Annotated in this window: 422 protein-coding genes, 3 tRNA genes, 4 pseudogenes and 1 riboswitch; of the genes and pseudogenes, 207 read left to right on the top strand and 222 right to left on the bottom strand. The window is 63.6% G+C overall.

Translation table 11 applies throughout. From position 1 onward, the window contains the following. The coding region (locus tag C8D77_RS21860; protein ID WP_425453747.1) for an SMP-30/gluconolactonase/LRE family protein at window positions 1-617 on the bottom strand (617 nt) is incomplete at its 3' end. Between the two features lie 113 nt (window positions 618-730). Between C8D77_RS21860 and C8D77_RS21855 the strand changes: the two genes are divergently transcribed. Beyond that, window positions 731-1,537, top strand: coding sequence for a helix-turn-helix domain-containing protein (locus C8D77_RS21855; protein ID WP_109667684.1), 807 nt, complete (start codon window positions 731-733; stop codon window positions 1,535-1,537). Between the two features lie 8 nt (window positions 1,538-1,545). On the opposite strand, the gene C8D77_RS21850 is transcribed toward C8D77_RS21855, so the two are convergent. Genes C8D77_RS21850 through C8D77_RS21840 form a run of 3 tightly spaced genes read right to left on the bottom strand, consistent with a single transcriptional unit; the run spans window position 1,546 to window position 3,806 of the window. Then, complete coding sequence (locus C8D77_RS21850) at window positions 1,546-2,346, bottom strand: C40 family peptidase (protein ID WP_109667682.1); 801 nt, start codon at window positions 2,344-2,346, stop codon at window positions 1,546-1,548. A gap of 51 nt (window positions 2,347-2,397) precedes the next feature. Further along, window positions 2,398-3,336 (bottom strand): CHAD domain-containing protein, encoded by a 939-nt coding sequence (locus tag C8D77_RS21845; RefSeq protein ID WP_109667680.1) that lies wholly within the window; start codon window positions 3,334-3,336, stop codon window positions 2,398-2,400. Further along, window positions 3,333-3,806 (bottom strand): CYTH domain-containing protein, encoded by a 474-nt coding sequence (locus C8D77_RS21840; RefSeq protein WP_109667677.1) that lies wholly within the window; start codon window positions 3,804-3,806, stop codon window positions 3,333-3,335. The genes C8D77_RS21845 and C8D77_RS21840 overlap by 4 nt, the downstream gene beginning before the upstream one ends. Before the next feature lie 104 nt (window positions 3,807-3,910). On the opposite strand from C8D77_RS21840, the gene C8D77_RS21835 reads away from it, so the two are divergent. The 4 genes from C8D77_RS21835 to C8D77_RS21820 are packed head-to-tail and all read left to right on the top strand — an operon-like array spanning window position 3,911 to window position 7,615. Beyond that, on the top strand, window positions 3,911-4,615 hold the full coding sequence (locus C8D77_RS21835) for a CerR family C-terminal domain-containing protein (protein ID WP_109667674.1): 705 nt from the start codon (window positions 3,911-3,913) through the stop codon (window positions 4,613-4,615). Then, window positions 4,612-5,565 carry an HlyD family secretion protein gene (locus C8D77_RS21830; RefSeq protein WP_109667671.1) on the top strand — a complete coding sequence of 318 codons (954 nt, stop codon included), beginning with the start codon at window positions 4,612-4,614 and terminating at the stop codon, window positions 5,563-5,565. The genes C8D77_RS21835 and C8D77_RS21830 overlap by 4 nt, the downstream gene beginning before the upstream one ends. Then, window positions 5,562-6,482, top strand: coding sequence for an ABC transporter ATP-binding protein (locus C8D77_RS21825; protein ID WP_109667668.1), 921 nt, complete (start codon window positions 5,562-5,564; stop codon window positions 6,480-6,482). The genes C8D77_RS21830 and C8D77_RS21825 overlap by 4 nt, the downstream gene beginning before the upstream one ends. Further along, entirely contained in the window at window positions 6,479-7,615 is a 1,137-nt protein-coding gene (locus C8D77_RS21820) for an ABC transporter permease (protein WP_109667665.1), read from the top strand. The genes C8D77_RS21825 and C8D77_RS21820 overlap by 4 nt, the downstream gene beginning before the upstream one ends. A 3-nt stretch (window positions 7,616-7,618) precedes the next feature. Here the strand turns inward: C8D77_RS21820 and C8D77_RS21815 are convergent, their stop codons facing one another. The 4 genes from C8D77_RS21815 to C8D77_RS21800 form a co-directional block, all read right to left on the bottom strand. Beyond that, window positions 7,619-8,218, bottom strand: a complete 600-nt coding sequence (locus C8D77_RS21815; RefSeq protein ID WP_109667663.1) for a DNA-3-methyladenine glycosylase — start codon at window positions 8,216-8,218, stop codon at window positions 7,619-7,621. A gap of 18 nt (window positions 8,219-8,236) precedes the next feature. After that, entirely contained in the window at window positions 8,237-8,617 is a 381-nt protein-coding gene (locus C8D77_RS21810; protein WP_109667661.1) for a nuclear transport factor 2 family protein, read from the bottom strand. A gap of 41 nt (window positions 8,618-8,658) precedes the next feature. Next, window positions 8,659-9,636 (bottom strand): threonine/serine dehydratase family protein, encoded by a 978-nt coding sequence (locus tag C8D77_RS21805; protein WP_109667658.1) that lies wholly within the window; start codon window positions 9,634-9,636, stop codon window positions 8,659-8,661. Window positions 9,637-9,942: 306 nt separating this feature from the next. Next, window positions 9,943-10,266 carry a hypothetical protein gene (locus C8D77_RS21800; protein ID WP_056585424.1) on the bottom strand — a complete coding sequence of 108 codons (324 nt, stop codon included), beginning with the start codon at window positions 10,264-10,266 and terminating at the stop codon, window positions 9,943-9,945. A gap of 176 nt (window positions 10,267-10,442) precedes the next feature. On the opposite strand from C8D77_RS21800, the gene mbfA reads away from it, so the two are divergent. After that, window positions 10,443-11,426: an iron exporter MbfA gene (mbfA, locus tag C8D77_RS21795; protein WP_109667652.1), complete on the top strand. Its 984-nt coding sequence runs from the start codon at window positions 10,443-10,445 to the stop codon at window positions 11,424-11,426. Between the two features lie 40 nt (window positions 11,427-11,466). Here the strand turns inward: mbfA and C8D77_RS21790 are convergent, their stop codons facing one another. The 3 genes from C8D77_RS21790 to C8D77_RS38380 all read right to left on the bottom strand — a co-directional run bounded on the left by C8D77_RS21790 (window position 11,467) and on the right by C8D77_RS38380 (window position 12,335). After that, the gene (locus tag C8D77_RS21790; RefSeq protein ID WP_109667649.1) at window positions 11,467-11,811 is read right to left on the bottom strand and encodes an antibiotic biosynthesis monooxygenase family protein; all 345 of its coding nucleotides are present in this window, start codon (window positions 11,809-11,811) and stop codon (window positions 11,467-11,469) included. Beyond that, window positions 11,808-12,140 carry an NIPSNAP family protein gene (locus tag C8D77_RS21785; protein WP_109667646.1) on the bottom strand — a complete coding sequence of 111 codons (333 nt, stop codon included), beginning with the start codon at window positions 12,138-12,140 and terminating at the stop codon, window positions 11,808-11,810. The genes C8D77_RS21790 and C8D77_RS21785 overlap by 4 nt, the downstream gene beginning before the upstream one ends. A gap of 87 nt (window positions 12,141-12,227) precedes the next feature. Next, window positions 12,228-12,335, bottom strand: coding sequence for a DUF1127 domain-containing protein (locus C8D77_RS38380; RefSeq protein WP_245951849.1), 108 nt, complete (start codon window positions 12,333-12,335; stop codon window positions 12,228-12,230). Window positions 12,336-12,511: 176 nt separating this feature from the next. Here C8D77_RS38380 and C8D77_RS21775 point away from each other — a divergent pair, with 176 nt between their 5' ends. Beyond that, complete coding sequence (locus C8D77_RS21775; protein ID WP_109667644.1) at window positions 12,512-13,186, top strand: ArsR/SmtB family transcription factor; 675 nt, start codon at window positions 12,512-12,514, stop codon at window positions 13,184-13,186. Window positions 13,187-13,255: 69 nt separating this feature from the next. On the opposite strand, the gene ligD is transcribed toward C8D77_RS21775, so the two are convergent. Beyond that, the gene (gene ligD / locus C8D77_RS21770; RefSeq protein ID WP_109667641.1) at window positions 13,256-15,784 is read right to left on the bottom strand and encodes a DNA ligase D; all 2,529 of its coding nucleotides are present in this window, start codon (window positions 15,782-15,784) and stop codon (window positions 13,256-13,258) included. 12 nt (window positions 15,785-15,796) lie between these two features. Then, entirely contained in the window at window positions 15,797-16,666 is an 870-nt protein-coding gene (gene ku / locus C8D77_RS21765; protein ID WP_109667639.1) for a non-homologous end joining protein Ku, read from the bottom strand. Window positions 16,667-17,043: 377 nt separating this feature from the next. Between ku and C8D77_RS21760 the strand changes: the two genes are divergently transcribed. Beyond that, on the top strand, window positions 17,044-17,190 hold the full coding sequence (locus tag C8D77_RS21760) for a hypothetical protein (RefSeq protein ID WP_082525385.1): 147 nt from the start codon (window positions 17,044-17,046) through the stop codon (window positions 17,188-17,190). Window positions 17,191-17,530: 340 nt separating this feature from the next. Here C8D77_RS21760 and C8D77_RS21750 read toward each other — a convergent pair. Then, a pseudogene (locus C8D77_RS21750) lies at window positions 17,531-17,719 on the bottom strand (TAXI family TRAP transporter solute-binding subunit); the annotation flags it as partial. A gap of 258 nt (window positions 17,720-17,977) precedes the next feature. On the opposite strand from C8D77_RS21750, the gene C8D77_RS21745 reads away from it, so the two are divergent. The 3 genes from C8D77_RS21745 to C8D77_RS21735 all read left to right on the top strand — a co-directional run bounded on the left by C8D77_RS21745 (window position 17,978) and on the right by C8D77_RS21735 (window position 20,062). Next, a complete protein-coding gene (locus C8D77_RS21745) occupies window positions 17,978-18,346 on the top strand; it encodes a YciI family protein (RefSeq protein ID WP_109667638.1) in 369 nt (122 codons plus the stop codon). Window positions 18,347-18,464: 118 nt separating this feature from the next. After that, window positions 18,465-18,818 carry a YciI family protein gene (locus C8D77_RS21740; protein WP_056585399.1) on the top strand — a complete coding sequence of 118 codons (354 nt, stop codon included), beginning with the start codon at window positions 18,465-18,467 and terminating at the stop codon, window positions 18,816-18,818. Then, window positions 18,818-20,062 (top strand): RNA polymerase sigma factor, encoded by a 1,245-nt coding sequence (locus C8D77_RS21735; RefSeq protein WP_109667637.1) that lies wholly within the window; start codon window positions 18,818-18,820, stop codon window positions 20,060-20,062. The genes C8D77_RS21740 and C8D77_RS21735 overlap by 1 nt, the downstream gene beginning before the upstream one ends. A gap of 21 nt (window positions 20,063-20,083) precedes the next feature. Here C8D77_RS21735 and C8D77_RS21730 read toward each other — a convergent pair whose 3' ends face one another. From C8D77_RS21730 to hrcA, 6 genes are all read right to left on the bottom strand, one after another. Next, a complete protein-coding gene (locus C8D77_RS21730; RefSeq protein ID WP_109667636.1) occupies window positions 20,084-20,710 on the bottom strand; it encodes a glutathione S-transferase family protein in 627 nt (208 codons plus the stop codon). A gap of 131 nt (window positions 20,711-20,841) precedes the next feature. Continuing rightward, window positions 20,842-21,822 carry a cysteine synthase A gene (gene cysK / locus C8D77_RS21725; RefSeq protein WP_109667634.1) on the bottom strand — a complete coding sequence of 327 codons (981 nt, stop codon included), beginning with the start codon at window positions 21,820-21,822 and terminating at the stop codon, window positions 20,842-20,844. Window positions 21,823-22,002: 180 nt separating this feature from the next. After that, window positions 22,003-22,620, bottom strand: a complete 618-nt coding sequence (locus tag C8D77_RS21720) for a LysE family translocator (protein ID WP_109667631.1) — start codon at window positions 22,618-22,620, stop codon at window positions 22,003-22,005. Between the two features lie 268 nt (window positions 22,621-22,888). Then, a complete protein-coding gene (locus C8D77_RS21715) occupies window positions 22,889-24,241 on the bottom strand; it encodes a PQQ-dependent sugar dehydrogenase (RefSeq protein ID WP_109667792.1) in 1,353 nt (450 codons plus the stop codon). A 98-nt stretch (window positions 24,242-24,339) separates the two neighbouring features. Next, window positions 24,340-24,537, bottom strand: a complete 198-nt coding sequence (locus C8D77_RS21710; protein WP_013528634.1) for a hypothetical protein — start codon at window positions 24,535-24,537, stop codon at window positions 24,340-24,342. 24 nt (window positions 24,538-24,561) lie between these two features. Further along, entirely contained in the window at window positions 24,562-25,644 is a 1,083-nt protein-coding gene (gene hrcA, locus C8D77_RS21705; protein WP_109667629.1) for a heat-inducible transcriptional repressor HrcA, read from the bottom strand. Window positions 25,645-25,820: 176 nt separating this feature from the next. Here hrcA and rph point away from each other — a divergent pair, with 176 nt between their 5' ends. The 8 genes and pseudogenes from rph to C8D77_RS38375 form a co-directional block, all read left to right on the top strand. Beyond that, complete coding sequence (gene rph, locus C8D77_RS21700; RefSeq protein ID WP_109667625.1) at window positions 25,821-26,537, top strand: ribonuclease PH; 717 nt, start codon at window positions 25,821-25,823, stop codon at window positions 26,535-26,537. A gap of 10 nt (window positions 26,538-26,547) precedes the next feature. After that, window positions 26,548-26,958 carry a VOC family protein gene (locus C8D77_RS21695; protein ID WP_109667622.1) on the top strand — a complete coding sequence of 137 codons (411 nt, stop codon included), beginning with the start codon at window positions 26,548-26,550 and terminating at the stop codon, window positions 26,956-26,958. Beyond that, complete coding sequence (gene rdgB, locus C8D77_RS21690) at window positions 26,958-27,605, top strand: RdgB/HAM1 family non-canonical purine NTP pyrophosphatase (RefSeq protein WP_109667619.1); 648 nt, start codon at window positions 26,958-26,960, stop codon at window positions 27,603-27,605. Before C8D77_RS21695 ends, rdgB begins: the two co-directional genes overlap by 1 nt. Then, entirely contained in the window at window positions 27,602-28,765 is a 1,164-nt protein-coding gene (hemW, locus tag C8D77_RS21685) for a radical SAM family heme chaperone HemW (protein WP_109667616.1), read from the top strand. Before rdgB ends, hemW begins: the two co-directional genes overlap by 4 nt. Before the next feature lie 4 nt (window positions 28,766-28,769). Beyond that, window positions 28,770-29,093, top strand: coding sequence for a low molecular weight protein tyrosine phosphatase family protein (locus C8D77_RS21680; protein ID WP_109667614.1), 324 nt, complete (start codon window positions 28,770-28,772; stop codon window positions 29,091-29,093). Window positions 29,094-29,118: 25 nt separating this feature from the next. Beyond that, window positions 29,119-29,556, top strand: a complete 438-nt coding sequence (locus C8D77_RS21675; protein ID WP_109667612.1) for an EamA family transporter — start codon at window positions 29,119-29,121, stop codon at window positions 29,554-29,556. A gap of 51 nt (window positions 29,557-29,607) precedes the next feature. Further along, window positions 29,608-29,826 (top strand): hypothetical protein, encoded by a 219-nt coding sequence (locus C8D77_RS38075; RefSeq protein ID WP_215732072.1) that lies wholly within the window; start codon window positions 29,608-29,610, stop codon window positions 29,824-29,826. 383 nt (window positions 29,827-30,209) lie between these two features. Further along, a pseudogene (locus C8D77_RS38375) lies at window positions 30,210-30,326 on the top strand (EamA family transporter); the annotation flags it as partial. A gap of 73 nt (window positions 30,327-30,399) precedes the next feature. Here C8D77_RS38375 and C8D77_RS21665 read toward each other — a convergent pair. Next, a complete protein-coding gene (locus C8D77_RS21665) occupies window positions 30,400-30,579 on the bottom strand; it encodes a hypothetical protein (protein WP_109667609.1) in 180 nt (59 codons plus the stop codon). Between the two features lie 132 nt (window positions 30,580-30,711). Between C8D77_RS21665 and rsmI the strand changes: the two genes are divergently transcribed. Both rsmI and C8D77_RS21655 read left to right on the top strand, forming a co-directional pair. Then, window positions 30,712-31,638 (top strand): 16S rRNA (cytidine(1402)-2'-O)-methyltransferase, encoded by a 927-nt coding sequence (gene rsmI, locus C8D77_RS21660; RefSeq protein WP_109667607.1) that lies wholly within the window; start codon window positions 30,712-30,714, stop codon window positions 31,636-31,638. Beyond that, entirely contained in the window at window positions 31,631-32,008 is a 378-nt protein-coding gene (locus tag C8D77_RS21655; protein ID WP_164757510.1) for a YraN family protein, read from the top strand. The genes rsmI and C8D77_RS21655 overlap by 8 nt, the downstream gene beginning before the upstream one ends. A gap of 94 nt (window positions 32,009-32,102) precedes the next feature. Here C8D77_RS21655 and C8D77_RS21650 read toward each other — a convergent pair whose 3' ends face one another. Continuing rightward, window positions 32,103-32,909, bottom strand: coding sequence for an undecaprenyl-diphosphate phosphatase (locus C8D77_RS21650; protein WP_109667603.1), 807 nt, complete (start codon window positions 32,907-32,909; stop codon window positions 32,103-32,105). A 161-nt stretch (window positions 32,910-33,070) separates the two neighbouring features. Between C8D77_RS21650 and C8D77_RS21645 the strand changes: the two genes are divergently transcribed. The 11 genes from C8D77_RS21645 (at window position 33,071) to C8D77_RS21595 (ending at window position 43,909) form a co-directional block, all read left to right on the top strand. Continuing rightward, a complete protein-coding gene (locus C8D77_RS21645; protein ID WP_109667600.1) occupies window positions 33,071-33,763 on the top strand; it encodes a glutathione S-transferase family protein in 693 nt (230 codons plus the stop codon). Next, window positions 33,744-34,898, top strand: coding sequence for a tRNA epoxyqueuosine(34) reductase QueG (queG, locus tag C8D77_RS21640; RefSeq protein ID WP_109667597.1), 1,155 nt, complete (start codon window positions 33,744-33,746; stop codon window positions 34,896-34,898). The genes C8D77_RS21645 and queG overlap by 20 nt, the downstream gene beginning before the upstream one ends. Next, window positions 34,895-35,794: an SDR family oxidoreductase gene (locus C8D77_RS21635; protein ID WP_109667594.1), complete on the top strand. Its 900-nt coding sequence runs from the start codon at window positions 34,895-34,897 to the stop codon at window positions 35,792-35,794. Before queG ends, C8D77_RS21635 begins: the two co-directional genes overlap by 4 nt. A gap of 66 nt (window positions 35,795-35,860) precedes the next feature. Then, a complete protein-coding gene (gene mepA / locus C8D77_RS21630) occupies window positions 35,861-36,955 on the top strand; it encodes a penicillin-insensitive murein endopeptidase (RefSeq protein WP_109667592.1) in 1,095 nt (364 codons plus the stop codon). A 173-nt stretch (window positions 36,956-37,128) separates the two neighbouring features. Beyond that, the gene (locus C8D77_RS21625; RefSeq protein ID WP_109667589.1) at window positions 37,129-38,175 is read left to right on the top strand and encodes a glucokinase; all 1,047 of its coding nucleotides are present in this window, start codon (window positions 37,129-37,131) and stop codon (window positions 38,173-38,175) included. Between the two features lie 78 nt (window positions 38,176-38,253). Then, window positions 38,254-40,113, top strand: a complete 1,860-nt coding sequence (locus tag C8D77_RS21620) for an ABC transporter ATP-binding protein (protein WP_109667587.1) — start codon at window positions 38,254-38,256, stop codon at window positions 40,111-40,113. Then, the gene (gene dapB, locus C8D77_RS21615; protein ID WP_109667586.1) at window positions 40,110-40,952 is read left to right on the top strand and encodes a 4-hydroxy-tetrahydrodipicolinate reductase; all 843 of its coding nucleotides are present in this window, start codon (window positions 40,110-40,112) and stop codon (window positions 40,950-40,952) included. The genes C8D77_RS21620 and dapB overlap by 4 nt, the downstream gene beginning before the upstream one ends. A gap of 33 nt (window positions 40,953-40,985) precedes the next feature. Then, window positions 40,986-41,606 (top strand): 2,3-bisphosphoglycerate-dependent phosphoglycerate mutase, encoded by a 621-nt coding sequence (locus C8D77_RS21610; protein WP_109667583.1) that lies wholly within the window; start codon window positions 40,986-40,988, stop codon window positions 41,604-41,606. 84 nt (window positions 41,607-41,690) lie between these two features. Next, window positions 41,691-41,775: transfer RNA gene (locus tag C8D77_RS21605), tRNA-Leu, on the top strand. A gap of 149 nt (window positions 41,776-41,924) precedes the next feature. Next, window positions 41,925-43,604 carry an FAD-dependent oxidoreductase gene (locus C8D77_RS21600; RefSeq protein WP_109667580.1) on the top strand — a complete coding sequence of 560 codons (1,680 nt, stop codon included), beginning with the start codon at window positions 41,925-41,927 and terminating at the stop codon, window positions 43,602-43,604. Then, window positions 43,601-43,909 (top strand): UBP-type zinc finger domain-containing protein, encoded by a 309-nt coding sequence (locus C8D77_RS21595; protein ID WP_164757509.1) that lies wholly within the window; start codon window positions 43,601-43,603, stop codon window positions 43,907-43,909. The genes C8D77_RS21600 and C8D77_RS21595 overlap by 4 nt, the downstream gene beginning before the upstream one ends. A 267-nt stretch (window positions 43,910-44,176) precedes the next feature. On the opposite strand, the gene C8D77_RS21590 is transcribed toward C8D77_RS21595, so the two are convergent. Beyond that, complete coding sequence (locus tag C8D77_RS21590) at window positions 44,177-45,034, bottom strand: class I SAM-dependent methyltransferase (RefSeq protein WP_109667574.1); 858 nt, start codon at window positions 45,032-45,034, stop codon at window positions 44,177-44,179. 485 nt (window positions 45,035-45,519) lie between these two features. Between C8D77_RS21590 and C8D77_RS21585 the strand changes: the two genes are divergently transcribed. After that, window positions 45,520-46,062, top strand: coding sequence for a cytochrome b (locus C8D77_RS21585; RefSeq protein WP_109667571.1), 543 nt, complete (start codon window positions 45,520-45,522; stop codon window positions 46,060-46,062). Window positions 46,063-46,183: 121 nt separating this feature from the next. Here C8D77_RS21585 and C8D77_RS21580 read toward each other — a convergent pair whose 3' ends face one another. Beyond that, window positions 46,184-46,666 carry a DUF2127 domain-containing protein gene (locus C8D77_RS21580; RefSeq protein WP_109667567.1) on the bottom strand — a complete coding sequence of 161 codons (483 nt, stop codon included), beginning with the start codon at window positions 46,664-46,666 and terminating at the stop codon, window positions 46,184-46,186. 38 nt (window positions 46,667-46,704) lie between these two features. Between C8D77_RS21580 and C8D77_RS21575 the strand changes: the two genes are divergently transcribed. Then, the gene (locus tag C8D77_RS21575) at window positions 46,705-47,247 is read left to right on the top strand and encodes a phosphatase PAP2 family protein (RefSeq protein ID WP_109667564.1); all 543 of its coding nucleotides are present in this window, start codon (window positions 46,705-46,707) and stop codon (window positions 47,245-47,247) included. Window positions 47,248-47,383: 136 nt separating this feature from the next. Here C8D77_RS21575 and C8D77_RS21570 read toward each other — a convergent pair whose 3' ends face one another. After that, a complete protein-coding gene (locus tag C8D77_RS21570; RefSeq protein WP_164548818.1) occupies window positions 47,384-47,563 on the bottom strand; it encodes a hypothetical protein in 180 nt (59 codons plus the stop codon). A gap of 131 nt (window positions 47,564-47,694) precedes the next feature. Next, on the bottom strand, window positions 47,695-49,686 hold the full coding sequence (locus C8D77_RS21565; protein WP_109667562.1) for a BTAD domain-containing putative transcriptional regulator: 1,992 nt from the start codon (window positions 49,684-49,686) through the stop codon (window positions 47,695-47,697). 253 nt (window positions 49,687-49,939) lie between these two features. Here C8D77_RS21565 and C8D77_RS21560 point away from each other — a divergent pair, with 253 nt between their 5' ends. The 8 genes from C8D77_RS21560 to C8D77_RS21525 all read left to right on the top strand — a co-directional run bounded on the left by C8D77_RS21560 (window position 49,940) and on the right by C8D77_RS21525 (window position 59,258). Continuing rightward, the gene (locus C8D77_RS21560; RefSeq protein ID WP_109667789.1) at window positions 49,940-51,028 is read left to right on the top strand and encodes a PLP-dependent cysteine synthase family protein; all 1,089 of its coding nucleotides are present in this window, start codon (window positions 49,940-49,942) and stop codon (window positions 51,026-51,028) included. A gap of 12 nt (window positions 51,029-51,040) precedes the next feature. Then, the gene (locus C8D77_RS21555; RefSeq protein WP_109667559.1) at window positions 51,041-52,528 is read left to right on the top strand and encodes a pyridoxal phosphate-dependent decarboxylase family protein; all 1,488 of its coding nucleotides are present in this window, start codon (window positions 51,041-51,043) and stop codon (window positions 52,526-52,528) included. Between the two features lie 48 nt (window positions 52,529-52,576). Next, window positions 52,577-52,933, top strand: a complete 357-nt coding sequence (locus C8D77_RS21550; RefSeq protein WP_109667786.1) for a hypothetical protein — start codon at window positions 52,577-52,579, stop codon at window positions 52,931-52,933. 124 nt (window positions 52,934-53,057) lie between these two features. Beyond that, window positions 53,058-53,429 (top strand): hypothetical protein, encoded by a 372-nt coding sequence (locus tag C8D77_RS21545; protein ID WP_109667556.1) that lies wholly within the window; start codon window positions 53,058-53,060, stop codon window positions 53,427-53,429. Between the two features lie 150 nt (window positions 53,430-53,579). Continuing rightward, a complete protein-coding gene (locus C8D77_RS21540; protein WP_109667554.1) occupies window positions 53,580-54,206 on the top strand; it encodes a CDGSH iron-sulfur domain-containing protein in 627 nt (208 codons plus the stop codon). 57 nt (window positions 54,207-54,263) lie between these two features. After that, the gene (locus C8D77_RS21535) at window positions 54,264-54,566 is read left to right on the top strand and encodes a cupredoxin domain-containing protein (RefSeq protein ID WP_109667551.1); all 303 of its coding nucleotides are present in this window, start codon (window positions 54,264-54,266) and stop codon (window positions 54,564-54,566) included. 213 nt (window positions 54,567-54,779) lie between these two features. Beyond that, complete coding sequence (locus C8D77_RS21530) at window positions 54,780-56,822, top strand: hydantoinase/oxoprolinase family protein (RefSeq protein ID WP_109667549.1); 2,043 nt, start codon at window positions 54,780-54,782, stop codon at window positions 56,820-56,822. 267 nt (window positions 56,823-57,089) lie between these two features. After that, the gene (locus tag C8D77_RS21525) at window positions 57,090-59,258 is read left to right on the top strand and encodes a malate synthase G (RefSeq protein WP_109667547.1); all 2,169 of its coding nucleotides are present in this window, start codon (window positions 57,090-57,092) and stop codon (window positions 59,256-59,258) included. Window positions 59,259-59,308: 50 nt separating this feature from the next. On the opposite strand, the gene C8D77_RS21520 is transcribed toward C8D77_RS21525, so the two are convergent. The 3 genes from C8D77_RS21520 to gshB form a co-directional block, all read right to left on the bottom strand. Next, window positions 59,309-59,848 (bottom strand): J domain-containing protein, encoded by a 540-nt coding sequence (locus C8D77_RS21520; RefSeq protein WP_109667544.1) that lies wholly within the window; start codon window positions 59,846-59,848, stop codon window positions 59,309-59,311. 345 nt (window positions 59,849-60,193) lie between these two features. After that, a complete protein-coding gene (locus C8D77_RS21515) occupies window positions 60,194-61,726 on the bottom strand; it encodes a YifB family Mg chelatase-like AAA ATPase (protein WP_109667541.1) in 1,533 nt (510 codons plus the stop codon). Between the two features lie 181 nt (window positions 61,727-61,907). After that, window positions 61,908-62,849 carry a glutathione synthase gene (gene gshB, locus C8D77_RS21510; RefSeq protein WP_109667539.1) on the bottom strand — a complete coding sequence of 314 codons (942 nt, stop codon included), beginning with the start codon at window positions 62,847-62,849 and terminating at the stop codon, window positions 61,908-61,910. Window positions 62,850-63,099: 250 nt separating this feature from the next. On the opposite strand from gshB, the gene C8D77_RS37655 reads away from it, so the two are divergent. From C8D77_RS37655 to C8D77_RS21465, 9 genes are all read left to right on the top strand, one after another. Continuing rightward, window positions 63,100-63,246, top strand: coding sequence for a hypothetical protein (locus tag C8D77_RS37655; protein ID WP_170136780.1), 147 nt, complete (start codon window positions 63,100-63,102; stop codon window positions 63,244-63,246). Continuing rightward, complete coding sequence (locus C8D77_RS21500) at window positions 63,243-63,641, top strand: GtrA family protein (RefSeq protein WP_109667532.1); 399 nt, start codon at window positions 63,243-63,245, stop codon at window positions 63,639-63,641. The genes C8D77_RS37655 and C8D77_RS21500 overlap by 4 nt, the downstream gene beginning before the upstream one ends. Window positions 63,642-63,825: 184 nt before the next feature. Then, window positions 63,826-65,175, top strand: a complete 1,350-nt coding sequence (locus tag C8D77_RS21495; protein WP_109667529.1) for a putative bifunctional diguanylate cyclase/phosphodiesterase — start codon at window positions 63,826-63,828, stop codon at window positions 65,173-65,175. Window positions 65,176-65,445: 270 nt separating this feature from the next. Continuing rightward, complete coding sequence (locus C8D77_RS21490) at window positions 65,446-66,213, top strand: SDR family NAD(P)-dependent oxidoreductase (RefSeq protein ID WP_109667526.1); 768 nt, start codon at window positions 65,446-65,448, stop codon at window positions 66,211-66,213. Continuing rightward, window positions 66,210-67,169 carry a 2-dehydro-3-deoxygalactonokinase gene (locus C8D77_RS21485; protein ID WP_109667524.1) on the top strand — a complete coding sequence of 320 codons (960 nt, stop codon included), beginning with the start codon at window positions 66,210-66,212 and terminating at the stop codon, window positions 67,167-67,169. Before C8D77_RS21490 ends, C8D77_RS21485 begins: the two co-directional genes overlap by 4 nt. Further along, the gene (locus C8D77_RS21480) at window positions 67,166-67,804 is read left to right on the top strand and encodes a 2-dehydro-3-deoxy-6-phosphogalactonate aldolase (protein ID WP_109667521.1); all 639 of its coding nucleotides are present in this window, start codon (window positions 67,166-67,168) and stop codon (window positions 67,802-67,804) included. Before C8D77_RS21485 ends, C8D77_RS21480 begins: the two co-directional genes overlap by 4 nt. Continuing rightward, entirely contained in the window at window positions 67,804-68,685 is an 882-nt protein-coding gene (locus tag C8D77_RS21475) for an SMP-30/gluconolactonase/LRE family protein (RefSeq protein ID WP_109667518.1), read from the top strand. Before C8D77_RS21480 ends, C8D77_RS21475 begins: the two co-directional genes overlap by 1 nt. Before the next feature lie 129 nt (window positions 68,686-68,814). Then, a complete protein-coding gene (locus tag C8D77_RS21470) occupies window positions 68,815-69,882 on the top strand; it encodes a D-alanine--D-alanine ligase family protein (RefSeq protein ID WP_109667515.1) in 1,068 nt (355 codons plus the stop codon). A gap of 67 nt (window positions 69,883-69,949) precedes the next feature. Then, entirely contained in the window at window positions 69,950-71,212 is a 1,263-nt protein-coding gene (locus C8D77_RS21465; RefSeq protein ID WP_206438768.1) for a low temperature requirement protein A, read from the top strand. A 24-nt stretch (window positions 71,213-71,236) separates the two neighbouring features. Here the strand turns inward: C8D77_RS21465 and C8D77_RS21460 are convergent, their stop codons facing one another. The 9 genes from C8D77_RS21460 to dnaK form a co-directional block, all read right to left on the bottom strand. Further along, window positions 71,237-71,653 carry a GFA family protein gene (locus tag C8D77_RS21460; RefSeq protein WP_109667509.1) on the bottom strand — a complete coding sequence of 139 codons (417 nt, stop codon included), beginning with the start codon at window positions 71,651-71,653 and terminating at the stop codon, window positions 71,237-71,239. 16 nt (window positions 71,654-71,669) lie between these two features. Further along, a complete protein-coding gene (locus C8D77_RS21455) occupies window positions 71,670-72,137 on the bottom strand; it encodes an SRPBCC family protein (RefSeq protein ID WP_109667506.1) in 468 nt (155 codons plus the stop codon). After that, entirely contained in the window at window positions 72,134-72,454 is a 321-nt protein-coding gene (locus C8D77_RS21450) for an ArsR/SmtB family transcription factor (RefSeq protein WP_109667504.1), read from the bottom strand. The genes C8D77_RS21455 and C8D77_RS21450 overlap by 4 nt, the downstream gene beginning before the upstream one ends. A 272-nt stretch (window positions 72,455-72,726) precedes the next feature. Beyond that, the gene (locus C8D77_RS21445; RefSeq protein ID WP_023762651.1) at window positions 72,727-73,014 is read right to left on the bottom strand and encodes a DUF1330 domain-containing protein; all 288 of its coding nucleotides are present in this window, start codon (window positions 73,012-73,014) and stop codon (window positions 72,727-72,729) included. Window positions 73,015-73,045: 31 nt separating this feature from the next. Next, on the bottom strand, window positions 73,046-73,744 hold the full coding sequence (gene pyrF, locus C8D77_RS21440; RefSeq protein WP_109667501.1) for an orotidine-5'-phosphate decarboxylase: 699 nt from the start codon (window positions 73,742-73,744) through the stop codon (window positions 73,046-73,048). After that, on the bottom strand, window positions 73,741-74,337 hold the full coding sequence (locus C8D77_RS21435) for an NADPH-dependent FMN reductase (RefSeq protein ID WP_109667499.1): 597 nt from the start codon (window positions 74,335-74,337) through the stop codon (window positions 73,741-73,743). Before C8D77_RS21435 ends, pyrF begins: the two co-directional genes overlap by 4 nt. 55 nt (window positions 74,338-74,392) lie before the next feature. Continuing rightward, complete coding sequence (pmtA, locus tag C8D77_RS21430; protein ID WP_109667496.1) at window positions 74,393-74,998, bottom strand: phospholipid N-methyltransferase PmtA; 606 nt, start codon at window positions 74,996-74,998, stop codon at window positions 74,393-74,395. A 169-nt stretch (window positions 74,999-75,167) separates the two neighbouring features. Further along, the gene (dnaJ, locus tag C8D77_RS21425) at window positions 75,168-76,298 is read right to left on the bottom strand and encodes a molecular chaperone DnaJ (protein ID WP_013528587.1); all 1,131 of its coding nucleotides are present in this window, start codon (window positions 76,296-76,298) and stop codon (window positions 75,168-75,170) included. Window positions 76,299-76,511: 213 nt separating this feature from the next. Continuing rightward, the gene (gene dnaK / locus C8D77_RS21420) at window positions 76,512-78,428 is read right to left on the bottom strand and encodes a molecular chaperone DnaK (RefSeq protein WP_109667494.1); all 1,917 of its coding nucleotides are present in this window, start codon (window positions 78,426-78,428) and stop codon (window positions 76,512-76,514) included. 490 nt (window positions 78,429-78,918) lie between these two features. Between dnaK and C8D77_RS21415 the strand changes: the two genes are divergently transcribed. From C8D77_RS21415 to C8D77_RS21395, 5 genes are all read left to right on the top strand, one after another. After that, the gene (locus tag C8D77_RS21415) at window positions 78,919-80,880 is read left to right on the top strand and encodes an NHL repeat-containing protein (protein WP_109667491.1); all 1,962 of its coding nucleotides are present in this window, start codon (window positions 78,919-78,921) and stop codon (window positions 80,878-80,880) included. Between the two features lie 10 nt (window positions 80,881-80,890). Further along, the gene (locus tag C8D77_RS21410; RefSeq protein WP_109667488.1) at window positions 80,891-84,739 is read left to right on the top strand and encodes a DUF7929 domain-containing protein; all 3,849 of its coding nucleotides are present in this window, start codon (window positions 80,891-80,893) and stop codon (window positions 84,737-84,739) included. Window positions 84,740-84,964: 225 nt separating this feature from the next. After that, window positions 84,965-85,642, top strand: a complete 678-nt coding sequence (gene rpe / locus C8D77_RS21405; protein ID WP_109667783.1) for a ribulose-phosphate 3-epimerase — start codon at window positions 84,965-84,967, stop codon at window positions 85,640-85,642. Window positions 85,643-86,003: 361 nt separating this feature from the next. Next, on the top strand, window positions 86,004-86,750 hold the full coding sequence (locus tag C8D77_RS21400) for a GntR family transcriptional regulator (RefSeq protein WP_109667486.1): 747 nt from the start codon (window positions 86,004-86,006) through the stop codon (window positions 86,748-86,750). A gap of 184 nt (window positions 86,751-86,934) precedes the next feature. Further along, on the top strand, window positions 86,935-88,449 hold the full coding sequence (locus tag C8D77_RS21395; RefSeq protein ID WP_109667484.1) for a malonate--CoA ligase: 1,515 nt from the start codon (window positions 86,935-86,937) through the stop codon (window positions 88,447-88,449). An 80-nt stretch (window positions 88,450-88,529) separates the two neighbouring features. Here C8D77_RS21395 and C8D77_RS21390 read toward each other — a convergent pair whose 3' ends face one another. The 5 genes from C8D77_RS21390 to C8D77_RS21370 are packed head-to-tail and all read right to left on the bottom strand — an operon-like array spanning window position 88,530 to window position 93,510. Next, window positions 88,530-89,642 (bottom strand): NAD(P)/FAD-dependent oxidoreductase, encoded by a 1,113-nt coding sequence (locus C8D77_RS21390; protein WP_109667482.1) that lies wholly within the window; start codon window positions 89,640-89,642, stop codon window positions 88,530-88,532. 10 nt (window positions 89,643-89,652) lie between these two features. Beyond that, complete coding sequence (gene nagA, locus C8D77_RS21385; protein ID WP_109667479.1) at window positions 89,653-90,825, bottom strand: N-acetylglucosamine-6-phosphate deacetylase; 1,173 nt, start codon at window positions 90,823-90,825, stop codon at window positions 89,653-89,655. After that, window positions 90,822-91,856, bottom strand: a complete 1,035-nt coding sequence (locus tag C8D77_RS21380) for an SIS domain-containing protein (RefSeq protein WP_109667477.1) — start codon at window positions 91,854-91,856, stop codon at window positions 90,822-90,824. The genes nagA and C8D77_RS21380 overlap by 4 nt, the downstream gene beginning before the upstream one ends. Further along, a complete protein-coding gene (locus C8D77_RS21375) occupies window positions 91,853-92,635 on the bottom strand; it encodes a GntR family transcriptional regulator (protein WP_027040192.1) in 783 nt (260 codons plus the stop codon). The genes C8D77_RS21380 and C8D77_RS21375 overlap by 4 nt, the downstream gene beginning before the upstream one ends. Continuing rightward, window positions 92,632-93,510 (bottom strand): glucosamine kinase nucleotide-binding domain-containing protein, encoded by an 879-nt coding sequence (locus C8D77_RS21370; protein ID WP_109667474.1) that lies wholly within the window; start codon window positions 93,508-93,510, stop codon window positions 92,632-92,634. Before C8D77_RS21370 ends, C8D77_RS21375 begins: the two co-directional genes overlap by 4 nt. 198 nt (window positions 93,511-93,708) lie before the next feature. On the opposite strand from C8D77_RS21370, the gene C8D77_RS21365 reads away from it, so the two are divergent. From C8D77_RS21365 to C8D77_RS21340, 6 genes are all read left to right on the top strand, one after another. Further along, entirely contained in the window at window positions 93,709-94,668 is a 960-nt protein-coding gene (locus C8D77_RS21365; RefSeq protein ID WP_109667471.1) for an N-acetylmuramic acid 6-phosphate etherase, read from the top strand. A 2-nt stretch (window positions 94,669-94,670) separates the two neighbouring features. After that, the gene (locus C8D77_RS21360; RefSeq protein WP_109667467.1) at window positions 94,671-95,930 is read left to right on the top strand and encodes an ABC transporter substrate-binding protein; all 1,260 of its coding nucleotides are present in this window, start codon (window positions 94,671-94,673) and stop codon (window positions 95,928-95,930) included. A gap of 249 nt (window positions 95,931-96,179) precedes the next feature. Then, window positions 96,180-97,109, top strand: a complete 930-nt coding sequence (locus C8D77_RS21355; protein ID WP_109667464.1) for a carbohydrate ABC transporter permease — start codon at window positions 96,180-96,182, stop codon at window positions 97,107-97,109. Between the two features lie 10 nt (window positions 97,110-97,119). Beyond that, the gene (locus C8D77_RS21350; RefSeq protein WP_109667461.1) at window positions 97,120-97,959 is read left to right on the top strand and encodes a carbohydrate ABC transporter permease; all 840 of its coding nucleotides are present in this window, start codon (window positions 97,120-97,122) and stop codon (window positions 97,957-97,959) included. After that, window positions 97,956-99,017, top strand: coding sequence for a Gfo/Idh/MocA family protein (locus C8D77_RS21345; RefSeq protein ID WP_109667458.1), 1,062 nt, complete (start codon window positions 97,956-97,958; stop codon window positions 99,015-99,017). Before C8D77_RS21350 ends, C8D77_RS21345 begins: the two co-directional genes overlap by 4 nt. Window positions 99,018-99,032: 15 nt before the next feature. Next, window positions 99,033-100,031 (top strand): ABC transporter ATP-binding protein, encoded by a 999-nt coding sequence (locus tag C8D77_RS21340; protein ID WP_109667455.1) that lies wholly within the window; start codon window positions 99,033-99,035, stop codon window positions 100,029-100,031. 160 nt (window positions 100,032-100,191) lie between these two features. Here the strand turns inward: C8D77_RS21340 and C8D77_RS21335 are convergent, their stop codons facing one another. From C8D77_RS21335 to C8D77_RS21310, 6 genes are all read right to left on the bottom strand, one after another. Further along, the gene (locus tag C8D77_RS21335) at window positions 100,192-101,037 is read right to left on the bottom strand and encodes a fumarylacetoacetate hydrolase family protein (protein WP_109667452.1); all 846 of its coding nucleotides are present in this window, start codon (window positions 101,035-101,037) and stop codon (window positions 100,192-100,194) included. Window positions 101,038-101,063: 26 nt separating this feature from the next. Continuing rightward, a complete protein-coding gene (locus tag C8D77_RS21330) occupies window positions 101,064-101,795 on the bottom strand; it encodes an SDR family oxidoreductase (protein ID WP_109667449.1) in 732 nt (243 codons plus the stop codon). 273 nt (window positions 101,796-102,068) lie between these two features. After that, window positions 102,069-102,350 carry a hypothetical protein gene (locus C8D77_RS21325; RefSeq protein ID WP_109667446.1) on the bottom strand — a complete coding sequence of 94 codons (282 nt, stop codon included), beginning with the start codon at window positions 102,348-102,350 and terminating at the stop codon, window positions 102,069-102,071. 34 nt (window positions 102,351-102,384) lie between these two features. Further along, complete coding sequence (locus C8D77_RS21320) at window positions 102,385-104,757, bottom strand: aldehyde dehydrogenase family protein (RefSeq protein ID WP_109667444.1); 2,373 nt, start codon at window positions 104,755-104,757, stop codon at window positions 102,385-102,387. A gap of 70 nt (window positions 104,758-104,827) precedes the next feature. Next, window positions 104,828-105,877, bottom strand: coding sequence for a deoxyribose-phosphate aldolase (gene deoC, locus C8D77_RS21315; protein ID WP_109667781.1), 1,050 nt, complete (start codon window positions 105,875-105,877; stop codon window positions 104,828-104,830). Window positions 105,878-106,088: 211 nt separating this feature from the next. Continuing rightward, window positions 106,089-106,916: a ferredoxin--NADP reductase gene (locus C8D77_RS21310; protein ID WP_109667441.1), complete on the bottom strand. Its 828-nt coding sequence runs from the start codon at window positions 106,914-106,916 to the stop codon at window positions 106,089-106,091. A 222-nt stretch (window positions 106,917-107,138) separates the two neighbouring features. On the opposite strand from C8D77_RS21310, the gene C8D77_RS21305 reads away from it, so the two are divergent. The 6 genes from C8D77_RS21305 (at window position 107,139) to C8D77_RS21280 (ending at window position 114,044) form a co-directional block, all read left to right on the top strand. Further along, entirely contained in the window at window positions 107,139-109,223 is a 2,085-nt protein-coding gene (locus tag C8D77_RS21305) for a hydantoinase/oxoprolinase family protein (protein ID WP_109667439.1), read from the top strand. A gap of 1 nt (window position 109,224) precedes the next feature. After that, window positions 109,225-110,982: a hydantoinase B/oxoprolinase family protein gene (locus C8D77_RS21300; RefSeq protein ID WP_109667436.1), complete on the top strand. Its 1,758-nt coding sequence runs from the start codon at window positions 109,225-109,227 to the stop codon at window positions 110,980-110,982. A 124-nt stretch (window positions 110,983-111,106) separates the two neighbouring features. Further along, window positions 111,107-111,880, top strand: a complete 774-nt coding sequence (locus C8D77_RS21295; RefSeq protein WP_109667433.1) for an ABC transporter substrate-binding protein — start codon at window positions 111,107-111,109, stop codon at window positions 111,878-111,880. Window positions 111,881-112,059: 179 nt separating this feature from the next. After that, on the top strand, window positions 112,060-113,190 hold the full coding sequence (locus tag C8D77_RS21290) for an aminomethyl transferase family protein (RefSeq protein ID WP_109667430.1): 1,131 nt from the start codon (window positions 112,060-112,062) through the stop codon (window positions 113,188-113,190). A 59-nt stretch (window positions 113,191-113,249) separates the two neighbouring features. Further along, complete coding sequence (locus C8D77_RS21285; RefSeq protein WP_109667427.1) at window positions 113,250-113,456, top strand: hypothetical protein; 207 nt, start codon at window positions 113,250-113,252, stop codon at window positions 113,454-113,456. A gap of 3 nt (window positions 113,457-113,459) precedes the next feature. Further along, a complete protein-coding gene (locus C8D77_RS21280; protein ID WP_109667423.1) occupies window positions 113,460-114,044 on the top strand; it encodes a Fic/DOC family protein in 585 nt (194 codons plus the stop codon). 10 nt (window positions 114,045-114,054) lie between these two features. On the opposite strand, the gene C8D77_RS21275 is transcribed toward C8D77_RS21280, so the two are convergent. From C8D77_RS21275 to C8D77_RS21265, 3 genes are all read right to left on the bottom strand, one after another. Continuing rightward, the gene (locus C8D77_RS21275) at window positions 114,055-114,711 is read right to left on the bottom strand and encodes a methionine ABC transporter permease (RefSeq protein ID WP_109667779.1); all 657 of its coding nucleotides are present in this window, start codon (window positions 114,709-114,711) and stop codon (window positions 114,055-114,057) included. Next, window positions 114,692-115,789 (bottom strand): methionine ABC transporter ATP-binding protein, encoded by a 1,098-nt coding sequence (locus C8D77_RS21270; RefSeq protein WP_109667420.1) that lies wholly within the window; start codon window positions 115,787-115,789, stop codon window positions 114,692-114,694. The genes C8D77_RS21275 and C8D77_RS21270 overlap by 20 nt, the downstream gene beginning before the upstream one ends. A gap of 98 nt (window positions 115,790-115,887) precedes the next feature. Further along, a complete protein-coding gene (locus tag C8D77_RS21265) occupies window positions 115,888-116,742 on the bottom strand; it encodes a MetQ/NlpA family lipoprotein (RefSeq protein ID WP_109667417.1) in 855 nt (284 codons plus the stop codon). A 51-nt stretch (window positions 116,743-116,793) separates the two neighbouring features. Here C8D77_RS21265 and C8D77_RS37285 point away from each other — a divergent pair, with 51 nt between their 5' ends. From C8D77_RS37285 to C8D77_RS21220, 10 genes are all read left to right on the top strand, one after another. Continuing rightward, complete coding sequence (locus C8D77_RS37285; protein ID WP_146211795.1) at window positions 116,794-117,111, top strand: hypothetical protein; 318 nt, start codon at window positions 116,794-116,796, stop codon at window positions 117,109-117,111. A 26-nt stretch (window positions 117,112-117,137) separates the two neighbouring features. Continuing rightward, complete coding sequence (gene hpaR, locus C8D77_RS21260) at window positions 117,138-117,566, top strand: homoprotocatechuate degradation operon regulator HpaR (protein WP_109667414.1); 429 nt, start codon at window positions 117,138-117,140, stop codon at window positions 117,564-117,566. A 217-nt stretch (window positions 117,567-117,783) separates the two neighbouring features. Further along, a complete protein-coding gene (locus C8D77_RS21255; RefSeq protein WP_109667412.1) occupies window positions 117,784-118,272 on the top strand; it encodes a hypothetical protein in 489 nt (162 codons plus the stop codon). 186 nt (window positions 118,273-118,458) lie between these two features. Beyond that, entirely contained in the window at window positions 118,459-119,553 is a 1,095-nt protein-coding gene (locus C8D77_RS21250) for a transporter substrate-binding protein (RefSeq protein WP_109667408.1), read from the top strand. Beyond that, window positions 119,550-120,152 (top strand): ANTAR domain-containing response regulator, encoded by a 603-nt coding sequence (locus C8D77_RS21245; protein ID WP_109667405.1) that lies wholly within the window; start codon window positions 119,550-119,552, stop codon window positions 120,150-120,152. Before C8D77_RS21250 ends, C8D77_RS21245 begins: the two co-directional genes overlap by 4 nt. Before the next feature lie 19 nt (window positions 120,153-120,171). Next, the gene (locus C8D77_RS21240; protein ID WP_206438805.1) at window positions 120,172-121,038 is read left to right on the top strand and encodes an ABC transporter permease; all 867 of its coding nucleotides are present in this window, start codon (window positions 120,172-120,174) and stop codon (window positions 121,036-121,038) included. Then, window positions 121,035-121,955: an ABC transporter permease gene (locus C8D77_RS21235; RefSeq protein WP_109667400.1), complete on the top strand. Its 921-nt coding sequence runs from the start codon at window positions 121,035-121,037 to the stop codon at window positions 121,953-121,955. The genes C8D77_RS21240 and C8D77_RS21235 overlap by 4 nt, the downstream gene beginning before the upstream one ends. Before the next feature lie 44 nt (window positions 121,956-121,999). Then, on the top strand, window positions 122,000-123,643 hold the full coding sequence (locus C8D77_RS21230) for an ABC transporter substrate-binding protein (RefSeq protein ID WP_109667397.1): 1,644 nt from the start codon (window positions 122,000-122,002) through the stop codon (window positions 123,641-123,643). Continuing rightward, on the top strand, window positions 123,633-124,577 hold the full coding sequence (locus tag C8D77_RS21225; RefSeq protein ID WP_109667394.1) for an acetamidase/formamidase family protein: 945 nt from the start codon (window positions 123,633-123,635) through the stop codon (window positions 124,575-124,577). The genes C8D77_RS21230 and C8D77_RS21225 overlap by 11 nt, the downstream gene beginning before the upstream one ends. Then, window positions 124,574-126,376, top strand: coding sequence for an ABC transporter ATP-binding protein (locus tag C8D77_RS21220; RefSeq protein ID WP_109667392.1), 1,803 nt, complete (start codon window positions 124,574-124,576; stop codon window positions 126,374-126,376). Before C8D77_RS21225 ends, C8D77_RS21220 begins: the two co-directional genes overlap by 4 nt. A 116-nt stretch (window positions 126,377-126,492) precedes the next feature. Here C8D77_RS21220 and C8D77_RS21215 read toward each other — a convergent pair whose 3' ends face one another. After that, a complete protein-coding gene (locus tag C8D77_RS21215) occupies window positions 126,493-127,257 on the bottom strand; it encodes a response regulator transcription factor (protein ID WP_109667389.1) in 765 nt (254 codons plus the stop codon). Window positions 127,258-127,706: 449 nt separating this feature from the next. Here C8D77_RS21215 and C8D77_RS21210 point away from each other — a divergent pair, with 449 nt between their 5' ends. Both C8D77_RS21210 and C8D77_RS21200 read left to right on the top strand, forming a co-directional pair. Then, on the top strand, window positions 127,707-128,231 hold the full coding sequence (locus C8D77_RS21210; RefSeq protein WP_245951847.1) for a hypothetical protein: 525 nt from the start codon (window positions 127,707-127,709) through the stop codon (window positions 128,229-128,231). 318 nt (window positions 128,232-128,549) lie between these two features. Then, window positions 128,550-129,608 (top strand): aminopeptidase, encoded by a 1,059-nt coding sequence (locus C8D77_RS21200; protein ID WP_109667384.1) that lies wholly within the window; start codon window positions 128,550-128,552, stop codon window positions 129,606-129,608. Window positions 129,609-129,705: 97 nt separating this feature from the next. Here the strand turns inward: C8D77_RS21200 and C8D77_RS21195 are convergent, their stop codons facing one another. The 4 genes from C8D77_RS21195 to C8D77_RS21180 all read right to left on the bottom strand — a co-directional run bounded on the left by C8D77_RS21195 (window position 129,706) and on the right by C8D77_RS21180 (window position 133,463). Next, a complete protein-coding gene (locus C8D77_RS21195; protein WP_109667381.1) occupies window positions 129,706-130,839 on the bottom strand; it encodes a substrate-binding protein in 1,134 nt (377 codons plus the stop codon). 73 nt (window positions 130,840-130,912) lie between these two features. After that, on the bottom strand, window positions 130,913-131,185 hold the full coding sequence (locus tag C8D77_RS21190; protein ID WP_027024197.1) for a hypothetical protein: 273 nt from the start codon (window positions 131,183-131,185) through the stop codon (window positions 130,913-130,915). A gap of 90 nt (window positions 131,186-131,275) precedes the next feature. After that, window positions 131,276-132,742, bottom strand: coding sequence for an HD domain-containing phosphohydrolase (locus C8D77_RS21185; RefSeq protein ID WP_245951846.1), 1,467 nt, complete (start codon window positions 132,740-132,742; stop codon window positions 131,276-131,278). A gap of 490 nt (window positions 132,743-133,232) precedes the next feature. Then, window positions 133,233-133,463 carry a hypothetical protein gene (locus tag C8D77_RS21180; RefSeq protein WP_109667375.1) on the bottom strand — a complete coding sequence of 77 codons (231 nt, stop codon included), beginning with the start codon at window positions 133,461-133,463 and terminating at the stop codon, window positions 133,233-133,235. Between the two features lie 143 nt (window positions 133,464-133,606). Here C8D77_RS21180 and C8D77_RS38065 point away from each other — a divergent pair. Further along, window positions 133,607-133,693 (top strand): annotated as a pseudogene (locus C8D77_RS38065) (branched-chain amino acid ABC transporter permease); the annotation flags it as partial. Window positions 133,694-133,803: 110 nt separating this feature from the next. Here C8D77_RS38065 and C8D77_RS21170 read toward each other — a convergent pair. From C8D77_RS21170 to C8D77_RS21135, 8 genes are all read right to left on the bottom strand, one after another. After that, complete coding sequence (locus C8D77_RS21170) at window positions 133,804-137,331, bottom strand: autotransporter outer membrane beta-barrel domain-containing protein (RefSeq protein ID WP_109667372.1); 3,528 nt, start codon at window positions 137,329-137,331, stop codon at window positions 133,804-133,806. A 456-nt stretch (window positions 137,332-137,787) separates the two neighbouring features. After that, complete coding sequence (locus C8D77_RS21165; protein ID WP_109667369.1) at window positions 137,788-138,768, bottom strand: 2-dehydropantoate 2-reductase; 981 nt, start codon at window positions 138,766-138,768, stop codon at window positions 137,788-137,790. Between the two features lie 2 nt (window positions 138,769-138,770). Then, window positions 138,771-140,297: an acyl--CoA ligase gene (locus tag C8D77_RS21160; RefSeq protein WP_109667366.1), complete on the bottom strand. Its 1,527-nt coding sequence runs from the start codon at window positions 140,295-140,297 to the stop codon at window positions 138,771-138,773. Window positions 140,298-140,375: 78 nt separating this feature from the next. Beyond that, window positions 140,376-141,962, bottom strand: coding sequence for a gamma-glutamyltransferase (ggt, locus tag C8D77_RS21155; protein ID WP_109667363.1), 1,587 nt, complete (start codon window positions 141,960-141,962; stop codon window positions 140,376-140,378). Window positions 141,963-142,008: 46 nt separating this feature from the next. Then, the gene (locus C8D77_RS21150; protein ID WP_109667361.1) at window positions 142,009-142,809 is read right to left on the bottom strand and encodes an ABC transporter permease; all 801 of its coding nucleotides are present in this window, start codon (window positions 142,807-142,809) and stop codon (window positions 142,009-142,011) included. Further along, entirely contained in the window at window positions 142,806-143,726 is a 921-nt protein-coding gene (locus C8D77_RS21145) for an ABC transporter permease (RefSeq protein ID WP_109667358.1), read from the bottom strand. Before C8D77_RS21145 ends, C8D77_RS21150 begins: the two co-directional genes overlap by 4 nt. Further along, window positions 143,726-144,808, bottom strand: coding sequence for an ABC transporter ATP-binding protein (locus C8D77_RS21140; protein WP_109667355.1), 1,083 nt, complete (start codon window positions 144,806-144,808; stop codon window positions 143,726-143,728). Before C8D77_RS21140 ends, C8D77_RS21145 begins: the two co-directional genes overlap by 1 nt. 84 nt (window positions 144,809-144,892) lie before the next feature. After that, on the bottom strand, window positions 144,893-145,933 hold the full coding sequence (locus C8D77_RS21135) for an ABC transporter substrate-binding protein (protein WP_109667353.1): 1,041 nt from the start codon (window positions 145,931-145,933) through the stop codon (window positions 144,893-144,895). 238 nt (window positions 145,934-146,171) lie between these two features. Between C8D77_RS21135 and C8D77_RS21130 the strand changes: the two genes are divergently transcribed. Beyond that, window positions 146,172-146,873: a GntR family transcriptional regulator gene (locus C8D77_RS21130; protein ID WP_109667350.1), complete on the top strand. Its 702-nt coding sequence runs from the start codon at window positions 146,172-146,174 to the stop codon at window positions 146,871-146,873. Window positions 146,874-146,937: 64 nt separating this feature from the next. Here the strand turns inward: C8D77_RS21130 and C8D77_RS21125 are convergent, their stop codons facing one another. The 3 genes from C8D77_RS21125 to C8D77_RS21115 form a co-directional block, all read right to left on the bottom strand. Beyond that, the gene (locus tag C8D77_RS21125; protein WP_109667347.1) at window positions 146,938-147,696 is read right to left on the bottom strand and encodes an SDR family NAD(P)-dependent oxidoreductase; all 759 of its coding nucleotides are present in this window, start codon (window positions 147,694-147,696) and stop codon (window positions 146,938-146,940) included. 89 nt (window positions 147,697-147,785) lie between these two features. After that, window positions 147,786-147,862: transfer RNA gene (locus C8D77_RS21120), tRNA-Arg, on the bottom strand. 305 nt (window positions 147,863-148,167) lie between these two features. Further along, the gene (locus C8D77_RS21115) at window positions 148,168-149,658 is read right to left on the bottom strand and encodes an ATP-binding protein (RefSeq protein WP_109667777.1); all 1,491 of its coding nucleotides are present in this window, start codon (window positions 149,656-149,658) and stop codon (window positions 148,168-148,170) included. A 279-nt stretch (window positions 149,659-149,937) separates the two neighbouring features. On the opposite strand from C8D77_RS21115, the gene rpmH reads away from it, so the two are divergent. From rpmH to C8D77_RS21090, 4 genes are all read left to right on the top strand, one after another. Beyond that, window positions 149,938-150,072 carry a 50S ribosomal protein L34 gene (gene rpmH, locus C8D77_RS21105; protein WP_008833937.1) on the top strand — a complete coding sequence of 45 codons (135 nt, stop codon included), beginning with the start codon at window positions 149,938-149,940 and terminating at the stop codon, window positions 150,070-150,072. A 16-nt stretch (window positions 150,073-150,088) separates the two neighbouring features. Then, the gene (gene rnpA / locus C8D77_RS21100) at window positions 150,089-150,442 is read left to right on the top strand and encodes a ribonuclease P protein component (RefSeq protein WP_091575737.1); all 354 of its coding nucleotides are present in this window, start codon (window positions 150,089-150,091) and stop codon (window positions 150,440-150,442) included. Between the two features lie 14 nt (window positions 150,443-150,456). After that, window positions 150,457-152,268, top strand: coding sequence for a membrane protein insertase YidC (gene yidC, locus C8D77_RS21095; RefSeq protein WP_109667344.1), 1,812 nt, complete (start codon window positions 150,457-150,459; stop codon window positions 152,266-152,268). A gap of 177 nt (window positions 152,269-152,445) precedes the next feature. Beyond that, window positions 152,446-153,006, top strand: a complete 561-nt coding sequence (locus C8D77_RS21090; RefSeq protein ID WP_109667341.1) for a fasciclin domain-containing protein — start codon at window positions 152,446-152,448, stop codon at window positions 153,004-153,006. Window positions 153,007-153,163: 157 nt separating this feature from the next. Here the strand turns inward: C8D77_RS21090 and C8D77_RS21085 are convergent, their stop codons facing one another. From C8D77_RS21085 to C8D77_RS21075, 3 genes are read right to left on the bottom strand one after another with little or no spacing between them, the layout of a single operon-like run. Continuing rightward, the gene (locus C8D77_RS21085; protein WP_425453749.1) at window positions 153,164-154,708 is read right to left on the bottom strand and encodes a DHA2 family efflux MFS transporter permease subunit; all 1,545 of its coding nucleotides are present in this window, start codon (window positions 154,706-154,708) and stop codon (window positions 153,164-153,166) included. Next, window positions 154,702-155,988, bottom strand: coding sequence for an HlyD family secretion protein (locus tag C8D77_RS21080; protein ID WP_109667336.1), 1,287 nt, complete (start codon window positions 155,986-155,988; stop codon window positions 154,702-154,704). Before C8D77_RS21080 ends, C8D77_RS21085 begins: the two co-directional genes overlap by 7 nt. Further along, on the bottom strand, window positions 155,981-156,445 hold the full coding sequence (locus C8D77_RS21075; RefSeq protein WP_109667334.1) for a MarR family winged helix-turn-helix transcriptional regulator: 465 nt from the start codon (window positions 156,443-156,445) through the stop codon (window positions 155,981-155,983). Before C8D77_RS21075 ends, C8D77_RS21080 begins: the two co-directional genes overlap by 8 nt. A gap of 117 nt (window positions 156,446-156,562) precedes the next feature. Here C8D77_RS21075 and C8D77_RS21070 point away from each other — a divergent pair, with 117 nt between their 5' ends. The 3 genes from C8D77_RS21070 to yihA all read left to right on the top strand — a co-directional run bounded on the left by C8D77_RS21070 (window position 156,563) and on the right by yihA (window position 158,365). Then, window positions 156,563-156,937, top strand: a complete 375-nt coding sequence (locus C8D77_RS21070; protein WP_245951845.1) for a hypothetical protein — start codon at window positions 156,563-156,565, stop codon at window positions 156,935-156,937. 133 nt (window positions 156,938-157,070) lie between these two features. Continuing rightward, on the top strand, window positions 157,071-157,709 hold the full coding sequence (locus C8D77_RS21065) for a CatB-related O-acetyltransferase (protein ID WP_170136786.1): 639 nt from the start codon (window positions 157,071-157,073) through the stop codon (window positions 157,707-157,709). Then, a complete protein-coding gene (yihA, locus tag C8D77_RS21060) occupies window positions 157,706-158,365 on the top strand; it encodes a ribosome biogenesis GTP-binding protein YihA/YsxC (protein WP_024502094.1) in 660 nt (219 codons plus the stop codon). Before C8D77_RS21065 ends, yihA begins: the two co-directional genes overlap by 4 nt. Before the next feature lie 125 nt (window positions 158,366-158,490). Here yihA and C8D77_RS21055 read toward each other — a convergent pair whose 3' ends face one another. After that, entirely contained in the window at window positions 158,491-159,225 is a 735-nt protein-coding gene (locus tag C8D77_RS21055; RefSeq protein WP_109667329.1) for a TetR/AcrR family transcriptional regulator, read from the bottom strand. A 132-nt stretch (window positions 159,226-159,357) separates the two neighbouring features. Between C8D77_RS21055 and C8D77_RS21050 the strand changes: the two genes are divergently transcribed. Next, the gene (locus C8D77_RS21050; RefSeq protein WP_109667325.1) at window positions 159,358-160,557 is read left to right on the top strand and encodes an HlyD family secretion protein; all 1,200 of its coding nucleotides are present in this window, start codon (window positions 159,358-159,360) and stop codon (window positions 160,555-160,557) included. Window positions 160,558-160,579: 22 nt separating this feature from the next. Further along, entirely contained in the window at window positions 160,580-162,175 is a 1,596-nt protein-coding gene (locus C8D77_RS21045) for a DHA2 family efflux MFS transporter permease subunit (protein WP_109667322.1), read from the top strand. A gap of 234 nt (window positions 162,176-162,409) precedes the next feature. Here C8D77_RS21045 and C8D77_RS21040 read toward each other — a convergent pair whose 3' ends face one another. The 5 genes from C8D77_RS21040 to C8D77_RS21020 form a co-directional block, all read right to left on the bottom strand. Beyond that, a complete protein-coding gene (locus C8D77_RS21040) occupies window positions 162,410-162,760 on the bottom strand; it encodes a hypothetical protein (RefSeq protein ID WP_109667319.1) in 351 nt (116 codons plus the stop codon). A 73-nt stretch (window positions 162,761-162,833) separates the two neighbouring features. Next, window positions 162,834-163,337, bottom strand: coding sequence for a peptide-methionine (R)-S-oxide reductase MsrB (gene msrB / locus C8D77_RS21035; RefSeq protein ID WP_109667316.1), 504 nt, complete (start codon window positions 163,335-163,337; stop codon window positions 162,834-162,836). A 231-nt stretch (window positions 163,338-163,568) separates the two neighbouring features. Continuing rightward, window positions 163,569-164,126 (bottom strand): fasciclin domain-containing protein, encoded by a 558-nt coding sequence (locus C8D77_RS21030; protein ID WP_109667772.1) that lies wholly within the window; start codon window positions 164,124-164,126, stop codon window positions 163,569-163,571. Window positions 164,127-164,351: 225 nt separating this feature from the next. Next, on the bottom strand, window positions 164,352-165,080 hold the full coding sequence (locus tag C8D77_RS21025; RefSeq protein ID WP_109667314.1) for an anti-sigma factor: 729 nt from the start codon (window positions 165,078-165,080) through the stop codon (window positions 164,352-164,354). Continuing rightward, complete coding sequence (locus tag C8D77_RS21020; RefSeq protein WP_109667311.1) at window positions 165,077-165,616, bottom strand: sigma-70 family RNA polymerase sigma factor; 540 nt, start codon at window positions 165,614-165,616, stop codon at window positions 165,077-165,079. Before C8D77_RS21020 ends, C8D77_RS21025 begins: the two co-directional genes overlap by 4 nt. A 150-nt stretch (window positions 165,617-165,766) precedes the next feature. Here C8D77_RS21020 and C8D77_RS21015 point away from each other — a divergent pair, with 150 nt between their 5' ends. After that, window positions 165,767-167,263 (top strand): amidase, encoded by a 1,497-nt coding sequence (locus tag C8D77_RS21015; protein WP_109667309.1) that lies wholly within the window; start codon window positions 165,767-165,769, stop codon window positions 167,261-167,263. A 161-nt stretch (window positions 167,264-167,424) separates the two neighbouring features. After that, on the top strand, window positions 167,425-168,318 hold the full coding sequence (gene argB / locus C8D77_RS21010; RefSeq protein ID WP_109667770.1) for an acetylglutamate kinase: 894 nt from the start codon (window positions 167,425-167,427) through the stop codon (window positions 168,316-168,318). A 30-nt stretch (window positions 168,319-168,348) separates the two neighbouring features. Here the strand turns inward: argB and C8D77_RS21005 are convergent, their stop codons facing one another. The 3 genes from C8D77_RS21005 to C8D77_RS20995 form a co-directional block, all read right to left on the bottom strand. Continuing rightward, window positions 168,349-168,747, bottom strand: a complete 399-nt coding sequence (locus tag C8D77_RS21005; RefSeq protein WP_109667306.1) for a RidA family protein — start codon at window positions 168,745-168,747, stop codon at window positions 168,349-168,351. 220 nt (window positions 168,748-168,967) lie between these two features. After that, the gene (gene bchE / locus C8D77_RS21000; protein WP_109667304.1) at window positions 168,968-170,515 is read right to left on the bottom strand and encodes a magnesium-protoporphyrin IX monomethyl ester anaerobic oxidative cyclase; all 1,548 of its coding nucleotides are present in this window, start codon (window positions 170,513-170,515) and stop codon (window positions 168,968-168,970) included. A 116-nt stretch (window positions 170,516-170,631) separates the two neighbouring features. Next, the gene (locus C8D77_RS20995) at window positions 170,632-171,108 is read right to left on the bottom strand and encodes an Lrp/AsnC family transcriptional regulator (RefSeq protein WP_109667301.1); all 477 of its coding nucleotides are present in this window, start codon (window positions 171,106-171,108) and stop codon (window positions 170,632-170,634) included. 140 nt (window positions 171,109-171,248) lie between these two features. Here C8D77_RS20995 and phhA point away from each other — a divergent pair, with 140 nt between their 5' ends. After that, the gene (gene phhA, locus C8D77_RS20990; protein WP_109667299.1) at window positions 171,249-172,085 is read left to right on the top strand and encodes a phenylalanine 4-monooxygenase; all 837 of its coding nucleotides are present in this window, start codon (window positions 171,249-171,251) and stop codon (window positions 172,083-172,085) included. A gap of 53 nt (window positions 172,086-172,138) precedes the next feature. Here the strand turns inward: phhA and C8D77_RS20985 are convergent, their stop codons facing one another. Further along, a complete protein-coding gene (locus tag C8D77_RS20985; protein ID WP_109667296.1) occupies window positions 172,139-172,639 on the bottom strand; it encodes a MarR family winged helix-turn-helix transcriptional regulator in 501 nt (166 codons plus the stop codon). A 94-nt stretch (window positions 172,640-172,733) separates the two neighbouring features. Between C8D77_RS20985 and C8D77_RS37650 the strand changes: the two genes are divergently transcribed. Further along, on the top strand, window positions 172,734-172,901 hold the full coding sequence (locus tag C8D77_RS37650; RefSeq protein WP_164548546.1) for a hypothetical protein: 168 nt from the start codon (window positions 172,734-172,736) through the stop codon (window positions 172,899-172,901). Between the two features lie 82 nt (window positions 172,902-172,983). Here C8D77_RS37650 and C8D77_RS20980 read toward each other — a convergent pair whose 3' ends face one another. The 3 genes from C8D77_RS20980 to C8D77_RS20970 form a co-directional block, all read right to left on the bottom strand. Then, window positions 172,984-174,423: a GMC oxidoreductase gene (locus tag C8D77_RS20980; protein WP_109667293.1), complete on the bottom strand. Its 1,440-nt coding sequence runs from the start codon at window positions 174,421-174,423 to the stop codon at window positions 172,984-172,986. Continuing rightward, window positions 174,420-174,614, bottom strand: a complete 195-nt coding sequence (locus tag C8D77_RS20975) for a hypothetical protein (RefSeq protein ID WP_109667291.1) — start codon at window positions 174,612-174,614, stop codon at window positions 174,420-174,422. The genes C8D77_RS20980 and C8D77_RS20975 overlap by 4 nt, the downstream gene beginning before the upstream one ends. 195 nt (window positions 174,615-174,809) lie before the next feature. Continuing rightward, window positions 174,810-175,571 carry a GGDEF domain-containing protein gene (locus C8D77_RS20970; RefSeq protein ID WP_109667289.1) on the bottom strand — a complete coding sequence of 254 codons (762 nt, stop codon included), beginning with the start codon at window positions 175,569-175,571 and terminating at the stop codon, window positions 174,810-174,812. Window positions 175,572-175,731: 160 nt separating this feature from the next. Here C8D77_RS20970 and C8D77_RS20965 point away from each other — a divergent pair, with 160 nt between their 5' ends. Next, a complete protein-coding gene (locus tag C8D77_RS20965) occupies window positions 175,732-176,445 on the top strand; it encodes a pyrimidine 5'-nucleotidase (RefSeq protein WP_109667287.1) in 714 nt (237 codons plus the stop codon). 88 nt (window positions 176,446-176,533) lie between these two features. On the opposite strand, the gene C8D77_RS20960 is transcribed toward C8D77_RS20965, so the two are convergent. Next, window positions 176,534-177,379, bottom strand: a complete 846-nt coding sequence (locus C8D77_RS20960; protein ID WP_109667284.1) for an LOG family protein — start codon at window positions 177,377-177,379, stop codon at window positions 176,534-176,536. A gap of 227 nt (window positions 177,380-177,606) precedes the next feature. Here C8D77_RS20960 and dapD point away from each other — a divergent pair, with 227 nt between their 5' ends. The 4 genes from dapD to C8D77_RS20940 all read left to right on the top strand — a co-directional run bounded on the left by dapD (window position 177,607) and on the right by C8D77_RS20940 (window position 180,056). Continuing rightward, entirely contained in the window at window positions 177,607-178,461 is an 855-nt protein-coding gene (dapD, locus tag C8D77_RS20955; protein ID WP_109667281.1) for a 2,3,4,5-tetrahydropyridine-2,6-dicarboxylate N-succinyltransferase, read from the top strand. A gap of 72 nt (window positions 178,462-178,533) precedes the next feature. Beyond that, a complete protein-coding gene (locus C8D77_RS20950) occupies window positions 178,534-178,896 on the top strand; it encodes a DUF805 domain-containing protein (RefSeq protein WP_109667278.1) in 363 nt (120 codons plus the stop codon). Then, window positions 178,889-179,266 (top strand): DUF805 domain-containing protein, encoded by a 378-nt coding sequence (locus C8D77_RS20945; protein WP_164548547.1) that lies wholly within the window; start codon window positions 178,889-178,891, stop codon window positions 179,264-179,266. The genes C8D77_RS20950 and C8D77_RS20945 overlap by 8 nt, the downstream gene beginning before the upstream one ends. Before the next feature lie 13 nt (window positions 179,267-179,279). Continuing rightward, window positions 179,280-180,056: a hypothetical protein gene (locus C8D77_RS20940; RefSeq protein ID WP_109667273.1), complete on the top strand. Its 777-nt coding sequence runs from the start codon at window positions 179,280-179,282 to the stop codon at window positions 180,054-180,056. On the opposite strand, the gene C8D77_RS20935 is transcribed toward C8D77_RS20940, so the two are convergent. Beyond that, window positions 179,956-180,999: a 2-dehydropantoate 2-reductase gene (locus C8D77_RS20935; RefSeq protein ID WP_109667767.1), complete on the bottom strand. Its 1,044-nt coding sequence runs from the start codon at window positions 180,997-180,999 to the stop codon at window positions 179,956-179,958. The genes C8D77_RS20940 and C8D77_RS20935 overlap by 101 nt on opposite strands. 129 nt (window positions 181,000-181,128) lie before the next feature. Here C8D77_RS20935 and dapE point away from each other — a divergent pair, with 129 nt between their 5' ends. Further along, window positions 181,129-182,322, top strand: a complete 1,194-nt coding sequence (gene dapE, locus C8D77_RS20930) for a succinyl-diaminopimelate desuccinylase (RefSeq protein ID WP_109667270.1) — start codon at window positions 181,129-181,131, stop codon at window positions 182,320-182,322. A gap of 5 nt (window positions 182,323-182,327) precedes the next feature. Then, entirely contained in the window at window positions 182,328-182,960 is a 633-nt protein-coding gene (locus C8D77_RS20925; protein WP_109667267.1) for a transporter, read from the top strand. Between the two features lie 29 nt (window positions 182,961-182,989). Here C8D77_RS20925 and truA read toward each other — a convergent pair whose 3' ends face one another. The 4 genes from truA to def are packed head-to-tail and all read right to left on the bottom strand — an operon-like array spanning window position 182,990 to window position 185,770. Next, window positions 182,990-183,754, bottom strand: a complete 765-nt coding sequence (gene truA / locus C8D77_RS20920; RefSeq protein WP_109667264.1) for a tRNA pseudouridine(38-40) synthase TruA — start codon at window positions 183,752-183,754, stop codon at window positions 182,990-182,992. A gap of 23 nt (window positions 183,755-183,777) precedes the next feature. Further along, window positions 183,778-184,284: a GNAT family N-acetyltransferase gene (locus C8D77_RS20915; protein WP_109667261.1), complete on the bottom strand. Its 507-nt coding sequence runs from the start codon at window positions 184,282-184,284 to the stop codon at window positions 183,778-183,780. Further along, complete coding sequence (fmt, locus tag C8D77_RS20910) at window positions 184,281-185,234, bottom strand: methionyl-tRNA formyltransferase (protein ID WP_109667259.1); 954 nt, start codon at window positions 185,232-185,234, stop codon at window positions 184,281-184,283. Before fmt ends, C8D77_RS20915 begins: the two co-directional genes overlap by 4 nt. 5 nt (window positions 185,235-185,239) lie before the next feature. Next, window positions 185,240-185,770, bottom strand: a complete 531-nt coding sequence (gene def, locus C8D77_RS20905) for a peptide deformylase (protein WP_109667256.1) — start codon at window positions 185,768-185,770, stop codon at window positions 185,240-185,242. A 103-nt stretch (window positions 185,771-185,873) separates the two neighbouring features. On the opposite strand from def, the gene C8D77_RS20900 reads away from it, so the two are divergent. Next, on the top strand, window positions 185,874-187,145 hold the full coding sequence (locus tag C8D77_RS20900) for a DNA recombination protein RmuC (RefSeq protein ID WP_109667253.1): 1,272 nt from the start codon (window positions 185,874-185,876) through the stop codon (window positions 187,143-187,145). Between the two features lie 6 nt (window positions 187,146-187,151). Here the strand turns inward: C8D77_RS20900 and C8D77_RS20895 are convergent, their stop codons facing one another. The 3 genes from C8D77_RS20895 to C8D77_RS20885 form a co-directional block, all read right to left on the bottom strand. Then, the gene (locus tag C8D77_RS20895) at window positions 187,152-187,556 is read right to left on the bottom strand and encodes a GFA family protein (RefSeq protein WP_109667250.1); all 405 of its coding nucleotides are present in this window, start codon (window positions 187,554-187,556) and stop codon (window positions 187,152-187,154) included. 63 nt (window positions 187,557-187,619) lie between these two features. Beyond that, window positions 187,620-188,585: a cation diffusion facilitator family transporter gene (locus C8D77_RS20890; protein ID WP_109667247.1), complete on the bottom strand. Its 966-nt coding sequence runs from the start codon at window positions 188,583-188,585 to the stop codon at window positions 187,620-187,622. A gap of 145 nt (window positions 188,586-188,730) precedes the next feature. Beyond that, a complete protein-coding gene (locus C8D77_RS20885) occupies window positions 188,731-189,540 on the bottom strand; it encodes a transglutaminase-like domain-containing protein (RefSeq protein ID WP_109667764.1) in 810 nt (269 codons plus the stop codon). A gap of 211 nt (window positions 189,541-189,751) precedes the next feature. On the opposite strand from C8D77_RS20885, the gene C8D77_RS38825 reads away from it, so the two are divergent. Beyond that, window positions 189,752-189,877, top strand: a complete 126-nt coding sequence (locus C8D77_RS38825; protein WP_013528464.1) for a hypothetical protein — start codon at window positions 189,752-189,754, stop codon at window positions 189,875-189,877. 208 nt (window positions 189,878-190,085) lie between these two features. After that, entirely contained in the window at window positions 190,086-190,400 is a 315-nt protein-coding gene (gene sugE, locus C8D77_RS20875) for a quaternary ammonium compound efflux SMR transporter SugE (protein WP_013528463.1), read from the top strand. Between the two features lie 75 nt (window positions 190,401-190,475). Here the strand turns inward: sugE and C8D77_RS20870 are convergent, their stop codons facing one another. Continuing rightward, the gene (locus C8D77_RS20870) at window positions 190,476-190,904 is read right to left on the bottom strand and encodes a DUF6481 family protein (RefSeq protein WP_109667244.1); all 429 of its coding nucleotides are present in this window, start codon (window positions 190,902-190,904) and stop codon (window positions 190,476-190,478) included. A 219-nt stretch (window positions 190,905-191,123) separates the two neighbouring features. On the opposite strand from C8D77_RS20870, the gene C8D77_RS20865 reads away from it, so the two are divergent. The 4 genes from C8D77_RS20865 (at window position 191,124) to C8D77_RS20850 (ending at window position 195,422) form a co-directional block, all read left to right on the top strand. Then, window positions 191,124-192,185, top strand: a complete 1,062-nt coding sequence (locus tag C8D77_RS20865) for an LLM class flavin-dependent oxidoreductase (protein WP_109667241.1) — start codon at window positions 191,124-191,126, stop codon at window positions 192,183-192,185. 114 nt (window positions 192,186-192,299) lie between these two features. Continuing rightward, on the top strand, window positions 192,300-193,469 hold the full coding sequence (locus C8D77_RS20860) for an AI-2E family transporter (protein ID WP_109667239.1): 1,170 nt from the start codon (window positions 192,300-192,302) through the stop codon (window positions 193,467-193,469). Window positions 193,470-193,537: 68 nt separating this feature from the next. Further along, a complete protein-coding gene (locus tag C8D77_RS20855; RefSeq protein ID WP_109667236.1) occupies window positions 193,538-194,539 on the top strand; it encodes an LLM class flavin-dependent oxidoreductase in 1,002 nt (333 codons plus the stop codon). An 88-nt stretch (window positions 194,540-194,627) separates the two neighbouring features. Continuing rightward, complete coding sequence (locus C8D77_RS20850; protein ID WP_109667234.1) at window positions 194,628-195,422, top strand: inositol monophosphatase family protein; 795 nt, start codon at window positions 194,628-194,630, stop codon at window positions 195,420-195,422. Between the two features lie 20 nt (window positions 195,423-195,442). Here C8D77_RS20850 and C8D77_RS20845 read toward each other — a convergent pair whose 3' ends face one another. Next, window positions 195,443-196,462, bottom strand: a complete 1,020-nt coding sequence (locus tag C8D77_RS20845) for a LacI family DNA-binding transcriptional regulator (RefSeq protein WP_109667232.1) — start codon at window positions 196,460-196,462, stop codon at window positions 195,443-195,445. Between the two features lie 220 nt (window positions 196,463-196,682). Here C8D77_RS20845 and C8D77_RS20840 point away from each other — a divergent pair, with 220 nt between their 5' ends. Genes C8D77_RS20840 through C8D77_RS20830 form a run of 3 tightly spaced genes read left to right on the top strand, consistent with a single transcriptional unit; the run spans window position 196,683 to window position 200,543 of the window. Continuing rightward, entirely contained in the window at window positions 196,683-198,266 is a 1,584-nt protein-coding gene (locus tag C8D77_RS20840; RefSeq protein WP_109667762.1) for a sugar ABC transporter ATP-binding protein, read from the top strand. Further along, complete coding sequence (locus C8D77_RS20835; RefSeq protein ID WP_109667230.1) at window positions 198,263-199,588, top strand: ABC transporter permease; 1,326 nt, start codon at window positions 198,263-198,265, stop codon at window positions 199,586-199,588. Before C8D77_RS20840 ends, C8D77_RS20835 begins: the two co-directional genes overlap by 4 nt. After that, complete coding sequence (locus tag C8D77_RS20830; RefSeq protein ID WP_109667227.1) at window positions 199,575-200,543, top strand: substrate-binding domain-containing protein; 969 nt, start codon at window positions 199,575-199,577, stop codon at window positions 200,541-200,543. The genes C8D77_RS20835 and C8D77_RS20830 overlap by 14 nt, the downstream gene beginning before the upstream one ends. Window positions 200,544-200,588: 45 nt before the next feature. Here C8D77_RS20830 and C8D77_RS20825 read toward each other — a convergent pair whose 3' ends face one another. Genes C8D77_RS20825 through C8D77_RS20800 form a run of 6 tightly spaced genes read right to left on the bottom strand, consistent with a single transcriptional unit; the run spans window position 200,589 to window position 207,734 of the window. Beyond that, on the bottom strand, window positions 200,589-201,050 hold the full coding sequence (locus C8D77_RS20825) for a MarR family winged helix-turn-helix transcriptional regulator (RefSeq protein ID WP_109667225.1): 462 nt from the start codon (window positions 201,048-201,050) through the stop codon (window positions 200,589-200,591). After that, window positions 201,047-201,631 (bottom strand): amino acid synthesis family protein, encoded by a 585-nt coding sequence (locus C8D77_RS20820; RefSeq protein WP_109667222.1) that lies wholly within the window; start codon window positions 201,629-201,631, stop codon window positions 201,047-201,049. The genes C8D77_RS20825 and C8D77_RS20820 overlap by 4 nt, the downstream gene beginning before the upstream one ends. Further along, window positions 201,624-202,508 (bottom strand): UPF0280 family protein, encoded by an 885-nt coding sequence (locus C8D77_RS20815; RefSeq protein WP_109667760.1) that lies wholly within the window; start codon window positions 202,506-202,508, stop codon window positions 201,624-201,626. Before C8D77_RS20815 ends, C8D77_RS20820 begins: the two co-directional genes overlap by 8 nt. Continuing rightward, window positions 202,508-204,049, bottom strand: coding sequence for a 6-hydroxynicotinate reductase (locus tag C8D77_RS20810; RefSeq protein ID WP_109667219.1), 1,542 nt, complete (start codon window positions 204,047-204,049; stop codon window positions 202,508-202,510). The genes C8D77_RS20815 and C8D77_RS20810 overlap by 1 nt, the downstream gene beginning before the upstream one ends. Beyond that, complete coding sequence (locus tag C8D77_RS20805) at window positions 204,046-206,880, bottom strand: molybdopterin-dependent oxidoreductase (RefSeq protein ID WP_109667216.1); 2,835 nt, start codon at window positions 206,878-206,880, stop codon at window positions 204,046-204,048. Before C8D77_RS20805 ends, C8D77_RS20810 begins: the two co-directional genes overlap by 4 nt. Then, window positions 206,877-207,734, bottom strand: coding sequence for an FAD binding domain-containing protein (locus C8D77_RS20800; protein WP_109667213.1), 858 nt, complete (start codon window positions 207,732-207,734; stop codon window positions 206,877-206,879). The genes C8D77_RS20805 and C8D77_RS20800 overlap by 4 nt, the downstream gene beginning before the upstream one ends. A 246-nt stretch (window positions 207,735-207,980) precedes the next feature. Between C8D77_RS20800 and pncA the strand changes: the two genes are divergently transcribed. Both pncA and C8D77_RS20790 read left to right on the top strand, forming a co-directional pair. Continuing rightward, on the top strand, window positions 207,981-208,595 hold the full coding sequence (gene pncA, locus C8D77_RS20795) for a bifunctional nicotinamidase/pyrazinamidase (RefSeq protein ID WP_109667757.1): 615 nt from the start codon (window positions 207,981-207,983) through the stop codon (window positions 208,593-208,595). A gap of 206 nt (window positions 208,596-208,801) precedes the next feature. Further along, entirely contained in the window at window positions 208,802-210,196 is a 1,395-nt protein-coding gene (locus tag C8D77_RS20790; RefSeq protein WP_170136784.1) for a sodium:proton antiporter, read from the top strand. On the opposite strand, the gene C8D77_RS20785 is transcribed toward C8D77_RS20790, so the two are convergent. The 8 genes from C8D77_RS20785 to gcvA (C8D77_RS20750) all read right to left on the bottom strand — a co-directional run bounded on the left by C8D77_RS20785 (window position 210,197) and on the right by gcvA (C8D77_RS20750) (window position 219,195). Beyond that, a complete protein-coding gene (locus C8D77_RS20785) occupies window positions 210,197-210,931 on the bottom strand; it encodes an ABC transporter ATP-binding protein (protein ID WP_109667207.1) in 735 nt (244 codons plus the stop codon). After that, complete coding sequence (locus C8D77_RS20780) at window positions 210,928-211,653, bottom strand: ABC transporter ATP-binding protein (protein ID WP_109667755.1); 726 nt, start codon at window positions 211,651-211,653, stop codon at window positions 210,928-210,930. The genes C8D77_RS20785 and C8D77_RS20780 overlap by 4 nt, the downstream gene beginning before the upstream one ends. Continuing rightward, window positions 211,650-212,612, bottom strand: coding sequence for a branched-chain amino acid ABC transporter permease (locus C8D77_RS20775; RefSeq protein ID WP_109667204.1), 963 nt, complete (start codon window positions 212,610-212,612; stop codon window positions 211,650-211,652). The genes C8D77_RS20780 and C8D77_RS20775 overlap by 4 nt, the downstream gene beginning before the upstream one ends. Continuing rightward, on the bottom strand, window positions 212,609-213,490 hold the full coding sequence (locus tag C8D77_RS20770; protein WP_109667201.1) for a branched-chain amino acid ABC transporter permease: 882 nt from the start codon (window positions 213,488-213,490) through the stop codon (window positions 212,609-212,611). Before C8D77_RS20770 ends, C8D77_RS20775 begins: the two co-directional genes overlap by 4 nt. A 161-nt stretch (window positions 213,491-213,651) precedes the next feature. After that, window positions 213,652-214,974 carry an ABC transporter substrate-binding protein gene (locus C8D77_RS20765; protein WP_109667198.1) on the bottom strand — a complete coding sequence of 441 codons (1,323 nt, stop codon included), beginning with the start codon at window positions 214,972-214,974 and terminating at the stop codon, window positions 213,652-213,654. A 153-nt stretch (window positions 214,975-215,127) separates the two neighbouring features. Continuing rightward, window positions 215,128-216,570: a hypothetical protein gene (locus C8D77_RS20760; RefSeq protein WP_109667195.1), complete on the bottom strand. Its 1,443-nt coding sequence runs from the start codon at window positions 216,568-216,570 to the stop codon at window positions 215,128-215,130. Between the two features lie 185 nt (window positions 216,571-216,755). After that, the gene (gene pncB / locus C8D77_RS20755) at window positions 216,756-218,060 is read right to left on the bottom strand and encodes a nicotinate phosphoribosyltransferase (protein WP_109667193.1); all 1,305 of its coding nucleotides are present in this window, start codon (window positions 218,058-218,060) and stop codon (window positions 216,756-216,758) included. Between the two features lie 160 nt (window positions 218,061-218,220). Further along, entirely contained in the window at window positions 218,221-219,195 is a 975-nt protein-coding gene (gene gcvA, locus C8D77_RS20750; protein WP_109667753.1) for a transcriptional regulator GcvA, read from the bottom strand. Between the two features lie 266 nt (window positions 219,196-219,461). Here gcvA (C8D77_RS20750) and speB point away from each other — a divergent pair, with 266 nt between their 5' ends. From speB to C8D77_RS20725, 5 genes are all read left to right on the top strand, one after another. Then, a complete protein-coding gene (speB, locus tag C8D77_RS20745) occupies window positions 219,462-220,523 on the top strand; it encodes an agmatinase (protein ID WP_109667190.1) in 1,062 nt (353 codons plus the stop codon). 82 nt (window positions 220,524-220,605) lie between these two features. Then, window positions 220,606-221,412: a transporter substrate-binding domain-containing protein gene (locus C8D77_RS20740; protein ID WP_109667187.1), complete on the top strand. Its 807-nt coding sequence runs from the start codon at window positions 220,606-220,608 to the stop codon at window positions 221,410-221,412. Window positions 221,413-221,418: 6 nt separating this feature from the next. Next, complete coding sequence (locus C8D77_RS20735) at window positions 221,419-222,075, top strand: amino acid ABC transporter permease (protein WP_109667184.1); 657 nt, start codon at window positions 221,419-221,421, stop codon at window positions 222,073-222,075. Then, a complete protein-coding gene (locus C8D77_RS20730) occupies window positions 222,072-222,719 on the top strand; it encodes an amino acid ABC transporter permease (RefSeq protein ID WP_109667181.1) in 648 nt (215 codons plus the stop codon). The genes C8D77_RS20735 and C8D77_RS20730 overlap by 4 nt, the downstream gene beginning before the upstream one ends. Window positions 222,720-223,124: 405 nt before the next feature. Beyond that, entirely contained in the window at window positions 223,125-223,844 is a 720-nt protein-coding gene (locus C8D77_RS20725; RefSeq protein ID WP_109667178.1) for an alpha/beta hydrolase, read from the top strand. A 318-nt stretch (window positions 223,845-224,162) separates the two neighbouring features. Here the strand turns inward: C8D77_RS20725 and C8D77_RS20720 are convergent, their stop codons facing one another. From C8D77_RS20720 to gcvA (C8D77_RS20675), 10 genes are all read right to left on the bottom strand, one after another. Next, on the bottom strand, window positions 224,163-225,566 hold the full coding sequence (locus C8D77_RS20720) for an MATE family efflux transporter (RefSeq protein WP_109667176.1): 1,404 nt from the start codon (window positions 225,564-225,566) through the stop codon (window positions 224,163-224,165). A 166-nt stretch (window positions 225,567-225,732) separates the two neighbouring features. Further along, window positions 225,733-227,319, bottom strand: a complete 1,587-nt coding sequence (locus C8D77_RS20715; RefSeq protein ID WP_109667174.1) for an FGGY-family carbohydrate kinase — start codon at window positions 227,317-227,319, stop codon at window positions 225,733-225,735. After that, window positions 227,316-227,999 carry an HAD family hydrolase gene (locus C8D77_RS20710; protein ID WP_109667172.1) on the bottom strand — a complete coding sequence of 228 codons (684 nt, stop codon included), beginning with the start codon at window positions 227,997-227,999 and terminating at the stop codon, window positions 227,316-227,318. Before C8D77_RS20710 ends, C8D77_RS20715 begins: the two co-directional genes overlap by 4 nt. 14 nt (window positions 228,000-228,013) lie before the next feature. After that, the gene (locus C8D77_RS20705; RefSeq protein WP_109667170.1) at window positions 228,014-229,492 is read right to left on the bottom strand and encodes a mannitol dehydrogenase family protein; all 1,479 of its coding nucleotides are present in this window, start codon (window positions 229,490-229,492) and stop codon (window positions 228,014-228,016) included. Between the two features lie 158 nt (window positions 229,493-229,650). Next, window positions 229,651-230,421 carry an L-iditol 2-dehydrogenase gene (locus C8D77_RS20700; protein ID WP_109667168.1) on the bottom strand — a complete coding sequence of 257 codons (771 nt, stop codon included), beginning with the start codon at window positions 230,419-230,421 and terminating at the stop codon, window positions 229,651-229,653. 2 nt (window positions 230,422-230,423) lie between these two features. After that, complete coding sequence (locus C8D77_RS20695; protein WP_109667165.1) at window positions 230,424-231,422, bottom strand: ABC transporter ATP-binding protein; 999 nt, start codon at window positions 231,420-231,422, stop codon at window positions 230,424-230,426. 50 nt (window positions 231,423-231,472) lie between these two features. Then, window positions 231,473-232,297: a carbohydrate ABC transporter permease gene (locus tag C8D77_RS20690; RefSeq protein ID WP_109667163.1), complete on the bottom strand. Its 825-nt coding sequence runs from the start codon at window positions 232,295-232,297 to the stop codon at window positions 231,473-231,475. A gap of 11 nt (window positions 232,298-232,308) precedes the next feature. Then, entirely contained in the window at window positions 232,309-233,181 is an 873-nt protein-coding gene (locus C8D77_RS20685) for a carbohydrate ABC transporter permease (protein ID WP_109667161.1), read from the bottom strand. 124 nt (window positions 233,182-233,305) lie between these two features. Continuing rightward, on the bottom strand, window positions 233,306-234,616 hold the full coding sequence (locus tag C8D77_RS20680; protein ID WP_109667159.1) for an ABC transporter substrate-binding protein: 1,311 nt from the start codon (window positions 234,614-234,616) through the stop codon (window positions 233,306-233,308). A 227-nt stretch (window positions 234,617-234,843) separates the two neighbouring features. Further along, entirely contained in the window at window positions 234,844-235,749 is a 906-nt protein-coding gene (gene gcvA / locus C8D77_RS20675) for a transcriptional regulator GcvA (RefSeq protein ID WP_109667156.1), read from the bottom strand. 110 nt (window positions 235,750-235,859) lie between these two features. Here gcvA (C8D77_RS20675) and C8D77_RS20670 point away from each other — a divergent pair, with 110 nt between their 5' ends. Further along, window positions 235,860-236,045, top strand: a complete 186-nt coding sequence (locus C8D77_RS20670) for a hypothetical protein (RefSeq protein ID WP_109667750.1) — start codon at window positions 235,860-235,862, stop codon at window positions 236,043-236,045. Window positions 236,046-236,109: 64 nt separating this feature from the next. Here the strand turns inward: C8D77_RS20670 and C8D77_RS20665 are convergent, their stop codons facing one another. Beyond that, complete coding sequence (locus C8D77_RS20665; protein ID WP_109667747.1) at window positions 236,110-237,069, bottom strand: sugar-binding transcriptional regulator; 960 nt, start codon at window positions 237,067-237,069, stop codon at window positions 236,110-236,112. A 257-nt stretch (window positions 237,070-237,326) separates the two neighbouring features. On the opposite strand from C8D77_RS20665, the gene C8D77_RS20660 reads away from it, so the two are divergent. Beyond that, on the top strand, window positions 237,327-237,959 hold the full coding sequence (locus C8D77_RS20660) for an HAD family hydrolase (RefSeq protein WP_109667154.1): 633 nt from the start codon (window positions 237,327-237,329) through the stop codon (window positions 237,957-237,959). A gap of 4 nt (window positions 237,960-237,963) precedes the next feature. Here the strand turns inward: C8D77_RS20660 and C8D77_RS20655 are convergent, their stop codons facing one another. The 8 genes from C8D77_RS20655 to ureC form a co-directional block, all read right to left on the bottom strand. Beyond that, window positions 237,964-238,731 carry a class II aldolase and adducin N-terminal domain-containing protein gene (locus tag C8D77_RS20655; protein WP_109667152.1) on the bottom strand — a complete coding sequence of 256 codons (768 nt, stop codon included), beginning with the start codon at window positions 238,729-238,731 and terminating at the stop codon, window positions 237,964-237,966. 81 nt (window positions 238,732-238,812) lie between these two features. Continuing rightward, window positions 238,813-239,457 (bottom strand): urease accessory protein UreG, encoded by a 645-nt coding sequence (ureG, locus tag C8D77_RS20650; protein WP_109667150.1) that lies wholly within the window; start codon window positions 239,455-239,457, stop codon window positions 238,813-238,815. Continuing rightward, window positions 239,454-239,894, bottom strand: coding sequence for a DUF3995 domain-containing protein (locus tag C8D77_RS20645; protein ID WP_109667147.1), 441 nt, complete (start codon window positions 239,892-239,894; stop codon window positions 239,454-239,456). Before C8D77_RS20645 ends, ureG begins: the two co-directional genes overlap by 4 nt. After that, window positions 239,891-240,562, bottom strand: a complete 672-nt coding sequence (locus C8D77_RS20640) for an urease accessory protein UreF (protein WP_170136783.1) — start codon at window positions 240,560-240,562, stop codon at window positions 239,891-239,893. The genes C8D77_RS20645 and C8D77_RS20640 overlap by 4 nt, the downstream gene beginning before the upstream one ends. Continuing rightward, the gene (gene ureE, locus C8D77_RS20635; RefSeq protein ID WP_109667145.1) at window positions 240,555-241,148 is read right to left on the bottom strand and encodes an urease accessory protein UreE; all 594 of its coding nucleotides are present in this window, start codon (window positions 241,146-241,148) and stop codon (window positions 240,555-240,557) included. Before ureE ends, C8D77_RS20640 begins: the two co-directional genes overlap by 8 nt. Beyond that, a complete protein-coding gene (locus tag C8D77_RS20630; RefSeq protein WP_109667142.1) occupies window positions 241,145-241,750 on the bottom strand; it encodes a glutathione S-transferase family protein in 606 nt (201 codons plus the stop codon). The genes ureE and C8D77_RS20630 overlap by 4 nt, the downstream gene beginning before the upstream one ends. Before the next feature lie 44 nt (window positions 241,751-241,794). Next, the gene (locus tag C8D77_RS20625; RefSeq protein ID WP_109667140.1) at window positions 241,795-242,388 is read right to left on the bottom strand and encodes a hypothetical protein; all 594 of its coding nucleotides are present in this window, start codon (window positions 242,386-242,388) and stop codon (window positions 241,795-241,797) included. Window positions 242,389-242,480: 92 nt separating this feature from the next. After that, the gene (gene ureC, locus C8D77_RS20620; RefSeq protein ID WP_109667742.1) at window positions 242,481-244,193 is read right to left on the bottom strand and encodes an urease subunit alpha; all 1,713 of its coding nucleotides are present in this window, start codon (window positions 244,191-244,193) and stop codon (window positions 242,481-242,483) included. Window positions 244,194-244,393: 200 nt separating this feature from the next. On the opposite strand from ureC, the gene C8D77_RS20615 reads away from it, so the two are divergent. Both C8D77_RS20615 and C8D77_RS20610 read left to right on the top strand, forming a co-directional pair. Further along, complete coding sequence (locus C8D77_RS20615; RefSeq protein WP_109667138.1) at window positions 244,394-244,777, top strand: hypothetical protein; 384 nt, start codon at window positions 244,394-244,396, stop codon at window positions 244,775-244,777. Between the two features lie 129 nt (window positions 244,778-244,906). Further along, window positions 244,907-245,401: a hypothetical protein gene (locus tag C8D77_RS20610; RefSeq protein ID WP_109667136.1), complete on the top strand. Its 495-nt coding sequence runs from the start codon at window positions 244,907-244,909 to the stop codon at window positions 245,399-245,401. Between the two features lie 20 nt (window positions 245,402-245,421). On the opposite strand, the gene C8D77_RS20605 is transcribed toward C8D77_RS20610, so the two are convergent. From C8D77_RS20605 to C8D77_RS20585, 5 genes are read right to left on the bottom strand one after another with little or no spacing between them, the layout of a single operon-like run. Then, window positions 245,422-245,727: an urease subunit beta gene (locus tag C8D77_RS20605; RefSeq protein ID WP_109667134.1), complete on the bottom strand. Its 306-nt coding sequence runs from the start codon at window positions 245,725-245,727 to the stop codon at window positions 245,422-245,424. An 8-nt stretch (window positions 245,728-245,735) separates the two neighbouring features. Next, a complete protein-coding gene (locus C8D77_RS20600; protein ID WP_109667132.1) occupies window positions 245,736-246,323 on the bottom strand; it encodes a HupE/UreJ family protein in 588 nt (195 codons plus the stop codon). 34 nt (window positions 246,324-246,357) lie between these two features. Beyond that, complete coding sequence (locus tag C8D77_RS20595; protein WP_109667130.1) at window positions 246,358-246,612, bottom strand: DUF1272 domain-containing protein; 255 nt, start codon at window positions 246,610-246,612, stop codon at window positions 246,358-246,360. A 10-nt stretch (window positions 246,613-246,622) separates the two neighbouring features. Continuing rightward, window positions 246,623-246,925, bottom strand: a complete 303-nt coding sequence (locus C8D77_RS20590) for an urease subunit gamma (protein ID WP_023693076.1) — start codon at window positions 246,923-246,925, stop codon at window positions 246,623-246,625. 28 nt (window positions 246,926-246,953) lie between these two features. After that, on the bottom strand, window positions 246,954-247,787 hold the full coding sequence (locus tag C8D77_RS20585) for an urease accessory protein UreD (protein WP_109667128.1): 834 nt from the start codon (window positions 247,785-247,787) through the stop codon (window positions 246,954-246,956). A gap of 215 nt (window positions 247,788-248,002) precedes the next feature. Here C8D77_RS20585 and C8D77_RS20580 point away from each other — a divergent pair, with 215 nt between their 5' ends. Then, complete coding sequence (locus C8D77_RS20580) at window positions 248,003-248,257, top strand: acyl carrier protein (protein WP_013528393.1); 255 nt, start codon at window positions 248,003-248,005, stop codon at window positions 248,255-248,257. Window positions 248,258-248,262: 5 nt separating this feature from the next. Then, the gene (locus tag C8D77_RS20575; RefSeq protein WP_109667126.1) at window positions 248,263-249,471 is read left to right on the top strand and encodes a beta-ketoacyl-[acyl-carrier-protein] synthase family protein; all 1,209 of its coding nucleotides are present in this window, start codon (window positions 248,263-248,265) and stop codon (window positions 249,469-249,471) included. Between the two features lie 116 nt (window positions 249,472-249,587). Here C8D77_RS20575 and C8D77_RS20570 read toward each other — a convergent pair whose 3' ends face one another. Together C8D77_RS20570 and C8D77_RS20565 are read right to left on the bottom strand one after the other, a co-directional pair. Continuing rightward, window positions 249,588-250,190, bottom strand: a complete 603-nt coding sequence (locus C8D77_RS20570) for a sulfotransferase family protein (RefSeq protein WP_109667124.1) — start codon at window positions 250,188-250,190, stop codon at window positions 249,588-249,590. A gap of 33 nt (window positions 250,191-250,223) precedes the next feature. Next, complete coding sequence (locus tag C8D77_RS20565; RefSeq protein ID WP_109667121.1) at window positions 250,224-251,126, bottom strand: VOC family protein; 903 nt, start codon at window positions 251,124-251,126, stop codon at window positions 250,224-250,226. Window positions 251,127-251,483: 357 nt separating this feature from the next. Here C8D77_RS20565 and C8D77_RS20560 point away from each other — a divergent pair, with 357 nt between their 5' ends. Then, window positions 251,484-252,197, top strand: coding sequence for a glutathione S-transferase family protein (locus tag C8D77_RS20560; RefSeq protein ID WP_109667119.1), 714 nt, complete (start codon window positions 251,484-251,486; stop codon window positions 252,195-252,197). Between the two features lie 17 nt (window positions 252,198-252,214). On the opposite strand, the gene C8D77_RS20555 is transcribed toward C8D77_RS20560, so the two are convergent. The 3 genes from C8D77_RS20555 to C8D77_RS20545 form a co-directional block, all read right to left on the bottom strand. Beyond that, window positions 252,215-252,562: a hypothetical protein gene (locus tag C8D77_RS20555; protein ID WP_109667117.1), complete on the bottom strand. Its 348-nt coding sequence runs from the start codon at window positions 252,560-252,562 to the stop codon at window positions 252,215-252,217. 86 nt (window positions 252,563-252,648) lie between these two features. Next, window positions 252,649-253,269, bottom strand: a complete 621-nt coding sequence (locus tag C8D77_RS20550; RefSeq protein ID WP_109667115.1) for a nucleoside triphosphate hydrolase — start codon at window positions 253,267-253,269, stop codon at window positions 252,649-252,651. 110 nt (window positions 253,270-253,379) lie between these two features. Then, window positions 253,380-254,480, bottom strand: coding sequence for a hypothetical protein (locus C8D77_RS20545; protein WP_109667113.1), 1,101 nt, complete (start codon window positions 254,478-254,480; stop codon window positions 253,380-253,382). Window positions 254,481-254,717: 237 nt separating this feature from the next. On the opposite strand from C8D77_RS20545, the gene C8D77_RS20540 reads away from it, so the two are divergent. The 3 genes from C8D77_RS20540 to C8D77_RS20525 all read left to right on the top strand — a co-directional run bounded on the left by C8D77_RS20540 (window position 254,718) and on the right by C8D77_RS20525 (window position 257,361). After that, complete coding sequence (locus tag C8D77_RS20540) at window positions 254,718-255,608, top strand: D-alanyl-D-alanine carboxypeptidase family protein (RefSeq protein WP_109667110.1); 891 nt, start codon at window positions 254,718-254,720, stop codon at window positions 255,606-255,608. Window positions 255,609-256,232: 624 nt separating this feature from the next. After that, complete coding sequence (locus tag C8D77_RS20530; protein WP_109667108.1) at window positions 256,233-257,153, top strand: DUF1003 domain-containing protein; 921 nt, start codon at window positions 256,233-256,235, stop codon at window positions 257,151-257,153. A gap of 131 nt (window positions 257,154-257,284) precedes the next feature. Further along, window positions 257,285-257,361, top strand: a tRNA-Arg gene (locus tag C8D77_RS20525). A gap of 343 nt (window positions 257,362-257,704) precedes the next feature. On the opposite strand, the gene C8D77_RS20520 is transcribed toward C8D77_RS20525, so the two are convergent. The 5 genes from C8D77_RS20520 to C8D77_RS20500 all read right to left on the bottom strand — a co-directional run bounded on the left by C8D77_RS20520 (window position 257,705) and on the right by C8D77_RS20500 (window position 261,520). Then, window positions 257,705-258,226, bottom strand: coding sequence for a HEPN domain-containing protein (locus C8D77_RS20520; protein ID WP_109667106.1), 522 nt, complete (start codon window positions 258,224-258,226; stop codon window positions 257,705-257,707). Beyond that, window positions 258,223-258,546, bottom strand: coding sequence for a nucleotidyltransferase domain-containing protein (locus C8D77_RS39085; RefSeq protein ID WP_425453748.1), 324 nt, complete (start codon window positions 258,544-258,546; stop codon window positions 258,223-258,225). The genes C8D77_RS20520 and C8D77_RS39085 overlap by 4 nt, the downstream gene beginning before the upstream one ends. Before the next feature lie 185 nt (window positions 258,547-258,731). After that, complete coding sequence (locus C8D77_RS20510; protein WP_109667101.1) at window positions 258,732-259,667, bottom strand: pentapeptide repeat-containing protein; 936 nt, start codon at window positions 259,665-259,667, stop codon at window positions 258,732-258,734. 62 nt (window positions 259,668-259,729) lie between these two features. Then, entirely contained in the window at window positions 259,730-260,035 is a 306-nt protein-coding gene (locus C8D77_RS20505) for a hypothetical protein (RefSeq protein WP_109667099.1), read from the bottom strand. Between the two features lie 381 nt (window positions 260,036-260,416). Continuing rightward, window positions 260,417-261,520 carry a LacI family DNA-binding transcriptional regulator gene (locus tag C8D77_RS20500; RefSeq protein WP_215732071.1) on the bottom strand — a complete coding sequence of 368 codons (1,104 nt, stop codon included), beginning with the start codon at window positions 261,518-261,520 and terminating at the stop codon, window positions 260,417-260,419. A 581-nt stretch (window positions 261,521-262,101) separates the two neighbouring features. Here C8D77_RS20500 and C8D77_RS20490 point away from each other — a divergent pair. From C8D77_RS20490 to C8D77_RS20465, 6 genes are all read left to right on the top strand, one after another. Next, a complete protein-coding gene (locus C8D77_RS20490; RefSeq protein WP_109667737.1) occupies window positions 262,102-263,064 on the top strand; it encodes a sugar-binding protein in 963 nt (320 codons plus the stop codon). 115 nt (window positions 263,065-263,179) lie between these two features. Next, window positions 263,180-264,724: a sugar ABC transporter ATP-binding protein gene (locus tag C8D77_RS20485; protein WP_109667734.1), complete on the top strand. Its 1,545-nt coding sequence runs from the start codon at window positions 263,180-263,182 to the stop codon at window positions 264,722-264,724. A gap of 57 nt (window positions 264,725-264,781) precedes the next feature. Further along, window positions 264,782-265,777: an ABC transporter permease gene (locus C8D77_RS20480; RefSeq protein ID WP_109667096.1), complete on the top strand. Its 996-nt coding sequence runs from the start codon at window positions 264,782-264,784 to the stop codon at window positions 265,775-265,777. Window positions 265,778-265,860: 83 nt separating this feature from the next. Continuing rightward, window positions 265,861-266,640: an SDR family NAD(P)-dependent oxidoreductase gene (locus C8D77_RS20475; protein WP_109667094.1), complete on the top strand. Its 780-nt coding sequence runs from the start codon at window positions 265,861-265,863 to the stop codon at window positions 266,638-266,640. Beyond that, window positions 266,637-267,233 (top strand): SDR family oxidoreductase, encoded by a 597-nt coding sequence (locus tag C8D77_RS20470; protein WP_245951842.1) that lies wholly within the window; start codon window positions 266,637-266,639, stop codon window positions 267,231-267,233. The genes C8D77_RS20475 and C8D77_RS20470 overlap by 4 nt, the downstream gene beginning before the upstream one ends. A 149-nt stretch (window positions 267,234-267,382) precedes the next feature. Beyond that, on the top strand, window positions 267,383-268,414 hold the full coding sequence (locus C8D77_RS20465) for a substrate-binding domain-containing protein (protein WP_245951840.1): 1,032 nt from the start codon (window positions 267,383-267,385) through the stop codon (window positions 268,412-268,414). Between the two features lie 3 nt (window positions 268,415-268,417). Here the strand turns inward: C8D77_RS20465 and C8D77_RS20460 are convergent, their stop codons facing one another. From C8D77_RS20460 to C8D77_RS20445, 4 genes are read right to left on the bottom strand one after another with little or no spacing between them, the layout of a single operon-like run. After that, a complete protein-coding gene (locus C8D77_RS20460; protein ID WP_109667086.1) occupies window positions 268,418-269,590 on the bottom strand; it encodes a mandelate racemase/muconate lactonizing enzyme family protein in 1,173 nt (390 codons plus the stop codon). A gap of 9 nt (window positions 269,591-269,599) precedes the next feature. Continuing rightward, window positions 269,600-270,589 carry a transketolase family protein gene (locus C8D77_RS20455; RefSeq protein WP_109667084.1) on the bottom strand — a complete coding sequence of 330 codons (990 nt, stop codon included), beginning with the start codon at window positions 270,587-270,589 and terminating at the stop codon, window positions 269,600-269,602. Then, on the bottom strand, window positions 270,586-271,434 hold the full coding sequence (locus C8D77_RS20450; protein WP_109667081.1) for a transketolase: 849 nt from the start codon (window positions 271,432-271,434) through the stop codon (window positions 270,586-270,588). The genes C8D77_RS20455 and C8D77_RS20450 overlap by 4 nt, the downstream gene beginning before the upstream one ends. 4 nt (window positions 271,435-271,438) lie before the next feature. After that, window positions 271,439-272,233: an SDR family NAD(P)-dependent oxidoreductase gene (locus C8D77_RS20445; protein WP_109667078.1), complete on the bottom strand. Its 795-nt coding sequence runs from the start codon at window positions 272,231-272,233 to the stop codon at window positions 271,439-271,441. Window positions 272,234-272,351: 118 nt separating this feature from the next. Between C8D77_RS20445 and C8D77_RS20440 the strand changes: the two genes are divergently transcribed. From C8D77_RS20440 to C8D77_RS20390, 11 genes are all read left to right on the top strand, one after another. Beyond that, window positions 272,352-273,572 (top strand): mandelate racemase/muconate lactonizing enzyme family protein, encoded by a 1,221-nt coding sequence (locus tag C8D77_RS20440; RefSeq protein ID WP_109667076.1) that lies wholly within the window; start codon window positions 272,352-272,354, stop codon window positions 273,570-273,572. 130 nt (window positions 273,573-273,702) lie between these two features. After that, on the top strand, window positions 273,703-276,102 hold the full coding sequence (locus tag C8D77_RS20435; RefSeq protein ID WP_109667732.1) for a thiamine pyrophosphate-dependent enzyme: 2,400 nt from the start codon (window positions 273,703-273,705) through the stop codon (window positions 276,100-276,102). Window positions 276,103-276,133: 31 nt separating this feature from the next. Further along, window positions 276,134-277,144 carry a C-terminal binding protein gene (locus tag C8D77_RS20430; RefSeq protein ID WP_109667074.1) on the top strand — a complete coding sequence of 337 codons (1,011 nt, stop codon included), beginning with the start codon at window positions 276,134-276,136 and terminating at the stop codon, window positions 277,142-277,144. Then, window positions 277,141-277,857 carry an E3 binding domain-containing protein gene (locus C8D77_RS20425; RefSeq protein WP_109667072.1) on the top strand — a complete coding sequence of 239 codons (717 nt, stop codon included), beginning with the start codon at window positions 277,141-277,143 and terminating at the stop codon, window positions 277,855-277,857. Before C8D77_RS20430 ends, C8D77_RS20425 begins: the two co-directional genes overlap by 4 nt. A gap of 82 nt (window positions 277,858-277,939) precedes the next feature. Continuing rightward, complete coding sequence (locus tag C8D77_RS20420) at window positions 277,940-278,710, top strand: GntR family transcriptional regulator (protein ID WP_109667070.1); 771 nt, start codon at window positions 277,940-277,942, stop codon at window positions 278,708-278,710. Between the two features lie 311 nt (window positions 278,711-279,021). Beyond that, window positions 279,022-280,086 carry a sugar ABC transporter substrate-binding protein gene (locus C8D77_RS20415; RefSeq protein WP_109667067.1) on the top strand — a complete coding sequence of 355 codons (1,065 nt, stop codon included), beginning with the start codon at window positions 279,022-279,024 and terminating at the stop codon, window positions 280,084-280,086. A 167-nt stretch (window positions 280,087-280,253) separates the two neighbouring features. Then, complete coding sequence (locus C8D77_RS20410) at window positions 280,254-281,321, top strand: sugar ABC transporter substrate-binding protein (protein ID WP_109667065.1); 1,068 nt, start codon at window positions 280,254-280,256, stop codon at window positions 281,319-281,321. A gap of 68 nt (window positions 281,322-281,389) precedes the next feature. Then, complete coding sequence (locus C8D77_RS20405) at window positions 281,390-282,892, top strand: sugar ABC transporter ATP-binding protein (RefSeq protein ID WP_245951838.1); 1,503 nt, start codon at window positions 281,390-281,392, stop codon at window positions 282,890-282,892. A 57-nt stretch (window positions 282,893-282,949) separates the two neighbouring features. Beyond that, window positions 282,950-283,927: an ABC transporter permease gene (locus tag C8D77_RS20400; RefSeq protein WP_245488972.1), complete on the top strand. Its 978-nt coding sequence runs from the start codon at window positions 282,950-282,952 to the stop codon at window positions 283,925-283,927. Then, on the top strand, window positions 283,924-284,892 hold the full coding sequence (locus C8D77_RS20395) for an ABC transporter permease (protein WP_109667059.1): 969 nt from the start codon (window positions 283,924-283,926) through the stop codon (window positions 284,890-284,892). The genes C8D77_RS20400 and C8D77_RS20395 overlap by 4 nt, the downstream gene beginning before the upstream one ends. A 2-nt stretch (window positions 284,893-284,894) precedes the next feature. Continuing rightward, window positions 284,895-285,776, top strand: a complete 882-nt coding sequence (locus C8D77_RS20390; protein ID WP_109667057.1) for an SMP-30/gluconolactonase/LRE family protein — start codon at window positions 284,895-284,897, stop codon at window positions 285,774-285,776. Between the two features lies 1 nt (window position 285,777). Here C8D77_RS20390 and C8D77_RS20385 read toward each other — a convergent pair whose 3' ends face one another. The 14 genes from C8D77_RS20385 to C8D77_RS20320 form a co-directional block, all read right to left on the bottom strand. Beyond that, window positions 285,778-286,470, bottom strand: coding sequence for an amino acid ABC transporter permease (locus tag C8D77_RS20385; protein ID WP_109667055.1), 693 nt, complete (start codon window positions 286,468-286,470; stop codon window positions 285,778-285,780). Further along, window positions 286,467-287,132: an amino acid ABC transporter permease gene (locus C8D77_RS20380; RefSeq protein WP_109667053.1), complete on the bottom strand. Its 666-nt coding sequence runs from the start codon at window positions 287,130-287,132 to the stop codon at window positions 286,467-286,469. The genes C8D77_RS20385 and C8D77_RS20380 overlap by 4 nt, the downstream gene beginning before the upstream one ends. Window positions 287,133-287,198: 66 nt before the next feature. Continuing rightward, the gene (locus tag C8D77_RS20375) at window positions 287,199-288,008 is read right to left on the bottom strand and encodes a transporter substrate-binding domain-containing protein (protein WP_109667051.1); all 810 of its coding nucleotides are present in this window, start codon (window positions 288,006-288,008) and stop codon (window positions 287,199-287,201) included. 460 nt (window positions 288,009-288,468) lie between these two features. Then, a complete protein-coding gene (locus C8D77_RS20370) occupies window positions 288,469-288,684 on the bottom strand; it encodes a hypothetical protein (protein ID WP_109667049.1) in 216 nt (71 codons plus the stop codon). Further along, window positions 288,681-289,436 carry a COG4280 domain-containing protein gene (locus C8D77_RS20365; RefSeq protein ID WP_109667047.1) on the bottom strand — a complete coding sequence of 252 codons (756 nt, stop codon included), beginning with the start codon at window positions 289,434-289,436 and terminating at the stop codon, window positions 288,681-288,683. The genes C8D77_RS20370 and C8D77_RS20365 overlap by 4 nt, the downstream gene beginning before the upstream one ends. Window positions 289,437-289,645: 209 nt before the next feature. Beyond that, window positions 289,646-290,275 carry a phosphonate metabolism protein/1,5-bisphosphokinase (PRPP-forming) PhnN gene (phnN, locus tag C8D77_RS20360; protein WP_164757789.1) on the bottom strand — a complete coding sequence of 210 codons (630 nt, stop codon included), beginning with the start codon at window positions 290,273-290,275 and terminating at the stop codon, window positions 289,646-289,648. Further along, a complete protein-coding gene (locus tag C8D77_RS20355) occupies window positions 290,272-291,411 on the bottom strand; it encodes an alpha-D-ribose 1-methylphosphonate 5-triphosphate diphosphatase (RefSeq protein WP_109667043.1) in 1,140 nt (379 codons plus the stop codon). Before C8D77_RS20355 ends, phnN begins: the two co-directional genes overlap by 4 nt. A gap of 47 nt (window positions 291,412-291,458) precedes the next feature. Continuing rightward, window positions 291,459-292,166 carry a DUF1045 domain-containing protein gene (locus C8D77_RS20350; protein ID WP_109667041.1) on the bottom strand — a complete coding sequence of 236 codons (708 nt, stop codon included), beginning with the start codon at window positions 292,164-292,166 and terminating at the stop codon, window positions 291,459-291,461. Between the two features lie 153 nt (window positions 292,167-292,319). Continuing rightward, entirely contained in the window at window positions 292,320-293,132 is an 813-nt protein-coding gene (gene iolB / locus C8D77_RS20345; RefSeq protein WP_109667038.1) for a 5-deoxy-glucuronate isomerase, read from the bottom strand. 5 nt (window positions 293,133-293,137) lie between these two features. Next, window positions 293,138-293,356 carry a hypothetical protein gene (locus C8D77_RS20340; protein ID WP_109667036.1) on the bottom strand — a complete coding sequence of 73 codons (219 nt, stop codon included), beginning with the start codon at window positions 293,354-293,356 and terminating at the stop codon, window positions 293,138-293,140. Between the two features lie 61 nt (window positions 293,357-293,417). Then, window positions 293,418-294,335 (bottom strand): myo-inosose-2 dehydratase, encoded by a 918-nt coding sequence (gene iolE, locus C8D77_RS20335; RefSeq protein WP_109667035.1) that lies wholly within the window; start codon window positions 294,333-294,335, stop codon window positions 293,418-293,420. Between the two features lie 117 nt (window positions 294,336-294,452). Further along, window positions 294,453-296,303: a 3D-(3,5/4)-trihydroxycyclohexane-1,2-dione acylhydrolase (decyclizing) gene (gene iolD, locus C8D77_RS20330; RefSeq protein ID WP_109667033.1), complete on the bottom strand. Its 1,851-nt coding sequence runs from the start codon at window positions 296,301-296,303 to the stop codon at window positions 294,453-294,455. A gap of 35 nt (window positions 296,304-296,338) precedes the next feature. After that, window positions 296,339-298,273 carry a bifunctional 5-dehydro-2-deoxygluconokinase/5-dehydro-2-deoxyphosphogluconate aldolase gene (locus C8D77_RS20325; protein ID WP_109667031.1) on the bottom strand — a complete coding sequence of 645 codons (1,935 nt, stop codon included), beginning with the start codon at window positions 298,271-298,273 and terminating at the stop codon, window positions 296,339-296,341. Window positions 298,274-298,446: 173 nt separating this feature from the next. Beyond that, entirely contained in the window at window positions 298,447-299,175 is a 729-nt protein-coding gene (locus C8D77_RS20320; RefSeq protein ID WP_109667029.1) for an SDR family oxidoreductase, read from the bottom strand. Window positions 299,176-299,334: 159 nt separating this feature from the next. Between C8D77_RS20320 and C8D77_RS20315 the strand changes: the two genes are divergently transcribed. After that, a complete protein-coding gene (locus C8D77_RS20315) occupies window positions 299,335-300,204 on the top strand; it encodes an AraC family transcriptional regulator (RefSeq protein ID WP_342770046.1) in 870 nt (289 codons plus the stop codon). Here the strand turns inward: C8D77_RS20315 and C8D77_RS20310 are convergent. Continuing rightward, window positions 300,201-301,046, bottom strand: a complete 846-nt coding sequence (locus C8D77_RS20310; protein ID WP_170136788.1) for a MurR/RpiR family transcriptional regulator — start codon at window positions 301,044-301,046, stop codon at window positions 300,201-300,203. The genes C8D77_RS20315 and C8D77_RS20310 overlap by 4 nt on opposite strands. Window positions 301,047-301,202: 156 nt before the next feature. Between C8D77_RS20310 and C8D77_RS20305 the strand changes: the two genes are divergently transcribed. Further along, the gene (locus C8D77_RS20305; protein ID WP_109667024.1) at window positions 301,203-302,312 is read left to right on the top strand and encodes a Gfo/Idh/MocA family protein; all 1,110 of its coding nucleotides are present in this window, start codon (window positions 301,203-301,205) and stop codon (window positions 302,310-302,312) included. A gap of 32 nt (window positions 302,313-302,344) precedes the next feature. Here the strand turns inward: C8D77_RS20305 and C8D77_RS20300 are convergent, their stop codons facing one another. After that, window positions 302,345-303,046 (bottom strand): helix-turn-helix transcriptional regulator, encoded by a 702-nt coding sequence (locus C8D77_RS20300; RefSeq protein ID WP_109667022.1) that lies wholly within the window; start codon window positions 303,044-303,046, stop codon window positions 302,345-302,347. A gap of 129 nt (window positions 303,047-303,175) precedes the next feature. On the opposite strand from C8D77_RS20300, the gene C8D77_RS20295 reads away from it, so the two are divergent. Beyond that, entirely contained in the window at window positions 303,176-303,811 is a 636-nt protein-coding gene (locus tag C8D77_RS20295; protein ID WP_109667020.1) for a LysE family translocator, read from the top strand. Window positions 303,812-303,864: 53 nt separating this feature from the next. On the opposite strand, the gene C8D77_RS20290 is transcribed toward C8D77_RS20295, so the two are convergent. The 8 genes from C8D77_RS20290 to C8D77_RS20255 all read right to left on the bottom strand — a co-directional run bounded on the left by C8D77_RS20290 (window position 303,865) and on the right by C8D77_RS20255 (window position 311,728). Then, window positions 303,865-304,956: a 3-deoxy-7-phosphoheptulonate synthase gene (locus C8D77_RS20290; protein ID WP_109667726.1), complete on the bottom strand. Its 1,092-nt coding sequence runs from the start codon at window positions 304,954-304,956 to the stop codon at window positions 303,865-303,867. 223 nt (window positions 304,957-305,179) lie between these two features. Next, complete coding sequence (locus C8D77_RS20285; RefSeq protein ID WP_245951835.1) at window positions 305,180-305,464, bottom strand: type II toxin-antitoxin system Phd/YefM family antitoxin; 285 nt, start codon at window positions 305,462-305,464, stop codon at window positions 305,180-305,182. A gap of 71 nt (window positions 305,465-305,535) precedes the next feature. Then, the gene (locus tag C8D77_RS20280) at window positions 305,536-306,330 is read right to left on the bottom strand and encodes an SDR family oxidoreductase (RefSeq protein WP_109667018.1); all 795 of its coding nucleotides are present in this window, start codon (window positions 306,328-306,330) and stop codon (window positions 305,536-305,538) included. A gap of 23 nt (window positions 306,331-306,353) precedes the next feature. Then, window positions 306,354-307,355, bottom strand: coding sequence for an inositol 2-dehydrogenase (gene iolG, locus C8D77_RS20275; RefSeq protein ID WP_109667016.1), 1,002 nt, complete (start codon window positions 307,353-307,355; stop codon window positions 306,354-306,356). Window positions 307,356-307,466: 111 nt separating this feature from the next. After that, on the bottom strand, window positions 307,467-308,234 hold the full coding sequence (locus C8D77_RS20270) for an ATP-binding cassette domain-containing protein (RefSeq protein WP_109667014.1): 768 nt from the start codon (window positions 308,232-308,234) through the stop codon (window positions 307,467-307,469). Window positions 308,235-308,236: 2 nt separating this feature from the next. Beyond that, entirely contained in the window at window positions 308,237-309,313 is a 1,077-nt protein-coding gene (locus tag C8D77_RS20265; protein WP_109667012.1) for an ABC transporter permease, read from the bottom strand. 101 nt (window positions 309,314-309,414) lie between these two features. After that, entirely contained in the window at window positions 309,415-310,356 is a 942-nt protein-coding gene (locus tag C8D77_RS20260) for a sugar ABC transporter substrate-binding protein (protein WP_109667010.1), read from the bottom strand. Between the two features lie 340 nt (window positions 310,357-310,696). After that, window positions 310,697-311,728 (bottom strand): LacI family DNA-binding transcriptional regulator, encoded by a 1,032-nt coding sequence (locus tag C8D77_RS20255; protein WP_109667008.1) that lies wholly within the window; start codon window positions 311,726-311,728, stop codon window positions 310,697-310,699. Between the two features lie 168 nt (window positions 311,729-311,896). On the opposite strand from C8D77_RS20255, the gene C8D77_RS20250 reads away from it, so the two are divergent. Genes C8D77_RS20250 through C8D77_RS20240 form a run of 3 tightly spaced genes read left to right on the top strand, consistent with a single transcriptional unit; the run spans window position 311,897 to window position 314,589 of the window. Continuing rightward, window positions 311,897-312,988, top strand: coding sequence for a fatty acid desaturase family protein (locus C8D77_RS20250; protein WP_109667721.1), 1,092 nt, complete (start codon window positions 311,897-311,899; stop codon window positions 312,986-312,988). Window positions 312,989-313,039: 51 nt separating this feature from the next. Continuing rightward, complete coding sequence (locus C8D77_RS20245) at window positions 313,040-313,354, top strand: Rieske (2Fe-2S) protein (protein ID WP_027161041.1); 315 nt, start codon at window positions 313,040-313,042, stop codon at window positions 313,352-313,354. Beyond that, window positions 313,351-314,589, top strand: a complete 1,239-nt coding sequence (locus tag C8D77_RS20240; RefSeq protein ID WP_164757619.1) for an NAD(P)/FAD-dependent oxidoreductase — start codon at window positions 313,351-313,353, stop codon at window positions 314,587-314,589. The genes C8D77_RS20245 and C8D77_RS20240 overlap by 4 nt, the downstream gene beginning before the upstream one ends. 32 nt (window positions 314,590-314,621) lie before the next feature. Here C8D77_RS20240 and C8D77_RS20235 read toward each other — a convergent pair whose 3' ends face one another. The 6 genes from C8D77_RS20235 to hslV all read right to left on the bottom strand — a co-directional run bounded on the left by C8D77_RS20235 (window position 314,622) and on the right by hslV (window position 319,996). Then, entirely contained in the window at window positions 314,622-315,581 is a 960-nt protein-coding gene (locus C8D77_RS20235; RefSeq protein ID WP_109667715.1) for a DUF1402 family protein, read from the bottom strand. A 234-nt stretch (window positions 315,582-315,815) separates the two neighbouring features. Further along, window positions 315,816-317,129 carry an ATP-dependent protease ATPase subunit HslU gene (hslU, locus tag C8D77_RS20230; protein WP_109667006.1) on the bottom strand — a complete coding sequence of 438 codons (1,314 nt, stop codon included), beginning with the start codon at window positions 317,127-317,129 and terminating at the stop codon, window positions 315,816-315,818. A 4-nt stretch (window positions 317,130-317,133) separates the two neighbouring features. Next, window positions 317,134-317,733 (bottom strand): DUF2585 domain-containing protein, encoded by a 600-nt coding sequence (locus C8D77_RS20225; protein ID WP_109667004.1) that lies wholly within the window; start codon window positions 317,731-317,733, stop codon window positions 317,134-317,136. A 49-nt stretch (window positions 317,734-317,782) separates the two neighbouring features. Continuing rightward, on the bottom strand, window positions 317,783-318,943 hold the full coding sequence (locus C8D77_RS20220) for a hypothetical protein (protein ID WP_109667002.1): 1,161 nt from the start codon (window positions 318,941-318,943) through the stop codon (window positions 317,783-317,785). Further along, window positions 318,940-319,455, bottom strand: a complete 516-nt coding sequence (locus C8D77_RS20215; RefSeq protein ID WP_109667000.1) for a GNAT family N-acetyltransferase — start codon at window positions 319,453-319,455, stop codon at window positions 318,940-318,942. Before C8D77_RS20215 ends, C8D77_RS20220 begins: the two co-directional genes overlap by 4 nt. Next, entirely contained in the window at window positions 319,445-319,996 is a 552-nt protein-coding gene (gene hslV, locus C8D77_RS20210) for an ATP-dependent protease subunit HslV (RefSeq protein ID WP_109666998.1), read from the bottom strand. The genes C8D77_RS20215 and hslV overlap by 11 nt, the downstream gene beginning before the upstream one ends. A 243-nt stretch (window positions 319,997-320,239) precedes the next feature. Between hslV and hisB the strand changes: the two genes are divergently transcribed. From hisB to coaA, 9 genes are all read left to right on the top strand, one after another. Continuing rightward, on the top strand, window positions 320,240-320,839 hold the full coding sequence (gene hisB, locus C8D77_RS20205; protein ID WP_109666996.1) for an imidazoleglycerol-phosphate dehydratase HisB: 600 nt from the start codon (window positions 320,240-320,242) through the stop codon (window positions 320,837-320,839). 3 nt (window positions 320,840-320,842) lie between these two features. Beyond that, entirely contained in the window at window positions 320,843-321,319 is a 477-nt protein-coding gene (locus tag C8D77_RS20200) for a DUF2628 domain-containing protein (RefSeq protein WP_109666994.1), read from the top strand. Window position 321,320: 1 nt separating this feature from the next. Then, complete coding sequence (gene hisH / locus C8D77_RS20195) at window positions 321,321-321,971, top strand: imidazole glycerol phosphate synthase subunit HisH (RefSeq protein ID WP_109666992.1); 651 nt, start codon at window positions 321,321-321,323, stop codon at window positions 321,969-321,971. Window positions 321,972-322,058: 87 nt separating this feature from the next. After that, complete coding sequence (locus C8D77_RS20190) at window positions 322,059-322,349, top strand: DUF1330 domain-containing protein (protein WP_109666990.1); 291 nt, start codon at window positions 322,059-322,061, stop codon at window positions 322,347-322,349. 4 nt (window positions 322,350-322,353) lie between these two features. After that, on the top strand, window positions 322,354-323,103 hold the full coding sequence (gene hisA, locus C8D77_RS20185) for a 1-(5-phosphoribosyl)-5-[(5-phosphoribosylamino)methylideneamino]imidazole-4-carboxamide isomerase (protein WP_109666987.1): 750 nt from the start codon (window positions 322,354-322,356) through the stop codon (window positions 323,101-323,103). Further along, complete coding sequence (locus tag C8D77_RS20180) at window positions 323,100-323,936, top strand: arginase family protein (RefSeq protein ID WP_109666985.1); 837 nt, start codon at window positions 323,100-323,102, stop codon at window positions 323,934-323,936. The genes hisA and C8D77_RS20180 overlap by 4 nt, the downstream gene beginning before the upstream one ends. Beyond that, a complete protein-coding gene (gene hisF, locus C8D77_RS20175) occupies window positions 323,933-324,727 on the top strand; it encodes an imidazole glycerol phosphate synthase subunit HisF (RefSeq protein ID WP_164757838.1) in 795 nt (264 codons plus the stop codon). Before C8D77_RS20180 ends, hisF begins: the two co-directional genes overlap by 4 nt. Window positions 324,728-324,799: 72 nt before the next feature. Further along, window positions 324,800-325,123: a phosphoribosyl-ATP diphosphatase gene (locus C8D77_RS20170; protein ID WP_109667712.1), complete on the top strand. Its 324-nt coding sequence runs from the start codon at window positions 324,800-324,802 to the stop codon at window positions 325,121-325,123. Window positions 325,124-325,146: 23 nt separating this feature from the next. Further along, complete coding sequence (gene coaA, locus C8D77_RS20165; RefSeq protein WP_109666980.1) at window positions 325,147-326,106, top strand: type I pantothenate kinase; 960 nt, start codon at window positions 325,147-325,149, stop codon at window positions 326,104-326,106. Here the strand turns inward: coaA and C8D77_RS20160 are convergent. From C8D77_RS20160 to C8D77_RS20145, 4 genes are all read right to left on the bottom strand, one after another. After that, window positions 326,093-326,722: an alpha-ketoglutarate-dependent dioxygenase AlkB family protein gene (locus tag C8D77_RS20160; protein WP_109666978.1), complete on the bottom strand. Its 630-nt coding sequence runs from the start codon at window positions 326,720-326,722 to the stop codon at window positions 326,093-326,095. The two genes, coaA and C8D77_RS20160, sit on opposite strands and share 14 nt — an antisense overlap. A gap of 104 nt (window positions 326,723-326,826) precedes the next feature. Next, a complete protein-coding gene (gene lysM, locus C8D77_RS20155; protein WP_109666976.1) occupies window positions 326,827-327,300 on the bottom strand; it encodes a peptidoglycan-binding protein LysM in 474 nt (157 codons plus the stop codon). An 89-nt stretch (window positions 327,301-327,389) separates the two neighbouring features. Then, window positions 327,390-327,827 carry an alternative ribosome rescue aminoacyl-tRNA hydrolase ArfB gene (arfB, locus tag C8D77_RS20150; RefSeq protein WP_109666974.1) on the bottom strand — a complete coding sequence of 146 codons (438 nt, stop codon included), beginning with the start codon at window positions 327,825-327,827 and terminating at the stop codon, window positions 327,390-327,392. Between the two features lie 85 nt (window positions 327,828-327,912). Then, window positions 327,913-329,523 carry a phosphoenolpyruvate carboxykinase gene (locus C8D77_RS20145; RefSeq protein WP_109666972.1) on the bottom strand — a complete coding sequence of 537 codons (1,611 nt, stop codon included), beginning with the start codon at window positions 329,521-329,523 and terminating at the stop codon, window positions 327,913-327,915. Between the two features lie 343 nt (window positions 329,524-329,866). Between C8D77_RS20145 and C8D77_RS20140 the strand changes: the two genes are divergently transcribed. The 13 genes from C8D77_RS20140 (at window position 329,867) to C8D77_RS20075 (ending at window position 347,988) form a co-directional block, all read left to right on the top strand. Next, entirely contained in the window at window positions 329,867-330,568 is a 702-nt protein-coding gene (locus C8D77_RS20140; RefSeq protein ID WP_013528337.1) for a response regulator transcription factor, read from the top strand. Window positions 330,569-330,588: 20 nt separating this feature from the next. Then, on the top strand, window positions 330,589-332,373 hold the full coding sequence (locus C8D77_RS20135; RefSeq protein ID WP_109666969.1) for a sensor histidine kinase: 1,785 nt from the start codon (window positions 330,589-330,591) through the stop codon (window positions 332,371-332,373). A 146-nt stretch (window positions 332,374-332,519) separates the two neighbouring features. Continuing rightward, window positions 332,520-332,981: an HPr kinase/phosphorylase gene (locus C8D77_RS20130; RefSeq protein ID WP_109666967.1), complete on the top strand. Its 462-nt coding sequence runs from the start codon at window positions 332,520-332,522 to the stop codon at window positions 332,979-332,981. A 164-nt stretch (window positions 332,982-333,145) separates the two neighbouring features. Beyond that, a complete protein-coding gene (locus C8D77_RS20120) occupies window positions 333,146-333,547 on the top strand; it encodes a PTS sugar transporter subunit IIA (RefSeq protein ID WP_056589309.1) in 402 nt (133 codons plus the stop codon). After that, entirely contained in the window at window positions 333,544-333,855 is a 312-nt protein-coding gene (locus C8D77_RS20115) for an HPr family phosphocarrier protein (RefSeq protein WP_056589312.1), read from the top strand. Before C8D77_RS20120 ends, C8D77_RS20115 begins: the two co-directional genes overlap by 4 nt. A 180-nt stretch (window positions 333,856-334,035) precedes the next feature. Next, window positions 334,036-335,436 carry an adenosylhomocysteinase gene (gene ahcY / locus C8D77_RS20110; protein ID WP_109666963.1) on the top strand — a complete coding sequence of 467 codons (1,401 nt, stop codon included), beginning with the start codon at window positions 334,036-334,038 and terminating at the stop codon, window positions 335,434-335,436. Window positions 335,437-335,634: 198 nt separating this feature from the next. Next, window positions 335,635-338,190: a sensor histidine kinase gene (locus C8D77_RS20105; protein ID WP_109666961.1), complete on the top strand. Its 2,556-nt coding sequence runs from the start codon at window positions 335,635-335,637 to the stop codon at window positions 338,188-338,190. A gap of 8 nt (window positions 338,191-338,198) precedes the next feature. Further along, window positions 338,199-339,710, top strand: coding sequence for a tRNA (adenosine(37)-N6)-threonylcarbamoyltransferase complex ATPase subunit type 1 TsaE (tsaE, locus tag C8D77_RS20100; RefSeq protein WP_109666958.1), 1,512 nt, complete (start codon window positions 338,199-338,201; stop codon window positions 339,708-339,710). Continuing rightward, window positions 339,707-340,435 (top strand): nucleotidyltransferase family protein, encoded by a 729-nt coding sequence (locus C8D77_RS20095; RefSeq protein WP_109666956.1) that lies wholly within the window; start codon window positions 339,707-339,709, stop codon window positions 340,433-340,435. Before tsaE ends, C8D77_RS20095 begins: the two co-directional genes overlap by 4 nt. Then, window positions 340,432-343,566 (top strand): double-strand break repair protein AddB, encoded by a 3,135-nt coding sequence (addB, locus tag C8D77_RS20090; protein WP_109666954.1) that lies wholly within the window; start codon window positions 340,432-340,434, stop codon window positions 343,564-343,566. Before C8D77_RS20095 ends, addB begins: the two co-directional genes overlap by 4 nt. Then, window positions 343,563-347,081 carry a double-strand break repair helicase AddA gene (gene addA, locus C8D77_RS20085; RefSeq protein WP_109666952.1) on the top strand — a complete coding sequence of 1,173 codons (3,519 nt, stop codon included), beginning with the start codon at window positions 343,563-343,565 and terminating at the stop codon, window positions 347,079-347,081. The genes addB and addA overlap by 4 nt, the downstream gene beginning before the upstream one ends. A gap of 74 nt (window positions 347,082-347,155) precedes the next feature. Further along, entirely contained in the window at window positions 347,156-347,479 is a 324-nt protein-coding gene (gene trxA / locus C8D77_RS20080; RefSeq protein ID WP_056589334.1) for a thioredoxin, read from the top strand. A gap of 227 nt (window positions 347,480-347,706) precedes the next feature. Then, on the top strand, window positions 347,707-347,988 hold the full coding sequence (locus C8D77_RS20075; protein ID WP_013528325.1) for a cupin domain-containing protein: 282 nt from the start codon (window positions 347,707-347,709) through the stop codon (window positions 347,986-347,988). Window positions 347,989-348,012: 24 nt separating this feature from the next. On the opposite strand, the gene C8D77_RS20070 is transcribed toward C8D77_RS20075, so the two are convergent. The 6 genes from C8D77_RS20070 to C8D77_RS20045 all read right to left on the bottom strand — a co-directional run bounded on the left by C8D77_RS20070 (window position 348,013) and on the right by C8D77_RS20045 (window position 353,624). Further along, a complete protein-coding gene (locus tag C8D77_RS20070; RefSeq protein WP_109666950.1) occupies window positions 348,013-348,432 on the bottom strand; it encodes a VOC family protein in 420 nt (139 codons plus the stop codon). 24 nt (window positions 348,433-348,456) lie between these two features. Continuing rightward, window positions 348,457-349,782 (bottom strand): bifunctional folylpolyglutamate synthase/dihydrofolate synthase, encoded by a 1,326-nt coding sequence (locus C8D77_RS20065; protein WP_109666947.1) that lies wholly within the window; start codon window positions 349,780-349,782, stop codon window positions 348,457-348,459. A 62-nt stretch (window positions 349,783-349,844) separates the two neighbouring features. After that, a complete protein-coding gene (gene accD, locus C8D77_RS20060; protein ID WP_109666945.1) occupies window positions 349,845-350,771 on the bottom strand; it encodes an acetyl-CoA carboxylase, carboxyltransferase subunit beta in 927 nt (308 codons plus the stop codon). 98 nt (window positions 350,772-350,869) lie between these two features. After that, window positions 350,870-351,709 (bottom strand): tryptophan synthase subunit alpha, encoded by an 840-nt coding sequence (gene trpA / locus C8D77_RS20055; protein ID WP_109666943.1) that lies wholly within the window; start codon window positions 351,707-351,709, stop codon window positions 350,870-350,872. Window positions 351,710-351,711: 2 nt separating this feature from the next. Then, on the bottom strand, window positions 351,712-352,932 hold the full coding sequence (gene trpB / locus C8D77_RS20050) for a tryptophan synthase subunit beta (protein WP_109666941.1): 1,221 nt from the start codon (window positions 352,930-352,932) through the stop codon (window positions 351,712-351,714). A 32-nt stretch (window positions 352,933-352,964) separates the two neighbouring features. Continuing rightward, the gene (locus tag C8D77_RS20045; protein ID WP_109666939.1) at window positions 352,965-353,624 is read right to left on the bottom strand and encodes a phosphoribosylanthranilate isomerase; all 660 of its coding nucleotides are present in this window, start codon (window positions 353,622-353,624) and stop codon (window positions 352,965-352,967) included. Window positions 353,625-353,737: 113 nt separating this feature from the next. On the opposite strand from C8D77_RS20045, the gene C8D77_RS20040 reads away from it, so the two are divergent. After that, window positions 353,738-353,956, top strand: a complete 219-nt coding sequence (locus C8D77_RS20040; protein WP_109667710.1) for a hypothetical protein — start codon at window positions 353,738-353,740, stop codon at window positions 353,954-353,956. Window positions 353,957-353,961: 5 nt separating this feature from the next. On the opposite strand, the gene C8D77_RS20035 is transcribed toward C8D77_RS20040, so the two are convergent. The 4 genes from C8D77_RS20035 to C8D77_RS20020 all read right to left on the bottom strand — a co-directional run bounded on the left by C8D77_RS20035 (window position 353,962) and on the right by C8D77_RS20020 (window position 357,333). After that, the gene (locus C8D77_RS20035; protein WP_109666937.1) at window positions 353,962-354,720 is read right to left on the bottom strand and encodes a M48 family metallopeptidase; all 759 of its coding nucleotides are present in this window, start codon (window positions 354,718-354,720) and stop codon (window positions 353,962-353,964) included. 100 nt (window positions 354,721-354,820) lie between these two features. Then, window positions 354,821-355,303, bottom strand: coding sequence for a DUF2852 domain-containing protein (locus tag C8D77_RS20030; RefSeq protein WP_063169787.1), 483 nt, complete (start codon window positions 355,301-355,303; stop codon window positions 354,821-354,823). Between the two features lie 117 nt (window positions 355,304-355,420). Further along, the gene (locus C8D77_RS20025; protein ID WP_109666935.1) at window positions 355,421-356,563 is read right to left on the bottom strand and encodes a benzoate/H(+) symporter BenE family transporter; all 1,143 of its coding nucleotides are present in this window, start codon (window positions 356,561-356,563) and stop codon (window positions 355,421-355,423) included. Beyond that, window positions 356,563-357,333 (bottom strand): alpha/beta hydrolase, encoded by a 771-nt coding sequence (locus C8D77_RS20020; RefSeq protein WP_109666933.1) that lies wholly within the window; start codon window positions 357,331-357,333, stop codon window positions 356,563-356,565. The genes C8D77_RS20025 and C8D77_RS20020 overlap by 1 nt, the downstream gene beginning before the upstream one ends. A gap of 205 nt (window positions 357,334-357,538) precedes the next feature. Here C8D77_RS20020 and infC point away from each other — a divergent pair, with 205 nt between their 5' ends. The 8 genes from infC to C8D77_RS19980 all read left to right on the top strand — a co-directional run bounded on the left by infC (window position 357,539) and on the right by C8D77_RS19980 (window position 364,398). After that, window positions 357,539-358,075 carry a translation initiation factor IF-3 gene (infC, locus tag C8D77_RS20015; RefSeq protein ID WP_013528312.1) on the top strand — a complete coding sequence of 179 codons (537 nt, stop codon included), beginning with the start codon at window positions 357,539-357,541 and terminating at the stop codon, window positions 358,073-358,075. Window positions 358,076-358,241: 166 nt separating this feature from the next. Then, window positions 358,242-358,868 carry a methyltransferase family protein gene (locus C8D77_RS20010; protein WP_109666931.1) on the top strand — a complete coding sequence of 209 codons (627 nt, stop codon included), beginning with the start codon at window positions 358,242-358,244 and terminating at the stop codon, window positions 358,866-358,868. A 182-nt stretch (window positions 358,869-359,050) separates the two neighbouring features. After that, window positions 359,051-359,254 (top strand): 50S ribosomal protein L35, encoded by a 204-nt coding sequence (gene rpmI / locus C8D77_RS20005; protein WP_006201248.1) that lies wholly within the window; start codon window positions 359,051-359,053, stop codon window positions 359,252-359,254. 37 nt (window positions 359,255-359,291) lie between these two features. Next, entirely contained in the window at window positions 359,292-359,693 is a 402-nt protein-coding gene (gene rplT, locus C8D77_RS20000; RefSeq protein ID WP_023672281.1) for a 50S ribosomal protein L20, read from the top strand. A gap of 140 nt (window positions 359,694-359,833) precedes the next feature. Continuing rightward, on the top strand, window positions 359,834-360,931 hold the full coding sequence (gene pheS / locus C8D77_RS19995; protein ID WP_109666929.1) for a phenylalanine--tRNA ligase subunit alpha: 1,098 nt from the start codon (window positions 359,834-359,836) through the stop codon (window positions 360,929-360,931). Next, window positions 360,928-361,350 (top strand): GFA family protein, encoded by a 423-nt coding sequence (locus C8D77_RS19990; protein WP_109666927.1) that lies wholly within the window; start codon window positions 360,928-360,930, stop codon window positions 361,348-361,350. The genes pheS and C8D77_RS19990 overlap by 4 nt, the downstream gene beginning before the upstream one ends. Continuing rightward, entirely contained in the window at window positions 361,347-363,755 is a 2,409-nt protein-coding gene (gene pheT, locus C8D77_RS19985) for a phenylalanine--tRNA ligase subunit beta (protein WP_109666925.1), read from the top strand. Before C8D77_RS19990 ends, pheT begins: the two co-directional genes overlap by 4 nt. Window positions 363,756-363,795: 40 nt before the next feature. Further along, the gene (locus C8D77_RS19980; protein WP_109666922.1) at window positions 363,796-364,398 is read left to right on the top strand and encodes a nucleotidyltransferase family protein; all 603 of its coding nucleotides are present in this window, start codon (window positions 363,796-363,798) and stop codon (window positions 364,396-364,398) included. 98 nt (window positions 364,399-364,496) lie between these two features. Here the strand turns inward: C8D77_RS19980 and C8D77_RS19975 are convergent, their stop codons facing one another. Continuing rightward, window positions 364,497-365,492 (bottom strand): aldo/keto reductase, encoded by a 996-nt coding sequence (locus C8D77_RS19975; protein ID WP_109666920.1) that lies wholly within the window; start codon window positions 365,490-365,492, stop codon window positions 364,497-364,499. Between the two features lie 96 nt (window positions 365,493-365,588). Between C8D77_RS19975 and C8D77_RS19970 the strand changes: the two genes are divergently transcribed. The 7 genes from C8D77_RS19970 to C8D77_RS19940 all read left to right on the top strand — a co-directional run bounded on the left by C8D77_RS19970 (window position 365,589) and on the right by C8D77_RS19940 (window position 371,145). Further along, window positions 365,589-366,479 (top strand): LysR family transcriptional regulator, encoded by an 891-nt coding sequence (locus tag C8D77_RS19970; RefSeq protein WP_109666918.1) that lies wholly within the window; start codon window positions 365,589-365,591, stop codon window positions 366,477-366,479. A 57-nt stretch (window positions 366,480-366,536) separates the two neighbouring features. Continuing rightward, window positions 366,537-367,109 (top strand): cytochrome b, encoded by a 573-nt coding sequence (locus C8D77_RS19965; protein ID WP_109666915.1) that lies wholly within the window; start codon window positions 366,537-366,539, stop codon window positions 367,107-367,109. Between the two features lie 71 nt (window positions 367,110-367,180). Beyond that, window positions 367,181-367,756 carry a YceI family protein gene (locus C8D77_RS19960; protein WP_109666913.1) on the top strand — a complete coding sequence of 192 codons (576 nt, stop codon included), beginning with the start codon at window positions 367,181-367,183 and terminating at the stop codon, window positions 367,754-367,756. Between the two features lie 68 nt (window positions 367,757-367,824). Next, the gene (locus C8D77_RS19955) at window positions 367,825-368,811 is read left to right on the top strand and encodes a Gfo/Idh/MocA family protein (protein ID WP_109666911.1); all 987 of its coding nucleotides are present in this window, start codon (window positions 367,825-367,827) and stop codon (window positions 368,809-368,811) included. Between the two features lie 39 nt (window positions 368,812-368,850). Further along, the gene (locus tag C8D77_RS19950; protein WP_109666909.1) at window positions 368,851-370,509 is read left to right on the top strand and encodes an FAD-binding dehydrogenase; all 1,659 of its coding nucleotides are present in this window, start codon (window positions 368,851-368,853) and stop codon (window positions 370,507-370,509) included. A 199-nt stretch (window positions 370,510-370,708) separates the two neighbouring features. Then, window positions 370,709-370,903, top strand: coding sequence for a hypothetical protein (locus C8D77_RS19945; RefSeq protein ID WP_109666906.1), 195 nt, complete (start codon window positions 370,709-370,711; stop codon window positions 370,901-370,903). 20 nt (window positions 370,904-370,923) lie between these two features. Then, window positions 370,924-371,145 carry a hypothetical protein gene (locus C8D77_RS19940; RefSeq protein WP_245462964.1) on the top strand — a complete coding sequence of 74 codons (222 nt, stop codon included), beginning with the start codon at window positions 370,924-370,926 and terminating at the stop codon, window positions 371,143-371,145. A 150-nt stretch (window positions 371,146-371,295) separates the two neighbouring features. On the opposite strand, the gene C8D77_RS19935 is transcribed toward C8D77_RS19940, so the two are convergent. Then, window positions 371,296-371,556, bottom strand: coding sequence for a hypothetical protein (locus tag C8D77_RS19935; RefSeq protein WP_109666902.1), 261 nt, complete (start codon window positions 371,554-371,556; stop codon window positions 371,296-371,298). 25 nt (window positions 371,557-371,581) lie between these two features. On the opposite strand from C8D77_RS19935, the gene dapA reads away from it, so the two are divergent. Beyond that, on the top strand, window positions 371,582-372,532 hold the full coding sequence (gene dapA, locus C8D77_RS19930) for a 4-hydroxy-tetrahydrodipicolinate synthase (RefSeq protein ID WP_109666900.1): 951 nt from the start codon (window positions 371,582-371,584) through the stop codon (window positions 372,530-372,532). Here the strand turns inward: dapA and C8D77_RS19925 are convergent. From C8D77_RS19925 to bcoG, 8 genes are all read right to left on the bottom strand, one after another. Beyond that, window positions 372,491-372,817 (bottom strand): hypothetical protein, encoded by a 327-nt coding sequence (locus C8D77_RS19925; protein ID WP_109667707.1) that lies wholly within the window; start codon window positions 372,815-372,817, stop codon window positions 372,491-372,493. The genes dapA and C8D77_RS19925 overlap by 42 nt on opposite strands. A gap of 713 nt (window positions 372,818-373,530) precedes the next feature. Beyond that, window positions 373,531-374,469, bottom strand: coding sequence for an alpha/beta hydrolase (locus C8D77_RS19915; RefSeq protein ID WP_109666895.1), 939 nt, complete (start codon window positions 374,467-374,469; stop codon window positions 373,531-373,533). A 17-nt stretch (window positions 374,470-374,486) separates the two neighbouring features. Beyond that, on the bottom strand, window positions 374,487-375,269 hold the full coding sequence (locus C8D77_RS19910) for a carnitinyl-CoA dehydratase (protein WP_109666893.1): 783 nt from the start codon (window positions 375,267-375,269) through the stop codon (window positions 374,487-374,489). Continuing rightward, the gene (locus C8D77_RS19905; protein ID WP_109666891.1) at window positions 375,262-377,340 is read right to left on the bottom strand and encodes an acetate--CoA ligase family protein; all 2,079 of its coding nucleotides are present in this window, start codon (window positions 377,338-377,340) and stop codon (window positions 375,262-375,264) included. The genes C8D77_RS19910 and C8D77_RS19905 overlap by 8 nt, the downstream gene beginning before the upstream one ends. A 3-nt stretch (window positions 377,341-377,343) precedes the next feature. Next, window positions 377,344-378,507, bottom strand: coding sequence for an acyl-CoA dehydrogenase family protein (locus tag C8D77_RS19900; RefSeq protein ID WP_109666889.1), 1,164 nt, complete (start codon window positions 378,505-378,507; stop codon window positions 377,344-377,346). Between the two features lie 4 nt (window positions 378,508-378,511). Continuing rightward, window positions 378,512-379,615 carry a carnitine 3-dehydrogenase gene (locus tag C8D77_RS19895; protein ID WP_109666887.1) on the bottom strand — a complete coding sequence of 368 codons (1,104 nt, stop codon included), beginning with the start codon at window positions 379,613-379,615 and terminating at the stop codon, window positions 378,512-378,514. Beyond that, complete coding sequence (locus C8D77_RS19890; protein ID WP_109666885.1) at window positions 379,612-380,241, bottom strand: HD domain-containing protein; 630 nt, start codon at window positions 380,239-380,241, stop codon at window positions 379,612-379,614. The genes C8D77_RS19895 and C8D77_RS19890 overlap by 4 nt, the downstream gene beginning before the upstream one ends. 22 nt (window positions 380,242-380,263) lie before the next feature. Continuing rightward, complete coding sequence (gene bcoG, locus C8D77_RS19885; RefSeq protein ID WP_023775990.1) at window positions 380,264-381,181, bottom strand: 3-dehydrocarnitine:acetyl-CoA trimethylamine transferase BcoG; 918 nt, start codon at window positions 381,179-381,181, stop codon at window positions 380,264-380,266. 78 nt (window positions 381,182-381,259) lie between these two features. Between bcoG and C8D77_RS19880 the strand changes: the two genes are divergently transcribed. Further along, on the top strand, window positions 381,260-382,240 hold the full coding sequence (locus C8D77_RS19880; protein ID WP_109666883.1) for a GlxA family transcriptional regulator: 981 nt from the start codon (window positions 381,260-381,262) through the stop codon (window positions 382,238-382,240). A 13-nt stretch (window positions 382,241-382,253) separates the two neighbouring features. Here C8D77_RS19880 and C8D77_RS19875 read toward each other — a convergent pair whose 3' ends face one another. The 3 genes from C8D77_RS19875 to xylA form a co-directional block, all read right to left on the bottom strand. After that, window positions 382,254-382,457: a hypothetical protein gene (locus C8D77_RS19875; protein ID WP_109666881.1), complete on the bottom strand. Its 204-nt coding sequence runs from the start codon at window positions 382,455-382,457 to the stop codon at window positions 382,254-382,256. Between the two features lie 260 nt (window positions 382,458-382,717). After that, window positions 382,718-383,194, bottom strand: coding sequence for a GNAT family N-acetyltransferase (locus C8D77_RS19870; protein ID WP_109666879.1), 477 nt, complete (start codon window positions 383,192-383,194; stop codon window positions 382,718-382,720). A gap of 234 nt (window positions 383,195-383,428) precedes the next feature. Further along, window positions 383,429-384,754, bottom strand: a complete 1,326-nt coding sequence (gene xylA / locus C8D77_RS19865) for a xylose isomerase (protein WP_109666877.1) — start codon at window positions 384,752-384,754, stop codon at window positions 383,429-383,431. A 136-nt stretch (window positions 384,755-384,890) separates the two neighbouring features. Between xylA and C8D77_RS19860 the strand changes: the two genes are divergently transcribed. Then, entirely contained in the window at window positions 384,891-385,253 is a 363-nt protein-coding gene (locus C8D77_RS19860; RefSeq protein ID WP_109666875.1) for a nuclear transport factor 2 family protein, read from the top strand. Between the two features lie 32 nt (window positions 385,254-385,285). Here the strand turns inward: C8D77_RS19860 and xylB are convergent, their stop codons facing one another. Continuing rightward, entirely contained in the window at window positions 385,286-386,740 is a 1,455-nt protein-coding gene (gene xylB, locus C8D77_RS19855) for a xylulokinase (RefSeq protein ID WP_109667704.1), read from the bottom strand. An 81-nt stretch (window positions 386,741-386,821) separates the two neighbouring features. Next, window positions 386,822-388,144, bottom strand: a complete 1,323-nt coding sequence (locus C8D77_RS19850; RefSeq protein ID WP_109666873.1) for a tetratricopeptide repeat protein — start codon at window positions 388,142-388,144, stop codon at window positions 386,822-386,824. Between the two features lie 226 nt (window positions 388,145-388,370). On the opposite strand from C8D77_RS19850, the gene C8D77_RS19845 reads away from it, so the two are divergent. Further along, window positions 388,371-391,157, top strand: a complete 2,787-nt coding sequence (locus C8D77_RS19845; protein ID WP_109666871.1) for an autotransporter family protein — start codon at window positions 388,371-388,373, stop codon at window positions 391,155-391,157. Between the two features lie 51 nt (window positions 391,158-391,208). Here the strand turns inward: C8D77_RS19845 and C8D77_RS19840 are convergent, their stop codons facing one another. Then, window positions 391,209-391,832, bottom strand: a complete 624-nt coding sequence (locus C8D77_RS19840; RefSeq protein ID WP_109666870.1) for a LysE family translocator — start codon at window positions 391,830-391,832, stop codon at window positions 391,209-391,211. A gap of 97 nt (window positions 391,833-391,929) precedes the next feature. After that, on the bottom strand, window positions 391,930-392,052 hold the full coding sequence (locus C8D77_RS38820) for a hypothetical protein (protein ID WP_013528283.1): 123 nt from the start codon (window positions 392,050-392,052) through the stop codon (window positions 391,930-391,932). A gap of 239 nt (window positions 392,053-392,291) precedes the next feature. Between C8D77_RS38820 and C8D77_RS19830 the strand changes: the two genes are divergently transcribed. The 8 genes from C8D77_RS19830 to C8D77_RS19795 all read left to right on the top strand — a co-directional run bounded on the left by C8D77_RS19830 (window position 392,292) and on the right by C8D77_RS19795 (window position 399,088). Beyond that, complete coding sequence (locus tag C8D77_RS19830) at window positions 392,292-393,059, top strand: L,D-transpeptidase (RefSeq protein ID WP_109666868.1); 768 nt, start codon at window positions 392,292-392,294, stop codon at window positions 393,057-393,059. An 86-nt stretch (window positions 393,060-393,145) separates the two neighbouring features. Next, window positions 393,146-394,312, top strand: coding sequence for a diphosphate--fructose-6-phosphate 1-phosphotransferase (locus C8D77_RS19825; protein ID WP_109666866.1), 1,167 nt, complete (start codon window positions 393,146-393,148; stop codon window positions 394,310-394,312). Window positions 394,313-394,329: 17 nt separating this feature from the next. Continuing rightward, window positions 394,330-395,049 (top strand): MBL fold metallo-hydrolase, encoded by a 720-nt coding sequence (locus C8D77_RS19820; RefSeq protein WP_109667701.1) that lies wholly within the window; start codon window positions 394,330-394,332, stop codon window positions 395,047-395,049. A 246-nt stretch (window positions 395,050-395,295) separates the two neighbouring features. Continuing rightward, window positions 395,296-396,822 (top strand): DegQ family serine endoprotease, encoded by a 1,527-nt coding sequence (locus tag C8D77_RS19815; protein ID WP_109667698.1) that lies wholly within the window; start codon window positions 395,296-395,298, stop codon window positions 396,820-396,822. A gap of 152 nt (window positions 396,823-396,974) precedes the next feature. Continuing rightward, the gene (locus C8D77_RS19810; protein ID WP_109667695.1) at window positions 396,975-397,586 is read left to right on the top strand and encodes a sulfite oxidase-like oxidoreductase; all 612 of its coding nucleotides are present in this window, start codon (window positions 396,975-396,977) and stop codon (window positions 397,584-397,586) included. Then, complete coding sequence (locus C8D77_RS19805) at window positions 397,583-398,329, top strand: FAD-binding oxidoreductase (protein WP_109666864.1); 747 nt, start codon at window positions 397,583-397,585, stop codon at window positions 398,327-398,329. Before C8D77_RS19810 ends, C8D77_RS19805 begins: the two co-directional genes overlap by 4 nt. A gap of 124 nt (window positions 398,330-398,453) precedes the next feature. Next, complete coding sequence (locus tag C8D77_RS19800) at window positions 398,454-398,687, top strand: AbrB/MazE/SpoVT family DNA-binding domain-containing protein (RefSeq protein ID WP_109667693.1); 234 nt, start codon at window positions 398,454-398,456, stop codon at window positions 398,685-398,687. Beyond that, complete coding sequence (locus tag C8D77_RS19795) at window positions 398,684-399,088, top strand: type II toxin-antitoxin system VapC family toxin (RefSeq protein WP_109666861.1); 405 nt, start codon at window positions 398,684-398,686, stop codon at window positions 399,086-399,088. The genes C8D77_RS19800 and C8D77_RS19795 overlap by 4 nt, the downstream gene beginning before the upstream one ends. 22 nt (window positions 399,089-399,110) lie before the next feature. Here the strand turns inward: C8D77_RS19795 and C8D77_RS19790 are convergent, their stop codons facing one another. From C8D77_RS19790 to C8D77_RS19755, 8 genes are all read right to left on the bottom strand, one after another. Next, window positions 399,111-400,586 carry a nucleotidyltransferase family protein gene (locus C8D77_RS19790; RefSeq protein WP_109666859.1) on the bottom strand — a complete coding sequence of 492 codons (1,476 nt, stop codon included), beginning with the start codon at window positions 400,584-400,586 and terminating at the stop codon, window positions 399,111-399,113. After that, a complete protein-coding gene (locus tag C8D77_RS19785; protein WP_245468679.1) occupies window positions 400,583-401,275 on the bottom strand; it encodes a glycosyltransferase family 2 protein in 693 nt (230 codons plus the stop codon). The genes C8D77_RS19790 and C8D77_RS19785 overlap by 4 nt, the downstream gene beginning before the upstream one ends. Beyond that, window positions 401,260-402,012 carry a glycosyltransferase family 2 protein gene (locus tag C8D77_RS19780; protein ID WP_109667690.1) on the bottom strand — a complete coding sequence of 251 codons (753 nt, stop codon included), beginning with the start codon at window positions 402,010-402,012 and terminating at the stop codon, window positions 401,260-401,262. The genes C8D77_RS19785 and C8D77_RS19780 overlap by 16 nt, the downstream gene beginning before the upstream one ends. A 55-nt stretch (window positions 402,013-402,067) precedes the next feature. After that, a complete protein-coding gene (locus C8D77_RS19775) occupies window positions 402,068-402,820 on the bottom strand; it encodes a glycosyltransferase family 2 protein (RefSeq protein WP_164548555.1) in 753 nt (250 codons plus the stop codon). Further along, the gene (locus C8D77_RS19770) at window positions 402,817-403,866 is read right to left on the bottom strand and encodes a serine kinase (protein ID WP_109666854.1); all 1,050 of its coding nucleotides are present in this window, start codon (window positions 403,864-403,866) and stop codon (window positions 402,817-402,819) included. Before C8D77_RS19770 ends, C8D77_RS19775 begins: the two co-directional genes overlap by 4 nt. Before the next feature lie 44 nt (window positions 403,867-403,910). Beyond that, the gene (locus C8D77_RS19765; RefSeq protein WP_109666852.1) at window positions 403,911-404,339 is read right to left on the bottom strand and encodes a PqqD family peptide modification chaperone; all 429 of its coding nucleotides are present in this window, start codon (window positions 404,337-404,339) and stop codon (window positions 403,911-403,913) included. A 121-nt stretch (window positions 404,340-404,460) separates the two neighbouring features. Continuing rightward, entirely contained in the window at window positions 404,461-405,561 is a 1,101-nt protein-coding gene (locus C8D77_RS19760) for an FAD-binding oxidoreductase (RefSeq protein ID WP_109666850.1), read from the bottom strand. 32 nt (window positions 405,562-405,593) lie between these two features. Beyond that, complete coding sequence (locus C8D77_RS19755; RefSeq protein WP_109666847.1) at window positions 405,594-406,841, bottom strand: aromatic ring-hydroxylating oxygenase subunit alpha; 1,248 nt, start codon at window positions 406,839-406,841, stop codon at window positions 405,594-405,596. Window positions 406,842-406,955: 114 nt separating this feature from the next. Beyond that, window positions 406,956-407,157, bottom strand: a riboswitch (cobalamin riboswitch). A 503-nt stretch (window positions 407,158-407,660) separates the two neighbouring features. Between C8D77_RS19755 and C8D77_RS19750 the strand changes: the two genes are divergently transcribed. From C8D77_RS19750 to C8D77_RS19735, 4 genes are all read left to right on the top strand, one after another. Beyond that, window positions 407,661-407,861 carry a DUF680 domain-containing protein gene (locus C8D77_RS19750; protein WP_109666845.1) on the top strand — a complete coding sequence of 67 codons (201 nt, stop codon included), beginning with the start codon at window positions 407,661-407,663 and terminating at the stop codon, window positions 407,859-407,861. 71 nt (window positions 407,862-407,932) lie between these two features. After that, window positions 407,933-408,145, top strand: a complete 213-nt coding sequence (locus C8D77_RS19745; protein WP_109666843.1) for a DUF680 domain-containing protein — start codon at window positions 407,933-407,935, stop codon at window positions 408,143-408,145. A 70-nt stretch (window positions 408,146-408,215) separates the two neighbouring features. Next, entirely contained in the window at window positions 408,216-408,416 is a 201-nt protein-coding gene (locus C8D77_RS19740; protein WP_109666841.1) for a DUF680 domain-containing protein, read from the top strand. 70 nt (window positions 408,417-408,486) lie between these two features. Beyond that, window positions 408,487-408,723, top strand: coding sequence for a DUF680 domain-containing protein (locus C8D77_RS19735; protein ID WP_109666838.1), 237 nt, complete (start codon window positions 408,487-408,489; stop codon window positions 408,721-408,723). A gap of 77 nt (window positions 408,724-408,800) precedes the next feature. On the opposite strand, the gene C8D77_RS19730 is transcribed toward C8D77_RS19735, so the two are convergent. From C8D77_RS19730 to C8D77_RS19710, 5 genes are all read right to left on the bottom strand, one after another. Next, on the bottom strand, window positions 408,801-409,913 hold the full coding sequence (locus C8D77_RS19730; RefSeq protein WP_109666836.1) for an ABC transporter ATP-binding protein: 1,113 nt from the start codon (window positions 409,911-409,913) through the stop codon (window positions 408,801-408,803). Window positions 409,914-409,954: 41 nt separating this feature from the next. Continuing rightward, complete coding sequence (gene bglA, locus C8D77_RS19725; protein ID WP_109666833.1) at window positions 409,955-411,619, bottom strand: beta-galactosidase BglA; 1,665 nt, start codon at window positions 411,617-411,619, stop codon at window positions 409,955-409,957. Window positions 411,620-411,623: 4 nt separating this feature from the next. Next, on the bottom strand, window positions 411,624-412,778 hold the full coding sequence (locus tag C8D77_RS19720) for a carbohydrate ABC transporter permease (RefSeq protein ID WP_109666831.1): 1,155 nt from the start codon (window positions 412,776-412,778) through the stop codon (window positions 411,624-411,626). 1 nt (window position 412,779) lies between these two features. Continuing rightward, on the bottom strand, window positions 412,780-413,793 hold the full coding sequence (locus C8D77_RS19715) for a carbohydrate ABC transporter permease (protein WP_109666829.1): 1,014 nt from the start codon (window positions 413,791-413,793) through the stop codon (window positions 412,780-412,782). A 265-nt stretch (window positions 413,794-414,058) separates the two neighbouring features. Further along, window positions 414,059-415,414, bottom strand: a complete 1,356-nt coding sequence (locus C8D77_RS19710; RefSeq protein ID WP_109666826.1) for an ABC transporter substrate-binding protein — start codon at window positions 415,412-415,414, stop codon at window positions 414,059-414,061. Window positions 415,415-415,777: 363 nt separating this feature from the next. On the opposite strand from C8D77_RS19710, the gene C8D77_RS19705 reads away from it, so the two are divergent. Then, window positions 415,778-416,800, top strand: a complete 1,023-nt coding sequence (locus C8D77_RS19705; RefSeq protein WP_109666824.1) for a LacI family DNA-binding transcriptional regulator — start codon at window positions 415,778-415,780, stop codon at window positions 416,798-416,800. Window positions 416,801-416,812: 12 nt separating this feature from the next. On the opposite strand, the pseudogene C8D77_RS19700 reads toward C8D77_RS19705, so the two are convergent. Further along, window positions 416,813-417,091, bottom strand: a pseudogene (locus tag C8D77_RS19700) (LysR family transcriptional regulator); the annotation flags it as partial.

Genomic DNA, 417,091 nt, shown 5'->3' with positions numbered 1-417,091 from the left:
TTGCTGGCGATGTCGACCGACAGCAGTCCGCCAGGCTCCGCCGTGCTGAAGTCGGGCTTGATGCCCTTGCCCCAGGAGGCGACGATCAGCCTGTTTCCATCGGCGAAGACGCCGTTGGGCGAAGCCAGTATCGCGTCCTTGACGAACAGCTCCGGCCGGTCGCCGTCGATGCGGTAGATGGTGTCGGCCAGCATGTCGGTGACATAGACCTTGCCGGACTGGTCCGATGTCATGTCGTTGAGGAAGACGGCATTCGGCACCGCGATGCTCGCGACGAGCTTGCCGCTGGCGAGGTCGACGATGCGAACCTTGGTGATGTCGGCGACATAGAGTTTGCCGCCCGAGATCGCCATGCCCTTGGGTGCGTCCATGCCGTCGGTCCAGTGCCGGGTGACCGTCTTGCCGTCCAGCGACAGCACGGAGAGATAACCATTGCCGTCGGCGTCGCCGGGATTGCCTGATATGTTGGAGACGATGATGCGGTTGTTGGCGGCGTCGAACAAAGCCGATTCCGGCTGCTCGAGGCCGGTGGCGCGCCAGAGTTCGGCGGCCTCGGCGGCAGGCGCTGCCGAGATGCCGATAGCCACGATAAGGGCTGAGATGATGAGGGTGTTCATGACTGCTCTCCTGTGATGACGAGGCAGAGCTACGGTTTTCGATACTTTCCGGAAAGGCCTGACACCGCTAGTATCGAAAGTCGATACGAAACTGCCGGCAAGAGGTGCATCGGATGAACGGTCTTATCTTCGAGGCGTTGAAGCGGACGCTGAAGGCGAAGGGCGTCACTTATCGCGCGCTTGCCGAACGCATGGGCGTTTCTGAACCGACGGTGAAGCGTATCTTCCACGAGCGCAACTGCAAGCTCGACCGGCTGATGGATATCTGCGCCGCCGCCGGCGTCGAGCTGGAAAACGTGCTCGGCTCGATGAACCGGGGACCAGGTCCGGTCAACCACATCGCGCCGGAGATCGAGCGCAGGCTCGCCGGTCGGCCGGCGTTGCTGTTCATCTTCGTCATGCTGTCGGAAAAGTTCACGCCCGAAGGCATCATGCGCTCGCAAGGCCTGAGCGAAGCCTCGATGTTCCTCTATCTGCGCGATCTCGAGGAGCTTGGCCTGGTCGCGCTCGGCCGGGGTCTGACGGCAAGAGTGTTGGTCGAGACGCCGATCCAGTGGAATTTCGAAGGGCCGCTGAGGCCGCTGTTCGAGATGACCAACAAGAATTTCATCGGCTGGGCGATCACCCATATCGACAAGGAAGCGACCTTCGTCAGCTTCTCCAGGCGGATGCGGCCGGAGACGGCGGAGATGGTGCGGCGCGAGGCGCAGGAGCTGGCCGATCGCGCCAAGCTGCTCGCCCATCACGACCAGCACACCACGCCGGAGGACGGGCTGGTCGGCTACAAATGGACGTTTGCCTTTGGTGCAACGCCATTTCCGGCGATCATGCCGATCGGGCCGCACGCGCGAGATCCCGGTGCACGGGTGCCCGACAGCCCCAACACTCCAGCAAAAAGGGGTCGCCCCTTGCCGGCATAGTTCGCCTGCTATTCAGGGGCCTTCGCATCGGCAACCTTGTCGTCCCAGACCATCTGCCGGTAGTCGAAACCATATTCCAGCGTTGGCTTGACGATGCGGAAATAGGGCGACAGGTCGAAATCGCGCGGTGTGTAGAGCGAGTGGTGGCGGATGTGCAGGATTTCCTTGCGCGAATAGTTCGACTGCGCCGAAGCGCGGCCGGGCGCACGGGTGATCTCGGGCAGGATCGGATAGCGGATCTGGCCATAGGCCTCGGCGATCAGCGTCGAGCAGATCGCCCGTGTCGGATCGCCGGAGCCGAAGGCCAGCATGCGCCGCCGCCAGCGCACCGGCACCGGCGGCGTCGGGAAGAAAAAACGCAGCATGTCGAAAATGTTCTTGAGGTCGTATTTCAGGCCGAGCTTGCCGATCATGAAGGCGACGACCTTGTCGCGATCCTCCGGCGCCAGTCCGCTCGCCCGGCAGATGCGGGTATTGTAGGTGCGATAGCGCGACAACGGCACGGCGACGCAGCCTTCGCCGAGCGTGACCTCGATCAGCCGCCGCCGTTCCGTTCCGTCTTCCGGTTCGGCCAGCGCGTCGCCCACATAGAAGGCCGCATGTGACCAGGTCGACTGGGTCAGATACTTGATCGCCGCCGAGATCTTCTGGTTGCCCTCGATCAGCAGGATATCGCCGGGCTCAAGCGTGCGGCGCAGCGTCTCCGCATCGGACGGCGTATAGGGCTCGTAGCCGGAAGATTCTTCCTGCAGCCGGCCGGCAAGCCAGCGGCCAAGTCTATCCAGAAGCGTGTCGCCAGGCTCGGTCATGCCCTATGGCGATTAGCATAGGCGGGTGGCTGGGCGCCAGCCGCACGTCGGTCAGCTTGCCGTCGCCGCGGCCTCTTCCGGCGACGCAGCCAGATCGTCGCGCGCCTTGCGGGCGAGTTTGCGTGTCGAGCGTTTCGGACTGTCGCCGAACAGCTCCGCCGCCTCGGCAAGACAGCTCTTCTTCAGCTGCTTCTCCGACCGCTTCAAAAGCTTGGCCAGAAGCTTCGTGTCCTCGGGCGGTCCGAGCGGACGGTCATCGGCCTCGAGAAGATCGCGCATCACCAGCACATCGTGCAGGTCGCCCAGCCGCTCGCCCAGTTCGTCAACCGCCTTGCGCCTTGCCTTGATCGGCGTCGGCCACAGCCTGCCGAGCAGCGACAGATGCATGCCGTGGGTCTTGGCCGCCTTGCGCAGATCGTGGAAATCATTGGCCTCGCCGCGCGATCCGGCCTTGTCCAGCGCCTTCCTGGCACGGCGCAAGGTGATGCGGGCGCCTTCGGCAAGCACGTCGGCCGCCTGTTCCGGCTGGTCGGGCAAGGCAAGGCTTTCGATCCGCTTGAGGCCTTCCTCGCATGCCGCGGTCGCCGCACCGATCGCCGCTTCGAGCCCGCTGCCCTCATGCATTTCATGCTGGCGGGCAATCAGCCTGTCGCGAACCGCGCCCAGCCCGTCGTCGGCGCTCTCCTTGGGAAAGCTTGCCGCCAGCCGGTCGATGGTCTCGATCAGCGCCGTCGCCTCGCGCGGGCCGGCAAGCAGGCCGGCCACATTGCGATAGCACTGGTTTTCGGTCTCACAGAATGTTTCGTCACCGGAACGAACCAGGCGCAGCAAGGCACGAGCGCTCTTCAACCGCTTGCGGCATTTGTGCAGTGCCTGTTCCGGCCGGCTCCGCGCGGCATCAAGGTGAGCCAATGCCTTGCCGATTTCCTCTGCAAGGATACGCCTGACCTCGCCGGTCAGCGGCACGCGCGGATCGATGCGAAAGCTCATGCGGCGATCTCCGGTATCCCCCCGAGGGCGAGCGACGCGTTGTAGTATTTTGACTCACCGGTGACTTCACGGCCGAGCCAGTCAGGCAGCATTTCGTCCGGCACGTCCTCCGGCGTCTCAAGTTCTGCGACCACAAGTCCCGTAAGTGGACCGCCAAAGACATCGACTTCATAGAGATAGCCGCGGTGCCTAACATGGTGACGTGTCTTCTCGATGACACGTCCGATGGCGAAGTCCAACATCTCCACCGCCTCCGGCAGCGGGATCGGGTATTCGAATTCGTCGCGCTCGCGCGCCTTGCTGCCAAACTTGAGCGTCAGCTTGGCGGACGTGCCATCGCTGATGCGCACGCGCACCGTGCGCCCGGGGCTGGCAGCGAGATAGAACTGGAGGATACGAATACGCGCCTCGGCCAGTTCTAACCATGCGGTGCTGGAGACCAGGAACTTGCGCTCGACTTCCTTGCCCATGGCCGCGCACTAAAGCGGTTACCGCCGGCGATGGCAAGACGGTGACGCACACAAGTTAGCGCTCACGAGTTGACTTTAATCAATCGATTGATTAAATATCTGATATGATCAAGCAGTCCGACGCCAAAAATCCCCGCCGCGAAGCATCTCCCGCCGAGATGACGCGTGCGGCGCTTGTCCGCGCGGCGCTGAAATTGTTCGGGCGGCAGGGTTTCGACGGCACTTCGACGCGCGAGATCGCCGCCGAGGCGCAGGCCAATATCGGCTCGATCGCCTATCATTTCGGCGGCAAGGAGGGCCTTCGCGCCGCTGCCGCCGACTTTATCGTCGAGACCATCCAGACGGTCGCCGGCCAGGCGCTCGGCAATGCGCAGGCGCCGATGCCGGGCGGTGCAGAGGCGGCGCAAGCGCAGCTCTTCGCGGCGCTGGAGCGGATGGTCGGCTTTGTCGTGGCCAGCCCGCAGGCCGGCGAGATCGTGCAGTTCGTGTTGCGCGAGCTTTCACATCCGACGGCAGCCCTCGACCGCATCTATGACGGCGTTTTCGAGCCGACGCATCGCCGGCTGTGCCAACTCTGGGAGCAGGCGACCGGCGAGCCGGCCGAGAGCGAGGCCACAAGGCTGACCGTGTTCACGCTGATCGGTCAGGTCATCTATTTCCGCATCGGCCGCGAGGCGGTGATGCGCCGCATGGGCTGGAACGACATCGGCGCCGCCGAGGCCGCCAAGGTGGTGGCGGCCACATCCGGCAATCTCGAGGCCATATTGGCTTCCAGAAAAGGGGCAAAGATGAAGGGGCAAAGACCATGAGCTTTCTGTGTTCGCTGCCGCTCGCCGCGCAGCTTTTCGGCGCCTGTGCCCCGGCTGCCCCGCTGGCCGTCGGCTATGTCGAAGGCGATTACGTGCTGCTGGCGCCGATCGAGGTGGCGCAGGTCGAGACCGTCACGGTCAAACGCGGCGACCGAGTGGTGCCCGGCACGACCGTGGTGACGCTGGAAAGTGCCGACGCGAAGATCGCAGTGGCGCAGGCCGAGGCCGGCCTTGCCCAGGCGCAGGCGCAATTGGCCGATCTGCAGATCGGCAAGCGGCCGGAAGAGATCGCGGTGTTGAAGGCTGAGGTCGACATGGCCAGCGCCCAGGCCGCCGACGCCAAGCGCAAATTCGACCGCGCCGCCGATCTGTTCAAACGCGGCGCCGGCACGCAGGCCGATTTCGACACCGCCTCCGCAACGCTGGAGACGGCCAATGCGCAGGTCGGCCAGGCCACCGCCAATCTCGCCGTCGGTGGCCTGCCGGCGCGGCCGGAGACGATCAAGGCGGCCGACAACCAGGTCAAACAGGCGCAGGCGACACTGGAACAGGCGCAGTGGCGGCTGTCGAAGCGGGTGCTGGGAGCCCCTTCGCCCGGCCGCGTCAACGATGTCATCCGTAATCCGGGCGACACCGCCGGCCCGACCGCGCCTGTCATTTCGATCCTGCCCGACGGCGCGGTGAAGCTCAGCGTCTACATTCCGGAGAGCGCCTTCTCCTCGGTCAAGGTTGGCACCTTGCTCGGCGTCCATTGCGACGGCTGCGGCGAGGGCGTGAAGGCGCGGGTCAGCTACGTTTCGCCCGATCCCGAGTTCACCCCGCCGGTGATCTATTCCCTCGAGAACCGGCAGAAGCTGGTCTATCTGGTCGAGGCACGGCCGGAGGGCGATGCCGGCCCGCTGCAGCCGGGCCAGATCGTCGATGTCGATCTGGCGGACAGCGCAAAATGAACGCCATCGACGTCCATGGCCTGGTCAAGCGTTTTGGCAACAAGACCGTCGTCGACCATGTGACGATGTCGGTCGCCGAAGGCGAGATCGTCGGCTTTCTCGGACCCAACGGTTCGGGCAAGACCACCACCATCCGCATCATGTGCGGTCTGCTGACGCCGGACGAAGGCGAAGGCACGGTGCTCGGCTTCAACATCCGCACCGACAGCCTGCGCATCAAGCGCGAAGTCGGCTACATGACGCAGAAATTCTCGTTCTACGAGGATCTGACGATCGGCGAGAATCTCGAATTCGTGGCGCGGCTCTACCGGCTGAAGCCGGTTGAAGAATATGTCGCCGGGACGCTTGAAGACCTTGGCCTGACCACACGCCGCAACCAGCTGGCCGGCACCTTGTCGGGCGGCTGGAAGCAGCGGCTGGCGCTCGCCGCCTGCATCATGCACAAGCCGAAATTGCTGCTGCTCGACGAGCCGACGGCCGGTGTCGATCCGAAGGCGCGGCGTGAATTCTGGGACGAGATCCATCGCCTCGCCAGCGGCGGGCTGACCGTGCTGGTCTCCACCCACTACATGGACGAGGCCGAGCGCTGCCACCGCATCAGCTACATCTCCTACGGCAAGATGCTGGCCACCGGCACCGTCGCCGAGGTGGTGAAAAATGCCGGGCTGACCACCTTCGTCCTGCAAGGCCCGCGCCTTGACCAGGTGGCCGAAGCGCTTCAAGGGCGCCCCGGCGTGGACCAGGTGGCGCCGTTCGGCGCGACGCTGCATGTCGTCGGCTCCGACAAGAAGAAGCTCGAAGCCGCACTCGCGGATGTCGAAAGAGTGCACAAGGGCGTGAAAGTATCGCCCGGCGAAACCAGCCTGGAAGATGTTTTCATCCAGTTCATGTCCGGCTCGAAGGACAACATGGCATGAACGATGTCTTTTCCTTCGCCCGGCTTGGCGCGCTGCTGATCAAGGAATTCATCCAGATGCGGCGCGACCGCATCACCTTCGCCATGATGCTGGGCGTGCCGCTGATACAGTTGGTGCTTTTCGGCTACGCCATCAACAACGACCCGAAAAGCCTGCCTGCAGCACTCGTGGCGACGAGCAACGATCCCTACACGCGTGCCATTGTCGCGGCGCTGCAGACCACCGGCTACTATCGTTTCGACCATGTCGCGCAAAGTGCTGCCGATGCGGAGTTCCTGATATCGCGCGGCGACGTCGCCTTCGTCGTCACCATCCCCGCCGATTTCGCCAAGAGGGTGGAGAGCGGCAACAACCCGCAGATCCTGATCGAGGCCGACGCCACCGACCCGGCAGTGGCCAGCGGCGCCATCTCGACGCTCGGCACCGTCGCTAGCCAGGCGCTGCTGAGGGCGCAAGGCACGCAGGAAGCCGCCGCCGAGGCCGCCAAGGGTCAGCTCGATGTCGTCGTACACCGGCGCTACAATCCCGAAGGCATTTCGCAATACAACATCGTGCCCGGCCTGCTCGGCGTCATCCTGCAGATGACCATGGTGATGATGACTTCGATCGCTCTGACGCGCGAGACCGAGCGCGGCACGATGGAGAACCTGCTGGCGATGCCGTCCAGCCCGCTCGAGATCATGCTCGGCAAGGTGCTGCCCTATCTGGCGGTCGGCGGCGTGCAGGTGGTGGTGGTGCTGGCGGCGGCCAAGCTTCTGTTCGCCATACCCTTCACCGGATCGATGTCGCTGCTGTTGACCGCCGTGCTGATCTTCGTGCTGGCGCTGGTGCTGCTCGGCTATTCGATTTCGACCGTCGCCCGCACGCAGATGCAGGCCCTCCAGCTCACCTTCTTCTTCTTCCTGCCGTCGATCATGCTGTCGGGTTTCATGTTCCCCTATCGGGGCATGCCGGACTGGGCGCAGACCTTCGGCGAGATCTTTCCGCTGACGCATTTCCTGCGCATCACCCGCGCGGTGATGCTGAAGGGCGCCGAACTGCCGGCGGTGGCCGGCGAGATCGGCTGGCTGGTGGTGTTCGTGGCGTTGTTTGCCGGTGTCGCATTGGTGCGGTTCAGGCGGACGCTCGATTAGCTCTTACGGGTTGAGTGATCTCGTACCGCTAACGAACGGACTTCCTCGGACATAGAAGCGTAGCGGGCGATCCGCGTCCTTCGTAATGCCGATCCGGATGCCCTGCCCGATGTCATCGGCCTGATGATCATCAATTGCCAGCCATAGCGGGCCTTCGCGGCAAAGATCGATCCCGTCGAGCGAACGGTCGATCCGCAACGCCTGGGCGAGCTTTCCCGGTCCTCGCGCCAGGTCGCGCAAACGCTCGATGCCGCGATTGAGCCGCATGATGGCGATGCCTTCGAGCGGCTCGAGCGCCCTGATCAGCACACCAGTTCCGATCCCCGGCATCTCGCTCGAGACGTTGAGCATGTAGGAGATGCCGTAGGCGAGATAGACATAGGCGTGGCCAGGCCCGAGAAACAGCGAACGGTTGCGCGAGGTCATCCCCCGGTAACCGTGCCCGGCGGCGTCGCCAGCCACATAGGCCTCGGTCTCGACGATGCGGCCGCTGGCGATGCCTTCGGGCAGCTCGCGCACCACGAGCTTGCCAATGAGGGTGCGGGCAAGGGATGCCGTATCATCAGGCAGTTCCGAGCGCACGAGCGGGCGGCGGATGGTCATGCTCAGCGCGGCCAGATTTCACGGCATCGGCTCGACCCATTGCGCGCGCGAAGGTCCCGGCTCGAACGGATCGGCGAAATACTGGGTCTCGCGGGCCACCTTGCCATCGACGAACTCCATGATGCTCACGGTGTAGGACGGCCGCCCGTCATAGGCGAGGACAAATTCAGTGACCCAGATATTGCCAGCGCCGACGATCCGCCGCACCGTGAAGCGCTTGCGGTTCGGCTGTGCGGCGCGCGACGACTGGATGTTTCGTCGCCCGCTTATGCGCTCACCCGACTGTGGATAGTCGAGCACCGCGTCCTCCCGGTAGATTTGGTGCTCCGCCTCGAAGTCGCTGACATCGGAGGCGGCCCAGTGGCGATCCAGAGCCGCTCTTGTCTCCAGGTCTTCCATGCCGGATCTCCTCGGACGTTGTGGCTCGGCCCGGTTGTCGCTTAAGCAGCCGCCATGATCTCGGCATAGGTGCCGAAATCGACATTGCCGCCGGAGAGCACCACGGCAACGCATTTGCCGGATAGCTCGATCTCACCCGATGACAGTGCCGCCAGCGCCACGCAGCCGCCGGGCTCGACCACGAGTTTGAGATAGGCCATGGCGTCGCGCATCGCCTGCGCGGTTGCCTTGTCTGAGACCGCGATGCCACCGGCAAGGTTCCTGCGGTTGATCTCGAAGGTGATCAGGCCGGGCTCGGCGGTCAGGATCGCGTCGCAGATCGAAGCGTGGCCGAGCTCGTTCGACACCCTTGCGCCTTCGATGAGCGAACGGCGGGTGTCGTCGAAATGCTCGGGCTCCACTGCCCAGACCGCGGTGTCGGGCGAGGCGTCTTTGACCGCAACTGAGATGCCGCTGGTCAGGCCGCCGCCGCCACAGGGAATGACGACCGCGTCGAGGCTGACGCCAAGCGCTTTTGCCTGGCGCATCAATTCGAGGCCGATAGTGCCCTGTCCAGCGATGATGGCCGGGTCGTCGAAGGGCGGCACCAGCACCATGCCCCTTTCGATATAAGGGCGCACCACGGTCATGCGGTCGTCGCGAAAACGGTCGAACGGCACCACCTCCGCGCCCATCTTGCGGACATTGGCGATCTTCATCGCCGGCGCGTCGGCCGGCATGGCGATGACCGCCTTGACGCCGAACATCGCGGCCGAAGCGGCGACGCCCTGCGCATGATTGCCCGACGAGAAGGCAACGACGCCTCGGCTGCGTTCTTCCTCACGGAGCGACGACAGCTTGTTGTAGGCGCCACGGAACTTGAACGAGCCGGTACGCTGCAGCGTCTCCGGCTTGAACAAGATCCGGCCGCCGAAGCGCTTGTTCAGCTCCTGCGATTCGATCAAGGGGGTTTCGACGATCAGGCCGGCAAGCCGGGCTGCGGCGGCGTGGATGTCGGCGATGCCGGGAGGGGTGGTCATAGTGGATTATCCTGTGGAAACATGTTGCCCTTCATGATGCCCGCAAAGGGAGGTGGCGCACCATGGGAAAAATGTGACCGTTACAAAGTTTGGCGAGTCATGATCGGCGTTTGCGCCGCCCCTCACCTGCCTGCCGGCATCCTCTCCCGTATAGTGACGGGGAGAGGGGAGCTGTCGCCAGCGGTTTCGCCAATCGCCAGCGTCGCAAGAAGGGCGCGGCATCACGGCCAGCTTCTTTCTCCCCGTCTACGGGGAGAAATGCCCGGCAGGGGGCGGCGCCGAAATCAGCAAATTGGCCACCCAATTTTAGCCAAGCAGCGTCCTCTGCCTCTTGGTCCCACCCAGCTTGCGCCAGTTGTTGAACCGGTGGCTGGCGGCGGCAAAGGAGATCTTCATCTGCTGGGCAACCGAATAGCGCGACTTGCCCTCGTCGAACATGCGGTAACAGCACTCGACGCCTTCCTCGGTCAGTTTGCCGTCCGGCGCCTTGTTGTGCGGATTGGCCGGATCGAATTTTTCGACCTGTTGTTCGACCAGGCCTTTCAGGCGCTGCAGGTCGGCCTCGATGCTGGCGATGAGGTCGAGAACGGGCTTTGGATCATAGGGGTGCGGAGGCTGTTTTGCCGTCATCTCATGGCTCCTTGTTCTTGGCTTGAGTTCGGTTATATAGGTGAACATTCACTGATAATGAAGGGTCGCCGCGGGCGCGGGGCTTCAACAATTCTTGACCGCGACCCAAGCGCGCAATTGACCAAAGGCGTTCAAAACCCTACTTTAGAATTATTCTAAACTAGGGTGAATTCCTCATGCTTTCCCGTGTTTTCGGCTTCGGCCGCCGTCCCTTCGAATCGCTTACCGAACAGGAGATCCTGGCGCTGGCCATTTCGTCCGAGGAGGATGACGGACGCATCTACCGGGCCTATGCCGACGGACTCGCAGACACCTTCCCGCAATCGGCAAAAGTGTTCGAGGAGATGGCCGAGGAAGAGGATGGCCATCGCGATGCGCTGATCGAGCTCTTCCGCAGTCGGTTCGGCGAACGTATTCCGCTGATCCGGCGCGAGCATGTGAAGGGGTATTACGAGCGCAAGCCCGACTGGCTGGTGAGACCGCTCGGCATCGAGCACGTGCGCAGCCAGGCCGAGGCGATGGAGCGGCAGGCCTATCTGTTCTACGTCGAGGCGGCCAAGCGCACCACGGATGCCTCGACCAGAAAGCTGCTCGACGATCTGGCGCTGGCCGAGCAGGGGCACGAAACGCTGGCGCAGCGCCTGGAGCAAAAGCACGTACCGGGCGAAGTGAAGGACGAAGAGGCCGCTGCCGAGCAGCGTCAGTTCATCCTCACCTATGTGCAGCCGGGACTGGCCGGATTGATGGACGGCTCTGTGTCGACGCTGGCGCCGATCTTCGCCGCGGCGTTTGCCACGCATGACACCTGGCAGACCTTTCTGGTCGGGCTTGCTGCCTCGATCGGCGCCGGCATCTCCATGGGCTTCACTGAAGTGGCTTCCGACGACGGCAAGCTATCGGGCCGTGGTTCGCCGATAAAACGCGGTATCACCACCGGCGTCATGACGTCGGCCGGCGGCCTTGGCCACGCATTGCCCTATCTCATCCCGCATTTCTGGACGGCGACAGCCGTCGCCGCGGTGGTGGTGTTCTTCGAACTGTGGGCGATTGCCTTCGTCCAGAACCGCTACATGCAGACGCCCTTCCTGCGCGCCGCCTTCCAGGTGGTGCTGGGCGGCGCCCTGGTGTTCGCGGCCGGCGTGCTGATCGGGAATGCGTAAGCGCAAAGCGCCCCCTCACCCAGCCACGCGGGTTGCCCGTTCACCCATTCACCGCCCGACTATCCCCAGGCGCCTCGTCCCTCTCGGTCAGCCCATAATCCCTCACCACATGCGCAATCCGCAGACGGTAGCCGGCAAAGATACCGCCACGGCCGGCCTTCTGCGCCTGCCGATGTTCTTCGGTGTTGCGCCAGGCCTTCACCGCCTCCTCGTCGCGCCAGAACGACAAGGACAGGATACGGTTCGGATCGGCCAGGCTCTGGAAGCGCTCGATGGAGAGAAAGCCATCGATGCCGTCGAGCAGCGGACGCAAGTCGGCTGCGATGCCCAGATACGCATCGCGTCGGCCCGCCGCCGGCTCGACCTCGAAGATCACGGCAATCACGGCAGCACCAGTTTCGCGTGCGGTCCCGAGACGTGTTTCAGGAACATGCGGTCCTCCTTCAAGATGAATCTTTCGCGGCGGGCGAATTCGTAGTTTGCCTTGCCGGCGGGATCGGCGGCAAGGCGGGCGCGATACGCTTCATAGGCCGCCAGGCTGTCGATGTTGTAGGCGGCGTAGGCGGTCGTCGCCGAGCCCTCATGCGGCGCGTAATAACCGATCAAATCGGCGCCGCAGCGTGGAATGGCCTGGCCCCAGTTGCGGGCATACTCCTCGAAGGCCGCCTTGCCGAACGGGTCGATCTCATAGCGAATGAAGCAGGTGATGGTCATCGTGGTCTCCTTGGGTTTCCTGCGTCGATAGTTCGAGCGGCGTCGAAACGTCGTGCCGCCTGGTCTGCTAAGCAATTCCCTTGGCGGTCATGTCTGCCAGAAGGATTTCGCGCATTCGCGGCGCACGTCTTGCCGAGTCAGGCCAAGGTCGCGCAGCAGATGATCGTCGATCTCAGCGAGGTCGAGACGCTGCAAATGGCGGTCATATCAGCGGGCCAGCAGCCGCGAGCGAAGCCATGTGACGAACGGGAACGATTGACGGCTGGGGAGCGGTGCCGAGGGGAAAGCGGTTCGTGCGGTCATCGTCGTCTCCTTGATCTGATCGGAGAATAGTGGTTATCTGACAAGAATGCTTCGATGAGGAACGAACTATGCGTGAAGGCCCTGACATCGCCCGCATCGCCAGCCTGGTCGGTGACCCGGCGCGGGCAAACATGCTGAATGCCCTGATGGGCGGCACGGCGCTGACGGCGAGCGAACTGGCGCACGAGGCCGGCGTCTCGCTGCCGACCGCCAGCTCGCATCTGGGCAAACTGATGGAAGGCGGGCTGTTGACCGTGGCGAGCCAGGGCCGCCATCGCTATTACGGCCTCGCCGGGCCGCAGGTGGCGGGCATGATCGAAGCCATCACCGGTGTCGCGGAAGCTGTTGGCCCAAAGCGCGTGCGGCCCGGCCCGCGCGACGGAGCGATGCGCGTGGCGCGCGTCTGCTACGATCATCTCGCCGGCGAGCAGGCGGTGGCGATGCTCGATCGTCTCGTCGCCAAAAACGTGTTGGTCCGCGACGAACAGCAGATCAGGCTCGGGCCATCGGCGGCTTCGCATTTCGCCGCTATCGGCATCGATGTCTACACCAGGCCGCGGCGGCCGGTGTGCCGCGCCTGCCTCGACTGGAGCGTGCGCCGCTCGCACCTCGCCGGCACGCTGGGCGCTGCCATCCTCGACAAGATCCTTGCCGACAAATGGGCGCGCCGCGAGAAGGACAGCCGCGCGGTCATTTTCTCGCTGCCGGGCAAGCAGGCGTTCGAGAGGGTGTTTTTGAGATGAGGGGTTGGCGCTCGCCCACACCTTCGTCATCCTAGGGCGGAGCAGCCGCAAAGCGGCGTCGCGGAGACCCTAGGATGACGAAATCCGCTTCAGCACCTTCCCCTGCCTGAAGAAATCCGCCCACGGATCGGCTTGGGCCAGCTGCTTCAGCGTCGTCTGGTCGCCGATCGGGAAGGCGTTCGGCGCCAGCCCGGCTTCGATCTCGGCCCAGGTCACCGGCATCGACACGGTGGCGCCCTTCTTGGCGCGCGACGAATAGGGCGCGACCGTCGTCGAGCCCCTGCCATTGCGCAGATAGTCGACGAAGATCTTTCCGGTGCGCGCCTTCTTCGACAGCGTTGCCGTGTAGCGGTCCGGGGCGCCCTGTTCGAGCGCCTTGGCGAAATCATGGGCGAAGGTCTTCACCGCGTCCCAATCCGACGATGGCTTCAGCGGCACCAGCACATGGTAGCCCTTGCCGCCTGAGGTCTTGACGAAATTTGGCAGCGACAGCTCGTCGAGCTTGCCTCTGATATCGAGCGCCGCCTCGCGCACCGCCTTCACGTCGACGCCTTCATCGGGATCGAGATCGAAGATGATCTGGTCGGGCTGTTCAAGCTTGTCGATGGTGCAGCCCCAGATGTGGATCTCGACCACACCATATTGAACCAGTGCAGCAACGCCGTCGAAATCCCTGATGAACAGGATCTCCTCGCCGTCGTTAGGGTCCTTCATGCGGGCGACCTTGTCGCTCATGCCGGCCGAGGCATGTTTCTGGAAGAAGCGCGGTCCGCCGACGCCGTCCGGCGCGCGCACCAGGCTGAGCGGCCGGTTGACGACGAACTGTTCCATGCGTGGCCAGACCTGCGCGTAGTGGTCGAGCAGGCCTTGCTTGGATATTTTTTCGTCCGGCCACAGCAGCTTGTCGGGATGGGAAAGCTTTACCGTGGTCGTCATCGACCCGGCGGGCTTGGCGGTGCTGCTCGATGCCGGCTTTGCCGAACCTTTGGCTGTCGCTGCCTTGCCTGTCGACGCTTTGGGCTTTTCCTGCACGACTTCCTCCGCCGGCTTGTCCTCGCGCAATCCCTGGAACGAGGCGTGGCGTATTATACGGTCCGACGTCCAGCTGCGAAACTCCACTTCGCCGACAAGTTCCGGCTTGACCCAGACCAGGCCCTTGCCCTTCGGCACGGTGGCAGCGAACGGCGACGACTTTGCCTTCAGCGCATCGAGCTTTGTCTTCAAATCGGTGGCGCCCTTGGCGGAGAAGCCGGTGCCGACGCGGCCGGCATAATGCAGCTTGCCACCCTCATGATAGCCGACCAGCAGCGAGCGCAGTCCGCGCCCGGTCTTCTCCGACGGCAGATAACCGCCGATGACGAACTCCTGCCGCGCCGTGCATTTCGATTTCACCCAGGTGGGGCCGCGGCCGCTGCGATAAGGCGCATCGGCGCGTTTGGAGACGACGCCTTCCAGCCCCATGCGGCAGGCATGCTCCAGCATGATCTTGCCGGGCTCGGCGAAATGGTCGCTGAAACGGACTGCCGCATTCTCCGGCTGCTTGCCGAGCAGCTCCTGCAAGGTCTGCTTGCGCTCGACCAATGGCTCGCGGCGCAAATCCTTCCCGTCGAGGCGCATCAGGTCGAAGACGTAGTAGATGAAGCGGTTGGTTCGATTGGCAGACAAATCCTGCTGCAGCAGGGAGAAGGACGAAACGCCGCTGTCGGCCAGCACGACGATCTCGCCGTCGATGATGGCGTCACTGCATTTCAGTCCGGCCAGTTCCGCCATGATCTCGCCGCCGAATTTCTCCGTCCAGTCGAGGCCGGTGCGGGTCAGCAGCCGCACTTCGGTGCCAGCGATCTGCGCCTGCATGCGATAGCCGTCGAACTTCACCTCGTGCAGCCAGTCCTTGCCCGGCGGGGCTTCGCGCTCCAGCGTAGCCAACTGCGGCTCGACAAAGTCGAGGCGCTTGCCGGGCTTCCCCTTGCCGGCAGCCGGCTTGTTGGAATGCCAGACTTCTGGCTTCTGGCCTCTCGCGGCCTTGCCCTCGCCGACCTCCTCGATGGTCAAGCCGGACTTCACCGATTCCGGCGCTTCCTTGAGGATGTCCTCACCCGGGCGTGCCGCCGCATCGTCCGACTTGATCAGCAGCCAGTTGTCGCGCTTTTCAGCCGCGCGGGGTTTCAGCCTGACTAGATGCCACAATCCGTGCAGTTTGTGGCCGTGCAGCTCGAAGCTGATATGGCCTTTCTTCATCGCCTTGGCCGGGTCGATCTCGGGAACCCAGGTGCCCTCGTCCCAGACGATGACCGAACCGCCGCCATATTCGCCCTTGGGGATGGTGCCTTCGAACGGCGCATAGTCGATCGGGTGATCCTCGACATGCACGGCCAGCCGCTTCTCATGCGGGTCGAGACTCGGGCCGCGCGTCACCGCCCAGCTCCACAGCACGCCGTCATGTTCCAGCCGCAGGTCGTAATGCAGCCTTGTCGCCGCGTGCTTGTGTATGACGAAGATGCCGCCCGCCTCGCCCTTCTTGGTACGGGCGACCTTGCCGGCTGGCTCGGCGGTCTTCTTGAAATCGCGCTTGGAGTGATACTGTTCGAGGCTGGCCATCGCTTCTTGTCCTCAGGCCGATTTGCGTTTGGGCGCGCTGGCTTTCGGTTTGGCGCGCTTCACCGCCAGTTTGGCTTTCGCGGAAGAAGCCTTCGTCGAGCTGCCATCCGACGACAGGCTCTTCTTCAGCGCGTCGAACAGATTGACGACATTGGAGGGTTTGGGCGCTGCCTTGGCCGTGGGCGCCTTCTTGCCAGCCTTCTTGGCGCGGATCAGCTCCAGCAGTGCGTCCTCGTATTTGTCATCGAATTTCGAGGGATCGAACTTGGCCTTCTTCCTGTCGATGATCAGCTCGGCCAGATCGGTCATCTCCTGATCGGTCTTTACCGCCTTGATGTCGCCAAACACGGTGTCCGGCTGGCGCACCGTGTTGTCGTAACGCAGCGTCGTCAGCACCATGCCTTTGCCCAGCGGTTCGATGACCACCGGGCGCTCGCGTTGATAGAGCACGATGCGCGCCAGTCCGGCCATCTTCTTGCCCGCCATCGCATCACGGATGACGGCGAACGCCTCCTCCGACACCTTGTCGGCCGGCGCGACATAATAGGGCGTGTCGAGGTAGATCTGCTGGATCGAGGCTTTGTCGACGAAACCGTCGAGCGCCATCGTGTGCGAGGATTCGATCTGCACCGCCTCGATCTCGTCTTCCTCGATATGGACGAAATCGCCGTCGCTGACTTCGTAACCCTTGATCTCGTCGTCGTCGCCGAGCGGCTTGCCGGTTTCGGAATCGACATAGATGCGTTTCACCGTGTTGCCGGTCTTGCGGTTCAGCACCCGGAACGAGACCTTCTCGGTGTGGGTGACGACATTGGTCAGCTCGACGGCACAGGTGACCAGCGACAGCTTCAGATAGCCCTTCCAGGCTGGACGCGGCGCCATGATATCTTCCCTTCCACAACCAGATGAAGGTGAGAACGGACAGAGCCCGCTCCAGTTCCGCGCTCCCGCGCCGATCTGGATGCCAAGCGCGCCCGAGGCGTTCTGGCCGCCCGCACGGAAATTTCACTGAGGCAGCCAAAGTTGAAACAGAACCGCGCGCGGGCGACATTCAAACGAAACATATGTGATGGAAAAGTCACATTGGGTGGAATGCCGACCAACTGCACGGAAAGACCCCGAATCAGCCGCATTCCAGCCACGAAGCAAGGCATTTTCGACCAGATATTAACATCACGTTCACCGACTATTCACGCCTCGACGCTATGATGACCGCAATTCGGAAGGGACATCCGAAAATCGGGACAGGGACAAGGTAAATGAACTTCCTCGCGCACCTCATCGGCTATGCCGCCGCCATCCGCGAATTCGTCGCGCCGACCTATCGGCCCGAGCGCTATTACATGCGTGGCCCCGGCCCGGCCTGCGCCCGTCGCGGCAACTCGCTCGGCGTGAGCGCGCACTGATCATGGCTTTCGAAAATCGCCACGACAGCCGGATCTGCAGGCCGGCCGCCTCTACCCGCGCCACCACCTATCGCGCCGAGCGTCCCGCTCTCGCCGACAGGCGGCGTGCGACATCGCCACGGCTTTGATACCGCCATCGGCTGGCTTAGTGTCCTAAGGGCACAAGCAGCCGAGGCCCGCGTGACCGACCTTCCCCAGTCAAGCCGTCGCAAGTCAAGCTGTCCCTCCGAAACATCCTTCGATGCACGCCAGCCGCTGATCGTCTTCGATGGCGTCTGCGTGTTGTGCTCCAGCTTCGTGCGCATGGTGGTCAGGCTCGACCACCAAGGCCGCTTCCGCTTTGGGTGCGGGCGCCTTCGATGCCCTTGCCGTAGATTTCCGACAGCGCCACGCCGAGCGGACAATAGACACCGGACGTGCCGCCGGTCAGCACATTGATGAATTCCTGCGCCTTGGCTGAAATAGCGCCCAGGCCAAGCGAGACCGCCACCGCGCCGGCCGCAATGAATTTCGTCCTGAAATGGAACATGGTGATTTCCTCCCTGAAATGTCTGCGCCGCCGCCCTCCTCGGCGCGGGCGGGGCGAGTTTAGACGGCAGACGGCAAATGCCAACCAGCAATTGCACTCCATTAGACGAACGGTTGAGTGCTGCCGCGGTGGGCGCCGGCTTGCGCATGACACGACCAAGGCCGAAAGATTTTTCCAGCGCCTGTCGAAATCGGCCGAGACCGCACGACATAGGGTCGGCCCGCACGGAGCGGCCGTTCGACAAAACGGGAGAAGACCATGCGATACATGCTTTTGATCTACAATGACGAGGCCGCGACGGCGAATGCGCCGCGCGACAAGACCGAGCAGGTCCTCGCGGCCTATGGCGCCTATACCGAAGCGTTGAAGAAATCCGGCGCATGGCTGGCCGGCGACCGGCTGCGCCCGACCCAGGCGGCGGCCTCGGTGCGGATGGCCAACGGCAACACCAACGTGCTCGATGGCCCCTATGCCGACACCAAGGAGCAACTTGCCGGCTTCTACATGATCGAGGCGACCGACATCGACACGGCCATCGAATGGGGTGGACGCTGTCCGGCAGCCAGCACCGGCACGGTCGAGGTACGCCCGATCTGGGAAATGACCGAGTACCTGTCCGAGAAATGACCGAAACGCCCCGACGGCGCCGAATGATTTTTCGCGGCGCCTGTCGAAATCGGTCCAGGCCACGCGACATAGGGTCGGCCAGCAACGAAGCGGCCTTCGAGAAAACGGGAGAAGACCCATGCGATACATGCTTTTGATCTACGTCAACGAAGCCGCGATGGCGGCCGCGCCGACCGATAAGACCTACGAGATCAGCGCAGCCTATGGCGCCTATACCGAGGCGTTGAAGAAATCCGGCGCCTGGCTGGCCGGCGACCGGTTGAAGCCGACCCAGGCCGCCACTTCGGTGCGGATGGCCAACGGCAAGACCAACGTGCTCGACGGCCCCTACGCCGACACCAAGGAGCAGCTCGCCGGTTTCTACATGATCGAGGCTGAGGACGCCGATGCCGCTATCGCCTGGGCAGCGCGCTGCCCCGCCGCCAGCGCCGGCACGGTCGAGCTGCGGCCGATCTGGGAACAGACCATGTGATGGAGAATGGCCTGGAGATCGCGCGGGCGGCGGCGGAAGTCGCCGCCAGGCAAAGCTACGGCAAGCTGGTCGCCTGGCTCGCGGCGCGCACGCGCGACGTGGCCGGCGCCGAGGATGCGCTGGCCGATGCCTTCGCCGCCGCACTGGAGCGATGGCCTCAAACCGGCGTGCCCAGGAAACCGGAAGCCTGGCTGCTGGCGGTGGCAAGGCGGCGCCGCGTCGATGCGGTGCGGCGGCGGCTGACCAGCGAGGCCGGCCGCGAGCATCTCAAGCTGATTGCCGAGGAGGCGGAGGCGCACATGACCGACGAAGACCTGCCCGACGAACGGCTGCGGCTGATGTTCGCCTGCGCCCATCCGGCGATCGAATCGAGCGTGCGTTCGCCGCTCATCCTGCAGACCGTGCTGGGGTTCGACGCGGCGACGATCGCCTCTGCCTTCCTGGTCTCGCCGGCAACGATGAGCCAGCGCCTGGTGCGCGCCAAGACCCGCATCCGTGAGACCGGCATTCCGTTCCGCGTGCCGGAGCGGGCTGAACTCGGCGAACGGCTGGATGCGGTGCTGGAAGCGATCTACGCCGCCTTCGCCGAAGGCTGGTCCGAACCCGCGGGCACCGAGACGCAGCGCCGCAATCTGGCGACCGAAGGCATTTGGCTCGGCCGGCTGGTGGCTTCGCTGTTGCCGGAAGAGCCCGAGGCGCTTGGCCTATTGTCGCTGATGCTGTTTGCCGAGGCGCGCCGCGCCGCACGGCGCGATACGGCCGGGGATTACGTGCCGCTGGCTGAGCAGGACTATACGCTCTGGGATCGCGCTTTGGTCGATGAGGCGGAAGCGTTGCTCAGCCGCGCCGCCACCATGGGCGTCATCGGCCGCTACCAGCTTGAGGCGGCCGTGCAGTCCGCACATGCAGCACGACGGCTGACCGGCCGCACCGACTGGGCGGCGATCCGCGAGCTCTACGACGCGCTGCTTTCGATCACAGGATCGCCGGTGGTGGCGATCAACCGCGCGGTGGCGATTGCCGAGGCCGAGGGCGCCGTGGCCGGATTGGCGGCCCTTTACGTGCTGGGCGACGACAAGCGGCTTGATGACTATCAGCCCTATTGGGCAGCCCGCGCCGGTCTGCTGGCCAGGCTCGGTCAGGTGCCACAGGCAACCGACGCCTATGATCGGGCGATCGGCCTTGAACGCGATCCGGCGGTGCGCCGCTTCCTGCAAGGAAAACGGGCGGTGCTCAGAAATTGAGCCGCGCCACCGGCCGTCCGTTCAGCCTGGCCACATCTCATGCGATGTGTTGAGCGTCTTCATCAGCGGGTTGTCGCGCAGTTTCGACCACAGGCGTTCAATGTTCGGCCATGCCGTCCGCGCTTTGTCGACGTCGGGATGCCAGGCCACCAGCATGACGAGGTAAATGTCGGCCAGTGACAGCTGGGAGCCGACCAGCCAGTCACGGCCTTGGAGAGCGGCATCCAGAACGGCAAAGCCTCGGTCCATCTCGGCGACGGCTGCCTGCTTGACCGCCTTGGTGCCGTCCGGATCGGCCGTGTATCGATACGCGTAGTAGAAACGCAGCACCGCCGGATAGAGCACCGACGACATGAAGGTCATCCAGCGCAGGAAGTCGGCACGGGCAGGCGTGTCGACAGCCGGCGCCAGGCCGGCATTGGGGTGACGCTCGGCAAGCAGGATGCAGATCGCCGCCGATTCGGTCATCGAGCTTCCGTCCGGCAAGGTCAGCACCGGAACCTGGTTCAACGGACTGATGCCCAGGAAGGCCGGATCGGGTCTGTCCGTCTTCGGTACGTCGATCTGCTCGAACGGTACGTTCGCCAGCACCAGCGCAGCCTCGACGACGAAGCCGCCGCTGCCTGGGCGGGTGTAGAGCTTGTACATGGAATCCTCCCCCGGCCCGCGCTAAGCAAGCCGGGAGCGATATGAACCGGAAGCGGTGTCGCGCTCAAGCCGCTGATGGCGGCCACAGACGGTTTTTCAGCGGGCCAGCTTGGTCACGAAGAAGCGTCGGACTACGAGCCCAACCCCTCGAACAGGATCGTCGACAGATAGCGCTCGGCGAAGGATGGGATGATCACCACAAGGTTCTTGCCCTTGTTCTCCGGCCGCGAGCCGACGACGATGGCCGCCTGCAGGGCGGCGCCCGACGAGATGCCGACCGGCACGCCTTCGAGGCGGGCGACGAGGCGGGCATTGGCGACCGAATCCTCGTTCGAGACCTTGACGATCTCGTCATAGATCGTCGTGTCGAGGATTTTGGGCGCAAAGCCGGCGCCGATGCCCTGGATCTTGTGCGGGCCGGGCTGGCCGCCCGACAGCACCGGTGAGGATTCCGGCTCGACTGCGACGACATGCACCGAAGGCTTGCGCTTCTTCAGCACCTGGCCGACGCCCGTGATGGTGCCGCCGGTGCCGATGCCGGCGACGAAGATATCGACCTCGCCATGCGTGTCGTTCCAGATCTCCTCGGCCGTCGTCGTGCGGTGGATTTCCGGGTTGGCCGGATTCTCGAACTGCTGCGGGATGATCGCATTGGGGATCGTCGCTGCCAGTTCGTCGGCCTTGGCGATGGCGCCCTTCATGCCTTTCGGACCCTCGGTCAGCACCAGCTCGGCGCCGAGCAGCGCCAGCATTTTCCTGCGTTCGATCGACATCGTTTCCGGCATCGTCAGGATCAGCTTGTAGCCCTTGGCGGCAGCGGCGAAGGCCAGCGCGATGCCGGTGTTGCCGGACGTCGGTTCGATCAGCGTGGTCTTGCCGGGAGAAATCTTGCCGGACGCCTCCAGCGCCTCGATCATCGCCACGCCGATACGGTCCTTGACCGAAGCGATCGGATTGAAGAATTCGAGCTTGGCAATAAGATTGGCGACGATGCCCTTTTCCTTGGCGAACTTGTCGAGCCGCACCAGCGGCGTGTCGCCGATCGTGTCGGTGATGGAATCGTAGACGCGGCCGCGACCGGGCACGCGGGCTGATGTGACGGGCTTGTTCATTGGTTTCGCTCCCAGAATTTCAGGCAAGTGGAATTGCAGCCGGCAAGATAGGGCTTTCAGCCGCGCAACATAAGCTGTCGGCCGAAAATATCCGAGTGGGGCCTGTGTCGAAAACGTCTCCGCCGCGGAAAAGCATTTCCCGCAAAGGCCTGTTGGCGAAATGCTTTGGCCGAGAGCCCTTTATTGGCGGGCGGCAATCGCTGCAGCAGCACCAACCATGAAGCCCGCGGCCGTGCGGTTCAGCGCCTTGAGCGCGCGCGGCGATTTCAGGAACCAGCGCGCCTTGGCAGCCAGCGCCAGATACGGCACCAGCACCACCAAGAGCACGACGACCGTCAGCGCAACGAGAATGCCATAATCGGCCAGCGTGATGGTCTTCAGGTCGACGATGGTCGGCGTGATGGCGAGGTAGAAGATCATCGTCTTCGGATTGCCGAGCGTGACGGTCAGGCCGGCGACGAAGCTCGACAGCAACCCGCCTTTGCCCTTCCTCGCCTCGACGGTCTCGGGCGTGATGCCGCTGTTCCAGAAACGCCAGCCGAGGAATGCGAGATAGACGACGCCGAGCCATTTGATGGCGAGAAAAACCATGCCGAAAGTTTGCGCGACGAAAGCGAGGCCGAGCACCACGGCGGTCAGGTAGGTGAGGTCGCCAACCATCAGGCCAAAGGACATGGCAAGCGCCGAGCGAAAGCCGGAACCGAGCGCGCGCGCAATGAGCGCGGTGAGCCCGGGACCGGGAATGGCTGCGGCGACGCCGAGAGCGGCACTGTAGGCGAGGAATCCGGTGAGGGTCACGGTTGTGGTCTCAGATGAGAGCGCTTTATCGCATGGGACCGGCCAAGATTGAATTCGCTGGAGTCGGATTCTATTGCACCAGATATCGGGGGCCTCGCCTTACGAAGCCCCCTCATCCGGCCGCTTCGCGGCCACCTTCTCCCCGTGGGGGAGAAGAGACGGGCGCCAGCGCCTGCTGACTCCTCTCCCCTCGGGGAGAGGTCGGATTGCCCCGAATTGCATTTGCAATTCGGTTTTGGCAATCCGGGTGAGGGGGGCTGCGCTGTCCTTACGACCGACCGTCGTCATGGGTGACACGCCATATGGTGCCGTTGCCGTCCTCGGTCACGATCAGCGCGCCGTCGTTCGCCACCGCCACGCCGACCGGTCGACCCCAGACTTCGCCGCTGGAGACGACGAAGCCGGTGATAAAATCCTCATACTCGCCGGTCGGCTTGCCATCCTTGAACAGCAATCTCACCACCTTGTAGCCGGTCCTGTTGCCGCGGTTCCATGAACCATGCAGAGCGACGAAGGCGTCGCCTTGGTATTCGGCCGGAAAGGTCTTCCCGTCGTAGAAGGCGATGTTGAGCGGCGCCGAATGCGCCTGCATCAGTACATCGGGAATATCAGCCTTGCCGGCAAGGTTGGGGCGCTCGCCCTTGCGGCGCGGATCCTCGTTGTTGCCGATATAGTACCAGGGCCAGCCATAGAAGGCGCCGTCCTTGACCACTGTTGCATATTCGGACGGCACATTGTCGCCGAGCCCATCGCGCTCATTGACGACACACCACAGCGCGCCGGTCGCCGGCTGCACGGTCATGCCCGAACAGTTGCGCAGGCCGGTGGCGACGATGCGTCCGTTCTTGCCGTCCGGATCGAAGGCCAGCACGTCGGCGCGGCCGTCTTCAGAGCCCCATGTGGCGCCGAGCGGCTTCGACTTCGCCCAGGCGTCGAGTCCGCCCTCCGGTTCCTTGCCCATATCCTCGGCGACATTCGATCCCGAGCCGACCGACAGATAAAGCGTCTTGCCGTCCGGCGAAAAAGCGATGTCGCGCGTCCAGTGATGATTGGCAGGGATGTTGTCGATGATGGTTTCCGGATCGCCTGATGCCTTCAGGTCGCCCTTGCGATAGGCAAAGCGCACGACGCTGTCGCTGTTGGCGACATAGACCCATTGCGGATCATTGCCCGGCGGATAGAAGGCGATGCCATAGGGCTGGTTGAGGTTGCCGGCAAAGATGCCGTCCTGCGCCGGCTTTGCGCTGCCCTCGGCCAGGCGATAGACGCGGACCTGGTTGGCCTCGCTGTCGGCGACGAACAGGTCGCCATTCGGCGCCACGCGCACGACGCGCGGATTGTCGATGCCTGACGCGATCAGCTCGGCCGAAAAGCCCTGCGGCAGCTTGGGCTTGGCGCCCGCCGGCCTTTCGGCGAGGTCGGCGCTGTTCGAGGCGGATTTGGTGACGTAGGGCTTCGGCAGATCGTTCGACCTGATCAGGCGGCGCACCCCCGGCCGGTCGGCGCGCCAGTCGCCGAAAGCGGCCGCGCCTTTCAACACGGGCTCGTCTGCCTGCTGGGCGAATGCCGTTGTGGTGACAAACAGGGTGGCGGAAATAGCCAGCCCGGCGAAACGGATCATCCTGCCCTCCAACATTTGGCCGTGAAGACAGCAACGGGCGGCTTCGCCGATCGTTCCGTGGCACACGATGCGTTGAAGGAAGGCCCCGATCTCCGGATTCAGGTTCCGGCAGCGTAGAAATCGTCGTCGAGGCGTTTTTCCAGCTCGACGAGGTCGGCCGGCAGCGGCAGGCCCATGGCGCGCATTTCCCGCAGCTTTTCGCGCAACTGTTCCTGGATTTCGTGCTGGTCTTCCGGCTGGTTGACCATCTCCTCCAGCAGCAGGCTGATCCGGGCCTTGAATTCTTCGAGCGCCATCGTCGTCTCCTCGGTTAGATCAGCTCAACGGAGCATGCGGGATATCAGCTGCGCGGTGTAATCCACCATCGGCACGATGCGCGCGTAATTCAGCCGGGTTGGACCGATGACGCCGAGCGCGCCGACGACGCGGGCATCCTTGTCGCGATAGGGGGCTACCACCAGCGACGAGCCCGACAGCGAAAACAGCTTGTTTTCCGAGCCGATGAAGATGCGCACGCCCGAGCCCTGCTCGGCGAGGTCGAGCAGCTGGATCAGCCCGTCCTGCGTCTCCATGTCCTCGAACAGATGCCGCAACAATTCGATGTCGGCCTGGGCAGTGACGTTTTCCAGCAGATTGGCGCGGCCGCGCACGATGAGTCGCGCCGGCAGGCCGCTGTCGGCGCCGGCCCACACCGCCAGCCCCTTCTCGACCAGGTCCTGCGACAGCGTATCGAGTGCAGCCCTGGTCTCTTCCTTGATGCGGGCGATCTCGATCCGCGCCTCGGCCAGCGTGCGGCCGCGGATATGGGCGTTGAGGAAATTCGAGGCCTCGTGCAATTGCGAGACGGTGATGCCGACGGGCAGTTCGACGACGCGGTTTTCGACGTCGCCGTTCTGCGACACCAGCACCGCCAGTGCCTTGGTCGGCTCAAGCTGGATGAATTCGATGTGCTTCAGCGCCACCTCGTTCTTGGCGGCCAGCACCAGGCCGGCGCCGCGCGACATGCCCGACAACATCTGGCTGGCCTCGGTCAGCATGTGCTCCAGCGTCGCGCCGGAGCCCGACGCCCGCACCTGTGCCTCGATGGCGCGGCGCTCCTCGTCGGAAAGGTCGCCAAGCTCCATGAAGGCGTCGACGAAGAAACGCAGGCCGGCCTGCGTCGGCAGCCGGCCGGCCGAGATGTGCGGCGCGTAGATCAGGCCGAGATGCTCGAGGTCGCTCATCACATTACGGACGGTCGCCGGCGACAGCGAGGACGGCAGGATGCGCGACAGGCTGCGTGATCCCACGGGTTCACCGTCCCTGAGATAGGAATCGACGATGCGCCGGAAGATGTCGCGGGAACGCATGTCGAGCGACTGAAGCGCGGGCGACTGCGAACTCGGATCGACTGCCTTGGTCATACGGCCAAAAACCTCCGGCCCAAGATATAGACTTCGCCGCGGCCCGCGCAACCCGGTGTCTTTGTGAGATCACCCGGTGTCTGTGTCAGATGACCCGGCCATTTTCCTTTGCGCCACGCGTCCCATGCGGTTACAAGCCGGCCAAGATTCCGAAAAATGACAAGAAAGCAGCCTGAATGCGCCCTTCCAAACGCCAATTCGACGAAATGCGCGCCATCTCCTTCGAGCGCGGCGTCTCCAAGCATGCCGAAGGCTCATGCCTGGTGAAGTTCGGCGACACGCATGTCCTGTGCACGGCCAGCCTCGAGGAAAAAGTGCCAGGCTGGATGCGCAATTCCGGCAAGGGCTGGGTGACGGCGGAATACGGCATGCTGCCGCGCTCGACCGGCGAGCGCATGCGCCGCGAGGCTTCGGCCGGCAAGCAGGGCGGCCGCACGCTGGAAATCCAGCGGCTGATCGGCCGCTCCTTGCGCGCCGTGGTCGACCTGCAGGCGCTGGGCGAGCAGCAGATCACCGTCGACTGCGACGTCATCCAGGCCGATGGCGGCACCCGCACCGCCTCGATCACCGGCGGCTGGGTGGCGCTGTATGACTGCCTGCGCTGGATGGAAGCGCGCCAGATGGCCAGTGTCGCCAAGGTGCTGAAGGACCATGTCGCGGCGATCTCCTGCGGCATCCATGATGGCCAGCCGGTCATCGACCTCGACTATATCGAGGATTCCTCGGCCGGCACCGACGCCAATTTCGTCATGACCGGCAAGGGTGGCATCGTCGAGATCCAGGGCACCGCCGAGGGCGAGCCTTTCTCCGAAGATCAGTTCGCGGAATTGATGGGCCTGGCCAAGAAAGGCATCCAGCGCCTGGTCAGCCTGCAGCAGATGGCAGTGGCTTGACGGTTTTCTGGTGACCCCCTCCGCCATCCTGGAATCTGCCCTCTACGTCACCGATCTGGCGGCGGCGGAAGAATTCTATGTCGGCGTCCTCGGGCTCGACCTGCTCGGCAAGGTTGACGGCAGGCACCTCTTCTTCCGCTGCGGACCGGGCGTGCTGCTCGTCTTCAATGCCGAGGCGACGAAGGTGCCGCCGGCCCCCGACGCCAGGCTGCCGGTCCCGCCGCACGGCGCTGTCGGCGAGGGTCATCTGTGCTTTGCGGCGACCGCCGACGAAATCGTGCGCTGGAAAGCTCATCTGGAGGTGAAGAAGATCCCCATTGAAAGCGAATTCGAGTGGCCGCAAGGCGGCCATTCGATCTATATACGCGACCCCTCGGGCAATTCGATCGAATTTGCCGAGCCACGAATCTGGGGCCTTTGATGCATTCTCTTGATGGCAAGAAGATCGTTGTCGCCAGCCACAATGCCGGCAAGCTGCGCGAATTCGCCGACCTGATGGGGCCGTTCGGCTTCGAAGCCAAGTCGGCCAAGGAGTATGGCCTGCCGGAGCCGGATGAGACCGGCACCACCTTCGAGGAGAACGCCTACATCAAGGCGCTCGCCGCAGCCCAGGCGACCGGCCTGCCGGCGCTGTCGGACGATTCCGGCCTGTGCGTCGACGCGCTCGACGGCGCGCCCGGCGTCTACACCGCCAACTGGGCCGAAACCCCCGACGGCTCGCGCGATTTCGGCATGGCCATGCAACGCACCGAAGTGGCGTTGCAGGAAGTCGGCGCGGCCTTGCCACAACAGCGCAAAGGCCGCTTCGTCGCCGTCATCTGCCTGGCGTTCCCCGACGGCGAGGCGGAATACTATCGCGGCGAGGCCGAAGGCACGCTGGTCTGGCCGCCACGCGGCGAGCTCGGCTTCGGCTATGATCCGGTGTTCCTGCCCGATGGCTTCGAAAAAACCTTCGGCGAGATGAGCGCTGAGGAAAAACACGGCTGGAAGCCCGGCCAGCCGACGGCGCTGTCGCACCGCGCCCGCGCTTTCCAGAAATTCGCCAAAGCGAGATTGGGCTCGGCATGAGCATGCTGCTCGACCGGACGCCCGGCTTCGGCGTCTATGTCCATTGGCCGTTCTGCGCAGCCAAATGCCCCTATTGCGACTTCAACAGCCATGTCCGCCACCAGCCAGTCGACCAGGACCGCTTCGCCAGTGCCTTCGAGGCCGAGTTGGCGACGATGCGCGAGCGCACCGGGCCGCGCGAGGTGACCAGCATTTTTCTCGGCGGCGGCACGCCGTCGCTGATGAAGCCGGAAACGGTGGCCAGGGTTCTGGACGCGGTGGCGAAGAACTGGACGGTGCCCGATGGCATCGAGGTGACGCTCGAGGCCAATCCGTCCTCGGTCGAGGCCGAACGCTTTCGCGGCTACCGGGCAGCCGGGGTCAATCGCGTCTCGCTCGGCGTGCAGGCGCTGAACGACAAGGATCTGCGCTTCCTCGGCCGGCTGCACAACGTTGAAGAGGCCCTGCACGCCATCGGCCTGGCGCGAGAAATCTTTCCGCGGCTGTCCTTCGATCTGATCTATGCCCGGCCTGGCCAGACGCCGGAGGCTTGGGCATCGGAGCTGGAACAGGCGATCGGCCATGCCGCCGACCACCTGTCGCTCTACCAGCTGACCATCGAGGAAGGCACGCCCTTCCACGCTCTGCATGCGGCGAAGAAATTCATCATCCCCGACAACGACCACGCCGCCGATCTCTATGCGCTGACGCAGGAGATCACATCGGCGCATGGCCTGCCGGCCTATGAGATTTCCAACCACGCCAGGCCGGGCGCAGAAAGCCGGCACAACCTGACCTACTGGCGCTATGGCGAATATGTCGGGGTCGGGCCGGGCGCGCATGGCCGTTTCGTCGAGAATGGCCGCCGCACGGTCACGATCGCCGAGCGGATGCCGGAAACCTGGGCCAATCTGATAGAGGCCAAAGGCCATGGCGTCACCGGCGGCGAGATCCTGACGCGCTCGGAAGAGGCCGACGAGTTCCTGCTGATGGGCCTGCGGCTGGCCGAGGGCATCGACCTCTCCCGCTACGAGGCGTTCTCAGGACGCGGCCTGTCGAGCGCACGGCTGTCGATGCTGCAGGGCGAGGGTCTGGTGGCACCGATCGGCAATGCCCGGCTCCGCGCCACGCCGGCCGGCATGATCGTGCTCGACGCCGTGGTGGCCGATCTGGCGCGCTAACCCCTTGAAAACCGTCCTCTTCGTTTGCAGCCAGAACCGTTTGCGCAGCCCGACCGCCGAGCAGGTGTTTTCAACCCGCCGCGACATCGAGGTCGCATCGGCCGGAACAAACCATGATGCCGACACGCCGCTGACGCATGATTTGGTCGCTTGGGCCGACATCATCTTCGTCATGGAAAAGGTGCACCGCACCAAACTGCAGAAGAAATTCAAGGCCAGCCTGAAGAAGGCCCGGGTCATCTGCCTCGATATACCTGATAACTATGAATTCATGGATCTGGAGCTGATCAGCCTTCTGAAGGCACGCGTTTCACAGTATCTCGGTTGAGACGTCATCCGCGAAGGCCACCCGCATGAACCTGACCGTCACCTCCTGGCAATTCTGGGCGCTGCTCTCGGCTGCATTCGCGGCCCTGACGGCGATCTTCGCCAAGGTCGGCATCGAGAACATCAATTCCGATTTCGCCACCTTCATCCGCACAATCATCATCCTGATCGTGCTCGGCGCGATCCTGCTCGCCAGCGGCCAGTTCCAGTCGCCGGCGATGATCACGGGAAAGACCTGGGCTTTCCTCGGCCTGTCCGGTCTGGCCACAGGCGCCTCATGGCTCTGCTATTTTCGCGCCCTGAAGATCGGCAATGCGGCGCAGGTGGCGCCGATCGACAAGCTAAGCGTCGTGCTTGTGGCGGTGTTTGGCGCGGTCTTTCTCGGCGAGCGACTCACCGGCGCGAACTGGCTTGGCGTCGCCCTTATCGCGGCGGGCGCGGTGCTGGTCGCCTATCGGGGATAGCTCAGCCACTCCGCAATCCGAACTCGATTCGACTTCGAAGAAGAAATCCTGATGGTGAAAATCGCCGCCATCCTCCCAGGATTGCTGCGTGCGGCCACAGCCTGCATAGGAAAACACGTCGATCTTTGTATCCTGCGGCGCCTGTATCCATTGGTCGCCAACCCTATGAAACATGTAGTGCGAAGTGGCTGGATCGTCCGAACGCATATGCAAGTGGATGCCGGGCATCGCGAATTGCGGATCGATGTCCAGCTGCAGATAGGCGGCTGAAATATTTTCGATGATTATCCAGTCATGGCTGGAAATGGGCTGGTTGAGCGCCGGGTAGCGAATTCTTGCGAGTTCGCGTTCTTCGGTCTCGCCGGCCAGCATCCCTCGGAGCGAAAGTGTCTTGCCAAAGAGGCCACTGGCCATTGTGGCCCTGAATTTGATCGTTCGTGGGGAGGCTGATGAAGAGCCGGCCTGTGCGGATTGCGGCGCGGCCCTCTGGGGGTCGCGTATGGGAAACATCTCATTGTTTCGCGCATCACCCGCGGATGCCGAGGTGGCAAGGCACAAAAAACCGACGGCAAGCGCGCATACTCGCCGACCAACCAGCGTCTTCGTTTCGCGTTCAATCAGAGCGTCTTCGTTTTGTGGCCATCCGGTCAGGCGTCGTGCTTGTCGCGGTGTTTGGCGCGGCCTTTCTCGGCGAGCGTGTCTCCGGCGCGAACTGGCTTGGCGTCGCCCTTATCGCGGCGGGCGCGGTGCTGGTCGCCTATCTGATGTAGCGGCACGCCGTTGCGGGCGCTTTTTGTTTCAAGACGGGTGATGAAGATATCGAAGCGATTGGGCATCGTCCGGTCAGTGCTCCGTCGTGCTGTCGGGTTTGTTGTCGGAAAGCCTGACGTTCGCAGGCAAGGCGGCCTGCTTGGTCAGGCTGGCGTCGGTCTTGGCAGGCAAGCGCTTGTCCCTGCGTACGGCAACGCGGTTGCGGTCGGCATAGTAGGGCTCGAAAGCGTCCTGTATCTTCAGGCTATCCATCCTGTCCTCCTCGGGAATCAGGGGGTAAATCTGCCGTAGCCGGTTTCGTTCCCTACTGTGGCAAAGGAATGGCGGGGGAGACGCAACGTCAGCTTTTGCAAGCCGACGTCAGTCGTGCCAAACAGGTTCTGAATGGAGAAGGCATCAGTGACCGGCGAGACGGGCAAGCGTAGCTATGTGGTCGGTCAGGCCGAGATCGCGGCCCGGCCGCTCGAGCCGGCGCTCTATCTGGTGGCGACGCCGATCGGCAATCTGGCCGACATCACGCTGCGCGCGCTGGAAACGCTGGCCGCCGCCGACATCGTCGCTTGCGAGGACACGCGGGTGTCGCGCGTGCTGCTCGACCGTTACGGCATCCGCCGCCGCACCACGGCCTATCACGAGCACAATGCCGGCGAGGCCGGGCCGAAGCTGATCGCGGCGCTCCAGGCCGGACAGAGCGTGGCGCTGATCTCCGATGCCGGCACGCCGCTGGTCTCGGATCCCGGCTACCGGCTGGTCGGCGAGGCGCTCGACCACGGCATTCGCGTCGTGCCGATCCCCGGTCCATCGGCGCCGCTCGCCGCGCTGACGGCATCCGGCCTGCCCTCGGATGCCTTCATGTTCGCCGGCTTTCTGCCGGTCAAATCAGGGCAGCGGCTGACGCGGCTGGAGGCACTGAAAGCCGTGCCGGCGACGCTGATCTTCTTCGAATCGCCGCGCCGGCTGGCTGACTCGCTTGTCGCCATGGTCGAAGCGCTCGGCGGTCAGCGCAAGGCGGCGATCGGCAGGGAATTGACCAAAACCTTCGAGGAGATGCGCACCGGCACGCTGCAGGCGCTCGCCGACCACTATGCGGCGGCCGATACGCCGAAGGGCGAGATCGTCGTTTGCGTCGGCCCGGCCGAGGCGAAGGCCGACGAACCTGAAGACATCGACCGCCTGCTTTTGTCGCTCGCCGCCGAGATGCCGGCCTCCAAGGCAGCCGCCGAAGCCGCGAAAATGACCGGCGGCCAGAAACAGGCACTCTATCGGCGGCTGCTCGAGCTTAAGGATGCTTCCGGAGAGGGCGGTGGCTGAGCGCCCGATTGCCAGCCGCCAGAAGGCCTATCGGCGTGGTCATCGCGGCGAATGGCTGGCGGCGGCAGCGCTGATGCTGAAGGGCTACCGGATCCTGGCGCGCCGCCATCGCACGCGCTTCGGCGAGATCGACCTGATCGCGCGGCGCGGCGACCTGGTGCTGTTCGTCGAGGTCAAGGCGCGCCGCACGCTGATGGAAGCCATGGAGGCGATCGGCCATGAATCGGAACGCCGCATCGAGGCAGCGGCCGACATCTGGCTGTCGCGCCAGTCGGATTACGGCAAACTGTCGATGCGCTTCGACATGGTCGCGGTGCTGCCCTGGTGCTGGCCGGTGCATGTCGAGAATGCGTTTTATGGGCGGAATTGAGGAACATCCTTCGTCATCCACGGGTCTGCGCTGCGTCGCTACGCTCCTTGCTCCGCCCGTGGATGACGAAGTCGAGGAGGTCGCGGACCACTCCTCACCCCCAGATCATCAAGCCAACCAGCCCGACAACACCCACCACCAGCCGCCACCAGCCGAACAGCGAGTAGCCGTTGCGCGAGACGTAATCGAGCAGGAAGCGCACGACGATGAGCGCTGTGATGAAGGCGGCAACGAAGCCGACGGCAATGATCGGCAGGTCGGCGCTGCTCAGTACGTTGCGGTTCTTGAACAGGTCGAAGGCGAAGGCGCCGACCATGGTCGGGATCGCAAGGAAGAAGGAAAATTCCGCCGCCGCCCGCTTGTCGACGCCTAAAAGCAGTGCGCCGACGATCGTCGAACCCGAGCGCGACGTGCCGGGAATCAGCGACAGGCACTGGAAAAGCCCAATCTGCAGGTAAAGCCGGGTCGGGAATCGCTCGACGTCGCGGTAGACGGGTTTGAGGTTCATGCGATCGACAGCCAGCAGCACGACGCCGCCGATGATCAGCATGATGCAGATCAGCCTTGGCGATTCGAACAGCACTGTCTTGATGAAATCATGCGCCAGCGCGCCGATGATCGCCGCCGGCAGGAAAGCAATGAGGATGCCGATGACGAAATGCCGTGTCAGCCGGTCATGCGGCAGGTCGAGCAGCATTTTCCACAGACGGCGGAAATAGACACTGAGGATCGCCAGGATGGCGCCGAGCTGGATCAGGATCTCGAAAGCCTTGCCGGTCGAGTGGAAGCCGAGGAAATGGCCGGCGAGCAGGATATGGCCGGTGGACGACACCGGGATGAACTCGGTCAGCCCCTCCAGCAGGCCGAGCAGCAGGGCTTCGACGATGGTCTGGCTTTCCATGGCTACCTCGGCATTTGGCGTGACGGCTAACAGAACGGCTTGCTTGTCATGGCGTTGAAGTCCCCCTATAGGTCGCAACACTCTGACGGCCCGCTAACCGGGCGGCCAAGACTTACCGGTGCGCCCTGCGATTCGCCAGTGCGCTTTATCATCGCGGAACCATGCTGACGCTTTTCCACCATCCCATGTTCGCCACCTGTCGCTTCGTCCGCCTCGCTTTCGGCGAGTATGGCGAGGAGCTGGCCCTGATCGAGGAAAAGCCGTGGACCCGACGCAAGGAGTTCCTGGCGCTGAACCCGGCCGGTACGCTGCCGATCCTGCTGGCCGAAGGCGACGTGCCGATCGTCGGCGCAACGGTGATCTCGGAATATCTCGATGAAACGCGCGGCGTGCTCAAACGCGACAAGCGGCTGTTCGCCGAGGACCCGATGCAGCGCGCCGAAATCCGCCGGCTGATCGACTGGTATCTCAACAAGGCCGAAAGCGAAGTCACCCGCCATTTGGTGCGCGAGCGCGTGCTGAAGCCGGTCATGCCGGAAACGGCGGGCGGCGGCTCGCCCGATTCGGGCGCGATCCGTGCCGCGCGCGCCAACATCCGCCAGCACATGAAATACACCAACTGGTTGGCCGGCACCCGCCATTGGCTGGCTGGCTCGAGGGTCACCTATGCCGATCTCGCGGCCGCCGCAACGCTGTCGGTGCTCGATTATCTCGGCGAGATCGACTGGCGTGAACACGCCGCAGCGCGCGAATGGTACACGCGGGTGAAGTCGCGACCCTCCTTCCGGCCGCTCCTGACCGACCGGGTGCGCGGCCTGTCGCCGGTGTCGCATTATGCGGACCTCGACTTCTGACGCCGCAAAACTGCGCGCGCTGATCGACGCAGAGGCGCGCCGCGCCGGCTTCGATGCCGTCGCCGTCACCACCCCCGATGCGATCCCGCTGGCGCCTGCCCGCCTTGCCGAATTCGTCGCCGATGGCTTCCACGGCTCGATGGACTGGATCGCGGAGACGCTGCAACGCCGTGGCGAACCGACCGCACTGTGGCCGCAGGTGCGCTCGATCATCGTGCTGGCGATGAACTACGGCCCCGACCATGATCCGCGCGGTGTGCTGGCCAAGCGCGACCGCGGCGCCATCTCGGTCTATGCGCAAAACCGCGACTATCACGATGTGATGAAGGGCCGGCTGAAGGAAATCGCCGGCAAGATCGTGGCGCGCGCCGGCGGCGACGTGAAGGTGTTCGTCGACACCGCACCTGTGATGGAAAAGCCGCTGGCCGAGGCCGCCGGGCTCGGCTGGCAAGGCAAGCACACCAATCTGGTCAGCCGCGAGCATGGCTCCTGGCTGTTCCTCGGCACCATCTTCACCACAGCCGAGCTTACGCCCGACCGCGCCGAGATCGACCATTGCGGCTCCTGCCGCGCCTGCCTAGATGCATGCCCGACCGATGCTTTCCCGGCGCCCTACCGGCTCGATGCGCGGCGCTGCATCTCCTATCTCACCATCGAGAACAAGGGACCGATCCCGCATGAATTCCGCGAGAAGATCGGCAACCGCATCTATGGCTGCGACGACTGCCTCGCCGCCTGCCCCTGGAACAAGTTCGCGAAAGCCGCGTCCGAGGCCAAGCTTGCCGCGCGCGACGAATTGCGCGAACCGCCGCTCGCCGACCTGGTGCAACTGGACGACGCTTCCTTCCGCGCCTTCTTCTCCGGTTCGCCGATAAAACGCATCGGCCGCGACCGGTTTGTCCGCAACGTGCTGATCGCCGCCGGCAATTCCGGCGATGCCTCACTTGCCGGCGCCGTGCGTGCCTTGCTGGACGACGCCTCGCCACTGGTGCGGGGCGCGGCAATATGGGCGCTGGCGCGGCTGGTGCCGGCCGCCGAATATTCCGAACGGGCCGCCGCCGGCCTGAAAACCGAGAGCGACGAAGCCGTGCGCGATGAATGGCGTCTGGCCCGGCCAACCAGGGCGCATGCATGAGCGAAAAACAGATATTCATCTTCGGCGCTGGCTATTCGGGCAGGGCCTTTGCTGGGGCTAACAAAGGCGCCGCCAGGATCTTCGGCACGACGCGCTCAGCGGACAAATTCGAGGTGCTGCGGCAGGCCGGCATCGCTCCGCTGCTCTTTGACGGTGCGCTGACCGAGGAAATCGGCGATGCGCTGGAAACGACGACGCATCTGCTGATTTCGGTTGCCCCGGAAGAGGCCGGCGATCCCGTTCTGAATGCCGCGCGAGAGGTAATCGCTCAAATGCCGGCGCTGGAATGGATCGGCTATCTCTCCACGGTCGGGGTTTACGGCAATTATGACGGCGCCTGGGTCGACGAAACGGCGCAATGCCGTCCGGTGTCGAAGCGCTCGGTGATGCGGGTTGCTGCCGAGCAGGACTGGCTGCGATTGGGCACGGACATCGGCCGGCCGGTGGCGATCCTGCGGCTTTCCGGCATTTACGGGCCGGGCCGCAACGCCCTGGTCAATCTGGAAAACGGCAGCGCAAGGCGGCTGGTCAAACCGGATCAGGTGTTCAACCGCATCCATTGCGACGACATTGCAGGCTCCCTGTGGCAGCTCATCGATGGCAATACAGGCGGCATCTTCAATGTCACCGATGACATGCCAGCGCCGCCGCAGGATGTCGTCGCCTATGCCGCTTCATTGATGGGTATCGAACCGCCGCCCGAAATTCCCTTCGACGCCGCCCAACTTTCGCCCATGGCGCGGTCCTTCTATGGCGAGAACAAGCGTGTCGCCAATGCGGCGATCAAGGCGGCGGGCTATCGCTTTCGCTTTCCGGATTACCGCGCCGCCTTCGACCATATGTGGGCAAGCGGCGACTGGCGCGACGGTGACGCGCGCAGCCCGATGAAGGGCTGACGATCGAAGCGTGGGGCTTTGCATGCTATGATTCGGCCTTACAGATTGCGGTGGGGAACCGGTTTCATGAAGACAGCGATGCTGCCATTTCTCGGCAAAACGCCCCTGTTGGCCGCTGCGCTCGGTCTGCTTGCCCTGGCAGGGCTCGCCACGCAGCCGGCGAGTGCCGAAGAACGGGCAAAAGATCTGTTCGGCGCCAAGAAGCTGCCGGCCGCGACCGCTGCGCAGTCGATAGGCTTCTATTCCAAGGGCTGCTTCGCCGGCGGCGTCGCCATTCCGATGGATGGTCCGACCTGGGAGGTGATGCGGCCGTCGCGCAACCGCCGCTGGGGCCATCCGGCGATGATCGCGGTGATCGAGCAATTGTCGCGCGACGCAGCAGTCGATGGTTGGCCAGGGCTTTTGATCGGCGACATTTCGCAGCCGCGCGGCGGCCCGATGATGACTGGGCATGCCTCGCACCAGATCGGGCTGGACGCCGACATCTGGCTGACGCCGATGCCCAGCCGCCCGCTGTCGATGGCGCAGCGCGAAAGCATGAGCGCCACCTTGATGGTCGACGAGAAGACCCATCTGGTGAAGGACGCGCTATGGACCCCGGCACATACAAGGCTTCTGAAGCGCGCGGCCAGCTACAGCCAAGTCGAGCGCATCCTGGTCAATCCGGGCATCAAGAAAAAGCTCTGCGACACCGTCAAGGGCGACCGCAGCTGGCTGCGCAAGGTGAGGCCGTTCTGGGGCCACGACTATCATTTCCACATGCGCATCGGCTGTCAGCCGGGTTCGCCCGGCTGCAAGGCGCAGGAAGCGACGCCGGACGATGATGGCTGCGGCAAGCCGCTGGCCTGGTGGTTTACGCAGGAGCCGTGGCGGCCCAACAAGAACCCGGATGCGCCGAAGGCCCGCGACCTGATGACGATGGCGAACCTGCCCAGCGAATGCCGCGCCGTGCTCGACGCGCCGGGGCCGGCCTCTGCCGAGGCGGCGACCTACCACGGCGGAAGCGTGCCGGTTGCGGTGGCCGCACCTGAACCCGAAGCGCCGTCACTGCCCGCCACCGCGGCTAGTGGTATGACTGGACTGCCAAGCGCGGTGAACGCCTTCACCGCGACCCCCGAGATCGGCGTCCCGCTGCCGCGGCCACGGCCGCCGGGAAACTGATTGTTGCGGCATCAATCGGTTTAGGGCTCATTTTTGCGAAACAGTGGCCGTTTGGCCGCAGAAGCTGTGTCTGCGCGCCGCCGGGGTCGAAAACCGTTTCCCTTTTCAAACTCATGCGCTAGTCAACGGGAGAACGGCTAGATGCCGTCGGGGCGCCGGAGACGGACGTGAGCATGCCAGGCACAGGCGACGACGATACTTTGTTGCGGTTTCCGATCCTGATCGGCGACATCGGCGGCACCAATGCGCGCTTTTCGATCGTGCTCGACGCCAATTCCGAGGCCGGCGAGCCAACCATCGTCCAGACGGCGAACTACAACACCATCGACGAAGCGATCCAGGCGGCCGTGCTCGACCGCTCATCGGTGCGCCCCAATTCGGCGGTGCTGGCGGTGGCCGGCCCGGTCGATGGCGACGAGATCGAGCTCACCAACTGCCCGTGGATCGTCAAGCCCAGGCAGATGTTCGCCAACCTCGGCTTGAGCGACATCGTCGTGCTCAATGATTTCGAGGCGCAGGCGCTCGCCGTCGTCGCGCTCGGCGAGGAGCACATGGAAAAGATCGGTGGCGGCACGCCGGAGCCCAATGCCGGCCGCGTGGTGCTCGGTCCGGGAACCGGGCTCGGCGTCGCCGGGCTGGTCCATGCGCTTCGCCACTGGATCCCGGTGCCGGGCGAGGGCGGCCATATGGACATCGGCCCGCGCACACCGCGCGATTTCGAGGTTTTCCCGCATATCGATAAGCTCGAAGGTCGCATTTCGGGCGAGCAGATACTGTGCGGACGCGGTCTGGTCAATGTCTATCGGGCGGTGGCCAAGGCGGATGGCAAGCCGTCGCCCTTCACCACGCCGGCCGAGGTCACCGGCGCGGCGCTGGCGAAAACCGATCCCGTTGCCGAGGAAGCGCTGGAGATCTTCGTCACCTGCCTCGGGCGCACCGCCGGCGATCTCGCTTTGGTGTTCATGAGCCGTGGCGGCGTGTTCCTCACCGGCGGCATCGCACAAAAGATCGTGCCGGCTCTGAAAGCCGGCAATTTCCGCGCCGCCTTCGAGGACAAGGCGCCGCACAGCGCGCTGATGCGCACCATGCCGGTCTATGTCATCACCCACCCGCTGGCCGCACTTCTGGGCCTTGCCGCCTATGCCCGTAACCCGTCGCTGTTTGGTGTCCAGACGGAGGGGCGGCGGTGGCGCGACGAAGTTAGTCACCCCAAGGCATAGGCAAGCCGGCTGCTTGGCGTTAAGAGGGGTGCCGAATTGCCCGGCCGCGGGAAGCGGAAACCTACGAAGCGCTCCGATTTGACATTTCAGCCCCCCAATTTGTCGAAACCCCGTGCGGGCGAGATCGTGGCGGTCATCCGCCGCATCCTCCAGGAAAACGGCCGCGAGTATCGGGGCGCGTATATTTTCACGATCCTCTGCCTGCTGACCGTGTCGGCGACGACGGCGCTTGCCGCCTGGATCATGAGCCCGGTCGTCAACCAGATCTTCTATGAACGGCGCGGCGACCTGATCCCGTGGATCTGCGCCGCGCTGCTCGGCGCGTTCATCCTGCGCGGCCTTGCCGGCTACGGCCAGGCGGTGACGATGGCCAGGATCGGCAACAATCTGGTGGCGCGCTACCAGCAGCGCATCTTCAACCATCTGATGAAGCTCGGCGTCTCCTTCTTCAATGACACAAGGTCCGGACGGCTGGCCGCGCAGGTCAACGAGAACGTCAACGGCATTCGCGACCTGTTGTCGATGACGGTGACGTCGACGGCGCGCGACGCCGTCTCGCTGGTCGGCCTGGTCGGCGTCATGATCTACCAGGATCCGGTCCTTTCGCTGAGTTCGCTGCTGATCGGACCGCCGCTGATCTGGACCGTCACCTATTTGATGCGGCGGGTGCGGCGCATCACGCGCGAATCGGTGCAGATCAACTCGCGGCTGATCGGCGCCATGCAGGAGGCCACGCAAGGCATCGCCATCGTCAAGGCCTTCACCATGGAGGACGAGCTGTCGCGCCGCATCAGCAAGCTCGCCGAGGATGCCGAACAGCGGTCGAACAAGATCGCCCGTGTCTCCGAGCGGCTGACGCCGGTTTCCGAACTGCTGGCCGGCATCGCCTTTGCCAGCGTCATCGCCTATTCAGGCTATCGAGCCACCGTTCTCGGCCAGCCGCCGGGTGCGGTGTTTTCCTTCATCACGGCGCTGACGCTCGCCTATGATCCGGCCCGCCGGCTGGCGCGCATGCAGGTCGGCATGGAACGCGCGCTGGTCAATGCGCGCATGATCTACGAGCTTCTCGACATAGAGCCGCAGCAGAGCGACGCGCAGGGTGCAGCCGAGGCGAAATTCACCTCTGGTGAAGTGCGCTTCAACAACGTCTCCTTCCACTATGTCGAGGAGGCGCCGGTCCTGCACGATCTGAGCTTCGTCGCGGCCGCCGGCAAGGTGACGGCAATCGTCGGCGCTTCGGGCGCCGGCAAGACGACGCTGGTGGCGCTGCTGCAGCGCTTCTACGACGTCGAGGCGGGCACGATCGAGATCGACGGCCAGGACATTTCCAAGGTCACCAAACAGTCGCTGCGCGGCTCCATCGCCTATGTCTCGCAGCAGCCCTATCTGTTCGAAGGCACCATCCGCGACAACATCCGCTACGGCCGGCTGGGCGCCACCGACGCCGAGATCGAACAGGCTGCAAGGCAGGCCGCGGCCGACGATTTCATCCGCCAGCAGCCGCAGGGCTATGACACGCCGGTCGGCGAGAACGGCGTGACGCTTTCGGGCGGCCAGCGCCAACGCGTATCGATCGCGCGGGCCATTGTGCGCCAGGCACCGATCCTGTTGCTCGACGAAGCGACATCGGCGCTCGACAACGAGGCCGAGGCGCGCGTCCAGCAGGCGCTGACCCAGGTCATGGAAGGCCGCACCACCATCGTCATCGCGCACCGGCTGTCGACGGTGGTCAATGCCGACCACATCATCGTCATGGAACAGGGCCGGCTGGTCGAAGAGGGCACGCACGGCTCGCTGATGGCCGATCCGCACAGCGTCTATGCCCGGTTCCACCGCATCCAGGGCGTCAAGGGCCTGGGGCTTGTCGACGACAGCGCGCCGATCCAGATTTCGGCTCCGAACATTGAGACGCAGAATATCGCCGGGAGCACGACATGAGCAAGACGCCCGCAACCGACAGGCCGGCAACCGATATGGGCCTGGTGGTGGTGGGCGCCGCCGGCCGCATGGGCCAGACGCTGATCCGCGCCATCCACACCATCCCCGGCGCGCGGGTCATCGGCGCGGTCGAGCGAGCGGGTTCGCCCTATCTGGGCAAGGATGCAGGCGAGCTCGCCGGCGTCGGCCGCATCGATGTGGCGATCGGTGACGATCCGCTGCCGGTCTTCGCCAGGGCTGACGGCGTGCTCGATTTCACCACCCCGGCCTCATCAGCCGAATTCGCTGGCTATGCGGCGCAGGCGCGCATCGTCCACGTCATCGGCACGACCGGCTGCACGGCCGACGACAATGCCCGGATCGCGGCAGCGGCGCGCCACGCGACGATCGTCAAGTCGGGCAATATGAGCCTCGGCGTCAATCTTCTGGCGGTGCTGGTCGAACAGGCGGCGCGCGCGCTCGACGCCGACGATTTCGACATCGAGATCCTCGAAATGCACCACAAGCACAAGGTCGACGCGCCGTCCGGCACGGCACTTCTGCTTGGCGAGGCCGCCGCCGCCGGGCGCGGTATCGAGCTGGCCGGCAATGATGTGCGGGTCCGCGACGGCCACACCGGCGTGCGCAAGACCGGCTCGATCGGCTTTGCCACGCTGCGCGGCGGCTCGGTGGTCGGCGATCATAGCGTGCTGCTGGCCGGCACCGGCGAGCGCATCACGCTGTCGCACCACGCCGAGGACCGCGCCATCTTCGCTCGCGGCGCCGTCAAGGCGGCGCTTTGGGCGCGTGGCAAGAAGCCGGGACTGTATTCGATGCGGGACGTGCTCGGATTGAGCTGAGGCGGCCTGATCCATAAACCTGAAGGAGCAAACATGTCGCGAACCCTCGTGCTCGTGCGCCACGGCCAGAGCGAATGGAATTTGAAGAACCTGTTCACCGGCTGGCGCGACGTCGACCTGACCGAGCAGGGCCACGCCGAGGCCAAGGCCGCCGGCCAGAAGCTCAAGGCACGCGGCCTGAAATTCGACATCGCCTTCACCTCGGCGCTGATCCGGGCGCAAAAAACTTGCCAGCACATTCTCGATGCGGTCGGCCAGAGCGACCTGAAGACCATCCGCGACCAGGCGCTGAACGAGCGCGACTATGGCGATCTCTCCGGCCTCAACAAGGACGATGCCCGCAAGAAGTGGGGCGAGGAGCAGGTGCATGTCTGGCGCCGCTCCTACGACGTGCCGCCGCCCGCCGGCGAGAGCCTGAAGGACACCGGCGCTCGCGTCTGGCCCTACTACCTGCACGATTTGCAGCCGCACGTGCTGCGTGGCGGCACGGTGCTGGTCGCCGCCCACGGCAACTCGCTGCGCGCGCTGATCATGGCGCTGGACGGCAAGTCGGGCGAGGAGATCGTCAAGCTGGAACTCGGCACCGGCGTGCCGGTCATCTACCAGCTCAACGCCGATTCGACCGTGGCTTCCAAGGAAGTGCTGGAGGGCTGACGGTCCTTGAGCCGGCAAGTGGCAACAGCTTTAAAAAAAGCGCGTTGACACACATCGCTTGCCCGCTTACATGAGCCCGCACCAGCCCAGATGGCGGAATTGGTAGACGCGCACGGTTCAGGTCCGTGTTCCGCAAGGAGTGGAGGTTCGAGTCCTCTTCTGGGCACCAAATTCCCGTTTCGAACCATTCGACGGTTCAGAAACTTAGAGAAAAAGCCCGGTTCGTCCGGGCTTTTTCTTTGCCGCCAACCTCCCCTTCCGGCCAGTCCCCTCACAAACCGCTTCAAACTCCGCGCCCGCTTCGCTACGCTCAAAGCCATGTCGCAAACCATCAACCCGATCTTCGGTGCCCGTCGCGATCAGGCGTTCCCGACGCTGGCTGAGGCGGACATCGATCGCATGCGCCGGTTCGGCGAGGCCAGCGTCTATGCGGCCGGCGAGAACATCGTCACGGCTGGCGATGTGGCGCCCGGTCTGATCGTCGTGCTGTCGGGCAGCGTGGACATCACCCAGGATGGCGGGCTTGGCCGGCGCGAAACGATCGTCACCCACGGTCCGGGCAGTTTTGTCGGCGAGCTGGCGCAGCTTTCGGCCCGTCCTTCACTGGTCAATGCGCGGGCCGCCGAACCGGTGGAAGCGTTCGTCATCGCCTCGCAGCGGCTGCGCGACCTGATGGTGCAGGAAGCCAATCTCGGCGAGCGCATCATGCGGGCGCTGATCCTGCGCCGTGTCGGGCTGCTGGAAAGCGCCACCAGCGGACCGATCATCGTCGGACCTGCTGGCAATGCCGACGTGTTGCGGCTGCAGGGTTTTCTCGCCCGCAGCGGCCAGCCGCACCGCGTGCTCGATTCCGACAGCGATCCTTGTGCGAAAACCCTGGTCGAGCGCTTTGACGTCGATCCTCACCATCTGCCGATCGTGCTGTGTCCGAACGGCAGGCTGCTGATGAACCCCGGCGAAAAGGACCTCGCCCGCTGCATCGGCCTGCTGCGGCCGATCGATGCCGACAAACTGTACGATGTCGCCATTGTCGGCGCCGGACCGGCTGGGCTGGCGGCCGCTGTCTATGCGGCCTCCGAAGGGCTGTCGACGATCGTGCTCGATTGCCGCGCCTTTGGCGGACAGGCGGGCGCGTCCTCGCGCATCGAGAACTATCTTGGTTTCCCCACCGGCATTTCCGGCATGGCGCTGATGGCGCGCGCCTACAACCAGGCGCAGAAGTTCGGCGTCGAAATGGTAATACCGGACGAGGCGAAGCTTTTGAATGCTGCCACCGACGGCGCCCGCTACAGGCTCGATGTCGGCGACGGCGAGACCGTGCGGACGCGCAGCGTGGTGATCGCCAGCGGCGCGCGCTATCGCCGCCTCGACATCGCCAATCTGGCGCGGTTCGAGGGAACCTCCGTGCATTATTGGGCGTCGCCCATCGAAGGCCGGCTTTGCGCGGGCCAGGAAGTGGCGCTGGTCGGCGCCGGCAATTCAGCCGGGCAGGCGGCTGTCTATCTGGCCAGCCATGCGCGCAAAGTGGCGCTGCTGGCGCGCGGCGACAGCCTCGATGCCAGCATGTCGCGCTATCTGGTCGAGCGCATCAGGGCGCAACCGAATATCGAGGTGCTGACCGGGACCGAAATCGTGGCTCTGGAAGGCGACGAGGGCAATCTTGGCACGGTACGCTGGCGCAACCGCGCCAGCGGCGTGGAAACGACGCGCCCGATCCGCCATCTCTTCCTGTTCATCGGCGCCGACCCGAACACCGACTGGCTGGCGAACTGCGATGTGGCGCTGGACGCCAAGGGTTTCGTCCGTACCGGATCGGACCTGGGATCGGCGCAGATGGAGACGAGCCGTAGCGGTGTGTTCGCCATCGGCGACGTCCGCGCCGGCTCGGTCAAGCGCGTCGCGGCGGCTGTCGGCGAAGGCGCCCAGGTGGTCGCGGCCTTGCATGCATATCTCGCGCGCGGCAACGCCGACGCACCTCAAACGGCAGGGAGACCATGATGGATGAATGCAGACATACGCGCGACATCAGGAAGGTGACGCCGAGCGCGCTCGGCTGCGAGGAATGCCTGAAGAGCGGGTCGCAATGGGTGCATCTGCGGCTGTGCCGCACCTGCGGCCATGTCGGCTGCTGCGACGACTCGCCCAACCGCCACGCCACCAAGCATTTCCACGCCACCAAGCATCCGATCATCGAGGGCTACGATCCCCCGGAAGGCTGGGCATGGTGCTATGTCGACGAGGTGTTTGTCGACCTTGGCGACGACGTGACCCCGCAGAACGGCCCGATCCCGCGCTTTTATTGAGCTGCGCCCGAGAGACCCGAAGAAGAGCCCGGTTCGCCCGGGCTTTTTCTTTGTCCAAGCATAATCGCCGCTCGATGCCCGATTGTCAGCAAACTGACAGGTTACCAGTTCAGTGTCTGCCAGGTCACGACCACCAGAGCCCTGACAAAGCTTTGACATGATCGCGGCTAGTTTAGAAACATTCAGACTGGAAGGCTCGCATACCCGCCTAATCATTCGCGCCGCGCTCATCTTCGTGGCGCTGTATCTGGCCGGCTTTGGTGTCCTTCACCTGCTCCTATGGGCAAGCCTGATGCCGGGGTAGCTTCCGCGATTCTTTATCGCAATGAACGTTGCCCGTCGCCCGTTATAGTAGCGTTTCTCAAGCCCGGTTACTGTCGGTTTGAGACGTTCAATATCGGTAAATCCAGAATATTCCAATAAGCTGATGACGGCGCGGGAATTGGGGGAAAACTGACAGAATTCCTCTGGGCGCCAGCGCGAGGTCGTAATGTTGCTTGCTGCGGAATCGACCCCCGCCACCCTGCGCATATGCCACATCGGCCATCGATCCAGGATTCGATTTATGATCGGCACCTTCATGAGAGTGGTATCAACCGCTAGAACGTTGCTTGCCAATGCTGAAATACGTTTGAGGCTTAAAACAGGGTTCTCCAAGTGGTATAGAATCCCGAAGAACAGGACGAGATCGAATGCGCCGTGCTTGGACGGATCAAGTTCCATCAAATCAAGTTGCTGAAAATCTAAATTGTGGAGGTCTACTGCCTCTTTTACGAGATTTGCCTGTTCGATATAGTGAGGATCAATGTCGATCCCAAGCACATAACTGGCACCTGCCCTTGCCGCGTGCACGGAAAAACCACCGCAGTTGCATGCCACGTCAAGTACCCTTTTGCCTGCCAATGACCCTCCACAGGCACTAAGGATACTTGGCCATGCGTGATCGATGAGATTTTGCATTCTCGTGCGCTCTCGGTCTTGACGAGAAGCGGTCGGCACGTAGGTGCTCAAGCCGTAAGGCAAGTCGATGGCGTGATGAAACGGTGCGAGGCGTTCGACAGCCGCTTGAAGTTCCGATTTGGTCTTTTTTTCTGTCGGTGGGATCGACGGTTGAAGATTTTTCATAAGGTCGCATTCTCCCTTGCCCGCCCAGCGTCAGTCCAATGGGATTGTTCACGGATTCCTGAATACGCAGACGAGCAGCGTTGCGATGGGTATCACAGCCCATGCTAGTGCTTGGGATCCGGCACGAACCGGATCAGCCGGTAGAATCCAAGGTACCGGACAAGGAAAACTAAGGCATCAACGGTGCCGTTGCACCATATCAAAACGTGGTAGCCGGGTTAATCCAGGGTACCAATTGGACAGGAAGGCGGCCCCGCTTTACAGGCACACATTCCCGACCTGTATCTGGCGGCTTCTTTCCACATGCGAGTACCATCGCTGGGGATCGACTTTCACTTCATATTCGCGATCCCGGTAGCTACCCGCTGCAATCCACACTGTCACTGAGCGCTGGTAGATCGTAATGCCTCTCACGATCACCAGAGCCCGACAAAGCTTTGACATGATCGCGGCTAATTTAGAAACATTCAAAACGGAAGGCTCGCATGAACCCCACCTATACAAGCGCGCAAAAGGCCATTCACTGGGCGGTGTTTCTGCTGGTCATCGGCCTTTATGGCCTGACCTATGTGGAGGAGCTTTTTCCGCGCGGCGACCCCGGTCGTGCGCTCGTCTGGTGGCTTCATATTTCGTTTGGGCTGCTGCTGTTCGCGCTGGTCGTTATCCGCGTCGGCCTGCGGCTGATGCTGGGAACGCCAGGGCTGCCGATGGAGATGTCAGAGCTTGAACGATGGGCCGCAAAGATCGCGCATCTGCTGCTTTATGGGCTACTCGTGGCCATTCCGGTTCTCGGCATCCTGCTGACGTGGTACAGGGGCGACGCCTTGAGCTTCTTTGGCCTTTTCACCATCCCGGCTCCGGTCTCTCCCGACCGCGACACGGCCCGGTTCATCAGGGAACTGCACAGCCTCTGCGCCAATTCGATCCTCATCCTCGCCGGAGTGCACGCGGCCGCGGCGCTGTGGCACCATTTCATCCGCAAGGACGACGTGCTCAAGCGAATGCTGCCGGAAAGCGCGAGTTCTTAGAGCAAGTCCGGGAAAGTGTGAGACGGTTTTCCCGGGAAAAGCGCATAGCGCTTTCCCTTGGGAATTGCGTGAAGGCAGGGCTCCAGACCAGTGAACAGGGATGAGGCCGGCGGTTCAACTGTCATGCCGGCTTGTGCCGTCGCACGATCTTCCACTCGTGCCAGATCAGCACCATGACGGCCGCATCGAAGACGGTCAGGACGAGCAGGCCGAACGAATGGGTGTAGGAGTAGCGGTAGACTTGATAGACCATGAACAAGCCCAATGCCGCGAGCGATGCTGGATACGACCAAAGCTTGCCTCTCAGGAGGCCGACAACCAAGGCCAGCTTTATCAGGCCGTGGCTGAGCAGGTAGAAGGCGTAGAACTCCTTGCTGGCGATCGAAAAATGGCTTGCCATCTGCGACAGATGGCTCGCTATGAAATCGTTCGGATCTTCGATCAATTCCTCCTGGGTGAGAGCATTGACCCAGGAGGCAATGGTGTCGGTGGTGATGACATAGAGCAGTATCCCACCGATGCACTCAATCAGGGCATGTGCGCCCTTGAACCAGACGCTGACTTCAAAAATCTGATGGATGCGGTGTTCATCGACGGGCTTCAAAAATCCACCTCACGACCAATCGCGGGAACCGACGCCAAATGGATGCAGCTTTAACGCACTGGATAAACGCCGCGGCCGGTATCAGCCCTTTTCTTGATAATGCAATGGTCGGCATCTCACAAATCGGCGTTCCCCTCATGGTGCTGGCCGTGGTCCTGCAATGGTGGGCGAAGGCCGACCGCTATCATGTTCGCCACGCGGCGATATCCGCCGGCCTGGCGTTCTTGCTGGGTCTTGCGGTCAACCAGTTCATTCTTCTCTTCGTGCATCGGGTGAGGCCCTACGATGCCGGTGTGACGCATCTGTTGATTGCGCCCAGCGCCGACTGGTCATTCCCGTCCGATCACGCGACAGCCACCATTGCGATTGTTGCGGCCTTTGCGATGCAAGGTCTCCCGCGTCGGACGACTGCGCTTCTCGTCATGGCATTCCTGGTCTGCTGGTCGAGAATCTACATCGGGACGCACTACCTGACCGACGTTGTCGGCGGGGCCATCACTGGCATCCTGGGCGCCATCATTGTGCGGCTGGCTTACCGGGAGAACTCCCGGCTGGACAAACTGGTGACCAAAATTCTTTAGGTCGGCGCTGTTCGAAGACGCACTCGGACAGAGGAGCCGCTCGGCGGGCTCCTCGACATGGGTGGCCGTTGGCAGAGCATCGCGGCGGTCGGTTCGAAGCGTTTTGACAGGCGTTCGCTGCCGGCTGCCGCGCCGTTTATCGCACGGAGCCTGTGACGGTCGGGTCGATCGTGCTGGGAACGGATTTGCGTTCGTTGCCGGCGAGTGCCGCTATGATCAGCAGGCTGGCAACCACCGGGACAAACAGGATGGCAACGCGGGCTTGCACGTAAAAAATGGCGCGCCATTCATTGCGCTTGTCGGGGCTGTTGCTCATCATACTCACTTTGTCAGACCCCCCGGCCGTGACATAGCCGCGAACGGTTAAGCAACCCCTTCCGACAGTGTTAACCGGGCGGAATTGAGGCGGAATTCCCAGGCGATCCCCCAGATGGCGATCGCCCGGCTTCAGCGCAGCCCGATCCGCCTTGCCCCTTGCCGGAACAGCGCTACGGCGTCCGGCTCGAAGCGGAATGTGCCGATGAAATCGTCGACGCCATAGCTCGGCAATGTCTTGCGGATGACGGCGGCAAAGCCGCGTGCCTCGTCGAGCCGTCCGGCCAGAGCAAGGCAATGTGCTGCGATCGCCAGGATGATGGCGTGCGCGTTGGGCCGCGCCGCCGCCCTCAGCGCCCATTCGGCCGCCTCCTCGAACTGGCCGAGCCGGACATGCGCCATCGCCCGCGCGCCCAGCATGCCGAACAGCAGCGGGTCGAAGGGGCTGAGATGGCGCGAATGGTCGGAGGAGCCGATCGCCGCTTGCGGGTCGCCCGACTGCGAATGGACGAAGGACAGCGCATAGTGGCCAAGCGCGAAATTGGGACTGAGGTCCACCGCCCGTTCCAGTTCGATCAGCGAGCTGTCCTGCTCGCCGCGCAGCCACAGCGCCCGCCCCATCGCCCAGTGCGCGGCCGGATTGTGGTCGTCGACCAGCAGGCTGTGGCCGGCGCTCTCGAAGGCCAGCGCGCTTTCGCGGTCGCGGTCGCCCCAGCGCTGGAAGGCGTTCTGCCAATGGGTGAAAGACAGGCCGGCATAGGCGCGGGCAAAGGTCGGGTCGAGCTGCAAGGCCTGGGCAAAGAAATGCCGCGCCTGCTCGTTTTCCGCCTGGGTGAAGCGGTACATGTGCCAGAGGCCGCGATGATAGGCTTCCCAGGCGTTGAGCGAACTGGGGGCTTTCAGCATGGCGCGGTTGCGCTCGACCGTTTCGATCTCGGCCGAGATAGACGAGACGATGCTGTTGCCGATATCGTCGAGTACGGAAAAGATGTCGTCGGGCCTGCGCTCGAACGTCTCGGCCCAGACGATCCTGGCGGTGCGCACCTCGATCAGTTCGACGCTGACAATAAGGCGGCCGGGCGGGCTGCGCACGGTGCCGGTGGCGACATAGTCGACATTCAGCCGGCGGCCGGCATCCTCGGGCGCGATGTCCTTCTCGGCCAGCGCAAACACCGATCCGCGCGCGATGACGAAGAAATCCCTGAGCTTGGAGAGGCGGGTGATGATGTCGTGGGTGAAACCATCGGCCAATCCGCCGCGCGTGCCGCCGCTCTCCTCGACAAACGGCATCACCGCCAGCGAAGCGTGGCTGGGTTCGACCGGGCCGGCATCTGAGGGCGCCGCGGCCAACTGCGATATTGTGGACAGGCAGGCCTGCTGCGGCCGGAGCGGGGTACCCGACTGTTGGTTACGGATTGCCCGCCAGGCCGCGCGAAGCTGTGCGAAATCCAGTTCCTCCGACTGAAACAATCGTTCCGCCGAAGCCAGGTGCTGCTCGGCCGCGCCGACCTCGCCGCGCCGGGCCAGACTGGCCAGAAGGGCTGCATGCGCACGCTCGTCGAACGGCGCCAGTTCCACCCATGTGTCGAGATGAACGATCGCCTCGTCGCTATCCGCCGGCAGGCTCGCGACAAGCTGTTCCAGCACGGCGATATGGCACGCGTGAAAACGGCGACGCTGGGCGATCAGCCAGCTGTTGAAATGCGGGCTGCGCTCGACCTCCGGACCGTCGAGCAAATCCCCGGCAAACAGCCCGGCCAGCACCCGCAAGCGCTCGACATCAAGCGTGCCGAGCCCTTGCGTGACGGCCTGGCTGACTTCCAGCGCATCGACCAGGCAATCGCTCAGATCGAGCGCTACCGTGTCGCCCTGTGTCACGACCCGGTGTCGGTCTGGCGCGTCGAGTGTGCCCCGCAGCTTGCTCAGGCACCAGCGCAGCTCGCCCCTTGGATCGTTCGGTACATCCCACAACAGCTCGCACAGGCGGCTGCGGCCGACCGGATGCGGCGCCAGCGCCAGATAGGCGAACAGAGCGCGCAGCTTGCGTGACGAGGGCAACGCAACCGGCACATCGTTGCGGGAGATTACCAGCGGTCCGAGCAGGCGCACGGAAAGCGCCGGCATCTCGCCGCCCAGCCTCGATCGTGCGGATTCCACGTCGGTTTCCACGCCTGCTCCCACGCTGGCCTGTCGGCCACTCCTGTATCACCAAACACGACAAGGCGCATGCGGCAGCGGATTACGCGCCGGACACCACCATTGCCGCAGTGCGGCATGTCAGTCCTAGCGCAGCAAGGTCACGAAACTTCGCCGCACAACCCGCCGGTTTGTAACCGGCCCGTGATGACAAGACACGATGACAATCGAGGAGACCAAGATGTTGCATCAGCAGAAAATCAGGACCACGGCCGGCCGCGGCCGCCTTTTCGACAGCATTCTCGACACCGTCGGCGACACGCCGGTGGTCCGTATCAACAATCTGGGACCAGCTCACGCGACGATCTATGTCAAGGCCGAGTTCTTCAATCCCGGCGCTTCGGTGAAGGACCGGCTGGCGCTCAACATCATCGAGGAGGGCGAGCGCAGCGGCGCGCTGAAGCCGGGCCAGACGGTGGTCGAGGCGACCAGCGGCAACACCGGCATCGGCCTGGCCATGGTCTGCGCGCAGAAGGGCTATCCGCTGGTCGTCACCATGGCCGACAGCTTTTCGGTCGAGCGCCGCAAGCTGATGCGCATGCTGGGCGCCAAGGTGGTGCTGACGCCGCGCGCTGAAAAAGGCTTCGGCATGTACAAGAAGGCGGTGGAGCTGGCCGAGGCGAATGGCTGGTTCCTCGCCCGCCAGTTCGAGACGGCCGCCAACGCCGCCATCCACGAGGCGACGACCGCGCGGGAGATCGTCAATGACTTCGCCGGTTCGCGGCTCGACTGCTTCATCACCGGCTATGGCACCGGCGGCACGGTCGTCGGCGTGGCGCGCGTGCTGCGCCGGGAGCGGCCGGAAACCCGCATCGTGCTGTCCGAACCGGCCAACGCGCAGCTCATCGGCAGCGGCAAGGTGCAGCAGCGTGGTGCCGATGGCGCCCCTGCCGCCAGCCACCCCGCCTTCGAGCCGCACCCGATCCAGGGCTGGACGCCGGATTTCATCCCCAACGTGCTGCAGGAAGCGATCGACGCCAGCCTCTACGACGAGGTGATGCCCATTGCAGGGCCCGAGGGTATCAAATGGGCCAAGGCGCTGGCGCGCCAGGAAGGCGTCTTCACCGGCATCTCCGGCGGCGCCACTTTTGCCGTGGCGCGGCAAGTCGCCGAGCAGGCACAGGCCGGGGCGGTGATCCTGTGCATGCTGCCCGACACCGGCGAACGCTACATGTCGACGCCGCTGTTCGACGGCATCGAGGCCGAGATGGACGCCGATGAGGCTGCCCTTTCGCGCTCGACGCCCGGCTGCCAGTTTCCGGCGGCTTGACGGGAGATCGGTATGGACGCCGTACAGGAACCCCTCGGCCTGATGGCCGAGGAAACGCTCGATCCCCAGGACTGGGCCGATGTGCAGGCCCTGTCGCACCAGATTATCGACGATGCGGTCGACTATCTGCGCGACCTGCGCGACCGCCCAGTCTGGCGGGAGATGCCTGCGGATGTGCGAGAGGTCTTCGCGGCACCGCTGCCGCGATCGCCGGCGCCGCTTGCCGCTGTCTATGGCGAGGTCTCGCGCACGGTGATGTCCTATCCGATGGGCAACATCCATCCGCGCTTCTGGTCCTGGTATATGGGATCGAGCAACTTCACCGGCGCGCTCGGCGATTTCCTGGCGGCAATCCAGGGCTCCAACCTCGGCGGCGGCAACCACGCCGCCGGGCTGATGGACAGCCAGGTGGTTAACTGGTGCAAAGAGATGCTGGGCTTTCCGGCTTCTGCCAGCGGCACGCTGGTCAGCGGCGGCTCGATGGCCAACCTTATCGGGCTGACGGTGGCGCGTAACACCAAGGCGGGCATCGACGTGCGCGAGCACGGCGTTGCCGCCATCGAGAAGCCACTGCGTTTCTATGGCTCAGACCAGATCCATTCCTGCCACCGCAAGGCAATGGAGGCGCTCGGCCTTGGCAACAAGGCGCTGCGCCGCATTCCGACCGATGCCGGGCTGCGCATCGATATCGCTGCCTTGCGCGCGGCGATCGCCGAGGACCGCGCGGCAGGATTCAAGCCGGCCTGTATCATCGGCAATGCCGGCACGGTCAACACCGGGGCGATCGACGACCTGCGGACGCTCGCCAAGCTGGCCCATGAGGAGGACCTCTGGTTCCATGTCGACGGCTGTATCGGCGCGCTGGTCGCCATTGCGCCTGAAAATGCCCATCGCGTCGCCGGCATCGAATGGGCCGATTCAGTTGCGCTCGATCCCCACAAATGGCTGCATGCGCCGTTCGAGGTCGGCTGCGCCCTGGTCAGGGATGCCATCGCGCATCGCCGGACCTTCGCCGTGACGCCGGAATATCTGGAATCAACGCCGCGCGGCCTGGCCTCCGGCGAATGGCTGCACGACTACGGCTTGCAGACGTCGCGCGGCTTTCGCGCGCTCAAGGTGTGGATGGCGCTGAAGGAGCACGGCATCGACAAGTTCGGCCGCCTGATCGACCAGAACATCGCACAAGCTTTCTATCTCGCGGGATTGATCGAGACCGAGCCGGACCTGGAGCTGGCGGCAGTGCCGACCATCAACATCGTCTGCTTCCGCTATCAGCCCGGTTTGGCCGGCGAGGCGCTGAAGGTGCTCAACACCGAGATCATGCTGCGGCTGCAGGAACAGGGCATTGCCGCTCTGTCGGACACCACGGTGCATGGCGAGCACTGGGTGCGCGCGGCGATCACCAACCATCGCACAAGGCGCGAGGATTTCGATCTTCTGGTGCGGGAAACGGTGCGACTGGGGCGTGAGATCTCGGCGCCGGCGGCTGCGCCTTCCTAGTTCCCGGCAGGCATGCGATTCTGCCGGAATGATTCGCGAGGTCCGATGGTGACGCTCTTTCGTATGGCTGCACTTGCGGCCTTGCTCTTCACCACCTCGGCGCAGGCCGCCGAGATGGCCTTCTTCGTCAAGAACCTGCGCACGGAAGCAGTCGCGGTCGAGCTGTTCAGCCGCGACCGCGAGACGGTCTGGCCGGGCAACGACAAGGTGTTCCTGATCGACCCCAGCTCGCAGAAATCCGTGCCGCTCTCCTGCAATCAGGGCGAACATATCTGCTACGGTGCCTGGGTCGATGGCGACGACAGCATCTCCGCCGGCGTCGGACCGGACAATGACCAGCCCTGCGACACCTGCTGCTTCATCTGCGTGGAGCATTCGACCGAGACGATCGATCTGGTGCCCTAGGGCAGAGGCACGCCGATATCCCCAAAATCAGTCCGGGAATTGTTGCAATCATCCCTTTAGCGATTCAATGCAGCGTGCGATGGTCGCTCCGCGGCCGGGTGGGCCGCTATTTCAGGGGGTTACCATGCTTTACACCTACGCGCGCCGCACGCTGGTCGCGTTGTCGCTTGCCACACTGCTTGCGCCGTCAGCGCACGCCGCCGATATCACCTTCGCCATCAAGAACAGCCACCCCAACGCCATGCGCGTCGAGCTCTACAGCCAGGACCGCGACTATGTCTGGCCGGGCGAGGACAAGGACTACTTCCTTGACGATGGCGAGACCAAACAGCTGCCGATCTCGTGCAACGAGGGCGAATCGATCTGCTACGGCGCCTGGGTCGATGGCGACGAGGGCACCTATTGGGGCGTCGGTCCCGGCAACAAGGAAAAATGCGAGGATTGCTGCTATACCTGCAGCGGTGGCGAGACCGAGGAAATCGACCTGGTCCCCTGACCGGCTTGCCAGCTTGACGGTTATCCTGCCGGAGCCATAGAGCAATTCCAGGAAAAGTGTGAAGCGGTTTTCCGTGCGGAATTGCGCGAATACCCAGAGCGCGCCACATCCATTCGGATGCGACGTGCTTCAGGCAAGAGGAGCCCAGCTATGGCCGGCATGGTCGAAAGCGACAAGATCGACGTCGGATTCTCCGGCAAGCGCTGCATCCATTCGCGCAATTGCGTGCTCGGCGATCCGCATGTCTTCGTACCCAACGCGCCGGGCCAGTGGATCCATCCCGAGGCCGCCAGCGTCGAGAAGATCGTCGCCATCGCCGAAAGCTGCCCCTCGGGCGCCATCACCTACATCAGGAAGGATGGCGGGCCGCAGGAGCAGCCGCCGGTGGTCAACACAGTGCGGCTGCGTGAAAACGGCCCGCTGGCCGTGCATGCCGAGATCGTGCTCGACGGCGAAACGTTTTATCGCGCCACGCTGTGCCGCTGCGGCGCCTCGGAAAACAAGCCGTTCTGCGACGGCAGCCACAACAAGTCAGGTTTTGCCGCCACCGGCGAGCCGCCGCTGAAGGACACGCCGGCGCTGGAGGCGAGGAATGGCCCGCTGAAAGTGACGCCGACCACCAACGGCCCGCTCAAGCTCGAAGGCAATGTCGAGATCGTCACCGGCACCGGCCACACGGTCGACCGCACGCAACGCACCTTCCTCTGCCGCTGCGGCCATTCCGCCAACAAGCCGTTTTGCGATGGGACGCATAAAAAAATAGGCTTCGTGGCATGAAAGGAGGTCCGCCAGCGTTAGTGTAGGATGAGAGTTCGCGCTCAGGAGGAAATCATCATGCGCACCATGCTTGTTCTTGCTCTGCTTGCCTTTGCCATGCCCGCCTACGCCGCCAATCATGCGGTTCAGATCAAGGGCATGAAATTCACCCCGTCCAAAATCTCGGTCGCCGTCGGCGACACCATCACTTTCACCAATGCCGACCCGATGACGCACACCGCCACCGCGCTTGACGGCTCCTTCGACACCGGTCATCTCGCCACCGGCAAGAGCGCCAAGGTCAAGATATCAGCTGCCGGCGCGCACCCATTCCATTGTGCGATCCACAGCTCGATGAAGGGCACCGTCACCGCGAAATAGCGGCGTCCTCGCCAGACTTGTCATCCGCCATGGCGATAAGACTTCCAGCATCGGTGGAAGCTGGTTACTAGCGTTGCGGCAAAGCTGCCAATCTCCCTCCTCGTGGGGGAGATTGGCTCTCTTCCCTTGGCCCAGCGCTCGCAGCTTTATCGCCCGCTCGGTATCGGCTAAGGGCATGGACAGATAATTTCGCCAGCCGGACCGCCATCAGCAATGACCGCCAAGACCAAGCCAAAGCCGCTGTTCCTCGGGATCGACACCGGCGGCACCTACACCGATGCCGTGCTGTGGTCAGAGACGGAAGGCCCGCAGCAGGGGCCGAACAAGGGCAAGGTGCTGGCCAAGGCCAAGGCGCTGACCACCAGGCATGATCTCGCCGTCGGCATTTCCGGCGCCGTCGACGCGGTGCTGCAGAAGGCTGGCACCGATCCCGCTGATATCAAGCTGGTCTCGATGTCAACGACGCTTGCCACCAACGCGCTGGTCGAGGGCCAGGGCGGTCGCGTCGCGCTGGTGATGATCGGCTTTTCCGAGGGCGACCTCGCCCGCGACGGGCTGAAGGCCGCGCTGGGCACCGATCCGGTGGTTTTTTGTCCGGGCGGCCACGACGTCCATGGCAATGCCGCCAAGCTCGATCTGTCCGGACTGGAAGCGGTGCTGCCGGAACTCGGCGCGTCGGTATCCGGCTTTGCCGTCTGCGCCTATTTCGCCACCCGCAATCCGGCGCATGAGATCGCCGCCCGTGAGCTGATCCGCGACAAGACCGGCCTGCCGGTCACATCAAGCCACGAGCTGTCGGCCAAGCTCGGCGGTCCGCGCCGGGCGCTGACGACGCTGCTCAACGCCAGGCTGATCTCGATGATCGACCGGCTCGTGGCGGCGACCGAAGGCTTTCTCGAGGCGCGCAACATTGCAGCACCCCTGATGGTGGTGCGCGGTGATGGCGCGCTGGTTTCGGCGGCGTTTGCCCGCCAGCGGCCGATCGAGACCATCCTGTCCGGCCCGGCCGCCAGCCTGGTCGGCGCCCGCCACATGACCGGCCTCGACAACGCCATGGTGTCCGATATAGGCGGCACCACCACCGATGTCGCCGTGCTCGACGGCGGCCGTCCCAGGCTCGATCCGGAGGGCGCCACCGTCGGCGGCTTCCGCACCATGGTCGAGGCGGTCGCCATGCGCACCTTCGGCCTCGGGGGCGATTCCGAAGTGACGCTGGAGGATGGCGCGCTCAACCCGAAGATCCTGCTCGGGCCGCGCCGCCTGGTGCCGCTGGCGCTGGCCGGCATGGCCCATGGCAGCGCCGTCACATCGGAACTCGAACGGCAACTGCGGGCACCCAATCCCGGCCGCATGGATGGCCGCTTCGCGGTGCGCACCGGCGTGCCGGATCGGCTCGCCGCCGGCCTGACCGGCGCCGAAGCCAAGCTCTACGAGCTGATTGGTGCCGTGCCGCTCGCCATCGACAGGCTTTTGACCTCGAACGCGCAGAACGCGACGCTGAACCGGCTGGTGTCGCGCGGGCTGGTGCATGTCGCCGGCTTCACCCCGTCGGACGCCGCCCATGTGCTGGGCAAGCAGGCGAACTGGGATCCCGTTGCCGCGCGCCTCGGCGCCGAGCTGTTCGCCCGCAAGCGCGACGGCCGTGGCCAGTACATCGCCGCTTCCCCCGAAGCGATCTCGGAGCGGGTGCTGGTGACGCTGACCCGCTGGTCGGCCGAATATATCCTCGAAACCGCCTTCGCCGAGGACGGCCTCGATGGTGCGTCGACCGTGGCGCATGCGCTGGTGCAGCGCGCGGTCGACGCGCATCCCGGCATTGCACGGCTGACCGTGGCGCTCGACCGCCCGGTCATCGGCCTCGGCGCCTCGGCGCCGCTGCATTATGCCGGCCTGTCGCCGCTGATCGGCAATGACTGCGTGGTGCCGGAAGATACCGATGTCGCCAACGCACTCGGCGCCGTCGTTGGGCAGGTGCGGGTGTCCGCCGAGGCGCGGGTTAGCCAGCCCAAGGAAGGGCTGTTTCGTCTTGCCTCGGGTGAAACCGTGCGCGATTTCCTCGACGAGGCGGCGGCGATCGCAGCGGCCGAGGCCGATGTCCGCGCCATCGTCGCCCAGCGCGCCAGGGAGGCCGGCACCGACAGCGCCGAGATCGACGTCGCGACCGAATTCCGCGTCTCGACCGTCGAAGCCCAGCGCATGTTCATCGAGGCGCATGTGGTGGCGGTGGCCTCGGGAAGGCCGCGGATTGCGGTTTGAGCGCGTAATCTCCCCCTCGAGGGGGAGATGTCGCCGAAGGCGACAGAGGGGGTCGGTTCGACGGGACGCGACCTCCTGCTTTGAACAGAAGAGGCTAGCGCCTTACGTCCGGCGACCCCCTCTGGCCTGCCGGCCAATTCCCCCCTCAAGGGGGGAGATCGGCAGCGTCGCCGCTCGCCAAAAACACCCACCTTCACCCTAAGCTGAATTGACCCGCCAGACCTGACATGCCAAAGGCCCGCAAAGCCTTTCATCTGGAGTAGCCTGATGACCGATCGCATCGAGATCGCCGGATTGCGGATTGCCCGCGAGCTGCATGAGTTCGTGGCCAAGGAAGCGCTGCCCGGCACCGGCATCGAAGCGGACGCCTTCTGGAACGGGTTTTCGGCCATCGTCCATGATTTGGCGCCGAAGAACCGGGCACTGCTGGCGAAACGCGACGCCATGCAGGAGAAGCTCGACGGCTGGTATCGCGACCACGGCGCCCCCGTCGATATGGAAGCCTACAAAGGCTTCCTGAAGGAGATCGGCTATATCGTTCCGGAAGGCCCGGCCTTCAGCGTGTCGACCGACAATGTTGACCCGGAAATATCAGTCATTGCAGGCCCCCAGCTGGTCGTGCCGGTCATGAATGCCCGCTATGCGCTCAACGCCGCCAATGCGCGCTGGGGCTCGCTCTACGATGCGCTCTACGGCACCGACGCCATTCCCGAAACCGACGGCGCCGAAAAGGGCAAGAGCTTCAACCCGGCGCGCGGTGCCAAGGTCGTTGCCTGGACGAAGACCTTTCTCGACGAGGCTGCCCCGCTCACCTCGGGCAAATGGGCCGGGGTCAACGGTCTGTCGCTGGCGCAAGGCGGGTTGCGGCTGAGTGCCGGTGCCGGCTCGACCACGCTGGCCAACCCGAAGCAATTCGTCGGCTACCGTGGCGACGCCGCCAATCCCGATGCGGTGCTGCTTGTGCGCAACGGCCTGCACATCGAGATCGTAATCGACCGCGACAACCAGATCGGCCGCACCGATCCGGCGGGCATCGCCGATGTCATCCTGGAATCGGCGCTGACCACCATCCAGGACTGCGAGGATTCGGTCGCCGCGGTGGATGCTGAGGACAAGGTCGTCGTCTACCGCAACTGGCTCGGCCTGATGAAGGGTGACCTGGCGGAAGAAATCACCAAGGGCGGCAAGAGTTTTGTCCGCAAGCTCAATCCCGACCGCTCCTACAGCGCGCCCGCCGGCGGCACGCTGACCGTGCCCGGCCGCTCGCTGATGCTGGTCAGGAATGTCGGCCACCTCATGACCAACCCGGCGATCCTTGACCGCGACGGCAACGAGGTTCCGGAAGGCATTATGGATGCGGCGATGACCGCTCTGATCGCGCTGCATGACGTCGGGCCGAAGGGGCGGCGCATGAACTCCCGCGCGGGCTCGATGTATGTCGTGAAACCCAAGATGCATGGGCCTGAGGAAGTCGCCTTCGCCGTCGAGATATTCGACCGTGTCGAGGCCCTGCTCGGCATGGCCAAGAATACCATCAAGATGGGCATCATGGACGAGGAGCGGCGCACCACCGTCAACCTCAAGGAAGCGATCCGCGCCGCCAGGGAACGCGTGGTTTTCATCAACACTGGGTTTCTCGACCGCACTGGCGACGAGATCCACACCTCGATGGAAGCCGGCCCGATGATCCGCAAGGGCGACATGAAGCAGGCCGCCTGGATTTCCGCCTACGAGGCGTGGAATGTCGACACCGGGCTGGAATGCGGGCTGGCCGGCCATGCCCAGATCGGCAAGGGCATGTGGGCGATGCCGGATCTGATGGCGGCGATGCTGGAACAGAAGATCGCCCATCCCAAGGCCGGCGCCAACACCGCCTGGGTGCCGTCGCCGACGGCGGCGACGCTGCACGCCACCCACTATCACAAGGTCGACGTCCATGCCGTGCAGGCCGCGCTGAAGAGCCGGCCGAAGGCGAAGCTCGACGATATCCTGTCGGTGCCGGTCGCGGTCAGGCCGAACTGGACTCCCGACGAGATCCAGCGCGAACTCGACAACAACGCGCAAGGCATTCTGGGCTATGTCGTGCGCTGGATCGACCAGGGCGTCGGTTGCTCAAAGGTCCCTGACATCAACGACGTCGGCCTGATGGAAGACCGCGCCACGCTGCGCATCTCCTCGCAGCACATCGCCAACTGGCTGCACCACGACGTCTGCTCGCGCATCCAGGTGATGGATTCCCTGCGGCGCATGGCGGCCATCGTCGACCTGCAGAATGTTGGCGACCCGCTCTACCAGCCTATGGCCGCCGACTTCGACAAGTCGATCGCCTTCCTCGCCGCCTTCGACCTGGTCTTCAAGGGCCGCGTCCAGCCCAATGGCTACACCGAACCGGTGCTGCACGCGCGGAGGCTGGAACTGAAGGCGCAGCAGGGCTGAAGAGGCATGGCGGCGGGTCTTCGACCTGGCTTCCGGCGAGAGATAAGGTGTTAGGAAGCTGTATGGTCTAGCAGCCGAATGGTGGGATCGCGACGGTATTCGGAATTGGCGCGGTCCACGCCTTCCACCGTAATCGCGATCGTCCCGTTTTCCACTCTTGCTATCCAGCCTTTCGCTTTCAGATACCAGAGATGAAACTCGAGATGTTCTCGCGGACAGCCTGACAATCGTTCGAGCTCTACATCTCCGATCCCAGGATCGGTGACGTCGTGGCGGCGCTTTGCGTAAAGCAGCGACAGCAGTTTGGCCTGGATCACAGCATCCCGCTCGATGCCTTTGGTGTTGCTGGCTTCCTCGGTCAACTCGCGGCGAAGGCCGGCATGGTCTCTGTACGCGATGTCGTATTGAGCGCGCTTGACCGGATCCTTGAGCGTATTGTGGGCTTCCACGATTTCGCTGAAGCGGGCTTCATCGCCAGTCTGTTGATTGTCTGGATGATAGCGCATCGCAAAATAGCGAAATATGCGCTCCAGCGTTTCCGAGTTGGCATTCGGGCTAACTTCCAAAACTTCGTAGTAGTCAATGAACATAGCGGTACACCCTCAACCGCAATCATATTCGCATTGTCTAAATAAAGAACATCCAAAGCAGAAGCCCAGACTTAAGTCCGGCGTCGATAACGGCCACGCTTCTGGAAGAGGAAGAAAATGGCCGGCGCCCGTTCGGTGGGGGCCGTTGGGTGGTGAGGACGCCGGCCAAGCGGACAATCAGGTCCGCCGCACTGCAGAGATGGTCGATTCGCTGGGTGGCGGTTATGGCGTGATCGCGGAAGGCAACGTGGCAGGGTCAGCTTGTCGCGAGATCGCGTACTGCCAGATTTCGCCGGCAGGACCAAAACCCACAACCGCAAGCACGGCCATCAGCAGGCAGGTGACTTACGCCGCCTGCGCCACCCGCTCCGAACTCATCCGATAAGAAATCGCTTCGGCCAGATGGATGCGGCCGACGGTTTCGCTGGCGTCAAGATCGGCCAGTGTTCTCGCGACCTTCAACACGCGGTGGTAGGCCCGCGCCGAAAAGGCGAGCTTCTCGCTGGCGTCCTTGAGCAGCGACAGGCCGGCGGCGTCAGGCATGGCGATCTCCTCGATGACCGACGGCGCGCAATGCGCGTTGGTGGTGGCTCGGGTAGCGCCGAGCCGTTCGAAGCGTTCGCGCTGGACGGTGCGGGCACGCGCCACGCGCAGCGCCACATCGGCACTTTTCTCCGCCCGGTCCGGTCGGATCAGGTCGCTGGCCGAGACCGCCGGCACTTCGATCCTGAGATCGATGCGGTCGAGCAGCGGGCCTGAGATGCGCGCCTGGTAGTCGGTGCGGCAGCGGTCGCCGCGCAGGCAGCGATAGCCCGGCTCGCCGGCCATGCCGCATCGGCACGGGTTCATCGCCGCAACCAGCTGGATGCGCGCCGGGTAGGTGACGCGATGGTTGGCCCGCGCGATCATGCAGTCGCCGGTCTCCAGCGGCTGGCGCAGCGCATCGAGCGTCTGCGGCGTGAACTCGGGAAATTCGTCGAGGAACAGCACGCCGTGATGGGCGAGCGACACTTCGCCCGGCCGCGCGCGGATGCCACCGCCAACCATGGCCGCCATCGAGGCCGAATGGTGCGGCGCGCGGAACGGCCGCCGGTCGGTCAGCTTGCCTTCGCCGAGCTCGCCGGCCACCGAGGCGATCATCGACACTTCGAGCAGTTCCTTCGGCGCCAGCGGCGGAAGGATCGAAGGCAGCCGCTGCGCCAGCATCGATTTTCCCGATCCCGGTGGCCCGATCATCAGCAGATTATGACCACCGGCGGCCGCCACTTCCAGCGCCCGCTTGGCGGTCTCCTGGCCCTTGATGTCGGCGAGATCGGGTAGGTCGCGCGCCGCGGCGTGGATGCCGGCTTCCGGTCGCGACAGCACCTGCGTGCCGCGAAAATGGTTGGCGATGGCGATCAGGCTGCGCGGCGCCAGGATGTCGAAATCCTTGCCCGCCCAGGCCGCTTCCGGCCCGCAGGCGAACGGGCAGATCAAGCCCTTGCCCTCGGCATTGGCGGCGATTGCCGCCGGCAAGGCGCCGGCGACGGCGGCAATCGTGCCGTCGAGCGACAATTCGCCAAGCACGACATAGCCGGCCAGCATGTCGCCCGGAATGGCGCCAAGGGCGGCCATCAGGCCAAGCGCGATCGGCAGATCGTAATGGCTGCCTTCCTTGGGCAGATCGGCGGGCGCCAGATTGACCGTAACCTTCTTCGACGGCATCGACAGGCCGGAAGCATGAAGTGCTGCCTGCACGCGCTCGCGGCTTTCGGCCACCGCCTTGTCGGCGAGGCCGACGATGTGCATGTTGACCTTGCCGGGCGCGATCATCACCTGCACGTCGACCGGCACAGCCTCGATGCCCTGGAAAGCGACCGTGCGAACCCGCGCCACCATCGTGCAACCCCAATTTAGGCTGGCCCCAGCCCGTGCGATCGGGCCAGGAACGGCCCTCGAGGAGACAATCACAATTCCTTGATCAAATCAAGAACATTACAGGAACACGTGAGCGTGTAGGTTGCAGCCGAATAGAGCTCGGTTGCAAAAGCGGAACATGGTTAAGACAAAATGAAAACGGTCACTTCCGCTTGTCCTCGACCGCGTCCCAGAACAGGCTGGCGATGTCTGCGCCACCGAAGCGCTTGACCTCGCGCACGCCGGTCGGCGAGGTCACGTTGATCTCGGTCATATAGTCGCCGATGACGTCGATGCCGACGAGGATGAAGCCGCGCTCCTTCAGCGACGGTCCGATGCGGGCGCAGATCTCGCGCTCGCGTTCCGTTAGTTCGGTTTTTTCGGCGCGGCCGCCGACATGCATGTTGGAGCGGGAATCATGCTCGGCCGGCACCCGGTTGATGGCGCCGACCGGCTCGCCGTCGATCAGGATGATGCGCTTGTCGCCCTTGCGCACGTCCTTGAGGTAGCGCTGCACGATATAGGGTTCGCGGAACATCTGGCCGAACATTTCCAACAGCGAGGCAAGGTTGCGGTCGGCCTCGTGCAGATGGAAGATGCCGGCGCCGCCATTGCCGTAGAGCGGCTTGACGATGATGTCGCCGAACTCCTTGCGGAAGGCGGCAACTTCGAGTGGATCCTTGGTGATCAGCGTGTCCGGCATCAGGTCGGAAAACTCGGTGACGAAGATCTTTTCCGGGCTGTTGCGCACCCAGGCCGGGTCGTTGACCACCAATGTCCCCGGATGGATGCGCTCCAGGATGTGCGTGGTGGTGATGTAGTTCATGTCGAAGGGCGGATCCTGGCGCAGCAGGACGACGTCCATTTCCGCGAGATCGGTGCGTACCTGCTCGCCCAGCGAATAATGGGCTCCCTTCTCGTCGCGCACCTGCATCTCCTCGATGCGGGCAAACACCTTGCCGTCGCGCAACGACAGCCGGTCGGGCGTGTAGTGGAACAGCTGATGGCCGCGCCGCTGCGCCTCCAGCGACAGCGCGAACGAGGTGTCGCCGGCGATCGACACGGTGGAGATGTGGTCCATCTGGACGGCGATTTTCAGCTTCATGGCGGGTCTCCGGCGGCTCGGATGGGCGACTGTCTTGCCTGTACAGGCTCACTGCCCGTCTGCCAATCGCGACATTTTGAAGATTGGCATCAGAAGTCGCAAACCCGAGCCAGCGTCCGATCTGCCCCGGCCATCTGGAAACAAGGCGAACAGCGCGTCATCGCTTTCTTAAGCCTAGCCGTGCAAAGGTAAGCCCCGAATGCGCCCGGCAGTGTTGATGCAGCCCCGGGCACTCGATGGAACAACGACCATGAACGCCGTCACCGCCATCCGCGCCGCCGCAACCAGACAGCTCGAACTCACAACCCTGATGCCATGCCCCAACGATGACTTACTGGTCGATGACCTACCGGCCAATGACTTGCCGGCCAACCAGCTGCCGGCGCGCGACGCATGAGCGAAGCATTGCCGACCTTTGTCCAGACACGCCTGTTCCGATTCCTGACGGTCGGCGTCGGCGCCGCATTGCTGTTCTTCGTTCTGTCGTGGCTTCTGGTGTCGCTGGGCCTTTCGCCCTTCATCGGTAGTGTCGTCGCCTATGCGATTGCCGTTGTTGTTGCCTATAGCGCACAGCGCGGCTGGACATTCGGCGGCCAGCACGATCACGTCAGCGCCATGCCGCGCTATCTTGCGCTGCAGCTCGGATGCGCTCTGTTTTCGGGTCTGGTGTCGCACCTGGCGGTCACGCGTTTCGGCTTGTCAGCGCTCGCCATGTCGGCGCTGACGACGGTTGCCGCAGGCGCGGTGAGCTACGTCATGTCGTTGCTATGGGTGTTTCCGACGCGCGGCTAGCGCGTTTTTTGCGCGTCGTTTTTTCGCCTTGTGGAGGGACTGTCGCCGACCCGCGCCGAGCCTCGTATCGGTCCCCGTGCACATGACGCCGCTTAGCCGCGAAAAATCGATTTCGCGATACGTTTCCTAAAGGGTTTGCTGCCAGTCTCGAAATAAATTCCGACGTCACAAAACAGGGACACCGATGCAAACTTCGTTTGGCACCGGTCAGGCAAACAGGGAGAGCACGGATCTGGCATTCACAGATCCGTTGACCGGGCTTGGCAACCATCGCCGCTTCTTCGACAAGGTCGATCGCCTGATCAGCGACCGTGCCGACGATCCCGCACCCTTTACCGTCGGTATTCTCGACCTCGACGGCTTCAAGCCGATCAACGATTTGTTCGGCCACAAGGCCGGCGACGACATCCTGATCCAGGTCGCCATGCGGTTGCGCGCCTCGATGGACGGCCACTCAACGGTCTGCCGCATCGGCGCCGACGAGTTCGCCTTTCTCTATCCCCTGGTGTTCAGCGAGGATGCAGCGGCCGAAAAGTCCCGCATGCTGATCGAGATACTGTCGGCGCCCTATGATGTCGGCGAACGCACCGCCAGGCTTTCGGCCTCGGTCGGCTGCTCGCTGTTCTATTCCGGCGACGAGACCACCGAGATCCTCATCAACAAGGCAGAGACGGCGCTCTACCATGCCAAGCGTTCCGGCCGTGGCCGTGTCGTTGTCTACACCCGCGAGATGGAAGAAGCGGCCAAGCGCGTCACCCGCATCGAACAGGCGCTGCGTCGCGCCGTCTCGGCCGGCGAGGTGGAGCCGCATTTCCAGCCGATCGTCGACCTCAACACGCGCCGCACCATCGGCTTCGAGACGCTGGCGCGGTGGACCGATCGCGACCTTGGCTCGGTGCCGCCCACGGTCTTCATTCCCATCGCCGAGGAGCGCGGCATCATCGGCCCGCTGTCGCAGCTGGTACTGCGCAAGGCGACCGAAGCCGCCAGAAGCTGGCCGAAGGACCTGTTCCTGTCGTTCAACCTGTCGCCCTCGCAGCTCGTCGACCAGAACACCGGCCTGCACATACTGGCGATCCTCGACCGCACCGGCTTCGATCCGCGCCGGCTGGAGATCGAGATCACCGAGACCGGCCTGATGAACGACCCGGCTTCGGCCGCGCAGATCGTCGAGGATCTGCGCCGCGTCGGCATCCGCGTTTCGCTCGACGATTTCGGCACCGGCCAGTCCTCGCTCGGCCGTCTGCGCGAATTCCATTTCGACAAGCTCAAGATCGACCGCGCCTTCGTCTCCTCCATTCTCGATGACAGGCCGTCCGAACACATCATCCGCGCCATTCTCGCCATGTGCGAGGGGCTTGGCATGGACGTCGTCGCCGAAGGCATCGAGCAGGAAGCGCAGGCCGACCGCCTGGTCCAATTCGGCTGCGCCGGCGGGCAAGGCTATCTGTTCGGCAAGCCGGTCGACGCCGACGCCACGCTCGGCTATCTCCGCGATTCCTTCCGCGGCGCCTTGCGCGCCAAGGCGATCTGACCGGCGATTCCCCCGCGGTCCGCAATCCCGACGGTGCCGCTGTGCGCACCCGGTGCGGCGCATTGTCGTTTTGTCTGACATAAGCCCTGAAATTCGACGGTTCGCCCTTGCCCGCGCGCCTTGCGTGGCTAGGATGCGCGCCGGTCACGACTACAGCGCCGCGCGTCCTCTTGGACGTGCAAAGGACGCTGTAGCAATTTACATTTTGCGCATGATCCCTTTCCGAAAATCGATCCGATTTTCGGGGTCATGCGCTGGGAGACAAGAACGATGATGCCATCGGCGCATTTTGCCGACCTCGAAGGAGCCTCGGTGCTGATCACCGGCGGCGGCTCCGGAATTGGCGCGGCACTGACCGAGGGGTTTGTGCGCCAGGGCGCCAATGTCGCCTTCGTCGACATCGCCGACGGCCCGAGCACGATACTCGCCGACCGCATCGAAAAAGAATTCGGCAAGCGGCCGCTCTATCTCAAGACCGACCTGCGCGACATCGAGGCCTTGCGGGCATCCGCCGCGAAGGCCGCCGAGGCGCATGGCGATGTCACCGTGCTGATCAACAATGCCGCTTGGGACGAGCGCCACGCCGTCGAGGACGTGACGGTGGAGTTCTGGGACAACAACCAGGCGATCAATCTGCGGCCGCACTTCTTCACCGCGCAAGCGGTGGCGCCGGGCATGAAGCGGGCCGGCGGCGGCTCGATCATCAACTTCACCTCGACATCCTATCTCATCAACCACCCCGACATGCCGTCCTACACCGCCGCCAAGGCCGGCATCCTAGGTCTGACCAAGGGGCTGGCCGGCAAGCTCGGCGTGGACGGCATCCGCGTCAACGCCATTGCGCCCGGCTGGGTGATCACCGAGCGGCAGAAGGAGCTCTGGGTGACCGAACAGGCGCTTGCCGCCCATGTCGCCAAGCAATGCATCAAGCAGGTGATGCAACCGGACGACATCGTCGGCACCGTGCTGTTCCTCGCCTCGGACGCCTCGCGCATGCTGACCGCGCAGATGCTGATCGTCGATGGAGGTTTCCTGTGAGCCCAGGGTTTGCCAGCAACGCGCCGGCGGTAGCCGCTGTCGACTGGGGCACAACCCGCATGCGGGTCTGGCTGATCGACGGGCAAGGCAAGATGCTGGCCGAACGCCGCGGCGATGATGGCCTGATCACCGCGCAACAGAAGGGTTTTGCAACCATTCTCGAAGGGCATCTGGCGGCGATGGGAGCACCGGAAGCGCTGCCCGTCATCATCTGCGGCATGGCCGGTTCCCGACAGGGCTGGCTGGAGGCGCCCTATGTCACCGTGCCGGCGCCACTCAGTGCCATTCTCGGCGGTGCTGCCAAGGTGCCTGGGCAAAGCCGCGACATCCGCATCGTTCCGGGCCTTGCCCAGCGCTTGGCCGATGCGCCCGACGTCATGCGCGGCGAGGAAACCCAGCTCGCTGGCGCTGGCCTGCCGGCCAGGGGACGCCAGCTGGTCTGCATGCCCGGCACCCATTCGAAATGGGTGCTGGTCGAGGACGGCGCCGTTGTCGGCTTCGGCACCTGGCCGACCGGCGAGCTGTTCTCGGTGCTTGCCGCGCATTCGATCCTGCGCCATTCGCTCGGCGAGCACCCCAAGCCGGTCACATCGGACAATCCGTTCTTCCGCCGCTGGTGCGAAACCGCATTGGGCGAAGGCGGCGATGTCACCTCGCGGCTGTTTTCCATCCGCGCCGCCGGCCTGCTGCAGGACCTGAAAGCCGACGATGCCGCAGCCTGCCTGTCCGGCCTTCTGATCGGTGGCGAGATCGCCTCGGCCAGCCGCCGTCACGGCGCCGGTGCGGAACCTGTCGTGCTGGTTGCCTCCGGCGCGCTGGCCGCGCTCTACCAGGCCGCACTTGGTCTTGCGGGGTTTGAGGTTCGGACCGTTGACGCCGATGAGGCGGTGCGTGCCGGCCTCGTCGAGGCGGCGCGCGAGAACGGCATGATCGCCAGAATTGGAGCAGCCCGATGAGCCAGACCGCACCTTTCCCCAAGCTCAAGCGCGGGCTGGTCGCCATCCTGCGTGGCCTCAAGCCGAGTGAAGCGATCGCTATCGGCCAGGCACTGTTCGATGCCGGCATCGAGGCGATCGAAGTGCCGCTGAACTCACCGGAGCCGTTTTCGTCGATCGCTGGGATTGTGGAAGTGCTTCCGAAAACAGCCCTGGTCGGCGCCGGCACGGTGCTGACGCCAGCCGATGTCGATGGTTTGCACAAGGCCGGCGGGCTGCTGCTGGTCAGCCCCAACATCGATGCCGAGGTGATGGCGCGTGCGATGCACTACGGCATGGTGACGATGCCCGGCGTGCTCACGCCGACCGAGGCCTTCCTGGCGATCAAGCTTGGTGCCTCGGCCCTCAAATTCTTCCCGGCGAGCGTGCTGGGTGCTGCCGGCATTTCCGCGATGCGCGCGGTGTTGCCGGCGCAAACAGTGGTCGGCGCCGTCGGTGGCGTCTCCGAAAAAGATTTTGCCGGCTACAAGGCCGCCGGCGTGACGGCCTTCGGGCTTGGCTCCAGCCTGTTCAAGCCCGGCATGAGCGTCGACGAGGTGGCGGCGCGTGCACTCGCCGCCGTCACGGCCTGGGATGCGGTGTTCGGAGAAGCATGATGAGCGAAGCGATCGTTTCGGTTTTTTCCGATCACGTCTGCCAGCTCGGCGAAGGGCCGAGCTACGATCCCACCACCGATACGCTGTTCTGGTTCGACATCGTCAACAGCCAGCTTCTGGAAAAGCAGCTGTCCGGCGGCGCGACCACAGTCCATGAGCTCGGCCAAATGGCGAGCGCGATCGCTGTCATCGACGAGAAGCGCCAGCTGATCGCTGCCGAGACCGGCCTTTATGTCCGCGATGTCGCGACCGGCAAACTGACGCTGCACACGCCTGTCGAGGCCGACAATCCGGTCACGCGCTCCAACGATTCCCGGGTCCATCCCTGCGGTGCCCTGTGGATGGGCACGATGGGCAAGAAGGAGGAAAAGGGCGCCGGTTCGATCTACTGGTTTTTCAAGGGCGAACTGCGCCGCCTGTTTTCGGACATCACCGTGTCGAACTCGATCTGTTTTTCCGAAGATGGCACGATCGCTTATTACACCGACACCTCGACCGGGCTGCTGATGCGCGTCGCCTGCGATCCGGCGACCGGCCTGCCTGCCGGTGAGCCGAAGGTGTTCGTCGATCACCGCTCGGCCAAGGGCTATATCGATGGGTCCGTGCTCGACCGCGACGGCATCCTGTGGAACGCCGTCTGGGGCGGCAGCGTCATCGAAGCCTATGGACCCGACGGCAAGCTCGTCCGCACGGTCGCCATGCCGGTGACGCAGCCATCCTGCCCGGCCTTTGTCGGCGCCAAGGCCGACCGGCTGGCGGTCACCTCAGCCTGGTCGGGCAAGGATGAGAAGCAGCGCCTGCTGGATCTGCAGGGCGGCATGACATTTCTGCTCGACATTCCCGTCAACGGCCGCTTCGAGCCGCACGTGCTGATCGCCTGAACAAGGCCAGACTTTCTGATTCGACGCCGGTGCTGTCACGCAAGCGCCCGCGCCGTGTCGGTTTCGCGAGAGCCGATTGCCTTCACCATGCGATGGTAGGCAATCGCACTGCCGGGAATCGTTCATTTCATGTCGAGCCACAAGCCAAGACTGATCCTCGTCCATGAGCCGGAAAAGGCTTGTTTCGACCGTCTGGTCGCCGACGGTCATGCGCCGGAGCGTGCCGCCGAAATCGCGTCCTATCTGGCACAGTCGACCGATCTCGCTCCTGAATTCGATGCGCTTGGCCGCGCCTGCCAGGCACGCGGCCTGTCGTTCACACCTGTGGCACTGGACGACGCCGCAAGCGTCCTCGCCGGTGAGCATCCCAGCACAACACTGGTCTGGACGCTGACCGACGGCATTGCCTATTTCCGGGGCGGCGCGGCACCCGCTTTGGCGCGACTGGGCGGCTTCAAGACGATCGGCGCCGACGATGCGCTGTTCGCGCTCTGCCAGGACAAGTTCCGCTCCGGCGCCGTGCTTGGCGCACTCGGCCTGCCGGTGCCGCAGGCCGGTCTTGCGCGCGATGGCCAATGGCTGGTCGAGCCGCCTGCCTCTGCCGCCGGCTGGTTCGTCAAGCCCAACCGGCTTGGCGCCAAGATCGGCATCTGGGCGGATTCGCGCTGTAGCGATCTCGGTCACGCTTTGGAGCTCAGCCGGCGCGTGTTTTCGGCCTATCGCGATGATGTCGTCGTCCAGCCCTATGTCGCCGGCCGCAACGTGCGCGCCAGTTTCCTCGGCCTGGTGCCGGGCGCCGGGGTCGAAGCGCTTGGCGTGGCCTTTGTCGATTCAGGCGCCGATTTCCAGACCATGGCGGACAGCCTGGCGCTCTACGGCGACACCGGCGAGGTCGCGAAAGCGGCGGGACATTATGCCGAACCGGAACTCGTTGCGGTTGCCGACAGCCAGCCGGTCGCCGACGCCGGGATCCGCGCGATCGCCGAGCGGCTGATGGGCGGGCTCGGCCTGCGCGACGTGTTTTCCATCGATCTCAGGGTCGAGGCCGACGACACCGTCCACCTCATCGAGTTCGAGGTTTGCCCCGGCCTGCCTTGCTTCGATTTCCGCGCCTACTGCCGCCAGCAATGGGGCCTCGAGCTGGCCGATGCCATGGCCGAAACCGCGGCGAGCCGGCTGATCGGCGTCAACCGATAGCTGCGTGCCTTGACGGCTTTCGCCCTGCCTCTAGTGTCGGCCAACGCTCCCTAGCAAAGGCCGCGCGATGAACACAACATCAGTCGAAGCCCTCCACCATCATGTCAGGCGCATGGCCGGGCGCGATCCGCATGAGGTGCATCGTGTCGCGACGCCGCTCGAGCTTCTGTTCGACCTGACCTTCGTGACGGCGTTCAGCTTTGCCTCATCGCAACTCGCCCATGCGCTGGCCGAAGGCCATTACTCGGCGGCCTTGCTCGGCTTCGCGTTCGCCAGCTTTGCCATTTGCTGGGCCTGGATCAATTTCTCCTGGTTCTCTTCCGCCTATGACACCGACGACTGGATTTTCCGGCTCGTCACCATGGTGCAGATGATCGGGGTGCTGGTGCTGGCGCTCGGCCTGCCACGCATGTTCGCTTCCATCGAGCACGGCGAGCACCTCAACAATTCGGTGATGGTGCTGGGCTATGTCATCATGCGGGTGGCGATGATCTTCCAGTGGCTGCGTGCCTTCAGGCAGGACCCTGTCCGACGTCGCGCCTGCCTGACCTACGCCACGGCAATTGCGGTCGCTCAGATCGGCTGGGTGGTGCAGATCATCGTCGATTTCCCGGTCGGCACCAGCATCATCCTCGCCGTCATTCTCGGGCTGATCGAAATGGCGGGGCCGGTGATCGCGGAAGGCAAGGATGGCGGCACGCCCTGGCATGCGCACCATATGGCCGAGCGCTACAGCCTGTTTGCCATCATCGCTTTGGGTGAGGGGGTCGTCGGCACCCTCGCCACCCTGTCCGCCGTGGTCGAGGAACAGGGCTGGACCGTGGATGCGGCACTGGTCTGCATCGCCGGCACCGGGCTCACCTTCGGCATGTGGTGGGTCTACTACATGCTGCCCTCAGCGCCGATCCTGCATGCCCACCGCAATCGCGCCTTCGTCTGGGGTTACGGGCAGATGCTGGTTGTCGCGGCAATCGTCGCGACCGGCGCCGGGCTGCACGTCGCGGCCTATTTCATCGAGCACAAGGCGCATATCGGCCCGCTTGCGACACTGCTCGCCACCGCTGTTCCTGTCGCCGTCTTCCTGGCGGCGGTCTATGCGCTCTACACCTATCTCGTTCAGCGCTTCGATCCGTTCCACATCTGGCTGCTGCTCGCGACCGCGGCGGTCGTGGCCCTTGCCATTCTCGCAGCGCTCGCCGGCGTCGATATGGCCATCTGCCTGATCATCCTGATGCTGGCGCCGGCCGTCACCATCGTCGGCTACGAAATGCTCGGGCACCGCCACCAGGCGGAAGCACTCGCCAGCGACGAGCACTCGACACGGCATTAGCCGACCGCGGGTTTGCTCGAGCATTTATCCGTGTGGCATTCGCTCGAATGCCTGCAGCGAGCGATCGATCGTATCCCAGCCATGGCCGCGGATCGTGTAGGTGACCACCTGCGGCTCGAAAACGCTGGGGTCGTCAAGGCTGGTGGCGTGGACCGCGATCAGCTCCGGCATGGCGGCGAATGTCAGGAAGACCGGCGCTCCGCAGGTCGGACAGAAGGCGTGGATCTTCTCGTTGCCGCTGTCGCCGGCCACCCGCCAGGTGCTCGCCTCGCCCGTAATTGCCATATCGGCGCGCCGGCCAAAGGTCAGGTAGGATCCGTGGCCGGTACCGGCGCGCTTCTGGCAATCCAGGCATTGGCAATGGTTCTGGAAGATAGGCTCGCCGCTCGTCCCATAGCGAATGGCTCCACATGCGCAGCCGCCTATATAGCGTTTGGTCATTGTCGGTCCTCCTGGGTCAGGCCGATTTCGGCTTGGCGAAAACGTTGATGCCGCTGCCGGTTTCCAGCAAGGACTTCAGGCTGGACAGCACAACCGGCCACCCCTGGCTGATGCCTTTTGCCATGCCGGAGCCGGCTTCGAGTTCGTCATGGGTGACGGTCAGCCGGACCATGGCGTCGTATTCCTCGATGCCGAAGGTCACGCGGCTGTAGCTTGCCGGATCGGCGGCCTGCGAAGGGCTTGCCCAGGTCATGACGAGACGGGTTGGCGGCGAGACCTCGACGACCTTGCCGACGATCTGGACGGTGCGCTCATCATTGGCGCGGATATGTTCCCACTTCGATCCCGGCTTCCAGTCGGAGACGTTCTCGTGGCCCCAATAGCGCCGTGCGATATCGGGCCTGGTTATGGCCTCGAACACTTTGTCTGGCGTCGAGCGGATGTAGGTCACGTAGACAAAACTGGTCGTCTCTCTGGTGGTCATTGGTCGTCTCCTTCGAGTTCTTGTTTCAGGTCGTGCAGCAGGCTGAGCCGCTCCCGTTCGAATTTGCGCACCCAGCGCTCGTAGACTTCGTGCAGCGGCACCGGGTTGATGAAATGCAGCTTTTCGCGGCCACGCTTGACCGTGCTCACCAGATTGGCCGCCTCCAACAGGTCGAGGTGCTGGGTGGCGGATTGCCTTGCCATGTCCAGGTTTTCGCAAAGCTGACCGAGCGTCTGCCCGTTCTGCTCACACAGAAGGTCAAGCAGCCTTCTGCGTGTCGGGTCGCCCAGCGCTTTGAAAACCTTGTCGGCGTCCATCGGCTTCACTCTGATGTGAGGCCATAATATGCAGGTAAATACCTGCATGTCAACCAGCAGGTCCCCCAGTCGCTGCAATGGCTCAAGCGAAGGCTGTTGGGACTGGCAGTAGATCGTTCGACAAGCCGCGCATCGGCAAGGCTTCGCAACGGCGACTGGATACGGGAAGTGAGCTTACGGGGGTTCGGTGGAAGCGCCGCCGGGCTTTATCTTGAGCGTGATCTCCGGCGAAAACCGGATACCACTTTTCGGATTTATGGTTCGGTGGACCCTCAGGCGCCTTCGACCAGCACGATTTCGCCGTCGGCGACCTTCTGGCGGATGGCGACGGCGCGCTGGTACTCCGGCGAGTGGTAGCAATCGTGGGCGGCGGCGAGCGATTCGAACTCGATGATGACATTGCGTGCGCGGCCGGGCCCTTCGGCCTTTTCATGTTCGCCGCCGCGCGCCAGGAATTTCGCGCCGAAGCGCTCGAAGGCAGGCTTGGCAGCGGCGACATAGTCCTTGTAGCCTTCGGCGTCGCGCACATCGACACGAGCGATCCAGTATCCCTTGGGCATGTCTTGTCTCCGAACTCTCTATCTTGAAACGTCAGGCCGAGCGCATCTCGTCGAGGATGGCTTCGGCCGCCTCCCGTTTGTTGGCCGCAGCAACGATCGGCCGGCCGACGACGAGGTGGCTGGAGCCGTTGCGGATCGCCTGGCCCGGCGTCACCACGCGCTTCTGGTCGCCATGGTCGCTGCCTGTGGGCCGGATGCCCGGTGTCACCACTGCCAGGTCGGGCCCGGCGATGCGGCGTACCGCTTCCGCTTCCTCGGCCGAGCAGACGATGCCGCCCATGCCGGCATGCAGCGCCTGTTCCGAGCGCCGCAGCACCAGTGTGTGCGGGTCATATTCATAGCCCGCGTCGATCACGTCCTGTTCGTCCATCGAGGTCAGCACGCTGACGGCAAGCAGGCAAAGGTCACTGCCGCGCGCTGCTTCCACCGCCGCCGCCATCGCCTTTGGATAGGCGTGGATGGTCAGCATGGTCATACCCATCTTGACGATGTTCTCGACCCCCTTGGCCACCGTGTGGTCGATGTCGAGCAGCTTCATGTCGAGGAAGACCTTGGTTCCGCCGCTGGCCAGTTCCCTGGCGAAATCGAGCCCGCCGGCGAAGGCAAGCTGGTAGCCGATCTTGTAGAAGGAGACGACGCCTTCGAGTTCGCGCACCGCCTGCTCGGCTTGCTTCACGGTCGGCACGTCGAGGCCGACGATGAGCCGGTCGCGCATGCTATCGGCGATCATGCCTCGATCCGGGTGGACAGCATGCGCGAGGTTTCGATCAGCGTGCGGCATAGGTGCTCCATCGATTTGTGCAGTCTTTCGTCGCGGAAATGGCCGTCCTCGTCGAAGGCGTCGCCGCCCTCTGGCACCGAGCATTCCGGCGTCACCACCTCCATCTGGCAGCGCACCAGGACGGCGCGCAGATGGTTGATGCAACGGATGCCGGCAAAGTGCCCGTTGGAGGATGAGCAGAGGCCGGCGACCTTGCCGGCAAGCGGCCTGACCGTGCGGCCACCATCCCTGCGCACCCGGCTCACCCAGTCGATCGTGTTCTTGAGCAGGGGCGGGATGGAGCCGTTATATTCGGGCGTGGCGATCAGCAGCCCGTCATGGGCGATCACCAGACGGCCGAGTTTCTGGGCGTTTTCGGGAACGCCCTTTTCCTTTTCCAGATCCTCGTCGAGGATCGGCAAGGGATAGTCGGCGAGCGAGATGCGGGTCACCTCGGCGCCTTGCATGGCAAGTTCCTTCTGCGCCACGTCGGCGGTCCTGCCGCTGTAGGCGCCGCTGCGCACCGAGCCGGCGAAGACGAGGATTTTCGGGATCACTGCCATTGGCCACCCTTGTTCCCGGACAGGTACAGCCAAGGCCCGCTTAAATCAACGCACCCTAATGGGCCTCGCGCCGATAGATCCACAGCTGCGTCGGCGGGATGTTGCGGAAGATGAAATCGAAATGCTTGACCGTGTAGTCGCCGCGACCGGCCGGGATCGGCGACATCGGGCCATAGGTCAGCTGCACGATCGGCCGTCCGGCCGGGATGCGGTCGAGCAGGCTCTCGATATAGGCGATGCGCTGGGCGACCGGAAAGTTGAGCAGCGGCACGCCCGAAACGACGGAATCGAAGATCATCCCGCTCTTGTCGCCAAGCGTGGCGTTGAGATTGAAGGCATCGCCCTCGATGACGTTGACACCGGGATAGAGCCGCCGCAGGTGGCCCACGAAATCCGTGTTGTATTCGACCGCGTAGAGGTTCTCGGGCCGCACGCCCTGGGCGAGGATGGCGCGGGTGATGACGCCGGTGCCGGGACCGACCTCGAGTACCGGCAGGCCGGACTTCGGATTGACGATCGAGGCCATCTTGCGGGCGGTGATCGAACTGGTCGGCACGATCGAGCCGACCGTCTTCGGCTTGTCGATCCAGCCCTTGAAGAATTTGAGTTCGTCGTCGAACTTTTCGACAAGCGCCTTCCGCAGTCCAGGGCCACGTGTCATGCAAGTTCTCCTCAGCGCTCCCCGCAAGTTACTTAACACCTGGGCGGTGCAAGGCAAGGCGCGGCCGGACGCATGTCGTGGATAAGATAATTTTCGTCGCGTCTCAAGGTGACGCGCGTCTCACGGGTTTTCGCGGCGCAAACCGGCTCCTGGTCGTGGGCGACATGCATCAACGTTCGCCGAAGGATTCGAAGAAATCCTTCATGCGGGCGAAAAAGCCGCTCGATTGGGGCGAATTGTCCTGCGAGGAGAGCTGTTCGAACTCCTCCAGCAGTTCACGCTGGCGGCGGGTGAGGTTCTGCGGCGTCTCGACCGCGGTCTGGATATAGAGGTCGCCGACATTGGGTTGGCGCAGCACCGGCATGCCCTTGCCCTTGAGGCGGAACTGGCGCCCGTTCTGGGTGCCTTCGGTCACCTTGACCTTGGTCTGGGTGCCATCCAGTGTCGTCACCTCGAAGGAGCCGCCAAGGGCGGCCGTCGTCATCGAGATCGGCACCTTGCAATAGAGGTCGGCGCCGTCGCGCTGGAAGAATTCGTGCGGCTTGACCGCCAGGAAAATATAGAGGTCGCCCGATGGCCCGCCGCGCAGGCCGGCCTCGCCCTCATTGGCTAGGCGGATGCGGGTGCCGTCCTCGATGCCGGCCGGGATGTTGACCGACAGCGAGCGCTCCTCGGTGACGCGGCCCTGGCCGGCGCATTTCGGGCATGGATCCTTGATCGTCTGGCCGCGCCCCTGGCATTGCGGGCAGGTGCGCTCGATCGAGAAGAAGCCTTGCGTGGCGCGCACCTTGCCGTGGCCATTGCACATCGAGCAGGTGACGGGCTGGGTGCCGGGCTTGGCGCCGCTGCCCGAACATTCCGAGCAGGAGATCGACGCCGGCACACGGATTTGCGCGGTCTTGCCGGCAAAGGCCTCTTCCAGCGTGATTTCCATGTTGTAGCGCAGGTCGGCGCCGCGCTCGCGGCCGCCCGACGAGCGGCGCTGGCGCCCGCCCATCATGTCGCCGAAAATATCCTCGAAGATGTCGGCGAAGCCGCCGGCGCCAAAGCCTTGCGCGCCGCCATTCATGCCGCCCTGTTCGAAGGCCGCGTGGCCGAAGCGGTCATACGCCGCGCGCTTCTGCGGGTCCTTCAGCGTCTCGTAGGCTTCGTTGATTTCCTTGAACTTGTGCTCGCAGGAATGATCGCCGGGATTGCGGTCGGGATGGAACTGCATGGCGAGCTTGCGGAAAGCGCTCTTGAGCTCCTTCTCATCGGCGCCCTTTTGCACGCCCAGCGTTTCGTAGAAATCAGCTTTCATTTTTTCCCGCTGTCCGGATGCTCAACGTCTTGAAGCATTGTTGCGTCGTTTGCCGGCATTGCCGTTCCGATTTAGGTGCGATGGAAGCGGGATGCCAGTGTCGACGCGGCTTTGCCTGCATTTTTTCGGCGAGGCCCGCTGTTTTTCCGCAAGGGGTTGCAAAAAAGCCCGGCTTTGCGCCGGGCTTTCCGCACTATCTTGCCGTCAAACGGTTCAGGCCGACTTCTTCTTGTCGTCGTCCTCGTCGATTTCCTCGAAATCGGCATCGACCACGTCACTGTCCTTGGCGGCGTCCGCCTTGGCGTCGGCTTCCGCCGCTTCCTTCTGCGAAGCTTCGTACATGGCCTGGCCAAGCTTCATCGAAGCCTCGGCGAGCGCCTGGCTCTTGGCCTCGATGTCGGCCGCGTCATCGCCTTCGGTCGCGGTCTTCAGCGCCGCGATCGCATCGGAGATCGCCGTGCGCTCGGTCTCCGAAACCTTGTCGCCATATTCCTTCAGCGACTTCTCCGAGGAATGCAGCAGTGCTTCGGCCTGATTGCGGGCTTCGACCAGCGCGCGGCGCTTCTTGTCGGTCTCGGCATTGGCCTCGGCGTCCTTGACCATCTTCTCGATGTCGGCGTCCGAAAGACCACCCGATGCCTGGATGCGGATCTGGTGCTCCTTGCCGGTGCCCTTGTCCTTGGCCGAAACGTTGACGATGCCGTTGGCGTCGATGTCGAAGGTGACCTCGATCTGCGGCACGCCGCGCGGCGCCGGCGGGATGCCGACCAGGTCGAACTGGCCGAGCGCCTTGTTGTCTGCGGCCATTTCGCGCTCACCCTGGAAGACCCGGATGGTCACGGCCGACTGGCTGTCCTCGGCCGTCGAGAACACCTGGCTCTTCTTGGTCGGGATCGTTGTGTTGCGCTCGATCAGGCGCGTGAACACGCCACCCAGCGTCTCGATGCCGAGCGACAGCGGCGTCACATCGAGCAACAGCACGTCCTTGACGTCGCCCTGCAGCACGCCGGCCTGGATGGCGGCGCCGAGAGCGACGACTTCATCCGGATTGACGCCCTTGTGCGGCTCCTTGCCGAAGAACTGCTTCACGATCTCCTGGATCTTGGGCATGCGGGTCATGCCGCCGACCAGGACGACCTCGTCGATCTCGCCGGCCTTCAGGCCGGCATCCTTGAGCGCCGCCTTGCAAGGGGCAATCGTGCGCTGGACCAGATCGTCGACCAGCTGTTCGAACTTGGCGCGCGTCAGCTTCAGTGTCAGGTGCTTCGGCCCGGTCGCGTCGGCGGTGATGAAGGGCAGGTTGATTTCGGTCTGTGTGGTCGACGACAGCTCGATCTTGGCCTTTTCAGCCGCCTCCTTGAGGCGCTGCAAGGCAAGCTTGTCGTTCTTCAGGTCGATGCCCTGTTCCTTCTTGAACTCGGCCGCCAGATATTCGACCAGGCGCATGTCGAAATCCTCGCCGCCGAGGAAGGTGTCGCCATTGGTCGACTTGACCTCGAACACGCCGTCGCCGATCTCGAGCACCGAAATGTCGAACGTGCCGCCGCCAAGGTCATAGACGGCAATGGTCTTGCCTTCCTTCTTGTCGAGGCCATAGGCAAGCGCCGCAGCCGTCGGCTCGTTGATGATGCGCAGCACTTCGAGGCCGGCGATCTTGCCGGCGTCCTTGGTCGCCTGGCGCTGGGCGTCGTTGAAATAGGCCGGAACGGTGATGACCGCCTTCTCGACCTTCTCGCCGAGATAGGCTTCCGCCGTCTCCTTCATCTTCTGCAGGATCATGGCCGAAATCTGCGAGGGCGACTGCTTCCTGCCGCCGGCCTCGACCCAGGCATCGCCATTGTCACCCTTGACGATCTTGTAGGGGACAAGCTTCTTGTCCTTCTCCGTCACCGGATCGTCATAGCGGCGGCCGATCAGGCGCTTGACCGCGAAGATGGTGTTTTCAGGATTGGTGACCGCCTGGCGCTTGGCCGGCTGGCCGACGAGACGTTCGTCGTCGCCGCTGATGGCGACGATGGAAGGCGTCGTGCGCGCGCCTTCCGCATTCTCGATTACCTTCGGCTCCTTGCCATCCATGATGGCGATACAGGAGTTGGTGGTGCCGAGATCGATACCGATTACTTTTGCCATTTTTCTAGTCTCTCCGCTAAGCAGGCTCTCAGGACCCGTACAGGCGTTCCGACGAAAGCCCCTGTTCACAAGAAATTCCGTTCCGGCAACCGGCATTCCGGCACCGAACGGCTTGGCGCGTATATAAGAACAGGCGGCATCGCGCGCAAGCATTCTGCGCAAGGCTTCCATGAACCTTTCCACCTCCGCCTGCGACTGATGTCCAGGCGCCGCATGGTGCGGCCCGGAAAGGAAGCCCCCCATGACCAATAACCCAGAGACTCCGCGGTCTCCGGGAACAACAGGAGCTCGGCGCGACCACCGCCTTCGGGACGGGGTCGATGCGCTGGGTTTTCCGCTGATTCCGTTGACCCTGCGTAAGAGCAGGCGTATCGTGACAATGAGGAAAGCAGACAATTCGATCAGGGAAGAACGAGCCGGAACGCCGCGCCTTGCCCTGATTTGCGCGGCCAGACCGGACGTTTCTCCCGTTGACTACGGGGGGAGTGTCATGTCTCGCATCCGCGGCTCGTTCGTGTCGTCTCTTGATGGTCGTTTGCGTCGTGCCGCGCATGCTGGCGGCGCATTGCTGGCGCTGACGCTCGCCGCCGGCCTGTGGCTGGGTGGCGCCGCGCAGGCGCAGGAAACCCAGATCATCTATCCCGGCTCGATGGCGGTGACCGGATTTTCCGGCACCATCATTCCCAATTTCGACGAGGGCCTGCCGCCCGGCGTCGATCCGGTCGACGAAACCTTCATCGACACCACCCGCGCCACCTTGCGCGTGTTCGACGTCTCGCATCTGGGCGGACCGGCCGCTGGCCAGCTCGTCAACACACCGCCGCCCTTCGAGGTGACGGCAGAGCAGATCGGCCAGGTGTTCGGCGTCACCTATGACGATGGAGTGCGCGACGGCATTCCGTCCGGCATTCCCAATCTCTATGCCGGCGCCACCTCGCTGCACGGCATCCGCATCGTCACGCCGGACGCCGACGATGACGGTCGCCCTGAGCGGCAACGCCGCGGCATGGCCGGCGCCACCTTCATGGATGGCCAGTTCGGCACCGAAAACGGCGGCGGGCCGGGCACCATCTGGAAGATCGACGGCATCACCGGCCAGGTCTCCAAATTCGCCGACATCGACACCAACAGCGGCCCCGGCATCGGCAATCTCACCTTCGATCCCAGCCACCGCCAGTTCTTTGCTTCCGACCTCGACACCGGCCTGATCCATCGCATCGACGCCAACGGCAGGCTGATCGACAGCTTCGACCATGGCGTTGTCGGCCGCCCCGCGCATGGGCTGGCTCCCGTCGCCGACGACGGGTCGGTGATGGACATCCAGGGCGCGGCCTTCGACAGCGAAGACCCCGACAGTTGGGGCTACACGCAGGACGAGCGCCGCATCTGGGCCGTTTCCTATCGTGGTGGCCGGCTCTACTACTCTGTCGGCGAAAAGTCGGAAATCTGGTCGGTGGGCATCGCCCGCGACGGCACCTTTGCCGGCGACCCGCGCTGGGAACTGACGGTCAAGGCCGACAAGGACTACGCCGTCACCGATATCGCCTTCGACAACAGCGGCTTCATGTACCTGGCCCAGCGCGGTCCGGTCGAGAACCGCTACGATTACAGCCAGTTCGCCGATTCCGGCAAGGGCGAGGTCATTCGCTACTGGCGCGAGAACCCGGACGATCCGGCAACCGAATCGGTCTGGGTGGAAATGCCGCAGGAATATGCGATCGGCTTCCCGCAGGGCAACCGGCAGTCGGCCGGCGGTCTCGACCTGCAATATGGCTATGACGCCGACGGCAATCTCGACACCTCGGTCTGCACGCAGACGCTGGTCAACACCGGCGACAAGCTGCGCGACAATCCGGCTCTCGCCGAACAGCTCGCCGCCGGCGGGCCGCTGGCCGTGCATGGCGTGCAGATTACGCCCAAAGAGCTGGTCAAGCCGGCCAATGTGCCGCCCTTCGGCTCCTGGCTCGTCGACTTCGACGGTTATTTCGAAGACCCGGAGGTCGAGGGTCATGTCGGCGACGTTGCCGTCTGGCATCCCTGCGAAGGCCGCGCCGGCTATTATGAAGAAATCCCGGGCGGCTACCTGCCCCCCTTCTACCCGCCGGACTTCCCACCGCCCGGCAATCTGCCTCCGTGTCTCGACGTTGAAGATGTCCAGTACTACTGCACGCCTTCGGGGCTTGAGGCCGATCTCTATCTCCATGACCATGCCGGCTTCGGCGGCGATTCGATCAAGGCCCAGTCCAGGACGCCAGGCGTCGGGGTGACATCATCCCAGTCGCATGCGCCCGGCAAGCCCTACACGATCGACATCACCGGCCACGATCCGGGCGACACAGTCGATGTCGGGCTCTGCTTCTACAGGAAGTCCGACAAGGACAAGGGTGGCTACTACCCTTGCTGCAAGATGACTTTGCCGCTCAGAACCCCAGCCGTCAGCTGCGAACGTTGAGGAGGGGAAGATGAAAAATCTCGCACTCTCCCCGCTCGCAGAAAACAACTCAACCGTCATGGAGACGATCATGAAACCCCTGTCATATGCCAGGCGCGGCGCGCGCTGGCTGATGGCGGCCGGTATCGCGGTCGCCATGCTCACCCCTGTGGCAAGCCACGCGGAAGACGCCGTTCCGATCACCCCGGAACTGAAGCTCGACCTCGACAATTCGCGCGTCGTCAATCCGAGGCCGGACCGGCTCGTGCCTTTCTTCACCAAGAAAGGCACTCAACGAAGCTGCGACTATGTCGTCTATTCGCTGAGCTTCGGCTTGCGCGGCGATCCGCAAGGCTTTGCCGACCCAAGCCTCGCGGCCAGGCTGAACAAGCTCAAGCTCGACTTCAAGGACCAGCTCCCGCACGGCCTTGAGATCGTCAACGTCAATGTGGCCGGCGACGGCACGGATTCGTCCGGTGGGCCACTGCCGGGGGCTTCAATCAGCACCTCGGCAAATCCCAACGATACGGCGACTGTGTCCGATTTCCGGCTCTCCGCCACCGATCTCGACGGCGCCGGTGCTCCGAACGAGCGCGTCATCACCTTCCAGATCACGGCCAAGATCGATCATGCGGCTTTTCCCGCACCAACGATCGTCGACAACCAGGGCATGATCAAGGTGACGGCCGGACCGGGCACGGGGACCATCATCCCGTCGCAGGATCCGGGCAAGCCCGACGACGGCGACTTCAAGACCGGCGTGAAGACCTCGATCAAGATCGACGTCACAAAATGCAACCCGCCACCGCCACCTCCCGGCAAGGAATGCTTCAAGGTGGAACGCGGCACGGTCGACTGCGTGCCCGGCGGCGGCGCCTTCATCTATCACATGCCGGTCGGCCCGGAGATGGGCGGCAAGTGGGTGCAGGTGTCGACGACCACGCCCGGCATCACCATCATCCCCGACACCCAGCTGGTGCCGGCGGGCGGCGGTGTCTTAAACTGGAAGATCGTCGGCGCATCGCCCGGCGACGTCATCCACCTCATCGTCACCGGCATCGAAACCTATGCCGGTCCGAAGGAAGGCTGGGGCCTGTGCTGCACGCAGACGATCGACATCGTCATCCCGCGTGACCAGAGGTGCCCGCCCAAGGACAAGGAGCCGGACCTCAAGGTCGAGAAACGCGCCGACGTGACGCGTTGCACGATGGGCGGCGGCTGCGACTTCACCATCAGGGTCACCAATGTCGGCACCGGTGCCTACCACGGCAAGATCGTGCTCGACGAGGTGACGCTGCCGGCCGGATCGACGCTCGATTCGGGGCCTAATCCGCCCTGGGTCTGCGTACCCGGCACCACCCCGATGACGTGCACCTATCCGGTGACCACGCTCAGTCCGGGGGCCTCCGTCGACCTCAAGCTCGGCTTCAAGCCGGCCGGAGGCTGGCAAGGCAGCGTCCTGCGCAACTGCGCCACGTATAATTATGGGGCCAGCGGCAAGCCGCTGTTCGGCAGCCAATCGAATGATCGCGGCTGTGCCTCGATCCCGATCTGCCGGCGTGGCGACCGTGACCGCGACTGCCAGCCGCCGGTCGAAAAGAAGGTCGACCTGATCCTGAAGAAGCGTGCCCGTATCCCGGTCTGCACGGCCGACGGCATCTGCTACTTCGTGATCGACATCATCAACAACGGCACATCAACCTATAATGGGCCGCTGACGGTGATCGACACCTATCCGGGCGGCGCGCCGTCCTCCTCGACCTTCGGCCCGAGCCCGCCCTGGACATGCGGACCGAACGGCCCCGGCCAGTTCCGCTGCGACAATGCGGGGATTTCGCTGCCTCCGGGCGCCTCGACACCGATCGTCGTCAAGGCGGTCATGCCGGCCGGCTACCAGTCGGACACGGTGGAGAACTGCGCCGCGGTGAAGGCCATTCCTGGTGAAAACGACCTCACCAATAACAAGGCTTGCGCCAAGGAACGCTTCCGTCATCCCAATGGCGGCAAGCCGACCCTGCGCATCACCAAGGTATGCAACGGCTCGCTCGCCGGTGCCGCGGTCATCTCTTGCCGCATCACCGTCATCAGCCTTGGCACCGCTGCCCCCACCGGTCCGGTGCGGGTCAACGATGCCGCCACGCTGGTGGCTGGCGGCGCGCCCGTCCAGATCCAGACCGTCACCCCTGACGGCGCGGAATGGGCATGCGGACCGGTTCCGGCCAATGCGCTGTCGTGCCAGATTCCCGGTGCCGTGATGACACCTGGAACCAGCCGCCACTTCGACGTGACGGTTTCTGCGAATGGCGCGTTCGAGAACTGCGCGCGGGGTTCGTTTGGTCCGGCGCCAGGCGACGACATCGTCTATCCGATCGGCCAGGCCTGCGCCAAGGGCGGCGGCTCTTCGACCATCCGTGTCGAAAAAACCGGCGACCGCGAATGCAAGCTCGGCCAACCCTGCTCGTTCGAGATCACCATCACCAATGATGGGACGACCCCCTTCTCGGGACCGGTCCGTATCGGTGATGCGATCGGCGTGGATGGGCTCGGCAGGCTGGAAGGCGTTGAAATCACGTCGATCGATCCGCCCTTCGGCTGCTCGCCGGAACCGGCAACCTTGCCTGCGTCCTGCATTGCCGACCTGACGCTCGGCGCCGGCGAAAGCCAGGTGCACCATGTCACCGTGGTCATTCCCGACGACGGCCGCCTGGCCAATCTGCAGGGCAACGTCAGCGGCCAGAACTGCGTCGGCGTGCTCTCTCCCGACACACGGGTGCAAGGCGGTGGCGACGTGCTTGGCGGCGACCAGACCAATGTGCAGGGCGATCGCGGCAAGGCCTATGCCTGCCATCCCTTCACCATCAGCCAGGAGACGAAGAAGGAATGCTCGCAAGGCTTCGTCATGAACGACGCCGGTCGCTGCGTCTGCCCGGAAGGCACCACCTTCCGCAATGGCCAGTGCACCGGCGGTGGTACCAATGTTCTGCCAACGCCACCGCCGCCGAAGCGCTGCGTGCTGCTCGAAGGCCAGATCCGCACCGAGGACGGACGCTGCGTCTGCCCACGCGGAACCGGGCTTGAGAACGGCAAATGTGTCAGGACCGACAGGCCCGAGCAGTGCACCATCCGTGGCCAGGTCCACAATTCAGACGGCGATTGTGTCTGCCCTAGGGGTACGGAAGTCAGGGACAATGCCTGCCGTCCAATCCGGCCAAAGCCCGAACAGTGCACGATCCGTGGCCAAGTCTACAATGCCGATGGCGATTGCGTCTGCCCACGCGGCACGGAAGTCAGGGGCAATGCCTGCCGACCGATCCAGCCGAAGCCGGAGCAGTGCACCATCCGTGGCCAGGTCCACAATACCGATGGCGATTGCGTCTGCCCACGCGGCACGGAAGTCAGGGGCAATGCCTGCCGACCGATCCAGCCGAAGCCGGAGCAATGCACCATCCGTGGCCAGGTCCACGACGCCAACGGCGATTGCGTCTGCCCGAGGGGTACCGAGGTGCAAGGCAATGCCTGCCGGCGCAAGCAGCCTGATGTGCAGCAGTGCGACATACGCGGCCAGGTCCACAACAAGCGCGGCGAATGTGTCTGTCCGCGTGGGACCGAGGTGATCGACGGCGCATGCCGCAAGCCCAGGCAGCAGGTGGAATGCGCACCGGGCACGCAGATGATCAATGGCCAGTGCCAGCCGATCATCAGGCGGCGCTGCCCGGAAGGCACGATCGGGCGGTATCCGAACTGCCGACCGGTCCGCGGGCAACCGTCGCTGGAGCTCAACCCGGGCCTGCTGCTGCAGCAGGTACTGCCACGGCGCAGGCCGCAGGTCGAACAGCAGCAGGATCCGGATCCAAACAGAATCCTGAAACTCCAGCAGTAATAACCATCTGCTCGACGCCAGACCAGAAACCCGCCGGAGCAATCCGGCGGGTCTTTCTTGTGGTTCCGGGGCAAGCGGAAATTGGCTGCAACACGATCGGAGACGCCAAAACGCCACCCTGCCTGTGCAGCGCCCGCGCCCGTGCACTCGACAAGTCGGCTGGAGCGCATTAGGCAGTCGATCCAGAGTGGCCGGATGAAAAGGGCGCTCGGAAAGGCCGCACCCATGAGCAGAAAGACCTTGATCGCACCGTCGGTGCTGGCATCGGATTTTTCGAGGCTCGGCGATGAGGTCGAAGCGGTGGCGGCGGCCGGCGCCGACTGGATCCATCTCGATGTGATGGACGGGCACTTTGTCCCCAACATCACCTTTGGCCCGCCGGTGATCAAGGCGATCCGCAACCGCACCAAGGCCTTCTTCGACTGCCATCTGATGATTGCCCCGGCCGACCCCTATCTGGCCGCTTTCGCCGAGGCCGGCTGCGACGGTTTGACGGTCCATGCAGAGGCCGGGCCGCATCTCGACCGCTCGCTTCAAACCATCAGGAACCTTGGCAAGAAGGCCGGAGTGTCGCTCAATCCGGCAACGCCTGAAAGCGTGGTCGAGTATGTGCTCGACCGGCTCGACCTGATCCTGATCATGACCGTCAATCCGGGCTTCGGCGGCCAGGCGTTCATTCCGGCCATCGTCGATAAGGTGAAGCGGGTCAAGGCGCTGATCGGCGACCGGCCGATCCGCATCGAGATCGACGGCGGTGTTTCAGCCGAAACCGCGCCGCTGGTCACCGCTACCGGCGCCGACGTGCTGGTGGCTGGCGCCGCCATTTTTAAAGGCGGCAGTGTCGGAGCCTACCGGCAAAACATTCAGGCGATCAGGACGGCAGCCGACAACGCAGCCGGCTAACTCACGGCGCATCGTATCTTCAAGGGCACTGCGCCCAAAAGAGCAGCGGCGGCCTGATTCGGCTTCGCTGTTCGCCGCCTGTGCGCGCAATAGAACAGGTGGTCTCATGCGCATACAAAAGAACAGGAAGAACAGATTCTCCTGCGTGCATACAAAACATGTTAAGTTTCCGCAGGTTGTGGGAATGCGCGGGATTACAGCATTGATCTCCGGAATGCCGCATATTCCTTTGTGCTAAAGTACAATAGCGTGATCTTCTGCTTGAGCGCGCCGCGGCACGCGTTATATGGTACAAGTACGAAAAGGCGAATGCTGTCGGACTCGAATTGCCCAAGACAAGTTTTGGGGACAAGGAGTCGCTATGACATACGGAGCTGCCAATCTGAACGATGACGCCGCAGGACCCAAGAGCACGCTTGCCAGCACGGTCTATCAGCAATTGCGTGACGATCTTCTCGGTGGTGTTCTTGAAGCCGAGAGCAAGCTGCGGGTCGAATGGGTGGTCTCCAAATATGGGGCTGGCGCTTCCCCTGTCCGCGAGGCTCTCAATCGCCTCGCCTCGGAAGGGCTTCTCGGTCGGCACGACCAGCGTGGCTTCTTCATCATGCCGGTCAGCGCGTCGGAACTCGAGGAGCTGACGCGTACCCGCTGCTGGCTCGAGGAGCGAGCGCTTCGCGAATCCATCGCCCACCGCACCGCCGAATGGGAAGAACAGCTCGTCCTGGCTCTGCATCGCCTGGGGCGCGCGTCACGTCTTTCGCCGCAAAATCTCTTCTCGCTCAACCCGGATTGGGAAAGGTTGCACCGCATCTTCCACAGGGTGCTGATCTCGGCCTGCCGGTCGCAATGGCTGGTGGGGTTCTGCGATCAGCTTTCCGATCACGCCTATCGCTATCGGCAAATGGCCAATGACGGCGAAGGCGTCCAGCGCGACGATTTCGGCGAGCATCGCCTGATCGCCGAATGTGCCCTGGATGGCAATGCCGACGCTGCCGTCGAGGCACTGATCAATCACTACCAGTTGACCGCCGCCATGTGCATGAAACGCTTCAGTCAAGGCGAAGGGTCACAGGCGGCCGCCGGCAGAGCCGAGCGCGCCCGGCGATAGCGATCGTTTTCCCGGCGGGTCTTTTGCGGCCCATTTCCCACAACCTCTGGCGCTGGCTCGACAGGCGTGAACCATCGTCTGCGGTCTTGACGGCGCGGCTGGGAACCGCGAACTCTTCGCCGCCAATGCATGCTTCGAAAAAGCGTGCTCGACGCCGCCGTTTCAGCCACCCGGGGAAGTCCTTATGAGCAATCATCTGTTCGATGCGTTCCGGTCTCGGATGCCGGCGCCAGGGCGCCTGCTGATGGAAACCGATGATGGCGGCTCGCTCACCTATGGCGATATGCTGGCGCGCTCGGCGCAGCTTGCGCATGCGCTCTTGCAATTGGATGTCGAACCCGGCGACCGCGTCGCCGTGCAGGTCGAGAAGAGCCCGGAAGCGGTCCTGCTCTATCTCGCCTGCCTGCGCGCCGGCGCCGTCTTCCTGCCGCTCAACACCGCCTACACACTGGCCGAGCTGGAGTACTTCTTCGGCGACGCAGCGCCACGCCTCGTCGTCTGCGATCCGGCAAGGGCTGCCGACATCGCAGCGTTGGCGGGAAAATCGGGCGCCACCACCGTCACGCTCGGCCGCGACGGCGAGGGATCGCTGACCGATCAGGCCTCGCGGCTGCCGGCGGATTTTCATGACGTGACGCGCGGGCCGGATGACCTTGCGGCGATCCTCTACACGTCGGGAACCACCGGCCGCTCGAAAGGCGCCATGCTCAGCCACGAGAACCTCGCCTCCAACGCGCGCGTGCTGGTCGAGCACTGGCGCTTCACCGGAGATGATGTGCTGATCCACGCATTGCCGATCTTCCACACCCACGGCCTGTTCGTCGCCACCAACGTCATCCTGATGGCTGGCGCCTCGATGCTGTTCGAGCGGAAGTTCGATCCGGCCCGCATCGTCTCGCTGCTGCCACGCGCCACGGCCCTGATGGGCGTACCGACCTTCTATGTGCGCCTGCTGCAGCAGGACGGGCTGAACCGCGAGGCGGCGAAAAACATCCGTGTGTTCATTTCCGGTTCGGCGCCGCTGCTGGCCGAGACACACAAGGCCTGGCGCGAGCGCACCGGCCACGCGATCCTCGAACGCTACGGCATGACCGAGACCAACATGAACACCTCGAACCCCTATGAGGGCGAGCGGCGCGCCGGTACGGTTGGTTTCCCCTTGCCCGGCGTCGCGCTTCGCATCGCCGATCCCGACAGCGGCGCAGCGCTTGCGCAGGGCGAGGTCGGCATGATCGAGGTGAAGGGCCCAAATGTTTTCGGCGGCTATTGGCGCATGCCGGAGAAGACCAAAGCGGAATTCCGCGCCGACGGCTTCTTCATCACCGGCGATCTCGGCATCATCGATGCCGATGGTTACGTCCACATTGTCGGGCGCGGCAAGGACCTGATCATTTCCGGCGGCTACAACATCTATCCAAAGGAACTCGAAAGCGAGATCGACGCGCTTGACGGGGTTAGCGAAAGCGCCGTCATCGGCGTTGCCCATCCGGACTTCGGCGAAGGCGTCACTGCTGTCGTCGTGCGGGCGCCGTCATCGCAGATCACCGGGGCCGAAATTCTCGGCGCCATCGCTGAACGCGTGGCGAAATACAAGCACCCGAAGCGGGTGATCTTCGTCGACGAACTGCCGCGCAACACCATGGGCAAGGTGCAGAAGAATCTTTTGCGCGACGCCTACAAGGACCTCTATGCCTCATAGAGCAATACCAGCAAAAAATAGCGCGGTTCGGCGGTTCCGTGAAACGATGGATCGCCCCGGGAGCCGCGTAGGCAGTCGGGTCAGCCTGGGTACAACAGCTCGGCGACGTGCTCGGCGATCGCCAGGCTGGCCGTCAGGCCGGGGCTTTCGATGCCGAACAAATTGACGATGCGGCCGGCGCCATGGTCGGCCGGACCCTGGATCGTGAAGTCGGCAGCCGGCTGGCCGGGGCCGGACAGTTTCGGTCTGACGCCGGCATAGGCAGGCTGCAGGGCGCCGTCGGCAAGCTCGGGCCAGTAGCGCCGGATCGCCTCGTAGAAGACAGCGCTTCGGCGGGGATCGACCGTATAGTCGAGGTGGTCGATCCATTCGACATCCGGACCAAAGCGCGCGCTGCCGCCAAGGTCCAGCGTCAGATGCACGCCGAGGCCGCCATTGACCGGGACCGGATAGATCAGCCGCGAGAAGGGCGACCGGCCCGAAAGCGAAAAGTAATTGCCGCGCGCCAGCCAGAGCGGCGGAACGAGGTCTTGTGAAAACCCCTCGATCCGGTTGGCCAGGGCTTGTGCATCGAGACCTGCCGCATTGACGAAGGCGCCGGTTTTCAATGCGAAGATCTCGCCCTTGGCATCGCGCGTATCGATCCGGATTCCATCGGCTTCAACGGCCGCTCCGGCGACAGTGGTAAGGAAGGCGAACGACACGCCGGCGGTCTCCGCGTCGCCGCGCAGCGACAGCATCAGTGCATGGCTGTCGACAATGCCGGTCGATGGCGACAGCAACGCGCCGGCGCACCTCAGCGCGGGTTCGAGGCTTTCGGCTTGTGCCTGTGTAAGCAGATCGAGATCGCCAACCCCGCAGCTCTGCGCATTGGCCCTGATCGCGCTCAGCCTGCCCAACTGATCCGGTTCGACGGCGACGATCAGCTTGCCGGTGCGATCATGGGCGACGTTGCGCTCGCAGCAATAGGTGTAGAGCCGCTCACGCCCTTCGACGCAGAGCCGGGCTTTCAGGCTCCCGGGCGCATAATAGAGCCCGGCATGGATGACCTCGGAATTGCGTGAGCTCGTGACGGTGCCGATCGCATCAGCCTGCTCGATCACCAGCACCTCTCGGCCCGACAAAGCGAGCGCGCGGGCGACGGCGAGCCCAACGACGCCCGCTCCGGCGACGACGCAATCGGTATCTTGCATGGTCTTGCTTTCAGCGTGAAGCGGTGGCCTCGAACACCTTGCCGCCGCCGATCCAGACGCTTCTTATGTCGAGATCGTCCGACAGCGCAACGATATCGGCTGCCGTGCCATTGGCGAAGCGGCCAAGCCGGTGCGACTGGCCGATCGCCTGCGCCGGATACAATGAGGCCATGCGCAAGGCCTCGGATAGATCGATGCCAACGACATTGTGCATGAAGCGAACAGCCGAGATCATGTCGAGATCGGCACCCGCCAGCGTTCCGTCGGCAAGCCGCAGGCTGCCATCCTTGCGGTAGATGGTGCGGCCGTTGAGCGTGAACGAGGTCATGTCGGTGCCGATTGTCGCCATGGCGTCGCTGACCAGCACGATCTTGCCGGGACCTTGCTTGGCGCGCAGTGCGATCTTGATGGTGGCGGGATCGACATGGATGCCGTCGGCGATAAGACCGGCGGACAAGGTGCCGATATCGATGGCTGCGCCCGCCAGCCCTGGCTCGCGATTGCCGATCTGGCTCATCGCGTTGAACAGATGGGTGACCACGCTCGCGCCGGCTTCGGCGAAGGTGCTGGCGGTGGCGTATCCGGTGTCGGAATGGCCAAGACTGACGATGACACCGGCCTTGGCGATTGCCGCGACGCGTGCCGGCTCGACGGATTCCGGCGCGACGGTGGTGAGCAGCACCGGCAGCTTTTGCCGCGCCGCGATCAGCATCGCCTGGTCGGCATCGAGCATCGGCCGGATCAGCGCCGGATCATGCGCGCCCTTGCGGGCGATCGACAGATGCGGGCCTTCGAGATGCAGGCCGAGGAAGCCCGGCACCTTCCGCAGCGCCGCTGCTTCGCCGGCGGCGACGGCGGCGGCGGTGACGCCGGGCGTGTCGGTGATCAGCGTCACAAGCAGCGCCGTCGTGCCGAAGGGCGCATGCGCCTTGCAGATGGTTTCGATCGAGGCGACATCGGGGTGGTCGTTGAGCATGACGCCGCCACCGCCATTGACCTGCAGGTCGACGAAGCCCGGCGCCAGCACGCCGCCGCCGGTGTCGACGGCGCGGATATCCGAGGGGATGGCGCTGGTGGGCAAAATAGCCTCGACGAGGCCGTCACGCACGACCAGCGCGTGGCCTTCATGCCAGTCGTCGCCATCGAAAATCCGGGCGCCAGTCAGGGCAAAACGGTCGCTCATACGGTCTCCGTCACCTTGCGAAGATTGCGCGGCGTGTCCGGATCGAGGCCGCGATGGCGGGCAAAGGCCTCGACGAACATGTAGAAGGAGACGATCAGCGTCAGCGGATCGGTCAGCGGGTGGCCGGTGGCGACATGCGGCAGGCGCACGGCGCGCTGGGCAAGTGCGGAGGTGACGAACACCGGCGCGCCCTTGGCCGCCAGGCTGTCGGCGGCCTCGGCGATAGACGGCTCGGACGCATCGCGCGCGGCCAGCGCCAGCACCGGAAAATCGGGCCCGATCAGTGCCAGCGGGCCATGCATGACTTCGGCGGCGCTGTAGGCCTCGGCATGCATGCCGCAGGTCTCCTTGAATTTGAGCGCCGCTTCGTTGGCCATCGCAGCCGACGGGCCGCGGCCCAGGATGAATAGCGACTTCTGCTTCTCGATCGTCTCGGCCAGCACGCTCATCCAGTCGCAAGCGATCGCCTTGCGGAAATGCCCAGGCAATTGGGCGAGGGCCGCCAGAAGCGCATCGTCGCCGGTGGCATGCGCCATCAGGGCGAGGCCGGCGACAGCGGAATTGATGAAGGTCTTGGTTGCCGCCACGCTGCGCTCGGGGCCGGCCAGGATATCGATCGCATAGTCCGAGGCGCGCGCCAGCGGCGAATCGGCGGTGTTGGTGATGGCGACGGTCAGCGCGCCCCCGGCCCGAGCGGTTTCGGCCATAGCGACGATGTCGGGACTCTTGCCCGACTGCGAGATCGCCAGGCAGGCCGAGCCGGCGAGCCTGAGCTTGCGGCCATAGATCGAGGCGATGGATGGTCCGACCGATGCCACGGCCAGTCCCGCAGTCAGCTCGACGGCATATTTCATGAAGGTGGCGGCATGGTCGGACGAGCCGCGCGCCACGGTGACGACAAACTGCGGGTCGCGTGCGCGGATGCCGCGCCCGGCCTCGGTCAGCACCGCGCCGGAACCGTCGAGCAGGCGAGCGACGGCTTGCGGGATCTCCTCGATCTCGCGCCGCATATGGGTTGCTTGTGTCGTCATGGTCGGCCCTCTTCGCTCGGCCCGGTCAGCCGCAGTTCGGCGACGAAATCATAGGCGTCGCCTCTGTAGATAGAGCGGGTGAATTCGATGACCTTGCCGCTCGCCAGATAGGAAATGCGTTCGATGTGCAGGCCGGCGATGCCTGGCGGCACCTCAAGCAGGCGCGCGTCGCTGTCGCCGAGATTGGCGGCGGAGATGCGCTGCACCGCCCGCACCGGCCGGTTGCCGGTCAGTTCCAGCGCCGCATAGAGCGAGGAGCCTATGTCGGCCGGATCGGGCAGCACGCTGGCCGACAGCGAGGCGCGTTCGATCGCCAGCGGCGTGTCGTTGGCAATGCGCAGGCGCGCCACGCGTGCCACCAGTTCGCTCGACGACAGGCCGAGCACCATCATCTCGTCAGGCGAAGGCGCGTAAAGGCCGCGGTCGAGCCATGCCGAACGCACAGCCATGCCGCGCCGAGCCATGTCCTCGGTAAACGAGGTCAGCCGCGACAGCGACTGTTCGACGCGCTCCATGCGCGGCGCCACGAACGTGCCTGAGCCGTGGCGCTGGACCAGGATGCCGCCCTTGACCAGGTCCTGCACCGCCTTGCGCACGGTGACCCGCGAAATGTCGGCCTTGGTGGCAATGTCGCGCTCGGAGGGCAGCGCGTCGCCCGGCCCGATCAGGCCGCGATTGACCGCGTCCTCGATGCTCTTGCGAAGCTGCAGATAGAGCGGCGCGCCGCTTTGCGCCTGATGTTTCAGCGTGGCGAAGATCTGGTCGGCGGCCTCGCTCATCGAGCCGCCTCCGTGGTCGCGAAAAGGCGGACCGCCATCTGCACGGCGCCGCCCAATGCGTCGTCGAGCGGCGGCTTCAGCAGCGCCCGGTAGCGCGCCGAGAGGCGCGGCGCGTAGAGCGGCGCCAGCCCGCCGAGCAGGCAAAGCGGCGCGTCGTCCGCAAGGTCGAGCGCCCCGAGCGAGGCCTCGACATCGGCGACCACCCTGTCGAGGATCCAGTTGGCGACGCTGTCGCCCTTCTCGGCATGCTCGAACACCTTGGGCGCGAAGCCGCCGAAATCGCCTGGCTTGGCATTGGTGGTGAATTCGACCACGTCCTCCGGATTGTTGCGGAAAACGGCCAGCATGCTCTGCGTCAGCGGCGAACCCGCGCGGACGCCGTCATAGGCAAGCAGTGTCTGTTCGAGCAGGTCGCGGCCGATGCGGGCGCCGCTGCCCTGGTCTCCGACCTGGAAGCCCCAGCCGCCGATGGCGCGCGACTTGCCGTTCTTGCGCGCCATGTAGGCGGTGCCGGTGCCGAGGATCGCCATGGCGCCGTCGCCCGAGCCGACAGCGCCTTCCAGGGCGATTTCGGCGTCGGTCTCGACGCGGCTGGTGCTGAACGGCAGGATCGCTTCGAGCTGCTGCCGGTAGGTGCCGACATTGGCGCCGGCAAGGCCGAGAATGGCCGGTGTCTGCGGGATCAGTTCCGGATCCTGCCCGGCGGCGATGAACGCCTGCCTGGCGGCATCGACGATGTTCGAGCGGGCGCCGGTCAGATCGGTGCGGATGTTGGCGGCGCCGCTCTTGGCGCGGCCAATGACTGCACCATCCGCTGTTGCCAGGGCGGCCCTGCAGCTGGTGCCGCCGCCATCGATTCCGAGCACGAAATTCACGTGATTTCTCCTCCGGGCAGATAATACCAATAAAATACCAATAGCCAAGGGTTAATTTTCGTTTCAAAAAGATTAAGGCGTATTTTATTGAAAAACCTACGTATTTCGTCGGCTCAGCGATTTCAGAGCCGCGAATTCGTTAATGCGTGTGGACAAGTGGTATTTTTTTGGTATTGTTCTGGTATTGGAGGAACCGGGATGGCCGAAACGCGCACCGAAGCGCTTCACCAGAATGCCGAGGGGCTGGATATCCAGGCCCCGGACGCCATCCTTTCCTATTTGGCCGATGCGCAGATCGAAGCCGCAACGGTCGTGCGCCAAGCCATTCCATCCATTGCCAGGGCGGCCGAGATCATCGCCGGCAGGCTGAAGAGCGGCGGCAAGCTTGCCTACGCGGCGGCCGGCAGCTCCGGCCTGATGGCGCTGGCCGATGCACTTGAATTGCCCGGCACCTTCGGCATTCACCGCGACCGCATCGCCATCCTGATCGCCGGCGGCGACGAGGCCTTCCGGACACTGGCCGGCGGGCCGGAAGACGATACCGAAGAGGCCGCGGCTGCGGTCGCCAAGGCCGGTATCGGCAAGGGCGACTGCCTGATCGCCATTTCCGCCAGCGGCACGACGCCCTATGCGGTGCGGGCCATCGAGGAAGCCGCTCGCCGTGGTGCCGCCACCATAGGCATCGCCAACAACCGGGACTCTGCCCTGCTGCGCCAGGCGCAAACCGCCATTCTGCTCGAAACGCCGCCGGAGCTGATCGCCGGCTCGACCCGCATGGGCGCCGGCACCGCCCAGAAGATCGCGCTCAACATGCTGTCGACGCTGACCGCGGTCCATCTCGGCCATGTCCATGACGGCTACATGGTCAATCTGATGGCCGACAACATCAAGCTGCGCGACCGCGCGGCGCGCATCGTCGCCGCCGTCAGCGGGCGTGGCACGGACGAAGCGGCCCGCCTGCTCGAGAAGAGCGGCGGCGCGGTCAAGACCGCCATTCTGCTTGCCGCCGGCGCCGACAGCGCCGATGCGGCGCAGAAGATACTGGAAGAGACCGGCCAGAAGCTGCGGCCGGCCCTTTCCGCGATCGAGGGGAGCAAGGGGCGCACTGCCTCCGTTCTCATCAAAACCGAACCTGAAAAAGGTCAACAGGGAGACTGAGCATGACAACGAAACTACTGACGGCACTGCTTTTGGGCACCAGCATTCTCGGCTCGGCCGGGGTGGCTTCTGCCGCAGACGTAACGCTCAACATCGAAAGCTGGCGCGGTGACGACCTTGCCATCTGGAAGGACAAGCTGATCCCGGCTTTCGAAGCCAAGAACCCGGGCATCAAGGTGGTGTTCGCGCCGTCGGCGCCGACCGAATATGACGCCGCGCTCGGCGCCAAGCTTGCCGCCGGCTCGGCGGGCGACCTGATCACCTGCCGCCCCTTCGACAAGTCGCTTGAACTGTTCAAGAAGGGCAACCTCGCCGACCTGTCGGCGCTGCCCGGCATGGAGAACTTCTCTCCGGTGGCCAAATCCGCCTGGCAGACCGACGACGGCAAGGCGAGCTTCTGCGTGCCGATGGCCTCGGTCATCCACGGCTTCATCTACAACAAGGACGCCTTCGACAAGCTCGGCATCAAGGTGCCGGAGACCCGCGACGAATTCTTCGCCGCGCTCGACAAGATCAAGGCCGACGGCACCTACATCCCGATGGCGATGGGCACCAAGGATCTCTGGGAAGCCGCGACCATGGGCTACCAGAACATCGGCCCGAACTACTGGAAGGGCGAGGACGGCCGCGCGGCGCTGATCAAGGGCGATCAGAAGCTGACCGACAAGGACTGGGTCGCGCCGTATGAGGAACTGGCAAAGTGGAAGCCTTATCTCGGCGACGGCTTTGAAGCCCAGACCTATCCGGACAGCCAGAACCTGTTCACGCTCGGCCGCGCCGCCATCTACCCGGCCGGCTCATGGGAAATCGGCCTTTTCAACACCCAGGCCCAGTTCAAGATGGGCGCCTTCCCGCCGCCGGTCGAGAAGGCCGGCGACACCTGCTACATCTCCGACCATACCGATATCGGCATGGGCCTGAATGCGGCTTCGAAGAACGCCGATGCGGCCAAGACCTTCCTGTCCTGGGTCGCCTCGCCGGACTTCGCCACCATCTACGCCAACGCGCTGCCGGGCTTCTTCAGCCTGAACTCCGCACCGGTGAAGATGGAAGACCCGCTGGCGCAGGAATTCGTCTCCTGGCGCGGCAAGTGCAAGTCGACGATCCGCTCGACCTACCAGATCCTGTCGCGCGGCACGCCGAACCTCGAAAACGAGACCTGGGTTGAATCGGCCAACGTCATCAACGGCACCGATACGCCGGAAGCTGCCGCCAAGAAGCTGCAGACCGGTCTCGACAGCTGGTACAAGCCGGCCAAGTAAGCGCTCAGGCAACGGAGCCGGCCGGGCGCAGGCCTGGCCGGTTCCGGACTACCTCATTCAGAGTGCGCCTATTCAGATTGCGATTGTCGGCACCGCCTCCCGGCCTTACCCTCCTTTTGTGGGGAAAGGCTAGCTGATCAGTCGCAGGCCTTTGTTCTTGCCACACCGGGCAAGAACGTTCGGGCCGTGCATCGAGGCATCATCTAGATCGATACCCTTTGGAACCGAGAGACGGCGGGGACCGAACTCATGGCCGCAGATATCAGACCGAAAAGACCGTTCCGCTGGCATATCGGCGTCTTTCTGGCGCCGGCAGTGCTCGTCTATACGGCGATCATGATCCTGCCGCTCGCCGGCACGCTGCAGCTGTCGCTGTTCCGCAACATCGAGCAGCATCAGGTCTTCGTCGGGCTGGAAAACTTCCGCATGCTGTTCGGCGATCCCAACTGGTCGGTGGGTTTCTGGAACGCGCTCAGGAACAACACCTGGTTCTTCATCATCCACATGCTGGTGCAGAACCCGATCGGCGTCATGCTGGCCGCCCTGCTGTCCAGCCCGAAACTGAGGTTCGCGGCCTTCTACCGCACGGCGATCTTCGTGCCGACCATCCTGTCCTTCGTCATCGTCGGTTTCGCCTGGAAGCTGATCCTGTCGCCATTATGGGGCGTGGCGCCGCATCTGATGGATCTCGTCGGCTTGAAAAGCCTCTTCACGCCGTGGCTCGGCAAGGAGCAATATGCGCTGACCGCGCTCAGCCTGATCTCAGTTTGGCAGTTCGTCGGCATCCCGATGATGCTGATCTACGCAGCCTTGCTGTCGATCCCCGAAGAGGTAATCGAGGCCGCCGAATGCGACGGGATCACCGGCCTGTCGCAGTTCTGGAAGATCAAGCTGCCGCTGATACTGCCGTCGATCGGCATCATCTCGATCCTCACCTTCGTCGGTAATTTCAACGCCTTCGACCTGATCTACACCGCGCAAGGGGCGCTCGCCGGGCCGAACTATTCCACGGATATCCTCGGCACCTTCCTCTACCGCGCCTTCTTCGGCTTCCAGCTGCAGGTCGGCGATCCCAATATGGGTGCGGCGATCGCCACGATGATGTTCCTGATCATCCTCGGCGGCGTCTGCGTCTATCTCTTCCTCGTGCAGACGCGCCTGCGTCGCTACCAGTTCTGAGGGGCAAGAGATGAGCATCGCCACCCGTTCCGTGCCCCGCACCATCGGCGCCCATGCGATCCTGCTGACCTATACGGTGATCGCACTGTTTCCGGTGATCCTGGTGATCATGAATTCGTTCAAGTCTCGCGCCGGCATCTTCGGCGCGCCGCTGACGCCGCCGACGCCCAAGACCTTCGACCTGATCGGCTACACGACCGTCATCGGCCAGGGCGATTTCATCCACTATTTCCAGAACAGCCTCGTCGTCACCGTCGCCTCGCTGTTCTTCGTGCTGTTGTTCGGCGCCATGGCAGCCTTCGCCCTGTCGGAATACCGCTTTCGCGGCAACTCGCTGATGGGCCTCTATCTGGCGCTCGGCATCATGATCCCGATCCGGCTGGGCACCGTCGCCATCCTGCAGTTGATGGTGGCGAGCGGGCTGGTCAACACGCTGACGGCGCTGATCCTGGTCTACACCGCGCAAGGCCTGCCGCTTGCCGTCTTCATCCTGTCGGAATTCATGAAGCAAGTGTCCGACGATCTGAAGAATGCCGGCCGCATCGACGGCCTGTCCGAATACACCATCTTCTTCCGGCTGGTGCTGCCGCTGGTGCGGCCATCGATGGCGACGGTCGCCGTCTTCACCATGATCCCGATCTGGAACGATCTGTGGTTCCCGCTGATCCTGGCGCCGTCGGAAGAAACCAAGACGGTGACGCTCGGCGCGCAGCTCTTCCTCGGCCAGTTCGTCACCAACTGGAACGCCATCCTGGCGGCGCTCTCGCTGGCGATCATGCCGGTGCTGATCCTCTACGTCATCTTCTCGCGGCAACTGATCCGCGGCATCACCTCCGGAGCCGTCAAGTGAGTTCGCAGGCACCTCTTCGCGTCGTCGTCGCCGGCCTTGGCAATATGGGCCGCAGCCATGCGCTGGCCTATCACAGCAATCCGGGCTTCGAGATCGCGGCGCTGATCAACCGCTCCGACGTGCCGTTGCCGGACGGGCTGTCGGGCTACGGCATCAGGCGCTCCTTCGATGACGCCTTGCGCGAAGAAAAGCCCGATGTCGCCTGCATCGCCACCTATTCCGACAGCCATGCCGACTATGCGGTTAGGGCGTTCGAGGCTGGCTGCCATGTCTTCGTCGAAAAGCCGCTGGCAACGACGGTGGCCGATGCCAAGCGTGTCGTCGCGGCGGCCAAAGCCAATGGCAAGAAACTGGTGATCGGCTACATCCTGCGCCATCACCCATCCTGGATCAGGCTGATCGCCGAAGCACGCAAGCTCGGCGGCCCCTACGTCTTCCGCATGAACCTCAACCAGCAATCCTCGGGCCATACCTGGGAGACGCACAAGCAGTTGATGCAGACGACGTCGCCGATCGTCGACTGCGGCGTGCACTATCTCGACGTCATGCTGCAGATCACCGACGCCAAACCGGTCGAGGTGCGCGGCATGGGCGTGCGGCTGACAGAGGAGGTGGCGCCCTCCATGTACAATTACGGCCACCTGCAGGTGCTGTTCGATGACGGTTCCGTCGGCTGGTACGAAGCAGGCTGGGGGCCGATGATTTCGGAAACCGCCTTCTTCGTGAAGGACGTGATTTCGCCGAATGGCTGCGTGTCGATCGTCATGAAGGAAGGCGTCAAGTCCGACGACATCGACACCCACACCAAGACCTCGACCATACGCCTGCACAGTGCCGCGACCGGCGCGGACGGCAAGTTCGTCAAGTCGGACGAAATGCTGTCGATGGAAGGCGAACCAGGCCACCAGGACCTTTGCGACCTCGAACAGGCCTTTGTGCTGAAGGCGATCCGCGAGGATCTCGATCTCACCAAACACATGGACGACGCGGTCAAATCGCTCGCCGTCTGCCTTGCCGCCGACGAGAGCGTGCGCAGTGGCGCCGCTGTGAAACTCTAGAACAGGGACGAAGCCGTGGGCTCGCTGAACATCGAGAACGTGAAGAAGGCCTTCGGGCCGGTCGAGGTGCTGAAGGGCATCAACCTCGAAGTGAACGACGGCGAATTCGTCGTCTTCGTCGGCCCGTCCGGCTGCGGCAAGTCGACCTTGCTCAGGGTCATTGCCGGACTGGAGGATTCGACCTCGGGCCGCGTCGTCATCGACGGCGAGGACGTTTCCGCCACCCCACCGGCCAAGCGCGGAATCGCCATGGTGTTCCAGACCTATGCGCTCTACCCGCATCTGACGGTGAAGAACAATATGGGCCTCGGCCTCAAGCAGGCCGGCACGCCGGCGGCCGAGATCGAGCGGCGCATCGGCATCGCCTCATCGATGCTGTCGCTGGAACCCTATCTCGAAAGGCGGCCGGCCGAGCTCTCCGGCGGCCAGCGCCAGCGCGTCGCCATCGGCCGCGCCGTGGTGCGCGAGCCCAAGCTTTTTCTGTTCGACGAACCGTTGTCGAATCTCGATGCGGCTCTGCGCGTCAACACGCGGCTGGAGATCGCACAGCTGCACCGCCGGCTGAAGGCGACAATGATCTACGTCACCCACGACCAGGTCGAGGCGATGACACTGGCCGACAAGATCGTCGTGCTCAACGCCGGCCGGATCGAGCAGATCGGCGGCCCGATGGAACTCTACAATTCGCCTGCAAATGAGTTCGTCGCCGGCTTCATCGGCTCGCCGAAGATGAACTTTGTCGATGGCGCCCGGCTTGGTGAGACGGCGAAGACCATCGGCGTGCGGCCGGAGCACCTGACCGTCGATCCGAAGTCAGGCGCCTGGAAGGGAACGGTCGTTCATGCCGAGCATCTCGGCGCCGACACCAATCTCTATCTCGATTGCGAGAAGGCCGGGCTGATCACCGTGCGGATTTTCGGTGTCTATGATGCCGAACCGGGCGCCACACTCTATGCGACGCCGGATCCGGCCAAGACTTATCGGTTTGGGGTTGATGGGAAGGTGCTGAAGTAGGGGCTGACGGCGCAGCCCCCTCACCCAGCCTCCGCTTCGCTCGGCTGACCTCTCCCCGAGGGGAGAGGAGATTGTCAGCGCCACCGCTCACCTCTTCTCCCCTGCGGGGAGAAGGTGGCCGCGAAGCGGCCGGATGAGGGGGCAGCGCAACCTTGCAGATCTACAAATCAGCCTTGAACGTCTGCTTCTGCTGGCCCAGGCCCTCGATGCCCAGCTCCACCACATCGCCGGCCTTCAAGAACACCGGCGGCTTCATGCCGAGGCCAACGCCGGGCGGCGTGCCGGTGGAGATGATGTCGCCGGGGTGCAGCGACATGAACTGGCTGAGATAGGACACCAGATACTTGACGCCATAGACCATGGTCTTGGTCGAGCCGTTCTGCATCGTCTTGCCGTTGACGGTCAGCCACATCTTGAGGTTCTGCGGATCGGCGACCTCGTCCTTGGTCACCAGCCATGGGCCGGTCGGGCCGAAGGTGTCGCAGGACTTGCCCTTGGTCCACTGGCCTTGCCGCTCAGCCTGGAAGGCGCGTTCGGAGACGTCGTGGGCGACGCAATAGCCGGCGACATAATCGAGCGCATCGGCCTCGCTGACATATTTGGCTTTTCTGCCGATGACCACGGCCAGTTCGACTTCCCAGTCGGTCTTCACCGAGCCGCGCGGGATCAGCACGTCGTCATCCGGCCCGACAATGGCCGAGCTTGCCTTCATGAAGATGATTGGCTCGGGCGGCACGGTGGCGCCGGTTTCGGCGGCATGGTCGGAATAGTTGAGGCCGATGCAGATGAACTTGCCGGTGCCGGCAACGCAGGCACCAAGGCGCGGGCTGCCGGAAACCGCCGGCAGCGACTTCGGATCGAGCTTGGCTAGTGCCGCCAGCGATGCCGGATCGAGCGCCTTGCCGCCGATGTCAGTGATATGGTCAGTGAGATCACGGATCGTTCCATCCGCATCGAGCAGGCCGGGGCGTTCGCTCCCGACCTCGCCATAGCGCAGCAGCTTCATGTCATGCTCTCCTCAGTCAGATTGGTTCAGATCGACCAGCCGCCGTCGATATTATAGGCCTGTCCGGACGTATAGGTGGCGCCGGCCAGATAGACGGCGAGATCGGCGATTTCCTCCGGCGTGCCGAGCCGGCCCATCGGCTGGCGGGCGATGAAGGCGGCGCGGGCGGCATCGTAGTCGCCCTGCGCGTGCATGCGGTCCTGCAGCGACGGGCTCTCGACCGTGCCGGGGCAGATGGCGTTGCAGCGTATGCCCTTGCCGACATAGTCGGCGGCGATCGCCTTGGTCAGGCCGATGACGGCGGCCTTGGTCAGACCGTAGACGAAGCGGTTGGGCACGCCCTTGGTCGAGCTGGCCAGCGAGGCCATGTTGATGATCGATCCGTCGCCGCGTTCCAACATGCCGGGCAGCACGGCGCGGCTGGTGCGGATCATGGCGCGGACATTGAGGTTCAGCGCGAAATCGAGATCGGCGTCCTTCATCTCGAGGATCGAGCCGGAATGGACGAAACCGGCGCAATTGAACAGCACGTCGACGACACCGATCTCGGCAAAGGCGGCATTGACGGCCTCGTCGTTGAGCACGTCCAGCTTGCGGGCCTTGATTCCTGGCGTCTTGGCGAGCTCAGCGAGAAGCGTCTCGTTGATGTCGGTGGCGTGGACCACGGCACCTGCCTTGGCGAAGGCCAGCGCGCTCGCCTTGCCGATGCCTTGTGCCGCTGCCGTGACGACAACGACCTTGCCTGCCAGATCCGCCATGCTGTTCTCCTCTAGGGATCGTCCGGGTTTATCGGCAGTCGGCCAGGGCGTCATGGGCCAGTCGGACGCCATTATGCGGCCTGCGCGCCTGTCAGCCCACAGATAAAGATGTTTTTTCTCGTTAAAGAACATGCATCCGGGCGTCAAGCCCGAACACGATCACCGCCGTGGCTGCAGCGTCAAAACGCCCTGCGGCTTGTTGGGTAGGAACGGCTCGATTCTCATGCTGAGCCTGAATCACTTCCTCGTGCCCAAGATAGGAGGTCGAAGGTCTTACAGCTCGTCGTCACTATCGTCCCGAATGACGCTACCTAACTGACCTTGCAACTGCCGCAGCACTTGCACAACCAGCTCGTCCTGATCGAAGTGGCGGCCGCTCATATCCACCTGGATGTAGGAGGTTCCATCATCGCAGGCTGCTACGCTGAGGTACGCGACCGGGTCCTTGTCGCCCGCATTCAGCAACCACGGATCGACCTGATGCGGGAGCAACTTTGACAGCTCGCTTCGAACAAACGGCACTTCGCCAAGCCTCTCCAGAAAATAGCTCTTCATCGATCCCTCACACTCCGGAAGACACCTTCACGAGCTAGTCGCCATAAGGCACCCAGACGTTCTTGACCTCGACGGCGCGACGCAGGAAAGCGTCGCCGGCAGCCTCGTCGGAGGCCCAGTCGAGGCTGCGGCCGTTGCCGCTCCAGACCCGCTTGAGGTTGCCGATGGACTCGGCTTCCGCCTTGGCGCAGGTCTCGGCATCGGCGAACACCCAGAGTCCGTCGACATCGTCATGCTTGGCCAGCACGCCGGCAAGTTCGGCCGTGCGGCCGGTGACGATGTTGATGGCGCCAGCGGGAACGTCGGAATATTCGATGACCTGATAGAGATCGGTCGCCAGCAGCGGATAGCGCTCGGACGGCACCGCTACCACCGTGTTGCCCATCGCGAGCGCGGGTGCGATCAGCGAGATCAGGCCGAGCAGCGGCGAGGTATCAGGCGCGACGATGCCGACGACGCCGACCGGCTCGTGCAGTGCCAGTGTCACGGCACGCGCCGGTGGCTGATGCACCCGGCCCTCGAACTTGTCGGCAAGGCCGGCATAGAGGAACAGCCGCTCGATAGTTTGGTCTACTTCTTCCCGCGCGGCCTTGGGCGAAGCGCCGGTCAGCTCGGTGAGGCGAGCGGCGAATTCGCCGGCGCGGCCGGAAAGGTTTTCGGCCAGATAGTAAAGCACCTGACTGCGGTTATAGGCGGTCGCCTCCGGCCACGCTTTGCAGGCGCGGGCTGCGGAGACGGCATCGCGGATATCCTTGCGGCTGCCGAGACCAACTTCGCCGGCAAGCTTGCCCTTGGCGGTGGCGATGGCAATCGAATAATTGCCGTCCGGGCGCACCTGCTTGCCGCCGATGAACAGCTTTGCCGTGCGGTCGATTGCCGAGCCGTCGGCCTGCTCGACTGGCTGTGCGGAGAGCGTCGCCGGCTTGATGACCGGGCCGAGCGGCAGTTTCGCCGCGAGATATTCGAACATGCCTTCACGACCGCCTTCGCGGCCGAAACCGCTCTCGCGGTAGCCGCCGAAGCCACAGGCGGCGTCGAACATGTTGGTGCCGTTGACCCAGACGACGCCAGCCTTGAGCTGCGGCGCAACGTGCAGGGCCAGATTGACATTTTCGCTCCACACCGAGGCGGCCAGCCCATAGCGCGTGTTGTTGGCAAGCTCGATCGCTTCCTCGGTGTTGCGGAAGGTCATGGTCGCCAAAACCGGACCGAACACTTCTTCCTGTGCGAGAATGTTGGCCGGCGAAACTCCGGTGGCGAGCGTCGGCAGATGGTAGTAGCCGGAGGACGGCAGCGCCGCATCCGGCTGCCAGCAGACGGCGCCTTGTTTGGCGCCTTCGGCGACCAGGCCCTTGACCCGGTCGAGCTGTGTCAAGTCGACCAGCGGGCCGATATCGGTGTTCTTGTCGAGCGGACTGCCGACGCGCAGCCGGCTCATCCGCGTCTTGACCTTGGCAATGAGGGCATCGGCGATGCCTTCCTGCACCAAAAGCCGCGAGCCGGCGCAGCACACCTGACCCTGGTTGAACCAGATGCCGTCGACCAGTCCCTCAACCGCGCTATCGAGATCGGCATCCTCGAAGATGATGAAAGCCGATTTGCCGCCGAGCTCCAGCGACAGTTTTTTCCCGGACCCCGCCGTGGCTTTCCGGATGATCTTGCCGACCTCGGAAGAACCGGTGAAGGCGATCTTCTGGATGCCGGGATGGTTGACGATGGCCACGCCCGCTTCCGGGCCGCCCTGGACGATGTTGACGACGCCTTTCGGCACGCCGGCACGCTCGCAAATCTCGGCGAACAGGATCGATGTCAGAGGCGTGAATTCGGCCGGCTTCAGCACCACGGTGCAGCCGGCGGCGAGCGCCGGCGCAATCTTCCAGGCCAGCATCAGCAGCGGAAAATTCCACGGGATGATCTGGCCGACGACGCCGACACCCTTCTGGCCGGGGAAATCCCTGTCCAGCGCCTGCGCCCAGCCGGCATGATAGATGAAATGGCGGATCGCCAGCGGCACGTCGATGTCGCGGCTTTCACGGATCGGCTTGCCATTGTCGATGGTCTCAAGCACCGCGAACAGGCGCTGATGCCGCTGCATGGCGCGGCCGATGGCATAAAGCACTTTCGCCCTGACGTAGCCCGAACTGGCGCTCCATTTCGGCAGCGCCTTGGTGGCCGCCGCAACTGCCGCGTCGATGTCCGCGGCATTGGCGTCCGAGACCTTGGCCAGCAGCTTGCCGGAAGACGGCTCGCTGGTCTCGAAGGTCTTGCCGCCGGAAGCGGCTTTCCAGTCGCCGCCGATGAACAGCGCCTTGGAAAAGTCGCGCGCGGCAAGCCACGCATCGGCCTCGTTGCGGGCTTCCGGCGCCGGGCCGTACTCCATGGCGTGATAGCGATCGAGGATGTTCATCAGGTGCCTCCTTCACCCTCCCGCCTGGGAGGGTCGATCGGCAAAGCCGATCGGGGTGGGGGTGGTGCGCTCAAGCCATCGCGTGGCGATGATTGGCCGAATAGTGTCCGGTCAGATGGTGCTCGAGCTGGCGCTCGATGTCGGTCAGAAGGCTCGAAGCGCCGAACCGGAACAGCTCCGGCTCCAGCCACGGCCGGCCGAGTTCTTCCTTCATCAGCACCAGCCAGTCGAGCGAGGCCTTGGCCGTCGAAATGCCGCCGGCCGGCTTGAAGCCGATGAGATAGCCGGTTTCCTCGAAATAGGCCCTGATGGCGCGCACCATGGCGAGGCCGACGGGCAGCGTCGCGTTGACGCTTTCCTTGCCGGTCGAGGTCTTGATGAAGTCGGCGCCCGCCATCATCGCCACCATCGAGGCCAGCATGACATTGCGCAGCGTGGCCAGGTCGCCGGTGCCGAGGATGACCTTCAGATGCGCGTCACCGCAGGCAGCCCGCATCGAGACGATCTCATTGTAGAGCTCCCGCCACTTGGCGCCGAACACCAGGCCGCGCGGAATGACGACGTCGATCTCGTCGGCGCCGTCGCGGACCGAGGCTTCGATTTCCTGCAGACGGGTGGACAGCGGCGCAAGGCCATGCGGAAAGGCGGTGGATACGGCGGCGACGTGGATGCCGGTGCCGCGCACGGCGTCGACGGCGGTGGCGACGAAGGGATGGTAGACGCAGACGGCCGCCGGCCGGATGGTTTCACCCGCAATGCCGAGACCCTCGACAATGTCGCGGCGAAACGGGTTGATCGCCTTGGCGCAGAGCCGGCGCACGCGTTCCTCGGTGTCGTTGGAATTCAGCGTCGTCAGATCCATGCAGGCGACGGCCTTTAGCAACCAGGCCGCCTGGTTGTCAGCCTTGATCGAGCGCCGCTTGGTCAGGCTGGCGACGCGCCGTTCCAGCGCCGAGCGATTGACGCTGCGCACCGATTCCATGAAGCCGAGGTCGAGCTTCATGCCTGGATTGCGCGCAATACGATGGTCGTGCGGGACGGGGGTGTTGGCGGCGGCGCGCGCCGGCAGCGGCGTCACCTTGGACGAGCCGACATCGGCTTCGCGGATTGTGCTGCTCATCTCCTGCCCTTTCATTCGGCGACGTGCGCTTATGTCTTGGTGCGCATCGTCTTCCCAAAACCGCTCGACACTTTGGGCGACACGCACGAAGATAGCCCGTGAATTCACGCTTCACGAGTCCTTAGGGCGCTCATAGCTGAAAAAGGCTGCGAAAGCAGCTAGTTTTTGACCGAAAGGTCAAAATGCGGATATGAAAGTGTCGACGCTCGGCTCAGCCGACGAAGGCGCGCTCGACCACAAAAGTCGCCGGATGGCTCAGCGAGCCTTCGACGAAACCGAGGCTTTCGGCCAGTTCCTTGACGTCCTTCAGCATATGCATCGAGCCGCAGATCATGATGCGGTCGGTTTCCGGGTTGAGCTTGTCGATGCCGAGATCGCTGTAGAACTTGCCGGAGCCGATCAGCGCGGTGATGCGGCCCATGCAGGCCGACTCTTCGCGGGTCGTCGAATTGTAGAGCGTGACGCGCCCAGTGGTCAGTTCGCCGATCAGCGGGTCGCTTTCCAGCGCCGCCACCAGCTCCTGGCCGTAGATCAGCTCGGCATTGTCGCGGCAGGTATGGGTCAGGATCAGCTGATCGAATTTCTCGTAGGTGTCGGGGTCGCGCAGCAGGCTGGCGAAGGGCGCGATGCCGGTGCCGGTCGAGATCATGAACAGCCGCTTGGCCGGGGTCAGCGCGTCGACCACCAGCGTGCCGGTCGACTTCTGGCGCATGATGACCGTGTCGCCGAGCTGGATCTTCTGCAGTTCCGAGGTCAACGGGCCGTCCGGCACCTTGATCGAGAAGAATTCCAGCTCTTCGTCCCAGGCCGGGCTCGCCACCGAGTAGGCGCGGTACACCGGCTTCTCGGCATTGGGCAGGCCGATCATGACGAACTCGCCGGAGCGGAAGCGCAGCGACTGCGGACGGGTGATGCGGAACGAGAACAGCCGGTCGGTATAGTGCTTCACCGAGACGACGGTCTCGGCATAGACGTTGGCCGGAATCGGGAATTGCAGCGGGCGGGCGCCGACGGTGTTGAGAGCGGATGTGGTGTTCATCAAATCCAACCTTCTGGCCCAAACTCACGGACGCGGGCGCCAAACCTTCACCTGCGCGCCCGAACCATTCAGGTTCCGGCGTGCTGTTCGCACACTCCAAAGCGGTAAGCTCTTGTGTCGGGAATTTATTAGTATACAAACGATATTTGCGTCAAGATGCTACCGTAAAACACCTTTCCAAACTGACACATATCCGTAGTCCGGGCATTTCGGGTTTCGACGATGAAAGAGAATATTTCGGCGCAAGCGCGCGATTCCCTGGGAAATGTCGTCGCCGGTATCGATGTCGGCGGCACCTTCACCGACCTACTCCTGATCGACGGACGCGACGGCGGCAGGGTGCATATCGCCAAGACTCCGACCACGGTCGACAACCAGGCTTTCGGCGTCGTTTCGGCACTCGGCGCCACCGGATTTCCGATCGACGGCATCGATCTCATCGTGCATGGCACGACCACCACCACCAATGCGGTGCTAGAGCGCCGGCTGGCGAAAACCGGCATGATCACCACGCGCGGCTTTCGCGACGTGATCGAGCTTGGCCGGCGCACACGGCCGCAGGCCTATGGCATGACCGGCAGCTTCGTGCCGATCATCCCGCGTAATCTCAGGCTTGAAGTGTCGGAGCGTGTCGAGGCGTCCGGTGCGATCCGTACGCCGCTCGACGAGGCCGAGATGCGCGAGGCTGTGCAGACGCTGATCGCGGCCGGCTGCGAATCCCTCGTCATCCATTTCCTGCATTCCTACGCCAACCCGGCGCATGAGCGGCGTGCCGCCGAAATCGCCGCCGAATTCTGGCCGAACAGCTACATCACGGCAGGCCACGCACTGCTGTCGGAAGCACGCGAATTCGAGCGCGGCGTCACCGCTTCGGTCAACGCCTCCGTGCAGCCGATCCTCGAGCGCTATGTCGAGCGGCTGCGCAAGGAGCTGGCTGCAAAAGGCTATGCACGCGACTTCCTGATCATGAACGGCAATGGCGGCATGATCTCGGCCCGCTTCGTCACACGTGAATCGGCCAAGACGGTCATGTCCGGTCCGGCCTCGGGCGTCATCGCCGCCGCCTATACCGGAAAACGCGCCGGCTTCGAAAACCTCGTCACGTACGACATGGGCGGCACTTCGACCGACGTGGCGCTGATCCGCAATGCCGAGCCGGCGGTGTCGAACGAGATCGAGATCGAATATGCGATGCCGATCCACGTGCCGATGGTGGCGGTGCACACGGTCGGCGCCGGCGGCGGCTCGATCGCCCGTGTCGACGCGGCCGGCCTGATCCAGATCGGTCCGGAAAGTGCCGGCGCCAACCCCGGCCCGATCTGCTACGGGCGCGGCGGCCTCGAGCCGACCATCACCGACGCCAATCTTGTGCTCGGCCGGCTGGCGCCGAAGAAATTGCTGGCGGTCGAAAACCCGGTCACATCAGAGCGCGTCACCGGCATCTTCGAGGAGAAGATCGGCAGGGCCACCGGCCTGTCCGGTGTCGAGGCAGCCGGGGCCGTGCTGCGGCTCGGCAACATGAAGATGGCCGGCGCCATCCGCATGGTCTCGGTGTCGCGTGGTCACGATCCCAGAGATTTCGCGCTGTTTGCCTTTGGCGGCGCTGGCCCGCTGCACGCAACGGCGCTGGCGCGCGAACTCGGCCTGCCCCGGGTGCTGGTGCCGGCGCGTCCCGGCATCACCAACGCACTCGGCTGCGTCGTCGCCGACTTGCGCCACGACTTCGTCAACACCATCAACCAGCCGGTGGCGGTGCTCGACGAAACCCAACTTCACGGAGTGTTGGAACGGCACCGAAACGAAGGTGAAGAGCTGATCGGCAAAGAAGCGGTGAAGCCGGAGACGATCCGCGTCACCCACTCCGCCGACATGCAGTTCGTCGGCCAGACCCACATCATCAACGTGCCATTGCCGTCGTCATCGGTGACGCGGGCAACACTGCAGCAGCTTTTCGAAAAGGCCTATTTCGCCCGCTTCAAGGTCGAGCTGCCGGAAATCCGGGCCAATCTCGTCAACCTCAACACCTCGGTCACCGGTGTGCGTCCGGCAATCGATCTTTCCCGGCTGATCGACCCGGCTGGGCGCGCTACAACGCTTGACGAGGCGCGGCGCGAAATCCGGCCGGTCTGGTATGGCGGACGCTGGCACGACACGCCGGTATACGCACGCGAAAAACTGCCGCTCGACGCGGTCATCGAAGGACCGGCGATCCTCGAACAGATGGACGCCACCACCGTGCTCGAACCCGGCGACCGCGCGCGATCGGACGCCGACGGCAACATCATCATCGACATTGGCGAGGCCTGAGATGCCAAATCTTGACGGGGCAAAGCTCGACGCCATCACGCTTTCGGTCCTCCAGGCAGCCCTGCAGCAGGTCTGCGACGAGATGGACCTGACCTTTTCGCGCGCCGCCTTCTCGCCGGTCATCGCCGAGGCCAACGACCGCTCCGACGGCATCTATTCCGCCGTCGATGGTTCGCTGATCGCGCAAGGAAGCCAGGGCCTGCCGGTGTTCGTCGGCGTCATGCAGTATTCGACCAGGACGGTGATCGAAATGATCGCCGATGGCCGCTGCTTGGCCCCAGAGCCCGGCGACATCTACATCGTCAACGACCCCTATCTCGGCGGCACCCATCTGATGGATGTGCGCTTCGCCATGCCGGTCTACCGGGACGGCAAGATCTTCTGCTGGCTGTCCAATACCGGCCATTGGCCCGATATTGGCGGCTCGGTGCCGGGCGGGTTTTCAGCCTCGGCGACCGCAGTCGAGCAGGAAGGGCTGCGGCTGCCGCCGGTCAAACTGTTCAAGAAGGGCGTGCTCGATCCGGAGATCTACGCCATCATCTGCTCCAACATCCGCGTTGCCGACCAGCGCATCGGGGATATCCGCGCCCAGGCCGCCGCACTGCTGATCGGCCAGGACAGGCTCAACGGAATCCTGGATCGTTACGGAGATGAAACTGTTGTCGAGGCAATCGCCGAACTGCGCCGCCGCGCCGCCGAACAGATGCGCGCCAACATAGCGGCCATCCCCAACGGCATTTACCGTTCCAAAGCCTTTGTCGATTCCGACGGGGTGGTCAACGAGCCGCTGACCATCGCGCTCGCGGTCGAGAAACAAGGCGATACGCTGACCTTCGATTTCGCCGGTTCATCAAAGCCCTGCGCCGGGCCGATGAACAGCGTGCTGGCGACCACCCTGTCCTCGGTCTATCTCGCCATGCGCCACATCTTCCCCGATGTGCCGATCAGCGCCGGCGCTTTCGAACCCCTGATCGTCAAACAGCCGGAAGGCACGTTCCTCGACGCCAAATATCCGCGCCCGGTCTCGGGTTGCGCGGCGGAAGTGTCGCAGCGCATCGCCGAGGCGGTGTTCGCGGCCATGGTGCAGGCGTTGCCGGAGAAAGTGACGGCGGCTCCCGCCGGCTCCAGCGGCAATTTCGCGCTCGGCGGCAACGACCCGGCGCGCGGCCGCGACTACGTCATGTACCAGATCTCCGGCGGCGGCTATGGCGGCAATTCAGGCCATGACGGCCTGACCAATGGCTGCTCGACCATCGGCATCTCGAAATCGCCGCCGGTCGAGATCATGGAACAGGCATTCCCGGTGCTCTACCGCCACTATGCCTTGCGTGAAGGCTCGGGCGGCGCCGGCAAGCATCGCGGCGGCTTCGGGCTCGCATATGAGGTCGAGATCCTGCGCGGCGACGCCCGTGCCTCCTTCGTCATGGATCACGGCCGTTTCGGCCCGCAAGGTGCACTCGGTGGCAAGGACGGCGCGGTCAATACCGTGATTGTCTTCCGCAACGGTGAGGAGCATGTGCCGCCGCACCTCTCCAAGGAGCAGGACATCGCGCTCAAGGCCGGCGACCGCGTGCGCGTCGGCACGCCGGGCGGCGGCGGCTATGGCGATCCGCGTGAGCGCGACCCGGACTTGGTGCTGCGCGACGTGGCGCTGGGATATTATACGTCAGAGGAAGTCAGCGAAAAATTCGGCGTTGTCCTGTCGGCAGGGGAGTTAGCCATCGATCGGACGGCGACGGACAAGCAGCGCGCCGGCTAACGCACCACCAATCGTGAGGGCTTGGTCCGCTCGCCGCGCCGTGATCGCCGCAGCGCATGTCGTTTCCGTCTCCGCCGGGGGCACGAAAGCCCGTAGACTTCTCCGGTCAACGGAGATCTCGAACATGCGTCTTTTCGGTCGTTTCGTGCTTGCCGCTTCCGTCGCCCTCACGCTGGCCACGGGTGCTTCCGCCCAGGACAAGAAGCTCAGGATCGGCACCGAAGGCGCCTATCCGCCCTTCAACTACGCCAGTGCCGACGGCACGCTGGGCGGCTTCGACATCGACCTCGGCAAGGCGCTGTGTGCGCAGATGAAGGCCGAGTGCGAGTTTAGCGTACAGGATTTCGATGGCTCCATACCGGCGCTGCAGGCCGGCAAGTTCGACGCCATCATCAACATCACCATCACGCCCGAGCGGGCCGAGAAGGTCGAGTTCACCCACAAATACTACCAGACGCCGCCGGCCATCGCGGTGCCGAAAGATTCCACCATCGCAGGCACCTCGCCGGACGATCTGAAAGGCAAGGCGCTCGGCGTTCAGACCGCGACCATCCATCAGAAATTCGCCGAGCAGAAATACGCAGGCTCGACCGTCAAGGCCTATCCGACCGGCGACGATGCCCGCACCGACATGGCCAATGGCCGGCTCGACGCGATGATGGACGGCTCGATCATCCTGACCGAATGGCTGAAGAGGCCCGACGGCGCCTGCTGCAAGCTGCTCGGCACCCTGACGGCCGATCCGGCCATTCACGGCCCCGGCGTCGGCATTGCACTGCAGAAGGGCAACAAGGAGCTGGCCGACAAGCTCAATGCGGCCATCGACGCGCTGCGCGCCAACGGCAAGTACAAGGAAATCAACGATAAATATTTCTCGTTCGACGTCTACGGCAGCTGAGACCGTTTGGAAACTCTACTCTGGCGGCCATCTGAAGGCGGTTTCTGCGCCTCCTCGTTCTACTGCGCCGCAGTAGAACTGGGCTCACGGACCTGAATGTCCGCTGCGCTCCGGTTCTCGAAACCACCATCATATGACTCGCCAGAGCGAATTTCGAAACGGTCTCCGGATCGCAATGAATGATGGAGACTTTCTTGGCTGAGCGGCGTTCCCCTTTCTACAGCAGCATCGTTGCCGTGGGCGCGACCATGGGTCGGGTGGGTGGCGATTTCATCTCCGCGAAGTATTATTCCGGCATCGCCGACGAGCATCTGAACACCCGCCAAAATGTCGGCGTGCAGGATCTCAGTACCATGGGCAAGATGGACATCAAGGGGTCGGACGCCGAGGCGCTGGTCAACCATGTCATCGTCAACGATGCCGCCGCCATGAAGCCCGGACAGGTCCGCTATTCCACGGTCTGCCGTGAGGATGGCGGCATCATGGACGACCTCACCGTGTACCGCCTGGCGCCGGAGCATTTCATGCTGGTGACAGGCTCGGTCAACCGCCTGAAGATGCTGCCCTGGCTGTTGCATCATGCGCAGGGGCGCAAGGCCTATGTCACCGACATCACCGCGGCCATCGCCTTCCCGACCATCCAGGGTCCGCGCTCGCGCGAACTCCTGAAAGCGTTGGTTGCGGATGCCGATCTGGATGGGCTGAAGCGCTGGTCGTTCACGTCAGGTCATATCAACGGCACGCGTGTGCTGATCTCGCGCACCGGCGTGACCGGCGAACTCGGCTTCGAACTGTTCGTGCCGGCCGACGAGGCGACCTCGGTCTGGGAGGCGCTGATGCGGACCGGCCGGGACTTTGGCCTGAAACCCTATGGCGTGCTGGCAATGTTCACGCTCGGGCTGGAAAAGGCCTATCCGGCGCATGGCATCGACATGGACGAGAGCCGCACGCCGTTCCATGTCGGCCTCGACCGCTGGATCAAGTTCGACAAGGGCGATTTCGTCGGCCGCGAAGCGCTGCTCAGGGTTCGCGATAAGGGCCTCGACGAGCAATGGGTCGGCCTGATCCTCGACGGCGACAGGCCGGCCGCGACCAATGCCCGGGTTCTGGCCGACGGCGAGGATGCCGGCATCGTCACTTACAGCGACCACGGTTATTCCTTCGGCAAGGTGCTGGCCACGGCGCATCTGCGGCTTCCCTTCACGGCCATCGGCACCGAACTCAGCATCGACATCGACGGCAAGCCGACCCGCGCGGTCGTGGCGCCGATACCGTTCTTCGACCCCGAAGGCGTTAGGTTGCGCGGCTAACTCGGCTTGCCCCGGAAATCATTTTGGTCTCTCCTCCGGGGTTATGATATGGTCTCCAAATGAAGTCTCCTAGCTCAAGAGCCAGCCGTTCAGCCAAGACCGGCCAGTTCGTACTGACCAGCGCGCGCGGCGAGAAAATCAGCGCCGTGGAAGGCATGACGTTGTCGCCTCGCATGGCGAAATTACTCGCCCAAGGCGTACGACACGGACTGTCCGGCGATGAGCGGCGTTCGCTCATCAAGGAAGAAATCCGCAAGAAGAAATAGACGTTGGTCTACGCCGCCGAGTTCGATCCGCTGTGCTACCCCGGTACGACGGTGCTCATTAACCTGCTGGACATCCGCGACCAGGCCGAACTTGATGAAGTCGAACTCGCCCTTTTCCTGACTCGCGCTGACGAGCCCTTGCCGGCAGGCGAACTCGACTACCGTCACTACCTTGGCCTGCATCGGCACTTGTTCCAGGATGTATATGGCTGGGCCGGTCAGGCGCGCACCATCCGCATCGGCAAGGCCAGCAGTTGGTTTTGCTATCCCGAACACATCGCCAGCGAGATGGCGCGGGTGTTCCGCGAGCTAGGCAACCCCGACCGCTTGGCCGACCTCGACGGCGGCGGCTTTGCCAAGCACGTGGCCCACATCGTCGCGGAGATCAATGCCGTGCATCCGTTTCGCGAAGGCAACGGCCGCACCCAACTCACCTTCCTTGCCATGCTCGCCGAGCACGCAGGCTTCACGTTCAACGCCGACATGCTCGATCGTGATCGCGTGATTCAGGCCATGATCGACAGTTTCGTTGGCTCCGAGGCGCCACTGGAGGCCCTCATCGAAGACATCATTCGCCAGTCTAGTTAGCCGGCTCCGCCTACCCCCGCCGATCCAGCCGCGCCACCAGCCGGTCACCCACCCACTGGATGCCGCAGACCAGGATGATCAGTACGATGACCACAGCGATCATCACGGACGTCTCAAAACGCTGGTAGCCGTAGCGGATGGCGAGGTCGCCGAGGCCACCGGCGCCAATCGCGCCGGCCATGGCCGACGCGCCGATCAGCGTCACCAGTGTCACCGTGAAACCGGCAACGATGCCTGGCAGGGCTTCGGGCACCAGCACCTCGCGGATGATCGTCCAGCGGTTGCCGCCCATGGCGCGCGCCGCCTCGATCAGGCCACGGTCGACCTCGCGCAGCGACACTTCGGCGATGCGCGCATAATAGGGCGTGGCGGCGATCGACAGCGGCACGATCGCCGCCCAGGTGCCGATCGAGGTGCCGACGATCAGCCGGGTCACCGGGATTAGTGCCACCAGAAGGATGATGAAGGGCACCGAGCGGAAGCCGTTGATGACGGCACCGAGCGCCCGGTTCACCCACAGGCTTTCAGCAATGCCGCCGCGTTCGGTGGCAATCAGGGCCAGGCCGAGCGGCAGGCCGAAAACCAGCGAGATAAGGCCGGAGGCGGCCGTCATCAGCACCGTCTCCCAGATCGAACGCAGCAGAAGTTCAAACAGGATGGGCGACATGGCCAAGCACCTCCACCCGCGCCTGGCGGGCCTTCAGGAATGTGATGATGTCAGCGAGATGATTTGCATCGCTGCCGGGAACCGAAAGGAACAGCGTGCCGACCGGCTGATGCTGGATATGGTCGATGCCGCCATGGACGAGGCGGAAGGCGCCTGGAACAGCCGTGGCAAGGTCGGACAGCAAGGGCCCGCTTGCCGCCTCGCCGGCCACGTCGACGCGCAGGATCGTCTCCGCGCCGGCTGCCGGCAGCAGCCGGGCTGCCAGCTCGGCCGGCAGCTGCGGCCGGATGGCGCCGAGCAGGCTTTTTGTGATGTCCGAGCGCGGGTCGGCAAACACCGACCAGACCGGGCCTTCCTCGACGATACGTCCGGCGTCGATCACGGCAACCCGGTCGGCGATCGAGCGGATCACCTCCATCTCATGGGTGATCAGCAGGATGGTCAGCCCAAGCTGCCGGTTGATGTCCTCGAGCAGTGCGAGGATGGAGCGCGTCGTCTCCGGGTCGAGCGCCGAGGTGGCTTCGTCCGACAAAAGCAGTGCCGGGCGCGCGGCAAGCGCCCGGGCGATGCCGACGCGTTGCTTCTGGCCGCCCGACAGCGACGCCGGATAGGCTTTTGCTTTCTCAGACAGGCCGACGAGATCGAGCAGTTCGGCGGCGCGCTTCAGTCGCTCGGCTTTCGGGCGGCCCTCGATCTTCAGCGGCAGCGCCACATTGTCCTCGACGGTCTTGGCCGACAGCAGGTTGAAATGCTGGAAGATCATGCCGATGCGCCGCCGCAACGGCTGCAGGTCGCGCTCGCCAAGCCGGCTGATCTCGCGGCCTTCGATGAACACCTCGCCGGAGTCAGGCCGTTCCAGCCCGTTCAGGCAGCGGATCAACGTCGACTTGCCGGCGCCGCTGCGGCCGATAATGCCGAGGATCTCGCCCTTGCGCACCGTCAGCGACACGCCGTCGAGCGCCGCCGTCACACCGAAGCGGCGCTTCAGTTCGACAAGGCGCACGACGTCCTGAGACGCCTCGGCTCGTGCCTGGGTCGGATCGGTGGTGTCCCCGGATGCCGTGATATGCTGGTTCATTCGTGTTCCTGTTCTCGCCATCCGAAAACGCAATCGCGGCCCGCGCCTGAGCGCGGACCGCAGTTGCTCTCGAGCCGGGCTTCCGGTCGAGGATCGGATCAATAGGCGCTGAGGCCGGTGCCCTTGTAGACCTTGTCGAACTCGGCCTTCACCGCCTCATTCTGATAGGACGCGACCAGCGTCTTCACCCAGGCCTCGTTCTCGTTGCCGACCTTCACCGCGATGAAGTTGCGGTAGGGATTATCGGCGATCGGCTCCTGCGCGATGCGGTTTTCCGGCGTCAGGCCGCTTTTCAGTGCCCAGTCGGTGTTGACCACGGCCGCGTCGAGATCCTCGACCGAGCGGCCGACAATGCCGGCGTCGAGCTCCTTGATCACCACCTTCTTCGGGTTCTCGGCGATGTCGGCGGTGGTGGCCAGAATGCTGGTGCCGTCCTTCAGCTTGATCACCCCCTCGTTCTGCAGCACGCGCAGCGCGCGGCCTTCATTGGAAGGATCGTTCGGCACGCCGATGACAGCGCCCTCGGGCAGGTCGGCGACCTTGGTGTATTTCTTCGAGTAGAGGCCGATCGGCCAGACGCCGGTATAGCCGACGCGGACGATGTGGTACCCTTGAGTCTTGATCTGGTTGTCGAGATAAGGCTGGTGCTGGAAGGCGTTGGCGTCGATCTCGCCGCGCTCCAGCGCCTCGTTGGGCTGGGTGTAGTCGTTGAACACCACGGTCTCGATAGAGAGGCCCTTTTCGGCCGCCTGAGCGACGACGACCCGCCAGACATCCTCGTCCTCGCCACTGATGATACCGACCTTGATCGCCTTCTTGTCCTCAGCGAGCGACGCGCTGGGCGCCATCAGGCTGCCGATCGCGACGGCCGATGCGAACAGCAGAGCCAAGCCGCTGCGCCGGTTGACGGTTGACCAAAGGGAAGATGGCAAAGTGTTCTTGAAGTCGGACATGATTGATCTCTGCGGTTGTGAAGTCATGGCAGCCAGGCGGATTGCCTAGCCTTGGTCACATCCTCAGAAATTCTATCGATTATATCAAAGAACGCGTTTCGCCGTTCTCGTCAAAGCCGGGAATATTCTCTCAAAAATTTCGAGAACGGGAGCACAAGACGCCATCGGATCGACCGCGGCGGCTGCGCTGCGATTCCGGTAGTCTCTGGAGAAGGCGTCGATATCCATATGCAGGCCGAGCGCTTTGCCGGTGACCGCAGCACGGCCAGTGGCGACGCCGAGTCAAGTCTTGCATCGGGCTGGGCGCAACGATACGAGATGGAAAGGTCGGGTTTTGGCGCACGGTCCGTGCTGAAAAAACCCCGTTGACGACGGCACTATTGGGGACGTTCTTCTTGCTGCCTGAAAACACCCGTCGTTCCCTGCCACTGGCGCTGCTTCATGCCCGCGAAGCGGTGATGGCACGGTTTCGGCCGATGCTTGCGGCGCATGACGTGACCGAGCAGCAATGGCGTGTGCTGTGTGTGTTGAGTGAAGCCGGCTCGGTCGAGGCAACAGAGCTTGCCGATCGCGCATCGGTGCTGCCGCCCAGCCTGACGCGCATCATCAAGGCGCTCGAGGGACGCAAATTCATCACCCGCAACAAGGCGGAAGGCGACGGCCGCCGCGTCGTGCTGACCATTGCGCCTGCCGGTTCCGCCTTGATCGACGCCCTGTCGCCCGAGCGTCGCGTCATCTATGACGACATCGAACAGCGTTTTGGTCACGAGAAGCTTGAACAGTTGCTCGACCTCCTGGAGAGCTTGATCGACGGCGAGAGCTGACCGTTCTCCGGTCCCTTGCGGCCCGCATCCGGTACGACTGCACCCCGATGCGAGCCCATTTCCGCCATGGCGCGTTGGCTTCCCGGCCGCCGGCCATGATGCAGCCATGGCCACTTTTTCGTGAAGCTGAACGGGTTGATCCGATCGCCTGTTTGCCTAGGTAAAAGGAGCGGCGGGCGTCACGCAAATCTGCAATCGGGCAAATCCTACAATCGGTATGACATTTTCCTGTATTCGAAAGCTTGCCCTTCCTGTTCTCTTCGTCGGCGTCCAGTCTTCCTGCGTCATTCCCGACGATACGTCGCGCATCGCCAAGGTTGACCCCACGGTGGCGGCGGCTCGCAAGGAGATGGTCGGCCTTAGTGAAGCCGACGTTCGAATGTGCGCGGGGTTTCCGACTGCCACCGCCGACGCTGGCCGATCGGGCCAGATCTGGACCTATAAGCGCATCGTTCAACGCGGCAATCTCAGCATTGTCGTCCCGACCCTAGCGGTCGGCGCTATCCCGGCGGTCGGCGGCTCCGTCAATGTCGCTCCCGGCGGATATTGCGACACGCAAATTCGCATGGTCTACGGCCGCGTCGCCGAAGTTGCCTACGCCGGCGACAACAATTTGCCCAACAGGCGCGACGCGCTTTGTGTCAGCACGGTGGACGCCTGTGTGGCCTATGCCCGCCAACACAGTCAGAGGCCGGCGGCCAGATAGCTGGCGGCAACGAAACAGCGATGGCAGGCCGTGAGTGTGGCACGTGGATAGGGCTTGACTGACCGCCTGTACCGAATAGGTTAGTGATCGGAAAAATACCGGCTCTGATCGCCGGGCGGCAAGAATGCCTCGTATGCCTCGCCCCTCCGGCGCTGGCTGCGGGGCATTGTCATTTTGGGGATCTGTTTGAAACGGCGCATCGAGATCGGCATCCTGTATTCCCGCTCGGGGAGCTACCAGCTCATCTCCGATGCGTGCCGTATGGGCGCCATGCGCGCGGTCGCCGACATCAATGCCGACCGCCAGCATGGCATCGAGCTGGTGCCGGTCGAGCGCGATCCGCAAAGCAATGCGGATCGCTACGCGACGCTCTGCGAGGACATCTTCAAGACCAGCAGCGCCCGCCATGTCGTCGGCTGTGTCACCTCCTGGAGCCGCAAGGAGACGATCCCGGTTCTGGAGAAAGCCGGTGGCATGCTCTGGTACGCCTGCCCCTATGAGGGCTTCGAGGCCAACGAGCACGTCGTCTACATGCACGCTTGCCCCAACCAGCATCTGGTGCCGCTGATGGCCCATGTCGTGCCGCGCTTCGGCGCCAACGGTTTCCTGCTCGGCTCGAACTATATCTGGGGCTGGGAGATGAACCGCGTGGCGCGCGACCTGATCGCCGATGCAGGCGGCAAGGTTCTGGGCGAGCGCTATCTGCGCATCGGCGAGACCGACGTGTCGCGCCTGATCGCTGAAATCCGGGCCACGCGGCCGAACTTCATCCTGAACAATCTGATCGGCACCTCGTCCTACGCCTTCCTGGCGGCCTATCGCGACTTGGGCGACGAGGATCCGGCCTTCCGCCCCGAAGCCTGTCCCGTCATCTCCTGCAACCTCACCGAGGGCGAGCTGCCGGCGATCGGCGAATCCGGAAAAGGGCATTTGTCGGTCGGGCCGTATTTCGCGCCGCGCCCGGCCGCCTTCGCCTCGTCCTTCGAGGCCTCCGCCTATGCCTCGGTGCAGGTCATGGCTGACGTGCTCTCCCGCGATGCCGAAGCCGGTCCGGCGGAATTCTCCAAAGCCTTCGCCGAACGGCGCTTCTCCACTCGGCTCGGGCCGATCGCCATCGACGCCCACTCCCAGCACGCGACATTGCCGGTGATCATTGGGCGAATTGCGGACGGCTTCTTCGAGGTCGTCAGCCGCGAGGACGAGGTCGCGCCGGACCCGTATCTGTCGCGCTACGATCCTGCAAAAACATTCGGCCGTCCGCGCCTCAGGGTGGTGTCGTGACCAGGGCGCCACGCATTCCCAATCTCGGTGGCGCCAGGGCCTTCATCCTGCATCGCCCGCACCCGACGGTGCAGGCGATCACCCGGCAATTGTCGGCCATCGGCCTGATCACGCTGGATTGCTGGCCGGAACTGCCGCCCGAGGCGCTGGCGGCCGATTTCGTCTTCTTCGACGCCGATCTCGGCTTTGACGAGCAGTTCCCGTGGAAGCCGGGCGAGGCGCCGATGCCGCTGGTGGCGCTGATCGGCTCGGAGGCACCCGGCCGCATCGAATGGGCGCTGTCGCACAAGGCCGACGCCCAGCTCCTGAAGCCGGTCGGCAATGCCGGCGTCTACAGCGCGCTGCTGATCGCACGCCAAAGTTTCGAGGCGCGCAAACATCTGGCCGGCGAGATTGCCTCGCTTCGCCAGCGTGTCGCCGAGCGCCAGACCATCGTGCGCGCGGTGACCGCACTGTCGAAAGGCACCAATGACGACCGCGCCTATGCGCAACTGCGCTCGCTGGCGATGAGCTGGCAGATCAGCATCGAGGATGCCGCGCGCCGGATCGTAGCGATGACGGAAGAGGAAGGCGGCGATGACCAGTCCCATCGCGCCTGATCTCACCGCGCCAGGGCGCATGCCGGTCAAGCCGCGCGCCGGCGTCTGGCGCCGGCTGGTCAGGCGCCGTCTGGCGCTACTCGGGCTGGTGATCGTCACCATTGTCGTTGCCGGTGCCGTGCTGGCGCCATGGCTGACCGGCTATGATCCCAACGAGCAGATGTTCGACGGCCTGACCATCGAGGGCTCGCCCTTGCCGCCGGATGCAAAATTCTGGCTGGGCACCGACCTGCTCGGCCGCGACCTGCTGACCCGCATCCTCTACGGCGCCCGCACCTCGCTGATCATCGGCATCGTCGCCAATGGCGTGGCGCTTCTGATCGGCACGCTGGTCGGCGTTGTCGCCGGCTATTTCCGCGGTTGGATCGGCAGCGCGCTGATGCGCTTCACCGACCTGATGATGGCCTTTCCGGCACTGCTGCTCGCCATTTGCCTGGCGGCGGTGTTCGAGCCCAGCCTGTGGATCGTCGCCATGGTCATCGCGCTGGTCAACTGGGTGCAGACCGCACGCGTCATCTACACCGAGACCAGCTCGCTGGCCGAACGCGAGTTCATCGATGCCGAGCGCACCATCGGCGCCAGCGCACCGCGCATCCTGTTTCGCCACATCCTGCCGCATCTGCTGCCGACCATCATCGTCTGGGGCACGCTCGGCATTTCCACCACGGTGCTGCTCGAGGCGACGCTGTCCTTCCTCGGCATCGGCGTGCAGCCGCCGACGGCGTCCTGGGGCAACATCATCTTCGAGAACCAGACCTACTTCCAGGCCGCACCCTGGCTGGTGTTCTTCCCCGGTGCGGCGATCCTGGCGCTGGCGCTGGCCTTCAACTTGATCGGCGATGCGCTGCGCGACATCCTCGATCCGACGCAAAGGGGCCGGGCATGATCGCCTATCTCGGCCGCCGTCTGATCCAGTCGCTGCTCATCCTGCTCGGCGTCTCGCTGATCACCTTCGCGCTGCTCTATCTCCTGCCGGCCGATCCGGTGCGCCAGATCGCCGGCCGCAGCGCCACGCCGCAGACGGTCGAGAACATCCGCCAGCAGCTCGGCCTCGACCAGCCGTTTATCGTCCAGTATTGGCGCTATCTGGTGAAGCTCATCAGCGGCGATCTCGGCCGCTCCTACATCCAGCGCTCCGAGGTCACCGAGCTGATTGTCTCGCGGCTCCCAGCCAGCCTGTTGCTTATGGTCGGCGCCATCCTGTGCGAGCTGCTGCTCGGCCTCAGCATGGGTCTCATCGCCGCCGTCAAGCGCGGCACCGCTACAGACCAGACGCTGATGGTCGCCTCGTTCGTCGGCGTCTCGGCGCCGCAATTCGTCGTCGGCCTGCTGCTGCTCTACGTCTTTGCCGTACGGCTGAGCTGGTTTCCGATCGGCGGCTACGGCACCTGGCGCCATCTCGTTTTGCCATCGCTGACCATGGGCATCCTCGGCGCCGGCTGGTACGCGCGCATGATGCGCTCGTCGATGATCGACGTGCTGCGCCAGGATTACGTGCGCACCGCCCGTGCCAAAGGCCTGGCACGCGGCACCATCCTCTTTCGCCATGCGCTGCCCAACGCCATCCTGCCGGTCATCGCCATGATCGGCATCGATATCGGCATCTTCATGGGCGGCATCGTCGTCGTCGAAAGCGTGTTCGGCTGGCCCGGCATCGGCCAGCTCGCCTGGCAAGCCATCCAGCGCGTCGATATCCCGATCATCATGGGCGTCACGCTGGTGTCGGCCTTCGCCATCGTGCTGGGCAATCTGCTGGCCGACATCATCGCGCCCTTTATCGACCCCCGCATCAAGCTCAGATGAAAACAGGACATGACTGAAACCAAACAGAGAAAGGGAACATAAAAATGAAAAAGTTTCTCGCATCCACAGTGGCGGCATCGGCGCTGGCGCTGATGCTTGGCATGACAAGTGTTCGCGCCGAGGACGCCATCGATCCGAACGCCAAGCAAGGCGGCGCCATTACCATCACCTACAAGGATGACGTTGCTACGCTCGATCCGGCGATCGGCTATGACTGGCAGAACTGGTCGATGATCAAGAGCCTGTTCGACGGGCTGATGGACTACGAGCCGGGCACCACCAATTTGAAGCCCGACCTCGCCGAAAGCTATGAGATCTCGCCCGACGGCAAGACCTTCACCTTCAAGCTGCGCCATGGCGTGAAATTCCACAACGGCCGCGAAATGACCGCCGACGACGTGAAATATTCGCTCGACCGCGTCACCAATCCGAAGACTCAGAGCCCAGGCGCCGGCTTCTTCGGCTCGATCAGGGGCTATGACGACGTCGCTGCAGGCAAGGCGGAAAGCCTCTCCGGCGTCACCGTCGTCGATCCCTACACGGTCAAGTTCGAGCTGACCCGCCCCGATGCCACCTTCCTGCATGTCATGGCCATCAACTTCTCGCATGTCGTGCCAAAGGAAGAGGTCGAGAAATACGGCGCCGATTTCGGCAAGCATCCGGTCGGCACCGGCGCCTTCAAGCTTGCCGAGTGGACGCTCGGCCAGCGCATCGTCTTCGAGCGCAACCCGGACTACTGGCACAAAGGCTTGCCGCATTTGGACAAGATCACCTTCGAGATCGGCCAGGAGCCGATCGTGGCGCTGCTGCGCCTGCAGAAGGGCGAGATCGACGTGCCCGGCGACGGCATTCCGCCGGCCAAGTTCCAGGAAGTGATGGCCGATCCCGAGCAGAAGGCGCGCGTCGTCGAGGGCGGCCAGCTGCACACCGGCTACGTCACCATGAACACCACCATGGCGCCGTTCGACAACGTGAAGGTGCGCCAGGCAGTCAACATGGCGATCAACAAGGCTCGCGTGATCCAGATCATCAATGGCCGCGCGGTGCCGGCCAACCAGCCGCTGCCACCGTCGATGCCGGGCTACGACAAGGAATACAAGGGCTACCCTTATGACGTCGCCAAAGCCAAGGCGCTGCTCGCCGAAGCCGGCCATCCTGATGGTTTCGACACCCAGCTGTTTGCCATGAACACCGATCCCAACCCGCGCATTGCCCAGGCGATCCAGCAGGATCTGGCGGCCATAGGCATCAAGGCCAGCATTCAGTCGCTGGCGCAGGCCAATGTCATCGCCGCCGGCGGCGACAAGGCCGGTGCGCCGATGATCTGGTCGGGCGGCATGGCCTGGATCGCCGACTTCCCGGATCCGTCGAACTTCTACGGCCCGATCCTCGGCTGCGCCGGTGCGGTGCCGGGCGGCTGGAACTGGTCGTGGTACTGCAACAAGGATCTCGACGCCAAGGCGGCCGAGGCCGACTCGGTCGTCGACCCGGCCAAGGCCGGCGAGCGCGACAAGATGTGGAGCGCCATCTACGACAAGGTGATGGAGGACGCACCCTGGGCGCCGGTCTTCAACGAGCAGCGCTTCACCATGAAATCGGCGCGCATGGGCGGCGCCGACAACCTGTATGTCGACCCGGTCCATATCCCGATCAACTACGACAATGTGTACGTAAAAGATGTGCAATAGCTGCGACTACACCATCCACGGGCGCCATCATCATTTCGGCTGGGACAATTCGTTTGCCCCGGCCGAGCGGGTGGCGCCCGGCTCGACCATCGAGTTCCAGTGCCTCGATGCAGGCGGCGGTCAGCTGAAGCCCGACAGCACGGTCGCTGACATCGCCAAGCTCGACTTCGGCCAGATCAATCCGGTCACCGGGCCGATCTTCGTCGAGGGTGCGGAGCCGGGCGACGCGCTGAAGGTGACGATCGAGCTGTTCAAACCGTCCGGCTTCGGCTGGACGGCGAACATTCCCGGTTTTGGCCTGCTCGCCGACGACTTCAAGGAGCCGGCGCTGAACATCTGGAAGTATGATGCCGCCTCGCTCGAGCCGGCACTGTTCGGCAAGAATGCGCGTGTGCCGCTGAAACCCTTTGCCGGCACCATCGGCAACGCACCGGCGGAAAAGGGCCACCACTCGGTGGTGCCGCCAAGGAGGGTCGGCGGCAACCTCGACATCCGCGATCTCGCTGCCGGCACTACGCTCTATCTGCCGGTGGAAGTGGCCGGCGCGCTGTTTTCGGTCGGCGACACCCATGCCGCGCAAGGTGACGGCGAGGTCTGCGGCACGGCGATCGAGAGCCCGATGGATGTCGTACTCAAGCTCGACCTGGTCAAGGATGCCAGGCTGAAGACGCCGCGCTTCACCACGTCGGGCCCGGTAACGCGCCATCTCGACGCCAAGGGCTATGAGGTGACGACCGGCATCGGACCGGACCTGATGGCCGGCGCCAGGGAGGCGGTTGCCCAGATGGTCGACCTGCTCGCTGGCCGTTACAAGATCGATCCGGTCGAGGCCTATATGCTGGCCTCGGTGTGCGGCGATCTCCGCATCAGCGAGATCGTCGACATGCCGAACTGGGTGGTGTCGTTCTACTTCCCGCGCTGCGTCTTCGAATGACCGCAGGTGCGGGCAAAAAGCGGACCGGGGCAGCTGCTCCGGTGACGGCGGGACCGGTGCTCGACATCGCCGGCCTGTCGGTCAGCGTGCGCGGCGAGGACGGCGAGCGCGAGGTCGTCTCCGACCTGTCGCTGACGCTGGCCCGCGGCGAGACGTTGTGCATTGCCGGCGAGTCCGGTTCCGGCAAGTCGATGACCGCGCTGGCCATCATGCAATTGCTGCCACAGCCGGCGGCGCACATTTCCGCTGGTAGAATCCGTCTCGGCGACACCGATCTGGCTGATCTCGACGACCGCCAGATGCGCCGCATTCGCGGCGACCGCATCGCCATGATCTTCCAGGAGCCGATGACCTCGCTCAACCCGGTGCTGTCGATCGGCCGGCAGCTGACCGAATCCATCGAGGCGCATACCAGCCTGTCACAAAGCGAGGCCCGACAGCGCGCCATCGAAGCGTTGAAGGCGGTGCGCATTTCGGAAGCCGAAAGCCGGCTAAAGCAGTTTCCGCACGAACTGTCTGGCGGCATGCGCCAGCGGGTGATGATCGCCATGGCGCTGGCGCTCGAGCCCGACGTGCTGATCGCCGACGAGCCGACGACGGCGCTCGACGTCACCGTGCAAGGCGAGGTGCTGGAGCTGCTGCGTGACCTGCAGCGCCAGCATGGCACCAGCGTCATCCTGATCACCCACGATATGGGCGTCGTCGCCGAGATGGCCGACCGCGTCATCATCATGCGGCACGGCCGCATGGTCGAGGAAGGGAAAACTGCCGACATCTTCGCCCGGCCGCAAGCCGACTACACGCGCGAGCTGCTGGCCGCCGTGCCGCGCATCGGCAGCGGCGTGGGGCGGCAGAAATCCAGGGATGCCGAGGCGGCGACGCCAGCCAATGTCGCCGAGGTCAGAGACCTGCATGTCCGCTTCGACCTGCATGGCGGCTTCTTCGGCAGGGTCAACCGCCGCGTCCACGCCGTCGAGGGCGTCAGCTTCTCGATCGCCCCCAACGAGACGCTGGCGCTGGTCGGAGAATCCGGTTGCGGCAAGTCGACCATCGCCAAGGCGCTGGCCGGGCTGGTGCCTTACAGCGGTGACATCGTCATTGGCGGGCGCAACCTGTCCGGCCTTGGCCGCGACGAGCGCAAGGCGGTGCGCCGCGATGTGCAGATGATTTTTCAGGACCCCTACGCCTCGCTCGACCCACGCATGCGCGTCGGCGACCTCGTCGCCGAGCCGCTGCTGATCCACGGCATCGCGTCGAAGGATGAGCGCAGTCAGCGTGTGGCGGCACTGTTCGAGCGCGTAGGCCTGTCGGCCGACCAGATGGAGCTCTACCCCCACGAATTCTCCGGCGGCCAGCGACAGCGTGTCTGCATTGCCCGCGCGCTCGCGCTGCGGCCGAAACTGATCATCGCCGACGAAAGCGTCTCGGCGCTCGACGTCTCGGTGCAGGCGCGCGTGCTCGATTTGTTGAAGGAATTGCAGCGCGAATTCGGCGTCGCCTACCTCTTCATCTCGCACGACATGGCGGTGGTCGAGAACATCTCCGACCGCGTCGCCGTCATGTATCTCGGCCAGATCGTCGAGATGGGCACGCGCGACCAGCTCTTTTCCAACCCGCGTCACCCCTACACCAGACGGCTGATCGAAGCCGTGCCGGTGGCCGATCCGGGCAAGCGAAGAAGCCGCTTCGCCCGCCTCGACCAGGAAATCCCGAGTTCGACGCGAAAGATCGGCGAGACGCCTGCGAGACTGGTGCTGAGCGACGTCGGTGGCGGACATCTTGTTGCTGCTGGAAGCTGAGGTCGCCACCCCAGACCGTGGGGCTGCATCCGCCTTCGGAGGACACAGCTGCAATCACGCGATTGCGATCTTGACCGGTCCACGCACCACGGCATTCGCCAAGCGGCTGCCGTCGATCAATTCCTGGTGAGCCCCTGATACGGCGTCGTATTCAGGATGTAGGCCACCTCGGTCCGGTTCCGGGCGCGAAGTTTCTTCATGATATTGCGGACATGCACCTTGACCGTGCTCTCGCACATGTTGAGTTCATAGGCGATGATCTTGTTCGCTTTCCCTCGACGCAGGGCTTCGATGACCGAGATCTGGCGTGACGTGAAAACGTTGTCGTCTTGCGACTGCTGTTTGCCCGTTTGCTGGCCGTCCTTGGCGTTTTGCGCCGATTGGTAAAGGACACTCGGTGGGATGAAAATCCCCCCTGCCGCCACAAGATGAATGGCCTTGGCCGCGACCTGCAAGCTGACGCTCGTCGGAACATAGCCTCGCGCGCCTTTTTCGATCGCCTTGAGAATATCGTCAAGATTTTCGATATCGGCCAGGATGATGGCATTCACCGAAGGTCTGGTGGCCTTGAGATGGGCGATCCGGGCAAGATGGTGGTCCGCTTCGGAATTTGACCACATAACGCACATCAACACCGTCGAGATCCTTTGGGTCTCATCCAGGCTTGCCGCATCGAAGGCTTCGATGCTCGAGAAATGCTGGAAACGAAACGCTGGTTCGAAAACCGCCAGGCCCCTTGCCAGGCAGTCGCACATCAGCGGTCGATCATCGACAATCGCGATCTCGATATCCGCCGCTATGGATGGCGGTGGGCTATCAGGATCGATATCAAAAGCGCACAGGCTTTGTTGAGCCGTCTCATATGGTTGAATTGTTAGCATGACTCCACCCCTTTGTCGGATCTCGCCCCCGCGGGGCTTGGCCTCTACTCCACTGTTTTAGCTCCTCCTTACTAAACTTGGATTCGAGGCAGACGTATGTGAAACAAAGCACACGACTGGGCGAATTCGATTCCGGCCCGATATGCTGACCCGGTGAAGGACGATCTGTTCTACCCAGCAGACCCATCCACCGCAGCAATCGGGCACGCCAACCAACTTGGCGCGAAAATTTTGCGGCGGTGCCCCGACGCGCTTTAGATCGCGTCAGGCTTTCCCGGGACCAGGTGCAACTTTCTACTAAAGTAACGGTTATCGCGGTGCCGGGCGATGGTTACCATCCACGGATGTGCTTATCTCCGACGATCGCATCCGTCGACATTTCGCCAGGTGACACACCACAAGGGAGGAAGTTTAGACAATGAAGCTATCCCATTTCGTTTCGCCACATCATGGCGCCGCGGCTCCATGGACAACCCCTGGCCTCGTATTCTACAGAGCGGCTGTGGGCACGCGCCACACGAGTCGGACGCGGGCGGCGGTTTCAATCCAAAGGGAAGAGCATGAGCATTCGGTCGATGATGATAGGGGCAGCCGCCCTGGTGGCGGTTGGGACGTTCGCCGTGCACGCGCAAGCCGAAGGGTTCGAAAACATCGTGCTGTCCGCAAGCAAGGACGCAAAAGAGACTCAGGCGACATTTGCGCCGGATACGGCCAACATCTTCCTCTCCGCCGATCTGACCGACGCGGTGGCCTCGGGATCGAAGCTCACCGTGAGTTGGATTTCGTTGGATTCAGGCGGTGTCGCGCCAGCGAACTACAAAATCGACGAGGTCAGCTTCGAAATCGGCATGATCGAAAACCATGTCGACTCCTCGGTGAGCAAGCCGGATGCCGGCTGGCCGGTCGGCACCTATCAGGTGCAGATCGCCGTTGACGGCACGGTGAAGGAAGCGGTCGACTTTTCCGTGAAGTGACCGGGGCACGCCAGGTGCCGCCCGTGCTCCCGAGTAGGCGTCGCAGCCCCGTCATCGACTGTGGCGCGAGAAAAACGCGCCTCGGATGTACTTTCGATTAGGCAAGCCTTGCCGATCCCATTGCCGCTGGCGCGAACTCGGCGCCGACGGCGACGCTTGGTTCCGACTGCAGCTCGGCGAAGTGGGTCCGAATATTCTGTCCGGCTTCTTTAGAAAGCTATAGACCTCGATCAAATCAATGCGACTGCTTGAGAGACCTGGGGCAATCGCGACAATCGCCCTGTCGGAACGGGTGAGCACTGCTTTGGGCAAATCGTGATGCGCGCATTCTTTCGATTGGTTGCCGTTGTGATCGTGGTGTCCGGCATGGCCGGTTGCACCAGCATTTCCTACTACGCGCAATCCGTGGAGGGTCATCTGCAGATCATGACGGCACGCAAGGATGTCGCAAAACTGATCGAGGATCCTTCGACGCCCAAGGCATTGCGCGCCCGAATGGCATCGGCGAGCGCCATACGACAGTTCGCAACAGATGAACTGGCGCTGCCCGACAACAATAGCTACCGCAGCTATGTTGATATCGGTCGGGACTCGGTGACATGGGCTGTCTTCGCCGCGCCGGAATTCTCGCTGACGCCGCGAACATGGTGTTTTCCCGTTTTCGGCTGCGTCCCCTACCGGGGATATTTCTCCAGGAAGTCTGCGACTGAAACCGCTGTCGAACTTCAAGGACAGGGAATGGACGTCTATGTGACGGGCATCACTGCATATTCCACGCTTGGCTGGTCAAGTGACCCGCTGCTAAGCACGATGTTCAGCCAGGATAAAACCTATCTTGCAGGGTTGGTTTTCCATGAACTCGCCCACCAGCGCGTCTACGTCAACGGCGATTCCGCATTCAATGAGGCGTTCGCTGTCGCCGTCGAAACAACCGGCGTGAGAAAATGGCTGCGCGCGGCTGGCGATACCGCGGCATTGCGCCGTTACGAAGCCGCCCGGAGGCGCAAAGCTGAATTTCTTGCGCTTGTCTCCCAGACCCGGGACGAGTTAGCGCAAGTCTACTCCAACTCCGGTAACTCGGAGCAAAAGCTGGCCGCAAAGACGGCTGCGATTGAACGGCTGCGGATGCGCTACCGACACATGCGCGACAGGCGCTGGGGTCGATACCGGGGATACGATGCCTGGTTCGCTTCCCCAATCAACAACGCGAAGCTTGCCGCGACTGCTGTATATGGTGAACAGGTTCCGGCGTTTCTGCACGTGTTCGACTTGTGTTCGGGCGACTATATCAGGTTCTATGCGTCGGTTCGACGGATTGGCGCACTGGACGAAGCTCACCGTGCCGAAGCACTTGCGGCGGCAGATAGATGCTATTGAGCAGGTCAAATGTGAAGGCCTGAAACGAGACCAGAGGCGGGCTGAGGCGTCCACCATCTGCCGCTCCCTTTGGAAGGCTGCTGATAGACGCCGCCAGTCACCCCGCGTCGCTTAGCCGGAATTCGTCGCCGAGCAACCGTTCGTTGGGATCGATCGGACCCAAGCTCTTTACGACCCGGAATCGACCGCTTTGGGCCTGCGCGATATACATGTTCATGCAAACATGGTGCTGGCCGGGTACCATTTCAGCCGGTCCGCCAGGGCCTTCGCTTATGCGTGCGTGATCGAGTGCCCGGATGACTGCGTCGCGCTCCACCGTGCCGGCCTCCTTCACGGCCGCTTCCCACATCCTGATCGCGCGGTAGTGACCGGTGCAGCCGCTGCCTGCGGTCAACATGGCACTGCCGGGGTATCGATCCTGGTAGCGACGCAGGAGAGCTCGCCCAAATGGGTCGTCGAGTTCCTGGTAGTAGTCGAGACAGCTGTAGAGACCCTCGATCTGCTCGGACGGCACAAGGTTGAAGAAGTTCTCGTCGAAGTAGGTGCAGACGATCTTGCCGCCGCGCTTGCCGAAACCGGCCTCGTGCAGTTCTTCGAAGAACGGTGTCAGGCCCGGCGGCACGATGGTATTGAAAACCACATCGGTGCCGCTCGCCATGATCTGCTGTGCCGTCCGCCTGAAATCGATGGTGTCCAGCGGAAGATACTCCTCGCCAACGATCTCGCCCCCATTGGCGCGCACCACCCGGCTCGCGGCCTTGTTCAGCACATGGGGCCAGATGTAATCGGACGACGGCAGATAGAACTTCTTCGCGCCGGTGCTGTTCATGAGCCATGGTATCAATGGCTCGACCTGCTGCGCGGGGACGGGTCCGGTGCAGAAGATCAGGGGATGGTTTTCCTGCCCCTCGTACTGCTCGGTGTAGATGTAGAGAGTCTTGCCCCGCGTAACCGCCTCGCTTTTGATGGCCTGGCGGGTCGAGCTGTAGATGCCGCCGACGACCACATCCACCATGTCGACGTCGATCAGTTTCGCGGTCCTTGCCTTGGCGACGTTGTCGATGGTTTCGCCGTCCTCGATGACAAGCTCCAGCGGTCGGCCGAGCAAGCCGCCCCTGGCGTTGATATCGTCGACGAGCATGGTGGTGAGGTTCGCATTTGCGACGCCCATGAAAGACAACGGGCCGGTGAGTTCGGCGATAAGACCGATCTTGATGGGTTTCGGATCCATTTGATTTCTCCAAATCAGGGGGTTCGTCGGGCGCGCCGCCGCCGGGCGGCAGGCGGCGCATGGCGAGGGGAACTCAGGCCTCGTAGTGGCCGAGCAGCAGTGCCGCCTGCGGCTTGCCGACATGGCCGGCTTCCTGCAGGATCGCGGGCACCTCAGGATCCGACACGAAATTCTTCCAACCCTCGGCGTCCCAGTCGAAGATCGCCCAGACGCGGTCGGGCTCGCTGGGGTCGCGGAAGACGGTCGCACCGTTCGAGCCGTGCAACCGGCGCTTGTCGGCGCCCTTGGTTGAAAAGATACGGATGAAGTGGTCGACGTCAGCCACTTTGGTCGTTGCGAGAAGCATCTGATTTCCTCCTGTCGGTCGCGGCCACCATTGGTCCGTCGACAGGATCACGATGCGCGCCCGCGAACGGGCGCACATGGGGTGGATTCCCTATGCCTGCGTTTCTCCCGGCCGGATAAGGCCGTGCTCGACGGCATAGAGCACTGCTGCGGCGCGGGTGGTCACACCAATCTTGGAATAGACGTTCTGGATATGGTGGTCCGCGGTCTTGGGCGAGATATCGAGCTTGCGTGCCGCCTCTTTCGCCGTGAATCCGGCAGCGATAAGGCGCAGCACCTCGATTTCGCGCGAAGTCATGCCGGCCAGCGCCCGCGGCAAGGCCCGGCGCGACTGCTGCCCCGCGAAGGACAACACGGCCTCTGCCGCGTCGGCGCACATACAACCGTCACGCACTGCGGCGCGCAGCTGTATGGCCGCCGCCTCGCTGGACAGCGCCTTGCGGTGGGGACGTTCCTCTCGCGACGTTTGGAACGCTTCGGCAGCGGCCAGGATCCGTGCTGAAGGCGACAGGTCGGAGCCACCGACCTTACGGTGATAGCCCGAGCCATCCAGGCGTTCGTGATGACGAAGCACGAGCGCGGCCATCGCATCGCCCTCGCGGCCGAACGATGCCAGCGCGCGTTCGCCGTAATAGGCATGCAGTTGCGCCGCGTCACGCTCGCGCACCGACAGCGGTCCGTTTCGCATCCAAGTCGCCACCGGCACCACGAGTTCGCCAATATCGTGGATACAGCCGGACCAGCGCAACGCGCGCAGGTCGGCGGCGGGCAGCTTCATTTGTCCCCCGGCTCCCTCGGCCAGCTGCGCCACCATCCGCGAATGGCCATAGGTAAGCGGCATGCGCATGTCGATCATGTCGGCGATGGCGAGGAACGCCTCGTCGCAGGCTGCTTCGTCCAGCATCACCGGCGGATCGGGTTCGAGCGCCAGGATCGTCTCACGGTCGACCGTCGCGCCGATGCCGTCCATCAAGGCCCCCGCGTTAGCCGAGACGAGCCGGGCCAGTTCCGCTTCGTATGGGCCATCGCCTCGGCTGGCTACGGTCTCAGCCATCCCGTCGATGCCGACGGCATCGCAGAGCGCAATCACATCCTGCGCCAGAGTGATCAGGCGCACGGCCGGCAGCACATCCTCGCCGCTCAGCCCTCGCGGCAGACCTTTGCCGTCCCAGCGCTCATAAATCTGCCCGAGATTGCGCCGGATCTCCTCGGAAAGGCCAAGCCGTTGGCCGATCCGCTGCGCGACCTCGCAATGCGCGGTGAGCACCGGGCGAGCCACAGCGAGCGCCTGCGACATCGCGGCCTCGATCGCCCTGGCTTGCGCGTCGGGTTCGAGATCGTAGTAGAACCGCTTGAAGGCCTGCACGAAGACCCTCCCCAGTTCCGCACGATTGCCCATGTCGAGACCGACGAGATCCTGGCGAAGCGCTATTTCGTCCCCAAAGGTGGCCGACAGAAGGTCCGTATCGGCATTGCAGCCGACGTAGCGCAGCATCGACTGGTGGTAGGCATTGCGCCGAACCTCATCGGAAACACCCGCAAGCTCGGCGATGCGCATTGCAAGCACGCACGATTTCAGCGCGAAGTCGCGAGAATGACCAGTGGCGAGGTCCGAAGCATAGGCCAAGACCATCATGAAGTCCGCCCGGCGTATCGAGACGTCTGCCATCGCACACCCCCAGTGAGGCTATGCTAGTCCCCTCTGTTATCAATACCTAGGGGAAATTCGCAAGCCTGATGCGCCCTGCGGGAAATAGAGCACTCTGCGTTTGGCCGAAAGCGGACTGGCGTTCGATGTCAGCGTTCTGGGAGGGTCGTCGCTGTATGAGATGGCCGAGTGACGGCGCATGGCTGCCGTCGCCGCCCAAAACCAAGGTCGGCTTCGTGCTTGAGCGTGATGCGCTTTGTCCGACAGGCTGTCGCTAAGGCTTTGGCGCGCCCCGTCCAACCAGCGCCCGCGATCCACTGTCAGCCGCCGCACCAGCACCAGCACGGCGTCGATCGTCGGCGTCTGACAGCGCGGTTGAGATCGCCCGCGCGCGGTTCTACTAGTCCGAGAACCTCACGCTCACGCCGCGCTGCCGAAAATAAGCCTGCATCAGCTTGCGGCCCGAACGGTTGCTCTGCGCCAATTTGGTCGGATCGAACACCGCCTGTTTTATCCCCTCCCGTGTCAGCGCCGCCTTGAGCGTCGCGATATGTGCGTCGATGTCGGCATTGTCCGCCCGGAGCGAGGCATAGATGCTCTCGGTCGCTTCGGCCACGGTCGGTTCGCTCATTGGTGTCGTCCTTTGGTTGGTTGGGCGGCGCTTAGCACAGATTCGCGGCTCCGCCGATACCGATGAGACCGTCAGTGCACAGCACCCGGGGTTTGACGTGCGCTTTTGCGACGGCGCCGTGGCCTCTCAACGAGGTGCATGAGCACTACAAACTCCGGGCTTTCGTCATGTCGGCGGCACTTGCCGGGCTGGCTGGCTCGCTCAAGGCGATCGTGTTCCAGTTCGGAAGCGGACTGGCGGCTTCTGGCATCCAGAAAGCGCAGCAGACATTCAACCAGATGGGATTGACGTCCCTAACTGACCCGAAGGCGACTTTCGATATTGGATGCCCAACTTGCTTTCACCACTTGACCCGGAAGCCGAGCGAGCCGGTCAGTACATGACTGTCACCGAAGTCTTCCAGGCCTGTCCGGGCGATGGCTTCGCCAAAAACCGAGAACTTGTCGTCGGCCCAATTGATGGTGCCGCCGATGCCGAGACCGCCCCAGAGCTGCTCGTTCCTGCTCGAGAGGCTGCTGCCGGCAAGGTCGACCGACGAGCCATCCTCAAAATCGTAGTAAAGGTTGGCGATGGTGTAGACATTCGTGTGGCCGGTACGACCCGTCTGGTCCTGCCACTGCGACTGGTGGTCGAGCGACAGGCCGAGGCGGCCGAGCAGGTTGTCGCTGCTATCCAGGGCAACCCTTGCGCCGAAGGCGTCGGTGAAGGCGTCGAAATCGACGGATGACCAGGCAAGCTGCGCTTGCGGCGTCAGCGACCAGCTCGGGTCGAGCATGATGCGTTTGCCTGCTTCGACACCGAGCGCGTAGCCGACGCCGTTGTTGCCGTCGACGAGCCGCTGTCCGGCGGTCGCCGAATCGAGATTGCTGTCGTACCAGATCACCTGCGCCTGGCCGTCGAGGTAGAAGCCTTCCGCGCCGTACCAGGTCAGCGAGCCGGAAATGCCGGTGCCGGTGCTATCGATCGATCCGCTGCCGAACACCGACGAGACGTCGGCGGACACGGTGCCATACTGGAAGGCGATGCCGCCGATGAGCTGGCCGGCCGCGCTGTCGGACAAAAGCATGTCGGCGCCGGTCTGCAGCCTCCAGGTCGATGTGTCGTATGTCGTTGCGGTGGTGGAGCTTTCCGGATCGTAGGAGCCGCTGGTGCCTTCGATCCTGCCCCACAGCCCGATACCGGCCTCGGCCTTTACGTCATCGGAGATCCCATCGGCGCCTTGCGCTTCGATGGTCCAGGATCGGTTGCCGAGCCGCTGCTGCAGCGTGCCCAGCTGGTTGAAGGTCTGCAATACGCCCGCATAGGCCTCGTAGAGCGGTGCGCCGGCCTGATAGAGCGGAGTTCCGGGTCCGCCACCATCAATCAGGGCGGAGCGCAAATACCAGTCGCCGTCGGTGGGCGTGCTCGTGCCGCCCTGATAGAGCCTGTAGGCATAGGCGCCGCCGACGACCGCCGCATCGCCTTCGAACGTGTAGTCGCCCTTGAGCGCGAAGCTGCCGTTCGAGATGCCGCCGACGTCGACGATCTTGATGCCTTCGGCCGTTTGATCTCCCGCGCCGCCGAAATTGGCGACCTCGAGCGTGCCCGTCCCCGACGAGCCGCCGGCGATCACCAGCATGTCGGTCGCCGAGCCGTCGCCACCAAGCGCTGTGTTGAGGACGAATGTGCCGCCATTGCCGACATAATCGCCGCTGATGGTCAGCGTGTTGCCGAGACCGCCGCCGGCGATGCGCACCGTTCCGGCATTGGTCAGCCCGGCAAGCGTCTGGGAGGTGCCAGCAAGATCGAGCGTGGCGCCCGAGGCGACCGAGAACTGCGAGGAAGAACTGAACGCGTTGGCCGCGCCCGCGGCAAGCGTGCCGCCGCTGACCGAAGTGGCGCCCGTGAAGCCTGAGTTGCCCGAGGCGAGCACCACCGTGCCCAGTCCGTCCTTGACGAAAGCGCCGGCGCCCGAGAGCACCCCGGCATAGCTCGCATTGGCCGCCTCATCGAAGGTGAAGGAGGTCCCCGCGCCGATCGCGACATCGCCGCCGAAGCGCTCGGCCGCCGAGACGAGGCCACCCTGATCGATGGTCCAGTCGAGCAGCGAGGTGCCGGTCAGCGTCAGCGCGCCGGCGCCGTCCTTCACCATCGTGCCGGTGCCGGAGATATCGCCGGCAAAGCTGGCATCCGCCGCCTGGTCGAACACGACAGTGCCGGCATTGCCGATGTCGCCACGGATCGAAGCCGCATTGCCGATCAGCGTGCCGGCGTCCACCAGCGTGTTGCCGCCATAGCTGTTCGTTCCGGTGAGGGTTAGCGTGCCGGAGCCTGTCTTGGCGAGGCTGCCGGCACCTGTCACCTGGCCGGTAAGGTCCAGTTGCGTACCTGCGGCCGTATCGAATCCACCATTGCCGTTGAGCTGGACATTGCGGGCAGTGGAAAAACTGGCAGTCGTGCGCAGGTCGCCGCCGCCGAAGGTGAGATTGCCGGAGGCGGCGCCAAGATTGCCGTCGCCAGCCACTTGAAGCGTCCCGGCGTTGATCACCGTGCCGCCGCTGTAGGTGTTGGCGCCGGTGAGGATTGTCGTTCCGCTGCCGATCTGGCTGACCGAGCCGGTGCCGCTGATGATACCGCCATAAGTCAGCGCGTCGCTGCGGTTGAAGGCGAGCGTGCCATTGTCGGTGACGTCGCCGATGATCGAGCCGCTGGTACCGCCATTGCCCAGCTGCAGCGTGCCTTGCTGGATGTCCCAGTTGGTGGTTGCCGTGCCGGCGCCGGTCAGCGACCAGGTGCTGGTGCCGGTCTTCTGGAAGGTGTCGAAGTTCCGGTATTGCGCCGCCGCACCAATAGAGGAGATATCGAACGTGCTGTCGGTGTTACCGCCGAGCCGCAACGTGTCGGTCGCCTGGGTCGCGTTCGCGACGACATTGCCTTCGATCACCGAGCCGGCCTGCAGCTCGAGTGTCATCGAGCCCGTCGTCGGCGTAACGTTCCAGGCGATCGCATTGGCCTGACCGGCGCCGGCCCGGATCGTGCCGCTGTTGATGAGGCTCACGTTCACCGTGGCCCCATTGGTCGTCACCGCCGCCGCACCGGCTCCCCCCTCAAGAATCCCGGTATTGACGATCGGATTGACGCCTCCTCGGCTAACAATTGCTGCGCGACCGCTGGAACTGCCTCGGATCGTTCCGTGGTTTATAAGCGTGTTGTTCCCCGTAGGGTGGCCGATATCGACGCCGCCCAGGATGAGGCCGTTGTTCGTCAGGGATGATTGGGTTACGACTTGGACGCCACCTCCTATGGAACCATCGGCAGCATTTCCGCCCGAGATCGTGCCGTTGTTGATCAGCGTCGATTGATTCTGCACCACGACGCCGACGCCGCCAGTGCCTCCTATTCCCCCACCTGTTCCGCCTGTGATCGAGCCATTGTTGATGACCGACGCCTGAGTATTTATAAGGACGCCGATCGCACCATTGACGTTGACGGACGCGCCGGCATTGCCGCCGGAGAACGTGCCGGCCAAAGTTTCAATGCTGCCCGGTCCCGCAAACGTAATCCGGCCCCCAGCCCCTGCGGAATTATCAACCCCCTTGAGGGTGAAGCTCTGCGTGTCGATCGTGATAGGCTTGGCGGCGGCCGGAAGATTCGATGCAGATACGGAGAAGCTGCTTGTCAGCGTGATCGTCGCATTGGGGTCGGCGTCGGCGTTCGCGGCAATGATCGCGGCGCGAAGCGAGGCATCGTCGTTGGCGACGTAGTTGCCCGCCATCGCCGGGCGCGGCGCCAGTCCGACAACAACCAGAACGGCCAGGGAAGCGCCCGCCAGAAGGCGTCCGCGACCTTCGGCCAAAAGCCCGCCGCGCGCGCGAATTCGTCCCGCCATGCCTCGTTCCCCTGATTCCCCGAATGCGCCGAAGGCAGCACGAAAATTATTAGCCCGCAAGACACTTATAGTCTTGAGGACTACCAAAAAGCTAACGTTGATCAGTAAAATGAAGTCTGTGGCGTCTGTACGACAGGAAATCTATTTAATTAGCTTCCTCTTACTAAAGCAAAGCCTCACTAAATGACGTGAATGACCTCGCCGCATGCGGAAATCTGGAGCCGCTGGCCGTCCAGCCGATTCCATGGATAAACTCGGGGCCTGCGGGACTAAGTGGACGCAGCACAAAGGCCACTTGCACTTCGGAACTGAACCGGAATTGCGCCGCCGCGCCCACGCCATCCCGTCGCCCGCGAAAGTGGTCGTCAGCCCCTTGCAGCGGATGCCGCCAATCTAAGCCGCCACTGCGAACCACCGAGGCAGAGCAGGCGCTTCAAGGTTTAGACCGCCGCGCCCTCACCCATAACACCCGCGCTCCACCGCCAGTCGGCGCACCAGTGCCAGCACGGCATCGATGGTCGGCGTCGGTCTGTCCGTTAGCCGGCCAAGTTCCTGCACCGCGCTCACCAGCGCGTCGATTTCCATCGGCCGGCCGCGCTCCAGATCCTGCAGCATCGAGGTCTTGTGTTCGCCGACATCGCCGGCGCCCTTGATGCGCCGGTCGACCCCGATCGGAAAACGCACGCCGAGGCTTTCGCCGATCGCCTGCGCTTCCAGCATCATGATGCGGGCGAGCGTACGGGTGCCTTCGTCGGCAACGATCGCGGCAAGCGTGCTGCCGGTCAGCGCGGAGATCGGGTTGAAGGAGAGATTGCCCCACAGCTTCACCCAGATTTCGCTGCGGATGTCGTCGCGCACCGGCACCTGCAGCCCCGCCTTGACCATCTCCTCGGCCAGAAGCGTGACCCGTTCGCTGCGCACACCCGAGGGTTCGCCGAGCGAGAAGCGCTTGCCCTCGACATGGCGGATGAGGCCCGGCGCATCGACTTCGACGGCGGGATAGACGACCGAGCCGATGACGCGCTGCGGCCCGATCCGCTGCCAGATCGCGCCACCGGGATCGACCGCGCTCAGCCTGGTGCCTTCGAGCGGCCCGCCGACGCCGTGGAAATACCACCACGGCACGCCGTTCTGCATGGTGACGACGGCGGTGTGCTGCCCGAGCAGCGGCGCGATCTGGTCAAGGGCCGGGGTGAGGGAATGGGCTTTCAGCGCCAGCACGACATAATCCTGCACGCCAAGTTCCTCGGCTTTCGCGGCGGCCCGGACGGGGACGGACGTCTCCTGGCCATCCTCGATCAGGCGCAGGCCGTTCGCCTTGATCGCTTCCAGATGCGCGCCGCGCGCGACGATCGAAAGATCGGTCCGCCCAGTGATTGCCAGCTTGGCTGCGAGATAGCCGCCGATCGCGCCGGCGCCGAAGATGGTGATCTTCATCGTCAAAGTCCGAGTTTGGCGGCAAGGCCGATGCGCTGCAATTTGCCGGTCGCGCCCTTGGGGATCTCGTCCAGGATCAGGATCTTGCGCGGCACCTTGAAGTCGGCAAGCCGCGTCGCGGCATAGGTGCGGATGTCGCCCTCGGTGGCGCTGATGCCTTCGCGCAGCACCACCGCCGCCGCCACCTCCTCGCCCAGCTTGTCATGCGGCATGGCAAAGGTGACGACCTGCGCCACCGCTGGATGGTCCATCAGCACGTCGTCGACCTCGAGCGGTGAGATCTTTTCGCCGCCGCGGTTGATGATCTCCTTGAGCCGTCCGGTGACCCTGAGATAGCCGTCCTCGTCCAGCACGCCCTGGTCGCCGGTGTGGAACCAGCCATGCGCGAAAGCCGTGGAATTGGCATCCGGGTTCTTCTCGTAGCCCACCGTGACGTTGGGCCCGCGAATGACGATCTCGCCGGTCTCGCCGGCTTTCAGCAACCGCCCGTCGGGCGCCATGACAGCCACGTCCGGGCCGGCGGAGGCACCGACGCTGCCCGGCTTGCGCTGGCCCGGCGGCAGCCGGTTCGACGCCATCTGGTGCGCCGCCTCGGTCATCCCGTAGGATTCGATCACCGGGCAGCCGAAAGTCGCCTCTAGTTCGGCCATCACCTGCGCCGGCAGCGAGGCCGAGGACGAGCGGATGAAGCGCAGGCGCGCTGCCGCCAGCACCTCGGTGTTGCGCGCCGCCCTGGGCAGGATCGCCTGATGCATGGTCGGCACCGCCGTGTACCAGCTTGGTCGTGCCTCGCTCAGCCACTGGAAGAAGCGCAGCGCGTTGAAGCCGGGCGTGCAGTAGATGCTGCCGCCTGATGCCAGCGACGACAGCACGGCCGCGATCAGGCCGTGAATGTGGAACAGCGGCATGATGTTGAGGCAACGGTCATCGGCCGTCAGGCCAAGTGTCGCGCCGATATGGGCTGATGAGGCCGCGATGTTGGCATGGCTGAGCGGCACCAGTTTTGGCCGCGATGTCGTGCCCGAAGTGTGCAGCAACAGCGCGATGTCATTATCCCGCGCCATGTCGGGCGCCGCTTGCGGTCCGATCGCCGCGCCCTCGATCGTGAAGCTGCCGGCTGGTGTGTCCGGCTGCACGACAAGCCGCAGCACGCCGATGCCGAGGCGCTCGGCAACCGTCACCGCCGGTCCGGTCTCGCCTTCCGCGACAAGGATCGCCTTGGCGCCGATGTCGGTCAGGTAGAAATCGAGCTCGTCGGCCCGGTAGGCGGGATTGAGCGGTGCCGTCGAGGCGGCGGCTGCCACGGCGACGAAGGCGGTGGCCATCTCGGGTCCGTTCGGCAGCACGATCGCCACCCTGTCGCCTCGGCCGATGCCGCGCGCATGCAGCTGTTTTGCCGTGTCGGCGATCAGGCCGCGCAGTCCGCCATGGGTGAGCGTCGCCCTGTCGGGTGCCAGGATGGCGGGCGCATCATCGGCGCCGGCGGCGAGGCGGCGGGAAAGCCCAGGAGAATTTGCGATACTGGCCATGATCACCGACTATCTTTCCAACCCGTCAAAATCCAGCCGCGACACGCATATGTGATGCCACGGCAGACTGGGTCTATATCAATATCCAAGCGCCAAGCCATCCTTGCGCGGATCGGAAGCGCCGGTCAGCGTGCCCTTCTCCCAGTCGATCAGCACCACTTGCCCGCCGCCTAGCGGATGATGCGGCTCGGCTGTGCGATGGCCACGTCGGCGCAGGCCCTCGATCGCCTCGGCAGGAACGTTGCGCTCGGCCTCAACAGTGTCGTCATTGTAGAACACCCTGGGCGCATCCAGCGCCTGCTGCGGATCCATGCCGAAGTCGATCATGTTGGTGAGCAGGTGGACATGCCCGAACGGCTGGTAGCCGCCGCCCATGACGCCGAACGGCATCACCACGCGGCCGTTCTTCGTCGCCATGCCGGGCATGATCGTGTGCATCGGCCGCTTGCCGGGCGCGATCGCGTTCGGATGTGCCGGGTCGAGGCGGAAGCTCGAACCGCGGTTCTGCAGCACGATTCCGGTCTTCGGGCCGACGACGCCGCTGCCGAACGAATAATAGGTCGAGTTGATGAAGGAGACCGCGTTGCGGTCGCGGTCGACGATGGAGATGTAGACCGTGTCGCTGCCGGGCAGCTCCACGCGCGGCAGATGCGTCATGGCACGTTCGCGGTCGATCTCGGCGCGCAGCCGGTCGGCATAGGCGCCGGACAGGAGCTGCTTGACCGGCACCGGAACACGGTCCTGGTCGCCGACATAGCGGTCGCGGTCGCGATAGGCCAGACGCCCGGCTTCGATCTCCAGATGCAGGCGCTCGGCGCCATTGGGGTCGAGCTCGCCAAGCTTGAAGCCCGACAGCACGTTGAGCATCAAAAGCGCCGTCAGGCCCTGATTGTTCGGCGGCATCTGGTGGATATCATGGCCGCCATAGGAGGTGCTAACCGGCGCCACATAGTCGCCTCTGGTCGCCGCGAAATCCTCGGCCGAGTGCAGCCCGCCCAATTCATTGAGCCGGCGCACTATATCGTCGGCGACAGCGCCTTCGTAGAAACCGGCCCGGCCGTGTTTGGCGATGATGCGCAAGGTCGCCGCCAGTTCCGGTTGCCGGTGGACGTCGCCGGCTTTCGGCGCGTTGCCGCCGGGCAGGAAGATGCGCGCGGCATGCTCGTCGGCCGAAAGATCGGTCTCCGGTTCGGCCCAGTCGAAGGCGACGCGGTCATGCACGACATAGCCGTTCTCGGCATAATGGATGGCCGGCGCCAGCGCCTCGGCAAGGCCTTTGCGGCCATGGTCCTCGAGCAGGCGGCTCCAGGCATCGACGGCGCCCGGCACGGTGACCGCATGCGGACCCTGCAGCGGGATGCTGTCGAAGCCTTTTTCCAGATACCAGTCGACCGTCGCCTTGGCCGGCGCGCGGCCGGAGCCGTTGAAGGCCAGTACATTGCCTTGCCCCCCGGGAGAATAGAGCACGAAGCAGTCGCCGCCGATGCCGGTCGACTGCGGCTCGACCACGCCCTGCACGGCGGCGGCACAGACCGCGGCATCCATGGCGTTGCCGCCGGAGCGCAGCATCTCGATTGCCGCAAGGGTTGCAAGCGGATGCGAGGTCGCGGCAACCGCCTCGGTGGCACGAACCGGCGAGCGGCCGGGAAACTGGAAATCACGCATTCTGTCTGGATATCCCTGGTCACGTCTGCGAATTGGTCATCTGAAATCAATGCCGCCGCCCGAAGATCTGCGCAACCGACAACAGCACGACCGAGAGCACGATCAGGCAGGTGGAGATGGCGGCGATCGTCGGGTCGATCTGGTCGCGCAGCGCATTGAACATGCGGCGCGTCAATGTCGTGGTCTCGCCGCCAGATATGAACAGCGAAACCACCACTTCGTCGAAGGAGGTGATGAAGGCGAACAGCGCGCCCGAGACGATCGAGAAGCGGATCTGCGGCATGGTCACCTGCCAGAAGGCGGCGACGCGTCCGGCGCCGAGGCTGCGCGCCACGCGCTCCTGGTTCATGTCGTAGGAGCGCAGTCCCGACAGCACGGTCAGCACCACCAGCGGCAGCGCCTGCACCGTGTGCGCGATGACCAGGCCGGTCAGCGTGTTGTTGAGCCCGATGCGCGCATAGAGGAAGAAGGTGCCGATGCCGATCAGGATCACCGGGACGATCAGCGACGCCGTCAGCAGCGCGTTGATGGTGCCGTTGAAGCGCAGCGTGCCCCGGTTGATGGCATAGGCTGCGGCAGTGCCGAGCGGCGTCGCCACCAGCACCGTCGTAACAGCCACCTTGACCGAGACGATCGTGGCGTCGCGCCACTCCAGTGACCCGAAATAGGCCTGGTACCAGCGCAGCGACCATTGCTGTGGCGGGAATTGCAGCAGCGTCGAGTCCGAAAACGACATGATGACGATGATGATCGACGGCGCGATCAGGAACAGCAGCACGAGGCTGCCGAGGCCGTAGAGCCACAGACGTTGCCGATGCGAGATCGGCAGGCCGATATCCTCGCTCATCGCGAACTCCACACACCGGTGGCGCGCGCGCCGAGCAGCCACTGGAACAGGCCGAGAAGCGCCAGCGTGACCACCAGCAGCACCACGCCAAGTGCCGCACCCGCACCCCAGTTGGAATAGAGGCTGGTGGTCTGTTCCATGCGCATCGCCCACATGATCACCTTGCCGCCGCCCATCAGCGCAGGCGTGACGAAGAAGCCCAGGCAGAGCACGAAGACGATGACCACGCCCGAGGCGAGGCCGGGCAGCGACAGCGGAAAGAAGATCTGCCGGAAGGTGGCGACCGGGCCGGCGCCGAGGTTCATGCCGGCGCGCAGGCAGTCGGTGTCGATCGTCTTCATCGAGGCATAGAGCGGCAGCACCAGGAACGGCAGCAGGATATGCGTCATGCCGATGACGACGCCCGACAGATTGTTGGCGAGCGACAGCGGCTGGCTGATGACACCGAGGTCGATTAGCCAGCTGTTGATCAGGCCCTTGCGCTGCAGGATCACCAGCCAGGCATAGGTGCGCACCAGCACCGATGTCCAGAACGGCAGGATGACAAAAATCAGGCAGATCGACGCCGCCCGGCGCGGCAGCTGCGACAGCATGTAGGCCAAGGGATAGCCAAGCAGGACACAGGCGCCGGTGACGATGAAGGCGACCTTGAAGGTGGTTGTGAAGGTCTTGATGTAGGAGACCTGCTCGAAGAAGCGCGCATAGTTGGCGGCGCTGAAGGCGCCGGCCTCGTCGAACAGCGACAGCCAGAACAGCCAGCCGATCGGCACGATGATGATGGCGAAGACCAGGAACAGGCTCGGCGACAGCAGCGCCAGCAGCCGCAACGACTCGCGCCGCGCGTCAGTGCGCAGCGCCTGCGCGTTCAGGTCCTGGCCCGCGCCGGCAGTCTCTTGCATGAGGGCGGGCGCGCTCATCAGTCTGCCGCCACCAGGATCGTGTCCTGCGCGTCGAGGCCGAGGCTGACCGGCTGGCCGGAAGCCGGCATTTTCGCCAGCACGTCGCTGCGGCAATAGTCACGCAATGTCAGCTGGCGCCCATCGCGCAGCACCGCGTAGCAGACGAAGCTGTCGCCCTGGTAGATGATGTCACTGAGTGTCGCGTTGAGCACGTTGACGCCGCTTGCCGGTTCGGCATTTGCCAAGAGCCGCAGCTTTTCCGGCCGCACCACCATCAGGTGCTGGCCAGCCGCCGGCACTGGTGCTGCCGTGTGGATTCTGCGGTCCTCGTACCAGACGGAGCCGTTGCGGCACTCGACCGGGATGAAATTCGATTCGCCGATGAAGCCGGCTACAAACCGCGTTTGCGGCGTGGCGTAGAGGGTTTCAGGTCTGTCGAGCTGTTCAATGCGTCCACCGTTCATGACTGCAATGCGGTCCGACATGGTGATGGCTTCGCGCTGGTCATGGGTGACATAGACCGTGGTCATGCCAAGCCGGCGATGCAGGGCGCGCAGTTCGATCTGCATGTGCTCGCGTAGGCCCTTGTCCAGCGCCGACAGCGGTTCGTCCATCAGCACGATGCGCGGCTCGAAGACGATGGCGCGCGCCAGCGCCACGCGCTGGCGCTGGCCGCCGGAAAGCTGGTCGACCCGGCGCTCGCCCAGCCCCTGTAATTTCACCAGATCCAGCGCCTTCTCGACACGCTCGGCCGTCTTGGCGGCGGTGACGCTGCGCTGCTTCAGCGGAAAGGCGATGTTGTGAAAGACGTTCATATGCGGAAACAGCGCGTAGTTCTGGAACACCATGCCGATGTTGCGCTTGTGCGGCGGCGTGGTGATGATCTCGTCATTGCCAACCTTGATGCTGCCGGCATTGGCCCGCACAAAGCCGGCAAGGATCATCAGCAGCGTCGTCTTTCCGGACCCGGAAGGCCCGAGCAGCGTCAGGAACTCACCGGCCTCGACATCGAGGTTGAGGTCGCGCAGCACCGCTACGCTGCCAAATCGTTTCTCGATGCCGCGCATGCTGATCGGCAGCGCGGATGGCGCAATGGACAAGATTTTTCTCTCCTTGGGCGGCAAGCAAGAACTGACGAGGCAGACGCTGCTAGCGCCGCCTCGCCGTGAGCTTCCGGCCGCAGCCTATTGCTGGATCAGATTGTTGAACTTTTCCGTCGCCTCGACCAGATTGTCGCGCCAGAACTCGGCATCCTGCAGCACCTGCTTCTTGACGTTTTCGGGTGCCGAATTGATGTCCTTGATCCTGTCCTGTGGGATCTTGCCTGTCTCGAAAGCCTTCTCGTTGACCGGGCCATTATCGACATAGAGCGGCAGATTGGCCTGCAGTTGCGGGCTGACGAACATCGCCAGCGCCTTCATCGCCGCTTCCTTGTTCTTGGCACCCTTGGGGATGACCATGCAGTCGGCGGTCAGCACGCCCTGGTCGAACGAGAAGCTGACCGGCGCGCCTTCCTTCTTCAAGGTGCCGGCGCGGCCGTTCCAGATGCTCGCCATATCGACCTCGCCGTCTTTCACCAGCTGCATGGCCTGGGCGCCGGAGGTCCACCAGGCGTCGACATGGCCGCGGATCTTGTCGACGGATTTCAAGGCGCCGTCGATATCGACCGGATAGACCTTGTCGATCGGAACGCCCTCGGCCAGTGCCGCGACGCTCAGCGTTTCGGTCGACTGGCTGCCGCTCAGCGCGCGCCGTCCCGGGAATTTTTCCACGTTCCAGAAATCGGCCCATGTCTTCGGGCCTTTGTCGCCGAAGACATCGGTCCGGTAGATCAGCACGACCGAGGTGTAGGAAATACCGACCCAGTCGTCATGGACAAGCTTCGGGTTGATGCCGCTCTTGTCGATGATGCCGTAGTCGAGTTTCTCGAATAGCCCTTCCTTCGAGCCACGCGCGCATTCGTCGGCGCCAAGTTCGGTGATGTCCCATTTCACCGCATTGCCGGTCACCTGTAGCCGCACGTCGTCGAGGCCGTTGGTGGTGTCTTCCTTGATGGTGATGCCGAGCGCGTCGGCGGTCGGCTTGAAGAACGCCTTGGTCTGCGCCTCCTGGTAGGTGCCGCCCCATGAGGCGACGGTGATGGTGTCGCCCGCCATGGCGGGGGCCGCGAACGACGCCATGAGGGCGGCAACCGCAACAACGCTAACGCTTCTGGTCCTGTTCATTTTCGGCTCTCCAACCGGTGTTCCCATTGTTTTTAATTTAGCATGCTATTTTGTATACAATTTTGAGTGTAGCTTAGGGATCGATGTTGTCAACACCATCCGGCGCGATCGAATCTACGCGTTTCGCGCCGGACAAGGTGGCGAGGGACGACCTCGCTGGGGGCGTGGCAAATTGCGCCGACTGCGGCTACAGCTATGCGTGTTCCGGCTGGAAGGCCGGAGAAGTGGGAAGGGAACCTTGGCCAAGGAAACCAAAAATACGCTGCGCGACTCGGTCTACTCCGCGCTCAAGGCGATGATCGTGACCGGCCAGATCCCGCCGGGTTCGCGCGTCACCGAAAACGACATCGCCGCGAGACTGACTGTCAGCCGCACGCCGGTGCGCGAGGCCTTCAACCGCCTCGAGCGCGACGGCCTGGTCACCGGCCGGCCGCGCCAGGGCTATGTCGTCACCGAGTTCGACATCAACATGTTCCGCGAGGCGTTCGAGATCCGCGAGCTGCTCGACGGCCATGCGACGGAACTGGCGGCAGCGGCGGCAACGGAGGCGGACAAGGCGCGGCTGCGCGCCATGCTGGCCGAATGCGAGCGGCTGGCCGCCATTCCGGAGCGCACCAACAGGGAAAAATTCCAGGAACTGGAAGTCGGCATCGACCTGCACCGCGTCATCGCCGAAATCAGCGGCAACGTGATGCTGCACGGCATGCTGTGCGGCATCCTCGACAAGTGCCAGCACTATGTCTGGACGGAACTGCTCTGGCTGGACGAATGGAAGATCGCCCGCGACGAGCACGCTGAAATCGTCGACGCCATCTGTGCCGGCGACGCCAGCCGCGCCGGCACGCTGGCGCGCGCCCATGTGCGGGGATCGCGAGACAACGTTTTGCGCCTGCTGCAGGCCAAGTCGGACTATCGGAACTTTCTGGCCAAGGCGTCGTGAGGGGCGAGGAGCTTGGGCGAGGCCTGCCCGCCGAGAGACCCTGACGACAAGCGCCTTTGAGCCTTCAGCCCTTGCGCTCCTGAAGGCTGTTGCCGCCGTCGACCACCAGCAGGGCGCCGTTGACATAACTGGCGCCTTCCGAGGCCAGGAACACGACCGCAGCGGCAACCTCATCCGGCCGCCCGGCCCGCGCCGGCGGCGTATGCAGGGCGGCTTGCCGCTCCATCTCGCTCGACGAACCCGTTTCGATCCAGCCGGGGGCGACGGCATTGGCCGTGATGCCGTTTTTCGCCACTTCGAGCGCGAGTGCGCGCGTCAGGCCCACCATGCCGGCCTTGGCGGCGGAATAGGCTGATGTGCCTTCGAAGGACACCAGTGGCCCGGTGACCGACGCCACATTGACGATGCGCCCGTAGCCCGCGTCGACCATCGCCGGCAGAAACGCCTTCGTGACGAGGAATGCCGTCTTCAGGCTGACGTCGATCCCTTGGTCCCAGTCGGCCTCGGTCATGGCGAGAAACGTCTTGTCGACCGAGGGTGATGCCAGCGAGCCCATGCCGGCATTGTTGACCAGGATATCGACGGCGCCGACATCATCCCGCAACCGCGCGACATCAGCAGCAATGGTGAGATCGGCGACCACGGCTTTGGCATCGATGCCTTCGGTATAAAGCTCGGTGGCGCGATCGAGCACACGCGCACTGGCGCCCGTGAGGAAAACGGCATGGCCGGCATGGCCGAGCTGCCGGGCAATGGCAAAGCCAATGCCGTCGGCGGCGCCGGCTCCGGTGATAAGTGCGCGCCTGATGCTGGTAGGAGGCATGGTCAAATCAGGCTCCGCTGGTATCCGCCTGTCCTGCGAATGAGACAGCAGCGGTCGCAAATCAACGAACCATAGCCCATGGATGATTTTGGCGCGCCCGAAGAGATTCGAACTCCTGACCCCCAGATTCGTAGTCTGGTGCTCTATCCAGCTGAGCTACGGGCGCGCAACAGGCCATGCTTTCCATGACCCCGCGAGCCGATCGTGAACGACCGACCGCGACGAGACGTGTTCCCTAGCGACTGAATTTCCGAAAAGCAAGCCGATCCGGTAAAAGTTTTGTCGCAGGCGTGTCATCCGGCGATGACGGGCCGTTTGCCCGGCGCATCGTAACAGCTCGGCGTGGCATGTCCGGGCTCTGGATTGTCTCCAGCCCGTGCGGTTCTCTTTGCCGGAGCCGCTTCGGCTATATGCATTCCAAATTCGAAGGCTGGGTAGGCGCGGATTGCCGGGCGAAACAGCCCAACCCTATCATGCCGGGCGGCGCAGGCCGTTGCGGGCCTGGTCGAGCCGGACCGGCTGGTCGGGGATGGTGACCGCGAATGTGGTGCGCCCGCCAATGCTCTCGACCAGTTCCACCGTGCCGCCATGCGCGCGGATCAACTCATGCGCGATCGCCAGGCCAAGGCCGGTGCCGCCGCTGCGCGCCGAGCCGCGAAAGGCCGCGAACAGGTTCTCGCGCGCCTTGGGTGGCAGGCCGGGGCCGGTGTCGCTGACGGCGATGCGGCTGACGCTGCCCAGGCGCACGGCCGACACCGCCAGGCGGCGCACCAGGGCGCTTTCGCTGTCTGCCGCCATCGCCTGCACCGAGTTGCGGCACAGATTGGTGAGCACGCGGAACAGCTGGTCGGAATCGGCGTCTACCTCGAAGGCCGGCTCGACGGAATTGACGAACTCGATGCCTTGCTCGATGTCGAGCAGGCCGTGCACGTCCTCGACCAGTTGGCGCAGCCGCAAGCGTCGGCGCGCCGGTGGCGGCTCCTGGGTGCGGCCATAGGCGAGCACGCCTTCGGAATAGGAGACGGCGCGGTCGAGCGCGCGCAGCAGTTTCGGCGCGAAGGCCTGCACGGTCGGGTCCTTGACCTGGCGCAGGCGGTCCGACATCAGCTGCGCCGAAGCCAGGATGTTGCGCATGTCATGGTTGATCTTGGAGACGGCGAGGCCAAGGTCGGCAAGGTGCTTCTGCTCGGAGAGCATTTTCTGCAGCCGCTCCTGCATCTGCGACAGCTCGCGCTCGGCGACGCCGATCTCGTCGGCGCGGGCGGCCGGATGGATGATGCGCCCGGGATCGTCGGGGGCTTCGGAGAAAGACAGCATCGAGCGCGTCATCGTCCGGATCGGCCCGATCATGATCAGGTCGATGGCGGCATAGACCAGCATGGCGGTGAACAGCGAGATCAGCAGCGAGACAAAGGCGACGTTGCGGGAATATCGCAGCATCGCATTGCGCAAGCTGTTGTCCGGCATGATCAGCTCGAACTCCTTGTCCGAGTCGCCGACCGGGCCGAAGACGCGGAGCATCCGGCCGCCGCCGAAAAACAGCGTGTCGAGCGCGCCGGTCATGCCCTTGATCATGCCGATCGAGGCGATATCGATGTGTTCGTCGACCTTCGGCGGCATTTCGGCCACCACCAGCAGCCGCGAGACGCCGCCGTCGCGCACGGCGATCGCCTTGGCGCCGATTGCCATCAGCACGTCGTTCTGCGCCGTGCGCGACAGCGAGGTGGGTTCACCCTGCACCAGCACGATCGACACCGCCGCCGCCGTGCTCAGCCGCTCCTTCAGCCAGTTCAGCCGGTAGCTGGCGATCCAGGGCAGGAAGATCAGCACTTCGGCCAGCAGCACGAAAACAATGGTGAGCAGCAGCAGCTTGGTCGACAGGCCGCGCGACAGCGGCACCGTGCGCACGATGGCTGGCTCCGCCGTGCCGATCGTTTCCTGCGCTTGTATGGTTTCGCTCATGCGGTCCATGTCTTCACAATCACTTGATCAACGCAGATTAGGCGATTACGGCTTTTTTGCCAATTTCATCCTTGGTCGGAAACATAAACCGACCTGAACGACGCCCGGCTTGCGCCCGACGACTCCGGATTGACTTCCAAAAGCCTTCTTTCTATAAGCCCGCACACGCTCGGGCCATTCGTCCCGGCGCGGTTTCGATCGCGCCAAAGCCGGCCCGGCAAAGCTCCTGTTACACAGTGACAGAATCAAGAAGGGCCGCACCCCGCGGTATTAAAACAAATGAAGCGTACCTACCAACCGTCTAAACTCGTCCGCAAACGTCGGCACGGCTTCCGTGCCCGCATGGCCACCAAGGGTGGTCGCGGCGTCGTCGCAGCTCGCCGCAACCGCGGTCGCAAGCGGCTCAGCGCCTGAACGGAAGACGAGATCGTTGCCCGCAACCGGCAAGCCAGTGGGACCAAATCCCAAGCGGCTTCTGAAGCGCGCGGAATTCCTGGCCGTCCGTCGTGGTGAAAAGCGACGCGGGCGGCTTTTTCTCGTTGAAGTTCTCGACCGTGGCGACGGCCTGTCGCCGCGCGTCGGCTACACCGTCACCAAGAAGGTCGGCAATGCTGTTGTCCGCAACCGCGTCCGCCGGCGGCTGCGAGAAGCCGTTCGTACGCATGCGGCAAGTGACATGGCGCCTGGCAATGACTATGTCATCGTCGGGCGTGAAGACGTGCTTACCATTCCGTTCGGTCAGTTGAAGGCCGAACTCTCCCGCCGACTGCGCGGAACACGATAGGCCAAGGGCTTTCGATGGAAAACAACCGGAACTTCTTCATCACCATCGCGCTGTCGGTGCTGATCCTGGCGGTATGGCAATATTTTTACGTGTTGCCGCGCAGCGAAGCCCAGCGCGACGCGGCCCGCGTCGAACAGCAGCGCGTCGAGGAGCAGAAGAAGGCCGCCGGCGCCAATCCCGGCGCCGACACCGGAACGCCCGCCGCACCTGGCGCCATTCCGAACGCACCCGGCACCGACGCCGTGACGCCGGCCGGCCGCGAACAGGCACTCGCCACGACGACCCGCGCCAAGATCGATACGCCAAGCCTCGAGGGTTCGATCAACCTGACCGGCGCCCGTCTCGACGACCTCAAGCTCAGGCACTATACCGAGACGGTCGACAAGAATTCGCCCGAGATCAGCCTGCTCAACCCGGCAGCACTCCCCAATGGCTACTATGCCGAGATCGGCTTCGTCGGCAACGACAAGACCGGCGCGGTGCCTGGTCCCGAGACCGTGTGGGCCGTCGACGGCAATGCGACGCTGACGCCGACAACCCCGGTCACGCTGACCTATTCGAACGACAAGGGCCTGACCTTCAAGCGCACCTTTTCCGTCGATACCAACTACATGTTCACGGTGTCCGACACGGTGCAGAATTCGGGCACGGCCGCTGTCTCGCTGTCCAATTACGGCCGCGTCACCCGTTTCGACAAGCCGGCCGTTGCCAGCACCTATGTGCTGCATGAGGGCCTGATCGGCTTCACCGGCACCGAAGGCCTGCAGGAACACAAATACGCGTCCATCGAGAAGGACAAGCAGTTCACGCCGGGCAAGTCGACCGACGGCTGGCTCGGCATCACCGACAAATACTGGGCGGTGACGCTGGTGCCGACCGAGAAGCAGCCGTTCCAGCCGCGCTACGCCTATTTCGAGGATGGCCGCCATCGCTACCAGTCCGACTTCCTGACCGACCCGATCACCGTCGATGCCGGTCAGTCGGCGACGGTAGAGAGCGAAATCTTTGCCGGCGCCAAGGAGGTCGGCAAGATCAACGCCTATGCGGAAGACCGCCACATCAAGCGGTTCGACCTGCTGATCGACTGGGGCTGGTTCCACTTCATCACCAAGCCGATGTTCTGGCTGATCGACACGCTCTACAAATTCTTCGGCAATTTCGGCCTGGCGATCCTCGCCACCACCGTCATCGTCAAGGCCATCTTCTTCCCACTCGCCAACAAGTCCTACGCGTCGATGGCGAACATGAAGAAGGTGCAGCCCAAGATGCTCGAGATCCGCGAGAAATACGCGGATGACAAGATGAAGCAGCAGCAGGCGATGATGGAGCTGTACAAGACCGAGAAGATCAATCCGCTTGCCGGCTGCTGGCCGGTGGCGCTGCAGATTCCGGTCTTCTTCTCGCTCTACAAGGTGCTCTACATCACCATCGAGATGCGGCATGCGCCGTTCTTCGGCTGGATCCAGGATCTGGCGGCACCCGATCCGACGTCGATCTTCAATCTGTTCGGCCTCGTTCCGGTCACCTTGCCGCACATGCTGATGATCGGTGTCTGGCCGCTGATCATGGGCGTCACCATGTTCCTGCAGATGCGCATGAACCCGACGCCGCCAGATCCGACCCAGGCCGCGATCTTCACCTGGATGCCCGTCATCTTCACCTTCATGATGGCGGGTTTCCCGGCCGGCCTAGTCATCTACTGGGCCTGGAACAACACGCTGTCGATCCTCCAGCAAGGCGTGATCATGAAGCGCCAGGGCGCCAAGATCGAGCTGTGGGACAATCTGATCGCACTGTTCCGAAAGAAACCGTCACCGGCGGAATAGAAGGCGTTGCCTTTGCGAAATCAAAAAAGCCCCGGTTCGCCCGGGGCTTTTTTGTTGAACGGACCCTTTCATCACGTTCCCGTGACCGGCGAAACTAGCGCCCCGCAAGCGGCGTGACTGCGTGTGCGTTTCCAAAGGCTATCAATTCCGATCAGCCCTCACCCGGAGGAAGAACACATGCGCTTGCCGTCATTCAGGACCGTCGCCATTTCCGCACTTGTCGCCAGTGTGGCGATTGCCGCTCCCGCCTATGCCAAGAACCCGAACGTTGGCGGCGCGCCGATGTACACCACCAAGAACATCGTCGAGAACGCCGTCAATTCGAAGGACCACACGACCTTGGTCGCCGCCGTGAAGGCGGCCGGCCTTGTCGACACGCTGCAGGGCGCCGGTCCGTTCACTGTCTTCGCGCCGACCAACGCAGCCTTCTCGGAGCTGCCCAAGGGCACCGTCGACACGCTGCTGAAGCCCGAGAACAAGGACCAACTGACCAAGGTGCTGACCGCTCATGTCGTGGCCGGCAAGATCTCGGGCGCCGAAATGATGAAGAAGGCCAAGGCAATGGGCGGCAAGTACGAGATGAAGACCGTTTCCGGCGATACGCTGACCGCCGAGGTCAAGAAGGGTAAGCTCTACATCATGGATGAGTCCGGCGGCGAGGCCAAGGTGACGATCGCCGACGTCAACCAGTCGAACGGCGTCATCCATGTCGTCAACAAGGTGTTGTTGCCAAAGTAACGGCTTCCGGCGAGGGGATACAGGCAGAACCGTTGGGGCTTTCTCGGGCCTGCCGTCCTCACCTCATGACGAGGCGCCATATTTCTTGGGAAGCCGTATCTGCCGGGGTCCTGTAGTCCCTCACAGGGCCCCGGTTTCTTTTTGGCCGCGTCGCCCGTTACTCCATGACGGCGCTGTGATCGATCTTGGCCGGTGTCGCCGGCTTGCGCAGCAGGAGAACCAGCGGAATGGCGGCAAGCGACAGGATCATCATCAGCTTGAAGTCGTTCATGTAGCTGATGATCGTCGCCTGCAGCGTCACCACGCCGTCGAGCGCGGCACGGCCGGCGGCGCTGTAGGGGTTCATCGCCTGGAAGATTGCCGGATTGCCGAACGCTTGGTTGTAGGGCGTCACATAGGTGGCGATGTTGGCGTGGTTGATCTGCACGTTCTGCGTCAAAAGCGCGGTGACGACGGATATGCCGACGCTGGAGCCGATGTTTCGCGACAGATTGTACAGCCCAGTACCTTCCGCGCGCCGCTCCGGCGCCAGCGTGGCGAAGGTGATGGTGGTCAGCGGCACGAACAGGAAGCCCAGGCCCGCGCCCTGGATGAAGCCGGTGCTGATGATCGTCCATTGCGAGACATCAGGGGTCCAGCCGGTCATGTCGTACATCGCCCAGGCGGTGACCAGCAGGCCGGTCAACAGCAGCCAGCGCGTGTCCACCTTGCCGATCAGCCTGCCGACCAGGAACATGCACGCCATGGTGCCGAGACCGCGCGGCCCCATGACGATGCCGGCCGTCACCACCGGATAGCCCATCAGCGTCTGCAGATAGGGCGTCATCAGGGCCAGCGAGGCCAGATAGGTGATGCCGATGATGAAGATGAAGATCATGCCGACGGCGAAGTTGCGGTCGAGGAAAAGCCTCGGGTTCACGAACGTGTTGCGGGCGGTGAAGGTGTGAACGAGGAAGATGTAGAAGGCCGACGCGCAGATCAGCGCCTCGACGATAATCTCGGAGGACGAGAACCAGTTGAGCTGCTCGCCGCGATCGAGGAACATCTGCAGCGATGCGATGGTGACGCTGAGCATGCCGAAGCCTAGCCAGTCCAGCCTCGCCTTGAGATCCGTCTTGGTTTCCTGGACGAACATCGACACGCCGGCGAAAGCCAGGGCGCCGATCGGGACGTTGATGTAGAAAACCCAGCGCCAGCTGACATTTTCGGTCAGCCAGCCGCCGATGACCGGCCCAAGCACCGGCCCGACCATCACCGAAACGCCGAACAGCGCCATCGCCGAGCCGCGCTCTTCGACGCTGTAGATATCGAGCAGGATGCTCTGCGCCAGCGGCACCAGGGCGGCGCCGAACAGGCCTTGCAGCAGGCGGAAGCCGACGATCTGCGGCAGCGACTGCGCGAAGCCGCACAGCACCGACGCGACGACAAAGCCGGTGATGGATATCAGCAGGATGCGCTTGCGGCCGAAACGATTGGCAAGGTAACCCGAAGGCGGCGTCATGACGGCCGCAGCCACGATATAGGAGGTCAGCACCCAGTTGATCTGGTCGGCGCTCGCCGAAACGCTGCCCTGGATATAGGGCAGCGCCACATTGGCGATGGTGGTGTCCAGCGCCTGCATGATGACGGCCAGGATCACGCAGGCGGTGATGGCGCCGCGATTGGCGATCACGCCACCTGTCGCGGACGCGCCGGTCATGATTTTTGTCCGAACCGGTTGATAAGATCGGTCACGAAGTCCGGCAGGCCGCGCGCATGGCCGGTGTCGATGCCGACCACGACGCTCATTCCGCCACGCAGCGGCGGCTTGCCCCGGAGATCATCGACCGTCACGCGCATCGGAATACGCTGCACGACCTTGACCCAGTTGCCGGTGGTGTTCTGCGCCGGAAGCAGCGAGAAGCTCGACGACGACGCCGGGCTGATCGAGGCGACCGTGCCGTGCCACACAGTGCCCGGATAGCTGTCGACGCTGATCGTCGCTGTCTGTCCCGGCCGCACATAGGTTAGTTCGGTTTCCTTCGGCTCAGCCGCGATCCACAAATCGGTCGCCGAAATCAGGCTGAACGCCGGCTGCGAAGCCGGCAGGTACTTGCCGACCTGAAGCGCGTCGACATTGGTGACGATGCCGTCGAACGGCGCCTTGACGATGGAATCGGCAAGATTGCGCTGGGCGTCGTCCACCGCCGACTGGGCCTGAAGGTAGAAGGGGTTCTTCTCCACAGGCTGGCTGGCGTCGCCGCCAAGCTGGGCAAGCGTCGCCTGCGCCTGCGCCTCGGCAACGGACACTTTCTGGCGGGCTGCAACGAGATCGTGCTGGGCACTGTCGAAGGTCGCCTTGGAGGAAGTCGAGGTCTTGAGCAGATCCTGCTGGCGCTGGAAAGCGGCCTCGTAATAGGGAATATCGGCCTGCGCCTGCTCGATCAGCGCTTGCGACTGCTGGTAGCTCGCCTGCAAGGTCAGCACCTGGTTGCGCACGGTCCCGAGCTGGGCCTGGGCCGCGGCAAGAGCGGTTTCGAAAGAGGCCGGCCGCAGCCGGAAAAGCACCTGGTCCTTCTTCACCGCCTCGTTGTCGCGCACGTCGATCTCGAGCACGGTGCCGGAGACATCGGTGGAGACGCCAAGCGACTGCGCCTGGATGTAGGCATTGTCGGTCGTCATCACCTGGCCGCCGATGACGTAGTAGTAGCCGCCGACGACCAGCGCGACCGGAAGCAGGGCAAACAAGATCGGCCGCGTCAGGCTGCGCCTGGGCTTGACCGGCGCCGGAGGCGCCACAGTGACCGTGGCTTGCTGCGGCTCTTTCGACGGAGCCTCGAGCGCCGTCGGCTCCAGGGCAACCGGTGCTTCCAGCTCGTCATCGTCGATGACGGTGTTGGGTCGCCTTTGTTCGCGTTCGCTGTCCAGCCGGATGATCTGGTCGCTCGACCGACCTGATGGTTCGGCCTCGGCGGGCTTCTTGGGTGAGGTTGATTCAGCCATGTATTTTCTCCCGGTCGACGGCAGGCTGGGCGCAAGCCGTGAGCAGATTGGATTTGATGAGGGATAGGGTTTGCAGCAGATGCAGCTGGGCATCCGCGGAAAGGCCGACGAAGGCCTCGTCACGCGTTTTCTGGCCATTACCGCGCATGATTTCGATCAGCGGATGGGCTTGCGGCGTCAGGTAAAGCAGCCATGCCCGGCGGTCGGTGGGATTGGGCCGGCGCTCGATGAAGCCGCTTGCTTCCATCTTGTCGAGCAGCCGGGCGAGCGTGATCGGCGTGATCTCGATCAGGTCGGCGAGCTTGTTCTGGTGGATGCCTTCATGCAGCGACAGATAGGCCAGCACCTGCCATTGGGCGCGGGTCAGCCCCGACGCCCGCGACCGCTGCTCGAACCGCTTTCGAAGCAGGCGCGCGACATCGTGCAGCACGAAGCTGATGTTGGGTGACGATGGCATGGGAGATACTGGGGTTTTCGGCGTGACTTTTAGTGAGCATGCTTATTATCATCATGCACATAATCCCGCTGGACGCGGTGCGCAAGACGAACTAAGCCCGCCTGGAAAAAATGACGCATGGGCTGCGACGCAACAGAAAGGCCCGGTGACAGACCGTTGCCGGGCGAGGATATGACGATGAATTGGTTGAAGATCGCGATCGTGGCGGCCCTCGCAGCATGGCCTGGAATTGCGCTCGCAAAGGAGGCCGTCAGCTGCGGCGGCGCCGCCATGCTGGGTGGCGCGCAGTTGAACTGCAGCCACGTCGAACCCCAGGCGCCGCCTCAGTTTTGCACCTATAGCTGGGCTCTGCACACGCCCGCCGGCGATCAGAAAATCGTCGAAGGCACGTTCATGCTGCCGCCCGGCGCCTCGAATGTCACCGTCTATCAGGGCAGCGGTTTCGACAGTGCGCTGTCCGATCCGATCGTCATCTGCCGTGGCAGCAAATGATCAAGGAAAGCTCGCTCGTCAGCTGATTGGTGCTATAGGGCGGATCACGCTATTTTGAACAGGCGCATGCGGATTTAGGATGCGCCTGGCGGCCATTTCTTTGACGGACCCCAATTCTTTAACGGACATCGACATGGACGGACCCAACCCCAACATCAAGCACCCGATCCCGATGCACACCCGCGTCGGCTTCCTCAAGGGACTGGTGAACGCGCCGAACATCGAGATCGGCGATTACACCTACTATGACGATCCCGACGGGCCGGACAAATTCGCCGAAAAATGCGTCCTGCACCATTATCCGTTCATCGGCGACAAGCTGATCATCGGCCGGTTCTGCGCCATCGCCGAGGGTGCGCGCTTCATCATGAACGGCGCCAACCACGCAATGTCCGGCTTTTCGACCTATCCGTTCAATATTTTCGGCCATGGCTGGGAAAAGGGTTTTGACCCGGCGACATGGTCGCAGGAGGTTCGCGGCGACACAATCGTCGGCAACGACGTCTGGATCGGCATGGAAGCGGTGATCATGCCCGGTGTGGAAATCGGCCATGGCGCTATCGTCGGTGCGAAATCGGTGGTGACGCACGACGTGCCGCCCTATGCGATCGTGGCCGGCAACGCGGCCAAGGTGGTAAGGATGCGTTTCGACGACCGGACAATCAGGCGGCTGCTGGCGGTGGCGTGGTGGAACTGGCCGGTGGACAAGGTCAGCCGCAACCTCGATGCTATCCGGGGTGCCAATATCTCTCTTCTGGAGGCAGCAGCTTGAACGCTCTGAACAGCAGCATAATCGGCACCGAACTGTTTACGCGAGGGTGGATATTCATCCGCGGCGTGCCGGCCATGAAGTTCCTGCCGCCGGAAGGACCGCCGGAAATCGCCTTTGCCGGCCGCTCGAATGTCGGCAAGTCGTCGCTGATCAACGCGCTGGTCAACCAGAAGGGGCTGGCGCGCACTTCCAACACGCCGGGGCGCACGCAGGAGCTCAACTATTTCGTGCCGGACGGATTTTCGGGTGAGGGTGCCGACCTGCCGCCCTTGGCGCTGGTCGACATGCCCGGCTACGGCTATGCCACCGCGCCGAAGGAGAAGGTCGACGAGTGGACCAAGCTGGTCTTCGACTATCTCAAGGGCCGCGTCACGCTGAAGCGGGTCTATGTGCTGATCGACGCCCGCCACGGCATCAAGGCCAAGGACGACGAAGTGCTGTCGCTGCTCGACAAGGCGGCGGTGTCCTACCAGATCGTGCTGACCAAGACCGACAAGATCAAGACCGCCGGCGTGCCGCGGCTGATCGAGGAGACGCTGGCAAAGATCAAGAAGCGGCCGGCGGCATTCCCGTTCGTTCTGGCAACGTCGTCGGAAAAGGCCGAGGGCCTCCAGGAATTGCAGGCTGCCATCGTGCTTGCCGCCAATGGCGGCTAAGCATCTACATCTTGGAGCGTGGTCTAGGGCAATTCGAGGAAAAGTGTGAAACGGTTTTCCGTCCGGAATTGCGCCAAAACAAAGAGTTAGAGCGGTTTGCCGTTTCCGCGAAACGGTGAACTGCTCTAAGGCTTGGCCTCGATCGCAATCGTCTGATGGCCTTCTTCCGCCACAAGCCTTTCGGTGCCGTAAGCCTTCAGGAACATGCTGACGCCTGACCTGACGATGTGGTCGATCTCGTCCTGGCTGGGGGCTTTGGTGCGGTAGGCGAAAATGCACTGGCGGAACAGACCGGCCAGGCACAGTTCGGTGAACTGATAGGCGGCGAGATCGACATCGTCGATCCGCAGCAAGTCGCGCTCGATGGCGGCATCGAGAAAGGCCGCGACCTTGTCGTGACCGCGCTTGGGACCGCGTTCGTAGAAACGCGCACCCATGTCTGGTATCCGGTCGGATGCCCCGATCACCGTGCGCTGCGCCTGGATCACCTTGGCCGACGTGATCTTGAGGGCCAGCACCTTGCCGAACTTCACCAGCGTCTCGCGCAGGTCGTCGGCGTTGTCCAGAACGTCATACATGTTCTTGAAGATGGTGCCGCGCTCTTCCTCGATCAGCGCTTCGAACAGCTCTTCCTTGTTGGCGAAATAGACATAGATCGTGCCCTTGGAGACACCGGCCTCACGGGTGATGTCGTTCATCGAGGCGGCTTCGAAGCCCTTGTCGATGAAGACACGACGGGCGCCGTCGATGATCTGGCTGCGCTTGACCGGATCCTGCCCGGCCGCCGGGCGGCCACGGCGCAGGCTGTCCAGCAGGTCGCCACACTGATCGGTTTCGACGTTGGGCGATGTCTCGGTCATGAAAGTCACACCTCGAAAATAATTCGAACCAACCGGTTCGATTGCCCTTGATATGGTCCTCTTTACGCGCTATGTCAACGGCCGGATCGAACCGAACGGTTCAGTATTATATTATAATTTTAGAGAGATGTCATGTCCTCGAACGCGCCGACCACAGCCGAAGTCCGTCCCTTCCCCAACGCCAAGGTTGCGCCGGCGACGGAAGCACCGCAAGTGCCTACCCAGCCCGTCTCGTCGCCGCCGGCAGAGGCTCCGGTCAAGAAGAAGCGCTCGGTGCGTTCCTTTCTGCTGCCGATCATCGGCGTCGCCTTGCTGAGCGCCGGCGCCTGGTACGGTTACGATTACTGGACCACGGGCCGCTTCATGATCTCGACGGACGACGCCTATGTCCAGGCCGACATGGCGTTCATCTCGCCCAAGATTTCCGGCTATGTCGATCAGGTCAAGGTGAGCGAGAACCAGTCGGTCAAGGCCGGCGATCCGCTGCTCGTCGTTGATGACGGCGACTACAGAATAGCCGTCGCCCAGGCAGAGGCGCAGATTGCTACGCTGAGCAAGACACTCGACCGTATCGACGCCCAGACCGAAGCGGCGCGGGCCGCGCTGCAGCAGGCGCAGGCGCAGAAGGTCGCCGATCAGGCCACGGCCGACAACGCGACCAAGGTCGCGGCGCGCGCCTCGCAGCTGCTCAAGACGCATGTCGGCACGCAGGCACAGCTGGACGACGCCCAGACGGCGGTGCAGCAGGCCAATGCCGCCCTTGTCGGCGCCGATGCGCAGATCGCCGCGGCGCAGGCCAATATCGGCGTGTTGCAGGCGCAGCGCGCCGAGTCGGCAAGCACGCTGGCGTCCTTGCAGCTCAGCCGGGACAAGGCCGAGCGGGATCTTTCCTTCACCGTGCTCAAGGCGCCTTATGACGGCGTCGTCGGCAACCGTTCCGTCGAGCAGGGCGATCTCGTCAGCCCCGGCCAGAAGCTCGCCGTCATCGTGCCGATGGACAAGCTCTACATCGTCGCCAACTTCAAGGAGACGCAGCTCGCCCGGCTGGTTCCCGGCGAGAAGGTCAAGATCTCGGTCGATGCGACCGACGGCCAGGACTTCGAGGGAACCGTCTCGTCGCTGGCCCCGGCTTCCGGCGCCGTATTCTCGCTGCTGCCACCCGAAAACGCCACCGGCAACTTCACCAAGGTCGTGCAGCGCGTTCCGGTCCGCATCGACGTGCCGGCCGACGTGCTGAAGAGCGGCAAGCTGCGCGCCGGCCTGAGCGTCGTCGTCGCCGTCGACAGCCGCACCGCACCATCCGGGTCGGCATCAGCGGCCGCATCGAACTGAGCGGCCGCTGGGGAGCAATGCCATGGCAACCGCAACCCTCACAGCAGGAGCGCCGCCGGCGAGGCCGGCTGTGCCTGACACCATTTCGACGCGGCGCGTCATCGCCTTCCTGGCGATGGTGTTTGGCATGTTCATGGCCATCCTGGACATCCAGATCGTCTCCGCCTCGCTGGCCGAGATCCAGGCCGGCCTGAGCGCCAGTTCTGACGAGATCCCGTGGGTGCAGACCGCTTACCTGATCGCTGAGGTGGTGATGATCCCGCTGTCGGGTTTCCTCAGCCGGATGCTGTCGACACGCGTGCTGTTCACGATCTCGGCGGCAGGCTTCACCGCAGCCAGTGCTCTGGCGGCGACCGCCACCAACATCGACCAGATGATCGTCTACCGCGCCGTCCAGGGCTTCATCGGCGGCGGCATGATCCCGAGCGTCTTCGCTGCCGCCTTCACCATCTTCCCGCCCTCGCGCCGCGCCGTGGTCTCGCCGATGATCGGCCTGGTGGCGACGCTGGCGCCGACCATCGGCCCGACCGTCGGCGGCTATATCAGCCATGCCATGTCCTGGCATTGGCTGTTCCTGGTCAATGTCGTGCCCGGCATCCTGGTGACGACGGCGGCCTGGACGCTGATCGACTTCGACAAGCCCAACCTCAAGCTGTTCAGCAAGTTCGACTGGTGGGGCCTCGCCGGCATGGCAGCCTTCCTGGGCTGCATGGAGTATGTGCTCGAGGAAGGCCCAAACAATGACTGGCTGCAGGACCAGGGCGTGTTCATCTGCGCCATTGTCATGACCATTGGCGGGGTGCTGTTCTTCTGGCGCGTGTTCACCGCCGAGGAGCCGATCGTCGACCTGAAGGCCTTCACCAACATCAACTTCGCCTTCGGCTCGCTGTTCTCCTTCGTCATCGGCATCGGCCTCTACGGACTGACCTATCTCTACCCGGTGTTCCTCGGGCGTATCCGCGGCTACGATTCGATGATGATCGGCGAGGCGCTGTTCGTCAGCGGACTGGCCATGTTCTTCACCGCGCCTATCTCGGGCATCCTGTCGAACAAGATGGACCCGCGGCTGATGATGATGGTCGGCTTCTTCGGCTTCGCCACCGGCACCTGGTGGATGACGCATCTGACCGCCGATTGGGATTTCTACGAACTGCTCATCCCGCAGATCTTGCGCGGCTGTTCGATGATGCTGTGCATGGTGCCGATCAACAATATCGCGCTCGGCACGCTGCCGCCCGAGCGGTTGAAGAATGCTTCAGGCCTGTTCAACCTCACTCGCAACCTTGGCGGCGCCGTCGGCCTTGCCCTGATCAACACCGTGCTGATCGACCGCAATGCCTTCCACTACGCAAGGCTCTCCGAGCATGTGCAATGGGGCAGTGCCGCTGCACAGACCAAGCTGCAGAACATGACGCTCAATTTCGAGCAGACCCCCGGCCTGGACGCGACAAGTGCCGCGATCTCCAAGCTGTCGGGCATGGTGCAGCAGCAGGCGGCGCTGCTGTCCTTCATGGACGTGTTCTTTATGCTGACGGTGCTGTTTGCGACGCTTGGCCTGTTCACCATGCTGATCCGCAAGCCGGCCGCGGCGGGTGGCGGCGGCGGTGGCGGCCATTGATACCAGACGTGGGCAGCGGTTTCGGGAAGCTCCTCCAGTCCACGCCCGAAAAGCTCTGACCGCGCGAAAAACTCCGGGCCGCAAGCCCGGAGTTTTTCGTCTCCGATTAGGATGCATGTTCTATCGGCTGAAAGACTTCGGCCGCGTCACAACCCGCTATGACCGCAACGCGGCGACCTTCCTCACGGTGGTCTGCATCGCTGCCTTCCTACTGGTTATGAGTTCGGACCCAGATCAGATGGTCCAGGTCCAGTCGATCGGGTAGTTGAAAATCGGGGTGAACGTCACGCCGACCGCCTCCATATCCCTGCGGCCGTCGACGACCATCTCCTTCAGGAGGTCCAACTGTGCTGCATGCTCGTCGGTGTCCCAGACGCTAACTTGCACGATCGAGCCCTTCGGCGAGACGCCTGCATAAAAGTGAAGAAGCCCCGGCAACCGTCTGATGGCCGGGATTATGTACTCCGAGGTCTTCTTGCTCGCGGCGTCGACTTCGGCGAACCGGCTCGGGTCGTAGCTAGCGCGCGAGACCCGGACGACGGCGGTTGTCGGCAATGGCTCGGCCATGGTGGTTCTTTCGGTCATAGGGATACTATCTCTTGGCAACTGTGAAACGGTCTTCCGTTCGCAATCACGTCAAAACAAAGAGAGGGTTCTGTCAGGCCGTGGCGGGCTTGAAGGTCAGCGCCACGCCGTTGATGCAGTGACGCAGGCCGGTCGGCGCCGGGCCGTCGTCGAAGACATGGCCAAGATGGCCGCCGCAACGGCGGCAATGCACTTCGGTGCGGGTCATGCCGAGCGACCGGTCCACGGTCTTGCCGATGCCGTTGGCGATCTCCTGCCAGAAGCTCGGCCAGCCGGTGCCGGAATCGAATTTCGTCTCAGACGGGTAGACCGGCAGGTCGCAGCCGGCACAAGCGAAGATGCCCTTGCGGTGTTCATTGAGCAGCGGGCTGGTGCCGGGATATTCCGTGCCTTCCTTGCGCAGCACGTCGAACGCGGCCGACGACAGGATGGCTTTCCATTCGGCGTCAGTCTTGGTGACCTCGAACTTTTCGGCGGCCTGAGCGGCCTGCGGGTTGCTCATGCGCAGCACTGTTGCCGCGGCCCCGACCACGCCGATGGCGGCGGCGCCGCTCAAAAGAAAGTCGCGACGGTTCATGACCAATTCCTCCTGTTGTCTCTTTGCCAAACTATACCGCCAATCGGAAATCAAAAGCCGGTGACGGTGGCCCTCGAACGAACACTCCGCGCCGTCCCACATTTGAACGTGGACGACGCGGAGTGCGCGGGTCAATTGCGGATCACGGGAGCGGGATCATGCAATCGACGGAGGGTCCTTGCTGCAAGTTCGCTGGCAGCAAGCCCCCTGTTACATCTTGGGCAAAAGAAGTTACATCTTGGGCAAAAGAACCTTGTCGATGACGTGGATGACGCCGTTGGACTGCTCGACATCGGCGATCGTCACGTTGGCGACATTGCCGTTCTCGTCGGTGACGGTGACCTTGCCGCCGTCGGCTTTGAGCGACAGCTCGCAGCCGCCAACGGTCTTGACCTTGTGCGTGCCGCCGTCGGCCTTGGCCATCGCGGCGACGTCAGCCCCCATCGCCTTGGCCCCGATGACATGGCAGGTCAGGATCTTGGTGAGCTTGTCCTTGTTCTCGGGCTTGAGCAGCGTCTCGACCGTGCCGGCCGGAAGTGCCGCGAAGGCGTCGTTGGTCGGTGCGAACACGGTGAACGGGCCGGCGCCCTGCAGGGTTTCGACCAGGCCGGCAGCCTTCACGGCGGCGACCAGCGTGGTGTGGTCCTTCGAGTTCACGGCGTTCTCGACGATGTTCTTGTTGGCATACATGGCGGCGCCGCCAACCATCGGGTTTTCGGCATAGGCGGCGGTTGCAAGGGCGGAAACGGCGATCGTACCGGCGAGCAAAAGGGTGGCGTATCTACGCATGATGTCAAACTCCTCGGGTTTTTCTCTTCCCATCTTTGGGGACGCGAGGAGATACGGAACAAAAATGCGAGAGTTTCAGAAATATTTTGATTTTTTATTTTATCCGGACTGCCGGAGAGATTTTGCGGTTCAACCGCGTTCCGGCTAACATGCTGTCTATGGGTATGTAGGGTGGAAGATAGACTTCAGGTAGTCTATTTTGAGTCTGGTGACGCCAAGAGCCGGTCAGATGCTCTTCAGATCGCCCGCTGCGACCACCGGTCCGGTCGGCTGGCCGGTCGGCGAACCGCCCGAGGGCTCGAGGCTGACGGCAAGCACCGCGCCCTGGGCGAGCTTCTGCTGGGCCGCCGGCGAGACGACGATATGCGCCGTGGCACCTGCCGGAATGACTCCCATCGAGACCGGCGGGTTCTTGCCCTCGATCATCCACAGTTCGAAGTCCTTGCCGGCGGCACGCTCACCAGAGACATGCGACAGGCCGACTTCGTGATGAGCGGCGTCGTAGACGGCGAGATATTTGACATCGCTGCCCTCGGCGGTGAGCGAAGCGACGAGGCGCGATCGCGGCTGCTCGACCGGTGGGTTGAGGATGGGCACGGCGATGTAGATCGCCAGTGCCGCAACCGCCGCAGCGGCAAGGCCACGCCAGAAGGCAAGGCTGGACCATAGCCCGTCGCGCGATTCAGCCGGCGTGGCCACGGAAGCGGCGGACGCGAACAGGCGGCGATCGACCGCAGTCTTCACCGAAACCGGCGGCTCGATTTCCGGATAGGCGGCAGCCAGCGGCGAAAAATTGACCTCCCAGCCATCGACAAGGCGGGCGAAATCCGTCTCGGCGTCGATGCGACGGGAGGCGATCTGGCGTTCGTCGGCAGCCAGCACGCCGATAACGTATTCGGCGGCGAGCAGGTCGTCGCCTCCGCGTTCCGGTCCTGTGTCTTCTGCCAGCGTCATCTTTCCAGACATTCTCTGAGTTTCAACAGGCTGCGGCGCAGCCAGGTACGCATCGTGTTCAACGGCACGCCGTGGCGCTCCGCCAGTTCGGCATAGCTTTCGCCCTTGAGATAGGCGCCCCGGACGGCCGCCGCCCGGTCTTTTTCCAGCTCATCGAGACAATGATGGATACGTTCGGATTCGTCGCTCGCCACCACCATCGCTTCAGGTCCCGGCGCCGGATCGGCCACGTCGAGCGCGGCATCGATATCGGCGGCAGGCTTGCGTCGCGCTCGTATGCGATCGATCGCATGATTGCGCGCTATCGCCACCAGCCAGGATATCGGGCTTAGATCGGAGACGGCAAAACGATCCGCCTTCGTCCATATCTTGACGAAGACTTCCTGTAGCGCTTCTTCCGCATCTCCCCGGTCGTTCAATACACGAAGACAGACGCCGAAAAGTTTCGCGCTGGTCTGCCGGTACAGCAGATCGAACGCAGCCCGATCCTTCATCGAAGTCCGGACGATCAACTTGGTGATGTCCTGCGGCGTCATCTCAGGCAAATTAGGCGATTGCAATGTATTTGCAACGGCGGAAATAACCTTGTGCACGCCTAAGCCTTGCGTGTCGCCAGCCCGGGTCTATCCTTCGATTGCCAATGAAGTCGCCACTGGCTAGCTTGCCTGAAGTGACGGGGGGCGCGCATGTCGGTTGAACATACACTGTGGGCGCAGGACGCAACCGGCCTCGCCGACCTGGTCCGCAAGGGCGACATTTCAGCCGTCGAGCTGACCGAAGCCGCGATCGCCCGTGCCGAGGCCACGCGACCCGACATCAACGCCACGGCCGAGCCGCTCTATGATGCCGCCCGCGCCCGGGCGAAGACCGTCGACCGCTCGCTGCCGCTGGCCGGCGTTCCCTTCGCCATCAAGGACCTCGGCATCGCCATCAAGGGCGTGCCGACGCATGGCGGCAGCCGCATTCCGGCATGGTTGGCCGATGTCAATTCGGTGCTCACCGACCGCTATCTCGCCGCCGGCCTCATTCCGATCGTCACCTCGACGTCGCCGGAACACGGGCTGCGGCTGATGACCGAATCCAGGGCGTTCGGCATCACCCGCAATCCCTGGAACACCGGCCACACCAGCGGCGGCTCGTCGGGTGGTGCGGCGGCACTGGTCGCCGCCGGCGTCGTGCCGGTGGCGCACGCCTCGGATGGCGGTGGCTCGATCCGCGTGCCTGCCGCCTGCACCGGGCTTGTCGGCCTGAAGACGTCGCGCGGCCGCACGCCGCTGACGCCCCTGGTGAGCGAAAGCTGGTATGGCATGGTGGTCGACCATGCGCTCACCCGTTCGGTGCGCGATTGCGCATTGCTGCTCGACCTCACCCACGGTCCCGACCTTTTGTCGCCCTATGCCGCGCCGTTGCCGAAAGGCACGTTCGCAGCCGCTGCCGCGCGCGATCCCGGCAAGCTCAGGCTGGCCGTGTATCGCAAATCGCCGCTTGGCCTGCCGATCTCGGATGAGACGCTCAAGGCGCTCGACACGGCGGTGGCGCTTGCCCGCGAGGGCGGCCATACGGTCGCGGAGATCGATCTGCCCTCTATCGGGCGCGATTTCTTCGCCGACTTCTGCAGGACGGTTGCCTCTGCCGTCGCCGGCACGATGCGTGCGGAAGCGTTGCGTGTCGGCCGTTCCGTTACAGGCGACATCGAGCGGGCCACACGCGTGCTCGCCCGCTTTGGCGAAATGGTGTCGGCCGGCGAGACCTATGCCGACCTGCAGCGGCTGCATGCCGCCTCACGGCGGCTGATCGCGGAGACCGCGCAGTATGACGCCGTGCTGATGCCGATCATTGCCCACCCGCCGCTCGGCTGCGGCGCCATGGATCCGAAAGGCGCCGACGAGCTGATCGAGAACCTGCTCGACAAGCTTCATCTGACGCCGTTGCTGAAGCTGAAGCCGTTCTTCGGCCAGCTGATGGACAAGAGCCTCTGGTTCACCCATTGGCCGGCGATCCAGAATGTCAGCGGCCAGCCGTCGATCGCCCTGCCGGTCCATGTCACCGACGTCGGCCTGCCGATCGGCATCCAGGCCGCCGGCCGTCCGGGCGACGAGGAGACGCTGCTGTCGCTTGCCGCGCAGATGGAGAAGATCTCGGGCTGGCTGGGCCGCAGGGCGCCGCTGATGGTGCCGTCATGATGACGAGGTCGTGAAGCGCTCGAATATGACAGCAAAGCCATTTGCGGGTAGCGCCAATTCCCGCTAAGACGCCGCCGTCCTTACCGATGCATGTCGCCCAAAAGTGTCCAGCGGTTTTGGGACAACGACATGCATAAAACCAAAAGCCGGGAACCAAGCCGATGACGGAAATAACCGCCACCGCCGAAATGCAGGCCGCCCTGCTATCGCGGGCGCTGCCTTACATGCAGCGCTACGAGAACAAGACCGTCGTGGTGAAATATGGCGGCCACGCCATGGGCGATATCGAACTCGGCAAGGCGTTCGCGCGCGACATCGCGCTCCTGAAGCAATCCGGCGTCAACCCGATCGTCGTCCATGGCGGCGGCCCGCAGATCGGCGCCATGCTGGCCAAGATGGGCATCGAATCGAAGTTCGAGGGCGGCCTGCGCGTCACCGACCAGAAGACGGTCGAGATCGTCGAAATGGTGCTGGCCGGTTCGATCAACAAGGAGATCGTCGCGCTGATCAATGCCGAGGGCGAATGGGCGATCGGCCTGTGCGGCAAGGACGGCAACATGGTGTTCGCCGAAAAGGCGCGCAAGACCATGATCGACCCGGACTCCAACATCGAGCGCGTGCTCGATCTCGGCTTTGTCGGCGAGCCGGTCGAGGTCGACCGCACCTTGCTCGACCTGCTGGCGCGTTCCGAAATGATCCCGGTGCTGGCGCCGGTGGCGCCCGGCCGCGACGGCCACACCTACAACATCAACGCCGATACCTTCGCCGGCGCCATTGCCGGCGCCTGCCAGGCGACACGCCTGCTGTTCCTCACCGATGTGCCGGGTGTGCTCGACAAGAACAAAAAGCTGATCGACGAACTGACAGTGGCCGAAGCCAAGGCACTGATCAAGGACGGCACGGTCTCGGGCGGCATGATCCCCAAGGTCGAAACCTGCATTGAGGCGATCGAACGCGGTGTCGAGGGCGTCGTCATCCTCAACGGCAAGACGCCGCATGCAGTGCTGCTCGAACTCTTCACCGAACACGGCGCCGGCACGCTGATCGTGCCCTGAGCCAACCCTTTGGTCGCTTGCCCCCAGCGATCAGGCAGGCTGCGACAGGCGCGCAATGACCTTGATCTCGAAATCGAAGCCCGCCAGCCAGTTCACGCCCACCGCGGTCCAGTTCGTGTAAGGCGGTTCACCGAACACCTTCAGCCGAACGGCGTCGATTGCCTGCCACTGCGCGGCCGGATCGGTGTGGAACGTGGTCACGTCGACGATGTCGTCGAACGTGCAGCCGGCGGCCTTCAGCATCGCCGCGAGATTGTCGAAGGCAAGCTGCACCTGCTTTTCGAAGACCGGCTCGGGCGACCCGTCCTCGCGGCTGCCGACCTGGCCGGAGACGAACAGAAGATCGCCCGAGCGGATCGCCGCCGAATAGCGGTTGATCTCATAGAGGGCCTGCCGGCCGGCGGGGAAGATCGCGTCGCGTTTGGTCATAGTTTCTCCATTCAAAACAAGGCAGGCCAGACCTCCGGACGATCGCGACGGGGTTCGCCGAAAGGGCGAGAGCCGTCCGCAAGGTTCAGGGTTTTGGATCGCTGCACTCCAACATCCGGGACGGGCATTGACATACGTCCCGTATGTCGGATGTGGGTACATACGCTGCGTATGTCAATGCGCATACGTCGCGTATGATTTAAGGAAATTTCCAAGGCCGTCAGGCGCGCGGCGAAATCGTGATCTCGGGCGGTGCCGGCTTGCGCGCCGGGCGTCGAACGGACATCGATTCCTCCTCGGCGTCCTGCGGCGCACCCCAGAATTCGGCAAGCGTCGGGCCGTCTTTCACCCTGATGTCGCGGACCAGAAATCCCCATACCTCGCGGAACCAGACGCGGCGGCCCATTTGCGTGTACCAGCGCATCGAATGGCGCTGCTCGGGATCTTTGTGGAACAGGATGCGCGCCAGCGCCTTCGGCCGCGATTGCACCGCCAGCTCGATCAGCTTGACGCTGAAGAACAGCATCCACGGCTTCAGCCGCGTCATCTGCAGCACCTGGTGCTTGTAGTCCCACAGGCGGGCATCCCGCTGGATCACCTTGCGATCCCGCGCGATCCGGAAGAACGGCGTCCAGCGATGCGGCGTCACGTAGAGCGCCTGGATCTGGTCCGGGTCGTAAGCGATGAGCTGACGAAAGCCGCGCCACAGGTCGCGAAAGCCCTCATCCTCGAAGCCGGCGACCCAGGTCGCCATCGACAGGATGTCGTGCAGGCGCAACAGCCTTATCGCTTCGCGATCGGATGAGGTGCTGCCGCCCTTGCGGATCAATTGAAGCGTCTGTTCGTCGGTGTTCTCCATGCCGAGCAGCCAGCGGATGACACCGGCCTTGCGGTAGAGATGCAGGATGTCGGCATCGCGCACGATGTCGTCGGCGCGGGTCGAGCCGACGATCAGCACCGGCACGTTCTCGGCGATCAGGGCGTCGAGAAAGGCGCGCCAGGCTTTCTTCGAAACCGTCGGATTCTCGTCGGCAAGATTGATCAGCTCGACGCCGTGTTCCCGGTGCAGCCAGGCGATTTCTTGCGCGAATTTCACCGGATCGCGATGCCGCCAGCGGGTCCAGAAGCCGCGCTGGCCGCAATAGTTGCACAGATGCGGGCAGCCGCGCGAAAACTGCATGACGACGGCCCGCTTGCCGCCCCAGTAGCTGTAGTGCCTGTGGTCGATCAGCTCCCAGCCGACGCGGTAGGCGTCGAGGTCGGCAATGGTCATGGCTGGCTGCGTGGCGAAGGGACGGCGCAGATCGTCGCGAAAGGCGATGCCGGCCACGCTCGCTGGCGGCTGGTGCATCTCCAGCGCCTCGACCAGCGCCACCACGGTTGCCTCGCCCTCGCCGCGCACGATGAAGTCGAAGGCATCCGTTTCAGCCAGGATGTCGCGCCAGTGATAGGTCGGAAAGACGCCGCCATAGATGATGATGGTCGCCGGCTCGCGCTCCTTGATCATCTCGGCGATCAGCAAGGCGGTCGGGTGCGCCGAGGTCGAGCCGGAATGGCCGATCAGGATGAAGTCGGGGCGATCGGCGAGCGCGTCGCGCACCACACTGTCGAGCGGCATCGGCCCGAATTCGGCGTCGACGAGCCGCACCTCATGGCCGGCATCGATCAGCGGGCCGCCCAGCGCCAGCAGGCCGAGCGGCGGCAAATGATCGTCGGGCACGCGGCTTCCGATGGCGGTGTGCGGCGGATTGATCAGGACGATTTTCATGACGGACCTCCTGGGCAGTTGGTCCGCGCAAGCTGGCCGGCGATGTGGACACGCGCTTGGCCCGTTTCAGCAGTTTGCGTGCAGCTTTTCCCCAAGGAGTGCGAAGGCAGGCATTGTCACCGCCGGAGGTGGGCGAGCGGCACGTGGCCGGGTCCCTTGATGTTCTGCAGCACCAACTGGGTGTGGACGTCGCGCACGCCGTCGAGCCGCATCAGCCGGTGCATGACGAAGGCGTTGAGCTCGTCGACCGACGGCACCATGACATGCAGCAGGAAATCGTGGTCGCCTGTCATCGTCCAGCACGAGGACACCTCGTCCATGCGCTGCACGGCAGCGATGAAGCTTTCGGGCGAGCCGTCGCTGTGGCTGACAAGGCGAACCTGGATGAACACCTCGACCATCAGCCCGACCGCACGGCGGCTGATCACCGCGGCAAAGCCCTTGATGATGCCGGCCTCCTGCAGCGCTTCGAAGCGCCGCGCGCACGGCGTCGTCGACAGGCCGATCTCTTGCGCCAGTTCGGACACCGGCTTGCGCCCGTCGCGCTGCAGGACATCGAGCATCTTGATCTCGAACTCATCGAATTGAGGCATTCTCACTCCTTGAAGGCGCTTTCTGAGTGAATGTTATCCCGATTCCCGCATTCGAGCCATCATCAAAACCGATTTGCCTCGGCAAATCCGGTTAGCCTTTCAGCACCATTCGCCATTCATGATTTGCGAGGAGAAAAACCATGACGACGATGAGCGTTGCCGAATATGCCCGCGACTGCGCGGCGCAAGGGTTGCGCGGCGACTATTCGGTCTGCCGTTCCGATTTTACCGTGGCGCAGGGTTACGACTACAGCGCCGAAGAGCAGGCGGTGTGGCGCACGCTGTGCGACCGCCAGACCAAACTGACGCGCAAGCTCGCCCACCATTCCTATCTCGACGGCGTCGAGAAGCTCGGCCTGCTTGATCGCATCCCCGATTTCGAGGAGGTCAGCGCCAAGCTGCACAAGCTGACCGGCTGGGAGATCGTCGCCGTGCCGGGGCTCATTCCCGCAGCCCCGTTCTTCGACCATCTCGCCAATCGCCGCTTCCCGGTCACCAACTGGCTGCGGACCCGGCAGGAACTCGACTACATCGTCGAGCCCGACATGTTCCACGATTTCTTCGGCCACGTCCCTGTTCTGTCGCAGCCGGTGTTCGCCGATTTCATGCAGATGTATGGCCGCAAGGCCGGCGACATCATCGCGCTGGGCGGCGACGAGATGATCACCCGGCTCTACTGGTACACGGCCGAATACGGCCTGATGCAGGAGGCCGGCCAGACGCTGAAAGCCTTTGGCGCCGGCCTGATGTCGTCGTTTACCGAATTGCAATTCGCGGTCGACAGCAAGGACGCTCACCACGTGCCCTTCGACCTGGAAACGGTGATGCGGACCGGCTACGAGATCGACAAGTTCCAGCGTGCCTATTTCGTGCTGCCGTCGTTCGACGCCTTGCGCGATGCCTTCCAGACTGCCGACTTCGAGGCGATCGTCGCCCGCCGCAAGGGCCAGCCGGCGCTCGACCCGGCAACCGTCTAGCTTTCCGCAAAAGCGTGTCTCCCCCCTCGATGGGGCGGGAGCCATCGGCACTCCTATCGCCCGTTTGGAGTGTCGGGCCCCTCGGCCTTCAGCCGCGCCAGCTGGTCGCGCTGCAGGTCGAGTGCGGCGTTGACGAAGCGCGATATGGTGGCGAGCTCTGCGTCGCCGAAGCTGGCGATCACCCTTTCGCCTTCCCGCGCGATGGCACCGTAGTAGCGCGCCGACAGTTCCCGCGTGGCCTCGGTCGCCTCTATGACCACCTTGCGCCTGTCCTCGAGACTGCGCATGCGCGTCAGCAGGCCGCGCGCTTCCAGCCGGTCGATCAGCGCGGTCACCGCAGCCGGTGTCAGCCCGGTCGCGGTGGCGATCGCGCCGGCCGATTGCGGGCCGCCATGGAGCAGCCCGATGCAATGGCGTTCGGCCATGTTCAGCCCAAGCCTCACCCCCACCGCTTCGTCATAGGCCTGCGTCGCGTCCTGCCACTGCATGATGGCAAGGCCGATGGAGGCAGTCAGTTCGGCACGATTCCCGGTTGACGAATTTACTTCGATCATCTAATTATCAATCTGTCTAACATTTAGACCATCGCAGCAATATGCGGCCGCACTGCCTGCAAGGCAAGAGCCAGCCGCCGACAAGGAGTGAAAAATGAGCTTGATTCAACAGCGCGCGCCGCTCTCGCATGAGGAGGAGTTCAAATACGCCAAGCTGGCGATGGAATGGTATGGCTGGGGCTCCCCCATCGGCCTCGGCATTCTGCTCGTCTCGCTGGCCGCAGCCGCCGTGCTGGTGCGCATCGCCGTCTACGGATTTTGAGCCATGCCGCGCATCTGCCGGCGCCATCACGGCGCCGGCATTGTCGGCATGCCTTGAAATTCAGGACGTTGCCGTGGGACCGTCAGACGGTGACCACCTTGCTCAGATGGTCGCCCAGCCGGCAGGCCAGCGCGGTGATCGTTGTCGTCGGGTTGCATTGGCCCGATGTGCAGAACACCGAGGAGCCGCCGACATAGAGATTGTCCATGCCGTGCACCTTGCAGTTGGCGTCGACAACACTCTTGCTGATGTCGGTGCCCATGCGCGTGCCGCCCATATGGTGATGGCCCGCCGTCTCGTCATTGGTCGGATAGTCCTGACCATTGCTGATCCAGTCGGCAATGCGCACTCGGCCGAGGTTCTTTTCGATCAGCGTCGTGCCGAACAGTCTGAGCCCTTCGAGCAGGGTGCGATGTTCCAGCTCTGATTTTTTCCAGTGCAGCTCGATGCGTGGCACGCCGGCATGGTCGACATCGGTCTTCGACAGCTCGATCTGGTTGGAGGCCAGCGGCGCCTGTTCCCATGCGACGTAGAGCTGGGCGGCGCAGCGCAGTCTCTGACTGAGCTGGTAGGACATCCATTCCGCCATGCTGGGCGCCGTGCAGGCGAGGTCGGCGATAAGGCTCTTGACCCCCGGATACGGCGTCTCGATCAATCTGATGCCGAAATTCATGATCTGCAGCCGTTCCATGGCGGCAAGTGTCGGCGAGAAGAAGGCCTCGTTGACGGCGTCGACCTCGAACGCGTTGTAGTCGGCCAGGATGGCATTGCCGCCCTCGAAGGTCGGATGCTCCATCCAGTAGCGGCCAAGCGCTGCCGCATTCGGCACGACGCCGCCGTTCGAGCGCTGGTTCGACCACAGAAGCAGCCGCGAATTCTCCAGCCCGCCGGTGCAGACGATGAAATAGTCCGCGCTGAAGGAGCCGGCATCCTGCCCGTTCGACCACAGTCTGGCGCCCGTCACGCGTTTGCCGTCGCCGACAAGTTCAGTGACGCATGTGTTGAGCACGACCGCGATGTTCCCGGCTTTGTCGAGTTCGTCGCCGAATTTCTCGGCGAAGCGCACAGCCGGGCTCTTGATCAGCTGCACCCAGCGAATGTCGTCCGAGATCGGCATGTCCGGCCGGAAGGCCGGAAGGTCGAGAATATCGCGCACTTCCGGCAGATAGGGCTCGATGTCGGTGCGGCGGATCGGCCAGCCCGTATCGGGCACCCAGGCCTTCGGCTCGAAATCCTGTTTGTCGAGCACGCGGCACCAGCCGGCCCAGTGGTTGGAACTGCCACCCATGAACCGCAGCCGGGTGATGTCGAGATCGAAATAGAAATCGCCGACCGTGGTGCCACGGTAGAAATCCTGCGACTCGTCGCTGAACTCACGCGAGCCGGCCTCCAGCACCACGACCGGAATGCCGGCGGCGCCAAGCTTGCGGGCAACGGTGGTGCCAGCCGGGCCGGAGCCGAGGATGCACACCTTTGGGGTGAAGTTCGCGGCGCGATACGCCTCGTAGCTGTCGAAGATCATGCCAGGTCACTCCGCTTCAGGATCCAACCATTGACCTCGACGATCTCGCTCGGGTCGGCCAGGGATGCACCGGCATGGGATGGATGGGCGGCATCGGCATCAGGCAGCTTGCGGAACAAAGACAGGGCAGGCAGTGCGATCAGCGCCTGCACGATCGCGCGGCGTGACATTTTTTTGATGAGGAAACTCATGACGGTCTCTCGGGTGGGAGCTTCGACAATGCGTGGCATTCCTGGAACGGCAGTTCCCGGAACGACACATGCATCGCCGCAGAAGCCAGTATCGTGCCAAGTCTGGCCGCAAAGCAGTGAAAACCCGGCTAAACGGTGCAACCGAGTGCAAACAGCGTTAGAATTTCCTTAACGATCTGGTTGTGGCGGATCGGATCACGCCGCTGCGGAAATGTCCGTATCGAGGATCGTCAGGTTGCGGCCCTGATGCTTGGCCTGGTAGAGGCGCCGGTCGGCGGCGCGCATCAGGTCCGATACGTTGACATCGTCGCCGCAGACGGTGCCGCCGATGCTGACCGTGAGCGGAATGGTCCGCTCGTCGACGGGCCGGAAGCGGATCAGCTCGACTTCGCGGCGAATGCGCTCGGCGACCCGCTTGGCCTCCTGCTCGGTGGCGCCGATCAGGAAGGCGCCGAACTCCTCGCCACCGATGCGGCCGAGCACATCGCCGCTGCGCACGCCGCGCTGGATCGCGCTGGCGATCAAAAGCAGCGCGTCATCGCCGGTCAGGTGGCCAAAATTATCGTTGATCTTCTTGAAGTGGTCGGCGTCGATGATCAGCAGCGCGCCGCGATCGGACTTGCGGCGCGAACCGTCGAGCGCGGCAAAGAAGCTTTCCCGGTTGAGCATGCCGGTCATGTCGTCGCGGCTCGCCTTTTCCGCCAGGCGGCGATGCGCTGCGGCGAGCTGGGCATGGGCGCGGGCAAGTTCGCGATGTGCGGTTTTCAGTCTGTCGCTTTGCCAGAAAGTACTTGCGCTGGCAGCCCATGCCAGCACCAGAGGACAGAGCGTAGAAGACAGCCAGATCGTACGGTTTACCGGAAATCCCATCGCCGGAACGATGATCAGCGTCAGCAGGAGAGAGGCCGCGACAGAGGCGAAAGCAACGGCGGCGGATCTAAGAATTATGCTGCTCATCGCTTGCTCCCACAAGACTGTCTCTGTGCCAGCAAGCCCTGAAGGCCACCTTTCCCGGATGCATAAAATTTGAATCGTGAGGCGATTTACGCAACCTCAACGAGTAGAAGTTGTGGATAAAGTCGCTTCCGGAATGCCCGTTTCATGCCATAAGGAGCGCATGACCACGCTCCCCGACCCCGCGCGCTTCGCCCATGTCACCGACTGGGTGTTCGATCTCGACAACACGCTCTATCCGCACCACTCGAATCTGTTCTCGCAGATCGACGTCAAGATGACGGCCTATGTCGGCGAACTCCTGGCGCTGCCGCGCGACGAAGCACGCAAGCTGCAGAAGGAACTCTACCGCGAATATGGCACGACGCTGAATGGGTTGATGACGCGTCATGGCATCGACCCCGACGATTTCCTCGAGAAGGTGCATGACATCGATTATTCATGGCTGGTGCCCGATCCCGTTCTCGGCACCGCCATCCGCCAGCTTCCGGGCCGCAAGTTCATCTTCACCAATGGCGACCGCAGGCATGCCGAACGCACCGCGCGCCAGCTCGGCATTCTCGACCATTTCGACGACATTTTCGATATCGTCGCCGCCGGGCTCAATCCCAAACCGGCGCGCCAGACCTACGAGAAGTTCGCCGAGCTCCACGCCGTCACCGGCCACAATGCGGTAATGTTCGAAGATCTTGCCCGCAATCTTTCGGTGCCGAAGTCGCTCGGCATGACCACGGTGCTGGTGGTGCCACGCAATTTCGAGCCGACCTTTGCCGAGATCTGGGAGCGCGACCCGGCCAATGAGGATGATGTCGATTTCGTCACCGACGATCTTGCGGGGTTTCTGACGGCGATTGTGGAGACGGGGGTAGGGAATTGAAGAATTGAAGAACTGACGAATTGGGGAATCGGTCCGGAACGCGCAATCCCCCTCATTCTTCAATTCCCCAGTTCTCCAATTCCCAGCCCTACTCCCCTAACTTGTAGAACCGGCTGATAATCCCCCAGGCCTCATCGGCGGTGTCGACGAAGTCGATGATGTCCTGGTCGCCGGGGCTGATCGTGCCCTGCTCGGCGAGGAAATCGAGATCGATCGCCCGCTTCCAGAAGGATTTGCCGAACAGGATCACGGGTACGCGCTCCATGCGTCCGGTCTGGATCAGTGTCAGCGTCTCGAAGAACTCGTCCATCGTGCCGAAGCCGCCGGGAAACACCGCCACGGCCTTGGCGCGCATGACGAAATGCATCTTGCGGATGGCGAAATAGTGGAAGTTGAAGCAGAGCTCCGGCGTCACATAGATGTTCGGCGCCTGCTCATGCGGCAGGACGATGTTGAGGCCGATCGACGGCGCGCCGACATCGTCGGCGCCGCGATTTCCCGCTTCCATCACGCCGGGCCCGCCGCCGGTCACCACGACATATTCACGATAGTATGAAGCAGCCGACTGCCGCGAGCAGAGACGCGCGAATTTGCGCGCCTCCTCGTAGTATTTGCTGTTTTCCTCGAGGTTCTTCCTCTGCGTCTCGTTCTTGGCCGCCCAGGCCTCGCCGCCGGGTTCCGGCAGGCGTGCGCCGCCGAACAGGATCACCGTCGAACGGATGCCGCGTTCGGCCAGGATCATCTCGGGCTTCAGGAGTTCGAGCTGCAACCTGACCGCGCGCAACTCGCGCCGCGTCATGAAGTCGGGATCGTTCCAGGCCAGCCGGTAGGTCTCAGCACGCGTCTGCGGCGTGTCCGGCACGCTCTTCGACCGCTCCAGATCCTCGTCCGAATGCGGCAACGGGGTCCACCCCGCCTTTTCCATAGGAGTCATATGCTTTACCCGTCCAATTCTTTCACTTGCGCCGTCCCATGACGCACCCGCGATTGACCCTCACCAAGGCTTCACATAAGCAGGTTCCGCAAAAGTGTCCGGCGGTTTTGTGACAAGAACCTGCTACATGCAAAGACCCAGGCAGGCAAAGCCTGCCAAGGGGTCCGCGCGACTTTGGAAACAGGTTAAGGCGTTGCCCCTTAACAGCTTGGTAATGGAGCGAATTCATGTCGAAGCCCGATCTGGCGAGTCTCGAAAAGACCATTGAGAAGGCCTTCGAGGAACGCGACACGATTTCGACGGCGACGCGTGGCGAAACGCGCGATGCCATCCAGTCGGCGCTCGACCTGCTCGATCGCGGCGACGCCCGTGTCGCCGAACGGCAGGCCGACGGCAAGTGGCATGTCAACCAGTGGCTGAAGAAGGCCGTGCTGTTGTCGTTCCGGCTCAACCCGATGGAGATCATCAAGGGTGGTCCGGGCGAGGCGGTGTGGTGGGACAAGGTGCCGTCGAAGTTCGACGGCTGGAGTGCCGTCAACTTCGAGAAGGCAGGCTTCCGCGCCGTGCCGTCGTCGATCGTGCGCCGTTCGGCCTATGTCGCGCCTGGCGCCGTGCTGATGCCGTCCTTCGTCAATGTCGGCGCCTATGTCGACTCAGGTACCATGGTCGACACCTGGGCCTCGGTCGGCTCCTGTGCCCAGATTGGCAAGAACGTCCATCTGTCCGGCGGCGTCGGCATCGGCGGCGTGCTGGAGCCGATGCAGGCCGGGCCTACCATCATCGAGGACAATTGCTTCATCGGCGCTCGCTCGGAAGTGGTCGAGGGCTGCATCGTGCGCGAAGGCTCGGTGCTCGGCATGGGCGTCTTCATCGGCCAGTCGACCAAGATCGTCGACCGCGCCACCGGCGAAATCTTTTATGGCGAAGTGCCGCCGAATTCCGTCGTCGTCGCCGGTTCGCTGCCGGGCAAACCTTTTCCGAACAACGAACCTGGCCCCAGCCTCTACTGCGCCGTCATCGTCAAGCGTGTCGACGCCAGGACCCGGTCCAAGACCTCGATCAACGAATTGCTCCGCGATTGATCTTTCCGCAAAGCGAGCGCACCTTCCGCCGGCGCGACAATCGGTCGCGCTGGTTCAATATGGAGGGGTGACATGGACTGGAAATATCTGCTCACAAGCTTTGATGGCCGCATCAACCGTGGCAAGTTCTGGGCTGGCATCGGCGTATTCATCGTTATCGGCGTCATAGCTTTCATTCTCGATGCGATCCTCGGCACGCGGTTCACCACGGCCAGCGGCGCTCAGGTCGGCATTATCGGCATCCTCTTCGCGCTGGCATCGATCTATTTCGCGATTGCCCTCTATGCCAAACGCTGGCACGACCGCAACAAGTCGGGCTGGTGGACGCTGATCGGCCTCGTACCCATTATCGGCGGCATCTGGCTGCTGGTCGAACTCGGCATCCTCGAAGGCACCAGGGGTGCCAATCAATATGGATCGGACCCGCTTGCCTGACAGATCAGATCTCACCTGGCTTTTCTTCAAAATATCGGGCCGCGTCAGTCGCGCGGCCTATTTTCTTGGCGGGTTGCTCGTCGCCATCATCCAGGCCTTTCCGCTCTACCGCTTCACGCTGGTGCCGGAAGGTTCGGCCGAGAGCAACATGTGGTCGTTCATCTTCTTCGTCGCCTTCATCGCCTCGCTGTGGTCCAACATCGCGCTGGCGGTCAAGCGGCTGCACGACCTCGACAAGCCGGGCATTGCCGCGCTGATCCTGTTCGTGCCGGTGGTCTCGATCGTCGCCTTCCTTGTGTTGTGCCTGTTTCCAGGGCAGCCTGGGCCCAACCGCTATGGCCGGCGCACCAACGAGCCGGCACAACCCTGAGGGCCGATCGGACATGCGCTACCGCACGCTTGATCCGAAACTGATCGTCGAAACCGCCGAGCGGCTGGAAGAGCGGATCGCCGACCGTTTCCCCGAAGCGGGATTGCGTGGCGTCGCCGCCGAACTGGTCTCGCTGTCGCGCGATCTGGCCAAGGCGGCTCAGGCGCTCGAAGCGCCGATCTGGTGGCTGCGCGGGCTCATCATCGCCGCCGTCATCGCCGGTGCGCTGATCTTTCTGTTCGTCGGCACCATCCTGCCGCTCATCCACATCTCCCAGGCCGACGATGCGGTGCAGTCGGTGCAAGGCATCGAAGCCACGATCAACATGATGATCCTCGCCGTGCTCGGCTTCCTGGCGTTGATCCGCACCGAGGAGCGCATCAAACGCAAGCGGGTATTTCGCCAGCTGCACGGCCTGCGGTCGCTGATCCATGTCATCGACATGCACCAGCTGACCAAGGATCCGGCGGCCCTTTCGGCCAATTTCAAGCCGACGGCGCACTCGCCGGCCCGCATCACCAACGCCGCCGACCTGGCGCGCTACCTCGACTATTGCTCCGAAATGCTGTCGATCACCGGCAAGATCGCAGCGCTGTTCGCACAGTCGGTCAATGACGACGTGGTCATCGACGGCGTCAACGACATCGAAAACCTGGCGTCCAACCTGTCGCGGAAAATCTGGCAGAAGATCACGTTGATCGACGGCCAGCCGGCGGCGCAACGACCTGCTCCGGCGCCAGGCCCGGCGAGCCAAGCCGCTCCGATTCCGCCGCGCGCACCAAGGCGGTGATCCGCTGGACCATCGGCGCCGACGTGCCGGCCGTTTCCGCCAGCCGCTGGATGGCGCCTTGCAAATCATCGATCTCCGTCGGCCGGCCGCGCTGCAAATCGTCCCACATCGATGAGCGCGCCTGCGGGTCGATCGTCAGCATGCGTCGCGCCAAGAGCTTGAACAGCCAGTCCGGCAGCCGGAGCACTTTCGGCAGTAGCACCGGCCGCAGGCCGGCGATCCGCGCCGGCTCGATGCCGGACGCTTTCATCGCCGTGAGCGCCTCGTCGATCTGACCGGCCAGGATCAGCCGCCAGCGCCGATCGGCCAATTCGGTTGCCAGCGGCAGGCCGGAAAGCGCCACCAGCGCGTTGTTCAAATTCATCAGCAGCTTGCCCCACAGCACGGCCTTCATCTCGCCATGGGCTTCGACCGCAAATCCCTCGACGCCGAGCAGGCCGATTAGGCCGGCGTCGCCGTCCTCGACCATCACCGTGCCGTCGCTGGCGCGATGCACGCGCAGCGGCAGTTCGCCGTCCGGCGACTGTACGACATTGAACGGCACCATGCCGGCCAGCACCGTTCGCCGGCCAAGTCCTGCACGCAGCCTGTCGGCATTGTCGATGCCGTTCTGCAGGCTGACCACCACAGCATCCGGGCGCGCATGGGCCCTGATGAGGGCTGCCATGTCCTGCGTCGCGCCGCTCTTGACCGTGACCAGGATCACGTCCGCTTGCGGCAAGGCGGTCGCCGGATCGGTGGTGACGACAAGTGCCTCGGGCCTGATCGTGCGATCGCGGCCTTCAAGGTCGCTGACCCGCAACCCACCCTGCCGCAAGGCCGCCTCGATGCGCGGCCGGGCCAGCAGGGTCACCTCGCGGCCGGCGAGCGCCAGGCAGCCGCCGGCATAGCAGCCAATGCTGCCGGCGCCGGCAATGACGATCCTCTTGTCCCCGTTTGCCATCCTGTCGCCCCGCATTCGGCCCGGAACTATACGACATGAAAACCATAATGTCGGCGCTATCGCCAGCCATGGAGCTGGCCCCCATGTCTGGCCGTGACAGGCCCTGCGCTTTCGACTATCGCTTTTGCCATGACGCTGCCGACCGATCCCGCCGAAAACCTCGCCGCCCTTATCCGTTGTGCTTCGGTGACGCCCACTGAGGGCGGTGCGCTGACCGCGCTGGAGACGATGCTGAAACCGCTCGGCTTCCTGGTCGATCGGCCGGTGTTTTCCGAAGACGGCACGCCCGACATCGAAAACCTCTATGCGAGGCGTTCCGGCAACGGCCCGCATCTGATGTTCGCCGGCCACACCGATGTGGTGCCGGTCGGCGACGAAGCCGCATGGACGCATCCGCCCTTCGCCGCCGAGATCGCCAATGGCGAGATGTATGGCCGTGGCGCAGTCGATATGAAGGGCGGCATCGCGTGTTTCATCGCCGCCATGGCGCGCCATGTCGAGCAGAATGGTGGTCCGAAAGGCTCGGTCTCGCTGCTGATCACCGGCGACGAGGAAGGGCCGGCCATCAACGGCACCGTCAAGCTGCTCGAATGGGCGGCTTCTAGGGGCGAGAAATGGGATGCCTCCATCGTCGGCGAACCGACCAACCCGGATGCGCTCGGCGACATGATCAAGATCGGCCGCCGCGGCTCGATGTCCGGCGCCATATCAGTCAACGGCCGCCAGGGCCATGTCGCCTACCCGCAGCTTGCCGACAATCCGGTGCGCGGGCTGATGAGCCTGGTCGACGCCTTGCTGCATCCCGTCTTCGACAAGGGAACCAGGGATTTCCAGCCGACCAACCTGGAGATCACCTCCATCGATGTCGGCAACCCCGCCACCAATGTCATTCCGGCCAAGGCGCTTGCCACCTTCAACATCCGCTTCAACGACACCTGGACTGATGAGACCCTTCAGGCCGAGATCCACAACCGGCTCGACCAGGCGGCCAAACGCAAGAAGTACCGGCAGGGCAAGAAGACGCCGGTCGACTACGAGCTCGTCTGGCGCGACCGGCCAAGCCATGTCTTCCTGACCCGCGACGACAAACTGATTGAAACGCTCCGCGGCTCGATCAAGTCGGCGGTCGGCAAGGAGCCGACGCTGTCGACCTCAGGCGGTACATCCGACGCGCGTTTCATCAAGGACTATTGTCCGGTGGTCGAGTTCGGGCTGGTCGGCAAGACCATGCACATGGTCGACGAACGCGTCGCCATTGCCGATCTTGAAACGCTGACGCGAATCTACCAGCGCTTCATCGAAGACTGGTTCGGACAGGGCTGAGCAACATGCTTTCGGCGGACGAAACCCAAGCTTCGCTGACGGGCGCCTGGCGATTGATGCTCGGCAAGGCCGATGGATTGCGCCTGCTCGACCTGTCGGCCGACGGCTTCTGGAATTCCTTTTTCGCCATTGTCGTTGCCGCACCGGCGCTGATCGTCGGCTGGGTCGGCATCGCCAACGAGATCGGCGATCCCGATGCCTTCGCGGGTCGCTTCAGCATGCTGGTGCGCCTGGCGACGGTCGACATCGGCTCCTGGGTGCTGCCGTTGATTGCGCTCGCTTTGATCGCGCCGCGCGCCGGCATAGGCGGCCGCTTCGTCCACTATGTCGTTGCCAGCAACTGGGCTTCGGCCATCACCGCCTGGCTGATGCTGCCCTCGGCGCTGATCCGGCTTTTCCTGTCGTCCGCGAGCCAGGTTTCGAGCCTCGTGTCGCTGCTTTTGTTTGCCCTGTCGATGGTGCTGACCTGGCGCATGACCAACGCCACCATCGGCAAGGGCCCAGCGATCGGCACCGGCGTTTTCGTCGGTATGTTCATCGCGTCGCTGTTGGTGCTGTTCGGCCTGCAGACGCTGCTCGGCATCACCGTGCCGGATGATGTCGGGGCTCAGAGCCTTTCCGGGTTCGTCTCAGGGTAGAGCCTTCCGTGGATAGAGCCTTCCGGCCTCTATCCTGGATAGTCGACCTCGGGATAATCGACGCCAACGAGAAACAGCCCGTCGGGTGGCGCCACCTGTCCGCAGGCGGCGCGGTCGTGCGCCTCGAGCGCTGCTTTCAGGCCGGCCTCGGTCCAGCCGCCGTCGCCGACGCGCTTGAGCGAGCCGACCATCGAACGCACCTGATTGTGCAGGAAGGAACGCGCCGAGGCCCTTACCTCGATCAGGTCACCTTGCCTCATCACATCGAGCCGCTCCAGTGTCCTGATCGGGCTGTTGGCCTGGCACTGGGTCGAGCGGAAGGTGGTGAAGTCATGCCGTCCGAGCAGGACCTTCGCCGCTTCATGCATGGCGCCGGTGTCGAGCCGCTTCGGCACCCACCACACCTTGCCCTTGTCGAGCGCGGCCGGCGCGCGGCGGTTGAGGATGCGGTAGAGATAATGGCGGCCGGTGGCCGAGAAGCGCGCATCGAAGCCGTCCGGGACGACGGCCGCCTTCAGGACGGCGATGCGCGCGCCGGCCGCCTGCAAATGGGCATTGATCGCATCGCGCACCTTGTCGCCTGGCCACGCCTTGGCGAGGTCGACATGCGCCACCTGGGCGGTCGCATGCACGCCAGCATCGGTGCGCCCGGCGGCGCGCAGCCTAACCACTTCGCCACAGAATTTTTCGATCGCCTGCTCGATCGCCTGCTGCACCGAAGGCTGATCCGCCTGGTGCTGCCAGCCGGCAAACAGGCTGCCGTCATATTCGATGTCGAGGCGAAAACGCGGCATGCCGGGCTGCTATATGCTCTCGCCTAGGCGGCGAGAGCGGTGAAGGCGGAGGCGTAGACCAGCCAGCCTGCCTCTGGTGCGTCGCCCCAGGCCAGCGCTTGCAGTGCTTCGCCCTGGTACTCGCTTTCGAAGTTCTGGGCACGCGTGTGGCTATAGCCGAAACGTCCGTAATAGGTGGGGTCGCCGAGCACCACGGCCAGCGTCTCGCCGCCGTCCCTGAGGCGGATATGCGCCTCGCGGATCAGCGCGCCGCCAATGCCGCTGCCATGGAACGAGGGCTCCACCGCCAGCGGCGCGAGCGCCACGGCCGCGAAGGTCTTGCCGCCGTTCTGGACGAACAGCCGGGAAAACAGGATGTGGCCGACCACCTGGCCGTCCTCTTCCGCCACCAGTTCGGCAACGGCGTCGCCACCGGTCACCAGCGCGTCGACCAGCCCGGCCTCCGCCTGCTGGCCGAAAGCGTGTTCCTCGACGAGGCGAATGGCCTCGCGATCCCGCGGCGTCGCCGCGCGTATCGACATCATGCTCATGAGAATTTCATTCCTTTTTCGATCTTGGCCCCGCGCAGGAATTCCGACGCGGCAGCGGGCCTTCCGCCCGCCCGTTGAACTTCGACCAGTCTGATCGCGCCTGCCCCGCAGGCGACCGTCAGCCGGTCATCGAGAATTCCTCCCGACTCGCCCAAATCTTCCGAAGGCGACAGGCCTTGCGACAGCGTCGAGCGAAGCAGTTTCAGCCGCTCCGGGCGGCCGCCAATTCCTATCTCGGACCAGGCGCCGGGAAAGGGCGACAGGCCACGAATGCTATTGTGGACCTCGCTCGCCGAGCGAGTCCAGTCCACGCGCGTCTCGGATTTATCGATTTTTTTGGCGTAGGTCACCCCTTCCACCGCCTGGGCGGCAAATGTCAGGGTGTTCCTTTCCAGTCGCGCCAGCGCTTCCACCATCAGGGTCGCACCGACACTCATCAACCGATCATGCAGATCGCCGGCTGTCATATCGGGTTCGATGGCGCATTTTTCAACCAGTCCGACCGGACCGGTGTCCAAACCCTCTTCCATGCGCATCACCATCATGCCGCTTTCCAGGTCGCCGGCCATGATGGCGCGCTGGATGGGTGCCGCGCCACGCCAGCGCGGCAGCAGCGATGCATGGCCGTTGATGCAGCCAAGCCGGGCCGCCTCCAGAACCGCTTTCGGCAGCAGCAAGCCATACGCGACGACCACGGCGACATCGGCCTGCAAGGCACGGAACGCGGCCTGCTCGGCCTCGCCTTTGAGCGATCCCGGTGTCCGCGTCTCGATGCCCAGCCGTTCCGCCTCGCGCTGCACCGGCGACGGTGTCAACTCCAGCCCGCGCCGTCCGGCGGCGCGCGGCGGCTGGGTGTAGACGGCTGATATCTCATGTCCAGCCTCGGCAATCGCGCGCAGCGTCGGCACCGAAAACTCCGGCGTGCCCATGAAGATGACGCGAAGGGGCATTTCCCCTATCCCGCCAGCTTGCCCGGCGCCTTGTCCCTGGCGAGCTTCTTGAATTTCTTCACCACCATGTCGCGCTTCAGCTTCGAGATGTGGTCGATGAACAGGACACCATTGAGGTGGTCGATCTCGTGCTGCAGGCAGGTCGCCATCAGGCCCTCGGCCTCCATCTCCTGCAACTTGCCGTCACGGTCGAGATATTTGACCCGCACGGAGGCAGGGCGTTCGACTTCGGCGTAATAGTCCGGGATCGACAGGCAGCCTTCCTCGTAGACGGAGCGCGCGTCGGCGCTCTCCAGGATCTCCGGGTTGATGAAGATCTGCGGCGCTGGCGTCTCGTCTTCCTTGGCGAGATCGATCACCAGCATGCGCAGGGGTTCGCCGATCTGGATTGCCGCCAGCCCGATGCCGGGCGCGTCATACATGGTCGCCAGCATATCGTCGGCTAATTTGCGCAAGGGCGCGTCGACGCGCTCCACCGGCTTGGAAACCTGGCGCAGGATGGGGTCGGGAAGGATGATGAGCGGCTTGATCGGCATGGCGTTCCACCTAAGACCTCCAGCGAAAAGCGTCAACCATTGGGCTTGAGGCTCGTTCACGTTTTGATCTGTGCTATCAGGACGAATCGGCTATGCTGTCCACATGAATGATCTGAGCACTATCCTTTCGGAGCCTGTCGCGCGACTTGGCGCCACCACGATCACGCTCGGCCATGCGCTGGCCTTCGGCGTTTTGCTGTTTCTTGGCCTGTTCGTGGCGCTCATCATCGCGCTGTGGCGGTCGGCCAAGGCGCGGGCTGTCGCTGCCGCCGAAGCCGCCGACCATGCCCGCGACGCCGAGGCGCGGATGGCCGGCATATTGCAAAGCCAGGCCGAGATGCAGGGCCGCATGGGCGCCATCGCCGAAGTGTTCGGGGCACGGCAGGCGGAGCTGACGCAGTCGATCGGCCAGCGCCTCGACGCCATGACCGGCCGCCTTGGCCAGACCATGACCGAGCAGACGAAATCCACGCATGAGAGCCTGGCCAAATTGCAGGAGCGGCTGGCGATCATCGATGTCGCGCAAGGCAACATCCAGTCCCTCGCCGGCCAGGTCGTGCAGCTGCAGGCGATCCTTTCCAACAAGCAGACGCGCGGCGCCTTCGGCCAGTCGCGCATGGAGGCGATCGTCGCCGACGGCCTGCCGCACGGCGCCTATGAATTCCAGGCGACATTGTCGAACGGCAGCCGGCCCGATTGCCTGGTGAAGATGCCGAACGGCGCGCCGTCGCTCGCCATCGATGCAAAATTTCCGCTGGAAGCCTGGAACGCTATCCGCGCCGCCGATGGCGCCGACCTGCAGAAGGCAGCCTCGCAGGCCTTCCGCCGCGACATCGAGATCCATGTCCGCGATATCTCGGAAAAATACCTGATCCAGGGCGAGACGCAGGACACCGCCTTCATGTTCGTGCCGTCGGAATCGGTGTTCGCCGAGATCCACGAGAATTTCGAGGCGATCGTGCACAAGGCGCACCGCGCCCGTATCGTCATCGTCTCGCCGTCGCTGCTGATGCTGTCGATCCAGGTCATCCAGGCGATCCTCAAGGATGCGCGCATGCGCGAACAGGCGCATCTCATCCAGGGCGAGGTCATCCGGCTGATGGAGGACGTTGCGCGTGTCGACGAGCGGGTGCGCAAGCTGCAGGTCCATTTCGGTCAGTCGACCAAGGACATCGACGACATCTTGGTTTCGACGTCGAAGGTCACCAAGCGCGGCCAGAAGATCGAGGCGCTCGAGTTCGGCGCGCAGCCAGACGGCGATGCCGCCGCGGACGCCGCGTCACGGGCTCCGGTGGCGAAGGTCGACGCGGGCGCCCGCGTTGCCGATTCGAAAACCGGACAGCTCAGGTTGAGGGTCGTCGAAGGCGACGACTGAGCGGCGCTACTGCTCCTCCACCGTGGTCATGCCTTGAAATTCAGGCAGCCAGTGCAGCGCGGAGCGGTGCCATTTCTGCTGTGTCGGTGTCAATTCCTGGCGTTGCCGCGCGGTTCCCACTCGAATTCCATAGACCTTCGGACCATCTCCGACCGACGTGGCGTAAAGGTGCGAGCCGCAGTCGGCGCAAAAGGCCTGGGCGCGCTTGGCGCCGCTCGCCACGATCTTGATGTAGATTTTCGGCGTGCCCTTGGTGATGCGGTAGTTGCTTTCCGGCGCCGGAACCGTCACGCGAAAAGCCGTGCCGGTCAGTTGCTGGCAGTCCGTGCAGTGGCAGATGTTCGTCTTTTGAGGATCGACCTCCGCCTCGTAGGTAATGGCGCCACAATGGCAGCCGCCGTCGATTTTCATCTTCGCTCCTCCAGAATTCCCGACGATCTTAGCGGGGCAAGGCCGCGAGGCAACGGCGCAGCGCTAGTCCAGCGCCGGATCGGATGCGGTCTCGATCAGCTTGCGCCGTTTTTCCCAGGTGCCTGACGTCTGCGGCTTGACGAACAGCCGCGTGATCTCCGGCATCTCTTTTTTCAGCTTCGCCTCCAGACGCTCCACACAGGCTTCGATCTCCGGCGCCGTCAGATGATCCTCGAATTCGATGCTCAGGCCGGCGACGATCTCTGTCGGCCCCATATGGACGGTCAGGACGCCGTTTGCCCGCTGCACCGCCGGATCTTGCTGGGCGATCGCCAGCACCTGTCTCTGCACCTCGAGTGATGCCGGCTCGCCGATCAGCAGGCCCTTGCTTTCGCGTGCCAGGAAGATCGCCGTCGCGCCGAGGATCAGCCCAATGCCGATCGAGGCGGCGCCGTCGAGCTCCGGCATCTCCAGCAGGTCCGCCGCCAGGATGCCGGCGAAAGCGACGATCAGGCCGAGCAGGGCCGCACTATCCTCGAACAGCACGGTGTAGACGCTCGGATCCTTGCTCGATTGCACGGCCTGCAGCCAGCCCTCCTTGCCCTTCTGCTTGCGAAACTCCTTCAGCGCCACCCACCACGAGCTGCCTTCGAACAGGAAGGCAAGACCCAGAACGATGTAGGTCACCTCAGCGTTGGCGACCGGCTCCGGCGCCATGATATGGACCACGCCTTCGTAGAACGACACGCCGGCGCCCAGCGCGAAGACGAGAAGGGCGACGATGAAACTCCAGAAATACAGCTCGCGGGCGTGCCCGAGCGGATGCGTGCGGTCGGCCGGGCGGGCGGCGCGGCGCATGCCGTAGAGCAGCACGCCGCCATTGCCGGTATCGACCAGCGAATGCACGCCTTCCGACAGCATCGCCGAGCTGCCGGTGAACAGGGCGGCGGCGAACTTGGTCACCGCAATGGCGAGATTGCCGGCGAGTGCTGCGTAAATGACCCTTTTTGAGCCGCCATGCCCGGCCATGGTGTGTCCCCGTTGATGCGCATCCAGTCTAACGGCCAGATGGCAGAAGCTCCACAGGCATCACAACGCGCGAACCGTTGGCTCGTTCAAAACGGCGGTCGTTAAGGAGGTCGCTGGCCAAAGACTGGCGGGCAGAAAACGGCGACTATTCGACGATCTCATCAGTCCACACCTTGAAGCCGGCGAGCGTGCCCGGCCCGAAAATATGGGTCAGCGGCACATCAGCGGCGTCGCGGCCGGAGGCGATCAGGATGCGGCCGATGCGCGGCGCATTGTTGCGCGGGTCGAAGACATGCCAGCGGCCGCCGAGATAGACTTCCATCCAGGCGCAGAAATCCATGCTCGCCCACGGCTTTGGCATGCCGATGTCGCTGATATAGCCGGTGCAGTAGCGCGTCGGGATGTTGAGTGCCCGGCAGAAGGTGACGGCGAGATGCGCGTAGTCGCGGCAAACACCGCTCTGTTCGCGATAGGCTTCCGCCGCGGTGCGCGTTGGCCGCGCATTGCCGTAGTTGAAGACGATATGGTTGTGGACGAAGTCGCAGACCGCCTGCACGCGTGGAATGCCGAGCGGTGTGTTGCCGAACAGCCGCCACGCTTCGCTGGCCAGAAGGTCGCTCTCGCAAAAGCGGCTGGGCAGCAGGAACAGCAGCGTGTCCGCTGGCAGGTCGCGCACCTCGTGTTGCCAGGCCATCAGGTCGCCCATCTCGAAGGTGCCGGGATCGCGGATCACCGCGTCGGTGCCGAAGGTGAAACGCCCGGGCGGCGCGACGAACCGGTTGCACCAGTTGCCGAAACTGTCGCGATAGCTCTGGATCGGCACCGGCGGATTGGAGATCAGGAAATCCGGCCGTTCGAGATCGGAGGCCCGGGAATAGTGCACATTCAGCATCGCGATGAGCGGCGTTTCCTGGGGAAAGTCGAAGCTCATCTCGCAGCCGATGTGGATTCGCATTGTCGTCCTGACGGCCTGCCTGACGATCACCCGGCGAAGGCACGGGTTGATGCTGCAGTGCGAAAATGACCATGGCACGGACCGCCAGGGTTTACGAGCAAATTAGAAACCGGTTGAAAGCGATCCGCTGACGGCGGCAGCAGTCGCTAACCCCTTGCGGTCCGGCGGTTCTCTTGTTTCACTTCGCTTCCCACATCAGGAGGAACGAATCATGGCTAAAGGTGCGATGAAGGCAGGCAAGGAAGCCCGCAAGCCGAAGAAGGACGCCAAGAAGCCCGCCCCGGCTCCGGCCCTGAAGGCGCCGCCGGTCAAGGCGATGAAGCTCAAGGACAAGTAGGTCCGGCCCATCCGCTTCGGAATAAGATTACGGCCGGCAACACTGTTGCCGGCCGCTGTTGATCGAGCGCCCGAAATTCCTATATTGGCGCGGCGGGGACGACCTCGCGCTTCCCCCAAAATCCGGACGGGACGACCCGCCATTGTTTGACTGAGCGTCGGACACCCGAAAATCACTTTCGGTCCGATTCTCTGATGGAGCGTTGTCTATGTCGTGGATTCTTCTCTTTTTTGCCGGCCTGTTCGAGATCGGCTGGGCAATCGGCCTCAAATACACCGATGGCTTCTCGAAGCTGGTGCCGACCGTGCTGACCGTTGCTTCGATGGTTGTCAGCCTCACTCTGCTCGGCCTGGCGCTGAAGGCGCTGCCGGTCGGCACCGCCTATGCGGTGTGGACCGGCATTGGCACCGTCGGTACGGCACTGCTCGGCATCTGGCTGCTCGGCGAGCCAGCCACCGCGATCAGGCTGGCCTGCATCGCGCTCATCGTCTGCGGCATCATGGGGCTGAAGTTCGCCGCCTGACCATAGCGGCAGACAAACACGTTCAGGGCCGCTGCGAGGCGACCCTGACCTTGAAATTCGATGCTTGCCGCGAGGCTAGCGGGCGGAGAAGCCTGGAGGCGTTCTGCCGGTGCGCTGCTTGCGCGCTGCATAACGCGCGTCGCGCTTAGCCTTGCGTTCGGCTTCGTCGGCCAGAAAACGGGCGATGCGCTCGTTCTCTTCGGATTCCCGAATCTTGGCCTCAGCCTGTGCAGCTTCCTCGGCGGCGATACGTGCCGCCTCGGCTGCTGCCTCGCGCTCGGCCTTCTCGACCGCTTCGCGTGCCAGCTTTTCCTGCTTCAGCCTCGCCTTCTCGGCCTCGCGGATTTCGCGAGCCTCGAGGATCGCCTTGCGTTCGGCCTGCCGCGCCAGCACTGCGGGATCATCCGCCGCCGGCTTTGCCTTGAAGCGCTCGAGGAGCGCCTTCTTTGCCTCGTTTGCGGCGTTGCGCCGCTCGAAAACGTCTTTTTCCCTGTAGATAGCCAAGTCCACTTCCCTGAAGTCAATTCGCGACGCTTACATACGCGCGAAAACCGAGAGTTCAAGCGCCAAAACGGCATGGCAGCCATGAAATTGTTGGCTGTTGCACTCGGGAGACGCCTTTTCGGCCTAAACCGACATGCACTGTTCACCGTCCGCCCCTCTGGCGGCGAGGCGGGTCGGTCGCTACCTCTAGCCACAAAACCCAACATCAGGATGACATCAATGGAACTCGGTCTCTACACCTTCGCCGACGTCAGCCCGCAGCCGGGTCCCGGCGCCATCGGCCCGCATGAGCGGCTGCGCAACCTGATCGAGGAGGTCGAACTGGCCGACCAGGTCGGCCTCGACGTCTTCGGCCTCGGCGAGCATCACCGGCCCGATTATGCCGCCTCGGCACCGGTCGTGGCCCTGGCCGCGGCCGCCGAGCGCTCGAAGCGTATCAAGCTGACCAGCGCGGTCACCGTTCTGTCTTCCGATGACCCGGTGCGCGTCTTCCAGCAATTTGCCACGCTCGACCTTCTGTCGGGCGGCCGCGCCGAGATCATGGCCGGGCGCGGCTCGTTCATCGAATCCTTCCCGCTGTTCGGCTACAACCTCGAGGACTATGACGAGCTGTTCGCCGAAAAGCTCGATCTGCTGCTTGCCATCCGCGATAGCGTGAAGGTCACCTGGTCTGGCAATCTGCGTACGCCGATCAATGATCGCGGCGTTTATCCCCGGCCCTTCCAGGACAGGCTGCCGGTGTGGATCGCCATTGGCGGCACGCCACAATCGGCGGCGCGCGCGGGTGCCCTTGGCCTGCCGCTGGCGCTCGCGATCATCGGCGGCGAGCCGGCGCGCTTCGCGCCGCTGTTCGATCTCTACCGTGAGGCCGCCAAGCGCGCCGGCAGCGATCCGGCGGGCCTTGCCACCAGCATCAACGTGCACGGCTTCATCGCCGAAACGACCGAGCAGGCGGCCGACGATTTTTACGGCCCGCAGGCGGAAGTGATGAACCGCATCGGCCGCGAGCGCGGCTGGGGACCGACATCGCGGGCGCATTTCGACCAGTCGCGTGGTCCTGATGGCGCCTTGTTCGTCGGCAGCCCCGAGCAGGTGGCCGAGAAGATCGTTGCTCAGCAGAAGATCTTCGGCAATGACCGCTTCCTGCTGCAGATGGCGATCGGCACCATGCCGCATGCCAAGATCATGAAGGCGATCGAACTCTACGGCACCAGGGTGGCGCCGATCGTACGCAAGGAAACGTCCAAGGCCGCACCGGCACTGGCTGCGCCCGTCGCCTGAGCCAATGGCAAGGCCTACGGGCGCAGGCCTTGCCGGCTAAAGGAACCTTGAAGCCACGTCAGCGTTTTCCACCGACGGATGGCACCAATTGCGGTGCGCCGTTGAGGGACCGTGATGAAAGCCGAACCCGCCGCTTTGAGCGCAGGCGTTGCCGAGGTTGACGACGCGCGCGTCGCGGCTCGTGCCGACACGCATCTGATGCGTTCACTGCTGATCGGCATCTTCCTGTTCATGGCCATCTACGCGCTCTACTTTGCCCGCGCCTTCTTCATGCCGGTCATCCTGGCTTTCCTGCTGGCTCTGACGCTGACGCCCATCGTTCGGCTCCTGCGCAAGCACGGTATCCCCGAAGTGATTTCCGCGAGCCTTCTGGTGCTGTTGTCGATCTGCATCTTTGCCAGCGCCGGTTACCTGCTCAGCAGCCCGATCATCGACCTCATCAACAACACCTCGTCGATCGGCCAGCAACTCACCGAACGGCTGGCGCAATTGCGGCAACCGTTCGAGAAGATCATGCAGATCTCGCATCAGGTCGAACAGCTGACCGAGACCTCGCAGGAGCCGGGCATCCAGAAGGTGGCGGTGGCGCAGTCCGGCATCATGTCGGCGGCGGCCAGCAACATCCTGTCGGCGGGAACAAGCCTCACCATCATCTTCGTGCTGTCGCTGTTCCTGCTCGCGTCCGGCACGATGTTCTATGAAAAGATCATCCAGTCCTTCGCCCGTCTCAGCGAAAAGAAGCGGGCGCTACGCGTCGTCTATGACGTCGAGCGCGAAATCTCGCACTATCTGCTCACCGTCACCATCATCAATGCCGGTCTCGGCGCCGTCATCGGCCTTGGCCTGTGGGCACTAGGCATGCCCAACCCGCTGGTCTGGGGCGTGGCCGCGGCATTGCTCAACTTCCTGCCCTATGTCGGAGCGCTGATCACCATCGTGCTTGTCACGATCATGGCGCTGATCAGCTTCGACACAATCGCCTACGCACTGCTGGCGCCGGCCTTCGTGCTGTTGTGTGACATCGTCGAAGGCCAGTTCGTGACGCCGATGGTGGTCGGCCGGCGCCTCGAGATCAACGCCGTGGCGATCTTCATCGCCATCGCCTTCTGGTCATGGCTATGGGGCTTCGTCGGCGCGCTGATGGCGGTGCCTCTCCTGGTCGTCATCAAGGTGTTCTGCGATCATTTCGATGGGCTGAGCCATGTCGGCAATTTTCTCGCCGCGCAGCAGACGACCGTCGTCGAGGAGGACGACAACGCCGACACCGAACCCGCGAAAGGTTGATCAATATTTTTGAATTTGCGGCGTCGCCGGGCGCTTCCTACATGCGGTCCTGACACAGGATACCGTTCATGACCGACCTTTCCGTTCTCGATCTGTCGCCGATCATCGAAGGCAGCGATGCCTCGCAGTCGCTGGCCAACTCGCTCGATCTTGCCCGCCATGCCGAGCGGCTGGGCTACAAGCGCTACTGGCTGGCCGAGCATCACAACATGCCGGGGATCGCCAGTGCGGCAACCGCTGTCGTCATCGCCCATGTCGCCGGTGGCACGAAGACCATTCGCGTCGGTGCCGGCGGCATCATGCTGCCCAACCATGCGCCGCTGGTCATTGCCGAGCAGTTCGGCACGCTGGCCGCCTTGCATCCGGGCCGTATCGATCTCGGCATCGGCCGGGCGCCCGGCACCGATATGGGCACGGCCCGTGCCTTGCGCCGCAACCTCGAGGCCGGCGTCGACAATTTCCCGCAGGATGTCGTCGAGCTGATGGGCTATTTCCAGCCGGCCGAGGAAGGCCAGCGCATCCGCGCCGTGCCCGGCGAAGGCCAGAACGTGCCGGTCTGGATCCTCGGCTCCAGCCTCTACGGTGCGCAGCTCGCCGCCATGCTCGGCCTGCCCTACGCCTTCGCCTCGCATTTCGCGCCGGCGGAGCTGGATCACGCGCTGGACATCTACCGCTCGCGCTTCCAGCCGTCCGAGCAGCTCGACAAGCCGCATGTCATGCTCGGCCTCAACGTCTTTGCCGCGCCATCCGACGCCGAGGCACGTTTGTTGTTCACCTCGTTGCAGCAGGCTTTTGTCAATCTGCGCACGGGCCGGGCCGGCCGGCTGCCGCCACCTGTCGAGAACTATGACCGCGATCTCGATCCGATGGCAAAGACCATGCTCGACCAGGCGCTGTCCTGCGCTGTCGTCGGCTCCCCGGAAACGGTCAGGCAAGGCATCGATGCCTTCGTGCGCCGCACCGGCGCCGACGAGCTGATGGTCACCGCGCAGATATCAGACCATGCAGCGCGGGTGCGGTCGTTCGAGATCCTCGCCGAGGCCCATAAATCGCTGTCGCAAGCGGCCTGACAGTCCTGGTACGAGATACTCTTGGCTTGGAAGGTGCGGTCCGCCTCTGCTAAAGGCAGGCCACCCTTCCGCAAGATCGAGCGCCCCCATGAACGATGACCATGACGCCCGCATGCAATTTGCCATCGATCTGGCCCGGCGGGCAGGCGAACTCGGCCTGAAATATTTTCGCGACCTGGAAAACCTGACCATCGAGAGCAAGGGCCATCAGGACCTGGTCTCGGACGGCGACCGCGAGGTCGAACTGTTCATCCGCGCCGCAATCGCCGCTGATTATCCGCAAGATGGCATCGTCGGCGAGGAACATGCCTCGGTTGCCGGCCAGACTGGCTATGTCTGGGTCATCGACCCGATCGACGGCACCGCCAATTTCGTGCGCGGCATTCCGGCCTGGTGCGTGGTGATCGCCTGCACCAGGGACGGGGAGGCCGTGGTTGGCGTCATCCATGAGCCGTCGACCGGCGAGACGTTTCACGGCAGGCTGGGCGGCGGCGCCTTCGTCAACGGCCGGCCGATCAGGACCAGTGCTGCGACCAGCATCAAGGAAGGGTCCGTCGGAACCGGATTTTCAAACCGCGCCGACACCGAAAATATCGCCGTGCTGATCCGCACGCTTATGGTGCAAGGCGGCGTTTTCTTCCGCAATGCGTCCGGCGCGCTGATGCTCGCCTATGTCGCCGCCGGCCGGCTGCTTGGCTATGTCGAAGAGCACATGAACGCCTGGGACTGCCTGGCCGGCATGCTTCTGGTCGAGGAAGCCGGCGGCACCGTCGCGAAACCCGATCCGAAGACGGTGCTGCAGAAGGGCACGCTGGTCATCACGGGTGGCAAAGGCGTCTTTCCGAAACTGCAGGAGCTTTGTTCGGAGGCGTTTGGGCTCTGACTCCGCCGACGAAGTGGGCGCTATGCGCTCACACTCTGTGCCATCGCTCCCAGCGGGCGGCATGAATTGCGGATCATCAGCCGGCCCTTGAGCACCAGCTTGCGCGGCGGCGCGTCCCTGTTGCCGGCGAGACGGTCGAGAAGCAGATTGGCCGCCTGTTCGCCGATCGCCTGCACCGGTTGCGCCACCGTGGTCAGTTGCGGCTGGAACACGTCGGACCATGGAAAGTCGTCGAAGCAGGCAACCGAAATATCCTCCGGGCAGGACAGGCCGATGTCGCGGATCGCCTTCATGGTGCCGATCACCATCGGGTTGTTGGCGGAAAAAATCGCGCTTGGCCGATCGTGCGAGGAAAGCATCTGCATGGTGGCGTTATAGCCGTCGATCTCGTGGAAATTGCCGAAGCGGATCAGCTCCTCCGCGATCGGCAGCCCGGCGGCGTGCAGCGCCTCGCGGTATCCCGCCATGCGGTCATGCATCGGCGAAATATCCGATGTGCCGGTGATGTAGCCAATGCGCCGATGGCCGAGGTTGATCAGGTAGGTGATGGCGTCGAACACCGCGCGCTGGTTGTCGAGCACCACTGTATCGGTGTCGACGCCCTCGCAGATGCGGTCGAGCAGCACGACCGGCACATTGGCGTCGTCGACGATCCCCTTGAGGATCGCGCCGTCGCCGACGCGCGCCACGATCAGCCCGTCGACCATGCGGTCGAGCAGCAGCCGGATCTGGTCGTCCTGGGTGTTCAAATCCTCGTCCGTGCAGCACAGCATGACGGCATAGCCGGCCCGGTCGAAGGCCTGCTGGATGACCGAGACGACATCTGTGAAGAACGGGTTGGTGATGTGCGGCACGGTCAGCCCGATGGTGCGGGTCGTGCCCATCTTCAGGCTGCGGGCGATCGCATTGCGCTTGTAGCCGATATCGCGGATCGCCTGTTCGATGCGCTGGCTGAGTTCCGGACTGACCGTCGCCGTGCCGTTGATCAACGCCGACACGGTGGCGACCGAGACACGCGCCGCCTCGGCCACATGAAGCATTGTGGGTGCGGTGGATCTACGCTGCTTTTTTCGCCCTGACGCTGTCATTTTCGAAACGTTTCGTTACCCCTTGCTGCCAATACCTACGGAATACCACCTTTTTTAGCAAGAATCGAAATGCATCAAACTTCCGTCACCGGATATCGGCTTGACACGATCGAAACGTTTAGATTAGCGTTTGCGGGAAGTTGACGACGACGGAAGGGAGGCCGCCATTGTCATGGAACACGCGAGTTCCCTTTCCCCGGAGCACGGTGCGGCGGATCGGTCAGACACCGTTCTGAGCGCCGAGCGCGTCTCCAAGAGCTTCGGCGGCATCGCCGCCCTGGTCGATGTCGGCTTCGAGCTGCGACGCGGCGAGGTTCATGCCTTGATGGGCGAGAACGGCGCCGGCAAATCGACGCTGATGAAGATACTCTCCGGCGTCTACACCGGCTATGAAGGCACGGTTAGCGTCGATGGCCGCCCCGTCAGCTTCGCCGGCGTGCGTGACGCCGAGGATGCCGGCATCGCCATCATTCACCAGGAGCTCAACCTGGTGCCCGAACTCAGCGTCGCCGACAACATCTTCCTCGGCCGCGAGAAGCTGATCGCGGGCCTGATCGTCGACCGCAAGGCGAGCAGCCGCGCGGCGGGTGCTTTGTTGCAGCGGCTCGGCATCGAACTCGATCCGCAAGCCCGCGTCGGCGCCTTGCGCGTCGGCGAACAGCAGCTGGTTGAGATCGCCAAGGCTTTGTCGATGTCGGCACGCATCCTGATCATGGATGAGCCGACCTCGGCGCTGTCGCCAGCCGAATGCCAGCGGCTGTTCCGCATCATCCGCCAGCTTGCCGACAGCGGTGTCGCCATCGTCTACATCTCGCACCGCATCGACGAGGTCATGCATCTGGCCAGCCGCGTCACCGTGTTTCGCGACGGGCGCCATGTGCTGACCGAGCCGATGGCCAGGCTCGACGAAGACGCGATCATTTCGGCGATGGTCGGACGAAACCTGCTCGCTTCCTCCCAGGAAGAGCGCCACTCCGGCGGCAAGATCGTGCTTTCGGTCGAAAACCTGTCGCTGTCGAAGCCCGATGCGCATGGCTGGCGCACGGTGATCGACGGCGTCGGCTTCGATCTTGCCGCCGGAGAAATCCTCGGCATTGGCGGGCTGCTGGGTTCGGGCCGCACCGAGATCCTGGAAGCGATCTTCGGCTCGAGCGATGGTCGTACCGGTGGCGAAATCCAGGTCGACGGCCGACCCGTGGATATCCGTTCGCCCCGCGATGCAAGGCGGTTGGGCATTGCGCTGGTCACCGAGGACCGCAAGACGCAAGGCCTGCATCTGCAGGCATCGATCACGGACAATGTCGCGCTGCCGCTGGTCGGATCGCTGGCGCGCTTCGGCATCCGCTCGCTGGCCGGCGAACAGGGATTGGCGCGGCAGGCGGTCAAGGCGCTCGGCATCCGCTGCCAGGACATCGACCAGCCCGCCGGCACGCTGTCCGGCGGCAACCAGCAGAAGGTCGTCATCGGCAAGTGGCTGGCGACCAGGCCGAGGGTGCTGTTGCTGGACGAGCCGACGCGCGGCATCGATGTCGGCGCCAAGCGCGAGATCTACGACCTGATCTTCAAGCTGGCGCGCGACGGCCTTGCCATCGCCGTCATCAGCTCGGAACTGCCGGAGCTTTTGCATCTCTCCGACCGCATCCTGGTGATGGCCGACGGCCGCCAGACAGGCATCCTTTCCCGCGACGCGGCCAGCGAGGAGGCCATCATGCGCCTCGCCGCACCGCGCCGAACCATATCGAGACCAGCCGCATGACTGCCCTGAAACTCCTGTCCCGGACCAAGCTCTATTGGGGCCTGATCGCCATCTTCCTGATCGGCGTGCTGGGCTCGCCGATGAGTTCGAAGGGCAACAACATCTTCCTCTCCTACGGCAATCTGCTCGACGTGCTGCGCCAGGTGTCGACCACCGGGCTGATCGCCACCGGCATGACGGCTGTCATCATCACCGGCGGCATCGATCTCTCCGTCGGCTCGCTGATGGCCATCTGCTCGGTGGTCTGCGCCATGCTGCTGACGGTTCCTGGCGTGACGCCGGGCGTCGTGCTGGGCGTGCCGACCGTCGCACTGGTGGCACTTTGCCTCGGCTTCGTCGTCACCCGCTTCATCTTCCAGAACCTCGCAAAATCCCGAGCCGGCGCCGATCTCGTCCGCGACATCAGGTTGGACGGCATTCGCGGCCTGGTCACGCCCGCCGTCGTCGGCGTGGTCCTGTGCTGCCTGTCCCTGTGGTACCTGCTGCCGCAGATCGGGTCGAAATTCGGCGTGCTTGGCGTGCTGCTGGTGGCGCCGTGCGTCGGCTTGCTGTTTGGCGCGCTCAACGGCTTCATCATCGTTGCCGGACGGCTGCAGCCCTTCATCGTCACCCTGGCGATGATGGTGACGGCGCTCGGCATCGCCCGGCTGACCGCCGGCCAGAACAATGCGGTGCTGCCGGTCTATACCGGCTCGAACGCCACCGCCGATTTCGAGATCCTGCGCGAGCTGGTGTTCGGCGTCATCCCGATGCCGGGTCTGTTCTTCCTCGGCGCCATCCTGATCTATGGCGCGGTGCTGCGCTTCACGCCGTTCGGCCGCTATGTCTATGCCATCGGCGGCAATGAGGAAGCGGCGCGGCTCTCCGGCATCGCCGCCGGTCGCGTCAAGATCGCCACCTATGCCATCTCCGGACTGCTCGCCGGTATCGCCGCCGTGCTCTATGTCGCGCAGTATAGGCAAGGCAAGCCGGATGCCGGCGCCGGGCTGGAACTGGATGCCATCGCCGCCGTCGTCATCGGCGGCACCAGCCTGATGGGTGGGCGCGGTAGCCTCACCGGCACGTTCTGCGGCGTGCTGATCTTCGGCCTGCTCTCCAACATCCTGCAGCTCCACAACATCAATTCGAACCTTCAACTGGTGTTGAAGGGGATGATCATCATCGGCACCGTGCTCGTGCAGGAGCGCAATGCCGGTGATCTCCTGGCCTATCTGCGCCTGCCCGGCGGGCAAGCGGCGCACAAGGAAACGACCGCGGCAAAGCGGCCGTCGCAAGAGACACCGTCTCTCAATCTCGGAGGAAACAAGAATGAAACGACGTGACATGCTGAAGCTTGCCGCCATGACCGCGGCACTGCTGACCACCACCGCGCTCATGACCACCGGCAATGCCTATGCCCAGGACAAGAAGTGGAAGATCGGCTTCTCGCAGGTGACGACCATCGAGCCCTGGCGCGCGCAGTTCAACAAGGACATCCTGGCTGAAGCCGCCAAGCATCCCGAGGTCGAACTGATCATCACCGACGGCGAGGACAAGACCGAAAAGCAGGTCGCCGATGTCGAGAACCTGATCCGTCAGGAGGTCGACGCACTGCTGGTATCACCGAAGGAATCCGCCGGCCTGACCGGCGTCGTGCAGCAGGCGATCGACGCCAAGATTCCGGTCTTCGTGCTCGACCGCAATGTCGACACCAAGGACTACACCCAGTTCGTCGGCGGCGACAACGCGCTGATAGGCCGCGCGGCCGGCGAATATGCCGTCGAGCTGCTAGGCGGCAAGGGCAAGGCTGCGGGCAATGTCGTCGAGATCTGGGGCGGCATGGGCACCCAGCCGGCGCATGACCGCCATGACGGCTTCCACGAGTTCACCGACAAGGAGCCGGGCATCAAATATCTGCTCGACCAGCAATCGGGCGACTGGAAGCAGGACCAAGCCTATAATCTGATGGCCAACGCGCTGAAGAGCAACGAGAAGATCGATCTCGTTTATGGCCACAACGACCCGATGGCCTACGGCGCCTATCTCGCCGCCAAGGATGTCGGCCGCGAGAAGGACATCAAGTTCATCGGCATCGACGGTCTGCCCAACGAGGGCGTGCAAATGGTGAACAAGGGCGAGCTGACGGCCACCTTCACCTATGTCACCCCCGGCGCCGAAGGCCTGCGCCAGGCGATCAAGTTCCTCAACGGCGAGAAGGTCGAAAAGACCATCACTCTGCCGACCGAGAAGATCACCAAGGAAAATGCAGCCAAGGTGCTGAAGGACAACGGCCTCTGAGCCAAAACGTCCTGCCGGGTGCTTTTTGGCGCCCGGCAGATCGACCTAAGCCAGCTTGGCCAGCAATTTCATGAAGGTGGCGATCTCCTTGGCCGAGAGCGGCGCCAGCGTCTCCTGGGTGATTTCGCGGGCCAGCGGGATCAGGCGCTCGATGGCGTCGCGCCCCTCCGCGGTCAGATTGACCAGCAGCCGCCTTTTGTCGACCTCGTGCTTGGAAAGCTCGACCAGGCCGCGCGCCTTCAGCCGGTCGATGACGCCCTTCACCGTCGCCGCGTCCATGGCGATCAGCGTGCCGAGCTGGTTCTGCGAGGTCTCGCCGACATCGCGCAGCTTGGCGAGTGCGGCGAATTGCGGCGGCGTCAGATCGCCGATATGCGCGGCAAAGATCGAGACATGGCGCTGATGCGCCTTGCGCAGGATGAAGCCGACCTGCTCCTGCAAGAGGTAATCCTGGTCGTCCGGCGTCTCGACCTCGACCAGCTTCAGCAGATTGTCCTCGGTGCTCACCGCAGCCCGTCCCAGGCCTTGATATCCCCGGCGGCCAAGCCACCCATGCGGTCGTGCACGCGCGGGCCACAGGTCATGGCGAGGCAGAACAGGATCTCGTCGGGGCGCGGGCCATCGCTGATGCCGACTTCCATGGCATCGAAATGGCTGCGCACATAGGCGGCGTTGATGTGGCCGAGCGGCACGTCGAGCTTTGAACCGAAAGCTCCAACCTTCTTCGCCGACGGCACGATCGCCTTGGCGTCGCCGAGCCGTTCGCGCATGGCGTAGCCGCCGGGCACATGCCAGAGTGCACCGTGCTCCAGCTCACCCGCCGTGCCGACAATGGCGCCCTTGCCGTAGCCGTCGATCTGCTTGACGTCGCCGCCGAGTGCCGCGATCAGCCGGTCGGCGAGCAACAGGCCAAGCGGCTTCAAATCGTCCATGGCGCTCTGCAAATCCTCGACATAGCGCCCGGCGAACGGGTTCTTGACCAGCGCCATGGCGGCGGCGCGGCGGCGCGGCATCTTGGCCACCGGCCCGCCCTCATGGAAGATCTCTTCGGTCAGCACCGCGATCTTGCGGATCGGAAACTCAGGCATGGGCAACTTCCTCCCTCGAACTTTTGTTGGGCGCGGCAAGCGCAACCGAGCCACTGATGCGGATCTCACCGCCAAGAAACAGCGCCGATCCGGCAATCAGGCCGCGCCGGCGAAAATCTTCGGCGACGGCAAGGCCGTTGTCCAGCGCCCGCGCCACTTCGCCAAGTGCAAGCGTGCCGACGCCATGTGTCACCAGGCGCGCGCCGAGATCGCTGTCGGGCGACAGTTCGTGTGCGGGAATGCGCTTGATGGCCGGATTGCCGGGCAGGTCCACCGCGTTGGCAATGAGCGTCGCCGCCGCATCGGCCTCGGCGCCAGTCCGCGCCAGCACGGTGACGGCGTCTGCAATGCCAAGTGAGAAGGAGCGGCCTCGCCAACCGCTGGTGGCGACGCCGCGAACGCCATCTTCCGCGCGGATCGTGATCCGGTCGGCCATGTCGTTGCCGGTGCCAGCGATCGCCAAGCCCATCGACTGGCCCTTGCCGATATGGATTGCGCAGTCGCCGCCATTGTTGACATAGGCGCGATCGAGCTTGCGGCCGGCAAGCAATGCGGCGAGCATTTCGTCGGCTACCGATCCGGCGACGGCGGCCATCGGTGTAATGAAACATTCCGCCAAGGGTATGACGGCTGCTTCCATGCGGCGCGCCGTCGGGCCTGCGAAGGTGCGGGGCGCCAGGAAAAACGCCGGGAGCCGCAATTCGGGGAGCTCCTCGACCAACTCCATCAGGATCGTCTGAAAGCGCGCGACAGCTTGCGCGTAAGCGGCGCGACACTCATCCGCTTCGCCAAAAACCTCGACGATCAGGTCGATCGGCCCGTGGTTGAGATGCAGCCGCTTGCCGTCCTGCAGCCAATGCGTTTGCGGGCCTTGCATCATCCGGTCTCGTTCGACGCAGCGCGGCGCAATTGCGCCAGTGGCGGCCATGGATTGCTGACCGCGGCACCGGTGCCGCGTCGCGAATTGAAATATTCGCCACCCTTGGCAACGATATCATCGACGCTGCGGATCTCGGCCTCGTAGCCGCCGAGCCTGATGTAGTCGTCGCGGCGGAGCGTGAATTCGATCGGCGCCACAAGTGCGGGGGTCGGCACATAGCCGAAGGCCCCTTCCGGCACCCTGGTGACATCGACCATCAGCGTGATGCCGCCGCCCGGCCAGACATAGACCGGCGCGCCGCCGACCGTCACATAGGTGGTCAGGCCCTGCACGGAACGGGTGAGATTGACCGGGTTTTCGGTGACGCCGGCGCGCAATGAACCGCCGGCGCCGCCGATGAACAGCACGGTGCAGAGCGCCGGCTCGCAATTGTCCTCGATCAGGCCGACCGATTTCTGCAGCCGTTCGGGAAACGGCTTCTGCACCGGCTTCAGTTCATCATCGAGCTCGTAATAGGCGAACTGCTCGCCGGTGGTCGAAACCATCAGCAGCGACAGGCCGGGGCGCGCGCCTTTCTTGGCATTCCATTCGCCGAGGATCGACAGCGGGTCTGAAATGCTGGTGCCGCCCCAGCCGAGGCCGGGCTCGGAGACCTTGAAATAGCGGCCCGGCGTCGAACGGCGGCCGATGATCTTTATCCCGGTATCCTGCCAGCCCAGCACCTTGCCGGCCTGATGCTCCGAAACGACGCCGGTGATGTGGTCGTCGACCACCACCACCTCGTCGACAAGGCCGCGCCATTGTGTGGCGAACATGCCGATGGTTGCCGAGCCGCAGCCGACACGCATGCGGTGTTCCTGCTTGCCGTCGATGACAGGCGGTTTGCCGGCTTCGACTGTTATGGTGGCGCCGCCGTCTATGGCCAATTCCACCGGCTTGCGGTTGCACAGATTGAGCAGCGCGTCGCAGGTCGCGCGGCCTTCGGCCTTCGAGCCGCCGGTCAAATGATGCACGCCGCCCAGCGACAGCATCTGCGAGCCATATTCGCCCGTCGTGACATGGCCGATTGCCTCGCCCTGCGATCGCACAATGGCCGTCTCGGGTCCGATATGCCGGTCGGTATCGATCTTCACCTTGACGCCGCAGTACGAAAAAATGCCTTCCGTGACGACGGTGACGAGATCGACGCCTTCGACCTCCTGGCTGACGATGAAAGGGGCGGGCTTGTAGTCGGGATAGGTGGTGCCGGCGCCTATTGCCGTGACGAAGCGGCGCCCGGTGTTGACCAGTTCGCCATCCCAGGCCTCGCCCTCGGCGACGAAGGGCACGATTGCCGCGCCGGTCTCAGCCGCATGGTCGAGGATGGTCAGCGGGTCCATCCGCACGATCCTGCCGCCGACATTGCCGTAGCGGTCGCAGGCGCCGGTGCGGCCATCGGCGATGTAGCACATGACCGGACAGGCATCGCAGCGGATCTTTTCCGCCACCAGCTTCTCGCCGGGATCATGCGTTTCGAAGCGCTCGGCAAGCTCGCTCATCGGCGTGCCTCCTTTTCGCGGATGCCATCTTTTTCACGGATGCCAGCACGGATCCGCGTCGGCGTCGCCGGAACCTTGGTGATGAGAACACCGGTGGCGTGGCGGATGGCGTTGAGGATCGCCGGCGCCGTTGGGATCAGCACATGTTCGCCCAGCCCCTTGGCGCCGAATGGGCCTTCCGGATCGGGAACCTCGATCAGGATGGTTTCGATCGGCGGCACGTCGCCAATGGTCGGGATCAGATAGTCGTGCAAATTCTCGGTACGGCCGGGGATGTACTCCTCCATCAGCGCCATACCGATGCCTTGTGCGATGCCGCCCTCGATCTGGCCTTCGACCAGCAGCGGGTTGATCGCCTTGCCGACATCGTGCGCGGCGGTGATCTTGATCAGCTTGACCGTGCCGAGCTTGAGGTCGACCTCAAGTTCGGCGATCTGCGCGCCGAAGCCGTAGACGGCGTAGGGTTTGCCCTGGCCCTTGGCATCGAGCGGCAGCGTCGGCGGATCGTAGGTCTCCTGGGCGCGGAAGACGAAGCCTTCGGCATCCACGTCGAGCGAGGCGAGATCGATACGGCGCGTGGCTTCGCCTTCGCGGATGACGATCGCCTGGCCGTCGAGTTGCAGGGCTGCGTTTCCGGAAACATTGGCAAAGCGCAGGATCTTTTCGCGCAAGGCACGGCCGGCCTTTTCGGCGGCCTTGCCGGTCACGAAAGTCTGGCGTGAGGCCGATGTCTTGCCGGCGTCGGGGGTGATCGCCGTATCTGCGCTCTTCAGCTGGAATTTCTCCAGCGGCAGGCCGAGCGCGTCGGCGCAGATCTGGGTGATGACCGTGTTGGAACCCTGGCCGATATCGACCGCGCCCTGGTGCAGGATGACCGTGCCGTCAGCCGCAATGCCGACCAGGATGGTCGACGGGTTGGGCAGCGAGGTGTTGCCGCAGCCATACCAGCACGACGCGACGCCAACGCCGCGCTTTCTATCCCTGTTGGCACTGTTGAACGCATCCGCATCAGCCGTCGCGCGCACCCAATGCGGGCGTAGCGATTCGAGGCATTCGGCAATGCCGACGCCGGAGTCCAGCCGTTGCCCGGTAACCGTTTCGGAACCGTTCCGAAGGCAGTTCTTCAAGCGAAAATCGAGTCGGTCCATGCCGAGCTTGCCGGCCAGCTCATCATAGAGCGTCTCCTGCATGATCGTCGCCTGCGGCACGCCGAAGCCACGGAAGGCGCCTGAGATCGGCCCATGGGTGTGAATGGCGCGGCCCTCGGCATGGTAGTTCGGCGTCGCATAGGGGCCGGACGCATGCACCGGCACGCGGTTGGCGACGGTCGGCCCCCAGCTTGCATAGGCGCCGGTGTTGAAATCGCCTGAGAAGATCATCCCGGTGACAAGGCCATCGGCATCGGCGCCGATGGTCGCTTTCATCACGGCTGGATGGCGCTTGGTGGTCGAAATCATCGATTCGGTGCGGGTGTAGGCAAGTGCCGCCGGTCGCCCCGTCTTCAGCGCCACAAGGCCGATCAGCGGCTGCAGCGAAACGTCGAGCTTGGAGCCGAAGCCACCGCCGGTCGCGGTCGGCACGATGCGCACCTTGTCGACGGCAAGGCCGAGCACCTTCGCCGTCTCGTCGCGGTCCATATAGGGTGCCTGGGTGCAGGCGACGACGACCAGCGTGTCGCCGTCCAGATAGGCATAGCCGGCTTCCGGCTCGATATAGGCGTGCTCGACATAGGAGGTGTCGATGGCGCCGGACACGGTGAACGCCGCGTCGGCAAGCGCCGCTTCCGGGTCGCCGCGTTCGACCAGGCCGGAGGTGAGCAGGTTTGCCGGCCGGTTGTCATGCATCAGCGCAGCACCCTCGGCCTGCGCTTCGGCAGGCTGCAGAAAATGCGGCAGTTCGCTCCAGCGGATCGGAAAATCCGACAAATCGAGATCGAGGATCGCCTCGCGTTCGCCGGCAACCAGCGCCACCGCCTCGCCACGAAGCCGCGAAAACCCTTCGGCCAGTGCCGGCTGGTCGGCGAACGGACCGATAGCGCCGAAACAGTTCTTCCCCGGAATGTCGGCGGCTGTGAAGACACCGGCGATGCCGGGATGCGCCTTCGCCCAGCCGTTGAGGTCGCCGAAGGCGAAGCTGGCGTGATAATGCGGCGAGCGGACCACCAGCACGGCCAGCGCATCGGCGGGGAAGGAATCGCCGCCGAATTTCTCAGCCCCGGTGACCTTCTGCACGCCGTCGAGCCTGATGGGCGAGGAACCGATCGCATGGCCGGATTGAGGCAAGCGGAAATCGAGGCTTGCTGCCTGCAGGGAGGCATCCATCACCGCCGCGATGATCTTCCGGTAGCCGGTGCAGCGGCAGAGAATACCGCCCAGCGCATCCTGCACCTCCGCCTCGGTAGGGCGGGGCTGCTTGTCCAGCAATGCGGTTGCCGCGACCAGCAGCGCCGGCGTGCAGATGCCGCATTGCGCCGCGCCATGGGCAAGGAACGAGGCCTGCAGCGCCGACAGCCGGCCATTGGCGAGGCCTTCGACCGTCGTCACCGACGCCCCGGCGACGGATGCAGCCGGCATCAGGCAAGCGCAGACGGGATCGCCGTCGACCAGCACCGTGCAAGCGCCGCAATCACCGGCATCGCAGCCGACCTTGGTGCCGGTCAGCAGCAATTCATCGCGTAGCACCAAGGACAGTCGGCGCAGCGGCGGTACGTTGACGGAGATGGCGGCGCCATTGACCTCGAAGGCGATGTCGGCTCGTTCTGGGCCGAGAGCAGGCCGAACGGCGCCCGGACCGGGCAGGGCTTCACGCATATCAGGCTGAACTTGGCTCATGCCGCCGCCACCTCGTCGCCAGTCGTTCGCCCCACAGCCGCAAGCACGGCGCGGGCGACAATCTCGCGCACCGCATCGAGCCGGTATTCGGCGCTGCCGCGTACGTCGGCGATGGGTGACAGTTCGCTCATCGGCGCGGCCAGGATCGCGTCGGCAAGTCCGCCGTCCACCGGCAGTCCGCGCAGCGCGGCTTCGACACCGGCCAGCCGCTTGGCCACCACCGAACAGGAGCCGGCGGCGACCGCCGCTTCGGCGACAGTGCTGTTGTCGACGACCAGACGCGCCGCCACCATGGCGATGGAAATGACGAGGTAGCGCCGGGCGCCGAGCTTGACGAAAGCCGACGTGCCGCTGGGCTTCGGCACGCGGATGGCCGTCACCATCTCACCGGGCAGCAGCGCCGTGCGGCGGTTGCCAAGAATGAAGTCCTGCAGCCGCAGATGCCGCGTGGCTGCCACGGAGCGCAGCTCGACCTCGGCATCGAGGACGAGCAGGCCCGGCACGCCGTCGGCGGCAGGCGACGCGTTGCAGAGATTGCCGGCGACCGAGGCGACGTTCTGGATCTGCGCCGAGCCGACCTCTCGCGCCGCCTGTTTCAGCGCGTTGAAGGCCGGCGGCAAGCGATGGCGGATAATGTCGGTCCAGGTCGTGCGCGCGCCGATGACGAAGTGGTCGTCCGTTTCGGCAATGCCGCGCAGCGAAGCCAGACCGTTGATATCGAGAACATTGTCGCGGAAGGGTTTGCTGCCCTGTGCCGGATAGAAGTCGGTGCCGCCGGCAAGGATGCGCCAGGCGCCCTCGCCAAGCAAAGCGAGCGCTTCGTCGACCGAGGTGGGTTTCGCGTAACGGATCACGCTTTGCCTTCCAGAAAAGAGGTCTTCCAGAAACCGGTGTTTCGAAAGACTCTGCCGGCATCAGCGCCGGAAAATTCATTCGTATGCAAATGATATCAAGACGGCAGGAATTGTCAAAGCCGGAGTTTGCGCCGGCTCGGCCGGCACGCATTTGTTATGTCGCCAGAGGTTGACGCGGCCGGCCATCTGGTCAAGTTTCTGCCTCCGGTCGCGGCAGCGGCATCGAGACAGAGAGAAGGAAGCCGCATGGCCGACGAAGCGCTTGTTGTCATCGACCTGCAGAACGACTTTTGTCCGGGCGGCGCGCTGGCGGTTGCCGGCGGCGACGAGATCGTGCCGCTGGTCAACGACCTGATCCGGCGAACCGACCATGTCGTGCTGACGCAGGACTGGCATCCCGCCGGTCATTCCAGCTTTGCCTCCAGTCATCCGGGCGCGCAGCCCTTCACGATGATCGAAATGCCCTATGGCCAGCAGACGCTGTGGCCGGACCATTGCATCCAGGGCAGCCTCGGCTCGGATTTCCATTCCGGCCTCGCCTGGACCAAGGCCGAGCTCGTCATCCGCAAGGGGTTTCGGCCTGATATCGACAGCTATTCGGCCTTCTTCGAGAATGACCGCACGACGCAGACCGGCCTTGCAGGCTACCTCCGGGAGCGTGGCATCGACACGCTGACCCTGGTCGGCCTGGCGACCGATTTCTGCGTCGGCTTCTCAGCGCTGGACGCAGTCAGCCAGGGCTTCAAAACCACGGTCCGGCTCGATGCCTGCCGTGGCATCGATCTCAACGGTTCGCTCGAAGCCATGCTGCAGCGCATGCGCGACGCCGGCGTGACGCTCGAAGACCATTTGTCGGATTGAACCGGCCCTTGAGACAGAACCCCCTCACCCGGATTTCCAACCGAATTGCGAAGAGCAATTCGGGGCAATCCGACCTCTCCCCGAGGGGAGAGGAGATGGCGAGCATCGGCGCCAAGTCTCTTCTCCCCTCGGGGAGAAGGTGGCCGCGTAGCGGCCGGATGAGGGGGCCTTTTTCATATCTGATCCCCCTGCGGGCGGCATGCGTTATGGCTCTCGCCACCCTGCTTCCGGCACAGGCCTTTGCCGCCGAAGACCACGGTCTGCCCGGTGCTGTGATGTCGCTGTGGTGGGCGCTGCCCTTCGCCGGGCTGCTGTTGTCGATCGCCACCGGTCCGCTGCTGTTCCACCATGTCTGGGAACACCACTACGGCAAGATCACGGCCCTGTGGGCGGCGCTGGTGATCGTGCCGCTGGCGCTTGCCTTCGGCATCCCCTCGGCGACCGAAGCTGTGCTGCATGCGCTGCTCACCGAATACATGTCGTTCATCGTCCTGCTGTTTGCGCTCTATACGATTTCAGGCGGCATCCTGCTTTCCGGCAACATCCACGGCACGCCGCTGGTCAATGCCGGGCTGCTGCTGGTCGGCGCTATTCTCGCCTCGGTCATCGGCACGACCGGCGCCTCGATGATCCTGATCCGGCCGATCCTGCGCGCCAACGATAACAGGCCGTTCAACGCCCATGTCGTGATCTTCTTCATTTTCCTGGTGTCCAACATCGGCGGCTCGCTGACGCCGCTTGGCGATCCGCCGCTGTTCGTCGGCTTCCTGCGCGGCGTCGACTTCTTCTGGACGACGACGAACCTCTGGCGCGAGACGCTGTTCGTTGTCGTCGTCGTGCTGGCCGTCTTCTTAGGCATCGACATCATCCTGCATCGGCGCGAGGCTGGCGCGCCGAAGATCAAGGATCCGACGCCGGACAAGACGGTGCGTTTGCGCGGCTTGGCCAACCTTCCGCTGCTGGCGGGTGTGATCGGCGCCATCCTGCTGTCGGCGGCCTGGAAGCCGGGCGTGAGCTTTTCCGTGTTCGGCGTCAGTCTCGAACTGCAGAATCTGGTGCGCGACGCCATCATCCTGGCGCTGGCCCTGCTGTCGCTTCCCCTCTCCTACAAGAGCCACCGGGAAGCCAACGGCTTCAACTGGGGTCCGATATCGGAGGTGGCGAAATTGTTTGCCGGCATCTTCATCTGCATCGTGCCGGTCATCGCCATCCTAAGGGCCGGACATGATGGCGCGCTGGCGCCATTGGTCGCCCTCGTCACTTCGCCCTCGGGCGCGCCCAACGATATCGCCTATTTCTGGCTGACCGGTGCGCTGTCATCCTTCCTCGACAATGCGCCGACCTATCTCGTGTTCTTCGAGCTTGCCGGCGGCGACCCAAGGCATCTGATGACGGAATTCGCTTCGACGCTTGCCGCGATCTCGGGGGGCGCGGTGTTCATGGGCGCCAACACCTATATCGGCAATGCACCGAACTTCATGGTCTACGCCATCGCCCGGCATCGCGGCGTGAAGATGCCGGGCTTTTTCGGCTATATGGCATGGTCGGGCCTGGTGCTGATCCCGATATTTCTGGTTGCGGGCTTTCTGTTCTTTGGGTGATCAGCCCACGCCGACATAACGGCGAACCGCCGACGGGTCGGCGCGCAGCTCCTCGACATCGACCGTTTCTCGGTTGCGGCCATTTTCGATGAAACAAACCCGATCGGCGACCGAAAGCACCGCATCGACACGCTGCTCGACCAAAATGGTCGACACCCCCATGCCGCGCAGCTTCGACACCGTCTCGCGGATCTTGGCGATCATCGACGGCATCAGCCCTTCGGTCGGCTCGTCCAGCAACAGCACCTGCGGCTCGAGGCAGAGTGCACGCGCCATCGCCAGCATCTGCTGTTCGCCGCCGGACAGCGTACCGGAGCGTTGCCTGAGCCGCTGGCGCAGCAGCGGGAAGAGATCGAGCACGGCCTCCCGCGTCGCCTTGCCCTTGCCTCGCGCCATCAGGCCGATCTCGATGTTCTCCGCCACCGTCATTTCAGCGAACAGCCGCCTGCCTTGCGGCACATAGGCGACGCCTGCCTTGGGCACCTCGTGCGCCAGCAGCCCGGTCAACTCTTGGCCAGCCAGTTTGATCGAGCCGGCGCTTGAGGGAACCAGCCCCATTATGGCTTTGAGCGTCGTCGTCTTGCCGGCGCCATTGCGGCCGAACAGGCACAGCACCTCGCCTTTGTTCAGCACCAGGTCGAGCCCATAAAGCACCTGGACCTCGCCATAGAAACAGTCCAGCCCCGAAATGGTCAGTGCTTGAGACTTCGCCCCGGCCTGGCTTGTTTCGGTCATGGGGCGGTCCCCAGATAGGCTTCCTGCACCGCCGCGTTCTCGCGGATCGCTTCGGGCGTGTCTTCGGCGAGAATCTTGCCGGCATTGAAGACAGTGATGCGGTCGGCCAGTTGCATGACGACCGGCATGTTGTGCTCGATCAAAAGCACGGTGGCGTTCTTGGCGATCTCGCGCACCAGGGTGATGAAATTGTCGATCTCGCTGTCGGCCAGGCCTTGCGTCGGCTCGTCGAGGATCAACAAGCGCGGCTTCAGCGCCAGGCCCATCGCCACTTCCAGCAGGCGTTGATGGCCGTAGGACAATTGCCCGGCCGGCATGTGGGCACGATCGGCCAGGCCGGTGCGTTCGAGAGCCGCCATCACACCTGTCCGCACTGCACCCTTCGAACGGCCATCGCTCAAGGTCCGCTGCACCGGCAGCGCGACATTGTCGTAGGCGGAGAGATTGGCAAAGACGCTGGTGATCTGGAACGTGTAGGCGATGCCCTGGCGCACCCGGATATAGGCCGGCAGGCCGGTGATGTCGGCACCGTCAAAGACGATCATCCCCGATGACGGCTGGATGCGGCCGCTGACCAGGCTGACGAAGGTGGTTTTTCCCGCCCCGTTGGGGCCGATGACGGCGCGGATCTCTCCCGGCATCAGGGCGAAGTCGACGCCGTCGACAGCACGCAGGCCACCGAAGTTCCGCGACAGGCCCTTGGTGGTCAAAAGCGGCATCATGGCAGCCACCCAAGCCAGCGCTGGCGGATGCTGCCCAGAATGCCTTTGGGGAAGAACAGCACCAAAAGGATGAGCGCGATGCCGACGATCAGCAGATAGGCCGAGGTGTAGCCGCTGGTGATGTCGATGACATAGTACATGAACAGCGTGCCGATCAGCGGCCCAAGCGTTGTGGCAGCACCCCCGAGCAGCACCCAGAGCAGCGGCAGGATCGAATACTGCACCGAAGCGAAGCTCGATCCGACATAGCCGAACAGCAGCGCATAGGCGGCGCCCGAGGCCGCGCAGATGGTGCCGGAGACAACGACGGCGGCGAGCTTGTTGGAGAAGGTATCATAGCCGAGCATCTTCGTCCGCTCCTCGTTCTCGCGGATGGCGACTAGCACGCGGCCATATCTGGAGCGGACGATGGCTGATGTGATGAGCAGCACGATCGAAAACAGCCCCAGCGCCGTCATGTAACGCACGGTTGGATTGGTGAGCTCGAGCGATGTCGCGCCGAGGCTGAGCACCCGCGCTGGCTGCGGCACGACCATGCCCTGGTCGCCGCCGGTCCACGTCGCAAAATAGAGGATGAGCAGGTAAAAGACCTGGGCGAACATCATGGTGACGATCATGAAGGCGACACCCGTGGTGCGCAGCGCCAGCAGGCCGATCACCAGCGCCAGGACAGCGCCGCAGGCAACTCCGCCGAGGAAGGCCAGAGGGACGCTCCAGCCAAGCTGGATGACGGCAAGGCCAGCACCATAGAGCCCGGCGGCGAAGAACATGGCGTGGCCGAGGCTGAGCAGGCCGACATAGCCGAACAGCATGTTGTAGCCCATGGCAAAAACCGCCAGCACCATGATGCGGGCAAGCAGGCCGTGATAATACTCCGGCAGCAGGAAGCTCAGCACGAAGAGCAGCGCGATGACGCCGAGATGCAGGGTATAGGCCTTTGCCGGCGAAGCTTCGCTCATCGCGATGCCGTCCCGAACAGGCCTTGCGGGCGGAACACCAGCACCATGGCAACGAGCAGCGTGGCGATGATCTTGGCCAAAGTCGGCGAGAAGAACATCGAGATGATGCCGTCCGACAGGCCGATCAGCACGGCGGCGACGACCGTGCCGCGCAGCGAGCCGAGGCCGCCGATGATGACGACGATGAAGGAGAGCAGCAGCGGGTCCTGCCCCATCAGATAATGCGCCTGGCTGATCGGCACGATCAGCACTGCGGCAATGGCCGCCAGCATTGCGCCGAGCGCGAAGACGCCGCCATAGACACGGCCGACGGGGATGCCGAAGGCCTGCGCCGTCTCGCTGTCATACTGCGTGGCGCGCATGATGAGACCGATCCTGGTGCGCGTCAGCACCAGCCATGTCGCGATCAGCAGTAGCGCCGAAGCGGCGATAACAGACAGTTTGTAGCCGGAGTAACCGAACCACGGCAAAAGGATGCGGTAGCTGAACGGCGGCTCCACCGGCCGCGCCTCCGGACCGTAGAAGGTCAGCGCCAGCTGCTGGATGATGTAGAGCATGCCGATCGTGGCGACGATGGTGGCTTCCGGATTGTAGTTGAGCCGGCGCAGCACCAGCCGCTCGGCGACCAGCGCAATGGCGCCGACGATCAACGGCGCAATCACCAGCGCCGCCAGGAAGCCGAGCGCCGGATGGCCGCCGATCGCCGTGGTGATCGCCCAGGCGAGCACGGCGCCGAGCATGAAGAACTCGCCATGCGCGACATTGACCACCCGCATGACGCCGAACACCAGCGACAGCCCAAGCGCCGTCAGCGCCAGCACCGCTGAGGTGACGAGGCCTTCGAGGGCCGCGAGGAGGAGATGGGGACCGAAGTGCATTCAGGGCGCCCTTACCCTCCCCCTCGTGGGGAGGGTGACCGCGAAGCGGTCGGGTGGGGGGTGGGGCATGGGCCGTCGCGACCCCCACCCCGTCTCATAGGCTTCGCAAAAATGCGAAGCCTATTCGCCGACCCTCCCCACAAGGGGGAGGGTAAGGCGCCTCACAGCGCCTGCGTCGTATAATCCCCTTCAGCCTCGTAAAGACCATCCTCGATCTTGGTCTTGTGCACGACCTTGAGCTTGCCGCCTTCGACCTTGGAGATGTTCTGGATGCCAAAGCACTGGTGGATCTTGCCGTTGAAGGTCTTTGGTCCCTGCGGATGCTCGGGACCTTCCGCGAATGCAGTCAGGGCTTCGGTCGCCTCGACCAGCTTGGCGCGGTCTTCCGGTCCCTTGTAGCCGGCGTCTTCCATCGCCTTTTTGACGACGTAGAGCGTTTCCCAGCAGCCGAACATATGGGCGGCGGTGGAGACGTCCTTGGGGTCGCCGACGGCGGCGCCATTGTCGTCGATGCCGACGGCGGCGCGGTAGGCCTTTTGCGCCTCGGAATCATCGGCCTGCGCGTAGCGCGGCGAGCCTTCCCAGAAATGGCTGCCATCGAGGAACTCCAGCCCGGGGCTGTTGATATCGGTGGCTTCGAGCGAATCGATGAAGCCGAACAGCTGCGGCCGGTTGGAGCCGTAGAACTCGCCGAGCTCCTTGACGAAGGTAAGCACGGCCGGGCCGACCATGACGTGGTAGATCACATCGGTCTCGGCCGGGATCTGCGGGAAGTATTTGGTGAAGGACGATTCCGTCGGCGGGATGGCGATCTGCGCGATGACCTCGGCGCCTTGCGCCTTCAGTGCCGGCGGCAGGTAGTCGCGATGATCGTAGCCGAAGGCGAAATCGGGGAAGATCTGCGTCACCTTCTTGCCTGCATTGGCCGCGATCCACGGTGCCATCGACTGGATCTGGCTCTTCACGTCAGTGATGCCGGGCTGGAACACATAACGGTTCAGCTTGGTCGAGGCGACGTGGTGGCCTTCGCTGACGACGAAATAGGGCATCTTGTTTTCGCCGGCCGCGGGCGCCGAGCCGATGACGACATGCGAGAACAGCGTGCCGAAGACGATGTCGGTCTTGTGCTGGGTGGCGAACTTGCCGACCACTTCGGCGCCACGGCCGGGATCGGTGCCGTCATCCTCGATGATCACCTCGACCTGGCGGCCATTGATGCCGCCGGCGGCATTGATCGCCTTGACCGCCGCGGCCGTCGTCTTCTCGTACCAGCGGCCATAGGCAGCGCCGATGCCGGTGCGGTGCGACTGGAAGCCGATCTTGATCGGCGCCGAACTCTGCGCCTGGGAATAGCGGACGAAGCCGGGAGCAACGGCGAGGCCGGCGCCCGCGGCCAGACCCTTCAGCGCCGTTCGGCGGGTGAGGGCAGTCTTGGAGGTGAGGCCAGTCTTGGAGAGGTCGAAAAATCCGTTCTTGTCAGCCATGTTCGTTCCCCTGTTTTTCAGTCTTGACCAACGATAAGGCGGCTTCGGCATCCTCGCTCAGAGGAGGCAAAAAATTGCATGTGTACAAACTAAATCACCAAAGCCTTGGTGTGGCAAGCGAGCTTCCCCAACGATATCGAGGTCGCCCTTTTCTCATCCGACGGTCGGCGTGGCAAGCAACCAGAGGCCGAAGACCGTATAGGCGATCATCAGCAGAGTGAGCGGGAACTGGCTGAGCGCGGCACAGGCAGGCTGCGGATGCAGCCGCCAGGCAAAGCTGTGGGCGACGAGGACTGCGAGCACATGGCCAAGGATGATGGCGCCGGCCTGGACATTCCACAGCCACCACGCCGAGCCCGCCCCCGCAACGATGCCGGCCTCGATCTGCATGTCGGCGGTGCCGAACAGGTTCCAGCCCAGTGCGAACGGATCGGACAGTGCGGCAAGCGCATATTGGCCGTCGACGAGCAGCGCCGTCAGATAATGCGCGACATGGTAGGCGAGCGCGATCGGCACGATCGACCAGACCAGCAGGCCTGCAGCCTGGCCGAGAGTGTGATCGCTCCTTGCGAGACGGTGGCCGAGCCAGACGGCAAGCAGGAACACAGCCGCCAGCAGCGCGAATGTCAGCACGAGCCCGAAAGTGCCGCCGCCGATCATCGCGGTGCGGCCGGGAAATTCGAGCGGATTGATGCCGAACAGGCCAAGCCAGAAAAAGGTTTTCGATAGGCCGTCGAAGGAGACCGACGATAGAGCCAGCAGCAGAAAGGCGATGCCGCTGGTCGGCAGCGGCTCCGCGGCGAGCAGCTTGGCGCCCGGCCAGCAAAGTGCAAGCCGACCGTTCTCGTCGCGCTCGACGATGGCGAAACGTGCCACCATCGAGAACAAGACGGACAGAAATTCCCCGCTTCTGCTCCATTGCCGATGTCCGAACGCCAGCATGGCCAGGAAGGTGAACAGCCAGTAGAGACCGGCGGCCAAGGCCAGCCGCGCCGGATCGTCGGGCGCCGGATCGATGAGTTCGAACCAGGCAAAGGCGAAAAACAGCAGGACGGCCGGCCAGCAACCGAGCCATCGAGGTAGACGCCATCCTCCTTCATCATTTGCACCGAACAGGCGCGAGGCGAGACGCCACGGGCCAACCCAGGGGTTCAGCCATGACCAGAGATCGCCGAAGACGCCCTGCAGCAAGGTGATGCCAGCCCATAGCAGGGTCCAGATCACCAGAGGCAGCGGGTTGGAGAGCGGATCGCGACTGCCGAAAAGGCCTGCGGCGATGAGAATTGCAAAGCCGGCAAAGGATATCAGGCTGATCGCTGTCCGGAGGGCGTCGCCAAAGGCGAAGAGCGGCAGGCACCGGCGCCAGAAACGATCGAGCCTATTCGCCGGCAGCAGCGCCAGCACGAGGAAGCTGATGGCCACGGCAAAGGCGCCGCCGACCAGATAGTAGCCGGTGGGTAACAGCAGGACGTGGCCACGGTCGGAAGCGTGGGCCAAGGCGGGGGTGGGGAGGAGGATCAACGAAGTGACGAGGCAAATGAGCGGGATTCCCGCAGGGCGGCGTTCTACGACGCCCCCCTCTGTCCTGCCGGACATCTCCCCCACAGGTGGGGAGATTGGCAGTTCGGTCGATCGGCGCTTTTCTTGCGATGTTGAAAATTGGCGAAAGCGTAGGTGAAGGCGGATCTCCCCCCAAGTGGGGGAGATAGCCGGTAGGTCAGAGGGGGGCGCCAAGGAACTCATCCTATCCAGATTGCCATCTTGGCTGGCGTGGCCACCCCTCACACCTTGACCAGTTGCTCCACGCGATCCTTCTCCCCGAAAATCCTGAGATACCGCTCGATCTCTTTCTCATCACCCGTCGCCTTGGCCGGGTTGTCGGAAAGCTTCACCGCCCGCCTGCCATTGGCCTCGGTGACCTTGCAGACCAGCGATATGGCGTCGAGGCTGTTGGTTTCCGTCGGCGCGCAGCCTTCGAAATCATTGGTGAGGTTCGTGCCCCAGCCGAACGACATGCGCACCTTGCCCTTGAAGTGGCGGTAGGTCTCCTCGATGGTTTCGACCTCGAGCCCGTCGGAGAAGATCAGCAGCTTCTGCCGGGGATCCTTGCCCTTGTCGCGCCACCAGGACAGGATTTTTTCGCCGCCTTCGATCGGCGGCGCGCTGTCGGGGCGAAAGCCCGTCCAGTCGGCCACCCAGTCCGGCGCGTCGCGCAGGAAGGAGGCGGTGCCGAAGGCGTCGGGCAAGACGATCAGCAGATTGCCGCCATAATAGCGCTGCCAGTCCTGCAGCACCTTGTAGGGTGACTGTTTCAGTTCCTTTTCCGAATTGGCGAGGGCGGCGAACACCATCGGCAGTTCATGCGCGTTGGTGCCGAGGGCTTCGAGGTCGTTGTCCATCGCCAGAAGCACGTTGGAGGTGCCGGTGAACGCCTCGCCGATGCCTTCCTTCAGCGCTTCGACGCACCAGCGCTGCCACAGGAAGGAATGGCGCCGGCGCGTGCCGAAATCGGAGATGCGGATGCCGGGCAGCGCCTTCAGCCGCTCGGTCTTGGCCCACATCTTGGCCTTGGCGCGGGCATAGAGCACATCGAGGGCGAACGGGCCGAACGCCCGCATGGCCGCGCGCGAGCGCAATTCGTTGATGATCGCCAGCGCCGGGATTTCCCACAGCGTGGTGTACATCCACGGCCCGCTGAAGGTCAGCTCATACTGGCCGTCGCGCTTCGACAGCTCGTATTCGGGCAGCCGGAAATTCTCCAGCCAGGCGAGGAACTCCGGCTCGAAGATCTGCTTGCGGCCGTAGAAATTATTGCCGCCGAGCCAGATCATCTCCTTCTTGGAGAAGCGCAACGTGCGGGCATGGTCAAGCTGCTCGCGCAGTTCCCCCTCATCGATCTCGTTGGCAAGGCGCACCGAAGTTGTCCGGTTGATCAGCGAGAAGGTGGTGTCGACCTTGGGATACATGCCCCAGATCATCTGCAGCATCAAAAGCTTGTAGAAATCCGTATCGAGCAGGCTGCGCACGATCGGATCGAGCTTCCAGGTGTGGTTGTAGACCCGCCGCGCAATATCGGTCTTAGCCATGTTTCAACACCGCCTTCGCTGCCTGCAATCCACAACCGCGACAGGCCTCATAGCATCGAATTGGCCAAAGTGCTGCCCGGTTTCCGGCTGGCCCGACAAAAAGAAAACCCTGCATGGGACCGAAAGACCACCGACGGTCGCCGCATGCCGCACGCCAGGGTCAGGTTCCGGTTTTGGCGCCGATGACCCTGAGCGCCGGACGCTTGCGGCGGCTGACGATGCGGCCCGCCACCGGGGCGTCGGCGCGGCCGTCATCCCCGGCCTTCTCGGCAAACAGCCAGTCGATGAACACCTGCACGATCGGCGTCGCCCGCATCTCGTTGCGGCAGACGACATAGAAATCGTCGACCGCCGGCACCGAGAGGCTGAACGGCGCGACCAGCATGCCCCTGGCCAGCAGCGCGCTTGCCGTCACCGAATCGCCCAACGCCACGCCATGGCCATGCACCGCCGCCTCGGTCGCCATGCGCGCATCGCCAAGGTGATGGCGGCGGCCCCGCTCCAGGTCCAGCGCATCGGCGGCCGCCAGCCAGGTGTGCCACTCGCGGCCGTCGTCGCCATGCAGGAAGACATGGTCGGCAAGGTCCCTGACGCTGCGGATCGGGCGGTTGTTGATCAAGGTCGGGCTGACCACGGGGAACAGTTCGAGGCCCGACCATTTGCGCATCCAGCAATCGGTCCAGCTGCCGTCGCCATAATGCACGCAGACATCGACGTTAGGCGCCCGCAGATCCTTGGGATCGTTGGAGGGGATAAGCGTCAGCCTTATGTCGGGATATTGCGCCATGAAACTGCCGAGCCGCGGTGTCATCCACAGCAACAGCAGCGCGGGCACGCAGGAGACTGAAAGAGTGCCGCTGCTCGCCGGCCTTGTCATGCGTTGGGTGGCGGCGGCGATGCTGTCGAAGGCGGTCGATACCGCCGGCAGCAGTTCGGCGCCATGCGGCGTCAGCTTGACCCGCTGGCCGACCCGCTCGAACAGCTTGACGCCGAGCGAGTGCTCGAGCGCCTTGATCTGGTGGCTGATGGCGCCATGCGTGACATTCAGCTCACTGGCCGCCTTGGTCAGCGAGCCATGCCGGGCCGTTGCCTCGAAGGCGCGCAGCGGATTGAGGGGCGGCAGGCGGTTGGTCATGAGCATCCATTGAAGCACGATCCTGAAAAGTGGAGGCCGGTTTTCGGATGAGATCGTGCTCAGAGTTAATTGTGAGATTTTCTCACAGGAAACACCCTAACAATATCAATTGATTTTTCAATGCCACTGCCAGACACTTGAGCTCGGAACAGCATCAAGACGTGAAATCTGCAGGCAGCCAGCGGGACAGCGACCCGGCCGGATGACGGTCGGTTCGCCAGGCATCGCCAACGGTCGCACTGCATCAGCCGGCAGGAGGAGTGCAGATGGGTTACGATCGCGGCAAGCTCGACGCGTTGCGTCGCAAATATGGTGAAAGCCATGGCGGCGAAATGTTCGACCCGAAGTTCCGCAAGGTCGCCGACAAGATCTTTTCCAAGAGCGGCACGCGGCTGGCGCCCTATTCTGGCATTCCGACCTTCCTCGCAGCGCCCTACCGCGAAATATCAGCCGACAATCCGGATTTCGGCGATTTGCAGGTGGCGATGATCGGCGTGCCGATGGATCTCGGCGTCACCAACCGGCCAGGCTCGCGTTTCGGGCCGCGCGCTCTGCGCGCCATCGAGCGCATAGGTCCCTACAATCACGTGCTGGAATGCGCGCCGACGCATGAGCTCAGGGTCGCCGACATCGGCGATACGCCGTTCCGCAGCCGCTACCGGCTGGAGATCAGCCATGAGGATATCGAGCGCCGCACCAACCAGATCGTCGATGCCGGCGTCATCCCGCTTTCGATCGGCGGCGACCATTCGATCAGCCATCCGATCCTGAAGGCCGTCGGCAAGAAGGCGCCGGTTGGCCTGATCCATATCGACGCCCACTGCGACACCAGTGGCCTGTTCGACATGACCAAATTCCACCATGGCGGGCCGTTCCGCAACGCCGTGCTTGACGGCGTGCTCGATCCGACACGCACCGTCCAGATCGGCATCCGCGGCTCAGCCGAATATCTGTGGGAGTTCACCTACGAGTCCGGCATGACCGTGGTCCATGCCGAGGAGGTGACCGGCCTCGGCATTCCCGCCATCATCGAGAAGGCGCGCAAGATCGTCGGCGACGGCCCGACCTATGTCTCCTTCGACATCGACAGCGTCGATCCGGCCTTCGCACCCGGTACCGGCACGCCGGAAGTCGGCGGGCTGACGACGCGCGAAGTGCTCGAACTGCTGCGCGGCCTGAAGGGCCTCAACATCGTCGGCGGCGACGTCGTCGAGGTGGCGCCGCAATACGACGCCACCACCAACACGGCGCATGCCGCCGCACAGGTGCTGTTCGAGATACTGAGCCTGATGGTGTTCAGCCCGGCGATAACAGGCAAGGGAGCCTGACGTTCAGAAAAGCAAAGGCGGCCGCCGTGCTGGAGCCGACGGCCGACCCAAACGAACAACGCGTCCAGACAGGGGAATAACAATGACAATCCGCAAGACATTTACATCCATCGCCACCGTGCTGATGCTTGGCACGGCCGGTTTCGGCCTCGCAATTCAGGCTGCCAGCGCCGATGCGCTGGCAGACATCACCAAAGCCGGCGCCATCAATGTCGGCGTCTTCGCCGATTTTCCGCCCTTCTCCTCAGCCAGCGCCGACATGAGCCTCAAGGGCTATGACATGGACGTCGCGCAATACATTGCCGACACGCTCAAGGTGAAGCTCAATCCCGTCGCCGTCACCGGCCAGAACCGCATCCCGTACCTCAACGACCACCGCGTCGATATCCTGATGAGCGTCGGCTATTCGAAGGAGCGTGAGCAGGTCATCGACTTCGCCGCCGCCTACGCACCCTACTACATCGCGGTGATCGGTCCGGCCGCGATGGCGGTCAAGGGCAAGGAAGACCTTGCCGACAAGTCGATCGCCGTCAACCGCGGCACGCTCGAAGACACCTCGCTCACCGAGGCAGCCCCCGCGTCGGCCGACATCAAGCGCTTCGACAACTACAATTCGGTGATCCAGGCCTTCATCTCCGGCCAGACACAGCTGATGGTCGTCGGCAACGACGTCGGCGCGCAGGTGCTGGCCAAGCAGGACGCGCTGAAGCCGGAGCAGAAGTTCCAGCTTCTGACCTCGCCTTCGCATATCGGCCTCAACAAGAACGAGGACAGCCTGAAGAAGGCGGTCAACGATGCCGTCGCCAAGATGCTGGCGGACGGCAAGCTGGACGAAAGCTCGAAGGCCTGGCTGAAGACGTCGCTCAACCCCGACAACCTCAAGGATTGAGTTTCCGTGGCCTTTGCCTGGCTTCCAGGTGCTGTCGGCGATATCGCGCGCGGAGCACTCACGACGATCCTGTTGATCGCCGTGACCACGCTCGCGGGAACGTTCCTCAGCATCCTGGGTGCCGCCGGACGCCGAAACGGCCCGGTGCTGCTCAAGCGGGCCATCGCCTGGTATGTCGAAATCATCCGCAACACGCCGTTCCTGGTGCAGCTCTTCTTCATCTTCTTCGGGCTGCCCAGCCTCGGCATCAGGCTCGATCCGGTGCTGGCCGCCATCCTGGCGATGACGCTCAATATGGCGGCCTACACCATCGAGATCGTCGGCGCCGGGCTTGACGCCGTGCCCGGCGGACAGACGGAAGCAGCTTTGGCACTGGGCTTGAGGCCACGCCAGGTGTTCATCAAGATCGTGCTGCCGCAGGCGCTCAAGGTGATCTTTCCGGCGCTGACCAGCCAGATCGTCATCATGATGCTGGAGTCCGCCGTGGTGTCGCAGATCGCGGTGCGCGAGCTGACCTACGAGGCCGACATGCTGCAGGCGCGCACCTTCCGTTCCTTCGAGACCTATTTCGTCGTCACGCTGGTTTATCTCGCTCTGTCGATGGCCTTGCGCCGGCTGTTGGTCACTGGCGGACGCCGCGTCCTGGGGGCTGGCGTGTCATGATCGAATTCACCTTCTGGGACATCGTGCGCAACCTGTTGCTTGCCGCCCGCTGGACGGTGCTGTTGTCGCTGGCCGCTTTCATCGGCGGCGGCATCGTCGGCCTGATCGTCCTGTTCTTCAGGATCGCCAAGAACAAATGGAGCCGGCGCATCGCCTCCGGCTACATCGCCCTGTTCCAGGGGACGCCGCTCTTGATGCAACTGTTCCTGATGTTCTTCGGCCTGCCGATGCTCGGCCTGCGCATCGAGCCATGGACGGCAGCGGTGCTCGGCCTCACCTTCTTCGCCAGCGCTTATCTGGCCGAGATCTGGCGCTCCGGCGTCGCTGCGCTGCCATTGGGCCAATGGGACGCCGGCGCCAGCCTCGGCCTGCACTATCTGCAGGAACTGCGGCTGATCATCCTGCCGCAAGCCTTTTCGATCACCCGCGCGCCGACGGTCGGCTTCCTGGTGCAGCTGATCAAATCGACGGCGCTGACCTCGATCATCGGCTTCGAGGAGCTGGTGCGGACCTCCAACGCCATCAACAATGCGACCTTCGAGCCGTTCAAGGTCTATGGGCTTGTGGCGCTGATCTTCTTCGTCATGTGCTTTCCGTTGACGCAATACGCGCGCAAGCTCGAAAAGCAGATGCCGGCGCGCTGAGCCGAAGGCATGTTGTGTTGACCACCACCAACGGCGACTGCAAGCTAGGAAGCTGTGCTTCCGTTAGCGTTCGAATGCCTCCTTTGACCATTTGATGACGTTAGGATTCGTCAGCTTCTGACCCAAGGAGACGCTCACAAGTGAAAGCGCGCACGACTGCATTGTGCCTCATGTCGGCCGCCTTGATCCAGAATTGCTTCGCCCAATAGCAGACATTCGAAAGCAGCACTTGTTGGTCGGCAGAGCGCCACAGAACGAGACGTTGTCAGGCGTACCGCCCATGGCCCCGAAAACCATGAACGCACGGACGCGCGCCGAAGCGCGGAGCTTTCTAGTCCCGAGCTTTGGGGGTAGAGAGTGTGTGCGGGATATCTCCGCAGCTATGGAGGTGAAGCGGGGCGACCGATGACAACCTTTGTTATGGTGCACGGCGCATGGCATGGGGGGTGGTGTTGGCGCAAGCTCGCTCAGTCACTGAAGGTGCCGGGCAGCGATCTGTATACCCCCACGCTTACCGGTCTCGGTGAGCGAGCACATCTCGCCTCTCCTGACATCGACCTGGAAACGCACATTTGCGATGTGCTCGGTGTGTTGGAGACCGATGACTTGCGAGACGTTGTCCTGGTTGGACACAGTTACGCCGGAATCGTGGTCTCGGCAGCCGCGGACAGGGCGGCCGGCCGGGTAGCGCGAGTTATCTATCTCGACGCCATCGTCCCCCGCGACGGCCAGTGCCTGTACGACTGTGCATCGGCGCAGGCCAAGGACTATTTCGAGGAGCAGGCGCGCGTCGGGGGTGAGGGCTGGCGCATCCCCGCCAGCGCGGCGACCGTGCAATTCCTCGGGTTGAAGGAGGAGAAGGACGTAAGCTGGGTAATGCCGAGGCTTACCGCGCACCCGATCCGCACCTTCAGGGAGCCGGTCAAACTGAGCGCGAGTTTCCCACAGGTGCCGCGGACCTACGTCAATTGCATCGGCGACAAAGCACTTGGCCAGCCAAAGAGCGCGCAAGCCGCTGATATCGAGGACTACCACGAGTTGCGGACAGGACACGACGCCATGGTGACCGCACCAGACGATGTCGCCGAGTTGCTGAGCCGGATCGCGGAGGACACCACCGCCTAGCCTGGGGCTTCGGAGGACGCGCAGCAATCTGCTCGAAGCTGAACGGCCGCTCGGCACAATTGTGAAAGACGCCACTTAGCCAACGGCGACATTGGTCAAACTGCGACGCCTACCGAAGCCAGGCCAAGGACAGCTTTTGCAAATTGGCTGCTTAAAGCGGTCAGACTGTTGCCGGCCTCTATTGAGACGTTCATTGCTTCGGGACTAAGCGTCGGCTTATGGCGCTTAGCGAAGGTTTCGCGGCATTTCTGAAGGCGCCGTTAGTGAGCCACAATGTGGGACATACATAACGGACGCCCGGCACCAGCCGTTTCGCTTTCAATGTCCCAACGCCAATGGCGGCGCCAGGCGATCCCGCCGCAGCCAGCGCCCGAGAAGCAGGGCCGCCACCACGGCCAGCCCAGACGACAGGCCGATCCAGATGCCGACGCCATGCAGGCCGAAATGGAAGGCGAGCAGCACGCCGAGCGGCAGGCCGACGCCCCAATAGCCGATCGCGGCATAGATCATCGGCACCTTGGTATCGTGCAGGCCGCGCAGCATGCCGGCGGCCACCGCCTGCGCGCCGTCGAAGACCTGGAACAGCGCGGCGAAGGCCAGGAACGACACGGCAAGTGCGATCACCCTGGCATTGGCCGGATTGCTCAGATCGATGAAGGCGCTGATCAGCGGATGCGGCCAAAGGATCATCACCAGCCCCATCAGCGCCATGAACGAGACGCCGATGACAAAGGCGGTCCAGCCGGCGCGCGAAACGCCTTCCGGATTGCCGGCGCCGTGCGCAAGGCCGACGCGCACCGTCACCGCCTGGTTGAGGCCAAGCGGCACCATGAAGCTGATCGAGGCGATCTGGATGGCGATGGCATGCGCGGCCAGCGAATCCGCATCGATCAGGCCCATCAGCAGGGCGGCCGCGTTGAAGATCGTCACCTCGAAGGCGAGGATGCCGGCAATCGGCAGGCCGAGCCGCATCAGGCCCTTGAAGCGTGGCCAGTCGGCGCGCCAGAAACGCCCGAACAGACGGTAGCGCCGGAACTTCTTCTCCAGCATCACCACGACAGCCATGCCGACGAACATCAGCGTGCTGGACAGCGAGGTCGCAAGGCCCGATCCGGAGATGCCCATGGCCGGCACGCCGAGATTGCCGAACATGAACACCCAGTTGAAGAAGACGTTGCAGGCGACGGCGACGAAGACGATGACCAGCGCCCAGCCCGGCCGTTCCAGTGCCGAAATGAACGAGCGCAGCACGATATAGCCGTAGAAGGGCAGCACCGCCCATTCGAGCCAGCGCAGATAGATGCCGGCCTGATGCGCCAGTGCCGGCTCCTGGCCCATCGCCAGCAGAATGGCTTCGCCGTGCCAAAGCACGAGCCAGATCGGGATCGAGATCAGGATCGCCAGCCACAGGCCCTGGCGCACGGTGCGGCGCAGGTCGCGCACCGAATAGCGGCGGCGGCCAAGCTCGGTGGCGATCATCGGTGAGGTCGCCAGCATCAGGCCGAGGCCGAAGATCAGCGGCATGAAATAGAGGTTGGCGCCAAGCGCGCCGCTGGCCAGCGTATCCGGGCCCAGACGACCCATCATCATGACGTCGGTGGCCGTCATCGCGGTCTGGCCGAGATTGGTCAGCACCATCGGCCAGGCGAGCGCTAGCGTCGCCCTGATTTCCTGACGCCAAAGATTTTCCGGCGCGCGAGCGCCGGCTTCGATCGCAGACATTGTTCCGCTCTTTCCAGGTACGGCACGTCGGCAAGGAGCCGGAAGCCGCATATCAAACGGCAAAACCTTCGGTTTCGCTGCGTTTGCGTCAGCTTTTGTACGAAACGCGACATGAAGGCAAGAGACGACGAGCAGGAACGGATTGAGCCAGGGACCGGCCCAGGGTCTACTTTATCGCGTCCAGCATCTGCCGCTGGCGGTGCATCTCGAGGAAGACCTTGTAGTCGCGGTCGAAACGCCCTGATGACTTCGGGTTCGACGCGCGCGTCCTGCCGCCTTGCTGCATGGCAAGACAGGCCGCATTGAGGTTGGGAAACAGCCCGGCCGCGGTAGCGGCAATCATGCCGGTGCCGAGCAGCACCGCCTCGTCGGCCTGCGGCTCGATCACCGTGCAGCCGGTGGCGTCGGCATAGAGCTCCATCAGCAGCGGGTTCTTGGTGTGACCGCCTGTGACATGCAGCGTGTCGATCAAATAGCCATTCTCGTTCAGCGCCTCCAGCACATGGCGCACGCCGAGCGCGATGCCGACGGCGGTGCGCCAATAGAGTTTGCACAGGCTGTCGAAGGAGGAATCCAGCGTCAGCCCGCTGACGACGCCGACGGCATGCGGATCGGCGAGCGGCGAACGATTGCCGTGGAAATCCGGCAGCACATGCAGCCTTGCGGCCAGGTTCTCGCCTTCGGAGGCGCGCAGTTCGGCGACACGCCCGGCGATTTTGGCATGCATGGCGGCATCCGGTTCGCCGCCGGCGCCGTGCCAGCGGATGATGTGGTCGAGCAGGGCGCCGGTTGCCGACTGGCCGCCTTCCGACAGCCACAGCTTCGGCAGTGCCGCGCCATAGTACGGCCCCCAAACACCAGCGAAGGGCTGTGGATCGGGCGACATCGCCATCACGCAGCTCGACGTGCCGGCGATCAGCGCCAGGTGGCGGCCGATATCCTTCTCGTCGCCGGCAAAGCCGCCGAGCACGCCGAGCGCGCCGGCATAGGCATCGATAACGCCGGCGCCGACCCGGCAGTTTTCGCTCAGGCCAAGCTCTGCCGCCGCTTGCGCTGTCAGGCGGCCGATATCGGTGCCGACCGAGCTGGCCCTCTCGGGTAGATTGCCATGCGCGAAAAGATCGTCGAGGCCGACGAGCGCGAAGAAATCGCGCCGCCAACCTGTTTCTTCATGCGCCAAATAGGTCCATTTGGCGGTCAGCGTGCATTGCGAGCGGGCCAGCGAACCGGTCGCTTGCCATGTCAGGAAATCGGTGAGGTCAAATAAATAGCCGGCTTCATTCCAGGTCTTGGGCAGGTTGCGCTTCAACCACATTAGCTTCGGCGTCACCATTTCCGGCGACATGACACCGCCGACATAATTGAGCACGGCGTGGCCGCTTGCCGTGCATTCGTCGGCCTCGGCAATGGCGCGGTGGTCGAGCCAGACGATGGTGTCCCACCGCCTGTCGCCGGTGACCGAGACACTGAGCTGGCCGCCATCCACACCCCGCACCACCAGCGAACAGGTGGCGTCGAAGGAAATGCCGACAATCTCCTCAGGTGCGACGCCGGCCTTTTCGCGGGCAGTGCGCACGGCGGCGCAGACAGCCGACCAGATATCGCGCGAATCATGCTCGGCGTGGTCTGGCTTCGGCTGGTTCATGACGATCGGCCGCTCGGCGCGGCCGAGCAAGCTGCCACTGGTGTCGAGAATGCCCGCGCGAGCGCTCCCGGTGCCGACATCGACCGCGCAAACAAACTGTTTCGTCAAGATGCTCTAACTCTCGCTCCCAGGCCTGCAATCAGATCGGGCAATTGCAGCATGTCAGCGAATATAAAGTCCGGCTCACTCGACGCAAGCCGCGCTTTCAAGGCCGGGTTGCCGGCATGCGAGCCGCCGGTGAAGGCAAACACGCGCATACCCGCCGCCCGCGCAGCCGTGATGCCGGCCGGGCTGTCCTCGACGACGAGGCATTTGCGCGGATGGGCTCGCATGCTGGCGGCGGCATGCAAGAACAGGTCAGGCGCCGGCTTGCCGCGCGGCACCATGGCGGCGCTGAACAGATGCGGCTCCATCAGCCCAAGCAATCCGGTGACGTCGAGCGCGTAGCGGATGCGGTCGAGCGTGCCCGAGGACGCGACACAGAACGGCAGCCCAAGCCTTGGCAGCATCTCCTTGACGCCAGCGATTGGCTTCAGTTCCTCGCGGAATCTGCGCATCAATTCGACGCGCATCTCGGTTAGGTGGCTGTCGGTGATTTCAAGCCCGAAGTCGCGGCCGAGGATTTCGCGCACGCTCTTCATGCTCTTGCCGAGGAAATGCTCGTAGGCGGCATCCTCGCCAATGCTGCCGCCGGCAAGCTTGACCATGCCGAGAAGCGTCGAGACGGAGAGCGCCTCGCTGTCGACCAGCACGCCATCGCAGTCGAAGATGACCAGTTCAGGCGTCATGGCGGCGATGGCTCTCAGAGCTTGCCGGCGAGGTAGCGCGTCAGCGTGGCGCGCGTGCCGTTTGCCCACAGCACGTTGAGCGCATGGGCGAAGGCCTCGACAAACACCGTCGCTCGGCCGACATCGCCATAGATGTCCTCCATGGCAAGCCAGGCGGCGGGCGCGTCCTTTGCCGCCTTTGCCGTTGCTTGCAGCCGATCCCAGCTCGGGTCGTTGGGCTCGATGACGGCACCGCTGTCGGTCGTGCCGAAGCAGTAGCGGCACCAAAGCGCCGATTCCAGCGCCAGGCCGGCGCCGCTTTTCCCGGCCTTCAGCCGGTCGGCGATGGTCGGGATGATGAATTTCGGCTGGCGGTTGGAGCCGTCGAGGCAGAGCCGGCGCACCGTGTCGCCGATCTTGGGATTGGAGAAACGGCTCTCGATGAGTTGGTAATAGTCTTCCAGAACCGTGTCCGGCACCGGCGGCACGGTCGGGATGATTTCTTCCCGTTCGAGCTTGGCCAGAAACCCGCTCACCAGCGGCTCCTGCATCGCCTCATGCACGAAATGGATGTCCATCAGGCCGGCCGGATAGGCAATCGTCGCGTGGCCGCCATTGAGGATGCGGATCTTCATCAGTTCGTAGGGCGCGACGTCTTTGACGAACTGCACGCCGACCCTTTCCAGCGGCGGCCGGCCATTGGTGAAATGGTCTTCCAGCACCCATTGCCGGAACGGCTCGCAGAACACCGGCCAGTTGTCTTCGAGGCCAAAGTCCTTGGCCAGGATGCCGCGTTCGCGGTCGGTGGTGGCCGGCGTGATGCGATCGACCATGCCGTTTGGAAAAGCGACATGCTCGCTGACCCAGTTCGCCAGATCTTCGTCGATCAAACGGGCCAGACCAATGACGCCGTCGGAGGTGACATGGCCATTGTGAGGAATGTTGTCGCACGACATCACCGTGAACGGCACGGTGCCCTCGTCGCGACGCCGGACCAGCCCGGCGAGAATGATGCCGAACACCGTCTTCGGCGTGGCGCCCGGTTGGGCGTCCGCGACGATGTCGGGATGGGTCGGGTTGAACACGCCGGAGGCCGGGTCGATGAAATAACCGCCTTCGGTGATGGTCAGCGAAACGATCTTGATCGCCGGGTCGGCCAGCCGTTCGATGATGCCGGCCGCATCGCCGGGCATCAGGAAGTCGATCATGGCGCCGGTCACGCGGGCGCTCATATGGCCGCTGTCCTGCTCGACCACCGTGGTCAACCAGTCCTGCTCTTCCAGCTTGGCGCGGCCGATCTTCTCGCCCTCGAACACGCCGGCGCCGACCAACGCCCAGTCGTGGCCAATGCCTGAATTGAACAAATCGTCGAGATAGACGGCCTGATGCGAGCGATGGAAATTGCCGACGCCGAAATGCACGATACCGGCCTTGAGCGTTGCGCGGTCATACTTCGGACCGGCGACCTCAGTGGGCAGCTTGGATAGGTTTGAGGACGATAGTTTCACGGTCATCTGTTTTACCCTTTGGCCGAGTTTCGGCCTTCGTTACTCCCTCTCCCGGTCTTCACGCGGAGAGGATAGGGGGCAGCACATCTTGCGAGGTCGATGCGGCCTCTGATGTCGGCCTCTGCTCCCCGCGGAGGGACGGAGAGCAGAGGCCGGTCCCCGCCTCAACTCATCCACTGGCCGCCGTCGACATTGTAGGTCTGGGCGACGATGTATTCGGCGTCGCTGCTGGCGAGAAAAACCGCCATGCCGGTAAGGTCCTGCGCCGTGCCCATGCGGCCGTACGGCACCGCCTCGCCAACCAGCTTCTTCTTCTCGCCCCTTGGCCGGTTTTCATATTTGGCGAACAGCGAATCGACGTGATCCCAGTGCTCGCCGTCGACGACACCAGGGGCAATCGCGTTGACGTTGATACGGTGCTTGATGAGGTCGAGCCCCGCCGACTGGGTCAGCGAGATGACAGCGGCCTTGGTGGCGCAATAGACGCCGACCAGCGCCTCGCCGCGTCGCCCGGCCTGGCTCGCCATGTTGATGATCCTGCCGCCCCGGCCAGCGGCGATCATCGCGCGAGCAGCCGCCTGCAGCATGAACAGCGTGCCGGCGACATTGACGGAAAACAATTTGTCGTAGCTTGCCTTGGTGATCTCGACGATCGGTGCCAGATCGAACAGAGCGGCGTTGTTGATCAGGATATCGAGGCCACCGGTCTTCGTCTCCACCGCTTTCACCGCCGCCTCGATGGAGGCGAGGTCGGTGACGTCGAGCTTGACCGCATAGGCCTTACCGCCAATCTCGGCGGCCGTCTTCTGCGCAGCCTCGAGATTGATGTCGGCGATGGCGACGGTGGCGCCTTCGCCGGCATAGGCTTCGGCGAAAGCTCTGCCGATGCCTCGGGCCGAACCTGTGATCAGCGCGGATTTGCCAGCCAGTCGCATGCTCACATTGCCTTTCCGTCGGCACCGAAGCGATGCAGCTTGGCCTTGTCGGGCGTCAGATAGATGGTGTCGCCATGATGGACGGCGAGTTCGCCGTCGGCGCGCACCGTCAGCGGACCGACGCCATCGGCCTGGACATGCAGGAAGGTGTCGGAACCGAGATGTTCGGCAACGCCGACGGTGGCTTTCCATTCGCCCGCCGTGGTCGAGATCTCCAGGTGCTCGGGACGGATGCCGATGGTCTTGGCGCTGTATTTGGCAGCCGGCGCGCCTTCGATCAGGTTCATCTTCGGCGAGCCGATGAAGCCGGCGACGAACAGGTTCTTCGGCGTTTTGTAGAGCTCCATCGGCGAGCCGACCTGCTCGATGTTGCCGGCGTTCAGCACGACGATCTTGTCGGCCATGGTCATGGCTTCGACCTGGTCGTGGGTGACGTAGATCATGGTCGTCTTGAGCTGATGGTGCAGCTCGCTGATCTCCAGCCGCATGGTGCCGCGCAGTGCCGCATCGAGGTTGGACAGCGGTTCATCGAACAGGAAGGCGGTCGGCTGACGCACAATGGCGCGGCCGATGGCGACGCGCTGCCGCTGGCCGCCGGAGAGTTGGCCGGGCCGGCGTTCGAGGTAGTTGGTCAGGTTGAGCACGCGCGCCGCGTCTCCCACCTTTCTGTCGATGGTCGCCTTGTCTTCGCCGGCCATCTTCAGCGGGAAGCCGATGTTCTTGGCCACCGTCATGTGCGGATAGAGCGCGTAGGACTGGAACACCATGGCCAGCTTGCGCTTGGCCGGTGCCTCGCCGGTGACGTCGCGGCCGTCGATGTTGATGGAGCCGCCGCTGGTGTCCTCGAGGCCGGCGATCAGGCGCAGCAGCGTTGACTTGCCGCAACCCGACGGGCCGACGAAGACGACGAACTCGCCATTCTCGATCACCAGGTCGAGACCGGGGATGATGGACGTCGCTCCGAAGGATTTGGAGACGTTCTTGAGCGTGATGTTTCCCATGGTTTCCTCCCCGAGGGGTTATTTTCGCCGATTGCTTCAGGCAAATTCCGTTACTTCACCGCACCGAATGTCAGGCCGCGCACCAGCTGCTTCTGGCTGAACCAGCCCATGATCAGGATCGGCGCGATGGCCAGTGTCGAGGCGGCCGAAAGCTTGGCCCAGAACAGGCCTTGCGGGCTTGAGAACGAGCTGATGAAGGCGGTCAAGGGTGCGGCTTCCGTGGTCGTCAGCCGGATTGTCCAGAACGCCTCGTTCCAGGCCAGGATGATGTTGAGCAGCATTGTCGAGGCGATGCCCGGCACCGCCATCGGCGTCAGCACATAGACGATCTCGTTCCACAGCGAAGCGCCGTCCATGCGGGCCGCTTCCAGGATCTCGCCCGGTATTTCGCGGAAGTAGGTGTAGAGCATCCACACCACGATCGGCAGGTTGATCAGCATCAGCATGATCATCAGGCCGATGCGGCTGTCGAGCAGTCCTGTGTCGCGGAAGATCAGGTAGATCGGGAACAGCACGGCAACCGCGGGCATCATCTTGGTGGACAGCATCCACATCAATATGTCCTTGGTTCGCTTGGTCGGCGAGAAGGCCATCGACCATGCCGCCGGTATGGCGACCAGCAGGGCCAGGATGGTCGAGCCGACCGAGAGCAGCACCGAGTTGAAGAAGAACTTGAAGTAGCCGCTCTGCGCCTGAACCTCGGAATAGCTCTCGAATGTCCCCGATGGGATGATGCTGAAACCCTGGATGGCTTCCTGCTCCGACTTGAACGAGGTGATGATCGTATAGAGGATCGGGAAGAAGATGAGCAGGGCGACGATCCAGGCGGCAACTGTCGCGATCGTCTTGTGTTGGGTGGTGACTGAGCGTGCCATCGTATCCTCCCTTACTTGTCTAGGTTCTTGCCGACGGCGCGCATGGCGAAGAAGGCAACGATGTTGGCGAGAATGACGGCGATCACACCGCCGGCGGATGCCTGGCCGATTTTGAACTCCAGCAACGCCTTCTGGTAGACGAGGAAGGGCAGGTTGGTGGAAGCGTATCCCGGGCCGCCATTGGTGGTGACGAGGATCTCGGCATAGACCGACAAAAGGAAGATCGTCTGGATCAGGATGACGACCGTGATGGCGCGCGACATGTGCGGCAGCGTCAGATAGATGAAGCGGCTGATGAAGCCGGCGCCGTCCATCTCGGCGGCCTCCTTCTGCTCACCGTCGAGCGACTGCAACGCGGTCAAGAGGATGAGCGTCGCGAAAGGCAGCCATTGCCAGGCGACGATGATGATGATCGCCAGCATCGGATGCTGCCCGAACCAGTCGATCGGCTGAGCCCCGAAGAAGCGCGCTATATCGGCGAACACTCCATATTGCGGGTGCATGATCATGTTCTTCCAGACCAATGCAGCCACCGGCGGCATGACGAAGAACGGCGAAATGACGAGAATGCGGACTATGCCCTGGCCCCACATCGGCTGGTCGATCAGAAGCGCCAGAAGGATGCCGCCGATCACCGTGATCAAAAGCACGCTGATCACCAGGGTTAGCGTGTTGAGGATCGATTGCAGGAAGGCCGGGTTGGAATAAAACAGCGCGTAATTCGAGAAGCCGACGAAGCCGTCGCGGATCGGATTGAGCGGATTGTACTGCTGGAAGGAGAACCAGATGGTGATGACCAGCGGCACAATCATCCAGACGAACAGCAGCACCACGGATGGCGCCATCATGAAACGGGCAAGCGAACGGGTCTGCTGAGTAGCCATGACGGTCACCCTTCACTGGTCAGACTGAATTTTCAAAAGGCGTTAAAGGCGGCCGCCCGAACTGGGAACTCGGGCGGCCGTTGCCGGTCAAGGAGGCGACCGGCATTCGGCACCGGGAGGAGCCTTACTTGATGTATCCGCCTTCGGTCATTGCCGCAGTGGCAGCGTCCTGGGCCTGTTTCAGGGCATCGTCGACGCTCGACTGGCCGGCAAGAGCTGCCGAGAAGAGCTGGCCGACGGTGGTGCCAAGGCCCTGGAACTCAGGGATGGCGACGAACTGGACGCCGACATAGGGCACCGGCTTGACGGTCGGATGCGTCGGATCGGCGGCATTGATGGAGTCCAGCGTCATCTTGGCGAACGGAGCCGCCTTCTGGTACTCGGCATTGGCGTAGAGCGAGGTGCGCGTTCCGGGAGGAGCGTTGGCCCAGCCTTCCTTCGACGCGACCAGTTCCGCATAGTGCTTGCTGGTCGCCCAGGAGACGAACTTCTCGGCGGCATCAGCCTTCTGCGTGCCGGCGGGGATCGCCAGCGACCAAGCCCACAGCCAGTTGCCGCGCTTGCCCAGGCCATTGTCCGGCGCCAAGGCATAGCCGACCTTGTCGGCGACGGTCGAGTTCTTCGGGTCCGAAACGAAGGACGCAGCGACGGTGGCGTCGATCCACATGCCGCATTTGCCCTGCTGGAACAGCGCCAGGTTTTCGTTGAAGCCGTTGGAGGACGCGCCCTCGGGGCCGTCGGCCTTCATCAGGTCGACATAGAACTGCAGCGTGTTCTTCCATTCCGGCTGGTCGAACTGCGGCTTCCAGTTCTCGTCGAACCAGCGGGCGCCGAAGGAGTTCGACATGGCGGTCAGGAAGGCCATGTTCTCGCCCCAGCCGGCCTTGCCGCGCAGGCACACACCGTTCACGCCATTGGCGCGATCGGTCATCTTGTCGGCGGCCTGCTTGATGAAGTCCCAGGTCGGCGCATCGGGCATCTTCAGCCCGGCCTTGTCCATCAGGTCCTTGCGGTACATGACGAACGAGCTTTCGCCGTAGAACGGCGCGGCATAAAGCTTGCCGTCGACCGAAAGGCCGCCGGCGATGGCCGGGATGATGTCTTTGGCGTCATAGTCGTCGCCGAGCTTGTCGAGCGGCAGGAGCCAGCTCTGCTTGGCCCAGATCGGAACTTCATACGTGCCGATGGTCATCACGTCATACTGGCCACCCTTGGTGGCGATATCGGTGGTGACGCGCTCGCGCAGCACGTTCTCTTCAAGCGTAACCCAGTTGAGCTGGATGTCGGGGTTCGCCTTGGTGAAGTCTTCCGTCAGCTTTTGCATGCGGACCATATCGCCATTGTTGACGGTGGCGATGGTGATGGATTCGGCGTGTGCGGCAAACGCAAGAGCGCTGGCCGACAACAGACCCAGGGTGAGCGTGCGAAGTTTCATCAAATTCCTCCCTTGAACCAAGATGAGCATTTGCCTTGGCTTTGGGCAATTACTCACTTGGCATGAATTATGTCAAGTCGGATTCGATGCTGCAGCGCAGCACTCGGTGACGCCTCGGACCGGGAACGTGTGGAAATTGCCAGCGTGAGCCTCGCCCGTCGCCGGGACATCAGGTGACGATAGCGGAAGGGTTTGCGGGACTTGGTGCGGTACCGGACGGCTTGCCGTCAGCAGGCGATCTCGGCCAGCAGCCAGTCGCGGAAGGCACGGATCTTCGGCACGGTGCGGCGCGCCTGGGGATAGACCAGCCAGTAGGCGTGGCCGTCGTCGCCGACCAGGTCGAAAGGCTGGATCAGGCGGCCGTCGGCGAGTTCCGCCTTGAACAGCGCCCTGGTCAGGATCGCCACGCCATGGCCAGCGATTGCCGCATTGGCCTCATAAGCCTGCGCGCCCATGCTGCTGCCGGGTCGTCTGGCAAGATCGTGCGAGTGCACGCCGGCCGCCGAAAACCACTCCGTCCACCAGATGTCGCCGGGATCGAGGATCGGCAGCCGCAGGAGATCGGCCGGTTCGTTGACGCCACCGATGCTTGCCGCGAGCTTCGGGCTCAGCATCGGCGTGAAATCGGCATCGAGCAGCTTGTGTGCCTCCAGGCCAGGCCATTTGCCGCCGCCCGAGCGGATGGCGATATCGGTATCCTCGCGGGCAAAGTCTGTCAGGCGGCTCGACGTCTCGAGCCGCACGGCAAGTGCGGGATGAGCGATCTGGAACGATCCCAGCCGGTGCGCCAGCCAGTTCGAGGCAAAGGTCAGCACGGTGGTGACGCACAGCAACCCGTCGGCGCCGGCGCGCGCCGCGGCATAGGCCTGGCCAAGAATGGCAAAGGCTTCGCCGACAGCGGGCGCCAGACGTTGTCCGGCCTCGGTCAACGCGATCTGGCGCGGCCGGCGCAGGAACAGCGGTGAGCCGACGCGCTCTTCCAGCACCTTGATCTGATAGCTGACCGCTGCCTGCGTCATGCCGAGTTCGCCGGCGGCCTTGGTGAAGGAAAGATGCCGCGCCACCGCGTCGAACACCCTGATCGCCTGCAACGGGGGGAGTTGCGAAACCTGTCGCGAGCTGAGGTCAGGCATAAGGCCTCCTTATGGGCCATGATCAATGTTCGATTGGCTAAGGCGGCCGGCAAGACCGACATACAGCATCAACCCATCATTCGGGTTCAGGATAGCGGAGGTTGACGATCATGACCATGGCGCAGCAAAAATGCACTCCCACCCCGGATCATCGTTGGATTTCGTGGCTCACGGACGGATTTGGCTGGTTCGCGATAAAAAGGAGGGCACATCTGGACGTCAGGGATCTGTCGCCGCATCTGCAGCGCGACCTCGGCTTCCTCGATGGCAACGACCCTTTCGGCCGGCACAGATAGCTCGGCTGACTTTATCGCAAATCTGTTGCTAAGCTGCCATGCCCCACAAACAAAGGCGACCCCGTCAGACGCTGGCCAGCAGGGCAGCGGCGGTCCGCTCATCGGTGATGAGGCCATTGATCAGCCGCCGGTTGGCGGCCGCCAGTATGCCCGGCAGCTTTCGTTCGCCCATCGCCAATGCGATGACCAGCGATTTTTCGCGCGACGGCAGCGAAGCCGACGACACCCGGTCGTTGGTAATGCCCTCGATCATGCGGCCTTCGCGGTCGAACACCCAGCCGACGATCTCGGCAATGCCGCCGGCCTTCTGCAGCGCCTTCAATTCGCTCTCCGAAATGAAGCCGTCCTCATAGAGCGGCGCCTTGGGGCCGAGATCGCCAATGCCGATGAAGGTGACGTCGGCCTCGGCCGCCAGCGCCAGCGTCGGCTGGATCATCGGCTGGTTGAGCAGCATCTCGCGCTCCTCCGGCGATGAGGCGATGACCGGCAGCGGCATCGGAAAGGAGCGCGCCTTGACCCTGTCGGCCATGGTGAAGATGACGTTGTAGAAGGCGGCCGAGCCGTCCGGCGAGATGTTGCCGGTCAACGACACCACCTTGTGCTGCGGACATTCCATCGGCGGCAGCTGCTCGATCGCCGCCTTCAGCGTGCGCCCGGTGCCGATCGCCATGACGATCGGGGTCGGTGACCGCAGCCGCCGCTCGATCTCGGCGGCAGCCGCCTCGGCGATGCCGATCGTCGTAGAGGATGAATTCGGATCGCTCGGCACCACTTCGACCAGATCGAGCGCGAAGCGCGATCTCAGCCGTGCCGCCAGATCAAGGCAGTTGGCGATCGGATGATCGACGCGAACCTTGATCAGGCCCTCCGACACCGCCAGTGATACCAGCCGCTGCGCCGTCTGCCGCGAGATGCCGAGCGTGGCGGCAATCTGGTCCTGTGTGTTGCCGGCAACATAATAAAGCCAGCCGGCGCGCGCCGCGTCGTCCAGCCTGTTGCTGCCACCATCCTGCCGGGTATTCACGTCCTGCCTCCCGAAACCGCCGGTCATGAGAGCGGCCCACGCCCACTTTCGCAGGGAACGGCCCGCTGCGCAATTGTCAATCTCCAGGGCAATTGCTTGCCGCCCGCCGGCGCAGGCGGGGCCAAATTTCCTTCTTCCACGATGTCGGTGTCAGGCAAAGAAGCGCGGTTGCGGTCCCGGTAGGCGGCAGGTTCTTCGATCCCGAAGGTTTATCTCCCGGCTCAAACCCTTTAAGGGATCGCAAAAAGGAGCGCTGCATGACACCGAAAGCGGTTTTCTGGGATATGGATGGCACGCTGGTCGACAGCGAACCGCTGCACGAGGCGGCCTTGGTGGCCGCGATGCGCAATGTCGGCCTCGTGCCGCCTGATGATCTGCATGAGCGCGTGCTGGGCGTTGCCGCCTGGCCGGTCTACGAGATGATGCGCGACGAGTTCGGCCTGGATCTGCCCTTCGACGACTGGATCGTGCGCAAATACGAGCACTATCTGCCGCTGGTCGAGCGCTTGCAGCCGCGTCCCGGTGCGATCGAGATCTTCAATGAGCTGCGCGAAAGGGGCGTGGCGCAGGCCGTGGTCTCGAATTCGGACCGGATGATCGTCGACGCCAATCTGAGCATGGTCGGCCTGACCTACCCCGGCATGAAGACGATCAGCCGTAACGACGTGCGCGAAGGCAAGCCGCATGCCGAGCCGTTCCTGCGCGCCGCCTATCTAGCCGATGTCGATCCCGCGCAGGCCGTGGCCATCGACGACAGCTGGCCGGGCGCCATGGCGGGGCTGGCGGCGGGAATGAAGACGATTTTCTGGCCGGAAGCGCCGATGGAAGGCCCGCCCGGCGCCGTCGTCATCAACAGCGCCGATCAGCTCCGGGCAGAACTAGGCCTGTAGGCCATCAATTCCGGTAGACCGGTTCCTGCTCGTCGAGGATCGCCTTCAACTCGCTGAGATGGCGTTCGGCCTGGCCGGGATAGTCGTCCATCTCGCTTGCCGCCTTTTCGGCGATAGCATCGGACAGCGTGCGCAGCGGGCGCCCGGTCCATAGCGCCTTGATGTAGGTCTCGGCGGCGCGCTCGAAATAGAACATGCGGTTGAAGGCATCGGCGACCGTATCGCCGATGACCAGCACGCCGTGATTGCCCATCACCATCACCTTGACCTTGGGATCGACGAGAAGCTGCGAGCAGCGCTCGCCCTCCTCCTCGAAGGCCAGTCCGCCATAATGCGCATCGACGACATGGCGGTTGAAGAACATCGCCGAATTCTGGTCGATCGGCGGCAGGCGAGAGTCGGCGAGCGATGCCAGCACCGTGGCGTGGATCGAATGGACATGCATGACGCAGCGCGCGTGGCGGACATTGCGATGGATGGCGCCGTGCAGTCCCCACGCCGTCGGATCGGGCGCGTCCGGGCCTGAGAGCGTATCCGGGTCGTTGGCATCGATCATTAAAAGGTCGCTCGCCTTGATGCGCGAGAAATGCACCTGGTTGGGATTCATCAGGAACTGCGTGCCGTCGTCATTGACGGCCAGCGAGAAATGATTGGCGACAGCCTCGTGCATGTTGAGCCGCGCCGTCCAGCGGAAGGCAGCGGCAAGATCGACGCGCTCCTCATAGAAGGGCAGGTTGGTCAGCGTTTCCTTTTGCAGGCGGGCGATGCTCATCGAAATTCCTCCGGTTTTGGCAAGAATGCCGTGACCAGCCCATGCCCGCAACCGGTTTTGGTTGGTGCAGGGATGGCTATCTCATGCAGCCGTGCTGGTAGCAGCAGCGCCGGCTCGCAGGCCGCCATGCTCGACGATGAAATCGATCACCTCCTGCAGCCCTTTGCCGCGCGACAGATCGGTGAAGCCGAACGGCCGCTTGCCGCGCATGCGGCCGGCGTCACTCTCCATGACATCGAGGTTGACGTTCACGTAAGGAGCCAGATCGCTCTTGTTGATCACCAGGAAATCGGAGCGGGTGATCGCTGGCCCGCCCTTGCGCGGGATCTCCTCGCCCTGGCAAACCGAGATGACATAGAGCGTCAGGTCGGCGAGATCGGGCGAGAAGGTGGCGGCGAGGTTGTCGCCGCCGGATTCGATGAAGACGATGTCGAGATCCGGGAATTTCCTGTTCATCTCGGCGATCGCCTGCAGATTGATCGAGGCATCCTCGCGGATCGCGGTGTGCGGGCAGCCGCCGGTCTCGACACCCATGATGCGATCCTCGGGCAGCGCCTGCAGCCGTGCCAGCATCATGGCGTCTTCCTTGGTGTAGATGTCGTTGGTGACGACCGCGATGGAAAACTCGTCGCGCAGCGCCTTGCACAGTTTTTCGGTCAGAGTCGTTTTGCCCGAACCGACCGGACCACCGATGCCGACGCGCAGCGGGCCATTTGTCTGTGTCATGCGGGAAACTCCGTGATGGCGAGGACGGCAAAGCCGAGCCCGATGAACAGGCACAGCGGCGAATAGTAGCGCAGGTCGAGCCGCGCGAAAGGCTGTTCCGGCGTCAGCCGCCGCCACCATGGCGTGAAACCGGCCATGCCGCGTCCCAGGAACACCAGCCCGATGAGCAGCGAAGTGGCGGCGAGACCCTCCTTGGGAAAGGGCGAAGCAAAGAAGCCGATGAGCGCCAGCGGCCACAGCGTCGCCAGGCCGAGACAGGCAGCAACGGCGAAACTGGCGAACGGCGTCGGCATCTCCTCGACGCAGCGAAAACCGACAACGGCACGAGCGCAGGAGGCCGCATCCTGGCCTGGCCAGATGCCGCCAAGGCCCCAATAGACATGCAGGGCGGTGATCAGCAACAGGACAAGGGAGAGCGCGAAGGCGAGAAGGATCATGAGCGGAACAATCGCGAATACTGGGTTTCGTGCTTCATCGCCATGACATCGGAAACGAACGCGCAGCCGCCGAGATCATCCAGTGTCGAGCGCGCGGCGCGGGCTGCGGTCGCCAGGGCCAATGGCTCGAAGCCGGCTAACAACATGGTCGCGCCGCTCTGTCCGACGACACCAAGCCGGATCGCAGCCTGGACGAGGTTGGAAAAGAAGGTCTGCAGGAAGGCGGACAGCGCATTCTGAAGCGCAATTGAATTGCTGCCGGCAATGGCGCCGACGGCAACGCAATAGGCGCATTCGGCCGGCAAGCGCTCCAGCACCGGATTTGACCAGGCCGCTGCCGCTTTGAGGAAGGCGGCGCCTTGCAGCATGGTCTCGGTGTGGCGTTCGCGCGAGCCGGCCAGCGCCTCGGCGAGTGCCGTTATTTCATCGAGATCGCCAGTGTGGCGTGCGCGGCGCCAGCTCTCAGCGAACAGCACGGCGTCGTTCCAGCCCGAACCCATCTCGACCAGCGTTTCCATCCAGCCGGCGAGGCTCTCGGCATCGGCAACCAGCCCGTCATGCACCGCGCGCTCGAGGCCATGGCTGTAGGAAAAGCCCCCGACCGGAAAGGAAGGCGACAACCACGCCATCAGCCGCAGCAGGGCGATGTGCGAGGGCTGGTCAGTCATGGTCGTGGTGGTGGCCAGCATGACTGTGCGAATGGGAATGCGATTCGCTATGAGAATGGCTGTGCGCTTCGGCGTGGCTATGGGCATGCGCATGGCCGTGATCGTGGCTTTGCCCGCCATGGCCGGAATAGGCGCCGCGCACCGGCTTGAACGGCTCGGAAACGTCGGTCACCGTCGCGCCGAGCCCCTCCAGCATCGCCTTGATGACATGGTCGCGCAGGATGAGGATGCGCCCGGCTTCGATGCTCGCCGCAAGATGACGGTTGCCGATGTGCCAGGCGAGCTCGGCCAGATGCACGCTGTCGCGAGCCCGGATGTCGTAGACATCTTCCGGCGCCGCGATGATCTCGATATGGCCGCCATCCTCCAGCACCAGCCGGTCGCCATCATTCAAGGCGACGGGTTCGGGCAGGTCGACCAGCACCTTGCTGCCGTCGGCAAGTTCGATGGCCCGGCGACGCAGATGCCGCTCGTCATGGGCGAGCACGGCCTGGCCGGACGGCAGGGTGGTTCCGGCGTTGCCCGGGGTCAGCACCGAGATGGCGCGCGCGAATTTGGTGAAGTCGGTGTTGAGGTTGAGCTTCATTTCATGGAGCCTCCGTTAGCCTGCGCTCGTGCGCGAGCGGGCCGCGCCAGCACGCGGTCGAAATAGGCGTTGACACGCTCGGACTCGATCTGGAATTTTCCGGCGCGGGCCCAGTTGCCCATGTCGCCCAACAGCACGTCGACTGCCGAAAACCGCTCGCCCAGCGCAAACGTTTTGTCGCCCAGCCGGCGATCTAGCGCCTTAAGCTCCGAGACGAAGTCATAGGTCGCCGCAGGACCGACATCGACCCGCATTTCCTTCGGCAGCAGGAAGCGGTGGCGCAGCTTGTTCCACAGCGGCGCCTCAAACTCGCTCTGGGCAAAATGCATCCAGGAATCCATCTCGGCGCGGCCGGCAAGGCCCGGATTGGCGCCCATGCCCTTGTCCGCGTGCTTGTCGGCGAGATAGACGCAGATCGCCGCCGAATCCGTCACCGTCAGCTCGCCGTCGATCAGGATCGGCACCTTGCCCGAAGGGTTGAGTGTGTAGGCTTCCGGCGAGCGCAGCTTCACCTCGACGAATTCATAGGGTTGCCCGAGTTCCTCGAGCATCCAGAGAACGCGGCTGACCCGGGATCCACGCGATCCAACGGCTTTGTACATGCGCAAACCTGCCTTTCCCGAACAACCTAGACCATCGCGTTCGCTCAGACGATGGTGTCGAAGAGCCGCAGGATGAACGATATCTGATAGATGAGCGCCGCCGTGACAAAGGCGATGTGGAAGCGGCGATCGCGCACCAGGATCGCGGCGATGCAGAGCGCGACGAAGACCGGCGTGCGGAACAGGTACTCGTTGCCGAAGCGGGCGAAATGCTCCGGTCCTTTCAGCAGCGTGTCGACCACGTCGAGCAGGTAGGTCGCCGCCAGCAGGCCGAAGAACCAGGCCCGGCGCGAATAGAAGAAATCCTCGTAGCTCGTGTAGTCCAGCATCGAATCGGGAAACAAAAGCGCGCAGAGCAGGAACAGCGTGATCGCATAGAAAATGATGAACAGGTATTTGCCGAAGGTCCAGGTCTCGATGGCGTAGAGGCCGAACTCCCACCACCAGAAATGCACCAGCATCAGGAGCACCGAGACGACCCAGGCCAGATGCACGGTATAGAGCTTGTACTGGCCGGGATGCTGGACGATGCGCGCCACCCCCGACAGCAGGCGGGCGACGCCAAGCCCGATCACCATGCCCATGACGATGCGGATATGCGGGAAGATGTCGTGGGCGGAAGCGATTTCGGTGGCCATGCTCGATCACAATGCAGCTGTTGGTTGGCCGCATATTGCTGCCTCCCACCAAGGGCTGCAACGGATAATGCTCACCCGGTTGAATCGCCGCTTCAGAACAGAAAATACCGCTGTGCCATCGGCAGCACCGTCGCCGGCTCGCAGGTGAGCAATTCACCGTCGGCGCGGACCTCGTAGGTTTCCGGGTCGACCTCGACATGCGGCGTGGCGTCGTTGAGCACCATCGAATGCTTGCCGATGCCGCCGCGGGTGTTTTCGACGGCGACGAACTGCTTGTCGACACCCAGCCTGCCGTGCAGGCCGGATTCGAGCGCTGCCTTCGAAACAAAGGTCACCGACGAGTTGGTCCTGGCCTTGCCATAGGCGCCGAACATCGGCCGGTAGTGCATTGGCTGCGGCGTCGGGATCGAGGCGTTGGGGTCGCCCATCGGGGCGGCGGCGATCATGCCGCCGATCAGCACCATGTCCGGCTTGACGCCGAAGAAGGCCGGGTTCCACAGAACCAGGTCGGCGCGTTTGCCGACCGCGATCGAGCCGATGTCCTTCGACAGCCCATGCGCGATGGCCGGGTTGATCGTGTATTTGGCGATGTAGCGGCGGACGCGGAAATTGTCGTTGTTGCCGGTTTCCTGCGGCAGCGAGCCGCGCTGGCGCTTCATCTTGTCGGCGGTTTGCCAGGTGCGGATCGCGACTTCGCCGACGCGGCCCATGGCCTGGCTGTCCGACGAGATGATCGAGAAGGCGCCGATGTCGTGCAGGATGTCTTCCGCCGCGATGGTCTCCTTGCGGATGCGGCTTTCGGCAAAGGCGATGTCTTCGGGGATTGACGGCGACAGATGATGGCAGACCATCAGCATGTCGAGATGCTCGGCCAGCGTGTTGACCGTATAGGGCCGCGTCGGATTGGTCGAGGACGGGATGACGTTGGGCAGCCCGCAGACCTTGATGATGTCGGGCGCATGGCCGCCGCCGGCGCCCTCGGTGTGGAAGGCGTGGATGGTGCGGCCCTTGATCGCCGCCACAGTGTTTTCGACAAAGCCGGACTCGTTCAGCGTGTCGGTGTGGATCATCACCTGCACGTCGTAGTCGTCGGCGACCGACAGGCAGCAGTCTATCGCCGCCGGCGTCGTGCCCCAGTCCTCGTGCAGCTTCAGCGAACAGGCGCCGCCCAGCACCATCTCCTCAAGTGCTGCAGGCAAGGACGCATTGCCCTTGCCCGACAGGCCGATGTTCATGGGGAAGGCATCGAAGGACTGGATCATGCGGGCCATGTGCCATGGCCCCGGCGTGCAGGTGGTCGCCAGCGTGCCGTGCGCCGGACCGGTGCCGCCGCCGAGCATGGTGGTGATGCCGCTCATCAACGCTTCCTCGATCTGCTGCGGGCAGATGAAGTGGATATGCGCGTCGAAGCCGCCGGCGGTCAGGATCTTGCCTTCGCCCGCGATGATCTCGGTGCCGGGGCCGATGATGATGGTGACGCCGTCCTGGGTATCGGGATTGCCGGCCTTCCCGATCGCAGCGATGCGCCCATCTCGCAGGCCGATATCGGCCTTGAAGATGCCGGCGCTGGCGTCGACCACCAGCGCGTTGGTGATCACGGTGTCGACAGCGCCTTGCGCTCTGGAAACCTGGCTCTGGCCCATGCCGTCGCGGATCACCTTGCCGCCGCCGAACTTCACCTCCTCGCCGTGGATGGTGAGATCCTTCTCGACCTCGATGAACAGCTCGGTGTCGGCAAGCCGCACTCTGTCGCCGACCGTCGGGCCATACATCTGCGCGTAGGCGGCGCGGGTAATTCTGGCCATCAGCGATTGCTCCCGAAATGCGGTTTGCCAAAATGCGGTTTGCCAAAAAAATGCGGTTTGATTGAAGCCCGGCTGCACATTGCCGCCATCCAATGGTCATGGAATGACCCGCTGGGCGACACCTTCTGATCCCATTTGGCGGTTGAGCTTGGGGCGTCACCCCAAACCGACCGTTTGCCAATCGATGGAAAGGAAAATCCATGCGCAAAACGATAGTTCTTGCCGCCGCCGCCAGCCTGATGCTGGCGGGTGCCGCCAGTGCCCAACAGCAGCCCGCGCAACAGCCCGCTCCGGCGCCGACCGCGCCTGCTCCAGCCGCCCCTAGCGCCCAGTCGGCCGTGCCGACGATCCAGAGCGTCAACATCGTCGACATCACCGAGCTGCCAAAGGACACCCAGACACAGGTCAACCAGGTGATTGCCCAGCGTGGCGATGACGGCTTGAAGAAACTGCGTAGCTCGATCGACGCCACGCCCAAGGTGAAGTCGGCGCTGGAGGCCAAGGGGCTCAGTTCGGCGCAAGTCGTCGCCGCCAGCATGGAACCCAATGGCGCACTGACCCTGATCACCAAGAAGGCGAGCTGACAAAGCGGCGCGGCGGGCCGGTATCCAGCCCGCCGGCCGCATCGGCAAAGGAACCTTCGCCGGACGGGAATCGTTTTGTTTCTTTGGCGCTAAACCGCGCCCCGAAACGACGTCTCTCAGGAGCGAGCGATGGCGACCACTTCCTTTTCTCCCAAAAGACGGCTGCAGGCGGCCACCGCCATGGCATTCCTGGCGGTGGCAGGTTCTGCTGCCGGACTGAAGGCGCAAGGGCTGGAAAGCACGGAGACCGTCAACCGCATCATCGGCTCGCAGGTCAAGCAGGAAGAGGCCAACGCCGCCGCCGAAGCCCGGAACGTCAACACGGCAATCGACCGGACGCGTGAAAACATCGGCACGGTGCGCAAGACGTCCAAGCTTGACAAGGTGGATATCGTGTTCCTCACGGACGCCGCGCGCAGCGAAGGCGGCCCGCCGCCAGCGATCGAGAGCAAGGTCAGACAGCATCAGGACGACATCGCGGAGCTGCGCAAGGAGATCGAGGCCAACGCGCTGCTGTTCAACGCCATCGAATCGCGGCGCGTGCTTGCGCAGGATATTCTCGCCGTCGAATTCGGCGATCCCGGAAAGATCGTCATCTACGCTGCGGCCAAGCCGTCGAGCTGAGCTGAGCACGCTGGGAGATCTCACAGCTTGCCCATCACCTTCTGCTGAAATCCGTAGACCTCGCGCTTGCCGCCAAGCGGCACCAGCGTGACGTCGCGCTCCTGTCCTGGCTCGAAGCGCATGGCCGTGCCGGCGGCGATGTCGAGGCGCATGCCTCTGGCACGCTCGCGGTCGAACTTCAGCCCCTCATTGGTCTCGAACAAATGGTAGTGGCTGCCGACCTGAATCGGCCGGTCGCCGCTGTTGGCGACTTTCAGGGTGACGGTCGGCAGACCCTTGTTCAGCTCGATGTCGCCGCTCACCGTAATGACTTCGCCGGGGATCATCGCCACCCTCACAGAACGCCGAAGACGAGGCCGAGACCAACCGCAGCGCAGGCGGCACCCGCGGCGCGGGCCAGGCTACGGAACCGGATACCAAGACCGAGCCCGGCGGCGATGCCGGTGGCATGGAGAGCCGCTGTGGCGATGGCAAAGCCGGCCATGTATTCAAGCCCGCCGGCATTCTCCGGCACTTCGGTGCCGTGGGCGTGGCCGTGGAACAGCGCGAACAGGCCAATGATGGCGACGCCGGCCGAGACCGGCAGATCAACCGCCAGTGCCACCAGCAACCCGAGCGCCACGACCGAGGCCAGTATGCCCGGTTCGACGAAGGGCAGCGGCATATGCAGCATGCCGGCCACACCGCCGACCAGCATGACGCCGACAAAGGCCGCCGGCCAGGCAAGAACCGCCTTGCCGCCCTTGAGCGCCGCCCACAGCCCGACCGCGATCATCACCGTCATGTGATCGAGGCCGGAGAGCGGGTGCATGAAGCCGGCCGTGAAGGAGGAGGTGGTGCCGATGCCGACATGGGCATAGGCCGGTATGGAAGCCGCCAGCAGCAGGATCGCCGACAGGCATAGGCGTTTGGCAGGGATCATTCTATTTGCCCTTCATTTGGCTCGGTCGTGGTGTTCACGCAGCCTTGCGGGGCCCGCAGCCTTCGGCCTTGAGAACGCGCCTGGTCGACGCCGGATATTTCTTCAGCATCGCCGCTGGCCGGAGCGGCCGCGCCGAAAAATTGCCGCCGCAATTGGGGCAGACACCGCCCAACACCTGTTCCACGCAGTCGATGCAAAAGGTGCACTCGAAGGTGCAGATCAACGCATCAGTCGCCTCCGGCGGCAGGTCCTTGTCGCAGCATTCGCAGTTGGGGCGCAGCTCAAGCATTTTTCTCTCCTCACCGGATCGGTTCGTGCACGGTCACCAGCTTGGTGCCGTCGGGAAATGTCGCTTCGACCTGCACGTCGTGGATCATCTCGGCGATGCCTTCCATGACTTGCGCGCGGGTGACGACATGGGCGCCGGCCTCCATCAGTTCGGCGACCGGGCGGCCGTCGCGGGCGCCCTCGACGACGAAGTCGGTGATCAGCGCGATCGCTTCCGGATGGTTGAGCTTGACGCCGCGTTCGAGCCGCTTGCGCGCCACGATCGCCGCCATGGCGATCAGCAACTTGTCCTTTTCCCTCGGCGTCAGGTTCATGCGTTTTCCCAAGCTGGTAGCGACAGGCCTACAGTGACCATAATTTGGGCAACCCCGCTCTTCCGTTGAGCAATTCGACGAGTGGAACCAGCCGTTGGCGCAGCTGGTAGCCATCCCCAGCGTAGAGCCTCGCAAGAAGCTTGCCAGATTTCTTCACGCTCCAGACACTGGCGCTGCCGTGGTCGCCGACGATCGCCAGAACCGGATCGAGCAGGGCTTCGGCCCGCGGCGACACCAAAAGCAGCGTCGCCATCGCGATCGCGCCACCGGCAATCGCCGGGCGATCGAGCGTGGCGGCGATATCGGGTCCGATGCGGAAATCCTCGGCATGAATGAGGGAGCCATCATGGCGCACACGCCAGCGGTCGTGGAAATTCCCCTGCGTGGCGCGTTCGCCCATCGCCAGGCGGCCGAAGACTGCGGCTTCCAGCACCAGCGCCTCGGCGCCGACGGCAAGCTCGACGTCGAGCGTGCGGGCAAAGGCCGCCCGATCGAAGACGATGGTTTCCTGCGGCAGCCAGGCGATGCGGCCGTTTTCACCGACCGACAGATTGACCCGCACTTCGGCACGGTCGGATGCCGCTCGGTAGATCTTCTCGCAGGCCTGGGTCGTGATCGACGCCGAAGCAGCCGCGCCGACATCGACGTCCCAGGCGATACGGTCGCCGCCGGTCATCCCGCCGGCGGTGTTGATCAGCACCGCTTCGAGCGGATCGGCCGAGACAGAAGGCATCCTTATCTTGGCGGCACCGTCCTGATAGAGGCGCCGCAGGCGCGTGCGACCCTCACTGAGAGCGCAGGAAAGCCGCGCCACGCCCGCAACGCGCTGCGTCGAAATCCCGCCATGTTCAACCGTATCCATGCCTGCACGTTAAGCACTCCGGCGGCTTTGTCGACCTGGAGTTCGATATAGCTTGTTGCTTGACAACGTTTCGGTTTCTATAGAGGGAACCACCTTGGTACGGTCATGCAGCGCTTGGCGGGGGTATAAAACGACGACGGCGGCTTGATACCAGGAGAAAAAGGGGCGCTGCTCAGTTGGCGTCGGGAAACGTGACATAGTGGGGAAGAAACCGAATGGCCGACCAGCTGGCAACGGATATCATCGCGAAGATCAAGGCTCATGCCGAGCCGGGCGGCGAAGAAATCACCACCACCACCGAATTGACCTCGCTTGGTATCCATTCGCTCGAGCTGACGGAGATCATCTTCGATCTTGAGGAAGAGTATGGCATCGAGATCGAGATGAACACGGTCGACGCCTGGAGCAATCTGAAGAATGTCGGCGATATGGTCGAAGCCGTCCGCGCGCTGATCGCGAAAAAAGCCTGACCTGAATGCGGCAGCGCGTCGTCATCACCGGCATGGGCGGCATTTGCGGGCTCGGCACCAGCGCGCCTGCGATCTGGAACGAGATGCGCGCCGGCCGCTCGGCCATCGGCCAGATCACAAGTCCGCAGCTGCATGACCTGAAGGTCAAGGTCGGCTGCGAAATCAAGACACTTCCCGATCACGGCATCGACCGCAAGCAGACCGTGTCGATGGACCGCTTCAGCCTGTTGGCGACGATCGCAGCCAGGGAAGCCATGCAGCAGTCCGGCCTGGTTTCGAATGAGGCCACCACCTATCGGATGGGCACCGTCGTCGGTGTCGGCGTCTGCGGCTGGGAGGCGATCGAAGAAAGCTATCGGGCTATCCTGATCGAGGGCAAGAATCGCGCCGGCATCTTCACCGTGCCAAAGGTGATGCCAAGTGCGGCCTCCGGCCACGTCAGCATGAATCTCGGCCTGCGCGGCCCGGTCTTCGGCGTCACCTCGGCCTGCTCGTCGTCCAACCACGCCATCACCTCGGCCGTCGACCAGATCAGGCTCGGCCGTGCCGACGTCATGGTCGCCGGCGGCACCGATGCGCCACTGGTCTGGGGTATCCTGAAGGGCTGGGAAGCCTTGCGCGTGCTGGCGCCCGACACCTGCCGGCCATTTTCGGCCGATCGCCAGGGCCTGTCGCTCGGCGAGGGCGCCGGCATGGCGGTGCTGGAGACCTATGAGCACGCCATGGCGCGCGGCGCCACCATCCTTGCCGAAATTGCCGGCGCCGGCCTCTCCGCCGACGCGTCCGACATCGTCGCGCCGACCATCGACGGACCAACGGCCGCCATGCGTGCCTGCCTGGCCGACGCCGGGTTCAATCCCGAGGATGTCGACTATCTCAATGCCCACGGCACCGGCACCAAGGCCAACGACCAGATCGAGACGGCGGCGATCAAGCGCGTCTTCGGCGACCATGCCTACAAGCTTTCCATGTCATCGACCAAGTCGATGCACGCCCATTGCCTCGGCGCATCGGGCGCGCTTGAGATGATCGCCTGCGTGAATGCGATCCGCGAAGGCATCGTGCCGCCGACCGCCAATTTCCGCGAACCCGACCCGGATTGCGACCTCGACGTCACGCCGAATGTGGCGCGCGAGCGCAAGGTGCGCACCGCGATCAGCAACGGCTTCGCGTTCGGCGGCACCAATGCGGTGCTGGCCTTCAAGGCTGTCTGATCCCAGGCGATCCTGACCGGACCCGTGGTTACACCTGACTGATATTGCGGCTAGTTGGACGAGGCGTAACGGTCGCGTGCAGAACGTCCGCCAAGCGACCTTGCAGGACGATCAAATTAGTTCTGTGCAAGAGCCGACTGAAAGTCCTTGGTGTTATTCCGATTGGGATAGGGCTGGTCCGGCACTGGCACGCCAAGATGCAGGCAGAGCGGCTCCCATCCGTCTCCCAGATTGTGGACCAGCAGCCGACCTGACGGCACTGTCGCAACGACCGCCCTTACATTGGCTTCGTAGACGGCCATGGCATTGGCGCGATCGTGCGGCCGGCTGTCGAAGACCTGCCTGGAGATCAAGGCAAGACCCAGCGATTCCTGATCCGTGCTCTGGCTGATGCCCGCCAGGATCGTGTTCTCGAAGCTTGTCCACCAGCTTTCCGGCGATCGGTATGTCAGGATGACCCGGGCGTCCGGATAGAACTCAATCAGGTCACGCCAATAGTGCGCCGAGGGCCAGTCGATGCAGGACGCGTAGCCCGCAAACAGCTGGTTCCAGTCTGGTGCCGCGCCCTTCGCCAGCGCACGCCAAAGCCGCTTCTGGTCGTCATTGGCCATGACTTCGAACATGTGGTGACAGGGACCGAAGCCAAGGATCGCCAGCGCCTCGCGCATCGAGTCCGTTCCTGTCCGGCCAAAGCCCGTTCCGATTACCCTTATCACCATTGTCCCTCCTGGCTCAGGCCCACAGCCGTCACGTCAATCGCTTGCGAGCACCACCCGCAGGCGGTTTCCCTCGGGATCGGAGAGGTCCAGCACCCCGTTTATTTGCAGCGAGGGCACGTGCGCATCGTCGAGACGTCGCGCGATGGCCGAGAGGTCTTCCTGGGTAGGAAGCACGATGGTAAAATGCTCGAGACCTGCCGCGCCGAGCGGTGGCTCTTTCAACTCGTCGCGAGCCCAGATGTTGAATGCCACCATGTGTGGGCGTTCCCCGGTGCCGCAGTCGAACAGGCCAAACGTTGCAGACTGGATATGTGGCTTGAAGCCAAGCACGCCGAGGTAGAACGCCATCAACGTTTCGGGCGACCGCGCACGCATATGAATGTGGCCGATGAAGCTGTCCGCCGCCAGCGGAACCTTGACACGGTCCGCCGTGCCAAGCTCCTGCAGCAATCGATCGATATCCAGAGGTTCGAGGCCGGAATGCCTTGTGCCGTCCTTGGCGACAAGCGAAACACCGCCGCCAGCCGTCTCTTCCCTGGAGGCGAGGCGCCCGGGCGTGTCGAAGCAGATCTCGATCCCGTTGCCTGATGGATCGGAAACGTACAAGGATTCCGAGATCAGATGATCCTGGGCGCCGTGCCTCAGGCCTGAGGCACGCAGCCGGGCTGCGACCCGGGCCAATTCCTTGCGTGTCGTGACATGAATGGCGACATGAAACAGATCGCGGGACTTTGGCGGCAGGACGGTTGTTGCTCCAGCGTGCAACACGATAAGGGTCTTGCCGTCGACGCCGAGTTCGACGATCCTGCTGTCCCTGGTCAGCGTCGAGAGGCCGATGGCGTCACGCCAGACCGGCAAAGCGGCTGGAATGTCGACGACGCGCAGATGAACCGGCCCGAGACGGGTGGCGTTGGCCAGAGTTTCTTGCCTCGTCATCGGCCGTTGTCTCCCTGCGGCGCTGGAACATTAGCGACCAAAGATATGCCTGTCTTGCGCATAATTCGGGTCGACCTCGCCAGGGGTAGCCGGCCGTTGCCGCCCCTGTTGTCACTTGGATGTCCGACGGGCAATCCATGACATGGTGGACCCGTCCGCGGGTAGTTTGACGCGCCGACTGCCGCCGCGTTGATGGCCATCGCGAGAGGCGTGCTGCCATACCCACAAATTCCCGCGACTGTACGTGCACGGCGAAACTGCTGCTGGCATATTGATCAGAATCGGCTGCCCCCCTAATTCTGCGTGAACCCGCCAAATCGCGTCGCTCGACGCCAAATCCCCATTCAGGAGTTTCCCATGGCCGACCTGTCCGCCTTTCCGATCGCAACACGCTGGCCGGCCAAGCATCCGGACCAGATCCAGCTTTATTCGGCGACAACGCCGAACGGCGTGAAGATATCGATTGCCCTGGAAGAGCTCGGCCTGCCCTACGAGCCGCATTGGGTCAACATCGGCCAGAACGAAAGCTGGACGCCGGAATTCCTGTCGCTCAATCCCAACGGCAAGATACCGGCGATCATCGATCCGAACGGTCCCGACGGCAAGCCGATCGGCCTGTTCGAATCCGGCGCTATCCTGCTCTACCTCGCCGAAAAGACCGGTCTGCTCATGCCCGTCGACGCCGCGCGTCGCTACGAGACCATCCAGTGGGTGTTCTTCCAGATGGCCTCGATCGGGCCGATGTTCGGCCAGGTCGGTTTCTTCCACAAATTCGCCGGCCGCGAGATCGCCGACAAGCGCCCGCTGGAGCGCTATCGCGATGAATCAAAGCGGCTGCTCGGTGTGCTCGACATCAGGCTGAAGGGCCGCAAATGGATCATGGGCAATGACTACACCATCGCCGATATCTCGTTGCTCGGCTGGGTGCGCAACCTGATCGGCTTCTACGAAGCGCGCGAACTCGTCGGCTTCGACGATTTCACCAATGTGGGAACATGGCTGGAACGCGGTCTGGCGCGGCCAGCGGTGCAGAAAGGCCTGACCATACCCGCCAAGCCTGACGCAAGCTAGCTAGGCCTTGGAGAAGGCTACTTTGCCTTCGCCTTGGCTTTCGAGCCGCCCTTGCCGACCATGGAGGCTGCAAACGATGCGGTGCCCCTGGCGGCGATGACGACCGCGCCCGCAGCCACATTGGCTGCAGCCTTGACCGTGCGCATGGCGCTGCCCGAGATCGAGGCGTCAGCGCTCGCTGCCTTTTTGGGCTTTGCGGCTTTCAGCGCGGCTTTTGCCGCTGTCGGCACCACTTTCTTCGGCGCCGCCTTGCCAAAGGCCGGCTTGGCGTCCTTCGAACGGGCGGTGATCGCCGGGCCGGCGCCTGCCTTGGATTGGGTTGCCTTGCCCTTGGCGGGCGCGGGCTTTCTTGCCTTCTGTGCCATCGCACGGACTCCCTCTTTTGGCAGAATTGCCTTGTCGGCGATAACGGCCTGAAAGTCTTAAGGTTCCCCTTGCGCAATCCGTAGAATCAAGCGGAAAGGCCGATCACCAGATCGGCGGCACTGCGGCGGGCGAGCACGCGCTCGATGTTGGGCATGTCGTTGGAAGCGATCCAGGCGCGCGCATCCGCATCGGAGCGGCCGTGCCCGTGCCAGCGCTCAAGCAGGCGGCGCTCGAGCTCATTGCGCGGCACGTCGACGAAGATCGAGAAATCGAACAGCGGCGCCAGCCGCGACCACGGCTCTTCGTCGAGCAACAGGTAGTTGCCCTCGACCAGGATGAATTTGGTCTCGGTGGCGACGATCGAGGCGGCGGCGCGCGACAGCTCCACGTTGCGGTCGAAGACCGGGATGGCGATGTCGGGTTCGCCGGCCCGGATACGTTTCAGCAGGGCCTCAAAACCGGCAAAGTCGAAGGTTTCCGGCGCGCCCTTGCGCGCGCGCAGGCCGCGCCGCTCGAGCACGGCGTCGTCATAGTGGAAGCCGTCCATCGGCACGACTTCCGAAGCACCTTCGGGCAGCAGGTCATGCAGCCGCGCCGACAGCGTCGACTTGCCGGAGCCTGGCGGCCCGGCAATGGCGACGATGAAGCGGTTTGCCTTGCCGGCACGCTTGAAGATGGTGGCGGCGAGATGGGCGATTTCGGACATGACAGCCTCGCTGGCAGGAGCTTCAAATCCACCATGTTCCGCATGATGATTTCGGCCACATCTTGGCGGCAGTTCGTGGAAATTTCAAACCCTGCGCTCGCGCAATCCCATCAGGCGGCCGCGGGCCGACCGATGCGCAGGAAATCGCTGTCGAAGGGAACCTCCCGGGATGAGCCGCCGGCTGCCAGCCACATGCGGCCATCCGCCGTCGTGACCTCCCGCGGCGGCTCGCCGCCGGACAGCGGCATGGCGCCGATGACATGGCGAAAGGAAACGCTTTGGCCTTCGCCCAGCGCAAAAGCGGTCGCCATCCCTTCGCGCTTCAGCCAGTTGTCGCCGATCGAGGCGGCATGGCCGACGGCAGCGCGGCCGTCCTCGATGCCGAGTACGCCAAGGTGGCGGCCGCTCCAGGGTGCGTAGTCGCGCCCGCCATTGCTGAGCCACAGCATGGTGATCGGCAGCTCGGCGGGGTTCTTCAGCACCAGCACCAGGTCCTCTTCGGCCTGTCGCGCAAGCGCGGTCCAGCCCGGCCCGCCATGATCGGCCTCGACCAGGGTGATGAAATCCTCGCGGCGGTCGTCCATACGGTATTCCGTGAGATCAAGCGTGCCGCCGCCGGCGGCGGGAAAATGGCTGAGATCGGCGGAGCGTGCCGGATAGGCCAGCATGAAGCGGCCGCGTGCGGGATCCGGCTCCAGCGGATCGTCCAGCGTCGCGGCAAACCGCTTTGGCGAAAAGGCCAGCCTGCCGCCGCCCGTCATCGCCGTCATCGGGTGATGCGCGACCGAAATCGCGCCATGGCCGCCGGAAAACACATGCTCCTGGTAGAGGAAGGGATGGTCGTCGCGCAGCGTCAGGATCTTGTCGACGCTCGCGCCCATCACCTTGTGCCGCAGGCGGTAGATCGCGCGCCAGCCATCGCCAGTCGCAGCACTGTCGACGACATCCCAGGCGCTGTTGGCCGGCCAGCCATGCAGCGGCGCCTCCTCGACATCGCTGCGCGAAAACGGCGCACAGAGAAAATCGCCGGACAGCCGAACCGTGCCTTCCGGCAAATTGTCCGGCAGCGTCTCGTTCGCATCGACCCAGGGTGCGCGGTGCAGCGGCTTCAGCTGCCGCCCGCCACCCTCGACGGCCATGTCGGCGATGTGGCCGACCGTGAGGTCGAGCGAAACCGAAATACCCCTGGCCTTGATCATGCTGATGGTCATTGCGTTCTCACCGATTCTGCAGGCGCAAACAGAACCCGTTCGGCGGCGGTTGCGCAAGCACTGCGGCAGGCATTTTGCATCAAGGGTTGCCTTCACCCTCCCCCTTGTGGGGCGAGGAACCCAAGCGAGGGCATGACATTCCTTTGTATGACCGCCATTAACCAAATGGACGCAACAGCCGCGTTACGTTAGCTTCGCCTCATCTCAGCAACAGCCGACCCCAGAACAGACCTGCCCTTGTCCAACCTGCGTCCCCTTCCGCTCATCCAGAGAGTTTTTGCGGCACTCGCCCTGCTGGTGCTGCTTGCCGGCTGCACCACCACGACGCCGCCCGACAGCGTGCTGGCCGTGCCGGCGCCGGCGCAGAAATATGCCGCCATCGTCGTCGACGCCAGGACCGGCAAGCAGCTGTTCGAGGTCAACTCGACGGCGCAGCGCTACCCGGCCTCGCTGACCAAGATGATGACGCTCTATCTGCTGTTCGAGGCGCTGGAGGCCGGCCGCGTCACCAAGGAGACGCAGATCCCGGTTTCGGACCATGCCGCCTCGCAGCCGCCGACCAAGATGCGCTTCCGGCGCGGCGAGAGCATCGACGTCGATTCGGCGATCCGCGCCATCGTCGTCAAATCGGCCAACGACGTGGCGGTGGCGGTCGGCGAATATCTCGGCGGCAGTGAAGATCAGTTCGCCGCCATGATGACATCCAAGGCGCGCCAGCTTGGCATGACCAGCACCACCTTCCGCAACGCATCGGGCCTGCCCGACGACAGCCAGATGACCACGGCGCGCGACATGGCGGTGCTCGGCATGGCGCTGCATCAGCGCTTTCCCCAGCAGTTCCACTATTTCTCCGAAAGCGACTTCATGTTCCGCGGCAGGCTGGTGCGCGGCCACAACGACATGCTCGGCCGCGTGCGCGGCGTCGACGGCATCAAGACCGGCTACATCAGGGCGTCGGGCTTCAACATCGTCACCTCCTACAATGCCGACGGCCGCAACCTGATCGTCGTGGTGATGGGCGCCGACTCAGCCCGCCAGCGCAACGACCATGTCGAGGCGCTGATCCAGCGGAGTTTGTCGCCGGCCATGGACGGCACCAAGACAAGGCTGATGTTCGCCGAGCAGTAGTAGGCGGCACCGCGATTTGCGCCTGGCTTGCCCCGGCTGCCAGGGCAATCGATTCAGGTTTCGAACTCGCACCATCTCCCTTTTCGGGCGTTGATGCCGCCCCTCACCTGCCTGCCGGCATCCTCTCCCCGTATAGTGACGGGGAGAGGGGCGCTCTCGTCGCCGGTTTCGCCAATCATCAACGTTGCAAGAAGGACACCGTCGTTGCGGCCACCCCCTTCTCCCCGTCGCTATACGGGGAGAAGTACCCGGCAGGGCGATGAGGGGCGGCGCCGACCTCGACAATTGCCCGATGACGGCAACTATGCTATAAACTTGCGTATGGTGCTGATTTGCGCCAGTGACCCGCCGACCCGCCGCAAGGCGGGTTTTTTGTTGCCGGTGCCGTCCTTCCACAGACTCGGAGCAAGGAGCGAAGCAACGCAGCGCAGATCCCATGGTCTTCGCGACGGAGCGTCGCCCACGGATGACGACGATCTCCAATGCCTCACCGCGCCGCCGCCAGCCACATCGCCTCTTCGATCAAAACCACTTGTCCGGCCTGCGAAATCCGTGTCCCGCGCTGGCTATGCGCCGCCACCTCTGCTTATCGTCCTTCGCAGCACGACCACAGGAGCCCGCACCATGAGCACCGTCCCGAAAACACCCGAGCAGGCGGCAGAGAACGACAATGGCGGCGAATATTTCGAGGCGCCGATTGTCGGCGAGCACGAGGCCGATCCGGGTTCGGACGAGCAGCTCGAAACGCCCGATGTGCCGGACTCGGAGCCATCGGCGCCAGGCGCATCGCGCGGCAAGCCGAAGAAAAAACCGTCGGCGATATCGGGTCGCAAATTCCGCAAGCGCGATCTGGTGCGCATCGACACGCTGCGCCCGAGCCTCGCCGACCGCATCCACGCCGATCACCCGGATCTGCCGACCGGCGCCCGCATCAGCCGCGCCGAGCTCGGCCGCTACCGCATGCGCTACATGGAGGAGCTGCTGCAGCAGGAGCACGGCGAATTCTCCGAGCTCGACCGCCAGGTGGTCGAGAGCATCGCCAGGCAGGACACGATTTCCGAAAACTCAGAAGAAGAATTCGAGGAGCACCGCACCTTCGCCGACCGCGTCTCCGACAACATGGCGGCCTTCGGCGGCAGCTGGTGGTTCCTGATCTCGTTTGGCAGCGTGCTGCTGGTGTGGATCGGCATCAATTTGATCGCCGGCATGAGCAGCGCCTTCGACCCCTATCCCTTCATCCTGCTCAACCTGCTGCTCTCCTGCATCGCCGCCATCCAGGCGCCGATCATCATGATGAGCCAGCGGCGGCAGGAGTCCAAGGACCGCCTGCGCTCCTTCAACGACTACCGCGTCAACCTCAAGGCCGAGCTCGAAGTGCGCCATCTGCACGAAAAACTCGACTACCTCATCTCGCGCCAATGGACCCGCCTGGCCGAAATGCAGCAGATGCAGCTGGACGCAATGCACGAACTGGCGGGCGCGAAGAAGCCGAAGCGGGCCGTGCGGGGGCGGCGGACGGTGAAGAGCGAGGCGGCAACCTCATAGGCTGTAGCCTGGGCGCACCGGGCCAGGTCGCTGCGCCAATCGCCATTTGCCCGTTGAAGCCCGCGCCTGCTTCCGCTAAGAAGCCGTGACTTGCCGGTTCACCGGCTGGTTCGTTTTCCGGATTCCGGAAAGCACCCGTAGCTCAGCTGGATAGAGCGCTGCCCTCCGAAGGCAGAGGTCACAGGTTCGAATCCTGTCGGGTGCGCCATTTTTATACTGTGAAAACATGCGGTTAGCAAGGGCTTGCTTCGGCAAGAAGAGGTCGCGAAATACGTGGCGGAAGCACCACGGAAGCAATCGGCAGCGTGTTTAGGTTAGCCGTACATCGATTGCGATTGTGTCAGACCGCCCATTCCTTGCTAAGCCGATCACTGGTTGTGGCAATCACCAGGCGGGGTGCGGTGACGATTCTCTTCGAAATGGCAGTGTGGTCATGCCAACATGTCCAGATGCAGTTGGCCGATAGGGGCAAGTCCTCCGCAACAGCTGTGGCAGCCGACAGGATTCGAACCTGTGATACAAGAGAGGTGTAGCTACAGCTTGCTCCAACCTTATTGCTTCCAGACGGCCATCCAAGCATTCAGCAATTTTCGTGCTTCGGCGGTCATCTCGGCAGCCTCATTCTTCGAGGCGCCGTGCATACCGCTGTCCCAAACCCCTTGGTCATTGATGAAATAGTCGCTTTCAAGTCGTAGGTTTAGCGCACGATTGAGCATCATGGCACTTTCTTTGATTGGGGAGGTCGAAGCTTCAGCGAGCTTGATGTAGTGCCGAAGAACATGTTCATGACTCTTTGGGACGCTTTTGTGCTTTCCCACCCCACCAGACCGGAAGAGTGCAGCGACCGCCACAAAGTGCATGGCATAATATGCGGCATGAGCGCAGGCGTTTGGCGCCTTACCCCAAGGAGCCATCTCCTCAGCTTCCTTGAGGTGGATTACTGCCTTCTCGATCGCTTGCGACGCCTCCTCCTCCCGCTCGTCTTCCGTCAGCTCAACAATAGGTTCTCGTCGAGGCTTAGCAGGCTTTTTCTGTGCGGCCTGTTTCCAATTAGGTCCCCTTTTCTTTTTCACTGGATCACCACCCCGTCGCGAGCGATATTGCGCGCTACCGGAATGACGCTAGATAGGCTGACATCATTTGCGCAAATTGCGATTGGTCTGATTGGTGTCCCCACTCGCACAAAGCGGAAGGCAATGTCGGACAAAATTGGCCGCGCGCCGGCAATAGACGTCGCGGAGAAGAAGACTACCGCCACGTCATAGTCGCTTCCGGAGGTGGCCTCTCCTCGTGCTCTTGAGCCAAATAGCAGAACTCTGTCTAGTTGCCCCGGAAATGCCTGCTCCACGTCTTGCTTAAACGTTCGCAGCCGATTTGCCGAGGTTCGTGACACAAGCGAATCGAGCTTCAAAGGATCAGTCCTCACAACACAACATGCACGATAGCCCAATGCGATCACGGCTTACAGAGCACAAGGTTGCGAGACAGGGCGGGGATGAGACTGGCGTACCAGAAGAGAATCGAACTCCTACCGCAGATTCGTAGAGATTGTGACATGACGCCACCTTGCCCAATGAGCTAGGCTTTGGAAGATTCTTGCGTTTGGCCATCATCGAAATGGCATGTTTCTAGTCCCGTTGCACCGTCGAAAATTGCCTTCTCGATATTTTGGGCACCGCGAAAATCGGCATTCTGAAATCGCACTTTTTTGAAGCTGCAATTCGTTAGGTCTGCGCCATAAAAGGCCGGGTTGTAAATCCGAGCATAGATCGGTGAACCGTCTTCCGCTTCATCAACAAGCTCTTGCCAGTCGGCTTCATCTGCTATGACTTTTTCGACCGTCCACCTCAAAGAGGTTCCGTTGAATTTAGCATCGACAAGAGATGCACCCTGAAAAGCGCAGTCATTAAAAGTAGCCAACGACAAATCGCCGCTGCTGAAACAAACGTCGCTACAATCCACTCCGGTGAAGGCCACTGAATTTAGCTTAGCGAAGTTTTTCATTTCGTCGTCAAAGTAGAGACCATCCGAGATGACAGCGCCAGAGATAGAGCGGATGCCGTTACTGGAAAAGGAGAAATTAGTCAGCCGAGCGCCACGGAGGTCGATGTCTGTAAGGCTGAATCTAGCAAGCCCGCGTATCGCGGAACCTATGATACTATGCGCACGCGGATCATCAAACCTTTTCACGTCTTCGATACGTTCACGCAAACGGGTAATGTCATCGCTCCGACGACGAAATTGCTCATAAGCTCCGAATGTGAACACCACCACCACCACGTCGAAAAATCCCGCCGTGGTGTTTGTGGCTACGCCTTTCCAATACTCGTCCAACTGGTCGTAAACGTACCAGAAGAAAACTGCGATGCCGGCGGAAAGCACAAGAACAGTGAATGCCACAGTCCACCAACTTGAACCGATGGCAGTCACCGTCCTTCGCCAGTTCCAAGTCTTTCTTTTTGGCATGCGCACCTCCCCCGCCGATTTCAGCCGTCCGGTTGTCGCTGCGCTCATATCCCAACGCCGCCCGAGCGCCTGAGACACCGGTTAGTAGCGTCTCAGGCTCTCAGTGCCGATTAGTCGGCCATGTTCTTCTCGCATGCGAAACATGCTTCGCCCGGATGACTTTCGTATGCCTCCTTTAGGAGGTCAGTGAATTCGCGAGCTTTCATGTCGGCGGCCCAAGGAACTGGCCCATTAGCACCACGGTTCCGGTCGTTCATCACCTGCTTGTAGAAATCGGCTTCCAAATCCCAAGCTGCTCCCCCGTAGATAGTACCGTGGGCCTCGCAGCTTTCCAGTATTCCGATGCCCACTAGGTAGGACGAGGCCATAGCTAAGTTTTCTTCGTGTTCCATCTTTGCCGCCTTAACGCCACCCATGATCTTTTCCTTCCCCTACAACATAGCGCAAGTAGCCGTCCCGGTGGGACGGCGCAATGTAGGTGGGCATTGGCTTGCGTTATGTCCATGACTTGGCGGCGAGAATTTGCTCTTGCAACCCGCTGAACCTATCGGGCCCATTCGCTTTCTGCACCGTCAAAATGGTCCGCGATCTGGCAGCATTCTGTCTGGGTTGCCGCGTTAGCGGTACCTAGCGCGAACGGTCGCAAGGCTATCGCAACTGCCGGGCCTTTCGCTACTCCCCTGCCAGTGGTGCACACAGGTAGACGGCTCTCCAAAAAAGCCTTTTGGTTCAATCTCTTTGGGTAAGTTTGGGCGTCTCCCGTCGGGTGCGCCAAACCTCCAAACACTCAATTTGCGTTAGCCCGCCACCCCCCGCACACTCTCCCTTTCCACCAGCGGGCACTCCAGCTTCGTGATCGGATACCGTCCCCGCCCGGGCGCCGCCGGCGCCTCCAGCTGTTCGATCGCCCATTGGCCCATCGCCATGTGCGGCAGGATCGAGGTGGTCAGCGGCGGGAACAGATGGCGGGCGATTTCCTCGTCGTCGTAGCCGACGACGGAGATGTCCTGCGGAATGTGCAGGCCGGCTTCCTTCAGCGCTTCGTAGCAGCCGATCGCGGTGCGGTCGTTCTGGCAGAAGATGGCGGTCGGTCGGTCTTTCAGCGCCAGCAGCTTGACGGTCGCGGCGTAGCCGGCGCTGGCCGACCAGTCGCCCTCGACCACCAGTTCGGGGTCGAACGGGATGTCGGCGGTGGCGAGCGCACGGCGGTAGCCTTTCAGCCGGTCCTGGGCGGCCTGCATCCACGGCTCGCCGGTGATGGTGGCGATGCGGCGGTGGCCGTGGCTGATCAGATGGCGGGTCGAGCTCTGGCCGCCGGCGATCTCGCTCGGCACCACGGCCGGGAAGGCGTAATCCGCCGTGTAGCAGTTGAGCAGGATCACCGGGATGTCGAGGCCGTAGAGGTAATCGGGCGCGGATATCTCGCGGGTGAAGATGGTCATGTAGATCAGCGCCGAAATCCCCCGCTTGGTCAGCGCCGCGATGGCGCGCGGCTCCATGACGGCATCGCCCAGCGTCTGCGCCACCAGAAGCACATTGCCGGCATTCCACGAGGCCTGCCGCGCACCCTCGATGGCGACCACGGCTTCCGGGCTGGTGGCGAGCTGGTCGACGGCAAAGCCGATCACCCCGTCCAGCCCCTCGAAGGCGGGGATCGGCGGGTGGAGGGCCTCGAAAGCGGGCGCGGTGTAGCCAAGGGTCCGTGCTACCTCGATCACCCGTTCGCGGGTCTGCTGCGACAGCTTGATCCCCGGCGAATTGTTGAGCACGAAGGAAACGGTCGCCTGCGAGCAGCCGGCCGCCCTGGCGATATCGATCATGGTGACGCGGCCCTTGGCGCCCTTGGCCGGCGCCTTGCGGCGCCTTATCGTGTCGCTGGCCGGATCCGTCGTCTCGCTCATGGCACCCCCAAATCCCAAACTGTCCTAGCGGCAGCCGGCCATGCCGGCAAGATGGCGTGACGCCGTCGATTGATGGAAATCGTCAAAAGCATTTATAACTATTAGCAGCCTCAAGGTCCATCCACCATGCGACTCCGCACAGGCTGAAATGCAAATGCTGCAAGGCTCATGCCTTGGCACAGCCGACGATGGCTCGCCGGCGAATGCGCCGCGAAACTACGACCATGTCTTCAGAATGCACCTCGAAACTAATACTGTTTACTAATACAAAAATGCGCTGTACCGTCAATCCGTCGCGTCCGGCCTGGTTGGTCCGGGGCGGCGGGAGTGGACGAGAAATAGCCCGATGGCGAGCGGATCCTACCTCCGCAAGCTTTTTCTCGGATATGTGATATGTCAGACAAATCGGACTATTTACGAACGAAGGATGAGTCTCTAAGGTCCATGATCGTGGCTGGAACGGCGCCATTGTTTCGGTGCCGGGAACACCTTTGAGGAGGAGGGCGTCCAAGCTGCAAACGGCAAATCAGGTCAGTGCAAGATCGGTCAGTCCAACGACTGAACCAAACGGGAGGTTGAACATGAAATCCTTGATACGAAATGCATCCGTAGCCGCGACCGCGCTGCTGCTTGGCCTGTCGGCCACGGCAATCGCGCGCGCCGACGACAAGCCGACGCTGGCCTTCGTCGTCAACGGCGCTTCCGATTTCTGGAAGGCCGCCGAAGCCGGCGTCAAGAAGGCGCAGGGCGAACTGCCCGACTACACGCTCGAGCTCAAATATCCCGAGCAGTCCTCGGTCGCCATCCAGCAGCGGCTGATGGACGACCTGGTGACGGCCGGCGTGAAGGGCATCATGGTCTCGGCGGTCGATCCGAAGACCTCCACCGATGGCCTCAACAAGATTGCCTCGCAAACGGCGCTGTTCACCACCGACTCGGACGCGCCGCAGACCAAGCGCGTCGCCTATATCGGCTCGTCCAATGTCGATGCCGGCAAGCAGGCGGCCGAGATCGCCAAGAAGGCGATGCCCAATGGTGGAAAATGCCTCGGCTTCGTCGGCCTGCTCGGCGCCGACAATGCCAAGGAGCGCATCCAGGGCATGAAGGACGGTCTGGCCGGCACCAAGATCGAGTTGATCGACGTGCGCGGCGACGACATCGACCAGGCGCGCGCCAAGAAGAATGTCGAGGACGCGCTGGTCGCCAGCCCCGACGTCACCTGCATGGTCGGCTTCTACTCCTACAACACGCCGCGCATCTATGAAGCGCTGCGCGACGCCGGCAAGCTCGGCTCGATCACCGTCGTCGGCTTCGATGACGATCCGATCACGCTGGGCGGCGTCAAGGAAGGCACCGTTGCCGCCACCGTCGTGCAGCAGCCCTTCGAATGGGCCTATCAGGGCATGAAGCTGATGGCTGCCTATCTCAAGGGCGACAAGTCGGGCATCCCGGCAGGCAACCTCATCATCATCCCGACCAAGATCATCGGCAAGGATGACGTCGACGCCTATGCCGCCAATCTGAAGGCGATGTCCGGAAACTAAGACATAATGCAGTTCAGCCGGCTCAACGTCGCTTGGGCCGGCTGCTCGCATTGACGAACACCGCGAGGATCGTCAGTCTGCCAAAAGATCGGCCCGCCAATCGCTGTCAGGCATGATGAATTATTCCGACACATCCATTGCTGCATCCGTGACCGCCCCGTTTCTCAGCCTTGAGAACGTGCGCAAGACCTATCCGGGCGTCGTCGCGCTCGACGGCTTCTCCATGGAGGTCAGGCCGGGCGAGGTCATCGGCCTTGTCGGCGAAAACGGCGCCGGCAAATCGACCTTGATGAAGATCCTCGGCGGCGTCACCACGCCGGACAGCGGCACGATCACGGTTGACGGCACCGCGCATGACAGGCTCTCCGTCGAAGGCAGCCTGGGGTCGGGCATCGCCTTCGTCCACCAGGAACTCAATCTGTTCGACAATCTCGACGTCGCCGCCAACATCTTCTTCGGCCGCGAGCCATTGCGCGCCGGGCCGTTCAAGCTCGTCGACCGCGCAAAACTGCGCACCATGGTGGCGCCGCTGCTGAAGCGCGTCGGCGCCAATTTTTCCGCCGACACGCAGGTCGCGACCCTGTCACTGGCCCAGCAGCAGATGGTCGAGATCGCCAAGGCGCTGTCGATCGAGGCGCGGCTGGTCATCCTCGACGAGCCGACGTCGAGCCTGCCGCTCGCCGAGACCGACAAATTGCTGGACGTCATCAAGGCGCTGAAGGCGGACGGCATCAGCGTCATCTTCATTTCGCACCGCCTGCACGAGGTCGAGCGCGTCGCCGACCGCGTCGTCGTGCTGCGCGACGGCATGCTGGCCGGCACGCTGGGCAAGCACGACATCGGCCACGACCAGATGGTCAAGCTGATGATCGGCCGCATGCTGAAGGAGCGCGAGAAGGCCTCCGAGGCGGCGCGAGCACCGGGCGCCGTCGCGCTTTCGGCCAAGGCCATCCGCACGCCGGCCTATCCCGGCCGGCCGGTCGATCTCGACGTCAGGCGCGGCGAAATCCTCGGCCTCGCCGGGCTTGTCGGCTCTGGCCGCACGGAACTCGCACGGGTGTTCTTCGGCATCGACTCGAAGCTTGGCGGCGCGCTTGAGCTCGACGGCAAGCCGCTTGCGCTGGCTTCCGCGGCCGATGCCGTCGCGCATGGCATCTTCCTGGTGCCCGAAGACCGCAAGCTGACCGGCATCCTGCTCGACCTGTCGATCGCTGAGAATATTTCGCTGCCCAACCTGCCGGCGCATGCGCGCCGCTCCCTGGTGTCGACAAGTGCCGAGACCGCCACCGCCGAGAAGCAGAAGAGCAATCTCGGCATCAAGGCGCCGTCGGTGCAGACGCGCACCGGCACGCTGTCGGGCGGCAACCAGCAGAAGGTCGTGCTCGGCAAATGGCTGGCCATGAATCCGAAAGTGATGATCCTCGACGAACCGACGCGCGGCATCGACATCGGCGCCAAGGCGGAAATCTACGGGCTGATGCGGGCGCTCGCCGATGCCGGCGTCGCCGTGCTGATGATCTCCTCCGACATGGAAGAGGTGATCGGCGTGTCCGACCGCATCGCCGTCATGCATGAGGGCCAGATCTCGGGCATTCTCGACAAGGACGGGTTCAGCCAGGAAAACGTGCTGCTGCTGGCGGTGGGCAAGCAGCCGAAATAGTTTTGCCACGGGCCGCGGCAGCGCGATCCGCTCGGGGCAGGCATTGGGGAGAAGACGATGAGCAAGAAAGATCTCGGCCTGCTGATCCTGATCCTGGTGGTCGGCGCCATCGTTGCGATCATCAATCCGCGCTTCCTGTTGCCGATCAACCTCGCCAACACCTCCAACCTGATCGGCCTGTTCGGCATCCTGTCGATCGGCCAGGCCTTCGTCATCATCACCGGCGGCATCGAACTGTCGGTCGGCTCGGTGGTAGCGCTGCTGGGAACGCTGTTCATCGACTTCATCGCCGTGCGCGAGGTGGCGTGGCCGCTGGCCTTCGTGCTGATCCTCGTGCTCGGCGCCATCATCGGCCTCGTTCATGGCTGGCTGATCACGCGGCTCAAGCTGCAGCCCTTCGTCGTCACACTGTGCGGCCTCCTGATCTACCGCGGCGTCGCCCGCTTCTACACCGCGGACGGCACCGCCGGCTTCGCCTTCGGCCAGAACTTTCCCGACCTCGAATTCCTCACCGCCGGGCGCTCCTATGGCGTTCCCAACAGCTTCATCGCGCTGATCGTCATTTCCATCGTCATGTGGGTGGTGCTGCACCGCTCGGTGTTCGGCCGCTATCTCTACGCCATCGGCAAGAACGAGGAGGCGGCGAAATACTCCGGCATCCGCACCGGCCGCGTCGTCATGGCGGCCTATGTCATTTGCGGCGTGCTGACGGCGCTGTCGGCGATCTATTTCGCCATGTACACGCGCTCGATCTCGCCGGCCAGCCACGGCCAGTTCTACGAACTCTACGCCATCGCAGCCGCCGTGCTCGGCGGCTTCTCGCTGCGTGGCGGCGAGGGCTCGCTCATCGGCGTCATCCTCGGCACGGTGCTGCTGCAGGAGCTGCAGAACCTCGTCAACCTGCTCGGCATCCCGTCCTCGCTCAACTTCGCGGTGATGGGCGGCGTCATCCTCATAGGCGTGCTGGTCGACCAGCAATGGGGGGTGTTCCGGGAACGGCGGCTGATGGTCGACGCCACCCGCAAAAGCGCCGCCGGCGCGGCCGCCGAATAACCGCCGGCCGCGACACGAAAGCTTGTCCGCGCTTTGAGATTATTATAATAGCATAACCCGAACTGGTCGGGGACGGACGAGACATGCGCTGCGATTTGCGAGGCAAGGTAGCGCTGGTCACCGGAGCCGCGGGCGCGATCGGCAGTTCCATCGCCAAACGCCTGTCCGACAATGGCGCCGCGGTCGTCGTCGCCGACATCAACAGCGAGGGTGCGAGCCAGGTCGCGGCCGGCTTGAGCGATGCGATCGCTTGCACCGTCGACATCCGCGATGCCGCCTCGGTCGATAGTGCGATCGCCGCCATCATGGATCGCCATGGCCGGCTCGACATCCTCATCAACAATGCCGGCGTCAACACGCTGGCGCATCGCGTCACATTAGATGAATTTCCCCCCGAGGAATGGGATCGCATCACCGGCATCGACCTCGACGGTCTCTACATCATGAGCCGCGCGGCCCTTGCGCCCATGCTCGCCGCCGGCAGGGGCGGGCGCATCGTCAACATCGCCTCGGTCGTCGGCCTTGCCGCCATGCGGCTGCAAAGCCCCTTTGTCGCCGCCAAAGCCGGCATCATCCATCTGACGCGATCGATGGCCATCGAACTCGGAGCCAAGGGCATCCTGACCAACGCGATCGCGCCAGGCTCGGTGATGACGGCGCTGACGGCAAAACTGTTCTATGACGACGACGGCAAGTTCGCCGGTCGCACGCAGGAATTCCTTGCCCATGTCCCGCTCGCCCGCCCGGCCCAGCCGGAGGAGATCGCGGAAACCGTGCTGTTCCTGGCCTCGCCTGCCGCCAGCTACATTAACGGCCAGGTGCTGGCCGTCGATGGCGGCTGGACGGCAGGATATATGATGTGAGTAAAGCCATGGAAATCGACCTTGATGGCGCAGCGATTGCCCTTGATGGCGACAGCAATCTGATCGCCGAGGCAGCGCTTGCCGCATTGCAGGCCAATGGCGGCCGGCTGATCGAAGGCTCTCATGCTCGGGAAGCCGATATATTGCTGATGTCCTGCCCGCTGCGGCCGGGAACGGTGGCGGGAGATCCGAGAGCGCTCTACGCCGATGCGCGCAAGGCTGCCGTGGCCATGACGGAGCGTGGGCGCGGCCGCATCGTCTTCCTGCTGTCGGCGACCGCCGGCATGCCGATGCGCCGCCACCCGCGCTTTTCCATGGAGAACGCCTCGATCCTTGCCGGTATGCGCACGCTGGCCATGGAGTTCGGCCCCAAGGTCCTGGTCAATGCCGTCGGCGTCGGCGCGGTCGAGGATGAAACCATGGTTTCCGGCGACAAGGCGATGCTCAGCCACACCCCAGTCGGCCGTGCCGGTAGCATCGAGGAAGCGGTTGCAGCCGTGCTGTTCTTCTGCGATCCCCTGAACACCTACACGACAGGCCAGATGCTTTGTGTCGATGGTGGCTGGATGGCAGGCTATGGGCGCAATTTCTGAACCGTTGACGCTCAAGGCGGGCGGGCAGCGGCGCGCTCCTCGCGACAGCTGGGCACGTCGCTGGAAAGCGTCCCCTGCAACCGCTATGAATGGCTGATGTCGCGTGATCCGCAGGACAGTGCTGGATCGCGCCCTCTTGGAGCATGGTGATGACCGATAGACCGCCAGCGGGCAAGAAGAAGCCGCAGCGCCTTGGCGTCCGCGAGATCGCCAAGCGCGTCGGCGTCGCGCCGATGACGGTGTCGCGCGCGCTGTCCAATCCCGACATGGTCTCGCCGGAGACGCGCGCCAAGGTGCTCGAGGCCATCGAGCAGGCCGGCTTTGTGCCGAACCGGCTGGCGTCGAGCATGCGCGGCAATGGCCGCATGATCGGCACCGTGGTGCCGCCGCTGATCAATTCGGGCATCGCCGAACAGGTGCAAGGCATGTCCGACGAATGCCATGAGAGCGGCTATTCGATGCTCCTGGTGCAGGGCGAGTTCACGCAGGAAGCCGAGGAGAAATCGATCCGCAATCTGCTCGGCTGGCGCCCGGTCGGCATGATCCTGCAGAGCTTCGTACAAAGCGAGGTCGCCCGCGCGCTTCTCAAGAGCAGCGGCGCACCGGTGGTAGAGATATCCGAGATCAAGGGCCGCAAGCCGATCGACATGGTGGTCGGCGTCTCCAATTTCGAGACCGCCTATGCCATGACCATGCATCTGGCGGCCAAGGGCTACAAGCGCATCGGCTTCGTCTCGACGCCCATCCACGGCAATGACCGCCTGCAGCAGCGCCGCACCGGCTATCACGCCGCACTCACCGAACTCGGTATCAAGAATCATGACGACATGGAGGTCGAGGTGCCGATCACCGCCCAAGGCGGCGCCGAGGCGCTGGTGACGTTGACCTCCCGCCACAGGGATATCGACGCCATCTTCTTTTCCAGTGACACACTCGCCGTCGGCGCCGTGCAGGAATGCCACCGGCGCCGCTGGGCGGTGCCGGGCAGGATCGCCATTGCCGGCTATGGCGACATGGATCTGGCGGCCCAGCTTTATCCGCCGCTGACCACGGTGAAGGTCAACCGCTACGAGATGGGCCGGCGCGCCGTGCGGCAATTGCTGGCAAGGCTCGGCGGCAACACCAAGGTGCCGACCATCACCAGCCTCGGCTTCGAGATCGTCGACCGCGAAAGCGCCTGATGATCAGGACTGCGGTTCTTCACGCCGCCCAAGACGCTTTTCCCAACCTTCGGCATGGACGTTGAGATAGGCGTGGGGATCGTAGGGGTGCTCCTTGATCGCTTCGATGTTGAGATCGATGCCGAGCCCCGGCGCGTGCGGCAGCGACAGATGGCCATTGTCCGGACTGACGGTCGGATGCCAGGTGACGAGGTCGCGCGTCCACGGGTCGTTGAAGGCGTCGAAATGCTCCTGGATGAGGAAGTTCGGCACTGCCGCCGCCAGCTGCAGGCACACCGCCGTCGCCACCGGTCCGCCGCTCTGGTGCGGCGCGATGTGGCTGCCATGGGCGAGTGCGAGGTTGGCCACCTGCATCGACGGCGTGATGCCGCCGAGCGACATCGGCTCGGGCTGGAAGATGTTGACGCCGCCGCCGGCTGCAAGCGTGTAGAACTGGCCGACCGTGTCGTACATCTCGCCGGTCGCCACCGGGATCGGTGATCGATGCGCCACTTCGTGCACGGTCTCCTGCCGGTCGCGCGAGGTCGGCTCCTCCCACCAGTAGATGTCGAGGTTGGCGAATTTTTGGGCCGCTTGCAGGGCGGCGATCTCGGTGAAGCGCGCATGCACGTCGATCAGGATCAGCGTGTCCTTGGGCAGTTCATCGCGCAAGGTCCGGCAGATGGCGTAGGACAGCTCCAGCTCCTCGCGCGCGATAAAACCTTGCGCGGTGCCGAACGGATCGAGCTTGAATGCCTTGAAGCCTTTGGCCAGCACTGCCTTGGCGGCCTCGAGGAAGGCTTCCGGCGTACGCTCGGTGCGGTACCAGCCATTGGCGTAGCCGAGCACGCTGTCGCGCACCTGGCCGCCCAGCAACTGGTGGATCGGCACGCCGAGGCTCTTGCCCAGTATGTCCCAGCAGGCGACTTCTATCGCCGCGATCACCGTGCGGTGGATATGGCCGCCGTCGAGCGAGACGCTGTCCAGCATGCGTTTGGCCAGCGCGTTGATGCGGCATGGATCCTGGCCGATGGCCAGATGCTTGAGCTCATGCACGCCGGCTTCGGTGGTCTTGATGAAGCCGTTCAGCGTGCCTTCGCCGACACCGTGAATGCCGCTGTCGGTATGCACTTTGACGAACAGCCAGTTCTTCCAGCCGGCGCCGACGGCAAAGGTCTCGATCTCGGTGATCTTCATGCGAAAGTCCTAGCCCAGCGCAGCGATCGTTGCGATGACGGCCTCGGTGGTCAGGCCGTATTTCGCTTGCAAGGTCGGCACCGCGCCGCATTCGATATAACGGTCGGGCAGGCCGATGCGCTTCACTGTCTTCGCAATGCCGGCATCGAACAAGGTCTCGACGACAAGGCTCGCTAGCCCACCGACAACGACGTGGTTTTCCGCCGTGACGATACGGCCGACACCGGCCGCGAACTCAGCGACCGCCTCGGCGTCGAACGGTTTTATGGTCGGCACATGCAGCACACCGGCTGACATGCCTTGTTTGCGCAAGGCGTCCGCCGCGTCCAGCGCGCGCTCGGTCATGAAGCCGGTCGAGATGATGCCGACATCCGACCCTTCGCGGAGCCGCCGCGCCTTGCCGATCTCGAAGCGATAGCCGGGCTCGAACACGACAGGCACGCTGCCGCGCAGCAGCCGCATATAGACCGGCCCCCGATGCTCGGCGATCGCCTCGGTCGCCGCCTCGATCTCGGTCGCGTCGCAGGGATCGATGATGGTGAGACCGGGAATCATGCGCATCAACGCCAAATCCTCGATCGCCTGATGCGTGCCGCCATAGCCGGTCGTCAGGCCGGGCAGGCCGGCGACGATCTTGACGTTGAGGTTGGAGTGGGCGAGCGCGATGGCGACGAAATCATAGGCACGCCGCGTTGCGAACACGCCATAGGTGGTGGCGAACGGCATCTTGCCGGTGCGCGCCAGCCCGGCGGCGACGGCCACGAGATTCTGTTCGGCCATGCCGACATTGAAGAAGCGGTCCGGGAAGGCGTCGCGGAACGGCAGGATGTCGGTATATTTGCCGAGATCAGCGGTCAGCCCGACAATATCGGGCCGACTCTGGCCAAGTTTTGCGAGCGCCCGGCCGAACGGTGCCTCCACGCTGTGCCGGCCGCCGCCGACCGCTTCGTCCTGGCCCATGGCCAGCGTGCGGCCGGCCTCCACTGCCGCGCCGCTCATTGGGCCGCTCCCGCGCTCTTCTCGAACTCGGCGATGATGCCGTCCCATTGCGCGACGTCGATGCGGAAGAAATGCGATTTCTCGCTGCTCTCGATGCGTGGCACGCCCTTGCCCGGCAGCGTGCGCAGCACGATCGCCGTCGGCTTGCCGTTGCGCTCACGTGCGCCAGCCAGCGCGCCGACCACCGCCGTCATGTCGTTGCCGTCGATCTCGAATGTTTCCCAGCCGAAGGCGCGCCATTTGTCGGCTACAGGCTCCATATCGAGCACGACAGGTCCGTCGGCCTGGATGCCGTTGCAGTCGATCAGCGCCACCAGCCCGTCGAGCCTGAAATGGCTGGCCGACATCGCCGCTTCCCAGGTCGAGCCCTCTTGCATCTCGCCATCGGAAAGCTCGACGAAGACGCGCGCGTCGTAGCGATCGACGCGCAAGCCCAGTGCCTGGCCAACGCCTTGTCCTAGACCGTGGCCGAGCGAGCCGCCGATCATCTCGACGCCGGGCGTGGTGTCGAGCGTCGACATTTCCAGCCGGCTGTTGTCGGCACCATAGGTGACCAACTCCTCGACCGGAATGATGCCGGCCTCGGCCAGTGCCGCCCACAGCGCGATGGAATAGTGCCCGGTCGACAACAGGAAGCGGTCGCGATCGGGCCAGGCTGGATTGTGAGGGTCATAGCGCAGTTCGTGGAAATAGAGCGCCGCCAGCGCATCGGCGATGCCGAGGCCCTGGCCGATATAGCCCTGGCCCTGGCCGCGCGCCATGGTCAGCATGTGGCGGCGCAGCCGCTTTGCCTTGCGTTCGAGCGCGCCGATGTCGGCGCTGCCGGGAGGGGAGTTTCGCAACATTGGATCAGTCCTTGTCGAGCCCGCCCGACATGTTGAGCCGCTCGGCAGTCATGTATTTGGGCGAATCGAGGCAGAGCCAGACGACCGCTTCGGCCACCTCGGAAATCTCGGCGCGGCGGCCGAGCGGAATGCGGCGTGTGCGCTCGTCGAGGAAGGCCTGCAGATCGTTGCGGCCATTGGCACGGGCGAGATCGGCCTCGGTCGAGCGCTGCATCTCGGTGTCCATCATGCCCGGCGCCAGGCTGTTGACCAGCACGCCGTAGGGCGCCAGCGCCACCGCAGCAGCCCGCGTGATGGAGTCGACGCCCGCCTTGCTGGCGGTGTAGGCGGTGTAATCGGGCAGCGCCATGCGCGAGCCTGGCGAGGTGATGTTGACGATGCGCCCCGAACGCTGCTCGCGCATCACCCGGCCGGCCGCCTTGCAGGCCATGGCAAGCGCGGTGACATTGAGCGCCAGCGTGAGCGTCCACGCTTTGAAGGTGGCGTCGAGGAACGGCTCGATCACGCCGTAGCCGGCATTGTTGACCAGGATGTCGATCCCGCCCCAGCGCGCGACCACTTTTTCCACCGCCGCTTCCGGCGCTCCCTCCAGGGTGAAATCGCCTGTTATGGCTTCGGTTTCCGCGCCGGTATCCCCGATTTGCCGGGCGGTTTCGGCCAGTCCATCGCCATTGATGTCTGCAATTGCGACGGCACAGCCGCGCCGAGCCAACTGGATCGCCACCTCGCGGCCGAGACCGCCTGCGGCCCCGGTGACCAGTGCCCTCGGTCGCGTGGTATCGTGAGTTTCGGCAGGCAAGCGAGCACCCTCCCGGTGGCCATCTTGACGGGATTGATACCGGTACCATAAATGACTGTCAACGGGGATATGCTATTGCAGGCCGAGCCACACGGCTCGTCGGAATCGGGAGGAAAGAATGAAAGTCGTCGCGCTCGAAACGCTGCAGCTGGCCGAGTTCCCGTTCCTGTTCTGGCTGCGCGTCCACACCGATGCCGGCGTCATCGGCACCGGCGAGACCTTCTGGGCGCCGGGGCCGGTCGCCTCCTATATCCACGACAATGTCGCCGCCTATCTCCTGGGCAAGGACCCGCGCGACATCGAGTTGCATGACCGCACGCTGGGCAGCGTCTATGTCGGCGCGCGCGATTCCGGCGCCGAGGTGCGCGGCAATTCCGCCGTCAACATCGCGTTGTGGGACATCTATGGCCAAGCGCTCGGCGAGCCGGTCTGGCGGCTGCTCGGCGGGCGCACCCACAGAACCGTTCCGATCTACAACACTTGCGCCGGCTACAAACATGTCCGCGCCACAAAGAAGAACGCGCTGTTCGAGCGTGGCGAGGACTGGTCGCTCAAGGCTGGCGATTCGAATGAGGGACCGTACGAGGATCTGCTTGCCTGGCGCTACAATGCCGGCGACCTCGCCAAGAGCCTGAAGTCGGAAGGCATCGGCGCCATGAAGATATGGCCGTTCGACATCGCCGCCGAAGCGTCGAACGGCGCCCGCATTTCGCTTGCCGACCTCGACAAGGCGCTGGAGCCCTTCCAGAAGATCCGCGATGCCGTCGGCCGCGACATGGAGATCATGGTCGAGCTGCACGGTCTGTGGACCTTGCCGCCGGTGCTGCGCATCGCCGAGGCGTTGAAGCCCTACGACGTCGCCTGGCTGGAGGAGCCGATCCGTTACAACGAGCTCGACGCCATGGCCGAGCTTGCCCGCCACACCTCGATACCCGTCGCCGCCAGCGAAAGGCTGGCCTCGCGTCAGATGTTCAAGCAGCTGATCGACAAGCGCGCGGCTAGCGTGATCATGATCGACCTCGCCTGGTGCGGCGGCCTCTCGGAAGCGCGCAAGATCGCCAACATGGCCGAAGCCAGCGAACTGCCGGTGACCCTGCATGACTGCACCGGGCCGATCGTCTATGCCGCCAGTTGCGCGCTCTCAGCCACCTTGCCGAACGTCAATTACCAGGAAGCGGTGCGCGCCTATTTCACCGGCTGGTACACCGAGATCGTCGCCGACATACCGCCGGTCAGCAATGGTCATGTCGCGCCGCTCGAAGGGCCGGGGCTTGGTCTCAGCCTGCGGCCCGAGCTGTTCCAGCGGCCCGACGCGACCGTGCGCATCACGAAAATCTAGCCGTCAGCGGGCTCTTTTCTGAGCCAGTAGACATTATGCTATTATAATCTATGATGGACCGAAGCGGGCGACCCACAAGCTCGCCGCCGGCGTTGTGCTGACCGGCGCAGACGGGTTCAGGGAGGCTTTGGTGGCAATTTCTGCGGCGCGCGCACGCGAGGATTCCAGGGGTGCGCCAAACCTCCCCGACCGGAAGGTCCTGCTCGATCTGTTCGAACGCATGGTGCTGTTGCGCCGCTTCGAAAGCATTGCCCAGATCGCTTGCCGCAAGGGCGAGACCCCCGGCTTCCTGCATCTCTATATTGGCGAGGAGGCGACCGGTGTTGGCGTCTGCGCGCATCTGCGCGCGACCGACTGGGTCACCTCGACCCATCGTGGCCATGGCCATGCGCTGGCCAAGGGGGCCAACCCCGGCCGGGTGATGGCCGAATTGTTCGGCAAGGCCGACGGCATTTGCGGTGGCCGCGGCGGCACCATGCATCTCTACGACCGCTCGGTCGGCCTGTTCGGCACCAATGGCATTGTCGCCGCCGGCATCGGCCATGCCGTCGGCATCGGCATGAGCGCCCGCCAGCAGGGGCGAGACGACATCGGTGTCGCCTTCTTCGGCGATGGCGCCGCCAATCATGGCGGCTTCCACGAAGCGCTCAACTTCGCCGCCGTGCAACGCGCGCCGGCGGTCTTCGTCTGCGAGAACAATCTCTACGCCACGGCGACGCCGCTCAACTCCGTCACGCTCAATCCCGAAATCGCCACCAAGGCCGCCTCCTACGGCATGCCCGGCGTCGCGGTGGACGGCAACGACGTCTTCGCCGTCTGGCTGGCGATGAAGGAAGCCACTGAGCGCGCCCGCGCCGGCAAGGGTCCGACGCTGATCGAGGCCAAGACCTACCGCACCGTCGGCCACCATGAAGGCGACCCGGTCATCGGCACCTACCGGACGCAGGAAGAACTCGACGCCTGGATCAAGCGCGATCCGATCGACATGTTTCGCAAGCGACTTATCGAGGATTACGGCATCGCCGATGCGGAAGCGCTGGCGGCGATCGAAAGCCGGATCGAGAAGGTGGTCGAGGAGGCGCTGGCCTTCGCCCGCAACTCGCCCGAGCCCGACCCGGCGACGGTGCGCCTGCATGTCTTTGCCGATCCGATCAACCCGCCGGCCGCCTTGGCTTGGCGTGCCGTCGGCGAGACGCGCACGCAAGGCTGGCTCGAAGCGGTGCGCGACGGCATCGCCGAGGAGATGCGCGCCGATCCGGCGATCCTCTATTTCGGCGAAGGCACCGGCGAACGCGGCGGCAGCTTCGCCCACACCAAAAATCTCTGGCAGGAGTTCGGAGCCGAGCGCATGGTCGACACGCCGATCTCCGAGCAGGGCTTTACCGCGGCCGCCGTCGGCGCCTCGGCCACCGGTGCCCGAACCGTCTCGGACCTGATGTTCGCCGACTTCGCTTTCGAGACCGCCGGCCAGATCTTTTTGCAGGCGGCGAAGCTGCGCTACATGACCAGCGGCCTGATGAGCGCGCCGATGGTGGTGCGCGTCGGCGCCGGCGCGCTGCGCAGTTCCGGCCCGCATCACAGCGGCATCTATCACCCGGTCTTCGCCCACATGCCGGGCCTCATTGTCTGCGTACCCTCGACCCCGGCCGACGCCAAGGGCCTGATGAAGACCGCGCTGCGGGCCGGGGATCCGGTCATCATGCTCGAACCAAAGGCGCTGTTCGCGTCCAAGGGCGAGGTGCCGGTTGGCGAACATTATGTGCCGTTCGGCGTCGCGCGTATCGCCCGGGCCGGCACCGACATCACCATCGTCGCCGCCGGGCAGATGGTGCAGCGCGCGCTGGAGGCGGCGCAGACGCTGGCCACTGAGGGCATCGAAGCCGAGGTGATCGATCCGCGCACCATCATGCCGCTCGACATCGACACCATCGTCGCCAGCGTGCGCAAAACCCATCGCCTGCTCATCGTCGACGAGGCCTGGGCGATGTGCGGACTGGGTGGGGAGATCGCGCAGGCCATCAACGAACTCGCCTTCGACGAACTCGACGCACCGCCGGGAAGGTTGCACACGGCGCCGACCTCTCATCCTTTCGCGCCGGTGCTGGAGCGCGCCATGCTGGTCGACACGGCGCGCATCGTCCAGGGCGTGCGCGACGTCATCGCGGGCAAGCCGCCGGTGCCGGATCACTGGTACACGGTCGGCCTGAAAAGTGCTGCGCCGGCTAATCCTGCGCCCGCTCCAGCCAAGTCGCAGCCCGCCACGCCGGCGTCAACGACTGCACCTGCCGCCAGCGACGACGAGCCGATAACCATGCCGTTCGGCGACCTCACCGTCAGCGAAGGCACCGTCGTCAAATGGCTGAAGGCGGTCGGCGATGCGATCAAGGAGGGCGAACTGATCGCTGAGATCGAGACCGACAAGGCCGTGGTCGAGATCGAGGCGCCGATCAGCGGCACGCTAAGCGCGATCGACCAGCCGGTCGGCGCCGTCGTGCCGATGGGCGGCCGCATCGGCTGCATCAAGAAATAACCACCTCACACGTGAAATCCGAAGGGCAAGCATGAAGATCCTGTGCGCCAATTGGCAAGCCGCCGACGAGGCCGAACTCGAGCGCGAGCACTATCCTGACATCGAGCTCATCCTCGCCCGGTCGACCAACGACAAGGCCGCCAGTCTCGATCCGGCTGTCTGCGAGACGGTCGATGCCGTCATCAACTATTCGCCCACCCACAATGTCGCCGCCGCTCCGACCGCTTTCCCAAAGGCGAGGATCGCGGTGCGCTCCGGCGTCGGCTTCGACAACATCGACACGGCAGGCTGGGGCGCACGCGGGATTCCCGCCTGCAATGTGCCGGACTACGGCACAACGGAAGTCGCCGACCACGCCATCGGCCTGATGCTGGCGCTGACGCGCGGCACCTCGGCCTATGGCACGGAGCTTGCCGGCCATGGCACCGAGGGCTGGCATTTCTCCAAAGCGCCGCTGGTGCGCCGGCACAAGGGCGCCATTTTCGGCATTGTCGGGCTTGGCCGCATCGGGCTGGCCACAGCCCGCCGCGCCGCCGCCTTCGACATGAAGGTGGTGTTCTACGATCCGCACCTTCTGTCCGGCGTCGACCTGTCGACCGGCTACGAGCGGGTCCATTCGCTGGCCGAACTGATGGCGCGGGCGGATGTGGTCAGCGTCCACACCCCGTTGAGCGAGGAAACCCGCAAGCTGCTTGGCGCGGCCGCCTTCACCGCCGCCAAGCCCGGCCTTGTCCTCATCAACACCGCGCGCGGCCCGATCGTCGATCTCGATGCACTGGAAGCCGCGATGCGCAAGGGCACGGTCATCGGAGCTGGACTGGACGTGCTGCAGAACGAACCTGGCGATCTCGATCATCCGCTTCTGGCCGCCTGGCGTACCCGCGAGCCGTGGATTGCCAATCGGCTGATCGTCACGCCGCACGCGGCCTTCTACAGCCCCGCCTCGATGCGCGACCTCAGGCTGAAATCGATCGAGGTCGTGCACGCCTATCTCGCCGAGGGCCGGCTCACCAACTGCGTCAATTCAGAGTATCTCAAATGAACATGGCGGTGGCGCAGACACCGCGGCTGGCTGTTTCGCCCTATGCACGCCGCCTGGCGCGCGAACGCGCTCTTCCGCTTGAAACCCTTCGTGGCAGCGGTCCCGGCGGGCGCATCCTGGCCGCCGACGTGCTGGGTTTCGTTCCGGCCGCCGCGCCCGTGAATCTGCCTGACATCGTCGCCCCTTCCGTTGCTGCTCCCCGCATTGCCGCCTTTACGGCGTCGGTTGCACTGACCGCGCTGCGAGACCTGCTGGCCGCGCTGGAGAGCACAGGGAGGGCGTTCGACTTTGACGACGTGCTGTTGCGCGCGGTGGGTCGTGTATGCGGTGAGATCCCGGATGCCGCCAAGGCCAGCGACACTTCGGTGGCGATGGAACTGGCAGGCCGGCAAGCGGTGTTTGCGACCGTCCCCGAGATGCCCCTGACGTCGCTGCACGCGACGCGGCTTGCAGGCCTGGCCGACAGTCGCGACGACGCGGAAATGCCGGCGCTGCTGTCCATCCGCCTGCTGCCGGCGAGCGACATCCGGCCGCTGATGCTGCCGCTGTTGCCGGGCCGCGCCATGCGCCTGGCTGTCTCGGTCAGCACCGCAGGCGACCATGCCGAATGCCTGCTCATCACGGATGCGGCAAGCGTTGACGAGGTTACCGCCGCGGCGTGGCTCACCGCCCTGAAATCGGCGATCGAACATCCGCTCCGCCTCTTGGTCTGATGTTGCCGATCGTCGTCGGCATCGCCTAGCCTCCGGGCAAGGAAGCTATTATAAAAGCTTCGACACAGGCGCGACGAGGCTCATGGATAACTCCGTTCCCACCATCGACAGTCTTCCCCGGCGCACGCTCGGCCGCTCGAACGGGCCGCTGTATCGCCAGCTAGCCGACATACTGCGCGAGCCGATCGGCAACGGCACCTTCCCCGTCGGCGGCGAACTGCCGAAGGAAGCGACCATTGCCGAGCACTTTGGTGTTAGCCTGATCACGGTGCGGCAAGCGTTGCGAGACCTCGAGGCCGACGGGCTGATCAGAAAACGGTCGGCGAAGCCGGCTGTGGTCACGGCGCGCAATCCGTCGGTCAATCTGAGCTGGAAATTCAAGAATTTCGCCGACATGGCGGCGTTCACCAAGGACGCGCAACTGACGGTGAAATCCTATCGCAAGGAGGTTTCCCCCGTGCTCCAGCGCCATTTCGGCATGGCCAAGGACGAGGCGGGTTACTGCCTTCGCGGCATCCTGTCGGTGGGCGAGCAGAAGAAGGCGCAGATCACCAGCTATTTCCCGCCTTCCGTAGGAGCGAAGCTGAAGCGCGACGATTTTTCCGACGTGCTGATCTTTCGTTCGGTGCAACGGCATCTCGGCCTTCGGCTGGACGTCGCGCATGTCACGGTCCGCGCCGAGATCGCCGACGAGGCCATCGCGGAAGACCTCGGCGTCGCGCTGGGCAGTGCGGTCCTGAGTGTGGAGATGCTCTATCAGTCTGCCGACCAGCAGAGCATCGAGTTCACCATAGCCCGTCATCCGGCCGATCTCTTCAGCATCAGCTACGACGCGCCGAACGACCTGGCCTGAACCCGTCCGGCGGGCCCGATCGGCGCGATTGTCCACGCGGATTTCCGTATCGCGCCCATGGACAGTTTTATAAAATTATAATAGCATCATAGCTAGGATGAAGGCCGCGCCGAGAACCACGATCGAACGTGGATGCGCGACCACATCCGCTGCCGAGCATTTGCCTGGGGCATGTCGCCCAAATGTGCGCAGCGGTTCCGGGGTAACGGCATGCACGAAACAAAGTCTGTCCATAAGGGGGCGTGCCTCGAAGGCACTTGACTAGGCGGCGGCGTTCGCGCGGCCGACAACAAACATGGGAGGAGCAAATCATGAAAGCAGGCGCATTTTTCGCCGGCCTTGCGGTGATCGCGACGACGTTGCTGTCGATCGATGCCGTGCCGGCCAACGCACAGGACAAGAAGCCCTACACCATCTATCTCTCCAACAATTTCGTCGGCAATGACTGGCGCCAGCAGATGCTGCGCAGCGCCGACATCGCGGTCAAGAAACCGCCGCTCGCCGGCCGCGTCGATCTCAAGGTCGAAGTGGTCGAGACCACGGTCCAGGCGCAGATCAATTCCCTCAACAACATCATCCGCAACAAGCCCGACGCCATCATCATCGATGCGGGCTCGGGCGAAGCGCTCAACCCGACGATCCAGAAGGCTTGCGATGCAGGCATTCTGATTATCGCCTTCGACCAGATCGTCAGCGCGCCCTGCGCCTACACGATGGAGTCCGACTGGGGCCGAGCACCGCGCGTGGAGGCCGAATGGCTGGTCAAGAAACTCGGCGGCAAGGGCAAGATCCTCGTCGATCGCGGGCTTGCCGGCGCTCCGATCTCTGCCCAGCTGCAGGGTGGTTTCGAGGAAGTCATCAAGAAATACCCGGGCATTGAAGTGGTCGGCTATTTCAACGGCGACTATGCGCTGGGACCGGAACAGGCCGGCGTCGCCAGCCTGCTGGCGGCCCACCCGCAGGTCGACGCCATCTTCGTCCAGGGCTACGGCGCCGGAGCGATCAAGGCGCTGCAGGATGCCGGCCGTCCGATCGTTCCGATCACCGGCAGTCCCTTCAACCTGACGACGACGACCTGCGCCCAGACGCAAGGCGCCCAGTGTATCCTGGCGCCCAACCCGGCCTATCTGTCGGCCGAGGCCCTGAAGCTGGCGGTCGAGATCCTCGACGGCAAGAAGCCGGCCGAGAAGAAGATCCTGCTGCGCAATGCCTTCCTCACCACCGATCCGATCGCGTCGGAATTGTTCCCCGATGCGGCCATGCAGAAGATCGAGGTCGGCAAGAACGCCTTTCCGGACATGGCGCCCGGCCTATTTCTTCCGGTCAGCCCGGACTGGGTTGAAATCACCCCGGCCGAGGCCGCCGGCGCGAAATGAGCGGCGTCTGCCAATCGGCGGCGAAATGGTCGCCTCGAAGCGCCCCCAATGCGCCTTGGCTTAAATTGACAAGGCGTTTTGGTACCGGTATCAATTTGCATGCAGCACCCACCAAGATGGCGAAGTCCGTCGCTGGCTGATGCAGGAAACACGAAGGAGGAGAGACCATGAAACTGAAGACAGTTTGCATAGGAGTGGCAGCGCTTGCCATGTCTGCAATCGCCATCAGCACGGCGCCGAGCCGCTCCGAGGACAAGAAGCCCTACACCATCTACCTCTCGAACAATTTCGTCGGCAATGACTGGCGCCAGCAGATGGAGCGCGTCGCCACCGTTTCGGTCAACAAGGGACCGCTGAAGGGCCGCGTCGACCTCAAGATCGAGAATGTCGAGAACACCGTTCAGGCGCAAATCAACTCGCTGAACAACATCATCCGCCAGAAGCCGGACGCCATCCTCGTCGATGCCGGTTCGGATTCGGCCTTGAATCCGACCATCAAGAAGGCCTGCGACGCCGGCATTGTCGTCATCAGCTTCGACCAGGTGGTGACCGAGCCTTGCGCCTATGCCGTCGCTTCCGACTGGGACCGTATCCCCTCCGTCATGGCCGAGTGGATGGCCACGCAGCTTGGCGGCAAGGGCAACATCATCCTCGATCGCGGCCTTGCCGGTGCGCCGATCTCGGCACAATTGCAGCAGGGCTATGAGAAGGTGCTGGCCAAATATCCCGACATCAAGGTGGTCGGCTATTACAACGGCAACTATGCGCTCGGGCCGGAACAGTCCGGCGTCGCCGCGCTGCTTGCCGCCAACCCGAAGATCGACGGCATCATGACGCAAGGCTACGGCTCGGGCGCCATCCAGGCGCTGAAGGATGCCGGCCGTCCGATCGTCCCGGTCGTCGGCTTCTCATACAATGTAGCCGCCTTGACCTGCGCGCAGACGCAAGGCGCCAAGTGCATCCTCGGCTCGAATCCGGCCTATCTCTCTTCGGAAGCCATCAAGCTGGCGGTCGACATTCTCGACACCGGCAAGAAGCCGGCTGAACGCTCGATTTCGGTCAAGGGCGACTTCGTCACCACCGATCCGTTCGAGTCGAAGCTCTATCCGGGCACCAAGATGATCAAGATCGCGGTCGGCGAGAATGCCTTCCCCGACCAGGCGCCCGGCCTGACGCTGCCGATCACGCCCGATTGGGTCGAGATCACCGCTGCGGAAGCTGCCGGCAGCAAGTAACATTCCGTGACCACGACCCTGTCTCCCGGCATCGCAAGATGTCGGGAGAGCTTTTCGAAGGCGCATTCATGGACCTCGTCACCGTCAAAGGCCTGTCCAAACGCTACGGCGGCATCGTCGCGCTGAGCGAGGCGACATTCAGTGCCCGCGCCGGCGAGGTACACGCGCTGCTCGGCGAGAATGGCGCGGGAAAGAGCACCTTCATCCAGATCCTATCCGGTGCTGTGCGGCATGACGGCGGCTCGATCCTGGTCGATGGCCAGGACTATCGCCCGGCCAATCCGGATGCTGCCCAGGCGCGCGGCATCGCCGCCGTCTTCCAGGAACTGTCGCTGATCCCTGATCTGAGCGTCGAGCAGAACATCTGGTTTCGCCACGAACCAAGGACGCTCCTGAGCACCGTCAATCGCGCAGAGATGCGCCGCAAGACGCTGGCGCTTCTCGACAAGTACAAGTTCCCGGCGCTGCGCCCCGAGCAGGAGTTGCGCCGGCTGACATTGGCCGAACGGCAGATCGTCGAGATCGCCAAGGGGTTGGCCAAGGATCCGCGCATCCTGATTCTCGATGAGGCGACCTCGGCGCTGCCCGCGCGCGAGGCCGAATGGCTGCTGAAACTCACCCGGCAACTGGCCGCCGAGGGCAGGCTGGTCATCTTCATCTCGCACCGCATGGCCGAGGTGCGCGCCATCGCCGACCGGCTGACCATCTTCCGCAATGGCAGCACCATCGCCGTGCATGAGGCCAATGCCGTGTCCGACAACGAGATCGTCACCCAGATGATCGGCAGGCATCTCGACCGGCTCTATCCCGAACGCATTGCCACCGCGACCGATCGCATTGCGCTGAAGGTCAAGGGCTTTTCCAGCGGCAGCCGGCTCTCCGGCGTCGATTTTGCGCTGCGCGAGGGCGAGGTGCTCGGCGTCGGCGGGCTGCAAGGCCACGGCCAGCGCGAACTGTTCCAGTCGCTGTTCGGCGCCAGCAAGGCGAGCGGCACCGTCGAACTGTGGGGCAAGCCGGTTTCGATCGGCAATCCGCGCCAGGCGCTGACCGGCAAGGACGGCATCGCGCTGGTGCCCGAGGACCGGCGCGGGCAGGGCCTGCTTTTGACCAAGAGCGTGCGCGAGAACCTGACCTTGTCGGTCATCAAGCGCTTCACCGAAAACGGCTTGCTGAGCCGGCAAAGGGAAGCTGCCCTGGTCAAGGAGATGGTCGATTTCCTGCGCATCAAGGCCGGCACGCCGGAGCAGCTTGCCGGCACGCTGTCCGGCGGCAACCAGCAGAAGGTGATCTTCGGCAAGATGCTGCTCACGCAAGCGCGCGTGCTGCTGCTCTACGACCCGACGCGCGGCGTCGATGTCGGCACCAAGGGGGAAATCTTCCAGCTGATGCGGGATCTCGCGGCCAAGGGCTATGCGATCCTGTTCCATTCGAGCGACATGCCGGAACTCGTCCATGTCGCCGACCGCGTGCTGGTGATGCGCAACGGCGGTATCGCCGCCACTCTGGAGGGTGACCGTATCTCGGAAGCAAGCATTTTGCGCGCCGCCATGCTTGAAAGCGAGGCGGCCTGAGGCATGGTGATGTCAGTCGCAGAGAGACCTGTTGAGATGGCGCAAAGGCCAGTCGAAATGAAACCCGCCAGGCCCGGCATCGATTGGCGCGGCCGCGCGCTCGACCGCGCGCCGTTCCTGGTCGCCTGCCTGATGCTGGCCTTGATCGTTGCCATCTATGGCAGCCTGCAGTCCGGTGTCTTCTCGCTGGACGAGATCAACCTCGACACGGCGGCGGCGATGACGCTGATGCTGGCGGCAACCGGCCAGACCATCGTGCTGGTGCGCGGCGGCATCGACCTGTCGATCGGCGGCATGATTAGCCTCGGCACGGTGATCGCGGCAACGCGCTTCACCGACGACCCGTCGACCGTCGCGTTGTGGACCCTGGCCATTCTGGCCCTCGGCTTCCTGATCGGCGCGCTCAACGGCCTGCTGATCTCACTGCTGAAACTGCAGCCCTTCCTGGTCACGCTCGCCACCTGGTCGATCCTCAACGGCGTCGCCATGATCATCCTGCCGACCGATGGCGGCAGCGTTCCCGGCTGGTGGGTCGGCTTCGGTTATGCCCAGCTGTTCGGCCTGACCAGCCCGGTCTGGATGCTGCTGGCACTTTTGCTGTTCTGGTGGTGGTTCCGGGCGACGCGCGTCGGCGTCACCATCCAGGCGACGGGCTCCAACGAAAAGTCGGCCTTCCTGTCGGGCGTCTCGATCACCCGGGTCAATGTCATCACCTACGGTCTCTCAGGCCTGTTCGCGGCGGGTGCGGCGCTCTACCTGACGACACAGACCGGCGCCGGCTCCCCGACCATCGGCAAGGACTACATCCTGCCTTCGGTGGCGGCGGCGGTCATCGGCGGTGTCAGCCTGTTCGGCGGCCGCGGGCATCTGGCCGGCACCCTGATCGGCGCCTTCGTGCTGACCCTCATCGGCAATCTGGTCTTCGTCCTGCATGTGTCGAGCTACTGGCAGCCGGTTGCTTCTGGCGTCATCCTTCTGCTCTCGGTGCTGGCGAGTTCCGTCGCCGAAAAGGCCGCAAGGAACCGTGTCCAATGAGCGCCTTCCTCGCCCGCAACCGGCTCATCGTGCTCGCCTATGCCGGCATGGTCGTGCTGCTCCTGGTCACGGCTTTGTTCTCGCCGGGCTTCCTGTCGGTCTCCAACATGCGCTCCACCGTCGTGCTGGCGGCCTTCGTCGGCATCGTCGCGCTCGGCCAGACCTTCGTCATCATCGGCGGCGGCATCGACCTGTCGGTGCCCTGGGTGCTCAATTCGGCGGCCATCGTCATGGCGCTGCTATGCGGCGGCCAGGACGTGCCACTGGTCTGGGTCATGCCGTTGCTGCTTGCCGGCGGCGCCTTTATCGGCCTGATCAACGGCGTCGGGGTTGCCCAGTTCGGCGTACCGCCGATCATCATGACGCTGGCTACCAACGTCATCCTGCAAGGGTTGATCCTGGTGCTGACCGGCGGTTCGCCGACCCCTTCGGCGCCGGCCCTGATCCAGTTCCTGTCGGTCGGGCGCATTGGCGGTTTCCCGGTGATCGCGCTGATCTGGCTGGCTCTGACCCTGGTGGCGACGTTGCTGCTTTCCAAGGCGGCGTTCGGCCGCCATCTCTATGCGCTGGGCACCAGCGCCACCGTGGCCGAATTCTCCGGCGTGCCGACGGCGCGCACCACCATCCTGACCTATGTCATCTCGGGCCTCACCGCCGCCTTTGCCGGCATGCTTTTGACCGGCTATTCCGGCCAGGCCTATCTCGGCATGGGCGACGCCTATCTGTTCACCTCGATCGCGGCGGTCGCCATCGGCGGCGCCTCGATCCTCGGCGGCAGCGGCCACTATCTCGGCACCGTCGCCGGCGCCATGGTGCTGACAATCCTCACCGGACTGCTGCCGGCGCTCAACCTGTCGAGCGGCGCACTGCTCATCGTCTACGGCGCGGTGATCCTGCTCACCGTGTCGATCGGCAGCGAGACCTTCGCCGGCCTCGGCGGCAGGCTGCGCAGAAGAGAGGGCTGACCATGGTCGAAATTTCTTGCGTCGTCGATGCCGGAGCCGAGCTTGGCGAAGGCACGCTTTGGGACCCCAAGGCCGGTGTGCTCTGGTGGATAGACATCTGGAAGAAGCTGATCCACCGCTACGATCCGTCGACCGGCAAGGACGATGTGTTCGAGACGCCGGAATATCTCGGCTGCCTCGGCCTGCGCGAGAAGGGCGGCCTGGTCCTGACGATGACTAATGGCTTCCATTTCTTCGATCCGGCGACCGGCACGTTCGAAGCGATCGTCGACCCGGAAGCGCATATGCCAAAGACCCGCTTCAACGACGGCAAGCCTGACCGCCAGGGCCGGTTCTGGTCGGGCACCATGTTCGAGGTGCCGGGCCAGCCGATCGAATTCATCGGCGCGCTCTACCGGCTCGATCCCGACCTTTCGGTACACAAGATGATCGACGGCATCGGCTGCTCCAACGGGCTGGCCTGGAGCCCGGATTCAAAGGTCATGTATTTCTCCGACAGCCATGCCGGCGCGGTCTGGGCCTATGATTTCGACCCCGCCACGGGCGACATCGAAAACCGCCGCACCTTCATCGACATGACGGTGACCGGCGGTCTCGCCGACGGCGCCACCGTCGATGCCGAGGGTTGCTACTGGGTGACCATCCCGGTGACCAGCAAGGTCTGCCGCTACGATCCCGATGGCCGGCTGATGCAGACCGTGCTGTTGCCGACCGACCTGCCGACCTGCTGCGAATTCGGTGGCAAGGATCTAGACATCCTCTATGTCACCTCGGCCGTGCTCCGGCGTCCGGCCAGCCACTTTGTCGACCAGAAGAATCCGGGCGGATTGTTTGCGCTCGACGTCGGCGTCAAGGGCTTGACCCTGCCGGCGTTCAGGGGATGAGCTAGACAGCCGACATCACCAGCGGCGCTTCGACCTTGCGCGTCATTCCGGTGGCGAAACGACGCTCGAGATAACCGGCATAGAGCGACAGCGGCCAGCACAGAGCGAAGTAGATCAGCGACACCGTGCCGAACACCATGACCGGCTGAAAGGTCACCGTGTTGACCTGTGTGGCGGCGCGCGCGAGCTCGGTCAGACCGATCAGCGAGGCGATCGACGTCGTCTTGACGATCTGTACCATGAAGCCGACGGTCGGCGGCAGCATCAGCCGCACCGCCTGTGGGATGATCACCAGCCGCAGCGTTCGCGTGAAGCGGAAACCGAGCGCGGTCGCGGCTTCCCACTGCCCCTTCGGGATCGCTTCGATGGCGCCGCGAAAAATCTCGCCGAAGAAGGCGCCGCCATTGAGCGAGAAGGTCACTGCCGCCGCCACCCACGGGTCCGGCCGGTAGCCGAGGAACGAAGAACCGTAATAGGCCATGAACAGCTGGATCAGGATCGGCGTGCCCATGAAGAACTGGATGTAGCCGGCGGCCAGCCAGCGCAGCGGCCGCGCCGGCGCCACCCGGATCGCCGCCACCAACAGGCCGATCAGGCCGCCGCCGGCAAAGGCGATCAGCGCCAGCAGGATCGTCCAGCGCGTCGCAAGCAGCAGGAACATCAATTCGTTGGGGCCGAAATCGCGCAGGCTCATTGCTTCCACCTGAATATGAGCTTGCCGAAGCCGGCGAAGAGCAGGCTGGCGGCCTGTACCAGCACGAAATAGATGACCGCGATGATGATGTAGACCTCGAAGCTGCGGAAGGTCTGCATGACGAGGTTGTTGGCGACCGCCGTCAGCTCCTCGGCCGCAATGGCGCCTACGATCGAGGTGCCCATGATCTGCAGGATGAACTGCGCCGACAGCGACGGGTAGACCGCGCGCGCCGCCGGCACCAGGATGACATGGCGGATGATGCGGTAGCGGCTGAGACCGAGCGACTTGGCCGCCTCGATCTGCCCTTCGGGAATGGATTCAATGCCGGCGCGCAGGATCTCGGTAGCGTAAGCACCGAGATGGATCGAGAGCGCAACGGCGGCCGCCGTGTTGCTCGACAGTTTGAAGCCGAACAGCGGCAGCGAGAAGAAGACGAAATAGAGCTGGATCAAGAGCGGCGTGTTGCGGATCAGCTCGACATACCAGGCGATCGGCCACGACAGAAAACGCGGACCGAAGCTGCGGCCGACGGCGCCAAGGATGCCGATGGCGGTGCCGAACAGGATCGACAGCGCAGCCAGCTGGATGCTCTTCGTCAGACCGCGCAGCAGCAGGTCGAGATGGATGAGGATCGGGCCGAATTGCAAGGCGGTTTGCATGGGCATCCCGTCACGAGGTCAAGAGAGCGGGGCCGGCCTGGCCCCACCCGATAATGGATGCGTTGATCAGAACACCGGCAGCGTCGGCAGCGGCTGGTTGCGGTACTTCATCGACAGTGCATCCAGCGTGCCGTCGGTCTTCATGGCGAACAGCCAGGTGTTGACCCATTGGCGCAGATTGTCGTTGCCCTTGGCGACGCCGATGCCGAAGTAGAAGGTCTTGAGCACGTATTTCTGCTCGAAGGCATCGCCGTTCTGCGCCTTCTTCAGATAGATCTCGCCATAGTCGCCGCCGCCCATGGCGTCGATCTGGCCCGACACCATGGCTTGCAGCAGCGACGAATAATCATCGAAGCGCAGGATTTCGATGCCCGGATTGGCTTCGGCAGCTTTGGTCAACAATCCGTCCTCGCCGGTGCCGCGTGTCAGCCCGACCTTCTTGCCGACGAGGTCGGCAACGCCCTTGATAGCGGTGCTCTTCGGAGCGATCACCACAGCCGACTGTCCGGCATAAGGGATCGAATAGTCGATCTGGATGGCGCGCGCCGGCGTGATCGAGAAGATCGAGATCACGGCATCGACCTGCTTGGTCAGCAGCGCCGGAATGCGGCCGGGCGAGGTGACGGTGATGAATTCGACCGGCACGCCGAGCGCTTCGCCCATCTTGTTGGCAACTTCGATGTCGAAGCCAGTCGGCTTCAGGTTGGCGTCAAGAAAGCCGTAGGGCGGCGTTGTGGTGTCGATGGCGACGACCAGCTTGCCGCGCGAGATGATCTCGTCGACCGTCTGCGCTGAAGCAATCGACGGCTTGAGCGCCGACAGCGCCAGCACAATGCCGGCCAGCAAGGCACCGGCCCCTCTCAGGAAAGTCCGCATGTTTTCCTCCCATGCATTTTTGGGCGCCTTTTGTCGGCATCGCTCGTGCGGGGCGCAGACCGCACGACGACGTAAAATGGGGTCGAAATTTCGCTCGCTGACGTCCCTTGCAAACCGGGGTAGAGCGCTCCTCCACGACTTATAATGGTATGCTATTATAATATGTAAAGCCTGTCCATGAGCGCACTACCCAGTTCCGTCAACCATGACTGGTACCGGTACCATAATTTTTCATTTTATGGGTGCCGTCAAGTCGCTACGGGGATTGGATCGGAGCTTGGCGCTGTCGATGTGATCGAGGAAGGATTCGATGTGGTGTGACGGGTGCGGCGACGGACAGCAGGCTCATGCGTCTCAGTCTGGGGCGGTTCAGCGGCGCATTGTTGCCTCTACGGTGGCCGGCAGCACCATGCGGTCCCCGCCGGAGCCTATCCGGCATCGAACCGCATGCCCGCCGCCGTTACCGATTGGTCGCGCGTGCCGCGCGGCGAACGCTTTGCAACAGGATGGCGAGGCAGCCCGCCAACAGCAGGCCGCCGCCAAGCAGTGGCGGGAGCGCCAGTAGCTTTACCGCCGCCGTCACTCCAGCAATGACGACCAGAGCCAGTAAGGCCAGGTTGCCGTCGTCGACAAACATGCCAATGAGTTCGTTCAGAACCAGACGGATGACGTTCATCTGGCGAGTCCTCCAGTGAGGGTGGGGTAGGTGCTGCGCAGCCAGCGCACCATGGCCAACGAGGCCAGCGCGACGGTGGCGAAAATGGCAAGCAAAGCGAGATCGGCGCCTGGCCAGTCGGCGCCGATGCCTTCGCCGGTCCAGAAGATGCCGAAGCTGGTCAGCATCAGCCCGACCACGAATTTGAGCGCATTCTCCGGTACGCGCGCCAGCGGCCGGTGGACAGCCAGGCCGATAAGCATCACCAGGACGAAAGCCGCCAGCGCGCCTAGGCTGGCGTAAAGCGTCTGCCCGTGAGCCGCGCCGACGGCAATGATGATGAACACCACCTCGACGCCCTCGAGCAGCACCGCCTTGAACGACGCCAGCCCGGCGAGGTAGTCGGCTCGGCGGTCGTTGGCCTGCTGGTGCAAGGCTGCGGTTTCCTTGGAAAAGGCTGCCCCCTCGTCATGCAGGGCGATGACGCCGACGCTGCGCAGGATGGCTTTTCGCAGCCAGCGCATGCCGAACAGGATCAGCAGGACGCCAACCACGAACTGCAGCGTGGCTATGGGTACGAGTGCCAGCAGCGGGCCGAACGCCAGCACCAGGGCCGCCAGCACCGCCAGCGCCAGTGCGGCGCCGGTCAGTGCCGGGCGCCAGCCGCGCGTGACCCCCACAGCGAGCACGATGGTGAAGGCTTCGACGACCTCGACGAAGGAGGCGAGAAATGCCGCGGTGATCGTCGAAAGGATAGGTGTCAGACTATGCATCAAGGCTTCCTGTATTGCTTCATTCTACCATGATCTTTTTGAACCGCGGTCCAGGATCACCATGCCGTCAGCACCACACAGCGCTCCGCTGGCAGCGAAAAAGCAAGCGAAGCACCAACGGACGGAGTCGAGCCGCACGCGCTGCGGCTCGAGATCGACCGCCAGCCACCAGCATCGGCCCTGGAAGGCGCTCGACAAGCGCTGGAAGCCTAGATCAGACCCGACATGTCGGAAAATGCCATCGCCTTGCGCAGCACCTCGGCAAAACGCTCGCCCGCGGCTTCGCGCGGGCCACTGTTGTCGATCGAAGTGACACCAGGGCCGGACAGGCTCATATTGGCGCTGCGCGCCAGTCGCGCCAGCACTTCGCCACGTGACTCGCGGCCGCGCATTGCCAGCCGCTCCGCCAGCACGTCCGGCGAGGCTGTGATCTCGACGATGGCCAGGTTGGCATAGCGTTCGCGCAAGGAGGGGATGATCGCGCGCGACACATTGGCGACAGCAACACGGCCATTGGCGACAGACCAGTCGACATCGGCCGGGATGCCATAACGCAAGCCGTGCGCTTCCCAGGAGATGGCGAAGGCGCCATCGGCTTCGGCTTCGATGAAGGCGGCGTCGGCCAGCGTGTCGTGATCCTCGCTGGCGGCATCGCTCGGCCGCGTGATGACGCGGCGGACAAACTCCAGCCTTGTCTCGTCGGCAAAATGGTTGCGGGCGTAGCCGATCACCGTGTCCTTGCCGGCGCCACTCGGTCCAACCACGGCGACGAAAACGCCATCGCGGATCGGAAACGTCTCGGCGGACAATTCTCGCTCGATCAGCGCCGACACCATCATGCGACCCGGCGTCCCTGCCGCCAGACGGTGCGTACGACCGGAACATGGTCGTCGACGCGCACGCGCACCAGATCGGCGCGGCGGCCCTGCTCGATGACGCCGCGGTCGGTCAGGCCAACTGCATCGGCCGGGTTCTTCGAGACCATGGCGACAGCCTGTGGCAGGGAAATGCCTTCGACGACATCGCCGAGGAAGAACGCCGACTGGATCAGGCTGAAGGGAATGTAGTCGGACGACAGGATGTCGAGCAGGCCGTCGCTGGCCAGCGTGCGGGCCGAGACGTTGCCCGAATGCGAGGCGCCGCGCATGACGTTGGGCGCACCCATCAGCACGCCGAGCCCAGCTTCTTTCGAGGCCCTGGCGGCTTCTTCCGTGGTCGGGAACTCGGCGACGCGCACGCCCTGCTCGATCGCCTCGCCGACATGGCCAATGGTGGCGTCGTCATGGCTGGCCAGCACGATGCCGCGCTCATGGCAGGCGGCGGCGATGTGGACACGGTTCGGCCCCGAATTCACGGCCGATTCCCCCATCCGCTTTTCGCAGAACAGCTTGAAGTCACGGTCGGTCAGCTTCAGTTTGCGCTGGTAGTAATAGGCATAGGTTTCGAGATTGACGAACTGGCGCTGGCCCGGCGCATGGTCCATCAGCGATGCCAGCTTGACCCGTTCGTCGCCATCGAAATTGGCGAAAGCCCTGAGGCAGTCCGGTGCCGAAACCTCGCAGCGCAGATGGATGAAATGGTCTGCGCGCAGACGGTCCTGCTGGACGCTGTCCTCGATGGCATCGGCCAGCTTGCGGATGTCTGTCGACGTCAGGTCGGCGTCTTCGTCCATGCCGACACGCAAGGCGTCGAGCACGGTGGTGATGCCGGCGGTCGCCACCTGCGCGTCATGGGCGAGCACGGCGGCGATCGGGTTCCAGCGCACCTTGGGCCGCGGCGCGTAGTGGCCTTCGAGGTGGTCCGTATGGAGTTCGACCAACCCGGGAATGATGTAATCGCCGCCCATGTCCTCGCCGCTGCGGCTGGAGCCGGCTTCGATGCCGGCGATAAACCCATCGCGCAGCACCAGCGAACCCTCGACGATCTCGTCGGCAAGCACGATGCGGGCGTTGTGGAGAACAGTTTCGGCGGTCATTTCAGGCAGTCCTTGGTTGTTCCGGCTGGGGTTGTTCCGGCAGGGTGTCAGGCAGTTTTTCTGGCGGAACGGCGCCCGAGTGCGTGATGCGAGAGCACCATGAACGGTGCGCCCGGTTCGGTTTCGACAAACAATGTCAGCGCATCCACCAGCACCGGCTTTCGCAGAATGTCCGCGAACAGACTTTCGATTGCTGCGCGCAAACGAGGGCTTTCCTGTGACGCTGCCCGGCCGGACAGCGTCATGTGGAAGCGAAAGGTTTCGAAGACATAGGGATAGCCCCATTGGCAGAGATTGCGGAACTCGGCTGGCTTCAGCGAATCCGGGCTGCGCCGCTCGATTTCCGCCTCGGTCAACGGCGCGCGAAACCGGTCGAAGCCAAGCACCACGTCATCGGCGAAGCGGTTGAGCGCCGGCAGTGGTCCTTCCGGCACCAGTGCGAAGAAGCTGTCGATCTGGCTGACGACCAGGCGCGGGATGGTCACCACCGGCGTCGCCTCGGCAAAATGGTCGAGTGCGGCGCGCAGCGAGGCTTCGGTCTCGTTGGCAGCCAGGCGGAAAGGGGCTTTCAGCGTCGCGTGAAAGCCATAACGGCGCGCCGAAGCGGTGTGGAAGGCGACTTCCGCCGCCGACAGGTCGGCCACCGCCTCGACCGGCCTTGTCGCGGCGCCAAACGGGTCGCGGCCGAGCCAGTTGGCGGCGATCCGCGCCAACGGTTCGTCCTGCCGGGGGGTGAAATAGATGGCGTAGCGCATCGGTAGTCCTCGTCAGTCCCGCTGCCATAGGTGATTTCCATGACGGATTGACGAAGCTTTGAAGGGTTTTCGAAGGCAAATCGACCTTGTGGGTCCTTAGCCGACGATTTTTTCTAGCTGGACCAATAGCTTCACCTGGGAAGGTATGATCGGTCAGGCCTTCATCAACCATTCATGCTCGGGCGCGTTGTGGAATTTCCACGTCCGTTTCGGCCCGGCCATCACGTTGAGGTAATAGAGGTCATAGCCGTGGCAGGCGGCACAGGGGTGATAGCCCCTGGGCACCAGCACGACATCGCCGTCCTCGATCGCCATCGCCTCATCCAGTGCACGATGGCCATTCTTGTCGGCGTCGGTGTAGACGCGCTGGAAGGCAAAGCCCTGCGGCGGGTTGAGGCGGTGATAGTAGGTTTCCTCGAGATAGGATTCGGCGGGCAGATTGTCCTGGTCGTGCTTATGCGGCGGATAGCTCGACGTGTGGCCGCCGGGCGTGATGACCTCGACCACCAGCAGTGAATCGGCCGGCTTGCCCTCCGGCAGGATGTTGGTGACGTAGCGCGTGTTGGTGCCTTTGCCGCGCACCTCCTGGCCAAGATCGTCCGGTGCGATCACCCGCACCGGCAGACCGCCGCCAAGGCCCGGCGCCGTGCAGACCGCCAGTTCCAGTTCGGTACCTGCGGTCACCGACCAGTCCGAGCCTTGCGGAACATAGACCGACCAGGGCTTGCCCTCGAAGGGCGACATGCGCTCGCCGAGCAGGCCGAGATCCTTGCCGCCGGCTGACGCCTTGCCCTTGCCGGTGACGAACACCAGGCAGACTTCGCGATCCTCCGTTTTTCCGGAGGCGCTCTCGCCGGGCTTCAGCCGATGCAGGTCGAAACCGACATAGGTCCAACCCGCGATTTGCGGCGTCACATGGGCGACGCGGCCATGGCCCTTGTTGGCTTTGACGAGCAGCTTCGACATCCCAGTCACTCCTTCGGTTCGGGCTCGGCCGCTGCCTTGCTCTCGTCGGCCGGCTTGTAGAGATAGAAGAACTGCCAGACGGCGTAGCCGGCGAAGCCGAGCGCGATCACGCCCCAGAACGGCGTGCCGGTGGCGAACTCGATGATCGACCAGATGACGCAGACCGCGACGACGGCGACACGCCGCCACAAAGGCCGGAAGAAGGGGTGCTCGTAATCTTTCATCGGGCCAATCTACAGCAATCGGCTTCGCCGGGAACCCATCGCATCAGGCATTGAGGAAGCCCTAGGCATTGGGAAAGCCCTGCGTCTCGACCGTGTAGCCGGCGGCGGTCATGACGCGCATCAATTCCTTATAGCCGACCTCTGCCATCCTGAGCGGCGGGTTCTTCTTCGGGTCCTGCTCGGCCTCGACCACGAACCAGCCCTCATAGCCATGGTCCGCGAACCGCTGCACGATGGCGCCGAAATCCAGCGAGCCGTCGCCCGGCACGGTGAAGGCGCCCAGCGCCACGGCGTCGAGGAAGGACTGCTTCGTGCGGTCGAGCTTGTCGATCACGCTCATGCGCACGTCCTTCACATGCACATGGCTGATGCGAGTGTGATGGTTGTCGATGGCGCGCAGAACGTCGCCGCCGGCGAATGCCAGATGTCCGGCATCGAGCAGCAGCGGAATGCCGGCGCCGGAATAGCGCATGAAGGCATCGAGTTCCGGCTCGGTCTCGACCACGGCCGCCATGTGGTGGTGATAGGAAAGCGGCATGCCCTGTTCGGCGCACCATTCGCCAAACGCGGTGAGGCGCTTCGCATAGGCCTTGATCTCGTCGTCCGAAAGCTTCGGCTTGGTAGCGAGCGGCTTCGAGCGGTCGCCCTGGATCGAGCGGCCGACCTCGCCATAGACGATGCAAGGCGCGTTCACGGCCTTGAACAGGTCGATCATCGGCTGGATGCGATCCTTGTTGTCGGCCATCTCCCCATCGACCAGCGTGCCGGAGAACCAGCCACCGCACAGCGTCACGTCGGCTGCCTTCAGGATCGGCAGCATGACATCGGGATCATTGGGAAAGCGCCGGCCCATCTCCATGCCGGTGAAACCGGCCGAGCGCGACTGGCGCAAACATTCTTCCAGCGACACGTCATCGCTGAGTTCCGCAAGATCGTCGTTCCACCACGCAATGGGGGACATGCCCAGTTTGGCTTTCAAGTCGTCGCTCCGGTCCTAAAACAGTTCATTTCTTGCCCGTTGGCGCCGCCCCCCATCTGCCTGCCGGCATCTTCTCCCCTATAGAGGCGGGGAGAAGGAGGAGCTTCAGCGCCTATATCACTCGCCAATGGTCTGCATCTGCCGCTTTTCGTCATAGGCCTTGCGCGCCGCGTTGACCTGCGGCCGTGCCGACACTTCCGGCACCGCCACATCCCACCAGTGGCCTCCGGCATCGGTGGAAACCAGCGGGTCGGTGTCGATGACCAGCACCGTGGTGCGTGTATTCTTTTTGGCTTGTGCCAGCGCATTTTCCAGCCCGGCAATCGACGGCACTTTCTCGGCAATCGCGCCCATGCTCGCCGCATGCGCGGCAAAGTCGATGTCGGGCAGTACCTCGTGGCGCGAGTCCTTCAGCAGATTGTTGAAGTTGGCGCCGCCGGTCGCCATCTGCAGCCGGTTGATGCAACCGTAGCCGCGGTTGTCGAGCAGCACGATGGTCAGCTTCAGGCCGAGCATCACCGAGGTGGCGATCTCGGAATTCAGCATCAGGTAGGAGCCGTCGCCGATCATCACGACGACCTCCTCGTTTGGCTTGGCCATCTTGGCGCCGAGCCCGCCGGCAATCTCGTAGCCCATGGTCGAGAAGCCGTATTCGGCGTGGTAGGAGCCGGGCGCGCCAGCCTGCCAGAGCTTGTGCAGTTCGCCCGGCAGGCCGCCTGCGGCATGCAGCAGCGTCACCCCAGAGCCCATCGCGCGCTGCACGGCGCCGATCACTTGCGCGTCGGACGGATAGGCGGCATTGGTCGACGCCGTCACCTTGGCCGCCTCAACCTGCCAGGCCTTCTTGCCTGTGACCGCATTGGCGGTCCAGGTGGAAGGTGCCTTCCAGCCCTTCAGCGCAGCACCGAGTTCAGCCAAACCCTCGGCCGCATCAGCGACCAGCGGCAGAGCGCGGTGCTTGCCGGCGTCGAAGGGCTGCACGTTGAGCCCGATGATGGTCTTGCCGGAATTCTTGAACAGCGCCCACGAGCCGGTCGTGAAATCCTGCAGGCGCGTGCCGATGGCCAGCACGACATCGGCTTCTTCCGCCAGCCGGTTGGCGGCAGAAGTGCCGGTGACGCCGACCGCCGCCATATTGAGCGGATGATCGTCCGGCAGCGAGGATTTGCCGCCTTGCGTCTCGCAGACCGGAATGCCTGCGCCCTCGGCGAATTTCGCCAGTTCGTCCGACGCTTGTGAATAGAGGACACCGCCGCCGGCGATCACCAGCGGCTTTTTCGCCCCCTTGAGCGCGGCGACCGCGGCGGCAAGCTCATAGCGGTCCGGGCGCGGCCGGCGCTGGTGCCAGACCCGCTCGGCAAAGAAGCTCTCGGGATAGTCATAGGCCTCGGCCTGGACATCCTGGCAAAGTGACAGCGTCACCGGTCCGCAACCGGCCGGATCGGTCAGCACCTGCATCGCGCGGCTGAGCGCTGGAATAATCTGCTCCGGCCGGGTGATGCGGTCGAAATAGCGCGACACCGGACGGAAACAGTCATTGACCGTCGCCGTGCCGTCGGAAAAGTCCTCGGCCTGCTGCAACACCGGATCGGGAATACGGTTGGCGAAGACATCGCCGGGCAGAAACAGGACGGGCAACCGGTTTACATGAGCGAGTGCCGCCGCCGTCACCATGTTGAGCGCGCCGGGACCGATCGAAGAGGTCGCGGCCATGAAGCGGCGGCGGAAATTGGCCTTGGCATAGGCGATCGCCGCATGCGCCATCGCCTGTTCATTGTGGGCGCGGAAGGTCGGCAATTCGTCGCGCACCTGATAAAGCGCCTCGCCGATGCCGGCGACATTGCCGTGACCGAAGATTGCCCAGACGCCGCCGAAGATCGGGATTTTATTGCCGTCGATCTCGGTCATTTGCCTGCTGAGAAAGCGGGTCAGCGCCTGCGCCATCGTCAGGCGAATTGTCTTGCTCATGGTGTTTTCCTCCGCAGTCTATATGCCCAGCCTTCTTATGCCGCCTTGCGGCCGCGCGCGGCAAGCCACGCTTCGGTCAGCTGTTCGAAGCGCTGCGCCATGTCGGCGATGGCCTCGTCATCCGACATCTTGCCAGCCAGCCATTGTTCTGCCGCATGGACGAAGATGGTGCGGCCGACGGCAAAGCCTTTGACGATGGGTGCCTTGGCGGTGGCGGCGAAAGCGGCTTCCAGTTCGTCCTGCGGCGCCTCCAGGCCAAGCAGCACGACGCCCCGGCACCACGGATCGTGCTTCAGGATGACGGCTTCGATCTTCGCCCAGGCACCGGCCGACGCCTGCGGTTCGAGCTTCCACCAGTCCGGCTTGATACCGAGCGCATAGAGCTCTTCCAGCGCGCGCGGGATCGTCGTGTCGTCGAGCTTGCCATGCTTGCCGGCGATGATCTCGATGAGAAGTTCTCTGCCTACTTTCCGCGCGCCTTCGAACAGCGCGCGCAGCTTCTGCTGCTGCTCTTCCTTCAGCGCCGCCGGATCGTCGGGATGGTAGAAGCACAGGCACTTGATGCAGTGATCGACCGGCCATTCGGTGAGCTGCGAGCCGATGTCCTGCGAGAATTCGAAGCGCAGCGGCCGCGAGCCCGGCAATTCGACCGGCCGACCCAGCCAGGCGAAGGAATGCCTAGCGAATTCGAACATCGCCTTGCGGCCATGCTTCTCGTCGATCAGCATGCCGTAGCCGTCGCGTCCGGCGGCGACCTTCGCCGCGGCCTTGACCGCCAGCACCTTGAAATCGTGGATGCGTGCGGGATCGGCACCAGCCTTTGCCGCCACATCCTCGAGCTGCACGCGGTGATCGCAGGCGAGCGCCATCAGCGAGGGAATGTCGCGCCGGCGCGTCGTTGCCCAATGGATGTGGTTGATCGCCTCGTCCTTGCGCAGCGCCAGATGCTTGCTGCCGTTCTTGAGGAAGAACTGCAGCTCTTCGAAGGTCGGATATTCCGGCGCGCAGAGCAGCCGCGACACGGCGAAGGCACCACAGGCATTGGCCCATGTCGCCGCCGTCGCGTGGTCTTCGCCACCCAGCCAGCCGCGCAGGAAGCCGGACATGAAGGCGTCGCCGGCGCCTAGCACATTGTAGATCTCGATCGGAAACCCTTTGCCGACGACGCCGTCCTCGAGATCGTCGCTGATCGGTCCGTCATAGACGATGCAGCCCATGGCGCCGCGCTTCAGAACAATGGTCGCGGACGACAGCGAGCGGATCGTCTTCAGCGCGCTCAGGCAGTCGTCAGCGCCCGACGCGATCATGATCTCTTCCTCGGTGCCGACGATCAGGTCGCAATCGGGCAGCACCGTCTTCAGCTGGGCCGAGACCCGGTCCGATTTCACGTAGCGCTCGAAACCTTCGGCGTGGCCGGCGAGGCCCCATAGATTGGGCCGGTAATCGATGTCGAACACCACCTTGCCGCCCTTGGCTTTCATGATGCGGATCGCCTTGCGCTGCGCGGCATCACTGTTGGGGCGGGAAAAATGCGTGCCGGTGACGACGATCGAGCGGGCCGAGGCGATGAAGGCCTCGTCGATGTCTTCCGGCGCCAGCGCCATGTCGGCGCAGTCCGAGCGGTAGAAGATCATCGGCGATACGCCTTCGTCCTCGACCGACAGCAGCACCAAAGCGGTCAGCCGCTCCTTGTCGGTCTTCAGCCCGTCGACATTGACGCCTTCACGCCTCAGCTGCTCGCGGATGAAGCGCCCCATCTGCTCGTCGCCGACGCGGGTGAGCAGCGCCGAGCGCAAGCCGAGCCTGGCCGTCCCGACCGAAATGTTGGCCGGGCAGCCGCCGACCGATTTGGCGAAGGAGGTGATATCCTCCAGCCGCGAGCCGATCTGCTGGCCATAAAGGTCGACGGAAGCCCGACCGATGGTGATGACGTCGAGCGGCGCCTGTTTCGCGTCCACGGCTTCGCTCATTGGAACCTCCCGTCGGCCTTGTTGTCTTGGGGTACACGCGCGAGCGGCAGCGTGGCGCCGGGAATATGAAATAATAATTCCAATCCATAGTCAATATGGAATGAGCATTCCTTCTGTGAAAAGTACCACCAGGTGTCGCGTGCAGGAAGAGGCTTTGGCGGGTCTGGCTCCGTTCACCACGGAAGCGGGCCATCGTCGCTGAAGTACCCGGCGTTCGGACCATCGGCATCCAGGGTCGCCAGGTGTATGACGATCTCGGCCGCTTGCTGCACGGTGCGGTGGCCATTAAATCCATTCAGGTCGGTGGCGGTATATCCGGGCGCCGCTGCATTGATCTTGATGCCCTGCGGCGCAAGCTCGCGGGCGAACGCGACGGTGATGGCATTCAGGGCGGTCTTGGAGCTGCCGTAACCCATCAAATTGACCGACTGGTTCGGCGTGCCGGAATCGAGCGCGCGCCCGATGGATCCCGTGGAACTGCTCACCATCACGATGCGGGCGGTTGGCGCTGCAAGCAGCAGCGGCAGGAAGGCCTGGGTCACGCGAATCGGTCCGAAGACATTGACGTCATAGGTGGCCCTGACATCGGCAAGATGCTGCTGGCTCGGCGGCAGCTCGTAGTTGATGGCGATGCCGGCATTGTTCACCAGCACGTCGAGGCAAGGGCTCTCCGCCCCGACAGTCCTGGCTGCAGCCGCCACGCTTTCGTCCTGTGTAACATCCAGCCCAAGCCACTCAACATCCAGACCTTCCGCGCGCAATTCCTGCGCTGCCGTCATGCCACGCTCGGCATTCCTGGCCCCAAGCCACACCTTGAAGCCCATCGTCGCCAGACGCCGGGCGATTTCGTGGCCGATGCCCTTGTTGGCGCCCGTCACCACAGCGGTTTTCGATCTCGTCATTTGGGTTCTCCATCTCTCCATGTCGAAGACCCAGAGATGGCGCCCCGTGGGAAACGCCGCGCGCCGAAAACTCTCCAGCTCTTGCCTAATTCTCTCATATGGATTGCGTGACGCACCTGGATGCGCGATGCTTAGGTCATGAGCGAGGCACTGCAGGAGTTGATCGATATTGCCGGCCGCCATGCGCGCGGGCGACGAACGGCAACGGCGATCCCCCGCGTTTCGATAGGCCGCAGCGAAGTCGCCACGGCACCAATGGCGGGGGTATGGGGGTCGGGGGTGCTGTTTGTGCTGCAGGGCGCGAAAACGGTTCTGATCGGAGACCGGACCCTTCGATACGATCCCGCCAGCTATTTCATCTACACTGTCGACACACCCACCATCAGCCAGTTGGTCGCGGCGAGCGCCAAACATCCTTACCTGGCGATCGGCTTCACTCTCGACCTGCAGGCCGTCGCCGCCCTCCTTGTCGAGCACGAGCCCGCGCTCGGCGGCGACAGTTTCTCCACCTCGCCCGTCAACGAAGAGCTGCTCGACGCATTGCGTCGCATCATGCGGCTGCTCGACCGGCCAGGGGAGATTCCTGTGCTGGCGGCCATGCTCGAACGCGAGATGCTGTTTCGGTTGCTGCAAGGCCCCCAGGGCGGAAAGCTTCGCCAGCTTGCGCGTGCCGATGGCCATCTGTCCCGGATTGGCCAGGCCATCGCCTGGATCCGCACACATTGCCATCAGCCGGTCCGGGTCACCGATCTGGCCGAAATCGCCCATATGAGCAACGCTGCATTCTACCGCCACTTCAAGGCGGCGACGGCGATGAGCCCGATCCAGTATCAGAAACAGATCCGGCTGCTGGAGGCCCGCCATTTGCTGCTTGCCCAGCCAGGCAATGTTGCAAGCGTCGCCTTCGCCGTCGGCTACGAGAGCGCTTCCCAGTTCAGCCGGGAGTATGCCCGTCAGTTCGGGTCGCCGCCCGCGCGCGACGCAGCGCGGCTTTCGGCGGCAGGCGAGGTGGCCGTAGAGGTCATCTAGACCTTGCGCTTGCGACCCGTGTCGCGTCGCTTCTCGCCGACGCCGACGGTCAGCGCCATGGCCAGCGCCATCGTCGCCGACAGTGAACGGAAGCCGGCGAAATCCGCTTCGGCCACCTCGAACCAGACCTTGGCGAACTGGGCGAGCGGCGAAAACGAGCTGTCGGTGATGGCGACGATCGGCACGCCCTGTTCCGAAATGCTGCGCGCTTCCTCGATGGTGGCGGGCGCATAGGGCGAGAAGGAGATGGCGATGACGGCATCCGCCGCCGTGGCGAAGCCGATCATCTCGGCGTTCAGGCCGGCCGCCGATTCGATCAGCTGGTTGCGGATCTTCAGCTTGCCCAGCGCATAGGCGATGTATGACGCCACCGGATAGGAGCGGCGCTTAGCCAGCACATAAATGGTCTCGGCCTTTGCCAGCAGCGAAATCGCGTCTTCCAAATGCGCATCGTCCAGCGTGCGCGAGATATCGTTGAGCGAGGTGCTGGCGGCGGCGACGAAGCCGTCGAAGATGGCACGATGACCGGCGCCGCCCTCGGCCTTGGTGCGCAGCGCCTGCAGCCGTTCGTCATAGGACGAGTTGCGCTCGCGCAGCCGCTCGCGAAACACCTGCTGCAGGCTGGTGAAGCCGTCGAAGCCAAGCTGCTGGGCAAAGCGGATCAAGGTCGATGGCTGCACGCCGGCCGAAGCGGCGATGCTGGCGGCGGTGCCGAAGGCGATATCGTCGGGATTGTCGAGCGCATAGGCGGCGATCTGGGCAATGCGCTTCGGCAGGCTTTCGCGCCGATCGAGGATCGTTGCGCGCAGCGTCTCGAAGTCGCGAGGTACCCGTTCGTCCATCGTCGGCCCGTCCAAGCTCATCGGTGAAAGCGTCCTCTCTGCCCCATCATAGCGAGCCTGCGCAAGAACGCCATAAAAAATGAGGCAGACATTCCATTCCAAGGAAAAATGGACTAATTCATCCATCTGATACATCAGGCAGCGGAGAAACGGAAAATGGTCGGCGTCGGTCTCATCGGCACGGGTTTCATGGGCAAGTGTCACGCCATCGCATGGAGTGCCGTCGGCGCCGTCTTTCCGGATGTCGCCAAGCCAAAGCTTGTGCATCTCGGCGAGGTCAATGAGGAGCTTGCTCAACGCAAGGCAGGCGAGTTCGGTTTCGCCAAGGCGTCCGGCGACTGGCGCGCCGTCGTCAACGATCCGGACGTCGATATCGTCTCGCTGACCACGCCCAACCAGTTCCATCCGGAAATGGCCATCGCGGTTCTTCAGGCCGGCAAGCATCTGTGGTGCGAAAAGCCGATGGCGCCGAGCTTTGCCGAAGCCGAGGCGATGGCAGCGGCGGCCAAAAAGTCCGGCAAGATCGCGGCGCTCGGCTACAACTACATCCAGAGCCCGGCCATCCGCCACATCGGTGCGCTGCTCGACGAGAAGATCATCGGCGAGGTCAACCATCTGCGCATCGAGATGGATGAGGACTTCATGGCCGACCCGGAGGCGCTGTTCTTCTGGAAGCACGAAGCCGCTTCCGGCTATGGCGCGCTCGACGATTTCGCCGTGCATCCGCTGTCGCTGGTTTCCGCCCTGTTCGGTCGCGTCGCCAGCGTCATCTGCGACATGGCCAAGCCCTATGCCGACCGCAAGGTGGCTAGCGGCGGGCGCCGCGCGGTCGAAACCTACGACATCGCGAGCGTGCTGATGCACCTGGAAAATGGCATTGCCGGCACGCTGCTGGTCAACCGCTCGGCCTGGGGCCGCAAGGGCCGCATTGCCATCCAGATTTTTGGCTCGAAGGGGTCGATCCTGTTCGACCAGGAGCGGATGAACGAATTCCAGCTCTATCTCACAGCCGATCGCCCGACCGAACAAGGTTACCGCACCATATTGGTGGCGCCGCACCACAGGCCCTACGACGCCTTCCTGCCGGCACCCGGGCACGGCCTCGGCTTCAACGACCTCAAGATCATCGAGTGTCACGAATTGCTGACGCGGCTTGCCGGCAGACCGGCGCGGCTCATCGAGTTTGCCGAAGGGCTGGAGATCGAGCGCACCGTGCACGCGATGGCGCTTTCGTTCGAGGAAAAGCGCTGGGTCGATGTGAGGTAGTCCCGCCCCGGTTTTCGCTTCGCGAAGGTGCTTCAGACGGCGGCGGTCGAGGTGTTTGTCTCCCAGCCGTTGACCCAGACCTGCCGCAACCGATCACCTTCGCCCTTGAACCGTAGTCCCGTCGCCTGGCAATCCTCGATCCGGTCGCTGCGGAAATTGCGGATCGCCTGGCGCAACTCGCACCAGGCGACGATGTTGGCGGTTTCGGCGTAATAGATCAGGGCGATAGGCCGAACGAGCCGCTCGGAGGCGCGGCCCATTTCGTCGCGATAGGAGAGGTCGAGCTTCTCCTCGTCACGGATGGCGCGGCGCACCAGCGCCAGGTCGATCGCACCGGTCGAAGGCGCGGCGAACCCCCACGCATGCAGCGCATTGGCGTCGAATGCCTGTCGCAAGGGCGGCGGCACCGCGCCGGCGATCTTTGCACTGACGCGCTTGGCCGCCTGCTTGAGTTCGCTGTCCCCCGTGCGCTCCAGCAGTGCCAGCGACAGGACGATCGCCTCCATCTCCTCGATCGAAAACATCAGCGGCGGCAGGTCGAAGCCGGGGCGCAGGATGTAGCCGATGCCGCGCCCGCCTTCGATCGGCACGCGCATCGCCTGCAGTGCTGCGATGTCGCGATAGATCGAGCGCACCGTCACTTCCAGTCGCTCGGCAATCGTCGCCGCCGTCACCGGCTGCCGCGCCAGCCGTACGATCTGGATGATCTCGAACAGGCGTGACGCCTTGCGCATTTTTCACTCGGGGTTCCGATCGCAACTGACACACCATCGTCAGTTGGGCTGACCTATAGGAGCGCCTATCGAGTTGAGAATCAACACATTCCGCTGCGGTCTGGCCGGGCGAAGCGACAGGCAACTGACATGGGCTACGCGGAAAATCTCTGGCTTTTCTGTCTCCTCCTCTTCGGCATCATCATCGTGCCCGGCATGGATATGCTTTTCGTGCTTGCCAATGCGCTGACCGGTGGCGGCAACAGGGGACTTGCCGCGACCGGCGGCATCATGCTGGGCGGCATGGTGCACACACTGAACGGCGCGCTCGGCGTCGGTCTGCTGATGCATTTCGTGCCGATCCTCTACAATCCGCTGCTGATCGCCGGCGCCGCCTACATGGCCTTTGTCGGGCTGACGCTGATGCGCAGTTCGATCAAGGTCGGCCATGATGGACCTGCCGGCAGTCGCTCCGCATGGAAGGCGTTTCGCCAGGGGGTGGTGATCTGCCTGATCAATCCAAAAGCCTATCTCTTCGTCTTCGCGGTCTACCCGCAATTTCTGAAGCCGGACTACGGTCCGATCTGGATGCAGGCTTCCATCATGGGATTGATGACGATCGTCATGCAGTTTGCCGTCTATGGCGGGCTAGCAATCACTGCCGGTCGCAGCCGCAATCTGCTGGTCGCCAATCCCCAGGCGACCGCCTTTGCCGGCAGGGCGGCGGGGCTGCTTCTGGTTGCGGTTTCCGTGCTGACCGCATGGGAGGGGCTGAGGGCGGCGTAGTCCCGGCTGAAACCGGAACCGCCGCCCTTCCCATACCGCCATCCGTATCCGTATCAGGCGGCTCCCTGGCGGCTGTCGATCATGGCGCGGCGCGCTGAGCGGCGCCACTCGACGGCGCCGGCTAGGCCGTGCAGCACCGTCTCGGTGGTCACCCAGTCGATGCAGCCATCGGTTACGCTCTGGCCATAGACGAGCGGCTTGCCTGCTACGACGTCCTGCCGGCCGGCGACGAGGTTGCTCTCGATCATCACGCCGATGATCCGCTCGTCGCCCGCCGCGACCTGGCCAGCGACATCAGCCGCCACCTTGGGCTGGTTCTCGGGCTTCTTGGAGCTGTTGGCGTGGCTGACATCGATCATCAGCCTGGGCGCGACGCCGATGCGGGCGAGTTCGGCGCTGGCGGCCTCGACGCTCGCCGCGTCATAATTCGGCTGAACGCCGCCGCGCAGGATGACGTGGCAGTCCTCATTGCCGGTGGTCGTCGCGATGCCGCTGCGTCCGCCCTTGGTCACAGCCATGAAATGATGCGGCTGGGCGGCCGATTTCACGGCCTCGGCGGCGATCCGCAGATTGCCGTCGGTGCCGTTCTTGAAGCCGACCGGGCAGGACAGGCCGGAAGCAAGCTCGCGGTGGATCTGGCTCTCGGTGGTGCGCGCGCCGATCGCACCCCAGGCGACGAGGTCGGCAATGTATTGCGGCGTCGTCATGTCGAGGAATTCGGTCGCTGCCGGCAGGCCGAGATTGTTGACGGCGGACAGCACATTGCGCGCCATCCTCAGTCCCTTGTCGATGTTGAAGCTGCCATCGAGGTCGGGATCGTTGATCAGGCCTTTCCAGCCGACCGTCGTGCGCGGCTTCTCGAAATAGACCCGCATCACGATCTCGAGTCGGTCCGACAGGCTCTCGCGCAGCGCCGCCAGACGGCTGGCATAGTCCACGGCGGCGACCGGATCGTGGATCGAACAGGGGCCGACGATGACCAGCAGTCGATCGTCGGTACCGTTCAAAATGGCGTGGATCGCGTTGCGCGACGCGGTCACGGTGCGCGTCGCCGTCAGCGTGCGCGGTATCTCCCGCATCACCTGGTCCGGCGTACTCAATTCTCGGATTTCCTTGACCCGAAGATCATCTGTGGTGGTCAACACGGCTTTCTGCTCCTGTTTGGGAAACCTGCCGGCTGAAAACAAAAAGCCGCCAGGTATGGCGGCTGTTTGGATCTTGTTGCTGCAATCTTCAGATCGAGCGCAATCCTCCCGCCGCCAGCGAGCTCCTAAAGTACCAATATTTGGCGGTCAGGTTGATCATGCGGCTCATATAGTCGAAGCGGAGGCGTTTGTCACGTGCCCTGATGGCAACCGAGCAACAGCCTCACAACGGCAGATCACACGGTTCGTCACGCTGACGCCCAAGGGTGAGATCGGCGCCGCGCAGCGGCGACTTCAGCAGGAACTCCGCCAGCGTACCCTTGCGCGCGGTCTTGCGCTGCCATTCCTCGGCCGAGACGACAACCACGCTTGGTTTGCCGTTTCTGGTGATCGTCTGCGGCGAAGACTGCGCGCGCTCGATCACCTCCGAGAGCCGGGCTTTTGCCCCCGCGACCGTCCAGTTGGTACTCTCTTTGGGCGCAGACGGCATCTCGACCTCCGTGACCATTCTGACCATCTGACTATATGGAATGGCGATGCGGCGGCAACAGGGGGCTGATTTGCTTCTGGACGTGAGGCCTACTCGGGCGACGACCCCGCAATGCTCTGGTCGTAGTCGACCAGCGATCCGGTCATGACGCCCGACTGCGGGCTGACCATATAGCTGATCAGCCGGGCAAGCTGGTCCGGCTTCACCAATTGCCCCATCGGCTGCGCAGCCTCGGCCTTTGCCAGCCAGTCGTCGGGTGCATCGTGCCATTTCCTCTGCACGATATCCTCACCCTCGGTGTCCATCCAGCCGGGCAGCACCGCGTTGCAGCGGATGCGGTTATAGCGATAGGCGTTGGCGACGTTCTTGGTCAGCGTCATCAGCGCTCCCTTGCTGGTCGAATAGGGCGTCAGGAACGACTGGCCGGTATGCGCCGACATCGACAGCACGTTGACGATGGAGCCGGGCGCCTTCTTCTCCAGCAGATGCGCCACCACGCCCTGCATCAGGAAAAACGGGCCGCGCACATTGGTGTCGAAAATCATGTCGAACAGCTCTTCGCTGGTTTCGACCAGCGAACCGCGCGCCGACGTCGCCGCGGCATTGACCAGGGCGTTGATGGTGCCGAAATGCGAGATCGCGGTGGCGACCGCACGCTTGCAGTCGGCGACATCAGAGACGTCGGCGCTGATGAAGATCGCGTCGACGCCCGATTTCTTGAGATGGGCGACAGCCTTTTCGCCTTTTTCCTGCGAGCGGCCGATGAGCGCCAGCGCCCGGCAGCCTTCGTCGGCTAGCGCCTCGGCAACAGCAAAGCCGATGCCTTGCGCGCCGCCGGTGACGATGGCGCGCGTTTTTGAATTGCGATCGGCTGATGCGCTCATCGCTCTGCTCCTGTCTGGGTGTCTTATTTTGCCGTGTCCAAGCGAACGGTCTTGCCTGTGGTCGCCGACTTCAGCGCCGCATCCGCCAGCTTCAGGGCCACCAGCCCGTCCGCGCCACTTGGTGCCGCCTTCTTGCCTGACGTTGCCGCTGCGATGAAGGCAGCGATCTCATTGGCATAGGCGTCGAGGTAGCGGGTCATGAAGAAGTCGTGCAACGGTGGACGCGTATAGCCCTTCTCGTTGGCCAGCTCGATCGACACTGGGCGCTGGTTCTCGGCCGCGACCATGCCTTTCGAGCCATGCACCTCGATGCGCTGATCATAGCCATAGGTGGCGCGGCGCGAGTTGGAGATGACGGCCTGCTTGCCGGAAGCGGTTTCGAGGATGACGCTGACGCTGTCGAAATCGCCGGCCGCACCGATCTTCTTGTCGACCAGCACCGAGGCATGCGCGCTGACCGCCACCGGCTCCTCGCCGAGCAGGAAGCGTGCCATGTCGAAATCATGGATGGTCATGTCGCGAAAAATGCCGCCCGAACGCTTGATGTAGTCGATCGGCGGCGCGCCGGGATCGCGCGAGGTGATGGTGACCATCTCGACGGTGCCGATGGCGCCGTCGTCGATCGCCTTGCGCACGGCGGCGAAGTGCGGATCGAAGCGGCGGTTGAAGCCGACCATCAGCGTCGCCTTGGTCTTCTCGACCACGGCCAGGCACTTCTCGACGCGCTTGACGTTGAGGTCGATCGGCTTCTCGCAGAAGATAGCCTTGCCCGCCTTGGCGAAACGCTCGATCAGGTCGGCATGGGTGTCGGTCGGCGTGCAGATGACGACGGCGTCGATGTCCTTGGATTTCTCAATGGCGTCGATTGTGCGCACTTCGGCGCCATAGGCCGTCGCCAGCTCGGTCGCTGCCTTCTCGAACGCATCGGCGACGGCAACCAGTTTGGCCTGTGGGTTGGAGCCGACGGCGCGGGCGTGGACCTTGCCGATGCGGCCGGCACCGAGGAGGGCGAAGCGGAGAGTCATGGAAATTCCTTTGAGGGTGGTTCGAAGCGGGGCGCCGGTCATGGGCGCGGGTGATTTGCGGTCAAGACAAGATCGACAGGGAGGCGGTGACCACCGCCTCCGCGCCCGGCCTCAAGCCGCGAGTTCGGCCTCGCCGGTCTTGGCGCCGGTGATGTAGGAGACGATATCGTTTCCGTCGGTGTCCTGCTTGCGCAGATTGGCGACGATGCGGCCGCGCCGGAACACGACGATGCGGTCGCAAAGGTCGAACACCTGGCGCATGTTGTGGCTGATCAGGATCAGCGGCTCGCCATTGTCCTTCAGCGTGCGGATGATGTTTTCGACCTGCGCGGTCTCCTGCACGCCGAGGGCGGCGGTCGGTTCGTCCATGATGATCAGCTTGGAGGCGAAGGTCGCGGTCCGCGCGATCGCCACGCACTGGCGCTGGCCGCCCGACATGTGGCGGATGGTGTTGGACAGATTGGGGATCTTCACCGCCGTGCGGATCAGTGCCGCCTCGGTCGCCTTGCGCATGTACTTGCGGTCGAGGATCGAGAACGGGCCGAGATTGAACAGCACCTTTTCGCGGCCGAGGAACAGGTTCGACGGCACGTCGAGATCGTCGGCCAGCGCCAGGTTCTGGAACACGGTCTCGATGCCCGCCGTGCGGGCCTCGATCGGCCCGGCAAAATTCACTTCCTTGCCGTCGAACCAGATCTGGCCGCTGGTGCGTTGCTCGACGGCGGTGATCTGGCGCACGAAGGTCGACTTGCCGGCGCCGTTGTCGCCCATGATGGCGACATGCTCGCCCTTGCGCAGTTCGAAGTTCGCGCCTTCCAGCGCATGCACGCCGCCATAGCGCTTGGTCAGGTTTTCGGTCTTCAGGACGATGTCTGACATGGTCAAGCCCTCATTGCCCGCAGGCGTTGGCGCCACTGGTCGAGAACCACCGCACCGACGATGATCACGCCCTTGACCATCTCCTGGTAGTAGGCGTCGAGGCGCAGGAAGGTGAAGCCGGAGATGATGACGCCGAAGATCAGCGAGCCGATCACCGTGCCGATGATCGAGCCGCGGCCGCCTGACAGCGAGACGCCGCCGATGACCGCCATCGCAATGGCATCGAGTTCGTACATCACGCCCATGCCGGACTGAGCGGTGAGGTTCTTGGAGCTCAGCACCACGGCGGCGAGTGCTGCAAGCACGCCGGCGATGACGTAGACGAGGATCTTGTGGTTGGCGATCTTGATGCCGGACATGCGCGCGGCGTCCTCGTTGGAGCCGATCGCGTAACAATGCTTGCCGTACCTTGTGTAGGTCATGATCAGCTGGAACAGCACCGCCAGCGACAGGAAGATGATGACGGGCATCAGGCCTTTGCCGATGGCCGCGAAACCCTCGGTGGGAAACGAGATCGGCTGGCCCTTGGACCACCATTTGGCGATGCCGCGCGCGGTGACCATCATGCCGAGCGTGGCGATGAAAGGCGGAATGCGCGTGTAGGCAATCAAGGCGCCGTTGACCAGGCCGGCAAACAGGCCGCAGCCGATCGCCACCAGCACCGGCACGATGACGGGCAGGTCGGTCCAGCCCTGGGCAAGGAACATCGCCTTGGGGTTGGGGTTGCCGTTGACCGTCGCCACCTGGGCAAAGCTCATGGCGATCATGGCGGTCGCGCCGACGATCGAGCCCGAGGACAGGTCGATGCCGCCGGTGATGATCACTTGCGTCACGCCGATGGCGATGATGCCGACGATCGAGACCTGCAGGATGATGATCTGCAGCCGTGCCTCGTTGAAGATCGCGCTGACGTCGCTGCGGGTGTTGAACAGGAAACTGTCGCCGAGAAAGATGCGGCCGATCAGTTCGAAGACGACAACAAGAATGACAAGCGCCAGGAAGACGTTGAGTTCGGCAGGCCATGCGCGCTTCTTCGCGTCATAGCCGACCCCGCCGACGCCATGAGATGTCTGTGCCACGTATTCTGTCCTCCGTCGGCCGCGGTCGCCCCTCGCTGCCTTGCCGGCGCTGAGGGAAAGAGGAGCGGCGCTGCGTGAGCGCCGCTCCGTATGCCCGCTGCTCAGTTCTTCTTCAGGAACTTGTCGATGTTGGCCGGCGTCACCAGTTGGAAGGGGACGTAGACCTTGTGTTCGACCTTCTCGCCCTTGGCCAGCTTGAGCGCCGCATCCAGTGCGCCCGCGCCCTGGCCGGCCGCGTCCTGGAACACGGTTGCGTCGAGGTCGCCCGCCTGCATCGCGGCAAGCGCGTCCTGGGTGGCGTCGACGCCGCCGACGACAACCGACTTCATGTCGATGTTGGCGGCCTTCATCGCCTGGATGGCGCCGATGGCGCTTTCGTCATTGTTGGCGATCACGCCATCGAACTTCTTGCCGGTCGACAGCCAGTTGGTCATCAGGTTCTGGGCCTCGTCGCGGTTCCAGTTCGACGTCTGCTTGTCGATGATCTTGATGAAGCTGCAATCCGGCGTGGCGATCACCTCTTCGATATCCTTGGTGCGCTGCACGGCGGCCTGGTTGGAAAGCTCGCCCATGATCACATAGACATTGGCTTCCTTCTTGCCGGCTTCCGTGAACAGGCGGCAGACTTCCTTGGTCTCGAGCGTGCCGGAATCAGCTTCGTTCGAAGCGACGAAGGCCTGGTTGGCCGGCAGCGTGTCGACATTGACCGGCTCACGGTTGACATAGACCAGCGGGATCTTGGCGGCCGCCGCGGCATCCGACATCGCCTGCGTGGCCGAAGTGTCGACCGGGTTGACGATGATGGCGTCGACGCCCGAGGCGGCGAAGTTCTTGATCTGGTCGAGCTGCTTGGCGACGTCGTTCTGCGCGTCCTCGACCTGCAGCTCGACGCCGCTCATGCCCTTGGCCTGCTCGATCATGCCGTTACGCAGCACGGTCAGGAAGTTGTCGTCGAATTTGGCCATCGACACGCCAACCTTGGCGGCCATGGCGGATGAACTCATCAGCGCCGTGAAAGCGACGCCCAAAATCAGTTTCTTCATTGTCTCTCTCCTCCACATGCTGGTGTCCGGTTTCACCGATTTATCCGGAATCCCCGATCTCCCCGGGGAATCTCTCCCTGATGTCGTTTCTGTTCCGGGTGACGCCTTGCCGTTTGCTGGAACGCCAGGCCCTCTGTTTGAACCAGATGCGCCGGAACGAAAGAACCAAAATACACAGTTGGTGAAATATTTATTCCATTTTGCCGTGAGGCGTCAAGGGAGATTCCAAAATCCGATGCGCGATTTTCGGATGATGGGCGCTTGCCGCCGGTCGCCGGCGATCAGCCGATGCCTTGGCAGCATCGTCACTGGCACTGCGGCTGAACCGAAGCTCGAGAGCCTAGATATTTTCGGGCAGATAGATGTCGAACGGCAGGAAGGTCTGGCCAGGCGCGTTCGCGGCACCCGTCTCGATGGCGTGCGCCATAAGGTCGACCAGTTCGCGGCACAGGGCGGCTAACGGCGTCGAGATCACCATCGTCAGGATGCCATCCGCTAGGGCGGAACGCGATGTCGCGTTGATCTCGTTGCAGATGACCGCGGGCATCTCGGCCGGCTTTGCCTGCCTGAGCGCTGCGACCGCGCCTTCCATGCCGCCGCCGGCGACATAGCAGCCAACCAGATCAGGGTGGCGGCCAAGGAGATCGAGCAGCGTGTCCTGGGTAATCTGGTTGGCCTCGAGATTGACCAATGTCTCGAGTAAGGTGAATTCCGGCGCCTGTTCGCGAAAGAAGGAGCGAAAGCCGATTTCGCGCAGTTCGTGGCCGTGAAAACGGTGGCTGCCGACAAAAAGGGCAATCTTGCCCGGCCGTTTCGCCGCCTTCGAGATCATCCAGGCCGCGCTGCGGCCGACCTTGCGGTTGTCGAGGCCGACATAGCCCTCGCGGATGCCGGCGGCGAAGTCGGACAGCAGGGAAAACACCGGCAACCCTTTGGCCTTCATCTCCTCGACGGCGACCGTCAACGTCGGGTGATCCGGCCCGACCAAAGCGACGGCCCTGCATTTGGCCGCCAGTCTGCGCGCGCGCTCGACGATTTCATCGGGGGTCAGCGAATCCGCAAAGTCGATTGTGGCAACGCCGCGGAAACGTGGCGATCGCGACACGGCAAGTTCAAGCTCGCGGGCGAACTCGCTGTAGAAGACATAATTGCCCTTGAGCAGCAGGAAGCCGAGCCGGTACTCGGGCAATTCATGGCGCATCCGCTGCTTGATCAGGCCGGCGGCGTGATAGCCGATCTCGGTCGCCGCCTCGTAAACGCGGCGCGCCGTTTCCTCGCGCACCGGCAGGCGGCTGTTGAGCACGCGGTCCACTGTGGCAACACTGACGCCGGAGATGCGCGCCAGGTCAGTAATGGTCGGCCGTTTCGCCATGCTTGCCTCATTGGATTGCCTGAGGCTTTCTACATCATTCTGATAGGAAATGATAGAAACTATCTTTGTGATGTTGAGTCTATCATGGGCTAGCGCTATTTTCAGCCTCGAAGCCAATGAGTGGCTGGCATTCGCTATGGCGAGCGCCGTTTGCCGTGGGAGGCAATCATGACCGCAACACCGTCCCGGCGGGACTACAGCCTGACCGGCCGCGACGCGAAGCTCGCCGTCGAGACCGGCCTGTCGGCGGCCGAATGGTATCACACCGATGTGTCCCGCAAGCAGATGAAGGAGCTGATGCAGCGCTCCGACGGGCCGGCGATCCGCGATACCATCATCTGGTTTGCCGCCCTGATCGTCAGCGGCGCCGGCGGCGCCTGGTTCTGGGGTAGCTGGTGGTGCGTGCCGTTCTTCTTCGTCTATGGCGTCCTTTACGGCTCCTCCACCGATTCACGCTGGCATGAATGCGGTCATGGCACCGCCTTCCGGACGCAATGGATGAATGATGCGGTCTATCAGATCGCCTGCTTCATGATCATGCGCAATCCGGTGACCTGGCGCTGGAGCCACACGCGTCACCACACCGACACCATCATCGTCGGCCGCGACCCGGAAATCTCCGTCATGCGGCCGCCGGACCTGGTTCGCGCCATGCTGGGCTTCGTCGGCGTGCTCGACGCCTGGCATGCGATATCAGACATGCTGCGCAACGCCGCCGGCAACATCAGCGCGGCGGAAAAGACCTTCATTCCCGAACAGGAGCAGCCCAAGGCGATCCGCATCGCCCGCATCTGGACGGCGATCTACGCCGCCACCATCGCGCTGGCGCTGTATTCCGGTTCGTTCCTGCCCCTGATGCTGGTCGGCCTGCCCAGGCTCTATGGCGCCTGGCATCACGTCATGGTCGGGCTGCTGCAGCATGGCGGCCTGGCCGACAACGTCACCGACCACCGGCTGAACAGCCGCACCGTCTACATGAATCCGATCAGCCGCTTCATCTACTGGAACATGAACTACCATGTCGAGCATCACATGTTCCCGATGGTGCCGTATCATGCGCTGCCGAAGCTGCACGAACTGATCAAGCACGACCTGCCGGCGCCGACACCGTCGATCCTGGCCGGCTACCGCGAGATGATCCCGGCCTTCCTGCGCCAGCTGCGCAACGAGGACTATTTCCTCAAGCGCGAGCTGCCACCGACCGCCAGGCCTTATCGCGGGGAATTCCACGACAACGCCGTCGCCGCTGCGGCGGAATGATCGTGCGATTATCCGACTTCCCGGGGAGGCCCGATTTTTGTGGAGGAATCAATGAGCGACTGGGTCGAGGCCTGTGCCACCGGCGACATCGACGAGGAGGACGTGATGCGCTTCGACCATGGCGGCCGCACCTTCGCCATCTATCGCAGCCCCGACGATGAGTTCTTCGCTACCGACGGCCTGTGCACGCACGAAAAGGTGCATCTGGCCGACGGGCTGGTGATGGACGACATCATCGAATGCCCCAAGCACAATGGCCGCTTCAACTACAAGACGGGTGACGCCCGCGGCGCGCCGGTCTGCGTCAACCTGAAAACCTATCCGGTCAAGGTTGATGCTGGCAAAGTCCTGATCCAGATCGGATGACTGACATGGCGCGGGGAATGGTCATCATCGGCGCCGGCGAATGCGGTGGGCGGGCAGCATTGGCGCTGCGTGAGCTGGGCTATGACGGGCCGGTGACGCTGGTCGGCGATGAGCCGCATCTGCCCTACGAGCGCCCGCCGCTGTCCAAGGAGGCGATGGTCAGCGAAGCGCCTGAAATCAAGGCGATCGCCAGCGACGCAATTCTGGCCGAGAAGTCGATCCGGCATATCCATTCCGTTCAGGCCGTCGCGATCGACCGTGCGGCGCATGCGGTGAGCCTGTCGGACGGTTCGGCCCTGCCCTACGACAAGCTCCTGTTGGCAACCGGTTCGACGCCGCGCAAGCTGCCGATGCCGGGGCTGGGTCCGCGCTGCGTCTATCTCAGAACCTTCACTGACGCGCTCGCCATTCGCGCGCATCTCACCGCCGGCAACCGTATCGCCGTCATCGGCGGCGGCTTCATCGGTCTCGAACTCGCTGCCGCGGCACGCAAGCTCGGCGCCGCGGTCATCGTCATCGAGGCGCAGCCCCGCATCCTGATGCGCGGCGTGCCGGCCGAGATCGCCCAGATCATCCATGATGCGCACGTCGCCGAGGGCGTCGACATCCTGTGCGGCGACGGCATCGCGTCCATCGCCGACGATGGCAACGAGGTGCGGATCACACTTGTCGGCGGACAGGAGATATCAGCTGATCTGGCCGTCATCGGCATCGGCGCCGTGCCGGTGACCGGGCTTGCGGCCGAAGCCGGCCTGGCGATCGACAATGGCGTCGCTGTCGATGCCGAGCTGCGCAGCAGCGATCCCGACATCCTTGCCGCCGGCGATTGCTGTTCGTTTCCGCTCGCCGTCTATGGCGGCCGCCGCGTGCGGCTGGAAGCCTGGCGCAACGCCCAGGAACAGGGCGCGCTGGCAGCCAGGAATATGCTGGGCGCCGGCGAGGCGCATGCGGCGGTGCCGTGGTTCTGGTCGGATCAATACGGCCTGAGCCTGCAGATCGCCGGGCTGTCCGACGAAGGTCGCAGCACCGTGCGCCGCGATCTCGGCGATGGTGCCTTCATCTTGTTCCATCTGGCCGAAGACGGCAGGCTGGTGGCGGCCAGCGGCATCGGCCCCGGCAATGCGGTCGCCCGCGACATCAGGCTGGCCGAAATGCTGATCGGCAAGCGGGCCAAGCCGGCGCCGGAAGCGCTCGGTTCGCAGGCGGTCAAGCTGAAGTCGTTGCTGGCGGCCTGAGCGGCGACAGCTAGGAATACAGGGCGAAGACCCTAGAACAGCGCCTTCAGCTCCGGCAGCTTGTCGTTGACCAGCCAGCCGTAGTAATTCTCCTCGGGCAGCTTTACCGGCTCGCCTGCGGCCCGGCGCCTGTCGTTCTCCGCCTTCAGCGCATAGGCGCGCTGCTCCGGATTGCCGACATTGTAGAGCGTGGCGGTCAGCCCCGGATTGCCCGAAATGTCGAAACCGGCAATGCTCTTGTAGGCGTCGATCGATTTCCTGATCGTCGCGGCGACGTAAGGCAGCGTCAGATCGGGATCCATGATGGTCTTGTAGACCGAGTTGGGATCGCCGACGTCGAGCTTCGGCAGGCCTGAAACCTTGTGCACCAGATCGCTCATCTGCAAGGCGGTCAAAGGATTGAGCTGGCCGAGGCCGAAGGTCTGCCCGGCATAATAGGGCTGGAAGAAGGTGGCGCCGAAACGATCGTCGGGAAAGCTGGTCCCGCCAACTGACTTGCCGCGAAACGAATGGTTCCACACCTGCTCACGGCATTCCCACAGATCGTAGCTGTCGGACATCCCGGCGCATTTCTTGAATTCGGGCCGCTGCACGAAATCGGTGATGTCCTCGCCGTCATAAGCGAAGGAGAGCTTGCTGGAGAGGTAGGAGATCGCCTTGACATAGTAGGTCTGCAGCCGGTCGTAGGCGTCGACATTGTAGGTATGCTCGCCGACGATGGCGCCGACAATATGCATCGAATCGATGCCGTAGGCGGAAGCGGCCTTCCTGATCTTGCCGCGCAATTCGGCGTCATTCTGCAGCAGGGCGTAGACCTTGCGGTATTTCGCCTGGAAGGTGGTGTTGGTGGCCTGCGTGCGCCGGCTGGAGGCGCCGGGAATGTCAGGCTGCTCGGTGTTGCGGTTTCCCGGCGGCACCAATGTCGCCGCCTCGGTCGCGAACAGCGTCGCCGCCAGCGTCAAGCCGAGAATGATCAGGATCAGTTTTTTCATGCGCCGCCGCCCAAGCAATTCCAGGAAAAGTGTGAAACGGTTTTCCGTCCGGAATTGCGTCAACCAAGAGATCGAGAATTGCCGCGCAAACTAGGTAAAGCTCTTGGTCGAGTCGAGAGCACCCCTTCACCCGGCACTACGAAAGGTGGCCAGATGGTACCATCTGGCCACACATGATTTTGCTTGCCGGAAAATGTTGCCTCGACCGGCGCCGGAACGTTCCGGCGCCGTCGTTTAAAGGATGAATCGCGACAAATCTGTGTTTCGCGACAGATCACCGACATGCTTTTCCACATAGGCGGCGTCGATGGTGACGCTGGTGCCGTTGCGGTCGGGCGCGTCGTAGGAGATTTCGTCCAGCACCCGTTCCATCACCGTCTGCAGCCGCCGGGCGCCGATGTTCTCGACGCTTGCGTTGAGGTCGACGGCGATGCCGGCCAGCGAATCGATGGCGTCGTCGGTGAAGGTCAGGTCGACGCCCTCGGTCTTCATCAGAGCGATATACTGCTTGATCAGGCTGGCCTCGGTCTCGGTCAGGATGCGGACGAAATCGTCCTTCTCCAGCGCCCGCAGCTCGACCCGGATCGGCAGGCGGCCCTGCAATTCCGGCAACAGGTCTGACGGCTTGGAAACGTGGAACGCACCCGAGGCGATGAACAGTATGTGGTCGGTCTTCAACGGCCCGTATTTGGTCGCCACCGTGGTGCCTTCGATCAGCGGCAGCAGGTCGCGCTGCACGCCTTCGCGGGAAACGCCGGCGCCCATGCCGCCTTCGCGCGACGCGATCTTGTCGATCTCGTCGAGGAAGACGATGCCATCGTTTTCCGTCGCATCGAGCGCCCGGCGCACCACTTCGTCCTGGTCGAGCAGCTTGTCGGATTCGTCGTTGACCAGCAGGTCGTAGGACTCCTTTACCGTCGTCTTGCGCGTCTTGGTCTTCTTGCCGCCCATCGCCTTCGACAGCATGTCGTTGATGTTGAGCACGCCGATATTGGCACCCGGCATGCCGGGGATTTCGAAGCCGGGCATGCCGCCATTGCCGGTATCGGCGACCTCGACCTCGATCTCCTTGTCGTCGAGCTCGCCGTCGCGCAGCTTCTTGCGGAAGCTATCGCGGGTGGCCGGGCTCGCCGTCTTGCCGACCAGCGCTTCCAGCACGCGTTCCTCGGCGTTGACGTGGGCGCGTGCCTTGACGTCCTCGCGCATCTTCTCGCGCACCAGGCCGATGGCGATCTCGACCAGGTCGCGGATGATCTGCTCGACGTCACGGCCGACATAGCCGACTTCGGTGAACTTGGTCGCCTCGACCTTGACGAAAGGCGCACCGGCCAGACGCGCCAGGCGGCGCGAGATCTCGGTCTTGCCGACGCCGGTCGGCCCGATCATCAGGATGTTCTTCGGCATCACCTCTTCGCGCATCTGGCCTTCCAACTGCTGGCGGCGCCAGCGGTTGCGCAAGGCGATCGCCACGGCGCGCTTGGCGTCCTTCTGGCCGATGATGAAGCGGTCAAGTTCCGAAACGATTTCGCGGGGAGAGAAGGTGCTCATATCACTAAATTCCACTTTGCCACTGCTTGATGGCCTCGAACGGATGCAGCAGCATGATCACGTTGAGTGTCAGATTGTCCCGGATGAGATAGCCGGTACCGAGTTCGAAGATGATAGCGAGGCTGACGATCACCCATATAGGTAGCCTTCGCGCCATCACAAATCCCAGCACCATGGCCAGTGTGTCGGACACCGAATTGATGATGCTGTCGCCGTAATAATCGAGCGAGATGGTGCCGGCGCGATAGCGGTCGATGATGAACGGGCTGTTCTCGAGCAGCTCCCAGCCGCCCTCGATGAGGACGGCGAAGGCCAGCCTCAAGCCGATCGGCGAGCGTGGGAACATGAATCGCGCCAGGGCATAGAACAGGAAGCCGTGGATGATGTGCGAGAACGTGTACCAGTCCGAAATGTGCTGGGAATTCTCCGAACTCTGCACGACGCCATGCCAGAGCTTGACGTAGCCGCAGGTGCAGATCGGTGTCCGGCCCATCAAATAGAGCGTGACGGCCTGGGCAATGATCAGCCCAAGCACGATCAGCAGCCCCATCCGCCAGCTGTCTTCGTAGGCCGAGAGGTCTTTGTCCTCGCCGGATGCGTTCATACCCTGTTGCCTCTCTTCCGCGTCGCCGTCTCGACCATCACAAAGCCCGTCACGCCTTCAGCGGCGGTAGCCGGCGGATCACGGTCGCCGGCAAAGTGGGTTTGACGACAATCCGCCGGATACGCTGCCAGCCAGCCCCGAACAGAATAATCAGCGCGCCGACAACGACCAGGATCAAGGCAAAAGGCGGGATACCCGTCGAATCGGAGGCGGAATTCACCAGATAATAGATGCCCAGCGAGCCGAAGTAAGCCAATGTAGGAACCAGAAGCGAACGGCGGTCTATGGCAAGCGCGACATAGAGGAAGCCAAGGATCAGAATCGTCAGCATGATGGTTGCATTGGCATCCGGCGCGATATGTCCGAATACGACGTTCTGGCCGGTTGCCATGATAAAGAGTGGATGCACCAGCATGGGCGCCGAGACGACATGCAGCCAGAAAGCGCAATCGGACCAGATCTTGCGTCGATCCCTATCGTAAATGTCAAAAGCTACACCCGTTGCGAACACGATCAGGCCGCAGATCAGCGGCATGTAGAGTGCGGCGCGGAGCAATTCGGGCACATCCTCAAGGCGCGGCGGCGCAATCGCGCCCGTTGTCACACTGTCATACAGGATTATCGCCGTTTGCAGGAAGGCAAGCAGTGTGAAGGCAATGGCGATAGCCCCGGCAATGATCGGGACGCGAAAGCGCCAGAAATAGATCGCCGCCGCAATTATTCCTCCGCCCAGGAACAGATATCCGGCCCGGGATGCCGTCTGGCGCAACGCCAATAGCTGCCAGATAGTCTCCGGCTTGCGAATGCCGAAGCTGGCCTCCACTTGTAGCGCCAGAGCGACCAGAATGGCGGCCATGAAAATCAGGGCAAGCACGGACGACGATAATTTCATCCGGTGCTGACGTGTGACAATTTCGGCGAGCCCCCAGGTGAAAACCGCGAGGATGCCGGCGATCCAGAATGTCTGGCCTGGAAGCAAGGTGGTGAGGACAAAGAAGAAGCCGGCGCTGAGCAGAACGGTTCCCACAGTGACGAACAGATCGTTGCCGCCGCCGACCAGCCGCAGGTTTTCCTCGTCACCCTCGTCATCGGCGCGCCTGGCCTCGGGGGCGAGAGCGACCGCGCGTTCCATGACCTCCAGCTGATCCCGCGTGGTTTGCGAGATCAGACCTGCTGCAACTGCCTTATCGAGCGTTTCAGCGCTGATCAACTGGGCTCCTGCGGTGCTTCGCACGCCATCATCAGGGCTGGCCCGTATTCCGTTGTTCTGGTGTCAAAGGCGGCAAAGCCGGCCTTTTCATAGGCGCGAATGGCGCGTCCGTTGTCTGGATGCGGGTCGATGATGACGCGCGGCACGCCTTCCTCGAACAGTTGTTCGACGAACTGCCGCACGATTGCCGAGCCATGGCCGAGGCCGACCAGCTCCGGCCGGCCGATCGACAGGTCGATGCCCAGCGTGCCGAACGGCTGGTCGGCATAGGGGTGGTCGTCTTCCAGATGCGGATCGTAGCTTTGCAGATAGGCTATCGGCTTGCCGTCGAGCTCGACGATCAGCGGCTCGACGGAAATGCTATCGATGTGGTCGCGAATCTCAACGATTTCCGTCTCCGGATCGTCCCACCACTCGGCAACATGCGGCTCGGCAAGCCAGCCGGCGATCATCGGCAGGTCTTTTTCCGTCACCGGCCGAAAATCATAGGTCACCACCTCTTCAGCCGGCATCGAGCGTTTCGATAACGAAATTGTTGTTTGTGTAGACGCAGATGTCGGACGCGATCTGCATCGCCTTGCGGGCGATCTCCTCGGCATCCTTGTCGCTGTCCATCAGCGCGCGTGCCGCGGCCAGCGCGTAATTGCCGCCCGAACCGATGGCCATGACGCCAAATTCGGGTTCGAGCACGTCGCCGGTGCCGGTCAGCGCCAGCGAGACCGACTTGTCGGCAACCAGCATCATCGCTTCCAGCCGGCGCAGATAGCGGTCGGTGCGCCAGTCCTTGGCGAGCTCGACGCAGGCGCGCGTCAGCTGGTCGGGATATTGTTCGAGCTTGGCTTCGAGCCGCTCCAGAAGCGTGAAGGCGTCGGCGGTGGCGCCGGCGAAACCGGCAATCACATTGCCGCCCTTGCCGATGCGGCGCACCTTTTTGGCGTTGCCCTTCATGATGGTCTGGCCAAGGCTGACCTGGCCGTCGCCGGCGATCACCACCTTGTTGCCCTTGCGCACCGTCACGATGGTCGTGGCGTGCATGGTCAGTTCATTAGACATTTCCTGGCTCCGAGCAGCGCTATCCCGAAAAGGCGATTGGCGCGGTACGAGTAACTTTGATCGGCCATATGTATGCATGGGGCCGATGATTGCAAATCGCCTCTCTGGCAAGGCCGATACCGCTGTCAGAGGCAACTGGCAATCGCCGGACCATGCTGCTAGAAGGCTTTCGTTTTCAAGCCTGCAAGCGCCTGAAGCCTCTGAGCCGGTCACGATGTGAACCTCTGGGACAAGGATAGAGTGATGCCGCCCCGTTCCGCCGAAGCAAGCCGCAAGACCAAGGAAACCGACATCTCCGTGTCGGTCCATGTCGACGGCTCCGGCAAGTCGGATATCGCCACCGGCGTCGGCTTCTTCGACCATATGCTGGACCAGCTGTCGCGCCACTCCCTGATCGACATGACGGTCAAGGCGAAGGGCGACCTGCATATCGACGACCACCACACCGTCGAGGACACCGGCATCGCGCTCGGCCAGGCATTGACCAAGGCGCTCGGCGAGCGGCGCGGCATCATGCGCTATGCCTCGATCGACCTTGCCATGGACGAGACGCTGACGCGTGCGGCGATCGACGTATCCGGCCGTCCGTTCCTGGTCTGGAATGTTTCCTTCTCGTCGCCGAAAATCGGCACGTTCGACACCGAACTGGTGCGCGAGTTCTTCCAGGCGCTGGCGCAGAATGCCGGCATCACGCTGCATGTCACCAACCACTATGGCGCCAACAACCACCACATCGCCGAGACCTGCTTCAAGGCGGTGGCGCGTGCGCTGCGCGCGGCTCTCGAACGCGATCCGCGCCAGCCGGACGCGGTTCCTTCCACCAAGGGATCGTTGAAGGGGTAGGCCATGGCCAGCTATGTCGTGATGGAACCGCCCGGCCGCAGCGAGAAGGTCGATGCGACGGCCCTTGTCCGCGATGGCTTCGCCTGGCTCGGTTTTCTGGTGCCGCCACTCTGGTTCGCCTGGCATCGGCTGTGGCTCGAAGCAGCACTTGCCTTCGTCATCATGGGCCTGCTTTCTATGCTGGGCCAAAAGCTCGGCCTTGGACTAGCCGGCTCGCTGCTGTCGCTGCTGGTTTCGCTCTATGTCGGCCTGGAAGGCCAGGGGCTGCGCATCGCAGCACTTCGCCGGCGCGGCTGGCACGAATGGGGCGTGGTACAGGCCGGCAGGCTTGACGATGCCGATATTCGCTATGCGCTGGAGTCGGAAACGCTTGCCGATGAGGTCGCGCCGATGCCGCGCATGGTTCCCGATGCTGCCCTTGCGCGCCCTGCGCAGCCGGGCATGGCGCTGGGGCTGACCCACATCCCGGGAAGAAGCTGACATGCGGGTTGCGATCATCGACTACGGCTCGGGCAATCTGCGCTCGGCCACCAAGGCTTTCGAGCGTGCCGCGCGTGAAGCCGGCATATCGGCTGAGATCGACCTGACATCGGATGCCGAACGGGTCCGCACGGCTGACCGTATCGTCCTGCCCGGCGTCGGCGCCTATGCCGACTGCGCGGCCGGCTTGCATGCCGTCGATGGCATGTGGGAAGCGGTCGAAGAGGTGGCCATCTCCAAGGGCCGGCCCTTCCTCGGCATCTGCGTCGGCATGCAGCTGATGTCTGAGCGCGGCCTGGAAAAGACAATTACCAACGGCTTCGGCTGGATATCAGGCGACGTCAAGGAGATCACGCCAGCCGATCCGGCGCTGAAGATCCCGCAGATCGGCTGGAACACGATCGAGCTTAAGCGCCAGCATCCGCTGTTTGCCGGCATTCCAACCGGAACCACAGGGCTGCACGCCTATTTCGTCCATTCCTACCATCTCGATGCGCGCAAGGCGGACGAAGTCCTGGCGGTCGCCGACTATGGCGGTCCGGTGACGGCCACCGTCGCCCGTGACAATCTCGTCGGCACGCAGTTTCATCCGGAAAAGAGCCAGGCGCTCGGCCTTGCCCTGATCACCAATTTCCTGCGCTGGAGGCCGTAGAGCATGATCCCGAAAAGTGGCCCCCGGTTTTCTCGGACAAACGGTTCCCGTTTGTCCCGAGATCATGCTCAAGCAAAGGGATAAACCATGAGCAAGAAGGGCTACTGGATGGCGATGGTCGATGTCCGCGATCCAGAGGTTTACAAGCGGTACATCGAGGCGAATGCCATCGCCTTTGCCAAATACGGTGCGAAATTCCCCGTGCGCGCCGGGCGCTATGAGAATCCCGAAGGACCAACCGGGAATCGTCACGTCCTGGTGGAGTTCGAATCCTACGACAAGGCGGTCGAATGCTATCATTCGCCGGAATATCAGCATGCCTCGAAATTCCGGCTTGCCGCCTCATCAGGCCATTTCGTCATCGTTGAAGGCGCCTGAACGGATGATCCTTTTCCCCGCCATCGACCTCAAGGACGGCCAATGCGTGCGCCTCAAGCACGGCGACATGGCCACCGCCACCATCTACAATGACGACCCGGCAGCCCAGGCCAAAGCCTTCGAGCAACAGGGCTTCGAATGGCTGCATGTCGTCGACCTCAACGGCGCCTTCCAGGGCCAGAGCGTCAACAGTGCAGCGGTCGGCGCCATCCTCAAGGCGACGAAGAACCCGGTGCAGCTCGGCGGCGGCATCCGCACGCTGGCGCAGATCGAGGACTGGCTCGATCGCGGGCTGGCCCGCGTCATCCTCGGCACGGTGGCGGTGCGCGATCCCGATCTGGTCAAGCAGGCCTGCAAGGCCTTCCCGGGCAAGGTGGCCGTCGGCATCGACGCCAAGGGCGGCAAGGTGGCCGTGGAGGGTTGGGCCGAGGCGTCGAGCCTCGGCGTCATCGAACTGGCGAAGAAATTCGAGGGCGCCGGCGTCGCCGCCATCATCTACACCGACATCGACCGCGACGGCGTGCTAACCGGCATCAACTGGGACGCCACCATCGACCTTGCCGATGCCGTCTCGATCCCGGTCATCGCGTCTGGCGGCCTCGCCTCGATCGCCGACATCGTGCGTATGACCATGCCCGACGCGCAAAAGCTCGAAGGCGCGATTTCCGGCCGCGCGCTCTATGACGGCCGCATCGATCCGGCGGAGGCTCTGGCGATCCTGCAAGGCAGGGCGACGGCGGAGACGCGACCGTGAAAATCTCCATCATCCTGGCCTCCTATGACAGCGGCCACTATCATGGCGGCATGGGCCAGGGTCCGGACGCGCTGATATCAGGCGGTCTCGTCGACGCCCTGACCATGGCCGGCCATGACGTTACGGTGGAAGACATCGGCAGGGTCGGAGACATCCAGGAGCGCGAGATCGCCACCGGCTTTGCCGTCTGCAACGCGGTTGCAGCCGAGGTTCGCCTTGCTCGTGACGCCGGCCGGTTTCCCATCGTCCTTGCCGGAAATTGCCTGACCAGTGCCGGTGCTGTCGCCGGCGAAGCCGCCGATGCGATCATCTGGGCCGACCAACATGGCGACCTCAACACGCCCGAGACATCCGTCTATGGCTTTCTCGATGGCATGGCGCTGGCGACTGTGCTCGGCCTGTGCTGGCGGCCGATGGCGGCGGCAATTCCCGGCTTCAAGCCGATCGATCCGTCGCGCTGTGTGCTCGTCAACGCGCGTGATCTCGATCCGGCGGAAAAACGGCTTCTCGAGACATTGCCGATCGTCCGGACGGAATGTCCAGGAGTGGCCCAGGCGACCGAAAGACTGAAGACCGCCGGTGCCAAACGCGTGCACATGCATCTCGATCTAGACGTGCACGATCCCCGGGAGTTGCAGGCCAACCGCTACGTCACATCAGGCGGGCCGAGCCCGGAACAGTTGCGCGACGCGGCTTGCGCTATGGCGCTTGCGGTGCCGGTCGTCGGCATCACCGTCTCCGCCTACGACCCGGCTTTCGACGGGCAGTCCGATGTTCCGCCGCTGGTCGGCCAGTTGCTGAACGATCTTATCGCCACGATAGAGGGCCGCTGATGCTCAAAGCCCGTGTCATCCCCTGCCTCGACGTCAAGAACGGCCGTGTCGTCAAGGGCGTCAATTTCGTCGATCTCATCGACGCCGGCGACCCGGTCGAGGCGGCCAAGGCCTATGACGCGGCCGGCGCCGACGAGCTCTGCTTCCTCGACATCACCGCGTCGTCCGACAATCGCGAGACCATCTTCGACGTCATCGCCCGCACCGCCGAACAATGCTTCATGCCGCTGACCGTCGGCGGCGGCGTGCGTCAGGTCGCCGACATCAGGAAGCTGCTGCTGGCCGGCGCCGACAAGGTGTCGATCAACACGGCGGCGGTGAAGAACCCGGATTTCGTCGCCGAGGCCGCCGACAAGTTCGGCAACCAGTGCATCGTCGTCGCCATCGACGCCAAGAAAGTGTCTGGAGCCAGCGAGGCCGATCGCTGGGAGATCTTCACCCATGGCGGGCGCGAGAAGACCGGCATCGATGCGGTCGAGTTTGCGCGCCAAATGGTCGATCGCGGCGCCGGCGAGATCCTGCTGACGTCGATGGATCGTGACGGCACCAAGGCCGGCTACGACATCGCGCTGACCCGCGCGATTGCGGATGCGGTGCGCGCGCCGGTGATCGCTTCCGGCGGTGTAGGCACGCTCGATCACATGGTCGAAGGCATTCGCGATGGTCACGCCGGAGCGGTGCTGGCCGCCTCCATCTTCCATTTCGGCACCTACACGATAGCGCAGGCCAAGGCGCATATGGCCGCCGCGGGGCTGCCGATGCGGCTGGACTCCCTCGGTAATCGGTCTTAAAGCATGGTCCCGAAAAGTGGGAACCGGTTTTCGGAAAAAGATCATGCTTAAACAAGCAGATAGATGACGGCCATGGCTGAGTTTTCGCTGTCAGATCTGGAAAAAATCGTTGGGGAACGCGCCCATTCCGGTGATCCGGATTCCTGGACGGCAAAACTGTTCGCGCGCGGCATCGACAAGGCGGCGCAGAAGCTTGGCGAAGAGGCGGTCGAGACGGTGATTGCCGCCGTCAAGGGCGACAAACCGGCCCTCGTTTCGGAAAGTGCCGATCTTATATATCATTGGCTCGTCGTTCTCGGCCTCTCCGGGGTTCCGCTGAGCGACGTGCTTAGGGAACTCGAAGGCCGCACCGGGCGTTCGGGCATCGCCGAGAAGGCTTCACGGCCCAAGGGCTGACCGCGAGGAGGGCAGGTATCTCGATGGATCAGCTCGCGCCAACCGAGAAATATTCCCCCTTTCGTTTCTTCTCCGCCGATCAATGGTCGCAATTCCGTGCCGACACGCCGCTGACGCTGAGCGCGGATGAATTCCGCCGTCTGCGCTCGCTCAACGACCCTGTCGACCTCGAAGAGGTCAAGCGCATCTATCTGTCGCTGTCGCGGCTTTTGTCCGCGCATGTCGAAGCGAGCCAGCTGCTTTTCAGGCAACGCCAGGCCTTCTTCAACGCGGTGGACATCGTCAAGACGCCTTTCATCATCGGCATCGCCGGTTCCGTCGCGGTCGGCAAATCGACCACGGCGCGTGTGTTGAAGGAACTTTTGGCGCGCTGGCCCTCGAGCCCCAAGGTCGACCTCATCACCACCGACGGGTTCCTGCTGCCCAACGAGGTGCTGCGCCGCGAGAACCTGATGGAACGCAAGGGTTTTCCCGATAGCTACGATGTCGGCGCGCTGCTGCGCTTCCTCTCGGGCATCAAGTCGGCGCTGCCCAATGTCCGCGCGCCGGTCTATTCGCACCTGACCTATGACGTCATTCCCGGCGAGTTCGTCACCATCGACCGGCCCGACATCCTGATCTTCGAAGGCATCAATGTCCTGCAGCCCGGCAAGCTGCCGCAGGACGGCAAGATCGTGCCCTTCCTGTCGGACTTCTTCGACTTCGCCATCTACATCGATGCCGACGAGAAGCTGATCCACCAGTGGTACATTTCCCGCTTCATGCGGCTGCGCGAGACGGCCTTCCGCAATCCGGACTCCTTCTTTCACCGCTATTCGCAGCTCTCGGAGGATTCAGCCCGCGCCATCGCCGAAGGCCTGTGGACCAACATCAACCTGAAGAATCTGCGCGAGAACATCCTGCCGACGCGAGCCCGCGCCGACCTCATCCTGCGCAAGGGTGCCGATCACCTGATCGAGGAAGTGGCGCTCAGGAAGCTGTGACGGCCGGCTTCGTCACCCGCCGCAGCGTCAGATTGATCCGCCCGCCATTTTTCAGCAGCGCCGAGGTCGACGGGTAGATTCGATCGACGCCGTGGAAGCACAGGCGGCCCTCGCCGCCGAGCACCACGACGTCGCCGCTTTTCAGCCGGAACGACTTTGTGCCGCCCTCACGCGTCGTCTGACCGACCCTGAACAGGCAATCGTCGCCCAATGAGACGGAGACGACCGGCGCCGAAAAATCGGCCTCGTCGCGGTCCTGATGCAGGCCCATTTTTGCGTCCGGCGTGTAGAAATTGATGAGGCACGCTTCCGGCGGGTGCGGATAGCCCGAGACCTGCCGCCATAGCTCAAGCAGCGCCTCCGGGATTGGCGGCCATGGCGCTCCGGTCACCGGGTGCGTCGGCTGGTAGCGATAGCCATGCTCCTTGTCTGTGACCCAGCCGAGCGGGCCGCAATTGGTCATGCGCACACTCATCTCCTTGCCCGTGCGCGGCATGGCCGGCACGAACAGCGGCGCCTGCTGCACAATGCTTCTCACGTCCTCGACCAGCGCTTCCTGCACGCTGCGTGACAGGTAGGCCGGCATGTGGCGGACGCCTTTGGGCAGGACGAGCACGGGTTAGGTCACCTCCTGGATGGTTCGGAACCGTAAAATGTCACGATCAAAAGAAAACGGCGACCCGAAAGCCGCCGCTCATGCCTAATTGGCAATCGCCTTGATCAGGCGATATCTGGAATGCGCAGCACCTGGCCTGGATAGATCTTGTCGGGATGGGTCAGCATCGGCTTGTTGGCCTCGAAGATGATCGTGTTCTTCGCACCCTTGCCCTTGCCGTAGCTCTTCTCGGCGATCTTCCAGAGGTTGTCGCCCTTCTGGACGGTGTAGAAGGTTGGCTCCTTGGCCGGGGCAGCTGCCGTGCCGGCCTCTGGTGCGACCTGCAACTCGTCCGCCTGCACCTTGGAGACGCCGAGCGTGTTGCCGACGGCGATGACCGCTTTTTCGAAGATCGACTGATCCTTGACCACACCCTTCAGCACCGCTGTGTCGCCTTTGACGACGACCTCGACACCATCGGTGCCGAGCTTGTGCGAATCAAGTTCCTTCTTGAGCGTGTCGGCAGTGGGTGCGGCTTCTTCGTCGCTACCGATGCCCAGTTTCTTGCCGACGCTCTTGACGAAATCGAACATGCCCATCTTTGGTCTCCCTTGCTGTGGCAATGGTGGAACCTTGCATCTGCGGTTCAAAATGGGAAGCCGTTTTGTGCACGCGATTGGTGTGGTGCTTAATCGTTCTCCACCCGGCCGCGCAGTTTCTTGATCGTGCCGCGTCCGGCCTTGCTCTTCAGCCGTCGCTCCACGGCGCCTTTCGACGGCCGCGTCTTCTTGCGCGGCGGCGGCGGCGGTTCGGCGGCCTTGGCGACCAGTGCCGTAAGCCGTGCCCGAGCGTCCGCCCGGTTCTGTTCCTGGGTGCGGAAGCGGCCCGCTTCGATGACGATGACACCGTCCTTGGTGGCACGCTGGCCGGCAAGCTTGATCGTCCGCTCGCGCACGCGCTCCGACAGGCCCGTTGCGTTGGCCGCGTCGAAGCGCAGCTGCACCGCCGTCGCCACCTTGTTGACATTCTGGCCGCCGGGACCCGACGAGCGGATGAAGTCCTCGTGCAGGTCGCCCGGGTAGATCACCGCATCGCCTGATATGATGATGTTGTCGTCGCTCGCCATGCCGCAGTCATGGCGCGGCGGATCAAAAAAGAAAAGGCCCGATCGAAGCCGGGCCTTTCAACGATAGCTGAGCTCGATGGCGCGATTACTCCGCCGCTTCCTGCATGCGCGGCGCCGCACCCAGCACCACGGCGTCGACATGGCTTTCGAATTTCTCGAAGTTGACGGCGAACATGCCGACTAGTCTTGCCGCCTGCCGATCATAACCGGCCTTGTCGGCCCAGGTCGATCGCGGGTCGAGGATGGCGCTGTCGACGCCCGGGACAGCCACCGGCACCTCGAAACCGAAATGGGCATCGGTGCGGAACTCGGCCGTCTTCAGCGAGCCGTCGAGTGCGGCGGTAAGCAACGCTCGCGTCGCCTTGATCGGCATGCGCTTGCCGGTGCCGTAGGCGCCGCCGGTCCAGCCGGTGTTGACCAGCCAGCAATCGGCATCGTGGCGGGCAATCAGTTCGCGCAGCAGATTGCCGTATTCCGATGGATGGCGCGGCATGAACGGCGCGCCGAAACAGGTCGAAAACGTCGCTTCGGGTTCGGTTACGCCCTTTTCGGTTCCGGCCACCTTGGCGGTGTAGCCGGACAGGAAATGATACATCGCCTGCGCGGGGGTGAGCCGCGCGATCGGCGGCATCACGCCGAACGCATCGGCGGTCAGCATGATGATGTTCTTCGGATGACTGGCGCGCCCGGTCTTGCTGGCGTTGGGGATGAAGTCCAGCGGGTAGGCGCAGCGCGTGTTTTCAGTCAGCCGCCCATCGTTGAAATCCGGCACGCCATCAGCGTCGAGCACGACATTTTCCAGAACGGTGCCGAAGCGTTGAGTGGTGGCAAAGATTTCCGGCTCGGCTTCCGCCGACAGCTTGATCGTCTTGGCGTAGCAGCCGCCTTCGAAATTGAAGATGCCGTGCGGCCCCCAGCCATGCTCGTCATCGCCGATCAGCGTGCGCGAGGGATCGGCAGAGAGCGTCGTCTTGCCGGTGCCCGACAGGCCGAAGAAGATGGCGGCGTCGCCGGCCGCACCCTCATTGGCCGAGCAATGCATCGGCATCACGCCTTTCACCGGCAACAGATAGTTGAGCATGGTGAACACCGACTTCTTCATCTCGCCGGCATAGGAGGTGCCGCCGATCAGCACGATCTTGCGCGAAAGATCCACGGCGATCACCGTTTCGGTGCGGCTGCCGTGGCGCGCGGGATCGGCGCGGAAGGACGGCAGGTCGATGATCGTCATGTCAGGCACGAAATGCTCGAGTTCGGCAGCATCCGGTCGGATGAGCAGATTGCGGATGAACAGCGAGTGCCAGGCAAATTCGGTGATCACCCTGGTTGGCAGCTTCAGCTCCGCATCGGCGCCGCCGATCAGATCCTGGACGTAAAGATCCTTGTCTGAGGCATGCGCCTGGAAATCGGCAAGCAGCGTCTCGAACTGGGCCGGCGAGATCGCCTTGTTGTTGTCCCACCAGACATGCGGTTCGGTGGCGCCGTCACGGACGACGAACTTGTCCTTGGGCGAGCGGCCGGTGTGCTGGCCGGTCTCGGCGACCAGCGCGCCATGTGCCGTCAATCGGGCTTCGCCGCGCCGGATCGATTCCTCATAAAGAGCAGCCGCACCGAAATTATAACGCACCACGCCGGTGGTTTTCAGGCCGATATGATCGATCGCGCAGGCAGAATTGCGTTTGCCGACTTCCGACATGGGTGTCCCTTCTTGGATTTGCCGCATCTTTGCCGGTACGTTTCCGGCATGCCCGCACCGCAGGCTGAGATGGTCAGAACCAGAAAAGCCAAATGATATCAAATCATTAATCGATTTAAATATTTTGAAAGTTGTTTAAATCGTTTATATGTGCAAAAAGTTTCGCGGTTGCCCAAAGGATTGGCGATGTTCGTTCGTCCAATCCATATCGAGGTAGGATTGTGGCCGCCGGCATGCCGCGCGTGACAGCGGACAAGGCCTATGCCACATTTTGTACCTAATTTGTCCTGCAAAAGCCCCTTCTCTACGAAAGAAGGGACAGCTCATGAGGGAGCCGCTTGAAATGGCAACAATCGCGCTTGTCGATGACGACCGCAACATTCTGACATCGGTGTCGATCGCCCTCGAATCCGAGGGGTATCGCGTCGAGACCTACACGGATGGTGCGTCAGCGCTGGAAGGACTGGCGGCCCGCCCGCCGAATCTTGCCATCCTCGACATCAAGATGCCGCGCATGGACGGCATGGAACTGCTGCGCCGGATGCGCCAGAAGTCCGACCTTCCGGTGATCTTCCTGACCTCCAAGGATGACGAGATCGACGAATTGTTCGGCCTCAAGATGGGCGCGGACGACTTCATCCGCAAACCGTTCTCGCAGCGTCTGCTGGTCGAGCGGGTGCGCGCCGTGCTGCGCCGGGCCAGTGCCCGCGAGGCTGCCGCCAAGACACCCAGCCAGCAGGCCCGCTCGCTCGAGCGCGGCCAGCTCGTCATGGACCAGGAGCGCCACACCTGCACCTGGAAGGGCGAGCCGGTGACGCTGACCGTCACCGAATTCCTGATCCTGCATTCGCTGGCGCAGCGTCCCGGTGTCGTAAAAAGCCGTGATGCGCTGATGGATTCGGCTTATGATGAACAGGTCTATGTCGACGACCGCACCATCGACAGTCACATCAAGCGGCTGCGCAAGAAGTTCAAGGCTGTCGACGACGACTTCGAGATGATCGAAACCCTTTACGGAGTCGGATACCGGTTCCGCGAAGCGTAAGTAGCAGGGACTGCTATTCGATGGCAGTGGAAGCACAGCGAACAAGACCGGCGGGCGCCTCGAGGCGGCCGTCGCGTATCATGCCGTCCTTCGTGTCGAAGATCACGGTGCCGATGCGCCGCTTCCTCGGCCATCATATCTTTTCCAGCCTGACGCGGCGTATCCTCTTCCTCAACCTTGCCGGCCTTGCCGTCCTGGTGACCGGCATCCTCTATCTCAACACCTTCCGCGACGGGCTGATCGACGCCCGCGTCGAAAGCCTGATGACCCAGGGCGAGATCATCGCCGGTGCTATCGCCGCCTCGGCGACGGTCGAGACGGATTCGATCAGCATCGACCCGGAAAAGCTGCTCGAGCTGCAGGCCGGCGAAAGCCTGGGACCGGGCTCCGACCAACTCGACAATCTCGACTTCCCGATCAACCCGGAGCGCGTCGCGCCGGTGCTGAGAAGGCTGATCTCGCCGACCCGCACGCGTGCTCGCATCTATGACCGCGACGCCAACCTGCTGCTCGATTCACGCCATCTCTATTCGCGCGGCCAGATCCTGCGCTACGACCTGCCGCCGGTCGACGAGGAAGAGCCCGATCTGGTCGAGCGCATCCAGAAATTCGTCTTCGACTTTTTCCGCAACACTGAGCTGCCGGTCTATCACGAGCAGCCGGGCGGCAATGGCGCCGCTTTCCCGGAAGTGGTCAAGGCGCTCACCGGCAGCCCGTCGACCATCGTGCGCATCTCGGAACAGGGCGAGCAGATTGTTTCCGTGGCGGTGCCGATCCAGCGCTTCCGCGCCGTTCTCGGCGTGCTGATGCTGTCGACCGAAGGCGGCGACATCGACAAGATCGTCGCCGCCGAACGCAAGGCCATCCTGCGCGTCTTCGGCATCGCGGCGCTGGTCACCGCCATCCTGTCGATGCTGCTGGCCTCCACCATCGCCAACCCACTGCGCCGGCTGTCAGCGGCCGCAGTGCGCGTGCGGCGCGGCGTCAAGAGCCGTGAGGAAATCCCCGACTTTTCCGACCGTCAGGACGAGATCGGCAATCTGTCGATCGCCATACGTGACATGACCAACGCGCTTTACGCCCGCATCGAGGCGATCGAAAGCTTTGCGGCTGACGTGTCGCATGAATTGAAGAACCCGCTGACATCGCTGCGCAGCGCGGTGGAGACCTTGCCGCTGGCCAAGAACGACGATTCGCGCGGCCGGCTGATGGACATCATCCAGCACGATGTCAGGCGGCTGGATCGGCTCATTACCGATATTTCCGACGCCTCACGCTTGGACGCCGAACTGGCGCGCGAGGATGCCGGGACGGTCGATTTGAAGAAATTCATCACCGATCTGGTCGCCGTTTCGCGTGAGGCAACGCGCAACAAGAAGGCGGTCGAAATCGAGTTCAAGGTCGCCAAACTGCCGCAGGGCGTCAAAGGCTATGTCGTCGTCGGGCATGATCTGCGCATCGGCCAGGTCATCACCAACCTGATCGAGAACGCCCGTTCCTTCGTTCCCGAGGACCATGGCCACATCACCCTGTCGCTGGCGCGCGCCGGCAAGTTCAACATCGTCACCATCGACGACAATGGTCCCGGCATCCGCGCCGACAACATTGACCGCATCTTCGAACGCTTCTACACCGACCGGCCGGCCGGCGAGGCGTTCGGGCAGAATTCGGGCCTTGGCCTGTCGATATCCAGGCAGATCGTCGAGGCCCATGGCGGCACGTTGACCGCCGAGAACATCCCCGGCACCAAACCCGGCGAGATCAAGGGCGCACGGTTTGTCGTGACATTGCCGGCCGAAGCATGATTCCGAGAAGTGGGAACCGGTTCTCGGACAAGATCATGCTCCATCCAACAGGCATGATTCCGAGAAGTGGAAACCGATTTTCTCGGACGAACGGTTCCGTTCGTCCAGAGATCATGCTTCATCCAAAAACATGATCGGGCAAGATCGTGCATGATCCAGTTGCGCAGCCTGAAAACATTCACGGAACCGCGATCCTGATCGGCGAGCGTGGCGTCCTTATCACCGGGCCGTCCGGCGCCGGCAAGACGACGCTGGCGCTGACACTCCTGGACCATTGCCGCGCGCGCGGGCTATTCTCGCGGCTGATCGGCGACGACAGGCTGCTTGCCTCGGCCCGCTCCGGCCGACTGGTCTGTCGCGTGCCGGCGACCATCGCCGGTCTCGCCGAGGTGCCTGGATTCATGCCGCGCCCGCTGCCGTTCGAGCCGGGCGGAGTGATCGACCTGCATGTGAGGCTGGTGCCAAAGGCAGAGATGGCCCGTTTCCAGGAGGAAATCAGCGAGCCGGTCGCGGGCTGCCCAGTGCCGCGTATCGACCTTGCCGAGCGTAACGCCGCCACGGCCTTGCCCGCCGTGATGGCGCGGCTGTCGATCGCGCCTTTTCTATGATCCGCCCCGACTTTTTTGCTGCAATGCGTCAAAATGGCATGGGCCTGCGCAATTTTGGGCTTGTCAACGGGCCGCGCGTCGACAAGATAGCGCTCCCGCCGCCTGGAATGGCTGGCGAGCATAAAATGCGCCTGTGAAGCGGCGATGACGGGAGCCACCAAAGAATGATCGGACTCGTGCTTGTAACGCACGGTCAACTGGCCGCCGAGTTTCGACATGCCGTGGAACACGTCGTCGGGCCACAAGACAATTTCGAAACCGTGGCGATTGGCGCCGACGACGATATGGAGCAGCGTCGCCGCGACATCGTCGACGCGGTTGCCCGTGTCGACACCGGGACGGGCGTCATCGTGCTGACCGACATGTTCGGCGGCACGCCGTCCAATCTTGCCATTTCGGTGATGGAATCCGGCCGCACCGAAGTGATCGCCGGCATGAACCTGCCGATGCTGATCAAGCTCTCCTCGATCCGCAAGGGCGACAATATGGCGGCGGCCCTCGACGAGGCCCAGGCCGCGGGGCGCAAATACATCAACGTCGCCAGCCAGCTCCTGAGCAGCAAATGAACGCGCTGTCCCCGGAAAAAGACCACATCGCCAAGGATCCGATCACTAGGGACTTTCCCATCATCAACCAGCGCGGCCTGCACGCGCGCGCCTCGGCGAAGTTCGTCCAGCTGGCCAGCGGCTTCGACGCCTCGGTGCATGTCGAGAAGGACGGCGTCAAGGTCGGCGGCACCTCGATCATGGGCCTGATGATGCTGGCGGCAAGCCCCGGCTACTCGATCCGCGTCACCGCCAGCGGGCCGGAGGCCCGGCAGGTCATCGACGCGCTGGAACAGTTGGTGGCATCCCGCTTCGGCGAGGAAAGCTGAACCCGTACACCGCGAATGCATGTCCGAGAGACATGCAGGGATAAAGATTTCTTTATATCCCATTGTCGTCTTCGCCTTGATCTGCTAGTCAGGCCGCCTATTCGCGCCCTTTGACGCGCCGACCGGCGCGGGCGCATCCGCAACCAATTCGCAGCACAACATTCGCATCGGAGCACTGCCATGACGGGTAGCAAGGACTATGTGGTCGCCGACATCTCGCTTGCCGGCTGGGGCCGCAAGGAACTCGATATCGCCGAAACCGAAATGCCGGGCCTTATGGCCTGCCGTGAGGAATTCGGTGCCAAGAAGCCGCTCAAGGGCGCGCGCATCACCGGCTCGCTGCACATGACGATCCAGACGGCGGTGCTGATCGAGACGCTGAAGGCGCTCGGCGCCGATATCCGCTGGGCCTCCTGCAACATCTTCTCGACCCAGGATCACGCGGCCGCGGCCATCGCCGAAGCCGGCATCCCGGTGTTCGCCGTCAAGGGCGAGTCGCTCGAGGAGTATTGGGACTACACCGACAAGATCTTCCAGTGGGCCGACGGCGGCCTCTCCAACATGATCCTCGATGATGGTGGCGACGCCACCATGTACATCCTGATCGGCGCCCGCGCCGAGGCTGGCGAGGACGTGCTGTCCAACCCGCAGAGCGAGGAAGAGGAATACTTCTACGCCCAGGTCAAGAAGCGCCTGAAGGCTTCGCCCGGCTTCTTTACCAAGCAGAAGGCGGCGATCCGCGGCGTCACCGAAGAGACGACCACCGGCGTCAACCGGCTCTACCAGCTGCAGAAGAAGGGCCTGCTGCCCTTTCCCGCCATCAACGTCAACGACTCGGTCACCAAGTCGAAGTTCGACAACAAATATGGCTGCAAGGAATCGCTGGTCGACGGTATCCGCCGTGGCACCGACACGATGATGGCCGGCAAGGTCGCGGTCGTCTGCGGCTATGGCGACGTCGGCAAGGGCTCGTCGGCCTCGCTCAAGGGCGCCGGCGCCCGCGTCAAGGTCACCGAGGTCGATCCGATCTGCGCCCTGCAGGCGGCCATGGACGGTTTTGAGGTCGTCACGCTGGAAGATGCGGCACCCACCGCCGACATCGTCATCACCACCACCGGCAACAAGGATGTCGTCACTCTTGACCATATGCGTTCGATGAAGGACATGGTGATCGTCGGCAACATCGGCCACTTCGACAACGAGATCCAGGTGGCGTCGCTGCGCAACCTGAAATGGACCAACGTCAAGCCGCAGGTCGACATGATCACCTTCCCGGACGGCAAGCGGATGATCCTTTTGTCGGAAGGCCGGCTGCTCAATCTCGGCAACGCCACCGGCCACCCGAGCTTCGTGATGTCGGCATCCTTCACCAACCAGGTGCTGGCCCAGATCGAGCTGTACACCAAGCCCGGCCAGTACGAGAATCAGGTCTATGTGCTGCCCAAGCATCTCGACGAAAAGGTCGCACGCCTGCATCTCGACAAGCTCGGCGCCCGCCTGACCGAATTGTCGGGTGAGCAGGCCGCCTATATCGGCGTCACGCCGCAGGGCCCGTTCAAGCCGGAACACTACCGCTATTAACCAAAGCTAAAATTACTACCAGATATTGAGGCCGGGCGATTGACTTTTCGCCCGGCTTTATTTTTGCGCGCAATCGCCTTCACGGCGATTCGGCGAGGGGTTATTGTCAGGTGATTCGCGACGCTTCCATCCCGAGAGGGCTCAAGAGAGGTGCGCATCAGGGCGGTCTTGCATTCAGGCGGCGGAGAGGACCAAGACATGCCGGGGCAACACCCGCACAGAGCGGGACGGGCCGTTTCCGGCGGCCATGACGATTCGGGGATCACCAGCTCCGCTTTGCAAAGCGGAAGCCTGTCGTGGCGCGCCCGCGCGTCAATCTTCCTTGCCACCTCCGCGCTGGCCGGTCCCTTGGCTGGTGCTGCCGCGCATGCCGAAACCGCTGCTGCCGCGGTCGCCGGATTTTCGGTGAGCACCGTCGAGGTCATGCAGCTTGCCGTGTTTGTCGGCGTCACGGGTGCCGCACTTCTGTCGGCCATCGTTCTCATCCGCGAAAGAGCCCGCACCTCGACCGAGAATATCGAACTCAGGAGCCGCCTCGCCGACATCAACGCGGCGCTCCGCCGCTCGGAGGCGCTGCTCAATCTGCGCGACCAGCGCGTGGTCGTCTGGGCCGCGGAAAACAAGAAGCCCGAACTCATCGGCACATTGCCTGTCGAAAGCGGCGCTCCGGAGGACCGGGCCGCTTTCCTCGCTTTCGGCCGCTGGCTGATGCCGCGTTCGGCGGCAGCACTTGAACATGCCGTTGCGGGATTGCGCGAGAAGGCGAAACCCTTCGACCTCGTCATCGAATCGCAGGCCGGCGCGCCGCTCGAAGTGCATGGCCGCAAGAGCGCGGCGCATGTGCTCGTGCGTTTCGTCTCGCTCTCGGAGACGCAGCGCAGCCAGGCAAGGCTGAAGATCGAGAACCAGCGGCTGGCCGCCGACCACGACACGATGATCGGCTTCCTCGACGCGCTGAATATGCCGGCATGGCTTCGCAGTGAGGATGGGCGGCTGAAGTGGGTCAACCGGGCCTATGCCGATGGGGTCGAAGCTGAAAATGCCGAAGCCGCGGTTCGGGAGGCGAAAGAATTCCTCGGCGGCCAGGCACGCGATGCGATCGCCGCCCAGCACAAGACGCATCCGGTTTTCGAGCAGTCGCTTTCCACCGTGATCGGAGGTGACCGCCGTGTGTTTGCGGTCACCGATTTCGCCGGCAGCGATGGCTCGGCCGGCCTTGCCTGCGACACCAGCGCCATCGAGGCGGTTCGCGGCGAATACGAACGGACCGTCAGGAGCCACGCCGACACGCTCGACCAGCTCAACACGGCGGTCGCCATTTTCGACACCGACGAGAAGCTGCGGTTCTTCAACCAGGCCTTCCAGAAACTATGGGGTCTCGACGCAGGCTTCCTGCACAGCGCTCCCGACAATGCCTTGCTACTCGACCGGCTGCGCAGCGATGGCAAGATCGCCGAGCAACCTGAATGGCGCCGCTGGAAGGAAGGCCTGCTCGGCGCCTATCGCGCAGTCGAGTCGCAGGAACATTGGTGGCATTTGCCGGACGGCAAGACCATCCGCGTCGTCGCCAACCCGCAGCCCAAGGGCGGCGTGACCTGGGTGTTCGAGAACCTGACCGAGAAGATGGACCTCGAGAGCCGCTACCAGACAGCGGTGCGGGTCCAGGGCGAGACGCTCGACAATCTTGCCGAAGGCGTGGCGGTGTTCGGCCCCGACGGCAGGCTCCGGCTGTCGAATCCCGCCTTCGCCACGCTCTGGGGGTTGAGCGGCGAGGCGGCCAAGCCCAACGTCCATGTGTCCACGATCCGCGACCTTTGCGACCGGCAGGCGGTGGATAGTCCCTGGCCAGGCTTCGTTGCCGCCATCACCGGCTTCGACGACGAGCGCCGCGACCGCCACGGCCAGACCGAGCTCAACAACGGAAATGTGCTGAGCTACGCCATCATCCCGCTACCCAATGGGCAAGTGATGATGACCTTTGTCGACGTCACCGACAGCGTCAATGTCGAACGGGCGCTGAAGGACAAGAACGAGGCGCTGCAAAAATCCGATCAGCTCAAGAACGAATTCGTCCAGCACGTCTCCTACGAATTGCGCTCGCCGCTGACCAACATCATCGGCTTCACCGAATTGCTGTCGCAGCCCACGACCGGTCCGCTGACGCAGAAGCAGCGTGAATATGTCGAGCATGTCAGCTCGTCCTCTTCGGTCCTGCTCACCATCGTCAACGACATCCTCGACCTGGCGACGGTGGACGCCGGTATCATGCAGCTCGACATTTCCGAGGTGCACGTCGATCGCACCATCGCGGCCGCGGCCGAACTGGTGGCCGACCGGCTGGAAGAGCATTCGATCAGGCTCGAGGTCGACGCCGCTGCCGCACCGAAGACGTTTCACGGCGATGAGATCCGCGTCCGCCAGATCCTCTACAACCTGCTCAGCAACGCCGCTAACTATGCGCCGGAAGCCAGCACCATCCGGCTCACTTGCCGCCATCTGGCGGACGGGGTCGAATTCTCGGTTCATGACGACGGTCCGGGCATGCCGCCGGACCTGCTCGATTCGGTGTTCCGCCGTTTCGAGCCGCGCGCCAATGGTGGCCGCCGGCGCGGCGCCGGTCTTGGTCTGTCGATCGTCAAGAGCTTTGTCGAGCTGCATGGCGGCAGCGTTCGCATCGAAACCGGCAAGGACAAGGGCACGACCGTCATCTGCACCTTTCCCGACATGCCGGGCATCCGCGCCGCGGCCGAGTAGCGCGCTCGATGACGGGATTGCTGCTGGAGCGTTCACTCGCCGACGAGACACAGACAGCACGGCTGGGCGAAGATCTGGCGCTGTCGCTGCGCCCGGGTGATGTGCTTGCCCTCAAGGGCGATCTCGGCGCCGGCAAGTCGACGCTGGCACGGGCCTTGATCAGGGCCTTGGCCGACGATGCCGGCCTCGATGTGCCGAGCCCGACCTTCACACTGGTGCAGAGCTACGACACCCGCGTCCCGGTCCATCATTTCGATCTCTACCGCCTGTCCTCGGCGGCCGAGCTCGATGAGCTTGGGTTCGACGAAGCCCTGACGCAAGGCGCTGCTTTGGTCGAATGGCCGGAACGGGCGGAGGCCTATCTGCCGAAAACCACGGTCCTGATCGAACTCGTCGAGCATGGCGACGGCCGGTTGGCGAGATTGTCGGGGCAGGGCGCTGCCTTCGATTGTGCGGCGCGGTCGCTGGCCATGCGCGACTTTCTCGGGAGCACAGGCTGGGGGGAAGCGCAGCGCCGCCACTTCATCGGCGATGCTTCGGCCCGCTCCTATGAGATCGTTTCGCTGCCGGACCAGAAGCCTCAAGTGTTGATGAACTCGCCACGGCTGGTGCTCGGCCCGCCGGTTCGCGACGGCAAGCCCTATGCCGAGATCGCGCACACCGCCCAGTCGGTCTCCGCCTTCGTCGCCATCGACCGCGCCTTGAAAGCCGGCGGGGTCAGCGTTCCGGAAATCCATGCCGAGGACCAGGAGCAGGGGTTCCTGCTGCTCGAACATCTTGGTTCGGAAGGGTTTCTCGGCGGCGATGGCCAGCCGCTGGCCGAGCGCTACGCGGCGGCGGCCGAGCTGCTGGCCATGATGCATGGCAGGACCTGGCCGCGGCGCCTGGAAACAGGGTTGGGCGGCTTCCACGACGTCCCGCCTTTCGACCGCGACGCCATGATGATCGAAGCCGACCTGCTGGTCGACTGGTACGTGCCGGCGATATCGGGCAGCCCGGCAAGCGACAGCTTGCGCGCCGGCTACCACAAGGAATGGAACGCGCTTCTCGACCGGCTGCAAGGCCGCGAAGTCACACTCATGCTGCGTGATTTCCATTCGCCCAACATCATCTGGCGCGGCGATCGCTCCGGCCACGATCGGCTGGGCATCGTCGATTTCCAGGATGCGCTGATCGGCCCGTCCGCCTATGACGTCGCCTCGCTCGCCATGGACGCTCGCGTGACGATGTCGCCCGAGATCGAGAAGGAGACACTCGATGCCTATGTCGCCGCGCGCCACGCAGCCGGCGCTTTCGACGAAGCAAGCTTCCTGGAATCCTACGCCATCATGGCGGCGCAGCGAAACTCCAAGATACTCGGCATCTTCGTCCGCCTCGAAGAGCGCGACGGCAAGCCCTATTATCTGAAGCACCTGCCGCGCATTCGCGATTATCTGCGCCGGGCCTTGTCTCATCCGGCGCTGGCAAGCCTGCGGGATTTCTACAATGCCAACGGTTTGCTGGAGGAGCGAACGCTGTGACAGCAAGACCGGACAATGCCATCGTACTTGCCGCCGGGCTTGGCAAACGCATGCGGCCGATCACCGACACCATTCCCAAGCCGCTGGTCAGGATCGCCGGCAAGACGTTGCTCGACTGGAGCCTCGACAGCCTGGCCGCCGCCGGTGTCACCAAGGCAGTCGTCAACGTCCATTACTTTCCCGAACAGATCGTCGCCCATGTCGCCGCGCGCCGCGCGCCACGGATCGTCATCTCCGATGAGAGCGAACAACTGCTCGATTCCGCGGGCGGCATCGTCAAGGCGTTGCCGGAATTGGGCGAGCAGCCCTTCTACATCCTCAACGCCGACACGTTCTGGATCGACGATGGTCCCCTCAATCTCCAGCGTCTCGCCCTTGCATGGGACGCGGCGAAAATGGATATTCTGCTGATGCTGGCGGATCTCCATCAGGCGACCGGACACTGCGGCAGCACCGATTTCCTGGTGGAGCCGGATGGCGGCTTGCGGCGCTCAAAGGGGGATCCGGCGGGCCTGATTTACGCCGGCGCGGCGATTATCCATCCGCGCCTGTTCAAGGACGCGCCGGCCGGGCCGCACTCGCTCAACGCCTATTTCGATTCGACCATTGCCGCAGGGCGCCTGTTCGGCATGCCGATGCATGGCCATTGGATCACCGTCGGTACGCCCGACGCCGTTGCGCTCGCGGAAGCGGCGGTCGCCGGCGCACTGACCGAGTCGCAATGAGCGGCTCAAGCCGCGTTTTCTCAATTCCCCCCGGAGCGCCGTTTCTGCCGACGCTTGCTGAGGCGCTGCTTGCCGGCCGCCTTGTTCCGGGGTTTCGCTTTGATGGCGATCCGCTCGCTTTGGCCGATGTCACCATCTATGTGCCGACGCGCCGTGCCGCGCGTGCCTTGCGAGGTGTCTTCGTCGACAGCCTGGCTGCGCGCGGCGGCGGCGGTTCGGCGATCCTGCCGGTCATCCGCCCACTCGGCGAGTTCGATGAGGATGAGGCCGCATTCGAGACTGAGGCATCGGCAGCCATCGATCTCGCACCGCCGATCGCGGCAACCGAACGCCTGTTGCTGCTGACGCCGCTGGTGCGCGCCTGGAAACGCCGGCTGCCGGCACATGTCGCCGCCCTTTTTGCCGAGGAGATCGTCATCCCGGCCTCCACCGCCGACGCGATCTGGCTGGCGCGCGATCTCGCCCGGCTGATGGACGAGATCGAGACGGAGGGCACCGACTGGGCCAAGCTCACCGGTCTGGTGACCGGCAACCTTGCCGGATGGTGGCAGGTAACGCTCGAATTCCTCGGCATCGTCACCGACGCCTGGCCGAAATTCCTTGAAGGGAGCGACCGCTCCAATCCCGCCGCGCATCGCAGCGCGCTGATCCGAGCCGAGGCGGCGCGGCTGCAGCGCAATCCGCCGACCGGCCCGGTCATCGCCGCGGGCTCGACCGGCTCGATACCGGCCACGGCCGAGCTGCTTGCCGCGATCGCGCGCTTGCCCGGCGGTGCCATCGTGCTGCCCGGTCTCGACCGGACGCTGGACGAAGCGTCCTTCCAGGCAATCGCGGCGCCAGGTGCGCGTCCGGCCGTGCTTGGCCACCCGCAATATGGCCTCGCCAGGCTGATCGCCAAGATCGGCGTGCTGCGCGGCGATGTCGAGGAGATCGGCGCGGGCGAACCGCAACTTGCGCTTCGCGCCGCCCTTGTCGGCGAAGCATTGCGGCCGGCCGAGACCACCGAACTCTGGGCTGAGACGCGTGCCGGGTTCCCGGCATCCGACATTACCGGCGCCTTCGCCGAAGTGACCTTGCTGGAAGCCGCCAGCGAGCGCGATGAAGCCGTCGCCATCGCCGTCGCGCTCAAGCGCGCGGTCGAACAACCCGGCCAAAGGGCGGCTCTCGTCACCGGCGACCGCGCACTGGCGCGGCGCGTCTCGATCGAGCTCCAGCGCTTCGGCGTCGTCGCCGACGATTCCGGTGGCACGCCGCTCGCCAACACCCCGCCGGCCAGCCTGCTCAGGCTGGCACTCGAGGCGTTGTTCCGGCCAGGCGATCCGGTTGGCCTGTTGTCGCTGCTCAAGCATCCGCTGCTTGGCCTCGGCCTCGAACGGGCTGATGTGCGCCACGCGGCGGAACTGGTCGAACTGGTGGCGCTGCGCGGCGGCACTGGCCGCCCCGACATCGTTTCGCTGCCGGAACTGTTCGAGGCCCGCCTCACCGGCCTCGGCAGCGGCAGCCGGCCGCCCTTCTGGTTTTCCTGGTTGACCGTGCGCTCCATCGAAAGCGCGCGGAGTTTGCTCGAACGTCTCAAACAAGCGCTGGCGCCGCTCGCGGCTTTCCGTGGCCAGGCGGACGCCGACCTTGCCGCGCTGGTCAGGGCCAGCGTCGTCGCACTCGAAAATCTCGGCCGTACCGCCGATGGCGGCCTTGGCGAACTCTATGCCGGTGACGCCGGTGAAAAGCTTGCCGAACTGCTGCGCGGGCTGGTCGCGGCTTCGGCGCCCTTGTCGTTCGCGGGCAATGAGTGGCCCGACGTGATGGCGGCGCTGATCGCGGCCGAAACGGTCAAGCCGGCGCAAGGCACCGACAGGAACATCGCCATCTGGGGCGCGCTGGAAGCCCGGTTGCAGACCGTCGATACGCTGGTCATCGGTGGCCTCAACGAGGGCGTATGGCCGCGCAAGCCGGAGAGCGACCGCTTCATGTCGCGGCTGATGAAGACCGGTATCGATCTCGAACCGCCCGAGCGTCGTATCGGCCTTGCCGCGCATGATTTCCAGATGGCCATGGGCGCCAGGAAGGTGGTGCTGGCCCGCTCGGCACGCGCCGGCGACGCCCCCGCCGTGCCGTCACGCTGGCTGCAGCGGCTGCTCACCTTCATCGGCAACGACCAGGCGGCGGCGCTGCGCCTGCGTGGCGACGAATTGCTCGCCTGGGCACGCTCTCTCGATGCCGGCCCGAGACAGGATTTCGCGCCGCGGCCGCAGCCCAAACCGCCACTGTCGGTGCGCCCAGGCCATTTCTCGGTCACCGAGATCGAGACCCTGCGCCGTGACCCCTACGCCGTCTATGCAAGACGGATCCTTGGCCTGATGCCGCTCGATCCGGTCATTCGCGACCCCGGTGCGGCCGAGCGCGGCACGCTGTTTCACGCCATCCTGCACCTGTTCTCGGCGCGCGTCGCCGATCCGCGCGCGCTCGATGCACTCGCCGGCCTCATCGCCGCCGGCCGCGCCTGTTTTGCCGAAGCCGCACTTCCGGCTGATGTCGAGGCGGTGTGGTGGCCGCGCTTCGAGAAACTCGCCGCCAACATCATCGAGTGGGAGCGCACGCGCGCCGACGCGGTGATCCGGCGGCACGCCGAGGAGCGCGCCGGAAAGACCGTCGTCGGTCAGTCAGGCGTGACGCTGTCCGGCTACGCCGACCGCGTCGATCTTCTGGCCGGCGGCATGGCCGACATATTGGACTACAAGACCGGCTCCTCGCCGTCCAAGGCGCAGGCGCACACGCTGCTGGCGCCGCAGCTGGCGCTGGAGGGTGCGCTGCTCAGGCGCGGCGCCTTCAAGGATCTGGGCGCGCGCGAGCCCTCGCAACTGGCTTTCGTGCGATTGAAGCCGAATGGCGAGGTGTTCGAGGAATCGATCCTCGAACACAATCGCCAACCGCGAACCGCCACTGATCTTGCCGAAGAGGCCTGGGCGCGGCTGGAAAAGCTGTTGATCCACTATGCCGACCCGGCGACCGGATACCTGTCGCGCGCGCTGCCGTTTCGCGAAGGCGAGACCGATGGCGACTACGACCATCTTGCCCGCGTGCTTGAATGGTCGGCAGGCGGCGATGCCGGTGATGAGGGAGGGGAGGCATGAAGAAGGCCTATCCCATCCCCAGCGATACCGCGACCAGCCAAGCCCGCGCCGCCGATCCTGGCAATTCCGCCTGGGTGTCGGCGAATGCCGGCTCCGGCAAGACCCATGTGCTGGCCCAGCGCGTCATCCGGCTGCTGCTGCGCGGTACTGACCCGTCGAAGATACTATGTCTGACCTATACGCGCGCCGCTGCAGCCAACATGTCCAACCGGGTGTTCTCGACACTGTCGGAATGGACGACGCTCGGTGACGCGGACCTTGCGGCAAAGGTCGAGGCGCTGGAAGGCCGCCGGCCCGATCTCGAGACCATGCGCCGGGCGCGGCGCCTGTTCGCCGAGGCGCTGGAAACACCCGGCGGGCTGAAGATCCAGACCATCCACGCCTTCTGCGAATCGGTGCTGCACCAGTTCCCGCTGGAAGCCAACATCCCGGCCCATTTCGAGATGCTCGACGGCCAGATGGAGGCATCGCTGTTTGCCGCGGCGCGCCGCGACATGATCTCCGGCACAGCCGCCGGCGAAAAGGATCTGACCGAGGCCTTTGCCACCATTCTCGACCGTGGCGGCGAAGCCGGGCTCGACGCCTTGCTGGGCGAGATCGTGCGCAAGCGCGACGGCCTGCGCAATTTCATCGACGCCGTCGGACGCGACGGCACGCGCTTCCAGGCCCTGTTTGATGAGTTCGATTTCCGCCCCGGCCAGACCGCCGAGGGCATCGCGGCGTCGGTGTGGCCGTTGCCGGGTTTCCTGCCGGACTATTTTGCCGGCTTCGCTCAGGCCGCAGAAGCCACTGATGCCAGATCGGTGCTGAACAACATCCTGCCCTATGCGCGCCAGGCTTTCGCCGAGGGCGATCCCATTCGCCGCCTGCAACTGCTGGCGCGAGCATTCCTCAAGACCGATGGCGATGCCTACGACCCGGCAAAGGCCTTCAAGAAGGCTCTGGTCGACAGGCTGCCGGATCTGGCGGATCGTTATCTCTCGGCGACCAAAGCCATCATCGAAACAGTCGACCGGTTGGCCCTGTTCAGGATGCTGGAAGGCACACGCGCCGCGCTGACCATCGCCGACTGGCTGATCGCCCGCTACGAGGTGCTGAAGCGCAGCCGCGGCTTTCTCGACTTCAACGATCTGATCACCCGCACCGTCAACCTGCTGGCGCGGCCTGACGCCGGCCCCTGGGTGCAATACAAGCTCGACCAGGGCATCGATCATATCCTGCTCGACGAGGCGCAGGACACCAGCCCGGATCAATGGGAAGTGGTGAAGCGCCTGGCGGAAGAATTCTTTGCCGGCTTCGGCGCCCGCGACAGGGTCCATCGCACGGTCTTCGCCGTTGGTGACGAGAAGCAGTCGATCTATTCGTTCCAGGGTGCCGCCCCGGACTCCTTCGCCGACAGCCGGCTGTTGTTTGCGGGACGATTGCGTGACGCCGAGGCGTCCTTTGCCGACCTCAAGCTGACCTGGTCGTTCCGCTCGACCGACGACGTTCTGACCGCGGTCGACCGCGTCTTTGCCGACGCAAGCGTGCGGCGCGGCATCAGCCATGATCCCGATCCGCTGCGCCACCAGGCGATCCGCACCGATGCGCCAGGCTATGTCGAGGTGTGGCCGTCGGTCGGCGCCGATGTCGTCGATGAGCCCGACGACTGGACGCAAGCCATCGACCATGCGCATGCGCCGGCGGTGCGCGTTGCCGAGAATGTCGCCGCTACCATTGCCGGCTGGATCGGCACCGGCGAGATCATCGAAGGCCGTGGCAAGCGGTTGCGGCCGGGCGACGTGCTGGTGCTGGTGCGCAAGCGCGATCGCTTTGTCCATGCGCTGACCCGGGCGCTCAAACGCCGCGACATTCCGGTTGCCGGCGCCGACCGGTTGAGCCTGCCAGGCCATATCGCGGTCAAGGACCTGATCGCGCTCGGTCATCTCCTCATCCAGCCGCAGGACGATCTGTCGCTCGCCGCCGTGCTGCGCAGCCCGATCTTCGATCTGCCTGAAGAGATGCTTTTCGAGCTCGCGGCGGAGAGGCCGCCGGGCCTGTCGCTGGTCGCATCGCTGCGCGCTCATGCCGACGAAAGCGAGCGCCTGGCGGCGGTCGTCGCCCGGCTCGATACCTGGACTGATGAAGCCGCCTTCAAGCCGGTGTTCGAGTTCTATGCCGCCCTGCTGGCGCGCGATGGCGTGCGCCGCAAGATGATCGCGCGGCTTGGCCCTGAAGCCGGCGACATTCTCGACGAGTTCCTCAGTTTCTGCCTTGCCGAGGAGCAAACCGGCCTGCCGGGGCTGGAAGCCTTCCTGTCGACGCTGGAAAACGCAGGTCCCGAGATCAAGCGCGAGATGGACCAGACCCGTGACGAGGTTCGGGTCATGACCGTGCACGCCGCCAAGGGCCTGGAAGCGCCGGTCGTGTTCCTGGTCGATGGTGGTTCGGCCCCGTTCAGCGATCAGCATCTGCCGCGCCTGATGCCCTTCGATAGCTCCGGCGCATATTGGGACGGCAAGGGCTATCTCTGGCGCTCGGCCAGCGATGTTGCCAACGGCTTTTCCAAAGCAGCAGCAGCGCGGGCCCGAGAACTCGCCGACGACGAATACCGCCGGCTGCTCTATGTCGGCATGACCCGTGCCGAGGACCGGCTGATTGTCTGCGGCTATCACGGCAAGCGGGCGCCGAACGCCGGCACCTGGCACTCGATCGTCAGCCGTGCGCTGATCGGCGCTCCTGAAAGCGAGCAGCGTCCGCATCCCGCCGGCGGTGAGCCGGTGCATCGCTTCCACGTGACCAAGCTGCCGCCCGTCGCGCCAAGCTCTGCTGAGCAGGTACGGCAGGCCGATGCTTTCGGGCCATTGCCGGTGGGCCTGTTCCGGCCCCTGCCGCCTTTCGAGGATTTGCCGCGTCCGCTGTCGCCATCCGGCGCCTCGGCGCTGATCGACGAAGGCAAGGAAGCCGTGGTCGACAAGGCGTCGCCGGTGCTGGACGCCGATGCCGAGCCGGGCTTTGCGGTGCTGCGTGGACTTGCCCTGCACAAACTGCTGCAGATGTTGCCTGGCATTGCCGAGCCCGAACGCGCGGGCGCGGCGGAGCGCTATCTCTTGCGAACGGGCGCGGGCTGGCCTGCGTCAGAGCGTGAAAAGGCCCTGGCGTCGGTCACATCCATCCTTGCGGATCCCGGCTTCGGTCAGCTGTTTGCACCGTCGTCACGTGCCGAGGTCGCGATCATGGGCAGCCTGGAGGTCAAGGGCGAAAAGCGCTCGATTTCCGGCAAGATCGACCGGTTGGCGGTGACGTCGGACACGGTCTCGATCGTCGACTACAAGACCAACCGGCCGGCGCCCGCCACTCTGGCCGAAGTTCCGCCGGCATACCTGCTCCAGCTCGCGCTCTATCGCGCCTTGCTGCAACCGCTCTATCCCGGCCGCACGGTCAAGGCGGCCTTGCTGTTCACCGAGGCGCCGCGGCTGATCGAACTGCCGGCCGGTGCCATGGATGACGCCCTTGCTCGACTCACGGGAGCGTGACACAACACCTGCTTGAAGAAGGGCACGATCACCACCACATTTGGTGGGACAAAAACTTCGAAAGGATTTCCCATATGGCAACCGTCAAGGTCGACAAGAGCAACTTCCAGACCGACGTGCTTGACGCCAGCGTACCGGTCGTCGTCGATTTCTGGGCGGAATGGTGCGGTCCCTGCAAGATGATCGCGCCGGCGCTCGAAGACATCGCCACCGAACTCGGCGCCAAGGTCAAGATCGCCAAGCTCAACATCGACGAGAATCCAGAGCTTGCCGCCCAGTTCGGCGTGCGTTCGATCCCGACGCTGATGATCTTCAAGGGCGGCGAAATGGCCGACATGAAGGTCGGTGCCGCGCCGAAGACCGCGCTGTCGCACTGGATCAATGGCAACCTCGCCTGATCCATCTGAAAATCATGATCATCAAGCCCGGCCTCGCGCCGGGCTTTTTGTTGGCGTCATCTGCAGCGCCGCGCGTCCTTGGACGCGCAAAGGACGCTGTAGCAGTTTGATTTGCGCATGATCCTTTCAGAAAATCGATTTCGATTTTCTGGGTCATGCGCTGCCACGCTCTGGCCCTCGCGCCCGGCCACTCCATGTCATCTGCTTGAGGCAGACAGGAGAACCCCATGACCGGATCCGCCAAGGCCACCGTCTTCATCGACAATGAGCGTGTCATCGTCACCGAATACCGCTTCGCGCCGGGTGAAAACACCGGCTGGCACCGCCACGGCCACGACTATGTCGTCGTGCCGCTGATGGACGGCAAGGTGAAGCTGTTGACCAAGGACGGCGAATCCTTCGCCGAAATGAAGAAGGGCGCGCCCTATTTCCGCAAGGAAGGCGTCGAGCACGACGTCATCAACGCCAATGAAGGCGAATACGCTTTTATCGAGATCGAACTGAAGTAAGCCGTCAGGGCCGGCAGGCGCTTTTCACCAGTCGGCGATGCGATCGCCTCCGGCGAATTGCGCGCTTTTTTCGGTATATTCGAACAGTTCGATCTTCACGTCGTTGGGGTCGCGAATCCAGGCCTGGAAGGTGTCGTCGCAGGCGTGTTTCTTGGTTGTGACGTCAACGCCTTTCGAGCGGATGTGGGCGATCGCCGCATCGATGTTTTCTACTTCGAGGCAGAGATGGTTGATCTGGTTCAGGTCGCTGTAGCGAACTCCGTCCTTCTGGAACACCTCGACATGGCTGCGCCCGCCGCAATTGAGGTAGAACCCGAAAATCTTGCCGTCGCGCAGGAAATTGAACTGCGTATCCAGGCCAAGGACGTCGCGATAGAAGCTTCGTGTTGCGTCCAGATCATGCGCGAAGATGCAGACGTGGGCGAGCTGCCTGACCTTGATCATGACGGGTTCCTCGCAAATCCGACCTCAGGTCGGCGGCGTGCCGTTCTCGGCCAGCACCGCGCCGGCCAGGTACAATGAACCACCGATCAGGATGCGCGGCGCCGGGCCGTCCCAGGTGTCGCGCAGCAGCATCAACGCACTGGCGACGGAACTCACCGGCTCGGCCGTCAGTCCCGCTTCCGTCGCCCGGACCGCCAGTTCGTCGTTCGGCACGCCGGCCTCACTGAGGCTCACCGGCACTGTGTAGACATGGCGGGCGAGGCCTTTGAAGGCACGGAAATAGCCGCTCTGGTCCTTGGTGTTGATCATGCCTGAGATGAGGAAGAGCGGACGCGGGTTCTTTTCTTCCTGCTCGGCCAGCGCCTCGGCAATCACCACGCCGGCGCCCGGATTGTGGCCGCCGTCGAGCCAGATGTCGGCGCCCTTCGGCGCCAGTTCGGCCAGCCGGCCCTGCGCCAGTTTCTGCATGCGGCCGGGCCAGGCGACATTGATCATCGCCTTTTCGGCGGCGCGATGGCTGATCTCGAAACCGGCCGCCTTGACCGCGGCGATCGCCGCCGCCGCATTGGCGAACTGGTGGCGTCCGGGCAGCCGGGGCGGCGGCAGGTCCATCAAGCCGTCTTCGTCCTGATAGACCATGCGGCCATTTTCCTCGAAGGCGAGGAAATCCTGGCCGTAGACGAAAGTGGGGCACTCAAGCCGCTCGGCGGTTTCGATCAGCACCTGCAGCGCCGTCTCGCTTTCCTGGGCGCCGATGACCACCGGGCAGCCGCGCTTGATGATGCCGGCCTTTTCAGCGGCGATCAGTTCGACGCGGTCGCCAAGATAGGCCTCGTGATCGAGCGACACCGGCATGATCACCGACACGGCCGGCTCCTTGACCACATTGGTCGCGTCGAAGCGGCCGCCGAGCCCGACCTCGATGATCGCTGCGTCGGCCTGATGTTCGGAAAACAAGAGGAAGGTGACGGCGGTGAGGATCTCGAAGACGGTGATCGTCTCGCCTTCATTGGCCCTGGCGACGCGCGCGATCGCGTCGGCGAAAACCCTGTCCTCGACCAGCTTGCCGCCGCCATCGGCGGCCAGCCGGTAGCGCTCGTGCCAGTTGACCAGATGCGGCGAGGTATGGACATGGACGCGGTAGTCCGCGGCCTCGAGTAGGGCGCGCGAAAAGGCAGCGCACGAACCCTTGCCGTTGGTGCCGGCGATGTGGATGACCGGCGGCAACCGGTCCTGCGGATTATCAAGCCGCTCCAGGAGCCGCGAAATGCGGTCGAGCGAAAGGTCGAAGCCCTTCGGGTGAAGCGCCATCAGGGCTTCGATTTCGCGGTCGGCGGCAAGTGTTGTCATGTGAGAATCCTAAGCGCGCGACGGATCGCGCGCAATCGCGGTTCGCGGCTAAGAATGTCGCGTCAGGCCTGCGGACGCGTCTCAGCCGGAATCGTTGCCGGCGGCAGGATTTCCGGCTCCAGCGGCTTTTGCTCCTCCGGCATCTTGAGCAGCATCTTGAGCAGCCGCGAAATGGTTTCGCGCAGTTCCAGCCGCGACACCACCATGTCGACCATGCCGTGCTCCATCAGATATTCGGAGCGCTGGAAGCCGTCGGGCAGTTTCTCGCGGATGGTCTGTTCGATGACGCGTGGTCCGGCAAAGCCGATCAGCGCGCCGGGCTCCGCAATGTGCACGTCGCCCAACATGGCGTAGGAAGCGGTGACGCCGCCGGTCGTCGGGTTGGTCAAAACGACGATGTAGGGAAGGCCGGCTTCCTTCAGCCGGTCGACGCCAACCGTGGTCCTCGGCAATTGCATGAGGGACAAAATACCTTCCTGCATGCGGGCACCGCCGGAGGCGGCAAACAGGATCAGCGGCCGCTTGCGCTGCAGGGCCGCTTCAAAGCCGTGCACTATAGCGTCGCCGGCAGCCATGCCGAGCGAGCCGCCCATGAAGGCGAAATCCTGCACCGTGACCACAACCGGCAGGCCCTCGACGGTCCCCAGCGCATTGATGATCGCGTCTTCGAGGCCGGTCTTGGCCTTGGCGTCCTTCAGCCGGTCGACATAGCGCTTCTCGTCGCGGAATTTCAGCGGATCCTGCATGACCTTAGGGTTGTCCAGAGTCTCGTATTTGCCGTCGTCGAAGAAAAATTTCAGCCGCTCCTTAGCCGAGATCTTCATGTGATGGCCGGAGGACGGAATGACGAACTGGTTGGATTCCAGATCCTTGTGGAACACCATCTCGCCGGTCTCCGGATCCTTGATCCAGAGGTTCTCGGGCATGTCGGTGCGCCGGCCGAGCATCGAATTGATCTTCGGGCGAACGTAATTGGTGATCCAGTTCATCGCTTCGGCTCCTGTCCTGACGAAGAGTTAGTGCATGTCGCCCAAAAGTGGAAACCGGTTTTGGGATAACGACATGCGCAAAAGCTGAGGTAGGAGAACTATTCGGCAGCAGCAAGGCGAGCCGAGCGCACACCTTGCGCAAGGCCGCTGACCAGCGTGGCGACGGCTTCGGCCGGGTCGGCGGTCTTTTCGCCCTTCGGCCCCAGCACATTGGCCACCGCATTGACGATGGCGGTGCCGACGACGACGCCGTCGGCATTGGCGCCGATGACCCGTGCCTGCTCGGCGGTCTTGACGCCGAAGCCAACGCAGACCGGCAGGTCGGTATGGCCCTTGATGCGCTTGACCGCCGCCGCCACCTTGTCGGTGTCGGCAAGTGCTGAGCCGGTGATGCCGGTCATCGACACGTAGTAGACGAAGCCCGATGTGTTCTGCAGCACCTTGGGCAGGCGCTTGTCGTCGGTGGTCGGCGTCGCCAGCCGGATGAAATTGATGCCGGCTTTCAGCGCCGGAATGCACAGTTCCTCGTCCATCTCCGGCGGCAGGTCGACAACGATCAGCCCGTCGATGCCGCTGGCAATCGCGTCCTTGAGGAAGCGGTCGACACCATAGATGTAGATCGGATTGTAGTAGCCCATCAGCACGATCGGTGTCTCATTGTCGCCGGTCCGGAATTCGGACGCCATCTTCAGCGTCTTGACCAGCGTTTGTCCACCTTTCAGCGCCCGCAAGCCCGCCGCCTGGATCGCCGGGCCGTCGGCCATCGGATCGGAGAACGGCATGCCGAGCTCGATGATGTCGGAGCCTGCGCCGGGCAGTGCCTTCATGATCGACAGCGAGGTGTCGTAGTCCGGGTCGCCGCCCATGAAATAGGTGACAAGCGCCGGGCGGCCTTCGGTCTTCAGCTTCGCCATGCGGCGATCGATGCGGGTCACCATGATCAGATCTCCATGCCCAGCATCGAGGCCACCGTGTGCACGTCCTTGTCGCCACGGCCGGACAGGTTGACGATGACGATCTGGTCCTTGTCCATGGCTGGCACGATCTTCACCGCATGCGCGATGGCATGGGCCGATTCCAGCGCCGGGATGATGCCTTCGACGCGCGTCGTCAGCTTGAAAGCCTCCAGCGCCTCGTCATCGAGGATCGGCACATATTCGACGCGGCCTGAATCGCGCAGCCAGGAATGTTCCGGCCCGACCCCGGGATAGTCGAGGCCGGCTGAGATCGAATGCCCGTCCATGATCTGGCCGTCGGCATTCTGCAGGAGATAAGTGCGGTTGCCGTGCAGCACGCCGGGTCTTCCGGCGTTCATCGAGGCGCAATGCTCGATGCCGTCGAGGCCGCGGCCACCGGCTTCGATGCCGATGATGCGAACCTCCTTGTCGTCGAGGAAGGGATGGAACAGGCCGATGGCGTTCGAACCGCCGCCGACAGCGGCAATGATCGTGTCCGGCAGCCGGCCTTCCTGCTCGAGGATCTGCGCCCGCGCCTCGATGCCGATCACCGACTGGAAGTCCCGCACCAGCTCTGGATAGGGATGCGGGCCAGCGGCGGTGCCGATCAAATAATAAGTGTCCTCGACATTGGTCACCCAGTCGCGCAACGCCTCGTTCATGGCGTCCTTCAGCGTGCCGTGACCGGCGGTCACCGGCCGCACTTCGGCGCCGAGCAGCTTCATGCGGAAGACGTTGGGGCTTTGCCGGGCAACGTCGGTGGCGCCCATATAGACGACGCAGGGAAAGCCGAAGCGGGCCGCGACCGTGGCCGAGGCCACGCCGTGCTGGCCGGCACCGGTTTCGGCGATGATGCGCTTCTTGCCCATGCGCTTGGCCAGCAGGATCTGGCCGAGGCAGTTGTTGATCTTGTGCGAACCGGTGTGGTTCAGATCCTCGCGCTTGAAATAGACTTTTGCACCACCGAGATGTTTGGTCAGCCCCTCGGCGAAGTAAAGCTTCGACGGCCGTCCGGCATAATGGGTCGACAGGTCAGTCAGTTCTGCCCTGAAGTCCGCATCGTTCTTGACCTCATTCCAGTGCCGCTCCAAGTCGAGGATCAGCGGCATCAGCGTTTCGGCAACGAAACGACCGCCAAAAATGCCGAACATGCCCTGTTCGTCGGGTCCGGTGCGGAAGGAATTGGGTGTCGCCGGCTTGTTCATCGCCGATCTCCTGGCTTGTCGTTAAGGCATGATCAGGCGGCGCGGTTGTCCCGCGCTGCCCTGACGGCCCGGAAAAACTGTTCGATCAGCGCCGGACCCTTGACGCCCGGCGCGCTTTCCACGCCTGAGGAAATGTCGATTCCAGGCGGGTTGGCAAGCCGAAGGGCATCGCCGATATTGGCGGCGTTGAGCCCACCGGAAAGCATGTAATCGACGCCGCCGTCAAGGCCGGCGAGAATGCGCCAGTCGAAGGCAACACCATTGCCGCCCGGCAGTTCGGAGCCTTTCGGCGGCTTGGCGTCGAACAGGAACCGGTCTGCTATGCCGATGAATGGCTTTATCCGCTCGAGATCGGCAGCCTCGCTGAGCGGCAGCGCCTTCATCACCGGCAAGCCGTAGCGGGCCTTGACCTCGGCCACCCGCTCCGACGTTTCAGAGCCGTGCAGCTGCAGCATGTCGGGCTGCATCTTGGCAACGATCTCATCCAGGAAGGCGTCGCTGGCATCGACGGTTACGGCAACCGCCAAAGCCTTGCCGCGCGCCGCCTCGCGCAGACGGCCAGCCTCGGCAGGTTCGACATAGCGTGGGCTTTTCGCGAAGAAAATAAACCCGACATGGCTGGCGCCGCCGGCCAGCGCCGCGGCCATTGCCCCGTCAGTCTTCAAGCCACAAATCTTGATGTCGAGTGCCATGGCGCGGGAATTGGCATGAAAAGCGAAAAGAGTCGAGAAAAAGCATGCTGTTTGCCGGCACGGCCAAAGGCGCTACCTATGGATGGGACAGGATGCAAGGCGGGAGCACGATCATGGCCGACAGAACCGTTGCCGAACTCAGGCAGAAGATCACGCAGGCGCGCGAGGTCATTGCGCACCTGATGGACAAGGCCGCCTTCAACGGCGCCGAGGCACATCGGGCGCTCGACTATTTCGGCAGCGATGCCTTCGACAGCAATTTTTTGCCCTGGCCGCATCATGGTGATGAGGGGTTGCGACCGGACGAACTCAACGCGGCGAATGATGATTGAGGGAACTACTCGAACGCGATCGCCTGCAGCGCGCCGCCATTGCGCTTCAGCCATGCCTTGCAGCGCTCGGTGTCCGGGCAGAGCTGCTCGCACAGTTTCCAGAATTTCGGACCGTGGTTCATCTCCTTCAGATGCGCCACTTCATGCGCGACGAGGTAATTGATGACCGGCGACGGCGCCATCATGATGCGCCAGGAAAACGACAGATTGCCGTCGGAGGTGCAGGATCCCCAGCGGCTTGACGTGTCCTTGAAGCGGATCGCCTTGGCGCGCTTGCCCAGCGCCTCGGTGTGCTTGACCACCAGCTTCTCGATCTCGCGCTTGGCCTCGCGCTTGAGGAAATCGGCGATGCGGCGCGGCAGATGGATGCGGTCGCCATGCACGATCAGCAGCGGACCGCGCTCGTCGCGCGACACGGTCACCGTGCCGCGTTTCGAAGGCTCATGGACGATGCGGTGCGCCACGCCGCGCACCGGAATCTTGATACCCGGCCGCACCTGCGGCCGCGCCGGTACCTTGGCCAGCCGCTGCTCCAGCCAGTCCTGATGGCGGTCGAGGAACTTTTCCACCTCGCCCCGGCGCAGGCCGGGCGGCACAGTGATGCGCAGGCCCCGGCCACCTGAATCGATGCGCAGGGTCAGCCGCCTTGCACGGTCGTTCTCGACGATCTTGAGCGGCAGCGAGCGGCCGGCAACGACGTGCTCGCGCTCCTCGACAGGCGCGGGCTTGGGCTTTGTCAGGTTGCGGAAGAAGCCGAATGACATGGCGCAACGATACGTGATTCGAGGAAAACGAATAGAACAAAAAAGAAACGGCGCCGCTCGCGCGACGCCGTTCTTTCACGATGTGGCCTGTCGCTTGGCCTCAGTCGTCAAGCAGGTTCGAGCCCTTGCCACGCTTGGTGGTCGTCGTTCCGGTGCTCGGATCGGTCTTCGTCGGCGCCGTCGACTTGTTGCGGTTGGCCATAAAGCGGTCGAACTCGTCCTGGTCCTTGGCGCGGCGCAATTCGCGGGCATACTCGTCGAACTGGGTCAGCATCTCGTCGAGCTTGCGGCGCTCTTCGTTCAGGCGCTCAAGTTCCTTTTCGCGCCAGTCGTCGAAAGCGACGTTGCCGGTGCGGGCGGAGCCATTGCCCCAGCGTGCGGCCTTGTCGGAACCGCGGCGGCAGCCGGCGAAGATGCCGTCGGTCGCGCGGTTGACGTCACGCTTGAAGCCGTCGAGGCGGTCGCCCCAGATGATGTAGGCAAGCATGGCGAAGCCGAGTGGCCAGAACACCATGAAACCCACAACCATCAGCGCGATGGTCGCCGGCGTCCAGGCCGGACGGATCAATGCAGATGTGTTCATTTTCTCCCATTCCTTCGGTTGGAGACAGCCAAACCCGGCTGCGTGGAATCGAAATGGGAAGGAGAAAACGGCGATTCAAGACAATGTCCGCCAAAACCGGACAAGCAACTGAAATGATTATCGCTTTTTGAGCGCTTCGAGGAAAAGCACGACCAGCCCGGCAATCAGGCCCCAGAATGCGGCACCAACGCCGAACAGCGTCAGCCCGGACGCGGTGACGACGAAGGTGACGGTGGCGGCCATGCGATCGCCCTCGTCCTTCAGCGCGATCGACAGCGCGTTGGCAAGCGACGCCATCAGCGCCAGACCCGCCACCAGCATGATCAGGCTCTGCGGCAGCACGGCGAAGATCGCCACCAGCGAAGCGCCGAAAATCGCGAAGACGAGATAGGCAAGCGCATAGAACGGTCCGGTCTTCCAGCGCTCGGCAGGGTCGGGGTGGACGTCCGGCCCGGTGCAGATCGCCGCCGAGATCGCCGCCAGATTGGTGGTCGAGCCGCCGAATGGCGCCGACAGCAGCGAAAACAGGCCGGTGACGCCGATTAGCGGGCCTGGCTCCGGATGGTAGCCGGCGGCGCGCAGCACGGCCAGGCCGGACAGGTTCTGCGAGGCCATGGTGACGAGATAGAGCGGTAGTGCCAGGCCGATCATCGCCTTGGCGGTGAAATCAGGCGCAATCAGCGTCAGCGTTGACAGTTCCGGTGTCGGCAGGCCGCCGACACGGCCGGTGAGGAACGCGGCGAGGCCACCGCCGATCAGCACCGCTAGCACCGACAGGCCCGGATTGAACAGCCGGATGACGAAGAAGGCCGCAATCAGCGGCAGGATCAGCCACGGGTCGACAGGAATGGTCTTCACCGCATTGAGCGCGAAGGTGACGACGATGCCGGCCAGCATGCCGGAGGCGACCGAGGGCGGTATCCTCGAGATCAACTGCGTCAGCGGCCGGAACAGGCCGGTGGCGATCAGAAGGATGCCGGTGACGATGAAGGCTGCGACGGCCTCGCCCATCGAAAAGCCGCTCGAGGCCGCGATCAGCGCCAGGCCCGGCGTCGACCATGCGGTGATGACGGGCATTTTCGTGCGCCAGGACAGCCACAGGCTCTCGATCGCCATGGCCAGGCAGATGGTCGTAACCCAGCTTGCCGTCTCGATCTGCGTCGCGCCGACTGCCTTGGCGGCGGCGATGACGATGGCCAGCGTGCCGCCAAAGCCGACGATGGCGGCGACGAACGCGTGTATCGGAATGGAAAGGCGCATCAGTTTCCCCTCTGCGCCATCGCGTCGACGGCCCGCACCAGCATGTCGAGATCCTGCGGCCGCGACAGGCGGTGGTCGCCGTCAGGGATCAGCGACAAGGTCACGTCGTCGGCCGGCAGCAGGCTGACCAACTTCAGCGCGTGGCTTGCCGGTACGTCCGCATCGGCCAGTCCCTGCAGGATGTGCACCGGGCAATGCGTGTCGATCGGGCCTGTCATCACCAGGTTGTTGCGTCCGTCCTCGATCAGCGCGCGCGTGTAGATGTAAGGCTCGGCGGAATAATCCGACGGCTCTTCGAAGAAGCCTTTCTCCGTGAGGTCGCGCTTCTGCGCCTGCGTCAGCACCGGTTCGATCAGTTCGGCGGTAAAATCCGGCGCCGGCGCCAGCAACACCAGGCCAGCGACCTTGCTATCGCCTGCCTTGCGCAATTCCTGCACCATACGCAGCGCGATCCAGGCGCCCATCGAGGAGCCGACCAGGATTTGCTTGCCCTTGGTGAAATGCCGGAACACGGCAAGGCTCTGCGCAAGCCATGTCGAAATCGTGCCGTCAGCAAAGGCGCCGCCGGATTCACCATGGCCGGAATAATCATGGCGCAGGAAGGCGCGGCCTTCTCTTGCCGCCCAGTCCGACAGCACCTGCGCCTTCGTGCCCAGCATGTCCGATTTGTAGCCGCCGAGCCAGACGATGCCGGGCGCGGAGCCAGCATTATGGCGCACCGCGATGCGTGGTCCGTCGACATCCAGAAAGATTGGGGGCGTGGCGTTCATGGCTTTTTCCTCAAGCCGGTCTTGTGACACAGCCTGTGGCGTGGCGAAAAGTGCTCGCGGTGTTCTTTGTTTGGTGCAGGGCAGCGATCAGGGTGATTTTCTGTCAATGCTGTGCTATTGACTCCGCCCGCGCGCTCACCACATTGGCGCGTCCACGCATCAACACTGACAAACCCTGAACGAAACGGCCAAGGAGACCACGACCATTCGCAGACCTTTCAAAGCAGCGGCGCCGACCAAGGATGGCCCGCGCTCCAACCGTGACATCCGGGTTCCCCGGGTCCAGCTTATCGACGCCGAAGGCCAGAACCGCGGCGATGTTTCCATCAACGACGCATTGCTGCTCGCCGAAGAGGCTGGGCTGGATCTCGTCGAGATATCGCCCAATGCGGTGCCCCCCGTCGTCAAGATTCTCGATCTCGGCAAGCTGAAATACGCCAACCAGAAGAAGGCGGCCGAGGCGCGCAAGAACCAGAAGGTCATCGAGATCAAGGAGATCAAGATGCGCCCGAACATCGACAGCCATGACTACGAGACCAAGATGAAGGCGGTTCGCCGCTTCTTCGAGGAAGGCGACAAGGTCAAGCTGACGTTGCGGTTCCGTGGCCGCGAGATGGCGCATATGGAACTCGGCATGCAGCTTCTGAACAAGGTCCGCGAGGAAGTGGCGACGATCGCCAAGGTCGAGGCGGAACCGAAGCTCGAAGGCCGCCAGATGATGATGGTGCTGTCGCCGCGCTAAGGTGCTGAATATCAACACACCTTGGATCACGAAGACGTCAGGCCTGATTATCGCGCTTAAATCCGCCTGAATCACATCCCAAGGCGTCCCGGCGATCGGCGGGACGCCTGTTTTCTTGGCCGAAGCTGCGATCGCCGGCCAAACTCCTCGACGATCGGATTCCACCTTGGACAAAGAACTCAAATACGGGCTGGGTAACTACCAGCATACGCGCAGGATGGTGCTTACCGGGCTCGTGGCCGTCCTGTTCGCAGCGTTGCTATTTGGCCAATCGACGTTTCCGCCCGACACACCAGTGCATGAGTCGATCGAAATATTTGGCGTGCTGCTGATTTTTCTAGGCATCGTCGGGCGCCTTTGGGCGACGCTCTACATAGGTGGGCGCAAATCTTCCGAGGTGGTGACCGGCGGGCCTTACTCGATCACCCGCAACCCACTCTATGTGTTCTCGACCGTAGCCGCAGCCGGCGTTGGCGCGCAGATCGGCTCGTTCACCGGCATCATTCTCTTCGGGCTTTTGTGCGCCGGCGCTTTCCACATCGTCATCCTGCGCGAGGAGAAATTCCTTAAGGAAGCACTCGGCGCGCCGTATGCGGCCTATCTGGCGCGGGTGCCGCGCTTCTTCCCGAAATTGTCGCTCTACCAGGAGGGCGATACGGGCAGCTTCAAGCCGCGCCTGCTGTTGACCACGCTGCTCGACGGCCTGGTGTTCCTGGTCGCGCTGCCGGCCTTCGAACTGATCGACGGCGCCCAGCAGTCGGGCATGTTGCCGGTCTGGTTCACGCTCCCCTGACTGGGGACAGAGCGTCGCACGAGCTGAGGTGTTGCGCAGCCGCCGTCTTTGACGTATAGGACCGCCGTTCAAGAAAACCGCCCGGCAGGGCATGCCGTGGCGGTTTCATTTGCTTTTCGGGCTTTGGTCGGCCCGAAGCGAACAAGAAGCGCGATAGTGCGCCAACGATACGGAGTAGCAAAATGCCCAAGATGAAGACCAAGTCGGCCGCCAAAAAGCGGTTCAAGATCACAGGTACGGGTAAAGTCCTGTCGGCTGCGGCCGGCAAGCGTCACGGCATGATCAAGCGTTCCAACAAGTTCATTCGAAATGCCCGCGGCACGATGGTTCTGGCTGAACCGGATGGCAAGAAGGTCATCAAGAATTTTCTGCCGAACGGCCTCTAAGGCATTCGGTTCGGACACGTTTTAAGGAGATCATGACATGGCACGCGTAAAAAGAGGCGTCACCTCGCACGCCAAGCACAAGAAGGTCCTGAAAGCCGCCAAAGGCTTCTACGGCCGCCGCAAGAACACCATCCGCATCGCCAAGCAGGCGGTGGAAAAGTCGATGCAGTACGCGTATCGCGACCGCAAGAACCGCAAGCGCTCGTTCCGCGCGCTGTGGATCCAGCGCATCAACGCCGCGACGCACGAGCATGGCCTGACCTATGGCCGCTTCATCGACGGCCTCAACAAGTCGGGCATCGAGATCGATCGCAAGATCCTGTCGGACATGGCCATCCACGAGCCGCAGGCTTTCGCAGCCCTGGTCGCCAAGGCCAAGGTGGCGCTCGAATATCTGAAGAACACCACGCCGAACGCTTTTGAAAGCGCTGTCGCCTAAGACCAGCGCTTCCCAAGCATTCGCAATTCTGATTTGGGGAACCCGCGCTGGCACGGCTGGCGCGGGTTTTCTTTTGCCTGATGTAACCAAAATGGTGACACGCCCGGTGATGGTGGTCGCCCGATCGAGAGAGCTTCGCCGTGAACGCCACTGCTGGAAATCTTGAAGCCCTGGAAGATTCACTTCTGGCCGACATCGCATCGGCCGCCGATGAGCCGGCCATAGAGGCCGTGCGCATCGCTGCCTTCGGCAAGAAGGGCACCGTGTCCGAGATGCTGAAAACACTTGGCGCCATGACCGCCGAGGAGCGGCAGGTCAAGGGTCCTGTTATCAACGGCCTCAAGAACCGTGTCACCGACGCGCTGACGGCCCGCAAGGCCGAGTTGAAGGATGTGGCGATCACCGCGCGCCTCGCCGCCGAAAAGGTCGACGTGACGCTGCCGGTGCGGCAGTCGCCGGCCGAGCGCGGCCGCATCCATCCGATCAGCCAGGTCATCGATGAGATCGCGGCGATCTTCGGCGATCTCGGCTTCTCCATCGCCGAAGGGCCGGATATCGAGACCGACTACTACAATTTCACCGCGCTGAATTTCCCCGAAGGCCATCCGGCGCGCGAAATGCACGACACCTTCTTCTTCCAGCCGGACGAGAAGGGCGAGCGCAAGCTTTTGCGCACGCACACCTCGCCGGTGCAGATCCGCACCATGGAGACGAAGAAGCCGCCGATCCGCATCGTCATTCCTGGCAAGACCTACCGGCAGGATTCGGACGCCACCCACTCGCCGATGTTCCATCAGGTCGAGGGGCTGGTGATCGACAAGACGGCCAACGTTGCCAACATGAAGTGGGTGCTGGAGGAGTTCTGCAAGGCCTTCTTCGAGGTGCCGCAGGTGAAGATGCGCTTCCGGCCGTCCTTCTTCCCGTTCACCGAACCGAGCCTCGAGGTCGACATCCAGTGCGACCGCTCGCGGCCCGGCGAAGTGCGCTTCGGCGAAGGCTCCGACTGGATGGAGATCCTCGGCTGCGGCATGGTGCACCCCAATGTGCTGCGCCATGGCGGGCTCGATCCGGACGAATATCAGGGCTTTGCCTGGGGCATGGGCATCGATCGCATCGCCATGCTGAAATATGGCATGCCGGACCTGCGCGCCTTCTTCGACGCCGACGTGCGCTGGCTGTCGCATTACGGTTTCAGGCCGCTCGACATGCCGACGCTGTTCGGGGGCCTAAGCGCATGATAGCGCCGCACACCGGCGGCTGCCGCTGCGGCGCCGTGCGGTTCGAGGCCTTGGCTGAACCGCACCATGTCAGCTATTGCCATTGCGGCGATTGCCGGCGGGCCAGCGGCGCGCCGGTCTCGGCCTTTGTCGGCTTCCTGGTCGATCAGGTCGCGTTCACCGGCAAGGCGCTGAAGATGTACGAGAACGGCCCGGTGACGCGCTCGTTTTGCGGTATCTGCGGCTCACCCATCGCCTATGTCGACGAGCGGCTGGAGGACGACATCTACTTCATGCTCGGCGCCATGGACAGGCCGGCCGATTTTGAGCCGACGCTGCATGCCTATGTCAGCGAGCAGCTCCCCTTCCTGCATATGTCCGACGACCTGCCGAGACATCTGAAAACAAGCGTCAAAAGACCAGACGGAACAGTCCCATGAAATTCACCCTCTCCTGGCTCAAGGACCACCTCGAGACCGACGCCTCGCTCAACGAGATCGTCGAGCGGCTGACCTCGATCGGCCTCGAAGTCGAGCATGTCGACGACAAGTCGAGCCTGAAACCCTTCGTCATCGCCAGGGTGCTGACCGCGGTTCAGCACCCCGATGCCGACCGCCTGCGCGTGCTCACCGTCGATACAGGCGACGGCAAGGCGCCCGTGCAGGTGGTGTGCGGTGCACCCAACGCCCGCGCCGGCCTGATCGGCGCCTTTGCCGCGCCCGGCACTTATGTGCCCGGCATCGACGTGACGCTGACGGTCGGCAAGATCAGGGGCGTCGAAAGCCACGGCATGATGTGTTCCGAGCGCGAGCTGGAGCTGTCCGACGAACACAACGGTATCATCGACCTGCCTGAGGATGCGCCTGTTGGCACCAGCTTCGCTGCTTACGCCCACCTCGACGATCCGGTCATCGAGATCAACCTGACGCCGAACCGGCCGGATGCCACCAGCGTCTACGGCATCGCCAGGGATCTGGCGGCGAGCGGGCTTGGCCGCCTCGTCGGCGGTGCCATCATGCCGCATGCCGGCAGCGGCATGTGCCCGGTCAAGGTGACGATCGTGGCGCCGGAACTCTGCCCCGGCTTCGCGCTGCGGCTGGTCAAGGGCGTCAAGAACGGCCCGTCGCCGAAATGGCTGCAGCAGCGGCTGATCGCCATTGGTCTCAGGCCAATCAGCGCGCTGGTCGACATCACCAATTACGTCACCTTCGACCGCGGCCGTCCGCTGCATGTGTTCGACGCTAGCAAGGTTGCCGGCAATCTGACCGTGCGCCGCGCGCGCGATGGCGAAAAGGTACAGGCGCTCGATGGCCGCGAATACACGCTGACGCCGGAGATGTGCGTCATCGCTGACGACAATGGCGTCGAGTCGATCGCCGGCATCATGGGCGGCGAGCATTCGGGCTGCGACGAGAACACGACCGATGTGCTGATCGAATCAGCCCTTTGGGACCCGATCACCACCGCCCGCACCGGCCGCACGCTCGGCATCATCACCGACGCACGCTACCGCTTCGAGCGCGGCGTGGACCCTGAATTCATGGTGCCCGGCGTCGAGCTGGCGACCAAGCTGGTGCTCGATTTCTGCGGCGGCACGCCGACCGAGACCGAAGTCGTCGGCTATGCCGGCCATACGCCCAAGATCGTCTCCTTCCCGCTGTCGGAAGTGAAACGGCTGACCGGCATCGAGGTGCCGAAGGCGGAAAGCCTCGACATCCTGTCGCGCCTTGGCTTCAAGCCCGAGGGGTCGGGCGATGTCGTCAAGGTCGCCGTGCCGTCCTGGCGCCCCGATGTCGACGGCAAGGCCGACCTGGTCGAGGAGGTCATGCGCATCCACGGCGTCGACAACATCGCCCCGCAGCCGCTTGGCGCGCATGACGCGGTCAACGCAAAGATACTCACCACGCTGCAGGTCCGTACCCGCACCGCCAAGCGCGCGCTTGCCGTGCGCGGCATGATGGAGGCCGTCACCTGGTCGTTCATTCCGGCCAAGCACGCTGAACTGTTCGGCGGTGGCCAGACGGCGCTGAAGCTCGCCAATCCGATCGCCGCCGACATGTCCGACATGCGGCCGTCGCTGCTGCCGGGGCTGATCGCCGCTGCCCAGCGCAATGCCGACAAGGGTATTGGCGACGTGGCGCTGTTCGAAGTGTCGGGCACATACGAAGGCGATGGCGCCGACCAGCAGCGGCGCGTGGCCGCCGGTGTGCGCCGCGGCACCGCCAAGCTCGACGGCTCCGGCCGCAACTGGGCCGGCAATTCAGGCCCGGTCGGTGTGTTCGACGCCAAGGCCGATGCGATCGCCGCATTGGAAGCCTGTGGTGCACCGGTCGAGCGGCTGCAGATCGAGGCCGGCGGTCCGGCCTGGTATCATCCCGGCCGTTCGGGCACGATCAAGCTCGGCCCGAAAACCGTGCTCGGCACCTTCGGCGAATTCCATCCGAAGACGCTTGAGGGTCTCGATGTTTCCGGGCCGCTGTGCGGCTTCGAAGTCTTCGTCGATGCCGTGCCGGAGCCGAAGGCCAAGCCGACGAAGACCAAGCCCAGGCTCGATCTCTCCGCTTTCCAGGCGGTCAAGCGCGATTTCGCCTTCGTCGTCGACAAATCGGTCGAGGCCGGCACGCTGGTCCGCGCGGCCCTTGCCGCCGACAAGAAGCTGATCACCGCTGTCTCGGTCTTCGACATCTTCGAAGGCGCTTCGCTGGGCGAGGGCAAAAAATCGATCGCCATCGAAGTGTCGATCCAGCCGGTTGAAAAGACGCTGACCGACGAGGATTTCGAGGCGCTGGCCAAGCGCATCGTCGAGAATGTCGGCAAGCAGACCGGTGGTGTGCTGAGGGGCTAATAAACTTGCGAGCAGATGGCGAATCGTCCTCCAAAGGGCGATGGACCATCTGCGTTATTCCGGCCTTCCTTTTGAAGAACAGCGCGTGGCGTTCCTCGCCATCGTGTCGGCGGATCCGCTGGTCCGCGACGCGTTGGCGCGAGCTCGCGAATTCGACCTGCCCGACTGGCTGATCGTTTCCGGCGCGCTCTACAACAGCGTTTGGAACCACCTGACCGGCAAGCCGTCGGGCTACGGCATCAAGGATGTTGATCTCTTCTACTTCGATGACAGCGACCGGTCCTACGAGGCGGAGGACGCGGTGATCCGCCGGGCGGCGGCGCATTTCGAAGGACTGCCGCTGCCGGTCGAGGTGCGCAACCAGGCGCGGGTGCATCTCTGGTATCTGCAGAAGTTCGGACAGCCGTGCCCGCGCTATTCGAGCGCCAGCGAATCGCTCAGCTATTTTGCTTCGAAGACCCATGCGGTCGGGGTCCGATACGACGCTGACGGGCAGCTGGAGCTGGTGGCGCCGTTCGGGCTCGACGACATCTTCTCGTTTCGCATCACGCCCAACCGGGTGACGGACAATCGGCGGACACATGAGGTGAAGGGCAGACGCGCCCAGGAGTATTGGCCGGAGATCATTGTCGCGCCTTGGTAGGAAATGTCGGCGCTTCACGCCAACGTCTCCCACCTTCTGCACCGCGCCGCGCATGAAAAAGGGGCGCCGAAGCGCCCCTTCCGATTACTCACCAGTTTTCACCCGTTCACCAGCGCCAGCAGCTCTTCCGTGTAGCGCTTGCCCATAACCTTGTTCGGCGACAGCGCATCGCCAATCGCCTGCACCTCGGCGGCGCTCAGCTCGATCGCGGCAGCTGCCGTGTTCTGCTCCAGATGGCGGATCTTTCGCGCGCCGGGGATCGGCACGATGAAATCGCCCTGGTGCAGCACCCAGGCCAGCGCCAGCTGCGCCGGGGTCACGCCCTTTTCAGCCGCCATCTTCTCCAGCGTGGCGATGACAGCGGCATTGGCCGCCATGGCGTCGGCCTGGAAGCGCGGCAGGCTGCGGCGCCAGTCATCGTCGCTCAAGGCCTCAGGCTTGGCGATCGTGCCGGTCAGCAGTCCACGGCCGAGCGGGCTGTAGGGAACAAAGCCGATGCCGAGCTCGCGGCAGACGGCGAACACCTCGTCTTCCGGGTCGCGGCTCCACAGCGAATACTCGCTCTGCACGGCCGATATCGGATGCACGGCATGCGCCCGGCGGATGGTCGCGGCACTCGCCTCCGACAGGCCAAGCGCGCGCACCTTGCCCTCGCGAACCAGCTCGGCCATGGCGCCGACCGTATCCTCGATCGGCACGTTGGGGTCGACGCGGTGCTGGTAGTAGAGGTCGATGACGTCGGTGCCCAGCCGCTTCAGCGAGGCCTCGGCCACCGCCTTGACGTGCTCGGGGCGGCTGTCGACGCCAGCCATGCGGTCGAGGCCCGTACCTTCCTCCAGAATCCTGAAGCCGAATTTTGTCGCGATCGTCACCTTGTCGCGAATGGACTTCAGCGCCTTGCCGAGCAGGATCTCGTTCTCGTAAGGGCCATAGACTTCCGCAGTGTCGAAGAAGTTGACGCCGATATCGACGGCGCGGTGCAGCGTGGCGATCGCGTCGGCTTCCGCTTGGCCGCCATAGGCGAAGCTCATGCCCATGCAGCCGAGGCCGACCGGGTAGACGTTCAATTCAGTTCCTAGCTTGCGGGTTTGCATCACGCGTCTCCTTATTGCGATGCAAAGGAAATAGCGCCTTGCACTGTGTTCGATAATCATCTCTCATCTGCACAGTCTGTTCTAAAAAGTAGATCAATGAATCGAGCCCATCTTTCCCAGCTGGCCGTGCTGGCGACTGTCGCCCAATGCGGCAGCTTTCGCGGCGCCGCCAGGGAACTCGCCATCGCGCCATCGGCGGTCAGCCATGCGGTGTCCAGCCTCGAGGCGCGGCTTGGCGTTCGCCTCCTGTCGCGCAGCACACGCAGCGTCGCGCCCACCGAAGAAGGCGCGCAATTGCTGGAGCGGCTGCGGCCGGCGCTGTCGGAAATCGACCTGGCGCTGGAGACGGCGGTCGAGGCGCGCGACCGGCCTGCCGGGAATCTGCGGCTCAGCGTCCCACGCACGGCGGCGCATCTGGTGCTGACGCCACGGCTAGGCGCTTTTGCCAGGGCCTATCCCGACATCGTGCTGGAGATCGTCATCGAGGACCGCTTCACCGACGTGGTGGAAGGCGGCTTCGATGCTGGCGTCAGGCTAGGCGAGAGCCTGCAGCGCGACATGATCGCGGTGCGGATAGGGCCGGACATTCGTGGCGCGGTGGTCGGCGCGCCGGTCTATTTCGAGGCCAACCCCAAGCCGCGCCACCCGCGCGACCTTGCCGACCATCGCTGCATCCGCTTTCGCTTCTCCAGTGGCATCCTCTACCGCTGGGAATTCGCGAAGGGCGGCGAGGAAATCGAAATCTCCGCGCAAGGGCCCCTGATCCTCGACGAGGACCATCTGATCGCGCAAGCAGCGGCCGACGGCGCCGGGCTCGCCTTCGTCTTCGAGGACTATGTCCGCGCACCACTGGCCGACGGCAGGCTGATCCGCGTGCTGGAAGACTGGTGCCCGTCCTTCGACGGGTTCTTCGTCTACTACCCCAGCCGCCGCCAGATGCGGCCGGCGCTCAGGGCCTTCGTCGATTTCTTCAAGGTGAGCGGGTAGAGTGGGCTCGCCCTCCCTCTTGTGGAAGAAAACCGGCATCCCGCTCGTTCACCAACGATGCAAACATCGATCACCAACAGCACGACCCGCTACGGCTGGGGCGCGATCCTCCTCCACTGGCTGATTGCGCTGATCTTCATCGGCCAGTTCGCGCTCGGCTTAGTCATGGTACGGCTGACCAGCCAGCGCACCGCCTTCGAGCTGATCCAGCTGCACAAATCCTTCGGTTTTCTGCTGCTCGGGCTGGTGGTGCTGCGCATCGCCTGGCGCCTCGGCAATGTATGGCCGCCGCTGCCGCGCTCGGTCGAAACCCTGGAGCGTCGGGCCGCACCACTGGCCCATTTTGCGCTCTACGCGTTCCAGCTTGCCTTGCCGCTGTCCGGCTGGGCGCTGGTGTCGGTGTCGATGCTGGAGATCCCCAGCCTGCCGTTCGATCTGTTCATCATGCCGAACCTGCCGCTGGCCGAATCGGATGGCGCCGAAAGCTTCTGGGCGGCGGCGCATTGGTATCTCGCCTATGCCGGCATCGCCCTGGTTGCTCTCCATGTCGCGGCGGCACTGCGGCATCATTTCCAGCTCAGGGATAGCGTGCTCACGCGCATGATCACGCCTTCGTCAGATCAGGAATAGAGCGGGCAGTTCATTCGTTCGTGGGGGGTGAGGGCGCAGGAAATGCGCTGCCTCCAACAAGGAACACCCCCATGTACACGCGCATCCTCGGATTTGCGGCGGTCGCCGCTTGCCTTGCCATGCCTGTCTCAGCGGCCGTCGCGCTTGGTGACGCCGCCGGCAGCTATTCGATCAGCCCGGCCAGCTCCAGCATCCGCTTTTCCATCGGCAAGGTCGGCGGCGGCGGCCTCAATGGCGCGTTCGCCCGCTTCAAGGGCTCGATCCGTATCGACAACAGCGATGTCGGGCGCTCGCAGGTTAATTTCACCATCTTTCCCGAAAGCGTCGGCACCGGCCAGGGCCGCATCGATGCCTTCCTGCGCTCCGACGCGGTGTTCGATGCTGCCAACAGCCCGGAAATCCAGTTCCGCTCGACCAGCGTGACCCGAACCAGCGACACCACGGCCCTTGTCACCGGCCGGCTGACGGCGCGCGGCAAGACGTTCCCTGAAAAATTCACGGCCGAGCTTGGCGGTCTCAAGGCCGGCACGATAAAATTCCATGTCACCGGCAAGGTGCTCAGGTCACGCTACGGCATGGATGTCGGCACGCCGATCTATTCGAACATCGTCGACTTCGACATGACGCTGATGGGCAAACGCGGCTGACCTTGTCATTGGCTTTTCTCCTGTTTTCGGGCAAACCTCATCGCCTGTAATCGCGATGGAGAAGCCTGATGTTCCGATGGGGTGTGTTGTCGACGGCCAAGATCGGCCGCGAGCATTTGTTGCCGGCGATGGTCGAGGCGGAGAACGGCGTGCTGTCGGCGATCGCCAGCCGCGACCTGTCGAAGGCCAAGGCGCTTGCCGAGCGCTTCGGTGCACGCCATGCCTTCGGCTCCTATGAGGAACTGCTTGCCTCCAACGAGGTCGACGGCGTCTACATCCCGCTGCCGACTTCGCAGCATGTCGAATGGGCGGCCAAGGCCATCGAAGCCGGCAAGCATGTGCTGGTCGAAAAGCCGCTGGCGCTCGACGCCAAGGACATTCTCCCGCTGATCAAGCTGCGCGATGCCAAAAAGGTGCTGGTCTGCGAAGCCTTCATGGTCATCTACCACCCGCAATGGATCAAGGTGCGCGATCTCATCGCCAGTGGTGCCATCGGCCGGCTGCGCCATGTGCAGGGCGCCTTCTCCTATTACAATGTCGATCCCAACAACATGCGCAACCAGCTCGACCTCGGCGGCGGCGCGCTGCCCGACATCGGCGTCTACCCGACCGTGTCGACGCGCTTTTCCACCGGCAAGGAGCCGCTGCGCGTCCAGGCGACGATCGAGCGCGACAAGAAATTCGGCACCGACATCTACTCCTCGATCCGCGCCGATTTCGGCGACTTCGAACTGTCCTTCTACCTGTCGACGCAGATGGCGGCGCGCCAGGTCATGGTGTTCCACGGCGAGAAGGGTTTCATCGAAGTGTTCTCGCCCTTCAACGCAGGGCTCTACGACCACCACCGCGTCGAACTGCACAACCAGAACCACACCGAGGCGCAAGTGTTCCGCTTCCCCGGAACACAGCAGTACCGGCTGGAGGTCGAGACCTTCGCGCGTGTGGCACAGGGCGGCAAGGAGCGTGTTTTCACGCTGGAGGAATCCGTGCTCAACCAGAAAGTCATCGACGCCATCTTCCGCGCCGGTGGCACGGACGGCTGGGAGACCGTCTGAGCCTTACAATAAGATAGCCGGCTAATTCTGGGAGGAAAAATGGCTGACGATGCGGATGTGATCATTGTCGGCGCCGGCCTTGCCGGGCTGGTTGCTGCCGCCGAGCTTGCCGAGGCGGGCAAGAAAATCATCATCGTCGACCAGGAGCCGGAGCAGTCGCTTGGCGGCCAGGCGTTCTGGTCGTTCGGCGGCCTTTTCCTTGTCGATTCGCCCGAGCAGCGGCGCATGCGCATCCGCGATTCGCATGATCTGGCGCTCGAAGACTGGATGGGAACGGCCGCATTCGATCGGCCGGAGGATTTCTGGCCGCGCAAATGGGCGCAGGCCTATGTCGGCTTCGCCGCCGGTGAGAAACGCTCATGGCTCCTGCAGCGCGGCCTGAAATTCTTTCCTGTCGTCGGCTGGGCCGAGCGTGGCGGCGGCAACGCTATCGGCCACGGCAATTCGGTGCCGCGCTTCCACATCACCTGGGGAACCGGCCCCGGCGTGCTCGAACCTTTTGTCCTGCGCGTGCGCGAGGCTCAGAAGCGTGGATTGATCAGCTTCAAATTCCGCCACCGCGTCAATGAATTGACCCGGACGGGCGCTGTTGTAACCGGCGTGCGTGGCGATATCCTGCAGCCGAGCACTGTCGAGCGCGGCCACAAGAGCGCGCGCGAAGTATCAGGCGATTTCGAGCTTCACGCGCAAGCGGTGATCGTCGCCTCCGGCGGCATCGGCGCCAACCATCAACTGGTGCGGGAGAATTGGCCGCAGCGGTTGGGCGCGGCGCCGAAGCGCATGATCACCGGTGTTCCCGACCATGTCGACGGCCGCATGCTGGCGATCACGGAACAGGCCGGCGGCTCGATCATCAACCGCGACCGCATGTGGCACTATGTCGAAGGCATCAAGAACTGGGCGCCGATCTGGACCGACCATGCCATCCGCATCCTGCCCGGTCCGTCATCGCTGTGGCTCGATGCACGCGGCAAGCGCCTGCCGGTGCCGCTCTATCCCGGCTTCGACACGCTCGGCACGCTCAGCCACATCATAAGCACCGGCTTCGACTATTCCTGGTTCATCCTGACCAAAAAGATCATCCAGAAGGAGTTCGCGCTGTCGGGCTCCGAGCAGAACCCCGATCTGACGGGCAAGAGCTGGCGCCAGGTGCTCGGCCGCGCCACGTCAGGCATTCCGGGTCCGGTCAAGGCGTTCATGGAGAAGGGCGAGGATTTCATCGTCGAGGCCGACCTGTCGACCCTGGTCGCGCGCATGAACGCACTGGCCGGCGGTGAGCCGTTGCTTGAGCTGGCTGAGGTCGAGCGCGAAATTCGCGCCCGCGACCGGCAGCTCGACAACCCGTTCTCCAAGGACATGCAGGTCACCGCCCTGCGCGGTGCGCGCGCCTATCTCGGCGACCGGCTGATCCGCACGGCCAAGCCGCACAAGATGCTTGACCCGGCAAATGGCCCGTTGATCGCGGTGCGCCTCAACATCCTGACCCGCAAGACATTGGGCGGCCTGCAGACCGATCTCGACAGCCGCGTGCTGGGTGCCGACGGCCAGCCGGTCGCGGGGCTCTATGCCGTCGGCGAAGCCGCCGGTTTCGGCGGCGGCGGCGTGCACGGCTATGCGGCGCTGGAAGGCACCTTCCTCGGCGGCTGCATCTTTTCCGGCCGCAGCGCCGGTCGGGCGGCTGCTGCCTCGGTGGCGTGAACGGCGCCCTCGCGGTCTGAATTCCGGCCTGGGTCCCACATACGCCCAGGCGATAAACATATGACTTTTTTATATTTTTCAGTTTTGGCCTGCCTCGAATACAAATGCGGATGCTTTTATCTTTCTGGGTGCAGCCGGTCCTGAGCCGCTGCAGGCAGTCATCACCTCGTGGTGACAGTTAGAAAGAAGGAAGTCTCCGATGTTCCTCTCAGACGGGCTCTATCTGCCCACCCATCGTCCGTTGCCGAAGTCGCAGCTCGAACAGGCGCGGCTGGCGGCCAACAGCAATCGCCGCCGGCCGGTCGGCTTGCTCGCGCCATTTACAGCCACGTGGTGGCTGCTGGTCGTCGGCGCCTTGCTGGCCGCCGCCGCGATCGCTGCTCAGCTTTCCTGATAGCAAGGCAGGAGATGACGATGCAAACCTCTCATATTTCCCCTGACGGAGAGACCCTTCACCGCTTCGTCGTCGGACGCGATGGCGAAGGCCACTGGATCGCGCGCGACGAAGAAGGCCAGACCGGCGGCGTTTTCGCCGACAGGAGTTCCGCGGTACGTTTCGCCACGATGGAAAGCGGTCACAGGGTCGGCGCGATACGCTTCGCACCGGCGAGCGTCCGACTTTCCCTGTTCAACTGATCGCGCCCGGTTCCGTCCTCATCGGAACGATCTGCCATGGACAATTCCAACGCTGCCGACCTGACCGGATTGCTCGATCGTCTCCTGCATGTCGGCAGATTGCTCGAACACCAGCTGTGGGAAGCCGCACGCGGCCTGTCGCTCGACAGATCATCCCGACATGGCCGCCGGTTTGCCCAGTTGGTCGAGGCCGGCGCCACGCTCGACGCCGTCCTCTTGCTCGTCGCCGCGTCGAAGCCGGAGCGTTCGGTGTCCGCCATCAGCAGGATCGGCGAGCGTTGGCTTTGCAGCCTTCAAGCCACGCATGCGGAGGCGCCGGCCAGGCCCGACAAATTCGACGCGGATCACACTGATCTGGCTGCCGCGCTGCTGTCGGCCCTGCTTTCCTCGCATCTCGAACAGGCAGCGCATCCAAAAAATCACCCAGGAGAATCCCATGACGTCAGAACAAGCACGACTGCGCCTGACCGGTGCGATGACCGCGCTGGTAACGCCGTTCACCGACGGCGAGGTCGATCTGAAGCAACTGACCACGCTCTTGCGCTGGCAGATCGAACAAGGGATCAACGGGCTGGTCCCGTGCGGCACCACCGGTGAAGCCCCGACCTTGTCGTGGGAGGAGCGCCTCGACATCATCGCGCTCTGCGTGAAAATTGCCGGCGGCAGGGTCCCGATCATCGCCGGCACCGGCACCAACAGCACCGAGACGACGATTGCCTTTTCGACAGCCGCCGAAGCTTTCGGCGCCGACGCCGCCCTGATCGTGATGCCTTACTATAACAGGCCGAGCCAGGAAGGCATTTTTCGCCATTTCGAAGCGGTCGCCCGCAAGATCAGCTTGCCGATCATCGTGTACAACGCGCCGGCACGAACCGGCGTCGACCTGTCGCTGGAGACGATCGAGCGCCTGGCGCAGATTCCAACCATCGTCGGCATCAAGGATGCTACGGGCGATGTGAGCCGGCTATCCTCGCTTCCCGCTGTGCTGAGGCGCCGTTTCATCTGTCTGTCTGGCCACGACGCAACGTCGTTCGGCTTCAACACGATGGGCGGGCGTGGAACCATCTCCGTGGTCTCCAACGTCGCGCCGCGACTGTGCGTCGAGATGCATGATGCGTGCCAGCAAGGCGATCACCACACCGCCCGCGCCATCCATCACCGCTTGCGGCCGCTGATCGCGGCGCTCGAACTGGAGAGCAATCCGGTTCCGGTCAAATATGCCTTGAGTCTGGCGCTGGGGCTGACCCCGGACGTCCGATTGCCGATGACGGCTGTTCGCCCGGAAACCGAAACAGCTATACGGGAGGCGATGCTGGCCCTGAGCGGGAGCCCCGATGTCGCGCAATCAAACGCGGTGCTGGCTACGTCCGCGCCGTGGCGGCTTTGACGGGACGGAAGTCGCTTTGCCGTCAACGGCATAGACCAGTCCAGGCTGGACAATCCATTCGCCGGTCCGCAGCGCCTCGACGTCAAAGCGTCCGCTGCGGTCGCGCGGTGCAACGCCGACAAAATGGTATTGCAGCCCACTCGCATCGACGACCGTCTCGGCGATCGGATGGCCAGCGAGCCGGCCGATGATCGCGCCCTGTTCCCTGAGGTTTGCCAGGACGAAATACTCCGTCGGCATCCTGCGGCTAACCCGGGAGGTCAGCCAGACTGAATGTGATTTCATGTTCGTCTGAAGCCAGTTCGTCGTTCCGGCCGCCAATCAGGCGGCGGCCCGGAACTACATAGTCGCTGGCTGCATAGGAATTCGAGAGCAGGTTTTGGCCTGATTTATAAAGGCCGCATATGCCCCGCCCGATCAGGGATACTGCCGATGCCGTCGGCGCGGCTCGATACAGTCAGGCGACGGCCTCGTCGCAGGACCATCAGCGCAGTCCGGTCCGCCGGGTTGTACGTCCGGCCGGGGCGCACAATCAATTGCTGGTCCGTTGACGCAATCGGGACGGCCTGGGCGGTCCGGCCTATCGGGCCTATCGGGCCGATCCGGCCGGGGTGCACAATCAACTGCCGGTCCGCCGACGCAATCGGGGCGCCATGGTCGGTCCGGTCTATCAGGCCGATCCGGTCTGTCGGGACGATCGGGCCTGTCGGGGCGCCACGGCCTGTCCGGCCTCCACGGTCTGTCGGGTCGGTGGTCGCGATCCCGCCAGTGGTGTTCGCGCCAGGGGCGGTCGCGATAATCCTCCGTGTCGACGCATGCGCTAAGCGTCGCGGCGCAAATGATGAGCGCCAACGCGCTTCCGAACCTTATCATGTCTGCGATTTCCTGCTGTCGGTCGAACCCATGGTGGTCTGCACCGCCAGCATTGCGCCTGCATTACGCCGGCCGCATCCGATCATGTCTGCGTAGTCGTCTCACTCACAGGATGGGAAAATCGCTCACCAGCGCCAGGCGCCCTGCCCAAGGGCGACTACCGCCTCAGTGATCCGGGTGAAGCTTACGCGGGCTCGGCCGACCGTGTGCCGGGCCCTGAGATAGCCGTGCACCAATCCCGGTTCCTCGAACCAGGTGGCGCGGCCACCTGCCGCGATGATGCGGTCGCGATAGGCCTCGCCATCCGACGACAGCGGATCGCATTGCGCGGTGATCAGTACTGTCGGCGGCAAGTTGGCGAAGTCGGTGTCGGCGAGCGGGGCCAGCGTCGCGTCGCCGCTGCGGTCCTGCCCGCCGGTACGGATATGCTTGTAGAATTCGAGATCGCGCATGGTTAGCATCGGCGCTTCGGCGTGGATCACGTAGGATCCCTTCGACCGATCGCCGCCCAGGCCGGGATAGATCAGCACCTGGCCGATCGGCCTTTTGGCCCAGCCGCGTGTCGCGTGGCTGACGGCAGCGGCCAGATTGCCGCCGGCGCTGTCGCCACAAAGCACGATAGGGTGCGGGCGGTTGGCCGCGGCCCATTCGAAGGCGCTCATCACATCGTCGAAGGCGGCCGGATGCAGGTGCTCCGGCGCCAACCGGTAGTCGACCGAGACCACCTCATAGCCGGTGCTGGCGCACAGCTCTGCACAGACATCGTCGTGGCTGTCCAAGCCGCCGAGGATGTAGCCACCGCCATGGAAATACAGCACCGTCACGGCTACCTGGCGCGCGCTTCGGTAGGTTCGGATCGGGATGTCGTGCGTGGGCGTTGCAATGGCGGAGGTTTCGACCGCAACGCCCTCGGGGTAGCCGGCAAAGAACTCGCGGCACATGCGATCGTAGATCTCGCGCTGCTGCGCGATCGTGTAGTCGATCGTGTCGGGTGGATAATAGGAGTTGGTCCGCTCGATGAAGGCCCAGGTTTCGGCGTCGATGAGGATTTTGTAGTCGGTCATGGGCGCTGGTCTGCCGCTCATTTCCCCTTCCACACCGGATCGCGCTTTTCGGCAAAGGCGCGAAAACCTTCCATGCCGTCCTCGGAGCCATAAAGCGCATCGACCGTCGCCAACTGGCGACGGGTCACCTTGTTCATCGCGTCCTGGAAAGTCAGCGCTTCGGCGACGCGCGCCGTCTCCTTGATCGCGGCAAACACCAGCGGCGGGCCGCCGGCCAGCAGCCGGGCGATTTCCCAGACGCGCTCCTCGAGCTTTTCCTTGGGCAGCACTTCGTTGACAAGGCCCCAGCGATGCGCCTCGGCGACATCCATCCAGCGGCCGGTGAGCAGCAGGTCCATGGCGACATGGTAGGGGATGCGCTTCGGCAGTTTGATCGTCGCCGCGTCGGCCAGCGTGCCGGCGCGGATTTCGGGCAGCGCGAAGGAGGAATGGTCCGAGGCGTAGATCAGGTCGCAGGACAGCGCCAGTTCGAAGCCGCCGCCAACCGCCATGCCGTTGACGCAGGCGATGACCGGCTTGTTGAGGTCGCGCAGTTCCTGCAGCCCGGCAAAACCGCCGACGCCATAGTCGCCATCGACCGCATCACCGTCTGCAGCCGCCTTCAAATCCCAGCCGGCGCAGAAGAACTTGTCGCCGGCGGTCTTGACGATGGCGACACGCAACTCCGGATCGTCGCGGAACGCCTTGAAGGTCTCGCCCATCAGCCGCGAGGTTTTCAGGTCGATGGCGTTGGCCTTTGGCCGGTCGAGCGTGACCTCGAGGATGGTGCCTTCGCGGCGGGTCGAAATGACGTCAGACATTCTTCTTGTCTCCCAGCACCAGCAGTGCGTCGGCGATCCAGGCGCCCTTGCCTTCGCTGCAGACGATCAGCGGGTTGATGTCGAGCTCCTCGATCTCTCCGGCATTCTTCTGCACGAAAGCGGCAATGCCCGAGATGGCATCGATGGCAGCGGCAACATCGGCTTTCGGCCGGCCGCGATAGCCTTCGAGCAGCGGGAACAGTTTCAGGCCGCGCAACGCTGCCTCGATATCGTCGCGCGTTGCCGGCAGCATCAGCGTGACGCTGTCGCGCAGCAGTTCGACCAGCACGCCGCCAGTGCCCAAGGTCATCACCGCGCCGAACATCGGGTCGCGGGTGAAGCCGACGATCAGTTCAGCGACGCCGTCGCGCACCATGCGTTCGACATAGAGGCCGGTGCCGAGCGGCAACAGGTCATGCGCCGCCGTGCTGACGGATTCGGCATCCCTGAGGTTGAGCCTGACAGCGCCAACCTCGGATTTGTGGGTGACGCCGAGCGCCTTCAGCGCCACCGGGAAGCCGAGCGCCATCGACGAGATCACCGCCTCGACGGCATTGGCGGCGCGTTCGCCTTTGGGCACCGGCAGGCCGGCCTCAATGAGGCGGGATTTCGCCTCGGCCTCATCAGGGGTGACGTGGTCACCGCCAGGCGCACCGGCGGCCGACGTGTCGATCGGCTGCGCCTGCGGTTCAGCCCAAGCCCAGCCGATGAAGGCTGCCGCCCCGGCTGCATCCATCGCTTCGGAAATGCCGAACAACGGCACCATGCCGCGCGCCATCAGCCCGGCCGTGTATTCCTCAGGCAGGTTCTCCGGCAGCGAGGAGACGATCGCGCCTTGCGCCCTGTTGGTCTTCAGCGCCGATTCAAAGGCGCGCAGCGTCGCCCACCAGTCGGTGTCCGAGCAGCGGTCGGGTCGCGGGAAGTCGAGCACCAGCATGTTGAGGTCGAAGCCGCCCGACACCATGGCGGTGAAGGTGGCGGTCATCGCCGGCTCGTTGTTCCAGATGAAGGTGTGGTAGTCGAGCGGATTGGCTACCGCGACCAGCGGCCCAAGCGTCGATTTGACATGAGCACGGTGCGTGCCGGTCAGATCAGGGAAATTGACCCAGCGGCCTTCGGCACTGTCGGCCATGACCGAGGCCTCGCCGCCGGAGCAGCTCATCGACGACAGCCTATAGCCGGGCAAAGGTCCGGTGATGTGCAGCAGCTTCAGCGCCTCGATGAAGGCGGGGATGGAATCGACGCGCGCAATGCCAAGCCGCCTCAAGAACGCGCCCGAGGCCGCGTCCGAGCCGGCCAGCGAGGCGGTGTGCGAGACGGTCGCCTGTCTGGCCTGTTCCGAGCGGCCGACCTTCATGGCGATGATCGGCTTCTTAAGCTCGCGGGCTCGTGCCGCCAACCGTTCGAAGCCGGCTACCGAATCGAAGGCCTCGATGTGCAGACCGAGCGATGTGACCCGCTCGTCCTCGATCAGGCCGAGCGCCATTTCGGACAGGCCGGTCTGCGCCTGGTTGCCGGCTGTCATCAGAAAGGCGATCGGCAGGCCGCGCTTCTGCATGGTCATGTTGATGGCGATGTTGGAGGACTGGGTGATGATGGCGACGCCCTTGCCGCCCTCGGCCAGTCTTATGCCGCCATGCTGGTCGGGCCACAGAAGCGCGCCGTCGGCATAATTGATCAGGCCATAGCAATTCGGCCCGATGATCGGCATTGAGCCGGCTGCTGCGACCAGCTCGGCCTGCAGCCGCTCGCCATCGTCGTCATAGGCCTCGGTCTCGAGGAAGCCGGCGGCAAAGCAGACGGCGCCGCCGGCGCCGCGCTCGGCCAGCGCCTTGATCACCTCGATGGTCAAATGCCGGTTGACGCCGACAAAGGCAGCGTCCGGCGCGCCAGGCAGGTCAGCGACCGAACGATAGGCCTTGCGGCCGGCGACCTCGTCCTTGGTCGGATGCACCGGCCAGATCTCGCCGGCAAAGCCCATCTTGATCGATTGCGCGACGACCGCTGCAGCCTGCGCCCCGCCGAAGACGGCAATCGATTTCGGCCGCAGGAGACGCTCAAGTTTATGCATATGTTATGCCCCGAACGGACGCAGCAGCGCCCTTGAAATAATGTGGCGCTGGATCTCGGACGTGCCTTCCCAGATGCGCTCGACGCGCGCGTCGCGCCAGATGCGCTCCAGCGGCAGGTCGTCCATCAGCCCCATGCCGCCATGGACCTGGATTGCCTCATCGGCGACAAAAGCGAGCATTTCAGTGGCCTTCAGCTTGGCCATGGCCATGTCCTGATCGGTGACGGTGCCCTGATCGTACTTCCAGCCGGCTTCGAACACCATCAGGTCGGCGGCCTTCAGTTCGGTCGCCATGTCGGCAAGCTTGAACGACACTCCCTGGAACTTGCCGATCTGCTGGCCGAACTGCTGGCGCTGCGCGGCATATTCGACGGCATGGCCAAGCGCTCGCTCGGCACGGCCGAGGCAGGTGGCGCCGACCTGCAGCCGGGTGGCGCCGAGCCAGGAATTGGCGACGTCGAAACCCTTGTGGACTTCGCCCAACACTTGGGCGGCGGGAAGCCGGCAATCGTCGAATTCAAGGATGGCGTTGGTGTAGCCGCGATGCGAGACATTGCGGTAGCCGTCGCGGACGGTGAAGCCTTTGGTGCCCTTGTCGACGAAGAAGGCGGTGATCTTCTTGCGTTTTCCACGCGCAGACTCTTCCTCGCCCGAGGCCATGAAAACGATGGCGAAGTCGGCGAGGTCGGCGTGGGAGATAAAATGCTTGGTGCCGTTCAGCACCCAGTCGTCGCCATCCTGCACGGCGGTCGCCTTCATGCCGCGCAGGTCGGAGCCGGCGCCCGGCTCGGTCATCGCCAGGCAGTCCCATTTCTCGCCACGGATGCAGGGGAACAGGTATTTCTCGCGCTGCTCCGGCGTACCGGCGAGCAGGATGTTGGAGGGGCGCGCCACGCAGGTCCAGTGCAGCGCATAATTGGCGCGGCCGAGTTCCTTTTCGTAGAGCAGCCAGGTCACCGTATCCAGGCCGGCACCGCCGACATCGGCCGGCATGTTGGCGGCATAGAGCCCGGCCTCGATCGCCTTGGCCTTGATCTCCTCGATCAGGTCGCGGCGCAGCACGCCGGTGCGCTCGACCTCGCGCTCATGCGGGTAAAGCTCGTTCTCGACGAACGCACGCGTCGTCTCGACGATGAGCCTCTGTTCCTCCGACAGCCCGAAATCCATGGTCTCAGCCTTTCTTCTTGCCGGTCTTTTTCTTCGGCTTTTCGGCTTTCTTCACCGGCTTCAAGGCCTTGGCTTTCTCGGCCGCCTTGGAGGCCGTCGGTTTCTTCGCCGCGAGCTTGGCGAGCTGCTTGGTATAGTCCTTGTGCAACGCGCCGGCGCCCCAGCCCTTGCCTTTGTTCTGCTTCGACAGCGCATCCATGATGGCGACCAGATTGTCGTCGCGGATCTTTTCCAGCTCGCGGATCGACAGACCATGCGCCTGATCGTCCGACTGCGTGGCGATCAGGTCGACCAGCTCATCGTTGAACTCCGGCACGTCCATCAGCTTGGTCCATGGCCATTTCAGGCACGGGCCGAACTGCGCCATGAAATGGCGCATGCCGGCCTCGCCGCCGGCGACGCGATAGACCTGGAACATACCCATCTGCGCCCAGCGCAGGCCGAAGCCATAGCGCATGATGTCGTCGAGTTCCTCGACCGTGCAGATGCCGTCTTTGATCAGCCACAGCGCCTCGCGCCACGCCGCTTCGAGCAGCCGGTCACCGACGAAGGCCTCGATCTCCTTGCGGATGACGACCGGCTTCATGCCGATCGAGGCGTACATCTCCCTGGCGACTTCGATCGCCTCGGGAAAGGTCTGCTCGCCGCCGACGATCTCGACCAGCGGCAGAAGATAGACCGGGTTGAACGGATGGCCGACGACCAGCCGCTCCGGATGCTTCTTCATCGCCACCTGCATGTCGGTCGGCTTGATGCCGGAGGTCGAGGAGCCGACAATCGCATTGGCCGGCGCATGGGCGTCGATCTCGGCCAGCACGCGGTGCTTGAGGTCGAGCCGCTCCGGCACGCTCTCCTGGATGAAATCGGCATCGGCGACCGCCTCGGCGATGGTCTTGGCGAAGGTCAGCTTGCCTTCCCTGGGCAAGCCGCCGGGCACCATCTGCTTGTAGGCACGGCGGGCGCCCTTCATCACTTCGCCGACCTTGCGCGAGGCCTCGGGATCCGGATCGAAGATCGACACGTCGATGCCGTTGAGCAGCAGCCGCGCCACCCAGCCGGCGCCGATGACACCGCCACCGATGGCGGCCGCCTTGTTGATGATGCTCATGCTGTGGCTCCGGTTCTTGTCTTGGCTGTTGCGGGATCGATGAGAGGCACGCGCTCTCCGGCGCGGATCACGGACGCGTCGTAGGCCTTGCGGGCAAAGACTTCGAGCACGAAGGGCCGGAAGAACTCGATCGGCAGCGTGTCGTAGTCGGGGTCGAAGCTCGACTGGTCCCAGCGCTCGCAAAACTGGTCGCAATCGTCGAAATAGGCGTGGCCGGCGAAGCGGTCGCGGGCATGGCGGTTGCCGCCCAGATGGTGAGCATAATAGAGCCGCTGGAAGTCGCCATGCTTTTCCACGACCCAGGTGCATTGCTCGCGCACGAAGGGTTTCAGGATCGAAGCGGCATATTCGTCGTGATTGTAAGGCGCGTAGATGTCGCCGATGTCGTGCAGCAGCGCACAGGCGATCCAGTCGGTGTCGGCGCCGTCACGCCAGGCGCGCGTCGCGGCCTGCAGCGAATGGCCGAGCCGGGTGATCTTGTAACCCGACAGGCCCTCATCGAGTTGCACCAGCGCATCGAGCAGCCGCTCGCCGGTCCTGGCGGCATAGTCGATTTCATGCGCGGTCAGGAACTCGTAGTCGTCCCGGTCGCCATCCTTCATCGCCGTGAATTTTACGGTAGTCATGCCGACCCTCCCAGCGAATAATTTATGCCGCTATCGGCGCCCGCTTGGTCAGGTTCAGCTTCTTGCGCACTTCCTCCGGGCCGATGATCCTGGCGCCCAGATTGGTGACGATGCTGGCGGCACGCTCGACCAATTGCGCGTTGGTCGCCAGCACGCCCTTGTCGAGCCACAGATTGTCCTCAAGCCCGACGCGGACGTTGCCGCCGGCTAGCACCGCCGCAGCGGCATAGGCCATCTGGTTGCGGCCGATGGCGAAGGCCGACCAGTTCCAGGTCGATGGCACGTTGTTGACCATGGCCATGAAGGTGTTGAGGTCGTCAGGCGCCCCCCACGGCACGCCCATGCAGAGCTGCACCAGCGCGTCGGGGTTGAGCACCTTTTCCTCAACCAGTTGCTTGGCGAACCACAGATGGCCGGTGTCGAAAGCCTCGATCTCCGGCTTGACGCCGAGCGCCGTCATCATGCCGCCCATGGCGCGCAGCATGCCGGGCGTGTTGGTCATGACATAGTCGGCCTCGGCGAAATTCATGGTGCCGCAATCGAGCGTGCAGATTTCCGGCAGGCACTGGCGCACATGTTCCATGCGGTTGGTGGCGCCGCCCATGTCGGTGCCTTTTTCGTTGAGCGGCAGCGGCGCTTCCGGCGATCCGAACACCATGTCGCCGCCCATGCCGGCGGTCAGGTTCAGCACCACATCGACATTGGCCTCGCGAATGCGCTCGGTCACTTCGCGGTAGAGATGCACGTCGCGCCTGGGCTTGCCGGTCTCGGGATCACGCACATGGCAATGCACGATCGCCGCACCCGCCTTGGCCGCGTCGATCGCCGAATCGGCGATCTGCTTGGGCGAGCGTGGCACATGCGGGCTGCGGTCCTGCGAGCCGCCGGACCCGGTCACGGCACAGGTAATGAAAACCTCGCGGTTCATGGCAAGCGGCATGGAACTCTCCTCCCAATCCAGACAGACGGCGACAATGCCTGACTTGTCGGAAACTGTTTTGCGTTTTACGAAGGTGGTATGACAAAAAGCGAAAAATCGACAATCTTTCGTGCCGAGCACTCACCGCTTAAGGTGACGCTGCTGGTGTTTTCCGGGGCGTCCATAATGTGCGTGGCATGCGCAGTCGATCCGCTGCGCGCCGCCAACCGCATCGCCGGCGAAACCCTGTTCGACTTCAAACTGGTCTCGGTGACGGGCGAGGCGCCGGTCACAACATGCGGCCTGCCGGTGGCGGTCAGTGGCCGGTTCGATGCGGCTGAACCAACCGATGTGCTTGTCGTCGTCGCCGGTTTCGGCACTCAGAACTATGCCACATCGGCCCTGCTGTCAGGCCTGCGCCGCGCGGCGCGAACGGCGCGCGCCTGCGGCGGTGTCGAAGCCGGCACATGGCTGGTGGCACGCGCCGGCTTGCTGGAAGGACGCAGCGCCACCACCCATTGGGAGGATATGGAGGATTTTTCCTCCGCCTTCCCGGGCGTCGACGTGCGCCCCGATCGATACATCATCGACGGGCCGGTCTTCACCACGGGCGGCGCCTCGCCAACTTTGGACCTGATGTTGCATCTGATTCGCACCCGGCTCGGCATGGCCGTGGCGCTGGATGTGGCAAGTTCGTTCATTTATGATCAGGCGCGTGCGGCGACCGATGCGCAGCCGCTGGTCTCGCTCGGCCGGCTCGACGGTTACGACCCGCGCCTTGCGCAAGCCATCCGGCTGATGGAATCGCATGTCGACCAGCCGCTGACCATAGAGGCGGTGGCAAAGCGCGCCGGCGTAACGGCGCGGACATTGGAGAGCATCTTTCGCAAGTCGATCGGCGAGACGCCGGGCGCCTATTATCTCAGGCTGCGCCTCGGCGCCGCGCGCCGGCTGGTGGTCGATACAAGGGTTGCCATGGCCGATATTGCCGGGCGGACCGGATTTTCGTCCGCCGCGGCGTTTTCGAGAGCGTTTTCAAGGGCTTTCGGCGAAGCGCCGGTCAGGCTTCGGAGGGGCTAGTTCAAAAGAAAAATCAGGCCGCGTTCTGATGGTCGCCATCGATCTGCGAGCGCATCTGTCTGGCAAGATGGGTCTCGAAGCGGCTGGCAACGGCGCGATCCCATTCGTTCGAAATCTTGGCGTCGTCGGTTTTCCTCGGCATCGCCATCAGCCGGTCGATGATCGATCCGGTCTCGCCAGGTGAGAGCAGGGCGTCGATTTCACGTTCGTTCTGCATATCGGTTCGCCTCCTTCTTCCTCTCCCGCCACGAGCCAGTCTTATACGAGATACGTGACGGCAGTTTGAAGGCAAGAGCGAGGTCATTGAAGGGCGGCAAAGGGCAAAACCGTGTCGACGGACCCGGCCTTGCGCAAAGCTGTTCCTGCGTCTGGGCAGCGCAGGTCAAGGAGAAATCTATTGTTGGTTTACGCAATTCCCAAGGGAAAGCGCTGTACGCTTTTCCCGGGAAAACCGTCACACACTTTTCCTGGAATTGCTCAAAGCCGCTTCTCGAACAGCACCGTGGTGAAGCCACTGTCCCATTCGTCATCCGGATAGCGGTTTTTCTCGACATAGCCGACCGCCTTGTAGAGTGCTTGTGCGGGCAGGTTGAACGTGTCGGTTTCCAACCGCACCTGCGTCGACCCGGTCGCGCCGATCGCCTGTTCGGCATGGGAAAGCAATTTGCGGCCGACACCTTGCCCTTGACGGGACGCCATGACGTGCAGGGCTTCGATGAAGTCCGCGCGCCAATGGATCAGGCCGGCGACCGCGCCATCGATCTCGGCAACGGCAAATTCAGGCCAGCTCCGGTCGACATAACGCCCGCCTATATCCGTCTCGATATAGCGCTGCGCCGCTGCCTCGGTGACATTCGGCAGCCAGGTGCCTTCGAATGTTTCCGGCAGGACCCGCTTCAAAGCCGGGATATCGCTTGCCTGCGCCGGGCGCACGATGATTCGATCCTCTGCCATTTTCCGTCTCCTGCCATGCATGTCGCCCAAAAGTGCACAGCGGTTTTGGGACGACGACATGCATAAAAGTAAAGGCGGCCGTGTCGCCTTTCGGCGGCGCGGCACCTTGATCGCGTGCAGGCCGCCAAAGATCCGTGCGATCTTCGGCGGCGTGCGCGAAATGCGCTGACTAGCAGATGGTGATGGCGGCGGCTTTCAGCCAGAGGTGGCGGATGTCGGTCCAGAGATCGGGCTTCACACGTACCGGTTCACGATGTTTTCCAGCAGTTCCTGGCGGCCGGACCTTGGCTGCGGCTCGATCTTCTTCTTGACGACGCGCTCGGCGATGTCTTCCAGCGTGCGTTTGCCGGAAAGCATCGCCTTGCCCTCGGCCGTGTTCCAGCCGGCATAACGTTCGGCCAGCGGTGCGGACAGCGCCTTGTCCTCGATCATGCGAGCCGCGGCTTTCAGACCGCGTGCGCAAGAGTCCATGCCGCCGATATGGCCGATCAGCAGGTCTTGCGGATCGAGCGACTGACGGCGCAGCTTGGCGTCGAAATTGGTGCCGCCGGTCTTGAAGCCACCGGCCTGCAGGACCTGGTAGTAGGCCAGCGCCATTTCCGGCACGTTGTTGGGGAACTGGTCGGTGTCCCATCCCGACTGGTAGTCGTTGCGGTTCATGTCAATCGAACCGAAAATGCCGAGCGCATTGGCCAGCGCCAGCTCGTGCTCGAAGGAATGGCCGGCCAGGATGGCATGGCCCTGCTCGATGTTGACCTTGACCTCCTTCTCGAGCCCGAAGCGCTTGAGGAAGCCGTAAACGGTGGCGACATCGTAATCGTATTGGTGCTTGGTCGGCTCCTGCGGCTTCGGCTCGATCAGGATCGTGCCCTTGAAACCGATCTTGTGCTTGTAGTCGACGACCATGCTGAGGAAACGGCCGGCCTGTTCCTGCTCGCGGGCAAGGTCGGTGTTGAGCAGCGTCTCATAGCCCTCGCGCCCGCCCCACAGCACGTAGTTCTCACCCTTCAGCCGCTTGGTGACGTCGATACAGCTTTTTACAGTCGCCGCTGCGTAGGCAAAGACATCCGGATCGGGATTGGTGGCCGCACCTGACATGAAGCGGCGATTGGAGAACAGGTTGGCCGTGCCCCACAAAAGCTTGACGCCGGTCTGCTTCATTTTTCCGGCGAAATAGTCTGATATCTCGTCGAGGCGGGCCGCACTTTCGGAAAAATCCTTGCCCTCCGGCCGCACATCGGCGTCGTGGAAGCAGAAATAGGGCGCGCCGAGCAGCGAAAACATCTCGAAGGCGACATCGGCCTTGAGCTTGGCCAGTTCCATCGTGTCGACGCCGCCTGCCTTGGGAAACCAGGGACGGTCGAAGGTCTGGCCGCCGAACGGATCGCCGCCCGGCCAGGCGAAGGAATGCCAGTAGGCGACGGCGAAACGCAGATGATCTTCCAGCCGCTTGCCGGCGACGACCTCATCGGGATTGTAGAACCGGTAGGCCAGCGGATTGGTCGAATCCGGCCCCTCATATTTGATCTTCTGGATGTCGCCGAAAAATCCGCTGCTCATGGTCTTTTTCCTCTTTCGAATAATTCGCCCTGATTACCTCAGGTAATTCGCTCTGATTACCTCAGGCGTAATTGGTTTCGTTCTTCCGCTGGTCGAAAAGGCTCGTGTCAAAACCGTCCAGCAAAGGAGACAGACCATGACCGACCTCAACAAGATCGCCCAGAACTACATCACTGCCTGGAACGAAAGCGATGCCGAGCTCCGGGCCGACTTGCTCAAGGCGACCTTCACCGAAGACGTCAGCTATCGCGATCCGCTCATGCAGGGCGATGGCCACGCGGGTGTCGCGGCCCTGATCGACGGCGTGCAGCAGCGCTTTGCCGGCTTCCGGTTTTCGCTGAAGGGCACGCCGGACGGTTTTGCCGACAAGATCCGCTTCTCGTGGAACCTTGGTCCAGAAGGCATTCCTTCCGTCATTGAAGGTACCGACATCGGCGTCATCGAGAACGGCCGCCTGAAGAGCGTCACCGGCTTCCTCGACAAGGTGCCGGCGCAGTGAGCTGGCAAGCCGCGGCGTGGGCGAGAAATTGCTCACGCCGTGGCGACCTTGATTGCCGGATAGAGCGCCCGGTAGCGCTGATAGGCATCGGCATAGACGCCGCCAAGCGCCGCGTCCGGTTCGATCGTGGCATCGGTCCTCGGTGCCGTACAGATTTCAAGCGGATTGGCACCCGTAGCCGCGATCAGGCCGAGCCGTGCGGCACCAAAGGCGGCGCCGAAGTCGCCGTCGGCGGGAATGTCGACAGGCAGTTGAAGCGCGGTGGCAATTGCCTTCAGCCAGTAGCGCGAGCGCGAACCGCCGCCGATCGCCGTTACCCGCGTCAAAGTCGTGCCGGCTTTGGCTAGGGCTTCGAGGCTGTCGCGGAAGGCAAAGGCGACACCCTCCAGCACGGCCTGCGTCAGCACGGCACGGCTCGATTCATGCGCCAGCCCGGTGAACGCGCCGCGAATGGCGGAATCATTGTAGGGTGTGCGCTCACCCGAGAGATAAGGCAGGAAGGACACGCCGCTTGGCGCCTTCAATGTGTCGCTGAGTTCGGCGGTCAATTCGCCGGCGCTCTTCCCGGTGATTTCGGACAGCCAGTTGAGCGAATCGGTTGCCGACAGGATCACACCCATCTGGTGCCAGGTGTTAGGAAGCGCGTGACAGAAGGTATGCACGGCACTTGCCGGGTTGGGCAGGTAGGAAGCATTGGCGGCAAACAGCACGCCCGACGTGCCGAGCGAGACGAAGGCATGGCCGGCGCCGACCGTGCCCATGCCGCAGGCCGAGGCCGCATTGTCGCCCGCACCGCCGGCGATCGGAATGCCGGCCTGGATGCCCCATTTAGATGCCAGTTCGGCACGCAGCGCGCCTGCCTTCTCCGTACCCTCGACCAGCGACGGCATCTGATTCTCGTCGAGCGATGTCGCCGCGAGCAGGTCCGTACTCCAGTGCCGCTTGCCGACATCGAGCCAGGACGTACCGGCAGAATCCGACATTTCCGAAATGTGTTCGCCGCTGAGCCAGAGCCGCAGGAAATCCTTGGGCAACAGCACTTTTGCGACCTTGGCGAAGACAGCGGGCTCGTTGTTCTTCACCCAGGCAAGCTTCGGCGCGGTGAAGCCGGGAAAGACGATGTTGCCGGTCAGCGCGCGGAAGCGCGGGTCGGCATCGAGGACGGCAGCCTCGGCATGGCTGCGCGTGTCGTTCCATAGAATGCAGGGCCGCAGCACCTTGTCGGCGGCATCGAGCAGCGTTGCGCCATGCATGTGGCCGGACAAGCCAATACCCTTGACCGCGGCGAATTCCCCGGGATGCCTGGCTTTGAGGTCGGCAACCGCCTCCTCACAGGCCCGGATCCAGTCGTCGGGATTCTGTTCCGACCAACCCGGATGCAGGCGTGAAACATCGAGCGACGCATGGCCGGAGCCGATGACGGTTTGCCCGGCATCGATCAGCAGCGCCTTGACGCCCGATGTCCCGAGATCGAGGCCGAGATACATGATTTCCTCCCATGCCATTAATTTTTTCGGGTCTCGAAAAAATCTGGCTTGGCCAGTTTTTAAAACAAGATCCGCTTCGGGTCAATTCTCTGACAAATCGGCGGCGCGTCGCGAAAACAGCGCTGACAGCGGACTGTCGGGTCGCGCCATCGAACGTTCTGCCGTGAGCGCCCTGGCCAGCGCACCCTCACCGGCGCGCAGGGCCGCCTCGATCAGTGTCAGGTCGATGACGTCGCGCTGGGCGTGGCTGCCGCCGAAACGATGGGCGATCGACCGGATCGGCCGGATCAGACGCACGGTCTCGGCGTAGCTGCCTTCACCGAACGCCTTGATGGCGAGCGTCAGCGGATGGCCGACATCTCTTGTGAAAGCCGCATTGTCGTCGTTGCCGCGCATGGCTTCGCGCTGCGTCTCGAGCAAGGCGAGGGCTGGCGCATCGAGCCCTGCACCGACAAAGGCCATCATGGCGTGGGCATCGTTGAAGGCATAAAGGCCGGCGCCGGCCTTGCGCCAGTTGGCGGCGAGCGCTCCCCAGCGGTCGCCGACATCGAAACCGCCGAGGTGGAGCCGCCACAGGATTGCCGAGGCATCGACCATGTTGAGCGCCATCGTCGATTGCACGCTGTAGATGGGGCCATCATAGAGCGCCAGCACCTCATCCGTTTCGCCGAGATCATAATGGAACAGCGCGAGGTGCCACCAATTGTGGACCTGCAGGAAGCTCTCCCTTGTCCACGCTTCCGGGTTGGCGCGCATCCAGGCGATGCCATCCCTTTGCCGGCTCTGCATTTCCATGACATGGGCGACGGCATGCTGAGCCCAGCCGTCGCGCGGCTCGATGTCGACCGCCGAGCGGCCGAGCTGTTCGGCCCTGACATAGTCACCCATTTCCTCCAGCCCGAACGCCTGCATGCCGAGCATGGCGTGGTAGCCGGGCATGCCGCTTTGCCAGGCTGGCAGGGCGCGCGCGATACGGTCGCGCAGCATGCGGGCATTGCCGGTGAAGAAATCGATCTGGTGGCCGACCTGCAGCGCCAGCCCGTCGCGCGGGGTCTCGATGGTGATATCTTCAAGAATGCGGCTGGCTTGATGCCAACGCCCGTTGGCGAGGTGACCAAGGGCTGTGACATGCGCCTGCTCGCGCGTGGTCGCGGCTAGCGGCAGTGCCGCTTCATGGCAAGCCTTGGCCACCGCCGTCGCCTCCCGCTCGGTGGCGAGGCCGAAGAGATAGCCCTTGAAGACATGCGCCATGACGAAGCCGGGATCTTCCGCGATGGCGCTGTCGATGGAGGCTACGGGATCGCCGATGAAGCACTGCAGTTCACGCACCGCCTGGCTGTAGGGCGTGAATCCCGCCTCCGTCGCGCCCGAAAGTATCAGGCCGAATGCGTCCCTGATTGCCATGCGATGTCCTTTCATCGATCCGTGACAGGCCATCGATCCTTCGGCCCAAGGCGATCCTAAAGCATGGGCCACGGACACGCCAACCGCGCACTGCGCCAGACCATTTCAGTAGTCTTTGCAGTTTAGCAACCATGCGGGGTAGATTAGGCTTTGTAAAATCGAACGAATTGTGTCTTCATTGCGGCGCCGGGCGGGGGGCTTGAAATCGCGAATCGAGAGGGACGCGATGCGGCATCTGAAGAACGGGCCTCAGAACAGTCGTTCGGAGGATGCGGAAGGAGCAGTTGCTTTGCTACGGCGAAGGCCGCGCCAGCTATATCCATGGCTTATTAGCGTCCTCTCAACTACAGCCTTTGCGTTGCTGCCCAATTCCGCTGCGTTTGCCGCATGCGTGCTGGGCCCATCCGCCGGGAACACCGTTTACACCTGCGATAGCGGCTCATCGGGCGGCAGCCTCGCCGATGCCGACGGCGACAACACGCTGAATTTTCCCGCCGGCGGCACCGGGCAGATATCAGGCAACGTCACCTTTGGCGTCGGCACGGACCGCATCGACATGCAGTCCGGCACCATCACAGGCACCGTCGATCAGGGCGGCGGCACGGATTTCTTTACCATTGGCGCCGGCACTGTCGCCGGCAATGTCCAGCAGGGCGCAGGCATCGACGATTTCAACATGAGCGGCGGCCAAATCGGTTCGCTCAACCAGGGCGATGGCCTCGACACCTTCACCATGACCGGCGGCCGCATCGTCGATTTCTTCGACGATGGCGACCGCGCCGTGATGACCGGCGGTCGCATCGGCCGCGTCAACATGAAGCTCGACAAGAACTATTTCAACATGTCCGGCGGGACCATCGACCGCAACCTCGTCACCGGCTTCGATGAGGACACGATCATCCTGTCGGGCGGCACCATCGGCGGCAACATCAGCGTCAGCGGCGGCAATGACAGCGTGACGGTCACCGGCGGCACGGTCGGCGGCGATATCCTGATGAGCTTTGGCGCCGACAACTTCGTCTGGAACGGCGGCGGCATCATCTATGGCGCTGTCGATCTCGGCGGCGACAACGACACCGCCAAGCTCAGCAACCTCACCAACGCCAATCTCGGTGGCACGGATGCAATAAACGGCGGTCTCGGTACCGACACGCTGACTTTCGACAACGTCGATCTGGACGGGATCGCCAGAGTCCAGAACTGGGAAACCATCAACGCCACCAACGACACCGAGTTGACGCTGGACGGCAATCTGGTGCTCGGCGACAGCGGCACCGGCACCGGATCGCTCAGTGTCGATGCCGCCAGCACGCTGTTCAGCGGCGGCTTCAACGCGGCGATCCAGGCCTTCACGGCCGGCCAGTTGGTGCAGGTCACCAATGCCGGGCGCATCGACCTGACCAACGGCAGCACCGGCGCGACAGATCGGCTGATGATATCAGGCAATTATACCGGCCTGGGTGGCCTGCTGCTCATCCAGACCGAGCTTGGTGACGACAGTTCCGCATCCGACCGGCTGGTCCTGTCGGGCGGAACGGCTTCCGGTTCGACCGGCATCACCGTGGTCAATCTCGGCGGCGCCGGTGCGGCGACCACGCAGGACGGCATCATGGTCGTCCAGGCGGTCAACGGCGCCACCTCCGGCGCCTCCACCTTTGCGCTCGACGCACCGGTCGCCGCCGGCGCCTTCGAATATTATCTGTTCAAGGGCGGCGTCAGCGCCGGCAGCGATGAGAACTGGTACCTGCGCTCTACACTGATCACGCCGGCGACACCGGCAGCGGCTCCACCGGCGCTCGAACCCACCCCGCTGCCGGAACCGGTGGCGCCGGAGACCGCGCCGCCACCACCGCCATCCGAGCTGCCGCCGGTGCCGGTGCCGACCGAAGGCGACATCAACAACCCGCCCGTCGATCCGACGCCGCCGGTACAGGCCAGCGATCCGGAGCCCGAACCGCCACCGCCGCCGCCCGAGGCAGCGGCCGCGGATCCGCCACCTCCGCCACCGGTGGTACCGACGGCGGCGCCCGACCTGCCGACACCGGCCGCGGGAGAGGAAATCCTGCTCTATCGCATCGAGGTTCCGGTCTATTCGGCCTTGCCGCCGGTCGCCGAACTTCTGGCGATGACCACGCTCGGTACCTTCCACGAACGGCGCGGCGAGCAGAGCCTGTTGTCGAACACGGAGCTGTCGCCGGTCTGGGGCCGCATTTTCGGTCAGGACACCAAGATGGCCTGGTCGGGAACGGTGTCGCCGTCTTTCGACGGCACTCTGTTCGGCTTCCAGGGCGGCTTCGATCTGTTCGGCCGAGAAACCAGCTCCGGTTCGGTCGATCGCGCCGGCCTGTTCATCGCCTATGCCAGCATGAATGGTGATGTGCGCGGCCAGGCGCTGGGACAGGACAATCTATCCGTCGGCGGTATCGATCTCGACGGCACCAGTGTCGGCGGCTACTGGACCCGCATCGGCCAAGGCGGTTGGTATCTGGACGGCGTCTTGATGGCCACCTTCTTCGGGGGAAATGCGACATCGTCGCGTGACATCGGCATCGATGTCGGCGGCACCGGCGTCACAGCTTCGTTGGAAGGCGGTTATCCCATAGCGCTAGGACAAGGCTGGACGCTCGAGCCGCAGGCGCAACTGGTCTGGCAGCATCTGTCGCTCGACGATACCTCGGACCGCTTTGCTTCGGTTTCCTTCGATTCCGACGGCAGCGTCACCGGCCGGCTGGGCGCACGGCTGCAAGGCGAGACAACGATCAACGGCATGGCGCTGCAGCCCTACCTCAAGGCCAACATCTGGCACGATTTCGGCGGTACCAGCCATGTCAATTTCGACACCACCGATATCTCGACCGAGGGCAAATCGACCTCGTTCGAATTCGGCGGCGGCGTGATCGCCAAGGTGACGGACAAGGTCAGCATCTTCGCCACCGGCGACTACACCACCAATCTCGGCGGCGACAAACGCCGTATCCTCGAAGGCAATCTCGGCTTCAGCGTTAAATGGTAAGGCCGATCGTGACCCCGAAAAACAGTTTCGGGGTCATGCCAAAAAGAGAGCCTAGTTGCTGGAACGCATCGCCACCGTGGCGATGCCGGCGCCGACCAGCAGCGTGCCGCCGGTGCGGTTGAAGATGCGGATTGCCTTGGGATTGCGCACCACGTTGCGGGCGCGTGTCGCGATCAGCGCGTAGCCGAAGGCATTGGCGAAGGCGAGCGCCAGGAAGGTCGTCTCGAAGATCAGCATCTGCGTCCAGAAATCGGCGTGCCGGTCGAGGAACTGCGGCAGGAAGGCGACGAAGAAGGTGATGCTTTTCGGATTGAGCGCGGTGACCAGCCAGGCATGCGCCATCATCTTGGCCGACGACACCGCATCGGTGCGTGGTTCGGCCTTCAGCGCACCGCCGGCGCGAAACAGTTTCACGCCGAGATAGATCAGATAGCCGGCGCCGATCAGCTTTAGAATGGTGAAGACCGTCGCCGAAGCCGCCAGCAGCGCGCCGATGCCCAGCATCGACAAGGTCATCGCGGTGAAGTCGCCCAGCGCCACGCCGACCGCCATCGGCAGAGCGGTGCGCCAGCCCTGGCCCAGCGCGTACGACACGACCAGCAGGATGGTCGGGCCCGGAATGATGAGAAGGATCGTCGACGCAGCGGCGAAGGCGGCCCAGTTTTCGAAGGACATGCTCGTCTCCTTTGAGCTCAAAGAAGAGGATAAATCCTTAGGCCCGGGAGAATGTAAAGAGGCGATTTCCCCTAACTGCGCCAACGGCAGATCGGTGTCAGTTCGCGCCGCTCAGCGTGCTCACGATATCGGCCAGGCTGACATTGGCACCGAGTACGGTTGCTGCCGCGACAATGGCAGCGGCAAAAAGCTTGATGTCGGTTTTTAACGTTTTGCACATGGAGGCCCCTCGCTGATCGCTTGAGGGGTAGGAAACACCAGTGCCGGGATTATGACCCGTCCGAGGTCTTTTTGTGCAGCAGCTCCCAGTCAATGCTCAGGCAGGAAGGTCGAGCGCCCGCCGGGCAATGCGCATACGCAGGCTGCGCAAAGTCTTCACGCTTTATCAACCATGAATGATGAAAATGCCCGCTATCCGGCCGGACCGTGCTTCCCGCCGACAGTGTAGGGTTTGGGTATATGCGTGAGTTGCCGCAAGGTCTGACGCCGCCGCGAAACGGCGACGCAATCGAAACCGATCATCATCTTTCCCGTCGTGCCATCCTGTCAGGGGCAGGGGCGCTCGCGCTGCTCAGCGCCGCCGGTTGCTCGACCTCGGGCGGCGGCCTGCCCGCACTCGAACTCGACGATACGGTCACCGGTTCCGTGCGACCGATCCGGCCGAGCATCAGCGTCGACAAGAACATCACCAGCCCCGGCGTGATGTATGCCGCGATGACGGATGGCGGCTTCAACGTGCCGGAAGTGCCATATCTCAAGGTCAAGTCGGAGTTCCGCCGCCAGATCGTCGTCGACACGACAGGCGAGGCACCCGGCACCATCGTCGTCCATCTGCAGGAGCGCATGCTCTATCTCGTGCAGCCGGGCGGCGATGCCATCCGCTACGGCGTCGGTATCGGCAAGGACGGTTTTCGCTGGTCCGGCCGCGCCAACATCCAGTACGGCAGGGAATGGCCGACCTGGACGCCGCCGCCCGAAATGATCGCGCGCAAGCCGGAACTGGTGAAATGGCAGGCCGGCCAGCCCGGTGGCCTGACCAACCCGCTCGGCGCGCGCGCCCTCTACATTTACCAGGACGGCAAGGACACTGGCTATCGCATCCACGGCTCGCCCGAATGGTGGAGCATCGGCCAGGCGATGTCGTCGGGCTGCGTGCGCCTGATCAACCAGGACATCATCGATCTCTACAGCCGCGTCTCAAAGAAAAACCCGGTCGTCGTCGCCTGACACGTCACCCGTCCCACTCTTCCGTTGCGCGATAGCGAAAGACAGGCGAATGTGCCTGCGAATTCATCGCTCGGGAGACGTCAGGAATGGCCGGAACTTTTGTTATCGCGCAGGGCGGCGGTCCAACCGCCGTCATCAACCAGACGGTGGTCGGGGCGACGCTGGAGATCCGCAAGCGGCATCCCGGTGCCAAGGTCCTCGGCTCCATTCACGGCGTGCGCGGCATTCGTGACGGCAACTATGTCGATCTCTCCGCCATCCCGGAAGACCGGCTGCGGCTGATTGCCGGCACGCCGAGTGCGGCCCTTGGCTCGACGCGCGACAAGCCGGATGCCGCCTATTGCGATGTCATCCTCAACGGCCTGAAGAAGGCCGGCGCCGACGCTTTCATCTACATCGGCGGCAACGACACGTCGGGCACACAGCAAATCCTGACCGACGCCGCCGGCGGCAAGATCGCCTTCGTCCATGCGCCGAAGACCATCGACAATGATCTCGAGGAAAACGACCACACGCCGGGCTTCATCTCCGCGGCCGAGTTCGTCGCCGGCGCTTTCCTGTCCGTCGACCTCGATTTTCGCGCGCTGCCCGGCATCTATGTCGGCATCGTCATGGGCCGGCATGCCGGCTTCCTGACCGCGGCCGCTGCGGCATGGCAGCTCGACCCCGACAGCGGACCGCACCTCGTCTATGTGCCTGAGCGCCCATTCTCGGCCGCCGGCTTCATCGACGACGTTCGCGCCACGCTCGATCGCCACAAGCGCTGCATCGTCGCCGTGTCGGAAGGTGTCAGCACCGCCGACGGCAAGGCGCTGGTCGAAAGCCTGGTGCCGCCGGACAAACTGGAGCGCGACGAGCATGGCAACGTCAAGCTGTCGGGCAGCGACCTGCCGGCTGCACTCGAGCGTGCGCTGGCAGAAGGGCTGCCGGGCAAGCGAGCCCGCGTCGATGCCCTAGGCTACATGCCGCGCGGCAATATCGGCGCTATTAGCGCGGTCGACGCGCAGGAGGCTTTCGATGCCGGCGCTTTCGCCGTCACTGTCGCCGAACAGGGCGGCGGCTCGGTGGCGCTGCAATATGACGGCACCAAAACGGTGTTGAAGAAAGTGCCGCTGAAGAACGTCGCCGGCAAGACCCGCCACATGCCGGATGATTTCATGAAGCCCGATGTCAATCAGCTGTCGGATGCCGGCATGGCCTATCTCAAGCGGCTGGTGCCGGAAAAGTACAAGGTCGGGAAGCCCTTCGTCTGATGCCAGGCTCACACCTGATGCCGGACTGGTTCAGCAGGCGCATCGTCGACGACAAGACGACGATGCTGACCGAGCCGTTCGTGCATGAGTACCTGCGCGCCAACATCTGGCATCTGCGCGGCCGCGACGCCGATTTGCTGGTCGACACCGGCATGGGCATCTGTCCGCTGGCGCCCGAGATCGAGAGATCCGACGGCAAGCCGCTGCTGGTCGTCGCCACCCACATCCATCTCGACCATGTCGGCTCGCTGCACGAATTTCCGTTGCGGGCCGGGCCAAGGATGAGCGCCGAACAATTCGAGAGCATGGATGAGGCGGTGACCTATGCCTACATGTTCCACGATCTCGACGGCGCCGTCTCGAAACTGCCGGCGCCGGGCTGGAAGGCGGCCGACTACAAGATCCCGTCCGCTCCATTGACGCGGACCCTGGACGAGGGCGACATCGTCGATCTCGGCGACCGGCAGTTCCGTGTGCTGCATCTGCCGGGCCATTCCCCGGATTCGATCGCGCTGTTCGACGAGGTTGACGGCCTGTTCTTCAGCGGCGACGCCATCTACGACGACACGCTGATCGACGACCTGCCGGATTCGGACCGAACGGCCTATATCAGTACGATGCAGCGCCTGCTCGACCTGCCGATCCGCATCGGCCATGGCGGACACGGACCGAGCTTCGACGGCAAGCGTATGCGCGCGATTGCCACGACCTATCTCGGGCGAACCGCCGGGATCTGACGCCCCGGCGGGTAGAAAAGCCCCGCCTGACGACATTATGACCTGCCGTCCGGAGATTAAATCTTCGTAAGGTCGCCCGAAAACCCTAAATCGGGCCAATCTACGCCCTAGATGCAGGCTGTCGATCCGGTCGGCTGCCATGCCAGGCGAGACGGGCAATCGCGACCCTCGACACGCCAGATGGCTGGCTTTCCTGACATGGGAGCGGCCACGGCGACGGATCAACTCTCGCCCGGACAAACGACCATGTCAGATATCCTTCGCAGACATCGCGTCGCGGCCTTGCTGGGCGCTGCGCTGATCATATCCCCTTTCGTCATGTCTTTCGCCCAAAGCGCGGGCAACGCCGTTCCGACAACCCAGACACCTGTCGCCGGCATCACTGCGCCCAATGGCTCATTCGCCCCCATCGTGGCAGCCGACAAGCCGGCGGTGGTGACGGTTACCACCGTCATGAAGGCACAGCCGGAAAGCACGGACGACGGCGTGCCTCTCGGCAACTCGCCATTCGACGACTATTTCCGCCAGTTCTTCGGCGACCAGGGCATGCCCGCTCCGCGCACGCCGCCGCAGGAACAGGCACAGCGGGCCGAAGCACTCGGCTCCGGCTTCATCGTCGCCTCCGATGGCACCATCGTCACCAACAATCACGTCATTGACGGCGCCTCTTCGATCAAGGTGACGCTCGACGACGGCACCGAACTTCCCGCGACGCTCATCGGCCGCGATGCCAAGAACGATCTCGCCGTGCTCAAGATCAAGGCCGGCAAGTCCCTGCCGACGGTCAAATGGGGTGACTCCGACAAGTTGATGACCGGCGACCAGGTGCTGGCGATCGGCAATCCGTTCGGCATCGGCACCACGGTCACCGCAGGCATCGTTTCTGCGCGGGGCCGCGACCTGCACAGCGGACCGTTTGACGATTTCATCCAGATCGACGCCCCGATCAATCACGGCAATTCCGGCGGTCCGCTGGTCGATGTAAACGGCAATGTCGTCGGCATCAACGCGGCAATCTATTCGCCCAATGGCGGCAGCGTTGGCGTGGGTTTCGCCATTCCGTCGGATCAGGCCCAGAAAGTGGTCGCCAAGCTGATGAAGGACGGTTCCATCCAGTACGGCTATCTCGGCGTCGAGATACAGCCGGTGACGCCGGATGTCGCTGGTGCCATCGGCCTCGATCATCCTGGCGGCGCGCTGGTTTCGCAGGTCAATGACGGCTCGCCGGCGGCAAGCGCCGGTGTCCAGACAGGCGACGTCATCACCAGCTTTGCCGGGCAGGACGTGAAGGATCCCAAGGACCTATCGCGGGCGGTCGCCGATGTCGCGCCCGGCGCCAGGGAGACGCTGGACGTCTGGCGCAAAGGCAAGGCGGTACAGATTTCCGTCGCTGTCGGCCGCAACACCGACGATGTGAAGACCGCGTCGGCGGACGACGGGTCCGGCGCGCCAAGCGCCGAGCAAGGCTCGCGCCTTCCAGCGATGGGGCTTGGCCTGATGGACATCACCCCCGACATCCGCGAGCAGATGAATCTCGCCGACAATCAACGTGGCGCGGTGGTTGCCAGCGTCAATCCCGACAAGGCTGCCGCGGCTTCCGGTATCCAGGCCGGCGACATCATCGTCGCCGTCAATCAGGTGCCGGTGAAGAGTGCCAGGCAAGTGACGCAGGCGATCGCCCAGGCCGGGAAGTCCGGCCGCAAGTCGGTGCTTCTGCTGGTCGAGCGGGACGGCGGCCAGATCTATGTCGCAGTGCCTTTCGCCAATGGCTGAGACGTGGCGTTGACGTGAACGCAGGACCGGCGGGGTTCGTCGGTGACGAGCCCCGCCGGCCTCTGCCGTCAAAGATTTCGGTTGCCCGCCACGACATCTTCGAGAACATTGCATCAGGCCGATAGTGGTCTGATGCAATGGGGATTGCCGCGATGGTCACCCGGGGTTTCTCTTCAGGACGGCGCCCACCAACCGATGACGATGCGCGCATACCGCCCGGCCAATATCTCGAACAGGGCTTTCCAGTGCTGTCGGCCGGTCCCACGCCGCGCGTGGGCACGCAGGATTGGTCATTCACTCTGAAACATGGGCCACGGCCGATCAAGAAATGGAACTGGGCCGAGTTCAACGCGCTGCCGCAGACCAAGATGACGCGCGACATCCATTGCGTGACCGCATGGACCAAGTTCGACACGTCGTGGCAGGGCGTGCTGGTCGACGATATCCTTGCCGACGCGGGTTTGGAGCCGCCGACCGGCTTCACGCTGGCGCACGCGTTCGACGGCTACACGACCAATGTGCCGGTCAAGGATCTCACCGCCGGCAAGGCCCTGGTGGCGCTGCTTTACGAAGGCAAGCCGATCACGCCGGACCATGGCGGCCCGGCAAGGCTGCTCGTTCCACATCTCTATTTCTGGAAGTCGGCCAAATGGCTGAACGGCCTGCAATTCACCACTCGCGATGAACCCGGTTTCTGGGAATTGCGCGGCTACCACATCTATGGCGATCCATGGCGCGAGCAGCGCTACACGGACGATCCATGAGCGATGCGGCAGCAGTGCAATCGCCTTGGCAGGTAGCCAGGATCGTCCGCATCGAAAAGCGCACGCCGCGTGTCACCAGCTTCTTTCTCCAGCCGTCTCGGCCCTTTGCCTATCGCGCCGGGCAGCATGTCGACGTCAGGCTGACGGCGCCGGACGGCTATCAGGCGCGCCGCTCCTATTCCATCGCCTCCGCACCCGAGAGTGGCGGCGTGATCGAACTGGCGATTGAAAAACTCGACGACGGCGAGGTTTCGCCCTTCTTCCATGAGGTCGCGGCAATTGGCGACGAAATCGAACTACGCGGGCCGCTCGGCGGGCATTTCGTCTGGCCAGAAGATGGGAATGGCCCGCTTGTGCTGGTCGGCGGCGGTTCGGGCGTCGTCCCCTTGATGTCGATGGTTCGCCATCGCGCCGCGCGCAATTCGAGCGTGCCCGTTGTCCTGGTCTTTTCAGCCCGGGTCTGGGACGAAGTGATCTTTCGTGACGAACTGATCACCCTCGATGATCGCCAGGACGGCTTCGATCTGGTGCTGACGCTGACGCGCGAGGCCGCACGCCGTCCCGCCGATTATTCGCGGCGGGTGGACGTTGCGATGATGGCGCAAGCGATGGCGCGGCTGCCCGAGCCCCCCGGTCTCGCCTTTGTCTGCGGCTCCAATGCGTTCGTTTCCGCCGCCGCCCAGGCGCTGATCGATGCCGGCGTTGCAGCGGAAAACATTCGCACCGAACGGTACGGAATTTGAACGGACGTTGCTAACGCATGACGTCTTGGCTCTGACTGTTCGGTCGGGGCCTGATGCTTCAAGCATTGAAATTCGACCCACAAGGTAATACCTTGCTGAAATATGGTATTACCAGGGAATGAAGATGGCCAACACCGTTACCGCAAAGGGACAAGTGACCATTCCGAAACCGGTCCGCGATCTGCTGGGGATCGTTCCGGGCAGCAAGGTCGATTTCCGGCGCGCCGCCGATGGCAGCGTGGTGCTGGCTCGTGTTGACAAAAAGCCGCCTGCGAGCCGCTTCGCCAAGTTGCGCGGCCATGCCGGCGAGGGGCTCACGACCGACGCGATCATGGCGCTGACGCGTGGCGAAGCGTGACCTTCGTCGACACCAACGTTCTGCTCGACCTTGTCACGGACGATCCCAATTGGGCGGACTGGTCGGTTGCGCAGCTTGAGGCCGCGAGCCTTGATGGGCCGTTGCTGGTCAATGATGCGGTCTATGCCGAACTTGCCGTTCGCTACATCCGCATCGAGGATCTCGAGGCCTTTCTGGATGCGGCCGGTCTCGAAATGGCTCCGATGCCAAGGGCCGCGCTTTTCCTTGCTGGAAAGGTATTTACGCAATACCGCCGATCAGGAGGATCGAGGACCGGCGTGTTGCCGGACTTCTTCATCGGCGCCCATGCCGCCGTCGCCAGGCTTCCGCTCCTGACCCGTGATGTCGGCCGCTACCGGAGCTATTTTCCATCCTTGAGGCTGATCACTCCGAGCCCCTGATGGCTGCGGATGCTTTCGCTCTTCAGCCAACCGGCGAGAACTCCGCCGACAGCAGCTGGAAAGGCAAGGCGCCATAGGCAGCCACTGTGGCCTCGTCGTTCCATTCGCGAAACTGACGCGACGGTCGCGCTTCGAGCGTCAGGGCATCCCGCGCGCCGTCGAGCGTCACCTTGCCGCGAAAATGCAGCACGCGTTCCTTGCCAGATCGCCGGATGGCCATGGCGCGCAGCCGAGCGATATGGTCGTCACCGGCATTGATTTCCATTTCGATGCGGCGTCGGACCGGCGGAACAATGATCCTGACGGTGATATCAAGCATCATGTCGCCGGTCGCTTGCGGACAGGCGATGGCCTGCGAGAACGACAATGGCGCCGGTGCGGCTTGCGGCTTGCGAGCAGCCGGTCTGCCGCGCCAGGCCTTGGCGGGCGGCTCCTGTTGCAACCGGCCCTTCTTCCGCTTCAGGCGCAATTGCTTGGCAAGCCCGCGCGACAGCCAGACAAGGCCGCCGAAATCCGTGCGCGGCTTGGCTTGCAGAACCGACGACCAACGCGACAGGCCAGCCCGGTCGGCCATCTCGAAGATTCTGGCCAGTGTCGGCTCCGGCACGGCAACGCCGATCTCAAAGGCCAGATAGGATAATGCCACCGCCGCCGGAACGGCCAGGCCGCGTCTGCCGACGATGTCGAGGAACACGTCCCAGTCGACGTCTCCGCCATGGATGGCGACGGCGCAATCGACAAGCCAGTCGCTATGGGTGTGGGCGTCGAGGCCGCCATGGGCGATGGCCAGGGTCATGCGATCGGCCGGCGACGGCACGAAGACCGCGACACCGCTGAATTCGGCCGGGATCGCCCGTTGCCAGATCGCCAGATCGTCTTCCGCGCTCGTCTGCGACCCGTCATAGCCGAGCTGGTGCAGGTCGATGTCGCCGAAACGGCCCTTGAAGAAATTCATCGACCGCAGCGACGCCAACCGTGTTTGCAGATATTGCGCGCTGACGCCCGAGGCTATCTGCCAGTCGCGATCGCGCAGGATGTCGAAGGCGGCAGCCATGTCGCGCGGGCGCACCAGTATGTCGATGTCATGCGCCACCCGGCCACGCTGCGCCGACGCATTCAAGGCAATACGGCTGGCGCCCTTTATCAGCATGATGTCGACGCCGCCGTCGGCCATTGCCTTCAGCGCCGGCTCGGCCTCGCGCATCGCCATGCGCGACTTGGTCCACAGCATCTTCTGCAGGCCAACAAGGCGCGGATAGGCGGAATGGCCGGCAAGCTTCCTGCCGAACCTGTCGGAGATGGCAGCGAGCAACCGGTGTTCTCTAAACGAGACAAGGTCGATGTCGTTCTCGTCCAGCCAGCGCGCGGCGCAGCCAGCGGCTGCGCCTTCATCGGAGAGCAGCGCCGCCTTGAGCAACTGGTCGAGCTGGCCGGTCGGCCAGGACCAACCATAGTCCGGGAAGCGACGGCCGATGCGGCGAACAGGCCTGGCTTTCAACGGGAGCCCGCCTTGTTTTGGGCTCGCCGCTGCATGGCGAGCCTTGCCACCTGGAGATAGCCGCGGTCGCGTTCCGGATCGCGGCCATAGGAAAGGCTGCCCGGCCTGATGCGGCGCAATGCAAGTACGTCGTCGAGCATGGCAAGGACAAAGCCTGCCTCACGAACCCGGGCGATCCAGTCGATCATCTCGCCGCGGCCGCCTGGTGGATCGATGATGGGACCGACGGTCGGCACCACCTCTTGGCGGATCATCATCGTCGTGCGCGACCAGCCCGCCACACTGGCCGCCTCGGGCAAATCGGGCCTGTCACCGCGAAACGTCCGCCAGTGCGTAAAAACGCCTGCTGTTGCGGGATGACGGTCGAGATAGCCCAGCTGCTTTTCGATCTTGTCCGCCAGCCACAGGTCGTCGGCATCGAGCGTCGCGACGAACGGAGTCGAGAGTGCGGCAAAACCCTTGGTCGTGGCGCTTCCGGGCCCCGCATTCTCTTGCCGCAGCACCGTCACCGGCAGGTTCATCGCGTCGATCACGGCAGCCGTATCGTCGGTCGAACCGTCATCGACCACGACGATGGTCTCCGCCTTTACCGTCTGGGCCAGAACGGAGTTCAGGGCCGCGCCTATGGTGGCGGCCGCGTTGAAAGCCGGAATGACGACGCCGTAGCCTGCCATTACAGGAATCGCCACTGCGCGAGATCCTTGAAGTCGAAGATTCCCTCCACTCGGCGCAAGTTGGGGTCGGCCCTGCGACGCTTCATCGACTTGTGAATGGCGCGCATGAACTCGCGAAAGGGCACATCGGCTTCCTTGGTCATGTTGCCGGGATGACGCCTGTAGTAGAGAGCCACCGTATCGGGCATAACGTATTTTGCTTGGCTCTCAAAGATACGCAACAGATAGTCGGTGTCCTCGGCCTGTTTGAAGTCCTCGTCGAAGCCGCCGATGCGCTCGATGAGGTCTCGCGCAAAGATCCCGGCCGACAGGTGAATCCCTCGCACGGTGATGGAGTGGCTGTCGGCGGCCGGTTCCAGCGTCTCGCCATCTATCTTGTCCACCAGCGTCATGCGCGAATAGGTCAGGTCGAGGCCAGGATCCTCTTCGAAGCAGGCGAGATCCGCCGTGAAGCGCCCCATCGGGGAGATGTCGTCCGAATCGAGAAACGACACCAGGCGAGTCTGCGGCAGCAACTGTTTCAGCCCGGCATTGCGCGCCTTGGTGACCCCGCCATTGGTCTGCTGGAAAAGACGAATGCACGGGGCCTCGTCGATGAACGACCGCACGACCGCCGCCGAGCCATCGGTCGACCCATCGTCGATGACGATGATGTCGAGATCGATATTTTCGCGTTGCCTAAGCAGTGAGCGCAGCGCGAGGCCAACGAATTGTTCGCGATTGTAGACCGGCATGATGACGCTCAGCCTCATTGGCGACGCCATGACCGTTCCGGGCTTGGCCGATGCGATCCGATCGTGTGGAGCATCATAGCATCTGCCAATCAGCGGGACTCTTCAGTTCGAAGATTCCCTGGACCTCTCGCAGCGACGGATCGGCCTTGCGCCGTCGCATTGACTTGTGGATCGCACGCAAGTGGTTGCGGACCCTGCCACTATGCTCCTTGGTAACATTCCCGGCGTGGCGCCGGTAGTAGATCGCGACGGCGTCCACCAATTCGTAGTTCGGTGCCGTTTCGAAAACGCGCAACAGATAATCAGTGTCCTCGGCCTGCTCGAAATCCTCATCGAACTGGCCCATCCGGTCGACAAGCCCCCTTTTGAACAGGGCGGTGCCCAGCGAAATTCCACGAAGTGTCATCGTGCGGCTGTCGGCTGTCGGCTCCAGCCGCTCGTCGTCGATCCGGTCGGCCAGCGTCATCAGCGAATAGGTCAGCTCGAGGCCGAAATTGGCTTTGAAGCGCGCGAGATCCGTCTTGAACCGCCCGGCCAGCGAGATGTCGTCAGAATCCAGAAACGACACGAACGCGGCGTCCGGCGGCAGTTGCCGCAGCCCGGCATTGCGCGCCTTGGCGACGCCCATGTTGGATTGCTGGAACAGGCGGATGCAGGGGGTCTCGCGCATCATCGAACGAACGGCCTCCGCCGAGCCGTCGGTCGAACCGTCATCGATGACGATGATGTCGAGATCGGCGGCGTCACGCTGCCGCACCAGCGAGCGCAATGCCGAAACGACATAGCGCTCGCGATTGTAGACAGGCATTATCACGCTCAGCTTCATGAAGCGCTCCGCGCGAGAAAGTCCGCGATCGTGCCGGCTATCTCCTGTGGCTGCGTTCCCAGCGACAGACGGTAGCATGGCAGCAGGCGGGTCAGGTCGCTGAAGAAGCGAAAGCCGCTTTCCCGCTCGCCCGGCATCTGCGCAATGCCGGATGGCGCCAAGGCAATCATGGCATCCCTGCGCGACACCGGCATGATCGAACTTGCCCCGCCACCACCGATATGTGGCACCACCAGCGCAACGATGTCCAGAGTGTCAGGCACCGGCCGAGGCGCAATGTCACCAATGTGAAACGTATGCTTGCCTTGCCAGTTAAGCGGACCATGGGCCGGCAGGCGGTTCTTCAGCCCAAGCCGCGCAAACCCCTGGGGATCCTGCTTGAGTGTTGCAAACAGCGGGCAGGCAGTCACGCCGTTGGCGAGGTCGATCAGCACATAATCGTCACCGACGCTGTCCAGGCCGTTGAGGAGGCCGGCAGCGACGGTCCCGGATTTCCCGGCGCCGCCCGCGCCGGCCAGCAGCAAGCCCTTGCCATTGGCGCCGAGCGTGCCGGCATGGGCAAGGCGCATGCCGCGCGCCGCATATTCCCAATGCAGGAAAGCCCGCAGCGGCGCTCCCGGCTCCCACGGTGGAAAGGCGTCGGCCGAGGCCATCAATTGCACGCCAACGCGACGTTGCGGATCGTAGAACTGCCAGAAGTCGAGATCGTGAAAATGGTGGCCACGCAGCCCGGTCTCAGCGAGCCGCTTGGCAAAGCCGTGCTCGGTGAAATGCGCGTCGCCCCACTTGGCCGGCTCGGGGATGCCGGGGATGCCTGGATGAACGATGAAAATGCGGCAACTGGACGTTTCAGGTTGATCGTCCCTGGTCTCGACAAAAGCATGGTCGAGCGCATCCGCCAGCACGCCGGGGCCGAGATGCGCGGTAAGCTCCAGCCGGGGCAGGCGGATCTTGCGCGCGACAGGATTGTATGCGGCCGCGCGCTCAGCGGCGGCGATGAGATATCGGGCGTAATCCGGCAAGGTTTCGAGAGTGACGCGCGACATGGCCAAGTCCAGCGCCCTTCTATCGCGATGCAACCGGCTGCTCGTCAGGATGCCTGCTTGACCGCCGGCCAGCCAACGGGTTCCTCGACCTCATGGATAGGATCCACGATGATGAGGTCCGCCAGGTCGTCGTGAACGCTCACGGTGAGCGGCTCGCTCGTGGCGGCAAGCTCGGCAAGCAATTCGCTGGGCAGCGGCTGCGGTGGCGCATCCAGGCAAACCAGCAGCCCCAGTTCGAGCAATTGCGATACGAAGCCTTCGAGTTCAGCCCGGCCTATCGTCGAGGCGCCAGCGGTCAGCCCGATCAGAACCTGGGCATCGACGCCAGACGATAGCGCTTGCCAGATTCTGCTGCCCGAATCGGAAAATCCGAAATACTTCCCGCTCGAAAGATCGAGCACGACGGCTTCGCCGTCGAAGGATTCAAAAACAATGTCCTTGCTCGAAATTGCGTATACATCGCTATGATGCATTGCTCTTGGCCCCCGCAGCTGCGCGAGCAATCGTCGGTCGGCGCGGCCGCTCAGCTTGTAACGCCTGTAAACGCTCGATTCTTTCTTGGCAAGTCAACGTGCGGCGGCGACTCCAAGCGGATTACGCCTCGATTTCGAGCGCCGAAAGCGGTTTTGAGCAACAGGCGAGGATAAAACCATCGTCGATTTCGTGATCGAGGATGCCGCCATTGTGGCTCATCTCGACGTCGCCCGAGACCTTCCTCACCTTGCAGGTGCCGCACAGGCCGAACTCGCATGCGGCGGGAATGCGCACGCCCGAGGCCCGCGCGGTCTGCAGCACCGTTTGGCCGGCGACGCATTCGGCGTCGACATCCGAAAGCGCGAAACGGATCGGCGTCGCGGCTTCGACGATAATGGCGGCCCCGTTTTCCGCCGGCGAGGTGAACGGGGCCGGGATTTCTTCCACGACAGGTGCCGCAAAGCTCTCCTGATGGAATTTTGTCATGTCGAAGCCGGCGGAGTCCAGCATGCCGCGCACGGCGCGCATGAAGGGATCGGGGCCGCAGCAGAAGATTTCGCGCTCGCGGAAATCGGGCGCCAGCAATGGCAGCCGGATCGCATCGATGCGGCCCATATGGCCGAACCAGCCCTCGCGGCTCGACCGCTCCTCGATCATGAAGCCGAGCGACAGGCCGGGCATACGGCTGCCGAGCAGTTCGAGCTCCTTGCGGAAAATGATCTCTTCCGGGCGGCGCGCGCAGTTGACGAAGCCGACATCGGTCCATGGCGCGCAATCATTCAACCAACGCAGCATCGACATCATCGGCGTCACGCCGGAGCCTGCCGAAATGAACAGATACTTGGCCGCCGGGTGGCTGTGCAGCGAAAAATCGCCGGTCGGCCCATAGGCCTTGACGTGCGAGCCCGGCGTCAGATGGTCGAACATCCAGCGCGTGCCGACGCTGCCCGCCTGCGCCTTCACCGTCACCGCGATCGAGAACGGCCGCGACGGCGAGGACGACAGCGTATAGGTACGCATCAGCGGCCCGTCGGCGGTCGGCAGTTCCAGCGTCACGAACTGGCCGGGCTTGTAGCGGAACCAGGTCTGGTTGTCGGAGCGGAAGGTGAAGGTCTTCACATCGGGCGCTTCGTCGCTGACACCGATCACTTCCAGCACCTGCAGCCTGTCGTTCCACGGTGTCATCTGGTCGAGATGGCGATAGAGGCCAAGATCCGTCATCGCATTCATCCTCTTGTCCCTTTTGTTTTGTGCTAGGCGACGCTGCGCAGCGCCGGCCGGCCGCCCTCGGCAAGGCGCGGCCCGATGAACGACGCGTACCATTCGACGAACTGGATCACGCCACCCTCATGCAGCTCCGAATAGGGGCCGGGCTCATAGGCGGGCGACAGGATGCCGAAGGCGTTTTCCTCGACGATGCGGCGGTCCTGGTCGTTGGTCTCGGTCCAGACATGGGTGAGGTCTTCGATGGTGTAATCGATGCCCTCGACCGCATCCTTGTGCACCAGCCACTTGGTCGTCACCGCCGTTTCCGTGGCGCTGATCGGCAGCACCCGGAACGTCACCGCGTGGTCGATGAGGATGTGGTTCCAGGTCGTCGGATAGTGATAATGCATCAAGGTGCCGATCCGGTCGGCGGAGACAGTGTCGGAGAGGTTCTTCTTCACCGCCAGTTTGCCGGTCATGGTATAGCTGACGGCATCGCGCAGCAGCGGCGCGCGGGTGGCGCGATACTGTCCGGCCGGATCGATGCGGAATTTGCTCGGCAGGCCTGATGCCTCGCATTTGGCCCAGTGCGCGACCATCTCAGGGTCGCTGTCGGCGCCGTTGACGCCGGTCACGGTCGGCGCTTCGGGGAAGGTCTTGCACAACTCGGGATGATTGGCGGCGCAGTGGTAACACTCGCGGTTGTTTTCCCAGACCAGCTTCCAGTTGCCCTTCTCGATGATCGTGCTCTCGAAGGCGATCTTTGCTTCGCGCAAACGGTGCGGCAAAAGATAGGGTTCGATCATCGCCCGCATCGGCGCGAAGTCCGCCGGCTCCTTGGCCAGGCAGATGAAGATGTAGCCGCCGACGCTCTCGCAGGCGATCGGCTTCAGGCTGAACTCACTCTTGTCGAAACCGTCGGCCATCTGGCGGGCAAACAGCAGACGACCGTCGAGCTCATAGGTCCACTGGTGATAGGGGCAGACGAGCTTTGCCGCCGTACCCTTCTCTGTGTTGCAGACGCGGCTGCCGCGATGGCGACAGGAATTGTGGAAGGCGTTGATCTTGCCTTGCTGGTCACGGACAAGGACGACCGGATAGTCGCCGATCTGCACAGTGATATAGCTGCCCGGCTTCGGCAGCTCGCAATCGTGGCCGATGAACAGCCAGTCGCGATACCAGATCAGCTCCATGTCGAGCTTGAAATAGTCCGGATCGGTGTAGAAGGGCTGCTCCAGAGAAAAGCCTTGCCGGCGGCTGTTCAAGAGCCTCAGCATGTCGTTGCGGATATCCATGTCCTGTCCTTGCTTTTAAGGACTGAACTGGTGGTGACGGAGGAAGGATTGGACGCAGGCCGGCAATGCGCCGGACATGCACGATCCACCTCTTGACCGCCCACCGCGATCAGTCGAGTTCAAACATCTCGGGCTGGTTTCCGGGCTCTGGAGTTGTCCTTGCGGACCATCGCGACACCTTCCCAGGCAGTTGCCCAGTGGTCTCCCGTTGCGACTTGAACTCCACCACCGTTGCGGGGGCAGCGCCGGATTCTGACCGGCTTCCCAATTCTCCGCCTCGTCGTCACGAAGCGGCACCTGAGATGGCATGATCTAACCACGACAGCGATTTCGACATCGGCATGAAAGCGACATCGTATCCATGCGGCGCGACACGCACGCGAAACGTTCCGGTTGGCGATTGCGGAGCTGAAATCCTGTCGCCGCGGCGGCCATTCCCGTCTGCAATCTCCTCGAAACCGACCCCTGACCGGGGTCAAAAAAGGTTACAGTTTCGAAAAGTGACTATTAGCTCGTTCTAAAATCGAACCGAACGGTTCGTTTCTGTTGACAGTGCGTGCAGGACGGTGTGAACGCCGGCTCAAAAACCGCCCAAGCGGTGAGTACTCGTGATTATACTAACTGTTTGATAAATATTGAAAAAATTATCCCGTGGGGAGCCTGGAGCGCAATTTCAAGCGCCTGATTCATGGTCCACATGGAACAACTTCGTGATTGGAAAAGGCAGACCGGCCCTACCACATCGGGGCTGTCCGAACGACGCGATTTCCTCCCAAGACACGCCGCTAGACGGACGGGAAAAATACTGGAGTACATAAAATGAAAAAGATCATTCTCACTGCCGCCGCCCTTCTGGCCATTTCCGGCAGCGCCTTCGCTAATGGTAGCGACCACTACGGTTCGAACGTCCCCGCAGCCACTGCTGTCGACAGCTCGTACACCGCTTCGATCAAGAAGTCGGAACCGGCTGCTCAGACGCCTGCTCAGGGCAGCGACCGCAACCTCTTCGGCAACCACTAACAGCCGAATCACCAGTTGACGGCGGGCTCGCCCGCCGCCCTGGCGAAATCCAAAAATTCAGGAGACTTGAAATGAAGAAGATCATTCTTGCTACCGCAGCCGTTCTGGCCATCTCGGGTAGCGCTTTCGCCGGCAGCGACAACTTTGGCTCCAATGGCGCCAACCAGCCTGCCGTCACTTCGGTTGACACCTCATATACGGCTTCGGTCCAGCAGAAGTCGGCTCCGGCTGAAAAGCAGCCCGTCGTCCAGGGCAGCGACCGCAACCTCTTCGGCAACAACTAACAGCGGATTCGCAGTTGACGGTGGGTCTGCCCGCCGTCCTGGCGAAATCCAGAAAATTCAGGAGACTAAAATGAACAAGATCCTTATTGCTGCCGCCGCGGTTCTGGCCATCTCGGGCAGCGCTTTCGCCGGCAGCGACAACTTTGGCTCCAATGGCGCCAATCAGCCTGCAGCCGCGGTGGACCAGTCGTACACGGCCTCCACCAAGACATCGGAACCGGTTGCTCAGACGCCTGCTCAGGGCAGCGACCGTAACCTCTTCGGCCACTAACAGCCAACCCACGCGGACGGCGGGTCTGTCCCGCCGCCCTGGAGAGGCTCGAAAAATTCAGGAGACTAAAATGAACAAGATCCTCATTGCTGCCGCCACCGTTCTGGCCATCACCGGCAGTGCCTTCGCCGGCAGCGACAACTTTGGCTCCAACAGCGCCAACCAGCCTGCCGTCACTTCGGTTGACACCTCGCACACGAGCTCGATCCGCAACAGCGGTGGCCTCGTCGAGAAGCTGCTTAATTCGTCGGGTGACGTACAGAAGTCCGCCCCTCAGGGCAGCGACCGGAATCTCTTCGGCCACTAACAGCCGAAGCTGATCTTCAGAAGAAGAGCGGCGGGCCAAGCCCGCTGCTCTTTTTACGTCCGAGACGTGGTCCTGCCTCAGGCCGCCTTTGCTTCCGGCTTTTGCAGCGCAAAGGAATGTCCGTCCGCATCGAAGATATGCAAGTCCTCGCCATTGGCGCTCAGCCGCAATGTCGAACCGCGCTTGACCTCGACATTGCCGGGCAGCTTGGTCACCAGCGGCAGATCGGCGCGGCCGATGTCGATATAAACCAGCTGGACCTCGCCGAGCTGCTCGACATAGTCGACCGTTCCCTCGAACAGATAGTCAGCGCCGCTGGAGATGATCAGATCTTCCGGCCGCACGCCGAAACTCACCGCGGTGCCCTTTGCCGAAGCCGGCGTCGTGATCGGCACGGTTGCCTTGCGCCCGCCGACATGGCTGACGACGGTCGGGTTACCGGTCTTGTCGATGGTCGCGGGTAGGATGTTCATGGCCGGCGAGCCGATGAACTGGGCGACGAACAGATTGCCGGGTTTCTTGTAGAGGTCCATCGGCGTGCCGACCTGCTCGATATGGCCTTCCTTGAGTACCACGATGCGATCGGCCAGCGTCATCGCCTCGACCTGGTCGTGGGTGACGTAGATCATGGTCGTGTTGGGCATCGATTCCTTGAGCTTGGCGATCTCGATGCGGGTGGCGACGCGAAGCGCGGCGTCGAGGTTTGAAAGCGGCTCGTCGAACAGGAACACTTTCGGATTACGCACGATGGCGCGGCCAATGGCGACGCGCTGGCGCTGGCCGCCCGACATCGCTTTGGGCAGGCGGTCGAGATATTTGGTCAGCTGCAGGATCTCGGCGGCCTGACGCACACGGCGGTCGATCTCGGCCTTGTTCTCCTTGCCGATCTTCATCGAGAACGCCATGTTGTCGTAGACGGTCATGTGCGGGTAGAGAGCGTAGGACTGGAACACCATGGCGATGCCCCGCTTCGATGGCGGCACGTCGTTGACGACTTCGCCGGCTATTTTGAGCTCGCCGGAGGTGATTTCCTCGAGCCCGGCGATCGATCTCAGCAAGGTCGACTTGCCGCAGCCAGACGGGCCGACAAAGACGATGAACTCGCCCGACTTTATATCGAGGTCGATGCCGTGGAGAATATTCAGATTGCCGTAGGACTTCTTCACCTGTCTTAGCGTGACATCGGCCATTGGTTTCCTCCCAGTAGTTTGAAATTCAAGTGATTTGAAATTCAGTCGATACGCCCGAACCAGGCGCCGTAGCCGCCGAGCTTTATGGCGCCGCTGCTCGTCTGCCCCGAAAATCCGTGTCCTGGCAAAGGTTGCAGCGATCGGTTGCCAAGGTCAACCTCGGCCGGCCTGGCGCCCAGATTGAAGACGCAGACAATCTGCTCGTTGCCGGCGCGGCGCGTGAAGGCGACGGTGTCGCCCTCACTTTCGATGAAGGTGATATCGCCCTTGGCCAGGGCCGGATGGGCGCGCCGGAAGCTGAGAAAGCGCCGGTAGTGTTCGAGCAGCGAAGTCTCGTCGCCCTGCTGGACATTGACCGCTTGCGCCAGATGCTTGGCCGGCACCGGCAGCCAAGGCTTTGCCGAGGAGAAGCCGCCGTTCTTGGCGCTGCCGTCCCACACCATTGGCGTGCGGCAGCCGTCGCGGCCCTTGAATTCAGGCCAGAAGCGGATGCCGTAGGGGTCCTGCAGATCCTCGAACCGAAGGTCGGCCTCGCCGAGCCCAAGCTCCTCGCCCTGATAGATGCAGACCGACCCGCGCAACGACATCAGTAGCGCCGAGATGACCTTGAGGTAGGCGGTCGGGTCGGCCTCATTGGCGGCCCAGCGCGAGGCCGGGCGCATCACGTCATGGTTGGAGAAGGCCCAGCATGACCAGCCGTCGCTGGCCACCTTGCCGAAGGATTCCAGCACCGAGCGGACCTTGGCCGCGCTGATCTTTTCCGGCGCCAGGAAATCGAAGGAATAGCACATGTGCACGCGCTTGCCACCGGCGGTGTAGGCAGCCACCACCTCCAGTCCGCGCTGCGAATCGCCGACCTCGCCGACCGCGGCGGTTGCCGGATATTCATCGAGCAGGGCGCGGAACCGTTCAAGGAAGCCGAGGTTCTCGGGGCGGCTCTTGTCGTAGAGATGGTCCTGGTAATTGTAGGGGTTGACCGCCGGTGCGGTCTGGTCGTTGCGCTCTTCCGGCGGCAGCGGTGGGTTGTTTTCCAGGCCCTGGCTGTGGAAGTAGAAATTGATGGTGTCGAGCCGGAAGCCGTCGACGCCGCGCTCCAGCCAGAAACGGGTGACGTCGAGCAACGCGTCCTGGACGTCGTGGTTGTGGAAGTTGAGGTCGGGCTGCTCGGCCAGGAAATTATGCAGGTAATATTGCTGGCGGCTGGTGTCCCATTGCCAGGCCGAGCCGCCGAAGATCGACAGCCAGTTGTTGGGCGGCGTGCCGTCCGGCCTGGCGTCCGCCCAGACGTACCAGTCGGCCTTCGGGTTGGTGCGGCTCGAGCGGCTTTCCTTGAACCATGGGTGGTTGTCGGCGGTGTGCGACAGCACCTCGTCGATCATCACCTTGAGGCCCAGCCTGTGTGCCTCGGCTGTCAGCGCGTCGAAATCAGCCAGCGTGCCGAACATCGGATCGACGTCGCAGTAATCTGACACGTCATAGCCGAAATCCTTCATAGGCGACTTGAAGAACGGCGAAATCCAGATGGCGTCCGCACCGAGTGCCGCGATGTAGGGCAGCCGCCCGATGATGCCCTTGAGGTCACCAATGCCGTCGCCGTTCGAGTCCTGGTAGCTGCGCGGATAGATCTGGTAGATCACCGCACCTCGCCACCAGTCGCGATCGATGGCGAGATCAGGCTTCGAGTTGGCCTTCAAAGCGGATTGCATCGTCTCAGCCTCCTTTCACCGAGCCGGCAAGCAGCCCGCGGACAAAATAGCGCTGCAGCGAGAAGAAGACGATCAGCGGCACGATGATGGTCACGAAAGCCGATGTCGTCAGGATCTCCCAGTCGCCGCCGCGTGAGCCCAACAGGGCGTTTAGCTTGGCGGTCAGCACGATCTGGTCTGCCTCTGTACCGAGGAAAACCATCGCCACCAGCAGATCGTTCCATACCCACAGGAATTGGAAGATGGCAAACGAAGCCAGCACCGGGAACGACAGCGGCAAGACGATCTTGACGAAGATCTCGAAATCGCTGGCGCCGTCGATGCGCGCCGATTCCATGATCTCGCGCGGCAGGCCGGCAATGTAGCTGCGCAGCAGGTAGATTGCGAAGGGCAGGCCGAAGCCGGTATGCGCCAGCCAGATGCCGAGATAGGTTTTCGACGGCATGCCGAAGAAAGAGCCGACGCCGTTGTAGAGTTTCAACAGCGGGATCAGCGACATCTGCAGCGGCACCACCAGCAGGCCGATGATGACCGCGATCAGCAGCGCCCGGCCGGGAAACCGCATCCAGGCCAATGCATAGGCGGCAAAGGCGGCGATCAGGATCGGGATGACGGTCGCCGGGATGGTGACGGTCAGCGAGTTCATGAACGACCGTCCGATGCCCTCCGAAAACAACACCGTCTTGTAGTTGTCGGTGGTGAATTTCGGCGGCGCCGACGAGGCATAGTAGATGCGCTGGCCGCGATCGCCTTCGAACGCCTTGGGCGAGGCCATGACGAAGCTGCCGTCGGCGTTGAGCAGCAATGTCACGCCGTCGCCGAGATCGGCTGTCGTGCCGGCGGGATATTGCGTCGGTGCCGCCGATTTGACACCGAAGGCGCTGATGTTGCGGGCAGCACCGTCACCGAAGATGTTGCCCTGAAGGACGAACTTGCCGTCCTTTTCGACTTGCGTAGAGGCGGCCGGCAGCCGGCCGGCTTCGGTCTGGGTGGAGCTGGAGAACGAATTCCACCAGCCCGAGGCGATGATCTGGTTTTTGTCGCGCAGCGACGAGACCAGGATGCCGAGCGTCGGTATGGTCCAGATCGCGACGAAGACAAGCACGGCGATGTGGACGCCAAAGCGGCTGGCGAAGGAATTTCCGGTCGCAACGGCCATCTCAATGTCCTCCCGTCTCTTTGTTCGCCTGGCGGATGTTCCAGACCATGATCGGAATGACCGCGATCATGATGATGATGGCGATGGTGGCGCCACGGCCGAAATCGCCGCCGCCACGGAACATCCAGTCGAACATCAGATTGGCCAGCACCTGGCTGTTCCACTGGCCGTTGGTCATGGTCAGCACGATGTCGAACACTTTGAGCACCAGAATGGTGATCGTGGTCCAGACGACGGCGATGGTGCCCCAGATCTGCGGCACCATGATCTTCCAGAAGATCTGGAACGGATTGGCGCCGTCGATAACGGCGGCTTCCAGTGTTTCCTCGGGAATGCCGCGCAAGGCCGAGGACAGGATGACCATGGCAAAGCCGGTCTGGATCCAGATCAGGATCACCATCAGGAAGAAATTGTTCCAGAACGGCAGCGATATCCAGACCTGCGGCTGGCCGCCGAAATGCTGGATGACGGCGTTGAGGATGCCGATCTGCGTCTGGCCCTCGCCACGATACTCGTAGATGAATTTCCAGATGACGCTGGCGCCGACGAAGGAGATTGCCAGCGGCAGGAAGATCAGGCTCTTGGCGATCGTGCCCCACCAGATCTTGTCGGTGAGCACGGCGATGATCAGCCCGAGGAAGGTGCAGGCGGCGGGCACGACCGCCAGCCAGATGATGTTGTTGAGGATCGAGTTGCGGAACTCGCGGTCGCCGAAGGCCCATTCGTAATTGGCCAAGCCGACGAAATTGATGCCGCCGCGATCGAGGAACGACAGCCGTAGCGTCTCGACCACCGGATAGATCAGGTAGATGGTCAGGATGATCATCGCTGGGCCAACAAACAGCCAGGGACGGACCAGCCCCTGCCGGCGCAGATTGTCGATGGCCGCGGCACCGGCAACGCCGCGCGACGGGAATATCAGGTCGACCAGCTTGTTGGCGCCCCAGAAATAGGCGACGCAACCGCCGACGCCGACGATGATGACGAAAATGGCCGAGAAAATCTGAGCCGCCATGGGTCCCTCCCCCTGCGCATCATCAGCCAAAGCCGAACGGTCCGGGCGGTGAGATGCGCCGATTCAGTTGTTCAGAGCGCGATCGCCAGGCAAGACGGGTTTTCCCTTTTGCTGATCGCGCTTCATGCCGGATGTCTGTGTGCTCATGATAGTCGCTGCGGCACGGGCCGCCGGTCGGATCCGGGCCTCCAGGGCCCGGATCCACTTGGGATGGGATAGTCCAAACGTCCAGCCGAACGATCGGCTGCTTAGCTCCGTCGGCCGCCTACTTGATAGCGTCCCAGCTCTTCTGGATGTCGGTGGCGACATCCTGCGCGGACTTGCCGCCGACCAGGTCGATCATGCCGGTCCAGAACGCGCCGGCGCCGATCTTGCCGGGCATCAGGTCGGAACCGTCGAAGCGGAAGGTCGAGGCGTTGGCGAGGATTTCGCCCTGCTTCTTCAGCGCGTCGCTGGCGTAGGCATCCTTGTTGACCGACTTGAGCGGCGTCACGAAACCACCCTCGGCCATCCAGATCTCATGGGCGAGCGGCATCTTCAGGAATTCGATGAACGCGCGGGCACTCTTGCTGTCTTTCGTGATCATCGCCAGCGTACCGGCGCCGAGCACGGGCGTGCCCAGTTCAGGCTTGGAAGCATAGGGCGGGAAGTAGAAGAAGTCCGCGTCCTGGCCGACCTTGGTGCCTTCCGGGAAGAAGGTCGGGATGAACGATGCCTGATGGTGCAGGTAGCATTTCGGCGGCACCGAGAAGAGGCCCTTCGGGCTGTCGCGGAAATCGGTCGCCGCAACCGCCTTGGCGCCGCCGTCGACCATCTTGTCGTCGGTCGCGATCTTGCCGAAGATGTCGATGGCGTTGACCACCGCCGGATCGTTGAATGGGATCTCGTTCTTCACCCATTTGTCGTAGACTTCCGGAGCCTGGGTGCGCAGCATCAGGTCTTCGACCCAGTCGGTCGCCGGCCAGCCGGTGGCGCCGCCGGAGCCGAGGCCGATGCACCACGGCTTGCCGCCGTCGGCAATGATCTTCTTCTCGAGATCGGCGAGTTCTTCCTGCGTCTTCGGAACCGTGTAGCCGGCTTCCTTGAAATTGTCCGGTGAATACCAGACCAGGGACTTCACGTCGGCCTTGTAGGGGAACGCGAAGAAGCCCGGCTTGCCGTCCTTGTCCTTGAAGGTGCCGAGATCGACCCATGACTGGCCGGCGCCGTAATTGTCCTTGACCCATTTCGCGGTGTCGTCGCCGAGGGGTGTCAAAAGGCCCTTCGATGCCAGGTCCTGGATCAGGCCCGGCTGTGGCAGCACGGCGATGTTCGGCGGGCTGCCGGCCTGTGTGTCGATGACGATCTGCTGTTCGTAATTCTCCGAGGAGGAGTATTTGATCTCGACGCCGGTGGCTTCCGAGAAATAGTCGAGAACGCCGCGCACCAGGCCTTCGTCCTCACCGCGCCACGGTCCGAAGATCGTCAGCGTCTCACCCTTGAGATCGACTTTCTTGAGCTCTTCGTAGTTCGCCCAGTTGAAGCGCTTGTCCTCACCCGGTTTGAACTTCAATTCGGCATGCGCGGGCGCGTTCAGGGCGAGCGTGGCAAACGCAGCACCCAGCAAAAGCATTTTCTTCATCGGTATTCCTCCCAGTGGGTCACACACACCGGACGGAACCTCCATTCCGCCCGCCGACGCCGCAGGACTGTGACTCAGTCAGAAAGGAACCGCAACCTTTCGAAGAGTCTTCCAAAGCGCTTTGGCTTTTTTGATCTCGCCATTGAATCGCCTGGAAGTCAAGAGGCTGGCGAGCTAATCGATTTAACTTCGCGCATTTGCGGCAGAAAAAGTGCACTGCAACATGCTTTTATGGCAGCGCAGCAGCAATTCTTGTTTCAAACCGGCCCAAACCGCGTCTATGGTTCATCCTCCTATGGACCGGCCCCTACGGCACTTGGGTCGATTCAATTTAAAAGCGCTTTGAGGGAATGGAGACCTTTCGTGAACCTCAAGCAGCTCGCCCATATGCTGGCACTTTCGCAGACTACGGTAAGCCGCGCTCTGAACGGCTATCCCGAGGTCAACGAGGAAACGCGAAGGCGGGTGATGGATGCCGCCAAGCGCCATGGCTACCGCCCCAATCCGAGCGCGCGCCGGCTGGCGACCGGCAAGACCGGTATGATCGGTTATGTCCTGCCTACCGGTGCCGCCGTCGACATCGATCCGCATTTCGTCGAGTTCCTGTCCGGCCTCGGCGACTACGCCCGCTCGCACGAACTCGACCTGGTGCTGTCGCCGGCCGACGCCGACGACCAGGAGACGACCTACCGACGCATCGTCGCCAACCGGCAGGTCGACGCCGTCTACATCTCCTCGCCAAGGCCCGCTGACCGGCGCGTGGCGCTGGTCAACACGCTCGGCATTCCCTTCATCGTCCATGGCCGCAGCGAAGGTTTCGATTTCGACTATGCCTTCACGGACATCGACAATGAGGGCGCCTTCCGCGAGGCGGCCAGGCTGCTGATCCAGCTCGGCCACCGGCGGCTGGCGCTGATCAACGGTGATGATCGCGAGACCTTCGCCATCCATCGCGAACGCGGTGTGCGCCGGGCGCTTGCCGCGAGCGGGCTGACATTGGGCGAGCACCATGTCTGCTCGGTTGATATGACCGAGGAGAACGGCTATCGCGCCACCAGGCGTTTGCTGGAAGCGGGCGATGCGCCGACGGCGATCGCCTGCTCCAGCCTGATCATGGCGCTGGGCGTCGTGCGTGCGGTGCGCGACCTTGGCCTGAGCATTCCGGGCGACGTGTCGCTGATCGCCCATGACGATGTCTTCCCCTGGCTGAGGCCTGAGAATTTTTCGGTGCCGCTGTCGACGACGCGTTCATCCATCCGTCTCGCCGGCGCCCGTGTCGCCGAGCGGCTGGCGGCACGGATTTCGGGACTGGAGGAGGGCGCCCGCGGCGAGGTCTGGCCGGTCGACCTGGTGGTCAGGGGATCGGTTGCCGGCGCGCCTGCCTGAGGTCAGAACCGGCTACGGCTGACCCGTCGCCTCGCGCGATACAGAAAGCCCCGCGAGAAGCGGCGCGTGCGCGGCGAGCCTGCGGGATACGAACTCCGTGAAGAGCCGCACGCGCTTCGTCTTGCGCGTCTCCCCCTGCGTGAGAAGCCAGAGCGTTCCGTACATGTGCAGCTCGGTGCCCGGCACCCTCACCAGCAGGGGGTCGGCATCGCCAATGAAGCACGGCAGTGTCGTCATCCCGAGCCCTTGCCGTACAGCAACGATCTGCGCCTCGCCGTCCGTGGTCCTGAA

The organism is Mesorhizobium loti (genome assembly GCF_003148495.1).
In the GTDB taxonomy this organism is placed as follows: domain Bacteria; phylum Pseudomonadota; class Alphaproteobacteria; order Rhizobiales; family Rhizobiaceae; genus Mesorhizobium; species Mesorhizobium loti.
This window is presented reverse-complemented; position numbering and strand designations above follow the sequence as displayed.

What these genes read in the sequence shown, in the direction of transcription:
- C8D77_RS19975 (WP_109666920.1), bottom strand. Translation starts at nt 365,492, where the DNA reads ATGCAAACCCGCAAGCTAGGAACTGAATTGAACGTCTACCCGGTCGGC.
- C8D77_RS20625 (WP_109667140.1), bottom strand. Translation starts at nt 242,388, where the DNA reads ATGGCCACCGAAATCGCTTCCGCCCACGACATCTTCCCGCATATCCGC.
- bglA (WP_109666833.1), bottom strand. Translation starts at nt 411,619, where the DNA reads ATGCAATCCGCTTTGAAGGCCAACTCGAAGCCTGATCTCGCCATCGAT.
- C8D77_RS19745 (WP_109666843.1), top strand. Translation starts at nt 407,933, where the DNA reads ATGAAGAAGATCATTCTTGCTACCGCAGCCGTTCTGGCCATCTCGGGT.
- C8D77_RS21730 (WP_109667636.1), bottom strand. Translation starts at nt 20,710, where the DNA reads ATGTACAAGCTCTACACCCGCCCAGGCAGCGGCGGCTTCGTCGTCGAG.
- rplT (WP_023672281.1), top strand. Translation starts at nt 359,292, where the DNA reads ATGGCACGCGTAAAAAGAGGCGTCACCTCGCACGCCAAGCACAAGAAG.
- C8D77_RS20770 (WP_109667201.1), bottom strand. Translation starts at nt 213,490, where the DNA reads ATGCACTTCGGTCCCCATCTCCTCCTCGCGGCCCTCGAAGGCCTCGTC.
- C8D77_RS21025 (WP_109667314.1), bottom strand. Translation starts at nt 165,080, where the DNA reads ATGACGCTGGCAGAAGACACAGGACCGGAACGCGGAGGCGACGACCTG.
- cysK (WP_109667634.1), bottom strand. Translation starts at nt 21,822, where the DNA reads ATGAACAAGCCCGTCACATCAGCCCGCGTGCCCGGTCGCGGCCGCGTC.
- gcvA (WP_109667156.1), bottom strand. Translation starts at nt 235,749, where the DNA reads ATGCCTGACCTCAGCTCGCGACAGGTTTCGCAACTCCCCCCGTTGCAG.
- C8D77_RS21360 (WP_109667467.1), top strand. Translation starts at nt 94,671, where the DNA reads ATGACAACGAAACTACTGACGGCACTGCTTTTGGGCACCAGCATTCTC.
- C8D77_RS21195 (WP_109667381.1), bottom strand. Translation starts at nt 130,839, where the DNA reads ATGGATCCGAAACCCATCAAGATCGGTCTTATCGCCGAACTCACCGGC.
- C8D77_RS20845 (WP_109667232.1), bottom strand. Translation starts at nt 196,462, where the DNA reads ATGCTTCATGTGGCCGAGGCGGCGCGTGTCTCGGTCGCCACCGTGTCG.
- C8D77_RS19810 (WP_109667695.1), top strand. Translation starts at nt 396,975, where the DNA reads ATGGTCACCCGGGGTTTCTCTTCAGGACGGCGCCCACCAACCGATGAC.
- rpmI (WP_006201248.1), top strand. Translation starts at nt 359,051, where the DNA reads ATGCCCAAGATGAAGACCAAGTCGGCCGCCAAAAAGCGGTTCAAGATC.
- C8D77_RS21400 (WP_109667486.1), top strand. Translation starts at nt 86,004, where the DNA reads ATGACATACGGAGCTGCCAATCTGAACGATGACGCCGCAGGACCCAAG.
- C8D77_RS19800 (WP_109667693.1), top strand. Translation starts at nt 398,454, where the DNA reads ATGGCCAACACCGTTACCGCAAAGGGACAAGTGACCATTCCGAAACCG.
- lysM (WP_109666976.1), bottom strand. Translation starts at nt 327,300, where the DNA reads ATGGGCATGTTCGATTTCGTCAAGAGCGTCGGCAAGAAACTGGGCATC.
- C8D77_RS21465 (WP_206438768.1), top strand. Translation starts at nt 69,950, where the DNA reads ATGAACACAACATCAGTCGAAGCCCTCCACCATCATGTCAGGCGCATG.
- C8D77_RS20020 (WP_109666933.1), bottom strand. Translation starts at nt 357,333, where the DNA reads ATGAACGCCACGCCCCCAATCTTTCTGGATGTCGACGGACCACGCATC.
- pncB (WP_109667193.1), bottom strand. Translation starts at nt 218,060, where the DNA reads ATGGCTAAGACCGATATTGCGCGGCGGGTCTACAACCACACCTGGAAG.
- hisA (WP_109666987.1), top strand. Translation starts at nt 322,354, where the DNA reads ATGATCCTTTTCCCCGCCATCGACCTCAAGGACGGCCAATGCGTGCGC.
- C8D77_RS20590 (WP_023693076.1), bottom strand. Translation starts at nt 246,925, where the DNA reads ATGAACCTGACGCCGAGGGAAAAGGACAAGTTGCTGATCGCCATGGCG.
- C8D77_RS21785 (WP_109667646.1), bottom strand. Translation starts at nt 12,140, where the DNA reads ATGACCATCACCTGCTTCATTCGCTATGAGATCGACCCGTTCGGCAAG.
- C8D77_RS20340 (WP_109667036.1), bottom strand. Translation starts at nt 293,356, where the DNA reads ATGAAAGATTACGAGCACCCCTTCTTCCGGCCTTTGTGGCGGCGTGTC.
- C8D77_RS20120 (WP_056589309.1), top strand. Translation starts at nt 333,146, where the DNA reads ATGATCGGACTCGTGCTTGTAACGCACGGTCAACTGGCCGCCGAGTTT.
- C8D77_RS21015 (WP_109667309.1), top strand. Translation starts at nt 165,767, where the DNA reads ATGTCGGTTGAACATACACTGTGGGCGCAGGACGCAACCGGCCTCGCC.
- C8D77_RS20420 (WP_109667070.1), top strand. Translation starts at nt 277,940, where the DNA reads ATGGATAACTCCGTTCCCACCATCGACAGTCTTCCCCGGCGCACGCTC.
- C8D77_RS21760 (WP_082525385.1), top strand. Translation starts at nt 17,044, where the DNA reads ATGAACTTCCTCGCGCACCTCATCGGCTATGCCGCCGCCATCCGCGAA.
- C8D77_RS21065 (WP_170136786.1), top strand. Translation starts at nt 157,071, where the DNA reads ATGGACGGACCCAACCCCAACATCAAGCACCCGATCCCGATGCACACC.
- C8D77_RS21275 (WP_109667779.1), bottom strand. Translation starts at nt 114,711, where the DNA reads ATGTCGCCCATCCTGTTTGAACTTCTGCTGCGTTCGATCTGGGAGACG.
- C8D77_RS21845 (WP_109667680.1), bottom strand. Translation starts at nt 3,336, where the DNA reads ATGAGCTTTCGCATCGATCCGCGCGTGCCGCTGACCGGCGAGGTCAGG.
- C8D77_RS21745 (WP_109667638.1), top strand. Translation starts at nt 17,978, where the DNA reads ATGCGATACATGCTTTTGATCTACAATGACGAGGCCGCGACGGCGAAT.
- C8D77_RS20365 (WP_109667047.1), bottom strand. Translation starts at nt 289,436, where the DNA reads ATGCATAGTCTGACACCTATCCTTTCGACGATCACCGCGGCATTTCTC.
- C8D77_RS19760 (WP_109666850.1), bottom strand. Translation starts at nt 405,561, where the DNA reads ATGACGGATCTTGGCCTCTATCGCCATCTCGACCAGATGACACCGTGG.
- C8D77_RS19715 (WP_109666829.1), bottom strand. Translation starts at nt 413,793, where the DNA reads ATGGCGGCTCAGATTTTCTCGGCCATTTTCGTCATCATCGTCGGCGTC.
- C8D77_RS21595 (WP_164757509.1), top strand. Translation starts at nt 43,601, where the DNA reads ATGATGGATGAATGCAGACATACGCGCGACATCAGGAAGGTGACGCCG.
- C8D77_RS21330 (WP_109667449.1), bottom strand. Translation starts at nt 101,795, where the DNA reads ATGGCGGATCTGGCAGGCAAGGTCGTTGTCGTCACGGCAGCGGCACAA.
- C8D77_RS20610 (WP_109667136.1), top strand. Translation starts at nt 244,907, where the DNA reads ATGGCGACCACTTCCTTTTCTCCCAAAAGACGGCTGCAGGCGGCCACC.
- C8D77_RS21625 (WP_109667589.1), top strand. Translation starts at nt 37,129, where the DNA reads ATGCCAGGCACAGGCGACGACGATACTTTGTTGCGGTTTCCGATCCTG.
- C8D77_RS20070 (WP_109666950.1), bottom strand. Translation starts at nt 348,432, where the DNA reads ATGATCAAGGTCAGGCAGCTCGCCCACGTCTGCATCTTCGCGCATGAT.
- C8D77_RS19890 (WP_109666885.1), bottom strand. Translation starts at nt 380,241, where the DNA reads ATGACTACCGTAAAATTCACGGCGATGAAGGATGGCGACCGGGACGAC.
- C8D77_RS19830 (WP_109666868.1), top strand. Translation starts at nt 392,292, where the DNA reads ATGCGTGAGTTGCCGCAAGGTCTGACGCCGCCGCGAAACGGCGACGCA.
- C8D77_RS21490 (WP_109667526.1), top strand. Translation starts at nt 65,446, where the DNA reads ATGATGCCATCGGCGCATTTTGCCGACCTCGAAGGAGCCTCGGTGCTG.
- C8D77_RS20395 (WP_109667059.1), top strand. Translation starts at nt 283,924, where the DNA reads ATGAGCGCCTTCCTCGCCCGCAACCGGCTCATCGTGCTCGCCTATGCC.
- C8D77_RS19900 (WP_109666889.1), bottom strand. Translation starts at nt 378,507, where the DNA reads ATGGATTTCGGGCTGTCGGAGGAACAGAGGCTCATCGTCGAGACGACG.
- xylB (WP_109667704.1), bottom strand. Translation starts at nt 386,740, where the DNA reads ATGTATCTCGGCCTCGATCTCGGGACATCGGGCGTCAAGGCGCTGCTG.
- C8D77_RS19775 (WP_164548555.1), bottom strand. Translation starts at nt 402,820, where the DNA reads ATGAAGCTGAGCGTGATAATGCCTGTCTACAATCGCGAGCGCTATGTC.
- C8D77_RS20490 (WP_109667737.1), top strand. Translation starts at nt 262,102, where the DNA reads ATGAAATCCTTGATACGAAATGCATCCGTAGCCGCGACCGCGCTGCTG.
- C8D77_RS21055 (WP_109667329.1), bottom strand. Translation starts at nt 159,225, where the DNA reads ATGACCGAGACATCGCCCAACGTCGAAACCGATCAGTGTGGCGACCTG.
- C8D77_RS20235 (WP_109667715.1), bottom strand. Translation starts at nt 315,581, where the DNA reads ATGAAAAAACTGATCCTGATCATTCTCGGCTTGACGCTGGCGGCGACG.
- C8D77_RS20240 (WP_164757619.1), top strand. Translation starts at nt 313,351, where the DNA reads ATGACTGACATGGCGCGGGGAATGGTCATCATCGGCGCCGGCGAATGC.
- C8D77_RS20415 (WP_109667067.1), top strand. Translation starts at nt 279,022, where the DNA reads ATGAAAGCAGGCGCATTTTTCGCCGGCCTTGCGGTGATCGCGACGACG.
- C8D77_RS20460 (WP_109667086.1), bottom strand. Translation starts at nt 269,590, where the DNA reads ATGAAGATCACCGAGATCGAGACCTTTGCCGTCGGCGCCGGCTGGAAG.
- bchE (WP_109667304.1), bottom strand. Translation starts at nt 170,515, where the DNA reads ATGAAAATCGTCCTGATCAATCCGCCGCACACCGCCATCGGAAGCCGC.
- yidC (WP_109667344.1), top strand. Translation starts at nt 150,457, where the DNA reads ATGGAAAACAACCGGAACTTCTTCATCACCATCGCGCTGTCGGTGCTG.
- C8D77_RS21225 (WP_109667394.1), top strand. Translation starts at nt 123,633, where the DNA reads ATGTGCAATAGCTGCGACTACACCATCCACGGGCGCCATCATCATTTC.
- C8D77_RS19955 (WP_109666911.1), top strand. Translation starts at nt 367,825, where the DNA reads ATGTTCCGATGGGGTGTGTTGTCGACGGCCAAGATCGGCCGCGAGCAT.
- C8D77_RS21575 (WP_109667564.1), top strand. Translation starts at nt 46,705, where the DNA reads ATGGATGCAGCTTTAACGCACTGGATAAACGCCGCGGCCGGTATCAGC.
- pheT (WP_109666925.1), top strand. Translation starts at nt 361,347, where the DNA reads ATGAAATTCACCCTCTCCTGGCTCAAGGACCACCTCGAGACCGACGCC.
- C8D77_RS20380 (WP_109667053.1), bottom strand. Translation starts at nt 287,132, where the DNA reads ATGCAAACCGCCTTGCAATTCGGCCCGATCCTCATCCATCTCGACCTG.
- C8D77_RS20860 (WP_109667239.1), top strand. Translation starts at nt 192,300, where the DNA reads ATGAAAGCCGAACCCGCCGCTTTGAGCGCAGGCGTTGCCGAGGTTGAC.
- msrB (WP_109667316.1), bottom strand. Translation starts at nt 163,337, where the DNA reads ATGAACCGTCGCGACTTTCTTTTGAGCGGCGCCGCCGCCATCGGCGTG.
- C8D77_RS21535 (WP_109667551.1), top strand. Translation starts at nt 54,264, where the DNA reads ATGCGCACCATGCTTGTTCTTGCTCTGCTTGCCTTTGCCATGCCCGCC.
- C8D77_RS21590 (WP_109667574.1), bottom strand. Translation starts at nt 45,034, where the DNA reads ATGAAAAATCTTCAACCGTCGATCCCACCGACAGAAAAAAAGACCAAA.
- C8D77_RS20200 (WP_109666994.1), top strand. Translation starts at nt 320,843, where the DNA reads ATGGCCAGCTATGTCGTGATGGAACCGCCCGGCCGCAGCGAGAAGGTC.
- C8D77_RS21375 (WP_027040192.1), bottom strand. Translation starts at nt 92,635, where the DNA reads ATGAGCGAGGCCGCCGACCAGATCTTCGCCACGCTGAAACATCAGGCG.
- ligD (WP_109667641.1), bottom strand. Translation starts at nt 15,784, where the DNA reads ATGGCCAGCCTCGAACAGTATCACTCCAAGCGCGATTTCAAGAAGACC.
- C8D77_RS21460 (WP_109667509.1), bottom strand. Translation starts at nt 71,653, where the DNA reads ATGACCAAACGCTATATAGGCGGCTGCGCATGTGGAGCCATTCGCTAT.
- hrcA (WP_109667629.1), bottom strand. Translation starts at nt 25,644, where the DNA reads ATGACCAAGGCAGTCGATCCGAGTTCGCAGTCGCCCGCGCTTCAGTCG.
- C8D77_RS19875 (WP_109666881.1), bottom strand. Translation starts at nt 382,457, where the DNA reads ATGCAGAACGAACGTGAAATCGACGCCCTGCTCTCACCTGGCGAGACC.
- C8D77_RS21030 (WP_109667772.1), bottom strand. Translation starts at nt 164,126, where the DNA reads ATGCGTAGATACGCCACCCTTTTGCTCGCCGGTACGATCGCCGTTTCC.
- C8D77_RS21560 (WP_109667789.1), top strand. Translation starts at nt 49,940, where the DNA reads ATGTTGCATCAGCAGAAAATCAGGACCACGGCCGGCCGCGGCCGCCTT.
- C8D77_RS20030 (WP_063169787.1), bottom strand. Translation starts at nt 355,303, where the DNA reads ATGAACACATCTGCATTGATCCGTCCGGCCTGGACGCCGGCGACCATC.
- trxA (WP_056589334.1), top strand. Translation starts at nt 347,156, where the DNA reads ATGGCAACCGTCAAGGTCGACAAGAGCAACTTCCAGACCGACGTGCTT.
- C8D77_RS20465 (WP_245951840.1), top strand. Translation starts at nt 267,383, where the DNA reads ATGACCGATAGACCGCCAGCGGGCAAGAAGAAGCCGCAGCGCCTTGGC.
- C8D77_RS21830 (WP_109667671.1), top strand. Translation starts at nt 4,612, where the DNA reads ATGAGCTTTCTGTGTTCGCTGCCGCTCGCCGCGCAGCTTTTCGGCGCC.
- C8D77_RS20970 (WP_109667289.1), bottom strand. Translation starts at nt 175,571, where the DNA reads ATGAGCAGCATAATTCTTAGATCCGCCGCCGTTGCTTTCGCCTCTGTC.
- C8D77_RS20245 (WP_027161041.1), top strand. Translation starts at nt 313,040, where the DNA reads ATGAGCGACTGGGTCGAGGCCTGTGCCACCGGCGACATCGACGAGGAG.
- truA (WP_109667264.1), bottom strand. Translation starts at nt 183,754, where the DNA reads ATGCCGCGTTTTCGCCTCGACATCGAATATGACGGCAGCCTGTTTGCC.
- gshB (WP_109667539.1), bottom strand. Translation starts at nt 62,849, where the DNA reads ATGAAGCTGAAAATCGCCGTCCAGATGGACCACATCTCCACCGTGTCG.
- dapB (WP_109667586.1), top strand. Translation starts at nt 40,110, where the DNA reads ATGAGCAAGACGCCCGCAACCGACAGGCCGGCAACCGATATGGGCCTG.
- C8D77_RS20965 (WP_109667287.1), top strand. Translation starts at nt 175,732, where the DNA reads ATGACCACGCTCCCCGACCCCGCGCGCTTCGCCCATGTCACCGACTGG.
- ggt (WP_109667363.1), bottom strand. Translation starts at nt 141,962, where the DNA reads ATGCGTGATTTCCAGTTTCCCGGCCGCTCGCCGGTTCGTGCCACCGAG.
- C8D77_RS19935 (WP_109666902.1), bottom strand. Translation starts at nt 371,556, where the DNA reads ATGCGCTGCCTGTTCGAGATGCGAGGAAAGCAGGGCCGACAGCAGCGC.
- C8D77_RS21715 (WP_109667792.1), bottom strand. Translation starts at nt 24,241, where the DNA reads ATGATCCGTTTCGCCGGGCTGGCTATTTCCGCCACCCTGTTTGTCACC.
- C8D77_RS20530 (WP_109667108.1), top strand. Translation starts at nt 256,233, where the DNA reads ATGAGCACCGTCCCGAAAACACCCGAGCAGGCGGCAGAGAACGACAAT.
- C8D77_RS21325 (WP_109667446.1), bottom strand. Translation starts at nt 102,350, where the DNA reads ATGAAGAGCTATTTTCTGGAGAGGCTTGGCGAAGTGCCGTTTGTTCGA.
- pmtA (WP_109667496.1), bottom strand. Translation starts at nt 74,998, where the DNA reads ATGACACGTGGCCCTGGACTGCGGAAGGCGCTTGTCGAAAAGTTCGAC.
- C8D77_RS20615 (WP_109667138.1), top strand. Translation starts at nt 244,394, where the DNA reads ATGCGCAAAACGATAGTTCTTGCCGCCGCCGCCAGCCTGATGCTGGCG.
- C8D77_RS19805 (WP_109666864.1), top strand. Translation starts at nt 397,583, where the DNA reads ATGAGCGATGCGGCAGCAGTGCAATCGCCTTGGCAGGTAGCCAGGATC.
- C8D77_RS20685 (WP_109667161.1), bottom strand. Translation starts at nt 233,181, where the DNA reads ATGGCTACTCAGCAGACCCGTTCGCTTGCCCGTTTCATGATGGCGCCA.
- C8D77_RS21285 (WP_109667427.1), top strand. Translation starts at nt 113,250, where the DNA reads ATGAAGTCTCCTAGCTCAAGAGCCAGCCGTTCAGCCAAGACCGGCCAG.
- C8D77_RS21290 (WP_109667430.1), top strand. Translation starts at nt 112,060, where the DNA reads ATGATGGAGACTTTCTTGGCTGAGCGGCGTTCCCCTTTCTACAGCAGC.
- addB (WP_109666954.1), top strand. Translation starts at nt 340,432, where the DNA reads ATGAGCGGCTCAAGCCGCGTTTTCTCAATTCCCCCCGGAGCGCCGTTT.
- C8D77_RS20035 (WP_109666937.1), bottom strand. Translation starts at nt 354,720, where the DNA reads ATGTCATTCGGCTTCTTCCGCAACCTGACAAAGCCCAAGCCCGCGCCT.
- C8D77_RS21835 (WP_109667674.1), top strand. Translation starts at nt 3,911, where the DNA reads ATGATCAAGCAGTCCGACGCCAAAAATCCCCGCCGCGAAGCATCTCCC.
- C8D77_RS20300 (WP_109667022.1), bottom strand. Translation starts at nt 303,046, where the DNA reads ATGCGCAAGGCGTCACGCCTGTTCGAGATCATCCAGATCGTACGGCTG.
- C8D77_RS21020 (WP_109667311.1), bottom strand. Translation starts at nt 165,616, where the DNA reads ATGACGCCGCAGGACATCACCAAGTTGATCGTCCGGACTTCGATGAAG.
- C8D77_RS21240 (WP_206438805.1), top strand. Translation starts at nt 120,172, where the DNA reads ATGCCGGTCAAGCCGCGCGCCGGCGTCTGGCGCCGGCTGGTCAGGCGC.
- mepA (WP_109667592.1), top strand. Translation starts at nt 35,861, where the DNA reads ATGAAGACAGCGATGCTGCCATTTCTCGGCAAAACGCCCCTGTTGGCC.
- rsmI (WP_109667607.1), top strand. Translation starts at nt 30,712, where the DNA reads ATGGAGAAGGCATCAGTGACCGGCGAGACGGGCAAGCGTAGCTATGTG.
- C8D77_RS21455 (WP_109667506.1), bottom strand. Translation starts at nt 72,137, where the DNA reads ATGACCACCAGAGAGACGACCAGTTTTGTCTACGTGACCTACATCCGC.
- C8D77_RS20225 (WP_109667004.1), bottom strand. Translation starts at nt 317,733, where the DNA reads ATGAACGCATCCGGCGAGGACAAAGACCTCTCGGCCTACGAAGACAGC.
- C8D77_RS21480 (WP_109667521.1), top strand. Translation starts at nt 67,166, where the DNA reads ATGAGCCAGACCGCACCTTTCCCCAAGCTCAAGCGCGGGCTGGTCGCC.
- C8D77_RS21135 (WP_109667353.1), bottom strand. Translation starts at nt 145,933, where the DNA reads ATGAACAGGACCAGAAGCGTTAGCGTTGTTGCGGTTGCCGCCCTCATG.
- C8D77_RS21185 (WP_245951846.1), bottom strand. Translation starts at nt 132,742, where the DNA reads ATGCGCATCGCCGAGCTTGCGGGTGTTTCCGATGAGGTTCGGCGCAAT.
- C8D77_RS21820 (WP_109667665.1), top strand. Translation starts at nt 6,479, where the DNA reads ATGAACGATGTCTTTTCCTTCGCCCGGCTTGGCGCGCTGCTGATCAAG.
- C8D77_RS20895 (WP_109667250.1), bottom strand. Translation starts at nt 187,556, where the DNA reads ATGAAAATCGACGGCGGCTGCCATTGTGGCGCCATTACCTACGAGGCG.
- C8D77_RS20390 (WP_109667057.1), top strand. Translation starts at nt 284,895, where the DNA reads ATGGTCGAAATTTCTTGCGTCGTCGATGCCGGAGCCGAGCTTGGCGAA.
- trpA (WP_109666943.1), bottom strand. Translation starts at nt 351,709, where the DNA reads ATGGTGACCCGCATCGATCGCCGCATGGCGAAGCTGAAGACCGAAGGC.
- C8D77_RS20385 (WP_109667055.1), bottom strand. Translation starts at nt 286,470, where the DNA reads ATGAGCCTGCGCGATTTCGGCCCCAACGAATTGATGTTCCTGCTGCTT.
- hslU (WP_109667006.1), bottom strand. Translation starts at nt 317,129, where the DNA reads ATGAGCACCTTCTCTCCCCGCGAAATCGTTTCGGAACTTGACCGCTTC.
- gcvA (WP_109667753.1), bottom strand. Translation starts at nt 219,195, where the DNA reads ATGACCAACCGCCTGCCGCCCCTCAATCCGCTGCGCGCCTTCGAGGCA.
- C8D77_RS20280 (WP_109667018.1), bottom strand. Translation starts at nt 306,330, where the DNA reads ATGAGCGCATCAGCCGATCGCAATTCAAAAACGCGCGCCATCGTCACC.
- C8D77_RS20980 (WP_109667293.1), bottom strand. Translation starts at nt 174,423, where the DNA reads ATGATCTTCGACAGCTACGAGGCGTATCGCGCCGCGAACTTCACCCCA.
- C8D77_RS20310 (WP_170136788.1), bottom strand. Translation starts at nt 301,046, where the DNA reads ATGGACGAACGGGTACCTCGCGACTTCGAGACGCTGCGCGCAACGATC.
- C8D77_RS21530 (WP_109667549.1), top strand. Translation starts at nt 54,780, where the DNA reads ATGACCGCCAAGACCAAGCCAAAGCCGCTGTTCCTCGGGATCGACACC.
- C8D77_RS21070 (WP_245951845.1), top strand. Translation starts at nt 156,563, where the DNA reads ATGGGCTGCGACGCAACAGAAAGGCCCGGTGACAGACCGTTGCCGGGC.
- C8D77_RS20790 (WP_170136784.1), top strand. Translation starts at nt 208,802, where the DNA reads ATGGCTCTCGCCACCCTGCTTCCGGCACAGGCCTTTGCCGCCGAAGAC.
- C8D77_RS20680 (WP_109667159.1), bottom strand. Translation starts at nt 234,616, where the DNA reads ATGAAACTTCGCACGCTCACCCTGGGTCTGTTGTCGGCCAGCGCTCTT.
- C8D77_RS20425 (WP_109667072.1), top strand. Translation starts at nt 277,141, where the DNA reads ATGAACATGGCGGTGGCGCAGACACCGCGGCTGGCTGTTTCGCCCTAT.
- C8D77_RS19765 (WP_109666852.1), bottom strand. Translation starts at nt 404,339, where the DNA reads ATGCATCATAGCGATGTATACGCAATTTCGAGCAAGGACATTGTTTTT.
- C8D77_RS21220 (WP_109667392.1), top strand. Translation starts at nt 124,574, where the DNA reads ATGACCGCAGGTGCGGGCAAAAAGCGGACCGGGGCAGCTGCTCCGGTG.
- C8D77_RS20510 (WP_109667101.1), bottom strand. Translation starts at nt 259,667, where the DNA reads ATGAGCGCAGCGACAACCGGACGGCTGAAATCGGCGGGGGAGGTGCGC.
- C8D77_RS19970 (WP_109666918.1), top strand. Translation starts at nt 365,589, where the DNA reads ATGAATCGAGCCCATCTTTCCCAGCTGGCCGTGCTGGCGACTGTCGCC.
- C8D77_RS19815 (WP_109667698.1), top strand. Translation starts at nt 395,296, where the DNA reads ATGTCAGATATCCTTCGCAGACATCGCGTCGCGGCCTTGCTGGGCGCT.
- C8D77_RS20485 (WP_109667734.1), top strand. Translation starts at nt 263,180, where the DNA reads ATGAATTATTCCGACACATCCATTGCTGCATCCGTGACCGCCCCGTTT.
- C8D77_RS21395 (WP_109667484.1), top strand. Translation starts at nt 86,935, where the DNA reads ATGAGCAATCATCTGTTCGATGCGTTCCGGTCTCGGATGCCGGCGCCA.
- accD (WP_109666945.1), bottom strand. Translation starts at nt 350,771, where the DNA reads ATGAACTGGATCACCAATTACGTTCGCCCGAAGATCAATTCGATGCTC.
- C8D77_RS20585 (WP_109667128.1), bottom strand. Translation starts at nt 247,787, where the DNA reads ATGGATACGGTTGAACATGGCGGGATTTCGACGCAGCGCGTTGCGGGC.
- C8D77_RS19710 (WP_109666826.1), bottom strand. Translation starts at nt 415,414, where the DNA reads ATGAAGAAAATGCTTTTGCTGGGTGCTGCGTTTGCCACGCTCGCCCTG.
- addA (WP_109666952.1), top strand. Translation starts at nt 343,563, where the DNA reads ATGAAGAAGGCCTATCCCATCCCCAGCGATACCGCGACCAGCCAAGCC.
- C8D77_RS20925 (WP_109667267.1), top strand. Translation starts at nt 182,328, where the DNA reads ATGCTTTCGGCGGACGAAACCCAAGCTTCGCTGACGGGCGCCTGGCGA.
- C8D77_RS21390 (WP_109667482.1), bottom strand. Translation starts at nt 89,642, where the DNA reads ATGCAAGATACCGATTGCGTCGTCGCCGGAGCGGGCGTCGTTGGGCTC.
- C8D77_RS20560 (WP_109667119.1), top strand. Translation starts at nt 251,484, where the DNA reads ATGGCCGACCTGTCCGCCTTTCCGATCGCAACACGCTGGCCGGCCAAG.
- C8D77_RS21815 (WP_109667663.1), bottom strand. Translation starts at nt 8,218, where the DNA reads ATGACCATCCGCCGCCCGCTCGTGCGCTCGGAACTGCCTGATGATACG.
- C8D77_RS21435 (WP_109667499.1), bottom strand. Translation starts at nt 74,337, where the DNA reads ATGGCAGTGATCCCGAAAATCCTCGTCTTCGCCGGCTCGGTGCGCAGC.
- C8D77_RS21495 (WP_109667529.1), top strand. Translation starts at nt 63,826, where the DNA reads ATGCAAACTTCGTTTGGCACCGGTCAGGCAAACAGGGAGAGCACGGAT.
- C8D77_RS20025 (WP_109666935.1), bottom strand. Translation starts at nt 356,563, where the DNA reads ATGCGCCTTTCCATTCCGATACACGCGTTCGTCGCCGCCATCGTCGGC.
- C8D77_RS19770 (WP_109666854.1), bottom strand. Translation starts at nt 403,866, where the DNA reads ATGTCGCGCGTCACTCTCGAAACCTTGCCGGATTACGCCCGATATCTC.
- C8D77_RS20145 (WP_109666972.1), bottom strand. Translation starts at nt 329,523, where the DNA reads ATGTCGGAAGTCGGCAAACGCAATTCTGCCTGCGCGATCGATCATATC.
- C8D77_RS20690 (WP_109667163.1), bottom strand. Translation starts at nt 232,297, where the DNA reads ATGGCACGCTCAGTCACCACCCAACACAAGACGATCGCGACAGTTGCC.
- C8D77_RS21335 (WP_109667452.1), bottom strand. Translation starts at nt 101,037, where the DNA reads ATGAAGCTGCTGCGCTATGGCGAGGTCGGGAGCGAACGCCCCGGCCTG.
- C8D77_RS21645 (WP_109667600.1), top strand. Translation starts at nt 33,071, where the DNA reads ATGCTGACGCTTTTCCACCATCCCATGTTCGCCACCTGTCGCTTCGTC.
- C8D77_RS19925 (WP_109667707.1), bottom strand. Translation starts at nt 372,817, where the DNA reads ATGAAATCACATTCAGTCTGGCTGACCTCCCGGGTTAGCCGCAGGATG.
- C8D77_RS20900 (WP_109667253.1), top strand. Translation starts at nt 185,874, where the DNA reads ATGAATGATCTGAGCACTATCCTTTCGGAGCCTGTCGCGCGACTTGGC.
- arfB (WP_109666974.1), bottom strand. Translation starts at nt 327,827, where the DNA reads ATGGCGAGCGACGACAACATCATCATATCAGGCGATGCGGTGATCTAC.
- C8D77_RS21040 (WP_109667319.1), bottom strand. Translation starts at nt 162,760, where the DNA reads ATGACCGAAAGAACCACCATGGCCGAGCCATTGCCGACAACCGCCGTC.
- C8D77_RS21515 (WP_109667541.1), bottom strand. Translation starts at nt 61,726, where the DNA reads ATGGTGGCGCGGGTTCGCACGGTCGCTTTCCAGGGCATCGAGGCTGTG.
- C8D77_RS37650 (WP_164548546.1), top strand. Translation starts at nt 172,734, where the DNA reads ATGAGCTTGATTCAACAGCGCGCGCCGCTCTCGCATGAGGAGGAGTTC.
- C8D77_RS20580 (WP_013528393.1), top strand. Translation starts at nt 248,003, where the DNA reads ATGGCCGACCAGCTGGCAACGGATATCATCGCGAAGATCAAGGCTCAT.
- C8D77_RS21380 (WP_109667477.1), bottom strand. Translation starts at nt 91,856, where the DNA reads ATGACGACACAAGCAACCCATATGCGGCGCGAGATCGAGGAGATCCCG.
- C8D77_RS20250 (WP_109667721.1), top strand. Translation starts at nt 311,897, where the DNA reads ATGACCGCAACACCGTCCCGGCGGGACTACAGCCTGACCGGCCGCGAC.
- C8D77_RS20375 (WP_109667051.1), bottom strand. Translation starts at nt 288,008, where the DNA reads ATGCGGACTTTCCTGAGAGGGGCCGGTGCCTTGCTGGCCGGCATTGTG.
- xylA (WP_109666877.1), bottom strand. Translation starts at nt 384,754, where the DNA reads ATGAGCAGCGGATTTTTCGGCGACATCCAGAAGATCAAATATGAGGGG.
- C8D77_RS20670 (WP_109667750.1), top strand. Translation starts at nt 235,860, where the DNA reads ATGACCATGGCGCAGCAAAAATGCACTCCCACCCCGGATCATCGTTGG.
- C8D77_RS20820 (WP_109667222.1), bottom strand. Translation starts at nt 201,631, where the DNA reads ATGCCTGAGTTTCCGATCCGCAAGATCGCGGTGCTGACCGAAGAGATC.
- C8D77_RS21005 (WP_109667306.1), bottom strand. Translation starts at nt 168,747, where the DNA reads ATGACCAAACGCGACGCGATCTTCCCCGCCGGCCGGCAGGCCCTCTAT.
- C8D77_RS21160 (WP_109667366.1), bottom strand. Translation starts at nt 140,297, where the DNA reads ATGGCCAGTATCGCAAATTCTCCTGGGCTTTCCCGCCGCCTCGCCGCC.
- C8D77_RS21600 (WP_109667580.1), top strand. Translation starts at nt 41,925, where the DNA reads ATGTCGCAAACCATCAACCCGATCTTCGGTGCCCGTCGCGATCAGGCG.
- C8D77_RS20065 (WP_109666947.1), bottom strand. Translation starts at nt 349,782, where the DNA reads ATGACAACACTTGCCGCCGACCGCGAAATCGAAGCCCTGATGGCGCTT.
- C8D77_RS19905 (WP_109666891.1), bottom strand. Translation starts at nt 377,340, where the DNA reads ATGCATAAACTTGAGCGTCTCCTGCGGCCGAAATCGATTGCCGTCTTC.
- C8D77_RS20730 (WP_109667181.1), top strand. Translation starts at nt 222,072, where the DNA reads ATGATCGAATTCACCTTCTGGGACATCGTGCGCAACCTGTTGCTTGCC.
- C8D77_RS19735 (WP_109666838.1), top strand. Translation starts at nt 408,487, where the DNA reads ATGAACAAGATCCTCATTGCTGCCGCCACCGTTCTGGCCATCACCGGC.
- C8D77_RS19915 (WP_109666895.1), bottom strand. Translation starts at nt 374,469, where the DNA reads ATGACCGACTACAAAATCCTCATCGACGCCGAAACCTGGGCCTTCATC.
- C8D77_RS21525 (WP_109667547.1), top strand. Translation starts at nt 57,090, where the DNA reads ATGACCGATCGCATCGAGATCGCCGGATTGCGGATTGCCCGCGAGCTG.
- C8D77_RS20660 (WP_109667154.1), top strand. Translation starts at nt 237,327, where the DNA reads ATGACACCGAAAGCGGTTTTCTGGGATATGGATGGCACGCTGGTCGAC.
- nagA (WP_109667479.1), bottom strand. Translation starts at nt 90,825, where the DNA reads ATGAGCGACCGTTTTGCCCTGACTGGCGCCCGGATTTTCGATGGCGAC.
- C8D77_RS20405 (WP_245951838.1), top strand. Translation starts at nt 281,390, where the DNA reads ATGGACCTCGTCACCGTCAAAGGCCTGTCCAAACGCTACGGCGGCATC.
- dapD (WP_109667281.1), top strand. Translation starts at nt 177,607, where the DNA reads ATGTCGAAGCCCGATCTGGCGAGTCTCGAAAAGACCATTGAGAAGGCC.
- C8D77_RS21825 (WP_109667668.1), top strand. Translation starts at nt 5,562, where the DNA reads ATGAACGCCATCGACGTCCATGGCCTGGTCAAGCGTTTTGGCAACAAG.
- C8D77_RS20700 (WP_109667168.1), bottom strand. Translation starts at nt 230,421, where the DNA reads ATGCGACTGGCTGGCAAATCCGCGCTGATCACAGGTTCGGCCCGAGGC.
- C8D77_RS19730 (WP_109666836.1), bottom strand. Translation starts at nt 409,913, where the DNA reads ATGGCCGATGTCACGCTAAGACAGGTGAAGAAGTCCTACGGCAATCTG.
- C8D77_RS21565 (WP_109667562.1), bottom strand. Translation starts at nt 49,686, where the DNA reads ATGCCGGCGCTTTCCGTGCGCCTGCTCGGACCGCTGGTAATCTCCCGC.
- C8D77_RS19820 (WP_109667701.1), top strand. Translation starts at nt 394,330, where the DNA reads ATGCCGGACTGGTTCAGCAGGCGCATCGTCGACGACAAGACGACGATG.
- mbfA (WP_109667652.1), top strand. Translation starts at nt 10,443, where the DNA reads ATGCTTTCCCGTGTTTTCGGCTTCGGCCGCCGTCCCTTCGAATCGCTT.
- dnaK (WP_109667494.1), bottom strand. Translation starts at nt 78,428, where the DNA reads ATGGCAAAAGTAATCGGTATCGATCTCGGCACCACCAACTCCTGTATC.
- C8D77_RS19720 (WP_109666831.1), bottom strand. Translation starts at nt 412,778, where the DNA reads ATGGCCGTTGCGACCGGAAATTCCTTCGCCAGCCGCTTTGGCGTCCAC.
- C8D77_RS38075 (WP_215732072.1), top strand. Translation starts at nt 29,608, where the DNA reads ATGGTGAAAATCGCCGCCATCCTCCCAGGATTGCTGCGTGCGGCCACA.
- C8D77_RS20295 (WP_109667020.1), top strand. Translation starts at nt 303,176, where the DNA reads ATGGGCTACGCGGAAAATCTCTGGCTTTTCTGTCTCCTCCTCTTCGGC.
- argB (WP_109667770.1), top strand. Translation starts at nt 167,425, where the DNA reads ATGACGGAAATAACCGCCACCGCCGAAATGCAGGCCGCCCTGCTATCG.
- C8D77_RS20710 (WP_109667172.1), bottom strand. Translation starts at nt 227,999, where the DNA reads ATGACGCCTGAACTGGTCATCTTCGACTGCGATGGCGTGCTGGTCGAC.
- C8D77_RS20285 (WP_245951835.1), bottom strand. Translation starts at nt 305,464, where the DNA reads ATGGTCACGGAGGTCGAGATGCCGTCTGCGCCCAAAGAGAGTACCAAC.
- C8D77_RS20135 (WP_109666969.1), top strand. Translation starts at nt 330,589, where the DNA reads ATGGCAGTGGAAGCACAGCGAACAAGACCGGCGGGCGCCTCGAGGCGG.
- C8D77_RS21545 (WP_109667556.1), top strand. Translation starts at nt 53,058, where the DNA reads ATGCTTTACACCTACGCGCGCCGCACGCTGGTCGCGTTGTCGCTTGCC.
- C8D77_RS20975 (WP_109667291.1), bottom strand. Translation starts at nt 174,614, where the DNA reads ATGAGTTTCCTCATCAAAAAAATGTCACGCCGCGCGATCGTGCAGGCG.
- C8D77_RS21170 (WP_109667372.1), bottom strand. Translation starts at nt 137,331, where the DNA reads ATGGCGGGACGAATTCGCGCGCGCGGCGGGCTTTTGGCCGAAGGTCGC.
- C8D77_RS21775 (WP_109667644.1), top strand. Translation starts at nt 12,512, where the DNA reads ATGCGTGAAGGCCCTGACATCGCCCGCATCGCCAGCCTGGTCGGTGAC.
- C8D77_RS20640 (WP_170136783.1), bottom strand. Translation starts at nt 240,562, where the DNA reads ATGACTGACCAGCCCTCGCACATCGCCCTGCTGCGGCTGATGGCGTGG.
- ureE (WP_109667145.1), bottom strand. Translation starts at nt 241,148, where the DNA reads ATGAAGCTCAACCTCAACACCGACTTCACCAAATTCGCGCGCGCCATC.
- C8D77_RS20410 (WP_109667065.1), top strand. Translation starts at nt 280,254, where the DNA reads ATGAAACTGAAGACAGTTTGCATAGGAGTGGCAGCGCTTGCCATGTCT.
- C8D77_RS21570 (WP_164548818.1), bottom strand. Translation starts at nt 47,563, where the DNA reads ATGAGCAACAGCCCCGACAAGCGCAATGAATGGCGCGCCATTTTTTAC.
- C8D77_RS20960 (WP_109667284.1), bottom strand. Translation starts at nt 177,379, where the DNA reads ATGACTCCTATGGAAAAGGCGGGGTGGACCCCGTTGCCGCATTCGGAC.
- C8D77_RS20705 (WP_109667170.1), bottom strand. Translation starts at nt 229,492, where the DNA reads ATGACCGTGAAACTATCGTCCTCAAACCTATCCAAGCTGCCCACTGAG.
- C8D77_RS20805 (WP_109667216.1), bottom strand. Translation starts at nt 206,880, where the DNA reads ATGAGCCAAGTTCAGCCTGATATGCGTGAAGCCCTGCCCGGTCCGGGC.
- C8D77_RS21080 (WP_109667336.1), bottom strand. Translation starts at nt 155,988, where the DNA reads ATGGCTGAATCAACCTCACCCAAGAAGCCCGCCGAGGCCGAACCATCA.
- queG (WP_109667597.1), top strand. Translation starts at nt 33,744, where the DNA reads ATGCGGACCTCGACTTCTGACGCCGCAAAACTGCGCGCGCTGATCGAC.
- C8D77_RS21610 (WP_109667583.1), top strand. Translation starts at nt 40,986, where the DNA reads ATGTCGCGAACCCTCGTGCTCGTGCGCCACGGCCAGAGCGAATGGAAT.
- C8D77_RS21310 (WP_109667441.1), bottom strand. Translation starts at nt 106,916, where the DNA reads ATGAACACCACATCCGCTCTCAACACCGTCGGCGCCCGCCCGCTGCAA.
- C8D77_RS20950 (WP_109667278.1), top strand. Translation starts at nt 178,534, where the DNA reads ATGGACTGGAAATATCTGCTCACAAGCTTTGATGGCCGCATCAACCGT.
- coaA (WP_109666980.1), top strand. Translation starts at nt 325,147, where the DNA reads ATGGATCAGCTCGCGCCAACCGAGAAATATTCCCCCTTTCGTTTCTTC.
- ahcY (WP_109666963.1), top strand. Translation starts at nt 334,036, where the DNA reads ATGACGGGTAGCAAGGACTATGTGGTCGCCGACATCTCGCTTGCCGGC.
- C8D77_RS19860 (WP_109666875.1), top strand. Translation starts at nt 384,891, where the DNA reads ATGACCGACCTCAACAAGATCGCCCAGAACTACATCACTGCCTGGAAC.
- C8D77_RS21445 (WP_023762651.1), bottom strand. Translation starts at nt 73,014, where the DNA reads ATGCCCAAGGGATACTGGATCGCTCGTGTCGATGTGCGCGACGCCGAA.
- C8D77_RS20840 (WP_109667762.1), top strand. Translation starts at nt 196,683, where the DNA reads ATGGAACACGCGAGTTCCCTTTCCCCGGAGCACGGTGCGGCGGATCGG.
- C8D77_RS20940 (WP_109667273.1), top strand. Translation starts at nt 179,280, where the DNA reads ATGCGCTACCGCACGCTTGATCCGAAACTGATCGTCGAAACCGCCGAG.
- hisB (WP_109666996.1), top strand. Translation starts at nt 320,240, where the DNA reads ATGCCGCCCCGTTCCGCCGAAGCAAGCCGCAAGACCAAGGAAACCGAC.
- C8D77_RS19840 (WP_109666870.1), bottom strand. Translation starts at nt 391,832, where the DNA reads ATGTCCTTCGAAAACTGGGCCGCCTTCGCCGCTGCGTCGACGATCCTT.
- C8D77_RS38820 (WP_013528283.1), bottom strand. Translation starts at nt 392,052, where the DNA reads ATGTGCAAAACGTTAAAAACCGACATCAAGCTTTTTGCCGCTGCCATT.
- iolG (WP_109667016.1), bottom strand. Translation starts at nt 307,355, where the DNA reads ATGACTCTCCGCTTCGCCCTCCTCGGTGCCGGCCGCATCGGCAAGGTC.
- C8D77_RS21180 (WP_109667375.1), bottom strand. Translation starts at nt 133,463, where the DNA reads ATGAGCGAACCGACCGTGGCCGAAGCGACCGAGAGCATCTATGCCTCG.
- rph (WP_109667625.1), top strand. Translation starts at nt 25,821, where the DNA reads ATGCGCCCTTCCAAACGCCAATTCGACGAAATGCGCGCCATCTCCTTC.
- sugE (WP_013528463.1), top strand. Translation starts at nt 190,086, where the DNA reads ATGTCGTGGATTCTTCTCTTTTTTGCCGGCCTGTTCGAGATCGGCTGG.
- C8D77_RS19755 (WP_109666847.1), bottom strand. Translation starts at nt 406,841, where the DNA reads ATGGATATCCGCAACGACATGCTGAGGCTCTTGAACAGCCGCCGGCAA.
- C8D77_RS20430 (WP_109667074.1), top strand. Translation starts at nt 276,134, where the DNA reads ATGAAGATCCTGTGCGCCAATTGGCAAGCCGCCGACGAGGCCGAACTC.
- C8D77_RS21125 (WP_109667347.1), bottom strand. Translation starts at nt 147,696, where the DNA reads ATGCCTCCTACCAGCATCAGGCGCGCACTTATCACCGGAGCCGGCGCC.
- C8D77_RS20915 (WP_109667261.1), bottom strand. Translation starts at nt 184,284, where the DNA reads ATGAGCATGATGTCGATACGCGCGGCGACGCCGCGGGATCGCGAGGCC.
- C8D77_RS20500 (WP_215732071.1), bottom strand. Translation starts at nt 261,520, where the DNA reads ATGAGCGAGACGACGGATCCGGCCAGCGACACGATAAGGCGCCGCAAG.
- C8D77_RS21115 (WP_109667777.1), bottom strand. Translation starts at nt 149,658, where the DNA reads ATGAGCGAAACCATACAAGCGCAGGAAACGATCGGCACGGCGGAGCCA.
- C8D77_RS21150 (WP_109667361.1), bottom strand. Translation starts at nt 142,809, where the DNA reads ATGAGCGAGGATATCGGCCTGCCGATCTCGCATCGGCAACGTCTGTGG.
- C8D77_RS21810 (WP_109667661.1), bottom strand. Translation starts at nt 8,617, where the DNA reads ATGGAAGACCTGGAGACAAGAGCGGCTCTGGATCGCCACTGGGCCGCC.
- C8D77_RS21850 (WP_109667682.1), bottom strand. Translation starts at nt 2,346, where the DNA reads ATGACCGAGCCTGGCGACACGCTTCTGGATAGACTTGGCCGCTGGCTT.
- C8D77_RS20935 (WP_109667767.1), bottom strand. Translation starts at nt 180,999, where the DNA reads ATGGCAAACGGGGACAAGAGGATCGTCATTGCCGGCGCCGGCAGCATT.
- C8D77_RS19950 (WP_109666909.1), top strand. Translation starts at nt 368,851, where the DNA reads ATGGCTGACGATGCGGATGTGATCATTGTCGGCGCCGGCCTTGCCGGG.
- C8D77_RS21470 (WP_109667515.1), top strand. Translation starts at nt 68,815, where the DNA reads ATGTCGAGCCACAAGCCAAGACTGATCCTCGTCCATGAGCCGGAAAAG.
- C8D77_RS20575 (WP_109667126.1), top strand. Translation starts at nt 248,263, where the DNA reads ATGCGGCAGCGCGTCGTCATCACCGGCATGGGCGGCATTTGCGGGCTC.
- C8D77_RS20115 (WP_056589312.1), top strand. Translation starts at nt 333,544, where the DNA reads ATGAACGCGCTGTCCCCGGAAAAAGACCACATCGCCAAGGATCCGATC.
- C8D77_RS20545 (WP_109667113.1), bottom strand. Translation starts at nt 254,480, where the DNA reads ATGACCATCAGCATGATCAAGGCCAGGGGTATTTCGGTTTCGCTCGAC.
- C8D77_RS19965 (WP_109666915.1), top strand. Translation starts at nt 366,537, where the DNA reads ATGCAAACATCGATCACCAACAGCACGACCCGCTACGGCTGGGGCGCG.
- def (WP_109667256.1), bottom strand. Translation starts at nt 185,770, where the DNA reads ATGCCGATCAAGCCGCTCATCATCCTTCCCGACCCCATCCTGCGCCAG.
- C8D77_RS20775 (WP_109667204.1), bottom strand. Translation starts at nt 212,612, where the DNA reads ATGAGCGAAGCTTCGCCGGCAAAGGCCTATACCCTGCATCTCGGCGTC.
- C8D77_RS20645 (WP_109667147.1), bottom strand. Translation starts at nt 239,894, where the DNA reads ATGATCCTTCTCGCCTTCGCGCTCTCCCTTGTCCTGTTGCTGATCACC.
- C8D77_RS21305 (WP_109667439.1), top strand. Translation starts at nt 107,139, where the DNA reads ATGAAAGAGAATATTTCGGCGCAAGCGCGCGATTCCCTGGGAAATGTC.
- C8D77_RS21635 (WP_109667594.1), top strand. Translation starts at nt 34,895, where the DNA reads ATGAGCGAAAAACAGATATTCATCTTCGGCGCTGGCTATTCGGGCAGG.
- C8D77_RS20040 (WP_109667710.1), top strand. Translation starts at nt 353,738, where the DNA reads ATGGCCGACAGAACCGTTGCCGAACTCAGGCAGAAGATCACGCAGGCG.
- C8D77_RS21475 (WP_109667518.1), top strand. Translation starts at nt 67,804, where the DNA reads ATGAGCGAAGCGATCGTTTCGGTTTTTTCCGATCACGTCTGCCAGCTC.
- pyrF (WP_109667501.1), bottom strand. Translation starts at nt 73,744, where the DNA reads ATGATCGCCGATAGCATGCGCGACCGGCTCATCGTCGGCCTCGACGTG.
- C8D77_RS21255 (WP_109667412.1), top strand. Translation starts at nt 117,784, where the DNA reads ATGACATTTTCCTGTATTCGAAAGCTTGCCCTTCCTGTTCTCTTCGTC.
- C8D77_RS21710 (WP_013528634.1), bottom strand. Translation starts at nt 24,537, where the DNA reads ATGGCGCTCGAAGAATTCAAGGCCCGGATCAGCCTGCTGCTGGAGGAG.
- C8D77_RS21410 (WP_109667488.1), top strand. Translation starts at nt 80,891, where the DNA reads ATGAAAAATCTCGCACTCTCCCCGCTCGCAGAAAACAACTCAACCGTC.
- C8D77_RS21050 (WP_109667325.1), top strand. Translation starts at nt 159,358, where the DNA reads ATGTCCTCGAACGCGCCGACCACAGCCGAAGTCCGTCCCTTCCCCAAC.
- C8D77_RS20140 (WP_013528337.1), top strand. Translation starts at nt 329,867, where the DNA reads ATGGCAACAATCGCGCTTGTCGATGACGACCGCAACATTCTGACATCG.
- C8D77_RS19845 (WP_109666871.1), top strand. Translation starts at nt 388,371, where the DNA reads ATGCGGCATCTGAAGAACGGGCCTCAGAACAGTCGTTCGGAGGATGCG.
- C8D77_RS20350 (WP_109667041.1), bottom strand. Translation starts at nt 292,166, where the DNA reads ATGCGCTACGCCATCTATTTCACCCCCCGGCAGGACGAACCGTTGGCG.
- C8D77_RS19750 (WP_109666845.1), top strand. Translation starts at nt 407,661, where the DNA reads ATGAAAAAGATCATTCTCACTGCCGCCGCCCTTCTGGCCATTTCCGGC.
- C8D77_RS20565 (WP_109667121.1), bottom strand. Translation starts at nt 251,126, where the DNA reads ATGACGAGGCAAGAAACTCTGGCCAACGCCACCCGTCTCGGGCCGGTT.
- C8D77_RS19940 (WP_245462964.1), top strand. Translation starts at nt 370,924, where the DNA reads ATGCAAACCTCTCATATTTCCCCTGACGGAGAGACCCTTCACCGCTTC.
- C8D77_RS20255 (WP_109667008.1), bottom strand. Translation starts at nt 311,728, where the DNA reads ATGGCGAAACGGCCGACCATTACTGACCTGGCGCGCATCTCCGGCGTC.
- C8D77_RS20505 (WP_109667099.1), bottom strand. Translation starts at nt 260,035, where the DNA reads ATGGGTGGCGTTAAGGCGGCAAAGATGGAACACGAAGAAAACTTAGCT.
- C8D77_RS20890 (WP_109667247.1), bottom strand. Translation starts at nt 188,585, where the DNA reads ATGGCCGGGCATGGCGGCTCAAAAAGGGTCATTTACGCAGCACTCGCC.
- C8D77_RS20105 (WP_109666961.1), top strand. Translation starts at nt 335,635, where the DNA reads ATGCCGGGGCAACACCCGCACAGAGCGGGACGGGCCGTTTCCGGCGGC.
- C8D77_RS21075 (WP_109667334.1), bottom strand. Translation starts at nt 156,445, where the DNA reads ATGCCATCGTCACCCAACATCAGCTTCGTGCTGCACGATGTCGCGCGC.
- C8D77_RS21675 (WP_109667612.1), top strand. Translation starts at nt 29,119, where the DNA reads ATGAACCTGACCGTCACCTCCTGGCAATTCTGGGCGCTGCTCTCGGCT.
- C8D77_RS37655 (WP_170136780.1), top strand. Translation starts at nt 63,100, where the DNA reads ATGAACGCCGTCACCGCCATCCGCGCCGCCGCAACCAGACAGCTCGAA.
- C8D77_RS20325 (WP_109667031.1), bottom strand. Translation starts at nt 298,273, where the DNA reads ATGAGCGAAGCCGTGGACGCGAAACAGGCGCCGCTCGACGTCATCACC.
- iolD (WP_109667033.1), bottom strand. Translation starts at nt 296,303, where the DNA reads ATGAGCAAGACAATTCGCCTGACGATGGCGCAGGCGCTGACCCGCTTT.
- C8D77_RS20810 (WP_109667219.1), bottom strand. Translation starts at nt 204,049, where the DNA reads ATGAGCGAGCTTGCCGAGCGCTTCGAAACGCATGATCCCGGCGAGAAG.
- C8D77_RS21045 (WP_109667322.1), top strand. Translation starts at nt 160,580, where the DNA reads ATGGCAACCGCAACCCTCACAGCAGGAGCGCCGCCGGCGAGGCCGGCT.
- C8D77_RS20170 (WP_109667712.1), top strand. Translation starts at nt 324,800, where the DNA reads ATGGCTGAGTTTTCGCTGTCAGATCTGGAAAAAATCGTTGGGGAACGC.
- C8D77_RS21270 (WP_109667420.1), bottom strand. Translation starts at nt 115,789, where the DNA reads ATGAACCAGCATATCACGGCATCCGGGGACACCACCGATCCGACCCAG.
- C8D77_RS19895 (WP_109666887.1), bottom strand. Translation starts at nt 379,615, where the DNA reads ATGAGCATCATCAACAAGGCGGCCGCCATCGGTGGCGGTGTCATCGGC.
- C8D77_RS21740 (WP_056585399.1), top strand. Translation starts at nt 18,465, where the DNA reads ATGCGATACATGCTTTTGATCTACGTCAACGAAGCCGCGATGGCGGCC.
- C8D77_RS21540 (WP_109667554.1), top strand. Translation starts at nt 53,580, where the DNA reads ATGGCCGGCATGGTCGAAAGCGACAAGATCGACGTCGGATTCTCCGGC.
- C8D77_RS21855 (WP_109667684.1), top strand. Translation starts at nt 731, where the DNA reads ATGAACGGTCTTATCTTCGAGGCGTTGAAGCGGACGCTGAAGGCGAAG.
- C8D77_RS20270 (WP_109667014.1), bottom strand. Translation starts at nt 308,234, where the DNA reads ATGTCAGACATCGTCCTGAAGACCGAAAACCTGACCAAGCGCTATGGC.
- C8D77_RS19850 (WP_109666873.1), bottom strand. Translation starts at nt 388,144, where the DNA reads ATGGCAATCAGGGACGCATTCGGCCTGATACTTTCGGGCGCGACGGAG.
- C8D77_RS21235 (WP_109667400.1), top strand. Translation starts at nt 121,035, where the DNA reads ATGATCGCCTATCTCGGCCGCCGTCTGATCCAGTCGCTGCTCATCCTG.
- C8D77_RS19980 (WP_109666922.1), top strand. Translation starts at nt 363,796, where the DNA reads ATGGACCATCTGCGTTATTCCGGCCTTCCTTTTGAAGAACAGCGCGTG.
- dnaJ (WP_013528587.1), bottom strand. Translation starts at nt 76,298, where the DNA reads ATGAAAGCTGATTTCTACGAAACGCTGGGCGTGCAAAAGGGCGCCGAT.
- C8D77_RS20995 (WP_109667301.1), bottom strand. Translation starts at nt 171,108, where the DNA reads ATGCCTCAATTCGATGAGTTCGAGATCAAGATGCTCGATGTCCTGCAG.
- C8D77_RS21520 (WP_109667544.1), bottom strand. Translation starts at nt 59,848, where the DNA reads ATGTTCATTGACTACTACGAAGTTTTGGAAGTTAGCCCGAATGCCAAC.
- hemW (WP_109667616.1), top strand. Translation starts at nt 27,602, where the DNA reads ATGAGCATGCTGCTCGACCGGACGCCCGGCTTCGGCGTCTATGTCCAT.
- C8D77_RS20815 (WP_109667760.1), bottom strand. Translation starts at nt 202,508, where the DNA reads ATGCAAGGCCCGCAAACGCATTGGCTGCAGGACGGCAAGCGGCTGCAT.
- C8D77_RS20455 (WP_109667084.1), bottom strand. Translation starts at nt 270,589, where the DNA reads ATGAGCGGCGCGGCAGTGGAGGCCGGCCGCACGCTGGCCATGGGCCAG.
- C8D77_RS19990 (WP_109666927.1), top strand. Translation starts at nt 360,928, where the DNA reads ATGATAGCGCCGCACACCGGCGGCTGCCGCTGCGGCGCCGTGCGGTTC.
- C8D77_RS19870 (WP_109666879.1), bottom strand. Translation starts at nt 383,194, where the DNA reads ATGGCAGAGGATCGAATCATCGTGCGCCCGGCGCAGGCAAGCGATATC.
- C8D77_RS21350 (WP_109667461.1), top strand. Translation starts at nt 97,120, where the DNA reads ATGAGCATCGCCACCCGTTCCGTGCCCCGCACCATCGGCGCCCATGCG.
- C8D77_RS20655 (WP_109667152.1), bottom strand. Translation starts at nt 238,731, where the DNA reads ATGAGCATCGCCCGCCTGCAAAAGGAAACGCTGACCAACCTGCCCTTC.
- C8D77_RS20835 (WP_109667230.1), top strand. Translation starts at nt 198,263, where the DNA reads ATGACTGCCCTGAAACTCCTGTCCCGGACCAAGCTCTATTGGGGCCTG.
- C8D77_RS19825 (WP_109666866.1), top strand. Translation starts at nt 393,146, where the DNA reads ATGGCCGGAACTTTTGTTATCGCGCAGGGCGGCGGTCCAACCGCCGTC.
- C8D77_RS20570 (WP_109667124.1), bottom strand. Translation starts at nt 250,190, where the DNA reads ATGGTGATAAGGGTAATCGGAACGGGCTTTGGCCGGACAGGAACGGAC.
- C8D77_RS19880 (WP_109666883.1), top strand. Translation starts at nt 381,260, where the DNA reads ATGACAAAAAGCGAAAAATCGACAATCTTTCGTGCCGAGCACTCACCG.
- iolB (WP_109667038.1), bottom strand. Translation starts at nt 293,132, where the DNA reads ATGTCGAAGCTGCTCGTCAAAGCCAACAAGGGCCATGGCCGCGTCGCC.
- C8D77_RS21200 (WP_109667384.1), top strand. Translation starts at nt 128,550, where the DNA reads ATGCGCGCATTCTTTCGATTGGTTGCCGTTGTGATCGTGGTGTCCGGC.
- C8D77_RS21355 (WP_109667464.1), top strand. Translation starts at nt 96,180, where the DNA reads ATGGCCGCAGATATCAGACCGAAAAGACCGTTCCGCTGGCATATCGGC.
- C8D77_RS20075 (WP_013528325.1), top strand. Translation starts at nt 347,707, where the DNA reads ATGACCGGATCCGCCAAGGCCACCGTCTTCATCGACAATGAGCGTGTC.
- ureG (WP_109667150.1), bottom strand. Translation starts at nt 239,457, where the DNA reads ATGACACAGACAAATGGCCCGCTGCGCGTCGGCATCGGTGGTCCGGTC.
- C8D77_RS21165 (WP_109667369.1), bottom strand. Translation starts at nt 138,768, where the DNA reads ATGAAGATCACCATCTTCGGCGCCGGCGCGATCGGCGGCTATCTCGCA.
- C8D77_RS20740 (WP_109667187.1), top strand. Translation starts at nt 220,606, where the DNA reads ATGACAATCCGCAAGACATTTACATCCATCGCCACCGTGCTGATGCTT.
- C8D77_RS20855 (WP_109667236.1), top strand. Translation starts at nt 193,538, where the DNA reads ATGACCGACCTTTCCGTTCTCGATCTGTCGCCGATCATCGAAGGCAGC.
- C8D77_RS21585 (WP_109667571.1), top strand. Translation starts at nt 45,520, where the DNA reads ATGAACCCCACCTATACAAGCGCGCAAAAGGCCATTCACTGGGCGGTG.
- C8D77_RS20555 (WP_109667117.1), bottom strand. Translation starts at nt 252,562, where the DNA reads ATGGCACAGAAGGCAAGAAAGCCCGCGCCCGCCAAGGGCAAGGCAACC.
- C8D77_RS20725 (WP_109667178.1), top strand. Translation starts at nt 223,125, where the DNA reads ATGACAACCTTTGTTATGGTGCACGGCGCATGGCATGGGGGGTGGTGT.
- C8D77_RS20215 (WP_109667000.1), bottom strand. Translation starts at nt 319,455, where the DNA reads ATGCCGGCTGAAGAGGTGGTGACCTATGATTTTCGGCCGGTGACGGAA.
- C8D77_RS21090 (WP_109667341.1), top strand. Translation starts at nt 152,446, where the DNA reads ATGCGCTTGCCGTCATTCAGGACCGTCGCCATTTCCGCACTTGTCGCC.
- C8D77_RS20695 (WP_109667165.1), bottom strand. Translation starts at nt 231,422, where the DNA reads ATGGGAAACATCACGCTCAAGAACGTCTCCAAATCCTTCGGAGCGACG.
- rdgB (WP_109667619.1), top strand. Translation starts at nt 26,958, where the DNA reads ATGCATTCTCTTGATGGCAAGAAGATCGTTGTCGCCAGCCACAATGCC.
- C8D77_RS19740 (WP_109666841.1), top strand. Translation starts at nt 408,216, where the DNA reads ATGAACAAGATCCTTATTGCTGCCGCCGCGGTTCTGGCCATCTCGGGC.
- C8D77_RS20600 (WP_109667132.1), bottom strand. Translation starts at nt 246,323, where the DNA reads ATGATCCCTGCCAAACGCCTATGCCTGTCGGCGATCCTGCTGCTGGCG.
- C8D77_RS20440 (WP_109667076.1), top strand. Translation starts at nt 272,352, where the DNA reads ATGAAAGTCGTCGCGCTCGAAACGCTGCAGCTGGCCGAGTTCCCGTTC.
- C8D77_RS20765 (WP_109667198.1), bottom strand. Translation starts at nt 214,974, where the DNA reads ATGGCTGACAAGAACGGATTTTTCGACCTCTCCAAGACTGGCCTCACC.
- C8D77_RS20260 (WP_109667010.1), bottom strand. Translation starts at nt 310,356, where the DNA reads ATGAAGAAACTGATTTTGGGCGTCGCTTTCACGGCGCTGATGAGTTCA.
- C8D77_RS21230 (WP_109667397.1), top strand. Translation starts at nt 122,000, where the DNA reads ATGAAAAAGTTTCTCGCATCCACAGTGGCGGCATCGGCGCTGGCGCTG.
- C8D77_RS21555 (WP_109667559.1), top strand. Translation starts at nt 51,041, where the DNA reads ATGGACGCCGTACAGGAACCCCTCGGCCTGATGGCCGAGGAAACGCTC.
- C8D77_RS20045 (WP_109666939.1), bottom strand. Translation starts at nt 353,624, where the DNA reads ATGGCACTCGACATCAAGATTTGTGGCTTGAAGACTGACGGGGCAATG.
- C8D77_RS21805 (WP_109667658.1), bottom strand. Translation starts at nt 9,636, where the DNA reads ATGACCACCCCTCCCGGCATCGCCGACATCCACGCCGCCGCAGCCCGG.
- C8D77_RS21500 (WP_109667532.1), top strand. Translation starts at nt 63,243, where the DNA reads ATGAGCGAAGCATTGCCGACCTTTGTCCAGACACGCCTGTTCCGATTC.
- C8D77_RS20605 (WP_109667134.1), bottom strand. Translation starts at nt 245,727, where the DNA reads ATGATCCCCGGCGAAGTCATTACGGTGAGCGGCGACATCGAGCTGAAC.
- C8D77_RS21665 (WP_109667609.1), bottom strand. Translation starts at nt 30,579, where the DNA reads ATGGATAGCCTGAAGATACAGGACGCTTTCGAGCCCTACTATGCCGAC.
- C8D77_RS20305 (WP_109667024.1), top strand. Translation starts at nt 301,203, where the DNA reads ATGGTCGGCGTCGGTCTCATCGGCACGGGTTTCATGGGCAAGTGTCAC.
- C8D77_RS21215 (WP_109667389.1), bottom strand. Translation starts at nt 127,257, where the DNA reads ATGCTAACAATTCAACCATATGAGACGGCTCAACAAAGCCTGTGCGCT.
- C8D77_RS20865 (WP_109667241.1), top strand. Translation starts at nt 191,124, where the DNA reads ATGGAACTCGGTCTCTACACCTTCGCCGACGTCAGCCCGCAGCCGGGT.
- C8D77_RS20785 (WP_109667207.1), bottom strand. Translation starts at nt 210,931, where the DNA reads ATGACCGAAACAAGCCAGGCCGGGGCGAAGTCTCAAGCACTGACCATT.
- C8D77_RS19910 (WP_109666893.1), bottom strand. Translation starts at nt 375,269, where the DNA reads ATGTCTGACGTCATTTCGACCCGCCGCGAAGGCACCATCCTCGAGGTC.
- hisH (WP_109666992.1), top strand. Translation starts at nt 321,321, where the DNA reads ATGCGGGTTGCGATCATCGACTACGGCTCGGGCAATCTGCGCTCGGCC.
- deoC (WP_109667781.1), bottom strand. Translation starts at nt 105,877, where the DNA reads ATGAGCAGCACAATCCGCGAAGCCGATGTCGGCTCGTCCAAGGTGACG.
- C8D77_RS21295 (WP_109667433.1), top strand. Translation starts at nt 111,107, where the DNA reads ATGCGTCTTTTCGGTCGTTTCGTGCTTGCCGCTTCCGTCGCCCTCACG.
- pncA (WP_109667757.1), top strand. Translation starts at nt 207,981, where the DNA reads ATGGCCGACGAAGCGCTTGTTGTCATCGACCTGCAGAACGACTTTTGT.
- C8D77_RS20850 (WP_109667234.1), top strand. Translation starts at nt 194,628, where the DNA reads ATGAACGATGACCATGACGCCCGCATGCAATTTGCCATCGATCTGGCC.
- C8D77_RS21210 (WP_245951847.1), top strand. Translation starts at nt 127,707, where the DNA reads ATGGCGCCGCGGCTCCATGGACAACCCCTGGCCTCGTATTCTACAGAG.
- bcoG (WP_023775990.1), bottom strand. Translation starts at nt 381,181, where the DNA reads ATGCCGCTTGCCATGAACCGCGAGGTTTTCATTACCTGTGCCGTGACC.
- C8D77_RS21650 (WP_109667603.1), bottom strand. Translation starts at nt 32,909, where the DNA reads ATGGAAAGCCAGACCATCGTCGAAGCCCTGCTGCTCGGCCTGCTGGAG.
- C8D77_RS20885 (WP_109667764.1), bottom strand. Translation starts at nt 189,540, where the DNA reads ATGCGAATCCACATCGGCTGCGAGATGAGCTTCGACTTTCCCCAGGAA.
- C8D77_RS21800 (WP_056585424.1), bottom strand. Translation starts at nt 10,266, where the DNA reads ATGACGGCAAAACAGCCTCCGCACCCCTATGATCCAAAGCCCGTTCTC.
- C8D77_RS20630 (WP_109667142.1), bottom strand. Translation starts at nt 241,750, where the DNA reads ATGTACAAAGCCGTTGGATCGCGTGGATCCCGGGTCAGCCGCGTTCTC.
- C8D77_RS21190 (WP_027024197.1), bottom strand. Translation starts at nt 131,185, where the DNA reads ATGCTTCTCGCAACGACCAAAGTGGCTGACGTCGACCACTTCATCCGT.
- C8D77_RS19960 (WP_109666913.1), top strand. Translation starts at nt 367,181, where the DNA reads ATGTACACGCGCATCCTCGGATTTGCGGCGGTCGCCGCTTGCCTTGCC.
- C8D77_RS20370 (WP_109667049.1), bottom strand. Translation starts at nt 288,684, where the DNA reads ATGAACGTCATCCGTCTGGTTCTGAACGAACTCATTGGCATGTTTGTC.
- C8D77_RS20190 (WP_109666990.1), top strand. Translation starts at nt 322,059, where the DNA reads ATGAGCAAGAAGGGCTACTGGATGGCGATGGTCGATGTCCGCGATCCA.
- C8D77_RS21450 (WP_109667504.1), bottom strand. Translation starts at nt 72,454, where the DNA reads ATGGACGCCGACAAGGTTTTCAAAGCGCTGGGCGACCCGACACGCAGA.
- speB (WP_109667190.1), top strand. Translation starts at nt 219,462, where the DNA reads ATGGGTTACGATCGCGGCAAGCTCGACGCGTTGCGTCGCAAATATGGT.
- C8D77_RS21735 (WP_109667637.1), top strand. Translation starts at nt 18,818, where the DNA reads ATGGAGAATGGCCTGGAGATCGCGCGGGCGGCGGCGGAAGTCGCCGCC.
- C8D77_RS19780 (WP_109667690.1), bottom strand. Translation starts at nt 402,012, where the DNA reads ATGAGGCTGAGCGTCATCATGCCGGTCTACAATCGCGAACAATTCGTT.
- C8D77_RS21265 (WP_109667417.1), bottom strand. Translation starts at nt 116,742, where the DNA reads ATGTCCGACTTCAAGAACACTTTGCCATCTTCCCTTTGGTCAACCGTC.
- phhA (WP_109667299.1), top strand. Translation starts at nt 171,249, where the DNA reads ATGACGACGATGAGCGTTGCCGAATATGCCCGCGACTGCGCGGCGCAA.
- C8D77_RS21320 (WP_109667444.1), bottom strand. Translation starts at nt 104,757, where the DNA reads ATGAACATCCTCGATCGCTATCACGCCATGGAGTACGGCCCGGCGCCG.
- C8D77_RS20480 (WP_109667096.1), top strand. Translation starts at nt 264,782, where the DNA reads ATGAGCAAGAAAGATCTCGGCCTGCTGATCCTGATCCTGGTGGTCGGC.
- C8D77_RS20450 (WP_109667081.1), bottom strand. Translation starts at nt 271,434, where the DNA reads ATGTTGCGAAACTCCCCTCCCGGCAGCGCCGACATCGGCGCGCTCGAA.
- C8D77_RS38825 (WP_013528464.1), top strand. Translation starts at nt 189,752, where the DNA reads ATGGCTAAAGGTGCGATGAAGGCAGGCAAGGAAGCCCGCAAGCCGAAG.
- C8D77_RS21300 (WP_109667436.1), top strand. Translation starts at nt 109,225, where the DNA reads ATGCCAAATCTTGACGGGGCAAAGCTCGACGCCATCACGCTTTCGGTC.
- C8D77_RS21365 (WP_109667471.1), top strand. Translation starts at nt 93,709, where the DNA reads ATGGCCGAAACGCGCACCGAAGCGCTTCACCAGAATGCCGAGGGGCTG.
- dapE (WP_109667270.1), top strand. Translation starts at nt 181,129, where the DNA reads ATGACGCTGCCGACCGATCCCGCCGAAAACCTCGCCGCCCTTATCCGT.
- ku (WP_109667639.1), bottom strand. Translation starts at nt 16,666, where the DNA reads ATGGCGCCGCGTCCAGCCTGGAAGGGCTATCTGAAGCTGTCGCTGGTC.
- C8D77_RS21145 (WP_109667358.1), bottom strand. Translation starts at nt 143,726, where the DNA reads ATGAGCGCGCCCGCCCTCATGCAAGAGACTGCCGGCGCGGGCCAGGAC.
- ureC (WP_109667742.1), bottom strand. Translation starts at nt 244,193, where the DNA reads ATGGCCAGAATTACCCGCGCCGCCTACGCGCAGATGTATGGCCCGACG.
- C8D77_RS20475 (WP_109667094.1), top strand. Translation starts at nt 265,861, where the DNA reads ATGCGCTGCGATTTGCGAGGCAAGGTAGCGCTGGTCACCGGAGCCGCG.
- tsaE (WP_109666958.1), top strand. Translation starts at nt 338,199, where the DNA reads ATGACGGGATTGCTGCTGGAGCGTTCACTCGCCGACGAGACACAGACA.
- C8D77_RS20760 (WP_109667195.1), bottom strand. Translation starts at nt 216,570, where the DNA reads ATGTCCGGCAGGACAGAGGGGGGCGTCGTAGAACGCCGCCCTGCGGGA.
- C8D77_RS21840 (WP_109667677.1), bottom strand. Translation starts at nt 3,806, where the DNA reads ATGGGCAAGGAAGTCGAGCGCAAGTTCCTGGTCTCCAGCACCGCATGG.
- C8D77_RS20595 (WP_109667130.1), bottom strand. Translation starts at nt 246,612, where the DNA reads ATGCTTGAGCTGCGCCCCAACTGCGAATGCTGCGACAAGGACCTGCCG.
- C8D77_RS19945 (WP_109666906.1), top strand. Translation starts at nt 370,709, where the DNA reads ATGTTCCTCTCAGACGGGCTCTATCTGCCCACCCATCGTCCGTTGCCG.
- C8D77_RS20400 (WP_245488972.1), top strand. Translation starts at nt 282,950, where the DNA reads ATGAAACCCGCCAGGCCCGGCATCGATTGGCGCGGCCGCGCGCTCGAC.
- rpmH (WP_008833937.1), top strand. Translation starts at nt 149,938, where the DNA reads ATGAAGCGTACCTACCAACCGTCTAAACTCGTCCGCAAACGTCGGCAC.
- hslV (WP_109666998.1), bottom strand. Translation starts at nt 319,996, where the DNA reads ATGTCTAATGAACTGACCATGCACGCCACGACCATCGTGACGGTGCGC.
- C8D77_RS20830 (WP_109667227.1), top strand. Translation starts at nt 199,575, where the DNA reads ATGAAACGACGTGACATGCTGAAGCTTGCCGCCATGACCGCGGCACTG.
- C8D77_RS20720 (WP_109667176.1), bottom strand. Translation starts at nt 225,566, where the DNA reads ATGTCTGCGATCGAAGCCGGCGCTCGCGCGCCGGAAAATCTTTGGCGT.
- C8D77_RS20985 (WP_109667296.1), bottom strand. Translation starts at nt 172,639, where the DNA reads ATGATCGAAGTAAATTCGTCAACCGGGAATCGTGCCGAACTGACTGCC.
- trpB (WP_109666941.1), bottom strand. Translation starts at nt 352,932, where the DNA reads ATGAACAAGCCGGCGACACCCAATTCCTTCCGCACCGGACCCGACGAA.
- C8D77_RS20355 (WP_109667043.1), bottom strand. Translation starts at nt 291,411, where the DNA reads ATGACCGCCGAAACTGTTCTCCACAACGCCCGCATCGTGCTTGCCGAC.
- C8D77_RS21415 (WP_109667491.1), top strand. Translation starts at nt 78,919, where the DNA reads ATGTCTCGCATCCGCGGCTCGTTCGTGTCGTCTCTTGATGGTCGTTTG.
- C8D77_RS20320 (WP_109667029.1), bottom strand. Translation starts at nt 299,175, where the DNA reads ATGACGAGATCGAAAACCGCTGTGGTGACGGGCGCCAACAAGGGCATC.
- fmt (WP_109667259.1), bottom strand. Translation starts at nt 185,234, where the DNA reads ATGCCCCTTCGCGTCATCTTCATGGGCACGCCGGAGTTTTCGGTGCCG.
- rpe (WP_109667783.1), top strand. Translation starts at nt 84,965, where the DNA reads ATGAGCAGAAAGACCTTGATCGCACCGTCGGTGCTGGCATCGGATTTT.
- C8D77_RS20780 (WP_109667755.1), bottom strand. Translation starts at nt 211,653, where the DNA reads ATGATGCCGCTTTTGACCACCAAGGGCCTGTCGCGGAACTTCGGTGGC.
- dapA (WP_109666900.1), top strand. Translation starts at nt 371,582, where the DNA reads ATGACGTCAGAACAAGCACGACTGCGCCTGACCGGTGCGATGACCGCG.
- phnN (WP_164757789.1), bottom strand. Translation starts at nt 290,275, where the DNA reads ATGATGGTGTCGGCGCTGATCGAGCGAGAATTGTCCGCCGAGACGTTT.
- C8D77_RS20550 (WP_109667115.1), bottom strand. Translation starts at nt 253,269, where the DNA reads ATGTCCGAAATCGCCCATCTCGCCGCCACCATCTTCAAGCGTGCCGGC.